At 63.2% G+C, this 449,787-nt stretch carries 449 protein-coding genes, 5 tRNA genes, 1 other RNA gene and 2 pseudogenes (1 of these 457 only partly in view); 251 read left to right on the top strand and 206 right to left on the bottom strand.

Features of this window, described 5'->3' with window-relative positions; translation table 11 throughout:
- Both ACSYDV_RS18280 and ACSYDV_RS18275 read left to right on the top strand, forming a co-directional pair.
- Window positions 1-295 carry the 3' portion of an RNA polymerase sigma factor gene (locus ACSYDV_RS18280; protein WP_438325254.1) on the top strand. 194 nt of this gene lie to the left of the window's left edge, so only the last 295 of its 489 coding nucleotides appear in the window; the start codon falls outside the window, past its left edge; its stop codon occupies window positions 293-295.
- Entirely contained in the window at window positions 292-996 is a 705-nt protein-coding gene (locus ACSYDV_RS18275; protein ID WP_438325253.1) for an anti-sigma factor family protein, read from the top strand. The genes ACSYDV_RS18280 and ACSYDV_RS18275 overlap by 4 nt, the downstream gene beginning before the upstream one ends.
- A 391-nt stretch (window positions 997-1,387) precedes the next feature.
- On the opposite strand, the gene ACSYDV_RS18270 is transcribed toward ACSYDV_RS18275, so the two are convergent.
- Window positions 1,388-1,834, bottom strand: a complete 447-nt coding sequence (locus ACSYDV_RS18270) for a hypothetical protein (protein ID WP_438325252.1) — start codon at window positions 1,832-1,834, stop codon at window positions 1,388-1,390.
- Window positions 1,835-2,375: 541 nt separating this feature from the next.
- Here ACSYDV_RS18270 and ACSYDV_RS18265 point away from each other — a divergent pair.
- Window positions 2,376-2,987, top strand: coding sequence for a response regulator (locus ACSYDV_RS18265; RefSeq protein ID WP_438325251.1), 612 nt, complete (start codon window positions 2,376-2,378; stop codon window positions 2,985-2,987).
- Here the strand turns inward: ACSYDV_RS18265 and ACSYDV_RS18260 are convergent.
- Complete coding sequence (locus tag ACSYDV_RS18260; protein ID WP_438325250.1) at window positions 2,973-5,222, bottom strand: sensor histidine kinase; 2,250 nt, start codon at window positions 5,220-5,222, stop codon at window positions 2,973-2,975. The two genes, ACSYDV_RS18265 and ACSYDV_RS18260, sit on opposite strands and share 15 nt — an antisense overlap.
- Before the next feature lie 356 nt (window positions 5,223-5,578).
- Here ACSYDV_RS18260 and ACSYDV_RS18255 point away from each other — a divergent pair, with 356 nt between their 5' ends.
- A complete protein-coding gene (locus ACSYDV_RS18255) occupies window positions 5,579-11,530 on the top strand; it encodes an autotransporter domain-containing protein (protein WP_438325249.1) in 5,952 nt (1,983 codons plus the stop codon).
- A 383-nt stretch (window positions 11,531-11,913) separates the two neighbouring features.
- Here the strand turns inward: ACSYDV_RS18255 and ACSYDV_RS18250 are convergent, their stop codons facing one another.
- Window positions 11,914-13,092 (bottom strand): hypothetical protein, encoded by a 1,179-nt coding sequence (locus ACSYDV_RS18250; protein WP_438325248.1) that lies wholly within the window; start codon window positions 13,090-13,092, stop codon window positions 11,914-11,916.
- Window positions 13,093-13,199: 107 nt separating this feature from the next.
- On the opposite strand from ACSYDV_RS18250, the gene ACSYDV_RS18245 reads away from it, so the two are divergent.
- From ACSYDV_RS18245 to ACSYDV_RS18235, 3 genes are read left to right on the top strand one after another with little or no spacing between them, the layout of a single operon-like run.
- Complete coding sequence (locus ACSYDV_RS18245; RefSeq protein ID WP_438325247.1) at window positions 13,200-14,639, top strand: sensor histidine kinase; 1,440 nt, start codon at window positions 13,200-13,202, stop codon at window positions 14,637-14,639.
- An 8-nt stretch (window positions 14,640-14,647) separates the two neighbouring features.
- Window positions 14,648-15,292, top strand: coding sequence for a LuxR C-terminal-related transcriptional regulator (locus tag ACSYDV_RS18240; RefSeq protein WP_438325246.1), 645 nt, complete (start codon window positions 14,648-14,650; stop codon window positions 15,290-15,292).
- Between the two features lie 41 nt (window positions 15,293-15,333).
- Window positions 15,334-16,023 carry a hypothetical protein gene (locus tag ACSYDV_RS18235; RefSeq protein WP_438325245.1) on the top strand — a complete coding sequence of 230 codons (690 nt, stop codon included), beginning with the start codon at window positions 15,334-15,336 and terminating at the stop codon, window positions 16,021-16,023.
- 255 nt (window positions 16,024-16,278) lie between these two features.
- On the opposite strand, the gene ACSYDV_RS18230 is transcribed toward ACSYDV_RS18235, so the two are convergent.
- Entirely contained in the window at window positions 16,279-16,554 is a 276-nt protein-coding gene (locus ACSYDV_RS18230; protein WP_438325243.1) for a DUF1153 domain-containing protein, read from the bottom strand.
- A gap of 256 nt (window positions 16,555-16,810) precedes the next feature.
- Here ACSYDV_RS18230 and ACSYDV_RS18225 point away from each other — a divergent pair, with 256 nt between their 5' ends.
- Together ACSYDV_RS18225 and ACSYDV_RS18220 are read left to right on the top strand one after the other, a co-directional pair.
- A complete protein-coding gene (locus tag ACSYDV_RS18225) occupies window positions 16,811-17,266 on the top strand; it encodes a hypothetical protein (protein WP_438325242.1) in 456 nt (151 codons plus the stop codon).
- A 188-nt stretch (window positions 17,267-17,454) separates the two neighbouring features.
- Window positions 17,455-18,453 (top strand): hypothetical protein, encoded by a 999-nt coding sequence (locus ACSYDV_RS18220; protein WP_438325241.1) that lies wholly within the window; start codon window positions 17,455-17,457, stop codon window positions 18,451-18,453.
- A 161-nt stretch (window positions 18,454-18,614) separates the two neighbouring features.
- Here the strand turns inward: ACSYDV_RS18220 and ACSYDV_RS18215 are convergent, their stop codons facing one another.
- Window positions 18,615-20,360: a CHAT domain-containing protein gene (locus ACSYDV_RS18215; protein ID WP_438325240.1), complete on the bottom strand. Its 1,746-nt coding sequence runs from the start codon at window positions 20,358-20,360 to the stop codon at window positions 18,615-18,617.
- On the opposite strand from ACSYDV_RS18215, the gene ACSYDV_RS18210 reads away from it, so the two are divergent.
- Together ACSYDV_RS18210 and ACSYDV_RS18205 are read left to right on the top strand one after the other, a co-directional pair.
- Window positions 20,341-20,607 (top strand): Na+/H+ antiporter NhaA, encoded by a 267-nt coding sequence (locus ACSYDV_RS18210; RefSeq protein WP_438325239.1) that lies wholly within the window; start codon window positions 20,341-20,343, stop codon window positions 20,605-20,607. The genes ACSYDV_RS18215 and ACSYDV_RS18210 overlap by 20 nt on opposite strands.
- Window positions 20,608-20,686: 79 nt before the next feature.
- Window positions 20,687-21,760 carry a class 1 fructose-bisphosphatase gene (locus ACSYDV_RS18205; protein WP_438325238.1) on the top strand — a complete coding sequence of 358 codons (1,074 nt, stop codon included), beginning with the start codon at window positions 20,687-20,689 and terminating at the stop codon, window positions 21,758-21,760.
- A 126-nt stretch (window positions 21,761-21,886) separates the two neighbouring features.
- Here ACSYDV_RS18205 and ACSYDV_RS18200 read toward each other — a convergent pair whose 3' ends face one another.
- The 10 genes from ACSYDV_RS18200 to ectA all read right to left on the bottom strand — a co-directional run bounded on the left by ACSYDV_RS18200 (window position 21,887) and on the right by ectA (window position 32,870).
- Window positions 21,887-22,993 carry a rhodanese-like domain-containing protein gene (locus ACSYDV_RS18200; protein WP_438325237.1) on the bottom strand — a complete coding sequence of 369 codons (1,107 nt, stop codon included), beginning with the start codon at window positions 22,991-22,993 and terminating at the stop codon, window positions 21,887-21,889.
- On the bottom strand, window positions 22,993-23,820 hold the full coding sequence (locus tag ACSYDV_RS18195) for a hypothetical protein (protein ID WP_438325236.1): 828 nt from the start codon (window positions 23,818-23,820) through the stop codon (window positions 22,993-22,995). The genes ACSYDV_RS18200 and ACSYDV_RS18195 overlap by 1 nt, the downstream gene beginning before the upstream one ends.
- A gap of 500 nt (window positions 23,821-24,320) precedes the next feature.
- The gene (locus ACSYDV_RS18190; RefSeq protein WP_438325235.1) at window positions 24,321-25,547 is read right to left on the bottom strand and encodes a mechanosensitive ion channel family protein; all 1,227 of its coding nucleotides are present in this window, start codon (window positions 25,545-25,547) and stop codon (window positions 24,321-24,323) included.
- A gap of 78 nt (window positions 25,548-25,625) precedes the next feature.
- On the bottom strand, window positions 25,626-26,972 hold the full coding sequence (locus ACSYDV_RS18185; RefSeq protein WP_438325234.1) for an MFS transporter: 1,347 nt from the start codon (window positions 26,970-26,972) through the stop codon (window positions 25,626-25,628).
- Entirely contained in the window at window positions 26,954-28,234 is a 1,281-nt protein-coding gene (locus tag ACSYDV_RS18180; RefSeq protein ID WP_438325233.1) for an MFS transporter, read from the bottom strand. Before ACSYDV_RS18180 ends, ACSYDV_RS18185 begins: the two co-directional genes overlap by 19 nt.
- A 21-nt stretch (window positions 28,235-28,255) precedes the next feature.
- Window positions 28,256-29,695, bottom strand: coding sequence for an aspartate kinase (locus ACSYDV_RS18175; protein WP_438325232.1), 1,440 nt, complete (start codon window positions 29,693-29,695; stop codon window positions 28,256-28,258).
- A complete protein-coding gene (gene thpD / locus ACSYDV_RS18170) occupies window positions 29,692-30,612 on the bottom strand; it encodes an ectoine hydroxylase (protein ID WP_438325231.1) in 921 nt (306 codons plus the stop codon). Before thpD ends, ACSYDV_RS18175 begins: the two co-directional genes overlap by 4 nt.
- A 29-nt stretch (window positions 30,613-30,641) precedes the next feature.
- The gene (locus ACSYDV_RS18165; protein WP_438325230.1) at window positions 30,642-31,043 is read right to left on the bottom strand and encodes an ectoine synthase; all 402 of its coding nucleotides are present in this window, start codon (window positions 31,041-31,043) and stop codon (window positions 30,642-30,644) included.
- A gap of 15 nt (window positions 31,044-31,058) precedes the next feature.
- Window positions 31,059-32,363, bottom strand: a complete 1,305-nt coding sequence (gene ectB, locus ACSYDV_RS18160) for a diaminobutyrate--2-oxoglutarate transaminase (RefSeq protein WP_438325229.1) — start codon at window positions 32,361-32,363, stop codon at window positions 31,059-31,061.
- Window positions 32,364-32,366: 3 nt separating this feature from the next.
- The gene (ectA, locus tag ACSYDV_RS18155; protein ID WP_438325228.1) at window positions 32,367-32,870 is read right to left on the bottom strand and encodes a diaminobutyrate acetyltransferase; all 504 of its coding nucleotides are present in this window, start codon (window positions 32,868-32,870) and stop codon (window positions 32,367-32,369) included.
- Window positions 32,871-33,124: 254 nt separating this feature from the next.
- On the opposite strand from ectA, the gene ACSYDV_RS18150 reads away from it, so the two are divergent.
- Window positions 33,125-33,604 carry a MarR family winged helix-turn-helix transcriptional regulator gene (locus ACSYDV_RS18150; protein WP_438325227.1) on the top strand — a complete coding sequence of 160 codons (480 nt, stop codon included), beginning with the start codon at window positions 33,125-33,127 and terminating at the stop codon, window positions 33,602-33,604.
- Window positions 33,605-33,677: 73 nt separating this feature from the next.
- Here ACSYDV_RS18150 and ACSYDV_RS18145 read toward each other — a convergent pair whose 3' ends face one another.
- The 5 genes from ACSYDV_RS18145 to ACSYDV_RS18125 all read right to left on the bottom strand — a co-directional run bounded on the left by ACSYDV_RS18145 (window position 33,678) and on the right by ACSYDV_RS18125 (window position 36,283).
- A complete protein-coding gene (locus tag ACSYDV_RS18145) occupies window positions 33,678-34,118 on the bottom strand; it encodes a PaaI family thioesterase (RefSeq protein WP_438325226.1) in 441 nt (146 codons plus the stop codon).
- 178 nt (window positions 34,119-34,296) lie between these two features.
- Window positions 34,297-34,842 (bottom strand): DsrE family protein, encoded by a 546-nt coding sequence (locus tag ACSYDV_RS18140; protein ID WP_438325225.1) that lies wholly within the window; start codon window positions 34,840-34,842, stop codon window positions 34,297-34,299.
- A 62-nt stretch (window positions 34,843-34,904) separates the two neighbouring features.
- A complete protein-coding gene (locus tag ACSYDV_RS18135; protein WP_438325224.1) occupies window positions 34,905-35,429 on the bottom strand; it encodes a carboxymuconolactone decarboxylase family protein in 525 nt (174 codons plus the stop codon).
- A gap of 87 nt (window positions 35,430-35,516) precedes the next feature.
- Window positions 35,517-35,948 (bottom strand): SDR family oxidoreductase, encoded by a 432-nt coding sequence (locus tag ACSYDV_RS18130; protein WP_438325223.1) that lies wholly within the window; start codon window positions 35,946-35,948, stop codon window positions 35,517-35,519.
- A complete protein-coding gene (locus ACSYDV_RS18125; protein WP_438325222.1) occupies window positions 35,945-36,283 on the bottom strand; it encodes an SDR family NAD(P)-dependent oxidoreductase in 339 nt (112 codons plus the stop codon). The genes ACSYDV_RS18130 and ACSYDV_RS18125 overlap by 4 nt, the downstream gene beginning before the upstream one ends.
- Before the next feature lie 217 nt (window positions 36,284-36,500).
- On the opposite strand from ACSYDV_RS18125, the gene ACSYDV_RS18120 reads away from it, so the two are divergent.
- From ACSYDV_RS18120 to ACSYDV_RS18085, 8 genes are all read left to right on the top strand, one after another.
- Window positions 36,501-37,286, top strand: coding sequence for an AraC family transcriptional regulator (locus ACSYDV_RS18120; RefSeq protein WP_438325221.1), 786 nt, complete (start codon window positions 36,501-36,503; stop codon window positions 37,284-37,286).
- Window positions 37,287-37,422: 136 nt separating this feature from the next.
- Window positions 37,423-38,742: a tetratricopeptide repeat protein gene (locus tag ACSYDV_RS18115; RefSeq protein WP_438325220.1), complete on the top strand. Its 1,320-nt coding sequence runs from the start codon at window positions 37,423-37,425 to the stop codon at window positions 38,740-38,742.
- A gap of 5 nt (window positions 38,743-38,747) precedes the next feature.
- A complete protein-coding gene (locus ACSYDV_RS18110) occupies window positions 38,748-39,953 on the top strand; it encodes an MFS transporter (RefSeq protein ID WP_438325364.1) in 1,206 nt (401 codons plus the stop codon).
- On the top strand, window positions 39,950-40,444 hold the full coding sequence (locus tag ACSYDV_RS18105) for a DUF2938 family protein (RefSeq protein WP_438325219.1): 495 nt from the start codon (window positions 39,950-39,952) through the stop codon (window positions 40,442-40,444). The genes ACSYDV_RS18110 and ACSYDV_RS18105 overlap by 4 nt, the downstream gene beginning before the upstream one ends.
- Window positions 40,445-40,579: 135 nt before the next feature.
- Complete coding sequence (locus ACSYDV_RS18100) at window positions 40,580-41,410, top strand: DeoR/GlpR family DNA-binding transcription regulator (RefSeq protein ID WP_438325218.1); 831 nt, start codon at window positions 40,580-40,582, stop codon at window positions 41,408-41,410.
- A gap of 17 nt (window positions 41,411-41,427) precedes the next feature.
- The gene (locus ACSYDV_RS18095; protein ID WP_438325217.1) at window positions 41,428-42,561 is read left to right on the top strand and encodes an MFS transporter; all 1,134 of its coding nucleotides are present in this window, start codon (window positions 41,428-41,430) and stop codon (window positions 42,559-42,561) included.
- Window positions 42,562-42,762: 201 nt separating this feature from the next.
- Window positions 42,763-43,347, top strand: a complete 585-nt coding sequence (locus ACSYDV_RS18090; protein ID WP_438325216.1) for a hypothetical protein — start codon at window positions 42,763-42,765, stop codon at window positions 43,345-43,347.
- Between the two features lie 317 nt (window positions 43,348-43,664).
- Window positions 43,665-44,273 carry an outer membrane protein gene (locus ACSYDV_RS18085; RefSeq protein WP_438325215.1) on the top strand — a complete coding sequence of 203 codons (609 nt, stop codon included), beginning with the start codon at window positions 43,665-43,667 and terminating at the stop codon, window positions 44,271-44,273.
- Window positions 44,274-44,411: 138 nt separating this feature from the next.
- Here the strand turns inward: ACSYDV_RS18085 and ACSYDV_RS18080 are convergent, their stop codons facing one another.
- From ACSYDV_RS18080 to ACSYDV_RS18050, 7 genes are read right to left on the bottom strand one after another with little or no spacing between them, the layout of a single operon-like run.
- Window positions 44,412-45,656 carry a T6SS phospholipase effector Tle1-like catalytic domain-containing protein gene (locus ACSYDV_RS18080; RefSeq protein ID WP_438325214.1) on the bottom strand — a complete coding sequence of 415 codons (1,245 nt, stop codon included), beginning with the start codon at window positions 45,654-45,656 and terminating at the stop codon, window positions 44,412-44,414.
- 26 nt (window positions 45,657-45,682) lie between these two features.
- Window positions 45,683-46,987 (bottom strand): SH3 domain-containing protein, encoded by a 1,305-nt coding sequence (locus ACSYDV_RS18075; protein ID WP_438325213.1) that lies wholly within the window; start codon window positions 46,985-46,987, stop codon window positions 45,683-45,685.
- The gene (locus tag ACSYDV_RS18070) at window positions 46,980-47,462 is read right to left on the bottom strand and encodes a hypothetical protein (RefSeq protein ID WP_438325212.1); all 483 of its coding nucleotides are present in this window, start codon (window positions 47,460-47,462) and stop codon (window positions 46,980-46,982) included. Before ACSYDV_RS18070 ends, ACSYDV_RS18075 begins: the two co-directional genes overlap by 8 nt.
- Window positions 47,459-48,043, bottom strand: a complete 585-nt coding sequence (locus ACSYDV_RS18065; RefSeq protein ID WP_438325211.1) for a JAB domain-containing protein — start codon at window positions 48,041-48,043, stop codon at window positions 47,459-47,461. Before ACSYDV_RS18065 ends, ACSYDV_RS18070 begins: the two co-directional genes overlap by 4 nt.
- Window positions 47,983-48,480 (bottom strand): hypothetical protein, encoded by a 498-nt coding sequence (locus ACSYDV_RS18060; protein WP_438325210.1) that lies wholly within the window; start codon window positions 48,478-48,480, stop codon window positions 47,983-47,985. The genes ACSYDV_RS18065 and ACSYDV_RS18060 overlap by 61 nt, the downstream gene beginning before the upstream one ends.
- A 38-nt stretch (window positions 48,481-48,518) precedes the next feature.
- A complete protein-coding gene (locus ACSYDV_RS18055) occupies window positions 48,519-48,869 on the bottom strand; it encodes a hypothetical protein (RefSeq protein ID WP_438325209.1) in 351 nt (116 codons plus the stop codon).
- Window positions 48,870-48,922: 53 nt separating this feature from the next.
- Window positions 48,923-49,486: a response regulator transcription factor gene (locus ACSYDV_RS18050; RefSeq protein ID WP_438325208.1), complete on the bottom strand. Its 564-nt coding sequence runs from the start codon at window positions 49,484-49,486 to the stop codon at window positions 48,923-48,925.
- A 295-nt stretch (window positions 49,487-49,781) separates the two neighbouring features.
- Between ACSYDV_RS18050 and ACSYDV_RS18045 the strand changes: the two genes are divergently transcribed.
- The 3 genes from ACSYDV_RS18045 (at window position 49,782) to ACSYDV_RS18035 (ending at window position 50,461) form a co-directional block, all read left to right on the top strand.
- Entirely contained in the window at window positions 49,782-49,907 is a 126-nt protein-coding gene (locus ACSYDV_RS18045) for a hypothetical protein (RefSeq protein ID WP_438325207.1), read from the top strand.
- Window positions 49,870-50,118: a DUF6961 family protein gene (locus ACSYDV_RS18040; RefSeq protein ID WP_438325206.1), complete on the top strand. Its 249-nt coding sequence runs from the start codon at window positions 49,870-49,872 to the stop codon at window positions 50,116-50,118. Before ACSYDV_RS18045 ends, ACSYDV_RS18040 begins: the two co-directional genes overlap by 38 nt.
- A gap of 139 nt (window positions 50,119-50,257) precedes the next feature.
- Window positions 50,258-50,461 carry a hypothetical protein gene (locus tag ACSYDV_RS18035; RefSeq protein WP_438325205.1) on the top strand — a complete coding sequence of 68 codons (204 nt, stop codon included), beginning with the start codon at window positions 50,258-50,260 and terminating at the stop codon, window positions 50,459-50,461.
- A gap of 82 nt (window positions 50,462-50,543) precedes the next feature.
- On the opposite strand, the gene ACSYDV_RS18030 is transcribed toward ACSYDV_RS18035, so the two are convergent.
- The 4 genes from ACSYDV_RS18030 to ACSYDV_RS18015 all read right to left on the bottom strand — a co-directional run bounded on the left by ACSYDV_RS18030 (window position 50,544) and on the right by ACSYDV_RS18015 (window position 56,039).
- Window positions 50,544-51,128: a hypothetical protein gene (locus ACSYDV_RS18030; RefSeq protein ID WP_438325204.1), complete on the bottom strand. Its 585-nt coding sequence runs from the start codon at window positions 51,126-51,128 to the stop codon at window positions 50,544-50,546.
- Window positions 51,129-51,594: 466 nt separating this feature from the next.
- A complete protein-coding gene (locus ACSYDV_RS18025; RefSeq protein WP_438325203.1) occupies window positions 51,595-54,474 on the bottom strand; it encodes a hypothetical protein in 2,880 nt (959 codons plus the stop codon).
- Complete coding sequence (locus ACSYDV_RS18020) at window positions 54,450-55,037, bottom strand: hypothetical protein (protein WP_438325202.1); 588 nt, start codon at window positions 55,035-55,037, stop codon at window positions 54,450-54,452. Before ACSYDV_RS18020 ends, ACSYDV_RS18025 begins: the two co-directional genes overlap by 25 nt.
- A 261-nt stretch (window positions 55,038-55,298) precedes the next feature.
- Window positions 55,299-56,039: a class I mannose-6-phosphate isomerase gene (locus ACSYDV_RS18015; protein WP_438325201.1), complete on the bottom strand. Its 741-nt coding sequence runs from the start codon at window positions 56,037-56,039 to the stop codon at window positions 55,299-55,301.
- A 249-nt stretch (window positions 56,040-56,288) separates the two neighbouring features.
- Here ACSYDV_RS18015 and ACSYDV_RS18010 point away from each other — a divergent pair, with 249 nt between their 5' ends.
- Complete coding sequence (locus ACSYDV_RS18010) at window positions 56,289-56,777, top strand: GFA family protein (protein WP_438325200.1); 489 nt, start codon at window positions 56,289-56,291, stop codon at window positions 56,775-56,777.
- A gap of 109 nt (window positions 56,778-56,886) precedes the next feature.
- On the opposite strand, the gene ACSYDV_RS18005 is transcribed toward ACSYDV_RS18010, so the two are convergent.
- The 3 genes from ACSYDV_RS18005 to ACSYDV_RS17995 form a co-directional block, all read right to left on the bottom strand.
- Window positions 56,887-57,498, bottom strand: coding sequence for a flavodoxin family protein (locus ACSYDV_RS18005; protein ID WP_438325199.1), 612 nt, complete (start codon window positions 57,496-57,498; stop codon window positions 56,887-56,889).
- A gap of 185 nt (window positions 57,499-57,683) precedes the next feature.
- Window positions 57,684-58,547, bottom strand: coding sequence for an archaetidylserine decarboxylase (asd, locus tag ACSYDV_RS18000; RefSeq protein WP_438325198.1), 864 nt, complete (start codon window positions 58,545-58,547; stop codon window positions 57,684-57,686).
- A 166-nt stretch (window positions 58,548-58,713) separates the two neighbouring features.
- Complete coding sequence (locus tag ACSYDV_RS17995; RefSeq protein ID WP_438325197.1) at window positions 58,714-59,577, bottom strand: GNAT family N-acetyltransferase; 864 nt, start codon at window positions 59,575-59,577, stop codon at window positions 58,714-58,716.
- Window positions 59,578-59,709: 132 nt separating this feature from the next.
- Here ACSYDV_RS17995 and ACSYDV_RS17990 point away from each other — a divergent pair, with 132 nt between their 5' ends.
- The gene (locus ACSYDV_RS17990) at window positions 59,710-59,970 is read left to right on the top strand and encodes a KTSC domain-containing protein (RefSeq protein ID WP_438325196.1); all 261 of its coding nucleotides are present in this window, start codon (window positions 59,710-59,712) and stop codon (window positions 59,968-59,970) included.
- 20 nt (window positions 59,971-59,990) lie between these two features.
- Here ACSYDV_RS17990 and ku read toward each other — a convergent pair whose 3' ends face one another.
- The 4 genes from ku to ligD all read right to left on the bottom strand — a co-directional run bounded on the left by ku (window position 59,991) and on the right by ligD (window position 64,106).
- Window positions 59,991-60,872, bottom strand: a complete 882-nt coding sequence (ku, locus tag ACSYDV_RS17985) for a non-homologous end joining protein Ku (protein ID WP_438325195.1) — start codon at window positions 60,870-60,872, stop codon at window positions 59,991-59,993.
- Between the two features lie 182 nt (window positions 60,873-61,054).
- On the bottom strand, window positions 61,055-61,432 hold the full coding sequence (locus ACSYDV_RS17980; protein WP_438325194.1) for a hypothetical protein: 378 nt from the start codon (window positions 61,430-61,432) through the stop codon (window positions 61,055-61,057).
- Entirely contained in the window at window positions 61,429-62,229 is an 801-nt protein-coding gene (gene xth / locus ACSYDV_RS17975; protein ID WP_438325193.1) for an exodeoxyribonuclease III, read from the bottom strand. The genes ACSYDV_RS17980 and xth overlap by 4 nt, the downstream gene beginning before the upstream one ends.
- Window positions 62,226-64,106 carry a DNA ligase D gene (ligD, locus tag ACSYDV_RS17970; RefSeq protein WP_438325192.1) on the bottom strand — a complete coding sequence of 627 codons (1,881 nt, stop codon included), beginning with the start codon at window positions 64,104-64,106 and terminating at the stop codon, window positions 62,226-62,228. The genes xth and ligD overlap by 4 nt, the downstream gene beginning before the upstream one ends.
- A gap of 127 nt (window positions 64,107-64,233) precedes the next feature.
- Between ligD and ACSYDV_RS17965 the strand changes: the two genes are divergently transcribed.
- Window positions 64,234-64,497: a DksA/TraR family C4-type zinc finger protein gene (locus ACSYDV_RS17965; protein WP_438325191.1), complete on the top strand. Its 264-nt coding sequence runs from the start codon at window positions 64,234-64,236 to the stop codon at window positions 64,495-64,497.
- A gap of 31 nt (window positions 64,498-64,528) precedes the next feature.
- Here ACSYDV_RS17965 and ACSYDV_RS17960 read toward each other — a convergent pair whose 3' ends face one another.
- Window positions 64,529-65,560, bottom strand: a complete 1,032-nt coding sequence (locus ACSYDV_RS17960) for a mannose-1-phosphate guanylyltransferase (RefSeq protein ID WP_438325190.1) — start codon at window positions 65,558-65,560, stop codon at window positions 64,529-64,531.
- A 239-nt stretch (window positions 65,561-65,799) separates the two neighbouring features.
- Here ACSYDV_RS17960 and ACSYDV_RS17955 point away from each other — a divergent pair, with 239 nt between their 5' ends.
- Window positions 65,800-66,288 (top strand): hypothetical protein, encoded by a 489-nt coding sequence (locus tag ACSYDV_RS17955; protein ID WP_438325189.1) that lies wholly within the window; start codon window positions 65,800-65,802, stop codon window positions 66,286-66,288.
- A gap of 36 nt (window positions 66,289-66,324) precedes the next feature.
- Here ACSYDV_RS17955 and ACSYDV_RS17950 read toward each other — a convergent pair whose 3' ends face one another.
- The 4 genes from ACSYDV_RS17950 to ACSYDV_RS17935 form a co-directional block, all read right to left on the bottom strand.
- A complete protein-coding gene (locus ACSYDV_RS17950; protein ID WP_438325188.1) occupies window positions 66,325-66,621 on the bottom strand; it encodes a plasmid stabilization protein in 297 nt (98 codons plus the stop codon).
- Window positions 66,622-66,809: 188 nt separating this feature from the next.
- Window positions 66,810-68,246, bottom strand: a complete 1,437-nt coding sequence (locus tag ACSYDV_RS17945; RefSeq protein WP_438325187.1) for a L,D-transpeptidase family protein — start codon at window positions 68,244-68,246, stop codon at window positions 66,810-66,812.
- Window positions 68,247-68,327: 81 nt separating this feature from the next.
- On the bottom strand, window positions 68,328-69,011 hold the full coding sequence (locus ACSYDV_RS17940; protein WP_438325362.1) for a murein L,D-transpeptidase catalytic domain family protein: 684 nt from the start codon (window positions 69,009-69,011) through the stop codon (window positions 68,328-68,330).
- Window positions 69,012-69,148: 137 nt separating this feature from the next.
- Window positions 69,149-70,084, bottom strand: a complete 936-nt coding sequence (locus ACSYDV_RS17935; RefSeq protein WP_438325186.1) for an SDR family oxidoreductase — start codon at window positions 70,082-70,084, stop codon at window positions 69,149-69,151.
- 252 nt (window positions 70,085-70,336) lie between these two features.
- Between ACSYDV_RS17935 and ACSYDV_RS17930 the strand changes: the two genes are divergently transcribed.
- From ACSYDV_RS17930 to ACSYDV_RS17920, 3 genes are all read left to right on the top strand, one after another.
- Window positions 70,337-71,032, top strand: coding sequence for an alpha/beta hydrolase (locus ACSYDV_RS17930; RefSeq protein ID WP_438325360.1), 696 nt, complete (start codon window positions 70,337-70,339; stop codon window positions 71,030-71,032).
- Between the two features lie 161 nt (window positions 71,033-71,193).
- The gene (locus ACSYDV_RS17925; RefSeq protein ID WP_438325185.1) at window positions 71,194-71,985 is read left to right on the top strand and encodes a DUF1206 domain-containing protein; all 792 of its coding nucleotides are present in this window, start codon (window positions 71,194-71,196) and stop codon (window positions 71,983-71,985) included.
- A gap of 79 nt (window positions 71,986-72,064) precedes the next feature.
- Entirely contained in the window at window positions 72,065-72,340 is a 276-nt protein-coding gene (locus ACSYDV_RS17920; RefSeq protein ID WP_438325184.1) for a hypothetical protein, read from the top strand.
- 119 nt (window positions 72,341-72,459) lie between these two features.
- Here the strand turns inward: ACSYDV_RS17920 and ACSYDV_RS17915 are convergent, their stop codons facing one another.
- From ACSYDV_RS17915 to ACSYDV_RS17880, 8 genes are all read right to left on the bottom strand, one after another.
- On the bottom strand, window positions 72,460-74,646 hold the full coding sequence (locus ACSYDV_RS17915) for an AsmA family protein (RefSeq protein WP_438325183.1): 2,187 nt from the start codon (window positions 74,644-74,646) through the stop codon (window positions 72,460-72,462).
- Window positions 74,647-74,723: 77 nt separating this feature from the next.
- Window positions 74,724-75,590, bottom strand: a complete 867-nt coding sequence (locus ACSYDV_RS17910) for an alpha/beta fold hydrolase (RefSeq protein WP_438325182.1) — start codon at window positions 75,588-75,590, stop codon at window positions 74,724-74,726.
- Window positions 75,591-75,613: 23 nt separating this feature from the next.
- Window positions 75,614-76,018: a PRC-barrel domain-containing protein gene (locus ACSYDV_RS17905; protein WP_438325181.1), complete on the bottom strand. Its 405-nt coding sequence runs from the start codon at window positions 76,016-76,018 to the stop codon at window positions 75,614-75,616.
- 413 nt (window positions 76,019-76,431) lie between these two features.
- The gene (locus tag ACSYDV_RS17900) at window positions 76,432-76,914 is read right to left on the bottom strand and encodes a GFA family protein (protein WP_438325180.1); all 483 of its coding nucleotides are present in this window, start codon (window positions 76,912-76,914) and stop codon (window positions 76,432-76,434) included.
- Between the two features lie 123 nt (window positions 76,915-77,037).
- Window positions 77,038-77,469: a pyridoxamine 5'-phosphate oxidase family protein gene (locus ACSYDV_RS17895; protein WP_438325179.1), complete on the bottom strand. Its 432-nt coding sequence runs from the start codon at window positions 77,467-77,469 to the stop codon at window positions 77,038-77,040.
- A 94-nt stretch (window positions 77,470-77,563) separates the two neighbouring features.
- A complete protein-coding gene (locus tag ACSYDV_RS17890; RefSeq protein ID WP_438325178.1) occupies window positions 77,564-78,103 on the bottom strand; it encodes a DUF1543 domain-containing protein in 540 nt (179 codons plus the stop codon).
- Window positions 78,100-79,752: an FAD/NAD(P)-binding protein gene (locus ACSYDV_RS17885; RefSeq protein ID WP_438325177.1), complete on the bottom strand. Its 1,653-nt coding sequence runs from the start codon at window positions 79,750-79,752 to the stop codon at window positions 78,100-78,102. Before ACSYDV_RS17885 ends, ACSYDV_RS17890 begins: the two co-directional genes overlap by 4 nt.
- Before the next feature lie 148 nt (window positions 79,753-79,900).
- The gene (locus ACSYDV_RS17880; RefSeq protein ID WP_167346272.1) at window positions 79,901-80,077 is read right to left on the bottom strand and encodes a hypothetical protein; all 177 of its coding nucleotides are present in this window, start codon (window positions 80,075-80,077) and stop codon (window positions 79,901-79,903) included.
- A 286-nt stretch (window positions 80,078-80,363) separates the two neighbouring features.
- Here ACSYDV_RS17880 and ACSYDV_RS17875 point away from each other — a divergent pair, with 286 nt between their 5' ends.
- The 5 genes from ACSYDV_RS17875 to ACSYDV_RS17855 all read left to right on the top strand — a co-directional run bounded on the left by ACSYDV_RS17875 (window position 80,364) and on the right by ACSYDV_RS17855 (window position 82,660).
- Window positions 80,364-80,546 (top strand): DUF3606 domain-containing protein, encoded by a 183-nt coding sequence (locus ACSYDV_RS17875; RefSeq protein WP_438325176.1) that lies wholly within the window; start codon window positions 80,364-80,366, stop codon window positions 80,544-80,546.
- The gene (locus tag ACSYDV_RS17870) at window positions 80,543-81,121 is read left to right on the top strand and encodes a hypothetical protein (RefSeq protein ID WP_438325175.1); all 579 of its coding nucleotides are present in this window, start codon (window positions 80,543-80,545) and stop codon (window positions 81,119-81,121) included. The genes ACSYDV_RS17875 and ACSYDV_RS17870 overlap by 4 nt, the downstream gene beginning before the upstream one ends.
- A complete protein-coding gene (locus tag ACSYDV_RS17865) occupies window positions 81,121-81,603 on the top strand; it encodes a DUF421 domain-containing protein (RefSeq protein WP_438325174.1) in 483 nt (160 codons plus the stop codon). The genes ACSYDV_RS17870 and ACSYDV_RS17865 overlap by 1 nt, the downstream gene beginning before the upstream one ends.
- A 69-nt stretch (window positions 81,604-81,672) precedes the next feature.
- Entirely contained in the window at window positions 81,673-82,173 is a 501-nt protein-coding gene (locus tag ACSYDV_RS17860) for a hemerythrin domain-containing protein (protein ID WP_438325173.1), read from the top strand.
- A 1-nt stretch (window position 82,174) separates the two neighbouring features.
- Complete coding sequence (locus tag ACSYDV_RS17855; RefSeq protein ID WP_438325172.1) at window positions 82,175-82,660, top strand: CinA family protein; 486 nt, start codon at window positions 82,175-82,177, stop codon at window positions 82,658-82,660.
- 64 nt (window positions 82,661-82,724) lie between these two features.
- Here ACSYDV_RS17855 and ACSYDV_RS17850 read toward each other — a convergent pair whose 3' ends face one another.
- Window positions 82,725-82,931, bottom strand: a complete 207-nt coding sequence (locus tag ACSYDV_RS17850; RefSeq protein WP_438325171.1) for a hypervirulence associated TUDOR domain-containing protein — start codon at window positions 82,929-82,931, stop codon at window positions 82,725-82,727.
- 130 nt (window positions 82,932-83,061) lie between these two features.
- Between ACSYDV_RS17850 and ACSYDV_RS17845 the strand changes: the two genes are divergently transcribed.
- Window positions 83,062-83,319: a hypothetical protein gene (locus ACSYDV_RS17845; RefSeq protein ID WP_438325170.1), complete on the top strand. Its 258-nt coding sequence runs from the start codon at window positions 83,062-83,064 to the stop codon at window positions 83,317-83,319.
- A gap of 26 nt (window positions 83,320-83,345) precedes the next feature.
- Here the strand turns inward: ACSYDV_RS17845 and ACSYDV_RS17840 are convergent, their stop codons facing one another.
- The gene (locus ACSYDV_RS17840) at window positions 83,346-83,693 is read right to left on the bottom strand and encodes a response regulator (RefSeq protein ID WP_438325169.1); all 348 of its coding nucleotides are present in this window, start codon (window positions 83,691-83,693) and stop codon (window positions 83,346-83,348) included.
- Window positions 83,694-83,931: 238 nt separating this feature from the next.
- On the opposite strand from ACSYDV_RS17840, the gene ACSYDV_RS17835 reads away from it, so the two are divergent.
- From ACSYDV_RS17835 to ACSYDV_RS17825, 3 genes are read left to right on the top strand one after another with little or no spacing between them, the layout of a single operon-like run.
- On the top strand, window positions 83,932-85,434 hold the full coding sequence (locus ACSYDV_RS17835; RefSeq protein ID WP_438325168.1) for a sensor histidine kinase: 1,503 nt from the start codon (window positions 83,932-83,934) through the stop codon (window positions 85,432-85,434).
- Window positions 85,427-85,873: a response regulator gene (locus ACSYDV_RS17830; protein ID WP_327450552.1), complete on the top strand. Its 447-nt coding sequence runs from the start codon at window positions 85,427-85,429 to the stop codon at window positions 85,871-85,873. Before ACSYDV_RS17835 ends, ACSYDV_RS17830 begins: the two co-directional genes overlap by 8 nt.
- Window positions 85,870-86,943 carry a sensor histidine kinase gene (locus tag ACSYDV_RS17825; RefSeq protein ID WP_438325167.1) on the top strand — a complete coding sequence of 358 codons (1,074 nt, stop codon included), beginning with the start codon at window positions 85,870-85,872 and terminating at the stop codon, window positions 86,941-86,943. The genes ACSYDV_RS17830 and ACSYDV_RS17825 overlap by 4 nt, the downstream gene beginning before the upstream one ends.
- On the opposite strand, the gene ACSYDV_RS17820 is transcribed toward ACSYDV_RS17825, so the two are convergent.
- The 3 genes from ACSYDV_RS17820 to ACSYDV_RS17810 form a co-directional block, all read right to left on the bottom strand.
- Window positions 86,940-87,917: a cation diffusion facilitator family transporter gene (locus ACSYDV_RS17820; RefSeq protein ID WP_438325166.1), complete on the bottom strand. Its 978-nt coding sequence runs from the start codon at window positions 87,915-87,917 to the stop codon at window positions 86,940-86,942. The genes ACSYDV_RS17825 and ACSYDV_RS17820 overlap by 4 nt on opposite strands.
- 191 nt (window positions 87,918-88,108) lie before the next feature.
- The gene (locus ACSYDV_RS17815; RefSeq protein ID WP_438325165.1) at window positions 88,109-88,996 is read right to left on the bottom strand and encodes a hypothetical protein; all 888 of its coding nucleotides are present in this window, start codon (window positions 88,994-88,996) and stop codon (window positions 88,109-88,111) included.
- A gap of 137 nt (window positions 88,997-89,133) precedes the next feature.
- Window positions 89,134-90,183: a flavodoxin family protein gene (locus ACSYDV_RS17810; RefSeq protein WP_438325164.1), complete on the bottom strand. Its 1,050-nt coding sequence runs from the start codon at window positions 90,181-90,183 to the stop codon at window positions 89,134-89,136.
- Between the two features lie 236 nt (window positions 90,184-90,419).
- Here ACSYDV_RS17810 and ACSYDV_RS17805 point away from each other — a divergent pair, with 236 nt between their 5' ends.
- Genes ACSYDV_RS17805 through ACSYDV_RS17795 form a run of 3 tightly spaced genes read left to right on the top strand, consistent with a single transcriptional unit; the run spans window position 90,420 to window position 94,419 of the window.
- On the top strand, window positions 90,420-91,502 hold the full coding sequence (locus tag ACSYDV_RS17805; protein ID WP_438325163.1) for a catalase family protein: 1,083 nt from the start codon (window positions 90,420-90,422) through the stop codon (window positions 91,500-91,502).
- A 2-nt stretch (window positions 91,503-91,504) separates the two neighbouring features.
- Window positions 91,505-93,817 (top strand): FdhF/YdeP family oxidoreductase, encoded by a 2,313-nt coding sequence (locus ACSYDV_RS17800; protein ID WP_438325162.1) that lies wholly within the window; start codon window positions 91,505-91,507, stop codon window positions 93,815-93,817.
- Window positions 93,814-94,419, top strand: coding sequence for a DedA family protein (locus ACSYDV_RS17795; RefSeq protein ID WP_438325161.1), 606 nt, complete (start codon window positions 93,814-93,816; stop codon window positions 94,417-94,419). The genes ACSYDV_RS17800 and ACSYDV_RS17795 overlap by 4 nt, the downstream gene beginning before the upstream one ends.
- On the opposite strand, the gene ACSYDV_RS17790 is transcribed toward ACSYDV_RS17795, so the two are convergent.
- A complete protein-coding gene (locus ACSYDV_RS17790) occupies window positions 94,420-95,766 on the bottom strand; it encodes a PQQ-dependent sugar dehydrogenase (protein ID WP_438325160.1) in 1,347 nt (448 codons plus the stop codon).
- Window positions 95,763-96,209, bottom strand: coding sequence for a DUF2231 domain-containing protein (locus tag ACSYDV_RS17785; RefSeq protein ID WP_438325159.1), 447 nt, complete (start codon window positions 96,207-96,209; stop codon window positions 95,763-95,765). Before ACSYDV_RS17785 ends, ACSYDV_RS17790 begins: the two co-directional genes overlap by 4 nt.
- 92 nt (window positions 96,210-96,301) lie before the next feature.
- Here ACSYDV_RS17785 and ACSYDV_RS17780 point away from each other — a divergent pair, with 92 nt between their 5' ends.
- The gene (locus ACSYDV_RS17780; RefSeq protein WP_438325158.1) at window positions 96,302-97,015 is read left to right on the top strand and encodes a cytochrome c oxidase assembly protein; all 714 of its coding nucleotides are present in this window, start codon (window positions 96,302-96,304) and stop codon (window positions 97,013-97,015) included.
- Window positions 97,012-97,674 (top strand): cytochrome b, encoded by a 663-nt coding sequence (locus ACSYDV_RS17775; protein WP_438325157.1) that lies wholly within the window; start codon window positions 97,012-97,014, stop codon window positions 97,672-97,674. Before ACSYDV_RS17780 ends, ACSYDV_RS17775 begins: the two co-directional genes overlap by 4 nt.
- A gap of 4 nt (window positions 97,675-97,678) precedes the next feature.
- On the opposite strand, the pseudogene ACSYDV_RS17770 reads toward ACSYDV_RS17775, so the two are convergent.
- Window positions 97,679-98,086, bottom strand: a pseudogene (locus ACSYDV_RS17770) (c-type cytochrome); the annotation flags it as partial.
- Between ACSYDV_RS17770 and ACSYDV_RS17765 the strand changes: the two are divergent.
- The 6 genes from ACSYDV_RS17765 (at window position 97,982) to ACSYDV_RS17740 (ending at window position 102,861) form a co-directional block, all read left to right on the top strand.
- Window positions 97,982-98,275, top strand: coding sequence for a hypothetical protein (locus ACSYDV_RS17765; RefSeq protein WP_438325369.1), 294 nt, complete (start codon window positions 97,982-97,984; stop codon window positions 98,273-98,275). The pseudogene ACSYDV_RS17770 and the gene ACSYDV_RS17765 overlap by 105 nt on opposite strands.
- Before the next feature lie 20 nt (window positions 98,276-98,295).
- A complete protein-coding gene (locus tag ACSYDV_RS17760) occupies window positions 98,296-98,661 on the top strand; it encodes a c-type cytochrome (RefSeq protein ID WP_438325156.1) in 366 nt (121 codons plus the stop codon).
- On the top strand, window positions 98,654-99,601 hold the full coding sequence (coxB, locus tag ACSYDV_RS17755) for a cytochrome c oxidase subunit II (protein WP_438325155.1): 948 nt from the start codon (window positions 98,654-98,656) through the stop codon (window positions 99,599-99,601). The genes ACSYDV_RS17760 and coxB overlap by 8 nt, the downstream gene beginning before the upstream one ends.
- A complete protein-coding gene (locus tag ACSYDV_RS17750; RefSeq protein WP_438325154.1) occupies window positions 99,598-102,129 on the top strand; it encodes a cbb3-type cytochrome c oxidase subunit I in 2,532 nt (843 codons plus the stop codon). The genes coxB and ACSYDV_RS17750 overlap by 4 nt, the downstream gene beginning before the upstream one ends.
- Window positions 102,126-102,416, top strand: a complete 291-nt coding sequence (locus tag ACSYDV_RS17745; RefSeq protein ID WP_438325153.1) for a hypothetical protein — start codon at window positions 102,126-102,128, stop codon at window positions 102,414-102,416. The genes ACSYDV_RS17750 and ACSYDV_RS17745 overlap by 4 nt, the downstream gene beginning before the upstream one ends.
- Window positions 102,417-102,477: 61 nt before the next feature.
- Window positions 102,478-102,861 (top strand): nuclear transport factor 2 family protein, encoded by a 384-nt coding sequence (locus ACSYDV_RS17740; protein WP_438325152.1) that lies wholly within the window; start codon window positions 102,478-102,480, stop codon window positions 102,859-102,861.
- Window positions 102,862-103,146: 285 nt separating this feature from the next.
- Here ACSYDV_RS17740 and ACSYDV_RS17735 read toward each other — a convergent pair whose 3' ends face one another.
- Together ACSYDV_RS17735 and ACSYDV_RS17730 are read right to left on the bottom strand one after the other, a co-directional pair.
- Window positions 103,147-103,305: a hypothetical protein gene (locus ACSYDV_RS17735; RefSeq protein ID WP_438325151.1), complete on the bottom strand. Its 159-nt coding sequence runs from the start codon at window positions 103,303-103,305 to the stop codon at window positions 103,147-103,149.
- 14 nt (window positions 103,306-103,319) lie between these two features.
- Window positions 103,320-104,234 carry an endonuclease/exonuclease/phosphatase family protein gene (locus ACSYDV_RS17730; protein WP_438325150.1) on the bottom strand — a complete coding sequence of 305 codons (915 nt, stop codon included), beginning with the start codon at window positions 104,232-104,234 and terminating at the stop codon, window positions 103,320-103,322.
- A 346-nt stretch (window positions 104,235-104,580) separates the two neighbouring features.
- Between ACSYDV_RS17730 and ACSYDV_RS17725 the strand changes: the two genes are divergently transcribed.
- A complete protein-coding gene (locus tag ACSYDV_RS17725; protein ID WP_438325149.1) occupies window positions 104,581-104,985 on the top strand; it encodes a VOC family protein in 405 nt (134 codons plus the stop codon).
- A 23-nt stretch (window positions 104,986-105,008) separates the two neighbouring features.
- Here the strand turns inward: ACSYDV_RS17725 and ACSYDV_RS17720 are convergent, their stop codons facing one another.
- The 9 genes from ACSYDV_RS17720 to ACSYDV_RS17680 form a co-directional block, all read right to left on the bottom strand.
- Window positions 105,009-105,284: an HU family DNA-binding protein gene (locus ACSYDV_RS17720; RefSeq protein ID WP_438325148.1), complete on the bottom strand. Its 276-nt coding sequence runs from the start codon at window positions 105,282-105,284 to the stop codon at window positions 105,009-105,011.
- Window positions 105,285-105,355: 71 nt separating this feature from the next.
- Complete coding sequence (locus ACSYDV_RS17715; protein WP_438325147.1) at window positions 105,356-105,955, bottom strand: alpha-ketoglutarate-dependent dioxygenase AlkB; 600 nt, start codon at window positions 105,953-105,955, stop codon at window positions 105,356-105,358.
- Complete coding sequence (locus tag ACSYDV_RS17710; protein WP_438325146.1) at window positions 105,952-106,131, bottom strand: DUF6961 family protein; 180 nt, start codon at window positions 106,129-106,131, stop codon at window positions 105,952-105,954. Before ACSYDV_RS17710 ends, ACSYDV_RS17715 begins: the two co-directional genes overlap by 4 nt.
- Window positions 106,131-106,805, bottom strand: coding sequence for an SOS response-associated peptidase (locus ACSYDV_RS17705; protein ID WP_438325145.1), 675 nt, complete (start codon window positions 106,803-106,805; stop codon window positions 106,131-106,133). The genes ACSYDV_RS17710 and ACSYDV_RS17705 overlap by 1 nt, the downstream gene beginning before the upstream one ends.
- A gap of 59 nt (window positions 106,806-106,864) precedes the next feature.
- Window positions 106,865-107,524, bottom strand: coding sequence for an SOS response-associated peptidase family protein (locus ACSYDV_RS17700; protein WP_438325144.1), 660 nt, complete (start codon window positions 107,522-107,524; stop codon window positions 106,865-106,867).
- 10 nt (window positions 107,525-107,534) lie between these two features.
- Entirely contained in the window at window positions 107,535-107,978 is a 444-nt protein-coding gene (locus ACSYDV_RS17695; RefSeq protein WP_438325143.1) for a hypothetical protein, read from the bottom strand.
- Window positions 107,979-108,247: 269 nt separating this feature from the next.
- Complete coding sequence (locus ACSYDV_RS17690) at window positions 108,248-108,868, bottom strand: retropepsin-like aspartic protease family protein (RefSeq protein ID WP_438325142.1); 621 nt, start codon at window positions 108,866-108,868, stop codon at window positions 108,248-108,250.
- A 128-nt stretch (window positions 108,869-108,996) separates the two neighbouring features.
- Window positions 108,997-109,170, bottom strand: coding sequence for a hypothetical protein (locus tag ACSYDV_RS17685; protein ID WP_438325141.1), 174 nt, complete (start codon window positions 109,168-109,170; stop codon window positions 108,997-108,999).
- The gene (locus ACSYDV_RS17680) at window positions 109,167-109,349 is read right to left on the bottom strand and encodes a DUF3606 domain-containing protein (RefSeq protein WP_438325140.1); all 183 of its coding nucleotides are present in this window, start codon (window positions 109,347-109,349) and stop codon (window positions 109,167-109,169) included. The genes ACSYDV_RS17685 and ACSYDV_RS17680 overlap by 4 nt, the downstream gene beginning before the upstream one ends.
- Before the next feature lie 373 nt (window positions 109,350-109,722).
- On the opposite strand from ACSYDV_RS17680, the gene ACSYDV_RS17675 reads away from it, so the two are divergent.
- Entirely contained in the window at window positions 109,723-109,893 is a 171-nt protein-coding gene (locus ACSYDV_RS17675; RefSeq protein ID WP_438325139.1) for a DUF1328 domain-containing protein, read from the top strand.
- Window positions 109,894-110,014: 121 nt separating this feature from the next.
- The gene (locus tag ACSYDV_RS17670; RefSeq protein ID WP_438325138.1) at window positions 110,015-110,350 is read left to right on the top strand and encodes a hypothetical protein; all 336 of its coding nucleotides are present in this window, start codon (window positions 110,015-110,017) and stop codon (window positions 110,348-110,350) included.
- Between the two features lie 28 nt (window positions 110,351-110,378).
- Here the strand turns inward: ACSYDV_RS17670 and ACSYDV_RS17665 are convergent, their stop codons facing one another.
- The 5 genes from ACSYDV_RS17665 to ACSYDV_RS17645 form a co-directional block, all read right to left on the bottom strand.
- Window positions 110,379-110,873, bottom strand: coding sequence for an OmpA family protein (locus tag ACSYDV_RS17665; RefSeq protein ID WP_438325137.1), 495 nt, complete (start codon window positions 110,871-110,873; stop codon window positions 110,379-110,381).
- Between the two features lie 68 nt (window positions 110,874-110,941).
- Window positions 110,942-112,066, bottom strand: coding sequence for a diguanylate cyclase domain-containing protein (locus ACSYDV_RS17660; RefSeq protein WP_438325136.1), 1,125 nt, complete (start codon window positions 112,064-112,066; stop codon window positions 110,942-110,944).
- Between the two features lie 458 nt (window positions 112,067-112,524).
- Window positions 112,525-115,842: an error-prone DNA polymerase gene (locus ACSYDV_RS17655; protein WP_438325358.1), complete on the bottom strand. Its 3,318-nt coding sequence runs from the start codon at window positions 115,840-115,842 to the stop codon at window positions 112,525-112,527.
- 64 nt (window positions 115,843-115,906) lie between these two features.
- Window positions 115,907-117,457, bottom strand: coding sequence for a DUF6504 family protein (locus ACSYDV_RS17650; protein ID WP_438325135.1), 1,551 nt, complete (start codon window positions 117,455-117,457; stop codon window positions 115,907-115,909).
- Window positions 117,378-118,109, bottom strand: coding sequence for an ImuA family protein (locus ACSYDV_RS17645; RefSeq protein WP_438325134.1), 732 nt, complete (start codon window positions 118,107-118,109; stop codon window positions 117,378-117,380). Before ACSYDV_RS17645 ends, ACSYDV_RS17650 begins: the two co-directional genes overlap by 80 nt.
- Before the next feature lie 337 nt (window positions 118,110-118,446).
- Between ACSYDV_RS17645 and ACSYDV_RS17640 the strand changes: the two genes are divergently transcribed.
- The 15 genes from ACSYDV_RS17640 to ACSYDV_RS17570 all read left to right on the top strand — a co-directional run bounded on the left by ACSYDV_RS17640 (window position 118,447) and on the right by ACSYDV_RS17570 (window position 129,466).
- Window positions 118,447-118,767, top strand: a complete 321-nt coding sequence (locus ACSYDV_RS17640) for a DUF736 domain-containing protein (RefSeq protein ID WP_438325133.1) — start codon at window positions 118,447-118,449, stop codon at window positions 118,765-118,767.
- Between the two features lie 149 nt (window positions 118,768-118,916).
- Window positions 118,917-119,804, top strand: a complete 888-nt coding sequence (locus ACSYDV_RS17635; protein ID WP_438325132.1) for a DMT family transporter — start codon at window positions 118,917-118,919, stop codon at window positions 119,802-119,804.
- A gap of 265 nt (window positions 119,805-120,069) precedes the next feature.
- A complete protein-coding gene (locus ACSYDV_RS17630; RefSeq protein WP_438325131.1) occupies window positions 120,070-120,234 on the top strand; it encodes a hypothetical protein in 165 nt (54 codons plus the stop codon).
- A 120-nt stretch (window positions 120,235-120,354) separates the two neighbouring features.
- Window positions 120,355-120,858, top strand: a complete 504-nt coding sequence (locus ACSYDV_RS17625; protein ID WP_438325130.1) for a hypothetical protein — start codon at window positions 120,355-120,357, stop codon at window positions 120,856-120,858.
- A 308-nt stretch (window positions 120,859-121,166) separates the two neighbouring features.
- Entirely contained in the window at window positions 121,167-121,484 is a 318-nt protein-coding gene (locus ACSYDV_RS17620; protein ID WP_438325129.1) for a DUF736 domain-containing protein, read from the top strand.
- A gap of 114 nt (window positions 121,485-121,598) precedes the next feature.
- The gene (locus ACSYDV_RS17615; RefSeq protein ID WP_438325128.1) at window positions 121,599-121,880 is read left to right on the top strand and encodes a transcriptional regulator domain-containing protein; all 282 of its coding nucleotides are present in this window, start codon (window positions 121,599-121,601) and stop codon (window positions 121,878-121,880) included.
- Window positions 121,786-122,445: a DNA -binding domain-containing protein gene (locus ACSYDV_RS17610; protein WP_438325127.1), complete on the top strand. Its 660-nt coding sequence runs from the start codon at window positions 121,786-121,788 to the stop codon at window positions 122,443-122,445. The genes ACSYDV_RS17615 and ACSYDV_RS17610 overlap by 95 nt, the downstream gene beginning before the upstream one ends.
- Before the next feature lie 119 nt (window positions 122,446-122,564).
- On the top strand, window positions 122,565-122,816 hold the full coding sequence (locus tag ACSYDV_RS17605) for a helix-turn-helix transcriptional regulator (RefSeq protein ID WP_438325126.1): 252 nt from the start codon (window positions 122,565-122,567) through the stop codon (window positions 122,814-122,816).
- Window positions 122,816-123,367, top strand: a complete 552-nt coding sequence (locus ACSYDV_RS17600) for a DUF2840 domain-containing protein (protein ID WP_438325125.1) — start codon at window positions 122,816-122,818, stop codon at window positions 123,365-123,367. The genes ACSYDV_RS17605 and ACSYDV_RS17600 overlap by 1 nt, the downstream gene beginning before the upstream one ends.
- Window positions 123,364-123,936 carry a S26 family signal peptidase gene (locus ACSYDV_RS17595; protein WP_438325124.1) on the top strand — a complete coding sequence of 191 codons (573 nt, stop codon included), beginning with the start codon at window positions 123,364-123,366 and terminating at the stop codon, window positions 123,934-123,936. Before ACSYDV_RS17600 ends, ACSYDV_RS17595 begins: the two co-directional genes overlap by 4 nt.
- A gap of 13 nt (window positions 123,937-123,949) precedes the next feature.
- Window positions 123,950-124,282, top strand: coding sequence for a DUF736 domain-containing protein (locus tag ACSYDV_RS17590; protein WP_438325123.1), 333 nt, complete (start codon window positions 123,950-123,952; stop codon window positions 124,280-124,282).
- Between the two features lie 3 nt (window positions 124,283-124,285).
- Complete coding sequence (locus ACSYDV_RS17585; protein WP_438325122.1) at window positions 124,286-125,041, top strand: lytic transglycosylase domain-containing protein; 756 nt, start codon at window positions 124,286-124,288, stop codon at window positions 125,039-125,041.
- 232 nt (window positions 125,042-125,273) lie between these two features.
- Window positions 125,274-127,019: a relaxase/mobilization nuclease domain-containing protein gene (locus tag ACSYDV_RS17580; RefSeq protein WP_438325357.1), complete on the top strand. Its 1,746-nt coding sequence runs from the start codon at window positions 125,274-125,276 to the stop codon at window positions 127,017-127,019.
- Between the two features lie 12 nt (window positions 127,020-127,031).
- Entirely contained in the window at window positions 127,032-129,002 is a 1,971-nt protein-coding gene (locus ACSYDV_RS17575; RefSeq protein ID WP_438325121.1) for a conjugal transfer protein TraG, read from the top strand.
- Complete coding sequence (locus ACSYDV_RS17570) at window positions 128,999-129,466, top strand: CopG family transcriptional regulator (RefSeq protein ID WP_438325120.1); 468 nt, start codon at window positions 128,999-129,001, stop codon at window positions 129,464-129,466. Before ACSYDV_RS17575 ends, ACSYDV_RS17570 begins: the two co-directional genes overlap by 4 nt.
- On the opposite strand, the gene ACSYDV_RS17565 is transcribed toward ACSYDV_RS17570, so the two are convergent.
- From ACSYDV_RS17565 to ACSYDV_RS17550, 4 genes are read right to left on the bottom strand one after another with little or no spacing between them, the layout of a single operon-like run.
- Window positions 129,445-130,470 (bottom strand): JAB domain-containing protein, encoded by a 1,026-nt coding sequence (locus tag ACSYDV_RS17565; RefSeq protein ID WP_438325119.1) that lies wholly within the window; start codon window positions 130,468-130,470, stop codon window positions 129,445-129,447. The two genes, ACSYDV_RS17570 and ACSYDV_RS17565, sit on opposite strands and share 22 nt — an antisense overlap.
- A complete protein-coding gene (locus tag ACSYDV_RS17560) occupies window positions 130,377-130,850 on the bottom strand; it encodes a hypothetical protein (RefSeq protein WP_438325118.1) in 474 nt (157 codons plus the stop codon). Before ACSYDV_RS17560 ends, ACSYDV_RS17565 begins: the two co-directional genes overlap by 94 nt.
- Window positions 130,851-130,889: 39 nt before the next feature.
- On the bottom strand, window positions 130,890-131,222 hold the full coding sequence (locus ACSYDV_RS17555) for a hypothetical protein (protein WP_438325117.1): 333 nt from the start codon (window positions 131,220-131,222) through the stop codon (window positions 130,890-130,892).
- 60 nt (window positions 131,223-131,282) lie between these two features.
- Entirely contained in the window at window positions 131,283-131,783 is a 501-nt protein-coding gene (locus ACSYDV_RS17550; protein WP_438325116.1) for a LuxR C-terminal-related transcriptional regulator, read from the bottom strand.
- A 232-nt stretch (window positions 131,784-132,015) separates the two neighbouring features.
- On the opposite strand from ACSYDV_RS17550, the gene trbB reads away from it, so the two are divergent.
- From trbB to ACSYDV_RS17450, 20 genes are all read left to right on the top strand, one after another.
- Window positions 132,016-133,062 carry a P-type conjugative transfer ATPase TrbB gene (trbB, locus tag ACSYDV_RS17545; protein ID WP_438325115.1) on the top strand — a complete coding sequence of 349 codons (1,047 nt, stop codon included), beginning with the start codon at window positions 132,016-132,018 and terminating at the stop codon, window positions 133,060-133,062.
- Entirely contained in the window at window positions 133,059-133,322 is a 264-nt protein-coding gene (locus ACSYDV_RS17540; protein ID WP_438325355.1) for a TrbC/VirB2 family type IV secretion system protein, read from the top strand. The genes trbB and ACSYDV_RS17540 overlap by 4 nt, the downstream gene beginning before the upstream one ends.
- Entirely contained in the window at window positions 133,322-133,591 is a 270-nt protein-coding gene (locus tag ACSYDV_RS17535; RefSeq protein ID WP_438325114.1) for a VirB3 family type IV secretion system protein, read from the top strand. The genes ACSYDV_RS17540 and ACSYDV_RS17535 overlap by 1 nt, the downstream gene beginning before the upstream one ends.
- Window positions 133,588-136,026, top strand: coding sequence for a conjugal transfer protein TrbE (gene trbE, locus ACSYDV_RS17530; RefSeq protein ID WP_438325113.1), 2,439 nt, complete (start codon window positions 133,588-133,590; stop codon window positions 136,024-136,026). Before ACSYDV_RS17535 ends, trbE begins: the two co-directional genes overlap by 4 nt.
- A 4-nt stretch (window positions 136,027-136,030) precedes the next feature.
- A complete protein-coding gene (gene trbJ / locus ACSYDV_RS17525) occupies window positions 136,031-136,741 on the top strand; it encodes a P-type conjugative transfer protein TrbJ (protein ID WP_438325112.1) in 711 nt (236 codons plus the stop codon).
- 1 nt (window position 136,742) lies between these two features.
- A complete protein-coding gene (gene trbK-alt / locus ACSYDV_RS17520) occupies window positions 136,743-136,994 on the top strand; it encodes a putative entry exclusion protein TrbK-alt (protein WP_438325111.1) in 252 nt (83 codons plus the stop codon).
- Complete coding sequence (gene trbL, locus ACSYDV_RS17515; RefSeq protein WP_438325110.1) at window positions 136,991-138,265, top strand: P-type conjugative transfer protein TrbL; 1,275 nt, start codon at window positions 136,991-136,993, stop codon at window positions 138,263-138,265. Before trbK-alt ends, trbL begins: the two co-directional genes overlap by 4 nt.
- A gap of 6 nt (window positions 138,266-138,271) precedes the next feature.
- Window positions 138,272-138,955, top strand: coding sequence for a conjugal transfer protein TrbF (gene trbF, locus ACSYDV_RS17510; RefSeq protein WP_438325109.1), 684 nt, complete (start codon window positions 138,272-138,274; stop codon window positions 138,953-138,955).
- A complete protein-coding gene (gene trbG, locus ACSYDV_RS17505) occupies window positions 138,952-139,794 on the top strand; it encodes a P-type conjugative transfer protein TrbG (RefSeq protein ID WP_438325108.1) in 843 nt (280 codons plus the stop codon). The genes trbF and trbG overlap by 4 nt, the downstream gene beginning before the upstream one ends.
- Window positions 139,791-140,996 carry a TraB/TrbI/VirB10 family type IV secretion system protein gene (locus ACSYDV_RS17500; protein WP_438325107.1) on the top strand — a complete coding sequence of 402 codons (1,206 nt, stop codon included), beginning with the start codon at window positions 139,791-139,793 and terminating at the stop codon, window positions 140,994-140,996. The genes trbG and ACSYDV_RS17500 overlap by 4 nt, the downstream gene beginning before the upstream one ends.
- Window positions 140,993-141,214: a DUF2274 domain-containing protein gene (locus tag ACSYDV_RS17495; RefSeq protein WP_438325106.1), complete on the top strand. Its 222-nt coding sequence runs from the start codon at window positions 140,993-140,995 to the stop codon at window positions 141,212-141,214. The genes ACSYDV_RS17500 and ACSYDV_RS17495 overlap by 4 nt, the downstream gene beginning before the upstream one ends.
- 23 nt (window positions 141,215-141,237) lie before the next feature.
- Window positions 141,238-141,468, top strand: coding sequence for a helix-turn-helix domain-containing protein (locus ACSYDV_RS17490; RefSeq protein WP_438325105.1), 231 nt, complete (start codon window positions 141,238-141,240; stop codon window positions 141,466-141,468).
- Between the two features lie 525 nt (window positions 141,469-141,993).
- A complete protein-coding gene (locus ACSYDV_RS17485) occupies window positions 141,994-142,758 on the top strand; it encodes an SDR family NAD(P)-dependent oxidoreductase (RefSeq protein WP_438325104.1) in 765 nt (254 codons plus the stop codon).
- Between the two features lie 11 nt (window positions 142,759-142,769).
- Window positions 142,770-143,417: a glutathione S-transferase family protein gene (locus tag ACSYDV_RS17480; protein ID WP_438325103.1), complete on the top strand. Its 648-nt coding sequence runs from the start codon at window positions 142,770-142,772 to the stop codon at window positions 143,415-143,417.
- Window positions 143,414-144,394: a thiamine pyrophosphate-dependent dehydrogenase E1 component subunit alpha gene (locus ACSYDV_RS17475; RefSeq protein ID WP_438325102.1), complete on the top strand. Its 981-nt coding sequence runs from the start codon at window positions 143,414-143,416 to the stop codon at window positions 144,392-144,394. The genes ACSYDV_RS17480 and ACSYDV_RS17475 overlap by 4 nt, the downstream gene beginning before the upstream one ends.
- Entirely contained in the window at window positions 144,391-145,383 is a 993-nt protein-coding gene (locus tag ACSYDV_RS17470; protein ID WP_438325101.1) for an alpha-ketoacid dehydrogenase subunit beta, read from the top strand. The genes ACSYDV_RS17475 and ACSYDV_RS17470 overlap by 4 nt, the downstream gene beginning before the upstream one ends.
- 4 nt (window positions 145,384-145,387) lie before the next feature.
- Window positions 145,388-145,618: a biotin/lipoyl-containing protein gene (locus ACSYDV_RS17465; protein ID WP_438325100.1), complete on the top strand. Its 231-nt coding sequence runs from the start codon at window positions 145,388-145,390 to the stop codon at window positions 145,616-145,618.
- Window positions 145,615-146,007 (top strand): nuclear transport factor 2 family protein, encoded by a 393-nt coding sequence (locus ACSYDV_RS17460; protein WP_438325099.1) that lies wholly within the window; start codon window positions 145,615-145,617, stop codon window positions 146,005-146,007. Before ACSYDV_RS17465 ends, ACSYDV_RS17460 begins: the two co-directional genes overlap by 4 nt.
- A gap of 3 nt (window positions 146,008-146,010) precedes the next feature.
- Complete coding sequence (locus tag ACSYDV_RS17455; RefSeq protein ID WP_438325098.1) at window positions 146,011-147,660, top strand: FAD-dependent oxidoreductase; 1,650 nt, start codon at window positions 146,011-146,013, stop codon at window positions 147,658-147,660.
- Window positions 147,657-148,577 (top strand): SDR family oxidoreductase, encoded by a 921-nt coding sequence (locus ACSYDV_RS17450; RefSeq protein ID WP_438325097.1) that lies wholly within the window; start codon window positions 147,657-147,659, stop codon window positions 148,575-148,577. The genes ACSYDV_RS17455 and ACSYDV_RS17450 overlap by 4 nt, the downstream gene beginning before the upstream one ends.
- 116 nt (window positions 148,578-148,693) lie before the next feature.
- Here ACSYDV_RS17450 and ACSYDV_RS17445 read toward each other — a convergent pair whose 3' ends face one another.
- Window positions 148,694-150,118, bottom strand: coding sequence for an aromatic ring-hydroxylating oxygenase subunit alpha (locus tag ACSYDV_RS17445; RefSeq protein ID WP_438325096.1), 1,425 nt, complete (start codon window positions 150,116-150,118; stop codon window positions 148,694-148,696).
- A 16-nt stretch (window positions 150,119-150,134) separates the two neighbouring features.
- Window positions 150,135-151,364, bottom strand: coding sequence for an aromatic ring-hydroxylating oxygenase subunit alpha (locus ACSYDV_RS17440; RefSeq protein WP_438325095.1), 1,230 nt, complete (start codon window positions 151,362-151,364; stop codon window positions 150,135-150,137).
- Window positions 151,365-151,463: 99 nt separating this feature from the next.
- Here ACSYDV_RS17440 and ACSYDV_RS17435 point away from each other — a divergent pair, with 99 nt between their 5' ends.
- On the top strand, window positions 151,464-152,000 hold the full coding sequence (locus ACSYDV_RS17435; RefSeq protein WP_438325094.1) for a VOC family protein: 537 nt from the start codon (window positions 151,464-151,466) through the stop codon (window positions 151,998-152,000).
- 35 nt (window positions 152,001-152,035) lie between these two features.
- On the opposite strand, the gene ACSYDV_RS17430 is transcribed toward ACSYDV_RS17435, so the two are convergent.
- From ACSYDV_RS17430 to ACSYDV_RS17390, 9 genes are all read right to left on the bottom strand, one after another.
- Window positions 152,036-152,854, bottom strand: a complete 819-nt coding sequence (locus ACSYDV_RS17430; protein WP_438325093.1) for a helix-turn-helix transcriptional regulator — start codon at window positions 152,852-152,854, stop codon at window positions 152,036-152,038.
- A 44-nt stretch (window positions 152,855-152,898) separates the two neighbouring features.
- Window positions 152,899-154,107, bottom strand: a complete 1,209-nt coding sequence (locus ACSYDV_RS17425; RefSeq protein WP_438325092.1) for an acyl-CoA dehydrogenase family protein — start codon at window positions 154,105-154,107, stop codon at window positions 152,899-152,901.
- A 7-nt stretch (window positions 154,108-154,114) separates the two neighbouring features.
- Window positions 154,115-155,263: a thiolase family protein gene (locus tag ACSYDV_RS17420; RefSeq protein WP_438325091.1), complete on the bottom strand. Its 1,149-nt coding sequence runs from the start codon at window positions 155,261-155,263 to the stop codon at window positions 154,115-154,117.
- Window positions 155,260-155,652, bottom strand: a complete 393-nt coding sequence (locus ACSYDV_RS17415; RefSeq protein ID WP_438325090.1) for a Zn-ribbon domain-containing OB-fold protein — start codon at window positions 155,650-155,652, stop codon at window positions 155,260-155,262. The genes ACSYDV_RS17420 and ACSYDV_RS17415 overlap by 4 nt, the downstream gene beginning before the upstream one ends.
- Complete coding sequence (locus ACSYDV_RS17410) at window positions 155,649-156,710, bottom strand: acyl-CoA dehydrogenase family protein (protein ID WP_438325089.1); 1,062 nt, start codon at window positions 156,708-156,710, stop codon at window positions 155,649-155,651. Before ACSYDV_RS17410 ends, ACSYDV_RS17415 begins: the two co-directional genes overlap by 4 nt.
- On the bottom strand, window positions 156,707-157,963 hold the full coding sequence (locus tag ACSYDV_RS17405; RefSeq protein WP_438325088.1) for a cytochrome P450: 1,257 nt from the start codon (window positions 157,961-157,963) through the stop codon (window positions 156,707-156,709). Before ACSYDV_RS17405 ends, ACSYDV_RS17410 begins: the two co-directional genes overlap by 4 nt.
- Before the next feature lie 78 nt (window positions 157,964-158,041).
- Window positions 158,042-158,827, bottom strand: coding sequence for a ThuA domain-containing protein (locus ACSYDV_RS17400; RefSeq protein ID WP_438325087.1), 786 nt, complete (start codon window positions 158,825-158,827; stop codon window positions 158,042-158,044).
- Entirely contained in the window at window positions 158,824-159,840 is a 1,017-nt protein-coding gene (locus ACSYDV_RS17395) for an NADP-dependent oxidoreductase (protein ID WP_438325086.1), read from the bottom strand. The genes ACSYDV_RS17400 and ACSYDV_RS17395 overlap by 4 nt, the downstream gene beginning before the upstream one ends.
- Before the next feature lie 9 nt (window positions 159,841-159,849).
- Complete coding sequence (locus ACSYDV_RS17390; protein ID WP_438325085.1) at window positions 159,850-161,973, bottom strand: molybdopterin-containing oxidoreductase family protein; 2,124 nt, start codon at window positions 161,971-161,973, stop codon at window positions 159,850-159,852.
- 118 nt (window positions 161,974-162,091) lie between these two features.
- Between ACSYDV_RS17390 and ACSYDV_RS17385 the strand changes: the two genes are divergently transcribed.
- Together ACSYDV_RS17385 and ACSYDV_RS17380 are read left to right on the top strand one after the other, a co-directional pair.
- Window positions 162,092-163,090: an NADP-dependent oxidoreductase gene (locus ACSYDV_RS17385; RefSeq protein WP_438325084.1), complete on the top strand. Its 999-nt coding sequence runs from the start codon at window positions 162,092-162,094 to the stop codon at window positions 163,088-163,090.
- Between the two features lie 10 nt (window positions 163,091-163,100).
- Window positions 163,101-163,916: an SDR family NAD(P)-dependent oxidoreductase gene (locus ACSYDV_RS17380; RefSeq protein WP_438325083.1), complete on the top strand. Its 816-nt coding sequence runs from the start codon at window positions 163,101-163,103 to the stop codon at window positions 163,914-163,916.
- A gap of 113 nt (window positions 163,917-164,029) precedes the next feature.
- On the opposite strand, the gene ACSYDV_RS17375 is transcribed toward ACSYDV_RS17380, so the two are convergent.
- The 5 genes from ACSYDV_RS17375 to ACSYDV_RS17355 all read right to left on the bottom strand — a co-directional run bounded on the left by ACSYDV_RS17375 (window position 164,030) and on the right by ACSYDV_RS17355 (window position 171,196).
- Window positions 164,030-165,616, bottom strand: coding sequence for a fatty acid--CoA ligase (locus ACSYDV_RS17375; RefSeq protein WP_438325082.1), 1,587 nt, complete (start codon window positions 165,614-165,616; stop codon window positions 164,030-164,032).
- A 20-nt stretch (window positions 165,617-165,636) separates the two neighbouring features.
- Window positions 165,637-167,100, bottom strand: coding sequence for a carotenoid oxygenase family protein (locus tag ACSYDV_RS17370; protein WP_438325081.1), 1,464 nt, complete (start codon window positions 167,098-167,100; stop codon window positions 165,637-165,639).
- A 109-nt stretch (window positions 167,101-167,209) separates the two neighbouring features.
- Window positions 167,210-169,603 (bottom strand): TonB-dependent receptor, encoded by a 2,394-nt coding sequence (locus ACSYDV_RS17365; RefSeq protein WP_438325080.1) that lies wholly within the window; start codon window positions 169,601-169,603, stop codon window positions 167,210-167,212.
- 130 nt (window positions 169,604-169,733) lie between these two features.
- Window positions 169,734-170,450: an SDR family NAD(P)-dependent oxidoreductase gene (locus ACSYDV_RS17360; protein ID WP_438325079.1), complete on the bottom strand. Its 717-nt coding sequence runs from the start codon at window positions 170,448-170,450 to the stop codon at window positions 169,734-169,736.
- A complete protein-coding gene (locus tag ACSYDV_RS17355; RefSeq protein ID WP_438325078.1) occupies window positions 170,447-171,196 on the bottom strand; it encodes a glucose 1-dehydrogenase in 750 nt (249 codons plus the stop codon). The genes ACSYDV_RS17360 and ACSYDV_RS17355 overlap by 4 nt, the downstream gene beginning before the upstream one ends.
- Before the next feature lie 121 nt (window positions 171,197-171,317).
- Between ACSYDV_RS17355 and ACSYDV_RS17350 the strand changes: the two genes are divergently transcribed.
- Entirely contained in the window at window positions 171,318-172,955 is a 1,638-nt protein-coding gene (locus ACSYDV_RS17350) for a GMC family oxidoreductase (protein ID WP_438325077.1), read from the top strand.
- Between the two features lie 20 nt (window positions 172,956-172,975).
- Here ACSYDV_RS17350 and ACSYDV_RS17345 read toward each other — a convergent pair whose 3' ends face one another.
- Window positions 172,976-173,737 (bottom strand): ThuA domain-containing protein, encoded by a 762-nt coding sequence (locus ACSYDV_RS17345; RefSeq protein WP_438325076.1) that lies wholly within the window; start codon window positions 173,735-173,737, stop codon window positions 172,976-172,978.
- A 140-nt stretch (window positions 173,738-173,877) separates the two neighbouring features.
- Here ACSYDV_RS17345 and ACSYDV_RS17340 point away from each other — a divergent pair, with 140 nt between their 5' ends.
- On the top strand, window positions 173,878-174,660 hold the full coding sequence (locus tag ACSYDV_RS17340) for an SDR family NAD(P)-dependent oxidoreductase (RefSeq protein WP_438325075.1): 783 nt from the start codon (window positions 173,878-173,880) through the stop codon (window positions 174,658-174,660).
- Window positions 174,661-174,666: 6 nt separating this feature from the next.
- Here the strand turns inward: ACSYDV_RS17340 and ACSYDV_RS17335 are convergent, their stop codons facing one another.
- Window positions 174,667-175,773 carry an NADH:flavin oxidoreductase/NADH oxidase gene (locus ACSYDV_RS17335; RefSeq protein WP_438325074.1) on the bottom strand — a complete coding sequence of 369 codons (1,107 nt, stop codon included), beginning with the start codon at window positions 175,771-175,773 and terminating at the stop codon, window positions 174,667-174,669.
- 510 nt (window positions 175,774-176,283) lie between these two features.
- Between ACSYDV_RS17335 and ACSYDV_RS17330 the strand changes: the two genes are divergently transcribed.
- The 10 genes from ACSYDV_RS17330 to ACSYDV_RS17285 all read left to right on the top strand — a co-directional run bounded on the left by ACSYDV_RS17330 (window position 176,284) and on the right by ACSYDV_RS17285 (window position 192,399).
- A complete protein-coding gene (locus ACSYDV_RS17330; protein ID WP_438325073.1) occupies window positions 176,284-178,485 on the top strand; it encodes a TonB-dependent receptor in 2,202 nt (733 codons plus the stop codon).
- A gap of 59 nt (window positions 178,486-178,544) precedes the next feature.
- Window positions 178,545-179,876 carry a spinster family MFS transporter gene (locus tag ACSYDV_RS17325; RefSeq protein ID WP_438325072.1) on the top strand — a complete coding sequence of 444 codons (1,332 nt, stop codon included), beginning with the start codon at window positions 178,545-178,547 and terminating at the stop codon, window positions 179,874-179,876.
- Window positions 179,863-181,509, top strand: coding sequence for a carboxylesterase/lipase family protein (locus ACSYDV_RS17320; RefSeq protein WP_438325071.1), 1,647 nt, complete (start codon window positions 179,863-179,865; stop codon window positions 181,507-181,509). Before ACSYDV_RS17325 ends, ACSYDV_RS17320 begins: the two co-directional genes overlap by 14 nt.
- 8 nt (window positions 181,510-181,517) lie before the next feature.
- On the top strand, window positions 181,518-183,098 hold the full coding sequence (locus tag ACSYDV_RS17315) for an AMP-binding protein (protein ID WP_438325070.1): 1,581 nt from the start codon (window positions 181,518-181,520) through the stop codon (window positions 183,096-183,098).
- A 55-nt stretch (window positions 183,099-183,153) separates the two neighbouring features.
- Window positions 183,154-183,864: a TetR/AcrR family transcriptional regulator gene (locus tag ACSYDV_RS17310; RefSeq protein WP_438325069.1), complete on the top strand. Its 711-nt coding sequence runs from the start codon at window positions 183,154-183,156 to the stop codon at window positions 183,862-183,864.
- On the top strand, window positions 183,861-185,015 hold the full coding sequence (locus tag ACSYDV_RS17305) for a DUF3089 domain-containing protein (RefSeq protein ID WP_438325068.1): 1,155 nt from the start codon (window positions 183,861-183,863) through the stop codon (window positions 185,013-185,015). Before ACSYDV_RS17310 ends, ACSYDV_RS17305 begins: the two co-directional genes overlap by 4 nt.
- Window positions 185,016-185,329: 314 nt before the next feature.
- Complete coding sequence (locus tag ACSYDV_RS17300; protein ID WP_438325067.1) at window positions 185,330-188,215, top strand: TonB-dependent receptor; 2,886 nt, start codon at window positions 185,330-185,332, stop codon at window positions 188,213-188,215.
- Complete coding sequence (locus tag ACSYDV_RS17295) at window positions 188,202-190,151, top strand: PhoX family protein (protein WP_438325066.1); 1,950 nt, start codon at window positions 188,202-188,204, stop codon at window positions 190,149-190,151. The genes ACSYDV_RS17300 and ACSYDV_RS17295 overlap by 14 nt, the downstream gene beginning before the upstream one ends.
- A gap of 385 nt (window positions 190,152-190,536) precedes the next feature.
- The gene (locus ACSYDV_RS17290) at window positions 190,537-191,982 is read left to right on the top strand and encodes a CYTH and CHAD domain-containing protein (protein WP_438325065.1); all 1,446 of its coding nucleotides are present in this window, start codon (window positions 190,537-190,539) and stop codon (window positions 191,980-191,982) included.
- Window positions 191,983-192,000: 18 nt separating this feature from the next.
- Entirely contained in the window at window positions 192,001-192,399 is a 399-nt protein-coding gene (locus ACSYDV_RS17285; protein ID WP_438325064.1) for a barstar family protein, read from the top strand.
- 49 nt (window positions 192,400-192,448) lie between these two features.
- Here ACSYDV_RS17285 and ACSYDV_RS17280 read toward each other — a convergent pair whose 3' ends face one another.
- From ACSYDV_RS17280 to ACSYDV_RS17260, 5 genes are all read right to left on the bottom strand, one after another.
- The gene (locus ACSYDV_RS17280) at window positions 192,449-193,441 is read right to left on the bottom strand and encodes an NHL repeat-containing protein (protein ID WP_438325063.1); all 993 of its coding nucleotides are present in this window, start codon (window positions 193,439-193,441) and stop codon (window positions 192,449-192,451) included.
- Window positions 193,442-193,621: 180 nt separating this feature from the next.
- A complete protein-coding gene (locus ACSYDV_RS17275) occupies window positions 193,622-196,684 on the bottom strand; it encodes a TonB-dependent receptor domain-containing protein (protein ID WP_438325062.1) in 3,063 nt (1,020 codons plus the stop codon).
- A gap of 87 nt (window positions 196,685-196,771) precedes the next feature.
- Entirely contained in the window at window positions 196,772-197,725 is a 954-nt protein-coding gene (locus ACSYDV_RS17270; protein ID WP_438325061.1) for a FecR family protein, read from the bottom strand.
- Window positions 197,703-198,281 (bottom strand): RNA polymerase sigma factor, encoded by a 579-nt coding sequence (locus tag ACSYDV_RS17265; protein WP_438325060.1) that lies wholly within the window; start codon window positions 198,279-198,281, stop codon window positions 197,703-197,705. Before ACSYDV_RS17265 ends, ACSYDV_RS17270 begins: the two co-directional genes overlap by 23 nt.
- A gap of 62 nt (window positions 198,282-198,343) precedes the next feature.
- Window positions 198,344-199,348, bottom strand: a complete 1,005-nt coding sequence (locus tag ACSYDV_RS17260; RefSeq protein ID WP_438325059.1) for an AraC family transcriptional regulator — start codon at window positions 199,346-199,348, stop codon at window positions 198,344-198,346.
- 119 nt (window positions 199,349-199,467) lie between these two features.
- Here ACSYDV_RS17260 and ACSYDV_RS17255 point away from each other — a divergent pair, with 119 nt between their 5' ends.
- The 6 genes from ACSYDV_RS17255 to ACSYDV_RS17230 all read left to right on the top strand — a co-directional run bounded on the left by ACSYDV_RS17255 (window position 199,468) and on the right by ACSYDV_RS17230 (window position 208,786).
- A complete protein-coding gene (locus tag ACSYDV_RS17255) occupies window positions 199,468-199,947 on the top strand; it encodes a 2,4'-dihydroxyacetophenone dioxygenase family protein (protein ID WP_438325058.1) in 480 nt (159 codons plus the stop codon).
- Window positions 199,948-199,979: 32 nt separating this feature from the next.
- On the top strand, window positions 199,980-202,346 hold the full coding sequence (locus ACSYDV_RS17250) for a TonB-dependent receptor (protein WP_438325057.1): 2,367 nt from the start codon (window positions 199,980-199,982) through the stop codon (window positions 202,344-202,346).
- A gap of 46 nt (window positions 202,347-202,392) precedes the next feature.
- Window positions 202,393-203,853, top strand: coding sequence for a DUF1254 domain-containing protein (locus ACSYDV_RS17245; RefSeq protein ID WP_438325056.1), 1,461 nt, complete (start codon window positions 202,393-202,395; stop codon window positions 203,851-203,853).
- Between the two features lie 322 nt (window positions 203,854-204,175).
- Window positions 204,176-206,005, top strand: coding sequence for a serine hydrolase domain-containing protein (locus ACSYDV_RS17240; RefSeq protein WP_438325055.1), 1,830 nt, complete (start codon window positions 204,176-204,178; stop codon window positions 206,003-206,005).
- A 52-nt stretch (window positions 206,006-206,057) separates the two neighbouring features.
- Complete coding sequence (locus ACSYDV_RS17235) at window positions 206,058-207,158, top strand: alpha/beta fold hydrolase (RefSeq protein WP_438325054.1); 1,101 nt, start codon at window positions 206,058-206,060, stop codon at window positions 207,156-207,158.
- Window positions 207,158-208,786: an N-acyl-D-amino-acid deacylase family protein gene (locus ACSYDV_RS17230; RefSeq protein WP_438325053.1), complete on the top strand. Its 1,629-nt coding sequence runs from the start codon at window positions 207,158-207,160 to the stop codon at window positions 208,784-208,786. Before ACSYDV_RS17235 ends, ACSYDV_RS17230 begins: the two co-directional genes overlap by 1 nt.
- 211 nt (window positions 208,787-208,997) lie before the next feature.
- Here ACSYDV_RS17230 and ACSYDV_RS17225 read toward each other — a convergent pair whose 3' ends face one another.
- The 5 genes from ACSYDV_RS17225 to ACSYDV_RS17205 form a co-directional block, all read right to left on the bottom strand.
- On the bottom strand, window positions 208,998-211,697 hold the full coding sequence (locus ACSYDV_RS17225) for a TonB-dependent receptor plug domain-containing protein (RefSeq protein ID WP_438325052.1): 2,700 nt from the start codon (window positions 211,695-211,697) through the stop codon (window positions 208,998-209,000).
- A gap of 262 nt (window positions 211,698-211,959) precedes the next feature.
- Window positions 211,960-213,081, bottom strand: coding sequence for a DUF1501 domain-containing protein (locus ACSYDV_RS17220; RefSeq protein WP_438325051.1), 1,122 nt, complete (start codon window positions 213,079-213,081; stop codon window positions 211,960-211,962).
- 3 nt (window positions 213,082-213,084) lie between these two features.
- Window positions 213,085-214,518, bottom strand: coding sequence for a DUF1800 domain-containing protein (locus ACSYDV_RS17215; RefSeq protein WP_438325050.1), 1,434 nt, complete (start codon window positions 214,516-214,518; stop codon window positions 213,085-213,087).
- 170 nt (window positions 214,519-214,688) lie between these two features.
- Complete coding sequence (locus tag ACSYDV_RS17210) at window positions 214,689-215,867, bottom strand: alkaline phosphatase (protein WP_438325049.1); 1,179 nt, start codon at window positions 215,865-215,867, stop codon at window positions 214,689-214,691.
- An 11-nt stretch (window positions 215,868-215,878) separates the two neighbouring features.
- Entirely contained in the window at window positions 215,879-218,812 is a 2,934-nt protein-coding gene (locus ACSYDV_RS17205; protein ID WP_438325048.1) for a TonB-dependent receptor, read from the bottom strand.
- A gap of 395 nt (window positions 218,813-219,207) precedes the next feature.
- On the opposite strand from ACSYDV_RS17205, the gene ACSYDV_RS17200 reads away from it, so the two are divergent.
- The 8 genes from ACSYDV_RS17200 (at window position 219,208) to ACSYDV_RS17165 (ending at window position 228,687) form a co-directional block, all read left to right on the top strand.
- Window positions 219,208-219,951 carry a response regulator transcription factor gene (locus tag ACSYDV_RS17200; RefSeq protein WP_438325047.1) on the top strand — a complete coding sequence of 248 codons (744 nt, stop codon included), beginning with the start codon at window positions 219,208-219,210 and terminating at the stop codon, window positions 219,949-219,951.
- Window positions 219,948-221,429 (top strand): sensor histidine kinase, encoded by a 1,482-nt coding sequence (locus ACSYDV_RS17195; RefSeq protein ID WP_438325046.1) that lies wholly within the window; start codon window positions 219,948-219,950, stop codon window positions 221,427-221,429. The genes ACSYDV_RS17200 and ACSYDV_RS17195 overlap by 4 nt, the downstream gene beginning before the upstream one ends.
- Before the next feature lie 200 nt (window positions 221,430-221,629).
- A complete protein-coding gene (locus ACSYDV_RS17190; RefSeq protein ID WP_438325045.1) occupies window positions 221,630-222,091 on the top strand; it encodes a MarR family winged helix-turn-helix transcriptional regulator in 462 nt (153 codons plus the stop codon).
- A 104-nt stretch (window positions 222,092-222,195) separates the two neighbouring features.
- Window positions 222,196-223,464, top strand: coding sequence for an acyl-CoA dehydrogenase family protein (locus ACSYDV_RS17185; RefSeq protein WP_438325044.1), 1,269 nt, complete (start codon window positions 222,196-222,198; stop codon window positions 223,462-223,464).
- A gap of 125 nt (window positions 223,465-223,589) precedes the next feature.
- Entirely contained in the window at window positions 223,590-225,311 is a 1,722-nt protein-coding gene (locus ACSYDV_RS17180; RefSeq protein WP_438325043.1) for a sulfatase family protein, read from the top strand.
- Window positions 225,312-225,335: 24 nt separating this feature from the next.
- Window positions 225,336-227,579 carry a TonB-dependent receptor gene (locus ACSYDV_RS17175; protein ID WP_438325042.1) on the top strand — a complete coding sequence of 748 codons (2,244 nt, stop codon included), beginning with the start codon at window positions 225,336-225,338 and terminating at the stop codon, window positions 227,577-227,579.
- A 16-nt stretch (window positions 227,580-227,595) separates the two neighbouring features.
- Window positions 227,596-228,168, top strand: coding sequence for an NADPH-dependent FMN reductase (locus tag ACSYDV_RS17170; RefSeq protein ID WP_438325041.1), 573 nt, complete (start codon window positions 227,596-227,598; stop codon window positions 228,166-228,168).
- 114 nt (window positions 228,169-228,282) lie between these two features.
- On the top strand, window positions 228,283-228,687 hold the full coding sequence (locus tag ACSYDV_RS17165) for a MarR family winged helix-turn-helix transcriptional regulator (RefSeq protein ID WP_438325354.1): 405 nt from the start codon (window positions 228,283-228,285) through the stop codon (window positions 228,685-228,687).
- Between the two features lie 65 nt (window positions 228,688-228,752).
- On the opposite strand, the gene ACSYDV_RS17160 is transcribed toward ACSYDV_RS17165, so the two are convergent.
- From ACSYDV_RS17160 to ACSYDV_RS17125, 8 genes are all read right to left on the bottom strand, one after another.
- Window positions 228,753-229,997 (bottom strand): acyl-CoA dehydrogenase family protein, encoded by a 1,245-nt coding sequence (locus tag ACSYDV_RS17160; RefSeq protein WP_438325040.1) that lies wholly within the window; start codon window positions 229,995-229,997, stop codon window positions 228,753-228,755.
- Between the two features lie 86 nt (window positions 229,998-230,083).
- A complete protein-coding gene (locus tag ACSYDV_RS17155) occupies window positions 230,084-231,007 on the bottom strand; it encodes a LysR family transcriptional regulator (protein WP_438325039.1) in 924 nt (307 codons plus the stop codon).
- Window positions 231,008-231,036: 29 nt separating this feature from the next.
- The gene (locus ACSYDV_RS17150) at window positions 231,037-232,218 is read right to left on the bottom strand and encodes a CDP-glycerol glycerophosphotransferase family protein (protein WP_438325038.1); all 1,182 of its coding nucleotides are present in this window, start codon (window positions 232,216-232,218) and stop codon (window positions 231,037-231,039) included.
- A 4-nt stretch (window positions 232,219-232,222) separates the two neighbouring features.
- Window positions 232,223-232,972 (bottom strand): HAD family hydrolase, encoded by a 750-nt coding sequence (locus tag ACSYDV_RS17145; RefSeq protein ID WP_438325037.1) that lies wholly within the window; start codon window positions 232,970-232,972, stop codon window positions 232,223-232,225.
- A 98-nt stretch (window positions 232,973-233,070) separates the two neighbouring features.
- Window positions 233,071-235,194: a prolyl oligopeptidase family serine peptidase gene (locus tag ACSYDV_RS17140; protein WP_438325036.1), complete on the bottom strand. Its 2,124-nt coding sequence runs from the start codon at window positions 235,192-235,194 to the stop codon at window positions 233,071-233,073.
- 65 nt (window positions 235,195-235,259) lie between these two features.
- The gene (locus ACSYDV_RS17135; protein ID WP_438325035.1) at window positions 235,260-235,682 is read right to left on the bottom strand and encodes a DUF4112 domain-containing protein; all 423 of its coding nucleotides are present in this window, start codon (window positions 235,680-235,682) and stop codon (window positions 235,260-235,262) included.
- Between the two features lie 41 nt (window positions 235,683-235,723).
- The gene (locus ACSYDV_RS17130; RefSeq protein WP_438325034.1) at window positions 235,724-237,229 is read right to left on the bottom strand and encodes an ABC transporter substrate-binding protein; all 1,506 of its coding nucleotides are present in this window, start codon (window positions 237,227-237,229) and stop codon (window positions 235,724-235,726) included.
- A gap of 86 nt (window positions 237,230-237,315) precedes the next feature.
- Window positions 237,316-237,401, bottom strand: a tRNA-Leu gene (locus ACSYDV_RS17125).
- Between the two features lie 143 nt (window positions 237,402-237,544).
- Here ACSYDV_RS17125 and ACSYDV_RS17120 point away from each other — a divergent pair.
- The 3 genes from ACSYDV_RS17120 to ACSYDV_RS17110 all read left to right on the top strand — a co-directional run bounded on the left by ACSYDV_RS17120 (window position 237,545) and on the right by ACSYDV_RS17110 (window position 240,197).
- A complete protein-coding gene (locus tag ACSYDV_RS17120) occupies window positions 237,545-238,393 on the top strand; it encodes a sterol desaturase family protein (protein WP_438325033.1) in 849 nt (282 codons plus the stop codon).
- 98 nt (window positions 238,394-238,491) lie between these two features.
- Window positions 238,492-239,433, top strand: a complete 942-nt coding sequence (locus ACSYDV_RS17115; RefSeq protein ID WP_438325032.1) for an ABC transporter ATP-binding protein — start codon at window positions 238,492-238,494, stop codon at window positions 239,431-239,433.
- Entirely contained in the window at window positions 239,430-240,197 is a 768-nt protein-coding gene (locus tag ACSYDV_RS17110) for an ABC transporter permease (protein ID WP_438325031.1), read from the top strand. The genes ACSYDV_RS17115 and ACSYDV_RS17110 overlap by 4 nt, the downstream gene beginning before the upstream one ends.
- Before the next feature lie 76 nt (window positions 240,198-240,273).
- Here the strand turns inward: ACSYDV_RS17110 and ACSYDV_RS17105 are convergent, their stop codons facing one another.
- From ACSYDV_RS17105 to aroA, 5 genes are all read right to left on the bottom strand, one after another.
- Window positions 240,274-240,552: an integration host factor subunit beta gene (locus tag ACSYDV_RS17105; protein WP_438325030.1), complete on the bottom strand. Its 279-nt coding sequence runs from the start codon at window positions 240,550-240,552 to the stop codon at window positions 240,274-240,276.
- Window positions 240,553-240,752: 200 nt separating this feature from the next.
- The gene (rpsA, locus tag ACSYDV_RS17100) at window positions 240,753-242,465 is read right to left on the bottom strand and encodes a 30S ribosomal protein S1 (RefSeq protein ID WP_438325029.1); all 1,713 of its coding nucleotides are present in this window, start codon (window positions 242,463-242,465) and stop codon (window positions 240,753-240,755) included.
- A 289-nt stretch (window positions 242,466-242,754) separates the two neighbouring features.
- Entirely contained in the window at window positions 242,755-243,384 is a 630-nt protein-coding gene (locus ACSYDV_RS17095; protein ID WP_438325028.1) for a (d)CMP kinase, read from the bottom strand.
- Complete coding sequence (locus ACSYDV_RS17090) at window positions 243,384-243,917, bottom strand: hypothetical protein (RefSeq protein ID WP_438325027.1); 534 nt, start codon at window positions 243,915-243,917, stop codon at window positions 243,384-243,386. The genes ACSYDV_RS17095 and ACSYDV_RS17090 overlap by 1 nt, the downstream gene beginning before the upstream one ends.
- Window positions 243,918-244,029: 112 nt before the next feature.
- The gene (gene aroA / locus ACSYDV_RS17085) at window positions 244,030-245,367 is read right to left on the bottom strand and encodes a 3-phosphoshikimate 1-carboxyvinyltransferase (RefSeq protein ID WP_438325026.1); all 1,338 of its coding nucleotides are present in this window, start codon (window positions 245,365-245,367) and stop codon (window positions 244,030-244,032) included.
- A 124-nt stretch (window positions 245,368-245,491) separates the two neighbouring features.
- Between aroA and ACSYDV_RS17080 the strand changes: the two genes are divergently transcribed.
- Window positions 245,492-245,818, top strand: a complete 327-nt coding sequence (locus tag ACSYDV_RS17080) for a TIGR02300 family protein (RefSeq protein ID WP_438325025.1) — start codon at window positions 245,492-245,494, stop codon at window positions 245,816-245,818.
- A gap of 121 nt (window positions 245,819-245,939) precedes the next feature.
- Window positions 245,940-246,015, top strand: a tRNA-Ala gene (locus tag ACSYDV_RS17075).
- A gap of 146 nt (window positions 246,016-246,161) precedes the next feature.
- Here the strand turns inward: ACSYDV_RS17075 and ACSYDV_RS17070 are convergent.
- On the bottom strand, window positions 246,162-246,608 hold the full coding sequence (locus ACSYDV_RS17070; RefSeq protein WP_438325024.1) for an RrF2 family transcriptional regulator: 447 nt from the start codon (window positions 246,606-246,608) through the stop codon (window positions 246,162-246,164).
- A gap of 193 nt (window positions 246,609-246,801) precedes the next feature.
- On the opposite strand from ACSYDV_RS17070, the gene ACSYDV_RS17065 reads away from it, so the two are divergent.
- From ACSYDV_RS17065 to ACSYDV_RS17055, 3 genes are read left to right on the top strand one after another with little or no spacing between them, the layout of a single operon-like run.
- Window positions 246,802-247,326, top strand: a complete 525-nt coding sequence (locus ACSYDV_RS17065; RefSeq protein WP_438325023.1) for a hypothetical protein — start codon at window positions 246,802-246,804, stop codon at window positions 247,324-247,326.
- Window positions 247,310-248,035, top strand: coding sequence for a COG3904 family protein (locus tag ACSYDV_RS17060; RefSeq protein ID WP_438325022.1), 726 nt, complete (start codon window positions 247,310-247,312; stop codon window positions 248,033-248,035). Before ACSYDV_RS17065 ends, ACSYDV_RS17060 begins: the two co-directional genes overlap by 17 nt.
- Window positions 248,036-248,089: 54 nt before the next feature.
- Window positions 248,090-248,689 carry an HD domain-containing protein gene (locus ACSYDV_RS17055; protein WP_438325021.1) on the top strand — a complete coding sequence of 200 codons (600 nt, stop codon included), beginning with the start codon at window positions 248,090-248,092 and terminating at the stop codon, window positions 248,687-248,689.
- An 82-nt stretch (window positions 248,690-248,771) separates the two neighbouring features.
- Here the strand turns inward: ACSYDV_RS17055 and ACSYDV_RS17050 are convergent, their stop codons facing one another.
- A complete protein-coding gene (locus tag ACSYDV_RS17050) occupies window positions 248,772-249,572 on the bottom strand; it encodes an enoyl-CoA hydratase-related protein (RefSeq protein WP_438325020.1) in 801 nt (266 codons plus the stop codon).
- Between the two features lie 379 nt (window positions 249,573-249,951).
- Here ACSYDV_RS17050 and ACSYDV_RS17045 point away from each other — a divergent pair, with 379 nt between their 5' ends.
- Together ACSYDV_RS17045 and ACSYDV_RS17040 are read left to right on the top strand one after the other, a co-directional pair.
- A complete protein-coding gene (locus ACSYDV_RS17045; protein WP_438325019.1) occupies window positions 249,952-250,368 on the top strand; it encodes a DUF4279 domain-containing protein in 417 nt (138 codons plus the stop codon).
- Between the two features lie 43 nt (window positions 250,369-250,411).
- Window positions 250,412-250,705 carry a helix-turn-helix domain-containing protein gene (locus tag ACSYDV_RS17040; RefSeq protein WP_438325018.1) on the top strand — a complete coding sequence of 98 codons (294 nt, stop codon included), beginning with the start codon at window positions 250,412-250,414 and terminating at the stop codon, window positions 250,703-250,705.
- A 47-nt stretch (window positions 250,706-250,752) separates the two neighbouring features.
- Here ACSYDV_RS17040 and ACSYDV_RS17035 read toward each other — a convergent pair whose 3' ends face one another.
- Entirely contained in the window at window positions 250,753-251,403 is a 651-nt protein-coding gene (locus tag ACSYDV_RS17035; RefSeq protein WP_438325017.1) for a hypothetical protein, read from the bottom strand.
- Window positions 251,404-251,480: 77 nt separating this feature from the next.
- Between ACSYDV_RS17035 and ACSYDV_RS17030 the strand changes: the two genes are divergently transcribed.
- From ACSYDV_RS17030 to ACSYDV_RS17020, 3 genes are all read left to right on the top strand, one after another.
- Window positions 251,481-253,076, top strand: a complete 1,596-nt coding sequence (locus ACSYDV_RS17030) for a peptide chain release factor 3 (protein ID WP_438325016.1) — start codon at window positions 251,481-251,483, stop codon at window positions 253,074-253,076.
- 18 nt (window positions 253,077-253,094) lie between these two features.
- Window positions 253,095-253,604 carry a hypothetical protein gene (locus tag ACSYDV_RS17025; protein ID WP_438325015.1) on the top strand — a complete coding sequence of 170 codons (510 nt, stop codon included), beginning with the start codon at window positions 253,095-253,097 and terminating at the stop codon, window positions 253,602-253,604.
- Between the two features lie 126 nt (window positions 253,605-253,730).
- Window positions 253,731-254,171, top strand: coding sequence for a hypothetical protein (locus ACSYDV_RS17020; RefSeq protein WP_438325014.1), 441 nt, complete (start codon window positions 253,731-253,733; stop codon window positions 254,169-254,171).
- A 24-nt stretch (window positions 254,172-254,195) separates the two neighbouring features.
- On the opposite strand, the gene dinB is transcribed toward ACSYDV_RS17020, so the two are convergent.
- Window positions 254,196-255,320: a DNA polymerase IV gene (dinB, locus tag ACSYDV_RS17015; protein WP_438325013.1), complete on the bottom strand. Its 1,125-nt coding sequence runs from the start codon at window positions 255,318-255,320 to the stop codon at window positions 254,196-254,198.
- A 111-nt stretch (window positions 255,321-255,431) separates the two neighbouring features.
- Between dinB and ACSYDV_RS17010 the strand changes: the two genes are divergently transcribed.
- Window positions 255,432-255,505 (top strand) — tRNA-Gly (locus ACSYDV_RS17010).
- A gap of 303 nt (window positions 255,506-255,808) precedes the next feature.
- On the opposite strand, the gene ACSYDV_RS17005 is transcribed toward ACSYDV_RS17010, so the two are convergent.
- Together ACSYDV_RS17005 and ACSYDV_RS17000 are read right to left on the bottom strand one after the other, a co-directional pair.
- Window positions 255,809-256,816: a FecR family protein gene (locus ACSYDV_RS17005; RefSeq protein ID WP_438325012.1), complete on the bottom strand. Its 1,008-nt coding sequence runs from the start codon at window positions 256,814-256,816 to the stop codon at window positions 255,809-255,811.
- Window positions 256,813-257,325, bottom strand: a complete 513-nt coding sequence (locus tag ACSYDV_RS17000; RefSeq protein ID WP_438325011.1) for an RNA polymerase sigma factor — start codon at window positions 257,323-257,325, stop codon at window positions 256,813-256,815. Before ACSYDV_RS17000 ends, ACSYDV_RS17005 begins: the two co-directional genes overlap by 4 nt.
- A 472-nt stretch (window positions 257,326-257,797) precedes the next feature.
- On the opposite strand from ACSYDV_RS17000, the gene ACSYDV_RS16995 reads away from it, so the two are divergent.
- The 4 genes from ACSYDV_RS16995 to ACSYDV_RS16980 all read left to right on the top strand — a co-directional run bounded on the left by ACSYDV_RS16995 (window position 257,798) and on the right by ACSYDV_RS16980 (window position 265,409).
- Window positions 257,798-261,004 carry a TonB-dependent receptor gene (locus tag ACSYDV_RS16995; protein WP_438325010.1) on the top strand — a complete coding sequence of 1,069 codons (3,207 nt, stop codon included), beginning with the start codon at window positions 257,798-257,800 and terminating at the stop codon, window positions 261,002-261,004.
- Window positions 261,005-261,309: 305 nt separating this feature from the next.
- Window positions 261,310-261,876, top strand: coding sequence for a PraA/PraB family alkane oxidation protein activator (locus ACSYDV_RS16990; protein WP_438325009.1), 567 nt, complete (start codon window positions 261,310-261,312; stop codon window positions 261,874-261,876).
- 65 nt (window positions 261,877-261,941) lie between these two features.
- Entirely contained in the window at window positions 261,942-262,553 is a 612-nt protein-coding gene (locus ACSYDV_RS16985) for a PraA/PraB family alkane oxidation protein activator (RefSeq protein WP_438325008.1), read from the top strand.
- 324 nt (window positions 262,554-262,877) lie between these two features.
- Window positions 262,878-265,409 (top strand): hypothetical protein, encoded by a 2,532-nt coding sequence (locus ACSYDV_RS16980; RefSeq protein WP_438325007.1) that lies wholly within the window; start codon window positions 262,878-262,880, stop codon window positions 265,407-265,409.
- A gap of 118 nt (window positions 265,410-265,527) precedes the next feature.
- Here the strand turns inward: ACSYDV_RS16980 and copD are convergent, their stop codons facing one another.
- Window positions 265,528-266,466: a copper homeostasis membrane protein CopD gene (gene copD, locus ACSYDV_RS16975; protein ID WP_438325006.1), complete on the bottom strand. Its 939-nt coding sequence runs from the start codon at window positions 266,464-266,466 to the stop codon at window positions 265,528-265,530.
- Between the two features lie 4 nt (window positions 266,467-266,470).
- Window positions 266,471-266,854, bottom strand: a complete 384-nt coding sequence (copC, locus tag ACSYDV_RS16970) for a copper homeostasis periplasmic binding protein CopC (RefSeq protein ID WP_438325005.1) — start codon at window positions 266,852-266,854, stop codon at window positions 266,471-266,473.
- Window positions 266,855-266,979: 125 nt separating this feature from the next.
- Here copC and ACSYDV_RS16965 point away from each other — a divergent pair, with 125 nt between their 5' ends.
- The 6 genes from ACSYDV_RS16965 (at window position 266,980) to ACSYDV_RS16940 (ending at window position 271,900) form a co-directional block, all read left to right on the top strand.
- Window positions 266,980-267,246, top strand: coding sequence for a hypothetical protein (locus ACSYDV_RS16965; protein ID WP_438325004.1), 267 nt, complete (start codon window positions 266,980-266,982; stop codon window positions 267,244-267,246).
- Window positions 267,247-267,248: 2 nt separating this feature from the next.
- Window positions 267,249-267,686, top strand: a complete 438-nt coding sequence (locus ACSYDV_RS16960; protein ID WP_438325003.1) for a Spy/CpxP family protein refolding chaperone — start codon at window positions 267,249-267,251, stop codon at window positions 267,684-267,686.
- Window positions 267,683-268,258 (top strand): RNA polymerase sigma factor, encoded by a 576-nt coding sequence (locus tag ACSYDV_RS16955; RefSeq protein ID WP_438325002.1) that lies wholly within the window; start codon window positions 267,683-267,685, stop codon window positions 268,256-268,258. The genes ACSYDV_RS16960 and ACSYDV_RS16955 overlap by 4 nt, the downstream gene beginning before the upstream one ends.
- A gap of 89 nt (window positions 268,259-268,347) precedes the next feature.
- Complete coding sequence (locus ACSYDV_RS16950; protein ID WP_438325001.1) at window positions 268,348-270,144, top strand: copper resistance system multicopper oxidase; 1,797 nt, start codon at window positions 268,348-268,350, stop codon at window positions 270,142-270,144.
- A complete protein-coding gene (locus tag ACSYDV_RS16945) occupies window positions 270,141-271,397 on the top strand; it encodes a copper resistance protein B (protein ID WP_438325000.1) in 1,257 nt (418 codons plus the stop codon). The genes ACSYDV_RS16950 and ACSYDV_RS16945 overlap by 4 nt, the downstream gene beginning before the upstream one ends.
- On the top strand, window positions 271,394-271,900 hold the full coding sequence (locus ACSYDV_RS16940) for a DUF411 domain-containing protein (protein WP_438324999.1): 507 nt from the start codon (window positions 271,394-271,396) through the stop codon (window positions 271,898-271,900). Before ACSYDV_RS16945 ends, ACSYDV_RS16940 begins: the two co-directional genes overlap by 4 nt.
- Here the strand turns inward: ACSYDV_RS16940 and ACSYDV_RS16935 are convergent.
- The 5 genes from ACSYDV_RS16935 to hutI are packed head-to-tail and all read right to left on the bottom strand — an operon-like array spanning window position 271,897 to window position 277,669.
- Window positions 271,897-272,454, bottom strand: a complete 558-nt coding sequence (locus tag ACSYDV_RS16935) for a HutD/Ves family protein (RefSeq protein WP_438324998.1) — start codon at window positions 272,452-272,454, stop codon at window positions 271,897-271,899. The two genes, ACSYDV_RS16940 and ACSYDV_RS16935, sit on opposite strands and share 4 nt — an antisense overlap.
- The gene (hutU, locus tag ACSYDV_RS16930) at window positions 272,454-274,121 is read right to left on the bottom strand and encodes a urocanate hydratase (RefSeq protein ID WP_438324997.1); all 1,668 of its coding nucleotides are present in this window, start codon (window positions 274,119-274,121) and stop codon (window positions 272,454-272,456) included. The genes ACSYDV_RS16935 and hutU overlap by 1 nt, the downstream gene beginning before the upstream one ends.
- A 19-nt stretch (window positions 274,122-274,140) precedes the next feature.
- On the bottom strand, window positions 274,141-274,947 hold the full coding sequence (gene hutG / locus ACSYDV_RS16925; RefSeq protein ID WP_438324996.1) for an N-formylglutamate deformylase: 807 nt from the start codon (window positions 274,945-274,947) through the stop codon (window positions 274,141-274,143).
- Entirely contained in the window at window positions 274,944-276,473 is a 1,530-nt protein-coding gene (gene hutH / locus ACSYDV_RS16920; RefSeq protein ID WP_438324995.1) for a histidine ammonia-lyase, read from the bottom strand. Before hutH ends, hutG begins: the two co-directional genes overlap by 4 nt.
- Complete coding sequence (gene hutI / locus ACSYDV_RS16915) at window positions 276,470-277,669, bottom strand: imidazolonepropionase (protein WP_438324994.1); 1,200 nt, start codon at window positions 277,667-277,669, stop codon at window positions 276,470-276,472. Before hutI ends, hutH begins: the two co-directional genes overlap by 4 nt.
- Before the next feature lie 91 nt (window positions 277,670-277,760).
- Here hutI and ACSYDV_RS16910 point away from each other — a divergent pair, with 91 nt between their 5' ends.
- From ACSYDV_RS16910 to ACSYDV_RS16890, 5 genes are all read left to right on the top strand, one after another.
- A complete protein-coding gene (locus ACSYDV_RS16910) occupies window positions 277,761-279,140 on the top strand; it encodes a formimidoylglutamate deiminase (protein ID WP_438324993.1) in 1,380 nt (459 codons plus the stop codon).
- On the top strand, window positions 279,137-279,859 hold the full coding sequence (gene hutC, locus ACSYDV_RS16905; protein ID WP_438324992.1) for a histidine utilization transcriptional repressor HutC: 723 nt from the start codon (window positions 279,137-279,139) through the stop codon (window positions 279,857-279,859). The genes ACSYDV_RS16910 and hutC (ACSYDV_RS16905) overlap by 4 nt, the downstream gene beginning before the upstream one ends.
- Window positions 279,860-280,114: 255 nt before the next feature.
- On the top strand, window positions 280,115-282,817 hold the full coding sequence (locus ACSYDV_RS16900; protein WP_438324991.1) for a TonB-dependent receptor: 2,703 nt from the start codon (window positions 280,115-280,117) through the stop codon (window positions 282,815-282,817).
- A 10-nt stretch (window positions 282,818-282,827) separates the two neighbouring features.
- Window positions 282,828-283,532 (top strand): PepSY domain-containing protein, encoded by a 705-nt coding sequence (locus ACSYDV_RS16895; protein WP_438324990.1) that lies wholly within the window; start codon window positions 282,828-282,830, stop codon window positions 283,530-283,532.
- Complete coding sequence (locus tag ACSYDV_RS16890) at window positions 283,529-284,263, top strand: PepSY domain-containing protein (RefSeq protein ID WP_438324989.1); 735 nt, start codon at window positions 283,529-283,531, stop codon at window positions 284,261-284,263. The genes ACSYDV_RS16895 and ACSYDV_RS16890 overlap by 4 nt, the downstream gene beginning before the upstream one ends.
- Before the next feature lie 7 nt (window positions 284,264-284,270).
- Here ACSYDV_RS16890 and hutC (ACSYDV_RS16885) read toward each other — a convergent pair whose 3' ends face one another.
- Window positions 284,271-285,047, bottom strand: a complete 777-nt coding sequence (hutC, locus tag ACSYDV_RS16885) for a histidine utilization transcriptional repressor HutC (RefSeq protein WP_438324988.1) — start codon at window positions 285,045-285,047, stop codon at window positions 284,271-284,273.
- Window positions 285,048-285,433: 386 nt separating this feature from the next.
- Here hutC (ACSYDV_RS16885) and ACSYDV_RS16880 point away from each other — a divergent pair, with 386 nt between their 5' ends.
- A complete protein-coding gene (locus tag ACSYDV_RS16880; RefSeq protein ID WP_438324987.1) occupies window positions 285,434-286,051 on the top strand; it encodes a PilZ domain-containing protein in 618 nt (205 codons plus the stop codon).
- A 58-nt stretch (window positions 286,052-286,109) separates the two neighbouring features.
- On the opposite strand, the gene ACSYDV_RS16875 is transcribed toward ACSYDV_RS16880, so the two are convergent.
- The 5 genes from ACSYDV_RS16875 to rpsD form a co-directional block, all read right to left on the bottom strand.
- Window positions 286,110-286,754: an FABP family protein gene (locus ACSYDV_RS16875; protein ID WP_438324986.1), complete on the bottom strand. Its 645-nt coding sequence runs from the start codon at window positions 286,752-286,754 to the stop codon at window positions 286,110-286,112.
- 21 nt (window positions 286,755-286,775) lie between these two features.
- The gene (aguB, locus tag ACSYDV_RS16870) at window positions 286,776-287,627 is read right to left on the bottom strand and encodes an N-carbamoylputrescine amidase (RefSeq protein WP_438324985.1); all 852 of its coding nucleotides are present in this window, start codon (window positions 287,625-287,627) and stop codon (window positions 286,776-286,778) included.
- A 7-nt stretch (window positions 287,628-287,634) separates the two neighbouring features.
- Window positions 287,635-288,618, bottom strand: coding sequence for an agmatine deiminase family protein (locus tag ACSYDV_RS16865; RefSeq protein ID WP_438324984.1), 984 nt, complete (start codon window positions 288,616-288,618; stop codon window positions 287,635-287,637).
- Window positions 288,619-288,731: 113 nt separating this feature from the next.
- Window positions 288,732-290,414 (bottom strand): M28 family metallopeptidase, encoded by a 1,683-nt coding sequence (locus tag ACSYDV_RS16860; RefSeq protein ID WP_438324983.1) that lies wholly within the window; start codon window positions 290,412-290,414, stop codon window positions 288,732-288,734.
- A 207-nt stretch (window positions 290,415-290,621) separates the two neighbouring features.
- Window positions 290,622-291,233 (bottom strand): 30S ribosomal protein S4, encoded by a 612-nt coding sequence (gene rpsD / locus ACSYDV_RS16855; RefSeq protein ID WP_088470919.1) that lies wholly within the window; start codon window positions 291,231-291,233, stop codon window positions 290,622-290,624.
- 225 nt (window positions 291,234-291,458) lie between these two features.
- On the opposite strand from rpsD, the gene ACSYDV_RS16850 reads away from it, so the two are divergent.
- Window positions 291,459-291,785, top strand: coding sequence for a chorismate mutase (locus ACSYDV_RS16850; protein WP_438324982.1), 327 nt, complete (start codon window positions 291,459-291,461; stop codon window positions 291,783-291,785).
- On the opposite strand, the gene ACSYDV_RS16845 is transcribed toward ACSYDV_RS16850, so the two are convergent.
- The 6 genes from ACSYDV_RS16845 to rpiB form a co-directional block, all read right to left on the bottom strand.
- Entirely contained in the window at window positions 291,782-292,501 is a 720-nt protein-coding gene (locus ACSYDV_RS16845) for an RNA methyltransferase (RefSeq protein ID WP_438324981.1), read from the bottom strand. The two genes, ACSYDV_RS16850 and ACSYDV_RS16845, sit on opposite strands and share 4 nt — an antisense overlap.
- A gap of 52 nt (window positions 292,502-292,553) precedes the next feature.
- Complete coding sequence (locus tag ACSYDV_RS16840; protein WP_438324980.1) at window positions 292,554-292,784, bottom strand: hypothetical protein; 231 nt, start codon at window positions 292,782-292,784, stop codon at window positions 292,554-292,556.
- 111 nt (window positions 292,785-292,895) lie between these two features.
- On the bottom strand, window positions 292,896-293,357 hold the full coding sequence (gene nrdR / locus ACSYDV_RS16835; RefSeq protein WP_438324979.1) for a transcriptional regulator NrdR: 462 nt from the start codon (window positions 293,355-293,357) through the stop codon (window positions 292,896-292,898).
- 3 nt (window positions 293,358-293,360) lie between these two features.
- A complete protein-coding gene (locus ACSYDV_RS16830) occupies window positions 293,361-293,579 on the bottom strand; it encodes a hypothetical protein (RefSeq protein ID WP_438324978.1) in 219 nt (72 codons plus the stop codon).
- 5 nt (window positions 293,580-293,584) lie between these two features.
- Window positions 293,585-294,892, bottom strand: coding sequence for a serine hydroxymethyltransferase (gene glyA, locus ACSYDV_RS16825; protein ID WP_438324977.1), 1,308 nt, complete (start codon window positions 294,890-294,892; stop codon window positions 293,585-293,587).
- On the bottom strand, window positions 294,889-295,341 hold the full coding sequence (rpiB, locus tag ACSYDV_RS16820; protein ID WP_438324976.1) for a ribose 5-phosphate isomerase B: 453 nt from the start codon (window positions 295,339-295,341) through the stop codon (window positions 294,889-294,891). The genes glyA and rpiB overlap by 4 nt, the downstream gene beginning before the upstream one ends.
- Before the next feature lie 147 nt (window positions 295,342-295,488).
- On the opposite strand from rpiB, the gene ACSYDV_RS16815 reads away from it, so the two are divergent.
- On the top strand, window positions 295,489-295,653 hold the full coding sequence (locus ACSYDV_RS16815) for a hypothetical protein (protein ID WP_438324975.1): 165 nt from the start codon (window positions 295,489-295,491) through the stop codon (window positions 295,651-295,653).
- A 41-nt stretch (window positions 295,654-295,694) separates the two neighbouring features.
- On the opposite strand, the gene ACSYDV_RS16810 is transcribed toward ACSYDV_RS16815, so the two are convergent.
- The gene (locus tag ACSYDV_RS16810; RefSeq protein WP_088470911.1) at window positions 295,695-296,351 is read right to left on the bottom strand and encodes an alpha/beta hydrolase; all 657 of its coding nucleotides are present in this window, start codon (window positions 296,349-296,351) and stop codon (window positions 295,695-295,697) included.
- A 139-nt stretch (window positions 296,352-296,490) separates the two neighbouring features.
- Here ACSYDV_RS16810 and ACSYDV_RS16805 point away from each other — a divergent pair, with 139 nt between their 5' ends.
- The 4 genes from ACSYDV_RS16805 (at window position 296,491) to ffs (ending at window position 299,050) form a co-directional block, all read left to right on the top strand.
- Window positions 296,491-297,576: a cysteine desulfurase family protein gene (locus ACSYDV_RS16805; RefSeq protein WP_438324974.1), complete on the top strand. Its 1,086-nt coding sequence runs from the start codon at window positions 296,491-296,493 to the stop codon at window positions 297,574-297,576.
- Window positions 297,576-297,911 carry a 2Fe-2S iron-sulfur cluster-binding protein gene (locus ACSYDV_RS16800; RefSeq protein ID WP_438324973.1) on the top strand — a complete coding sequence of 112 codons (336 nt, stop codon included), beginning with the start codon at window positions 297,576-297,578 and terminating at the stop codon, window positions 297,909-297,911. The genes ACSYDV_RS16805 and ACSYDV_RS16800 overlap by 1 nt, the downstream gene beginning before the upstream one ends.
- Window positions 297,911-298,804: a class A beta-lactamase gene (gene bla, locus ACSYDV_RS16795; protein ID WP_438324972.1), complete on the top strand. Its 894-nt coding sequence runs from the start codon at window positions 297,911-297,913 to the stop codon at window positions 298,802-298,804. Before ACSYDV_RS16800 ends, bla begins: the two co-directional genes overlap by 1 nt.
- Window positions 298,805-298,952: 148 nt before the next feature.
- Window positions 298,953-299,050, top strand: an RNA gene (gene ffs, locus ACSYDV_RS16790) — signal recognition particle sRNA small type.
- On the opposite strand, the gene ACSYDV_RS16785 is transcribed toward ffs, so the two are convergent.
- Window positions 299,049-299,513, bottom strand: a complete 465-nt coding sequence (locus ACSYDV_RS16785) for a hypothetical protein (protein ID WP_438324971.1) — start codon at window positions 299,511-299,513, stop codon at window positions 299,049-299,051. The two genes, ffs and ACSYDV_RS16785, sit on opposite strands and share 2 nt — an antisense overlap.
- Window positions 299,514-299,555: 42 nt before the next feature.
- Here ACSYDV_RS16785 and ACSYDV_RS16780 point away from each other — a divergent pair, with 42 nt between their 5' ends.
- The 8 genes from ACSYDV_RS16780 to ACSYDV_RS16745 all read left to right on the top strand — a co-directional run bounded on the left by ACSYDV_RS16780 (window position 299,556) and on the right by ACSYDV_RS16745 (window position 307,429).
- Window positions 299,556-301,289: a DNA polymerase III subunit gamma/tau gene (locus ACSYDV_RS16780; RefSeq protein WP_438324970.1), complete on the top strand. Its 1,734-nt coding sequence runs from the start codon at window positions 299,556-299,558 to the stop codon at window positions 301,287-301,289.
- Window positions 301,286-301,621, top strand: coding sequence for a YbaB/EbfC family nucleoid-associated protein (locus tag ACSYDV_RS16775; protein WP_438324969.1), 336 nt, complete (start codon window positions 301,286-301,288; stop codon window positions 301,619-301,621). Before ACSYDV_RS16780 ends, ACSYDV_RS16775 begins: the two co-directional genes overlap by 4 nt.
- 158 nt (window positions 301,622-301,779) lie before the next feature.
- Entirely contained in the window at window positions 301,780-304,164 is a 2,385-nt protein-coding gene (lon, locus tag ACSYDV_RS16770; protein ID WP_438324968.1) for an endopeptidase La, read from the top strand.
- A gap of 168 nt (window positions 304,165-304,332) precedes the next feature.
- Window positions 304,333-304,605 carry an HU family DNA-binding protein gene (locus ACSYDV_RS16765; protein WP_088470903.1) on the top strand — a complete coding sequence of 91 codons (273 nt, stop codon included), beginning with the start codon at window positions 304,333-304,335 and terminating at the stop codon, window positions 304,603-304,605.
- Window positions 304,606-304,765: 160 nt separating this feature from the next.
- Window positions 304,766-304,840 (top strand) — tRNA-Val (locus tag ACSYDV_RS16760).
- A 75-nt stretch (window positions 304,841-304,915) separates the two neighbouring features.
- Complete coding sequence (locus ACSYDV_RS16755; RefSeq protein WP_438324967.1) at window positions 304,916-305,224, top strand: PepSY domain-containing protein; 309 nt, start codon at window positions 304,916-304,918, stop codon at window positions 305,222-305,224.
- 121 nt (window positions 305,225-305,345) lie between these two features.
- On the top strand, window positions 305,346-306,011 hold the full coding sequence (locus ACSYDV_RS16750; RefSeq protein ID WP_438324966.1) for a response regulator transcription factor: 666 nt from the start codon (window positions 305,346-305,348) through the stop codon (window positions 306,009-306,011).
- Window positions 306,012-306,124: 113 nt separating this feature from the next.
- Complete coding sequence (locus ACSYDV_RS16745; RefSeq protein WP_438325353.1) at window positions 306,125-307,429, top strand: sensor histidine kinase; 1,305 nt, start codon at window positions 306,125-306,127, stop codon at window positions 307,427-307,429.
- A 324-nt stretch (window positions 307,430-307,753) separates the two neighbouring features.
- Here ACSYDV_RS16745 and ACSYDV_RS16740 read toward each other — a convergent pair whose 3' ends face one another.
- Window positions 307,754-308,446, bottom strand: a complete 693-nt coding sequence (locus ACSYDV_RS16740; protein WP_438324965.1) for a glutathione S-transferase N-terminal domain-containing protein — start codon at window positions 308,444-308,446, stop codon at window positions 307,754-307,756.
- Window positions 308,443-308,736, bottom strand: a pseudogene (locus ACSYDV_RS16735) (chorismate mutase); the annotation flags it as partial. The pseudogene ACSYDV_RS16735 and the gene ACSYDV_RS16740, both read right to left, overlap by 4 nt.
- A 99-nt stretch (window positions 308,737-308,835) precedes the next feature.
- Here ACSYDV_RS16735 and ACSYDV_RS16730 point away from each other — a divergent pair.
- The 4 genes from ACSYDV_RS16730 (at window position 308,836) to ACSYDV_RS16715 (ending at window position 313,164) form a co-directional block, all read left to right on the top strand.
- Window positions 308,836-309,849, top strand: coding sequence for a polyprenyl synthetase family protein (locus tag ACSYDV_RS16730; protein WP_438324963.1), 1,014 nt, complete (start codon window positions 308,836-308,838; stop codon window positions 309,847-309,849).
- A 120-nt stretch (window positions 309,850-309,969) separates the two neighbouring features.
- Window positions 309,970-310,356: a DUF1801 domain-containing protein gene (locus ACSYDV_RS16725; protein WP_438324962.1), complete on the top strand. Its 387-nt coding sequence runs from the start codon at window positions 309,970-309,972 to the stop codon at window positions 310,354-310,356.
- A complete protein-coding gene (gene hrpB / locus ACSYDV_RS16720; protein ID WP_438325352.1) occupies window positions 310,356-312,818 on the top strand; it encodes an ATP-dependent helicase HrpB in 2,463 nt (820 codons plus the stop codon). Before ACSYDV_RS16725 ends, hrpB begins: the two co-directional genes overlap by 1 nt.
- A gap of 67 nt (window positions 312,819-312,885) precedes the next feature.
- Window positions 312,886-313,164 carry an ETC complex I subunit gene (locus tag ACSYDV_RS16715; RefSeq protein ID WP_438324961.1) on the top strand — a complete coding sequence of 93 codons (279 nt, stop codon included), beginning with the start codon at window positions 312,886-312,888 and terminating at the stop codon, window positions 313,162-313,164.
- Between the two features lie 55 nt (window positions 313,165-313,219).
- Here the strand turns inward: ACSYDV_RS16715 and ACSYDV_RS16710 are convergent, their stop codons facing one another.
- From ACSYDV_RS16710 to ACSYDV_RS16690, 5 genes are all read right to left on the bottom strand, one after another.
- Window positions 313,220-313,435, bottom strand: coding sequence for a DUF4170 domain-containing protein (locus tag ACSYDV_RS16710; protein WP_088470895.1), 216 nt, complete (start codon window positions 313,433-313,435; stop codon window positions 313,220-313,222).
- A gap of 78 nt (window positions 313,436-313,513) precedes the next feature.
- Entirely contained in the window at window positions 313,514-313,909 is a 396-nt protein-coding gene (locus ACSYDV_RS16705) for a hypothetical protein (RefSeq protein ID WP_438324960.1), read from the bottom strand.
- The gene (locus ACSYDV_RS16700; RefSeq protein WP_438324959.1) at window positions 313,893-314,282 is read right to left on the bottom strand and encodes a hypothetical protein; all 390 of its coding nucleotides are present in this window, start codon (window positions 314,280-314,282) and stop codon (window positions 313,893-313,895) included. Before ACSYDV_RS16700 ends, ACSYDV_RS16705 begins: the two co-directional genes overlap by 17 nt.
- A complete protein-coding gene (locus ACSYDV_RS16695) occupies window positions 314,279-314,731 on the bottom strand; it encodes a phage holin family protein (RefSeq protein ID WP_438324958.1) in 453 nt (150 codons plus the stop codon). The genes ACSYDV_RS16700 and ACSYDV_RS16695 overlap by 4 nt, the downstream gene beginning before the upstream one ends.
- 14 nt (window positions 314,732-314,745) lie before the next feature.
- Window positions 314,746-315,297, bottom strand: coding sequence for a hypothetical protein (locus tag ACSYDV_RS16690; protein ID WP_438324957.1), 552 nt, complete (start codon window positions 315,295-315,297; stop codon window positions 314,746-314,748).
- Between the two features lie 203 nt (window positions 315,298-315,500).
- On the opposite strand from ACSYDV_RS16690, the gene eno reads away from it, so the two are divergent.
- From eno to ACSYDV_RS16655, 7 genes are all read left to right on the top strand, one after another.
- Window positions 315,501-316,775 carry a phosphopyruvate hydratase gene (gene eno, locus ACSYDV_RS16685; RefSeq protein WP_438324956.1) on the top strand — a complete coding sequence of 425 codons (1,275 nt, stop codon included), beginning with the start codon at window positions 315,501-315,503 and terminating at the stop codon, window positions 316,773-316,775.
- 106 nt (window positions 316,776-316,881) lie between these two features.
- Complete coding sequence (locus ACSYDV_RS16680; RefSeq protein ID WP_438324955.1) at window positions 316,882-317,208, top strand: FtsB family cell division protein; 327 nt, start codon at window positions 316,882-316,884, stop codon at window positions 317,206-317,208.
- Between the two features lie 130 nt (window positions 317,209-317,338).
- Window positions 317,339-318,409, top strand: a complete 1,071-nt coding sequence (gene pdhA, locus ACSYDV_RS16675) for a pyruvate dehydrogenase (acetyl-transferring) E1 component subunit alpha (protein WP_438324954.1) — start codon at window positions 317,339-317,341, stop codon at window positions 318,407-318,409.
- A gap of 1 nt (window position 318,410) precedes the next feature.
- The gene (locus ACSYDV_RS16670) at window positions 318,411-319,799 is read left to right on the top strand and encodes a pyruvate dehydrogenase complex E1 component subunit beta (protein ID WP_438324953.1); all 1,389 of its coding nucleotides are present in this window, start codon (window positions 318,411-318,413) and stop codon (window positions 319,797-319,799) included.
- A gap of 159 nt (window positions 319,800-319,958) precedes the next feature.
- Window positions 319,959-320,603 carry a hypothetical protein gene (locus tag ACSYDV_RS16665; RefSeq protein WP_438324952.1) on the top strand — a complete coding sequence of 215 codons (645 nt, stop codon included), beginning with the start codon at window positions 319,959-319,961 and terminating at the stop codon, window positions 320,601-320,603.
- 81 nt (window positions 320,604-320,684) lie between these two features.
- Window positions 320,685-321,407 (top strand): serine O-acetyltransferase, encoded by a 723-nt coding sequence (gene cysE / locus ACSYDV_RS16660; protein WP_438324951.1) that lies wholly within the window; start codon window positions 320,685-320,687, stop codon window positions 321,405-321,407.
- Window positions 321,407-321,757 (top strand): DUF2794 domain-containing protein, encoded by a 351-nt coding sequence (locus ACSYDV_RS16655; RefSeq protein ID WP_438324950.1) that lies wholly within the window; start codon window positions 321,407-321,409, stop codon window positions 321,755-321,757. The genes cysE and ACSYDV_RS16655 overlap by 1 nt, the downstream gene beginning before the upstream one ends.
- On the opposite strand, the gene ACSYDV_RS16650 is transcribed toward ACSYDV_RS16655, so the two are convergent.
- Together ACSYDV_RS16650 and ACSYDV_RS16645 are read right to left on the bottom strand one after the other, a co-directional pair.
- A complete protein-coding gene (locus ACSYDV_RS16650) occupies window positions 321,735-322,808 on the bottom strand; it encodes a hypothetical protein (protein ID WP_438324949.1) in 1,074 nt (357 codons plus the stop codon). The two genes, ACSYDV_RS16655 and ACSYDV_RS16650, sit on opposite strands and share 23 nt — an antisense overlap.
- Window positions 322,809-323,016: 208 nt before the next feature.
- On the bottom strand, window positions 323,017-323,919 hold the full coding sequence (locus tag ACSYDV_RS16645) for an SDR family NAD(P)-dependent oxidoreductase (RefSeq protein ID WP_438324948.1): 903 nt from the start codon (window positions 323,917-323,919) through the stop codon (window positions 323,017-323,019).
- 191 nt (window positions 323,920-324,110) lie between these two features.
- Between ACSYDV_RS16645 and ACSYDV_RS16640 the strand changes: the two genes are divergently transcribed.
- The gene (locus ACSYDV_RS16640; protein ID WP_438324947.1) at window positions 324,111-325,469 is read left to right on the top strand and encodes an OprO/OprP family phosphate-selective porin; all 1,359 of its coding nucleotides are present in this window, start codon (window positions 324,111-324,113) and stop codon (window positions 325,467-325,469) included.
- A gap of 39 nt (window positions 325,470-325,508) precedes the next feature.
- Here the strand turns inward: ACSYDV_RS16640 and ACSYDV_RS16635 are convergent, their stop codons facing one another.
- The 9 genes from ACSYDV_RS16635 to ACSYDV_RS16595 all read right to left on the bottom strand — a co-directional run bounded on the left by ACSYDV_RS16635 (window position 325,509) and on the right by ACSYDV_RS16595 (window position 333,148).
- Window positions 325,509-325,853: a GIY-YIG nuclease family protein gene (locus tag ACSYDV_RS16635; RefSeq protein WP_438324946.1), complete on the bottom strand. Its 345-nt coding sequence runs from the start codon at window positions 325,851-325,853 to the stop codon at window positions 325,509-325,511.
- Window positions 325,854-325,936: 83 nt separating this feature from the next.
- Window positions 325,937-326,716 carry a type I methionyl aminopeptidase gene (gene map / locus ACSYDV_RS16630; protein ID WP_438324945.1) on the bottom strand — a complete coding sequence of 260 codons (780 nt, stop codon included), beginning with the start codon at window positions 326,714-326,716 and terminating at the stop codon, window positions 325,937-325,939.
- 1 nt (window position 326,717) lies between these two features.
- Window positions 326,718-326,924 (bottom strand): ParD-like family protein, encoded by a 207-nt coding sequence (locus ACSYDV_RS16625; protein ID WP_438325351.1) that lies wholly within the window; start codon window positions 326,922-326,924, stop codon window positions 326,718-326,720.
- Between the two features lie 96 nt (window positions 326,925-327,020).
- The gene (gene phoB, locus ACSYDV_RS16620; RefSeq protein ID WP_438324944.1) at window positions 327,021-327,719 is read right to left on the bottom strand and encodes a phosphate regulon transcriptional regulator PhoB; all 699 of its coding nucleotides are present in this window, start codon (window positions 327,717-327,719) and stop codon (window positions 327,021-327,023) included.
- Window positions 327,719-328,441: a phosphate signaling complex protein PhoU gene (gene phoU / locus ACSYDV_RS16615; RefSeq protein ID WP_438324943.1), complete on the bottom strand. Its 723-nt coding sequence runs from the start codon at window positions 328,439-328,441 to the stop codon at window positions 327,719-327,721. Before phoU ends, phoB begins: the two co-directional genes overlap by 1 nt.
- A gap of 24 nt (window positions 328,442-328,465) precedes the next feature.
- Window positions 328,466-329,248 (bottom strand): phosphate ABC transporter ATP-binding protein PstB, encoded by a 783-nt coding sequence (gene pstB / locus ACSYDV_RS16610; protein ID WP_438324942.1) that lies wholly within the window; start codon window positions 329,246-329,248, stop codon window positions 328,466-328,468.
- A 2-nt stretch (window positions 329,249-329,250) separates the two neighbouring features.
- Window positions 329,251-330,507 carry a phosphate ABC transporter permease PstA gene (pstA, locus tag ACSYDV_RS16605; RefSeq protein WP_438324941.1) on the bottom strand — a complete coding sequence of 419 codons (1,257 nt, stop codon included), beginning with the start codon at window positions 330,505-330,507 and terminating at the stop codon, window positions 329,251-329,253.
- Window positions 330,500-331,876, bottom strand: a complete 1,377-nt coding sequence (gene pstC / locus ACSYDV_RS16600; RefSeq protein WP_438325349.1) for a phosphate ABC transporter permease subunit PstC — start codon at window positions 331,874-331,876, stop codon at window positions 330,500-330,502. Before pstC ends, pstA begins: the two co-directional genes overlap by 8 nt.
- Before the next feature lie 222 nt (window positions 331,877-332,098).
- Entirely contained in the window at window positions 332,099-333,148 is a 1,050-nt protein-coding gene (locus tag ACSYDV_RS16595) for a substrate-binding domain-containing protein (RefSeq protein WP_438324940.1), read from the bottom strand.
- Between the two features lie 199 nt (window positions 333,149-333,347).
- Between ACSYDV_RS16595 and ACSYDV_RS16590 the strand changes: the two genes are divergently transcribed.
- The 4 genes from ACSYDV_RS16590 to ACSYDV_RS16575 are packed head-to-tail and all read left to right on the top strand — an operon-like array spanning window position 333,348 to window position 335,602.
- Entirely contained in the window at window positions 333,348-333,740 is a 393-nt protein-coding gene (locus tag ACSYDV_RS16590; RefSeq protein ID WP_438324939.1) for a hypothetical protein, read from the top strand.
- Complete coding sequence (locus ACSYDV_RS16585) at window positions 333,715-334,224, top strand: ImmA/IrrE family metallo-endopeptidase (protein ID WP_438324938.1); 510 nt, start codon at window positions 333,715-333,717, stop codon at window positions 334,222-334,224. Before ACSYDV_RS16590 ends, ACSYDV_RS16585 begins: the two co-directional genes overlap by 26 nt.
- A gap of 5 nt (window positions 334,225-334,229) precedes the next feature.
- Window positions 334,230-335,276: a beta family protein gene (locus tag ACSYDV_RS16580; RefSeq protein WP_438324937.1), complete on the top strand. Its 1,047-nt coding sequence runs from the start codon at window positions 334,230-334,232 to the stop codon at window positions 335,274-335,276.
- 17 nt (window positions 335,277-335,293) lie between these two features.
- Entirely contained in the window at window positions 335,294-335,602 is a 309-nt protein-coding gene (locus tag ACSYDV_RS16575) for a putative quinol monooxygenase (RefSeq protein WP_438324936.1), read from the top strand.
- A gap of 1,220 nt (window positions 335,603-336,822) precedes the next feature.
- Here the strand turns inward: ACSYDV_RS16575 and ACSYDV_RS16570 are convergent.
- On the bottom strand, window positions 336,823-337,104 hold the full coding sequence (locus tag ACSYDV_RS16570) for a hypothetical protein (protein ID WP_438324935.1): 282 nt from the start codon (window positions 337,102-337,104) through the stop codon (window positions 336,823-336,825).
- Window positions 337,105-337,240: 136 nt separating this feature from the next.
- On the opposite strand from ACSYDV_RS16570, the gene ACSYDV_RS16565 reads away from it, so the two are divergent.
- A complete protein-coding gene (locus tag ACSYDV_RS16565; RefSeq protein ID WP_438324934.1) occupies window positions 337,241-337,945 on the top strand; it encodes a hypothetical protein in 705 nt (234 codons plus the stop codon).
- Between the two features lie 76 nt (window positions 337,946-338,021).
- On the opposite strand, the gene uvrA is transcribed toward ACSYDV_RS16565, so the two are convergent.
- The 3 genes from uvrA to ACSYDV_RS16550 all read right to left on the bottom strand — a co-directional run bounded on the left by uvrA (window position 338,022) and on the right by ACSYDV_RS16550 (window position 344,251).
- Window positions 338,022-340,916 carry an excinuclease ABC subunit UvrA gene (uvrA, locus tag ACSYDV_RS16560; protein ID WP_438324933.1) on the bottom strand — a complete coding sequence of 965 codons (2,895 nt, stop codon included), beginning with the start codon at window positions 340,914-340,916 and terminating at the stop codon, window positions 338,022-338,024.
- Between the two features lie 193 nt (window positions 340,917-341,109).
- Window positions 341,110-343,014, bottom strand: coding sequence for a transferrin-binding protein-like solute binding protein (locus ACSYDV_RS16555; protein WP_438324932.1), 1,905 nt, complete (start codon window positions 343,012-343,014; stop codon window positions 341,110-341,112).
- Window positions 343,015-343,063: 49 nt separating this feature from the next.
- A complete protein-coding gene (locus ACSYDV_RS16550; RefSeq protein WP_438324931.1) occupies window positions 343,064-344,251 on the bottom strand; it encodes a surface lipoprotein assembly modifier in 1,188 nt (395 codons plus the stop codon).
- 403 nt (window positions 344,252-344,654) lie between these two features.
- Between ACSYDV_RS16550 and ACSYDV_RS16545 the strand changes: the two genes are divergently transcribed.
- A complete protein-coding gene (locus ACSYDV_RS16545; protein ID WP_438324930.1) occupies window positions 344,655-346,733 on the top strand; it encodes a M13 family metallopeptidase in 2,079 nt (692 codons plus the stop codon).
- A 14-nt stretch (window positions 346,734-346,747) separates the two neighbouring features.
- On the opposite strand, the gene ACSYDV_RS16540 is transcribed toward ACSYDV_RS16545, so the two are convergent.
- Window positions 346,748-348,244: a BCCT family transporter gene (locus ACSYDV_RS16540; protein ID WP_438324929.1), complete on the bottom strand. Its 1,497-nt coding sequence runs from the start codon at window positions 348,242-348,244 to the stop codon at window positions 346,748-346,750.
- A 169-nt stretch (window positions 348,245-348,413) separates the two neighbouring features.
- Between ACSYDV_RS16540 and ACSYDV_RS16535 the strand changes: the two genes are divergently transcribed.
- Window positions 348,414-348,851, top strand: coding sequence for a hypothetical protein (locus tag ACSYDV_RS16535; protein WP_438324928.1), 438 nt, complete (start codon window positions 348,414-348,416; stop codon window positions 348,849-348,851).
- Window positions 348,852-348,871: 20 nt separating this feature from the next.
- Here the strand turns inward: ACSYDV_RS16535 and ACSYDV_RS16530 are convergent, their stop codons facing one another.
- Complete coding sequence (locus tag ACSYDV_RS16530; protein WP_438324927.1) at window positions 348,872-349,342, bottom strand: hypothetical protein; 471 nt, start codon at window positions 349,340-349,342, stop codon at window positions 348,872-348,874.
- Between the two features lie 231 nt (window positions 349,343-349,573).
- On the opposite strand from ACSYDV_RS16530, the gene ACSYDV_RS16525 reads away from it, so the two are divergent.
- Window positions 349,574-349,915, top strand: a complete 342-nt coding sequence (locus ACSYDV_RS16525; RefSeq protein WP_438324926.1) for a UrcA family protein — start codon at window positions 349,574-349,576, stop codon at window positions 349,913-349,915.
- A gap of 27 nt (window positions 349,916-349,942) precedes the next feature.
- Here ACSYDV_RS16525 and ACSYDV_RS16520 read toward each other — a convergent pair whose 3' ends face one another.
- The 8 genes from ACSYDV_RS16520 to ypfJ form a co-directional block, all read right to left on the bottom strand.
- Window positions 349,943-350,677 carry a LytR/AlgR family response regulator transcription factor gene (locus ACSYDV_RS16520; protein ID WP_438324925.1) on the bottom strand — a complete coding sequence of 245 codons (735 nt, stop codon included), beginning with the start codon at window positions 350,675-350,677 and terminating at the stop codon, window positions 349,943-349,945.
- Window positions 350,678-350,679: 2 nt separating this feature from the next.
- Window positions 350,680-351,852 (bottom strand): sensor histidine kinase, encoded by a 1,173-nt coding sequence (locus ACSYDV_RS16515; RefSeq protein ID WP_438324924.1) that lies wholly within the window; start codon window positions 351,850-351,852, stop codon window positions 350,680-350,682.
- A 92-nt stretch (window positions 351,853-351,944) separates the two neighbouring features.
- Window positions 351,945-353,306: an MATE family efflux transporter gene (locus ACSYDV_RS16510; protein ID WP_438325348.1), complete on the bottom strand. Its 1,362-nt coding sequence runs from the start codon at window positions 353,304-353,306 to the stop codon at window positions 351,945-351,947.
- Window positions 353,307-353,457: 151 nt separating this feature from the next.
- Entirely contained in the window at window positions 353,458-353,907 is a 450-nt protein-coding gene (locus ACSYDV_RS16505; protein ID WP_438324923.1) for a hypothetical protein, read from the bottom strand.
- Window positions 353,908-353,942: 35 nt separating this feature from the next.
- Window positions 353,943-356,630, bottom strand: a complete 2,688-nt coding sequence (locus ACSYDV_RS16500; RefSeq protein WP_438324922.1) for a valine--tRNA ligase — start codon at window positions 356,628-356,630, stop codon at window positions 353,943-353,945.
- Window positions 356,631-356,779: 149 nt separating this feature from the next.
- Window positions 356,780-358,849 (bottom strand): S9 family peptidase, encoded by a 2,070-nt coding sequence (locus ACSYDV_RS16495; RefSeq protein ID WP_438324921.1) that lies wholly within the window; start codon window positions 358,847-358,849, stop codon window positions 356,780-356,782.
- Between the two features lie 67 nt (window positions 358,850-358,916).
- Window positions 358,917-360,125 carry a metal-dependent hydrolase family protein gene (locus ACSYDV_RS16490; RefSeq protein WP_438325346.1) on the bottom strand — a complete coding sequence of 403 codons (1,209 nt, stop codon included), beginning with the start codon at window positions 360,123-360,125 and terminating at the stop codon, window positions 358,917-358,919.
- 47 nt (window positions 360,126-360,172) lie between these two features.
- Entirely contained in the window at window positions 360,173-361,075 is a 903-nt protein-coding gene (gene ypfJ, locus ACSYDV_RS16485) for a KPN_02809 family neutral zinc metallopeptidase (protein ID WP_438324920.1), read from the bottom strand.
- 151 nt (window positions 361,076-361,226) lie between these two features.
- Between ypfJ and ACSYDV_RS16480 the strand changes: the two genes are divergently transcribed.
- From ACSYDV_RS16480 to ACSYDV_RS16465, 4 genes are all read left to right on the top strand, one after another.
- Window positions 361,227-362,387 carry a patatin-like phospholipase family protein gene (locus ACSYDV_RS16480; RefSeq protein WP_438324919.1) on the top strand — a complete coding sequence of 387 codons (1,161 nt, stop codon included), beginning with the start codon at window positions 361,227-361,229 and terminating at the stop codon, window positions 362,385-362,387.
- 26 nt (window positions 362,388-362,413) lie between these two features.
- Window positions 362,414-363,199, top strand: a complete 786-nt coding sequence (locus tag ACSYDV_RS16475) for a 3-hydroxybutyrate dehydrogenase (protein WP_438324918.1) — start codon at window positions 362,414-362,416, stop codon at window positions 363,197-363,199.
- Window positions 363,200-363,280: 81 nt separating this feature from the next.
- The gene (locus ACSYDV_RS16470; protein ID WP_438324917.1) at window positions 363,281-363,925 is read left to right on the top strand and encodes a DUF4893 domain-containing protein; all 645 of its coding nucleotides are present in this window, start codon (window positions 363,281-363,283) and stop codon (window positions 363,923-363,925) included.
- A gap of 20 nt (window positions 363,926-363,945) precedes the next feature.
- Complete coding sequence (locus ACSYDV_RS16465) at window positions 363,946-365,271, top strand: amidohydrolase (protein ID WP_438324916.1); 1,326 nt, start codon at window positions 363,946-363,948, stop codon at window positions 365,269-365,271.
- A 3-nt stretch (window positions 365,272-365,274) separates the two neighbouring features.
- Here the strand turns inward: ACSYDV_RS16465 and ACSYDV_RS16460 are convergent, their stop codons facing one another.
- Window positions 365,275-366,153 (bottom strand): alpha/beta hydrolase family protein, encoded by an 879-nt coding sequence (locus tag ACSYDV_RS16460; RefSeq protein WP_438324915.1) that lies wholly within the window; start codon window positions 366,151-366,153, stop codon window positions 365,275-365,277.
- Window positions 366,154-366,429: 276 nt separating this feature from the next.
- Here ACSYDV_RS16460 and ACSYDV_RS16455 point away from each other — a divergent pair, with 276 nt between their 5' ends.
- Complete coding sequence (locus ACSYDV_RS16455; protein ID WP_438324914.1) at window positions 366,430-366,612, top strand: DUF465 domain-containing protein; 183 nt, start codon at window positions 366,430-366,432, stop codon at window positions 366,610-366,612.
- A gap of 74 nt (window positions 366,613-366,686) precedes the next feature.
- A complete protein-coding gene (locus tag ACSYDV_RS16450) occupies window positions 366,687-367,679 on the top strand; it encodes a TerC family protein (RefSeq protein ID WP_438324913.1) in 993 nt (330 codons plus the stop codon).
- A 51-nt stretch (window positions 367,680-367,730) separates the two neighbouring features.
- On the opposite strand, the gene ACSYDV_RS16445 is transcribed toward ACSYDV_RS16450, so the two are convergent.
- Window positions 367,731-368,030: a WYL domain-containing protein gene (locus tag ACSYDV_RS16445; protein WP_438324912.1), complete on the bottom strand. Its 300-nt coding sequence runs from the start codon at window positions 368,028-368,030 to the stop codon at window positions 367,731-367,733.
- 279 nt (window positions 368,031-368,309) lie between these two features.
- On the bottom strand, window positions 368,310-369,902 hold the full coding sequence (locus tag ACSYDV_RS16440) for an isocitrate lyase (RefSeq protein WP_438324911.1): 1,593 nt from the start codon (window positions 369,900-369,902) through the stop codon (window positions 368,310-368,312).
- 157 nt (window positions 369,903-370,059) lie between these two features.
- On the opposite strand from ACSYDV_RS16440, the gene ACSYDV_RS16435 reads away from it, so the two are divergent.
- Window positions 370,060-371,451 (top strand): helix-turn-helix domain-containing protein, encoded by a 1,392-nt coding sequence (locus tag ACSYDV_RS16435; protein WP_438324910.1) that lies wholly within the window; start codon window positions 370,060-370,062, stop codon window positions 371,449-371,451.
- A 43-nt stretch (window positions 371,452-371,494) separates the two neighbouring features.
- On the opposite strand, the gene ACSYDV_RS16430 is transcribed toward ACSYDV_RS16435, so the two are convergent.
- Together ACSYDV_RS16430 and ACSYDV_RS16425 are read right to left on the bottom strand one after the other, a co-directional pair.
- Complete coding sequence (locus tag ACSYDV_RS16430; protein WP_438324909.1) at window positions 371,495-372,058, bottom strand: methyltransferase family protein; 564 nt, start codon at window positions 372,056-372,058, stop codon at window positions 371,495-371,497.
- 93 nt (window positions 372,059-372,151) lie between these two features.
- The gene (locus ACSYDV_RS16425; RefSeq protein ID WP_438324908.1) at window positions 372,152-373,189 is read right to left on the bottom strand and encodes a mannose-1-phosphate guanylyltransferase; all 1,038 of its coding nucleotides are present in this window, start codon (window positions 373,187-373,189) and stop codon (window positions 372,152-372,154) included.
- Window positions 373,190-373,319: 130 nt separating this feature from the next.
- Here ACSYDV_RS16425 and ACSYDV_RS16420 point away from each other — a divergent pair, with 130 nt between their 5' ends.
- From ACSYDV_RS16420 to ACSYDV_RS16405, 4 genes are read left to right on the top strand one after another with little or no spacing between them, the layout of a single operon-like run.
- Entirely contained in the window at window positions 373,320-374,708 is a 1,389-nt protein-coding gene (locus ACSYDV_RS16420) for a TIGR03013 family XrtA/PEP-CTERM system glycosyltransferase (protein WP_438324907.1), read from the top strand.
- A gap of 3 nt (window positions 374,709-374,711) precedes the next feature.
- Complete coding sequence (gene prsK / locus ACSYDV_RS16415; RefSeq protein WP_438324906.1) at window positions 374,712-376,826, top strand: XrtA/PEP-CTERM system histidine kinase PrsK; 2,115 nt, start codon at window positions 374,712-374,714, stop codon at window positions 376,824-376,826.
- Window positions 376,823-378,199 (top strand): PEP-CTERM-box response regulator transcription factor, encoded by a 1,377-nt coding sequence (gene prsR, locus ACSYDV_RS16410; RefSeq protein ID WP_438324905.1) that lies wholly within the window; start codon window positions 376,823-376,825, stop codon window positions 378,197-378,199. Before prsK ends, prsR begins: the two co-directional genes overlap by 4 nt.
- Window positions 378,200-378,229: 30 nt before the next feature.
- Window positions 378,230-380,044: a tetratricopeptide repeat protein gene (locus tag ACSYDV_RS16405; RefSeq protein ID WP_438324904.1), complete on the top strand. Its 1,815-nt coding sequence runs from the start codon at window positions 378,230-378,232 to the stop codon at window positions 380,042-380,044.
- 6 nt (window positions 380,045-380,050) lie between these two features.
- Here ACSYDV_RS16405 and ACSYDV_RS16400 read toward each other — a convergent pair whose 3' ends face one another.
- Together ACSYDV_RS16400 and ACSYDV_RS16395 are read right to left on the bottom strand one after the other, a co-directional pair.
- Entirely contained in the window at window positions 380,051-380,398 is a 348-nt protein-coding gene (locus tag ACSYDV_RS16400) for a GntR family transcriptional regulator (protein ID WP_438324903.1), read from the bottom strand.
- A gap of 71 nt (window positions 380,399-380,469) precedes the next feature.
- Window positions 380,470-381,051 carry a nitroreductase family protein gene (locus ACSYDV_RS16395; protein WP_438324902.1) on the bottom strand — a complete coding sequence of 194 codons (582 nt, stop codon included), beginning with the start codon at window positions 381,049-381,051 and terminating at the stop codon, window positions 380,470-380,472.
- Window positions 381,052-381,239: 188 nt separating this feature from the next.
- Between ACSYDV_RS16395 and ACSYDV_RS16390 the strand changes: the two genes are divergently transcribed.
- The 5 genes from ACSYDV_RS16390 to ACSYDV_RS16370 are packed head-to-tail and all read left to right on the top strand — an operon-like array spanning window position 381,240 to window position 386,802.
- Window positions 381,240-382,823 carry a peptide MFS transporter gene (locus tag ACSYDV_RS16390; RefSeq protein WP_438324901.1) on the top strand — a complete coding sequence of 528 codons (1,584 nt, stop codon included), beginning with the start codon at window positions 381,240-381,242 and terminating at the stop codon, window positions 382,821-382,823.
- Between the two features lie 2 nt (window positions 382,824-382,825).
- Window positions 382,826-384,241, top strand: a complete 1,416-nt coding sequence (locus ACSYDV_RS16385; RefSeq protein WP_438324900.1) for an amidohydrolase — start codon at window positions 382,826-382,828, stop codon at window positions 384,239-384,241.
- The gene (locus tag ACSYDV_RS16380) at window positions 384,238-385,539 is read left to right on the top strand and encodes an amidohydrolase family protein (protein WP_438324899.1); all 1,302 of its coding nucleotides are present in this window, start codon (window positions 384,238-384,240) and stop codon (window positions 385,537-385,539) included. The genes ACSYDV_RS16385 and ACSYDV_RS16380 overlap by 4 nt, the downstream gene beginning before the upstream one ends.
- Window positions 385,540-385,592: 53 nt before the next feature.
- Entirely contained in the window at window positions 385,593-386,294 is a 702-nt protein-coding gene (locus ACSYDV_RS16375; RefSeq protein WP_438324898.1) for an NnrU family protein, read from the top strand.
- Between the two features lie 4 nt (window positions 386,295-386,298).
- Window positions 386,299-386,802: a DUF1003 domain-containing protein gene (locus tag ACSYDV_RS16370; protein WP_438324897.1), complete on the top strand. Its 504-nt coding sequence runs from the start codon at window positions 386,299-386,301 to the stop codon at window positions 386,800-386,802.
- 33 nt (window positions 386,803-386,835) lie between these two features.
- On the opposite strand, the gene ACSYDV_RS16365 is transcribed toward ACSYDV_RS16370, so the two are convergent.
- Both ACSYDV_RS16365 and ACSYDV_RS16360 read right to left on the bottom strand, forming a co-directional pair.
- The gene (locus ACSYDV_RS16365; RefSeq protein WP_438324896.1) at window positions 386,836-387,831 is read right to left on the bottom strand and encodes an aldo/keto reductase; all 996 of its coding nucleotides are present in this window, start codon (window positions 387,829-387,831) and stop codon (window positions 386,836-386,838) included.
- Entirely contained in the window at window positions 387,828-389,075 is a 1,248-nt protein-coding gene (locus tag ACSYDV_RS16360) for a dicarboxylate/amino acid:cation symporter (RefSeq protein ID WP_438324895.1), read from the bottom strand. The genes ACSYDV_RS16365 and ACSYDV_RS16360 overlap by 4 nt, the downstream gene beginning before the upstream one ends.
- Window positions 389,076-389,195: 120 nt before the next feature.
- Between ACSYDV_RS16360 and glmM the strand changes: the two genes are divergently transcribed.
- The 7 genes from glmM (at window position 389,196) to folP (ending at window position 396,264) form a co-directional block, all read left to right on the top strand.
- Entirely contained in the window at window positions 389,196-390,533 is a 1,338-nt protein-coding gene (gene glmM, locus ACSYDV_RS16355) for a phosphoglucosamine mutase (RefSeq protein ID WP_438324894.1), read from the top strand.
- A gap of 1 nt (window position 390,534) precedes the next feature.
- The gene (locus tag ACSYDV_RS16350) at window positions 390,535-390,759 is read left to right on the top strand and encodes a DUF1272 domain-containing protein (RefSeq protein WP_438324893.1); all 225 of its coding nucleotides are present in this window, start codon (window positions 390,535-390,537) and stop codon (window positions 390,757-390,759) included.
- The gene (gene thiD / locus ACSYDV_RS16345; RefSeq protein ID WP_438324892.1) at window positions 390,756-391,910 is read left to right on the top strand and encodes a bifunctional hydroxymethylpyrimidine kinase/phosphomethylpyrimidine kinase; all 1,155 of its coding nucleotides are present in this window, start codon (window positions 390,756-390,758) and stop codon (window positions 391,908-391,910) included. The genes ACSYDV_RS16350 and thiD overlap by 4 nt, the downstream gene beginning before the upstream one ends.
- Window positions 391,911-392,058: 148 nt before the next feature.
- On the top strand, window positions 392,059-392,613 hold the full coding sequence (gene rnhB, locus ACSYDV_RS16340; protein WP_438324891.1) for a ribonuclease HII: 555 nt from the start codon (window positions 392,059-392,061) through the stop codon (window positions 392,611-392,613).
- A gap of 28 nt (window positions 392,614-392,641) precedes the next feature.
- Window positions 392,642-393,538, top strand: a complete 897-nt coding sequence (locus tag ACSYDV_RS16335) for an oxidoreductase (protein ID WP_438324890.1) — start codon at window positions 392,642-392,644, stop codon at window positions 393,536-393,538.
- Between the two features lie 352 nt (window positions 393,539-393,890).
- Entirely contained in the window at window positions 393,891-395,030 is a 1,140-nt protein-coding gene (locus ACSYDV_RS16330) for a site-specific DNA-methyltransferase (RefSeq protein WP_438324889.1), read from the top strand.
- A 103-nt stretch (window positions 395,031-395,133) separates the two neighbouring features.
- A complete protein-coding gene (folP, locus tag ACSYDV_RS16325) occupies window positions 395,134-396,264 on the top strand; it encodes a dihydropteroate synthase (RefSeq protein WP_438324888.1) in 1,131 nt (376 codons plus the stop codon).
- A 2-nt stretch (window positions 396,265-396,266) separates the two neighbouring features.
- On the opposite strand, the gene ACSYDV_RS16320 is transcribed toward folP, so the two are convergent.
- Window positions 396,267-397,694 (bottom strand): sigma-54-dependent transcriptional regulator, encoded by a 1,428-nt coding sequence (locus ACSYDV_RS16320; protein ID WP_438324887.1) that lies wholly within the window; start codon window positions 397,692-397,694, stop codon window positions 396,267-396,269.
- 246 nt (window positions 397,695-397,940) lie between these two features.
- On the opposite strand from ACSYDV_RS16320, the gene ACSYDV_RS16315 reads away from it, so the two are divergent.
- The 7 genes from ACSYDV_RS16315 (at window position 397,941) to ACSYDV_RS16285 (ending at window position 403,141) form a co-directional block, all read left to right on the top strand.
- Entirely contained in the window at window positions 397,941-398,060 is a 120-nt protein-coding gene (locus tag ACSYDV_RS16315) for an aa3-type cytochrome c oxidase subunit IV (protein ID WP_438324886.1), read from the top strand.
- Window positions 398,061-398,071: 11 nt separating this feature from the next.
- A complete protein-coding gene (locus ACSYDV_RS16310) occupies window positions 398,072-399,193 on the top strand; it encodes an NAD(P) transhydrogenase subunit alpha (RefSeq protein WP_438324885.1) in 1,122 nt (373 codons plus the stop codon).
- Entirely contained in the window at window positions 399,190-399,570 is a 381-nt protein-coding gene (locus ACSYDV_RS16305) for a hypothetical protein (protein ID WP_438324884.1), read from the top strand. Before ACSYDV_RS16310 ends, ACSYDV_RS16305 begins: the two co-directional genes overlap by 4 nt.
- Window positions 399,571-399,742: 172 nt before the next feature.
- Window positions 399,743-400,363, top strand: coding sequence for a fasciclin domain-containing protein (locus ACSYDV_RS16300; RefSeq protein ID WP_438324883.1), 621 nt, complete (start codon window positions 399,743-399,745; stop codon window positions 400,361-400,363).
- Between the two features lie 177 nt (window positions 400,364-400,540).
- On the top strand, window positions 400,541-400,822 hold the full coding sequence (locus tag ACSYDV_RS16295; RefSeq protein WP_438324882.1) for a proton-translocating transhydrogenase family protein: 282 nt from the start codon (window positions 400,541-400,543) through the stop codon (window positions 400,820-400,822).
- 1 nt (window position 400,823) lies between these two features.
- On the top strand, window positions 400,824-402,335 hold the full coding sequence (locus ACSYDV_RS16290; RefSeq protein ID WP_438324881.1) for an NAD(P)(+) transhydrogenase (Re/Si-specific) subunit beta: 1,512 nt from the start codon (window positions 400,824-400,826) through the stop codon (window positions 402,333-402,335).
- 107 nt (window positions 402,336-402,442) lie between these two features.
- A complete protein-coding gene (locus tag ACSYDV_RS16285) occupies window positions 402,443-403,141 on the top strand; it encodes an aspartate/glutamate racemase family protein (protein WP_438324880.1) in 699 nt (232 codons plus the stop codon).
- Window positions 403,142-403,179: 38 nt separating this feature from the next.
- On the opposite strand, the gene ACSYDV_RS16280 is transcribed toward ACSYDV_RS16285, so the two are convergent.
- Window positions 403,180-403,596 (bottom strand): DUF2147 domain-containing protein, encoded by a 417-nt coding sequence (locus ACSYDV_RS16280; RefSeq protein ID WP_438324879.1) that lies wholly within the window; start codon window positions 403,594-403,596, stop codon window positions 403,180-403,182.
- Between the two features lie 99 nt (window positions 403,597-403,695).
- On the opposite strand from ACSYDV_RS16280, the gene ACSYDV_RS16275 reads away from it, so the two are divergent.
- The 8 genes from ACSYDV_RS16275 (at window position 403,696) to ACSYDV_RS16240 (ending at window position 411,256) form a co-directional block, all read left to right on the top strand.
- Complete coding sequence (locus ACSYDV_RS16275; RefSeq protein ID WP_438324878.1) at window positions 403,696-404,910, top strand: parallel beta-helix domain-containing protein; 1,215 nt, start codon at window positions 403,696-403,698, stop codon at window positions 404,908-404,910.
- Entirely contained in the window at window positions 404,907-405,923 is a 1,017-nt protein-coding gene (locus tag ACSYDV_RS16270; protein WP_438324877.1) for an SO2930 family diheme c-type cytochrome, read from the top strand. The genes ACSYDV_RS16275 and ACSYDV_RS16270 overlap by 4 nt, the downstream gene beginning before the upstream one ends.
- An 8-nt stretch (window positions 405,924-405,931) precedes the next feature.
- Window positions 405,932-406,576 (top strand): maleylacetoacetate isomerase, encoded by a 645-nt coding sequence (gene maiA, locus ACSYDV_RS16265; RefSeq protein ID WP_438324876.1) that lies wholly within the window; start codon window positions 405,932-405,934, stop codon window positions 406,574-406,576.
- Window positions 406,577-406,737: 161 nt separating this feature from the next.
- Entirely contained in the window at window positions 406,738-408,609 is a 1,872-nt protein-coding gene (locus ACSYDV_RS16260) for a TonB-dependent receptor (RefSeq protein WP_438324875.1), read from the top strand.
- Between the two features lie 53 nt (window positions 408,610-408,662).
- Window positions 408,663-409,109 (top strand): MarR family winged helix-turn-helix transcriptional regulator, encoded by a 447-nt coding sequence (locus ACSYDV_RS16255; RefSeq protein ID WP_438324874.1) that lies wholly within the window; start codon window positions 408,663-408,665, stop codon window positions 409,107-409,109.
- Window positions 409,102-409,383 (top strand): HPr-rel-A system PqqD family peptide chaperone, encoded by a 282-nt coding sequence (locus ACSYDV_RS16250; protein WP_438324873.1) that lies wholly within the window; start codon window positions 409,102-409,104, stop codon window positions 409,381-409,383. The genes ACSYDV_RS16255 and ACSYDV_RS16250 overlap by 8 nt, the downstream gene beginning before the upstream one ends.
- Entirely contained in the window at window positions 409,380-410,246 is an 867-nt protein-coding gene (locus tag ACSYDV_RS16245; protein ID WP_438324872.1) for an HprK-related kinase A, read from the top strand. The genes ACSYDV_RS16250 and ACSYDV_RS16245 overlap by 4 nt, the downstream gene beginning before the upstream one ends.
- A complete protein-coding gene (locus ACSYDV_RS16240; RefSeq protein WP_438324871.1) occupies window positions 410,243-411,256 on the top strand; it encodes a nucleotidyltransferase domain-containing protein in 1,014 nt (337 codons plus the stop codon). The genes ACSYDV_RS16245 and ACSYDV_RS16240 overlap by 4 nt, the downstream gene beginning before the upstream one ends.
- Before the next feature lie 24 nt (window positions 411,257-411,280).
- On the opposite strand, the gene ACSYDV_RS16235 is transcribed toward ACSYDV_RS16240, so the two are convergent.
- Window positions 411,281-411,949 carry an HAD-IA family hydrolase gene (locus ACSYDV_RS16235; RefSeq protein ID WP_438324870.1) on the bottom strand — a complete coding sequence of 223 codons (669 nt, stop codon included), beginning with the start codon at window positions 411,947-411,949 and terminating at the stop codon, window positions 411,281-411,283.
- Between the two features lie 59 nt (window positions 411,950-412,008).
- Here ACSYDV_RS16235 and glmU point away from each other — a divergent pair, with 59 nt between their 5' ends.
- Genes glmU through ACSYDV_RS16195 form a run of 8 tightly spaced genes read left to right on the top strand, consistent with a single transcriptional unit; the run spans window position 412,009 to window position 417,768 of the window.
- Window positions 412,009-413,358, top strand: a complete 1,350-nt coding sequence (glmU, locus tag ACSYDV_RS16230) for a bifunctional UDP-N-acetylglucosamine diphosphorylase/glucosamine-1-phosphate N-acetyltransferase GlmU (protein WP_438324869.1) — start codon at window positions 412,009-412,011, stop codon at window positions 413,356-413,358.
- A 3-nt stretch (window positions 413,359-413,361) separates the two neighbouring features.
- Window positions 413,362-413,895, top strand: coding sequence for a GNAT family N-acetyltransferase (locus ACSYDV_RS16225; protein ID WP_438324868.1), 534 nt, complete (start codon window positions 413,362-413,364; stop codon window positions 413,893-413,895).
- 12 nt (window positions 413,896-413,907) lie between these two features.
- Window positions 413,908-414,531, top strand: a complete 624-nt coding sequence (locus ACSYDV_RS16220; protein WP_438324867.1) for a Pr6Pr family membrane protein — start codon at window positions 413,908-413,910, stop codon at window positions 414,529-414,531.
- A 30-nt stretch (window positions 414,532-414,561) separates the two neighbouring features.
- Window positions 414,562-414,876: a hypothetical protein gene (locus ACSYDV_RS16215; protein ID WP_438324866.1), complete on the top strand. Its 315-nt coding sequence runs from the start codon at window positions 414,562-414,564 to the stop codon at window positions 414,874-414,876.
- Window positions 414,877-414,909: 33 nt separating this feature from the next.
- Window positions 414,910-415,155 (top strand): ribbon-helix-helix protein, CopG family, encoded by a 246-nt coding sequence (locus ACSYDV_RS16210; protein WP_438324865.1) that lies wholly within the window; start codon window positions 414,910-414,912, stop codon window positions 415,153-415,155.
- A 3-nt stretch (window positions 415,156-415,158) separates the two neighbouring features.
- Complete coding sequence (locus ACSYDV_RS16205) at window positions 415,159-415,524, top strand: type II toxin-antitoxin system VapC family toxin (RefSeq protein ID WP_438324864.1); 366 nt, start codon at window positions 415,159-415,161, stop codon at window positions 415,522-415,524.
- A gap of 17 nt (window positions 415,525-415,541) precedes the next feature.
- Window positions 415,542-417,365 (top strand): glutamine--fructose-6-phosphate transaminase (isomerizing), encoded by a 1,824-nt coding sequence (gene glmS, locus ACSYDV_RS16200; protein WP_438324863.1) that lies wholly within the window; start codon window positions 415,542-415,544, stop codon window positions 417,363-417,365.
- Between the two features lie 4 nt (window positions 417,366-417,369).
- Window positions 417,370-417,768, top strand: coding sequence for a DUF6157 family protein (locus tag ACSYDV_RS16195; RefSeq protein WP_438324862.1), 399 nt, complete (start codon window positions 417,370-417,372; stop codon window positions 417,766-417,768).
- A gap of 4 nt (window positions 417,769-417,772) precedes the next feature.
- Here the strand turns inward: ACSYDV_RS16195 and ACSYDV_RS16190 are convergent, their stop codons facing one another.
- Window positions 417,773-417,961, bottom strand: a complete 189-nt coding sequence (locus ACSYDV_RS16190) for a hypothetical protein (protein WP_438324861.1) — start codon at window positions 417,959-417,961, stop codon at window positions 417,773-417,775.
- A 69-nt stretch (window positions 417,962-418,030) separates the two neighbouring features.
- On the opposite strand from ACSYDV_RS16190, the gene ACSYDV_RS16185 reads away from it, so the two are divergent.
- A complete protein-coding gene (locus ACSYDV_RS16185) occupies window positions 418,031-418,702 on the top strand; it encodes an HAD family hydrolase (RefSeq protein ID WP_438324860.1) in 672 nt (223 codons plus the stop codon).
- A 213-nt stretch (window positions 418,703-418,915) separates the two neighbouring features.
- Complete coding sequence (locus ACSYDV_RS16180) at window positions 418,916-419,785, top strand: dienelactone hydrolase family protein (RefSeq protein ID WP_438324859.1); 870 nt, start codon at window positions 418,916-418,918, stop codon at window positions 419,783-419,785.
- Between the two features lie 43 nt (window positions 419,786-419,828).
- Here ACSYDV_RS16180 and ACSYDV_RS16175 read toward each other — a convergent pair whose 3' ends face one another.
- The 3 genes from ACSYDV_RS16175 to ACSYDV_RS16165 all read right to left on the bottom strand — a co-directional run bounded on the left by ACSYDV_RS16175 (window position 419,829) and on the right by ACSYDV_RS16165 (window position 422,031).
- Complete coding sequence (locus tag ACSYDV_RS16175) at window positions 419,829-420,296, bottom strand: DUF411 domain-containing protein (protein WP_438324858.1); 468 nt, start codon at window positions 420,294-420,296, stop codon at window positions 419,829-419,831.
- Between the two features lie 64 nt (window positions 420,297-420,360).
- The gene (locus ACSYDV_RS16170; RefSeq protein WP_438324857.1) at window positions 420,361-421,377 is read right to left on the bottom strand and encodes an aldo/keto reductase; all 1,017 of its coding nucleotides are present in this window, start codon (window positions 421,375-421,377) and stop codon (window positions 420,361-420,363) included.
- Between the two features lie 63 nt (window positions 421,378-421,440).
- Entirely contained in the window at window positions 421,441-422,031 is a 591-nt protein-coding gene (locus ACSYDV_RS16165; protein WP_438324856.1) for a LysE family translocator, read from the bottom strand.
- 73 nt (window positions 422,032-422,104) lie between these two features.
- Between ACSYDV_RS16165 and ACSYDV_RS16160 the strand changes: the two genes are divergently transcribed.
- The 8 genes from ACSYDV_RS16160 to queE all read left to right on the top strand — a co-directional run bounded on the left by ACSYDV_RS16160 (window position 422,105) and on the right by queE (window position 428,885).
- Entirely contained in the window at window positions 422,105-422,557 is a 453-nt protein-coding gene (locus ACSYDV_RS16160; RefSeq protein ID WP_438324855.1) for an Lrp/AsnC family transcriptional regulator, read from the top strand.
- A 123-nt stretch (window positions 422,558-422,680) separates the two neighbouring features.
- A complete protein-coding gene (locus ACSYDV_RS16155; protein ID WP_438324854.1) occupies window positions 422,681-423,667 on the top strand; it encodes an LLM class flavin-dependent oxidoreductase in 987 nt (328 codons plus the stop codon).
- Between the two features lie 113 nt (window positions 423,668-423,780).
- The gene (locus tag ACSYDV_RS16150) at window positions 423,781-424,968 is read left to right on the top strand and encodes an aspartate aminotransferase family protein (RefSeq protein WP_438324853.1); all 1,188 of its coding nucleotides are present in this window, start codon (window positions 423,781-423,783) and stop codon (window positions 424,966-424,968) included.
- A complete protein-coding gene (gene argF, locus ACSYDV_RS16145) occupies window positions 424,965-425,891 on the top strand; it encodes an ornithine carbamoyltransferase (RefSeq protein ID WP_438324852.1) in 927 nt (308 codons plus the stop codon). The genes ACSYDV_RS16150 and argF overlap by 4 nt, the downstream gene beginning before the upstream one ends.
- Before the next feature lie 10 nt (window positions 425,892-425,901).
- Window positions 425,902-426,816: an Hsp33 family molecular chaperone HslO gene (gene hslO, locus ACSYDV_RS16140; RefSeq protein WP_438324851.1), complete on the top strand. Its 915-nt coding sequence runs from the start codon at window positions 425,902-425,904 to the stop codon at window positions 426,814-426,816.
- A gap of 89 nt (window positions 426,817-426,905) precedes the next feature.
- On the top strand, window positions 426,906-427,364 hold the full coding sequence (locus tag ACSYDV_RS16135; RefSeq protein WP_438324850.1) for a hypothetical protein: 459 nt from the start codon (window positions 426,906-426,908) through the stop codon (window positions 427,362-427,364).
- Window positions 427,365-427,532: 168 nt separating this feature from the next.
- On the top strand, window positions 427,533-428,249 hold the full coding sequence (gene queC / locus ACSYDV_RS16130; protein ID WP_438324849.1) for a 7-cyano-7-deazaguanine synthase QueC: 717 nt from the start codon (window positions 427,533-427,535) through the stop codon (window positions 428,247-428,249).
- Between the two features lie 3 nt (window positions 428,250-428,252).
- Window positions 428,253-428,885 carry a 7-carboxy-7-deazaguanine synthase gene (queE, locus tag ACSYDV_RS16125; RefSeq protein WP_438324848.1) on the top strand — a complete coding sequence of 211 codons (633 nt, stop codon included), beginning with the start codon at window positions 428,253-428,255 and terminating at the stop codon, window positions 428,883-428,885.
- 6 nt (window positions 428,886-428,891) lie between these two features.
- On the opposite strand, the gene ACSYDV_RS16120 is transcribed toward queE, so the two are convergent.
- Window positions 428,892-429,227: a hypothetical protein gene (locus tag ACSYDV_RS16120; RefSeq protein ID WP_438324847.1), complete on the bottom strand. Its 336-nt coding sequence runs from the start codon at window positions 429,225-429,227 to the stop codon at window positions 428,892-428,894.
- Between the two features lie 9 nt (window positions 429,228-429,236).
- Window positions 429,237-429,890, bottom strand: coding sequence for a lipoyl(octanoyl) transferase LipB (gene lipB / locus ACSYDV_RS16115; RefSeq protein WP_438324846.1), 654 nt, complete (start codon window positions 429,888-429,890; stop codon window positions 429,237-429,239).
- 131 nt (window positions 429,891-430,021) lie between these two features.
- Here lipB and ACSYDV_RS16110 point away from each other — a divergent pair, with 131 nt between their 5' ends.
- Complete coding sequence (locus ACSYDV_RS16110) at window positions 430,022-430,840, top strand: hypothetical protein (RefSeq protein WP_438324845.1); 819 nt, start codon at window positions 430,022-430,024, stop codon at window positions 430,838-430,840.
- A 46-nt stretch (window positions 430,841-430,886) separates the two neighbouring features.
- A complete protein-coding gene (locus ACSYDV_RS16105; RefSeq protein ID WP_438324844.1) occupies window positions 430,887-431,741 on the top strand; it encodes a hypothetical protein in 855 nt (284 codons plus the stop codon).
- Window positions 431,742-431,802: 61 nt separating this feature from the next.
- Here the strand turns inward: ACSYDV_RS16105 and hemF are convergent, their stop codons facing one another.
- Both hemF and ACSYDV_RS16095 read right to left on the bottom strand, forming a co-directional pair.
- Complete coding sequence (gene hemF, locus ACSYDV_RS16100; RefSeq protein ID WP_438324843.1) at window positions 431,803-432,663, bottom strand: oxygen-dependent coproporphyrinogen oxidase; 861 nt, start codon at window positions 432,661-432,663, stop codon at window positions 431,803-431,805.
- On the bottom strand, window positions 432,660-433,118 hold the full coding sequence (locus ACSYDV_RS16095; RefSeq protein WP_438324842.1) for a tRNA (cytidine(34)-2'-O)-methyltransferase: 459 nt from the start codon (window positions 433,116-433,118) through the stop codon (window positions 432,660-432,662). Before ACSYDV_RS16095 ends, hemF begins: the two co-directional genes overlap by 4 nt.
- Window positions 433,119-433,342: 224 nt before the next feature.
- Between ACSYDV_RS16095 and petA the strand changes: the two genes are divergently transcribed.
- From petA to ACSYDV_RS16075, 4 genes are read left to right on the top strand one after another with little or no spacing between them, the layout of a single operon-like run.
- Complete coding sequence (petA, locus tag ACSYDV_RS16090; protein WP_438324841.1) at window positions 433,343-433,900, top strand: ubiquinol-cytochrome c reductase iron-sulfur subunit; 558 nt, start codon at window positions 433,343-433,345, stop codon at window positions 433,898-433,900.
- A gap of 13 nt (window positions 433,901-433,913) precedes the next feature.
- A complete protein-coding gene (locus tag ACSYDV_RS16085) occupies window positions 433,914-435,200 on the top strand; it encodes a cytochrome b (protein ID WP_438324840.1) in 1,287 nt (428 codons plus the stop codon).
- A gap of 31 nt (window positions 435,201-435,231) precedes the next feature.
- On the top strand, window positions 435,232-436,041 hold the full coding sequence (locus tag ACSYDV_RS16080; protein ID WP_438324839.1) for a cytochrome c1: 810 nt from the start codon (window positions 435,232-435,234) through the stop codon (window positions 436,039-436,041).
- Between the two features lie 26 nt (window positions 436,042-436,067).
- Window positions 436,068-436,622 carry an adenine phosphoribosyltransferase gene (locus tag ACSYDV_RS16075; protein ID WP_438324838.1) on the top strand — a complete coding sequence of 185 codons (555 nt, stop codon included), beginning with the start codon at window positions 436,068-436,070 and terminating at the stop codon, window positions 436,620-436,622.
- A gap of 194 nt (window positions 436,623-436,816) precedes the next feature.
- On the opposite strand, the gene ACSYDV_RS16070 is transcribed toward ACSYDV_RS16075, so the two are convergent.
- Window positions 436,817-437,590 carry a DUF1134 domain-containing protein gene (locus ACSYDV_RS16070; RefSeq protein WP_438324837.1) on the bottom strand — a complete coding sequence of 258 codons (774 nt, stop codon included), beginning with the start codon at window positions 437,588-437,590 and terminating at the stop codon, window positions 436,817-436,819.
- Window positions 437,591-437,828: 238 nt separating this feature from the next.
- Between ACSYDV_RS16070 and ACSYDV_RS16065 the strand changes: the two genes are divergently transcribed.
- Window positions 437,829-437,921 (top strand) — tRNA-Ser (locus ACSYDV_RS16065).
- Between the two features lie 194 nt (window positions 437,922-438,115).
- Here the strand turns inward: ACSYDV_RS16065 and ACSYDV_RS16060 are convergent.
- Complete coding sequence (locus ACSYDV_RS16060) at window positions 438,116-438,385, bottom strand: LuxR C-terminal-related transcriptional regulator (RefSeq protein WP_438324836.1); 270 nt, start codon at window positions 438,383-438,385, stop codon at window positions 438,116-438,118.
- A gap of 348 nt (window positions 438,386-438,733) precedes the next feature.
- Between ACSYDV_RS16060 and ACSYDV_RS16055 the strand changes: the two genes are divergently transcribed.
- Window positions 438,734-439,417: a helix-turn-helix domain-containing protein gene (locus ACSYDV_RS16055; RefSeq protein ID WP_438324835.1), complete on the top strand. Its 684-nt coding sequence runs from the start codon at window positions 438,734-438,736 to the stop codon at window positions 439,415-439,417.
- On the top strand, window positions 439,414-440,826 hold the full coding sequence (locus ACSYDV_RS16050) for a hypothetical protein (protein WP_438324834.1): 1,413 nt from the start codon (window positions 439,414-439,416) through the stop codon (window positions 440,824-440,826). The genes ACSYDV_RS16055 and ACSYDV_RS16050 overlap by 4 nt, the downstream gene beginning before the upstream one ends.
- A 12-nt stretch (window positions 440,827-440,838) precedes the next feature.
- Here ACSYDV_RS16050 and ACSYDV_RS16045 read toward each other — a convergent pair whose 3' ends face one another.
- The 4 genes from ACSYDV_RS16045 to ACSYDV_RS16030 form a co-directional block, all read right to left on the bottom strand.
- On the bottom strand, window positions 440,839-441,405 hold the full coding sequence (locus ACSYDV_RS16045; RefSeq protein WP_438324833.1) for a hypothetical protein: 567 nt from the start codon (window positions 441,403-441,405) through the stop codon (window positions 440,839-440,841).
- 8 nt (window positions 441,406-441,413) lie between these two features.
- Window positions 441,414-442,103: a C39 family peptidase gene (locus ACSYDV_RS16040; RefSeq protein ID WP_438324832.1), complete on the bottom strand. Its 690-nt coding sequence runs from the start codon at window positions 442,101-442,103 to the stop codon at window positions 441,414-441,416.
- Window positions 442,104-442,154: 51 nt separating this feature from the next.
- Complete coding sequence (locus ACSYDV_RS16035) at window positions 442,155-442,562, bottom strand: hypothetical protein (protein ID WP_438324831.1); 408 nt, start codon at window positions 442,560-442,562, stop codon at window positions 442,155-442,157.
- A gap of 76 nt (window positions 442,563-442,638) precedes the next feature.
- On the bottom strand, window positions 442,639-443,157 hold the full coding sequence (locus ACSYDV_RS16030) for a hypothetical protein (RefSeq protein ID WP_438324830.1): 519 nt from the start codon (window positions 443,155-443,157) through the stop codon (window positions 442,639-442,641).
- A gap of 359 nt (window positions 443,158-443,516) precedes the next feature.
- Between ACSYDV_RS16030 and ACSYDV_RS16025 the strand changes: the two genes are divergently transcribed.
- Both ACSYDV_RS16025 and ACSYDV_RS16020 read left to right on the top strand, forming a co-directional pair.
- A complete protein-coding gene (locus ACSYDV_RS16025; protein WP_438324829.1) occupies window positions 443,517-444,893 on the top strand; it encodes a GH1 family beta-glucosidase in 1,377 nt (458 codons plus the stop codon).
- Entirely contained in the window at window positions 444,890-446,149 is a 1,260-nt protein-coding gene (locus tag ACSYDV_RS16020; protein WP_438324828.1) for an MFS transporter, read from the top strand. Before ACSYDV_RS16025 ends, ACSYDV_RS16020 begins: the two co-directional genes overlap by 4 nt.
- A 37-nt stretch (window positions 446,150-446,186) precedes the next feature.
- Here the strand turns inward: ACSYDV_RS16020 and ACSYDV_RS16015 are convergent, their stop codons facing one another.
- Entirely contained in the window at window positions 446,187-447,356 is a 1,170-nt protein-coding gene (locus tag ACSYDV_RS16015) for a pyridoxal phosphate-dependent aminotransferase (RefSeq protein WP_438324827.1), read from the bottom strand.
- A 187-nt stretch (window positions 447,357-447,543) separates the two neighbouring features.
- Here ACSYDV_RS16015 and ACSYDV_RS16010 point away from each other — a divergent pair, with 187 nt between their 5' ends.
- Genes ACSYDV_RS16010 through ACSYDV_RS16000 form a run of 3 tightly spaced genes read left to right on the top strand, consistent with a single transcriptional unit; the run spans window position 447,544 to window position 449,584 of the window.
- Window positions 447,544-448,191: a PepSY-associated TM helix domain-containing protein gene (locus ACSYDV_RS16010; RefSeq protein WP_438324826.1), complete on the top strand. Its 648-nt coding sequence runs from the start codon at window positions 447,544-447,546 to the stop codon at window positions 448,189-448,191.
- 10 nt (window positions 448,192-448,201) lie between these two features.
- On the top strand, window positions 448,202-448,732 hold the full coding sequence (locus tag ACSYDV_RS16005; protein ID WP_438324825.1) for a DUF2271 domain-containing protein: 531 nt from the start codon (window positions 448,202-448,204) through the stop codon (window positions 448,730-448,732).
- A gap of 21 nt (window positions 448,733-448,753) precedes the next feature.
- On the top strand, window positions 448,754-449,584 hold the full coding sequence (locus tag ACSYDV_RS16000) for a DUF4198 domain-containing protein (protein WP_438324824.1): 831 nt from the start codon (window positions 448,754-448,756) through the stop codon (window positions 449,582-449,584).
- The last annotated feature ends 203 nt before the right edge of the window (window positions 449,585-449,787 follow it).

The following is a 449,787-nucleotide window of genomic DNA, read 5'->3' as shown; positions in this document are numbered from 1 at the left end:
CGACGAGCGCCGTGCCGCCAGCCGGCGCGGCGTCCACACTCCGATCGACGACGCGGTGACGAAAGTTGCGGGCGATGGCGAGGCGGGTGTGGAAGCCGGTGCGCTGCGCGGCGACGTCGATGGCGCGATGTCGCGGCTTCCCGACGAACAACGCGAAGTTGTGATGCTGGTGCTGGTCGAAGGCTATGCTTATCGCGAGGCGGCGGAGATACTCGACGTGCCTATCGGCACCGTCACCTCGCGCCTCGCCCGCGGACGCGAGAGTTTGATGTTCTACCTGGGAGAGGCGGCATGAGCTTTGACCCCGAGACCATCGCTGCCTTTGTCGACGGCGAACTCGACGACCCGACCGCGCGCCGGGTCGAGCGAGCGGCCCAAAACGATGGAGCACTTTCTGCGGAGATCGCCCGGCACCGGGCGCTGAAGGCGCGGCTGACGGCGCATTATAGGCCTATTGCGAATGAGGCCGTTCCCGAACGGCTGCGGATGTCGCTCGCGGTTGATGACAAGGTCGACATGAGTCTGACCGACCGGCGCGCCACGAGGCGTGCACGCTTCGGCGCCATTCATTGGGGTGCTATTGCCGCGTCGCTCGCGCTTGGCCTGACGATCGGTCTGCGGCCCTGGTTGCCCGTCGCCGACGTGGCAACCGACCAGGGTGCGCTGATCGCGGCGGGATCGCTTGCCAAGGCGCTCGATACCCAGCTTGCTTCCAACCAGAGCGGTGATGCCGCAGTGCGCATCGGTCTCAGCTTCGAGGACAAGTCCGGCCGTTATTGCCGCAGCTTCGAAAGCCGCTCGCTCGCGGGAATTGGCTGCCGCGAGGGCGATCGTTGGGAGCTCGAGCGGACGCTGCGTGCACAGTCGCGAGGCGACTACCGGCAGGCGTCGTCTGGCGAACTGGCTGCTGCTGCGGCGGCGATGATAGCGAGGGAGCCGCTCGACGGCGCGGCCGAGCAAGCGGCGCGCGATGCCGGGTGGGAGCACAACCGCTAGACCCGAAGGTTCATACGCTCCCGCGTTGCAGTTGGCCGGTTATGTCCTGTTTTCGACGTATGGCTTGCTAGTGAGCGAGACCGGGCTGGAAAGGAAACCGGGGCTGTTCACTCCGTCCGTAGCGGTTGCAGTCCGACATGGTCAGGCGCTTCTTCACCGCGATCGAGCGACACTCCGGCGCCCCGGGCGAAGCGGTCCGGCAAGCGATACTGGCGTTGCGCGCAAAGGAAGAAACCTCGTCTCCGTCAGATTGGGCGCCGCTCGCCTTCATTGGCACGACCGACATCGCGGCGGGCCCGACCGGCCGTCCAAGGCGGTAAGGAGAAATGGGAACATTCGCGAGGATTTGATCCCGGAGCGCCGCGAGGGACCGGACGGGATCGAAACCGAACTAAGTATGCCGCCCGTTCAAGACACGGCGCTTGTGCTCGACAGCCGCGAGGATCAACTCGGCGCGCGACAGCTGGCTGAACAGGCGGACGAATTCGGGATCGGCGACAGTGCTGCAGGGATTGAGGATGAGCCAGTCCGCGGCCGCCGTCCAGTAAGTGGTCCTTCCCGGCAGCGATTCCGAGATGGTTTCCAGATCGGTTCCTGCGGTTTCGATGGCGAGGCAGCGGCGACGCAGCTCAACTTCGACGGCTGTCAGCTCCGCGTGTGACAATAGCGGCCAGCGATCATGAAATTCAGGCCAGTCGGGCACAGCTACCGTCCAAGGGATATTGGCGACAACCCAGTCCGCAATCTCTCCGGTCCGGTCGCTGCCTTTCGGCGTGCTCGCCCGATCGGCAAGCCGAACCCGTTGTTCGAGAATCGTTACATTTTCAGGAATGTTCATCGCGGCCTCCCCCTTTTTACATTGTCGGTACGCTGCTCCCTAACGCCGGACCAGCATCGGAGTTCCAGTCGTCAAGGCCGACTATTGTGAAGAAGCCTCCGGTAAACCGGCGGTTACGGATCGGCCAAGTTGAGTGGCGGAGTCGGCGTCCGTCAGGTGCGGTGGGAAGGGCCGGAACGTGACAGAGGGCAAATCTTAAATGTCCAGTTCCGGTCACTTTCAGCTCGAGCCATGCGGCGTGCGCTAAGGCCTGGTTCTCTTAATTTTCGCCGAATACCGATTGGCCGAAATCGGCCAGACTCGACGAGGCCGCTTGGGAAGCTTCTAGAGTGCAGGCTCCCTGAGATGCTGATGGCAGGTTAAGAGGGGCGACCTCAACGACGGGAGCAATGTTCCTTGGTGCCAATTGGTGTCCGCGTTGACTATCTCCCGCAGCCAAGATCAGAAAATTAGACGTGCGAGTACCCCGCATTAATTCGGGTTGCGTCGATGCAATGATCCGCGGAAAAGTCTGTCAGGGCGAGCGGGGGCAGGCATGGTCGTGAAACACAATATTCTGATCGTGGACGATCACCGCATCACGCAGAGCGGACTTCGTTTCCTGTTTGCGTCGTTCGATCGTTACGCAGTCGTTGGTTCGCTCGACCGCGGCGCAACCGTAAATGCCTTTGTCCAGTCGCAGGCTGTGGATCTGGTCATCCTCGACCTGAATCTTCCCGACGTTCGCGGGATCAACGTCCTCGCCGAAATTGTCGGCTCGCGCGATATGACGGTGATCATTCTCACCGGGGAAACTCACCTCGGCGAAATTCATTCGGCGCTCAAGCTGGGCGCACGGGCCGTTGTCAGCAAATCCGATCCGCTCGATCAGATCATTGCTGCTTGCGATGCAGCACTGGCGGGCGAGGTACATATTTCGCCGCATATCGAGGAGGCGCTCGGCAAGTTCCAGCAGCCGCCCGTCGCGCTGTCTTCGCGGCAAATGGCAATCCTTCACTATCTGGCGCAAGGCGAGACAAACAAGGAGATAGCCTATCGTCTGGCGATCGCGCCCCCGACCGTTTCCTTTCACATCGCCGAACTGCGTCGCAAACTCGATGTGCCGCACAATCGCAAGATCGTCGATCGCGCGAATGAGCTAAACCTGCTCTGATCGCACCTGCAGAAGCGGATGTCCAAGTAGCTCGCGGCATGCCGGCTTGATCACCGCCATCGCGACAAGATGGCTGAGACGACCACGCGTGACGGTCGTATCGTCGTAGGTCAGCGCTATTGCCCGTTCCCTTGCGAAGTCGGGTGCGGCCAGTTCTGTCTCGAACGCTGCGCGTTGATCGAAATCGAGGAGCCTCCAGCTGTCCAGGGCTGCCTGCAAATCGGCGATCGTAACTGGCGTCGTTGTGGTGAAGGCTGCGGGAAGGGTGATGCAAATTTCAGTGCCCTGGGACGTCGACGAGACTATGCTTATGCTGCCTCGCAATGTTTCGATAATGCGCTTCGCCGATCCATAGCCCGACCCGCTGCCGGGAGCCGTTTCGTCTGCGCGAATCCTTGTGATGGCATTGCCGTTCAATGTGGCGGCGATCTCCGCAGGCATCCCACTTCCGCTGTCGCGGATAGTGATTACGGCATTCCCATTCTCGAGTTGAAGCGCGATGCTCGCACCTCCGCTTTCCGTATATTTGTAGCTGTTGCTGAGCAGATTGGCGAGCGCGCGCATTAGCAATGGCTTGTCCGAAATGATCGTGACATCTTCTGCGATGGCCACTTTGAGCGTCATCTGCTTGCTTGCGAACGGCGTCTTGAACATCATCGACAGGGGCTCGACGAGTGCCTGGCCGCGAAACGCGCTAAGCGACACAAAATCGGAATCGCCTGCGGCGATGTTGGCGCCCGAAATCGTGGTAGACACGATCTCGCTCAGATAATCCGCCGAGCTTTCGAGCATCTCGACCAGCGAGGTGTCCGCCCCCGGTCCGTCCTGGCGCTTGAGGACGTCGACTGCGCTGTTGAGCGCCAGAATGACCTGTCGGCTGTCATGGCCGGATGCATGAAGCAGGGCATTCTGACTGTTCACAGTCTCCAGTGCGAAAGCCTTCTCCTCGGCCAGTCGCTTCGCCCGCTCGCTGATATCGAGACGCTCGGCGAGCGAATGCGCATAATTGGCATCGGCAGCGAGCTTGTCCTGCTGGATCTTCTTGAGATTCAGACCGAGGGCGAACGTAACCATGACCGATTCAAACAATCCCACCGGACCGGCGAGGTGCCAGTTGATCGGCAGCCAGGTGAAGATACCCATGGAAGCGATCGCGGCGTAAAGGATGAAGAGGGCGAGACTGGCCCAGCCCACGAAAAGCGGCCAGAGCTGAAACCCGATTTGCTTCATGGCGGCATAACCGACGAACGGCAGGAAAAGCGCGACGGCTACGGCGACGAGCCATGCTGAGAGGTGAAGGTAAAATCGCATCTCGGGCGGATAGATTGACAGGCCCGGCTGCAGTAGCATCACGGCCATCGCAATAAGAATCAAACACTTCAGCACAGCGTCACGTTTCGGAAAATTATCTGCGGTATTGACGAAGCTGCGGCAGAATTGGGCCATCGCTGCGGCAAACCCGCATTTGAAAAAATCTTCGACGGCGACGCCGGTCAGAGGCTTATCGTAGAGGAAGAAGATGGTGATGTAACCTTCGGAATGGATGGTGTTCAGCGCGAAGAATGCCTCGGCGACGGCCAGCCATAAAAATTCCTTGAATCCCGTGATCGAAAAGAACAGGAAATTGAGTAGAAGCAGCGTAATTGCGCCGATGACAACACCCGACACCATGGAGATGTTTGCGCGTCGTTCCTTGAAAAAAGTTCCGTAACTATTGATCTTGAGCGGCATGTAGGTTGAGTTTTCGGAAATAAACTCAATCACAATCAGCTTTTCTTGGTGCGGGGCCAGCACCAGCTCGGAGCTGAAAGCCTGATAGCTAGCGAGATTTTGTCGCGCGCTCTCGGGATCGGTTCCGTCAACAATCAGCGATAGCGGGCCGCCCGCCGTTTCATAAAGCCGGAAGTGCTTCAGCGAGCCGCGGCCGGTCGTCAGGATCCAGCTGCCTGGTAGTTCGCTGGCGTTGCGGACCTTTAGCAATATGATCGTCCGCGTTCCCGGCGGCCCGAAATGGATAGTCGAACCATCTATGCCTTGGAGCGGGCTGGAGAGAATCGCATCCAACTCGGGCGTTCTTGTCGCGCCTGGGCGTTCGACAAAGCGCACAAAGGGCACGAGAGACGGTGCGTCTTGGCCGGCCCGTAGGCCAAGCGACGGCAGCTTTTCAGGCTCTGCCCACGCAGGCTGTGCACCCAGAAAGAAGAAGAAGCCGAGAACGGCGTACAGGATTCGCATCGATACCCCCCGCGCCGAGCGGGGGTCGAATGCATCATTGCGCCTCCTGTCAGCGCGCGAATTCCTCCGCTCCCCGCCAACCTGTCCGACCCACCCCCCGGTGATTGCTTTCCGTAACGGCAGCGGTCGTCCTCACGCAAGGGCAGCCAGAACGGCTCGTCGCAAAATCACCCTAAATAACATTGGGTAGACGCGGCGTGAGGCCTGCTCCTAGTCATCGCTCACAAAGCCGGGGGTGATGTCGCCCAATCGGCTGGGGGCGCAAATTTCAAGGCGGGGTGGGCCGAGCCGGAGAGCCATTGGCTCTCCGGCGAAACCCCTGCTTTGCCTGCAACGTCAAACGGGGGATCCTGCTCATGTCACACATCTCGAAATCTCGCCTTCTCGCTACCAGCGCGATCGTTGGCTTCTCGATCATTCATGTTGCGCCGGCGGCCGCGCAAAATGCGTTCGGCATTCATAATGATCAGCCCGAGCGGCTCGAGATCGAGGTCGACGACGGAGAGGTTGTTGAAGGTGATATCATCGGCATCTACGCCGACAATGGCCCGGTCACCGTGGGTAATGCCGGGACAATTCGTGGTAATGGTACCGACATAGGCGGAATCGATAGCCGGCCGAGCGGCGGTATCGTCATTGCGCAGCCCGATTCCACCGTCACCAACGCCGGCCAGATCACCGGCGCTGCGAATGGCGTGGTCACAACCTATTTCTTCAGCGAAGACGCAAATGGCGACGATCTCCCGCCGCAGCCGCTGGCGGCCAATACGCAGGTGTTCAATAGTGGAGTGATCCGCGGTGAGGCCGGATCGGGGGTCGCACTGATCGGTGGTGGCAGCGTCACAAATGGCGGCACCATTTCCGGGTTCACTGGCAGCCCGGGCGGTACGATTATGGGGACGGGGGTGTCGATTTCGGAATTCCCGGGCGCCGCCGCCAACGTCACCGGCGTCGGCACAATCAAAAATAATGACGGCGGCGTGATCGAGGGGCAGGTCTTCGGCGCCGTGCTTCAAGGTGGTGGGACAGTTACCAACATGGGAACGATCCGCAGCACGGGTACTCCGAACCCCGCAACGCCGAATATCAGCCCGTTCGGACTCATCCTCGGCGCCACCGCTGAGCAGACAGGCCGCGCCGCGACGGTCGACAACACCGGCATCATCTCCGGCTTCCTTGGTGTGCTGGCGGGCGGCGCCCTCGAAAGCGCTACGATCAACAACGACGGAACGATCCAAGCCACGGCGATCGCGATCATCGGCCAATCGACCGGAAATCTCACCGTCAACAATTTCGAGAATGGCGAAATCCTGGCCAATGCGACCGCCATCGCGTCGAACGCCGGCACGCTGACCGTCGACAACCGGGGTTTCATCTTCAGTGCCGGGCAGAATGCGATCAACATCACGACCGCGGACGCCGTCATCAAAAACAGCCAAGGCATCGTCGGAGCGCTGTCAGGCATCACCACCGCTGTATTCCAGAACGCCGAGGGGACACAGGCGCGCGCGCGCAACACCGCCGTGACGAATTCGGGTACGATCGAGGGCCGGGCCGGCAGCGGCGTTGCGCTGGTCGGGGGCGGGTCGGTCACCAACAGTGGCGTGATTCGGGGGGTGAACGGCAACAATGGCACGGGCACCGGTGTCGCCCTTTCCGAATTCACCCAATCGATTGCCGCCGATGTTACTGGGATCGGCTCGGTCACCAACGCTCCGGGCGGCCTCATCGAAGGCCAGATGTTCGGCGTGGTCGTCCAGGGCGGCGGCACCGTCGACAATGCCGGGACGATCCGCAGCACAGGGACGTTCAATCCAGCGAACCCCAATGTCAGCCCCTTCGGTGTGATCCTTGGCGCGAATGCGGATCAAGCGGGCCGTATCGGCATGCTCAACAACAGCGGCACGGTTCAGGGGTTTCTGGGGGTCCTTGCCGGCGGCGCGCTCAGCAGTGCCGTAATCGAAAACGAAGGGCTGATCAGCGGCCAGGCGGCGGCCATCATCGGCCAGTCGACAGGTGTACTCACCATCAACAATCATGATGACGGTGAAATCATCGCCAACGGGACGGCGATCCGTTCGAACGAGGGCTCGCTGATTGTCGACAATGCGGGGCTGATAAGCGCCGGCGCTCAGGATGCGATCGTCATTACCACGGCGGACGCGGCGATCGTCAACAGCGGCCGGATCATCGGCGGCCAATATGCGATCGTCACCGCGCCGATGGCCGATGGGACCGGCCGCGCTGTCAATAGCTCGATCACCAACAGCGGTGAAATCATCGGGCTCAATAACGACGCCATTCGGCTCGCGGGTGGCGGAAGCGTTATCAACAGCGGCTTCATCGTGGGCGTCAACCCAGGCGCGCAGGGCACCGACGGCATCTCGATGTTCGCGCATGTCGATCAATCCAACGAGGATTATTCGGCGCACGTCACCAACGATGAGAATGGCCGCATCGAAGGCCAGCGGTTCGCGGTTATCCTGTCCGGCGGCGGCGAGGTCGTGAACGCCGGCGAAATCGAAGGCGTCAACGGCGGCGTCTACATCCAGGGGACCGCGCTCAATACCGATCCCGGTGAGGATCGAAGCGGTCTCACCGCCAGGGTCGTCAACACGGGCGATATTCGCGGCACTGGCGACCTCGGTGGAAGCGGGGGCGATGGTTTCGGCGTTGGTTTCGGCAGCGACATGTCGAGCGCCACCCTCGATAACAGCGGCACGATTGGCAGCAATTTTGGCGCCGGCGTTTCGCAAGGTTCGCGCGCCGATGTGACGATCACCAATGCCGCGGGCGGATCGATCACTGGCGGAACGTCAGGCATCTATTCTTTCGCGACCGGCACCCTCGTCGTGAACAACGCCGGTGTGATCCGCGGCCAAGGGACCTATGATGGCTTTGACGCCGCTCCCGACGCGGGCGCGACGATCACCACCGCCGCGTCGAGCGTCACCAACAGCGGTACGATTTCGGGTGCCGGTGCGGGCATTACCACCGCCTATCAGTTCGACGAGGACATCGGTGACATTGTCGGGCTCGCCATCGGCACGCAAGTGACGAACAGCGGCACCATTCTTGGCGAAACGAACGATGGCGTCCGCCTCATCGGCGGTGGCACGGTCAGCAACAGCGGGACGATCCGCGGCGAGGGCAGCGCGCTTTCCGACGGCATCTCGATCTATCCCTACGACGGTCAGACGCTCGCGGGCTACGTCAGTGCTGTCACAAACAGCGCGAGCGGAGAGATCAGCGGAACGCGTTTCGGCATCGTCATGTCGGCGGGCGGCAGCATCGACAACGCGGGTGCCATTACCGGCGAAGGTCCGGGCGGGGTGCTTATCCAGCGTGGCGCCGGGCTCACGCAAGAGACGGGTTATGATGGCACGCTGACCAATGCGGGAACGATCACAGGCACCAACGGCTATGGTGCGGTGGTCCTTGTCACCGACACCGCCGCGATCACCAACGGCGGTACGATTGTTGGCGCGACATCGGGCGCAGTCGTCGAGGGGCTGCAGGTCACGGCCGATATTGTGCAGACCGGCAAGATCACGAATGCCGCAGGCGGTACTATCGCCGGGAATGGTACCTTCGGCGCGGCAGTCGCAGGATTTCTGGATACTGCGGAAATCGTTAACGGCGGGACGATCACCGGCGCGACTGACGGTGTCATCCTGGGCAATTTCGGGACCGCGACGCTGGTCAACACGGGCGCGATCACCGGCGGCAGCCGCGGCGTCTGGGGCGACGACAGCGGCGCGGTCGTTCTCGACAATGCCGGTACGATCACCGGCAGCGGCGGCATTGCGGTCCAGCTTGGCAGCTTCGACGACAGCGTCACGCTGCGGACCGGCAGCGCAATTTCGGGGCTCGTCGACGCGGGCGCGGGGATCGACGGCTTGACCCTCGACGGCGACGTCCTCGACCTGACCGAAGCACAGCAACTGACCGAAGCAAGCGGGTTCGAGACGCTGAATGTCGCTGCCGGCTATTGGTCCACCTCGGGCGCCGTGGGCGCGTTCGATAGTGTGATGATCGAAGAAGGCGCGGCGCTGCGCGTCAATGAAATCGACGTCGGCGGCGAAGCAAGCTCGCCGATCCTGACACCGTCGGTCCGTACCAACGGCCTGCTCGTGCTCAATTTCGGCGCCGATGAGACGGTTTCCGCGCTCGACGACCTCACGATCGACGGGACCGGGCAGCTGCAGCTCGTCGGCGACGCCGTGTTCACGGTCGATACCGGGAATATCGCGCACACCGGCGGCACGATCGTTTCTAACGGTGGCCTCGTTTTGACGGGCCTGCTCCAGGGCGACGTGAAGACCGAAGGCACCGGTTTCTTCGAGCTCGGCGCTGGCGGAACCGAAGGAAGTTTCTCTGGCAATATCGTCAACGATGGGCGCTTCGTCTTCAATCGCTCCGACGATTATGATTTTCTCGGCGCCTTCTCGGGCAGCGGCGTCCTCGACAAGAAGGGCGATGGTGCGTTGACCTTCATGGGTGATTATGCGTTCCAAGGCGTGACGAATATCCTCGGCGGTTCTGTGCGCATCGGGGGTGCGATCGATCCGGATACCGAGTTCGACCTCGGCGAAGGTGGTACGCTCGACATCTCCGGCAAGGACCAGACGATCGGCGGTCTCGAGGGCGACGCGGGATCGAACGTCGTGATCGACGACAGCCAGCTTACGGTTGCGCAGAGCGGCAATACGGCGTTTGGCGGCGACATCTCCGGCACCGGCAGTCTGGTGAAAGAAGGCGACGGGACGCTCAACCTGACGGGCAATAGCAGCTATACCGGTCCCACCTCGGTCAACGGCGGCACGCTCGCGGTCAATGGATCGATCGCGTCGCCGGTCACGGTCAACAGCGGCGGCACCCTCGGCGGCAACGGTACCGTAGGCTCGACCACCGTGGGTCAGGGCGGGACACTTGCGCCCGGAAATTCGATTGGCCAGCTGACCGTCAACGGCGACCTCGCGTTCGCTGCCGGTTCGACCTACGAAGTCGAAGTCAATGCGGCGGGCGCGGCCGACCGCCTCGATGCAACCGGCGCCGTGACGATCGCCAGCACGGCAAATGTCGCCATTCTCGCCGAGGACGGCGACTATGATCCGCGGACCGACTACGTCATCCTGACGGGCGCGAACGGGATCACCGGGACGTTCGGTTCGGTGACGACCGATCTCGCCTTCCTTGACCCGCTGCTGCGCTACAACGCCAATTCGGTCACGCTGTCCCTTTATCGCAACGATATCGATTTCGCCGATATCGCCGTTGGCTTCAATCAAGGGGGCGTAGCGGCCGCGATTCAGGCGCTTGGCATCAATAACTCGCTGTACGAAGCGGTGCTGGTGCAGAATGCAGCGACGGCCCAGACGAGCTTCAGCGATCTGTCGGGAGAAATCCTCGCCAGCGCGATCAGCGGGCTGGCCGACGACAGCCGGCATCTGCGTAACGCGCTGATGGGCATGAAAGCACCCGAAGAAGGCGGTACTTTCGTGTGGGGCTCGGCCTTTGGCGGCTGGGGCGATTTCGACGCCAATCGCGGCAATTTTGCCATGGACACGGATCACAAGGGGCTCATTGCAGGTTTCGGCATCAGCGGCAACGGCTTCGCGGCCGCGCTTTCGGCTGGGATCGGAGGCTCGGATTTCCGCTTCAGTGGCCGCAGCGACCATGCCGACGTCGAGAGCAAATATCTCGCGGCACATGCGACCTATGGCAACGAAGGCGGTCTGCGCGGTACGATCGGGGTCAGCTACGCTTGGCACAAGATAGACACGACGCGGGCTGTCAGTGGCGCGCCGCTGGCGCAAACGCTGACCTCGAAGCGCGACGGCGATACGCTGCAATTCTTCGGCGAACTCGGTTATGAAATCCTGGCAGGCAACACCGCGATCACGCCGTTTGTCCGATTGGCCCAAGTCGATACCGGCAGCGATGCTTTCGCGGAAGCTGGAGGCAACGCGGCGCTAAGCATCGGGAAGGCCAATCAGAAGACGACGTTCCTGAGCCTTGGCGGGCGTGCGCAGTTCAACGCCGGGCAAACAGGCTTCCAGCCTTTCGTTTCGGCGGCATGGAACCGTGCGTTGAACGATCGCGGCGCTCCCATCGTGTCGCGCTTCACGGCGGGCGGTCCGGCGTTCCATATCATTGGAACGGCAATCCCGAAAAACTCTGCCGAGCTCGAAGCCGGTTTTGAATTTACCACGGGCTCGTTCCGTCTTGGCGCCGCGTACACCGGAACGCTTGCCTCAGATCGCGGCACCCATGGAGCACGAGTTACTGCGCGAATTGCGTTCTGATTAGCGACCCGTCAGGCGCATGACCGGCAGTAGGGGGCCGAGGTGGTAAGCGCCGCCTCGGTCTCTTTTCGTCTGCGAAACTTATTCCGGACGCCGGCTCACCGAACGCCCGCTTTGATCGTGTTTGGCCCCGAAGCTGCCTGACTGCTAACGGCCAACATGCGCCTAGGCAGTACCTTTTACATGTTCGAGGAGGCCATGGCAGCCGCGACGCAGAATTGTACCAAAAAAAAGGTCCCGCAATGAAGCGGGACCTTTCCGTTCTCATGCTATCGATAAGCGTGAGAAACTCCTTGATCGGCTTGGGTCGCAAAAAGCTGACGTTGAAGATGTTAAACTGAGTGCCGTTCGTTATGCGGTAGCCCGCGAAGGATGTCGTTCGGTCAAAAACCGAATGCTACCCCCACCCGGCCTCCGGTCGAACCCTTGACGGTCGATCCCGCAAAGCCGCCCGAGATGTAGACGCGCGGAGAGGCGCGCACGACCACCGCGCCGGAAAAGCCCTGCTCGCCGCGAAAGGTCGCGAGATTGAAGTTCATCGATACCGTGCTGTCAGGCACGATCATCGTTCCGCCCATTGCCATGGCCGCCGCGATGCCTCCATTGGCGTGGCGAAACCGTCGATCGGACGTCGCATTCAAGACGTCGATGCGTGCGTCGATCTGTCCTAGCCGGTCGTCGACCGCGTCGAGTGCGGATCCAACATTGGCGTAGCTTTGGCCGCCGATCATGTAGCTGGGCGCCGAGACAGCGCCAGTCGCGGCATTATAGCTGGATCCGCCCCCGAGCGCGCCGACTGTGCTGGCACCAAGCGTATCGCCGCGCACGATCGCGGTATCGGCGGTCTGCTGCGCAGTCGCTGCAAGCCCTTCAATGCGGTCGTCGGCGATCGTCATATCGCTCCGGATCGCCGTCTCGCGGATGTCGGTATAGGCATTAGCGTCCGCCAGGGCGGTGGCCCCAGCCGCCACGATGTCGGCCCGGATCGCGGCTTCGCGCGTGTCGGTATAGCCGTTCGCCGCGACGAGCGTCGCGGCGTCGCCCGCGGCAATATCGCTGCGGATCGCCGTCTCGCGTGTATCGGTATAGGCATTGGCACTGTTCAGCGTCGCGGCGTCTCCGGCGTTCATCTGGCCCACATTGGCCGCATCGTTGATCTGCGTGCCGGCGGAAACATTGGTAATCCGCCGCGTCGAGAAGACGGAACCGACTGAAACGGTGTTGGCTTCGTCGGCCCTTGATCCGCTACCCAGAGCCACACTGTTGGGTGCACTGGCCGAGCTATTTTCGCCGATAGCGGTGCTGTTGGGGTCGAATGCGACGGCACTGACCCCGATCGCGGTGCTGTTCGTTCCCAGAGCATTGCTGAACGCGCCGCATTCGGTCGTGCCCAACTGGACATCGTCGGGCGTGCCGAAAAAGCCGTCAGGGCCGGGATCGTCGATCATGCCAATATTGCATTCGGGCGTCGAATCCGCCCACGCGGGGGCTGGCAAGGCAAGGGCGACGAGCGTCAGCGCGGCGGCGCTGCACCCCGTAAAAAGCTTCGAGTCTGTGATCATTATATGCTCCTCAAAGGTCAAAGGCGAAAAAATGCGCCCCGGATTTTTCCCCTTTGAGGTGATAGAAAGCGCGGACTCGCGGTGCATCGGCCAAATGGCCTAGCCGCATGGCCGATGCCACAGCCAGATGGCCTACATCCCTTGTGCCGCCACGCGATTGCGGCAAGGTTGGCGCCATGCCCGACGAAAGACAGCCCCTTTTCAAGACCGGTTCCATCAGGCCGACGGATAGCGCCGATCGGGATGACGCGCCGGTACAGGAAAGCGAAGTCGAGGCGGCAGCGGAGCATTATCCGATCGGCCTGCTGGCCAGTTTGCTCCGCTATGCAGGGCTTGCAGCGGCATTCTATTCCATGTCCGTGCTGTTCGCGCCCTATGTGCCGCCCACCACGATGCGGTCATGGAGTGTCGTCACCGTCATTTTCATGGCTATCTGGCTGGCTTCCATTGTCGCCCACTACTGGATCCGGCCGTCGCAGGCGTTTGAGGTTCGCCGCTGGAATCTGATCGGCAAATGCCTGCTGATCGGCACGGGGTTGATCATCATAACGATGATCTGGGCCTTTTTGCCGGGCGCGCCGGAGCCGCTGCATCTGTTGATGATTATTTTCGTCATGGCATATCTTTCGATCACGATCATCTCGGCGCCGCAGCATGCCGCGGTCAACAGGTTCGCGATCATCGCGATGCTGGGATCGATCGTGATCGTACACGATTATCGGGCCGCCTTGTTCAACGGTGTCATCTTGGTGTTCGTCCTGCTGTTCGCGGCAATCATGTTTTTCCTGAGCAAAGTCTTCCCCGACGCCATCAAACAGGCGGCTCAATCGCGAGCGATTGCAGAAGCCGCGCGCTCCGAAGCCGAAAGGCAACGGGACGCCAAAGGGCGCTTCCTTGCTTCCGCGTCGCATGATCTGGGCCAGCCGTTACAATCGGCCCGGCTGTTCTTCGATCAGGTTGCAAGGGGCACCGATCCGGCCCTGCGTGCGAGCGCCGTGATGCACACCGAAGCCGCCTTTGCCCTGATCGAGCGACGGCTGCGTCAAATGATAGAACATCTGCGTCTTGAATCTGCGGACAGGGCTGCGGTGCTTGTTCCGTTGACGGTGGGACACTTCATCGCCCGGACGGCGGCGCTGGCCGAAGCGATGGCTGCACAGAAGGGCATCGCGCTTCATTCGCTGCCGAGCAGTTTACAAGTCTTGGGAGACGTCGAATTGCTCGAAAGAGCGTTGCTCAACCTGGTCGACAATGGATTGCGCCATTCACAGGGCACCCGCTTGCTGATGGGTGCGCGGCGGCGAGGCGCGTCCGTCCGCATATGGGTTATCGATGACGGTTCCGGCATCGCGGCGGAAGACGTGGCTTCGCTGTTCGACGACTATTTTCAGGGTAGCAATCATGGCGACGAGGTGCGCGGCGGATTTGGATTAGGCCTGGCATCGGTCCAGCGGACCATGGCATTGATGAACGGCAAAGCTGGCCTCGATCCGAACTGGACGTCGGGAGCGGCCTTTTTCCTTGAGTTACAAGATGCCGCTGCCTAGCTTGCGCTATGAACAGCTGCTTGATCTGCGATGATCACCAAATGATGTTGCAGGCGTTGAGGGGCAGTGTGCAGATGTCATGGCCCACGGCCGAAATTATTCTTGCGAATGATTTTCCGTCAGCCTGGTCCTCCGCGGTGGTCGGTCCCGACCTGATATTGTGCGATCTGGGGATGCCCGGTGCGCCCCCGGTCGAGGGGATAAGGCGGCTGCGGGATGTGGCCCCTGAATCCCCCGTGCTCGTTGTGACGGGCGTCGAGGACGACCAGATTTTGCTCGATATGTTCGAGCTTGGCGTGGCCGGCTTCATCCCCAAAGTGTCCAGCCCCACGATTTTGGAACTGGCCATGCGCCTGATTCTGGCTGGCGGTCATTATCTGCCTGAGCGCATGATTAAGCTGACGAGCAGACTTTCCGAAACAGGCAGCGAGCCGCCAACCGTCGCAGCAGGGGTCGGCTTTTCGAAGCTGACCGTGCGTCAGATCGAAATATTGCGGATGATCGCGACCGGAAAATCGAACAAGGAAATTGCCCGGACGCTTTGTCTTTCGCCCGCCACGGTCAAAGCCCATGTGGCGGCCGTTATTGCGGCGCTTGGTAGCGCAAACCGTACCGAAGCAGCGTTCGCGGCCCGAAATCTTGGCGTCATCTAGTCGTGATGCTTGAGCCGCCCGATGCGCCCTGGAGGTTATGAATGCCCGCTCCTGCAAACCGTTCAGACACCCAAATATTCGTGCGCATTGCGGCGCTGTGTCTGGGAATAAACATTGTCGGCTTCGGATTGAATGCGGCGCTTGGGCGTGTCGATAGCGCTGCACTTTCACCTCTCCTCTATGTTCATGCCTTCCTTTTCGTCGCCTGGAGCGTGCTTGCCGTTGTTCAGCCCTCCCTCGTCGCGCGCGCAAACAGGATGACGCATCGTAAACTAGGCTGGACGATGATGATCCTGGCAGTCGCAATGGGGGTCAGTGGTATATGGATTACCACGGCGGCCATCTCGGCGGGGCGAATGGCGCCCGCCAACATTTTCATGATGATCAATATCCTGACCGTGGCTGGCTTCCTTGGTCTCATCGCCGCCGCGCTCGGGTTTCGTCGCAAAATGGCGTGGCACAGCCGGCTGATGACCTCGGCGACGATCCTGCTGACGGGGCCTGCCTGGGCGCGCATTTTGCCGATGGACCTGCTGGGGCCAGCCGGCCTTATAGCGATATCCGCCTGCGTACTTGCCCTTTCCGCATGGGGTATGATTCATGATCGACGTACCCACGGCCGGATTCACCCTGCTTGGTGGTGGGGCGCGAGCGTTGCGACGCTCATAGGTCCGCTTGCGCCGCCTCTCGCTTTTATCCCCGGTTTTGCGGATTGGGCTGCGCGCATTTAATCTGCGCCCTCCAGCAAATCGCGCGGAGGTGCCGGACTCACAAAAGGCAATGGCCATCCGCCATTATTCCGCCAATAGAGCCACTGGTTTGGGAATTTTTGCGTTCCGTCCTGATGCCCCGCCGAGGTTGGGCGGGCCATCGATCGCGGCGAACTCAAGTGCCGCTAAACTGAAAGGACGGCGCGAGAGGGACCAGTCTGCTCGCGCCGTCCTCATGGTACCGCACGCGGTGGGGGCGCGTGCGACGACAAAATCCTATCCTCCCATTGCGCGCATGCCCTGCGCTCTCACTCGCAAACCCGGGATGCCGGCGCGCTCGATCGTGCGGCGCCAGGATTGCAGCTCCTCGCCGCTGAGGCGATATCTTTTGCACGCCTCGTCGAGACCGATCAGTCCGCCGTCGATCGCGGCAAGCAGTTCGGCCTTGCGGCGGGCGACCCAGTAGGTTGCCGCCGGTGACGGCAAATCCTCGATCGTCAGTGTCCCGACCGGTCCGGCGACCGATGTCGGCCTTGTTCTCAATTCGAGCACTGCGAATTCTCCGTTCGCGCGGTCGTTGCCGCCTCGTGCCCCCCGAGCAGAAAATGCTTTTTTGGGGTTAACAAAAAGTTACCAATCAAGCCGCAATGCGCCGAACCGTTCGTCGCTTGTTAAACCGCACCGCAGGCATTTTGGCAGGCGATGCTATTGTCGTAGCAGCTCGGTGGACGGCGTAGTCGGTGATGTTGGCATTGCCAGTCCGGACCATTTGCGGCAGCGTCGTTGCGGGACAAAATGGGGGTGGTAGATGCGGAAAGTGAATATGTTGGCGGCGCTGGCGCTGATGGTGGTACCCGCCCAGGCTCAGACGATCCCGGACTTGCCGGCCAATCCCGTCAAGGCGCTCAATGGCGACTGGTACGGGGTTGACCACAAGATCAGACTGTCTGTCGCCAACGGGGTGGCGACGATTGTCGAGAACGACACCGCCGATCCCTATCTCAAAAAGATCACGGCGCCCGCGGGGACGGTCATCGCCCGCATCACCGGCGTGGAATCGACGGGCCCCAAGTCGGCTCGGTTCGTCGGCCAATGCCTCGAACTGATCGACACGGTGCGTTCGGACGATTTGCCGTGTCCGGCTCATGCTTTCGTGCGGTCGGCGGCCTATGGCGGCAAGCCCGGATTAACGATCAATTTCTGGACTGCGGGCTTCCTTCGCAAGGACAATATTCCCGCGTATCAGTGGCAATATCGCAAGTGACGGATGAAAGATCGGACGGCCATTGCGGCACGGGCAAAGCGAGCGATCGGTCCCAACGAAATGACGACGCGCTTCCAGGGTTGCAGCAGCGCTTTCGAGTGATGCCGGGAGCAAGGGCCTGGGTGATATGCCGCGCGAAGCTACGGCGACTTGCCGCCGTCATTCTTCTCGCTGCGGGCGGTGCGTCATTGGCCCTTGCGGCTGCTGCGCCGCCTCCTCCTGCGGGTAGTCAGGCCGAAGCCGATGGTGAAACGGCGCGGATCGCCGCGCAAGCCATCGAAGGCGGTCATTCGGCTGAGGCAGCCGGCATCCTCGAGACGCTCGTGGCCCCGCGGCACCATATGCTCATGATATCGTCCGACTGGCATCGCGATCTCGCACGCGCCTATGTCGCGCTTGGGCTTATGGACGGCGCCCAGGGACAATATCGTCTCGCGTTGGCCAGCGCGCCGAGCGAGGAAGCGGGTGTGCTAGGCGATGAGCTTGCCGCGCTCGTTGCGAGATACGGCCGGAAAGATGTCGTGCCGGACACGCTCGGACCGAATGGCGCCAAATATTTCGGTCTCCGCTGGGTTGACCGCGGCAACGGAACCATCGAATTCGCAACCGTCTTCCTGCTCCCGCAGGATGATCCCGAAGGGACGGCGTTCACGACGGCGACGTACCGCGCCGACTGCGCGGCGCAGAAGACGCAGTTGCTCGGCGGGGCGGCCTTCTCTGCAGCGGGCAAGACGCTGCGATCATTTGGTAAGGGCGAGGCCGCAAGGCCGGCCAACGATCTTGCGGATCACAGCCTGAAGATGATGTGCCGGCGCGAGCCCGCTTTGCAGGTGAAGCGAGTGCCCTCGATCGATGGCACCGCTCTCCTCACGCGATATCGCGCGCAACGCCTTAAGCGGACTGCCTCGCCGCCGTCCGCGGCCGAAGGGGGCGCGAGCGATGCGGCGTGCCGCGCGCATGTCGAAATGTTCGTGGGTCAACTCGCCGCCGAGGGACAGGTGTCGGGTCCGAGCTGGCAGGTTCGCGACTGGTGGGATATGCGCACCGGAGATATGACGAAGGAACGGCTTGCTGCTGCGACGTCGGCAGTGGCGGCGCTGGCGCGCGCCGACCCCGGCATCGAACGCACATTCCAGCAGGCCTGCGTTCAACAAGCGCTGGCGGGCGGAGCCGTGCCCGGACTCTAGGTTTCCGCGAGCGGATGGGCACACATCGCGCACTTATGGGTGCTGTCCTTCCCGGCGGGACCGGCAGTGGACGCCGTCATTGACCGCAATCTGGCGCAATATGATCTGTCCGCCATCGGCCAAAGGTTGCCCTGTGCGGCGAGTGGGTGGTCGCGCACATGTCAGCGGCCGACATCTCCGATCAACGAAAAGGGCGCCCAGGCGCTCGGGTGCGACCAGCTTTTCAGATAGGGATCGTCACGCGTGTCGCCCCGAATTTCGCGCTCGACCTGCTGCAGGGCTTCGGCGCGTGTCAACGTGGGATCGGCGCGCAAGATCTCGAACAGGCGCACGGCGAGCACGGCCGCGACATCGTCGCGGACCGGCCAGTGCGAGGCGAGCAGGCTTTCCGATCCGGCAAAAAAGAACGCGCGAGCAAGGCCGGAAAGGCCAGGCGCCCCCGCACGGCCGTCGCCGGTTGCCGTGTTGCAGGCGGACAGGATGACCCACCCCGCGCCGATACGGAGGGCTGCCACTTCGCTCGCTGTCAGCAAGCCATCATCCGCAGGGCTGGCGGCCACGGGCGGTGTGAAGACCAGTCCCGGTTCGCCGATGTCGCCGACTTCGCCGGCCACAAGTCCGTGCGTTGCGAGGAATAATATCGACGAGGTTACGAGGTCAGCCGCCTTCAGACTGGACTCGGTCGCGGAGCCCGCCAGAAACAGCCTTGTTTTGCTGGGGCCGACGAGCGCCTCCATCGCCTTCAGCTCCTTCTCGGTCCCGGAAAGCCGGGCGAGCCGGCGGAGGGCCGCGGGATCGGCGAGCTGGGTTTCGCCGCTCGACGCACGCCAGATGTTGCTGGCAAGCGGCGTGCCGCCGCCGCGTGCCGTCCGGTTCCGGCCTTCGACGCCGCGCGTTGCCGCATTGCCCTCGAGCAAGGGATCTCCGAAGCCGATCATGCTGCTTCCAGTAGGTGCGTTTCGGCCCGCAACCGCCCGGAGAAGCTGAAGCGACTGGAGCGACGGTAGCTGGACGATCGCCGCCTTGTCGGCGAACCAGGATGTAGCGCGGAGTGCTGCGGCGTCGCCGTCGATCCCTGTCGGCTTCCCGGTCACGAGGATTCCGAGGGGCAGCGAGGAGATCGATCCCGTCGCGGAGGTGAACAAGTGCCGCTTGCCCGCAAGGGCCGGGCTGACAGGCGCGACCAATTCTTCATAGAGGCGAAAGGCCGTGCCGCGATCGAACGGAAAGTCGCCTTCGCCTTCGGCGGACCATCGCTCGTCTTCTTCGGGGGTAACGTCGATATTCGCGCCAACGTCCCAGAGCAGGCGGCGGACATGACCCGTCAGTTCCGTTTCGGTCATGGCGGAGCGGTGCCATTCGAGGCCTTCGCGCGTCACGACCAGACTGTGCGTGCCGCGCGGCGTGGGGACGATCATCAAAAAAGCCTCGTCGGCGGCCAGCAAAGCCTTGGCCGACGGCACGTCGAGGAGCGCGGGCTTCACCAGTTCATATTCGACAAACGAGGAGGCGTCTGCTTCGAGACCGCCCGCGAGGGCCTGCTGCGCCTGATGAAGGTCGATGCCGAACAGCGTCATCGTCAGATCGCAGCGGATCTGAACAATCCGGCCCCGTGCGCCGATGCGTTCACTCCAGACGGGCTGTGCGCGCATGCCCGTCTCGCCGATACTCGAAGTGAACAACTGGTCCGTGAGCTGGCCTATATTGTCGAGCAACTGCTTTTCATTGCTCGTCGACAGGCACATCAGCGCACGCCCGGCCGCGTGGGCAAGCTGCTCATCGGTGACGGAGGTGCCGAGCGCGAGGCCCATGAAATAGGGCCCGTCGGTGCGATCGGAGAGCCTGAACCTCGCCGCGCTCGGGGTCGCGGCTGCCGTCTTCGCTGCGATGCTCGTCATCAATCGCATGGGAGTGCGTGCAATCCTTCCATATCTTTTGGGATTTTCGTTGTTGTGGTTTGCGATCCTGCTATCCGGCATCCACGCCACGATCGCTGGTGTGCTCGCCGCCTTTGCCGTTCCGATAATCCGCTCTCCCGGCGCGCCTGATAGCGCGGAGTCGACTCTCCATCGGCTCGAGCAGGCGCTTGCGCCGTGGGTGCGCTTTCTGATTGTGCCTTTGTTCGCTTCGCCAACGCTGGCGTTTCGGCGATGATGGCCGCAATGCTCTCGGTGGGTATCTTGATGGGAATCGATCGTTCGAACCGCCGCGCGTCGATGGCCGGCGGAACGGGATGGAGATGACGCCGACATCGGACACTAAAACTGCCTCCGCGTCGTCAACGACGCCGTGGGTCACGCTTGCGGATTACCTCAGCGCCGCAGAACAATCAGGTGACATACCTGCGGCCCTTCGAGACTTGCTTCTCACAATGGGCAAAGCATGCGGCGATATTGCTGACATCATCGCGAGAGGCGCGCTCGCCGAAGCATTGGGTAGCGCCGGAACCTGCAATGTTCAGGGCGAAGAACAGAAGGCGCTCGACCTTCTCGCAAATGATATCATCGTCCGCGCCGCGGAGGCCAGCGGAGTGGTGGCCGCTCTCGCCTCTGAAGAGATGGAAGACATACACCTTTGCAGTTCTGCCGCGGCGGATGCTGACTATCTTCTCATATTCGATCCGGTCGACGGATCGTCGAATCTCGACGTCAATCTGTCGATAGGAACGATTTTCTCTATCGGGAAATGGACGAACCGATCGTCAGGCGCGGTTCCCAGCGAATCAGATTTTCTACGAGCTGGCCGCGCTCAGGTCGCGGCGGGATATGCGATCTACGGGCCGCAGACGATGCTGGTGTTCACGGCCGGGCGAGGGGGCTTTGGCTTTACGCGCGACCCGGATCGTAAGGAGTTCGTCCTGACCCACGACTGGATGCGCATTCCCCGCACGACCAGAGAATTTGCGATCAACGCGTCCAACCGGCGTCACTGGCCGGACGCGATCTGCCGATATATCGATGGGTGCCTTGACGGCCAATGCCACGGTTCGCCCGTGAATTACAACATGCGGTGGACCGCTTCGATGGTCGCGGACGTCCATCGCATTCTGACGCGTGGAGGCGTTTTCCTTTATCCTGCGGACCGGCGTCACGGGATGGAGAGCGGCAAGCTCAGGTTGCTATATGAGGGTTCGCCCATGTCGTTTCTTGTCGAGCAGGCTGGAGGCGCGGCAACCGATGGATTTAATTCTATCATGGACCTCGAGCCGCATCGCTTGCACGACCGCATTCCGGTGTTCCTGGGGTCGATCGAGGAAGTCGAAAAGATCGGGGCTATTGCAAGAGCTAACGGAAAGCCCTCTGCCTAACTTCGCGGGCGATCCCAACCCCAGCTGCCGACTGTCTGTTCCCTTATATGGAAATGTAAAAACTGCCAGTCGGCAAGCGGCCACGCCGACGCCGCCTGCCGCCCGCGTCATTCGCGGATGGCTACGCTATTTCCCGGTCGCCCTGCGGTAAAGGAAGCTGTCGGGCGTTTGCGTCGGATAGCCGGCCGCCTTCCAGCCTCCGAGGCCCTCGCGAAGCCAGTAAATCTTCGTTGCTCCGGCTTGCGAGAGACGCAACACGGCATTGTAGGAGAGGAAGCATTTAACGCTGTGGCAATAGACGAGGATCGGCCGATTGTCGGCGATCTTGACTATTTCCCTGCTGACCGTCTGATATTGGTCTTCGAAGGTGCCGCTATATCCGACGAACGGAAATTTGATCGCGCCCGGCAGGCCGACGTCGTCGGAGATCGAGCCGATGATGAATATATCGTCGCCGTAAGCATTCATCAGGCAGGCGGCCTGCCGCGCCGAGACGCGGGTGCCACCCGGCACCGTCCCCGGCGTAAGCGCTGATAACGCCTTGCTCAGCCCTCCCGCATAATCTGCAACCTCCCCGGGCGCGTCTCCTGCTTCCTCCCGGAGGCATGCGCGTTCCTGCACTTCGAGTGGAGGCGCCGGACGACCGAGTTCGAAAGCATGGCGCGCGCCGAGTTCGCGAAGCCGGTGATATGTATTGATGAGCTGCTTGCCGAGCGTGACGCGCTGATGCGGCGCTGCATATTCTTCGGGTTGGCGCATCCAGGTGTCAGACTTATCCCAGACCTCGTCGAGCAAGGTGCGGCCATTCCCGCTGTCGCGAAAATTGATGTCGGCGCCTTCCTCCACCATCAGCGTCACGAGCTCGGGTGCCCAGCTGTCCATTGCGCGCCAGAGTATCGTACCCTGCCAGGCAATACTGGAACCGTCGCAGTAGGGCAGCGGGCGCGAGCCCTTGACCGGTTCCGACTGCTTGAAGATCGCGGCGACCTTTCGTTTGCGAACGTCGGCCGCCTCCGAGCTGTTCGTCCCGGCCGCAGTGTAGAGGGCGTCCAGCAATATTTCGTCTTTGCTCTTGCCACCTTCTGCGGCAAGCCCTCGCTGCGCCGCCTGGCATAGGCGCATCTTGGCGAGGCGACCGGCTGCGCTGTCCGATGCAGGCTGTGCCTGTACCGTTGCTGCAATCGCAGCGCCGACCAGCGCGGCGCTCGCGGCCAGTATCTTGAGCAGGCGCATCACAGCCCGCACTCGCCGTCGCGGCATTCGCGCGGAAAGACCGCGCATTGGTTCGCACGGTTGCGCGCGATCATCGCGATGAGCCTGTCCTGCATATCCTTGATATCGCGCGCGAGCTCCGGATAAGCGGCCGTGAGCTTCACTCTCGGTGCCTTGGTGTCGCTCGCCGGTGCAAGTGGGGAAATCGCTGCTTCGAAGCCGCCCGCGCCGTCCCACGCGGCGAGTGCCTTCTCAAGGTCGGGAAGGTCGATGTGTATCGGAATGCCGCGTGTGACGACTGGCTTTCCGGTCCGGAATTCATAACCCCCAAGCTTCACCGTTGCGACGCGGAAGGGCGGGCCAAGCGGGTGGTCCTTCGCCTCCAGTTGGGGCAGGACGAGTGTCGCAGTCCACGTGATAGGATCGTCATATTTCTTGAGCCCGTGAAACTGCAGGAACGCTTCGCGCGGAAACTCGGGTCGGTAGGTTGTCGGGTTGGTGCCCAGCGTCAGATTGTGGAAACGCGTGCCTGCCGCCGGCACCGGAATGCGTGCGAAGATCGCATAGCCGTCGTCGCCGCTATAGCCGTCGGCGAAACCTCCCGCGCTTCGCGTCCGCGTGCGCCACATGCACGACGGCAGCTCCATGTCCTTGTTGAACTCGCTTCCCATCCCCTTGGCGAAATCGCGAGCGACTTGCTCGTCACCGGGTGCGAAGGTCGGCCTCTTGAACTCACCGTTGTTGACGAAGCCAGACTCGATGCTCTGCGCGAAGACGCAGGTCGATCCCGCAATCAAGAATCCTGCAACGAGCGCGCCCCTTAATGTCGTGCGCTTTCCGATCGACATGCCTATCCCCCGCTACACATGTTCAGCCACTCCAATGCAAGATGTTCAACGTTCGATCAAGAGGTTGGCAAAAGGGAGTTGTTGCCGTTTTGATCGTTTCGATACCCGGAAGCGGATCATTCGCTCTAAGGCGTTGCAATTGTCTAAGGGGGCGGTCTTCGAGTCATCAGAAGTCGCGGGTCTGCTTTCAACGCTTTCAGTTCAAAAGCTGCCAGGCCGCAACCGGCCATCGGCTGTCGGACCGACATTAATGCTGCGTCGCTCCAAGCTCTTACCCGGCCTTGTCGTGTAGCGCGAACTTGCCAATGATGCCCGTGTCGCCCGATTATAGCCGACGACTTCGACTTCGACTTCGACTTCGCGGCGAACGCGAGCAGCGCTCCTGTTGAGCGCGCCGAGGCCCGAGATGTCCCTAGAATTTGTCGCGCAGACGTCGGTTAGAATGGTTGATGGCGCCTTCTTTGACCTCGAAGCTCGGCTTATGCGAGCCCGCGCCGCGGTCACGCCGCCATGCGGGTTTGGAGGTCGCGGCCACTCGGTTCCTGAAATGGTCGTAAACGGAACGTTGGCAGGATCGCCAGCAGATGGTCGAAGATATCGGCCTGGATATTCTCATAGTCGCTCCAGGCAGTGGTGCCCGTGAAGCAGTAAACCTCCAGCGGCAGACCTTGCGGCGTGGGTGCGAGCTGGCGGACGATCAGCGTCATCCCGTCGGCGATGCCGGCGTTCGCCCGCAGATATGCTTCGACATAGGCGCGGAACGTCCCAATATTTGTGACATGCCGGGCATTCGCCGGCTCGCGTCCGGCATCGCCGAGGCGCGAATTCCATTCGCCAAGCTCGTCCTCCTTGTGTCCCAGATAGTCGCGGATCAGTGCAATCCGCCTGAGTTCCTGCCTCTCGTCGGTGGACAGAAATCGAATGCAATTCTGGTCGAGCAGGAGCGAGCGCTTGATCCGGCGCCCACCCGACTCCGCCATCCCGCGCCAGTTCTTGAAGCTCTCGGCGATCAATCTGTGCGTCGGGATCGTCGTGATCGTCTTGTCCCAATTCTGCACCTTGATCGTGTGCAGCGCGATGTCGATCACATCGCCGTCGGCATGGAGCTGCGGCATTTCGATCCAGTCGCCGACGCGCAGCATGTCGTTCGATGTAAGCTGGACCGAGGCGACGAGCGACAGGATGGTATCCTTGAAAACCAGCATCAGCACGGCCGCCATCGCGCCCAGTCCCGAGAGCAGGAGCAGCGGCGACTGCTCCATCAAGGCGGCGACGATCAGGATCGCCGCGCCTGCGTAAACCAAGATCTTGAGAACCTGCACATAGCCCTTGACCGGGCGGCTCGCCGATCCCGGGCGACGCTCGTAAAGCTGGTTGGCAAAACCGAGCGCCTCGCCGATCGCCATCGCTGCGAATAGGATGATCGAGGCGGATACGACATTGCCGACGACGATCGCGGCGGTTTGCGGGAGATGAGGGACCGCGCCAATGCCCGACGTGATAATGAGCGCCGGGACGATATTGGCAAGACGTGCGGCGATCGGCGCCGGCGTCGGACCATCATATGGCAAGGTGCGCAGGACGAAACGCAAGACGGTTCTTCGAACGATGAAATTTGCGAGCCAGGCGACCGTGCCCAGTGCCACGAGCGCGATAAGGGTTTCCGCCCATGGCGGCGTGCCGGCAAGGATGGGAATGTCGGTCACAGTCGGAAAAGCTTCGGTCATGATATGCTGCATGGCGTCGATCCCGCGCGAGCCGGACCGGTCTCCTTTCATTGGCGTTCGGGAAGGACGAGTGTCTTCCTATTTGTGGGGTGCGACGTCCCTGTGCGGGGCAAACGGATCCTCGCGTAGCGACCGGCCTGCCGTCTCGGGCATGAAGCGCAAGGCGACGAGGCCGAGGAGGCATGCGAGGGCCATATAATAGGCTGGCATGAGCGGATCGCCGGTCAGGCTGATCAGGCCGCTTCCGACGATCGGCGCGGTGCCGCCGAAGATCGAGGTCGAGATATTATAGGCGATCGCAAAGCCCGCAAAACGCACCGCGGTGGGGAACATCGCAGGAAAGGTCGCCGAAATCGTCGCGAGCTGCGGTACATAGAGCAGGCCGAGCGCCATGAAGCCGATGGTCGCGCCCGCAAACCCCGTGCCGATCAGCATGTAGAGCGGTACGACGAGCATCATCAGCCCGATGAGCGACCAGCGCCACATCGGCTTGCGTCCGACCCGATCGGACAGCGCGCCGGCGAAGGGCAGGAAGATCATCATGAACACCATGCCGATGATTGGCACGAGCAGCGCCTCCTCGCTCGACAGGCCGATACGGCGCTGGAGATAGGTCGGCATATAGCTCAACAGCGAATAGTTGACGACATTGAGCGCGACAACGAGACCGCCGACAACGAGCAGCGGGCGCCAATGATGGCGCATCAGGGTGCCGAGGCCTAGCGGCTTGCGGTGCTCCGCCGCCGCCATTTCTTCGCGGAAGACCGGCGTATCTTCCATCTTCGAGCGCAGATACATGCCGACAAGGCCGATCGGCCCGGCGATCAGGAAAGGAACGCGCCAGCCCCATTCGTGCATCGCCTCGTCACCGAGGTGAAGCGAATAGCCGAGCATGAGCGCCGCGCCGAGCGAGAAGCCGGCCAGCGTCCCGAATTCGAGGAAACTGCCATAGAAGCCGCGGCGATCGTCAGGCGCATATTCCGCCATGAAAGTAGCGGCGCCGCCATATTCGCCACCGGTCGAAAAGCCTTGGAGCATGCGCAGGAGGATAAGCGCGGTCGGAGCCCAGAAGCCCACAGCATCATAGGATGGAATCAGCCCGACGGCGAAGGTGGCGCCCGCCATCAACAGGATCGTCATCGCCAGCACCGACTTGCGGCCGATACGGTCGCCGAGCGGTCCCCAGAAGAGTCCGCCGAGCGGGCGGATAAGAAAGGATATGGCAAAGGTCGCAAGCGCGAACAGCACCGCCTCTTCGGTATCGCCTGGGAAAAGCGCGGCCGAGATATAAGTCAGGCCATAGGCATAAATGCCATAATCGAACCATTCGACCGCATTGCCGAGCGCCGAGGCGCCGACCGCACGGTGAAGCTGCGAAGGTTCGGGCGGGTGCCCCGGTGCGTGGATCATCTTTGGTTGGGCCATATGTCACCTGTTTGCAAAGTCGGCTCCGAATGCGGAGCGGGAGTGTCGGATCCTGAGGGGTCGAGCAGCGCCGCGACCGGCGTCGTGCGTGGCAGAATCTGGAAATCCTGCTGCTGGTCTCCCGGGACCGGATTGCTCGTCGCGACGCGCCATATGCCGAAAACGAGCATCGCGGCGGCAGCCAGCGCAATGAAGAGAAAGAGCCCGCCGGCGTCAGTAAGTGTCATCGAGGTCGCCGCACCGAGCGGGCCAAGCGCGGCGCCAACGGAATAGAGCAGTACGAGTTGGCCGCTTGCCGTCACACGCTCTGAAGGCAGCAGCCGATCGTTCGCATAGGCGACGCAGAGCGGATAAAGCGCGAAACTCAATCCGCCAAATGCGGCGCCGAGCGCAAAGAGGAGAGCGCCCTGCGGCTGCGCCGCCAGCGCGATGCTCGTCACCCAGGTGGCGGCGAAACAGGCTAGGATGACGCGGCGGCGGTCGTAGCGGTCCGATAGCCGGCCGAGCGGCCATTGCAGTGCCACGCCGCCGAGGATGACCGTCATCATGAAGGTTGCAGTCTCGCCAAGGTCGAGCCCGATCCGGCGCGCGTAAATGGCGGCAAGGCCATAGAAAGCGCCGAGCAAGAGGCCTGTAACGCCCGCCCCGACGACGCCGAGCGGCGAAGCTTCGAACAGGCGGCGCAGCGGTAGCGATGCGGCCGATTCCAGAACCGGCGCCGTGCTGCGCGTAAGGCAGACCGGGATGATCGCGAGCGAAATCAGGATCGAGGCTATCTCGAACGGGACCTGCGGTGCCGTGTTTCCGGACCGCAGGATTAGCTGGCCGAACGCCTGGCCCGAATAGAGCGCGACCATATACCAAGCGAGCACGGTGCCTCGCGTTCCGGCTTCGGCCCGGTCATTGAGCCAACTTTCGATACACACGAACACGCCCGCGACGCAAATTCCATCGACGATCCGCAGGGCGCCCCAAAGGAGCGGATGTGCGAACAAGGCATAGGATACTGTGCTCGCGGAGAGCAGTGCGACCATAGCGGCGAACGCTCGGATATGCCCGACGCGGCGGACAATATCGCCTGTCCTGAGCGCCCCGATCACGAGCCCGGCAAAATAGGCGGTTGCGACGAGCCCGATAATCATCGTGCCGCTGCCGGCACGCTCGAGGCGAAGTCCAATCAGGGTCGATAGAAAGCCGCTGCCCGCCATCATTACGAAAATGGCAATCAGCAGGCTGCGAACCGGCAGGATGGTTGCGAACATCAGGCGTTATCGGCGGCCGCGTCAGGCGGCGCGCCGGCCCTCGGCAACCTGTCCGTCATCCTCGACCAGCGCGGCGTGAAGCGCGCGCACTGCTTTGTCGAAGTCGCCGCATTCGACGATGAACTGGATGTCGACGTTGCGGATCTGATGTTGCATCGCGATCATCATGATCCCCGCGTCATCAAACGCACGCAACGCGTCGGGAACGAGCCCGGGGCGCGAGATGTCGCTGCCGATCGCCGACACCATCGCCACCGGCTGTGTCGAAATGGCAGCATCGGGATAGACATCCTGCAGGTCGGCGATCACCTTTGTCACCGCGTCTGCCGACGCCGAGAGATAATGGGTGATCGTGTTCGCGTTCGATGATTTGCTGACGATCCACAGACCATGACGGGCCAACGCATCGAGGATCGCGGTGTCATAGCCCTTGATCCCCACCATGTCCTGCTCGAAGAATTGCAGCGCTTGCATCTGGCGTATGCCGGTGACGATCTCTACTCGCGGAACGTCCGAGATATAGTTTCCGGTCACCAGCGTGCCTTCATCCTCGCGGTCGAAGGTGTTGCGGACGCGCAGCGGGATGTGCGTCTGGCGAAGGCCGCGGCCTGCGCCAGGGTGGATCGCCTCCATCCCGAGATTGGCTAACTGGTCGGCGACATCATAGTTGGTGCGCCCGATCTTGCGGGCCTTGTCCGCGCCCACCAGCTTCGGGTCCGCGCTCGACAGGTGGAACTCTTTGTGGATGATCGCCTCGCGCGCGCGGGTCAGGACCGCGATGCGCGAAAAGGTCATCTCGGTATAGCCGCGTGCATAGCGGCGCACCATGCCGCCTTCGCAGCCCGCATAGCCGGTCACGATGGGAAGAGTGGTGGCAAGGTCGATCGTGGCGAACGCGTCCTCGATCCTCCGGTCGAGGCTGCGCAGATCGTCCTGATCCCACAAGGTGAGATCGACGAACCGCGCATTCACGCCGCGATCGCGGAGCAACAGCGCTGTGCTGTGCGCACTATGCGCTTCACCGATCCCGGCGAGAAGCTCGCGAAGCGTCAGCAATTGCTCCTTGACGCAGAAGCGGCCGTGGCTGCGCAGCCGCGCCAGATCCTCAAGGCAGGCGGAGACCGCCCTGATCCGTTGTTCGATGAAGGCATCCGCTTCGGCGCAGCTCTTCGGCCGGGCGAACATCACGGCGTTGCGATCGCGCACGGCCTCGCGAACCGCGCCGAGCGCGTGGCGCCAGCCCTCGGCGGCATCGTCGGCGACGAAACGCCCGTAAACACCCGGTACGCCGCTCTTCTTATTCTCTAGCAGCAGGTCGGTCATCCCGGCGAAGGCTGAGACGACGAATATCCGCTGGTAAAGCGCGGGGCCGGTACGATCGGCGATGAGCACATTGGTAAACAATGCCTCGGTTGCGGCCATCGACGTGCCGCCGATCTTCTCGACGCTATGCTCCCTCATGCCGGCACCGCGTCTAGAAGGGAGCCGCGCTCGATCGCCAGCGGGTCGGGTTCACCTCGATGGGCGAGGAACCACGGCCGCGGCTTGGGCGCGCCGAAGGGCTTTTCGAGGCGATTGCTCATCGCATTATAGACGAGGAAGGCGTTGGCGCGCGGGAAGGGGGTGATATTGCCGTTCGATCCGTGCATCAGATTGCAGTCGAACAGGATCACGGTACCCGGCTTGCCGACGGGCGCGATGATGCCGTGCCTGTGGGCGAGCTCGGCGAGGCTCTTCTCATCGGGAACGCCATATTCCTGTCGCTTGAGTGAACTCTTGTAGTGATCGTCGGGGGTTTCGCCCACGCACGTCAGATAGGTGCGGTGCGATCCCGGGATCAGCATCAGCGGCCCGTTGTTCGGGGTGTTTTCGGCAAGTAGAACCGACATCGAAAGCGCTCGCATGCGCGGCATGCCGTCCTCTACATGCCATGTCTCGAAATCGCTGTGCCAGTAGAACTCCTTGCCCTTGAAGCCGGGTTTGTAGTTGAGGCGTGACTGATGGATATAGATCTCGTCGCCGAGCAGAAAGCGCGCGACGTCGGCGAGGCGGGCATCTGCTGCGAGGCGGGCCATGCATGGGCTTTGCCGATGGACGTCAAAGATTGACCGGATTTCCCGACTTTGCGGTTCGGTCACGATCGTGTCGTCATCGAGCGTGGCCGGGTCGGCGAGCAGTGCGCCCGTTTCCTTCTGAAGGAAGGCGACTTCATCGGCCGAGAAAATATCCTCGAGAATGATATAGCCGTCGCGGTCATATTGCGCGGCCAGCCTGGCGGATATCGGAGCATCGTTGCTCCAGTCGCTGTGGACGACAGGATCCTGCCGCGGCCGCATCTCTGCTTCGGCCGCGTGGCGCGAGGGGTAGAGGTCTTTCATCGGACGCCTCCCTTTCTTTTCTATAGTTATCAGTCGGCGGAGACGAGATCGGCGTCTGCCGGGTAGGCGCCCGTATCATCGTGCACTTCCTTGCCCGTCACCGGCGGGTTGAAGGCGCAGGCCGTCAAAATGTCCGTCTCGGGACGCACAATATGGCGGTCGTGCTCGTTGAGGGCGTACATCACACCGGGTTCGAGCCGGTGGACTTCGCCGGTTCCCAAATCTTCGATGGTCCCTGTGCCCTTAAGCACGAACACCGCCTCCAGATGATTCTGATAATGCATCTTGAGTTCGGTGCCGGCGAACATGGTGGTGATATGGAATGAGAAGCCCATCCCGTCGTCCTTCAACAACATGCGGGCGCTGGCCCAGCCGTCCGAGCGGACGTTGCGGTCGGTCTTGCGGATGTCGCCGAGGTTGCGAACGATCATGATATTGTCTCCTGTCTATTCGGCAGCGACGGCGTAATCACTAGCCATCGCTTCGCGAATCTTGGTTTCGAGGATGTCGAGGCCGGCGCCGAGAACGGCGTCGTCGATGACGAGGGGCGCGAGCACCTTGATGACTTCGTCGCGCGCACCGCTGGTCTCGATGACGAGCCCGGCGTCGAAACAGGCGGCAGTGATTATGGCGGCAAGCTCGCCCGATCCCGTATTGATGCCGCGCATCATGCCGCGACCGCGTGTGTCAAAACCATGGTCGGCCGCGATGCGGCCAAGCCGCGTTTCGAGAATGTCGCCGCGCCGTTCGATGTCGCGTTCGAATTCGCTGCTGCTCCAGAAGTGACGGAGCGCAGCGCTGGCGGTTACGAAAGCATGGTTATTCCCGCGGAACGTGCCGTTGTGCTCGCCAGGCGACCATTGATCGAGTTCGGGGCGCAGCAGAGCGAGTGCAAAGGGCAGGCCCATGCCGGACAGAGACTTCGCCAGTGTGATGATGTCGGGAATGAACCCCATATCCTCGAAGCTGAAGAAGCTGCCTGAGCGGCCGCAGCCCGCCTGGATGTCATCGACGATCAGCAAAGCGCCATGCGCTTTGGCGATTTCCGCGATGCGGCGAAGCCAGCCGGACGACGCGGCGTTGAGCCCGCCTTCGCCCTGAATCGTCTCGACAAGGATTGCGGCGGGGGCGTCGAGCCCGCTCGACGGGTCGGACAGGCGTTGTTCGAGCAGGTCGGCAGTATCGACGTCCGGGCCGTAATATCCGTCATAGGGTTCGTGTGCGACATGCGTCAGGGGAACCCCGGCGCCGCCGCGCTTGGCGGCGTTTCCGGTGCACGCGAGCGCGCCGAGCGTCATGCCGTGGAAGCCATTGGTGAAGGCGATGACCATTTCGCGGCCCGTGACCTTGCGCGCAAGCTTGATCGCGGCCTCGACCGCATTCGTTCCCGTCGGGCCGGTGAACATGACGCGATGATCGAGTCCGCGCGGGTTCAGGATCAATTCCTCGAACGTCGCGAGGAATTCATGTTTCGCATCGGTGTGGAGGTCGAGCCCGTGCGCGATGCCGTCTGCGGCGACATAGTCGAGCAGGGCCTGTTTCAAGATAGGGTGGTTGTGCCCATAATTCAGCGTCGAACATCCCGACAGAAAATCGAGATAGCGGCCGCCCTGATCGTCGTGCATCCACACGCCTTCGGCGCGGCCAAACTGCCGTGGCATCGAACGGGCGTAGCTGCGGACTGCGGATTCGCGCCGCTCATAGATAGTCCTGTCCGGAATCATGCCGGACGGCTGTGGTTTCATGAACATGATTTATCCCTGTTTTTGTCGAAGGGTCTGACGATCTATCGGCCCGATACGGGCCTGATATTCGGTGGCGTGCGCGCCGGCGAAATGCGGCTCGCGCTCGAACAGCACGCTCCGGTCGAGCGAGGCGCTCCAGTCGCGCGCGAGACTGCGGAACAGCCCCCATGACGCCGCATTGTCGTCCGTTATAGTCGTAATCAAATGCGTGACTCCGCGCTGTGCAGGCCGCATCAGCAGGGCGGAGATCATGCGGTTGGCAAGCCGCTTCCCGCGCCCATCGGTCGATACGGCGACCTGCCATACAAAAAACGACTTCGGATCGGACGGTGGCCGATAGCCGGACACCCAGCCGACAATCCTGCCTCCTCTTTCTGCTATGACGCATTGGTTTGCGAAATGTTCGCACTGCAGCAGGTTGCAATAACGCGAATTGCGGTCAAGCGGGGGGCAGGCTGCGATCAGTGCCGTAACGGCTGGGCCATCGGAGGGGATCGGGCAGCGGAAATGCACATCGATCGCTGGGGATTGGCGGGGCTCGGTATCTTTCCCTGGAGGCAATGAGTTTTCGTCTTTTTGCTGATCTAATATCTTTCATCTCCTGAAATGTAATTTTGGCGATTTGACCGAGAATCGACGCAAACATAGGACTTATTGCGGAGGTGGCAACCCGAATGACAAAATTTATTTTGATAAATGAAATAATATCGATCGCCAGGCAAAGATAGAATTTGGCAGGATTGCGGGCGCACGCTAACGCTCCGGTCATGGATAGCGGGATCGCCAATGCCACGTTGAAAGCGTTGCGCCGCGTATTGCGCGCGGCAGAGGGCGGAACGCGCAAATTGGCGGCGGCGACGGGTCTCACTCCGTCCCAATTGCTCGTTCTTCGTGAGATCGATGGCGGGGATGAAGTGACACCAGGGGCGGTCGCGCAGCAGCTGCAATTCAGCCACGCGACAATCACCGCTATCGTCGACCGGCTCGTGTTGCTTGAGCTCGCTACGCGTTCGCGCAGCGAGCAGGACAAGAGGCGAATGCTGCTGAAATCAACCGAGCGAGGCCGACAATGTCTGGCCGATGCGCCTGACATGCTTCAGGAAATATTCGAGGCGCGCTTTGAGGCGCTACCCCCATGGGAGCAGGCAATGATCCTCGCGGGAACCGAACGGCTTGCAGACATATTGGGGGCCGGCGACATGGAGGTCGCACCCCTGCTCGATTCCGGTCCCATCGATCGCGCCTGAGTTTCATTGAACCTTCTTGCCAAGGTGCGAGCGTTGCGCTGGACGGACGAAACGAGTTGATCGCCACCCTGGGCTAATCCGTGATGCCGACGCGGTCTTCCACGGCCATCATGGTGGCAGTCAGGAAAGCCACGAGTTTCTCTTCGCCGGCGCGATCTGCAAAGACTTCGGCTTGGGTCAGTGTAAGCGTCCGTCCCGACTTCAATACACGGCCGCGAGCAATTAGCCGTTCACCTATGGCGGGTGCGACCAGATTGATCTTGAACTCGGTGGTTAGGACGCCGCGACCTGTCGGCATCAACGTCAGAGCCGAATAGCCTGCCGCTGTATCGGCGATGGCGCTGACGGCACCGCCGTGCACGAACCCATGCTGCTGCGAAACTGCCGGCGATGAAGGTAGGATGATCTCGACGGCCCCCGGCGCGATGGCACCGATAGTCGCACCGAGCGTGCTCATCAGGCCTTGCCGTGCGAAGCTGCTCCGGATCCGCGCGTCGATGTCTAGGTCTGCCATATGGATGTTCATTCTATGAAGCTGGCAGCACCAAAGGTGCAGGGCAAGACAGTGTGGCGAAACTTGACGGATTGGTCCCCCGTGTCGCACCTCTTGTCTCGTACGACATGCTGCTGCGGCCTGTCGATGGTTGGCGTTTCGACCGAAATCGGTTCGCGTTCGACCGCCGGCAACGAGTTTAGCCTTCGAGCAGGACCCAGCCATCGAGCTGAAGATTGACGATCGTCACCATTGCGGCGACGTCGATACTCCAGCTGGACGTGATGGCGGCGCGATCGACTTTCGTGTTGGCGAGGGCGTAGCTGCACACGTGCAGCGATACGCCTGCCGCGTGCAGCGCTTTCACCAAGTCGCGGTTCGGATTGTCGGTGCCGAAGCGCTCGTGATAGGCCTCGTCGACGAGAACGACGGCTGTTGCCGGGCCATGCACGACGACGACGATGTCGCCCGCAGCCGGCGTTATCCCGGCAGCACCGAGCAGATTGACGAAGCGCGCGACACGATCGAGCGCGGGGTTGACCTTGGCGGGATCGCCTGCCGCCCGGGTGATCTCGAAAATAACGCGGTATCGCCGCGAAGGGTCGGGCGGATTGGCTTCATCGGCGGATGGACGAATTGCGCCGAAACCGGCAATCGCCGGGTGTGCATTGTCCTGCGCGTGGACGGAGGGTGCTGCCATCGCGAGAAGGGGAGCCATCGCGCTCGCGAGTATCCATCTGATCATGCGGTCAACCCGCACCGTCGCACTCCGGAAATTCATGCCGAGAGTCACCAGGCCTCCGGCTATCAGTCGATTGCTAGCGCGACGAGGAAGCGCGATACCATATTATAGGCGGCAACGGTCGCGATGGCCTCTACGGTCTGCCGTTCACCGACCTGCGCCTTCAGTTCTTCGATGACGCGATCTTCGACGTCTACTTTCAGCGTCGACTGGTCGGTGAGTTCGAGGAGTAGGCGCTCGGTTACGGAAAAGATGTCGTCGACGCCGGCTTTCCGGAGCGCTTCGCACTTCTCCTTGATGCCACCTGCGGCGAGATAGGCGGGCTTGTGAACCTTCCACTCGAAACTCGCCCGGTTCAGCACCGCCACGCGGCACATCACAAGCTCGCGATATTCGAGCGGCAGTGCGAACTCCGCGCGCACGCGGCCGAGAAGCCCGTTCCATCCTCTCGCCAGCGGCTGGCTACGCAGCAGCAGGCGATCGATCGCGATCAGCTCTCCGCCTGGTCGCCGTGCTTTCATTTCGGCGAGCAGATCGGCGGACGCGGGATCGCCATCATTCCAAGGCGCTATTCTCGGCTCGTTCGGCATGTCGTATGTCTTTCGATTGATCCTGTCCGGGGAATGCGAGACCGCATCACCAGGTCCCGAGCAGGATGCGGATTGGGGCGCGGTCCCTCAAAGTTCCGCGCGGCCGCCGTCGACGAGGATCTCTGCGCCCAGCATGTAGCGCGATGCATCGCTGGCGAGGAACAGGACGGCAGCGGCAACTTCTTCTGGCTGGCCCATCCTCCCGAGCGGCACCTGCGCTCCGACCTTGGCGGCATAGGCTTGGAACTGTTCATCGCTTTGATCCTTGCCGCGGTGGATCGGCGTCTCGATCGACCCCGGACTGACGGCGTTCACCCGGACGCCCTGCTCGAGCAGTTCCGCCGACAGCGTCCGCGCGAACGAGCGCACCGCGGCTTTCGATGCCGACAGCACAGCGCGTCCGGGCGTGCCTACCTGGTTGAGCCACGACGTGTTGAGGATGATCGATCCGCCTTCGCGGAAGAGCGGCAGAACGGCTTGCACCGAAAAGAAGACACCTTTGACATTGACATCCATCATCCGGTCGAACGTCGCCTCGTCGGTCGTCGCGAGGGGCGTGCCGATCGCGATGCCGGCATTGGGAAGAGGATGTCGAGCGCGCCGAATTCTGCAGCGACCGCATCGTGCATGCGCGCTAGGTCGGCGAGCGATGCGACGTCGCACGGGATAGCGAGAGTGTCGCCGCGGATCGCGCGCTGCGCCTGGGCAAGCTTCGCGGGGTCGCGCCCGGTTATCGCAACGCGTGCGCCGTGATCGGCGAGAAGCTTTGCCGAGGCGACCCCTATGCCGCTCGAGCCGCCTGTGACGAGAGCGAATTTTCCTTCAAGAGAGAGCAAAGGCGAGCCGTCCGTCATGATGTATCCGTGCCGAAGGGAAGAAGCCGCACGACGCGAGGTCGTGCGGCAGTTCAGAGAGTCGCTCCAGTGAGCGACGGAGTGCCGCGCTAGCCGCCGAGGATCGAGAGAGCCGAATGGCGGGCAAACGATGCGAGGTCCGGTTTAGGCCCTTGTCGGTCGGCCGTCTCTCGACCATCTGTCACTTTCTATCGACGAACGGACAGGTTGCGTTTTCATGCAGTGGACCCAGATCGAAACGCCCGAGACGGCGGCTCCGCCCGCGCCGCTCACGGTGCGCGTCCAGACGATCGCCGCGCGCAGCCATTTTCCCGAGCATGACCATGATTGGGGGCAAGTGGCCTATGCGATCTCGGGCGTTCTGACCGTCGCGGCTGCAGGGCGGAGCTTCGTCATCTCGCCCGAACAGGCGGTCTGGCTCCCTGCGGGGATCGCCCACCGCGTCGGGTCGCTGCTCGGTGCCGAGTTTCGGAGCCTGTGGCTGGCGAAGGGCCTTGCCCGTTCGCTGCCGACGGCGCCGCAGGTGTTCGATGTCTCGCCGTTGCTGCGCGCGCTCATTATCGAAGCAGCGGCGGTCGCCGATGAGGGATATGAAGAAGGATATGGCGCACGCGTCGCCGGTCTCATCCTCGATCAGCTCGCGCGCGCTCGCGTCGGCCACGCGGGTTTGCCCTGGCCCCTGTCGCCGCCTCTGGCGCGGCTCTGCGAGGCGCTCTACGCGGATCCCGGCGACAATCGGTCGGTCGATCATTGGGGGCGCGAGGTCGGCATGTCGCCGCGCACGCTTGCCCGCCGGTTCGAGGCCGAGGTCGGCATGAGCCTGCGATCGTGGCGGCGGCAGATGCGCCTGTTCAAGGCGGTCGAAATGCTTGGCGGGGGTGTCTCGATCACCAGCGTCGCGATGGAACTCGGCTATAGCTCGACGTCGGCTTTCACGTACGCGTTTCGCTCCGAACTGGGGACGAGCCCGCGGGCTTACGCTCGCTCGGGTAACAGGGCTTGATCCAAAAAGCGGACTGGGGTTGGCGTAAATTCGATAGAATTTGGCATCTCGTCGAGAGATGGACCGATCCCCTTCTGCTAGGAATCGCGCGAGCCTCATCGAAGGTGTCTCGAATTCGGTTTTGAAAGGTGTCAAATTGACCTTGCTCGATCGCTATAATCTGTCGCTGTCGACATCGTCGGAAGACGCCGCAAGCCTTTACGGGGAGGGCGTCGATCTCCTGCTGTCGCTCTGGCCGGGCGCCGCCGAGCGGCTTGATGCCGCAATCGATGCGGATCCCGATTTCGCGCTCGCCCACGCTGCGCGGGCGCGGCTGCATTCGATCTGCGCAGAACCCGCAGAGGCGAGAGCGCGCGTCACGGTGGCTGAAGCCTTGGTCGCGCGGTGCGGGAGCGAACGCGAGCGCAGCCATGTGCACGCCATGTCGCTTGCAGTTCACGGCAAGGGGCAGGAGGCACTGGCTGCGGCGCTCGCGCATGCCAAACGCTGGCCGCGCGACGTGATGATCCTGTCGCTTCCCTTGGGCGCTTTCGGCCTCTTCGCCTTTTCCGGCATGGCCGACCACAACCAGGCAAAGGTCGATCTGTGCGAGCTTCACGCTGCGCAATTCGATGAAGACGACTGGTGGTTCCTCACCTATCGCGGCTGGTCGCTGGCCGAGAACGGCGAGGTTCTCCGCGGCCGCGCGATGCTCGAGCGGGCGGTGGCGCTGCGGCGCGAGAATGCGAACAGCGCCCATGCGCTGGCGCATGCGATGTTCGAAGCGGGCGCCAATGACGAGGCGGAACGGCTGATCGCAGCCTGGCTTCCGGACTATCCGCGCAGCGGCATTCTTCACGGCCACATCGCTTGGCATTCGGCGCTCGCGGCGCTCGAACGGGGGGACGCGGCGACGGCGCTCGCCATCTATTCGGATGCGGTGCAGCCGTCAGCCTCCTATGGCATGCCGATTAATATCGTGACCGACGCCGCCTCGCTGCTCTGGCGCGTGGACGCTTATGGTCATCACGTCCCGGTGAAGGTCTGGCAGACAGCTGCCGATTACGCGCGGGGGGTCTTTCCGAAACCGGGTCATGCCTTTGTCGACAGCCATATGGCGATCCTCGAAGCCGCGACAGGCGATCGCGAGGCGCTCGATTGCCGCGTCGCGGCGCTTGAAGACATGGTTGCGAGGAATGCGCTCGGCGCCGGCGCGATCGTTCCGTCGATCGGCCGCGCAGCGATGGCATTCGCGAACGATGATTATCGCGGATGCGTCCGCATCCTGGAGCCGCTCAAGCCGGATTTTGCGCGCATCGGCGGCAGCAATGCGCAGCGAGAGATCGTCGAGGACATGCTTCTCGTCGCGTTGATGCGGGGTGGGGAGGCGGCGAAAGCGCACGCACTCCTCGACGCGCGTCTACACCGCCGGCCGTCGCCGCGCGACGCGCGCTGGCGATCGGAACTGGCAGCGTGACTGCGATGGCCGCAGCGGAGCGGCGCGAGCGGCAAGGCAATATCTGGCGCCTCGCGCTGGCACAGGCCCTTGCCGGCGCAAATTCCGCGGTGATCTACGCGACCGGCGCGATCATCGGCGCTGCGCTTGCCCCCGAGAAGGCGCTGGCGACGCTGCCGATCTCCATTTTCGTGGTTGGCATGGCGGCCTGCATCCTGCCGAGCGGATTGATTGCGCGGCGCCACGGCCGCCGCGTCGCCTTTCTTGCGGGTACCGCGGGCGGCGTCCTCGCCGGTTTGCTGGCGGCGCTTGCCGTGGTTGTCGGTTCCTTCTGGCTGTTCTGCCTCGGCACCTTCTTCGGCGGCGCTTATGCGGCGGTGGTTCTCTCGTTCCGCTTCGCCGCGGCGGACTGCGTCGAACCCGAATGGCAGCCCCGCGCGCTCTCGATCGTAATGGCCGGCGGAGTCGCGGCAGGGGTGATCGGGCCGCAGCTCGTCACCTACACGATGAACCTCTGGCCGCCGCACATGTTCGCTGCGACCTTCATCGTTCAGGCGTTGGTCGCGCTGTTGTCGGCTATCGTGTTGACCGGCGTGCGGCTGCCGATGCCCACGACCGCCGAAATCGCCGGCGGACGGCCGCTTGCGCTGATCGCGCGGCAGCCGCGCTTTATTGTCGCGGCAACCTGCGGCGCGGTCTCCTATATGCTGATGAATTTCCTGATGACGGCGGCGCCGCTCGCAATGCGCATGTGCGGGCATAACCAGGAAAGCGCTAACCTCGGCCTACAGTGGCATATCATCGCCATGTACGCGCCAAGCTTTTTCACGGGCCGGCTCATCACGCGTTTTGGCGCGGGCTCGGTGGTGGCGTTGGGCCTTGCTCTCACCGGCTTGTCCGCAGCGGTCGGGCTTACAGGGGTCGATGTCGCCCATTTCTGGCTGACACTCATCCTTCTCGGCGTCGGCTGGAATTTTGGCTTCGTCGGCGCGTCGGCACTCGTTCTCGAATGTCATCGCCCCGAAGAGAAAACGCGCGTTCAGGCGCTCAACGATTTCATCGTGTTCGGGACAATGGCAGTGGGCTCTTTCTCATCGGGAGGTCTTCTCGCGTCGCGAGGCTGGGACATGGTACTGTGGGTGTCGTTCCTTCCGCTTGGCCTTGCCGTCATTGCGTTGGGCCTTGCGGCCTTCGTGCAACCGGGTGCGCCGCGCCGAGGCCGCGCCGAGTGACGCTCGCCGAGACTGTCGTGCGCGCGGCGCTTGTCGGGATCGGAGGAACGATCATTCTCGATCTGTACGCGCAGGCCGTAAAGCGTCTCTTCGGAATGCCTGTGACCAACTGGCGGATGGTTGGGCGATGGCTCGGTCGTATGGTCCGAGGAGATTTTGTTCAGGCCGATGTTGCTACGGCAGAGCCAGTGACCGGCGAGTATGCGTTGGGCTGGATCTTTCACTATATTGTTGGAGCTGGTTACGGGCTGCTGGTCGTCGCGATCTGGGGCGCGCGCTGGCTGGCGGATCCGTGGCTTTTGCCTCCGCTCACAGTAGCTCTTGTTCTGCTTGTCTTGCCCTTTTTCGTGATGATGCCGGGCATGGGTCTTGGGATTGCCGGGTCCCGCACGCCTAGGCCACATCTTACTCGCATGAAAAGCGCCCTGGGACATAGCGTTTTCGGGTTCGGCATGTACCTAACAGCTGCTTCGCTGGAGAGGATCGGCTAACGATTTGCGCCTTCGTCCGCTTTCGCCAAAGAAATGCCAAGAGCGGACTGTCTTCAAGTGGCCACTGTCGGGCGACCAAAATTGTTCAGTTCCGTCAGCGACTTCTCTCCGCGGTCGCACGACCGTTGCAAATGCATGATCATCGTGCACAATCGTGCGGATTTGACGTGCACGTTTTGCACGTTATGGCGCGATATGACAAACGATCTTGCTTCCTCAAGGCGTGAGATCATCGCTGGACGTCTTGATACCGGACATGCCGTGACGGCGAATGCGCTGGCCGCCGAGTTTGATGTTTCCGAAGACGCCATTCGCCGTGATCTTCGGGCGCTGGCTGCGGAGGGGCGTTGTCGCCGGGTCTATGGCGGGGCGCTACCTATTGTGCGCGACGTGAAACCGGTCGCGGCGCGGCGCGGCGAGGGGATCGAGCAGAAGCGGGTCCTTGCGCTTGCTGCGGCCAGCCTTGTGGCCGCTGGAGACTTTCTGTTTCTCGATAGCGGCAGCACGAATCTTGAACTGGCCGACTGCCTGCCGGACGATGCCGATCTTACGGTGGCGACGAATTCCGTCGATATCGCCGGCAGGCTTTTGCAGCGGCACGATGTTCGGGTCCTTGTGGTCGGCGGGCTCGCCGACCCCTCGATTGACGGATGTGTCGATGCCGTCGCGGTTCAGGCGGTCGTGCAGATGCGCTTCGATGTCGCGTTTATCGGGGCATGTGCGGTGTCCGAGGACGGTCTGGCGGCGGATCATTTCGAGGATGCGACCTTCAAGCGAGCCGTCATCTCGTCGGCGAGACGGACGATCGCGCTTGCGACCGCAGACAAGATCGATCGGCGCGCGCTCCACCAGATCGCGTCTCTGCAGCGTGTCGATACGCTGATCGTGGGCCCGGAAGTGGAAGGTAACCAGCGGCAGGCGCTCGATGCTGCGGGCGCGCGCATCCTTGTCGCCGGGCATGACTGATCTGCAAGGATTGATCGATGGAATCCGCTGATCGCCCGGCCACGCGGCTGGCAACCCGCCTGTCCTTTCTCGTCGCTGGCTTCGGGATCGCTTGCTGGGCGCCGCTCGTGCCCTTCGCCAAATATCGCCTCGGCATCGACGACGCGGTTCTGGGTCTCCTCCTGCTGTGCATCGGTGCGGGATCGGTGGTTGCCATGATCGCAACGGGGCCGCTCAGCGCACGTTATGGGAGCAAGCCAGTCATCGTGACGAGCGGATTCGCGCTGGCTGCACTTCTGCCCCTACTCTCGGTTGCAGCCACACCGCTGGCGCTGGGAGCCGTGTTGTCGCTTTTCGGCGCCGCTCTCGGATCGCTGGACGTCGCGATAAATGTGCACGCGGTCGAAGTCGAACGGGTAGCCGATCGACCTCTGATGTCCGGCTTCCATGCGTTGTTCAGCATCGGCGGGTTTTTTGGGGCAACCCTGATGACGTTGTTCCTCTCGCTGAGCCTCGATATTGTTGTCGGCAGTTTGATCTGCGCGGCACTCATGGCGGCGGCTATGGTCATTGCGCGGACGCGGCTGTTGTCGAACGTGTCAAATGGAGAGGGGCCGCTGTTTGTCCGGCCGAAAGGCATCGTGCTGCTGCTGTCGCTTCTCGCCATGGTGACCTTCCTCGCGGAGGGCGCCATGCTCGACTGGAGCGCGCTGCTGGTGACGCAACTCGGTCTGCTCGATGTCAGCCAAGGTGGAATCGGTTATATCCTGTTCGCCATCGCCATGACGATCGGACGGCTCGTTGGCGACCGGCTGGTCGCGCGTCTGGGCGATTTCCGGATGCTGTTCGGCGGCGGTCTCGTCGCGATGGTCGGCTTTGCGATCATCCTTGCCGTGCCCTTCATTCCCGTCGCGTTGACAGGCTTCCTGCTCGTCGGGTTCGGTGCCTCCAATATCGTGCCGGTCCTGTTTCGCAGGGCAGGGAACCAGATTGATATGCCACCCGCATTGGCAATCGGTGCGCTGACAACGCTCGGCTACGCGGGCATTCTGGTCGGGCCCGCGGGGATCGGACTTCTTGCCAAGGCGTTCGACTTGACGGCCGCGTTCTGGATACTGACCGGGCTGCTCTGTCTGGTTCCACTCACTGCGCGCCGCGTTGTCCGAGGATAAATCTTCAACTGCAATATGTCCGCTTTTGCTGGAACTGCCTCGCAACCGGACAGTCTCCAAACGGCCAAATGGGTAGGCGATCTGGACCAAGACGTCTGGATTCCAATGCCGGTTCTAGAGGCCATCTCCTTGCGTTCACGGGGCTTTTACAATTACCGTCGAGGGTATAGTCTGACAACGAGAGCCGGCTTTGGGGGGGATATGGTGCGTTCATGGTTGGCTGCAACGCTTCTGGTCTCCACTTCGCTGTGGGCTGAAAGAGGTGAGCCCCAGACGCAGCCAACTCCCCCTGCCGCAGACAAGCCGGCAATAGCCGGGACGCGGGTCTGTCCGAACCCGTCGCGGCTGATGTACGTCTGTATGAATATCGAGGCCCGAACGAAAGATCGATCGCCTATCGGCTATAATCAATACGCCTATTACAGAAAAATTCTGGATGCCTCGTGCGTGAAGATTGGTGAGGACCCCGAAGCGGTCGTCAATGCCAAGGTGCAGGCGATGTGGACGGAGCTCCACAGCGAGATGAAGTGCAATAGCACTATCGTCGACATCAGCGACGCGAGCTACCTCAAATATGCGGTCGCGACGAAATTTGACCAATTTCTGGAGGACGCGATCGAATGGGGCGTGGACCTCAATCGCGTGGATGGGTCGGACAATCGAACCGTCCTCGACTATGTGAAATTTCATAGAGACCGGCACCACGGCAGCTCGATCGGTCGAAAGATGTCCTATTATTACGACCTGCTGCGCGAGGCGGGCGCAAAGCATAAGTCTGAACTTTAGTCGATTCTGGTAGCGGGCTGGCGCTGCAGGTGGACTCTAAGCTTTTTCGTGCAGGCGCTTCTTCCGGGGCCGGAGACGCCCCAAGGCGTCATCGGACTGTGCTGTCTCATTTTCAATGTTATGTGACATAAAGGAGAAATGGTTTCAGGCGAAATCATAATTCTCTATTGATTAATATTAGTATCCTAAGTATTTGTGTAGCAAATATGCAACAGGATATTTGAAAGGAGATCTGTATCTCTGTATTTATTTGACTGAATTGAAGATTTCTTCAACTGGGCGCCGCGTTACTCGCTGAGACTGTCGAAGGAAATATAATGAAAAAAGCAATTTTCGCTGCTCTGGTTACCTGCGCTGCGTCGGTTCCCGCCTACGCCCAGGATAACGCGTCGCTTGGCGGCGCAAAGATCGGCATCGTTGCCGGCTATGACAGCGTCAAGCTGAGCTTCGATGGCGAGAGCGGATCCAAGGACGGCGTGGCCTATGGTGTTACCGCAGGTTATGACTTTGACCTCGGTAAAGCGATCGTCGGCGTAGAAGCCGAACTGTCCGACGCGACCACCAAGGAATCGGTGAGTGACGTTCTCGAAGTGGGCGATGAAGCCTCGCTTTCGGCTTCGCGCGACCTCTATGTCGGCGCGCGCGTCGGCTTCGCGGCCGGTTCAAACGTCCTCATCTATGCGAAGGGCGGCTATGCCAACATTCGCGTCAAAGCGCGTTACTCGGACGGTACCGACAGCTTCTCGGATAGCGGCACGCTCGGTGGCTATCGCCTCGGCGCCGGTGCGGAATATGTCGGCCAGTCGATGTTCGGGCGTCTCGAGTATCGCTATTCGGACTATGGCGAGTTCAGCTACGATGACGTCGATACCGGCATCTCGGCGTCGCGGCATCAGGTCGTGGTGACCGGCGGCTTCCGCTTCTGATATGTCATGCAGGTGAGGGACGAGGGCTATGCTTTCGTCCCTCTCTGTTGCCATTTTGCATGTTGCCGGGTGAAGCAGGTCGGGCCGCCGACCAGGCTCGCTGTATTGCCAACTCTGACCGGCCGGGATTGTGTGCCGTCACGTCGCAGCCCGCTCGGGCGATCGGTGGTTGACGGGCTTGTAGGCTGGTTGGCGAGCCCGACGCTCGGCTATGCTGTCGTCGATGACATGGGCGCCGGCGACGGGGCGGGGCTCGGCGAGCGGAAAATAGAAACCGAAGAGCGAGCGACGTTTCCATTCGCGGTAGCTGGTGCGCTTCGGGATGATCTCGAGCGGCTTCCACCCGAGCGTGAGCGACATGTGCATCGGACCGGCGGCGTCGGGCGCGACATATTGATGCTCACCCTCGCCCTTTTTCTCGCCATAGGCGAGCTTGCGCAAATTGGCCGCAGTAATCTTTAACCCGGCCTTTTTCGCTTCCTCGACCATCCAGATCAACGGCCGCTTCGAGAGCGCGCTTTCGCGCTCGGGATAGCCGCCGCCAATGTCCGAATGGACGCCGGGGAACCAGCGCTGTTCGATATCCTGTTCGGTCTTTTCACCCGGCCGGAAACGGTTGGCGATGAAGGGCTGCGGCTGGACCCAGTTCGCGACGCGGAACATGCGGCGGCGTTCGTCGAGCGCGAGTGCGTGACGGAAGGTTCGAAGCGATGGATTGGCTGCCGTGTAGGGGAGGGTCTCGAGGCTCGGGATCCACATCCGGTCCGAACGCGGCACGAGCACCGAGGCCACCGTATCCCAGACGCCGACGAAATGGATGGTCGGGAAGCGCGCGCCGATCACCCGTGCGAAATGCCATGCGATCGGCATCTGCTTCTCGCGCGCCGCGCGCTTGTAGGTCGCCAGCGCATTGTCGCACATATTGAGCTGCGAGGGGCGCACAAGCCCGATGAGATGGAGCATTCCGGCGAGCACGCGCGCGGTCCACGCGCCGCGGCTGAAGCCGAAAATATAGATGCGGTCGCCTTCCTCCCAATTTTCGGCGAGGAAGCGGTAGGCACCGAGCAAATTGTCGTCGAGCCCGTAGCCCGCCGCGAGCCCCAGCACCCCGAGGAATTTCTGCTTCCAGCGGTAGAGCCAGTCGATACGCCCGACGGTGCCGACGCCGGGGCTGTAATAGACGAGCTGCCGCTGGCCTTTCTCGGCGATGCGATAGAGTTTGAGGACATTGGAAATCCGGATGTCGCCGATCTCGCCGGCGAGCGCACCGCCGAGTTCATTCCCGGTGCCGTCGCACAGAATGACGAGATTGCGTCCCTGGATGCCCTTCGACGTCTCGCGCTTCGGGGCGGTGCCAGCGGGCGTTTCGGGTGTCTTTGCCATTCATCCTCCCTTGCGTGTCGGCACTTCTAGTCGGTCAGGCTGTTGTAGCCGGCGCGGATAGGCTTGCCGCGATCAATGCTGATCAGGATATTGTTACAGCCGCCGGGGCTTTCGTCGGCGTCGGGACCGATTTTGCGCGGGTTATACTCGCACGAAGCCCGCTCATCCTCGATCCGGTAGAGGTCGTCGCGGTCGGTGCGCAGCAGCTGTCCGCGGCCCTCGAGTTCGGAGACGACGGCGGGGTCGGGGAGGCGCACGCGCTTATAGGGAAAGGGGCCCGACGAAATGGCATAGACCGAGGCACCGACCGCATCGAGAAAGACGCTTCGTGAAGAGGTGAGGCTGCCGTGATGGCCGACCACGAGAACATCGGATTTGAGGTCGGCAGCGCAACAGGCGATAAGCTGCGCCTCGATGCTGTTGGCCTGCGGCGGTTCCGACGGGGGCTTGCGTTCGCCGCCCTCGGCATCACCCGCAAGGAGAACGCGTCTGTCTGCGAGATCGAGCCGCACGACGACGCTGTTGCCGTTGGGGTCGGCGTGGTTCCGGGGGTCGCGATAGAGAAAATGCATCCGCGCCCCGGCGCCGAGGGCAATCGGCGCGGCATCCATCATCCTGCCCTGTCGCACGGTGACGGTGCCATGGCAGCCGCTCCCCGTGAAGGTCACGCTGCGCGTGGCGTTCGATGCGATCGCATCATGATACTCCGCCCCGGGTTCGGCCATCGCGGCTTTCAGGAACCGGCAATAGCCATCGGTCTTGTTGACCCGCCCGGACTCCCAGACATGGCCGATCTCGAAGCGGCGGAAGACGTCGGGCATCAGCTGGAGATGATCCTTGTGCGGATGGCTCAACACCAGATGATCGATCCGGGTGAGATGGGGCGCCGCTGCCGCGATATAGGCGACAACACGGTTTGCATCGCCAGATTGAAGATCGTCCTGGCTCCCGGCATCGTAGAGCAGCGCAAAATCCTTGCCTTCGACGAAGATCGCGAGCCCGGTGCCGACATCGATGACATGGACCTTGTAATGCTCCCCGGCGAGGGCTTCGCCGGGCGTGCCTTCGCCGATGACGACGGTCCACGCCTTGCTCACATAGCCTTTCGTGCCGTCGGACAGCTCGACGGCATACCAGCCGCTGACCTCGCCGGTGACCGTCGCCTGGTCTCCGGGGCGCAGGCGGCCGAGGATCGGGGTGTCGGTCGAGGGGCCCTCGCGGACGAGGACCGCACTCGACACGCGCGCGCTGGGGACGATGTCTTGGGCCTCAGCCGCTTGGGCGCCAATCATGGCGAACGCGAGCAGCGCGGCCGTCAGAAGATTACGCATGACGATCATCTTCCCGCGCTCCCTCGTGGCGCCCCTGCAGCCCTGCGGCAACGTCGCCGCCTAAGCGCTCGCGGTAGAGACGGTCGCGCAGATAGCGCTCCATTTCTTCGATCCCCTGCGTGCTCAGGCGAAGCCGGATATCGGCATCGCATGTTCCCGCCGGTGAGTGCGTTATCAGCTTATGCTCGATCAATATACCGATCCACCGCAGCGCGGTTGTCGCCGCCACCGCCGAGCTGGCGCAAAGCTGTGAGATGTCGACGTCTTGTCTGCGGTGATGTTCGATATAAAGCCGAAGCATCATGTCCCAGGCCGGCTCGGCAAAAAGCGCGTGGCCGATCAGGCTGTCGCGGCGGCGGCGGTTGTGAAATTCGCTCTGCGCGATCGCGGCGAACAGGCTTTGCTCGCTCGCGGGAAGGGGTGGCTGGGGGGGCGACGTGTCGCCGCGCGTGCGCCCATCATTCTGCGGGGTCATAGCAGGCCCCTTTCGCGCATGCTGACGATGCGATTGCCGCCAACGATGAGATGGTCGAGGAGCTGGACGCCAACCGATCGGGTGAGATTGGCGATCCGCGCCGTCAGCGCGATATCTTCTTCGCTGGGCTCGGCCGATCCCGACGGGTGATTGTGCGCGAGGATGATCCCCTGCGCTCCGAGGTCGAAAGCGCGGCCAAGCAGACGGCGCAGATCGCCCTCGACCCGGGTCGTCGCGCCCTGGCCGATCATCTCGTCGGCGAGATAGCCCCAGTCATGGTTGACGAAGGTCGCGTGGAGGCATTCGGTCGCCGACTTTCCGATCAGCGTGCGCAGATAGTCGCGAAAGGAGAGGTCCCGGGGCGATACCGCTGTACGGCTCACCTGTTCGCGAAGCCCGGCGTGGATGAGCGCGCGTGCAGCGACAAGCGTGCGCGCGAGGGGGCTGTCGTTGCCGAGCGCCGTGACCAGCTGTTCGTGCGAGGCAGCGAGCGCCCGGCCGAGGCTCCCGAAGTGCGTGATCAGCCTGTCGGCGACGGCGAGGGCGCGATCGCCGGCGAAGGGTTCGAGGAGGTTCGCCACGACCGGTACGGCCCGTGGCGTCTGACCCGCCGCGCATGGCGCCACAGGCCGCCCGCGAAGATCAGCAGAATGCAATAATAGGGGGCATAGTTCAGCAGGAAATAGGCAATTTCGGCAACCTTCATGCTTGCTTCCCGCGCGAAGTGCGAGACGACCGAAACCAGCTGGAAAGCCGCGAGCCATAGAGGGTAAATCCTGTTCGCGCCGAGCGCGACGCCGATGAAGGCGGCCGCAACCAGCAAATCGATGACCAGGTGACCGATATCGACCGATCCGTAGATCGTTCCGCGCCCGGCAAGGGCGTGATAGATACGGTCGCCCAGGTTCATCAAGAGAAGGGCCGCTGCGCAGATACGTTCCGGAGCGGCCCCCCAGCGCAGCGCCGCTGCGCCGAGGATCGCGACCGACAGGAAGTTGAAGGACCAGAGCCAGCTCATCCGCCGAGCCTGGCCTCGCGCAGCGGTTCCGTCAATCGTCAGGCAACGGCTTGTCGCCCGGCATCGTCGGCGCCGCTGAAAAAGTCGGTATCGTCATGTCCGGGCATGCCAGTGATCAATGTCTTGTCGTCGACGAGCGCATTGTGCGAGCGGAAGATATCGTTGGCGCCGTTGATGTCCGACTGGATCGCGCGGCCGAGGCGAATAATCGCTTGCTGGCCAATATGGGGTGCCGGGACCTCCTCGATCTGGCGTGCGCGCAGGATCGAACGCATCACATCGAGTTTGGCGAGCAGGCTCTCGTCGGCCTTGGCTTCGGCCTCGCGAATTTGCATGCGGATCCGCGCCATATAGGCGGGAACCGGAGCGGTCTGGTCGGAACTTTTCATCGCTATCCCCTGGCCCGGAGCGCTCGCCGCCGCAGGCCTCTCATCGGCATTGTTCAGGATAGCGAAGAGCCGAACGCATCCGTGATCGCCTGCGCCGCGGCGAGGCCGAGGACGAGGCTGGCAATGATCGCGAGCAATATAATCGCAATCGCCGCACCACGGGTGAGCATGGCATTGTCGCCGTCGAGCACCCTGGGGACGACCTTCGGTTCCATGGGCCTCGTCCAGGGCGCGTCGATTTGCATCTCGAGCGAGTCCTTGAAAGCGAGGTCGGCGCCGGGGCTGTCCTGCATCTGTCGTGGCTCGCCCGGCGGCGGTTCGGCGAGATCAATTTTTTGCTTGGTAGTTTCTACACATGGGGCTGGCGTCATGCCGGGCCGGACAAAATCACCGGGCCGTTCGCGGTAACGCCGGGCGAGTTCGAGCCGGGTGATGCCGCCGAAGCGCGAACGCAATATCTCGATATGCCGGTTGACCGCCGATTCTGCTGTGCCGAGCGTGCCGGCGATTTCCTTGCTCGTACGCCCTTCGGCAAGCAGGTCGAGGACGGCCGCTTGCTTGAGGGTCAGCAAATCAAATTCGCCGCCGCTTGATTCCTTGTCTTTTTCTATTCCCATCGCCCGCTTATACTAACCACAAATAGTCGTTGCGGCAAAAGCGCTTTCAGTGACTTGGCTTTTGGGATCCGTCCCCCACGGACATGGGGCATTTGGCTAGTAATGACTTCCCGGCATTTAAATGATCGGCGCCCGGTGCACGGCGACTGTTGGCGCGCGGAAGGAGCCGGGATGTTTGACGGATATCCGGGCCGCCGCTGCGGACACAGGTCAATATGGGGAGGAGCCAGACGGTCGCTTCGAATGTATGGGGGGCGGGCTTCCCTCTCGAAGTTGCGGCTGCCATGATGGCGCTATGATGAAGCGGGACCCGGGCAGAGGGCGCGGTTGGGCGCTTGGGATCGAATTCTGGATTGCGATGATCGTCGTCGCGGGCTCGTTTCTTGCTGGCCTGTGGCAGATCGCGCGCGGCTGGTTCTGAAGGAGCTTGTTCCATCTCCCCCGATGAACATGTCTGGGCATGTGCGCTCGCGGTCGAGCGGCAATATGGCGACAATGCACCTATGTTTATCGCCGCGCGCATCGGCGCGCTCGCGCTGGCGGGTGACAGCGAAGGCGTGATGATGTGGCAACGCATCGCGGCCCGCCTCGATGGTCTCGCCGGGGGCAGCGGCGGGGACGGCGCGCAATGAAGCTGGCAGGTATCGCGAAGACGGCCACTCGAACGGCGCGGAAGATATTCCCGTTGGCCGCTTAGTTTGTTATCGGTCTCTGGCCTCGCTGCCGGCAATTGCTGACGCGGATCCCGGGGAGCACAAGACGCGAGGCGGAATGGCGAACGATCCCGAGACGATGAAAACCCTTCGCGCGATCCGCGATGCGCTCGTTGGGCAATTGATCCAGCTGGACGAGCTTGGCGAGACGCGTGCTGCAGCCGATCTCAGTCCGGCGGTCGAACGCCTCAATCGCCGGCTCGGCGACGCGCCGAGCGAGGAAGAAGCCGAGCGACTGCGGCGCAAATATTTTATGAACTGACGCGGGCCGGGCGTGGCCCCTTTCTATGGCCACCTTCTGCTACGGGTAGGGCAGGTGGGTACGGTATCTTCGGAGCCGACGCTCAATCGTCGAGATTGTCGAAATATTGGTCGAGACGGCAGCGGGTGTCGTCGCTGAGCATCACAATGATACGGCGACCGTCGAACGGATCGTTCGACCGGAGGAAGCGTCCGTCATCGACCATCGTCTTGATCCAGCGCAGCGCTGTTGTGGCCGGAACCGCCGCGGCGATGCAGAGGCTCGAGACCGATATGACCTGCCCCTCATAATGGGCGGCATATAGATCGAGCATCATGTCCCAAGCCGGATCCGCAAACAGGTCTGCCGGGAAATAATGTTCGCGCTGGCGCCGCTGCCGGATGGCATGGCGAACGAGCCGGGCGCGGCCATGCGTAAAGCTCCGGGGCTTTATTCTCTCCTCGGGATTGCGGACGGACGAGAGGGCGCCCAGGTTCGCGGAAGGCTGCCCGAAGCCTCGCGCGGCCGTACCGGCATTGTCGCTGCGGTCATGCGCCACCGCAAGATTCCGGCCATAGTCCGCAAAACCCGTGTCGCCAGCCAGTTTGCGGACGATATCTTCGAGTTGATCAAGGCGCGCGTGGAGGTCCTCGTTCCGCAAGTCGCCGCTCTCTGAGGCTTCCTCCATATGCTGTTCCACCCCCAAAGTGATACGTCGCTTATGTCTGAATTCTAACATGGTTTCTGCGCATTTTATATCCGAACCGGACATGAGCGGTAACGGACCCCGTGCATGCTTATGTGTTGCGGAGCGCGGACCTGGCCGCAGAAATCGGCGCTTTGGGGGACAGTTGTCGTATCTCTTTGTCGAAGGGGAATGAAACGCTGCCAGATTGCTACCAATTGTCATGCATGCGGAGCTCAGTCCGAGGGCGGATCGGTGCCGAAACCGCCGCGCAATGGGGATAGTTCGCTATATCGGCGTCATTCCGGAGTGGACGCCGGTTGCAGTCACTGCTGCGCGGACACGAAGCCAGCGGCAGAATCGTGTCGGAAGGACCACTGGACAGGCGTCTTCCTTGCCGCGCACGGGACCCCGATCGCGCAATGCTTGTTGCGATCGGGCCGGGAGGCCGTGACAACAGGTCTGGCTGTCAGGGTTGCAGCGCGTCTTTCGGCAGTACCCAGATTTGCTCGAGTGGAGGCAGCGTCTTGCGGATATTCATCTTCTCGCCGAGCCGGTAGATTTCCCGCCGCGCTGTAACAAGCCGGACGAGGTCGTCCTGGACGATCATCTGGCGGCTTTCGAGATCATACGAAGACGGGAGGGCTATCTGGTGGGTTTCGATCGTTTCAACCTTGCCGTCCCGCCCTCGGCGCGTCGAGGCGATCGAGATTTTCCCCGGCGACACCACGTGGACGCTGGTCAGCAGGCAGTTCCACGCGATGCTCGCAGCGGCACAGGGCGGGGATGCCGAAACGGTGCCGCCAGCGAGCAGCCGGTCATAATATTCGAGATTATAGGCCCAATTCTCGATTGCCCCTTCGACCTTCCGGGATTGCGGCCAGATCTTACCGTCGACACCGATCCGCTCGGGCAGCATCCGGTTCTTGAAGAGCTGTCCGTCGAGCCAGTACAGCAGGACGTTGCGGGCGAGGACGGGGTTTTTCGACAAGGCGACGACCAACTCGTTCCGCAAATCCGAGACACGGTCCGAAAACACCAGATCGGCAATATTGGGGATCAGATAGTCGCCCGACAGCAAGGCTTGCTGCGCGATCGCCACGTTCAAGGTTGCCAGCACGGTGTTGAACTGGTCTTCGAGGATTCTCGAATTGACGCTGAGTGCCGGGCTCGGGAGGCCCACGTCTGCGGCACCATAGACCGCGAAGCTCAGCTGCCGAAGGTCGCGCACATCGGTGTAGGGTACCATAGCCTCGAAGTCGGTCACCGCCTCGATCACATGGGCGGGATGGAGGAGACCGGCGAACTGGCTGGCCATGGCGCGCCGCGCGCCGCGCGCGTCGGACCAGCGCAGCATATCGCCGGCTCGCGCGCTGTAGCGCAGGCCCTTCGCGCGCAAGCTGTCCGGATTTCCAGCGGGATCGGCGAGCGAAGCGATGAGCTGCCAGGCGACCGGTGAGCTGGGATCGTCTGCGGGTGACCAGCTGATTCCATGGGCCGACCAGAGGAGCTTGAGCAACGGCGAGAATTGCTGCTTGTTATAGGTTTCGAGGCTCGACTTCAGCACGCCGCTGGTATCGGTATGGGTATCGGACGCCATCTGCAGGAAGAAATGGGGTGTGGTGTTCGCGCTGTCCGGCAGGGTCCAGACCGATTCCACCAGCTGGTTGCATTCGTTGAAATGGGTGGGTGTCGTCGCGATATTCGATTGCAGCGCTGTGATCGATCCATCCTCGGGAAAATTCTTCCGGATGAAGTCGCATTTGGCGCGCTGGCCGTTGAATGGCGATAGGCCGACTATGGCGCGCAAGATCGCCGACGAGCTTTGCTTGAGGTCGCTGAACTGGCGATCGACGAGGTCGAACCGGTACATGGCCTGCGCATGCATGTCGGCGGCTTCCTTGCGGGACGTCTCAATCGCCGTCAGGATCTTCGTCTGGCCCTCGAGCAGTTCGTCGAGTTTCTTGTCCATCAGGCCAAGCTGCGCCAGAATCTGCGCTTCGCCGACTGACGGCGCATTGCTCGGACTTGCGAAGGCGGCATTGAGCGAGCCGAGCGCCATCGCGGGATTGCCGGTGAGATAGGCCATGCCAAGACCTGCCGCGACGTTCAGAACCTTCATGCCATTCTGGAAGTCTTTGCGCTGGGTGAATTCCCAGCCGAGCGTATTGCCCAGGGTCTGGATGCCGTTCAGCACGTCCATCGTCGTCGAGACAGTCCCGACGACCTGCTGCTTCAGCGCGTTGGATTCGGCCTGCTCGACATAGAGTGCGACCGCCTTCTCGCGCTGCGCGGGCGGCATTTCAGCGAACATGGCCTTATAGGCCGGATGCGACGGATCGCGCAGGATGAGCAACTGGGCATCGGGGGCCATGCCCTGAAACTGTTGCGCCTGCAGAAAATTGACCCCGCCTTCGATCGACCGGGTGCGAACATCGAGTCCGTCGAGAAGCGCCTTATTGTCCTGCAGCAGGCCCATCTGCAACCGGGACAGGGCATAGTTGCGGTTGACGGCCGCCTCTACCGATGCACCTTGTCGCAGGATGGATGCGATGCCCGATGCGGTCTCGGCCTGCTGCCCTTCCTGCAAGGCGATCAGCCGGTCTTGCGACGCCAGAATCTTTCCCGTTGCATCGGCAAGCTGCTCGCCGTTCCGGCCCACCGTGACGGTCAGCAGGGCGATCGCGGCGTCCTGGTCCCGCAGATGATCCTCGGACACCGACTGCCCGGCGAGGATGGCGTCGAGATCGGCGACCGCGCGTTGCAGCAGCTTGTCGTGGTTTGCCTGTGCCTTTTCCACGTCGCGCTGAAAAGCCGCCTGGTCGCTGCGATGGAAGAGCAGGCTCTCGCGGATTTTCTCGATCCCGACGCTGTTCGTGAGCGGCGCGAGATCGGGGTTGTTCGACACCACCGCACGGATCATCTCCGGCGTGAGCTGTTCGGTCGGAATATCGTTGAAGCGGTCGACCGCGCGCGCCGCCAGGAGTAAGCCGAGCTCCTGCTGCTTCGCGACCGTCCAGTTGGCGATGTTGGCGGCGACCTTGAAGGGCACCGATGCCGCGTCGGACAGGCCGCTGACCGTATCGCCGACATTCTGTATGACCAGCGCCGCCGTGCGCGACGCGTCGGCGCGGGACCGGATGCGTTCGGCTTCCTGCAACTGTGCCTCAGCGGCAGCGACAGTGTTTCGTACCTGTTCGCGGACGACCGACTGGGCTTCGGCCTGCTGGGGGACAAGTGACAGGAGGGGCAGAGCAGCGATCGCGGCCCAGGGGCGCGAAGCCCGGGAGCGCTCGGGCCGTTGCGACGATGTCCGCATCGCGCTCAGCAGCGCCCGCCGGTCGTGCACGCGACGCGTACATAGAAGTTCACGGCGATATTGCGCGGGCGGGTTTCATCTCCCCCCGTCGCTTCACTTCTCTCGCTGCTATATTGTTCGCTGCGGAGGGCGTTGAAACGGTTATCGCCGGCGGCGCCGGCGCGATTGTGGTTGCCGGTGTGCCGTGGAATCTGGTGGTTATGGCGGTGCGAGGCGAGGGCATCGCCTTGTGCATTGCCGATGGTCCGTTCACCCGTTGGGTCGCCCGATTTGGCTGCGGCGCCGTGATTGACCATCCGCAGGAAGCGGCCCCGGGCATCGGGCAAAAACACATTCCCGTCGGCCGCGAGTTCGGGCGAGAGATAGGGTGCGATCGGTTTGGACGATATATTCTGGCCATCGAGCAGAGCCCAATCCGGACCGTAAAGAGTGGCAAATTCGGTGGGAGGCAGCAGGGATGTGCGAACCTCGCCAACTGCCGCGTCACCTCCGGCATAGGCCGGCTGCTGCGCGTGAAGCGCCGTGCCCGCCGCAAAATAGAAGAAGCCGCAAGCTGCAGTGAGAGTAGCGCGTCCGCGCGGGCTCTGTTTCATGGATAATCCCCCCAATAATCCGCCCCGAATTATTGCACGCATTTATGGCAGCTGCGTGGCTCACGGCAAGAGACGAGTTCTGCCAATCTGGCGTTTTTCGGGTATCATCCGGCTCAACGTGCGGCCCTGTGCCCGAGCGGACTCACGGCGTGGGCGGGATATTTATCGGCTTCGCATTTTCGACGGAATTGTGGTCGCTTCTTGATGTACGCAACCACAAGCGGGCAGTCCGCCACCGATTACCAGCTGCGGCGTGACTGGCTACCACGCGATCAGGGCGCGTCCGCAATCGCGTGCGTCGATTTCTGCGGCTGAAGCCGCCCGCGCGCATTCGCCCGAAGTGATTGTCTGTCCGCAAACCCGAAGGCGACCTTCGATGGGAACGACGAGCAGAGAAACCTGACCGGGAAGGGGAGACATATCGTCGCCGATAATCTGGGCGAGCGTGAAATGCTCGGCCTCGAGCAGGATACCGCTGCGCGATGGATCGACAGAGGTTTGACGCGACCGCGGATAAGGTGAAGGATCGGCGACATCGACCCCCTCGGACAGATGAAGTTCACGTGGGCGGCCGTAGTCATAAAGACGATACGTAACGTCGCTGTTCTGCTGGATCTCGATGAGTGAAATATCCGCCCCGATGGCGTGGATCGTGCCCGGCGGAATATGGAACAACATTCCGGGCTTGGGGACGTGCCATTCCATCAGCGTCTCTATCTCACCCGAAAGCGCGGCCTCGCGCAATCGCGCCTTCGAAAGCGCCATCCGCACGCCGATGCCGAGCCGCGCCCCGGGTTTGGCGTCGAGGATGTACCAGCATTCCTCTTTGCCTGCGGGGAGGCCGAGCGCAACCGCCTGCGCGTCCGACGGATGTACCTGAATCGAGAGCTTTTCCGACGTGAACAGATATTTGATCAGCAGCGGCAGCCGCTTGCCCGCGGGTCCTGGAAACCAGATTTCCCCGATCCGGCGGCCTCGCATCGCGTCAAAGGGTGCCGGCAAGCTTGTTCGACCCCAAGGTTTCTCGACTGCAAGAGGCGTCAATCTGGTCATGCGGTGTCAACGAACGGAAAGAGGCGCAGTTGCGACACCGATCGGAGAATTGCCTCGGCCGAACGACCGATGACGGATTCTCCCCTCTCGGGCGACCCGGAACGCGGTAGCCTGAAGTCGGCTCGAGAGTGATCTTCGGCGGACCTCGCAGGCAACTCCGTTCCGCTTCGCAAGTTTCCAACGCGAGAGGATATCGATATGCCCCTGAAGCTCGAAGGATCGTGCCGCTGCGGCGCGGTTCGCTTTTCCGCCGACAGTCACGCGCCGGTCCCGTTTATGCGCTGTTATTGTTCGATATGCAGGAAGACCGCCGGCGGGGGCGGATATGCGATCAATCTCCACGCCGACAAAAATACGCTGACGGTCGATGGCGAGACGGCGGTTTTTCATGCCGGCCTCAACGATGGGCGGGGCGGCTGCGAGCTTAGTTCGGCTGAACGACATTTCTGCGCCCTCTGTGCCAGCGCGCTGTGGGTGTTCAGCCCGGAATATCCCGATCTGTTCCATCCTTTCGCTTCGGCAATCGACAGCGATCTGCCCAAGGCTCCGTCGAGCGTGCACATGATGCTGGTGTCCAAGGCATCGTGGGTCGAGCCCCTGATCGGCCCGGACGACCAATGCTTCGAAGACTATCCGGACGATGCATTGGAGAAGTGGCACCGGGCACGAGGTCTTTGGATCGACTAGGCCCGGGTTGGAACAGCTGCGGTTTGAGGCGGCCGAGCAAGCCGGTGCGATCGGTCGAGTGCTTCAGACGCGGGGGGCACGTCGGCCGCTTTGGTGTTTTCCCTCTCTTTCAGCCGGGGTAGGGGGATCGTTTCAGCAGCCGGGCGAGATGGGCGGCGTTGCTTGCAACCATGCTCGCGGTATTGCTGACCATCCGTGGGCGGTGTTCGAGGTCCTTGAAGTCGAGCGAATCCATCGCCTCTCCGACCCAATAGCAGCCGGCTACCGCGGGAATGGTCCAGCCGGTGTTGTTGAGCGCCTGGAAAAGCTCCGCGCACACGTGGTGCGCGCCATCTTCATTGCCGACGATCGCGGCAACCGCCACTTTGGAATAGCTTGGCATGCGGCCCGCCTCGTCGATCTCGTCGAGGAACGCGTCCATGCGTTCGAGGACCAGCTTCGCAACGCTCGAGGGTTGGCCCATCCAGATCGGCGTCCCGAAGATGAGAATATCCGAGGCGAGGATCTGCTCGCGAATTTTCGGCCACGCATCGCCGTCGCCCTCGTCGGAGGAGACACCCCATTTGACGTCATGCGTGGCGATGCGGATCGGCTTTCCGACGACGACATCCTGCTTCGCGAAATGCTCGGCGAGCACCGCAATCATGGCATCGGTCGAGCTTTTGCGGCCTTTCGCCGACAAAGAGCAATTGATGGCGGTGGCATTGAGCGGATCGGCCATGATATCTCCTCGGGCCCCCGAGGCGAAATGATCGGGGCGGCTGCGAGGTTCCGGCCTGTCGTGCCGGCGGGTCGAAAAGAATTGGTGCAGCGAGCCGACGGTTCGCTAGCGTCCGGTCACGTCCAGCATCGGAGGTGCTCGCCGCCGTTTCGTCGGCTCGGACATTGTTTGCGGAAAAGAGCCGGTTATCCGCTCGGGCTGACCGGGGAAGCACTGCCCATGGGTTCGCCGAGCCGCACCAGTCGCTCGGGATACCACTGGGGGTTGAAAGCGATAACGTCCTTCTCGAACAGCATCACGATCGTGGAACCAAGGAGGAAGCGTCCCATCTCCTCGCCCTTGCGAAGGGTGACTTCACGGCTGACGTAGGACCATTCGGATATCTTGCCTGATCGCTTCGCATTCACCACGCCATGCCACACCGTCGCGATGCTGCCGACGATGGTCGCACCCACGAGGATCATCGCGAAACGGCCGTGGGAGGGAGACTCGAACAGGCATATGACGCGTTCGTTGCGCGCGAAGAGACCTGGCACTCCGCGCGCCGTGGTCGGGTTGACCGAAAACAATGACCCGGGGACGTAAATCATGCGTGAGAGCTCGCCGTCGCAGGGCATGTGCAGCCGGTGATAATCCTTCGGCGAGAGATAGAGATTGGCGAAACTGCCGTCGCGAAAGGTCGCGGCGAGCGCGGTGTCGCCGCCCAACAGGTCGGTGGTGGTGAAGCGGTGGCCCTTGGCCTGGACGATGTGATGATCGTCGATCGCGCCGAACTGGCTGATGGCGCCATCGACCGGGCAGATGAAATCGGCGTCGGCGAGCGGACGGGCGCCGGCCTTCAGCGGGCGCGTGAAGAAGTCGTTGAAGCTTGCATAGCTGCGAAGGTCCGGGTTTTCGGCCTCGCTCATGTCGACGCCATATCTGGCGGCGAACCACCGGATCAGCCCGGGAGCGTGGCGGCCGGACGAGGCGGCGATACGGCCGGCGAATTCGGTGAGGCGCCGCTTCGGCATCGCGTGCTGGGCAAGGATTTTCAGGCGCTCGAACATATCTCATCCGTTGGTCGATCATGCGAAGACCCGGTGGGCCGCATCGAAAAAGGACGTAGCGCCCGGCGCTTCGTTCCCGCGGTGATGCCTGATCGCGATGGCGTACGGCAAGAGTTGAGCGATACAGGATGCCAGAAAGCTTTGGGATTTGGCGTCTGGCGCGCGCTCAGCTCCGCCGACGCTCTTTCGGCGAACCTGTCGCGCGCACGAACCGGTAACTCTTCTGCTCGAACTTCAATGTGCGAAAGAAGTTGTGGGCGTTGTCGATCATGATGTCGCTCATAACCTCGATCGTGGCACATCCGGCCTTGGCGAGCGCCGTCTCGGCGGCGGCAAGGAGCGCCGTTCCGACACCGCGGCGGCGGTGGTCGCCGTCGACGAGCAGCAGGGTGACGCGGCCGACAAGGCCGTGCTGCAGGGTCGGAACGACGGCCCAGGCGCAGCATCCGACCGGCACGCCGGCTTCGGCGACGAGAAGTCCGGCCCTCGCATTGCCGATCGCATCGACGTTCGCGTCGAGCGAGATGCGCCTGGGCGGATCGGCAAGCTGCGCGAGCAGCCGTCCGAGTGCCTTTTTGTCCTTGGCCATCGCTGGCCGCACCCTGAGTTCGGGCGCGGGCGAAGCGTCGGGTTCGACGATCCTCAGGACAGGCTTGGCCCTTGGCGGCGGCGGGGGATCCTGCCGCCTTCGCGCCGGCGGCGGCGCGGCGGTCTTGGCGCGGCGGCGGATCGGGGCCGGCTCCTCGGCGGGTTCATTGCGCGGCCTTCTGGGAGCTTTGGCTTGGGGCTCGCGCTCGGCCGAGAGCTTCCAGCTGTTCGCCGCGCCGCCGCGCAGAAATTGCGCGACGTCGGCCGCGCTCGCCGTGAGGCCTTGCTTGCCGATCCCGAGGAGCGGCTTGCCCGCCGCATCGGTGAGGCCGAACTTCCCGAAGTCGCCGACGCCGGGCGTGCGCTTGCGCGAGTGGACGAGTTTCATGCCCCGATGTTCGGCCATGGCGCGAAGCTCGTCGGCTGTCGGTTCGGATGCCATCGATCAGGGCCGGAAAGGGAGGGCGGTGCGGGCTGGCGGGGCGGGTGGGGGTGGTGGGTTCGCTCGGGTCCGCCGCGCCTGCCCCGCGGCGCGCGGCGGGGAACCCGGGCGGGTGCGGCGCGCTCTGACTGCATGCGCGCGCGCCGCTTCACCCGTTCGACCATGATCGAACATGCCGCCTATGACGAGGCGGCGTCGGTGCTTTGCATCAGTTTCAGGGAAAGCGGCAAATATCTCTATCATGGCGTCCCGCGCGGCATCTACGAGGGGCTGTGCGGCGCGGAGTCGCTCGGCGCCTTCTTCAATGCGCATATCAAGGATCGTTTCCGGTGCGAGCGCGATCCGGCGCGCAAGCGGTTCGGTCCCGGCGCCCGATCGCCGGAAGGCGAATAGCGGCTCGGCGGGCGCGCCCGTCATGCGCGCTTGCGCGCGGCGCTCTTGACGGGCGCTTTCTTCGCCGGTGCCTTTTTGGCGGGTGTCTTCTTGGCGGCGGATTTCGCCTTGCCGCCGCCGTCGCCGATCGACTTCTTGAGCGCGGCCATCAGGTCGACGACATTCGATCCGCTCGGCGCCTTGTCCTCCTTCCCGTCGTCGAGATTGAGGGTCTTGCCCTTCTTCTTGCGTTCGATGAGTTCCTTCAGCGCCTCGACATAGCGATCGTGAAAGTCGCTCGCGTCGAACTTTCCGGTCTTCTTGTCGATCAGCGTCGTCGCGAGATCGAGCAGGTCGTCATCGGGCTCGCTGTCGGCGATATCGCGGAAATAGCTCGCCGCCTTGTTGACCTCGTCGGCGTAGCGCAGCGTCTCCATGACGAGGCCGCGGCCGCACGCCTTGATGCTCACGACATATTCACGGCCGCGCATCGCGAGCTGGCCAAGGCCAACCTTGCCGGTGCGGCGGAGCGCCTCGCGCAGCACGATGAAGGCTTCCTCGGCGAGTTCGTCGGCGGGGACGACATAATAGGGCTTCTCGAAATAAATCTCGTCGATGTCCTCGGCCTCGACGAACTGCGTGAGTTCGAGCGTCTTCTTGCTCTCGAGCTTGACCCCTTCGATCTCCTCGTCGTCGAGCAGGACATATTGGTCTTTCGCATATTGGAAGCCCTTGACGATCTCGTCGACATCGACCGGGCCGACGCCAGGTACGACCTTCTCATATTTGATCCGCTTGCCCGTCGGCTCGTGGATCTGGTTGAAAGCGATCGTCGCTCCGCTCTTCGTCGCCGAATAGATCTCCACCGGGATCGAGACGAGCGCCAGGCGAATCTGGCCTTTCCAATATGGGCGCGCAGCCATTGTTCATCACTCCTTTGCCTAGACTCTTCAATGCGTGCGGCCGCCGAGCGTTCCGCGCCGGCATTCGCGGCGGCGCGAGGAACGGCGACGACCGGATCGAAGCGGCGGGCCTCGAGATGGCCGGGAGCAAAGCGTTCGGTTCGGCTGCTTTCGCCATCGGCGACCCGGCGTTCCGATTGCCGTCAGGCGCTCCAGCGCGCGGGCGAGAGCGGGATGTCGATCGGCGGATGCACCCGCTGCCACTTCGTCGCTGCGAGCACTTCGTTGCTCTCCTTCGCCTCGCGCCCCGGCGCAAGCGACCAGGTGATATGATAATGGCTGCCGTCGCCCCGATCCGTCGTTCCGCCGATGCGGACGATAAGCGCCTGCACGCCAGTGCCATCGTCGACTTCCCCGACGATCACGCCCGAGCGAGCATGGGGAAGCGGCGTGTCGGCGTCCGTCCCGAAGCGCAGCGTTACATGATCGGCGACCACCTCGGTGTAGCGCGGCGCGAACCGGCCGAGCAGCCGGTCGCGCTCGGCGGGCGGAAGCTTCCAGCCGGTGATCGTGCGCGTCATGACGCCTTGCGCGCGCGCTTGCCGGAACCTCCGAGCTCGACCCAGGCGGGCGCATGGTCGCTCGTCTTCTCGAGCGCACGCGGGCGGGTGTCGACGCCGGCCGCCGCGAGCCGCTTCGCCGCGGGCTTGTTGAGAAGCAGATGGTCGATGCGGATGCCGGCGTTGCGCTCGAACGAGCGCCGCCAATAGGCCCAAAAGCTGTAAATGCGCTCATCGGGATGCAGGTGACGGATCGCGTCGGTCCAGCCCTGGTCGAGGATGCGTTGGTAGGCGGCCTTTGCCTCCGGCGCGAAGAGCGCGTCCTTCCTCCAATTCTCGGGCTTGTAGACATCGAGGTCGGTGGGAATGACGTTGAAGTCGCCGCAGACGACCACGGGTGCGTCGAGGCCGAAGAGCGTCTCCAGATGCGCGTCGAGGCGCGCCATCCACTGGAGCTTGTAGTCGAACTTCGGCCCCGGCCAGGGATTGCCGTTCGGAAGATAAAGGCCGGCGACGAGAATGCCGCCGACCGCGGCCTCGATATAGCGGCTCTGTTCGTCGGTCGGATCGCCTGGGAGACCGCGCCGCGTCTCGTGGATCTCGCCGACGCGGCTCAGCATCGCGACGCCGTTCCAGCGGCTCTGGCCGTGCCAGATCACGTCATAACCCGCATCGCGGATCGCCTTCTCGGGGAAATTCTCCTGCGGCGCCTTCAATTCCTGCAGACAGACGATGTCGGGCTCGGCAAGCTTGAGCCAATCGAGCAGGATGGCAAGCCGCCCGCCGATGCCGTTCACATTATAGGTCGCGATCTTCACAGGTCGGGCAGCATCTGGTCGGCGCGGCCCCAGCCTTGCAGCGCCTTGAGGCCGGCACGCTTCAGCAGCGCCTTCGCATCGGTGATGCGAAAATGCGACGGCTTGTCGATCGTCTCCATCTCCTTCCAGCTGATGGGGGCCGCGACGGGCGCGCCATCGCGCGCGCGCGCCGAATAGGGCATCACCGCGGTCGCACCGCGCTGGTTGCGGAGGTAATCGACGAAGATCCGCCCCGTGCGCTGTGCTTTGGGGAGGGCGGCTGTGAAGCGGTCGGGATCCATCTGCGCGACGGCGCGCGCGAGCCGGTGCGCGAAATCCTTGACCTCGGGCCATTCGGCGCGCGGCACGAGCGGGGCGATCACATGCACGCCCTTGCCGCCGGTGAGCATCGGGAAGGTCTCGAGGCCCATTTGCTTGAGGATATCGCGGAACTGGAAGGCGGCGCTGCGCACCGCCTCGAAGTCCAGACCGACATCGGGATCGAGATCGAAGACCAGCCGGTCGGCCTTCTCGACATCCTCGATGCGCGCGCCCCAGCCATGGAACTCGATCGTGCCCATCTGGACGCAGGTCATCAGCCCCTCGGGCGTGTCCATGTAGAGATAGGGCTGGTCGTCGCCATCCTTCTCCAGAATCGCGACCTGCTTCACCGCGTCGCCGAAGCTTCCGGCATCATGTTTCTGGAAGAAGCATTTCTTGGCGCGCCCCTGCGGGCAGCGCACGAGGCTGATCGGCCGCGAACCCGCCCACGGCAGCATGATCGGCGCGACCGCGGCATAATAGGCCGCAAGCTCGCCCTTGGTGAGCCCCGCCTCGGGATAGATGACGCGGTCCGGATTGCTGATCGGAACGGGCGACGCGCTCGTCGCCTCGGCGACGGGGTCTTCGCTCTCGAGGACGACCGCCTCGGGCTTCTTGTCCTCGCGAAGCCCGAGATAGCTCGGATGGCGGAGCGTGCCCTCGTTGGTCATCTCGGTATAGGCGATCTGGGCGACGAGCCTGGGCTCGATCCAGTGCGCGCCGCGCGTCTCGGCGCGGGGGGCCTTCACGGCCGGCTCCTTTCGCTCGAGCGGTTTCATCAGCGCCTGAAGGCGGAACAGCTCCTCGGTATCGAAACCCGTCCCGACCTTGCCGGCATAGCGCAGCTCGCCTTTCTCATGCACGCCGAGCATCAAAGAGCGAAATGAGCGCGATTTATCCGAGGGCGTCCAGCCGATGATCACGAATTCCTGCCGCTTGATGCATTTGGCCTTGAGCCAGCTGCCAGCACGCGCGCCGACATAGCGCGCATCGGCCTTCTTGGAGATCACGCCTTCGAGACCCGCAGCGCAAAAGCTCTGCAGAAGCTTCTCGCCGCTGCCCGCGATATGGTCCGAGTAGCGGATATGCTTCGCGGCCTTGGGGAGGATTTTGGCGAGCCGCGCCTTGCGGTCGAGGAGCGGGAGGCCCGTCAGATCCTCACCGTCGAGCTCGAGCAGGTCGAACGCGAAATAGTCGATGCTGTCCGGCGCGGACTTGAGGGCATTTTGGAGGGACTGGAAGCTCGAGCGGCCGTCGGCGTCGAGGACGACCGCTTCGCCGTCGATCAGCGCGGTCCCGACTTTGAGTTTTGCCGCTTCGGCGAGCAGCGGCGCGAAGCGCTCGGACCAGTCGAGGCCCGAGCGCGTATAGGCGCGGGCCTCGCCGCCGCCGACCGCGATCGGCAACCGGTAACCGTCATATTTCATCTCATGGACCCAGCCGCTCCCTGCAGGGACGCTGTCGACGAGGCTTGCGAGCTGGACCGGACGGAAGGGCGGGGGAGCGGCTGCCTTTCGTACGCCGCGCGGCGAGGGGGCATGAATTGCCGGGCTCGGTTTTGGGGTCCGTCTGGCCATGGACTCAAGACCATCCGGCCGCGCAATCGTTCCCGCCCGCGGCGGCAACTTGCCCGCGCCGCGATGCGTTCCCATTTTGAACGGGCGGCGACCGACCGGTGTCCGCGATGAGACATGGAGTCCGATGATGGCTAATGGCTGGGCGCGCGATGGCGCGGTTCAGGAGCAGATCGACGACACGGTGAACGACGCCGTGAAGGAAGCGCGCCTGCGCCTGCTGTCCGGCACCGGCGCGGACTATTGCGACGATTGTGGCGAGCGGATCCCGGAGGCGCGGCGAAAGGCTCTGCCTGCGAGCCGCACCTGCGTCGGATGCCAGACGATCCGCGATGCCGGACGGCGGCAGGCGGGGTTCAATCGCCGAGGGAGCAAGGACAGTCAGCTGCGCTGACCAGCGCGTATGCGGGCTGGAGGCAGGCGCCTCATTGGCGTGCCCGGGCCGCAGCGCGGACCTCCTGCGACCGGTCGAGCGCGATAACAAGGATGTCGTCGCCGTCGACGATGACCCCGACATTGTCCATGCCGACGAGCGAGACGCGCTTGCCGGGCGCGCGGACGAGGCAGTTGTGGCTGTCGTGCGCGAAGAGATCGTCGCTGCAGGCGTTGCCGGCATCGTCGGCGCCCGCGAGTGCGTGCACCGCCTGCCAACTTCCGAGGTCCGACCAGCCCATCGACACGGGGACGACCGCGACGCGCGCGTCCTTCTCCATCACCGCATAATCGATCGAATCCGATGGCGCCCGTTCGAAGGGCTCGCGCGCCGCGTGGAGGGCGTCGCCGTCGTGCAGCGCATTGGCGACCGCGGCTTCCGCAGCGCGATAAATGGCGGAGCAGTGCGCGAGCATCGCCTCGCGCATGCGGCCCGCCCGAAAAAGGAAAATGCCGGCGTTCCAGCTGTAGCCGCCCACGCGGAGCATTTCTTCGGCGGCGGCGAGCGGCGGCTTTTCGACGAAGCGGTCGACGGCAAATCCCGTGCTGGCGAGGGGCGCGCCGCTGGCGATATAGCCGAAGCCCGTGTCGGGCCCGTCGGGCTCGATACCGAAGGTGACGAGCCAGTCGCTACGCGCCAGATCGGCCGCTTTCGCGATCGCGTCGCGAAAGGCCTGGACATCGGATATTACATGGTCGCTTGGCATGACGAGCAGCAGCGCGTCATCCGCCGACGAAGCGACCGCGAGCGCGATGGCCGCGGCGGTATTGCGGGCCGTCGGCTCGACGATCAGCCGAAGGTCGCGCCCGCCGGCCTGTTCGCGCACCATGGCGACATGCTCGGCGCCGCACACGATAAGCGGATCCGAAAAGCCGCGTCCGCTTGCCCGGTCGAGCGTCCGGGCGAACAGGCTCTCCTCGCCGATGATGTCGAGAAACTGTTTTGCCCGCGCGCCGCGCGAGGCGGGCCAGAGGCGCGTACCGGCACCGCCGCAAAGGATGACGGGTTGGATCGTCTCGGACATAGGATCAACTTTCTCGCGGCGTGGCGGGAGCGCGTGGGGCACCACCCGATCGTGATGAAGGGCGCGTAGAAACCGAAATGGTTCGGGCCAGCGCCACCGCCGTTTCGAAGCCGCTGGCCGCGCGCATTCGGACATCGGCGCTCATGAGGGGCCACCTGCTCTTCGGTTGGCGGAAGCATGCGGTGTCGCGGCGATCCGCTGCGCCGGTCCGCCTTGTGAAATTCGAGACGGGGTTAGCCATGTCCGAACGAACGCTGCGGGAAGAGGCGAGTTGCGGCGCTTTGCCGCAAAAGCTCGGAAATCGGGGCTCGATTGATGCAGGTTATACCGATTGTGTCTTGAGTCGGCCAGGTGGCAGCCGCTCCCGTCAGTCGTCGCCGCAGCCCGATCGAGGATCTGGTGATGACCGGTGCGTCGCTGCAGCGGGCTTTCTGATGGATCGGCGAAGACAGGGCGTGCTTCCGCCGGATGCAGCCGGGCGGCACGCCGAGCGTTGCAAAGGCATGAACCTGAGCGACAAATTTCTGATGCTGGCCGGGCAGGAGCTTCAGTTCGTCTCCGACCTCATCATCCGCATCGATCAAGGGCTTATCGATCCTGTCGGCCTCGATCGGGAAGCCGCAGTCTTGTTGCTGCGCGAAGTGGCGGATGAGCGGCGGCGCCTCGTCGACCGACTGAAATCCGATGACGATGATAGCGGGGCTGCCTGGACGGGAGCACCGGTCTAGGAGCTTGATCCGGCCGCTGCCAGACTCGCGAGGCTCTTATCGCTTTGCATTTCGCCGCCGTGTTTCCCAACCCTTTTTCGCCGCCGCGGATCGCTTCGCGCTGCTCTGGCTCGTGCTGCTGTCCCGGCCGCCCTTTCGCGACGATTCATGGGTATCGGGTTTGCCGCGACCGGAGCCCGATTTGTCGCCGCCGCCCGACTCCTTGTTCACCGTCGCCCACGCGCGGCTTTCGGCTTCCTTCTTGCCGACGCCGCGCTTCTCATATCCTTCCTCGATATGCTCGGCTTTGCGCTTCTGCTTGTCGGTGTAGCTCGATTTGTCGCCGCGGGGCATGACAGCTCTCCATATCCGGCCCCCGTCTTGCTCAACCAACAGGCACCGGTCGGGTTCCGTCAGGCCGCGGGGGGCGGCATCCAGGATTCGCGGAGGCAAATGTCGCCGCTTTTGTCGGGAGGTTGCGAACGGCCTTGGCAGGGGGCGAGCCGGCAAATGGCGTCTCCGCTATCGCTATGCGGGCGCGATCAGGGGCCGATGTCCGCGCCCGAAGGGCGAAGCCTGTGGCCCTCGCTCGCGGGGAATCCGAGCGCTGCGGACACGCGGTCGTTCCAGCCATAGGGGTCTGCCCGGACGACGGGTTCGCCTGCCTCGTCGAACAATATGGTCTGATAGGTGAGGCGGACCGGAATTTCGCGCGGCAGCGGGACGAAGCTTTCCTTGCCGGTGGCCCGGGCCTTCTCCCATTCGGCCTCGATGCCTTCGTCCTTCGCCAGCATCGCGGCGAAGCCGAGTGCGTCCTCGACTCGGACGCAGCCATGGCTGCGCTGGCGTTGGACCTCGCTGAAGAGCTGCTTGGCGGGGGTGTCGTGCAGATAGATCTGGTGCTCGTTGCGCATATCGAACTTGACCAGTCCCAGCGAATTTTTCGGTCCGGGCTGCTGGACGATCCACCCATCCTTCCAGGCCATATTGTTGCGGCGCAGATAGGCTCCACCTTTGCCCGCGATTTCCTTGCTCTGGATCGAGCGCGGCACGGTCCAGGTGGGGTTGGCGACGAGCCGGTAAATCGGCGATCCCAGCTGCGGCGTCTCGGTTTCGGGCTTGCCGACGACCACCTTGCGGGTGTCGGCGAGCTTGCCGTCTCGCCAATAGGCGAGCCGGGCGGAGGCGAGATTGACGTCGATGCGCGTCGCCGGCGGATTGCGGTCGAGCCAGCGCATGCGCTCCATGGCGACCGCGATGGCGCGCGCGCGGTCGGCGTCCGAGAGGTTGAGGATTGCGAGCGCTTCGGTTCCGATCACGCCATCGGGCTTGATGCCATAATCGGCCTGCATGCGCTGCACCGCTTTCACCATCGCCGGCCCGTAGGTGTCGCCTTGCGCGGAGCCACCGCCCAGATAATCGGAGGCGACAAGCTGGCGCGCGATGGCCGGGATGCGCGGGTCGCGCGCCCCCGGTTCGAGCGGTTTTGCGGCATCGGGGATGATCGCGGCGGGCGTGTCGCCCTCCTTGCGCAGCGCCAGATAGGCTTTGGAGAGCGCGCGATAATTGTCGTCTTGCGGGGCGAGCCCCGAAAGCCAGTCGTCGACCTTGCCCTTGGCGAGAGCCTCGGCGAGGCCTGCCTTCAGTCTCGGGTCAGGCCGCGGCACGCTGTAGATGGTGTTGAGCTTCGCCGGATCGGTCGCGCCGCGCGCGAGCGCCGCGGCGTAGCGAAGGGCAGAATTCGTGAGCGCGGCCTCGCCATCGGCGCTGCCGGGCTTGCCCTCGACGGTAAAGCGCATGCGGTCGAGGCCGTGCGCGGCCCGGCGGTCGATTGCTTCGCGGAGCTGTTCGACCGCTTTGTCAGACCAGCGTGCATCTTCGGCGGCGGCGCTGGATTGAGCTGAATTTGTGGAGGTATCGCATCCGGAAAGCGTGAAGGACAGGACGAGAAACGAACAAGCAAACACACCGTAACGCACGCAAATCTCCTCGAAAACTGGAGATGTAACGCGCCGGTCGGTGAGGCGTTCCTCTGGCGCACGGCGCGCCCTATCCGACGGTCAGGCGCGCGCCGCGTAGATGAGGCGTCCCGTCCCGAGATGCGCGAAGGTCTCATCGAGACAATTCTCGCCGACGGCAAAACATCCCTGACTGCGCCCGAGCTTTCCATGCGCCGCGATCATATCGTCATTGGCATACCAGGCGCCGTGAATGACGATCGCGCGCTCCATCGCATTGTCGTTCGTGGTATCGAGTCCGGTGAGGCGCTGCGACCGGCCATGCTTTCCGACATAATAGTCGCCGGTCAGAAAGGCCCCCTCGCTCGACGCATTGGATCCCGACATGTTCGAGAAACTGTGCAGGAATCCCGTGTGGCCTGGATCGGAACCGCTGCCATGGGCTACGAGCTGCCGCGACACGCGGCCGCTCGCGACGTCGAGGAAGTGAAACCGGGCCTCCGAAGAGGGGGCCGAGAAATCGACGATGGCGATGCGGTCGCGGTGCCGGATCGTCCCGGCATGCTCGTCGAGCGCTGCAAGCGCCCTCCGCAGAAGCTGCGGGTCGAGTGTGGTGTCCGCCGGGCTGATCGGTCTCGCGGGCGCGGCGGGAGGCAAGGGAGCGGCGGCGAGACGCGGCGACGATTCGAGACGGCCCACCGTCGATCCCGCAAGCGCGCCCATAAGGGCAGCAGCGCCGGACACCAACAGTGTCCGCCTGCCAAGTTCGAGCGGCGGCGTTGTCATTGCCGCAATATAGGCCAAGGTCCGCGACATTTAAGATGCCGCTATCGGCGGCGGTCATCAACGCGCCGCATCGTGCGCCTAGTCGGGCGAGCCGTTGTCGCCAATGGCCGCCGAGCGGGTAAAAGTCGGGGCGGCGTCTAGCCGTTTACGATCGTGCCGCCGTTCGGGTGAAGGACCTGGCCCGACATGTAGCTGCTGTCGTCGCAAGCGAGAAAGAGGAAGCTCGGTGCCACCTCGTTCGGCTCGCCGGGCCGCTTCATCGGCGTGGTCTCGCCGAAGCTCGCAACCTTGTCGGCAGGCGCTCCGCCGCGCGGGTTGAGCGGGGTCCAGATCGGGCCGGGGGCGACTGCATTCACCCTGATGCCCTTTTCAATTAGATTTTCGCTGAGCGAACGCGTGAAAGCGGTAATCGCGCCCTTGGTTGCGCTATAGTCGAGCAGGCCGCCGCTACCCTGATACATCGTCACGCTCGTGCAATTGATGATCGCAGCACCCTTTTTAAGGTGCGGGAGCGCGGCCTGCACCAGATAGAACATGCCGAAGATGTTGGTGGCGAACGTCCGATGAAGCTGGTCGGGGGTGATGTCGCGAATATCGTCTGCCGGATGCTGCTCCCCGGCATTGTTGACCAGCACATCGATGCGCTTCAGCTTGCTCATCACCTTGTCGACGATTGCCTTTCCGGCATTGGTCTTGCCGATATCGGCCTTGACGAGGATCGCGGTGCGCCCTTCGGCGCCCACTATCGCCGCCGTTTCCTCGGCATCGGCCTTGTTGCTCTTGTAGACGATCGCGACGTCCGCGCCCTCGCGCGCGAACAGCGCGGACACCGCGCGGCCGATGCCGCTGTCGCCGCCGGTCACGATCGCCACCTTGTCCTTGAGGCGCCCGGAGCCGGCATAGCGCGGCTCCCATTTCGGCGCACGGTCGAGGTCCGCCTCACGATCTTTCGGCGGGGTGGGGATCGTCTTCGTGTCGCCGACATCTTTCCGGAGTTTCTTGGCCGCAGTCTGCTTTCCGCGCTTTTCAGCCGCGGTTTCTCCGACTTTTCCGGCCGCTGATTTGCGCGACATCGCCAACTCCTGTTCTTCCGTCTGTCACCGACAAACCGGCTGGACCTCCACTTGGTTGCAGGCGGCAAGTGCGATCCCTTGACCCGCGCCGCGAATTGAGCAGGGAGCGGGCGCGCATGCCAAGGCGCAAATGGCCACGCTGCCAGCGAGCTGGCGCAGAGTGTTCAATCCCATGGGGGTGGAAAAGCGCGGTCGCCTATCTACCTATGCACCATCGCAATCCTTGCCGCCCGCGGAGCCGGTTTCGGGCCGCTGGCCGGCGCCGAAGCTGAGAGAAGAAACCTGTCCAAGATCGTCAACGGCGCCAGCCTGCAGCCTCGCTCCGGCGGCGCCCCCAAAAACATCGTGCTGCTGCTCCACGGCTTCGGCTCGAGCGGCACCGACATGATCTCGCTGGCGCCGCAATGGCAGGAGGCCCTGCCGGACACGCTGTTTCTCGCGCCGCACGCGCCGCAGCGATGTTCGATGATGGGCGCGGGATACCAATGGTGGGGGCTTTCGGGCTTCGCGCCGTCGGCGCTGGCCGCGGGTGCGGCATCCGCAGCGCCTGCAATCGACGCGTTCATCGATCGGAAGCTCGCGCAATATGGGCTCAGCGAGTCCGATCTTGCGCTGGTGGGATTCAGCCAAGGCACGATGATGGCGCTTCAGGTGGGTCTTCGCCGCCCACGCGCCGTTGCGGCGATCGTCGGCTATTCGGGCATGCTCGCAGGCGCGGCAGACCTTGCGCATCATGTCCCATCGAAACCGCCGGTGCTGCTGGTGCATGGCACGGACGACCCCGTCGTTCCGATCACGGCGCTGCACATGTCGGAGAACCAGTTGAAGCGGCTCGGCGTCGAGGTCGAGACCCATATCTCCTACGGCGTCGCGCACAGCGTCGATCCGGTTGGCCTGCGGACCGGCCGTGACTTTGTGGCCGGGGCCTTTGCGAGAAAATCCGGCTGAACCGGCAGACCTCTCAAGGGGCCTTCGCCGCGAGGGCGGCGACGAGCGAAGCGGGGCCTGCCGGGAAGGGAAAGGCCGGGGCTGGCTCCGCGGCTCGGAGCGGCGGGAACTGCGGGGGGCAGCGGGCGTTGGCTTGATGGTCAACCATCGGGACAGGCATCATGAACAGGCTTCGGCGGCTCGAGACATTTGCGCGCACCGGCTGGTTCGCGCGCGGCGTCGTCTATTGCCTGCTTGCCTGGATCGCGATCAGCGGCTCGTCCGCCGACGACCCCAGCCCGCAAGCCGTGTTTCGCTCGGTCCGCGACATGCCCGCTGGGCCTATCCTGCTCGCCCTTCTCGCGATGGGGCTCGCGCTCTACGGCGGCTACCGCCTCTACGGGGCGGCGCTCGATAGCGAGAACAAGGGGGCGGCCGCCAAGGGAATCGCCATACGCATTGGTTATGCCGCCAGCGGCATCGCGCATTTCATCCTCGCCTGGGCGGCGCTTCGCCTCGCCTCGGGCGGCGGGGCCGAGGAAGGCCGCGAGAAAGAGGCGGCGGCCATGTTGCTCGACTTGCCGCTCGGCGGCCTGTTGCTCGGGCTGGTCGGCGCCGCCTTCCTCGCGGCAGCCGCGCAGCAAGCTATCAAGGCCTGGACCACCGAATTCGCGAAGGACCTCGATGCCGCAGCACCCGCCTGGGCGGTACCCGTGGGCCGCGTCGGACTTGCTGCGCGCGCGGTGGTGTTCGCGGTGATCGGCGTCTCGCTCGTGCGCGGCGGCTGGTTCGGCGCAGCGGGCGAGGTCAGGGGACTCGGCGACGCGCTGTCGGCGCTCACCGACAATCCGCCGCTCTATCTGCTCGTCGCCGCGGGTCTTTTCCTGTTCGGGGTCCACAGCTTCGTCGAGGCCCGCTGGCGGCGGCTACGCGACGAGGACATGATCGCACGGATCATGGCGGCGAGACGCTGATGATTTTCACCTGGCTGGCTGGCGGAACCCTGTGGGCCGCGCCGCGTTATCTCGGCAGTCAACAACAGGGAGAGTCTCGATGAAAAAGCTGTTCGTAACCCTTGCTGCCACCTCGGCCCTAGCGCTCGGCGCCTGCCAGAGCCCCGCCGCCGACAAGGTCGAAGACCAGGCCGAAGCAAAGGCCGACGCGATCGACGATCAGGCCGACGCGATGCCCGAGGGTCCCGCGAAGGAAGCGATGGAGCAGAAGGCCGACGTCGTCGAAGAGCAAGGCGAAGAAAAAGCCAATGCGATGGACGACAATGGCGAGATCGCTCCCTCCGAATCCGGCGTCGGCGACACGCAGAAGAAATAAGACTGCCTTCCCTAAGGGCAGGGTGAAGGGCGCCGGTCACGGCGCCCTTTATCGTTTCGGGAGGCGGGCTTCCGTCTGGCATAGCCATTGGCGGGTGAAAGCCCGCCGGCGGCGACGGATCAGAATATCCCGAGAAACTTCTTGCGCTGCTTCTTCTCGCCTTCGCGCGACTGCTTGCCATCCTCGGACTTGGCGGTCGTGCCCTTGCCGACGTCGTCGCGCGGCTTGCCCTTGCTCGTGCGCTGCGCCGCCGCGGTCGCACCGGCGAGAACGGGGCCGCACTGCGCCGCCTTCGCATCGCCCGGGTCGATGAACGGAAGGATCGCAGCCACCGGGCTGGCGAGAACGCCGAGACCGAGCCCGGCGCCGGCGCGTCCGGCGAGCTCGTCGCTGACGGGATCGATCTTCGGCGCCGCGAAATAGCCGCCGACGCCGACGGGAGACTGGCCCGAGAAGAGGCTGAAGGTCTTGCCGTCGGCACGCACCGCCATATCGAGCGCTTCGCTGCGGAACGAGAAGCCGCCGCGGCCGAGCATAACATTCTTCTTCGTATCGATCAGGATCGGATCGGCAGCGGCGATGCCGCCGCGCACGGTGAAGGCGATCAGCCCGCAATTGATCTCCACGGGCTTCTTGAGCTTATCCTGGAACATCTTCTGCACGAACGTGCCAAGGTCGAGTTCGGCGAGCTGGATGTTGCGCGTCCAGAATGTACCCTGCGGCATCACGAAGGCGATCCTCCCGTTCGAGGTCGCAAGCGACTCGCGTATGCTGTCGCCGAAGCCGACCATCCTGATACGGCCGCTCACCGTTCCCGTCGTGCCCGACTCTTCGGTGCCGAAACGGGCGAGCAGGGTGCCGAGGCGGGTGGGCGAAAGCCGGATGTCATATTCGGTGCGCACCACTGCGGGGCGGGCGTCGATCGATATGTTGCTCTTTACCGTGCCGCCGGCGACGACGAAATTGAACGGCTTGAGTTCCATCAACCCGTTTTTGAGCCCGAGTGTCAGGTCGACCTGGCTGATCGGAAAACTCTCGGCGCGTACGCGGGTGACGCGGTACCGGACATCGGCATCGAAGCGCTTCAGGGCCGCGACGCGCAGCGGTGCGTCGGGGAGTATGCGCGGGCGACCGCCCACGGTCTCGACGGTGCCGCCGGTGCCCATCTTGTCGAGGCGCTGCGGGTCATAGCCGACGAAAGGCCCGGCATCGATGATGTTGAGCGAGCGCGTGGCAAGATCGGCCTTGAGATAGAGCCGCCCCCTGGGCTGGCTCACCGCGAGCGAGCCGGCAAGGTCGCTGTCGCCGAACAGGCCTTTCATGCCCGTCAGCTTCCATACTTCCTTCTCGTAAGTCAGGGCGGAGGTCAGCCGGTACGCACGGGTGTCGGGGATTGCGACACCGAGAAAGTCGAAGATGCGCGACAAATTGCCGCCGCGCGCCTGCAGCTTGAGATCGGCGCCCTCGAGCTCGGTCGGACCCGGCAGCGTCCCCGCGACGTCGAGCGTGTTGCCGAGCCCGGTCGCATGGAGGGTGAGGGCATTTCTGCCGCCGGCGATCGTCTCGTTTGGCGATTTGAGACCGCCCGACAGGGTGAAAGGCTGCGCGCGCATCGTCCCTCGCCCCGAGAAGCGGATATCGTCGTCGATGCGTGTTCCCGTGGCGCGCACCGTGTCGATATCGATATCGGCGAAGAGCTGCAGTTTGGGATCGCGGTAGCTGAGGCCGCTCTGCGTGATCGCGGCGCGGCGGATCTGCGGAAGCTCGAGCGGTTCTGGCGGGCGGTTCGGGTCGCCGAAGGTCCAGCTGTTTCGTTTGTTTCCGGCATCCCATTCGAGCGCGACGCGCGCGCCGTCGAGATCGGCGAACCGCAGGATGCGGTCCCCGAAGATCAAGGGCAGGGTGGCGAGCCGCGTGTCGACCTTTTTCGCGGTGAAGAACTGCCTGCTGCGTGCCCAGGCCGGGTTGGCGATCCGCACATCCTCGGCGTAGAATTTGACGTTGAACGGCGCGAAATAAAGCTGGAAGTCGCCGCCGACGTCGACCTCGCGCTCGAGCTGCGCGGTCGCGAAGCGCTCGAACGGCCCCTTGAGGAAGCGGCCCTTTGTGATGAAGAGGATGAGCCAGATCGCGAAGAGGGTGAGAAGAAGGATCGCGACTGTCCGCACGGCGATCCGAAGCGGGCGCGGTCGGCGCTCTAGCCAAGCCGGCGTCCAGACGGACTTCGCCCAGCGACGTGGAGGACCAGCCCAGCCGTTGGCGGGTGTCCGGGTTGCCGAAGCCGATTGACCGGAGCGGATGTCCATAGCGCATCAATCCGCCGCGCTGCGCATCGTTCCTTGCGGGAAAGCCCGCCACTCCCGTGTGTTCGCGGCTTTTGGTTTCAGCGTAGCGTCCGGTCGAGAAAGTCCCGCATCAACGCAGCCACCTCGTCGAGATTGGTCTCGAGCAGCCAGTGCCCGCCGTCGAGCAGGTGGAGGTCGGCGCCCGGCAGGTCGCGCAAATAGGCGCGCGCCGATTTCTCGGGCATGTAGAAGTCCTGCGGCCCCCAGACGATGAGCGTCGGCGGACTTTGCTCGCGCAAATATCGACGATGCTCGCCGAACCAAGAGCGGTTGGCCTTGAGGCCCGCGATGAGGTCGATGGCGATCTCGCGGCGTCTCGGGGTGATCAGCGACCAGTGAAGCTTCCAGAGGTCCGGCGGAATGCGCGGGACGAGGTCTGTCCGCACGTCGTTCATAAACTCCTCGCGAAAGACCTCCTCGCTGATGGCCTTGCCGATTTCGGCACGCATCTCGGGCTCGGGAAGCGACCAGCTCTTCTCGATCTCGGCATATTTGTCGCCGAGCGCATCCTCATAGGGGATGTCGTCATTCTGGATGATCTGCGCGAGGATGCGCTTTGGCTTCATGATAGCGAGGCGCGCGCCGATCGGCGAGCCGAAGTCGTGAAGATAGAGGGCGAAGCGCTCGACACCGAGCGCACGCACGAAACTGTCGAGCAGTTTCGCATAGCCGTCGAAGCTATAGTCGAAGCGCTCGGGCGTATCGCTGTACCCCATGCCCGGATAATCGGGGGCGAGCAATCGCCACCGGTCGCCAAGCTGCGGCAGGAGATTGCGGAATTCGAAGGACGAGCAGGGATAGCCATGCGGCAGTAACAGCACCGGGGCGCCGGGCGGACCCGCCTCCCGGTAGAAGATGCCGACGCCGCCGACATCGACACGGCGATGGAAGACGGCCGCGGTCATTGTTTCGCTTTGCGCGCCATCGCTCAAGGCGCCGCGAGCTTGACTTCGGGGAGCGCGTCGAACTCGGCCTTTGCCATGCTGGTCTGAAGATCGGTGTCGTCCCCGCGAACGACGACCTTCAGGCCCTGCACGGGCACATGCACATAGCGGTCCGGGCCGACACCATCGAGTTCGACAAGCAAGCGGTCGACCTTGTCGTCGGCACCGCGGAGCACCTGCGACACGTCTCCGAGTTCCTTGCCGTCCGCACCGAGGATATCGGCATCGAGCAGCTGCGCTTCGCTGAGCCCTAGCGCTGCGGGGAGCGGCCCGGCGACCGTGGCGCTGGTCACCGCTGCGCGCTCCATCTTGTCTTCTGCGGCCTCCTGCTTGCTGTCGCATGCTGCGAGAATAAGGGCCGAGCAGGCGCCGAGGATAAAGATGCGCATTGGATGTCCTTTCAAGGGCAGGGCAAGCTCCGGCTCGAAGCGGCGAAGCTCGCAATCATCACGAACCGGGCAGGAAACGCTCGGTCGGTCAGTCGGTTGCGCCAACGGGGCGTGCGGCGTTCGCGCTGACCGGAATATCCGCTGCGTGCACGGCGCCGGCGCCGAGCCCTGCGCATGACCGGTCGGCAAGAAGAAGGTCCCAAGAGAAACATAGATCAATGTTGCCGCGAAAATGCTGGCCTATGTGGCACGTCTGATTCTCGTCCAGGCCGGGAGCTGGGGGGCTCCCGCTGGTCGGGATTTGAGAGCGACGAAGGGCTTCGCCGATCGGCGGAGCCCTTTTGTTTTTCGTAGCTACGATTGTCGGGGTGGGCGCGACGTCGCAATTCCCTCCGCCGGTTCTTGACTGGCCCTCAGCCGGCCTCCGTGACACCTTCGTCGAGCCCGCGCGTCTTCGGCCGGAGTGCCTTGTAGCGCGGAAGGAAAGCCACCATCGGCATCCAGCTCGGCGCTTCGGCGGTGTAAAGATGGAAAGCCGGCGCAACCTCTTCCGGATCGTCGAGCGTCCCTGCGGCAATGTCGATTTCGTCGGCCTGATGACGCACATGGATGGTCAGCGGCGAGCCGCATTCGCGGCAGAAGCTGCGCGTTCCAAAGCTGGTCGAGGCAAAGCGGCCGATATGCTCTTCGCCCGCAAGGATGCGGTACCGGTCCAGATGCACGGTCGTGAAGACCATGCCGCCCGAACCCGAGACATGCTGGCAGACCCGGCAGTGACACCAGCCGGTGTCATAGGGCCTTTCCTCAAGGCGGTACCGGACCGCGCCGCAAGCGCAGCCACCGTCGAGCGCGGTGTTGTCGGCATCTGCACGATCGCTGTCGGATGGGTTCGGCATTGATCTTGCCTTTCTCGCGGCGCGGTTCACGGAAAACGATATTGACCGAGAACGCGTGCGGGAGCGCCGCGCTTCCCCGTCCCACGACCGGCAACCGTCTCGGGATATCATTCGCCGGCTCGGTCAGAGCTGGAGTTCACCCTCATCCTCTCCATCCCAATAATGGGCGCGGGTGCCCGAGACCTTGATGAGGACGAGGCCCGGAGTATCGACGCCGTCCGGCCACCAGCGTTCGAGCCCTTTCGTCCAATGTTCGGCGAACGCGGCCTTGTCGCGGATGAGCGCGGCGTGGCCCTCGATGGCGAGAAAGAAGGGCCGCATGCCGAGCAGGCCCGACTTGCCCTGATAGCTCAGATTGACATTCGGGTTGGCGGCGATGTCGGAGACCATGAGTGCCGTCTCGTCGGTGAAAAACCAGGCATCGCCATCATAGTCCACCTCGCGATTGTTGCTCATCGGCCGCGAGCCGATCGCGCCGCCCGCAGTGTGCGTCGCGAGCATCGCGAAATCGATGTCCTTCATCTTCTCGGAGAGCTTTTTGGTGGTCATGGTCATGGGAAGAGCCTTTTCTCTGGGAACGTCTGTCTCTGCATCAATGCGCCGCCAAGGCGGGAGTTGCGGCGGGCACGGGTGGTGTCGTCACTCCGCGTCAGGGTCCGGACGCGGCGGTACGGCTTCGCCGGCGCGCCGCGCGGATCGGGCGATATTCACAGGTCACGACGGGCTCGCGCCGCGGAGCGGGCGCGAGATGAATGTGGAGCCGCGCTTCGGCGGCGACCGTATCGAGCGCAAAGGCCTGCTCGGCCTCGTACATCTCGTCGCGGTGCGGCTGCAGCCATTGCCGCACCGAGGCGAGGGCTCGCGACTTGGCCCGTGCGAGCGTGTCGGCGACAATGAAAATATTGCGGTGCCGCTCTAGGAATTCGCCAGGAACATAGCCGCCGAGATTGACATAATAGAGCCGCTCGGAGCCCTCGAACGGCTCGGGTTTCAGGGTGATGTCATAGCCATCGGCATGATCGATCTCGGCCCAGCAGTCGATATGGAGGCTGCCGGGTGTGCCCCACCATTGCCGGCGAAGCGCATCATAAGTGTCGGCGATGGTCGGCGCGGCGACGAAGCGCATGTCGTGCAGCTCGATATTTGCGCCGGCCATCTCGCCGCCGATATAGATGGCGAACAGCTTCATGCTGCCGCCTCCTCGGCCTGCGCCTTGGCGATGACCGCGGCCAGCTGCTCGCCCACAACGAGCCCCATCTCGTGCGAACTTGTGATCCCCTGGATGAAGGGGTGACGGCCGAGAAGGAAGGGCAGGCTGAGGCAGAAAAGACGATCTTCCGCGGCGTCGTCCGCAAGCGGATGAAACTCCTCGTCGATCGCGATACCGCGCATGTCCCTCTTACCGGCTTCAAGCGCCGCGTCGCGCACGATCCCCTGCCGCCGCAGCGAGGGAAAAGGAAAGGCCGCGGCGCCCAAGGGGCGCTGGCCCATCGCTTCGATGAATATCGGAAAATGCCGGCGCTCGCCGCCGAGAACCAGCGTCGCACCCGCCTCGTCGCCGCTTGTGTCGATGCGGTAGTCGTCGCCGATCGCTGCGACATCGAGCTTGCCGGCCCGATGGAGTGCGATCAGCCGCCGGATCGATTTGTGCGGAACGGTGGCATAATCGTCGACAAAGATCGGCTTGAAGTGGCGAACGAAGCGGCGATAGTCGCTGGCATCGAGATGGGGCACCAAGAGCGCGAGAACCTCGTGCATGCGCAGGATCGCGTAGCGCCAGGCGACAGTGTGTTTTTCTGCATAGTCGCGTTTCGCCTCGGCGAGATTGGCCTCGGCCCATTCGAACGGGTCGCTCGCCGCGCGCCTTGCGAAATAGGCCTCGCAAAAGCCCTCGAGATCGAGATTCTCGAGGCCGATGTCTGCGGCATAATCGGGATCGGCGGCAGCAAGCTCGGCCTTGAACAGCGCGAAGCCGGCGTCGAGCAGCTGGTCTTCATCGCTTGCCACGAGGTTCGCGATGGCCTCTTCGGTGCATAGGGTGAGCGGCTCATAGGGAAGCGGCGCGTAGAAATCGGCCTCGGGGAGGAGACCCTTCCTTGACATCATCGTCATGTGGAATGCGTCGGTGGCGGGTGCGGGACGATAGTGTGTTTCGCCATCCTCGGCCTCGTCGAACGACCCGTGGATCGTCGCCAGCGCGACGCACGCATCGATGGCGGTGAGCGAGCTGCCGGGAATGCCGACGGCGCAGTGGGGCACCGCGGTGAGCGCCGAGGCGGGCCAAGGGCTCAAGAAATAACCGGGGCGAACCTCGGGTTCGGCGGGCCAATGGTGGCCGGTGGCGAGGACGAATTGGTCGAACGGCTCCTCGGTGCGTTCGCCCGACCGGGAGCGAAGCTTGAGGACCATCGCGCCGGGGGTGCTGACGGCATCCTCGACGCGGCAGCGCGTCCGCAGTTCGACATTGACGCCGCGTGCGCGTGCCATCTCCAGGATCATGTCGAACTGATCGCGGAAATATTCGCCAAGCGCGACGCGCGGATAAAAGGTGCGTTCGCCGATCGCGCCGGGATCGACGCCGAGATCGGCGAGCCGCTCCGGCCTCTGGCGCCGCAGCCAGTCGCAGAGCGTCTCGGCGAGCGGCGGTATTTCGATGCTCGCGATATTCGCCAGCATGGCCGGGTCGTTCCAGCCCGGGCGATAAGGCGTGCCGCAGCCCGCGCTTGCCTGTGCCTCGTAAATGGCGAGTCGAAACGGAGGGGGATTTTGCGCGAGCAGCGCGTGCAGCGTGTAGAGTGTAGTCGGGCCGGCTCCGACGAAGGCAATGCGGGGCATCATGCCGCATCAATGCGCCACGGGCGCGTAAGTTCGGCCGACTTGCTCTGGGTCAATGCGAATTTGTCTTCAGCCAGGTGGCTTGCCACCGGGGCAAAAAGATGGGTCCGCGTGCGCGGACCCGAGGGGGCCATCAATCTGGCTGGGAGGATTAGTTTTCGGTGCCGGGAGTACCCGTCTTCGGCGGCTTGCCGTCTTCGATACGGCCTTCGTTGCGAAGATCGCGGCCTTCCTGAGCCTTGCGCTTCGCTTCCGGGCTGTCGCCATTTTCGAAGGCTTCTTCCTTCACATAACCGGCGGCTTCCTTGATCTGTCCCTTGACGCTCATGATAGTCTCCATTGGCTGTGGGTTCTGGTTCGACAAACCCTTCGGCGCGCGCGAAAGTTGCCTTCGGTGGCCCGGATTTATCTTCGTTTGTCTGCGCAACTTTCGCCGCAAGATTGCGTTTCGCGGCGCGCGCGGATGAGTTGAAGCGGAGGAGTAGAAGAGGGCGCCACTCAGCAACTATCTTGCGCCAGTTGTGAGGATATCCGACGAGCAGAGACCGGCGCTCTGCTTCCGCAACTTTCCCATGCCATGTGCGTTCGCCCGTCATCATCGACGGGAGACGGGCATGATCCATCAACAGTTCGAAAGCGGCCGGATCGATCGCAGCGAACCCGACGCGATGCGCGCATGGGCACGGCTTCTCGGCGTCAGCCAGTCCGAAATATTGATCGCAGTCGCCGCGGTCGGCGATCGTGCCGACGCAGTTCGCACTTATCTTGCCCGGCCGTGGCCGGAGCCGCTCGCTTGACGGGTGGGAGGCATCAGGCGGCGGAGAAAACGGCCGACAGTAGCGGGGCAGGGGCCGCCAGCGTTCGGCCCGACGGGATCAGCAAGAAAATGCTCTCGGGGCAGCGCTGGCATCGCCACGCGAGCCCTATCTCCTTCATCATCCTCGCGGCGATCATTGCCATCGCGCTGTCGGGCCTCGTCGGCGGGCAGCCGAGTCCGCTACGCATTGAAGATTTCGGGGCGGCGCGGCTTGAGGTGAAGACACCTTCGGTCATTCGCAATGGCGAGTTTTTCGAAACCCGCATTCGCATTGAGGCCACCAGCGATATTTCCGACACCGTGCTGGCGGTCTCGCCCTCGCTCTGGACCGACATGACAATCAACACGATGATCCCCGCTGCCTCCGAGGAAAGCTTCGAGGACGGCGCCTATCGCTTCTCCTACGGCCACCTTCGTGCCGGCGAGACACTCGTCGTCAAGATCGACGGCCAGATCAACCCGCCGCTCTTCGCTGGAACGGAGGGCGACATTGCGCTGTTCGATGGCGACCGGCGGCTCGGCGGCATGCCGCTTCACATCAAGGTTCTTCCCTGATGGATATCGTCCTCCGCGCGAGCGCGATGTTCTTCCTGCTTTATGCGCTGCTCCGTCTCATGGGGAAGCGCGAACTCGGGCAGATGACGCCCTTCGAGCTTGTTCTGCTCGTCGTGATGGGCGACCTCATCCAGCAGGGCGTCACGCACAATGATTTCAGCCTGACCGGTGCGCTGCTTGCCATCGTCACCTTTGCCTTCTGGGCGCTCACGCTGAGCTGGGCGACCTATCTCTTTCCAAGGCTCAAGAACATGCTTGAAGGTCACCCGCGCGTCGTGGTGAAACAGGGCGAAATCATTCGCGACAATCTCCACCGCGACCGGCTCACCGCCGACGAAATAGAGTCCGAGATGCGTCTTGCGGGCATCGCTCACCTCTCGGACGTCGAATGGGCGATCCTCGAGCCGCAAGGCAAGATCAGCTTCATCAAACGGTCGGGCGGCGAGGCGCGCCAGCGTGATGCCGACGATGGCGCGGTGTGATCGAATGGGCGGCAACTTTCGGGCTCGCCGCGCGCTGAACATGGGCGGGGCACGACGACGGAGACTGCCATGAAACCGACCGATATCGACACCGACGCTACTCATATCCTCGCCGCCGACCACCGTGCGGTCGAAGCCCTGTTCGAGGAATTCGAGAAAGCGAGCGGGACCGATCGCAAGGCGAAGATCGCCGACCGTATCTGCACCGAACTCAAGATTCACGCGCAGATCGAGGAAGAGGTCTTCTATCCGGCGCTCAAGGGCAAGATCGACGACGATCTGCTGAAGGAAGCCTATGTCGAACATGACGGGGCGAAAATCCTGATCAACGAGATCGTCGCATCGGGACCCGACGACGAATATTTCGAGGCCAAGGTCACGGTGCTGTCCGAAGAGATCAAGCATCATGTGAAGGAAGAGGAAAAGCAGCACGACAATATGTTCCAGCAGGCGCGCGCCGCCGACGTCGATCTCGACGCGATCGGCGAGAGAATGCTTGCCCGGAAGGAAGAGCTGAAGCACCAGGCCGAGACTGCGGGACTGCCGCCCGCCGAACTCGCCACGATGTAGGGTGAGCGCGGCGACGTTGATCGAACGGCGCAGCCGCAAGCTTGCCCGGCATGTTGCAGGGAAGCCCCTGCGCTTCGTGACCGCCGAAAGCTGCACCGGCGGTCAGCTCGCCGCCGTCCTTGCAGCCGATGCTGCGCTCGGTCCCCATCTCGAGCGGGGCTTTGTCGCTTACTCGATCGACGCCAAATGCGAGATGCTCGGCGTTCCCCGGGAGGACGCCGAGCGGGCCGCGGCGGTAAATCCCGAGGTCGCAGCGGCCATGGCGACCGGTGCCCTTCGAAAGAGCCGCGCCGACCTGGCAATCGCGATAACGGGGTTTTGCGGTCCGCGCGAAGGTCGCGAGGAGGTGGGCCTCGTCTACATCGGCGTGGCGGACGTCGACGCCGTGCGGGTGCAGGATTTTCATTTCGGCGATATAGGCCGCCGCCATGTACTCGATCAGGCCGTCGCAGCTGCTCTCCAGATCATGATCGACGCAGCATCATGAGTAGCAACCAGGAGAGTCTGACACTCCGGGAGGGCCGACACGGTTCGCTCCGGCGTTGTCGCTTCTACTTGCGCTGCAACGCGGCTGCCTTGTGCGCGGCGCGCTTGCCCTCGGCGGTTTCGACCAGAAACTCGGGATTTGAAGGCGATGCCGCGACATGATGACCCTTGATGTCCATCGGCTCGGTGATCTTCCGCACGACTTTTCCCTCCGCGCGACCGCCGTGGCTTCTCCAGCTTACATGTTCGCCCTTTTTGGGTTCCTCTTTCATGGTCTCGCTCCTTCAGGGAAAGAGCCCGCAGGCGCACCGAAGGTTCCCGTCGCGCGCCTGTCGGCCCGCCCGCTCGCATCTTCTTTTTCCTCTAGCGACACGCGCCGGCGGCTGGCGCCGGGAGCAGATCATGGCTGACGATCATGCGCGGGGTCAGCGCGACGGTCTGCGGCTTGCTCTCGCTGTGCTTGCCGCCGAGGAAGCCAAATGGGCCGCATTGCTTGGCGAGAGCCGTTCCTGGCGGACGAACCGGGAGCGTGAAGTGCGGCACAAGGCGCTGCAGGTGGCGCAAAAGCGGATACAGACCTTGCTCAACCGCCTATCGCCGAAGCGGGCGGGCGCGATCGACCCCGAGGTCGTCGCCGCCCTGGAGAAGGCGGGCCTCTGATCAGCGCCGCTGCGCGAGCGTTCCTGTCATGCGAGGCCGGTGAGCGCAGCTTCGAGGCTGTCGAGGGTAAAGGGCTTTGCGAGGATCGGCCGATCGTTCCAGCAGGGTCCGGGCTGCCCGACGAAACCACCTGTCGCAACGAGAAACGGGATCGAGCGCGCGGCGAGAGCTTCCGCAACGGCATCGCACGGCAAGCCCGATTCGAGATAGACGTCGACGATTGCCGCTTCGAAAGTCTTCCCTTCGATTTGGCCGAGTGCCGAAGCGATATCTCCGGCGTCGCCAACGACTTCATGCCCCAGCGCGTCGAGCGCGTCCTCGAGCATCATGGCTACGAGCGGATCATCCTCGACGATCAAAATCCGTTTGCGCATGTCATCCCCAACGTCGTCGATCAGCAAGCGACCTAACAGGCGACAGCTGATTTATCCGGCACACCATGTCCGTAATCCCCTATTTCGGCGATACTCACTCGAAATCATATTGATCCATGTTAACTCGTAAGCGGACGGAGCGGGATATCGGCTCCCGGGTCCGGACAGGCTGCTTGCCACGCCGGGCGCTGCAGGGCATGCACTGCGCGATCGATCGACCGGGCCGAGGGGCAGTTATATGGAATCGGCCAGGATCTCGTCGCTCGGCCGCGACACGCGGGCGAGCCGCCTGATCATCATTTTGCTGACGATCGGATTTGCCGCGCTTCTCGCTGCGGCATCGACCGCCTTCTACGTGCAGCGACAGAACGAAACCGACGCCCGGATGGTCGCACATACGCTTGCGGTCGAGGCCAATCTCGGCGCGTTTGCGAGCGCGACCGAGCGGATGGAAACCGCCCGCCGCGGCCTGATCCTCACGCAGAACCCGGCCTTTGCGACAATCATGGACGAGGCCGAGAGCCGGTCGCGAGCTCAGCTTGCGGGTCTCGAGGCGCTGGTCAGCGACAATCCGCGGCAAGGGACACGAACGGCGAAACTGCGTGCGCATCTCGACAATTATGCGCGCCACTATCGCGCGACGCTTGGCCTGCGCGGCGCGGATCGCGAGAGGCTGCTTGCCGATTTTGCGAATGACCGCGGCGTGCTCGAGGTGCGTGCGTCGCGTGCGATCGTCGAGTCGATGCTCGGCGACGAGCTTGCGCTCCTCAAGGATCGTGAAGCGCGGCAACAGCGGACGCAGTCGCTGTTCACGCTGACGCTGATCGGGACCGGTATCCTTCTCCTGATCGTGGCGGCCGCCACCCTGCTGCTCGTTCGCAACAATCTTGACGAACTCCGCGCCTCGCGCGCGGAACTGCGCCGTCTCAACGAAGGGCTCGAGGAGCTGGTCGATGCCCGCACCGGCGAACTCAAGCGAGCCAATGCCGAAATCCAGCGCTTCGCCTATATCGTGTCGCACGATCTGCGCTCGCCCCTCGTCAACGTGATGGGCTTCACCGCCGAACTCGAGACAGCGCGCAAGTCGATCTCGGGCTATCTCGAGCAGGGGGACGCGCAGGGCTGGGAGGCGCCCGACGCCGCGACGCGGCTCGCGATCGAGGAGGATCTGCCGGAATCGATCGGCTTCATTCGCACCTCAACGCAGAAGATGGACCGGCTCATCAACGCGATCCTCAATCTTTCGCGCCAGGGCCGCCGCACGCTCGCACCCGAGACGCTTGCGCTCGGCGATGTCGTGGGCGGGATCGTTGGCAGCCTGCAGCACCGCATCGACGAAACGGGTACGACGGTCGAGGTGTCGGATCTGCCGACGGTGATCAACGACCGCGTCGCGGTCGAGCAGATCCTCTCGAACCTTATCGAGAATGCCCTCAAATATCTGCAGCCGGGGCGGGCGGGGATCATCCGCGTGACCGGCGGCACCGATCTGGGGCGCGCGTGGGTATCGGTCGCCGACAATGGCCGCGGCATCGAGCCGCGTGATCATGAACGTGTGTTCGACCTGTTCCGTCGGTCCGGCGTGCAGGACCAGCAAGGCGAGGGGATCGGCCTTGCCCATGCGCGTGCGCTTGCCTATCGCCTCGGCGGCAATATCGAAATCCAGTCCGAACTCGGTGCGGGTTCCACCTTTCGGTTGATCCTGCCCCTCGTGTGGCAAAGCGGAGAAGAAGATGCCTGACCAATTGCCCGTCAATATCGTGATGATCGAGGATGACGAGGGCCACGCGCGCCTGATCGAGAAGAATATCCGGCGCGCCGGTATCTCGAACAAAATCCATCATTTCCTCGACGGCACCTCGGCGCTCGACTTTCTCTACGACGCGGCGGATGGCCCGGTGCGCAACGGCCCGGCGCTCGTGCTGCTCGACCTCAACCTGCCCGACATGAGCGGCACCGACATCCTGGCAAAGCTCAAGGCCGACAGTAGCCCGCTGCGCCGGACGCCCGTCGTCGTGCTCACCACCACCGACGACAAGGTGGAGATCCAGCGCTGCTATGACCTCGGCTGCAACGTCTACATCACCAAACCGGTGAATTACGAGAATTTCGCCGACGCTATCCGCCAGCTCGGCCTCTTCCTCTCGGTGATCCAGGTCCCCGATCCCGATCCGGTTTGAGAACGGCCCTGGCCCACATTCTCTATATCGACGACGACGATGGCATGCGGCGGCTTGCGTCGCGCGCGCTTGGCCGGAAGGGCTATGACGTCAGTCTCGCGGCGAGCGGCGGCGAGGGCGTCGACATGGCGAAAGTCACTGCCTTCGATCTCATTGCCGTCGATCATTATATGCCCGGGCAGGACGGGCTTGCGACGCTCGAGGCGCTGCGCGCGCTGCGCGATTGCCCGCCCGTCGTCTATGTGACCGGGTCCGAGGAGAGTCGCATTGCCGTCGCGGCGCTGAAATCGGGCGCCGACGATTATGTGGTGAAATCGGTCGGAGAGGATTTCTTCGATCTTCTCGCCTCGAGTTTCGAGCAGGTGCTCGAGCGCGCGCAGCTTCGACGCGCGCGGGCGGAGGCGGAGACCGAGCTTCGCGCGACCAATGCGCGGCTGGAAACGCTGCTGAAGGAAGTGAACCACCGGGTCGCGAACAATCTCCAGATGGTGATGTCGTTCGTCGCCCTCCAGTCGAAGACGCTCGCCGATCCCGCTGCCCGCGAGGCGTTGCAGAAGACGCAGCAGCGGATCGCTACGGTCGCGCAGGTCAACCGCCGCCTCTATACGACCGATGACGTCGAATATGTCGCAATGGACGATTATCTGGGCGGCCTCGCCAAAGATCTTTCGGCAACCTGGTCGACGGGTGCGGCCGTGCGGCGCGTGATCGCTAGCGTCGAGCCCATGCGACTTGCCACCGACAAGGCCGTGGCACTCGGCATGATCGCCAACGAGTGGGTCAGCAACGCGTGCAAATATGCCTATGGCGACCGCCACGATGGCGAAATCCGGATATCACTGCGCCGAGCGGACGAGAAATCGCTGGAACTCGCGGTCGTCGACGATGGAGCAGGGATGCCGTCCGACGGCACGGCGCGCGGAACCGGTCTCGGCACGCGTCTCATCGAAGCGCTGGCGCGGACCCACAAGGCGGATGTATCCTACAGCGCCGTAGATGCCATGCGCGATATGCCGGGTACCAGCGCGGTCATCCGGATCCAGATGCGATCGAGTGAGCTTCGTGCTTAGCTTTTGCTGGTCGGCGGCGGAACGGGCGTCTCGTGCGGGCGGGGCTGGACGAGCGCATCGGACTGCTTCTCGGGGCGGATATAGATCGAGCTGATATCGTTCGAGGCCGCCTTGAGCTCGGCCTCGATCGCCTCGATTACTGTCTCGGCGTCGCCCATGGCGAGATGATCCTCGAAATCGGCGCTCACCGCGACAAAGATCGAATTGGGTGCGGTGTGGATGGTGCGCACATGATTGACAGCGGTAATCTCGGGACGCTGTTCGACGATGGTCCAGATGCGGGCGATCAGTTCGGGGTCGGCCGCCTCGCCGATCAACAATTCTTTCGCCTCGCGCGCGAGCAGGATCGCGACCGCCGCGAGGATCGCGCCGATGGCCATCGAGGCGATCCCGTCGATCCGAGGGTCGCCGGTGGCATGGCTCAGCCAGATGCCTCCCGCCGCAATCGCAAGACCGGCAAGCGCGGCGCTATCCTCGAACAGGACGATGAAGCCCGCCGGGTCTTTCGACCGCCGCACGGCCTTCCACCAACCGAGGCCACGCCGTCCGGCATTGAATTCGCGCACCGCGATTGTCCACGATGCACCTTCAAGCAGAAAAGCGACGGCGAGCACGACATAGTTGATCGTGGGGTCGCGCAGCGGCTCGGGGTCGCGGTAATGGATCCATCCCTCATAGATCGAGATGCCGGCCCCGACGGCGAAGATGAGGATCGCGACGACGAAGGCCCAGAAATAGAGTTCGCGGCCGTAGCCGAAGGGATGGCGATTGTCGGGAGGCCGCTTCGCCTTGGCTTGACCGTAGAGCAGCAGCACCTGATTGCCGCTGTCGACAAGCGAATGAACGCCTTCCGAGAGCATCGACGAGGAGCCACTGATCGCCGCTGCTACAAATTTGGCGACGGCGATGCCGAGGTTGGCGAACAGTGCGCCATAAAGCACGATGTTCGCCTTGATATGATGCGCGGGCGACATTGGCGCTGCGGTCTCGGCTTGGCCTACCATTGCGTTGTTGGCCGCCCACCGGTGCTGGGCTCGGTACCTTCGATGCGTCTCGACGGGCGTGCGATGCGAAGCGTCATGCGACAGCTACGCCTGGGGGGGGCGCACGTTCCCACGCCGCGTCAGCATCGGCCCTCAACCCTAGCGCGCGGCGCGGGGCGCGACTAACGCCGTACGCGGGCGCGCGTTTCGAGATCGGCGATGCGCCGCTCGATATAGGCGCGGTCGTCGCTGCTGGGCGATGTTCTGCCGTAAGCCGCCTCCAGCCGCGTGAGATCGCCGAGCTCGACGCGGACCTGCGCCTGCGCCGTCGCTCCGATGCCGCTGCTTGCGAGCGCGCGTTCGATGTTCGCAAGACGCGTGCGGTTATCGAGGACCGGATTGCCGCCGTAGGCCGTATCTCCGACGCGCGCGTCGAGCGCATCGAGGCGCGCATCGAGATCGTCGCGCTCGCGGCTGCTGACGCCGTCACGGGCATAGCTCGCCTCGGTCTGGATCAGCGCGGCATAGTCGCGCTTGAGCGTACTGGCTTGCGTGCGGCTGAGGCGGCGGGCCGACACCGCCGCGTCCACGCGGCGTTCGAACTCGGCGCGTCCGTCGGCGACGCTGCGGCTATTTTGTGAGTCCTCGTTGCCATACCCGCCTTCCGACAGCGCCTGCGTTAGCGCGCCGTAACGGTCGCCGAGTTCGGTGCGTTCCTGGGTGGTGAAGCGGCCGTCGGCACCGAAACGCGCCTCGAGCGCGACCAGCTCGCCATATTCGCTCTTCATGCGCGTACCGTTGTTGGTGGTCAGCGCGCCCGAGCGCACATCGGCATCGATGCGGCTGTTGAACTGACTCTGCTGGGTCGCGAGCGGCTTGCGCCCCGCAGCCCATTGCCGATCGATCGAAGTCGAAGCGCCGAGGCGGTCGCCGAACAGCGCGCCGATGATCGCGCCGACGCGATTCTCCTGCGCATCCTGCGATTGCTCGCTGCTCGTTTGTGCCGTGGCGGGAAGAGAAACCGCAAGCATCGCGCCGGCAGCGAGGAGGGAGATTTTCTTGTACGACATGGAAATGAACTCCTTGTTTCTTATGCGAGAGAAACACCTTCGCGGGCTGCGGGTTGCAGTGCCGTGCCGGGAGGGGCCGGAAGGGAAGCGATGGGTGCGGTGGTGCGAGGGCGGCGGCGGGGCGCCGGGGAGGCTCTTTACTTGTCGCGCGGTTGCTTCAGGCTTGCGCCGGCGGCGACCTGCGTGCCGGCGCGCTTGGCGCGCACCGCCTCGAGCAGCGTCAGCGCGGCATTTCTGACCTCGCCCTGCATCGCCTTGTCCTTGTCGAAGGCCTCATGGCTCGTGGCATAAGGTTCGAAATAGCCGATATAGCGAACGAGCTCGGCGCGGGGTCCGGCGGGCACCATATGGATGGAGGTCATCCAGTCGGACAGCGACCGCCGGACATTCTCGGCGCCCTCGACGTCGCCGTGGACGACGACGGCGAACAGCCGGCCTTCGAGCTCGCGGTGATAGTCCCAACCGGCGAGCTCGAGCGCCTTGGCTTCCCCGGCTTCCTTGCCATGCGTCGACGAAGGATCGGGGTTCGCACCGTCCATGCACACCATCCGGTCCATCATCAGCTTGATCGGCGAGCTCGCCATGAACCAGTTGACCGGCGAGATCAGGAAGACGCCATGCGCGCGCATCCACATCGGGTAGATCTCGTTCATCCAGTCCTGCGTCTGGCCGAGCGAATGATTGGGATAGCAGCTGCACGGAAAATGGCAGAGCGCCGCGGCGGTCGAATAACAGGCCTTGCAGGGGTGGATGTTGCGGCCATATTCGGAATTGAGGCGGCCGAGGTCGAGCAATTCAACCTCGGTATCCCTCTGGTCGAGCACGCGTTTGGCGATCTGCGCGATGCGCCAGCTCTTCGACATCTCGCCGGGGCAGCTATGCTCCGACCGCGCCGATCCGTTCACGATCAGGATGCGGCAGGGGCCGTCGGCGCGCGCATGCATCTTGCGCGCCTCGTCGACCGCCGAATGCGCCGCGAGCTCGTCGACCGAGAGGTCATAATCTGGATCGGCGAAGCCCTTGCCCGCCTTGCGCGTCTGCGGGCTCTTCCGCTCGTCGCGATAGGCCTCCCAGGCGATCGCCGCGATGCCGTCGAGCTCGCCGCGGACCGCGTCGAAGCCCTGGTCGCGAAATTGCTCGAGATAGCGTTCGAGAAACTCGGCCTTGCGCAGCCTGGGGCTGGGCATGCCTTTGCGAGCTGCCGGGACGGCAAGGGACCTGACCATGCGCTGCAAACGGTCGGCGGGCCCGGCGGTTGCCTCTCCTTGCTCGTGCGTACGCGGTCCGTCCTCGGCGTGGCGTCTGTCCGGGATAACCTAAGTTGCTGCGCGCGGTCCTTTTTCGGACCACCCGCATCCATCCTGCTTTCCGCTCGTTGACTGCAAGCGGCCGCCCGGCCGGAGCGGGGATATGGAGAGCGATAATGTCCAGTCCTGTGCGCTACGCCCCCGCCATCGAGACCCCTCTGCCCGACGAGGCCGAGACGATCGCCGGGATCAACGCGGCGTTCGATACGATCCTCGAGAAGACGTCGGAAGATTATGGTCACGCCGTGCGGGCGGTCCATGCCAAGGCGCATGCGATCCTCGAGGCCGAGTTCATCGTCGACGAGGGCCTTCCTGGGGAGCTGGCGCAGGGCCTGTTCGCGGTGCCGGGCGCGCATCGCGCGTGGATCCGCATCTCGACCAATGCCGGCGACATCCTGCCCGATACGATCAGCCTGCCGCGCGGGATCGCGATCAAGGTCGAGGATGCGCAAGGCGCGCGGCTGGCGGGCGCCGAAGGTAGCGCGCAGGATTTCATCCTCGTCAACGGCAAGATCTTCCAGGCGAAGACCGCCGACAAATTCCTCGCGAACTTGAAGCTGCTCGCCAAGACAACCGACAGGCTCGAGGGCACGAAGAAAGTCATCTCGGCGGCGCTGCGCGGCGTGCATCATGCCTATGCCGCGGTCGGTCTCGATGCGCCCGCCGCGGTCGACACGCTCGGCGGCGCGCCCAACAGCGAGCCGCTCGGCGAAACCTATTATTCGGCGACGGCCTTCCGCTTTGGGGACTATATCGCAAAGTTCAGCCTCGCGCCGCTCGCTCCCGAAATGAAGGCGCTGACCGGCAGGACGATCGATGTCGCGGGTCGCGAGGATGCCATCCGCGAGGAACTGCGCAGCGAGCTTTCGGGCTTCGACGCCCTCTGGGAATTTAGGGTTCAGCTTTGCCATGATCTTGCCAAGCAACCGGTCGAGGATGCGTCGGTCGAATGGGACGAGGACGAATTTCCGTTCCGGCGCGTCGCACTTCTTCGCGCCCGCGCGCAGGACAGCTGGGACGCTGCGCGCCGTTCGCATGTCGATGAGGCGATGCGCTTCTCGGTCTGGACCGGTCTCGAGGCGCACCGGCCGCTCGGCAATATCAATCGTGCGCGGCGCGATCCCTACCGGCACAGCGCCGACTTTCGCGCCGCCTTCAACGCGTGCCCCTATCATGAACCGTCGCGGGTCCCGGTCTGACGATGGCGCAGCGCGGCGACCGGCCTCATGTCTACAGCTTCGCCGGACCTGCGGGCGGCTGGGGATCGGTGCGTTCGCTCGCCGATATCCTGACCCGCGAGCGTGTCGATGCGCGCGGATATCGCGAGCTGCTGCGCCAGAACAAGCCGCAAGGCTTCATGTGCGTGAGCTGCGCCTGGCCGAAGCCCGCCGATCATCATCCCGCCGAATTCTGCGAGGAAGGTGCGAAGGCGACCGCATGGGAGCTGACGCGCCGCCGCACGACGCCGACCTTTTCCGAGACGCATAGCCTGTCGGAGCTTCGCGGCTGGACGGATTACGACCTCGAACAGCAGGGGCGGCTCACGCACCCGCTTAGCTACGATGCCGCGACCGACAAATATATCGGCTGCAGCTGGGATGAGGCGTTCGACGCGATCGGCGCCGCGCTGCGCCCGCTCGATCCCGCCGCGGTCGCCTTTTATTCCTCGGGCCGCACCAGTCTAGAGGCCTCTTATATGTATGGTCTCATGGCGCGGATGTACGGGAACCAGAATCTTCCCGACAGCTCGAACATGTGTCATGAATCGACCTCGGTCGGGCTTAAGGCGGCGCTCGGCGTGCCAGTCGGCACGACGCGGATCGAGGATTTCGAGCAGACCGACGCGATCTTCTTCTTCGGGCAGAATGTCGGCTCGAACGCGCCGCGCATGCTCCATAATCTGCGCGCCTGCCGAAAGCGCGGCGTCGAGATCGTGACCTTCAACCCGTTGCGCGAGCGCGGGCTCGAACGTTTCACCGATCCCCAGAACCCGGCCGAGATGCTGACGCTCAAGGAAACGGCGATCTCGACCCAATATCATCAGCTGCGGGCGGGCAGCGATATTGCTGCAATGACGGGGATCGCCAAATATCTGCTCCGATGGGACCAGGAGGCCCGGGCCGCCGGTAAGTCCGCGGTGCTCGACCATGATTTTCTTGCCGCGCACACCGCCGGGTTCGACGAATTCGCCGCTTCGGTGCGGGCGGCCGAGTGGAACGACATCGAAACCGAGACCGGCCTGCGGCGCGCCGACCTCGAGGCGGCGGCGCGCGTCTATGCGGGTGCCGGCGCGGTCATGGCGATCTACGGCATGGGGCTGACGCAGCATGTGAAGGGCGTCGAGAATGTCCGCATGGTGGTCAATCTCCTGCTGCTGCGCGGCAATGTGGGGAGGCCCGGCGCAGGGCCCACACCAGTGCGCGGCCATTCGAACGTGCAGGGGCAGCGCAGCGTCGGTATCACCGAAAAGACCGAACTCGTGCCGGTCGACCGGCTCGAGGCGCAATATGGCTTCTCCGCGCCGCGCAAGAAGGGGCTCGACACCGTCGGCACCTGCCGCGGCATCATCGACGAGTCGGTGAAGGCGTTCGTCGGGCTCGGCGGCAATTTCCTGCGCGCGGTGCCCGAGACCGAAGCAATGGAAGCGGCCTGGCCGCGCCTCGAGCTCTCGGTCCAGATCGCGACCAAGCTCAACCGCAATCATCTCTTTCCGGGGAAGCAGGCGTTTCTGCTGCCATGCCTCGGCCGGATCGAGCGCGACCTGCAGGCGAGCGGGCCGCAGGCCGTCTCGGTCGAGGATTCGACGAGCTGCATTCACGGCTCGCGCGGCAAGATGCCGCCCGCGAGCCCGCATCTCCTGTCAGAGCCCGCGATCGTCGCGGCAATCGCGAAGCGCATCGTGCCGACAAACCCCCGGCTCGACTGGGATGCATGGGTCGCCGACTACAGCCGCATCCGCGCGGCGATCGCGGAGACCTATCCCGACATCTTCGCTGACTATGAACAGCGGCTCTTCACGCCCGGCGGCTTCTGGAAGGGCAACAAGGCGGCCGAACGCATCTGGGAAACGAAGAGCGGCAAGGCCGAATTCCATACGCCCTCGGGCCTCTCCGCAGCGGGCTTTACCGATGTCCCGGGCCGGTTCCGGTTGACGACGCTGCGGTCGAACGACCAGTTCAACACAACGATCTACGGCTATCACGACCGCTTCCGCGGTGTGAAGGGAACGCGCGACGTGCTGTTCATCAACGCCGAGGACATGGCGGAGGCGGGGATTGCCCAAGGAGAAATCGTCGCGCTCGAAAGCGACGCGGGCGACGGCAGGCGCCGCCGACGCGATGGGTTGATCGCGACCCCCTATGCGATTCCGCGCGGCTGCCTCGGCGCCTATTACCCCGAATGCAATCTCCTCATGCCGCTCGAGCATCATGCCGAGGAGAGCCATGTGCCCGCCGCCAAATCGGTGCCGGTGCGCATCGTCCGCGGGAATGCCGATCGGGGAGCCGCCGCATGACCGACTGGATCACCGACCTCGTCGAGACGATGGGCTATGCGGGCATCGTCTTCCTCATGTTTCTCGAGAATGTCTTCCCGCCGATTCCGTCCGAGGTCATCATGCCGCTCGCGGGTTTCGGGGCTGCCGATGGACGCTACAGCCTGCCGCTGGTGATCGCTGCTGGACTTGCCGGCACCCTGCTCGGCGCGCTCTTCTGGTACATGATCGCGCGCAGGATCGGCGATGAGCGGCTTCGCCGCTGGGCCGATAGCCATGGGCGCTGGATCACCCTGAACGGCGACGATATCGCGCGGATCGAGCGCTGGTTCTGCCGCCACGGCACATGGGCGGTACCGCTCGCCCATCTCATACCCGGTCTTCGCACCCTCATCTCCATCCCCGCCGGCATTTTCGCGATGCCGCCGACGCGGTTCCTGCTGCTGTCGGCGCTCGGCGCAGGTGTCTGGACCGCGGCGCTCGCGGTCGCGGGCTATCTGCTCGCCGAGCGCTTCGAGGGCGTCGAAAAAATGGTCGGTCCGGCGAGCACCGCGATCATGGCGGCGCTCTTTGCCTATTATGTCTGGCGTGTGATCCGCTTCAAGCCGGGCGGCGCCAGCTGATTATTTCTGGCCGGCCGCCGGGGAGACCGGCGATCGCATCGCGAGCGCGCGTGGGCCGGTGACGCGCCACACCGTGTTCGAAAGATCGTCGGCGATCCAGAGCTCGCCGCGCGCCGGGTCCCAGGTGACGCCGACCGGGCGGCCGCGCGCTTTACCGTCCTTGATGAAGCCGGTCACGAGATCCTTGGGTTTGCCTGCGGGGCGTCCGTTCGCAAAGGCGATGAAGCTCACCTTGTAGCCCGCGAAGGTCTGGCGGTTCCAGCTGCCATGCTCGCCGACGAAGGCGCCCGCCTCATAGCCCGGGAGACCGCCTTCGGTCGCGAAGCTCAGCCCGAGCGGCGCAACGTGCGAGCCCAGCGCATAATCGGGGGTGACCGCAGTCCTGACGAGCTCGGGCTTTTGCGGATGGACGCGCGGATCGGGGTGACCTCCCCAATAGCTGTAGGGCCAGCCGTAAAAGGCGCCCTCGCGCACCGAGGTCAGATAATCGGGGACGAGCTCGGCACCAAGCTCGTCGCGTTCGTTCACTACCGCCCAGAGAGTGTTCGAGGCCGGCTCGAAGGCGAGGGCGGTCGGGTTGCGGATGCCCGAGACGAAGATGCGGCTCGCACCGGTCGCGGCATCGACTTCCCAGATGACGGCGCGGTCCTCCTCTGCGCTTATTCCGCGCTCGCCGATATTGCTGTTCGAGCCGATACCCACATAGAGCTTCGTGCCGTCCGCGCTCGCCGCGAGCGATTTGGTCCAGTGATGGTTGATCGCGGCCGGGAGCTTCGTGACCTCCTCGCCCTTGCCGGCAATGCTCTCCGCGCCCGGCGTATAGGCGAAGCGAAGCAGCGCGCCCTGGTTGGCGACATAGAGGCTGTTCCCGACGAGGGCGAGACCATAGGGTGCGTCGAGATCCTTGATGAAGCTGGTGCGAAGCTCGGGTTTGCCGTCGCCGTCCGCGTCGCGAAGCAGGGTGATGCGGTCGCCGCCCTTGACCGACGATTTGCCGAGGCTCTTGATATAGCCCGCGATCACATCCTTCGGCCGGAGCTTCGGCGCATGGCCGCCGGACCCTTCGGCGACAAGAATATCGCCATTGGGAAGTATGAGAATCTGGCGCGGAATCTTGAGGTCCGTCGCGACCGGCGTGATCGTAAAACCGGTGGGAACGGTCGGAAGCTCGCCGTTCCAGCCCGCTGGCCTCGCGATCTTCATAGGCGGCACGAGCGTCTCGTCGATCTTCGGGAGGCTCGGGCTGGCGCCCGTCTGGTCGAGCTTTTCGCCGCCTTTGCCGCAGCCTGCGAGCGCCGCGGCCATGGCCGCCGCGGCGACGAGGCTGAGAGATGTCGGGCGGGTCATGCGCGGGGCTCCTTTGCGGCGTGAAGGATCCAGGCGGCGGCAATGGCTGCAAGGGTGGAGACGACCGAAAGTGTCACGCCCGTGGCGCCGACCGAACTCCACGCATCCTGGCTATGCTTGAAGGCGTTGACGAGCCCCGCGATCCACATGACGAGGATCAGCAGGAAATAGGCGAGGGCGGGCGTGCTCGTCGCTCCCTTTCGGCCCCGGACGAACGCTATAACCGCCCAGAGCAGCACGGGCGCACCGAATATCAGCCCCCCGGTGATCAGCCAGGTCGAGAAATTGCTCCACTGCATCTCGGCGCTCTTGAGATAGGTGATGTCAGAAAGGAGCGCGCAGCTGAACAGGGCGACGGGGAACGCAAGCAGGATGGCGTGAAGCGGGTGGGGTACGCGCCGGCGCTCGGCCGGGTCGATGCGAGGCGATGGGGCCGTGGCCATATTGATCTCCATGCTGGCCCCCGTCTGCATAATGCGCCGACCGCTGAATGGTTTCCCGGAACCCGCGCCTAGGGCGCGACGTTGGCAAATCGATGGATCCTGCCTCGATTCCCTATTGCGGTCCCGCGCCGATCCCGGCCGACTGGATGATGCGCTGGAATCTCGATCCCTGGCTGCTGCTAGCGCTGGGTATCGCAGCGCTGATCGCGGTGCGACGGCAAGCCGCGGGCCCTTTCTGGTTCGGGTTCGGACTGGTCGCCGTGTTGTTCGTCTCGCCGCTCTGCGCCCTGTCGTCGGCGCTCTTTTCGGTACGCGTCGCGCACCATATCGTGCTGACCGCGGTTGCGGCTCCGCTTCTAGCGCTCGGCCTGCCGCGACTTCGGCCGCGTGGCGGCGCAACGCTCTGGGCTGCCGCGCATATTCTCGCCTTCTGGATCTGGCATGCGCCCGCGCCCTATGCCTATGCTTTGGCTCATGACGGTGTCTTTTGGCTGATGCAGCTTTCGCTGCTCGCGACCGCGCTCGGATTCTGGGCTTCGCTCCGATCGTCCTCGCCGCCGCTCGCGATCGGTCTCCTGCTTGTCATGATGGTGCAGATGGGGCTGATCGGCGCGCTCATCACCTTCGCGGGCACAACGCTGTATTTGCCCCATCTGGCTACGACGATGGCTTGGGGGCTGGAGCCGCTCGAGGACCAGCAGCTTGCAGGGCTCATCATGTGGGCGCCGGCCGCCGCCCTCTATCTTGGCGCGGCATTGTGGACCGGCTGGCACCTGCTCGGCGAGCCGCGCCGGGTGGCGGGATGATCGAGGCGATCCAGGCGTGGGCGGCACGCTATGCCGCCGACCGACGCTATTCGCCGGTCGGGCAGATCTTCCACTGGACGATGGCCGCGCTCATCCTCTTCCAGCTCGGCTGGGGCTGGCGGATGAGCCGTATCGATGCGGGCGGCGACAAGCTGGAGGCGTTTCGGGTTCATGCCGAACTCGGCCTGTTGATGCTCGTGCTCGCTGCGCTGCGCGCGATCTGGCGGATGATCGTCCCGGGACCGGTCAATGATGCCGACCGTCTCGGCTGGCAGACGGTCGCGGCTTATGTGACGCACATCCTCTTTTACGTCTGTTTCTTCGGCCTGCCGCTCTCGGGCTGGGCGATGTGGTCGGTGGTCGGCGGCGAACCGCTCGAGGTGGCGGGAATCGTGCCCTGGCCGCACATGCCCTTCGACAGTCTGGACAAGGGCTGGCAATGGTGGATACTCGACTGGGCCGAGGGCATCCACGCGCTCCTGATCATTCTCCTTGTCGCGATGATCCCGATGCATGTGGGCGCGGCGCTGAAGCATCATTTCTGGGATCGGCACGATGTGCTGCGGGGGATGTTGCCCGAGCTTCCGGAGGACGGGGCGGAAACGACGCCACATGATGCGACACCGCCTCGATCTCGGCGGGTGAAAGAAGGCGGCTGACGCGGCGCATCTCGCCTAGCGGATCATTGTTGCGCTTTGCTGCGCGCCATGCGGCGAGCTGGCCCGCGATATAGGCGGCGGGCTGGCCGGCCAGCGGCGGGTTGGCCGCATCGCCCGCACCGCTCTCACCATGGCATGAGGCGCAGGAGGGGAGGCCGCGGGCTGGATCGCCTTCATCGTAAATGCGGCCGCCCGCCGGGTTAGGCGCTTCAACCGGCCACGCTGTTGGCTGTAGCGAAGCGTAGTAAGCCGATACCTTCGATCGGTCGCCGTCGCCGAGCTTGCGGGCGATTTCGCGCATCGCGGCATGTTCCCGGCGACCATTCGCATAATCGTCGAGCTGCCGGTGGAGATAGCCCGCATCGAGCCCGGCGAGGCGTGGCGCGTCGCGCCCGTCGCCTTCGCCCTTCAGCCCGTGGCAGGTGAAGCAGGCGGCCTTGGCGCCCGCGTCGCCGCCGCTCATCGCAATCGTCTCGCCCGTCGCGCGAAAGCGGTCGGGCGGTGCGGGCGCATGGCACGCGGGCAGGAGGAGCAGGAGGAGAAGAGGGGCTTTGCGCACGCTTCGGGAACCAATGACCGCGCGAGGTGGTTCCCGAACTGAAACGAGGACGGTGAACGGCTATGAAAGGGGGCGCTGCGATTTCGGTATTGATGCTGCTCGGTGCCTGCGCGCCCGCCCCGGTCGAAACGACACCCGCCGACACGGCCGCCATCGCGCGCGGCAGCGACGCGGCAGCGCGGCCCGGTTGCGGCGCCTGTCATGCCATGCCCGGACTTGCCTGGCCGAAAGGGCGCGTGGGACCGCCGCTCGCGGGCTTCGGTGCGCGCCCGCTGATCGCCGGTCGCCTGCCAAATCGCGCGCAGCATCTCGCCGCCTTCTTGCGCGATGCGCCGGCTGTGGTGCCGGGCACCGCGATGCCCGCGATACCGATGCGACCATCGGAGGCCGACGATATCGCCGTCTGGCTCCTGAGCCTCGATGACTGACCGTACGCTTTCTCCCGGTGGCTGGCCGCCCGCCGTGCTCGATCCCGCCGGTCCCTATTCGGAGCCCGTTACGCTTCTCGCCTGGGTGCTGCTCGCGGGCGGAACCGTCATATTGGCGATCGTGCTCGCGGCGCTCTGGATCGCACTGCGCGGTTCGCCCCGTCTCAAGGCCCGGCTCGGCGGCGAGAAGGCGATCTGGATCCTCGGTTTTGCCTTTCCGTCGGTTGTGCTTACAGGCCTGCTTGTGTGCGGCCTGCTGCTGACAAGCTCGCTGTCGGCGACTGCGGTTCCCGAAGGCGCGATGCGCGTCAAGATCATCGGCGAGATGTGGTGGTGGCGGGTTCATTACCAGGATGGCCAAGGCCGCGAGACGTTGCGCGATGCGAACGAACTCCACATCCCCGTCGGACGGCCGGTCCTGCTCGAACTCGAGGCGGCGGACGTCATTCACAGCTTCTGGGTACCGCGGCTCGGAGGAAAGATGGACATGATCCCGGGGCGCACCAATCGCCTGCTGATCGAGGCGGATGCACCGGGCGTCTACAAAGGCCAATGCGCCGAATATTGCGGCGGCCCGCACGCGCTGATGGGGTTCGTTGTCGTAGCGCACACCCCTGCGGACTTTGCGCGCTGGCAGGCTTCGCGCCGCCCCGCGGAAGGCGCCGGCGGCGAGGGGCTCGCGCTTTTTCTGTCGAGCGGCTGCGCCGCCTGCCATACGATCCGCGGCACGCCCGCACGCGGGCTCGCAGGCCCCGACCTGACCCATGTCGGCTCGCGCAAGACGCTGGGCGCGGGCATATTGCCCAATAATCCGGGGACGATGGCGGGGTGGATCGCCGATAGCCAGGCGATCAAGCCCGCGAACCGCATGCCCGCCTATCACCAGTTCGGCGGCGAGGAATTGCAGGCGCTCACCGCCTATATGGTCGCGCGCAAATGAGGTCGGAAACAGGGTTCGATCCCGCGCTGTACGAGCGCTTCCCGACCAAGGGCGAGCGGCCGAAAGAGGAGGAGGAAGAGCTCCGGCGTATCTGGTGCAAGCCCAAGGGCTGGGAATATCTCTTCGCGGTCAACAATAATTATATCGGCATTTATTATCTTGGAACCGCCTTCCTCTTCTTCCTGATGGCGGGGGTGCTCGCGCTGTTCATGCGCGCGCAGCTCGCCGCCCCGATGCTCGAAATCCTGCCGCAAGGCACTTATAATCAATTCTTCACCATGCACGGCACGGTGATGATGTTCCTCTTCGCGGTACCTGCGGTGGAGGCGGCGGGGGTCCTGCTCCTCCCGCAGATGCTCGCGGCGCGCGATCTGCCGTTTCCGCGGCTTTCCGCCTACGCCTTCTGGGCCTATGCCGTGGGCGGTCTCTGTTTTTTCGCTTCGATTTTCGTCGGGCTCGCGCCCGACGGCGGCTGGTTCATGTATCCGCCGCTGACCTCGAAGGCCTATTCGCCGGGGATCAACACCGATTTCTGGCTGCTCGGCATCGGCTTCATCGAGATCAGCGCGATCGCAGGGGCGATCGAGATCATCGTCGGCGTGCTGCGGACGCGCGCGCCGGGCATGCGCCTCGACAGGATGCCGATCTTCGCCTGGGCGATGCTCGTCTTCGCGGTGATGATTGTGATCGCCTTTCCGAGCATCATCCTCGGTACCTTGCTGCTTGAGATCGAGAGGGCATTCAACTGGCCCTTTTTCGATGCTACGCGCGGCGGCGATCCCTTGCTCTGGCAGCATCTCTTCTGGTTTTTCGGGCACCCCGAAGTCTATATCATCTTCCTTCCCGCCGCCGGGATGATGAGCATGATCGTCGCGACCGTCGCGGGCGAGAAGCTCGTCGGCTACCGGCTGATCGTCCTGGCGATGATCGCGACGGGTTTCATCAGTTTCGGCGTGTGGGCGCATCATATGTTCACCACCGGCATGCCGCCGATGACGACGGGTTTCTTCTCCGCTGCTTCGATGGCGGTGAGCGTGCCGGCGGGCATCCAGGTTTTCTCGTGGATCGCGACGCTCGCGATCGGCAAGCCGAAGTTTAACGCGCCGGGCCTCTTCGTGATGGGAAGCATCGTCATCTTCGTGACCGGCGGCCTGACCGGCGTGATGGTAGCGATGGTCCCGTTCGACTGGCAGGCGCACGATAGCTATTTCATCGTCGCGCACCTCCATTATGTCCTGATCGGCGGCATGGTCTTTCCGCTTTTTGCAGCCTTTTATTACTGGATTCCGATGGTGAGCAGGCGCGCTCTGTCAGAGCGGCTCGCAAAATGGGTGTTCGCCCTGATGTTCGTGGGCATGAATGTCGCCTTCCTGCCGATGCATCTCGCGGGGCTGCAGGGCATGCCGCGCCGCGTCTACACCTACCTGCCGGGGCAGGGGATCGAACTGCCCAATCTGATCTCGACGATCGGCGCCTTCATGCTCGCGCTCGGCGTGCTCCTCTTCCTTGTCGACCTCGCGCGCAATTTCCGGCTCGCGCCGGGCGACGGAAATGCGGGGAATGTCTATGGCGGCGGCACGCTCGAATGGTTGCCGAGTGAACTCTATTCGACGCGCTCGATCCCGGTCGTGACGAGCCGCGAGCCTTTATGGGACGATCCCGCGCTCGCAGATAAGGTCGAGAAGGGGCGCTATTTCCTGCCGCGCTCGGCAACGGGGCTTCGCGAGACGATCGTCACCAGCCCGCTGCTCGCCGAGCCCCAATATCTGCAGATCATGCCGGGGCCGTCGCCATGGCCATTCGCCGCCGCGATCTTTACTGCAGGCTTCTTCCTCGCGCTGACCGTGCAGGCCTATCTTTTTGCATGGGTTAGCGGCGCCCTGGCGGTGATCTCCGTTCTGCGTTGGCTTTGGGAAACCGACCGCCCGGTCGAGATCGAGGGTGTCGACATCGGCGCCGACATCCGTGTGCCCACCTATGTCACCGGACCCTCGAGCCATGGCTGGTGGGCGATGATCATCCTGCTGGTCGTGATGGGAATGATCTTTCTCATGGCGCTGTTCAGCCTTGCCTTCCTGTCGTCGAACCAGCCTGGCTTCTGGCACCCGCCACCGCCCCTCGGCGAGGCGGCATCGATCCTTTCGCTCTACGCTGCGGCAATCTGGCTCGCACTGGCGGCGCGCCCGGCTCTCCAGCGTTCGACACTCTGGTCGGTGCTAGCGCTCCTCGTCTCGGCGGCGGCATCAAGCGCCGCGCTGGGCCTCGACTATGTAAGCTGGTCGGCCAGCGGGCTTGGTCCGACCGCAAGCGGGCAGGGGGCCGTCGCTTATGCGCTGCTTGCGCTTCAGGCCTGCGCTGCGGCGATCGGTGTGTTGATGGCGCTCTATTGCGCTGCGCGCGGTGTGCGCGGCCTTATCGTTCAGCCGAGGAACAACAGCATCGATCTCGCGATGCTCTTTCTCGTCTACACTGCGGCGCAGGGGGCCACCGGCGCGCTCGTCTCGCGCTTGGTCGGCGCTGGCGGGTGAAGAGCTGGCTCATCATGATGGGCGGTCTCATCCTGTGGGCCGTGCATTTTTTCCTTCTCTATCTCCTTGCCGAGTTCGGGGGCGGCGCAAGCGATGTGCGCGTCGCGGCATCGCTTTTTACCTTGGCCATTCTCGGTGGCGTCGCGTGGCTGGGAGCCACGGTCTTGCGGGACGTTCCCCAAGATCACTTTGGCCGCTGGCGCCAGCGCGCCGGATTGCTAGCATTGGCGTTCGGCGGACTTGGCATCGTCCTGCAATATTTGCCGGTCGTACTTGTCGGCCGCTAGAGCGGAAGAAGCAGAGGCCCGCGTCCGCGCGGCGCAGCGGCGGTAACGGGAGTTGGTCGAGATGCAGCTGATCGAGGCGATTGCGACGTGCGAGGAAGAGCTTCGGGCTGCCATGCTCGCCAGCGACGTGGAAGCGCTGGAGCGGATGCTCGCAGACGAGATGATCTTCATCGATCAACAGGGGATCAGGCGATCGCGGGGCGACGATATCGCGGCGCACCGCTCGGGACTCCTCGACCTCAGTTCACTCGATTTTCGAGGCGACCGCATCATCCGGGCCCATGGCGAATTGGCGAGCGTGATCGTGACGGCCGACGTCGCGGGCACCTATGATGGCGCCGCCTTTTTCGGGGCATTCGCCTATCTTCGGCTCTGGAAGCAGCAGGGCGGCCGCTGGCAGATCATCCTCGCCCAGTGCACGGTGTCTCCATCGTCGGAGCTTTGAGCGGAGACTGGGTCGGGCGAGACTGAGCGCGGCATCTGTTGAGCGCGCTCTGGCCTCGCAGGCTCGGCCAGGGATCGCACGGATATCCGGCCGCGCATGCACACTTGCCTCGCTTCTTGCCGGCGCGGGCGCGCGCTTTTGCGGCGGGCAAGCCGCGCTGCGCGCGGCTCCGGCCCCGGCCTTGCGCGTCCGACCCGCCGCGCCCGCGCGCACGCCGCCCCGGTTGCGGCTCTGGCAAGAGTGCGGTTTTTTAGGCCCTTCGAGCCAGCTTCGATGCCGCCGACGTCAATCGTGCCGGGCGCGAAGCTTGCGGCGGATCGTCCTCAGCGCATTCTCGAGACCCTGAGAGCGATATCCTCCCTCGGGAGCCTCGCGATCGAACAAGGCGCCGTCGTCATCGCGGCCGAGCAGAAATTCAAGCGCTTCGACAAGGTCCTTGTCCATGGTCGTTCTTTCCGTCACCGCGCCATCGTCACCGATACGGGACAATGGTCGGAATAATGCTTGGTGCCATCCCCGTAGAGCGTCTCGGCAAAGCCGAGCATATCCGCGCCGGCTCGCCGGTCGAGAACGATATGATCGATGAAGCTGTCGTAGCGGGGATCGCATTTCGGCGCCGCCCCGGCGTCGGCGAGACGGAGGTCGGCGTTCGCGGGCGCGCCATCGTCGATCTCGGTCCAGACGCGGTCGCCCTCAACGCCGAGCCTGCGGTTCCAGTCGCCGAGGACTGCGAAACGCACCGGCGCTTCGGCGGCGGCATCGACCCAGGCCTCGAGCGCCGGAATCTGCTCGGCAAGGATCGGGCACGCCTTGGCGCTGTCTCCGGCAAAACAGCCCGACTTCAGGTGGATCGAAAGCAGGCGCAGCGGCCGCGCGCCTTCTGGTCGCAGGGTGATATCGACCGCCGAGCGCAGTTGGGGATTGCCAAGCATCAGGCGGGTCACATCGGCATGGCGGTCGAAGGCGATCGTCTTCCGGATGGCGAAGCCGACGGCCTGCCGGATCACCCGCTGCGACTTGTGATCGCCGCTGCAGGTTCCGCCCGGCGCGCCGGCGCGTTCCTCCATGACGATTGCGTAGCGGGCAGGATCGAACACGCGCTGTGCCGCCGCGATATTCTCGGCCTCCTGAAACGCGATCACATCGGAATTGAGCCTGTCGGCGATCTGCCGCATCGCGGCATAGTCGGCGTCGGTTCGCGGTTGGCACCCGTCGCCGTTGCGCTCGGCGAGAAATTCGAGATTCCAAGTCGTCAGTAAGAGCGGCCGGTCGTTCGAGGCCGCGCTGGTAGAGGGCGGCGGGGCTTGCCCGGCTCCGGCGCACGCGCTGAGCGAAAGGACAGAGGCGGCAGCGAAGAGGATGCTTTGGTTCATGGGGCGCTTCTGGCCGCGACGACGGGTGCTTTCAACCTCTACGTGGGCATCAGGTGTATCGAGGCGGGGAACCTCGTCTCCCGGGAACCAGGGCGAGAGACGAGGCAAAGCAGGAATGCGCGAGGACTGAAATATGTTGCGAACAAAGTAAGATATCGTGTTGTTCTGGATCAACTTAACCCAGATTTCTTTCCAGCTCTCGGCGATTTCTAGGGCCGGGGTCGGGTCGCTTGTTTTTGCCAGCTGTCCGAGGGGTAACGACGCCGGGGATGAGCCCCTCGGGGAGGTGCGGGAACGAGCGCGATCCTTCTGTCGCTATCGACAAAAAGAAATTGGAGACAGGTGGATGCAGCAGCAGATTGCAGTCGTCACGCTCGGGATCGGGGACCTGGTCCGGTCCCGACGTTTCTACAGCGAAGGTTTCGGCTGGACGCCCGTGTTCGCAAACGACGAGATCGCCTTTTACCAGATGAACGGCCTGGTCCTCGGCACATGGCTTGAGGCAAAGCTTGCCGAGGACATGACGCGCACCTCGTTCGGCGGCCCAAGGTCCTTCGCACTCGCGCACAATGTCGGGTCGGCGCAAGAGGTCGATGCGGTGATCGCGGCGCTGGAAGCGGCGGGCGGGTGCTGCGGCAGGGCGATGCGCCGCCGCATGGCGGCTATCGGGGCTATGTCGCCGATCCCGACGATCACGCTTGGGAAATCGCTTGGAATCCCGACTGGCCGATCGACGCCGAAGGCCGTGTGACCTTCGGCGCCTGAGGTCGGAGCTCAGCCGTTGAGGCGGTCCTTGATCGCCTTCGCGGCACCGAAGCCAAGCTTCTTCGACGCTGCGATCTGGATGGTTGCGCCGGTCGAAGGGTTGCGGCCCTCGCGCGCAGAGCTTTCCTTGACCTTGAATTTGCCGAAGCCGTTCACCGAAACTTCCTCACCCTTGGCGGCGGCGTCGGCGATCGCGGCAAACACGGCGTCGACGGCCTTCTTACCATCGGCCTTGCTGGTTCCGAGCGTCGTGGCAACTGCGTCCGAAAGGTCGGCGTGGTTCATTCAATATCTCCCTTATGCGGTCGGCCCCTCGCCGACCGGACGGGTTCTATAGGAGCGAACATCGCCCTTCGCTATCGCGATCGTTCGAAGAGGCTGCGGAGGGTAATCGACCAGCGCGCCTCCTCGATCGGCGCTATGCTATGCTCCCAGTCGTGCCGCGCTTCACCAGAGAGACGATAGATCGAGCGGGGCGCGAGCGGCAGCGCGAAGCGGTCGAACCCGTCTTGCCTGCGGCGCCGGAAACGCATCGCCGCCTCGGCTCCCAGCGAAATGCCGACGACATGCTCGAAGACGGGCCGGTCCTTGTGCCAGCCAATGCCGGCGCCGGGACCGTATGAAATCAGCAGCGCCTGCGCGAGGGCGCCCTGCGGCAGATCGGCAAAGCGCTCGGCGCGCGCGGCGATCGGCGCGAGCCACTCGGGGATCTGCTCGGCGCGAGCGAAAGTGCCGGTCTGGAAATCATAGCTCCAGCCGAACGAACGGGTGAGGCGCTTGCCCTCCCATTGCTGGAACTTGAAGGTCTCGAGCCCGGCGTTTTCGATATGGGGGATGAGTGCGGCTTCCTCGGCTTCCGTGACGAAGGCTTCCGCCGCTGCCAGACCGGGAAGAAGGGCGCGGCCGAACAGATCGGCTTGCGCCGCCGCGCTTTTGCTGACCGGACTGTGTTTCATGGCCTTGCGAGTGCGTCCATCTTTGCGGCGATCGCTTTCCAGCGCTTGACCCCCGCATCGTCGCCCGCGAGTGCGAGCATGCCGATGCGTGTCGCGACGAAGCGCGGCGCGCCCGCGCCATGCTGCTTCTCGACGGCGAGCGCGCAGGCCCAGAGATGTCGGTCATCGGTGAGCATCAGAACAGCGTCGGCATTTCGGGCGGCGGCGGCGATGCCTTGCCGCGGTTGCTCCACGGATCTTTGCTATGCTCGGCGACGAGGCGGTCGCCGGGATATTTGCTCACGAGCCCGATCGCCACGTCGGCGGGCGCGTGCAGCCAGGTCTCATGATCTTCGGGACGGAGGATCACCGGCATGCGGTCGTGGATGTCGAGCAGCTCCTCGGTCGCATCGACCATCACGCCGGTATAGGCGTCGCCCCATTCGTCGGTGGGGCGCCACAGGCCCGCCCAGGCTGCAAGCGGCTGATCGGTGACGCTGATCCAGGTCTTGGTCATTGCGCCTGTTTCACCGACGGCCTCGGCAAAGGCGGTGAACGGGATCAGGCAGCGATGCGCGGGCCGAGCGAACCATTCGCTCCACATTCCATAAGGGTTGAACAGCTGGTCGTCGCGCGCATTGTTCGTCGGGCTCGGCTTGTTGGGCAAACCCGTCTTCTTGCTCGTCGAATGGCGCGGGAAACCCCAGGTCATCGACTGGAGGCGGCGCTTTCCTTGTTCTTCGCGGACGACCATCCCCGAATAACCGGGATAGACGTCCTCGGCGCTGTTGAACGCCTGCACGGGCAGATCGACGCCGAAATGCGCCGCGACCTCGGCGGCGCTTTTGCGCTCGGTGTAGAGATTGCACATGGGCGTCAGTCTATCAGCATCGAACCGGGAAGGAAGGGCGCGGGCGGGAAGGGGAATTGCTAGAGCAGGGCTTGCTGGGGCCGTGCGCTCGGCGGGAGCTTGCCGCTGCGCCAAAGATCGTCGGTGTGTTCGACGATGAAATTTTCATCCGGCGGCGGGGGCCGGAACTGGAAGCCGATGACGTCCTTGATCGAGCCGTGGATCCAGCGCTCATATTCATCGGGCATGAGGAGAACGGGCATACGGTCGTTGTACGGACGTACCAGCTCGTTCGCGTCCATCGTCATGCCGGCATAGACGGGACCCATCTCGGCGGTGTTCTTGGCGAAGCCCGCCCAAGCGATGATCGGCTGGCCTTCGACCGAAAACCAGCTTCGTGTCTTCTCTCCCGGCGAGCCGTTCGGGTTCGCGAAGTGGGTGAGCGGGATGAGGCAGCGATATCTGGGCTCGACGACGAGACCTTCCCACATCGGGTTGGTGAGATCGGCGACGAGGCCGATGCGGCCCGGCGGATCGCCGCGCAGCCGCATCTCGCGGGTGAGGCGCGGGAAGCCCCAGTGCATCTGGCGCAGCTGCCGGCGGCTGTTCGTTTCGTGGACGACGAGGCCGGGAAGCGCTTCGATCGTCTCGGAGGGCACCGCGATATCGGTGAAGCCCACCGCGCTGAAATGATCAGCGACGTTCGAAGCGGTGGCGGCAAGGGCGTAGAGGCGGCTCATCTCTCGGGGGTCAGGCGAAGATCTTCGTCCATTTTTCGACCTGCTGCGCAAATCCCGCCGGCTCGAAGCCGAGGCCGGCCTCCGTTTCGACGAGCGGGGCGCTGCCACCGGCGGCGTAAAAGCCGCTGATATCGCTTTCACCGAGCGGGTCGAACGCCTGCGCCCAGCGATCGAGGGCGATCACGCGCGCGTGAAGCGCAGCACCGCCATGGTCGCCGAGCCCCTGCTCGTGCGCGAAGTGCTCGAGCAGGCGGCCGTGCTCGGCGATATCGCTCAGGCTCCTCACCTGGATATGCCGTATCGTCTCGATCGCACGCGCGAGATGCGCGCCGGTGACATGGACGGCATTGACCGCGGCGAGAAAGCCGCCGGGGGCGAAAAGATCGTTGACGGGCGCGGCGCCGCTGACGCGGCGGCGGACTTCAAGTTGGTCGAGTTGGATTATGTCACCCATGGTCGGTCCTTCGCTACGAGTCGGCGGAGAACGATAGAACAAAAATAGAACAAAGGCGAATCTGCGCGGTGACGATATGTGAAAGGCCGCCCCTCTCGGGACGGCCTTTCCATTGTCAGCCCTGGCGGCATGGCTCAGTCGAGCCGACCATCCGTGGCGGAGGCCAAGCTCATGAACTTCGCCGCACGCGGCAATTGACAATGAGACATTCGACCACCTCCTTTCGCTTGTTGACGATGATGAGCATGTGGTGTGCCTCCCGCTCCTCATCAAGAGGCGGTCTCGGGGGCTCGCGGAACAAGAATGAGCGTTCGCCCCTCGACGCGCCAGGCCGCGAGACCGGACAGGAAATTCATTCCGAGGACGTCGGTATTTCCGGGCGCGGGCGAGATCACGACCTTGAGCCGCTGGGCCTCGATCGCACCGATCGTGAGCGCATCCACCGTTCCCGCCTCGACACGCACCGTTCCGTTCGCGGTCTGCATCAGAAGCGGCACCAGCGCCCCATCAGCTTCGACCCCTGCGGCGCGGGCTGTCTCTTGCGAAAGGACCGTCAGGCTGGCGCCGCTGTCGACAAGCATTCGCCCCTTTACGCCATTGATCTCGACCTCGACCCAGAAATGACCGTCGCGAGCCATCGGAATGCGCACCTCACCGCCAACAACCTGTTGTCGGCCGAGGCCGATCGACGAGGTGAGACGGCCAAGGTTCGGGTCGAAGAGGGCCTGCTGGAGGACGAAAAAGATTGCGAAGGCGAGAAGCGTGAAGGAGAATAGGCCGCGCAGCACGGGGCCGACATAGGGGATTTTGAACAGCAGGATCAGAAGCAGCGCGGCGCTGGCCGCATAGATCGCGAGCTGCTCCCAGGATAGTTCGGTGGTGATGGGCATATAAGGTCTTGCCACCGGCCGCGTGTCGCTGGCCTGAACGATCGGCTCTCCAAGATCGCCTCAATCGCGGCAACGATCATCCGCTCCCATACGCTGGTATCCCCGACAGCCAGCATGCGGCCGCTCGGCTACCGCATCGTCTTGAGGATAGCGAGTGCTGCGGCGGTATAGACCGGCCACATCGGATTCACCGCAGCCGCCGCGGACTGCAGCTCTCCTTCGCTGTTCCGGCTAAGCTCATGCCCGGCAAGGACACGGGCGATCCGCTCGACCGGCGCCGTGGCGGCAGCGTCCGAGGTCATCGGCCGTTATTCAGATAGGCGCGAACTGCGCCCGCGCTGTTGCCGACGGCATCGACCGCCTCGCGCAGTTCCTCTTCGCCCACGCCCAAACGCTCCATCCAGTCGCGCATCTCATATTCTTCGGAAAGGCTGATCCGATCGCTATCTGGGGCGCCCATCAGCTTCTTGTCGTCCGCCATTACATTCTCCCGATTGAAGAGGCTCGCGAAGCCGGGCCGCGCGGGAGCTGCGGCCCGGCCCAGAGGGCGCTAGAAATCTGCACCCGTCTGTGCCGCGATCCTGTCGACACCGTGTCTTCGATTAGCCATCTGCCAGGGCAGATCGAGGCTCTCACAACCCAAAAAGACGCACCGGTATCGGCAAGCGTTCCCAAGAAATTTTTCGGATTAACACAGGTTATTCGGGGGGTAGAGATGCTTGCCTGGCAAGGAACTTTCGAGGGGAGTCAGCGTTAACCGGGCATCCACCACGGATAAATTGGCGCAGCTTTCCACGTCTCTTCGCAAATGCGGTCGGGCGTAAGGCGGACTGCGTCCAGACGGGAGAATTATCATGTTCAGATGGGCTATCATCTTCGCTGTCGTCGCGCTCCTTGCGGCGCTTCTCGGTTTCGGTGGCATCGCCGGTCTTTCGGCCGACTTCGCCAAGATTTTGCTCGTGATCGGCGTCGTCCTCTTCATCGTCGCTTTCGTCTTCGGGCGCGGGCGCCGCACATTGCCCTGAGTTTCCGGGATGGCCGACGTTTTCAACTTGGTCATCCTCACGGGTGCCGGCGATCAACACTCGATCGCCGGCACACGACTAGGTTCTCTTGCGATAATGACATCCTCTTCTGATATTGACCGTGTCTGACCAACGTTCTGACAAGCTGGATGTTACCCCCGACGGCCGCTACTTCGTGATCCGCGGCCGGCTGTGGCGCATGTCGGACCCTTCGCTGGCCCCTCTCAAGCGCGAAGGACTGATTTTCGAATTGATGGCCGCCCGTCGGAGCGTGAAGGTCGCACTGGCATGCAAGGATGGCGTCGCTTTGCGCCGGGCACGCTCAACCGTGGACCGCACGAAGCGCGCGCTCGGTGAGCGCGGACCGGTCTGGTGGGGCGATGGAGCCCCCGACTATAATCGCCACATGGCGGTCAACACGCCTTACGCGCAGTGGTTCAAGGATTTGGCCGTCTAATTCGGCGCGCTTCCGCTCATTCGGAGCTTCATGATTTTGCCGTCAACAGTGGAGTCGTCGAGCCGCGACGGAGCGTCAGCATGGCGGTTCCGATCCCGGCCGCCGGAACAATTGTCATCCGTTCCGCTGTGATGCCCCGGTCTTCGAGAAAATGGGCCAGAACGCGGATCTGGGCTTCGTCGCCCGCTATTTTGATCGTCGCGGCCGGAGCCGCGCGCAGGACGGTGGCGAGGTCAGCCGCGCGGCCGAGCCCCGCGCTGGTCAGTTCGGGTCTGTCTTCGTCGAAGCCCTGGAACAGAAATGTCTTACTCTGACCATCGCGCGTCGCGAGCCAGTCGCCCATCCTGCGCGTTAGCGATCCCGTTGCCGCCGCCATGGTCGATCCATCGGGCAACGTGACGAGCGAGCTTGTCGTTGCCTTTGCCGGCGCGGCCTCGACCGGCTCGCTACCGCAGGACTGGAGCGAGAGGGTGACCACTCCGATCGCGAAAACGGAGGTCAGAAGTAGAAGAATACGGAGCATCGGTGGTCCTTACATCCCCTCGAAGCACCAACGCGCTGCGTACGCGGACGTTGCAACACCCGCCTGTTTTATGCCGCTGCCCGCACCCTGGCGGCGTCCTGATATCGGCAGATGCTGCGGCCGCTTCGCTTTGCCGTGTAGAGCGCCTCGTCGGCTAAGCTGATCAGTTGTTCGAGGTCGCGCGATAGGTCCTCGCAGACGATGTAACCGATGGATGTCGAAACGCGGACATCATGGCTACCGATGGCAAAGGGCCGAGCAATCGAGGCCGCGATGCGCTCTGCGAGCATATAGGCCTCGTCGGAATTGTCGATCTGAAGCTGGACTATTACGAATTCGTCGCCCCCCAGACGCGCGGCGAGGTCGCCCTCGCGCAAGGTTCCCGAAATCCTTTTCGCAACCGCGGTGAGCAATTCGTCACCGACGGGATGGCCGAAGTTATCGTTTACCAGCTTGAACCCGTTAAGGTCCAGACAATGAAGCGCGATCGGACGAAGCTTTGCGTCGCGAACATTCCGGTCGAACCATTCGCGAAGCGCCAGCCGGTTGGGCAGATCGGTGAGGCCATCGCTGCGCGCGAGCGAGGCGAAGGTGAGCCGGCGACCGATATCGTCGAGGGCGCGAGCGTGCCTTTTTCGCAAGCTGAAGATGCCGCCGGCGAGGAAGGCGGCCGTCATCAGCGCGGTCGCGATGTGAAGGGGCTTTCCGGCACCCAGCATCGTGACGACGGGCGGCATGACGGCAAGGAGGAGCGAAGCAACTGCAATGCGCGGGCGAAGGCTCGTTCCGGCAGCGACGCCCGCAGCGTAGCCGATGACGAGACAGATGGCGAGCTTGTCGATGGCCGGATCCGGGAGGGCAAGGCCCCGGGCCGCAAAGAATCCGAGCATGGCAGCAAAAACGATATAGCTTGCGGCGTAGCGCCGCTCGAGCCGCCGTGCTCCTCCGAGAGTGATAGCAGGATTATCCGCGCTCGGTGCATCGCGCCAGGCGATGAGCAGGCGTGCGATCGACGCGAGGACGCCCACCGCATAGGGCCCGGTGATCAGCAAATCGCCCGATTGCTTGATGATCAGTGCGCCGCAAAGGAGGAAGCCAACCGACATGACGAGTGACGGTAGCAATCCGTCGTACAGGCTTCGGATCAGCTCGATCTCGATCGCATCGGGTGAATATTTAACCGGGGTCGACATCGCTCAGCTCCTTGCCGAGAATTACCGCCCACCGGAGGGACCGGTTCCGCCCATCGCGGCCGGACCTCCTGAAATCCCGCACGCTTCAGCCTAGTTTTCGAAAGTTAACAAAGTGGGAAGCGGGATATACGCATTGCGAAGCGCAAATAAAGGTAAAGCCCCGCTGCACAGGGCTGCGGGGCTTTCCTGAAGTCGGGTCCTGGGACCCGAGCTTGCATGTGAAATACGCGCCGGCTGCGAGATAGTTCCGGGCCTGCCGGCACATGGAGTAAATTATTTGCTGCGCGCGTTTTTGCGTTCAGGTTGCACGTCCCCGACAGCACCGCCGACCGCGCCGATCACCTTTTCCAGCGTTTCAGAGCCGCCCGGCGCCATGACATTGCCGATCGCCCGGCCGGCGATCTACCGCCGTTCGCGATAGTGCCGGTCGCTGGGATAATAATTCTCGGCAACGCCGGTTAGCGGAAATCGCGCGGCTTGATCTTGATGCCTTCGGTCTGCTGGCCGGGGATGATGCCCGAGCCCAGACGAAGATCGGGAATATAGATATCACGGGGATTGCGCCCCAGCGGCCTTGTTTCGGGATCTCTGGGATCGGGACCAACGGGGCTTTTCACGACATCGGCGCGGCCGACCCTGTAGATGTCGGCGAGATCCTTGCGTTGCCCGACGCTCGCGAGCAGCGGGGAAAGATCGTCGAGCCTTTGCGCGATGACATGGATGACCTCCCCTTCGCGCTGGACTTGGCCGCGCACCCCCATCATCGCGGCCCCGAGAACGACGCGGCGATATTTCTCGAAGACATTGGTCCACACGACGAGGTTAGCGACCTCGGTCTCGTCCTCGAGAGTGATGAACATGACGCCTTTCGCGGAGCCCGGCTTCTGGCGGACGAGAACGACTCCGGCGAGGTTGACCCAGCGGCCGTCCTTGATGTCTTGAAGCTCCTGGCAAGTGATGATCTTGCGCGAGCGAAGCTCGTCGCGAAGAAAGGCGAGCGGATGGGCCCTAAGCGAGAGGCCGGAAGCTCTGTAGTCCTCGACGACCTCGGCGCCTTCGCCCATCGGCGCGAGCAGCGTCTCCGGTTCCAGCGCTTCGCGCTGGAGACGTCCGGCGCGTTCGTCGGCGGCCTGGAAGAGGGGAAGGGCGGCCGGGCCCAGACCCTTCACCTCCCAAAGTCCCTCCCGGCGCGTGGCTCCGAGCGAGGCAAATCCGTCCGCATCGCCGATCCGGTCGAGCGCCCCGCGCCCGACGCCGGCGCGGCGCTGGATCTCCTCGGCGCTGGTGTAGGCCTCGCCGGCACGGGCTGCGGCGATCGCGGCGCCATCCTGATTGGCGAGGCCGCGGATCATGCGCAGGCCGAGGCGAACGGCATGATATTTGCCGCTCGTTTCTTCGAGGGTGCAGTCCCAGCGGCTGTGGTTGACGTCGATAGGGCGGATCTCGACACCATGACCTCGGGCATCGCGGACGATCTGCGCGGGCGCGTAGAAGCCCATCGGCTGTGCGTTGAGCAGCGCAGCGCAGAAGGCATCGGGATGATGGCACTTCATCCATGACGAGGCATAGGCGATAAGCGCGAAGCTCGCCGCGTGGCTCTCTGGAAAGCCGTAGGAGCCAAAGCCCTCGATCTGCTTGAAGGTTTTCTCCGCGAACCCGCGTTCATAGCCGCGGTTTACCATGCCATCGATGAGCTTGTCGCGGAAATGACTGACGCCGCCGGTGAGCTTGAAGGTTGCCATTGCGCGGCGGAGGAGATCGGCCTCGCTCGGGGTGAAGCCGGCGCATTCGATCGCGATGCGCATCGCCTGCTCCTGGAAGAGCGGGACGCCGAGCGTCTTCTCGAGCACGCGCCTCAGCTCGGGAGTGGGATAGGTGACTTCTTCCTGGCCGTTGCGCCTTCGCCTGTAGGGATGGACCATGTCGCCCTGGATCGGGCCGGGCCGCACGATCGCAACCTGGATCACGAGATCGTAGAAGGTGCGCGGCGCCATCAACGGGATCGACGCCATTTGCGCGCGGCTCTCGATCTGGAAGACGCCTAAGGTGTCGGCCTTGCGGATCATCGCATAGGTCGCAGGATCCTCGGCGGGGATCGTCGCCAGATCGAGCTTTTGACCCTTGTCCCTTTCGACGAACTCGAACGCGCGGCGCATGCAGCTGAGCATCCCCAGCGCGAGGATGTCGACCTTCATGAACCCGAGCGCATCGATATCGTCCTTGTCCCATTCAATGACCTGCCGGTCTTCCATGGCCGCTGGCTCGATCGGCACGAGCTCGTCGAGCCGGTCGCGCGTCAGCACGAATCCGCCGGGATGCTGCGAGAGGTGGCGCGGGGTGTTGATCAGCGTGCGCGCGAGCTCGAGCGTCAGCGCGAGCCGCTTGTCGGCAAGATCGAGGTTCAGTTCCTCGGCGTGCTTTTCCTCGACCCCGTCGCGGCTATAGCCCCAGACCGCGCCGGCGAGCCCGGCGGCCACATCTTCGCTGAGGCCAAGCGCCTTGCCCACCTCGCGCACCGCGCCTCTGGATCGGTAGCGCGTGACCACAGCGGTGAGCGCGCTGCGCGTTCGGCCGTAGGTCTCGTAAATCCACTGAATCACCTCCTCGCGCCGCTCATGCTCGAAGTCCACGTCAATATCGGGCGGCTCCCGGCGCTCGGCCGAGACGAAGCGTTCGAACAGGAGTTCGGAGCGAACGGGATCGATCGAGGTGATGCCGAGCACATAGCAAACCGCGCTGTTCGCTGCCGAGCCTCGCCCTTGGCAAAGGATCTCGCGGCGGCGGGCCTCGGCGACGATCGAGTGAACCGTGAGGAAATAGGGTGCGTAATCGAGTTCGCCGATTAGTTTGAGCTCATGCTCGAGCTGCGCCCTGACTTTGTCGGAGAGGCCGTCGGGATAGCGATCGGGCGCCTTCTCCCATGTGAGCCGCTCGAGTTCTTCCTGTGGCGTGCGACTCGCGTCACCGATCTCGTCGGGATATTGGTAGCGTAGCTCGTCGAGGCTGAAGGTGCAGCGCGCCGCTATCTCGAGGGTGCGCGCGACGGGCGACGCGTCTCCCAGATAGCGGCGGAACAACCGCTCCATCTCGGCGGCGGTCTTGATGTGGCGGTCGGCGAAACGCTCGCGGCGATCGCCGAGCATATCGATCGTGCATTTCTCGCGGATGCAGGTGACGACGTCCTGCAGCAACCGCCGCTCCGGCGCATGATAGAGAACATCGCCGGTCGCAACCGTCGGAACCTGAGCGGCTGCGGCGAACGCCGCGAGATCGCGCAGCCGGATCGCATCGCGCGGACGGCGGCGGATGCTCAGCGCGAGATAGGCCCGGTCCGTGAAGACGCGCCTGGTCTGTGCGAGGGCGGCCTCGGTGGCGGCGTCAGCGCGATCGGGCACGAGAATTGCGATCAATCCTTCATTCCATTCTTCGACTTGGCTCCAGTCGAGATGGCATGCACCTTTGCCGGCACGCGCCTTGCCGACGCTGAGTAACCGGCACATGCGGCCGTAAGCGTCCTTGTCGGTCGGATAGACGAGCAGCGTGCTGCCGTCGGCGAGATCGAGCCTTGTGCCGACGATCGCGCGCACGCCTGTCGCTTTCTCTGCATCCCAGGCGCGCACGATCCCGGCGACGCTGTGCCGGTCGACTATTCCAAGCGCCGGCACACCGAGCCGCATGGCTGCCGCGAACAGCTCGTCGGGAGATGAGGCGCCGCGCAGGAAGCTGAAATGTGTCGTGACCTGCAGTTCCACATAGGCCGGCTCGGCGCCCCTCACGCGAATACGCGTCTTGTTTTCGGTCGCATTTTCAAGCAAATGCGGTCCGCTTTCGGTCGCATTTTCAAGCAAATGCTCCGTGAATGAACCAGCGCATCGAGCCTGTCGACGCATGGACGCCGTCGCCGAGGCGGAAGAGCCAGTAGCGACCGCCCTCCTCGGTCTCGACCTGATAATAGTCGCGCACCGAAAGCGGGGTCTCGGCTTCGATCCCGCCATCGCGCCACCATTCGCCCTGCAACCGCTCCGGCCCGTCGCCTTGACGGACACGGTAGCGTTTGCGGCGCCAGATAAAGAGGCGGGGGGCTTCATCGGGCAGCAGCGCGATCACATCGATCGACTCGGGTCGCGCGAGCATCCGCGACGGCCGGGGAAGATCGTCGGCGAAATCTTCGCCGCCTGACGGGGCGAGCGCGGCCGCCAAGGCGACCGAGCGCTCGGGCATGATGCTCGGGCACGGCCCGAGGCGATGGAGGCTGCGCTGCCCGAACCGGTTCGCGAGCGCATCGACGAGCGAAGCGAGGTCGGGCCCCTCCCGCACAAGGCTTACGAGACCTTCTCCTTGGCGGGCGCCCTGGTCCTCGATCAACGGCGCGACGAGCGTCATCGCCTCGATCCCGAGTCCGGGCTCGATCGTCTCGACGCGCGCGCCGAGCAGCTTCGCGATATGCTCCGGGTCGCGCGACGGCGCGGCGGTACCGATGCGGATCGCCTGCACCTGGCCATCGACCCGGTGGAAATAGCAGTCGAGGCGCCGCGCGCCCTTGCCGAGGCGGGAAAGCTGGTCCGCGATGTCGGCGGCGAGATCGCTGATCACCTGCACGAACGCCTCGGCCGTCGCGATCGGCTCCATGAAGCCGCGCCGTGCGCGAGGAAGCGCGTCGGGAAAGATCGGCTCGATCGGCTCGGGCAGATTGCCCATCGCCTGGTCGAGGCGGCGATGAAGTTCACGCCCGAACCTCTTGGCGAGCGGCCCGCGCGGGGCTCCGATCAGCTGCTCGATCCGCTCGAAGCCGAGTTTGCGCAGGCCTTCTACATCGGCGGGCGGTAAACGCAGCGCCGCGATCGGCAGCAGCGCGATCGCTTTGCGATGCGCGCCGGGCTCGACCGTCACCGGGCGTCCCGCCGGGACGTGCCGCGCGACCGCATGCGCGCAGCCGGATGTGTCGGCGACCGCGATCTGCAGGGTGAGGCCGAATGCCCCGGTGCGGCGATGGAGATCCTTGAGGAGCGCGCGCTCGCCGCTGAACAGCGCGGCGCAGCCGGTGATATCGAGCCACAGCCCGTCGGGCGGATCGGGCGCCACGACCGGCGAATAGCGCGCGCCCGCCCACAGGGCGAGGCGGCGGAGCCCCTCGAAATCGGCTTCGGGCTCGGCGTCGACGACATCGAGTTCGGGCGCGAAGGCGCGCGCCTTCGTAATCGTCATTCCGGGCATGATGCCGAGGCTGCGCGCGTCGCGGCACGTCGCCGCAACGATCCTTCGGCCATGGTCGGGGATCGCGGTGACGAGCGGGCGGGGTGATGCGGCGCCGTCAGGCGGCGGCTTTTGCATCTTCCTGCGCAGCCGGTCGGTCGACCAGTGCGGCAGGAAGAGCGATACGACCCGTCGCATCGCAGCCCTCCACGATCCAGCTATGTGGGACGCCGCCGCGCGCCCGTTCGAGCGCGACGCGCCAGCGCGGCCGCGCCAGCGCCGGAATGCCGAGATCCTCGCTCGGGCTCGCGGTGATCCGCCAGCGCGTCACCGCTGCGCTGCCCTCGGCGTGCCCATCCGCCTTGCACGCCCGGCGAAAGATGAACGCCGGGACGCCCGAGGCTTCGGCGGCGAGTTGCAGGCGTTTCGAGGCGGTGGTGCTATATTTGGTGACCTCCCCTACGACGCCGCCGAGCCCTTGGTGACGGAGGCATTCCTCCATCGCGAGGAGAACGTTGCTGTCGCTCCCCGTCTCGACATGGATCACCCGGTCCGGATGGAGACCGGCGAGTGAGAGGGCGGGCGTGAAGAGATCGCGCCAGCGAAGACACCAGAAAACCGGGCCTTCGGCGCGCGCGAGGATGCCCGCAAGGAAGATCGTGGCGCTGGCGTCGTCGGCCAGCTCGGGGCTGCCGACCAGTTCATGTAGTGCCCCGGTCAGAAGACCCCCGGCCGGGATTCGCGAGTCGATGGCGTCGAGACCGAACGGGATGACGTCATGGCGCGCGGCAACACCTTCGATTCGCGCGATTTTGGCGCGAAGATCTTCGAGAATGACGGACTGGCGCATCGATACGGACAACTGGCCTTCGGTTGGGATGTTCCTTCTTTGTTCCTTTTCTCGGCTCTGCGTCAAGATGCGGTGCGGTGGAGCGAGGTGGGAGCTGTGGATGAAACACCGGAAAGAGGAAGGTTGCACCCCGGCCTTCGGGGTGGTGGAAACGGGTGAGGTGCGTCTCCTCGATCGGTGCCATCCCTCATTTGAGCGCCGGACTGCGGTCCCGGTTCGCCTAGTGCCGTCAACCCCCTGCGGGGGTTCGCCCTCGCGTGTCGCTCGGTGACGGCGGCTCGCTGGCCCTCCGATTGGCGCCATCGGGGATTGGCCCCGAGAACCAAGGAGACGACACATGCCCACCATCGCAACTCTCACCGAAAAAGCCGACGGCAGCTTCGAGGGCAACCTCGCCATGCTGTCGGTCAGCGCCCCGATCGCGCTCGTGCCGAACGGCCGCAAGGCCAAGGATAACGAGCCCGACTATCGCGTCATCAGCCGCAAGAACGGCTTCGAACTCGGGGCTGGCTGGATCCGGACCTCGCAGCAGAACGGCAACGAATATGTCTCGGTGACGATGTCCGCACCCGAGTTCGGGACGATCTACAGCAATCTCGCCAATGCGCCTGGCGACGATCCGTCGAAGAAGGTCCTGATCTGGAACCAGCCGAGCTGACGGGCCGGGACCCCGCCACGGCGGGGTCCCATGGCTTCAGGCCCCGCCTCGCTGCGGGGCCCTTTTCCTTTGCCCGGTGATTGCGGAAGGCGGGGGGAGGCGATACGGCTCCCGCGCGGCGGCCGGTAGCCGCGACGGAGTGTCTTCCAGTGCGCTTGCGCGATTTCTTCCTTCTCATGCTGATCTGCCTGATCTGGGCGTTCAACAATGTACTGAGCAAGATCATCGTCGACAATTGGGCGGTGCCCCCGCTTTTCTATGCCGGTTTGCGCTTCGCGGTCGTTGCGCTCGTGATGCTGCCCTGGCTGCTGCCGATGCCGCGTCCCGTCTGGCGCATCCTTCTCATCGGCCTGCTCATGGGCGGCGGCAATTTCGCCTTGCTGTTCATGGCCCTTCAGACAACCTCGCCCTCGTCCGCCGCGATCGTCGTGCAACTCGGCGTACCCTTCACGATCCTGCTCTCTATGGTGATGCTCGGCGAACGCATCCACTGGCGCCGCGCGCTCGGCATCGGTTTGACACTCGCGGGCGTGTTAATCGTCGTCTGGCGACCCGGCGGCCTCGCCTTGTCCGTGGGGCTCTGGCTCGTTATCGGCGCGGCGTTCGCAGGATCGCTCGGCGCGATCCTGATGAAGCAGGTCGAGGCGGTGTCGCCTTTCCGGTTCCAGGCATGGGTCGGTCTCGTATCGGTGCTCGTCCTTTCTGTTGCATCGGCCGCTTTCGAGACCGGCCAGTGGGCAGCGGCGGTGGATGCCGGGTGGCCCTTTGCGGGCGCGGTTTTGTTCACGGCGCTCATCGTGTCGGTCGGCGCGCATTCGGCCTATTACCACCTCATCGGCAGGTATGAAGCAAACCTGATCGCGCCGCTCACGCTGATGACGCCCCTCGCGACGATTGGCCTCGGCGTTCTCATCACGCACGACGCCTTCGATGCCCGCATGGGGATCGGCGCCGCACTGGCACTGGGCGGCGTTCTCATTGTCGCGCTGCGCCGAAAGCCGACGACCGCGCTACTGGTCGACCGCGAGCAGCGTTAGCTCGCTTTTTTCGGCAACCGGCGCACACCAACCCGGCAAGGTGGGGGGGCGGACAGGGCGGCGAGGCGGGGCGAGGCCCCTCCGCAGACTTAATCCCGCACGCAAGCCGCTGATCCCTCGGCCAGTGCAGGCCTCCTTCAATCAACCCGTGAAGGGTCCCTACGCTTTGCTAGGGCCGCCGCTGCGCGCCGGTGATTGCGGCCTGTCCCCGTCCGGCGGGGCGACTGTCGAGCGGGAATGGTCCCGCTCCCGCAGGAGCCTCGATATGCCGCTTTCAACCGCCCAATCGCTCGGCTGGAATCTTGCCCGCACGATGATGGTGATCATCGTCCTGATCCAGACCTCCAATGGCTATGCCGTGATGCCGCTCGACGAGTTTGACGGCGATCCGACAACGATAGTCAGCGAATATGACCCGTTCGGCCGCTGACCTCGAAATAGATCCAGGGTGCGGCCAGTTGCGGTTCCACCCTCGGATTCTCTCTGCTATTTTCAGACGGCAGATTGCACTGTGGAGGAAGAGGCGAGCGCGCCTAACTGGAGGACGCTCATGACCATTTTCCTTATCCTCGGTGCTATTGCCGCTTTCTATCTCATCTGGATCCTGTTTCGCCTCGCAGCCTTCGCATTGCCAATCTATGCCGGCGTTTGGCTGGGGCTTTTGATGCAAGCTTCCGGATTTGGATATCCCGCCTCGATCACAAGTGGGCTCGCGGCAGGCGCGGCGCTCCTCCTTGCCGCCCAGTTGCTCATTGCCTTCTCGCCGTTGCTCCGCTGCCCGGTCGTCCTCCTGTTCGTCGTTCCGGTGGCCTTTGCCGGGTACCAGATCGCAGGCGGGCTTGCCGGACAGACGATCGAGCCTGGCATCTGGGCCAGCGTCCTGCCGTGGATTGGCGCCTTTATGGCGGCGACAGGAGCCTGGATGGGGCTAGCGACCGAGCGGCTGGTGAGCGCCTCTCCAGACAGCACCCACCGGCGCATGCCGAAATCGCTACCGGGGTGCGCTGAGCGCGTTCCTTCCCGACGCATCGATGTTGCCTGCGGGAGGCTTTGAGTCTCTTTACGGCCAGTTCCCGTTCGCCGATCTGCCGGTCAAATTCCGTTCCTCGGGCACAGCGCCGCCGCAGCCTCTCGAGATGCGCGATCTGGCAGCAAGCCGCTGGCGCTGGCCCGGCCCGCAACGGCGCGTCCGGAACTTTCTTCCCCCGGCGTGCCGCCGTTCCTCGCGAGACAAGAAACTCCCGTTCGTGCCGTCCTCCGCTTCGCTTCGGCCCCCTGGGTGCCGGGCCGTTCACTTGCCGCCTGTCGATCCGCATCGAGGCCGCGATCGGCGCGGTCTTCGACCAGGGAAAGGTAAGGATCATGAGCAAGATCGGCAGCTTCAAGAAAGTTTCTGGCGAATATAAGGGCCAGATCATCACCCTCTCGGTGCAGGCGAAATCGGTCCGCATCGCTCCGGTGGAAAAGCCCGGCCAGAACGGCCCCAGCCACCGCGTATTCGTCGGCGAGGTCGAAGTGGGTGCGGCGTGGAGCAAGAAGACCCAGGACGACCGGCCCTATCTCTCGGTCAAGCTCGATGATCCGAGCTTCACGGCCCCCGTCTTCGCGCAACTGTTCGAGGGCGACGAGGGCGAATATGATCTGGTCTGGAGCCGCCCGGCGCGACGCAGCGACGGCTAGGTCCGGCGTTTATCGCCCGGCTTCGGCCGGGCGATAATAGCTCCAGATTGAGGACGTCTCCGCGCGGAACTGAACGGATTTTGAGTTAAGGTCATCGCTTATGTGCCGGTAACCATGAAGGAATGGCCGGCGCAAAAGCGTCGCATATCCGTATCTTGTCCCCAGTCTCTGTCGTGGGAGTTGCTTATGGGCCAGACGATCGATTGGCAGTCGTCATATTTTCCGAAAATATTCGAGCTATATGATCGCGCGGATTTCGCGCAGGAATTCCTGCGCCGCTCCCCGGCCTATCGCAGTCAATATGCCGCCGCGCTCGCCGGCCCTCGCGCCTCAGGGGCGCTTCGCCTGCTCGCGCGGCACTGGGGGTTGGTGTTTCGCCCTCGATCCCCGGCATAGCGCAGCCGACGCGCCTGCGCTCTGGCACCCGCGGGCGTGCGCGCTCGTAACGATTGCCGCACCCTCTTCGGCGGGCTTCGCCGCGGCACGGCTCGCCGATATCGCTCTCGTTTCCGGCGTTGCCGCCGAGGCGATCGATCCCGTCCGCTGGCATCTCGTGCTCGCCGTTGACGGCCGGCGCTATCGTCTCTCGATCGAGCATGGCGGCACCGATACCGCGCTCGCCTATATTTGCGCCGCCGACGATGATGCCGCCGCGCGGCTGGCTGTCGCCAGCGCGCTTCATATGGGGCTCAGCGGCGCCCCGGGGGCGCGGCCTGCGGCCTGCGCCGAGCCGGGGCCAACGGAACGCTGGCGGCTCGTGCAGTGGCTACGCCTTCTTGACGCGCATGAGGCGGGCGCCTCGCCGCGCGAGATCGCAGCGGCGCTGATACCGGGGGCGGCGCAGCGCCCCTCTGCCTCCGAATGGGACGCATCGAGCGAACGGCGGCGCATCGGCCGCTGGCGGAAGCGCGCTCTCGCGATGCGCGACGGCGGCTACCTCGAACTGCTCGCGGCTCGCTGATCGGGACATTCCGCAGCCCTTCACTTTGTCCGTTCCGAATCCCCGCCGCGCTTCTCCATGTGTGGCCGCGAGCACGCTGCAGCACGCTGGAGCCCCCGATCGCCACCAGGAGTTTCCCTATGTCCGAGATCCCCGCACCGGTCATTCCGCGCTATCTGAGGACGCCGGATGCGGCGCTGCACATCGGGCTGTCGGGGCGAACGCTTGAGAAGCACCGCTACTTCGGCACAGGCCCGATCTATCACAAGGTCGGCGGCCGCGTCGTCTACACCATCGCCGATCTCGACGCCTGGGCCGCAAGCGGCCGGCGCCGGTCGACGAGCCCGATGGGCGGCGAGGCGATGCCGCCGTCGCAGCCGGTGCGTCGCTGATGCCGCCCGCTGCGACACCTCGCGCCGCTTCGCTTCCGGCATCGGCTCTCCGGGCTGCGGCGGGATCGCCCCCGCGCCCGCCGGCTGCGAGCGGCCTGACCGAAGTCGAAATGACATGGATCGAAGGACGGCTCGAGCAATGGCTGCGCTTCGGACGCATCGCCGCGGAGAGGTTCCTGAACCGTCGGACGCGCGTCGCGGCGTTCCGCCCCGGCGCTCTGTTCGCCTTCGTGCGCTGGACGTCGAACGATTATGGCACCGTCCACTCGACGATCGCCATCGCCGCCGCGGTTACGCCCGGCGACGCCTATGCGACGCTGCCGTTCGTCCGTCCGGGCGCCGACGTCCTGTTGCGGGTCGATGGCTGGCTGAAGGTTGCGCTCGTTCTCGGCGCGATCGATGCGGTCGAGGCTGCGGGGATCGATCCTTGCGACGTGGCGCCCGATCACTGGCGCCACGTCGGCAACCGCATTGCCGCCGGTCTGCCGTTCCGGCCCTATAGCGATGACAGGCACGCGGCGTGGCTTCGCCGCAAGGCGCTGGGCGAATGAACCGCCGCTGGCTTGCCGCGACAGCCGGTTTCACCGCGCTGTTCGGTCTTGGCTTCGCCGCGACCGATGCGCTCGCGCCGCATCCGCGCCTCATATGGAACGCGAGCGCATCGGCGCCGGTCGGTCTTTACAGGATCACATCGCAGGGCTGCTACGCGGTCGGCGATCTCGTCCTGATCCGACCCGGCACTCACACCGTGCGTTTTCTCGCCGAGCGCCGATATGTTCCCATGGGGACACCGCTGCTCAAGCGGATCGCCGCGCTTCCGGGGGACACTGTCTGCCGGGAGGGAGCCATGGTGCGGATCAACGGCCGCGCGGCTGCCGCCGCGCTGGCGCGTGACCGGTGGGGCAGGGCGCTGCCGCACTGGTCGGGCTGCCGCACGCTGCGCGGCGGCGACCTCTTCCTGCTCAACACCCCGCAGGCAAGTCTCGACAGCCGCTACTTCGGTCCGATGCCGGCCTCCGGCCTGATCGGTGCCGCGCGGCCGCTCCTCACGCGCGAGGCGCCGGGCGCGCCGCTGCGCTGGCGCCGCGTCGCGCCCCCGAAGTTCCCCGTTCAACACTGAAGGAGAAGCGACGATGATTATTGGCAGTTTTCAGGAGAATGCGAACAGCTTCAGCGGTCACCTCTCGACGCTGATGCTCGATGCCATGCTGACAATTGTGCCGGCGCAGGACAGCAGCGCCGAGAACGCACCCGACTGGCGGGTGCTGCTCGGTGACGCGGAGACCGGCACCGAGGTGGGCGCGGGGTGGAGCCGGACCGGCGAGCGCGCGGGCTCCTACGTCGCCCTGCAGATCGACGACCCGGCGCTCGGGGTTCCACTGCGCGCCAATCTCATTCGCATCGCCCCGGAAAGCGACAGCTACCAGCTGCTCTGGTCGCGCCCCGCGCCGCGCGAGCGGGCCTGAGCCGTGCCGGCTCGGCCGCGCTGCGCGCGCATCCGGTGCGATCTCGCGGCGCGCTCGCGCCGCCGCTGGCGCGCACTCGCGTGCGCGTTGGCGGCGTTCGCCTGCGGCATGGCGGGCGCCGCAACGGACGCCTCGGCTGCGCCATCGGCCTCCGCGTCACCGCATCCCTATGCGGCGCATGTTGCAGCGGCCTCGCAGCGCTTCGCCATTCCCGAAGTCTGGATCTGGCGCGTGATGCATGTCGAAAGCCGCGGCAGGGCGGGCGCCGTATCGCGCGCCGGTGCAAGGGGTCTGATGCAGATCATGCCTGGCACCTGGGCGATGCTAACGGCGCGCCACCGTCTCGGCCCCGACCCCTTCGACACCCGCGCCAACATCCTCGCAGGCGCTGCCTATCTGCGTCACATGTGGGACCGCTACGGCGATGTGCGCCTGATGCTTGCAGCTTATAATGCGGGACCGGGGCGCGCCGATGCCTATGCAGCCGGCAGGCGCGGCCTGCCAGCGGAAACGGTCGCCTATGTCGCGGCAATCGTGCCGCATCTTGGCGCGCCCGGCGCTGCACCGCCTGCAACCACGCCGCACAGCGTTGCGCCATCCTGGCGCAGCGCCGGCATTTTTGCGGCGCGGCAGGATGAGGGATTATTGCCGACCGACGCGCGTGACGATGGCGCCGCGAAAACAGCGGCGGCGCCTGCCGAGCGTATGGGGCCGGCCCGCCCGAGCCTCTTCGTCCCGCTTTCCGGGCACGGCGAATGAACTCGTCCGGCATCGCCTTTTGCTTCGACCCAGTCGATGAAATAGGCATCAAAACGGGAGTGCGTGGTGGCCGAGAGAGGAGAGTTTCGGGAGGGCGAGATAAAAGCGGTGCCAGCTTTGCACACCTAAGTGGTTGGTTTTGGGCAGTCTCTTCATATGGCAGGACTTGGCCTCTGCCAGCCCATTTGCTAATTCTTGGTAACTTATCAGACGCTTACGGGCTGGCTTTGTGATGACGCACCCGCGCGACCATGAGTTTCGGGTCCGGCCGGGAAAGGGGCGCGATCGGGGGGCGGGGTCGGGGCGGCGAGTGCAGAAGCTCGCCGTTCAGGTGCGCCGCGCGGCGGCGCGCCGAGGGCAGGGGCCGAAGCGCAGGGGCGCCGGGGGCACGCGGCGCAGCGGCCGCGGAAGGCGGGCCGCCGCGCTGGCGCGCTTTCGCCGCAACGGACGCCGCGTCGTCGTCAAGGCCCGGATCGTGCGCCACAAGGGCGTGCGTTTTCGTGCTGCGCCGCTCGCCAAACACGCCGCTTATCTCGAGCGCGACGGGGTGACTCGCGACGGACGGGATGCGGCGCTGTTCGATGCCGAGGGCGATGCGGCCGACCGCTCGGCGTTCGCCAGCCGCTGCGAGCACGATCGCCATCATTTCCGGCTCATCGTGAGCCCTGAGGACGCCGCCGAAATGGAGGATTTGAGGCGCTTCATCCGCGAGCTCATGACCGACATGGCCCGCGATCTCGACACGCGGCTCGACTGGGTCGCGGTCGATCACTGGAATACCGACAATCCGCATATTCACATCCTCGTGCGCGGCGTCGCCGACGATGGCGGCGACCTTGTCATCGACCGTGCCTATGTCAGTGACGGTATCCGCTTCCGCGCCGAGCAACGTGTCACGTTCGAGCTTGGACTGCGCAGCGAACGCGAACTCGGTGCAGCCCGCGAGCGTGAGGTCGAGGCCGAGCGCTGGACCGGCCTCGACCGAGGGCTCGCGGAGCAGGCGGCTGCCTCCGCGGGGGTCGTCGACCTTCGCCCTGGCGCCGCGATCGACGAAGCCGAGCGGCGACTGCTCCTTGGCCGCGCGGCGAAGCTCGAGGCGCTCGGCATCGCAGCGCGAACGGGGCCGGCACAGTGGGTCGTCGACCCCGAAGCCGAGGCGATATTGCGCGACCTCTCGGAGCGCGGCGACATCATCAAGACGATGCACCGGGCATTGGCGAAGGAGGGCGGGTCGCCCAAAGCATCGCGCTTCGCCCTCCATGACGGACGTCATGCCGAACCGATCATAGGCCGTCTTGTCGATCGGGGCCTGCAGGACGAGCTTGCCGGCACCGCCTATGCGATCGTCGATGGCGCCGATGGCCGCGTCCATCATCTCCGCTTCGCGGACATCGGGATGACGGGCGACGCCGCCTCCGGTGCGATCGTCGAGCTCAGGTCATGGGAGGATGTGAAGGGAGGGACGCGGCTGTCGCTGGCGGTACGCTCTGACCTGTCCCTCGCCGAACAGATTCGTGCCGAAGGCGCGACCTGGCTCGATCGCCAGCTCGTCGCCCGCGAGCCGGCCGCGGGCAACGCCGGCTTCGGCCGCGAGATCCGCGCCGCGATGGACGCCCGCGCCGGGCATCTGGAGACGCTTGGTCTCGCGAGCCGCGAAGGCGGGCGTCTTCGCCTTGCGAGCGGGATCATCGACACCCTGCGCGCCCGCGACATCGACAGCGCCGCACAGGCGATCGCGGCCCGGACCGGCCTCGCGTTCAAGCCGACAGAACCGGGAGAAAATGTCTCGGGCATCTACCGCGAGCGCCTTCGCCTCACGTCGGGCCGCTTCGCAATGCTCGACGACGGACTCGGCTTTCGTCTCGTCCCTTGGCGCCCGGCGCTCGACACGCATCTGGGGCAAGCGGTCCGGGGCGCCGCGACGGCGGCCGGCGGTATCGACTGGGCAATCGGTCGCGGCCGCGGTCTTTCGATCTGAAGGAGCAGTTTTGTGAACGACCGCATATTATGGGGACAGATCCTTACCGTCGGACTGATCGTCCTTCTGTTCGTCTGGGGAGCCACGCAATGGACGGCAGCGGCGCTCGGATATCAGGCTGAGCTTGGTCCCCCCTGGTTCATGCTCGGCGATCAGCCCGTCTATCCGCCGCCTGCCTTCTTCTGGTGGTGGTTCGCCTTCGATGCCTATGCGCCCCCGGTTTTCTACCGGGGCGCCGCGATAGCGGCCTCGGGCGGGATCGCGGCGATCATCGTCGCGATCGCGATGTCGGTGTGGCGCGCGCGCGAGCGGCGACGCGCCGAGACCTATGGATCGGCGCGCTGGGCGACGAAGGGCGAAATCCGGGGTGCCGGGATGCTCGGGGAGGATGGCGTCATTCTCGGACGGTTTGGCGGCACTTATTTGCGGCATGACGGTCCCGAGCATGTGCTCTGCTTCGCGCCGACGCGGTCGGGGAAGGGCGTGGGGCTGGTGGTGCCGACTCTGCTGTCCTGGCCAGGCAGCTGCATCGTCCACGATATCAAGGGCGAGAATTGGCAGCTTACGTCCGGTTTTCGCGCGCGGTTCGGGCGGGTGTTGCTTTTCGATCCGACCAATATGGCATCTGCAGCCTATAATCCGCTGATCGAGGTTCGGCGGGGAGAACGCGAAGTTCGCGATGTGCAGAATGTCGCCGACGTGCTCGTCGATCCCGAAGGCAGCCTCGAGAAGCGCAACCACTGGGAGAAGACGAGCCATGCTCTGCTGGTCGGCGCGATCCTGCATGTTCTTTACGCGGAGCCGGACAAGTCGCTTGCCGGCGTTGCGGCCTTTCTCTCCGATCCCGGGCGGTCGATCGAGACGACACTGATGCGCATGAAGGCGACGCCGCATCTCGGAGAGAGGCCGCATCCGGTCGTCGCTGCGGCTGCGCAGGAGCTTCTCAACAAGAGCGAGAATGAGCGCTCAGGCGTCCTTTCGACCGCCATGTCTTTTCTCGGCCTGTACCGCGATCCTGTTATTGCGAGGGTGACGGGCAGCTCGTCCTGGCGAATTGCCGATCTCATGAACGAGGCGTCTCCGGTTTCGCTCTATCTCGTCGTGCCTCCAGGCGACATCAGCCGGACCAAGCCGCTCATCCGCCTCATCCTCAATCAGGTCGGACGCCGGCTTACCGAGGAACTCAACCCGGGTGCGCGGCCGCAGCGTCTGCTCCTCATGTTCGACGAGTTTCCGGCGCTTGGGCGGCTCGACTTCTTCGAAAGCGCGCTTGCCTTCATGGCAGGCTACGGGATCAAAGCCTTCCTGATTGCCCAGTCGCTGAACCAGATCGAGAAGGCCTACGGGCTCAACAATGCGATCCTCGACAATTGCCACGTCCGGGTGAGTTTCGCGACCAATGACGAGCGCACCGCCAAGCGGATATCGGACGCGCTCGGAACCGCGACCGAGCTTCGTGCCATGAAGAATTATGCGGGGCACCGATTGTCACCCTGGCTCGGCCATCTGATGGTCTCGCGCACCGAAACCGCCCGGGCACTGCTCACCCCCGGCGAGATCATGCAGCTCCCGCCCGGCGATGAGATCGTGATGGTCGCCGGCCTCGCACCGATCCGCGCGCGCAAGGCGCGCTATTTCAAGGATCGGCGTCTTACGGACCGTGTACTCACGCCAGCTGGCGTTGGTCACGTCGAGCAAGTTACCGACGACTGGTCTGGCCTGCAGCCGGTCCCGGCGGCGCCCGGATATAAGCGCAAGCCGGAAGCCAGTACCGATGCAGCGAATGGCGGTATCCGGCAGGAGCCCGAGCTTCCCGTCCATGAGGAAATCGCGACCGGGGCGGAACCCTCACGCGGCGAGTTCGACTTCGGCGAGGACGGCGCACAGGCCGACGCCGCGCGCAACCGGCAGACGGTCGACAAGGCGATGCGCCGCACCGCGCGGGCCGCATCGCTCGATCCCGATGACGGAATAGACCTGTGAAGCGCGCCCATGTGAAACAGACCTACCGTCTTGACGCCGAGCTCGCCCGCCTTGTGGCAGAACGTGCTCGGCAGCGGCGGGTCACCAAGACAGAGGTCGTCGAGGCGGCGCTGGCCTCTGTGCTGTCACCGGACCATGAGGAGAGAATCGAGGCGATCGTCACGCGGCGGCTCGACCGCATAACGCGTCTCCTCGATCGCCTCTTGTGGCATGTCGATCTCTCGAACGAAACGGTGGCGCTCTTTGTACGCTTCTGGCTCACCAGCACGCCGCCTTCGCCAGACGCTGGATCGAAGGGGGCGCAGGCGACGGGAGCGAAACGGTATCGGTCGTTCGTCGACTCCTTGTCACGGCGCATGGAGGATGGGCCGCGACTGAAGGACGAACTGTCCGAAGACTATCCCGCCGCGCTGGAAGAGAAAGGAGGCATCGCTCGGCGCGATCAGTCGCCTTCAGAGAAATAGGCGCGCAGCCGGTCACGCAGTGCGGGCTGCAGCCGGACGAAGCATCGCCGTCCATCGAACAGATCCGGAAATCGTCGAAGGAGCCCCGCTTCGCAAAGCTTCTGAATTAGTCTCAGCCCACTGCTCATCGGGATCCCCGCCGTCGCACAGGTTGCGGTAATGGCGAGCGGCTTGCCCTCGCATTCATGGACGAAGACATCGAGCAATATCTCCCAGGCAGGCTCTCCGAAAAGCTCCTGCGCTCCGATGAGTTGCCGGCGAAGCAGTCTCCGCCGGATCGTACGGCGCGCCCGGTCACAGGCGATGTCGGCATTTCCGTCCCGGCCGCGTACGGGGCCGCGCAACGTGAAGCCCGCTTGCAGCCGGTCACGCAGCCGTGGCCTTCGTCCCTTGAGGATATGATGCGCGTATCTCGCGGTCACGACGATGTGGTCGAGAATTTCGATACCGAAGGGGAGGATAGCTGCCTCCAGGCGCTGCGTCGCGAGAATGTCGGCATCGCTCGGACGGGAATCGCCGCTCGGGTGATTGTGCACGATTATGAGCGCACTCGCATTGAGTTCGAGCGCGCGGCGAAGGATGGTGCGAGGATAAATGGCGAGCTCGCTCAATGTGCCTCTCTGCAGTTGCTCGTCGCTAAGAAGCCTGTGCGCCGGATCGAGAAAAAGGACGCGGAGCACCTCGTCCGGCAGCGAACCCATCGAATGGATCAGATAGCTGCGAAGCGATGCCGAGAATGGATTGACGGGCTCCGCGGCGATGCCCGGCTGAAGTCCGGCCTTCATTGCTTCGCCCGCAGCTACAATCAATTCTGCGATACCATTGCCGCACCCGACGACACGTGAGAGCGCTTCGGGCGACTGGGTCCACAGCCTTCCGATGGTGCTAAATTCTCGAAGAAGGGCTGCTGCTAGCGCCTCGCTGCGTTCCGAATCCACTGTGGCAATGAGCCGTGCCAGGACGGATCGCTGCCGTTTGCTGCCAGTCGGCGTTGGTGGCGCCAAGTTCCCAGAATGAGCAGAGGAGGGAAGAGCCAGGAGACCGCCACCTGCATCGTCAAATAGGCAATCGGGTGCATCGGAACCTCGAGAGCCTTCGCGAGGTGAGCCAGCAGCGGAAAGATGTGGAGGATAGCTGCGAGCAGCGGCCAGAAACGATGAGAGATCATCGCAAGCAGGAAGGTCGCTCCCGCTCCCGCCAGATCGATTGCGAGATGTCCTGTGTCCAGGCCTTCGAATTCGGGCGGAACTATCAGGTGGAGGAGCTGGTCCGATATCACCAGCGCCGCAGCGATACCCGCCATGGCCCGCTCGGGCCCACCGCCACGCCGCAGCGCATAGGCGAGAGCCACCAGCAAGAGTGCGATGAACAAGGCGTTGCGCATCGCGCACCATATTCATGCCGGTGACTCCCGGTCAATCTGTCAGGCGGCCGAACTCAGCGGAACGACGTTCGACCGCGCGCTGTTCGGGCATTTATGGAGATCGTAGCCCGCCGTCTCCCGGCCGATCTCGACAAGCTCGCCGTGGATACGCATCACGTCACCGCTCGCATCGATCAGCGCGTTTTGCACCTTTGCGATCCGCCGGATGGCGGCATGGCCCCTCGTCGCAGGGACGCCGTCGGTATCGCGCCGCGCGGTAACCGCGCTCGTCATCAGCGAGGAAACCGCGATGAGGGCGTCGTCGATCCTGCGTTCGGCCGCCGGCACATCCTCCTCGAGACGCGCGGTGTGGGTCATCTGTCGATCAGGCATAGTCTCTCCTTTCCGGAAAACCCGTAGGCTCCGGCTCTTCGCTCGCGTGGTGGAAAGGGGTCAGTTGGCGATGAGCTGGTTCAGCCCTTGCGCAATCCCGATCCCGCCGAGCGCGATCAGAACAAGCAGAAGCAAACCTCCCACCATGATCAACGTCCGCCGCGAAGGCTGATGATCATGCCGCAACAAACTCCTCGACAGCGGGTTTTCTTCCGGTGGCAAGGAGATTCCCGCCTCGCTGTCGCGAAGGGGGAGATGCTTGGCCGGTTCGCCGTCTGCCCCGTTCGATGGCACTGCAGGGGAGAGCGTGGGAATATCGACTGGGTGGTATGCGATCCGGTCGCATATGGTTTTAAGCCGGTCATAGATGATTGCGGTCTCGTCGCGGCTACCTGCGCCGAGGATATAGCGCGCCGATGTCAGGCGCTGATCGACCGTATATTTGGAAATGTCGAGCTCGCGCGCGATCTGTTTCGACGTCTGCCGTGCCAGCAGCAGTTCGAGGCAAGCATGCTGCTTGTCGGAGAGGCGCGACCAGCGTTCGGCGTCCTCCGGTGCCAAAGACCCCGAATCAGTCATCCGGCATATAAACACAAATGTAGATATCCTGCCAAATCACGCCTCGTCGCAAAGCCTTAGTGATGATTCCGCATTGGCTACTTCGCTCAGCTACCTATTTCTTCGCCCACGCCCTACACCCTTAATTTCCTGTTGAAGCGCGCAGAAGCCTGCGTCTCTTACTCGTCCCCGTCGAGCCGGGCGCTTTTGCCGGCTCCTGAAAACGGGGTGTTCGATGAGCTCAATCTCCGCCAGGCACGAGGCGTTCCAGCGTAGCGCAAGCATGCTGCGCACCGCCCTCGGCGGCGCGATAGCCGAATGGCTCGCGGATCCTGCCGTTATCGAAATCATGCTCAATCCCGACGGTCGGCTCTGGGTCGACAGGCTTGGTGGGGGCATCGCCGACAGCGGTATTCTCCTGCCGGCCGCGGACGGTGAGCGCATCATCCGGCTCGTGGCCCATCATGTCGGGGCCGAAGTTCACGCCGGCGCGCCCCGCGTGTCGGCGGAGCTGCCGGAAAGCGGGGAGCGGTTTGAAGGGCTGCTGCCTCCGGTTGTGGCGGCCCCGGCCTTTGCTATCCGCAAGCCCGCTGTCGCGGTCTTCTCGCTCGGCGACTATGTGGCGGCCGGCATCATGGGGCCGGGCGAAGCCGATACGCTGCGCAAGGCCGTCGCGGCGCGCGCGAATATTCTCGTCGCCGGCGGAACGGGCACTGGCAAGACGACGCTCGCCAACGCTTTGCTCGCCGAGATCGCGGCCTCCGATGATCGCATCATTTTGATCGAAGACACGCGCGAGCTCCAATGCACCGCGCCCAACCTTGTCGCGCTTCGCACGAAAGACGGCGTCGCGTCGCTCTCCGACCTTGTGCGCTCGTCGCTCAGGCTTCGCCCCGACCGCATTCCCATTGGCGAGGTGCGCGGCGCCGAGGCGCTCGACCTCCTGAAGGCGTGGGGCACCGGCCATCCGGGCGGAGTCGGCACGATACATGCGGGCAGCGCGATCGGCGCGCTCCGCCGGATGGAGCAGCTGATCCAGGAAGCTGTGGTCACCGTGCCGCGCGAGCTTCTCGCCGACACCATCGATCTTGTCGCGGTTCTCGTCCGCGACAGCGCCGGCCGGCGCCTCTGCGAACTCGCGCGGGTGGACGGGTTCGATCCGGCGACCGGCAACTACCGCATCAATTCGCTTCTCGATGCTCTTGAAGGAGTCACGCAATGCAGAAGGATATTCGGCGCCGCCTTGCCGGCGGCGCCTTGCTCGCCGCCGTCTGTCTCATGACCTCGGTTCCGGCGCAGGCCGGCGGGTCTTCGATGCCATGGGAAGCGCCGCTGCAGTCGATCCTCGAAAGCATCGAGGGGCCGGTCGCAAAGATCGTCGCGGTGATCATCATCATCGTGACCGGGCTCAGCCTCGCGTTCGGCGACACATCGGGGGGCTTCCGGCGTCTCGTGCAGATCGTGTTCGGCCTGTCGATCGCCTTTGCCGCCTCGAGTTTCTTCCTCTCCTTTTTCTCCTTCGGGGGCGGGGCACTCGCCTGATGTCGGCCGAAGCGGACATTCCCGGCTTCTTCGCGCCGGTCCATCGTGCACTCGCCGAGCCCATCCTGCTCGGCGGAGCACCGCGGAGCCTCGCCATCGTCAACGGGACGCTCGCGGGAGCCGTCGGCCTCGGTCTCCGCCTCTGGCTCGTGGGTCTCGCCATCTGGGCGATCGGCCACGGACTGGCGGTGTGGAGCGCGCGCCGTGACGCTGCCTTCGTCGACGTCGCGCGGCGCCACCTCAAATATCCGGTCTGGATGCAGCCATGATGAATCTCTCCGAATATCGAACGAAATCCGCCGCGCTTGCCGACTTCCTCCCTTGGGTCGCGCTCGTGGCGGAGGGCGTGGTGCTGAACAAGGACGGGTCGTTTCAGCGATCGGCGCGCTTTCGCGGCCCCGACCTCGACAGCGCCACGCCCGCTGAACTTGTTGCGGTCACCGCGCGGCTCAACAATGCGCTGCGGCGGCTCGGGTCTGGATGGGCTATTTTTGTGGAAGCTCAGCGGATTGCTGCGAAAAGCTATCCCGTCTCCGAGTTCCCCGATCCCGTCTCCGAGCTGGTCGATGTCGAACGCCGCGAACAGTTTCGCGAAGAAGGCGCGCACTTCGAGAGCTTCTATTATCTCACCCTTCTGTGGATGCCGCCCGCCGAGGAGGCGGCGCGCGCCGAGGCCTGGCTCTATGAAGGACGGTCGAAGGCCGGCGTCGATCCGAAGGAATTGCTCGCAAGCTTCGTCGACCGGACCAACCGGCTTCTGCATCTGGTGGAAGGCTTCATGCCGGAGGCGGGGTGGCTCGGCGACGCCGAGACGCTCACCTATCTCCACAGCACCGTGTCGACGAAGGTGCAGCGTGTGCGCGTTCCCGAGACGCCGGCCTATCTCGACGCGCTGCTGACCGACGAGGCGCTCGTCGGCGGCCTCGAGCCCCGGCTCGGGAAACATTATGTGCGTACCCTCACGATCACGGGCTTTCCGAGCGTCACCTTTCCGGGACTGCTCGACGAGTTGAACAGGCTCGCCTTCGGCTATCGCTGGTCGACCCGCGCGATCATGCTCGACAAGAATGATGCGACCAGGCTGCTGACGAAGATCCGGCGCCAATGGTTCGCCAAGCGCAAGTCGGTTGCCGCGATCCTGAAGGAGGTCATGACGAACGAAGCGTCGGTGCTGGTCGACAGTGACGCTTCGAACAAGGCGGCGGATGCCGACATGGCGCTCCAGGAACTTGGCGCCGACAGCGCGGGCATCGCCTATGTGACCGCGACCGTCACGGTTTGGGATCGCGACGCTGCGCTGGCGGCCGAGAAGCTGCGCCTCGTGGAGAAGGTCATCCAGGGACGCGACTTCACCTGCATGAGCGAAGGCGTGAACGCGATCGAGGCCTGGCTCGGCAGTATTCCGGGGCAAGTGTACGCCAATGTCCGCCAGCCTCCCGTTTCCACGCTCAATCTCGCCCATATGATCCCGCTTTCGGCCGTATGGGCGGGGGCGGAACGGGACGAGCATTTCGGTCAGTCCCCCTTGCTGTATGGCAAGACCGAAGGTTCGACCCCGTTCCGCTTCTCGCTGCACGTCGGCGATGTTGGTCACACGCTGGTCGCGGGGCCTACGGGTGCAGGCAAATCCGTGCTGCTCGCGCTCATGGCGATGCAGTTCCGGCGCTATAGGGACGGCCAGATATTCGCCTTCGACTTCGGTGGTTCGATCCGCGCCGCGGCGCTCGCGATGGGCGGAGACTGGCAGGATCTCGGGGGCGCTCTCGATGACAGCGCCTTGGGCGTCGCGCTCCAGCCGCTTGCGCGTATCAACGAAGCGGCCGAGCGCGCCTGGGCGGCTGCATGGCTCGCTGCGCTTCTGGCGGGGGAAGGCGTCGCCGTCGATCCAGCTGCGAAAGAGCATCTTTGGTCGGCCCTGACATCGCTCGCAACCGCGCCGGTTTCCGAGCGCACGCTGACGGGGCTTGCAGTCCTGCTCCAGTCGCACGCGCTCAAGCAGGCGCTGTCGCCCTATCTGGTTGGCGGACCGTGGGGGCGGCTGCTCGACGCAGATACCGAAAGACTGGGCGAGGCACGAGTATTGGCGCTGGAGACCGAGGGCCTGATCGGAGCCGCGTCGGCTGCGGCGGTCCTGTCCTATCTTTTCCACCGCATCGAAGGACGGCTCGACGGCTCGCCTACGCTCATCATCATCGACGAGGGATGGCTGGTACTCGACAGCCCGGCCTTTGCCGCGCAGCTTCGTGAATGGCTGAAGACGCTCCGCAAGAAGAATGCGAGCGTCGTGTTTGCGACGCAGAGCCTCGCCGACATCGAGGCCTCGCCGATCGCCCCCGCGATCATCGAGAGCTGCCCGACCCGTATCTTTCTGCCCAACGAGCGCGCCGCCGAGCCGCAGATCGCCCGGGTCTACGAGCGGTTCGGGCTCAATGATCGCCAGATCGAGATACTGAGCCGGGCGACGCCGAAGCGCGACTATTATTGCCAGTCGCGCCGGGGCAACCGGCTGTTCGATCTTGGCCTCGGCTCAATCGCCCTCGCATTTGCGGCCGCGTCTTCGAAGTCCGACCAGATCCGCATCGGCGAGCTTTTCTTCGAGCATGGCGGCACGGGCTTCGCGGCCGCCTGGCTGCGACACCGGCATCTCGACTGGGCAGCCGATCTCATCGCCGACCTCGAACTTCCATCCCCCCTGAAGGAGTAATGCCATGAAGAAACGTCTCTGGCCTGCGGCCGCCGCCATGCTGGTTGGCAGCGCGACGCTTGCTGCGCCTGTCGCTCCCGCCGCAGCGCAGGTCGGCGGGATCGTCCACGATCCGCGCAACTATGCCCAGAATATCCTGACCGCCGCGCGCACGCTCGAGCAGATCAACAACCAGATCAAGCAGTTGCAGAACCAGTCGACGTCGCTCCTCAATGAAGCAAGGAATCTCACTGCATTGCCCACCTCGACGTTGCAGGAATTGCAGGGGCAGGTCGACCAGACACGCCAGCTTCTGAGCGCGGCGCAGCGGATCGCCTATGATGTGAAGGACGTCCAGTCGGCCTTCGAGGGTCGATACAGGGGCGCTGCGCTGGCGGGCTCCGGCGCCACCATGGTGGCGAATGCCGATGCGCGCTGGAAAGACAGCGTCGGGGCTTTCGAGGACGCGATGAAGGTGCAAGCCGGTATCGTCGGCAATCTGGGTGTCACGCGAAAGTCCATCGATACGCTGGTCGGCGCCAGCCAGTCGGCGACCGGTGCGCTCCAGGCGGCGCAGGCGGGTAATCAGCTGCTGGCGCTCCAGTCGCAGCAACTCGCCGATCTCACCGCTGCGCTCGCCGCGCAGGGGAGGGCACAGGCGCTCGACGCTGCGAGGAGCGCGGCAGCCGAGGCCGAAGCGCGCGAGCGTTTCCGCCGCTTTCGCGGCAAGAACTGAGATGGGGCGGACGGCGAAGATTGCCGGTGTTGCCGTGCTTGGGGCGTTGGTTCTCACGCTCGCGATCATATCGGCGGCCTCGACCTCCGCTCCAGGTGCGTCCGCCTCGCGCACTTCCCGGGAGGACACGCCACCCGTGGCCGCCGCCGTGCCGGCCCACTGCCGTAGCGCGACCCAGGCTGATGCGGTCTGCACAGCGGCCTGGGAGACCAGGCGCCGTCATTTCTTCGGCAAGCAGGATGAGCGCAGATGAACGACACCGGCATCATAGACCAATTTCTGTCGGTCTTCTCGACCTATATCGATAGTGGCTTCGGGTTGCTTGGCGGCGAGGTCGGCTTTCTCTCCTCGACTCTCATCGTCATCGACGTGACGATCGCGGCACTCTTCTGGGCATGGGGCACCGACGAGGACGTCCTGCAGCGGCTGATCAAAAAGACTCTCTATATCGGCGTCTTCGCTTTCATCATCGGCAACTTCGCAGGCCTTGCAGCGATCCTTTTCGAGAGCTTCGCGGGACTGGGTTTGAAGGCCAGCGGCGCTTCGATGGCGATCGGCGATTTCATGCGCCCGGGCATGGTGGCCGCGACCGGACTCGACGCGGCCGAGCCGTTGCTCGACGCTTCGGCCGATCTCATGGGGCCGGTCGGGCTCTTCACCAACTTCGTCCAGATCATGATCCTGCTCATCGCCTGGGTGATCGTCGTGCTCGCCTTCTTCATTCTCGCCGTGCAGATTTTCGTGACGATCCTCGAATTCAAATTGGTAACGCTCGCCGGTTTCGTGCTGTTGCCCTTCGCCTTTTTCGGGCGGACCGCCTTCATGGCCGAGCGTGTCCTTGGCCATGTCATCTCGTCGGGCATCAAGGTTCTTGTGTTGGCTGTCATCACGGGGATCGGAACGACGCTGTTCGACCGCTTCGTGCAGGCGGGCCTCGGAGCCGAGCCCGACATCGAGCAGGTCATGGCGATCGCGCTCGGCGCGCTGACCCTCCTCGGCCTCGGCATCTTCGGACCCGGGATCGCAAACGGCATTGTCGCCGGCGGGCCTCAGCTCGGCGCGGGAGCGGCGGCCGGGACGACGGTTGCGGCTGGCGCCACTCTTGCCGCGGGTGCAGCTGGCGCGACGCTTGCCGCCGGCGCGGCCACTACCGCCGCGGGCCGCGCGGCGATGGGCGGATCGCGCGCCGCAGGGGGCGTGTCGGCGGCCTACGCCCGCGGCTCGGCCGGGAAGCAGGGAGGCGCCGCCTTCGGCTCTGGAATGGCAGAGGTGGCCCGCACCGCCGCGAGCGGCGCAGGAGCGCCGGTGCGCAAGGCAGCCGAGCGAATTCGCGCCAGCCTTTCCTCGGGCAGGAACGGCTCGGCGGCTGCCGGCGCCGCGCCCGCCGACGGACCGCCCGCCTGGGCATCATCCTTGCGCCGCCGTCAGGCGATGACGAGCGGCGCCACCATCGCTTCGCAGACGCTGAAGGCTGGCGACAGCCATGGCGCGGGGAGCGCGCCCGACATCAGAGAGAAGGAGTGACGCGTTATGTTTGGACGACCTTCGATCCGCTACGGGCAATCGCCCGTGCCGGTGACCCCCTATCAGCGCGCGGCGCAGGTGTGGGACGATCGCATCGGCTCTGCCCGGGTGCAGGCAAGAAGCTGGCGACTGGCCTTCTTCGGTTGCCTCGCGCTCTCGGGCGGCCTCGCGGGCGGTCTGGTCTGGCAATCGGCGCGCGGGACGATCACGCCTTGGGTCGTCGAAGTTGACAAGTTGGGCGAGGCGAGGGCGATTGCGCCCGCAGACGCCGACTATGAAGCAACCGACCCGCAAATTGCCTTCCACCTTGCGCGCTTCATCGAGCATGTGCGTTCGATCCCGGCCGACCCCGTGGTGCTGCGAGAAGATTGGCTCGCTGCCTATGACTTTGCCAGCGACACGGGCGCGCAGGCGCTCAACGATTATGCACGGGGCAATGATCCCTTTGCCGAGGTTGGCAAGTTCCAGGTGGCGGTCGACGTTTCCAGCGTCATTCGCGCATCGAAGAGCAGCTTCCGGATCGCATGGACTGAACGCCGATATCAGGATGGCAGCCTGATCGAAAAGTCGCGCTGGTCGGCGATCCTCACCTTTCGCGTCGATCCGCCCCGAACGCCCGACGCCATCAGAAAGAACCCGCTGGGCCTCTTTGTTACCGCTATTTCATGGTCAAAGGAACTGAGCCAATGACGCGCAACCTTCTTCTCTTTCTGGCAATCGTGCCACTTTTTGTCCCTGCGTCCGCCTCGGCGGAACCCGCCGACCCCAAGCTCAGGGTAGGACGCGCCAATGCCGAGGCCCGGGTGCAGCCCGACCGGCAGACCTACCGCAATGCGATCCAGCAATATGCTTGGGCTGAGGGCGCTCTCTATCAGGTCTATGCCGCGCCCGGACGGGTGACCGATATCGTCCTGCAAGAGGGCGAAATGCTCGTCGGGCCAGGGCCGGTCGCGGCCGGCGACACGGTGCGCTGGATCATTGGCGACACGCTGAGCGGATCGGGTGCATCGCGGCGAGTTCACTTGCTGGTGAAGCCCACGCGCTCCGACATTTCCACAAATCTCGTCATCAACACGAACCGGCGGACCTATCATGTCGAGTTGCGCGCCACGCCGGCAACCTACATGGCGTCGGTGTCCTGGACCTATCCCGCAGACGAATTGATCGCGCTCCGCGCAGCAGAAGCCGAGCGGGAACGGCTCGCGCTGGCCGCGACGGGTCTCGATCTCGCCACCCTTAATTTCGGCTACCGGATAGCGGGCGACAACGTCGGGTGGAGGCCGGTGCGCGTGTTCGACGACGGGCGGCAGACCTTCGTGGAATTTTCCGCAGGCATCGCCTCGGACGAGATGCCGCCAATCTTCGCTCTTGGCGCCAAGGGCGAAGCGGAGCTGGTCAATTACCGGGTCAACGGCCGCTACCTTGTCGTCGACCGTCTGATCGATCGCGCCGTGCTGCGGCTCGGGGTCGGCAAGGCTGCGCGCGAAGTGCGCATCGAGCGCGACAAAGCGCGTCGAGGCCGGTCATGAACGCATCCGACGCAGAGGCCGCGGTGCCGCAGGATATCGAGGATATCGATGCGATCGCGCCCGAAAGCACCGAGGGCTTCCGGCTCGCCGCCGAGCCGCCGAGCGTGATGCGGCTGTCGCGAAAGGCGCTTGCCGTGCTGGGCGGGACGGCCGGCGTCGCGATCGGGGGCGCGCTGCTCTACGCGCTTCAGCCCGCTGGTCCGAAGGACGCAGAGAATCTGTACCGGACGGAAAGTCGCAGCAGGCCCGACGCGCTCACGCGAGCCCCTGCCGATTATGGGTCGGTCCCGAAACTCGGGCCGCCGTTGCCAGGCGATCTCGGTCGCCCGATCCTGTCGGCGCAAGAGGAAGGCCAGATGCCGCCCGGGCCGCCAGCGCAGGAGAGCGCTGCGCGCGATCCCGCGCTCGACGCGCGCGATCGCGCGCGACAGGAAAGGGAAAGCGCTAACGCTAGCCGGGTCTTTCTTTCTGGCGGCGCGGCTTCGCGCGGGTCGCCCCCCGATACCGACGCGGCGCCCACGGCGGCGGGGCAGGGGAATCCTGCCGATGCCGCTCCGGCGCCCCGACCTCAGCCAGCCATGGTGGGGGCAGGCTGGGCGGACGAAAGCACGTCGCGCATTCGCTCGGCCAGCTCTCCCTATCTGCTGCAGGCAGGAAGCGTCATCCCCGCGGCGATGGTAACGGGCATACAGTCCGATCTGCCGGGGCAGGTGATCGCCCAGGTCACGGAGAATGTCTACGATAGCCCGACGGGCCGGACTCTCCTGATCCCACAGGGTGCGAGACTGATAGGGGAATATGACAGTGAGGTAGTCGCCGGTCAGAACCGTGTGTTGCTCGGATGGGATCGGCTACTCTTTTCGGACGGACGCTCGGTCTCGCTCGAACGACTGCCTGGCGTCGATGCTCGCGGAATGGCTGGCTTGTCCGATCGCACCGACAATCACTGGGGACATATGTTCCGTGCCGCGCTCGTTACTTCGCTCCTTGGTGCCGGCGCTGAGATCGGTTCCGGTGACGATGATCGCCTGGTGCGCGCCCTCCGACGGGGGCCGCAGGATAGCGTTAGCGAAGTAGGACAGCGGCTGGTCGACCGGCAGCTGAGAATTCCGCCGACGCTGACGGTCAGGCCGGGCTTCGTTCTCCGCGTGCTCGTCACCCGCGACCTGATCCTGGAGCCCGCAGCGGGATCAGGGCAATGAGCCAGGGTCTTCGCCTCGGTCCGATTCTCGAGGACAAGCCGGTCAAGGTCACTGTGGAACTGTCGAGCATTCTTCACGCCCAGCTCTCGGAATATGCAGTCTTGCACGCGCGAGAGAATGGGATCGCGGCTCCGCTTTCTCCCGAACGGCTGATTGCCCCGATGCTCGAAAGATTCATCGCGACCGACCGTGGATTTGCCCGGCTGAGAAAGCGGTAGCCGGCGCTCGGGACACAATCACCGTGAAACCCTATTCCACGCCCGAGAAGCTACCGTGCCCGGCCTATCTTCCGGTCGAGCCGGTCAGCGTGAGGATACCGACCGCAGTGAAGCTGACCGGACTCAGTCGGTCGACCATTTACAACCTCATCAAGTCGGGCGACCTCGATATGGCCAAGGTCGGCAGTGTCACGCTTATCCCCGTCGACAGCCTCCGACGATTTGTGGACAGCAGGCGCATCAAATCAGAATAGTTTCGAGATATAATATTCGTCACATGGGCCGCAATTGCGGCCCATTTTTTCATAGACAATCTATGCCCGTCCATGCGAGTGTAAGCAATAGCCGAACTGGTATCGGACAACCGGTGTGGGAGAACCCGTGGGATATAGTTTATGATATCCCATGATTTCTCTTAGATTTTGGCAGTTTATTGGGTTTTTAGGGCGGAAGCCCTGTCCACAACCGCCCTTCGAGGCGATGAAAACCCAGAGGCATAGTCTCTGACCTCCCGTTCCTACACCGATGCATGAGGACGGTGTCCGACCTGTTCTGCAGAAATGGGTCGGCGAAGTGGATCATTCGTAAGCGCGGACTCTGTGAGTCAACGCCAGATCCATTTGGATTTCCGTACCGAGGGCCTTCCGTCGATCCGGGCTTGGTCGCCTCATCGCCAATATAAGATTGCCGACGCCTGCCGCGATGCTGACATTTTTGCTGATGTCTCGCGGACGGCGTTCCCGCTACGCTTCCTTATAAAATAATCAGAGGAGGATGCGATGGACCTGGGTCTCAAGGGCAAGAAAGTCATCATGAACGGCGGCGCGCACGGTCTGGGGCTCGCTTCGCTCAAGATTTTTGCCGCCGAGGGCGCCGACGTCGCCTTTTTCTCGCGCGATGCAGAGAAGGTTGCTGCCGCGGTGGCGGCGATCGACGCCGCCGGGCCGGGCAAGGTGTTCGGCGAACAGTTCGACATGACCGGCAATCCCGACGGCTATCGCGACTGGCTGGCGAAGGCGCGCGATACGCTCGGCGGCTGCGACATCTTCATCCATACCGCGAGCTCGTCGGGGCAGGGGGCGACTGGCGATTGGCAGCGCGGGCTCGACATGGATGTCATGGGTGCGGTGCATGGCGTTGAGGTGCTGACCGAGGCGCTCGCGGCGTCGGGGTCGGGATCGATCATCTTCATGTCGTCGACAGCGGCGGTCGAGACCTTCATCGTGCCGCAGGCGTTCAACGCGCTGAAGGCCGCGCTGATTACCTATGGATCGCAATTGAGTCAGTCGCTCGCGGCGCAGAACATCCGCGTCAACATCGTGTCGCCCGGCGCCATCTATTATCCGGGCGGCAACTGGGAGGTCATCAAGTCGGCGGTTCCCGCGCTTTATGATGCCACGCTCGCTCAGATGCCGATGGGACGCTTCGGCGAGGCGGAGGAAGTGGCGAAGGGTATCGTCTTCATGGCCTCGCCCGCCTGTCCCTATATGACCGGCGCGCATCTCGTGATCGACGGCGGCTTCACCAAGCGCGTCCAGTTCTAGGGCGCCGCGCGATGAAGCTTTACCAGTCGCTTGGCCCCAATCCGCGCGTGGTGCTGATGTATCTCGCCGAGACCGGGGTGCAGGTCGATCGCCAGTTCGTGGACATCATGGCGGCCGAGAATCGTCAGCCCGATTTCTGCGCCAAAAGTCCGCTCGGGCACACGCCTTTGCTCGAACTCGATGATGGCGGCTGTATCGCCGAGAGCATTGCGATCTGCGAATATCTCGACGAGACGCTGGGCGGCCACAAGCTGCTCGGAACGACCGCAGGGGAGCGGGGTCGGACGCGGATGCTGGTGCGGATCGTCGACCAGCTCGTCGTTGTTCCCATGACCGCGGGCTTTCGCGGCGCCGAGGGACTGCCGATGTTCCAAAGCCGGCTGCTCTGCCTGCCCGATGCCGCTGCGGACCTGAAACGGCTTGCGGCCGACGGGCTGGCACACGTCGACCGGATCGTAGGCGCGGGGCCATGGCTGGCGGGCGATCGCTTCAGCCTCGCCGACATCCTGCTTTATTCCTTCGTCGAGTTCGGCGCGATGGTTGGGCAGCCGCTCGACCCTGCGCACATCAACCTCGCCGCCTGGCGCGATCGCGTCGCGGCACGACCAGGCGCCGCCGCCAGCGCCAACCCCAAATTGGGCATCGGAGAGCCTGCATGACCGAGAAGACGATTGATCGCGAAAAGCTGCGCGACATCTACACCCGCACGATGCGCGTTGCGCGTGCCGACGAGAAATTCCGTTCACTGCTGATGACCGGCAAGCTGGCGGTGATCTATTACACTGTGCGTGGACAGGAACTGGTGTCGGCTGCGGCGATGGCCGCGCTCGAACAGGATGACTATCTGGTCACCACCTATCGCGGCCAGCATGACCAGATCGCCAAGGGCGTGCCGCTGAATCCCTTGTTCGCCGAGATTGCGGGCAAGGTCGGTGGCACCTGCCGCGGCAAGGGCGGGTCGATGCATATTACCCACCCCGAAACCGGGGTGATGGTGACGACCGGCGTCGTCGGGTCGGGGCTTCCGATCGCCAACGGCCTTGCGCTGTCGTCGCAGAATCGCGGCGACGGCAAGGTGACGATGGTCTGCTTTGGCGACGGGGCGACCAACATCGGGGCGTTTCATGAGGCAATGAACATGGCGCAGTTGTGGAAACTGCCCGTGATCTTCCTCTGCCAGAACAACCGTTACGGTGAGCACACTGCGTTTGCCGATCATACCAAAGTCGATTCGATCGTCACCCGCGCCAAGGCGTATGGAATGGAAGGCGTGAAGGTTGACGGCAATGATGCGATCGCGATGTACAACACCACCAAAGCGGCAGTCGATCGCGCGCGTGCGGGCGACGGGCCGACGCTCATCGAGGCGATGTGTTACCGGATGCTCGGCCATTTCTTCGGCGCCGATTTCTCGTACATGCCGCCCGAGCATCTCGCGGAGATGGCGGCGGAAGATCCGCTTCCGCGGCTCCGTCAGTTGATGCTCGATCATCAGTTTACCGAGTCCGAGCTCGACGCGATCGTCGCCGATCTCGACGCTCAGATGGATGCCGCAGCGGAGTTTGCAGCGAGCAGTCCGCTGCCGGGGCCGGAGGAAATCCGCAAGGATGTCTTCGAAGAGGAGATTGCGGCATGAGCGCGCAGATTACCGTGACGCAGGCGATCAACCGCGCGATCGACGAGGCGATGGCCGAGGATGAGGGGGTGATCCTGCTCGGCGAGGATGTTGCGGCCAAACAAGGTGGCGGGGTGTTCAAAATCTCGGCAGGGCTGACCGAAAAATATGGCGAAAACCGGGTCCGCGCGACGCCGATTTCCGAAACTGCCATCGTCGGCGCATGTGTCGGCGCGGCGCTCGCGGGCTTTCGCCCGATCGCCGAGATCATGCTGATGAACTTCGTCACCGTGGCGATGGATCAGATCGTCAACCATGCGGCGAAACTGCGTTTCATGTCGGGCGGGCAGACGAACGTCCCGCTGGTGATACGCACCACGACCGGGGTCGGGGTCGGCTTCGGCGGTCAGCATTCGGACATGCTCGAAGCTTGGTTCGCGCATGTGCCGGGCCTTAAGATCGTTACGCCCTCGAACGCCGCCGATGCGCAGGGACTGATGCGCGCGGCGATCGCGTGCAACGACCCGGTGATCTTCATCGAGAATATTCTTTGCTACGGCCTGAAATCCGACGATCCGGGGCCGGGGCACGTTGTGCCGCTGGGCAAAGCGGCGGTCGCGCGCGAGGGCAGCGACTGCACGATCGTTACCTATGGCCGAACGGTGCTCGATGCGCTCGAAATTGCGGGCAAGCTCTCGGAGGAAGGCATTTCGGTCGAGGTGATCGATCTGCGCACCATCGCGCCTTATGATGAGGAGACCGTCACCGCGTCGGTCGAGAAGACCGGGCGCGCCGTGGTGCTGCACGAGGCGGTCAAGCAATATGGGACGGGCGCTGAGATCGCGTCGCGCCTCAATGAAAAATTGTTCGGCAAGCTGAAGGCGCCTGTCACGCGCATCGGCGGCGCTTTCTCAGCCGTCCCGATGGCGAATGCACTCGAACAGGCGTGGATTCCGAACAAGGATGCAATCGCCGATGCGGTGCGCGCCGCGATGAACTGGAAGGGATAAGGCGATGGCGGAAGAATTGCGGATTCCGAAAGTCGGCATGTCGGCGACCGAAATGACGCTCAACGAGTGGATGTTCGGCGATGGTGATCGCGTCGAAATCGGCGAGATCATCTACACCGTTGAAACCGACAAGACGACGGTCGAGATCGAGGCGCAGGTCGCGGGGATTCTCCGTCCTACCGGAGTTGAGGGTGAGGTTTATCCGGTCGGCGCGTTGGTTGGCACCATCGAATGACCCCGCTGGAGGCAAGCAAGGCGATGTACGCCGAAGTCGCCAAGGGCAATTGGGATGCGGTCGCCGACTATATGGCCGAAGATTTCGTCATCCATGAACCGGCATCGCTGCCCTATGGCGGCGAGTGGCGGGGACGTGACGCGCTTCAACGGCTCTACGCGCATGTGATGGGTTATTGGGACGACCCGGTCGTCAAATGGCAAGAATTGGTGGGCGGCGACCAGTATGCCGTCGCGCTGCTCCATTTCACTGTCACCGCCAAGTCGAGCGGCAAGCGCTTCGAAACGCATATCGCCGAAGTCACGGCGTTCGATGACGCGGGCAAGATGGCGTCGATGCGGATCCATTATTTCGATACCGCCGACATGGTCGAGCAACTGAAGGCATAAGAGATGAGCGAAGCGCCGCATGTCATCGTCCTCGGTACCGGCGGCGCGGGGCTCACTGCCGCCATTTCGGCGCACGAGGCCGGCGCGCGCGTCTCGCTGTTCGAAAAGGGCGATCAGGTCGGTGGAACCACCGCATGGTCGGGCGGGATGATCTGGATTCCGAACAATCATCATGAGGCCACCCTAGGGGTCGAGGACAGCCGCGAAAAGGCGCTGACCTATCTGATGTCGATGTCGCACGGGCTGATGCAGCAGCCTTTGGTCGAAGCCTTCCTCGACCACGGGCCCGAGATGGTGGCTTTCCTCGAAGCCAACACGCCGGTGCAGTTCCGGCCTATCCCTGAATTTCCTGATTATCACGCGGAATTTCCGGGTGGGATGCCGAACGGAGGGCGGTCGCTCGATTGCCCGCTCTATTCCTTTCATGAGCTCGGTGAATGGGCCGGCAAGGTCACGCTCTCGCCCTATTATCCCATGCCCTATTTCTCCATCTATGACACGCCGCTGGGACAGGCGAAGCCGCAGCCGCTGACGCCTGAGGAATTGCAGCGCCGTATCGAGGGCGATTTGCGCGGCAGCGGGCAGGCGCTTGTGGGGCGTTTGCTACGCGCCTGCCTCGATCGCGGGATCGAACCGAAGACGGATCACCGCGCGGTGCGGCTGCTGATGGATGGCGATCGCGTGGCGGGAGCGGCGTTTGAAACGCCCGACGGTCCGATTGCGGTCGCCGCCGATGCGGTGATCCTCGCGACCGGGGGCTTCGAATGGGACAAGGATCTGCTTCGCGCCTTTCTCCGGGGACCGATGACGCATCCGTTGAGCCCGCAGACCAACAGTGGCGACGGCCTGAAGATGGCTATGCGCGTCGGCGCGATGCTCGGCAATATGCGCGAAGCCTGGTGGATGCCCGTTGCCGAGGTGCCGGAGAGTGAAAGCGCGACCGGCAAGACACTGGTTGCTGGCCAGCGCAGCCTGCCTCATTCGATCATGGTCAACCGCGCTGGCAAACGCTTCACCAACGAGGCGGCGAACTACAACGCGATCGGTGCGGCGTTTCACGATCAGGATGTCAGCGCATTCGATTATGCGAACCTGCCGTGCTGGCTGATTTTCGATCAGCAATATATCGACCGCTTCGGCTTTGGCATGATCAGCGGCGAGCGGGGCGCTGCGCCGCCGCAATGGGCGATGCGGGCGGAGAGCTTGCCCGAACTGGCGACGCGGCTCGGTATCGATCCCGATGCGCTGTGCGCGACGATCGAACGGTTCAACGGTCATTGCGCGACCGGGCGCGACCCCGATTTCGGGCGCGGCGATGCAGCACATGATCAATGGTGGGGCGATCCCGAGGGTCGCGGATCGACGGCAGCGACACTGGGGCCGATCGGGCGAGGACCTTTCTTCGCGGTCGAGATCAAGAGCGGCGCGCTCGGGACCAAGGGCGGACCGCAAACCGACGCCCATGCGCAGGTGCTGAGCGTCGATGGCGGCCCGATTCCCGGCCTTTATGCTGCAGGCAATGTCATGGCATCGGCGATGGGCATGACCTACGGCGGACCCGGTGGGACGATCGCGCCGGGGATGGTGTTCGGCTATCTCGCCGGGCGTCACGCCGCGACCGTATCGGCAAAGCAACTGGAGGGTGCGGCATGAAAAAGATTATTGTTCTCGGCGCGCCCGCAGATCAGGGGATTCCGTTGCTTACCGCGCTGAAGGCAAGGGGGCTGGAACCCACCGCCGGCGTCAGGCGGCCGGGCGCGATGGCGGCGACGATACACGCCGATGTTCCCGAAGTGGCTGCCGATCTCTACGATGTTGCGAGCCTGACGGCCGCATTCACCGGCCAGGATGCCCTCGCCATGCATCTGCCCTTCGAATTCGACCGCGCGCGCGCCGCGACGATGGGGCGCAACATCGCGGAGTCCGCACGACTGGCGGGGCTCGGCAAGATTGTCTTCAACACGAGCTGCTTTGTCGCCGATCACGATCTCGAACTGTCGGCGCATGACGGGCGGCGCGATATCGAGCGTGCGATCCATGATAGCGGCGTGCCCTATGTCGTCATCGAGCCGATGGTGTTCATGGACAATATCATCCGCATCTGGTCGCGCCCGGCAATCGTGAACAGCGGCGTGTTCGCTTATCCGGCGGCCGAGACGCTGAAGATCAGCTGGGTCTGCCTGGAGGATGTTGCGGCCTATATGGTTTCGGCTTTGCTTCACGAGGATTTGATCGCCGACCGGATTGCAGTGGGCGGACCCGAGGCGCTGGTCGGGGCCGAAGTCGCCGCACGGCTAAGCGTCGCGGCAGGCCGTCCGGTGCGGTTTCAGAGCCTGTCGCCCGACGAGTTTGCTTCGCGGATGAGTGAACTCGTCACCGGATCGCGCGAGGTACAGCCCGCCAGCATCTATGATGGCATGGCCAAATTCTATCGCTGGTACAACGACCAGCACGTATCGCCCGTCGCGCTCGATGCGGTCCCCGCGGCACGGCTGCTAGGCGTGACGCCGACGTCGTTTGCGGAGTGGGCGAAGCGGCAGGACTGGTCGCCGGTGAAGTGCCCCGCTTAACCCACCACCGTTCACCCTGAGCTTGTCGAAGGGCGGTTCTTTCTTTCGGCGTTGTCGAGACAAGAACCGTGCTTCGACAAGCTCAGCACGAACGGAAATGGGGTAGATGCGGGAGGCTAGGGCAACTGCCCATCGACATATTTGCCCAGCGTGTTTTGGAAATGCCGGATGCGGCTTTCCTGATAATGTCCGAGTTCGATCACACCATTGGGTGAGGACTTCATACCCTCCTGCACATAGGGCAGATTTTCCATATCTTGGTCGAACACCCCGGCGAGCGCTGCGCCGATCAAATGGCTGGCGCTGGCGAAGGGCTGGTCGTCGGGAATCAGGTGCATAGGCGCAGACTTCGGCGGTTTCTCGCCCATCGGCGTGCGCATCAGGATGCGGACTTCCATCAGGCTGTGGTCGGCGTCGCCCCACGGGCGCCAGCGATAGACGATGTTCGGCACCAGTCCGCCCCACGGCGCCCAGTTGGGAAAGACGTTATAGGTGAAATTGTCGAGCATCTCGCTGTCGGTCGCACCCGAATAATCATGCCCGTTCATCGCCGAAAAGGCGTCGCGGTTCGCTTGAGCCAGCACTTTGCGCGCGAGCATCGGGTCGTCGGCCTCAAAGCCTTTCAGGTCGGCCGGATCGCCGGTCGCCCGGCGTGCGCGGCTGTCGCCGCCGCCGATGAACTCTTCGAGCGATTTCAGGACATAGAATTGATCCTTGCCCTTGATGTGCGGTGACATCGCGCCCGCCGGCGTGATCGCTCGGTTGAGGAAGTCGCCGTAAAGATCGTAGCGCGTGTTGGCGTCGGCGGTAAAGCCCAGGATCTGCGGATGGGTGACGATGCTGTGCCACGCTTCCATGAACGCTTCCGCGACCGCTTTCCAGTTTGCGGGGATGACGCGGCCGACCCACGCGGCGGTATGGCATTCGTCGAGCCGCCAATTGTCGTAATGCTCAACCCCGGACCCGACCCATTCGCGAAAGCTCGGAAGGTCGTGGTTCTCGGTGACGAGCAGGAAGCCTTGCCAGCTTTCGACCTTCAGCTCGGGCAGGCTCATGTCCTTGTCGCCCAGATGCTTGAAGTCCCACGCGCATGGCGCTTCTTTGAAGCGGCCGTCGTGGTGCCAGGAAAAGCCGTGGAAGGGGCAGCGCAGGTTCACCGCCGGGCCGCTTTCGGTCCGCAGCTTGCGGCCGCGGTGGAGACAGACATTGTAGAAGGCTTTAACCGACAAATCCTTCTGGCGGACGAGAAGGATACTCTTTTCGTTGATGTCATAAACGACGGTGTCGCCGGGGTTCGGCATATCTTCTTCGCGCGCAGCGAACTGCCAGATGTTCGGCCACATTTTTTCGCGTTCGAGCTTGGCCCAATCCTCGCTGACGTACCGTTCGATCGCGATCGGTTCGTCGCCTAGTTCCTGATTGGATTCGGCGAACAGATAGTCGGGCACGCGCCGCGTATCGGCCTCCAGCATGTTGGTATAGCTTGTGCCGGGGCAGCGGTCGTCGCGATCCGAAGCCTGAGGAGGAGAGAGATCGTTCATCGGTTACTCCGAAAGGTCAGGCAAACTGGTCGAGCGGCATGCCGCAGGCGGCGGCGATCGAGCGGTGGACGCCATGCAGCGCGGGCTCATTGGCGCCGAGCACGACACGGAAATCGGCCGGGGCTGTCATCAAATTGGCATAGCCATTGCTGGCGACGCGATAATCCTCGGTCTGGACGACCGTCGCGGTCATATCATAGGCCATTTCACACATGGTGCGATGCTCCTCACCCTCGACCCCGAACGGCGCGTACACCGCAAACTGGCAGAACATCTTGCCGGGGCCGTCAGGGAACAACCGGAAAACCTGAGTGAAATAGACGCCGGGGGTTACTGCACCAAAGAAGATCACGGTGTTGGGGAACAGGAAATGCACCCCGCCATATTCGGTCTCGGGCCACTCGCTCTCGTCCTTATCGACCAGATTGCCGATCGACAGGTCCGGAAAGCTGACGCGATGATGGCGGCCGATTGGCTCATAGACGTTGCGGTCGCTGTAATGCGTCCCGCCGATCGTCGAGGCGTGAAGCATTTTGAAATGATAGCTTTCGCCATAGGTGTCGAGCGCGAATTTCCAGTTGGAATCGGCGGTGAGGATGCCTTTCTTCACCGGCACGGCCCGATGCAGTTCGAGCTGCGCGAGCACCGGCCCGAAGTCGCCCAGATGCGCTTCGGCATCGATCGGTTCTCCATCGGGATTGGCACGCACGAAGATGAGGCCGAGATGTTCGGTGCAGGGCAGTTCGATCAGGTTGCGGGCGCCGATCTCGCAATTTGCGAAACCCTCCTTGCCGGGCTGTCCGACAAGTTTGCCCGCCGGATCGAACGTCCAGGCATGGAAGGGACAGACAAGCCGCGGGCGCGGACCGCTCCAGGGTTCCTTTTCCTCGACCAGCTTCGCGCCGCGATGGGTGCACATGTTGAGAAAGGCGCGGGCGACGCCGTCTTTGCCGCGCGCAACGAGGATCGAGGGGCCGACCGAGTCGAACACGAGGGTGTCGCCCGTCTTGGGAATATCGCCCGACAGGCCCGCGACGATCGGTTCGCCCCGGAAGATACGCTCCATCTCGGCGGCATTGCGCGCTTCGCCGGTATAGATGCTCTTGTGGAGCGGCAGCGGTGCCTCGGCGCTGTCTGTGCGGTTCTCGGCGACGATCGATACCAGTTTGCGCAGCCCGGTTCGCGCGTTGCGCTTGCGGACGGCGGGCCAATCCTTGGTCAGGATCTGCGGATCGGACTCAGCCATGGCTCTCCTCACATTTTGCCCAGTATGCTTCCGGGTCTCGGCTATCTTATCGCACAGAGTCGCAAGCTTGTGCGCTATCGCTTTTGAGGAGGATGTCCGATGACCCGAACCCGAACGCTCGCATCGCTGGGCGACGTCATGCAACTGGCATTCGTGCCGTCGGATTTCGACATGGCGGTTAAACATTGGACCGAGGTGATCGGCGCGGGCCCCTTTTTCCTGCTTCCGAACGTCGCGCTTCCCGGTGGGCGGTATCGCGGCGAAGCCAGCGACCCGGTCTTCACCATGGCGCTCGGCTATTGGGGCGATATGCAGATCGAGTTGATCCGGCCCGAGAATGACGCGGCGTCAATTTATCGCGGCGATTATGGGGTCAGAGACCGATTGCATCATGTCTGCGTGCTGGTCGATTCGATCGATGAAGCGCGCGCGCGGTGCGGCGAGGTCGGAGCAGAGATCATCTTCGAGGCGCCCGTTGGCGACAGTGGCGGGGTAATCTATGCCGATCCGGGGGGCGGTCCCGGAAATCTCGTCGAATTGCTGGAGCCGCAAGCGGGGACGCGCGAGCTGTTCGCCATGATGCGCGATGCGGCGAAGGGCTGGGACGGCAGCGAGCCGCTGCGGTCGCTAGGCTGATCTTCCCCTCCCGCCTGCGGGAGGGGAAAAAGAAACTAACTGTTCGCGCCCAGATAGCCGAGTTGCCCGGCCTTGAAGATTGTCTGCGCGCGGTTGACCGAGTTTAGTTTCTCGCCCGCACGGTGGACATGATAGCGCACCGTCGCATGGCTCAGCGAGATGATCATGCCGATTTCGCGATCGGTCTTGCCGATCGCGGCCCAACGCAGACATTCGACTTCGCGCTTCGACAGCTCGCAATCCGACGGGATACGCCGCTTCGTCCGCATGGCCGAGGCATAGCCGGCGATGAAACGCCGCGTCGCGAGCGCCAGCGTGTCGCCGATTTCGGTGAACAGGTCGCTCAGGTCGTCGACATCGGGGTCGATCGGATGAAAGCTGTTGGCGGAAATCTGCCCAAACGGCAGATGCACCGGAACGACGATCGCTGCCTTGTAGCGCGGGTTCGCGGCGAAATAGCGCGCCGGATTAATGTCCTCGAGATAGGGGTTCGGCTGCGCGGTGCGGAACCCGTCGCTGTTGCACCAGAAAGGCTCGCTTTCGTAGCGGCACGAGCGCGGCAGCGGCGAATGCAGCGCCAGCCGGTGATCTTCCCACCAGCGTTCGCCATCGCCAAGCCAGCCGAACAGGTCGGCAGCAAGGACTGCGCCGTCGGCATCGACCATCGTCTCCTTGGATGCGATATCGTCGCATAGCGCGGCGCGCAGACCAAAGGCTGCAGCATAATCGCGCAGCAACACCGCGGCATCGTGGATATCTTCCACGTTGCGGATCGTGACCGCGTCGACGAGCGTCCTTGCATCCATCGGGGGTGCGAACCCGTCGACCGGCAGTTTTTCTGCCTGTTCTCCCATATCGGGGACTATCTCATATGGGCCGGCAAGTCGCAATGCATGTGTCATAAGCGGAGCACCGTCTTTGCTATGATGTTTTTCTGAACTTCGCTCGAACCGCCGAATACGGTCCAGGCACGGCTGTTGAGATAGCGGGCGGCGGCAACTTGCGCGTCGGTGTCGCCAATTGGCGGCGGCGCCTCATTGCCATAGAGCGGGCGGACGGTCGGCAGTTGCAGCCCGTCATAGCCGTGGAGGTCCATCGCGAGCCCGTCGATCCGCTGGTGAAGCTCGGACGAGATCAGCTTGACCAGCGACGTCTGCGGGCCGGCGGGGCGGCCCTTGGCGATGTCGGCCAATATGCGCAGTTCGGTTGTCTCCAGCGCTTCGGCCTCGAGCCGCAGCTTGGCGATCTGGATCGCAATTTGAATGTCGCCGCCGAGCGCCCCATTGTGACCGCTCGGTGCGACGCCCGCCAGCTGTTCGAGATGATCGATCGCGCGGATCAGGCGCGGCGCGTGAAACGACCCGCCGCGTTCGTTTTCGAGCAGGAACTTCGCGATTGTCCAGCCTTGGCCTTCGTCTCCAACACGATTGCCAACGGAGGTGCGCGCGGCGTCGAGGAAGACCTGGTTGACTTCGTGGTCGCCCGCCATGGTGATGATCGGGGTGACGGTGACGCCGGGCTGGTCCATGGGAACGAGGAGGAAGCTGATCCCCGCCTGTTTCTTGACCTCTCCATCGGTGCGGACGAGGCAGAATATCCAGTTCGCGTGGTGCGCGTGGGTGGTCCACAGTTTCGATCCGTCGACGACATATTCATCGCCCTCGCGCCGCGCCCGGGTACGCAGCGAGGCGAGGTCGGAGCCGCTTTGCGGTTCGGAATAGCCCTGGCACCAATAGTCGGTGCCGGCGCGGATCGCGGGCAGGAAACGGTCCTTTTGTTCCTGCGTCCCGAAGGCGCAGATGACCGGGCCGACAAGCCGCAGGCCGAGCACCGACAGAGCGGGAGCCCCCGCGACCGCGCATTCCTTTTCGAAGATATAGCGCTGCATCGGGGTCCAGCCGGTGCCGCCGCAATCCTCGGGCCAGTGATAGGCGACCCAGCCCTTGTCATTGAGGATGCGATGCCAGACGAGGCCGATATCGGGTTCGACGAAGACCCCCGGCGTGCGTTTCGCGCCGTCGCGGACATGTGGCGGCAGCGAGGTGCGGAGGAAATCGCGGACCTCCTCGCGGAATTCCAGTTCGTCCTTGGTAAGGTCTAAATCCATAAATCCACTAGCGTTCGAGGATCGCCACCGCCGACAGGCCGGGCGCTCCATAGACATGAGAGTAACCGACCCTGGGGCCGTTCGGAACCTGACGCTCGCCGCCGCGACCACGCAGCTGCACTGTGTTTTCGTAAACCTGCCGCAGCCCCGACGCGCCGATCGGCTCGCCGCAGGCGAGGCAGCCGCCGTCGGTGTTGACGGGCAGCTTGCCGCCGATTTCGCTCCACCCTTCGGCGAACCATTGTTCCTGATCGCCGTCGGCGCAGAAGCCGTTTTCGGCCATGTGCATGATCTCGGCACCGCTTTCGGTGTCCTGCAATTGCGCGACGTCGACATCGTCGGGGCCGATCCCCGCCATTTCGAAGGCGGCACGGCTGGCAACCTCGGTGGGCTTGCCGCCGCCGTCCACGCTGACCGACGGGGCGAAGACCTCGAACGACCCCTCGGGGCGAGTACGAAAGGCGACGCTGGCGATCCGCACCGCGTCGGAGCCGAGTTCGCGAACCTTTTTGCCGCTGGCCAATATCAACGCGACCGCCCCCTCGGCGGGCGAGCAGAACATATATTTGGTCAGCGGATCATTGACGATCGGCGCGTTCAGGATTGTGTCGAGATCGACCGGCGAGCGCCGCCAGGCATGATCGCACAGCGTGCCGTTGCGAAACGCCTTTTCGGCGACGAGGCCCAGGGTGCGGCGGCTGATGCCGTGGAGCGCCATGTAACGCTGGATCTTGAGCGCGAAAAATTGCGTCGTCAGCATCATGCCGGTTTCGCCATACCATTCGGGCAGGCCATATTCGGCGGGTTTGGCGTTGAAGGCGCCGCGCGGATGCTTGTCGAAGCCGACCGCCAGCGCGATATCGCAGGCGCCCGCCGCAATGGCGTTGCGCGCCGAGGTGAGCGCGCTGCCCCCGGTTGCGCAGCCATTGGCGACATTGATGAAGGGGATGTTGGTCAATCCGAGTTCGTTGACCATGATATCGGCCGATCCTGCCGCCGCCGAGCCGCCATAGGCGAATTCGATATCGCGCCAGGCAATCCCCGCGTCGGCGAGCGCCTCGCGAACGGCATGGACCCCCTGATCGCGGCCCGAACGTCCGTCGGTGCGGCCAAAGGGGTGGATACCGGCGCCGATGATATAGACGTCGTCGTTCATGGCTGAGGCTCCGGACGGAAGGCATAGGTCGATCGCCGGTCGTCGAACGGGACGATGGCGAGGGTCATCGGCATGCCGATGACAAGGTCGGCGGGGGCGGCATCGACGATCCGCGTCTCGACGATCACTTCGCCGGGCAGTTCGACATAGCCGATCAGAAAGGGTTCGAACGGCTGCGGGCCGCTGTATGGTTCCTTGGGTTCGAAACCCTGTGTCGTCCACGACCAGAGCGTGCCACTGCGCGACAGCGCCACCGGTTCGACCAGCGCGGCGGCATCGCCGTCCGGAACGGGAAAGATAATCTCTCCATCGCTGCGGCGCCCGCCGATCAGCCGGGGTTCGGCGTCGTCGGTCCACAGGCCGGGGGCGATCGGGGTGAGCGCGTTCATGCCGCCCTCGCATAGGTGGTCAGGCAGTGGGTCCGATCGCCGAAAAACCTGTCGAGCAGCATCACGCGCTTCAACGCATGGCCGAGCGCGAGTTCGTCGGTCTGTCCCATGCCGCCATGCATCTGGACCGCCTCCAGCCCGATCCGCGTCGCGGCCTCGCCGACGAAAGCCTTGGCGCCCGCCGTCAGGCGCGGCCAGTTGGCGTCATCGGTGGCGGGATCGAGCATTGCGGTGCGCAGCACCATCGAACGCGCCTGTTCAAGTTCGGCATAGCATTCGACAAGGCGGTGCTGGAGCGCCTGGAAGCTGCCGATCGCGGCGCCGAACTGCTGACGCTCGCCGACATAGACGAGCGTGTCGTCGAACATCGTCTGCGCGAGCCCGAGCATCTCGGCAGCCGCGAGCAGACGGACGTCGCCGACGATGCGTTGAAAACGGGTTTCGGGCAGGTCGAGCGGTTCGGCGGGGCTATGATGGAAGTCGATCGTGGCTGCAAAGGAGCCGTCGATGACGGGATAATCCTGACGGACGACACCAGCGGCGTTCGCCGCGACCTTCGCAAGCCCGTTCCCGGCGAGAGTGACCAGCAGCACGTCAGCGAGCGGCGCGCCGGACACGAAGGTCTTCGCACCCCCGACAAATCCGGCGTCGATTTGCGTGCCGACCGCTGCCGTTTCGTAGCGGCGTCCCGGTTCGGCGAAAGCGACCGCTGCGAAGCTTGCTCCGGACAGCAGATCGTCGACGAGAGCGCCGTCGCCGGCCGCCGCCGCGAGCCGGATCGGCAGCACGCCATTTTCCAGCCACGGGTCGATCGCGACCCCTTTGCCCAGCGCCTCTGCGACCAGCGCGAGGTCGACCATCGTGCCGCCCATGCCGCCCATCGCCTCTGGCGCGGCGAGCGCGAGCAGGCCGAGGTCGGCGAGTTGTTGCCAGCGTGTCCGCGAATAACCGCCCGCTTGCCTGCGCATCGCATGGCGCGCGGCGATATCCACCGGGCCGAGGAAACGCGCGACCGAATCGCGGGCCAGCAACTGGCCTTCGTCGAGGTCGAAATTCATGGGCGGCGTCCAAAGGTGATCGGCAGCGTGGTCAATCCGCGCAGCAGCATGTTCGGCGGCCAGCTTGGCGTATGGCCTTCGGCGATCTGGAAATCGGTAAGGCGCGTCAGCAGTTCGGAATAGGCGACCGCCATTTCTTTGCGGCTCAGCATATTGCCGACGCACATATGGATGCCCTTGCCGAAAGCGAGATGGCTACGGGCGTTGGCGCGTTCCATGTCGAAGCGGTCGGGGTCGGGATATTTGGCCGGGTCGCGGTTGGCGGCGGCGTAACGCAGCTGCGCCATCGCGCCTTTGGGGATGTTGACCCCGCCAAGCCGGGTGTCCTTCAGCACCATGCGCCACATGCCGGCGGTCGGGCTTTCGGTGCGCAGCACTTCCTCGACGAGGTTGATGATCGCGCGCTCATTGCCGGTGTCGGCGGCGGCGACCGCCTTTGCCATCTGGTCCGGGTTTTCGATGAGCTGGAGCAATCCGCCGGCGAGCGCAGAGGTCGTCGTTTCATTCCCGGCGACCATCAACTGTTGCATGATCGACAATATTTCGGCGTCTTCGAGCGGACGTTCGCCATCGATCGCGGCATGGACGAGGTCGGACAGCAAATCCTCGGTCGGCGCGGCGCGGCGTTCGTCGATCTTCGCCTTCATATAATGCTGGAATTCAACGACCTCTCGGGCGCATTCGAGTTCGCGTTCCTTGGGGATCATCCGGCCCAGCCGGTCGACGAAGGCATCGGACCAGCGTTTTACGCGGTCGAGATCATCCTCCATGCCGATCTGGCTTGCGATCATCGCGACGGGCAGGGGGATCGCGAAATCGCGCACAAAGTCGCATTCGGCCCCGGACTCCCGTGCGTCGGCCATTTTTTCGATCAGCGCGATCGCGATTCTGCGCATATTTTCTTCGATCGCGGCGACGCGCTTCATCGAGAAGGCGAGGTTGACGAGCTTGCGAAAGCGCGTGTGGGTGGGCGGGTCGGCGGTCAGCAGCGTATCGACCTGTGGCCAGCCCTTCGACAGGATTGCCGCGACGTCGCCATCCTCAGCCATCGCACCCGACAGCGTCCCCTGAAAATTGTTCGAGAAGGTTTCGACGTCGCCGGTCGCCTGAACGCAAAGGTCGTAGGAGAGGACGAGGAACATGCCGTCGGACAATTGCACAACGGGGCTTTTCGGCATCCAGGCGCGATAATAGTCGAACGGGTCGGCGATCACCTGTGGTTCGAAAAAACTGCTTGCTGCGATGTCGTTCACGCGGCGCCTCTTCCCTCAGACTTATGTTTATGCGCCCGACTATATGCCTCCGCCAAATCGAGGCGATGCACAATTTCGTTAGGCGACGGGGGCGGCGGCAACATGGTCGAGCGCATTGGCGATCAGGCGGCGGAGGTGCGGATTGGCGTATGCAGCGGGGCCATCGCCGGGCTGGAGATAGACGAGGCGGCCCGCGTCGACCGGCTTTTCCCACCCGATCAGGTCGCTGCCCGGTGGATGCGGCCAATCGGTGTTGCTGAACATCCGTCCGGCAACGGCCTGCGCCGCCGAATAGAAATTGTCGCGGACGAAGCGATGGTCGGCGCGCAACAGCGGGGTGACGGAGCCCCAGACCGGAGCGAGATAAAGCTCGTCGCAAAGCGGAAAACGCGGCGGCAGACCTGCGGTGACGGGGTGATCGGGATCGACGACCTGCGCGTCGTAAGCCACGTTATGGCGATAACCCGAGTCGAGATGCGCCGCGCCGTTCGCGGTTCCCGGCTGATAAAGGAAGCGGCCGCCGATCATATCGGCCCATTCGGGCCAGTCGGCCCAGCCGGCGATGGCATGATGCATCGCGACCGCGCCGCCGCCGCCCGCGAAATAATTGGCGATCGCGCGGCGATATGTCCACGACGGCGGCCGCGATGCGACCTTGCCGCCGTCGAAACTGTAGCCCGGCATGTCATAGAAGAGGATCGCGTCGGCGTCGCGCGCCGCGCCCGCCGCGACCGCCGCCTCGGCCTCTGGATGGATCAGATGCGTGATCGTCCAGCGGGTGAAGCTCGCGAGCAGGCCGGCGAAGGGTTCGGCCTCATAGGGGTGGCCGCCCGACAGGACGAGGAGGCGGCGTGTCCCCGTCATGCGATCTTCAGGATCATCTTGCCCTGATTGCTCCCCGAAAAGAGCCGCATGAAGGCGTCGAAGCTGTTCTCTATCCCTTCGTCGACATGTTCGTCGGCGATGAGCTTGCCCTGCTGAAGCCAGGCCGCCATCTCGGCGCCGCCTTCGGCGAAGCGCGGAATATAATCGGCGACGAGGAGGCCGCGGATCGACGCGCGGTGGACGATAAGCTGCCAGATGTTGCGCGCGCCGACTTTTTCCACGCTGTTATATTCGCTGATCAGCCCGCACAGCCCGATGCGCGCGCCATGGCGCAGGTTCATCAGCCCCGCATCGAGAATGTCGCCGCCGACATTTTCGAAGATGATATCGACGCCGTCCTCCGCCTCGGCGCGGATCGCGTCGGTCAGTGCGGCGAGGTCCTTGCCGCGATAGTCGATCGCCGCGTCGAAGCCGTAGCGTTCGACGAGCCGCGCGCATTTCTCCGCTCCGCCCGCGATTCCGATGACCTTGCTCGCGCCCTTGATCCGGGCGATCTGTCCGACCAGCGAGCCGACGGCCCCCGCGGCGCCCGTCACCAGCACGACGTCACCCGTTTTGGGTTCGCATACGTCGATATAGCCAAAGTAAGCGGTCATCCCGACCGCGCCGAGGATCGACAGATAATTGGTGACCGAAGGCACCAGCGCGGCGTCGATCACCTGCGTGAAGCCGCCGAAGGTTCCGACCGAATATTCCTCTATGCCGTTGAGGCCGAGCACCCATTGGCCGGGTTCGAAGCCTTCGGCCCTGCTCGCCTCGACCACGCCGACCGTCGTTGCGCGCACCGGATGCCCAAGCGGGATCGGCGGCATATAGCTGGGCGCATCGTCCATCCAGCCGCGGATCGCGGGGTCGAGCGAGGCATAATGGTTGCGGATCAGGAATTCGCCGTCGGCAAGGTCGGGGGTCGGTTCGGTGACCAGCGAGAAATCGTCCTGCACCGGTTCGCCATCGGGACGGCGGGTCAGCAGGAAACGGCGGTTGTCGGGCATGAAAACTCCTCAGGCGGGGGTGATGGAAACGGGGATTGCGCTTTGCAGCGACTGGCCGGTGATCGGGTCATAGGACACGCTCTCGCTGACGAGGCGGTTGGTCGAGGCGCCATGTTCGTGCACCGCATCGGGGCCGATGTCGGGGCCGCCGAAGGCATGCGCCATCGAGACGACGCCGGGGCGCATATTCTCCGCCGCGCGCGCGACCGCGACGACTTCGCCCGCGGCCGAACGGATACGGACGCTGTCGCCGTCATGGCAGGGAATCAGCGCGAGATCGTCGGGGTGGAGGAAGGCGGGATTCGTCGTGCGCTTGGCGCGGAGGGCCGGGAGGTTTTGCCCAGTCGAGTTGAAGCGGTGGCGGCTGCGGCGCGACACCATGCGCCAGGGATATTCGGGGGTCGGCTGATCGGCGGCGCCATAGGCGACCAGCCGGTCGGGCAACCCGCCCGCGCCGAGGTTGAACCGGGCGGGGGCGTCGGGATCGCCGGCTTCGACGACGGGATGGAGGTCGGCGTAGATGACGGCCTTGCCGTCCTGCGTATCGCTGCGCACACGGCTTGGCGCCACGGTGCAGCCCGCGACCATCAGATCGAGGAACGCCTCTTTGGCCGGGCGCGCGTCCATCGGACAGGCGCCGCCCGCCAGCGGCATACCGGTGCCGATGCGGTGGCCGAGTTCCCAGAGCATCTCCCACTCCTCGATCAGGTCGCCGGGGGCTTCGATCATCGCCTCGGTATAGCGGGCGTAGGGGATTTCGTACCACCATTCGCTGAGGTTGCTGATGTCCTCGCGTTCGAGGCACATTTTGGGGGCGAGGATATAGTCGGCGCGCTTTGCGGTTGCGGACTCGGCGTTGACGTCGATCGAGACGAGCAGGTCGAGCCCGTCCAGCGCGCGTGCCATCTTGTCCTGATCGGGAAAGGCGACGAGCGGATTGCCGCCAATGACGATCAGCGCGCGGATCTGTCCTTCGCCCGGGGTCAGCATTTCGTCGGCGAGGACGTTGCACGGCATCTCCATGCCCAGATGGGTGAGGCCGCGAATGCGCGAGGCGGGAAACCCCTCGCCATAGGGCGTCATCGGCGGGGCCACCTGTGCGCGGCGCGGCGTGACGGGCGTGAAGACGCGCGGGATCGAGCTTTGCTCGCCCTCGCGGCAGAAGCGGCCGCAGATGATATTGAGCGATGAGACGAGATATTGGGTGAGCGTGCCATTGCCCGCCATCTCGGGCCCCGTGCCGGTCGAGACGACGCCCCTGGTTCCTTTCGCGAACATCCGGGCGGCGGCGATAAGCTGGCTTTCCTCGACCCCCGCGCGCGCCGCGGCTACGTCGGGGGTGAAGCCGGCGACCGCGCGCCGGAGTTCATCGAGGCCGTCGACATATTGCTGGACGAAAGCGGTGTCGGTGAGGCCTTCGGACAGGATGATGCGGATGATCCCGGCGAGCATCGCGGGATCTTCGCCCGGACGCACCGGCAGATGGATGTGCGCGAGCGCGGCGACATCGCTTTCGCGCGGGTCGGCGACGATCAGCTTCAAGCCGCCGTCGATTGCGTTGCGCAACCGGCGCGAGGGCGAGAAGGGCGGCAGACCGCCCGGCGGGCCATAGTGCGAGACGATGGGATTATTGCCGATGAAGAAGGCGACATCGGCGTCGGCAAATGTATGCATCCCGCCCATCCAGCTGCCGTATTGCATGGTCGTATAGACCTTCGCCGGCTGGTCGAGCGTCACCGAGGTATAGATGTTGCGAGTACCGAGCCCCTGCGCGAAGGACATCGCGCTGCCGACCCCGGCGCTGTTCTGGAAGGCGTAAGTGCCGCCATAGATGGCGACGGCGTGCGGGCCATGTTCGGCGATGATGGCCGATAGTTTCGCGCCGATCTCGTCCAGCGCGGTTTCCATCGCGATATTTTGAAACACCCCGTCGACGCGTTTTTGCGATACCGTCAGACGTTGCGGGCCGTGGTGCGCCTCGGCGAGTTGGCGTCCCTTGATGCAGGTATAGCCCCCGAACACCGGGTCGTCGGGATCGCCCGCGACTTTGGTCACGCGGCCTTCGTCGATCGTGATGAGCATCGCGCAATTGGCATGGCAGAAACGGCAGAAACTGCGGCGGACTTCGGGCATCGTCTTCCTCCCTGATCACACCCTAGACCCCCGCGCCGCCCGCGCGACTGGCACTTTTGGCGGTGGTTGCGGCGCCAGCGCAGGCGCAGTTTCCGGTCAAAGATCAGGGAGAATGACGATGCCGACATCGCGCCAATGGCTGCTGAACGGACATCCGCGCGGGCGCGGGATCGAGGATGGGGATTTTGTGCTGGCCGAAAAAGAGGTCGGCGCGCCGGGTGAGGGCGAAGTGCTGCTCAAGACGCTCTATCTGGGCTTTGACCCCGCGCAAAAGGGCTGGATGGAAAATATCGCCGACTATGTCGCGCCGATGGCGATCGGCGATGTGATGCGCGGCAGCGGGATCAGTGAGGTTGTCGAGAGCCATCACAGCGATTTTGCGGTGGGCGATCTGGTGATGGGATCGACCGGCTGGACCGAATGGCATCGCTCGAGCGGCGATGGGCTGGTGAAGATCGAAACCGCGCTGCCGCCGACCGCGATGCTGTCGGTGCTCGGCACCACGGGCGTCACCGCTTATTGCGGGCTGTTCAAGGTCGGGCGGCCGGTTGCGGGCGATACGGTGCTGGTGTCGGGCGCAGCGGGGGCGACGGGATCGGTCGTCGGTCAGCTGGCGAAGATCGCAGGGTGCCGGGCTGTCGGCATCGCGGGGGGCGAAGACAAGTGCCGCTGGCTGGTCGAGGAGGCCGGCTATGACGCCGCGATCGATTATAAGGCGGGCCATGTCCGAAAGCAGATCAGGGAACATTGCCCCGGCGGCGTCAATGTCATCTTCGACAATGTCGGCGGCGCGATCCTCAACGACATGCTCGGCGAAATTGCAACCGGCGCGCGCGTCGCGGTGTGCGGCGGGATCAGCCGGTACGAGAGCGGATCGTTGCCCGCCGGACCGCAAAATTATTTCAACCTGATCTTTCGCCGCGGATCGATGGCGGGGTTCATCGTGCTCGACTGGGCGAATGAATTTCCCGAAATCCGCAAGCGGCTGGAGGGCTTCGTCCTCGATGGCCGGCTCAATTACCGCGAGGATGTCCAGGCGGGTTTTGAAAACGCCCCCGCGACCCTGAAACGCCTGTTCAGCGGCCAGAACCGCGGCAAGCAACTCTTGAAACTCTGAGGAGATGGACATGGGCCGGCTGGCAGGAAAGCGCGCCGTCATCATCGGCGCGGCATCGACGGGAAATATGGCGCAGGTGACCGCGCGGCGTTTCGCGCGCGAAGGCGCGACGGTGATGGTCGCAGGACGCACGCAGGCGCCGCTCGACGCGCTCGCGACCGAGATCGGCGGTCATGCCGCGCTGTGCGACATCACCGACAGGGCGTCGGTCTTTGCGCTTGCCGACGCGGCGAAAGCGAAGATGGGCGGGGTCGATATTGCGATGAACGCTAGCGGCTGGGGACTGCTCAAGCCGTTGCTGGACGTCACCGAGGAGGAGCTGGCGCGCATCGTCGCGTTGCAGTTCACGGGGGTGCATCATTTTCTGCAGGCTTTCGTCGGCGCGATGCTGGCGAATGATCCCACCGGGGGCTCGATCATCCAGATTTCGTCGGCGACGACGCGATCGCCGATCGCCAATCATGCCGCCTATATCGGCACCAAAGCGGGTTCGGAGGCGCTGATCCGCTGCGTCGCCAATGATTTCGGCGGCGCGGGCATTCGCGCCAATATCGTGTCGCCGGCGTTCACTGAATCGCCGATGACCGAGGGCGCGTTTGCGACGCCGGGATTGGTCGATGCCTTCCTGCCGCGTTATCCGCTGGGGCGGCTCAACACGTCGGAGGATGTCGCGAATGCGTGCCTGTGGCTGGCGAGCGACGAGGCGTTTGTGACCGGCGAGAATTTGCAGCCCAATGGCGGGCTGGCGCTGCGCGGCAATCCGCAGGAAGCCGATATTGCGGCGGCGGTGGGGGCTGCGATGGCGAAATTGCAGAGCAACGATTGATCCTCAAACCCCGTTCGCCCTGAGCTTGTCGAAGGGTCGTTCTATCTTTCAACGCTGAAAGAGAAGGACAGTGCTTCGACAAGCTCAGCACAAACGGCTGAGAGGTTGGCATGCTAGCCGATCTGCCGCTCGCGGCCTTCCCAATAGGGCGCGCGCAGTTCGCGGCGGAGGATCTTGCCCGACGGGTTGCGCGGTAGCGCGGGAATGAAGTCCACCGACTTGGGGCATTTATAGCCCGCGATGCGTTCGCGCGCCCAGCCTATGATCGCGTCCGCGTCGGCGCTTTCGCCTTCGCGCAGCACGACGCACGCCTTCACCGCTTCGCCCCATTTTTCGTCGGGAACGCCGACCACTGCGACATCGGCGACGGCGGGGTGGCCGTAAATCGCATTCTCGACCTCGGCCGGATAGACATTCTCTCCGCCCGAAATGATCATGTCCTTCACCCGGTCGTGGAGGTAGAAATAGCCTGCCTGGTCGGTGTAACCCGCGTCACCGGTGCGCAGCCAGCCGTCGGCGTCGATCGTCTCCGCCGTCGCTTCGGGGCGCGCCCAATATTCGCGCATATTGGCCTGCGCTCGGATCGCGATCTCGCCGATTTCGCGCGGGGGCAGGGGATGACCGTCGGCGTCGATCACCCGCATCTCGACCCCGCGCAGCGGTTTGCCGACCGATCGCATCCGTTCATTGCCCGCCGGGTCATGATCTTCGGGCGGCAGTGCGGCGATCGTCCCCGATGTTTCGGTCATCCCGTACATCTGGACAAAGCCGCATTGGAAGATGTCGATGCACTGGCGCAAGAGGTCGAGCGGGATCGGCGAGGCGCCATAGGCGATGTGACGGAGGCGCGAGAAATCGACCTCGCGCGCACGCGGCTGGTTGACGATGATCTGCATCGCGGCGGGGACCATGAAGATTTTCGATATGCCGTGCGCCTCGATCAGGTCGAGTACCCCGCCGGGGTCGAATTCGCGGGTGATCACGCCCGTCGCGCCGTTGGTCATCACGGTGATGCCATATCCGGTGCCGCCGATGTGGAAGCAGGGCATCGCAACGAGCCCGACGTCGTCTTCGTCCCAGCGTTCCCAGTCGGCCTGCAGCGCGGGATCGCGGTCGAGCTTCGAGCGCAGCACCGAACCGTTGGTCAGCACCGCGCCCTTGGGCTTGCCGGTGGTGCCCGATGTGTACATCTGGATCACCGCATCGCTCTCTCCGCGCGCGACATCGGGGTCGCTGTCGGGGAAGCCGCCGCGCAAGGTGCGATAATCGGGAAAGCCGTTTGCGGCGCCCTCCACCGCGATTACATGTTCCACGCCGGGAAAAGCGGCCCGGTTGGCGGCGACCAGATCGGTGAATTCGGGGCCGACGCAGAGGAAACGCGCGCCGCAATTGTCGATGATCCACGCGATTTCGGGCACCGCGAGGCGCCAGTTGACCGGGGTCATCACGCCGCCGGCCTTGGCGACCGCCATCACCAGTTCGAAATAAAGGTCGCTGTTCTTGCCGAGATAGGCGACGCGGTCGTCGGGTTTCAGCCCGAACGCGATCAGCGCATTGGCACCGCGATTGCTATTGGCGTCATAGTCGCGATAGCTGGTCGTGCGGCCTTCGAAATGGAAGAGGATCTTGTCGGGGCGTTCGCGCCCATTTCGCCGCGCGATGTCGGCAACGCTTTTAAATGCTGTGATATTTTGCGTCACCTGCGATCCGCTCCCTTTTCTTATGCGCGCGCTTCGCCGAACGCTTGTCGATAGAGCATGGAGTCGGCCGCATAGAAATTGCAATGGAAACCCGACGGGATGCGAAACGGCACATGCACCGTCGCGACCGGACCGGCGGCAATATCGAGAGCAGCGAAGATGGCGAGCTCGCTCGTCGCTGCGCCGGCACGGTGGACGATCGCCATCGCATAGCCGTCGCCTTCGGCCGTGGCGCCGATGCGCGGCGCGAAGATGAGTTCGCCGCACGACGTGCCGTTGCCGAAATGATAAACATCTTCGGTGCCGCTGACGGTGTCGAAGCGTAGTGCGCCGTCCATCCCCTCGGCGCGGCCGTCCCGGCTGTTGAGATTGATGTTGGCGAAGCTGTGGCGCGACGCGCGCGTCATGAAACGGTCGTCGGGACGCGGAAACTGGATGTCGCGGTCGTTGAGCGTTTCTTCCTTGATCCAAGTTCCGTTGCCGCCCACGCCGGGGTCGATCGTCCAGCGGCGGAGGCTCTGCTGCGTATCGCCATGCGTCTGCTTCACCCCGGTCTCGTCGGGAAACAGCGCGGTGCCGTTGGCGGCAGCGACATCGGCGATGATCTTGCCATCCTGTTCCCAGACATTGAGTTCGTGGAACATGTGGCGCGGTTCATAATCGAACCAGCGAACGTCGCTCGCACCGCCTTCGCGCGGCATGACCCCGAATTTGGTCGGGCGGCCATTGACCCAGGCGGTCATCGGTCCGCCCTTCATGAACCGGCCGAGATCGGCGTCGATCGGAATGACCGGGAAGACGACCCAATTCTCGGTCAGGAAGAAAGTGTGCATCAGGGCGTTGTGCGGCATATCGATGACCTCCGCCTTGCGCACGCTGCCGTCGGCGGCGATCACGTCGTACCGCAATTGCGGTGCCCCCATCGGGCCGTTGATCGCCATGCCGATGTTGACGAGCTCGCCGGTATAATGGTCGATCTTGGGATGCGCGGAGAAGGTCGTGGTGATCGTCCCGCCATAATGTTCCTCGCCCAGCGTTTCGAGCGTGTGCGGGTCGAGTTCGACCGCAGGCGCGCCCTCCATCAGCGCGAGCAATTTGCCGCCATGAACGATGATGTTGGTGTTGGCGGTGTTGTAGCGTTTTCCCTGCACCGACGGGTCGGCGGTCATCGGATTGCCGAACATGCCGAACAGACGCTGGCCCGCCGCTTTCTCCATCTCGAACTTTTCGGTTCGCACCCAGCGATTGAGCATCGACGCCCGGCCATTCGCGATGTGAAAAGCATAGACCATGCCGTCGCCGTCGAACCAGTGATAGTCGCCCTCGCGCGTCGGATAGAGCGGTTCGGGGCCGTTGCGATAGAAGACCCCGACCAGATCGTCGGGGATTTCGCCCTCGACGATCAGATCGGGTGCGGTTGCCTCGAAACGGACGGGCTGGTGGTGGCCCGACAGGAAGGGATGGTCGAAAAAGGCCTGCGTCATCTCTGATCCTCTTTATCGTCTGGTGCATCAAACAAGGGGCGGTGCATTGCGCCGCCCCTTGCTCCCCCCATTAAGATCTCACCGCGCCACTTGCGGGGCCGTCCGGTCGTTAGAAACGGAAGCCGAGTTCGACCCCGTAGGTGCGCGGAGCCTGTGCCGCCCCGAAGGTAAAGAGACCCGCGACCGGAAGGGTCGATGACAGCCCCTTGTGATTGGTCAGGTTGCGGCCGAACAGCGACAGGCTGACTTCGCGGCCGTCGCCCAGGAAGTGGGTGTAGCCGATCTGCGCCGACAGATTTTCGCGATCCTCGGTGAAGCAACGATTGTCGTTGGTCACCGCGCCGGGGGTGATCGGCTTGTTCGGCGCGATGCAGGTCACATATTTGCTTTGATAGCGCAGCAGCGTCGACGCATCGAAACGTCCCGAGCCGGTTTCCTTGCTATAGTTTAGCCCGGCCGACCATGCATATTTGGGCGCGCGGCGCAGCGTCAGCGTCGACACATCGTCGGCGATGCCATCCTGCGGGCTGCCCGGGGTCAGGCCGACGACGTCGTTGAAGAAATTCTTGTACTTTGCGTCGGTGTAGCTGAACGATGCGTTGAGGCTGAACTCCGGCGACATCTGGGCGATGAGTTCTGCCTCAAAGCCTTTGATGTCCGCCGACGAGGCGTTGCGGACCACAGTTTCCTGCGGGCTCGACGATCCCGGGGGCGAGGGTTGCACGACCTCTTCCTGCTTGTTGTCATATTTGGTGTAGTAAAAGGCGATGTTGGTGCGCAGCGTGCGGTCGAGCCAGTCGGCCTTCAGGCCCGCTTCATAGGCATCGACCGTTTCGGGCTGATAGGGGCCGAGCGAGGTGGGCGACGCCGCGCGGCCGTTGAAGCCGCCCGAACGGAAACCGCGCGAGAAAGACACATAAGCGAGCTTGCCCGGTTCGAACGTATATTCGGCATTGGCGCGCCAGGTGAATTTGTTGAAGCTGTCCTCGCCCGTGCAATTGTTTGCCGCAGTATAGACCGGCAGCACGACGCCGGGTGCCGGGCTGAAGGTGCCGGTTGCCGCGACGCAGGATTTGCCGTCGAAGGTCGGCAGGGTCAGGCCGACCAGCGCGCCGATGCGGCCATAATTGTTGAAGATTTCCTTCTTGTCCTTGGTGTAGCGGGCGCCGACCGAAATCTTGAACTGCTCCGAAAGGCGGATCTGCGCATCGGCAAAGCCCGCGTAGGACGTCGCGTCATGATCGACATATTGCCGCAAAACGGCCGTCGATCCGCCGCCCAGCACAGTGCCGAAGTTGGTGAACTGATCGAGCGTGTAGCCGCTGTCGAAATAATAGCCGCCGACGAGCAGGTTCACCGCGTCGCCAAATTCGGCCAGCAGGCGCAGCTCCTGGCTGAACTGATGATATTTCTGTTCGCGGCGCGTCTCGAAGAAGTTCGCCGAGCTCCCGTCGAAATCCTGCGTCACCGACTCCTTGTTCTTGATGTAGCCGGTCACCGACGACAGGGTGATCGTATCGCTGAGGTTGATGTCGATATTCCCGGTGATGCTGTCGACATCGTTGCGGACCGGCGCGTCGATATTGCTGAACGTCGTATACAGGCCGCGGTGCGGTAGCGCCGAGCGGTTGCACTCGACCAGCGGCGAAAAGCCCGGTGCGCCCGGCGCGGCGCAAACGACGTCGCGGCTGGTTTCGGACAGCGCCGCGGCAATCGTCTCGCCGCGTTCGCGCGAGTGCTGATAGGTGACCTGCGCGGTGATGGTGTCGGTCGGGGTGATGAGGGCGGTAACGCCGCCGGTCAGCGTTTCATATTTGCCCTCGCGGCGGTCCTTGGTGACGTTGTAATAATAGCCGTCGGTCTTGTCGTAATAGCCGAACGCCTTCAATGCGATGAATCCGCCGAGGGTGCCGGTGTTGACGACCAGGCGGCCGCGCTTGGTGTCGAAGCGGCTGTATCCGAACTGGCCGCGCACCCCGAAATCTTCGGTCGGTTTGGTGCGGGTGACGTTGATGACGCCGCCGATGGTGTTGCGGCCGAACAGCGTACCCTGGGGACCGCGCAGCACTTCGAGGCGTTCGAGGTCGAAGCTGTCGAGCAGCTGGCCGGTGTTGGTGCCGATGAACACGCCGTCGACGACGACGCCGACTGCGGGGTCAAAGCTCTTTTCGATATCCTCGAAGCTGATGCCGCGGATCGAGATGGCGGCGGCGCTGGGGCCGGCGCCGACCGAGTCGACCACAAGGCTGGGAACGCGGCCGGCAATATCGCGGATGTCGTCGATCGTCGCCGATTCCAGAGCGGTCTGGTCGAGCGCGGTGACGGCTATCGGGATCGACTGGACGCTCTCCGACCGCTTTTGGGCCGTGACGACGATTTCGCGGATTGCACCCTGATTGCTCTCGGCGGGTGCATCCTGCGCCAGCGCCGGGGCGGCGATCGCGAGTGCGACAATCGAGACTGTGGCATAGGCGGCGGGCAGCATTCGGGCATGCGTGGACATCGGATTTCCTCCCTCTCGTGCCGGCGCATAGGCTCGCCGGTCACGTTAGAGGGGAAGGTCCGCTTTATGCCGTGAATGAACAATCATCAAAAATATCAGGCACGGCGTAACGGCGGGCATCACCCTGAATCTACTGGCGTTGTGTCGCTCCGCCATCGACGAAAATTCCGTGGCCCGACATGAATCGGGCGTCGTCGGAGGCCAGAAAGGCAGCGACGTCGGCAATGTCTTCGGGCTGGCCAAGTCGGCCGAGCGCCGCCTTTTCGATCCAGCGCTGCCTGAATTCGGGCATGGCGGTGAAGGCGGGAGCGGTCATCGGGGTCTCGATCGCGCCGGGCTGGATGCAGTTCGCGGTGATCCCGAAGGCGCCGACCTCCGCCGCCACCGATTTGGTCATGCCGAGCACGGCATGTTTCGACGCGCTATACGCCGTCATGCCGGCTTCGCCAAAGCTCGACATCACCGAACCGATCAGGATGATCCGGCCGTGCGGCGAGCGTTTGAGGAGAGGGAGGGCGTCGCGCATCAGGCGGAAGACCGCGGTGACATTGACCGCCATCATGGCATCGAAAAATTCGTCGCTATGCCCGTCGAGCGGCTGCATCCCGGTGATCCCGGCGCAGGCGACGAGGATGTCGAGGCCGCCGAGGCGCGCTTCGGCCTCCGCGACCATATGTGCGTTGATGCCGGGGTCGGTGACGTCGGCGATCATGTCGACATCCCCCGCACGGTCGACCGTGAGCACCCGCGCGCCATCGGCAGCCAAACGCCGCGCCGTCGCGAGGCCGATCCCCGACCCGGCACCGGTGACGAGCGCGGCGCGGCCGTCGAGGCGGCCCCTCGTCACAGTGAACTTCCGCCGTCGACGCGAAATTCGGCGCCGGTGGCAAAGGCCGATTCATCGGAGGCGAGATAGAGGATGATCGCCGAAATTTCCTCGGGCTTGCCGAGGCGGCCGACAGGGTGGGTGGCGACCCAGCTGTTATAGAGCGCCTGGCCGTCGTCGACCTGCGCCATCACCTTTTCGAGCATCCGGGTGTGGATCGCGCCCGGATGCACCGAATTGCAGCGGATGCCATACCCCTTGCTTGCATAGTGGAGCGCGACCGATTTGGTGAGATGCGTCACCGCGGCCTTCGCGGCGTTATAGGCGGCGAGGTCGCCATGCGCGCGCACTCCGCACATCGACGACATGTTGATCACCGATCCGCCATGGTCCTTCATCTTGGGAATGATGTGCTTACAGCCGAGGAAGACGCCGTCGACGTCGACCGAAAATTCGTGACGAAAGGCCTCGAGCGTCAGATCCTCGATCGACCCGTGGGTGGTGATGCCGGCATTGTTGACGAGGATGTCGATATGGTCGCACGTGCCGAGTGCGGCGAGCCAGTCTTCCTCTATCGACACGTCGAGTTTGACGAAGCGCTGACCAAGTTCGGCGGCGAGCGCTTCGCCTGCGGGGATGTCGATATCGGCGATCACGACGCTGGCGCCCTCGGCGACAAAACGGCGGACGATATCGAGCCCCAGTCCCGACGCGCCGCCGGTGACAAAGGCCGTCTTGCCGGCGATCCGTCCATGAACCTCTGCCATTCGATCCTCCCTCTGTTACCCGTCACTATCAGGCTGCGTGCGGGGCGATGGGACTATTTATTGCGCTAGGTGCGGGCGACCTACGGTCGGTTCCAAAACCAGTCCCCAAGGGAGAGGCACCATGGCGGAAAGCTGGGACTATATCATCGTCGGGGCCGGATCGGCGGGCTGTGTGCTTGCCGAGCAACTAAGCGCCGACCCACAGGTCCGCGTGCTGCTGCTGGAAGCGGGCGGCCGCAACGACAGCCGCTGGGTCGCGATCCCGAAGGGGGTGGCGAAGCTGGTCACCAATCCCGACCATATCTTTGCCTATGGCGTGTCGCAGCCGCGCGGAGATGGCGGTGCGCCGGGCGAGGTGTGGATTCGGGGCAAGGGGCTGGGCGGATCGTCGGCGATCAACGGCATGATCTGGAGCCGCGGCGAGCCAGCAGATTATGATGAATGGGAAAAGCTGGGCTGCACCGGCTGGAACGGCGGGGCGATGACCGACGCCTTTCGCAGCCTAGAGGATCATGGCCTTGGTGCCAGCGAAATGCGCGGCAGCGGGGGACCAGTTGGCGTCGCGCCCAAAATACACAGCTATCCGCTTGCCGAGACGATGGTGCAGGCGGGCACCGAAATGGGGCTGCGGCCGGTCGATGACCTCAATGCGGCGACGCACGACCGCGTCGGCTTTTATGCGCATAATGTCCGGCGCGGACGGCGCGAGAGTGCGGCGACGACCTTTCTCGCACGGGCGAGGAAGCGTCCGAACCTGCATATCGTCACGCATGCGATGGCCGAGCGGCTGGTCGTCGAAGGTGGCCGCGTCGTCGGCGTCGAAGCGAAAGTGGCGGGGCAGCCGCAGCGCTTCGATTGCGTCGGCGAGGTGATCGTGTGCGGCGGAACGATCGAAAGCCCGTTGCTGCTTCAGCGTTCAGGCATTGGTCCGGCCGATATATTGCGTGCTGCCGGAGTCGAACCAATCTTCGATTCGCCCGATGTCGGTGGGCGGATGCGCGAGCATCTGGGGTTCAGCATGCCGCACCGCCTGTCGCGCGACGTCGGCAGCAATCGCAGCTTTTATGGCGTGGGTCTGGTGCGCGCGATGGCGCAATATTGGCTGACGCGCGGCGGCATCATGGCGACGGGGCCGTTCGAGGTCGGCGCATTCCTGAACCTGACGAGCCGCGACGGCCGGCCCGATCTGCAGCTTTATCTGGGCGGCTACACATTCGCGCTGGGGGACGACAAGCATCCGGTGCCGCTGAGCAGCATCGACCGCAAGCCGGGGATGACGATCTATGGCCAGCTTCTCCGCCTGACGAGCGAGGGAAGCATTTTGATCGCGGGGCCGGGCAGCGACACGGCTCCCGATATCAAGCCGAACTGGCTGTCGACCCGCGACGACGAACGCACGGCGATCGCCGCCGTCCATGCGATGCGCCGCTATATGGCGCAGCCGGCGCTTGCCGATCTGGTCGAGCGCGAACTGCTCCCCGGCGCGGCGGTGCAGAGCGACGCCGAAATCCTGTCCGCCTTTCGCCGCCTTGCAACCTGCGGGCTGCACGGGGTTGGAACCTGCCGAATGGGCAGCGACAATCGCGCCGTCACCGACGCGCGGTTACGCGTCAATGGCGTCGATGGCCTTCGCGTTGTCGATTGTTCGGTGATGCCGTCGCCGGTGACGGGGAACACCAACGCCCCCGCGATGGCGCTGGCGCTCCGCGCGGCGGGGCTGATCCGGGAAGGCAGGCGCAACGTGCGCGCGGTGGCGTAAAAACATGACAGGCTTTGATTTCAGGCCTTCTCGCGATCCTTGAGCCAGCCGATCCCGCGGCGCAGCAGGTCGTAAAAGACCGGCAGGTCCCACGCGCAGCGATCGACGGCCGGCCACCAGTCCATCATCGGTTGCAGGTCATAATGGCCGCGGCAATGGCCGAGCGTCAGGTAAAGCACGGCGCCGGCGCCATGCTGTTTGATGTAGAAGACCGGATAGGTGCCGGGGGCATCATCCGCCTCGACAAAGCCGGTGCCCGGGCCGGTGCACTGGGTGTCGAGCAGGACATGCAGGTCGCCATGGGTTTCGAGATGATAAAGCTCGTCGGTCGTCTCGAACGGTTCGACCCCTTCGACCAGCGGGTGATCGGGATCGGCGACGCGCACTGTGTAAGGTTCGATCGCGGGATGGCTGATGAATTGCGACCCCAGCAAATCCATCATCAGCGGCGCCCAGCGCGGCGCGTCCCATACGCCGGTTTCGAGCAGCCGCAGGATCGAATTGGTGCCGTGGAGGGCATACCAGCGGCCGCCACGTTTCAGCCAGTCGCGCAGCGCTTCCTGCGCCGGCAGCGACGGGGTGACGTCGCAGGTGTAGGTGATCAATATGTCCGCCGCCTCGATGGCGGCGATATTATCGTAATTTTCGAAGACGCGTGTGCGGATCGCGGGGTCTTCGGACAGAAGTTTCAATAGTTCCAGCCGTGCGAAATCCATGTCGTGCCACACGCCGCCGCAAATCAGCACGCAATTGATGCGCGGCGGATGTTCGCTGTCGCTCATGTCCTGCAATCCTCTCTCCATGATCCCGGGGCATGATGCGCGGGCCGGGCGCGTGCGTCACCTTATTCTATTGATAGGTCCATCGAGCGACGCGAGGTGGCAAAGAGGCGTATAAAGAGACGGGCGAGAGGAGAGGCACGATGCAGCAACGACTGGGCGGCAAGGTCGCTTTGGTGACCGGCGGGACGAGCGGAATCGGGACGGCGGCGGTGCGGCGGCTGATCGAGGAGGGCGCCCGCGTCGTCTTCACCGGATCGAACGCCGATGCTGCGGCCGCCATCACCGCCGAAACCGGGGCGTCGTTTCGCGCCCACCGTGTCGAGGACGCCGCCGCCTGGCCTACGCTGATGGCCGATATCGCTGCGAATTTTGGCCGGCTCGACATCGCCTTTGCCAATGCCGGGACCGAGGCGGGCGATGCGAGCGTCGAGGATATGGATATCGATGCCTGGAACCATATCGTCGCGGTCAACCAGACCGGCGTGATGCTGACCACCCAGCATGCGATCCGTGCGATGGCGGCGAACCCCGATGGTGCCAAGGGATCGATTATCGTCAATTCGTCGATGAACGCGCACCGCGCGATGGGTAATTATGCCGCCTATTCGGTGACCAAGGCGGCGGTTGTCGCGCTCGTTAAATCGGCAGCGATCCATTGCGCGGGCAAAGGCTATCGGATCCGGGTCAACGCAATCCTGCCGGGGGTCGTCGAAACCGACATGATCCGCGGCGTCATCGACCGCGCCCCCGACCCGGTGGCGGCGCGCGCCGCGTTCGAGGGGATGGCGCCGATGAAGCGCATGGCGCAACTGGATGAAATCGGCGCGCTCGTCGCCTTCCTCGCGTCGGACGAAGCGGCGTTTATTTCGGGCAGCGATTATGTGATCGACGGCGCGACCACCGCCGGGATGATGGGGGTCTGATCCCGGTCATCCCGATCGCGGAGCGTAAAGTCCGCGATGCTCGCGCGGCTCGCTGCGTTCATATTGCGGGGGGACGGCGATAGTCGCGCCGAGCGCGGCGGCGGCGTGCCACGGCCAGCGCGGGTCATAAAGCGCCGCGCGGGCGATCGCGACCGCATCGGCGTCGCCCTGGGCGATGATGGCCTCGGCCTGAGCGGGATCGGTAATCAGGCCGACGGCGATGACCGGCATGGTCACGGCGTCCTTGATCTTGCGCGACAGCGGTACCTGATATCCCGGTGACAGCGCGATCTGTTGCGCGGGGTGCAAACCGCCGCTCGACACGTTGATCGCGGCGCACCCGCGCGCTTCGAGCGCCTGTGCAAAAACGACGGTTTCTTCGATCGACCAGCCGCCCTCGACCCAGTCGGTGCCCGATACGCGCACCGTCACGGGGCCCTGACGGCCGAACGCATCGCGGACGATATCGAAGATCTCCAGCGGGAGGCGCATCCGGTTTTCGAGGCTTCCGCCATAATCGTCGTGACGCCGGTTCGACAGCGGTGAGAGAAATTGGTGCAGCAGATAGCCATGCGCGGCGTGCAGCTGGATTGCGTCGATTCCCAGCCGCGCGGCGCGGGCGGCGGCATCGGAAAAGTCGGTGCGGATTTTGTCGAGCCCGCCGGAATCGAGGGCGGTGGGCGCATTGTCCGTGTCGAGAAAAGGAAGGGCCGACGGTGCAACGGTCTGCCACCCGTCGGGCGCATCGGGCGCAATCTGTCCTCCGCCGTCCCACGGTCGCGCGGTGCTTGCCTTACGCCCCGCGTGCGCGATCTGGATTGCCACCTTGATATCCGACCATTGCCGGATTGCCGACAGGACGCGCGCCATCGCTGCTTCGCTAGCATCGTCGTAGAGGCCGACGTCGGCGTAGCTGATGCGGCCTTCGGGCGAGACCGCAGTTGCCTCGATCGTCAGGACAGCGGCGCCCGAGACCGCGAGCTGTCCCAGATGCATCATGTGCCAGTCGGTCATGCATCCCGCCTCGGCGGAATATTGGCACATCGGGGCGATGATGATGCGATTGCCGAGGGACAATCCGCCGATTGCGAGCGGTTCGAACAATTTGGCCACGATGATCTCCCTCTGCGCGCCGGCATGAAAATTCTGCCCTGCCGGTGCTGCCAGGCCGGAAGGAGGGCGAGGGATATGGCCATAGTGCCAGCGGATGAATTGGCAAAACTGACAAAGCGACGATGTCCGTCGCAGCGCGCCGTCGCTGGCTCGCCGACATGCGTGTTCTTTCGCAACTGGTAAATCCGATCTTGGCACGCATCTCGTCCAGTCAGGCCATTTGGCCACTGCGCCGGCCCAAATTTCTCTCAGGTCTTGCTGGCTGTCACTCTCGCTATCTTGCGAGTCGATACAGGGATTGTCGCCCGATCCGAAAGTTCACTGTAATATTAATTATTAAAAATTTGGTCGGATTTTCCGAACAATATTGGATAAACGTTGGCTATTTTACTGAGGTTTTGTGGGAAAATAACTTATTCATTCACGTATTAATGACTGTTGACATCGGAAAAATTTGAGCCCAAATCCCGGGACGAGAGCGCCGTAGAGCGTTTGTCATTGGGAGAAGATATGATGAGGAAGCTGTTGCTTTCCGTGTCGGCCGCCGCCTTGCTCGGCCCCGCATCCGCCTTTGCGCAAAGCGCGCCCGCGCCGGTCGATGAAACGTCGAGCGCCGCCGACAGCGACATCGTCGTCACCGCCGAACGCCGCAACGTCAGTCTGCAAAGGACGAGCGTCGCTGCGACCGTGCTGACGGGCGACGATCTGGTCCGCAAAAGTGTCAACAGCGTCGAAGGGCTGCAGTTCGCATCGCCGTCGCTGACGGTCAACACGACGGGGCAGGGCAATGCCTTCAACATTCGGGGCATCGGCAAGACCGAACAGAATAGCGCGATCGGGGTCGGGGTGGTCACATATCGCGACGGCGTCGCGACGCTGCCCGGCTATTTCCAGAGCGAACCCTATTACGACATTGCGAGCGTCGAGGTGCTGCGCGGACCCCAAGGCACTTTCGCCGGAGGAAACGCGACCGGCGGGGCGGTGTTCATCACCCAGCAGAACGCGACCTTTGATCGCGTCGGCGGCTATTTCCTCGCCCAATATGGCAATTACGACCATATGAAGCTGCAGGGTGCGCTCAACATTCCCCACAGCGATACGCTTGCGATCCGGTTTGCCGGCAATATCGAGCGACGCGACACGTTTTACGACGTGTCGGGACCGTGGACGGGCAATCCCGGCGACCGCCGCGATTACAGCGGCCGTGTCAGCATTGCGTGGGAGCCGACGCCCGAACTCACCGTGCTGCTGAAGGGTGATTACAACAATATCGAATATGGCGGCCTGCCCGCGAGCCGCGCAACCGAAACGGGTGATCCGCTGAAGGTCGCCAATAATGCCGACCTTGGCGGCCGCGACGAATTTGGCCGCGTCGTGCTCAACGTGGCGTATAAATTTGAAAACGGCCTGACGCTGCGGTCGATCAGCGGGTTCCAGCGCGGGACGACGCAGATCGACTATGACAGCGACGGCACTGCGGCGGTCGGCACCGTCGCTGCCCCCGCGATCCAGTTCCGCGACAAGATCAGCGAGGAAATCTGGAGCCAGGAATTCAACATCATCTCGCCCGACACGGGCCCCTTCACATGGGTTCTCGGCGGCTATTATCAGCATGACAAGATCACGATTCCGGCCAATGGGGGCTATATCGTCGACCAGACGCCGAACTCGCTCTCGCCGCTGGTGTTCGACACGATATTGGAGGGCGTCAATCCGAAGACCGCGCTCGCGGCATTCGGTCAGGTCGGATACGAGTTGGCCGAAGGGCTGCAAGTGACGGCCGGCGCGCGCTGGTCGCGCACGACGTCGGCCAATGATGCGGTCGCCAAGGCGGTCATCCCGCCGCTCGGCACGGTGCTGACGCTCGAACAGGTCGACCGGACCGTCAACAAGAAGGTCAACGGCAAGATCGCGCTGAACTGGACGGTCGATCGCAACCATTTCCTCTATGCCTTCGTGGCGACGGGAACCAAGGCGGGCGGCCTCAACGGCCCCAATGTGCTGGGGCGTCAGCCGCTTGCGTTCGATCCGGAAGATGTCACCGATTTCGAACTGGGGTGGAAGGGGACCTTCTTCGACGGCCATCTGCGCACCCAGCTCGGCGGCTATTATAATATCTACAAGAATTTCCAGATCAGCATCGTCGATCCGGTCTCGCCCAGCATCTCGTCGATCTTCAATGTTCCCGGCAAGACCAAGCTTTATGGCGTTGAACTATCGGCACAGGGCAGCTTCGACCGGCTGTCCTTCGATCTGGCGGGGTCGGTCTCCAATTCGAAGCTCGGTCGCTTTTTCGCCGCCGACCCGCGGCTCGGCGGCGTCGCCGTGGTGTGCAATCCCGAAAATGGCCCGGTGACGGCGCGATGCCTCGATCTGACGGGCAATGAGCAGGCCTATGCGCCCAAGCTCACGCTGAGCGCCGGGGCGCAATATGCCATCCCGCTGGGCGGCGAGGCCACGCTGACCCCGCGCGTCGACTTCGCGCATATCGCGGCGAACTGGGGCGGTCTGTTCCAGAACCGGCTGTTCGGCGACCGGCTGGAGGCGCGCAATATTCTGAACGCGCAGCTGACGCTGGCGACCGGCGACTGGACCATCGCGGCCTATGGCACCAACCTCACCGACCAGCATTATGTCGCGGCTATCAACGGCACGCGCCGTCTGGCGGGGGCTCCGCGCCAATATGGTCTGCGCGTCGGCCGGACTTTCTGATCCTCCCTTGCGGGCATGGTCAGTCCCTCCATGCCCGCACCTTTTTGCGAAAGCGCGTGATGCCGACAGCTCCGTCCCGATCTGCATCGTCCCCGCCCCCATCTTCTCCGGGACAGCAGGGAGATCGCTACGCCTGGTTCGTCCTCGCTGCGCTCTGCTTCGTCTATATTCTCAACTTTCTCGACCGGCAGTTGCTGTCGATCCTCGCCAAGCCGATTCAGGATGATCTGGGGATCACCGACGGCCAACTCGGATTGCTCGGCGGGCTGTATTTCGCGATGTTCTATTGCGTCCTCGGCGTGCCCGTCGCCTGGCTTGCCGACCGGACCAACCGCGTGCGCGTGCTGTCGGTCGCCTGCGCGCTGTGGAGCGCCGCGACGATCGCCTGCGGCATGTCGACCACCTATGTCCAGCTCGCTGCGGCGCGGATGGGCGTCGGGATCGGCGAAGCGGGCGGAGTGCCGCCATCCTATTCGGTCATCTCCGACTATTTCCCCGCCGAGCGGCGCGGGCTGGCGCTTGGTCTGTTCAACCTCGGTCCGCCGCTCGGACAGGCGCTGGGGGTCGCGTTCGGCGCCAGGATTGCGGCCGCCTATGATTGGCGCCTCGCTTTCCTGCTGCTCGGCGCCCTTGGACTGATCGCCGCCGCGGGCGTGTGGGCATTTGTTCGCGAGCCGCGGCGCGGAGCAACCGATGCGGCGCGGTCGTCGGAACCCGTCGGCGAAACACCAACTTTTGGCGCGACGATGAAGATGTTCTTCTCGCGCGCCGACCTGACGCTCGTTTCGCTCGCGGCGGGTGCGACACAGTTCATCACCTATGCGACGCTGGGATTTACGACGCTTTTCCTGATGCGCGAAAAGGGGATGACGCTCGACCAGATCGCGATCTGGTATGCGCTGGTACTGGGCGTCGGCGTCAGCGCGGGCATCTATCTTTCGGGCCGCCTCGTCGACCGTTACGCGGCGCGCCATCCCGAAGCCTACGGACTGATCCCTGCGATCTCGCTGTTGCTCGCGGTTCCCTTTTTCATCGGTTTTGTCCATGCGCCTGCCTGGCCGCTTGCGATGCTTTTCCTGATTGGGCCGACCTTTCTCAACTATTTCTATCTGACGTCTGCGGTGACGCTGGTCCAGAATGCCGTCGCTGCGCGGCAGCGGACCCTGGCGGGTGCGGTGCTGCTGCTGATCATGAACCTGATCGGGCTGGGACTCGGGCCGACCTGGCTCGGCGCGGTCAGCGACTGGTTCAAACCGACCCATCCGGACAATTCGCTGCAACTCGCCTTCTACAGCCTCGTCCCCTTTTATCTCGTCGCGATCGCGCTTCACCTCGCGCTCGCGCGGGTTTTGAGGCGGAGCCACCGAAAGGAAGCCCATGACGCCGTTTAACTATTTCGCGCTCGCTCTCTCCGCCGCCGGGCTGCCGTTCGCCGCGCAGGCGCAGACCGTCACCGTCGCGCAAGGCAAGCTGGCCGGCGAGACGTTGACCGACGGAACGCGGGTGTTTCGAGGCATCCCCTATGCCGAGGCGCCCATCGGTGAGCTACGCTGGAAACCGCCGACAGCCGCCGACGGATGGAAGGGGACCCGCGACGCAACGAAATTCGGCCCGGCTTGCATGCAGGTCGAAGCGGCGCCCGGCACCGACAGCGTCTATGCCGAGCCGATTCCCGCGATGAGCGAGGATTGCCTGTCACTCAACGTCTGGACGCCGAAGGGCGCGAAGAAGGCGCCGGTGATGGTGTGGATTCACGGCGGCGGGCTTTATGGTGGTGCCGCGAGCAGCGCCTTCTACGACGCGCGTAACATCGCCGCGAAGGGCGAGGTGGTCGTCGTCTCGATCAACTATCGTCTGGGGCTGTTCGGTTTCCTCAGCCATCCGGGGCTCAGCGCCGAATCGCCGCACGGATCGTCGGGCAATTACGGGCTGCTCGACCAGATCGAGGCGTTGAAATGGGTGCAGGAAAATGCCGCTGCGTTCGGCGGCGACCCGGGCAATGTCACCATCTTCGGCGAATCCGCCGGGGCCCTCAGCGTCATGGACCTGATGGCGAGCCCACTGGCACGCGGCCTGTTTGCCAAGGCGATCGCACAGAGCGCCTATATGGTCACCAACCCCGAACTCAAGACGGCGAGCTATGGCGTGCCGTCGGGTGAGCAGATCGGGACGATCGCTGCGGCGATGCTGAAAGCGCCCGACGTTGCGGCGCTGCGCGCGATCGATGCGAAGACGCTGACCGCTGCGGCCCCGAAAATCGGCTTTTTCCCGCAGCCGGTGATCGACGGATGGGTGCTGGAAAAGCAGGTCGTCGAGAGTTTCGACGCCGGCGAACAGGCAAGGGTGCCGCTGATCGCGGGGTTTAACGCCGGCGAGATCCGCACGCTTCGCCGGCTGGCACCGCCGATCCCGGCTGACGCCGCGACTTATGAAAAGGCGATCCGCGCCAATTACGGCGACCTCGCGGACAATTTCCTGAAGCTCTATCCATCGACAGACGTCGAGGAGAGCGTTCTCGCCGCGACACGCGACGGCATCTATGGCTGGACGGCGCAGCGCATGGCCGAGAAGCAGACTGCGGCTGGCGCGCCCGCCTTCCTCTACTATTGGGACCATAGTTATCCCGCCGCCGACGCGCTGAAGATCCCGGCGTTTCACGCGATGGAAATTCCCTATATCTTCGGTCAGGTCGGCGCCGATGCTGCCCTGCCCAAATCGTGGCCGCGCGCGCCGGTGAATGGCACCGAAGCCGCGCTGTCCGACGCTCTGCTCGCCTATTGGACCAGCTTTGCGAAGAGTGGTCAGCCGTCGGCGAGGGGGGCCGCGACATGGCCCGCCTATGGCGCGGATCATGCCTATGTCGCGTTTCGCGGTCGGCCGGTGGCCGCGACCGACGTCCTGCCGGGAAGCTATGCAATGCACGAAGACGTCGTCTGCCGCCGCCGCGCCGCCAACCAGATGTGGATGGCGAATATCGGCGTCGCCGCCGGCACAGTCCCCGATGCCCCATGCTCCACGAAATGAAATGCCCCGTGAATCCCGGCAATCCGCAACCCTATGCGCTGACGCTCGACAAATTTCTTTCCCACGCCGCGAAATGGCACGGGGCGCGCGAGGTCGTTACCGGCGCGGCGTCTGCGCGCACCAGCTATGCCCAGCTTGCGGCGCGCAGTAACCGCCTCTCCGGCGCGCTGCTGGCCCTCGGCCTGAACCCGGGCGACCATCTGGCGACGCTGGGATGGAATACGCAGGCGCATATGGAATGCTGGTACGCGGCGATGGGCGTCGGCATTGCGTGCCACACGCTCAATCCGCGACTGACAGCCGACCATCTTGTAAAGATGGTGCATCTGGCAGAGGCGCGCGTGCTGGCGGTGAGCAGCGGGCTTGCCCCGCTGGTCGAGGCGCTGGTGGCGCAGTGCCCGACGATCGCGCATGTCGTGCTGATGGACGACGGTCCTGCGAGCGATGCGGTGCCGGATGTCCGTGCGGCACGCCTGTGGCATCTGGACGACCTGCTCGCTGCGCATGGCGCGCCCGCCGAATGGGGCGAGTTCGACGAAAACATGCCGGCGGGCCTGTGCTTCACATCGGGAACGACGGGCGATCCCAAGGGCGTCACCTATACCCACCGCTCAAACTATCTTCATACCGCGCACCTGCTGCAGGCCGATGTGATGGGGCTGACCTGCGAGGATGTCGTGCTCGTCGCGGTGCCGATGTTCCATGCCAATGGCTGGGGCTTTCCCTTCGCTGCGCCGGCGGTCGGTGCAAAGACGGTGTTGCCCGGCCGGGATCAGGACGGTGCGAGCCTTGCGCGCCTGATCGCCGACGAGGGCGTGACGGTCGCAGCGGGCATTGCGACGGTGTGGCTGGGGCTGGTCGATCATCTTGACGCGACGGGCGGCCAGCTGCCGTCGCTGAAGCGGCTCTTGCTCGGCGGTTCGGCCGTGCCGCAGGCGCTGATGGACCGGCTCGAACAGCGGCTGGGCGTCGCGGTTCAGACGAGCTGGGGGATGACCGAATTGTCGCCACTGGGCGCGATGACGCCGGCGACCGCGAAGGCCCGGGTCGCCGCGAAATCGGGGCGTCCGCCGATGGGCGTCGACCTGTTGTTGACCGACGAAAAGGGTGTGGCGTTGGCCGACCAGCGCGGTGGCGAGGGGCGTTTGCGCGTGAAGGGCGGCAGCGTTGTCGAGCGCTATTTCGGTCAGGCAGAGAAGGCAACCGACGCTGGCGGCTGGTTCGATACGGGCGATCTTGCGACGATAGACGCCGACGGCAACCTCAGCATCACCGGCCGCGCCAAGGACCTGATCAAGTCGGGGGGCGAATGGATCAACCCCGCCGAAATCGAGGCGATCGTCGGCGGATTGCCCGAGGTGGCGCTGGCTGCGGTCGTCGGCCGCGCGCATGAAAAATGGGGCGAGCGGCCGGTGCTGATCGTCGAGCCGCGCGCCGGGGCGGAGGTCAGCGACGAGGCGTTGCTCGGTGCGCTGCGCGGCCGCGTGGCCAACTGGTGGCTGCCCGATGCGATCGTGAGGCTGGCGGCGATGCCGCTGGCGCTGACCGGAAAAATCGACAAAAAGCGATTGAGGGCCGAACATGGCTGAAACACTGACAATGCGACGTTCCAGAGGGCTTGTCCCGCGGGACCAAGGGAATGAAATGACCAAGCCGGAAAAGCAGGTGAAGCGTAGCAGGAAGCCGACCAAGGCCGACCAGCGCGCGGCAACGATGGAACAGATTTACGACGCCGCCGAGGAATTATTCTCGCAGCGTGGCCTCTATGGCGTGACGCTGAAGGAGGTCGCGGCACAGGTCGGCGTCCACCAGTCGCTCCTGCACTATTATTTCAAGGACAAGAAGGAACTGTTCGACGCGGTCATCGCGCGCCGCGCGCCGGTGACGATCGAGCGCCGGATGAAGGCGCTCGACGCCTATGAACGCGCGGTCGAAGGGCGGCCGACGGTCGAGGGCGCGCTGCGCGCCTATCTCGACACCGATCTTGAAACGCATGGCGAAGGCGGCATTGGCTGGCGCCATTATGGCCAGCTTGGCGCACAGATGAGCAACACCGCCGAATGGGGCGCCGAACTGATGGACACGCATTTCGATGCGGTCGTGCTGCGCCTGATCGGTATCCTCCAGCAGGCGATGCCCGACTGTCCGCGAGAGGATCTGTTCTGGGGCTATCATTTCGTCTCGGCCGGCCTGATGCTTACGCTTGGCCGCACCGGGCGCATCGACAAGCTGTCCGGCGGGCTCTGTCAGTCCGACGATTTCGACGCGGTCAGGGAGCGCATGGCGCGGTTCATGGCGGCGGGCTTCATCGCGACCTGCGAGGCGCGCCGCACGGCGCGGGGCGCCGGACAGTGAACGCGCCGATGGCGCCGAGCTGGCTGCGGGGGAAGCAGGGCAGGATTCGCAAGCGCTGGAAGATCGCCGTCACAGTCGTCGTGCTGCTCGCGCTGATGTCGCAATGCTCGATGACTCAGGGTCTGATCGAAAGCGGGCGCAAACCCGAACAATCCTTCGCAGCGACAAAGGCGCCGCCCGCGCCGGATTATCTGCGGCAGGCGGCGTGGTTCGCCTTTCCGGGGCGCAATGGCCCGGAGCGGTCGGTCCCGCCAGGTTTCGAGGCGATCGACGAGGCTGCGGCGCCCGCCGATGTGTTTTTCATCCATCCGACCATGTATCTGAAGAACGACGTCTGGAACGCGCCTTACGACGTGGATGGCGCGTATAACGGCCCGGTGCTGCTCGCGCAGCTTTCGGCCTTCAATGGCTGCTGCGCACTATATGCGCCGCATTACCGGCAGGCGTCGCTGCGCGGCCTGAGCGACGGCGACGCTGTCGCGCTCGCCTATTCCGACGTCGCGCGGGCGTTTCGATATTATGTCGAGCATCACAACAAGGGCCGGCCGTTCATCATCGCCTCGCACAGTCAGGGGACGGGGCACGCCGTTCGCCTGTTGCAGGAGGCGGTGATCGGTACTCCGTTACAGGACCGGCTGGTCGCGGCCTATACGATCGGCGCCTACACGCCCGCAAGTTTCGCATCGCTCGGCCTGCCGACCTGTACGAGCGCGCGCCAGACGGGCTGCGTGATTTCGTGGAACGCGAGCGAAAAGGGGCGCGACGCGGCCTCGATGCTGACGAAGAATGTCGATTTCTGGTGGCGGGGCAGGCGCGTCAAAAGCACCGCGCCGGCGATCTGTGTCAATCCGCTGACCTGGGACGAGACGGGTTCGGCGGGGGCAGCTGCCAACCTGGGCGCGCTGCCGTTCCCAGAGGCACCCTATCCCGAGCGGGCCGCGACGCTGGCGCCGCTTGAAAAGGGGCTGACGGGCGCGCGATGCGACGACATGTTGCTCGATGTGGAGATCGGATGGACATCGCCGTTCCGGGATTCCCTGAGCTGGCTCTATGGAAGCTATCACCGAAACGACTTTGGGCTCTTCTATGCGAATATCCGCGCCAATGCGGTCGACCGCGTCGCGCGCTGGAAGGCTCAGCACCCGGGCTGAGCCGCAAAGCGGCGCCGTTGGTCCGTGCGAAGATCATGCTCGGCTTCTGCGGCGGGGCGGCGCCCCTTTTCCCATTTCGACGTTGCGACGACCGAACCGCAACGCATCCAGCGTCGATGTAGCCATTCTGAAACAATGAACCGATAGCGGGCCGCTACAGCTTGCCGGCAACTTTCATTGCCCGGTCTCCGGACTTCCCATGGGTTGAAGTCGCGGTGTGGCCGAGTGAACCAGGGCTTAGAGGCTGCCATCCGTAATTGCGCACCGTCGCACAGTCAGCCCGCGTCGTCCCGATGCCGGGGAGGGAGAAGTTCATGCGTTCGAAATCGAGAGTTGCCATTGGTTTTACCGCCATGCTGTTGCGTGGAGGAGCCGTTCTGGCGTTGATGGCGCCCGCCGCACCAGCCTTCGCCCAGACTGCCGACAGCTCGCTGACGGGGACTGTATCGCAAACCGACAATGGCGCCATGCTGGGCGGCGCGACGGTACGGATCGTCGAGACCGGCCAGACCGCCTCGACGGACTCGCAAGGCGTCTATCATTTCGGAAACCTGCCCGCTGGCACTTACACGGTGGTTGTTGATTATCTAGGCTTTCCGCCGCAAAGCGAGCGCGTAAACGTCGGCGGCACGGCGGCGCGGCATGACGTGATGCTGGGTCAGGACGGCACGGCGATCGTGGTAACGGGCCAGCGCGCGGCGCAAGCCAAGGCGCTCAGCGAGCAGCGTTCGGCGGATAATACGCGTAACGTCGTGTCGGCGGATCAGGCTGGCAGATTTCCGGACTTCAACGCCGCCGAGGCGCTTCGCCGCGTCCCGGGCGTGTCGGTGCAACGCGAAGTCGATGCGGGCGAGGGGCGTTACATCTCGATCCGCGGTCTCGACAGCGGCCTTAACAATACCCAGTTCAACGGCATGAATGCGGCGCAGCCCGAAAAGGAAAATCGCCGGGTTCCGCTCGACATGATCCAGACGAGTGCATTGTCGTCGATCACCGTCCACAAGACTCTGCTTCCCGATCACGAAGCCGACGGGATCGGCGGCGCGGTGGTGCTCGAAACGGCGACGGCCTTTGATTATCGCAAGCCCGTCGCCGACTTTACCGTGAGCGGTTTCTATCACGATCTGGCGAACAAGGTGCAGCCGATGGTGCAGGGCACGCTCGCGACGAAGTTCGGCGCCGACGACCGGTTCGGGATCCTGGTTTCCGGCGCCTGGTCGAAGCGGAAAACGCGGGGCTTCGTCTTCTATCAGGACGAGGATTATCTGGCCCTGTCCGAGGATGATCCGGCGGCGGGCGTGACGCCGCTGCAATATCACCTCACGCGCTATGACAATGATCGCGAGAATATTTCGGCCAATCTCGCGCTCAACTGGGCCGTCAGCGACGCGACCCAGCTGGTGTTCAAGGCGAGCTTCAACCGGCTGTATGACAAGGAATTGAGCAACGCGCTCTATTTCGAGGGCGGTACCGACGAATATGACGGCGACGGCCAGCTGATCCTGACCGAGCCCGGGAGCGTCAACATCTTCAACCAGTATGAAGAGACCGAACTGACGCAGAACAGCTATGTGCTGAACGGAACCACGCGCGCGGGCGCCTTCACGCTGGAATATGGCGCAGGCTATTCCAATGCGAAACGCGAAGAGCCTTTCGACAACGAGGTCGCCTTCACGAAGGAACTGGACAGCAATCTGTTCGGCTATGACTTTTCCGGCCGTTTTCCACAACCGAACCTGAGCGCCGCCGATGTCGCCGCGATCGCCGACCCGGCGGGCTATGTCCTCGGCTATAATGATATCGATATCGATGATTCGAAAAACGAGCGCTATTCGGCACATATCGACGTCACATATGAACCGGCGGGCTCCTGGCTGCGGATGGTGAAGTTCGGACTGAAGGCCGAACGGTCGCGCCGTACCTTGTTCGAGGCCAATGTGATGGAGCTGACGGGCCCGCTGACCATGGAGGAATTCGGCGTCGGAAAGCTGGTCGACACCCGCGTCGTCGGCGCGCCCTATGCACCCTTCCTGTCGCTCAATCTCGCGAACCTCAAGGACTGGCGCAATTATTCGCAGGGCCTGATCGCGGCCAACCCCGGCGATTATGTGAACGAATATGTCGAGGACGAAGCGATCCCGCTCGACGGCGACAGCTATACCAGCGACGAAGATACCTACGCCGCCTATGTGATGGCGAAAGGCGTCTGGGGGAATGTCGAACTGATCGGCGGGGCGCGGCTCGACCATACGCGCGTGTCGTCGGACAATTATGAGGTGATCGAGCTGGAGGGCGCCGACCCCGTCTTCAACAAGATCAAGGGCAAGGCCCGATATACGAACATCCTGCCGCGGTTTCAGCTCAACTATCGTCCTTCGGACAATTTCGTTGTGCGCGGCGCATTCTACACCTCGATCGCGCGTCCCGAACCGCTTTATATCTCTGGCGCGACCGAGATTGAGGAAGCCGATGGCGAGGTCGATGTGACGATCGGCAATCCGGGCCTCAAGCCTGCCTATGCCTATAACTTCGACCTCAGCGTCGAACGCTATTTCGGATCGATCGGTCTGATTTCGGGCGGGGTGTTCTACAAGAAGATCAACAAATTCATCTTCAGCGGCATCGCGCCCGAAACCGAAGGTGACAAAGAGCGGTTCGAAAATGATCCGCGCCTGGTTGGCAAGGTGATCGACGATGTCACGACCTACACCAACGGCAAGAGCGCCGAAATCTATGGCCTCGAACTCAACCTTGTACGCCAGTTCACCGAATTGCCGGGCGCGCTTGGCGGACTTGGCATCTACGCGAACGCGACTTTCCAGCGCAGCAAGGCGGATGCAGGGATCGAGGGGCTTGAGAAGGGCGATTTCTTCAACGCGCCCGAAAAGATCGTCACCACGGCGCTGACCTATCAGAAATATGGGATCGAAGGCACGCTGGCGTATAGCTGGCGCGATCGTCAGGCGGTGCGCTTCTCCAGCTACAACGTCCGTATCGTTGAACAGGGCCACGGCTCGCTCGACGGCCAGCTCCGCTTTGCGGTCACGCCGCAGATCAAGCTGTTCGTCAACGCGGTCGATATCCTCAACAGCGGCAAGGACCCGATCGTCGACGAGCGTTATGGCAAGGGAAGCCGTTATCTGGAAAATGCGAGCTATACGGGGCGTACAGTGACGTTCGGTATCAATGCTTCCTTCTGATCCGGCCGAAAAACGCGAGCATCCCGCCCTTGTCCGCAACGACAAGGGCGGAGTGCGTCCTTATCGCCCGCGCAGCGCATCCCCGCCGATCACATCGTTGGTGGGACGGCGGCAGCTGCTGGCTGGCGCCGCGGGTCTCGCGCTGCTTCCGATGCCGGGGAGAGCGAGCTTCGCGCGTGCAGCCGAGCCGTCGCCGCCATTCGACTTCGCCGAGGTCCGGCTGACGCCGCTCCCGCACGATGTCCTGACGGAAGGCTATGCGCGGCAGATTCTCATACGCTGGGGCGATCCCTTGTTCGCCGATGCGCCCGAATTCGACTTTCGCGCGCAGAGCGCCAGCACCGCCCGGCGACAGTTCGGCTATAATAATGATTACACCGCCTTCATTCCGTTGACGCCCGGTGCGTCCGACCGCGGCATCCTGGCGGTCAATCACGAATATCCCATTCCTCATCTGATGTTTCCGGGGCTCGAGGCCGGAAGTGCGGCCGAAAAGATCACACGCGAGCAGGCGGATATCATGATGGCGTCGTGCGGCCTGTCGATCATCGAGGTGCGCCGCCGCGGCGACACCTGGGAGGTGGATCGGTCGAGCCGCTTCAGCCGCCGGATCACCGCCGATACGCCGGCCCGTATCTCGGGTCCGGTCGCCGGCCATCCAAAGATGCGGACCGCGGCGGACCCGACGGGGAAATGGGTGCTGGGCACCCATGACAATTGCAACGGCGGCATCACGCCATGGGGCACGATCCTGAGCTGTGAAGAGGGATCGGCCGATTTCTTTGCCGGCGATGTCGAGGCGCATCCCGATCGCGATCATCTGCACCGCAATCATTATGAAAGCGCGAGGCGTAGCCGTTATGGGTGGGAGCGGTTTCACGACCGTTTCGATTTCGATCGCACGCCCAACGAGCCCAACCGTTTCGAGTGGGTGGTCGAAATCGATCCCTTCACGCCCGACGCGCCGCCGGTAAAACGCACCGCGCTGGGGCGATTTGCCCACGAAGGCGCGCATTGCGCGCTGGCTGCCGACGGGCGGGTCGTTGTCTATCTGGGCGATGATTGGGAATTTGAATATTGCTACCGGTTCGTCACGCGGCGTGCCTTCGATCCCGACAATCGGGCCGCCAACCGCGACCTGCTGGACGAAGGGATATTGTCCGTCGCGCGCTTCGAAGCGGATGGGACGGTGCAGTGGCTGCCGCTGGTCTGGGGCAAGGGGCCGCTCACCGCCGCGAACGGGTTCGACAGTCAGGCCGACGTGCTGCTCCAGACGCGCCGAGCCGCCGACCTGCTGGGTGCGACGCCGATGGACTCGCCCGAAGGTTATGCGCCGGACCCGGTGAGCGGGCATGTCTTCATCGCGTTGACGGGGAATGAGGCGCGCGATAGCGAGCGGGTCAATCCCGCAAATCCGCGACCGAACAACGCGCATGGTCATATGCTCGAGATGCTGCCACCGCTGAAGCATGGCAAGCCGGACCATGGTGCCGAACGGTTCGACTGGCGCACATTCCTGTTGTGCGGCGATCCATCAGACCCTTCTGACGGTGCGACCTTTCCCCCCGCGACCAGCCGTGAGGGCTGGTTCGTCGAGCCCGACAATATCGGGTTTGATCCTGCCGGACGTCTGTGGGTTTGCAGCGACGGGCCGGGCATCCGGGGCCATGACGGCCTGTGGGCAATGAATGTCAGCGGACCGGAGGCGGGCCTGCCGCGTCTCTTTTATTCGGCGCCGGCGCAGGCGGAATGCTGCAGTCCGGCCTTTACGCCCGACGGTCGCAATCTCTTTCTGTCGATCCAGCATCCGTCGGAGCGGGCAAAGAATGTGGACACGGCCGTGACCTGCTGGCCCGATTTCGTCGACGGTGGTCCGCCGCGACCCGCGCTCATCGTCATTCGCCATGAGAAGGGCGGCCCTGTCGGCGGCGGGTAGCCGGGTTCAGAACATTGCTCCCGATTCTCCACCCGGCTTCGTAAAAATGCCCCGTCCCGTAAGGGACGAGGCAGTAGGGAGGAATTCCTTCGCAGGAAGGGGAGAAGCTGCCGAGCAAGGGACTGCAACGGCCGCCGCAGTCCCTAGAGACGGGCGGTGTTACGAGAAGATGACGAAGGCGATGTTTTCATAAAGTCGCTATGACGCGCGGACGAAGCCCTGTACCGCCACGCAACACAGGTCGCGGGCGCGGCCTGGCTCGCGTCACGTCCTTGTCATTTTGCCCCGTCATTCAGGCCTTGCGATCCATGTTACCGAGCCGACGGTGGGGAACGTTCGTCAATCCAGAGGATTTCCGACATTATAATATTTGCCCGGATGGACCATGGCTGACGAAATCGAACTGAAACTGGAGTTGTCGTCTGCCGATGCCGAGCGGATGCTGGGATCGAAGCTGTTCGCGGACGATGCGAAGACCGTAAAGCAAGTGGCGACCTATTTCGACACGGGCGATCATGCGGTTGCCAAAGCCGGACTCTCGCTTCGAATCCGTCGCACTGGCGATGTCCGCATCCAGACCATCAAGGCTGACGGGCCGAGTGCCGTGGGCCTTTTCGTGCGAACCGAATGGGAGCGATCGGTCGATAGCGATACTCCGCACCTCGATCATACGACCCCGCTGCCGATGATGCTGGGCGATGCCGTCGATCAGATCGCGCCGATCTTTGACGTGCGTGTCGAACGCCGCAAATGGATCATGGATGAGGAGGGGACGAGCATCGAGGTCGTGCTGGATCGCGGCGAAGTCGCCGCTGGCGACCACCTTGCCCCAATCTGCGAAATCGAGTTGGAACTGAAACTCGGCGATCCTGCCGCCCTGTTCGGCCTTGCCCGGCGGATCGACGCCATTGTGCCCGTCCGGCTTGGCGTCGTTACGAAATCGGAGCGCGGATATCGGCTGATCCCGGCGCCTCAGGCAAGTATCAAGGCTTTGACGATCGCGCTTCCATCCGACGGCAGCACCGCCGACGCCTTCAGGCATATCGTCCAATCCTGCATTCGCCAGTTCCGCCTGAACGAAGATTCGCTGTGCGAGACCCGCGATCCGAAGGCCCTGCATCAGGCGCGCGTTGCCATTCGCCGTCTGCGATCGGCATTTTCCATTTTCAAGCCGATGATCGGCGACACGGGGGCAGGGCTCGGGGAAGAACTGCGCTGGCTTGCCGCATGCCTTGGCGACGTTCGCGATCTGGACGTCCTGCTCAGCCGGGCGCCCTCCGGCGCATTGCACGAGCAAATAGCCGCTGCACGCGAGACCGCCTATGATGCGCTCTTCGATATTCTGGCTGGCGACCGGGCGCGCGCCATCATGCTCAACATCGTGCAATTCCTTGCCCAGAGCCGGTGGGTCGACGAAGATGGCTTCGGTGCGCAGCCCGCGCGCCTGTTCGCGACAACGGTCCTTGCGCGGCTGCGCCGCCGGATCAAGCGCAGGGGCAGGGCGATTGCGGGCAGCGATGACGAAGCACGTCACGATGTTCGCAAGGACGCCAAGAAGCTTCGTTATGCGTCCGAATTCTTTGGGTCGCTGTTCAGCCGGAAACGCGAGCAGCGACGGCAGAAGCGCTTTGTCGCTGCGTTGGAAGGACTTCAGGACCGACTGGGCACGCTCAACGATGTGGTTACAGCACGCGACGTGATGACCCGGCACGGATGGATCGGGCAAGCCGGCGCAGATGCTTTGCTTCCGAGCGATCGCGGCAGGAAAAAGCTGCTTCAGCAGGCCGACGACGCGTATGACGAACTGTTCGACACCAAAAGATTTTGGTGACGTGTCGCCCGGTCGATCATGAAAACCCGGAAAACGCTGACGATCGAAGGGGGCGCGGTTCACGACATCGCGACCTTTTATGATGAGATCAACCGCGTCTTCATGCTGAAAGAGGAATGGAAACTCGGCCAAAGTCTCGATGCTCTGGACGATCTTCTTTACGGCGGCTTCGGCGCGATCGAAGGACAGGAAGCGATCAAGCTTGTCTGGCGCGATATCGAGCGAAGCAAAGCTGCACTGGGTCACGATGCCACGCTGGACTTCTACCTCGCAAAGCTTGCGCGTCCCGAAATATTCGACCGGGCCTGGACCGAGAAGAAGATCGCCGATCTGGAAAGCGGGAATGGGGCCACCTATTTCGAGATCATCCTCGACATTATCTCAGGGCATCGAAATATCGAACTCCGGCCGGAGTAGCCGAGCAAAAGAGTGGCGCTCACTCAAGCTCAAGAGCATCCCTGTGCCGTCACCTGGCTTTTTCCAGACGAACCACGCCGCCAGGAGCGCAGGGTTCGGACGGCTGGAAATATGCGACATACAGCCCGCTATCATGCGCCGTCAGAAAATAGGGCACCACGGGGACGTCGGCTGAGGGAAGGCGATCGCTCAAATCCTCCCAGACGCCGCTTGAGAAGTCGCCCCACGACCGCCAGCGGATCAGTCTCGCGGGGGCGGTGTCGGCGCCCTTCGCATAGGACGGCGTGAAGAAGTTGGTTCCGTAATACCAGCCATCGAATTTTTCGACATCATTGAGGACCAGTCCGGTAAGGGAAAGCGCGCCAGCGGGGAAATCGCGATGAGGATTTTCCGGCGTGACGGCCGCATGCGAGCGCGGACTGCCAAATCGCGTATATTCCCGCTTGTCGAAGTCATCGATGCGCATGACTTCGCCGCGGCTTGAATGGATAAGATGCAGCTTGCCGTCGATCCATGACAGCGCACGGACGTAATTCATTTCGTCGGGACCAAATGACCAGACCTCGATCGGGCCTTCCAGGCTTTTGAAGCGGAACAGGTGGCGTCCCCCGTCGATGACATAGACGTCGCCCGTGCCGGGGTCGACGATCTCGTCATGCGGCCGGTTGAGTTTGATGCCCAGCAGTTCCGAGCGCGAGATTTCGCCCTTTCCGGAAAGGTCGTCGATCTGCACCAGCCGATGATTGTCTGTGTCGCCGATCAGCCAGCGACCGTCGGGAAGCTGAACGATCGAATGTGGTCCGCGGAGGTGAATCGGCAGCAGCGCCCATGGAGACTGGCCTTTGCGATAGAGCACGCCGCCGCCCGAGTTCAGCGTTGTTCCGGTAATCGTGGCCGTGTCGCCGAAGAAGCCGGCGGCGGTAACTCCGCACAGAGATCTGAACGCGGAGAGGCCCTCCAGTCCGCGTACCTCATCTTTGGCCAGCGCCAAGGATGGGACGGCGGACAAGAGGGCGGCGGCCACGAGAAGAAAGCGTCGCATTGTGTCGGAAGTCCTTTCCTTCAAGGCGTTTGAAACGCCCGCGCCGGTCAGCTGCGCTGTTCGGCGCCTTGATGATCGCCGCCCCTTTCCTCCGGAAGGAAGGAGAGGGGCGGTTCGTGATTGGTGGAATTTTGGGCCGTCGCGGTTGGCGGGTTCAGGCCTCCTCCGCGTCGCCCCGCGTCAGATCTTCAGGCGAACGGACCCGTAAAAATATCGTCCGACCTGATCGAAAATCGTACTCGCATAAGTTGCCGGAAAGCTGGGGGCCTTGACGCCCAGAACATTGTTTATGCCAATGCCCATCTGGTAATTTTCGGTAATGTCATAGTGCAACGCGATATTGTTGAGAACATATGCCGGAATTTTATACCGCTCATATTGCTCGTCGGACGGCGAGTTCACGTTGACGTTGGTTGCGCTTCTGAACTGCGTGTCCAGAGAGACGGCGAATTTCCCGATCTGATATGCCGCCAAGAGCGTGGCGCGGACGCGCGGATTGGCGCTGTCTCCATCGTAGCGGACATTGCCCGCGGCGATCCCCGGCGTAGACTCGAGCAAGTTCGAGATCAGATAGGTGCCCTTGAATGCCAGATTCAGCATTCCGGCGCCCAGCGGCTGGCGATAGTTGACGCCAAGGTCGACCCCGCGAGCTCGCTGACGGGAGGCGTTGATCAGGACGGACTTCACATAGTCGACGCTCTTGTCGTCAGGCCGGCGTACCACCGCGTTGCAGAACACATTGTCAATGGAGGGCAGGTCGACGCAAAGCTCGATCGTTTTGGTGTTGGAAAAGGATGCGATCACATTCTTGATGTCGATGTCCCAATAGTCGACCGTCATGTCCAGACCCCGAATGAAGCGGGGCTGGAAAATGGCGCCGAACGTCAGGCTGTTCGATACTTCGGGTTCCAGCTCGGGGTTGCCGCCACTGAGTATATAGGTGTCGAAGTTGAGCGGCAGCGGCGCGGGGATCCCGAGTGCGCGGCAATTCGCCGCGCGTGTCGGGGTAAGATTGTACCGCTGAACATCGCAGGCATCGGGGGTGGTGCCGGAACCCACCTGAGACTGCGGTGTGTAGAGTTCGGAAAAATTCGGCGCGCGGACGCTGCGCGAACGGACGCCGCGGAAAGTCAGACCTTCGACGGGCGACCATGTCACACCGCCTTTCCAGGCCTGGGTCCCGCCAAATGTGGAATAGTCGGAGTAACGATATGCGCCCTCGACTTCCAGATTTCGGATGAACGGGATATCCTTGAGCACCGGAATAACGATTTCGCCATAGGCTTCGGTTACATTCATGGACGCCAGGATGTTCGGATGGGGCGGCTCCGAACCGCTGGTGATCAGATGGGCCGCGGGATCATCCTTGGTGTCGATCGTTTCGCGGCGATGCTCTACACCAGCCGCGATGGAGGCCTCTCCATAAGGCAGAGAAAATAACTCGCCATTAATGTTGCCGCCGTAAACTTCCTGCGTATTGACCTTGATTTCGTGCCGGTCCCGCAGGAAATATTGATAGACGGCAGGATCGACCAGGCCGGTATCGAAAACGTTGAGCGGCAGGCAGCCAGCCGCCCGCGCCGCGGCATTTCGGCACATCGCGTTGCCGTTCGCGTCGGCAACGACATCGATCGCATTGATCCAGAGCGAGTAGGCGACATTGTTGCGGCTAATGGCATCGAGGCGCGCCTTGCCGTACTGCCAGAACAGCTGCCAGCGAAGATTGCTGCCCAAGCTGCCGCTGAGGTTTTGGGCGAAGGTGATATCCTCATGCTCGCGGTTGAGCACCTTGACCGGGATATTCCCATAGGCGCGGCGGACGCCGATTTGCGTCAGGTCGTTCGCGGTCATGAAATCCTTGACCGCCTGCGGCGTAAAGGGGTTTTCGAAATTGGCCTTGGGGACATTGGCGTCGCGACCGTCGGCCCGGTAAAAAAGCGAGTCCGATTGCCATTTCACATGCGCATAGGAAAAATTGGCGCCATATTCGATATCGTCGGTCAGCTGGTAACCGACACGCCCCATCATGGACGCGGTGCGCGTTCGGGCTTGAAACTGGCCGACGTCGATGAGCGAGCGGCCATCGCCGCCATCGCCATTCGATGTCTGTGCATACACCCACTGGTTATTATATTGCGCCCTGCGCAGGGCGCCATTTTCTATGTAAAACTCGGCATTGTTATAGTTGGCGTTGTTGATCCAGATGCTGGGCGTCCAGTCGAGATAAATATATCGGAAATTCCTGGAAATGATATTGTCCGCGATGCCGTCGTTTGGCCCGGTATCGGAAGGGTTTCTGACATAGGTCATCTGATTGCCGATGCCGATACGATCGCGGAAGTAGAAGGGATTGGTGCCCGAATATGTTCCTCCGATGATGAAGGAGCCGCGATCGCCGGCGAAGGTGCCGCCGGTCACGAGCGAAGCCATGAACCGGGTTGCATCGCCTTTCTCTGACACGCCGCCGGTCAGGCGCAAATCCAGGCCTTCGATGCTCTTCTTCGTGATGATGTTGACTGCGCCGGTGACTGCGTCGGCCCCGTAAACCGCTGCGGCGCCGCCCGTCACCACCTCAAACCGGTCGATCATCCCCACCGGGATCATATTGGGGTCCACGGCCGACGCCCCCGCCAGCACGGACACGCGCCGCTGACCGTCGACGAGCGTCAAGGTGCGGTTGATGCCGAGGTTGCGGAGGTTGAGCGCGCCCAGTCCCGTATCGGTGCCGGTGTTGCAGTCTACACAGCCAACGGAAGAGTCGAGGCCGTTGCCCAGCGCCGGGTCCCGTCGCAAGGCGTCATACGCATTGATGATCCCAAGGTCGAAAGCATCGTCCATCCTGGTGACGCTGACCGGCATGGGCGATTCCAGATCGGACCGGGAAATTCGCGATCCGGTGACGACGATATCGTCCCCGCCAGCGGCGGTTTCCGGCGCGTCAGCTCCGATAACGGCGGTGTTGCCATCGAAAGAGCGGGCGACGAGGCCCGTCCCCGCCAGCAGCGCGCTCAAGGCGGCGCGCGTGTCGAGCGTGGCTTTCACGGAATTGGTGGAGCGATTCCTGGCATCGCGGCTGGTCAAAAGTACCTGGATGCCCGCCTGGCGGGCGAACTCCTTGACCCCGCTGGCGGCGGGCTGCGCTCTTATGTTGAACGAGCGCATCTGGGCATGGGCTGCCGTGCTGCAGGAGATAGCTGCAATCAAGGCAATGCTGGTGGCCGAACGATTTATGTTGAAACGCATGATGTCCCCGCTTGTTGGTGTCAACAATAGAGACGGGTTTCATGATGACTTCCGTCAGAATCTAAATAATAAATTTTATGGTCATTTTTACTTCATTTTTATTACAATATTATTGTCAATATATTCGACCTTTGACCCGGTGGCGAGTGCCGCGGACTTTGCAAACTGTTCGGGGTCATCGGCTTCAAACAACCCGATGATCTTCACCTCGCCGATCGCGCGATCCGCAATGACGATCTGGGTGTGGTTGACCTGATTGAATTGCGCGGCCGCATCGGCAATGTTAACGTCGTCAAGATTGATTTGAGCCGTTTCCGCCGGCCGCGCGGTGCCGAGCGTGAGCGTGCCTCCGGCGCGAAGGAGGACCGCCTGATCCTTCTGACCGCGACTCCATACCAGAACGCTTCCTTCATCGACCCGCACAAAGGCTCCGCTCTCACCGACCCGGCGAACCGAATATATGGTACCGGTCGCCTGTGCGAAGACGTCGCCGGACTGCACGACGAAAGGATGGGCCGCGTCCTTGGCGACCTGGAATGCCGCCTCGCCATTCAACAGCATCACCTTGCGCGTGCCGTCGGTCAGTCCGAATTCGATCCGCGCGTTTTTGGCGAGCGTGGCGACCGAGCCGTCGGCAAGATTGAGGCGATGCGCCGCTTGCGTGCCGGGTTGAGGGCCAAAGGGTGACGATGTCATCGAGCCGAGGATCAACGCCACCGAAGCGGCGAGGGCGCCGCCGATGACGAACGCAAATCTGCGTCTTGGCGACGCCTCGGTCGTTGCGATGCCGAAGTCTTCATTGTCGTTGCTGCTGGCCGGCGGCATCGCGGCATGGTGGGCAAGGGGCGGATTGCGCGTCGATTCATCGATCGCAGCAAGGCCGGCGCACGCACGTAAATAGGCGCCGCGATGTCGCCGGTCTTCCGACAGCCAGGATTCGAGCGCGGCCGCCATTTCGGCAGACGGATCGCCGCCCGCTGTTCGTGCCGCCCATCGTGCCGCCTGCTCGTCTATCGGGTTATACGGAACCAAGCTTGCCAACCCGCGCATCCTCTTGCTCATTCGTTATTTCGTCATCGACATCTTGCTCGGCCATCAGGGCGAGTACACGCCGAATTCCGCGGACCATGCTGTTCTCCACGACATTCTCGCTTACGCCGAGCTGCCTGGCCGTTTCTTTTTGCGACAATCCTTCGATGCGGCGCAGTTCGATAACCCGCCTTACGGTCTCCGATAAACCGGAGAGCGCTCGGCCGACCCTGTCCAGTTCCTGTTTCCCTTCCATGCAGCGATCGACGGACGGACTCTCATCCCAGACTTCAAAAAAAGATGTTTCCGTCATCGGAGCGAAATTTTTTTTGCTGTCCTGCGCAGCATCGACGGCGGCCGCATGTGCGGTGCGGCGGAAATAGGCGAGCGGGTTCTCGATATGCTCTACCGATTTCAGCGAGGATAACCGGCAATAGGCTTCCTGAATCACGTCATCGGTGTTTATTGCGCCACGCCATCGGCGCGTCAGCCATGCCCGGACCCGCCCCTCATGCGGCAGAATCTCGCGCGCCACCCACCGTGGAATATTATCGGGAGATGTATCCATCCGGTCCAGCGCAGTCCTAGCATTGCCGTCGCTATCGTAACTGGTGCGAGCGTTGAGCCGACCTACGTGACGAACTGATGACGGATGCCGCGCAGGCGAAGCGTGCGGGGAGGGCAACCGTACCAGCGGCGGACGGCGCGGGAGAGTGCGCTTGTTTCGGAAAACAGAAGCGCTTCAGCAATCTGCGCGACGTTCAGGCGCGAGTCGGTGAGATAGGCAAGCGCAAGATCGGCGCGAACCGCATCGACGATTTTTTCGAAGCTGGTGTCTGCTGCGCCGAGCCTTCTTTGCAGGCTTCGGACCGAGGTGCCGAGCAGGGCCGCCGCTTCTCGCACGGTCAGCAGACGAGAGGGCAGGCTTGCCCGGACCAGACGCTCGGTATGGAGGGGCAAAAAATCGGTCCGCGCCAGTTGCTCGCTCCGGGTCGAAGCCGGGGGTGAAAGGACTTCGTCGGGTCGGCGCGGCAGCGCGAGCAATGCGGCGTCGAGCAGCATGGCATTTCGATCGGCGTTGAAGAGCAGGCGGGCGCCGAGCAGGCGATGATGCCAGCGCAGATTCGAAGGCGCCGCGTGCCTGAACGCCACATAGGGCGACTGCCATCCCGGACGGTGCCGCCTGATCTCGCGGACGAGGATATTGAAACCCAGTTCGACGACCTGGCGATGCGAGGGGTGGATGTCGGCGGACAGCTCGTAGGTAACGAGAAGGTCGTTCTCTTCATTCACGAGGCTGACGATCGCGCCTTGCGTATGGAACGGAAACAGTGCGGCGAGCTTGTGCAACAGATCGCCCACGGTGGTCGCCGTCTGGATGGACGGCCCGAGGGCGCCGAATAATCCCAGATCCTGATATTGCCCAAGCCGCAGTCCGAATGCCGGGCAGTTCAGCCTGTCGGAGGCCAGATCGAGGAGGCGTGGCACCGCTGCCGCTTCGATGGGCGTATCGGGCGCCTCCAGAATCCCGGGCGGCAGGCCCGCCTCTGCCGCGAGCGCGCCAAAGTCGCCGCCCAGTTCCGCGACCAGTTCGGGCACTCCCGCGAGCACACCGCCCCGAACCCATCTGCCCATCGCCGGTTTCATGCCGTTCAAAAACGCATTTTGGCGCGCAAAGTCAACTTTGGACGAAAGGGCCCGTTTAGGGGCGCCGGAAAGCCCGGCCCGGAGGCCGCGGTCAAGGGAGCGGGACCATGATGAATTTCGAGACGATCGACACCGGCATAATTCATGGCGACGACCTGCCCTGGACGCCTTTCGCGCCCTATAGCGACACCGTCGAGGTCAAGCTGATCAAGGCGGATCCGGTTCGCGGCGAGACGGTCACGCTGCTTCGCGCGCCGATGGGTACGGTGCTTCCGATGCATCATCATGGCGGCACGGTCATCGTCTACACGATCAGCGGCGCATGGCGATACGCCGAGCATGACTGGATCGCGACGCCCGGCAGCGTCGTTTATGAGACCGCTGGATCGCGGCATACGCCGATCACCGTCGAAGGCCATGGCGACGCGACGGTGACGCTCAACATTACGACCGGCGACCTCATCTATTTCGGCGACGACGGACAGATGGCAGCGATCGAGAATTGGCGAACCGCGGTCGACCGCTACCTCGCTTATTGCGCTGAGCAGGGCATCGAACCGCGCGACGTGACGCATTTCGGCGCTTGAGCGCCGACAATATCTATACAGGGAGAGACGGGTTGAGCCAGCTGATCAAGGGCGCACTTGCGCTCGGAACCGCGATTTACTTTTGCGCAGCGAGCACCGCTGCCGTGGCGCAGGAAAGCGCGGAGACTACGCCGGTCGATGACGGCGCGATCGTTGTGACCGCGCAGAAGCGCGGCGAGAATATCCAGGACGTGCCGGTCTCGATCGCGGCGTTCAGCGGCGAAACTCTGATCCGCTCCAATGTGATGAGCGTTCAGGATATTGGCCGTGTCGCGCCGAACTTCTCGACGACCAAGGGGGCGGTCGCTTCCTCGCTCAGGCTTAGCATCCGGGGCATCGGTGCGTTCGGCAACACCGCCACCGAACCCAGCGTCGCGACCTTCGTCGACGGCGTCTATGTTCCGCGCGCGGGTGCGATCATCGGATCTTTCATGGACATGGAAAGCGCCGAGGTGCTGCGCGGCCCGCAAGGCACTTTGTTCGGACGCAATGCGAGTGTGGGCGCGCTGTCGCTCCGCAGCGCGGCGCCGGCGCGCAACTTTTCGGCCCGGCTGACGGCCGAGGCGGGCAGCTATGATCGCTACAAGCTCGACGGCCATATCAATGTTCCGCTGTCCGATGATGTCGCCTTCCGTCTCGCCGGACAGGGGCAATGGTCCGACGGCGTCTGGCGCAACCGGCTCGACGGAAAGCGTTATGGCGCGCAGGATGATCATGCGCTGCGCGCGAGCCTGAAGGCGAATTTCGGAAGCATCGAATGGATCGTCCGGGCCGATTATGCGAAGTCGACCGGGGATGGCTTCGTCAACGCGGACTTCGATGCGGCATCGGTCAGTCCGCAGCAATTGGCGGGGCTTGCGGCACGGCTCGGCGGTGCGCTGCCCGATACCAATTTGGGCGACCGGATGATGAATCAGGTCGTAACCGGCGACCTCGACGACCGGCAATGGGGCCTGGTCAGTCAGGCATCGCTCGACCTCGCTGGCGGCACGCTGCGGCTTATCGACAGCTATCGCGACTGGAAGAACGACCAGCTGGACGGTGACATCACCTTCCTGCCCATTCCCATCGCATCACGCGTCAGCCGATTTCGCTCGAAGAGCCAGAACCACGAGCTGCAATATCTCTCGCCGACCGGCGAATGGCTGAACGGACGGCTCGATCTGGTGGCCGGGCTCTATTTCTATAAGGAAGATTATCGCATCGGCGAAACGCTCGACATGGGCGCGCAATATTGCAACGCACTGCTGCCCGCCGGCGCCCAGCGCACGGCCTGCAATTCCTATTTGTCGGCCACCGGCGGGCGCGGCGCGAGCGATCAGGTCGTGACCCAGGTCTCGCAAAGCTTCGCGGCATATGGGCAGGCGAATATCCGGCTGGCCGACCCGCTCACCCTCGTACTTGGCGGCCGCTGGACGAAGGACGAGAAGAAGGGCGCTTATGCGCAGACGATCGCCACCCCCTTCATTGCGGCGCTCCGCGCGTCCGAGGTGCTCGACCTGCCCGACCTTGATGACGATCGCTTCACATATCGCATCGGCCTGAACCTCGAGCCCATCGACGACGTGCTGATTTTCTCCAGCTATTCGACGGGCTACAAGTCCGGCGGGTATAACAGCGGGGCAGGGGCGCCATCGCTGACCATCTTCGGTCCGGACGGGGCGGTCGTATCGACCAAGCGGCTTTTCGACCGCGAGACGGTGAAAAATTACGAGGCCGGTATCAAGTCGCAGTGGCTGGATCGCAGCCTGACCGCGAACCTCACCTTCTACCGAATGGACATCGACGGCTATCAGGACCGGAGCTTCGACGGGACGAGCTTCATCGTCCGCAATGCCGGTTCGCTTCGCCATCAGGGGTTTGAGCTTGATCTCGCGCTTCGGCCGGTCCCGCGCTTTGCGGTCAATGCGTCGCTCGCCTATCTCGACAGTCGCTTCACCAGCTTTGCCGCCGGCAGCGGGCTGCCCGGGCTTCCGGCCGGGACGGTGCAGGACCTTAAAGGAACTCCCGCCAATTTCGCGCCCGCATGGACGGGGCGAGTGGGCGTCGACTGGCGCGGCGATGTCGGTCGCACCGGCTGGACGTGGGACTTCAGCGGCAATATTTCGTTCACTTCGGATTATCGCAACAGCGGGGTCACCGACAACAACCCGCAGACGATCGAGGACGGATATGCGCTGGTCGGCGCGCGGATGAGTTTCAGCTCGCCCGACGAGCGCTGGACGGTTGCCTTGTTCGGCAACAATCTGACGAACAAGGCCTATGCCTATGGGAGCTTCAATCAGGTTCTGGCGGCGCAGCTCGGCCTCAACAACGGCATTTTTCCGGGAAGCACGGCGATCCGGAAACTGCGCGCCGATCCGCGCACATTGGGCGTGTCCGTGACGACGCATTTCTGACATCAGGAGCGCCGCGATTTCGGCGGCGCAGGCAGGGAGAGTGACGATGGCTTCGATCTACAAGCGCTGCTTTGGCGCAGGACTCGCAGTGTCGGCGTTGGCGTTATCGGCGGTTCGCGCCGAGCCGGCGCCCGTGTCCACGGTCGATCCTACGCCCGCCGAGGCGCGCGCCATCGCGATGGACGCCTATGTCTACGGCTATTCGCTGATCACGAGCGAGGTGACGCGCGTCCAGATGAGCAATGTGGACAAGGTCGAAGGACTGCGCGCTCCGGCGGGGCAGTTTGTGCATGTAAAGCGCTATCCGCCCGCCGCCTATCGCGGCATTTCGGCGCCCAATGCCGACACGCTCTATTCGGTTGCCTGGCTCGATCTCGGCGATGAGCCGGTCGTCTTTTCGCATCCCGACATGGGGAACCGGTATTTCCTGTTTCCGATGTACAGCCTCTGGATGCCCGTGGTGGATTCGCCGGGTCGGCGTACCGCCGGGGGCGGGGCGCACACCTATCTGATTGCGGGCCCTAATTGGCGCGGCACGGTGCCTGAAGGCATGACCGAAATCCGTTCGCCGACACGGCACCTCGTCATCTTGGGGCGCACCTATGCCGACGGGAGCGAGGCGGATTATGCGAAGGTCCATGCGTTGCAGGCGCAATATCGCCTGACGCCGCTGTCGGCGCATGGAAAGCCCTATGTGGCCGTGGCGGCGCCGGTGAATTCGGCTCCGGGCTACAGCATGACTGACAAGCTGCAGACGGTCATCCTCGACATGGGGACAAAGGGCTATTTCGACCTCATGGCGCGGCTGATGTGCGAGGACGCGCGTCCCGGTCCGGAAGATGCGCCGATCTTGTCACAGATGGCGCGTATCGGGCTGGTGCCTTGCAAACCCTTCGACATCGACCGGCTCGATCCCGCAGCGCGCGCCGGGCTGGCCGATCTGCCGCAAGCCGCGCTCGCGAAGATCGAGGCGAACAAAGCGGTGATGGGCAAGCAAATCGGCGGCTGGACGATCTCAAAGGACCTTGGGCGTTACGGCGCCCAATATATGAAGCGCGCGGTTGTCGCGGCGTTCGGCTGGCCCGCGAATCTGCAGGAAGATGCGGTTTATCCCTACGCCGAAAAGGACAGCGAGGGCCGCCCGCTCGACGGCAGCAACAATTACACGCTGACCTTTGCAAAGGGGCAGCTGCCGCCGGTCGACGGCTTCTGGTCGCTGACCATGTATCAGGTCGATCGCGGCTGGTGGTTCGTCGACAATCCGCTGAACCGTTTCACGATCAGCCAGCGCGATGCCCTACGATATAATTCCGACGGTTCGCTGACGCTCTATTTGCAGCACGGCTCGCCCGGAAAGGATCGCGAGGCGAACTGGCTGCCGGCGCCGAAGGGGGCTTTCGTGCCGATGCTTCGGATGTTTCAGCCGAAGACCGCGGCGCCGTCGGTGATCGATGAAAGCTGGCAGCCGCCGGCGATCGTCGAGTCGGGATCGGGGCAGCCTCTCTGAGCCGCGCAGGGATTCCGGCCCCGACTGCCGGAAGCCGTCCGGGACCCCGGCCATCGCGGCCCGACGTCGCGACCATTGACAAATTTCCATTCGGTATGATTATAGCCAGAATTGAAAATATTTCTGATTGTGAAATATGATGTTCGGGCCATGAGGGATCGCAATGGAAAGGCGAACGCAAATTGCGCGTGTACGCGCAATATGGGCAGCCATGTTGGCTGCATGTCTGAGCCTGCCCGTGGCGGGGTCTGCCACACAAGCAGGTGACGCGCCGACCGTCAGGCCAAGTGTACCGAAACCGGCTTCGCCCGCTCGTGAATTGGTGAAGAGCGACGTCGACGCCTGGCTCGATGGCTATATGCCCTACGCGCTCAAGCGTGGCGACGCCGCTGGTGCCGTCGTTGTCGTGGTCAAGGATGGCCAGGTGTTGACGCAGCGCGGCTTTGGCTATTCCGACGTCGCGGCCCGCCGGCCCGTCGATCCCGATAAAACCCTTTTTCGACAGGCTTCGGTTTCGAAGCTGATCACCTGGACCGCGGTGATGCAGCTGGTCGAACAGGGCAAGATTGATCTCGACCGCGATATCAACGCCTATCTTGATTTCAAGATACCGGCCTTTGCGGGCAAGCCCGTCACGATGCGCAACCTGATGACGCATACTGCGGGTTTCGACGAGTTGCAGCGCGGGCTCAACAGCTATGATGCGAAGAAAATTCCTTCCCTTGGCGACACGCTGAAGCGTCAAATCCCGTATCGTATCTATGCCCCGGGTACGACGCCCGCCTATTCGAATTATGGCACCTCGCTGGGCGCCTATATTGTCGAGCGTGTGTCGGGCGTGCCGTTCAATGACTATGCCGATCGGAACATCTTCGCGCCGGCGGGAATGGTCCGCTCGACCTTCCGCCAGCCGCTCCCGGCAACGCTCCAGCCATTGATGGCGCGTGGCTATATGTCCGGTTCGGGCGCGCCGGGACCATTTGAATTCAACAGCCTCGCGCCATCGGGGGGATTGACGGCGACCGGTGCCGATATGGGCCGCTTCATGCTGGCCCATCTGGGCAATGGCGGCCCGTTGCTGAAGCCTGCGACCGCCGCGCTGATGCACAACAGCATCCTGCGCCTGATCCCGCCGCTGAACGGGATGGCGCTCGGCTTTTACGAGCAGAACATCAACGGCCGCCGGGCGTTGTCCCATGCCGGAGACAGCCGGAATTTTCACAGTCAGCTCTGGATTTTCCCGGAAGAAAATGTCGGCATCTATATGTCGATGAATGCTGCCGGGACGCAGAATGTGTCGGGTCCGATCCGCAGCTATTTGTTCGAAGCTTTCGCCGATCGCTATTTCCCCTTCCAAGCCCGTGACGGGCGCGTGGATGCGGCGACCGCGCGCGAGCATGCGCGGATGATGGTGGGTACGTACAACAAGACCCGGCGACTTGAGACGAGCTTTCTGAAGGCCATGGAACTTGCCGGGCAGACGAAAATTTCGTTCGACAGCGATGGCGGCATACAGCTCAACACCGCAGCCGCTATCGGCGGACAGCCGCGCAAATGGGTGGAAATCGAACCCTTTGTCTGGCGCGAGTCAGGGGGGCGGATGCGCCTGGCCGCAAAGCTGGAAAACGGCAGGGTCGTGCGCTTTGCTCTCGATTCCGGGTCGCCTTACATCGCCTTCGACCGGGTGCCATGGTATGTTTCGGCAAGCTGGATCACGCCGGCAACGCTCGCCAGCCTTGCTGCATTGCTGCTCAGCGCAATCGCATGGCCCGCCGGAGCTCTTGTTCGACGCCGCTACGGCACTGAACTGAGGCTCGAGCGTGCAGCCCTCAAAGCCTATCGCCTGACCCGGGGTTTTGCCGCACTTGCTGTCGCGCTGATGATCGGCTGGATCATGTTCGTGACCAAGCTGGTGGGCGACTTTTCCTCGCTCAGCGGAGAACTCGACTGGGCGCTGATCACTCTTCAGATCGTCACGCCGGTCATTCTTCTGGGCCTGCTGATCAGCGCGATCTGGAATGTCTGGCATGTCTGGAAGGGTAAGCCGGGCCGTTTCGCAAGGGTCTGGAGCATCGTGCTGCTGCTTGCCGCGGTCATGCTGCTGTGGGTCGGGGTGGGTTTCCATCTGATCGGTTTCGACACGCGCTTCTGAACGCACCGTGACGAAAGCCTAATGTCCGGCACATCGCCGGCAGGAGAAAAGCATGACAATCGATATTTCAGCCAGAAAGCCCGGCGGATGGCGGCGCGCGCTGCGCTGGTTGAAGCGCATATTGCTCGGCCTGCTGGCGCTCTTGCTGCTCGCCGTCCTTGTCGGCGCGATCTACGAGGCGATCGGGCGCCGGAACGCCGAGGCCGAATATCCGCCGCGCGGGAAGATGGTCGATGTCGGCGGGCGCAAGATGCACATCGATTGCCGCGGCGCGGGATCGCCGACGGTGATCCTTGAATCCGGGCTCGGCACCGGCGGGGTGGCCGACTGGACTCTGGTGCATGACAAGATCGCAGGATTTACGCGGGTCTGCGCCTATGACCGGGCGGGTATCATGTGGAGCGATCCCAAGGACACGCCGCAGCATGCGGCGACGATCGCCGACGATCTTCATGCGCTGCTCAAAGGAGCGGGAATTGACGATCGGCTGGTGCTCGTGGGCCATTCGATCGGCGGCCCCTATGTCAGTGCCTATACCGCCCGCTACGGCGACAAGGTCGATGGGCTCGTAATGGTCGATATCTCCCATCCCGATCAGGTTGCGCGGCTCGGCAGGGTGGTGGGTGCCGACGTCCACCCGCGTCAGGTAGCGACGACGATGCACGCCGCGACCGCGCTTGCCTGGACGGGGATTGTACGGCTGGCGCTCGCGAATTCCGGGCATGAAAAATTGCCGGCCGATGCACGTGCCCAAATTGATGCCTATGCGAGCCGGTCGGTCGCGGGCGTGACCTCCGAACTCGACGGCTTCGACGCGACGATGGACGACGCTCGCGCAGTCCGGAGTTTCGGAAACCGTCCCCTGATCCTGTTGACTGCGATGAAGCCGTTCAACGCCAGCGAACTCGAGCGGCTGGGGGTGAAAGCAAAGGACGGCGCGCGCTTCAAACAGGAATGGAAAGCGATGCACGCCGAACTGGCCGCGCTTTCGACCCGTGGGCGCCAGCAAATCGTCGCCGATGCCGGTCATTATATTCATGTCGAACGCCCCGAGCTGGTGATCGCAGCTGTTCGAGAAGCGGTCGATGCGGCGCGCGCCGACCGGGGGAAAATAAGAGCGGGCATATCGGATGCCCGAGCAGGAGATAGATGATGAAACGCAAGATATTGTTCGGAGCCTTACCGCTGCTGCTGCTGGCGAACACGCCGGCACCCGAATATGACATTGTGATCCGGCACGGCCGCGTCCTCGACGGCGCCGGCAATCCGTGGGTCAGCGCCGATGTCGCGGTGAAGGATGGCCGGGTCGTGCGCGTCGGGCAGGTGTCGGGGCGCGGTGCGAAGGAAATCGACGCGACCGGCCGCTATGTGTCGCCGGGCTTCATTGACATGATGGACCAGTCGGGCGGCGTATTGCTCAAAAATGGCGCTGCCGAGAACAAGCTGCGCATGGGTGTGACGACCGTGATCGCGGGCGAGGGCGGAACGCCGGTGCCTGCCGCCGAGATTCCGTCCTATTTCAACCAGCTCGAGCAGCAGGGAATTTCGGTCAATTTTGGTACCTATTACTCGACGACGCAAGCGCGGGTGAAGGTGATGGGCGATGGCGCCGGCGCGCCGACCGCGAAGCAACTCGAAGAAATGGGCCGCGAGGTCCGGATCGCGATGAACAACGGCGCCTTTGGTATCACCAGCGCCCTGATCTATCCGCCGAGCAGCTTTCAGAGTACCTCCGATCTCGTCACGCTGGCGAAGGTCGCGGCGCAATGCGACGGCTTCTACGCAACGCATATGCGCGACGAAAGCGGGGGGCTGGTCCAGGCGATCGAAGAGGCAATCGAGATTGGCGAGAAGGGCGGGGTGAAGGTCGAAATCTTCCACCTGAAGGCCGCCTATGCCCCCGGCTGGGGCAAGCTGATGCCGCAGGCAGTGGCGACGATCAACGCCGCGCGTGCGCGGGGTGTCGATGTCGCGGCGGATATTTATCCCTATACGGCGGGCGGCACCGGCCTCGAGATCATCGCGCCGACCTGGGTATGGGCCGACGGTGTCCAGAAGGGGATCGAACGGCTTCGTGATCCCAAAGTGCGCGAACGGATGAAGAAAGAGGTCGCCGCCGGGCCGATGCCCGGCTGGACGAACATGGTCCATGCATCGGGCGGGTTTGGCAATGTCCGGCTGGCCAATAGCTTCAGCGATAAATATCGCCCCTGGCACGGAAAGAGCCTGGCCGAGATCGGCAAGGCGCTGAACCGCGATCCGGCCGATGTCGCGTGGGACATCTTGCTCGAAGGTCTGCCCAATCGCGCTTTTGGTCTGTATTTCATGATGAGTGAACAGGACATCGATACGGCGCTGAAGCAGCCGTGGACCAGCATCGGCAGCGATGCCGCAGCGTCGGAGAAATTCGGCGAGATGGACGCACTCGGCCTGCCGCATCCGCGCGCCTATGGAACATTCCCGCGCATCATCGCCGAATATGTGAAGCGCCGGCCGGTGCTGTCGCTGGAGGAGGCGGTGCGCAAGATGACCGGCTGGCCGGCGCAGCGCATGGGCCTGTCCGATCGCGGATTGATCCGCGACGGGATGCGCGCAGACATCGTGGTCTTCGACCTCGACACGCTCGACGACGGGGCCACCTGGGACAAGCCGACGGCATCGCCAAGCGGGATCGAAACGGTTATCGTGAACGGCGTCGTCACGCTCGCCGACGGCAAGCATAGCGGTGCGAAGGCCGGCAGGGTGCTGCGCCGCGGCTGTGCGCCAGCCTCTGGATCATAATCACCGCGTTTGAGCAACGGCGGGCTTTTCCGATTGCGGAAAAGTCCGCCGTCTTCGCTTTACCCATTTCCTGACATGTGAGGCAGGGGCGCCGACCTCGGCCCGCAGCGAAGCCTGCCGGTCCCGCGAAAGGGATAGGGCAGAGGATATAAGAAAGGCGGCCGGGGTGACCCGGCCGCCTTTCTTGTTGCGCTACGCGATGCGCCGCGGCTTAGAAGCTGAGCTTCACTCCGCCTGAGATATAGCGCCCGATCACGTCATAGGTCGGGCTGAAAAAGGGCGTGAAGGGCGGAGCGCGATCGAACAGATTATTGACGTTGCCGAACAGCGTGAAGGGGCCAGCCTTGAACTGCAGGCCCAGATCGACATAGGTCCGGCTATCGACCTTGCCGTTGACGATCGGCAGCGCACTATAGTCGCCGCCCCCGACGTACCGGGTCCGAAGATTGATACCGAAATCGTCCTGGTCATACGCGATCGTCGCGGTCCCGCGCCATTTCGGCGTCGAGAAGGCGGTCTCGCCACCGACGATGCCCGCGATCTCCGCTCCGTTGATGTTGAGTTGCAGGATATGATTGGCAAGCGCGCGGAAGGTCAGATTTCCGTTGCCCACGGCGAGCCGGTACGACGCCTCGAAATCGATGCCGCGCGCGTTGTAATTGGCAAGATTGCGAAAGCTGTTGGTCATCGACTGGATGTCGCCGTTCGGCTTGCGCGTCACAATACCGTTGCAGCTCGGGTCGCCCGGCGTCGCCGCGTAGCATTGCTGAAGTAGATCCTGCGCCGTGATGGTCGTGATCACATTGTCGATGTCGATGTCATAATAATCGACCGACAGACGGAGACCCGGAACATAGTGCGGTGAATAGGATCCACCCAGCGTCAGCGTATGGGCAATTTCGGGGGTCAGATTCGCATTCCCCACCGAATAGACGGCGACGCTTGCCTGCGGCCGGTCGCGCACGCCGTTGGCGTCGGGGAAGGGATCGGTGACATTGCCGATATTCGTCGAACGGCCGAGGAAATATTCGTTGATGCTGGGCGAGCGGATGTCACGCGAATAGACCGCGCGGAGCAACAGGTCGCTCGCGAGGCGGAGCGTGCCGCCCGTCTTCCACGACCAGATCCCGCCGCTGGTGCTGTAATCCGAATATCGCGCCGCGCCGTTGACTTCGAGTTTCACCGCATCGGCGATATCGAGCAGCGGCACATTGACCTCCGCGAACACCTCTTTGACATTGAAGCTGCCATTCGTCGGCGTGGCATTGAGCGTGCTGAGGGCGTTCGTGAGCGACAGCGGGTCGACATAATTGGTAACCTGCTTCTCCCACCGCACGTCGCTGCCGATCGCGATATCGACCGGCCCTGCCCAGGTCGAAAAGGGTTGGCCTGAAAGGCTGGCGCCCATCGCATCCAGCTTGACCGTATAGATGAAGTGCGAACCGCCGAAGGCATAACCAAGTGCGGAATCGGAGATATTGCCGTTGCCGAACAGGTTGATCGGGACGCAGGCGGCGTCGTCATTGGTCGTGATCGCGTCGGCATTTATGCGGCAGGTCGGCGTATTTCCGACCAGAACCGCATCGACCGCATTGCCGAAGCGCGCCTTGATCTGCTGATTGTCCAGCCGCTGGTTGAAACGGACTTCGCCATGATTGTAATAAAGCTTGTAGGTCCAGCCATCGCCGAAACTGCCGTCGAGGCCGATGGCGCCCTCTAGATTGCGGCGGCTGTATCGAAGATTCAGCATGCCGTCCGGGCCGACGTCGTCGAGCAGGCGGCCGAGGATGAACGGCCCCGTAACCCCGGCGGCGGCAAGCTGGTCGCGGTTCGCCTGGGTCAGGAAGGCGTTATCGGGCATGATGAGCTGGGTCGGCGTCTCGGGGAAGAGGCCATAGTCGGCCGTCATCCGGTGAAAACCGAAATTGGCCCAGACGGTGAGCGTGTCGGTCAGGTCATAGCTTGCCCGGGTGAACAGGTTGACTCGTTCATAGGGGGCGCTGATCGAAACATAGTCGAAGAGATTCTGGCCGCCGCCGCCGATCGTATATTGTCCCTGCGTGACGTTTCCGAGGGGCATCGGGCCGATGTTGCCGTCGGGTTGGAATACCAGATTATAGGGGGTCCCAAGGGTGTTGAGAATCGAACCACCATTATAGATTTGGGTGAAATTGGGATTGTGGACCAGCTCGAGCTGGCCGTCCGGGCGCAAAAACAGCCCTGATTCCAGTTTGGGGCGATCCTTGCGGCTGCGGATGCCGCGCTCGTCCATATATTCGCTGGCAATCATGAAATGGCCGCGGCCATCCGCAAAATCCGTACCCCATGCGATATCGGCGCCATAGCGCGCGCCGTCGCCGCGCGACGAGATGCCGGTCTGCGCGCCCAGACGCCAGCCGGTGAAATCATCGTCGAGGATGATGTTGACGACGCCTGCGACCGCGCCCGAGCCCCATGCGGCCGAAGCGCCTCCCGTGACGACATCGACGCGTTTGACAAGATTTTGCGGCACGATGTTGAGATCATTTGCGCCGACAAAGCGGTGTCCGTTGAGCAGCGTGAGCGTCCGAACCGCGCCAAGACCACGCATGTCGGCCGTCGAAACGCCGCTGCTGATCGCGCCTGCCATCGTGGTGGGCGTCGACGTGGCACGAAACTGGGGCACATCATTCAGAACCTGGGCGATGCTTGGGCGGTTTCCGAGAGCGAGTTCGGCCTCGCCAATCACCGTGGTCGGTGTGGGGGCGTCAAAACCCGAACGCTGAATGCGCGATCCCGTGACGACAATATCTTCTTCACCGATCACGCTGTCGGCGGTGTCATTATCGACGCTCTGCGCAGAAACAGCGCTGTGGCCGAGCCCGAATGTGAGCGCGGTGCTGGCCAGCAAGCCGAGTTGAATAAGCTTCATTGAAATCCCCTTTGCCTTCCATGGCAAGCCGGGCGCGGGTTGGTGACCCTTGATTCTAACCCGGAGAATCCTGAACCGGACTGCTGCTTGCCGATCGACATAAGGACAGAGGGATTTGAAAATTTCAAGTCACAAAAGAGAAATATTTCAAAAAATGAAAATATAATTTCACTGCAGCGACAGAACTGCGTTGTCCGAATTCGCTATGGGGTCTCTCATATGTCATTGAATCAAAACAATATTCTGGACAGGAAATCGGCCGTCATATGTCGGGATAAAGCCTCTTCATCAAATATGCCGGATCGAGCGCATAATGATGCGCAACCGCGCCGGCGATCACGCTTTCGAGGCCACGCGTCGGTTTGAGATCGCGACCTTCGTAGCGCGCGGCGGAGCCAAGGCCGGGCCAGTCGGCCGACACCTTTCCGCCTTCGTTGAGGCCACCGCCGAGCAGCATCGCCGTCGATGCGGTGCCATGGTCGGTGCCACCTGTGCCGTTGACCTCGACCGTGCGGCCGAACTCGGTTGCGACGATCACCAGCGTATCGGTCCACGCCGCGCCCAGTCCCGTTTGCAGCGCGCCGATCAGCTGGTCGAGCCCGCGCAGTTGAGCCGCAAGTCGTCCGCGCTGTCCGCTGTGCGTGTCCCAGCCGCCGGTTTCGACCATCATGATGCGCGCGCCGTCGGCGGGAAGCATCAACGACGCGGCGAGCTTGCCGAGTTCGGCGCCGTTGCGGCCGTTGTTGCCGCCGATGTCGCCCGCCAGCTCCTGCGTCCTGATCGCGCTGTCCCATAGCGGATGAAGCAGGGGATCGTTCTGATATAGCGCGGTCAGGCGCACGATCAGGTCGGCGTCGGCCTGCGGCAGGCGGCTTGGCGCATAGGTGCCCACCTGCACCGATCCGCGCAGGGCGAGCGGCACGGCGGGCGCGATGGCGATCGCGTCGCGCTCGGCAGCCGGAAGCAGTGCGAGCAGCCGGCCGACCCAACCGTCGTCGCGGCCATAAGGACGCGATCCGCCACCCTCGAGCATATTCTGCCCGTCGAAGTGCGACCGGTCGCGATAGCCGGTTGCGACGGCGTGCGCGAAATGGGCCTGCTTGCCACTATAGAGGTTCGCGGTCGTCGCCATCGCGGGGTGTAGCGTGAACATGGCATCGAGCCGGGCGCCACCCGCCGTCTCGTCGGCCATTGCGCGGCGCGCGTCAGCGAAGGCGGGATCGCCGGTGGGTGCGACGATGGCGAGGCCATCGGCGCCGCCGCGCTGGATGACGAAGACGAGGCGTTTCGGCGTGCCCGCGGCGGCATAGGCAAGGCCGGGCAGCGCCCCTGCGGCGGCGACGGTGATCCCCGACAGGATGATCGAACGGCGTGAGAGGTTCATAATCTATCTCCGCAGAAAGGCAGGGCTTGCGAACAGCATCGCCAGTCCCTGCCCGGGGCTGTCGGCGCGGGCGATTGCCTGCGCCGTTTCGGCGGTGAGCGCATCGGCGAGGATGAGTGGCGCGAGCTGGCGGGCATCGGCGCGGTCGCCGATCCGCCCGGCGATGCGGCTTGCCAGTTCGACCCGCTGCATTAGCGCCGCAGACCCCGCCCATGTCGCGACCATATCGTCATAGCCCTTGGGCGATCCCGGGCGCCACACAGGCTGGCCAAGCTGGACGAACATCGCAGAGATATTTTGCCGCTCGCCCAGCGCGGGCGTCCTGAGAGCCCGCAGCATCGAAATGGTCCAGTCCCACGGCGACTTGAACATCGCGGGCCCCGCCGCCCACGGTTCGGGCGACGCGACCAGCGTGCGATAGAGCGAGGGTAAGTCGCCGCCGGTCTTTTCGAAATCGCTCGCCAGCCGGTCGATCAGCGCGGCAGGCGGCTCGTCACCGGTGAAGTGGCGCGCCAGCTTGGTCGCAATATGGCGCGCGGTCGCGGGATGGACGGCAAGGTCGCGCAGCACTGCTTCGGCCTGACGTTCGCCGGGCTGGTCATAACGCCTGCCGAGGATCGTCTGCGCCCCCGGCTGGTGCAATTGTTCTGCGAACAGCGTCTCGCCGGGCTGCGCGTCGGCAGGCATCGCCCGCTGGCCGGCGCCGCGCCCGAGCCCGGCGACGGTGAGGCCGGTGAGCGCCTTGGCGAAACTAGTCACATCGGTCTGAGTATAACCGGCGCGCACCCCCAGCGTGTGCAATTCCATGATTTCGCGTGCCAGATTTTCGTTGAGGCCGGGTGCTTGCCGGTTGCCGCGATTTCGGACGCGCGTCGCAAAAGGACTGTCGGGGCCGATGCTCTGCGCCTGATCGAGATAGAGCAGCATCGCCGGATGGTGGACCGCAGCGACCAGCAGGTCCGAAAACTTGCCCATGATATGCGGACGGATCGCTTCATTTTCGTAATTGCCGGCAAAGCCGATGACGGCCTGCTTGTCGGCCGACACCGCAAAATGATTGGTCCAGAAATGGACCAGCCGTTCGGGGAACGGGGCCGTCGTCGCGACTGCGGCGGCGAGGCGCCCGCCCGCCGCCTCGGCATAATGGCGGCGGAAGCCTGCGCGCGACATGCGCCGAACGTCTTCGGGCATCGTCGTTTCGTCATCGCTCATCGCTGCGGCAGCGTTGGCCTCGCGGCGCATCGCCTGTCGGTCTTCGCGATATTCGGCATAGGCTGCCGCTATAGCCGTGCGCCCGGCGAGGCCCGCCAGCGCGGCAGGCGCGGGATCATAATCGCCAAGCTGGCGCGTTACCCAGGCTTTTGGATCGTCTGTCGCCGCCTCATCGAAGCGTCGGCCAAGGCCGAAACGGTTCCAGGCAATATATCGGGATAGCATGGGTTCGCCTTTCAAGCCGGAAGGGGGCGGTGCATCCTGTTTGTCGCGAAGCTATCCCAATTTTGTCGCGAAGCTGTCCCACGCGCAAAATTACGCCCAGCCGTGCCGGTGCGACCGGTCCGACTGGGCGTTCTCCTGTTTGAACCTATAAAATAGGCCATATGCCTGGGCTATTTGCGGACTGCGGTGTCCGGCTTCCAGCCCCATGCCTTCATCATGACATCGAAAAGATAGGTGTTTGGGAAATAGCCGCGAACGCGTTCGGCGCCTGCACCCGTGGCGAGCGCGGTCACTTCCTCCGCCGTATGCGTATCGTTGACCAATATATTCTTCAGACGGACGATGTCGCCTTCCTTGGGGGCGGCTTTCCACGCTTCGTAACCCTCCAGAAGAGGTTCACCGCGGCGGCCTCCGTCGACCTGAAGCCCGAAGCTGTGATCGGCGGTGAAGAGAAGCAGCGTGTCCTTGAGATCGACCCGGCGCTCGACTTCGGCGATCAGCTTGTCGAAATCGACGACATTCTGGATACCCTCGCGCGGATCGTCGGTGTGGGCATCCCATTCGACCACAAGGAAATAGCCTTTGGGCGACTGCTGCAGAATATCGAGCGCCTTCAGCGTTGCGGCGTGAACGTCCATTCCGTTGCCGACGACGATCGGGCGTGCGTTCGTGGCTGGCACCTGATCGAGCGTCGAATAGATCGGCCGTTTGTGCACCTGGCTGAGCTTTTCGAAGCTGGTTCCTGCCGCAACCAGCTGTTCGCCGATCTTGGCACGCCCTGCGCCGAACATCACATCCACGCCATCGCCAAAGCGCGGAGAAAAGACTTGGGGAAAGATCGTGCCCCAGGTTTTCCGGTCATTCGAATGCGCATAAGTCGCGGCAGGCGTCGCGTCGGCGATCGATTGGGTGCTGATCACACCCGTGAGCAGGCCGCGCTCCTCGGCGTATTCGAGGAGGGTTTTGGTCGGCGTACCATCCTGCCGGCCGCGGATGGCGTCCGGCCCCTGGCTGATCACGCCGTTGCGTGTCTTCACCCCGGTCATGATCGACGACATGCCGTTGGCCGAATCCGAGACATATTGATCGACCGGCGAGGTTTCGCTGAGGCCGAGGCTCGGCCATTGCTGGATACGCAGCTTCTGCGGTTCACCATAGCCGAGCAGGCTGGCGGCATGGATCGTCGACACGCCCCCGGCATCGGCCAGAAACAGGATGATGTTCTTCGCCTTGCCCGGTGTTTGCGCGGTTGGGGCGGCTTCGGTGGGCGCGGTCTGCGCGAGCGCCGGGATGGCGGACGCGGCCGTCGTCAAAAGGCAAAGCGACAGCAGGCATTTCTTGTTCATCATCATGTCCTCGATCAGAATTTATATTCGAAGCCGAAACGGAATTTCCGGCCGGTAATGCTCGCGTCCTCGACGAACTGGCGATAACCCGAATAGGAAACCTGCGGTTCATTGGTGAGGTTGGTCACCGAGGCATAGGCTTTGAGGTTCTTGGCAAAGCTGTAGGCGGCCCGCACGTCGATGCGTTTCTCGGCGGCATAGAATTCATCGCTTTCGATGCTGTCGCCCAAACCTTCGACATAATCGTCGCGGTAGATGTAATCGCCGCGGATCTCGAAGCCCTTCCATGCCCATTCGAGCGATGCGTTGAACAGGAATTTCGAGAAGCCGGGGACGGGCAATTGCCGGTCGTCGTCGCGATTGGGATAGGTCGCCTTGCTGTCGGAGAAGGTCGCGCTGACGCTGGCGCTCAGGCCGCGCAAGGCGCCGGGCAGGAAGGTGAAGCGCTGGCGCGCGATAAGCTCGATGCCATAGTTTTTCGCGGTCGACCCGTTGAGCGGCACTTCATATTCGAAATCGCCCTCGGGGTCGAAGATCGGAATCCCGCCCGCATCGATATCAGCGAAATTATAGACCTGCGTGTAAGAGAAGTTCTTCACATTCTTATAGAAGACCGCAACGCTGTAGAGGCCGCCGCTGTCGGTGTAATATTCCAGCTGGGCGTCGAAATTGTTCGAAAGCGCGGGGCGAAGGTTGGGGTTGCCGTCGACGATGTCGCCGTCCTCGTTGACGAAGCGTCCTGCGGTCAGTTCGCTGAGGCGCGGGCGGCCATAGCTGCGGTTATAGCTTTCGCGCATGATGAGATTGGGCGCTAGCTCATGGCGGAAATGGATGCTCGGCAGCCAATGTCCATAAGAGTCGCCCTGCCGGACTTCGGTGAAGCTGGCATTGCCGTCGAGATAGCTCACCTGATAGTTGGTGTTCTTCCAGTTCACATGCTCATATCGCACGCCGGCGATGACGCTATGTCCGCCAAGGCGCCAGGTGCCCATGACATAGCCCGCGGCGGTTTCTTCGGACGCGTCATAATCCTCGAAATAGCTGTCCTCGAGTGAATCCTCTTCCTCATAGCTGAAGAGGTTCGGGTTGCTCTTCAGGAGCGCCACGCCCTTTGCCGGGTTGACGTCGAAATATTTGTTGCCGCCCAGAATGATGGCGTTGTTCGGCGTCACCACCTGCGCATAGGGGAAGGCGTCGTCCATCGAATAGACGTCGGCCACTTGGTCGAAGCGCGGCGTGCTGCGATAATATTTCGCGCCGGTCTTCAGCGTCAAAGCACTCTCGCCAAGCTCGAACTTGCGCTCGAAGTCGGCGCGCGCGCTGAAGACGTCTTCCGTGCGAACCGAATTGTTGAGGATCAGCTCACCCTCGGTGACCAGCGAGAGGTCGGTCGGATCGCGGCCGCTCAGCTCGTTGATGATGACCTCTCCGCGCGACGGATCGATCAGATGATATTCGAACTGAAGCCACGGATCGTCGGGCTCCATGACGAAGTTCAGTTCATTGTCGTTGGTCGTGGTCTGCTTGTTGCGCGAATAAAAGAAGTCATAGGTCAGCAGGCTGTTGGGGCTTTCGTGACGGCCGCCCAGATTGGCTGAAAAGAGACTGGTCTTGCGGTCGTCTTCGGTGCCGATCCAGCCGCGCGAACCCCGTGAACCAGAGCTGCCCGTTGTGCCGCGCCCATAATCGGGGGTCAGCTCGGCATAAGTCTTGCGGACGCCGACGGCATCCTGGAACCGGGTGTCGATGTCGATATCCGTCTCATATTTCACACCGCGGCGGTCGGCGTTGCTGTAAAAGAAACGGGCGTAGAAGGAGTTAAACGGATCGGTCCGGAAATCGAGGTTGAGGTTGCCGGTGAGCGTCTTGGTGACGCGGGTGTCATATTCCCAGTGCGAGGCCTCCATAAACCAAACGGGTTCGGAATACTGGCCAAGGTTCAGCGCCGGATTATTTTCCGGGGTGACCTGCACCCAGTCCATGTCGCGGTTCAGCGAATAGCGATCGGTCTGATAGCTGCTGATCGTCGCGCTGATACCGAAGTTTCGGTCACCGCCGCCAATGCTGAGCAGATCCGAATATTGCGCGGTCACGGCATGGCCGAATTTTTCGGGAAGATCGCTGTAGATGCCGCCGACATCGACGCTGATTTCGCGTCCGCTGCGCTGAAACGCGCTGCGGCTCACGACGTTGATGATACCGCCGATGGCGTCGCCGTCGCGATCGGGCGTCGGTGCCTTGATGACCTCGATCGTCGTAATGCCGTCGCCCGAAAATTGCGTCAGGCCGATGCCGCGCCCGCCGCCCGAGGTCGGAACGCGATTTCCGTCGATCTGGAAGCTGTTATAATCGCCCTCGATCCCGCGGATGTTGATCCCTGTCGGCGACCCGTCCTGATCGGTGTTGACGCTGAGGCCCGGCAGGCGCTGAAGCGCATAGCCGATGTTCCCGTCGGGCGACGGGCCGAAGGTCTCCTCGGACACGATGTTGACGATGCCATTGGCTGTCTTTTGCTGGTTGATCGCCAGCGCCTGGCCCGATGCCGCGGCGCGAACCACAATATCTTCGCCACTCAGCGAACTGCTGGTCAGCGCGATATTCGCTTCGGCATGGCCGCCCTGCGGCATGTCGACCGTATAGGTGGCCCGGTCCAGACCGACATAATCGATCTGCAACGTCACGCGGCCCGAAGGCACGACGACGTGAAACCGGCCGTCCTCCAGCGTATAATCCTGGGCATTCGATCCGACGACCCGGACGATCGCGCCCCGCAGCGATTGGCCCGTCGCTTCGTCATACACGCGGCCGGTGACCGTCCCGTGGGTGCTGTCGGCGGCTGCCGCAACCGCGGCGGTTGTCACCTGCGCCTGCGTCGTGCCGACGGCCAGAGCGATGATTGCGGTTGAAGCGAGCATGGTCAGTGGCCGCATCGGCCGAAATGTCTTCATGATTGAACGTCCCCTGTATTCGAGGCGGGCGCGGCCGCCCCACGATATATGCGCATGTCTCCGCGCTCCGGGGCCGAACGGCTTTCCGAAGTCGCAGCTCTGATCTGGTTCGAAATTCAGGCGCGGCGTGGCTTGTTGAACCCGCTCAAATTTGCCGCGTCCGAAGTGGTTTCGCTTGTTCCGGTATCTCGATGGTCGCCGTTATTATGGTCTTGTTGGCGGCGTCAGCTATGTCCGCGAGATGACAGCGAAGTTACATTTGGCTCCGATGAATTGTTAAAAAATCCTAATGGTCGGGCCGTCACATATCTGTCCTCAAGCTGTCGTAACGGGCCGGGGGTGGCGCGAAACCGGCTTGTGGCCCGCGCCTTTTCGAGGCGGGAATGCGACAGGCGATGGAAAGGTTCGAAGCCAATCAGACGCTTTGCGCTGCGCGATATGAGGCGCAGGATGCTCGTCGCTCGATCCTCATCGTCGAAGACGATCCGGATATGGCAGGATTTCTGGCCGATAGCCTCGCTGCCGAGGGTTATGACGTTCAATGGGCGGCGGACGGACTGACGGGACTGTCGGCCGCGCGCGCCGCTGCCTTCGACGCCATCATTCTCGACCGGATGCTGCCGGCCCTCGATGGGCTTTCGGTCATCCAGGCGTTGCGGAGCGAAGGCAACACCACGCCCGTCGTCTTCCTTTCGGCAATCGGCACCGCCGATGAGCGCGTGCGGGGATTGCGCGCCGGATCAGACGATTATCTGGTGAAGCCTTTCGAGCTGGCAGAGTTGATGGCCCGCCTCGATATAATCCATCGCCGTCATGCTACGTCTCCGGCCGCGCCGATCCGCCTTTTCGCCGCCGATCTGTCGCTGGACCTGCTTTCTTCGCGCGCCGTTCGAGCGGGCGAGCCGTTATTGCTTCAACCGCGCGCGATGCAGCTTCTTGAATATCTGATGCGCCACCATGGGCAGGTCGTCACGCGATCCATGATCCTGCAGAAGGTGTGGAATTATGACTTCGATCCCGGCACCAACGTGATCGATGTCTATATCAGCAACCTGCGAAAGGAGATCGACCGGCCGGGCCTCGCGCCGCTGCTCCACACCGTCCGGGGCAAAGGATATCGGCTGGGACTGCTGGCATGAACGCTCCCTTCGGACGCGACCGACTGCATACTCCACGCCGTCGCGGCGCTGCGCGGACCGGGGTTTCGGCGAGCGAGGTGCAGGGTCTTGCGCTTTCGTCGGGGTTGCGCCGAACCGGGATGAAGCCGTTCAGGTCGACGAGCGCGCGCTTCGTCCTCCTCAGTCTCGCGATATGTTTCGCCTGCGTGGTGCCCGTCCTTGGCTATGTATATCATCAGATTGATCATCTTTTGCTCGCCGAATTTCAGCGCCCGCTGGAATACCGTCAGGGCAATCTTGTGAAGCATTTCGAAAACGGTGGCATTTCCGAACTGCAGACTTCGGTCGCCAGCCGTGCCAGCCGTGCTTATCAGGATCAGACCGCAGTCCTCCTCGTGGATGCGGCTGGCCGAAAGCTCGCAGGAAATCTTTCTGCATGGCCGGAAGGATTGCGCGCGCCGCGCGAATGGGCGCCCGCCATGCTGCACCGCGACGGGTCCGAAAACCCCGAAGAGTTTCTCGTCCTGACGACCCGCCTGCATTCCGGCGAACGATTGCTGCTGGGCGGGCTGCTGGACAATCGCGCGTCGATGCAGGCCACTTTGCTGCGCGCATTATTCGCTGCGCTCGCGCTGGCCGTCCCGATCGGCTTGGCTGGCAGCCTTCTGGTCGTGCGCGAAATGAACCGCATGGTCGACGCGATCTCGGCGGTGGGTGACCATGTGGCGGCGGGCGATCTCGCGCGTCGTGCGGAGATAGATGGCAGCGGCGACCCGGTCGACCGCCTGAAAATCTCTCTGAACGCTACCCTCGATCGGATCGAAACCCTTGTCGAGGAGCATCGCACGCTCACCGATGCGCTGGCGCATGATCTGCGCTCGCCACTAACACATATCCATATTCAGGTTGCCCAAGCCTTGAATGATGCTCCGGAGAGCAATCAGCAGGCCCGTTTCGACGTCATATCGAAGGAACTGGGGCGCGTGCTCCACATGCTGGAAAGCGCAATCGAGATAAGTCGCGCCGAGGCGGGCATTGCGCGCCGCGATTTCGAATGCTTCGATGCGGGGGAAGTGCTTCGCGACCTCGCCGAGATTTACGAACCGGCGGCACTCGCGAGCGGAGTGGTGATAACCGCCGCGTGCGAGCAGAAACTTTGGGTGAGCGGAAATCGCGGACTTGTCGCTCGCGCCCTTTCGAATCTCATCGACAACGCGCTGAAATATGGATCGGACGGTGGCGAGATCGCTTTGGAGGCGACGTCCACCGAAGCCGACGTTCTTCTGGCGGTTGCCGATCGGGCAGGCGGAATTCCGTTGGCTCGACATGCAGAGGCGATGCGCAAATTCGGCCGACTGGACCCCGCTCGTACCACGCCCGGCAGCGGCCTCGGGTTGAGCCTGGTGAAGGCTGTTGCATCGCTCCATCGAGGCCGCTTCCTGCTGGAAGAAAACCATCCCGGGCTTCGCGCGCTGGTGATCCTGCCCCGACACGCCTGAGGTTAGGGCTGCGAGAGCGACGGCAGAGAGAAGGCGTGTCTCGACAGGCTGCGTCGGTCAAATTGTTTGGCAAAGTCCGCCCGGCTCGCGCATGAAGCGAACGAGTGTTTCGGTTGGCATGTTGATCCCCGGCGAAACCCGAAAATTGGCGACAAACCGCTGCGATGCAGACCTGTGTGGCGTGAGTAGAAGGATAGTAAATGGCCAGTCCCTTCCTGATGATGAATCTGCTCAGTGCCGTCTACTGGTTTGACGAGGCGCTGCAGGCTGCGCTCAAGGAAGCCGGAATTTCCAATGTAACGCGCGCGCAATCGATGCTGATCGCCAATATTTCGGCCGGTGAAAGCCGTGCGACCCGCATCGCACGCAACCTTGGCGTCACGCGCCAGGCGATCAGCCTGATGATCGCTGAACTCGAAGGGCGCGGACTCGTGGAAGTCGTACCCGATCCCGACGATCGCCGCGCCCGCATCGTCCGCTTTCCCGAACAGGCGACCGAAACCCGCCGGGCGGCTTCGGCGATCCTCAATTATCTGGAGGTCGCACTGGTCGAACGGCTCGGACTGCCGACCTATCACGGGCTGCGTGATGCGATGATGAAGGACTGGGGCGAGCCGCCGAAAGTGCCGGCTAGCGTATTGAAAACCTTGGAGGCGGATTAGTCGACGGCGTGACGCATCCGAATATTAGTAAAGTTTCTTGACAAAAATATTCCTCATCCTAGTTTGACGATGTGATCGATACATCGCCTGGGAGAGAGGATGATATGAATATCGCCGTACAAGCAAAACAGGCCGAGGCGGAGCATTTCGCCGACCGGCGCATCCCGGCCGGGGGCGATTGGTTGCCCCGTGCCGAACTCGACGCGCTGACGCCCGAGGAATTGGTGCGCCGGACGACGGCGCTCAAACCGCTGGTCGCGGCGCATGCGCTCGAATGCGAACAGTTGCGCCGCCCGGTCGATGCGGTGTGGAACGCGATCCGCAAGACAGGCTGCTTCTATCATTTCGTGCCGAAGCGCTATGGCGGGCTGGAGTTCGACATCGACAGCTTTATCGACGCGATGCTGCCGATCGCGGAAGGGTGCGGATCGACCGGTTGGGTTACCGCCTTTTGCGTCGAGCATAACTGGATGCTGGCCCAGTTCCCGGAGAAGTTCCAGGACGAAACCTTTGGCGGGGACTTCCCTTATATCATCGCGCCGGGTGCCACCAATCCGCCGGGCGTCGCCGAACCGGTCGAGGGCGGTTATCGCCTGTCCGGGGTCTGGAAATGGGGTACCGGGGTCATGCACGCCGACTGGGTCCTGCTGGTCGGTATGGTTCCGGGCGAAAGCCCCCCCCGCCAGCTGTTCCTTGGTCTGCCGGCGGCCGATGTCGAGGTACTGGATACGTGGGACGTCGCGGGAATGGCGGGCACCGGCAGCAATGATATCCGCTGCCGCGATATCTTCGTCCCCGAACATCGCGTGATGGACATGGGCGAAATGCGCAATGGTTGCGCGCCGGGGGCGGCCATTCACGCCCACAACCCGGTCTACCGGATGCCGATGACGCCGTTTCTGGCCATCACGGCGGCGATCGCGGCGGTCGGCGTCGCGCGCTCGGCCATCGATCATTTCAAGGAACGGATCGGGGTGCGCACCCTGCTCGGCACCACGACCAAGCAGATCGAAAAGCCCGCCGCGCATATGCGGCTGGGTGAAGCGGCGGCGATGACCGAGACCGCCGAAATGATCCTGCGCGAGGTCGGGCGCCGCAATGTGGCGCTGGCGTCGCAGGAGGGGCTGGTCCGCAACGAAGACCGGATCGCGCTGCGCGCACAGGTCGCGCTGGCGATGGATATGTGCCGCAGGGCGATTCGGCTTGTCGTGGAGGGCGCGGGTTCGAGCGCGCATATGACGAGCAGTCCGTTGCAGCGCGCGCTCCGCGACATCAACGTCATGGCAAGCCACGTCGTCTATGATTTCGATGCTGCGACCGAGCTTCATGGCCGTGCGCTGATTGGCCTTGGGCCGAATAGCCCCGTGTTCTGACACGGCGGTCGATCCGGGGGCGTATAAAATATTTTGCGCAATTAACTTGACAAAATATTCGCCCCCGGCATGATCTTAGAATACTAACTATAACAACGACACAACCGGCTTTTGGGAGGTACGGTATGCGCGACGGGACGGGAATCGATCGGCGGACTCTGCTCGCAGCAGGCGCGGCCGCGCTGGTCGCTACGAATGGCGCCCGGGCCCATTCGGCGCCGGGCGCACCGGCGGTGGCTCGCCCACGCGGCAAGCGTCCCAACATCCTGCTCATCGTCAACGATCAGGAACGCGCGCTCGCCGACATACCGGAAAAACTGCCGCTTCCCGCCCATGAATGGCTGCGCGAAAAGGGGATGTCCTTCGATCGCTTTCATGTGAACACCACACCGTGCGGGCCATCGCGGTCGAACATCTATACGGGCCTGCACACCCAGCACAGCGGGATTTATGCCAACCCCAATTCGCCGCCGCACCCGCAGCTCAGCCCGCAGATCCCGACGATCGGAACGATGCTGCGCGGCGCCGGATATCGCACGACCTACAAGGGCAAATGGCATCTTTCGAACATCAACGAGGGACGGAATTTCCGCGGCGTCGCGGCGGGCATTTTCCCCAACACGGCGGACATTCTCGAACCATATGGTTTCTCAGGCTATAATTTCGATGGCGAGCGAGAAGGGCTGAGCTGGGAAGGTTTCAAGAATGACGGCGTGACGGCCGCCGAAGCCGTCAGCCAGCTTCGCGCTTTTGCGGGCGAGGATGGCGACGCACCGTGGTTTATGGCGGTGAACTTCGTCAATCCGCACGACATCATGTTTTACGATCCGACGGGGGCGGGCGAGGGGACGCGCGCGCGGCCGAACCTGATCGCGCCGCTGCTCGCTGCGCCGGGCGATCCCATCTATGATCGCGACTGGGGCTTTCCACTGCCCAAAAGCTATTACCTCGACGATCTGTCGCGCAAACCGCGGGCGCACGAGGCGATCACCGCCAGCTCGGCCGCTTTCTATGGCCGGATGCGCCACGAGGACGAGGCGGTTTGGCTGCGCAATCAGAACTATTATTTCAACTGCATCCGCGACGTCGATCGCCATATGAAGACGGTGATCGACGGACTGATTGCATCGGGGCAGCTCGACAACACGATCATATTGTTCACGTCCGACCATGGCGAGCGCGCCGGCGCGCACCGGATGCGGCAGAAGGGCGGCACCATCTATAAGGAGGATGTCGGCGTGCCGCTGGTCGTCGTGCACCCCGACCTTCGCGGCGGCACCACGACGCAGGCGCTGGGTAGCGCGGTCGATCTGGTCCCGACGATGTTGTCGCTGGCCGGTATCACCGATGCCGAGCGCCGCGAAAGTCATCCCGCGCTGGTCGGCCATGATCTGTCGCCTGCGCTCGCCTCGCCGAAAGCCCGGACAGCGCGCGACAAGGCAGGGGTCTTCTTCAACTATGCCGTGCGCTACGGATGGAACGCACCCGATGTCCCGGCCGGGGTCGACGAGATCAAGCCGCTTCCCGAAAACGACCTGATGCTGCGCCGTCTGCATCGCGGCGTCCACGACGGGCGCTACAAATTCGCACGCTATTTCGCGCCCGCGCAGCACCATATCCCGACGCGCTGGAGCGACCTTGTCACCTATAATGATCTTGAACTGTACGACACGGTGTCCGACCCCGACGAGCTCAACAATCTCGCCTGGCAACCGGAAGCCCACAAAGCGGTCATCCAGCGTCTGAACGAACAGACAAACGCGCTGATCGCATCGGAAATTGGCGTCGACAACGGCGCCGAATATCCAGGTCCGGCCTCACAATACAGCACATTGCGCCTGACCTGATCCGCTCACCTTGGGAGAGGTAATATGAAAACCGCCAGAGTTTTTTGGGGGACCGCGCTTGCGCTGGTCATGGGATCGCCCGCCTTCGCACAGGATGCTGCACCCGAAAGTGCAGAGGCGCGCGACGACGGCCAGACGATCATCGTCACCGCGACGCGCCGTGAACAGACGCTGCAGGAAGTGCCGATTTCGGTGGCTGTGGTCAGCGGCGATCAGATTGAAAAATCCGGAATCCTGTTGTTCGACGACGTCCAGGACACGGTCCCCAATCTTCAGATCGACCGCACCAACGGCAATTTCGCGATCACGATGCGCGGGCTGGGTGCTGGAACGGGCAATTTGTCCTTTGAACAGTCGGTCGGGCTGTTCGTTGATGGCGTCTATCTCAGCCGCGCGCGGTCGTTCCAGAACCCTCTGCTCGACGTCGAGCGCGTCGAGGTCGTCAGGGGACCGCAGGGCGCATTGTTCGGCAAGAACACCAACGCCGGGGCGATCAGCGTTGTCAGCCGTCGGCCGACGCGCGACTTCGAAGGCTTTGTGCGCGCCGGCGGCGAGATCGAACAGGGCGGCTGGAATCTCGAGGGCGCGGTCTCGGGGCCGATCTCCGACACGCTCAGCGTTCGTTTGACGGGCCGTGCCGGTGAAATCGGCGAAACGATGCATAATGTGATCACCGGTCGCAAGGAAAACGGATCGCGCTTCACGGGCATTCGTGGCCAGATTCTGTGGGAACCGAGCGACGATTTCGAGGCGCTGGTGAAGGTCGAGCATGCGACGAACCGCATGGACGGCGGCGCGACCGTGTTCAACAATATCGGTGGACCAGCTTGCGCGCTCTGCAACGCGGTGCGCAACTCGGGCGTCGATGTGCCCGAATATCCCTCGTTCCGCCGCGCTGCGAAGACGATCAACCCCGAATATGACGACACCGAAACGACGTCGGCGCAATTGACGATGAACCTCGATGTCGGCGACTGGACCTTCACCTCGGTCAGCGCCTATGGAAAACTCGATGCCGGGGTGACGGCCGATTATGATGGTCCGCTGACCTTCCTTGAATCGGATATCACCGAAAAGTCGGATTCGATTTTTCAGGAAGTGCGCGCCCAGCGCGCAATCGGTGACGGCGGTGCCTTTATCGGCGGCCTGACCTATATCAAGACCGATTTGCACATTCAGCAGGCGTCGCTGTTTGGCGCAGCGAGCGCCGGGGTGCCGCTGCCGCTCAACGGATTATCGACGCGGCAGTTTGATCAAAAGGGTGAATCCTGGTCGCCCTTCGCGTCGATCGAGGTGCCGGTCAGTGAACGGATCATGCTCAGCGGCAGCTTGCGCTATTCCAGGGAAAAGCGTCGCGGCCGTGCGCGCTCGTTCAACGTCGGGGTCTTCCCGCCAACCTATCTCCCCTATGACCTCACCGAGACGCGGACCGAGAATTTGTGGGATTATTCGCTGCGCGCGCGATATGAATTCTCGCGGGACGCCTATGTCTATCTGAGCTACGCGACGGGCACCAAGGGCGGGGGGTTCGTATCGAACGACGCCCTGTTGCTGTTCAACATCAACAATGGCTCGGCGACCTTCCAATATGATTCCGAACGCGCGCGATCGCTGGAAATCGGCGGGAAGTTCCGGTTCATGGACGGCAAGGGGCAGCTGAATGTCGCGCTGTTCCGGACACGGTTCGCCGACCTGCAAGTGTCCGAATATAATGGCACCGCTTTCATTACCGGCAATGCCGCCTCGGCGATCTCGCAGGGGGTGGAGGTCGATACCAGCATCGGCCTTGGCGACCATTGGACGATCGGCGGGACGCTCGGCTATCTCGATGCGCATTATAAGGATTATCCGGGCGGCGCCTGCCTTTATGACGCCCCGGTCACCTGCACCCCGGCGACCAATAATCTCGCCGGAACGCGGCTGGTCCGTGCGCCGGAGTGGACGGCCAGCGGATTTATCGAGGCGAAATATCCGGTTTCGGACGGCCTCCAGATCATTGGCCGCGCGTCGGCCAACACCCAGTCGCGGTCGTTTTTCCAGCCTGACATGAACCCGCTCAACTCGCAGCCCGCCTTCACCAAGTTCGACGCGCGGCTGGCGCTGGGACGCGAGGACGGCAAGTGGGAAGTCGCGCTTGTCGGCCGGAACCTCACCGACAAGGTGACGATCAGTCAGGCGTTCAACACGCCGACGTTCGGCGGTGACAGCCATATGGCGCTGGTGGGGGCTCCGCGGACGGTCACGCTGCAGCTGTCGCTGGATTTCTGACGGCGGGGAGGGCGCTATGGCACAGGCAGAGGTGTTGCTGCTCGCCGGGGGCACGCGCAGCGGCTCGCTGAATGAAAAGCTGATCGGGTGCGCAATGCGCGTCGTCCGGGATCATGGCCTGGGCGCGACGCGCATCTCTCTGTCCGACTATCGGCTTCCGCTGTTCGGGGTCGATACGTCTTCGATCGGCGATGTGCCGGAGGCTCTGGCGCTCAAGGCGATATTCGCGCGGCACGATGCGGTGATCCTGGCCAGCCCCGAACATAATGGGTCGGTCACCGCGATGCTGAAAAATGCGATCGACTGGATATCCTGCCCGGGCGAAAGTGAAGCGCCGCAATCCTATCACGCTTTTCGTCGAAAGGCCTTTGGCCTGTTGTCGGCGTCATCCAGTCCCTTCGGCGGTTTGCGGGGGCTTTCCCAGCTTCGTCATATATTGACCACGGTGCAGGCGCTGGTCGTCCCCGAACAACTCAGCGTTCCGCATGCTCATCGCGCATTCGACGCGGAAGGCGATCTTGCGGACCCTTTTCTTGCGCGGGTTCTCACCGAACTTGTCCAGTCGGTCATCGAGGTTGCGCGGCGTTAGACCTTTGCAGCGGAAGGGGTGTTCGAGCGGAAAGTGGAGAGGTTTCAAGACACGAAACGGTCGGATGCAACCCGCTATTGGGCATTCGAAGATAGTCTTGGTTATCTCGCCCGGATGGTCTTCCGGTCATTTTCAGTGCTGCGCGAACAGCGGACTCGCGATTATGGCGTATCTGCCGGGCAATGGGCCTTCCTCCGGCAGCTTTGGCGTGAAGACGGGATCAGCCAGCGGGAGTTGAGCCGGCGACTGGCGATGCGCGACGCCACAACGGTCGTAACGCTTCGCGGAATGGAGCGCGCCGCGCTGGTCCATCGGCGGGTCAATCGTTGTGATCGCCGCGAGACGCTGGTGTTCCTTACACCGCACGCCCGATCTTTGGAGAAGGTCCTGCTTCCCGTCGCTGCGGACGTGCAATTGCAAGCGACCCGCAATTTTTCGGTCGAAGAGATTGAAACGCTGCGCGGGCTGTTGATCCGCGTGATCGAGAATCTTTCGCATGAAGATCCGTTTTCCCGCTGAGCGCCGCAGGACGACTGCGTTCCGGGAAAGGGGTGGGCGGTGACTCTCGGCCACCGCCCGCGCGATCAATGGCGCCCGAGTTCGTCGCGGCCGACGACCATATAATGGACCTCGTCGGGACCGTCGGCGAAGCGTAGGTGGCGGACATCGGCGTAAAGTTCCGCCAGCGGGGTCCAGTGCGAAATGCCCGTCGCACCGTGGATCTGGATCGCCTGATCGATGATCTGGCAGGCGCGTTCGGGAACCATCGCTTTAGCCATGCTCACCCAGACACGCGCTTCGCGATTGCCGAGCAGGTCCATCGCCTTTGCGGCCTTCAGGACGATCAGGCGCATCGCCTCGATGTCGATCCGCGCCCGCGCGATGACTTCCATATTCTTGCCGAGCTGCGACAGTGGCTTGCCGAAGGCAGTGCGCGAATTTCCGCGCTTCACCATCAGGTCCAGCGCGACCTCGGCCTTGCCGATCGTGCGCATGCAATGATGGATGCGGCCCGGCCCGAGGCGCATCTGCGAAATCTCGAACCCGCGGCCTTCGCCGAGCAGCATATTGTCCTTTGGCACGCGGACATTTTCGAATCGCATATGCATATGGCCCTGCGGTGCGTGGTCGTCGCCAAAGACGCGCATCGGCCCCAGCACCTGCACGCCGGGCGTGTCCATCGGCACCAATATTTGCGAATGCTGGGCCTTTCGGGCGGCTTCTGGGTTGGTCTGGACCATGCAGATCAGGATTTTGCAGCGCGGATCGCCGGCGCCGCTGATGAAATATTTCTCGCCGTTGATGACCCACTCATCGCCCTCGAGCCGCGCGCTCGTTTCGATATTCCCCGCGTCGGATGAGGCGACATTGGGCTCGGTCATCACATAGGCCGAACGGATTTCGCCGTTCAGGAGCGGCTTCAGCCAGCGTTCTTTCTGGTCGGGAGTGCCAACCATTTCGAGCACTTCCATATTGCCGGTGTCGGGCGCCGAGCAGTTCAGCGATTCCGACGCGAGCGGCGACTTGCCAAGCTCGGCGGCGATATAGGCATAGTCCAGATTGCTGAGCGGCGTGCCGGTGTCGCCGTGGGGAAGGAAGAAGTTCCAGAGGCCGGCGGCCTTCGCTTTGTTCTTCGCCTCCTCAAGCAGTTCGAGCTGCCCCGGAGCCCAGCTCCAGCGATCGGCGCGCCCTTCGCCAAGCCGGAAAAACTCTTCGGTGATCGGATCGACATTTTCGGCGATGTGACGTTTTACGGCGTCAAAAAGCGGCTGGGCTTCTTTCGACATTCTCAGGTCGTTGAGCTCGGCCTGCAGTTCGATCTCGGTCATGGGCATTTTCTCCAATGAATTTCGCCGCCAAGGCTAGCTGCGTCACGTCATTTAAGAAAATGATAGGATGGAATATCTTATATTCGTCAGGAGAATGGCTTGTCGGCGGTTCTCAGCTCTTCGACGATGATCGCGCGCAACCAGCCAAGCCCCGGATCGGCCTGCGCCGCCTGATGCCAATAGAGATAGCTCCCGCTCCGTTCGACCGGCAGCGGCAACTCGACAAGTTGCATCGGCCACATCGCGTCGAGCACTTCGGCATGCGATCGGGGGAGCGCGAAGAGCATGTCCGACGAGGCGACGATCTGCCACGCGGTGATGGCATGCTGGCATCGTACCGCGACACGCCGGACAAGGCCCATGCGTTCGAGCGCCATATCCTCAAGCCCCGGGCCATAGGGCCGCGCAGTCGCGATAATATGTTCGAGCGCGAGGTAGGTGTCGAGGTCGATCGCCCCGTCTACGCGGGGATGCCCCTTGCGCGCCACGAGGACGATCGGTTCGGTCCCCAGATGCTGGCTGCGCAGCCGGTCGTCGGCGGGCAGAGCGACGTCGAGCGCGAGGTCAAGATCGCCGTTTGCGAGCGTCATCACCAGATCGCGCCGGCGAAAGGTCACGCTGGCCAGCGAGACGTGCGGGGCCGCGCTCCGTACCCGCGCAACGAGCGAGGAAAAGCGCGGCATCTCGCCCGACAGGCGCACGCCGATGCGAAACTCGCGCGTTGCCTTGGCGGGATCGAACGACGTCGCTGCATCGAGCGCGACATCGAGCCCGCGCAACGCCTCGCGCACCGGCCCTGCAATCGCGCGCGCCGCCGGGGTCGGCACCAGCCGGTTCCCCTGTCGCACGAAGAGCGGATCGTCGAACGTGTCGCGCAGCTTGGCAAGTGCATGGCTGATAGCGGGCTGCGACAGGTTCAGATGTCGCGCCGCCGCCGAAACGCCGCCCCGCGCAAAGATTGCATCGAATATTCTCAGCAGGTTGAGATCGAACCGGGCAAGATGCCGCAAGGCTTTCTCCTAAGCGAAGTCGGCAGAGGTCATAGCTGGTCCGCAGCCTGCGGCACAGGCTTGGCGGCAAGAAAGTCGAGGATCGCCCACGCGGCGCGCTCGGATGACGGGCGGCTGTCGAGATTGAAGCTGTAGTTCACCAGTTCCTGCTGCCGCTGCCGCAGCGCGTCGGACAGGACCGGCGGTTCGGCGAGTTCGGCGGCGAGTTCGTCCATCGTCTCGACGACCGGCCCCGCGCTCCAATGGGTGAAGTCGCGATTGCCCTGCCACGAAAGATGCCGGGGGTTGAGGAAGATGCACGGCCGCGGTCGGCGGATGAATTCATAAACCTGGCTGCTCGCATCGCCGAGATAGATGTCGGCGGCGTCGGTGTAGGTCATGTCGAGACTGGCGGGGCTGCCGATGTCGATCAGCATATGATCCCGCGGATATTGATCGGGGCGTGGCGGGTTATTCCAGCCGAGCGCGAAGGGGGACAGCGAAGCCGTCAGGCGCTTGGCGAACAACATGATATGCGGCGCGAAGATCAGGTTGTAGCGGTCGCTGGCGGCAAACCAGTCGAGAATTTGCGGTCCCATGCGATACCAGGACGACAGCGCGGGTGACGGATGCGGATTATAGACGACCGTCGGCCGGTTGTTGTCGAACAGGCGCGGGGGGGCCTTGCGCGCGGTGACGTCGAATTTGGTATAGCCGGTGATCGCATAGCCGCCGGGGTTGAGCAGCCCGGCTTCGGCGAGCCGGTCGCGGATTTTCTCGCCCGACAGCAGGACAAGGTCGAACTGGCCGCTCGCCTTGTCAAACCCGATCGCGCGGTCGCCGGCGCCGTGGCGCGTATGGATGATCTTCAGCGATTTGAGGCCGAACCGCGACTTCAGTATCAGCGAGGTCTTCTCGGGCACCACAAGCGCGTCGAGATCGCGGAACAGGTCGAGATTTCGCCCGAGCGAGGAGATGGTGTCGGCGGGGATCGCCCGGCCGGTCGCACGATGGATCGCGCGCGCGAGGGTCGAGGCGGGCTGGAGGCGGATGATGTCCGGTGCTGGACCGTCAAAGGTGGCGGCGAGGCGGCGCACCTCGGGCTCGGTCCCTTCGGCCGTAAAGACGCTGACCCGAACGTCGGGTGCCAGCCGCCGTAGCTGGTACGCGATCGGCAGCGCATGCGCGACCTGATGGCCGCCGTGATGGTTGAAGAGAAAGCCGATGTGCATGATGTCAGCGAGCGCCCTTGTCCCAGTCGAGGAGCGACCAGCCGCGCGCCGCCGCGATCGTGCGCAGCTTCGGTGACGGATTGACCGCAAAAGCCTCGTCGGCAAATTCGAACATCGGCAGATCGGAGGCATGGTCGGAATAGAAGCGGATATGCGCGGCAGCGCGGTCGATGCCCGCATCATCCATGAAAGCGCGGAGCATCCGCAGCTTGTCGTCGCCATAGCAGTTGGTGCCGCCGAGTTCGGGGAGCAGCAGATCGCCGCGCCAGCGCGATGCGGTCGCGACGACATCGTCGATCCCGAGCCGCTGCGCGATCGTCGCGGCATAAAAATGCGGCGCAGCTGTCGCGAGGATGACGCGGCGCCCAGCGGCCCGCTCGGCGGCGATCAGCGCGCGGCCGTCGGCATAGATACCGTTCTCGATAAGTCGGTCGGCGAAGCTGTCGGCCAGCTTTTGCACCTCGGCCCGCGCCAGTGTCCCGCCGATCATCAGCCGGTGCATCAGCGGCTTCATCGTCCGGCGCGGGATCAGCTTCAGCGCATAGAGCAGCGCGGCCGGGATCAGCAACGGCGCGAGCAACAACCGCCAGGGTGCACGGGTGCACGCTGCGAACAGCAGGAAAGGCGTGTAGGTCGGCAGGATCGTCAGCGTGCGGTCGAGGTCGAAAACCGACAGCGCAATGGGGCGCGCGGCGGGGGCGGGTGCGGACGCATCCGTCATCACTTGCCGCTGTACCATCATATCGTCTTTCATCGTGGCGCCCGTCGACCGCGGCATGGTCGCCGCGGCCGCACGATTATGTCTTTTTTGCCGCCGCCGCTAGGTCATTGATAGCGGGCTTGTGGCGATCGTCATCTGGCTTGCGGCTTTTCAACCAGTTCGCGCTGGAGGAAGCCGTGGAGCATTGCGGCCCGCACCGCATCCTCGGCATGATCGGCGCCGACCGAATGGCCGCCCTCCAGATATTCGTGATAATAGACGCTGTTGCCATATTCCTTAAGCCGCGCGGCAAATTTGCGTGCATGTCCCGGGTGGACGCGGTCGTCCTTGGTCGACAGATAGAGGAAGATCGGCGGATATTGCACGCCCTTCCGCACATTCTGATAGGGCGAATATTTCGACATGAAGGCCCAGTCGGCGGGATTGTCGGGATCGCCATATTCGGCAACCCACGACGCGCCGGCGAGCATCTTGTTATAGCGGCGCATATCCTTGAGCGGCGAACCCGAGATGACCGCGCCATAGAGATCGGGGCGCTGCGTCATCGCCGCGCCGACGAGGACGCCGCCGTTCGAGCGGCCCGAAATCGCAATCTTGCCCTTGGCGCTGACGCCGGTGCTCACCAGATCCTCGGCGACCGCGTGCATGTCGTCGAAGCTGTTCTGGCGCTTTTCGCGGAGCGCCGCCTCATGCCAGCCGGGGCCATATTCACCGCCGCCGCGGATATTGGCGAGGACATAGGCGTTGCCGTCCTCGACCCAGAAGAGGCCGAGCGGCCCGGCGCGATAGGGCTGGCCGGTCAGGTAGGCCGGCGTCTGTGCGGCGCGGAAGCCGCCATAAGCGTGGATGAGCGCGGGAACGGGGGCTTTGCTGTCCGTTTTCTTGCGGACGAGGAAATAGGGGACCTTCGTGCCGTCCTTCGACGTTGCAAAACGCTTTTCGACGAGCATCTGGCCGGCGTCGAAGGTTGCGGGCAGGCTCTGGACGCTTTGCGGCGCGCCGCTTTCGCCGACGGCATAAAGCGTCGGCGGCGTCAGCATCGTCTCGGCGGTCGCGAGGGCAATATCGCGCTTGCCGATCGTCCCTGCGATCTGGACCGTTGCATTGGCGGCGAGCGGGACTTCCTTGCGGCTCCATGCGCCGGTTGCTGCATCGCGGCGCAGCGCAAACAACTTGCCCTCGACGTCGTCGAGCGCCTTCACCCACAGGACATTGTCGCTCGCCGAGACATTCTCGATCGCCTGCGCTCGGGTTGGCTCCATCACCTTGACGATCGCGACCTTGCGGTCGGCCGACATGTCGGCAAGAGACAGCGAGACCAGCGATCCTGCGCCTGTTCCGGCATAATCCTTGTTGAGGAAGATGATAGCCTGTCCGTCCAGCACGTCGCGGAAGTCGGCGGTGTCGGGGATGATCGTGCTGATATAGCGCGAGCGGTCGACGTTCGGGATCTTGTAATCGGTGGTGTAAAAGGTTTTGGCGCGGCTGATCACCGGCCAGCGCGTATCGCCGTCCATCGCGGCGAAGACGCTCATTCCGACGTCGGCGGTCTCGCCTTCCGCCACGGTTTCGGCCGCCGACAGCGGGGTTCCCCGCTTCCAGCGCTTGACGATGCGCGGATAGCCCGACGCGGTCATGCTGCCTTCGCCATAATCGGTCGCGACTAGCAAGGTGTCGGCGCCTTCCCACGTCACGCTGCTTTTTGCCTGCGGGACGGTGAAGCCGTCCTTCACAAAGCTTTTGGTCGTGCGGTCCCATTCGCGCACGATGTCCGAATCGGTGCCGCCCGGGCTCAGCGATACCAGACAGCGCGTATATTCGGGGGCGAGGCAGTCGGCGCCGTGCCACACCCAGCTCTGTTTCTCGGCCTTGCCGAGTGCGTCGACGTCGATCAGCGTCGTCCATTCGGGCTTGCCGGCCAGCCATGCGTCGAGCGGGCTCTGCCGCCACAGTCCGCGCGGGTTGGCGGCGTCGCGCCAGACATTGGTGACGGTATCGCCCATCACGGCGTCAGGCATCGCAATCTGCCGGTCGTCGTCGAGGATTTCGCGCGCGCGCTTGCGGTCGGCCTCGAACCCCGGGCGATTCAGCAACAGCTTGTCGGCCGCCGCATTTTCCTTTTTTACCCAATCGAGTGCCTTTGCGCCCTCGATATCCTCCAGCCACAGCCAAGGATCCGCTTCATCCTGCGCGGCGACCGAAACGGCGGCGATCGAACAGCTAAGGGCAAGCGCGGCAAGGCTGGCGCGGATCATGTCATTCTCCATTGGGTGTGGTGATGCTGTGCTAGCACCACCGGACACCTCAAGGAAGCCATGGCCTATTGGTCGATGATGATCGTCCCGGGGTGATGTTTGTCGAGGTGCTTGATGATAATTTTCAGATTGCGCGTGTTCGACCGGAACATGAAGTCGAAGGCGTCGCCGACGAGCGGGATTGCACCGAGCGCGGTATCGACGCCCAGATTGCCCATCATGCGCAAAATCTTCCATTTAGGCATGCCCAGGTTGCGCGCTTCCCAGATCAGGTAGGCGCCCATCGCTGCGGTGATGAGGTCGCCGACCACGGGGACAAGCCCGACGATCGCGTCGAGGCCGACCGGGCGATTGATGCCGGGAACTATGAAGCTGCGTTCCAGAATCATCTCCAGCATCTCGACGCGCTTGCGCAGCGCGGCGGGATCGTTGCGGTTCTGGATCAACGCGTCGAAAATAGCTTCGGGATTGGGCGACGAAGGGGCCATTCGGGTCCTTTCAGGCGCGGGCCAACGGGCACGCTTGGTCATTAATTGGGTGCGGCGATCACGCGATTCAATGGGTGGATCGCACGTGGATTGGCGCGCAGGCCGGTCAGCCGCTGTGCTGCGACCGACCAGCGAAGCGGCGTCGCAATCGGAATGAAAGGGGCGTAGCGCGCCAATATTGCTTCGGCCTCGCCAATCTGCTGGGCACGCTGGCCGGTATCGACGTTGCGGTTGGCAAGGTCGATCAAATTCTGCGCCTCGCGATTGCACAGCGTATCGCGGCGGCAGGACAGGCGGCGCAGCGCCCATATGGGATCATCGTTCGGCATCACTTCGTCGATCAGCTTGAGGTCGGCGGTGGAGGCCATATCGACGCGGGTGCTGGGCACGCCGATCGCGGCCAGATCGGCGGCGACATAGGCGAAGAATATGCGTCCGCCGGGCGAATCGGGCACGGCGATGCGCAGCGGCTCGATCTCGCGCCCGGCAGCGCGCCAGGCATCGACGACGCGCCGCGCCTGCGTCTGGCGCGATGCCTCGTCATAATCGGCCCAAGCGGGCTGAAGCGGCGCGGGGCCGCCCTCGCGCAGATAGAGAGTGGGGCGCAGCGTGACCTGTGGCCGCCATTCGGCCAGACCAAAGGCCTCGATCAGCCGCTCGCGCCGGATCGCGCGCACCAGTGCGTCACGGTTGCTATCGGTGGCGAGAAAGCCTTCGGCGCGCACGAATGCCAGCCCGAACAGTCCCGGGGCCGGATCGACGACCAGCCGGTTGCGCCCGATGTTCGAGGCCGCGAAATAGGGCAGCGACGAAAAGCGGCCGCCAAGCACGGCGTCGGCATAGCCGTTCTTGAACCGGGCGAGTGCCTTATCAGGGGTTACCCCGACGAGCTCGATCGATGCCGCCGGGGCGTTTGCTGCCGCTTCGGCGGCTTCCTGATCCTCGGCGAGCGGATCGGGGACGGGGGAAAGCAGCGCCGCGCGTCCGATCTTGCGCGGCCGCATCGGACCCCAGCCGCGCCCCTTGTTGACGATCGCCATCGACGGCTGCGCCAGCAGTTCGAGGATCGCGGGCTGCGGCACCGACAGGCGGATTTCGATGACGCTGTCGGTCATGGCGCGGATCGCCTCGACCTCCGGAAAATCATCTTTCAGAACGTGGCGGCTGGCGGTGGCGAGATAGGATCGCAGGATCGCAGCAACCTCTTCGGCCACCACCTTGCGCCCGTCGGTCCATTTCGCCTCGCGGACGCGGAAAATATAGCTGCGCCCGTCGGCGGTGACGGTCCAGCGTTCGGCAAGGCCGGTGTCGATCTGTCCTTCGCCGTCATAGCTGACGAGGCCCTGCGACGTCGCGTCGAGCAGCACCGCATTGGCCGCCGACAATTCGCCATTTGCCGGGTTGGCCGAGGCGCTCAGCGGGCCGATAGCCGCTACGCGCACCGGGCCGCGTTCGCCGAACAGGCCGCAACTGGTCATCGACAGCAGAAGGCCCGCTGCCGCCGCCATTCGCATGGCGGTGCGCCGATATCTGCCTGTTGCCGTCATGATGCGCTCGATGTCCTCCGCGTCGCAAATGCCGATCATAGCCATCCGCGGCGAAACCGGAAGGGACGATAGCATATCGGGAAATTTGGTGCGGACGGCGGGACTTGAACCCGCATACCCAGAGGATGGCAGATTTTAAGTCTGCTGCGTCTACCGATTTCGCCACGTCCGCGTACCAACGCCCGTCAAGCGGATGACCGCGAAGAGGTCAAGCGGTGTTTGCGGGCTTCACCGCGCCGTGCTCTGCGACGGGACTGAAATCATCCGTCGGCAACCGGATTTTCACGAGTTTTTGCTTTTAGGAGAAGTGACCCGGTGGTGGGCGTGTCTTGTTGCGAAGATTTGATAATGCAGTGGATTGATGTCAGTGTCGGGGCGTGGTTGGCTGTGCTTCCATTCGCACTGTTCTTTTGCGCACTTGCGCTGCTCACCAAGCGGGGCGCCCGTGCGATTTCCGATGCCCGGCGCGCGGCCGGCGAATGGCGCACTAATCTTCTGATTTTCCTGTTCGATACGCTCGTTGTCCTGCCTTATGTCGGCCTTCCGAGTGCCTGGGTCGCTGCACAGTTTGGCGCTCCCGCAGCCCTGACCGGCTTCTGGTTCGGCGCGCCTGTATTGCTTACCTGTGTCGCGGCGATCATTGCAGGCGACTATATCGGTTACTGGAGACACCGACTGGAACATAGCCCATTATTCTGGCGTTTTCATGCGACGCATCATTCGGATCGCGAAATGAACTGGTTCTCGCTGAACCGGATGCATCCGGGGAACCGCCTGATGACGGTGACGATCGACATGACCCTGCTCGGGTTTTTGGGTTTCCCGCTTTGGGCGATGGTATTGAACGGAATTGTCAGGACGAGCTGGGGCTATTTCATTCACGCCGACTTGCCTTGGACGCTTGGGCTGGCGGGCCGCCTCTTCATATCTCCGTCGGCGCATCGTTGGCACCATGTTCGTGACCAGGCGATGGCAGGAAAGAATTTTGCGACCGTCCTGACCCTGTGGGACCGGATGCACGGCACGTATCAGCCGTCTTTCAAACCCTGTCGCGAACCGACGGGAGTGGAGGGCCATAGCGGTGGTTTTCTGTTCGAAATGCTGCAGCCCTTTGGATTGGCACCGAAGGTGGAAGCGGCGGCGGTACGGCACGGCTCACACTGATCAAGGTGCGCGTCAGGGGCTGAGTTGCTGCCGCGAGACCAGCGCTCGATTTGTTTGCGGGCTTCACCGCGCCGCGTCAGTCGGTTAGACGTCCGTCCATGGAAACAGTCCTCAGCATTTCCGGCCTCGGAAAAACCTATAAGAGCGGCCATCGGGCGCTCGTCGGCGTCGATCTCGACATTGCGAAGGGTGAGATTTTTGCGCTGCTGGGGCCAAACGGCGCTGGCAAGACGACGCTGATCAGCATCGTTTGCGGTATCGTTACGGCCAGCGCGGGGACGGTGACCGTCGCCGGGCACGACCATGCGCGCGACTATCGCGCCGCGCGGACGATGATCGGGCTGGTGCCGCAGGAATTGCACACCGACTCGTTCGAAACGGTGATCGCGACCGTCAGCTTCTCGCGCGGACTTTTCGGCAAGCCGCGCGACCCGGCGTTTATCGAACAGTTGCTGCGCGATCTGTCGCTGTGGGACAAGCGCACATCGAAGATCATGGAATTGTCGGGCGGCATGAAGCGCCGCGTGATGATCGCCAAGGCGTTGAGCCATGAGCCCGAAATCCTGTTCCTCGACGAGCCGACCGCTGGCGTCGATGTCGAGCTGCGCCGCGACATGTGGAACATGGTCCGCGGACTTCGCGAGCGCGGGGTCACCATCATCCTGACCACCCATTATATCGAGGAGGCCGAAGAAATGGCTGATCGGGTGGGAGTGATCAGCAAGGGGCAGTTGATCCTGGTCGAGGAAAAGCATGCGCTGATCAAGAAACTGGGACGCAAGACACTGACGCTCAACCTCGCCGAACCGATGGACGCGGTGCCGGGCGAATTGGCGGACTGGAGGCTTGAGCTGGCCGGGGAGGGGCATGAGCTGGTCTATGAATTCGACAGCCAGGCCGAAGCGACGGGGGTGCCATCGCTGCTCCGCCGGATGAGCGACCTTGGTATCCAGTTCAAGGATTTGCACACGAAGCAAAGCTCGCTCGAGGATATTTTCGTCGGGCTGGTGCATGAGGAAAAGGCGGAGCAGGCGGCATGATTTCGAATATTCGCGGGATCCGCGCCATCTATCTGTTCGAAATGGCTCGTTTTGGCCGGACCTTCTGGACCAGCCTGATGCTGCCGGTGATCACCACGGCACTTTATTTCGTCGTCTTCGGATCGGCGATCGGCAGCCGGATGACCGAGGTCGGCAGCGTGCCCTATGGCGCGTTCATCGTCCCGGGGCTGATGATGCTCACCATGTTCACCGAGAGTATCAGCAACGCCAGTTTCGGCATTTACATGCCGAAATGGACGGGGACGATTTACGAAATGCTGTCGGCCCCCATGTCGCCGCTTGAGCTGTTGATCGCCTATGTCGGCGCGGCGGCGACCAAGTCGGTGATTATCGGCACCATCATCTTTGCCACCGCGCATCTGTTCGTCGATATCCAGGTCGCGCACCCGCTGTGGATGGCGGGGTTCATGATCCTGATGGCGGTGACATTCTGCCTGTTCGGCTTCATCATCGGCATCTGGGCGCAGAGCTTCGAGCAGTTGCAGGTAATCCCGCTGCTCGTCGTCTATCCGCTGACCTTTTTGGGCGGCGCCTTCTACTCGCTCGACATGCTGCCCGCCGCCTGGCGGACGGTGACGCTGTTCAACCCCGTCGTCTATCTGATCAGCGGCTTCCGCTGGACCTTCTTTGGCGAGGGCGATGTCGGGATCGGCGTCAGCATGGGCGCGGTCGCGCTGTTTCTGACATTGTGCCTCAGCATTATCTTCTGGATGTTCCGGACGGGCTATCGGCTCAAGAACTGAGCCGCCGGCCTCCCTGACCCGTCACGGCGATCCCGGCTTCCGCCGGGGCCGCGATGACGGGCAGCAAGACAGAATTTCAGTCGTTCAGGCGCTCACGCATTTCCTTGCCGGGCTTGAAATAAGGCACGGCCTTTGCCTGCACATCCACCGCAGCGCCTGTGCGCGGATTGCGGCCGGTGCGCGAGTCGCGGCTGCGTGTTGAAAACGCCCCGAAACCGCGCAATTCGACGCGCCCGCCCGCAGCAAGCTGCTCGACGATGGAATCAAAGAAGCTGTCGACGATACGTTCGACCTCTTCCAAGCGCAAATCGCTGTTTTCACTTGCGATCTTCTGAACCAGTTCCGACCGGATCATATATTTCCCCTGCTTTTCGTGCGCATCCTGCAAATGCTGGCCACCCCGGACAATGCCGGCTTTTTCGCGTGAGGACCCCTCCCACCGCGGAGGCGAGAGTATCACGATTCATTGTATGGTCAAAAATATATCACCCAAAGGAAAAGGCCCGCAGAGGGACACTCTGCGGGCCTTTATCCGGTGTTACAAAGGGGGAAGGATTAGTCCTTCTTGCCCGCCTTCAGCGCTTCGCCGAGGATGTCGCCAAGCGACGCACCCGAGTCCGACGAACCGTACTGAGCGACAGCCTGCTTCTCTTCGGCGATCTGCATCGCCTTGACCGAGAAGTTGGGCTTCTTCGACCGATCGAAGCCGATGACCATCGCATCGAACTTCTGACCGACCTGATAACGCTCGGCGCGCTGTTCGTCGCGGTCGCGGCCAAGGTCGGCGCGCTTGATGAAGCCGGTGGCGCCATCGTCGCCAGCCTGAACTTCGAGGCCATTGTCGCGGACTTCGAGGACCGTGACGGTGACGACGTCGTTCTTCTTCACCGAGCCAGCAGCAGCGGTACCGCCGCCAACGGCCGGAGCACCCTTTTCAAGCTGCTTGATGCCGAGGCTGATGCGTTCCTTCTCGACATCGACGTCGAGAACGACGACCTGCACGGCCTCGCCCTTGCGGTGGAGGTGCAGCGCTTCTTCGCCCGAGATGCCCCATGCGATGTCCGACATGTGAACCATGCCGTCGACGTCGCCCGGCAGGCCGACGAACAGACCGAATTCGGTCGCATTCTTGACTTCGCCTTCGACGACCGAACCAACGGGGTGCTGGTCGGCAAATGCGCCCCAGGGGTTCGACTGAGCCTGCTTGAGGCCCAGCGAGATGCGGCGCTTGTCGCTGTCGACTTCGAGGACGATGACGTCGACTTCCTGGCTGGTCGAGACGATCTTGCCGGGGTGGACGTTCTTCTTGACCCACGACATTTCGCTGACGTGGACCAGACCTTCGATGCCGGGTTCCAGTTCGACGAACGCACCATAGTCGGTGATGTTCGTGACGGTGCCCGACAGCTTCGCGCCGACGGGATACTTGGCGGCAACGCCTTCCCACGGATCGCTTTCAAGCTGCTTCATGCCAAGGCTGATGCGCTGCGTGTCGCGGTTGATGCGGATGATCTGGACGCGGACGGTGTCACCGATGTTGATGACTTCGCTCGGGTGGTTGACGCGCTTGTAGCTCATGTCGGTGACATGGAGCAGGCCATCGATGCCGCCGAGGTCGACGAACGCACCATAATCGGTGATGTTCTTGACGGCGCCTTCGATGATCTGACCTTCTTCCAGGTTCTGGATCAGGCCCGAACGCTGTTCGGCGCGCGTTTCCTCGAGGATGGCGCGGCGCGACACGACGATGTTGCCGCGGCGGCGATCCATCTTGAGGATCTGGAACGGCTGCGGCAGGTCCATGAGCGGGCCGACGTCGCGCACGGGGCGGATATCGACCTGCGAACCGGGAAGGAACGCCACGGCGCCGCCGAGATCGACGGTGAAGCCGCCCTTGACGCGGCCGAAGATGACGCCTTCGACGCGGGCTTCCTTGTTGAATTCTTCCTCAAGACGATCCCAGGCGGCTTCGCGGCGAGCACGGTCGCGCGACAGCATGGTTTCGCCATTGGCGTTTTCGACGCGGTCGACATAGACTTCGACTTCGTCGCCGACGTTGAGGTCTGCCTTCTGGCCCGGCATCGCGAATTCGCGAAGCGGCACGCGGCCTTCGCTCTTCAGGCCGATGTCGATCACTGCCAGGTCGTTTTCGATCGCGGTGACGGTGCCCTTGACGACGCGGCCTTCAAAGCCGCCGTCAGCACCACCAAGCGATTCATCGAGCATCGCGGCGAAATCGTCGCGCGTCGGGAAAGCCGTAGTGGCCATATATGTGTTTCCTTACTTCATTTGTTCCGGCCAAGCGGTTGGATCCGCTGGTCTTGTGGCCGATCTGCCATGCCCGCCGGATGCGGAGCGCGGCATCCTTTGAACGTCTTTTCGGTCAGGCAGGTGCAAAGCAAAAAGCGCGCGGCGGGTGCATCCCGCCACGCCCGGCGCTCATCTGGAGCGGCGGTCTGTCCATGCCTCAACCGGTTAAAACACCCGTCGGACGCGGCGGCCTATAGTTCAATTGCTGCCCGCGGGCAAAGAAAAAAGGGCGTCCGATGCGTGGGTCTCAGCGGTGTTCCGCAGTGCGTTCGGCGACGAAGGCGATCGCGGCGCCGATCGCGGCGTCCTGATCCAGATTCGTATTGTCGAGCAGCATCGCGTCGGCGGCGCGCAGCAGCGGAGCGTCGGCGCGGCCCGTGTCGCGGGCGTCGCGGGCGTGAATGTCGGCAAGCACCGCGTCATAGCTTATATCGACACCGCGGGCGTGCATTTCGGCGTGACGGCGCCGCGCGCGTTCCTCCGCACTCGCGGTGACGAACAGCTTGGCGTCGGCGTGCGGTGCGATCACCGTGCCGATGTCGCGTCCATCGAGGACGGCGCCGCCAGGCTGGTTCGCGAAATCGACCTGACGCTGGAACAGTGCGGCGCGCACCGCGGGGTGAACCGATGCGCGGCTGGCAAGGCTGCCGGTGCTTTCGTAACGCAGCGCCGGATCATCGAGCAGGCTGTCCGGAAAATCACAGGCGGTGAGGGCGTCGGCGGCGTTGTCGGGGTCGCCGTGGTTGAGCTGCGTCTGATAGCCGACCGCGCGATAGAGCAGCCCGGTGTCGAGTACGGGCACGCCGAAATGCGCGGCGAGTGCCCGCGCTATGGTGCCCTTGCCCGATGCGGTGGGGCCATCGACCGCGATGATCATCAGTTGATCTGGAACGCGTCGATGCGCGCGCTGGTCAGCCGGCCGTCGGGACCGAACAGCAGTTTGAACCAGGCGTCGTTCGCGAATGCGCCGCTGCACGAAGCAATGCCTCCGCCTTCGCCGGCCTTGCCGGGCTCGAGGCAGTCGACCGCGATTTCGGGAAGGAAGGCCCGGACCTTCGCGAGAACATCGGCGCGCGACCGTGCGGCGCCGATCCCCAGCGCGGCGATGTCGCGATTGCCCAGTGCGGCGACGTCGACCAGTTTGATCGCCAGCGTGTCGCCGGCAAAAATGTGGCGGACGCCGACTTCATCTTCCCATTCGCACGATATGCCGTCGTCGTCGCAAGCGTCGCCATTGACCAGCCGGCCGACGGCCTGCGGCGTGCCGGGCATGTTCAGCGGAAAGCGCGAGAAGCTGGCATCGGCGCGGTCGAAGGCGTTGTTGGTGGACTCGGCGGCATGGACTGCGCCGCCCGAGAGGCCGAGAAAGAGGGCGGTCGCGATCAGGGCGGCGGGAAGATGTTTCGTCATCTGATACTCCTCGGCATGACATGTCAGTCAAGTTGACAGGATATTGATAGCATGGCCGGAATTGGCAATCGATGCCCGGGGTCACAGCATCGACGGCCAATATCGTCGTTCCTTAGCCGCGATCCCCCTGAAGGCCCGCGAGCAGGGCTTCAAAATTCGGGAAGCTGGTGGCCACGGGCGCGATATCGTCGATCGTCACCGGTGCCTTGCTGACAAGCCCCGCAATCGCGAAGCTCATGCAGATGCGGTGGTCCAGATGGCCCTCGATCGTCGCGCCGCCGGCCAGCGCTTCGCCGCCGCTGCCATGAATGATCAGCCCGTCTTCGCTTTCTTCGACGCAGACACCGATCGCAGTGAGGCCGGTTGCCATCACCGCGATGCGATCGCTTTCCTTGACGCGCAGTTCGTCGAGGCCGGTTGTGACCGTTCGCCCCTCGGCCAGCGCGGCGGCGACGAACAGGATGGGGAATTCGTCGATCATGCTCGGCGCGACGACGGGATCGACGTCGATGCCTTTCAGTGCGCTGTGGCGAACGCGAAGGTCGGCGACGGGTTCGCCGCCGACTTCACGGGCGTTCAGCAATTCGATGTCGCCGCCCATCTGGCGCAGTACGTCGACCAGTCCGGCGCGTGTCGGGTTGAGCCCGACATTGGCGATGGTGACATCGGAGCCGGGGACGACGAGCGCCGCGACGATAAAGAAAGCAGCCGAAGAGGGGTCGCCCGGAACGACGATCGTCTGCGGTTTCAATTCGGCTTCGCCGGCAATGCGAATATGACGGGTGCCATCGGCATCGACATCGACGGTCAGTTCGGCTCCGAAGCCGCGCAGCATACGCTCGCTATGGTCGCGCGTCGGCACCGGTTCGATGACTTCGGTGATGCCCGGCGTGTTGAGCCCCGCAAGCAGGATCGCACTCTTCACCTGCGCCGAGGCGACGGGCAGGCGATAGGCGAGGGGGACGGCGGGGGCGAGGCCGCGCACCATCAGCGGCAGGCGGCCGCCGGGCGAGGCGCTGATATCGGCACCCATCTGGCTGAGCGGTTCGATGACGCGGCCCATCGGGCGGCCTGACAGGCTGGCGTCGCCGATGAAGGTCGTGGTGATCGGGTGCGTGGCGACCAAGCCCATAAGCAGGCGGGTGGAGGTGCCGCTGTTTCCCATGTCGAGCGCTTCGCGCGGCTGGAGCAGCCCACCGACGCCGACGCCATGGATGCGCCACTCGCCATCTGGGCAGCGCTCAATCGTCGCACCCATCGCGCGCATCGCGGCGGCGGTGGCGAGGACGTCATGCCCCTCGAGCAGGCCGGTGACCCGGCTTTCACCGACCGCAAGCGCAGACAGCATCAGCGCGCGGTGCGAGATGCTCTTGTCGCCGGGAATGGCGATTGTGCCGTTCAGGGGGGACGAGGCGGAAAAGCGGCGCGGGGTGGCTGGGTCATGGGTCATGGCGAGCGGCTTTTGACAGCGCCGCTACAATCTGGCAAGGCGCACGCCGATTTGACGGATAGCTATGCAGCTGCCGTCGTCTTCCGATATTTTTATCCTGTTTCCAGAAGGTTACGAGGTTTTTATGGTAAAGGCTGAATGGGGCGCCAAGCGCAGCTGCCCGAAATGTGCCACGCGATTCTATGATTTGACCAAGGACGATCCGATCAGCTGCATCAGCTGCGGCTATAGCTGGATCCCGGAATCGGTGCTGAAGTCGAAGCAGCCGATGCCGTTCGAGCAGATCGAAAAGCCCGGCAAGGTCGTCAAGGAAGAGGCGGTCGATGACGATCTGGATCTGGACGTCGATGTCGACGAGGACAGCGATTCGCCCGACAACGACGTCGACCTTGGCGGCGACGACGATCTGGGCGTGGCGACGGGCGACGACGATAATGAGGTCGAGAGCTGATTTTTTCGCGAGGGGCCAAAAAAAGCATCGCAAGATGCATTTGGCCCCTTGCATCGGTCGCCTGCACTGGTAAAGGCGGCCTCCCGATCGCAGCCACCCAGCAGCGATCGTTTGAAGATGTGGGGCCTTAGCTCAGCTGGGAGAGCGCCTGCATGGCATGCAGGAGGTCAGCGGTTCGATCCCGCTAGGCTCCACCACTTCTTCAAACCTGGCGCGGACAGCGCTATTCATAGCATGTTGGAAGTGGGCGGTTCGATCCCGCCCGGACCCCGCAGCTTCATCCAAATCATCAGTGAATTTGCAAAGACGGCCGCGCTTGTGCTGCCTGTTTGCCGTGCAGCGTTTACTGCGCCGCGTCTTCGGTTTCGAAAACCGGCTCCATCGTGATCGGGTCGGCCAGCGAAATGCGGTCGAGGATCGAAGCCGTGTCGTCACGGACCTTCAGCATCAGGCTGCGCATCCGGCATTCGGCCTCTGGCAAGCAGTTCTTGCAATGCTCGTGCGCGTTGCGCGCCGCGCACGGCACCAGCGCCAGCGAGCCACGTGTCAGGCGGACAAGATCGCCATAGCTGATGTCGATCGGCGGCAGCGCAAGCTGGTAACCACCGTCGCGCCCGCGTTGCGAAATGAGCAGTCCTTCGCGCGCCATTTCGGACAGAATCACGGTCAGAAATTTGGGCGGAATATTCTGCGCCTCCGCAATGTCCGCGAGCTGGACCTGCCCCTTGCCCCAATGGTCGGCAAGGTGCTGGAAAGCACGGATCGTATAACGGGTCTTCTGCGAGAGCATGGGGCGTTAGTGTGACATATTCAGGCTTAATTCAACCTGTCAGGATGAGATTATCGCGCAAGGTTGATGAAAATCACAGCGGGTGGCATGGAGCAGGAATAAAAGGGGCGCGCAGGACCCATAAAGGGCAACCAAAAGGGTGGAGCGGACGATGCGTAGAATCTTTGGTTTTCCAGCAATTTTTGCGGCATGCATGTTGGCAGTTGCGCCCGCGCAGGCACAATTTGGCGGCCTGCTGCGCAAGGTGACGTCGCCGACCCCGACGCCGAGTCCCAGCCCCGAAAGCGACAATGGTGGCTGCCCCAAGGGCAAGAAGGGCAGTCGCGCGGGCCGTAACATATTGGGCGGCATATTGAACGACGCGATCGGCGACGCCGCCGGCCGGACCGGATTTGGCAGCTATTTGCCGACGGCCGAGGTTGCGGGGACGTTGACCGATGCCATCGCCTGCAAACTCGACCCCGCCGAACAGGTACAGGCCGCGGCGGCGACCGAGGAGGTCACGCGCGGCGAGGCTGTCGGCGCGACCGCCAACTGGACCAGCGAAACGCGCGCGAATGTCAGCGGTTCGTCAACCGTCATTGCCCGCAATGATGAAGAGGGCGGGCGGCGCTGCATGAATGTCACCGACGTCGTGATCGTCGAGGGCGAGGAAACCACGGTGTCGAAGCGCATGTGCAAGGGGCCGGGGGAAGCGCGCTATGTCATCGCGGCCTGACGGCCGTCGTCTGCGGCGCCCGGCGGCGGCGTTGCTCGCCGGGCTGGCGCTGTTGGGTGCGACGCCGATGGACCCGGTCAACAAGACATGCCCGGCGAATCCCGGCTGGTCGCTGAACAAGACGATGACGCTGACCGCGCGGAAACAGGGCGACCGCAAGATATTGCTCGCCGAGGGGCGGATCGATGCGGCGCTGCCCGACCGGCTGAGCGCCGCGCTTGCGGCGAATCCCGACGTCGAGGAAATCTGGGTGAGCTCGCCCGGCGGCGACGCGCGGGCTGGCAATGCCGCCGGCCGGATCATCCGCCAACATCCCGGCATGGTGACGCGCATTCCCAAGGGCTGGGTCTGTTTCAGCGCGTGCAATTTCGTGTTCATGGGCGGCCAGCTGCGTATCGTCGAACCCGGCGGTATCTTCATGGTTCATATGTTCACGCGCACCGGCGATCGCGGCACGATCGACATGAGCGTCGCGATGGGGACCGACGCGACGACCGAGCTCATTGGCGAGATCGAACAGGATGCGGCGCTGCTCGCGAGTGAGGATAATGATTTCCTGATCCGCATGGGGGTGTCTCGCAAGCTGCTGACCGACGTCATGTACCAGCAGAAAGCCGTCGCGGGGCAGGGCGATGACAAGTCGACCCGCCGCTGCCTGACCCAGGCCGAAGTGCTGCAATATAATGTCGCGAACGCCTCCGCCGACTAGAGTTGCAAACAGCAACCAATGACGTAGACTGGCCCGATAACGGGAGAGTCTGCGATGAACGACATGACGCATGAACATGCGACGTTCCGATCGATGATCGACGGGACGCAGCAGGATTGGGACATTATTGCGCGCGAGCAGAAAGAATTCGCTCCGAACAATGGCAAGCGCATCCTCGATCATCTGAAGCTGCTCGGCGGCGATTATGGCGGCTTTCCGGTCGACCGGCTCGAGCATTGCCTGCAAACCGCGACCCGCGCCCACCGCGATGGCCGCGACGAGGAATATGTCGTGATGGCGCTGCTCCACGACATTGGCGACACGCTGGGCGCCTTCAATCATCCCGATGTCGCAGCAGCGATCCTCAAGCCGTTCCTGTCGGAAGAAAATTTGTGGATCGTCCAGCATCACGGAATTTTCCAGGGCCATTATTTCTTCCACTATCTGGGCCTCGACCGCGATATGCGCGACCGGTTCCGCGATAGCCCGCATTATGCGGCGTGCGCGCATTTCTGCGAAGCCTATGACGCCCCGGCGTTCGACCCCGAATATGCCAGCGAGCCGCTGGAGTTTTTCGAACCGATGGTGATGCGGGTCTGCTCCTATCCCAAGAACAGCATCTATAAAAAGGTGATGACCCAGGAAGCGGCGTAAAAAAATGCCCCGGCAAAAGCCGGGGCAGGTTCCTTAGGTAACTGGTTGCCTCCGGTAGTCGCCGGGGTTTCGCGTTCCGGTCTTATTGGCCTTTGAATGCGGTCTTGCGCTTTTCGAGGAAGGCCATGATGCCTTCGGCCGCATCGCTGCTGTTGCCTGCGATGAACTGGCCCTTCGCTTCGGCGTCGAGCGTGTCGGCATAGCTTTGCGACAGGCCATCGCGCAGAATCTTGCGCATCGTGCCGAGCGACAGCGTCGGGCCATTGGCGAGACGTGTCGCGAGCGCGCGGGCTTCGGATTGCAGCGCATCATCTTCGACGCATTTATAGATCAGCCCCCAATCGGCTGCCTGCTCGGCGCCGATCTTTTCGCCCAGCATCATCATCTGCGTGGCGCGCGGCAAGCCGATCAGGCGCGGCAGAAGCCACGACGATCCGCCGTCGGGAACAAGTCCGATGTTGACGAAGGCCTGAAGGAAATAGGCGCTCTTGCCCGCGATGGTAAAATCGCCCGACAGGCCAAAGCTGCACCCGACGCCTGCAGCGGGGCCGTTGACCGCGACGACAACGGGAATGTCGAGATTGGCGAGCGCAAGCAGCATCGGGTTATAATGGTTGCGCAGCGCCTTGCGGCTGTTCGCCCCGCCGCCGACAGCCGAATTTCGATCGCCGCCAAGGTCGGCGCCTGAACAGAAACCACGGCCCTCGCCGGTGATGAGCAGCGCGCGCGCGCCGAGTGACGGCAGATAATCAAGCGCGAGACGGATATCGTCGGCCATTGCGGGCGGCATCGAGTTCAAACGCTCGGGGCGGTTGAGCGTGATCGTCGCGACATTGTCGGCGATTTCGAGTTTGATCGTGTCGAAGGCAGGGGTGTCGGTCATGGGGAAGAAATCCTCTCGCGCTGGCGTTTCGGCTTTACCTTTACGTTCACGTAAAGTTGTGGCCGATTTGGAAAGCGAGTGCAAGGGGGGTGAAAGGGGATATCGGCGTGACTTCACCGTCATGCATGGGGGGCGATCGGCATGCAGCGGCAATCGACGCAGTTCCGCGCCCGGGATGGCGCCGGGAGGAATGGTCCGCTTGGCGTGGGGGAGCGGGCATTCAATCGCGCAGTTCCGTCATCCCGGGCTTGACCCGGGGCCCGCCTTCCTTCTCGCCGACCGCCAAAAACAAGGCGGGCCCCGGATCAAGTCCGGCGTGACGATGGTGGAGGGGTGGCAATAGGGTGGTAACCCGCCATTACGAGTGTATGTATCGGGCATGGGGAAACTACGACAATCCGCATCATCTCTTTGTTTCTATGGAGATAATCTTGAGCCGAACGAAATTACGGCGCTTCTTGGGGCGCCGCCCACAGTTGGTGTCTTAAAGGGTGATCGGTGGCTTACTTCCCGAGGGAGCGAGAAGATTGCAGGCACAGGCTCTTGGCGGATCAAGACAGAATATAGTGAGCCAGAAGACCTCAACCGACAAATTGAATCCTTGCTGTCGCCGCTTTCCAACGACTTGGTCGTTTGGCGTGACCTGACAAGTCGGTTTCGAGGAGTCATCTTCTGTGGTCTTTGGTTGGGGAGCTACAACGACGGGCTGGAGCTTAGCGCCAAAACCCTGGGCTCCATGGGAGATCGTGGCTTGCTCTTTGACATGGATATCTACGCGACGGATGACCCAGACTGAATGTCCGCAATCGGTCGATTGCGCCTCATCGCGCAGATAGCCTATGGCCACCGACAGCGAACAAAAAGGAAAAATAATGACTGCGTCATTTTCGGCGGACGAGCGACGCGAGCATTTTGCTTATTGCGTCCAACTATTTGGCGGGACCACCGCATTCTCGCGGCGCCTTGGCATAGACGAGCGAGCCATCCGCCGCTTTATCAATGGCGAGCGGCCTCTCGGTGACGGCCTCCTGGAAGATACCGCAAAGGCTTTGCGGCTGCTCATTGATGAAGCGACTGCGGCCGAAGCACAGATCGCGGCCACATTGCGCTTTCCGCCGACTGACCCGTCGTAACTGAAATTGGTTGCTTTCAGGCAACGGCTGAAATTGAGCGTTCCAGCCTAGTCGCCGCGACCTTCGCGCAAAAACCGCATCTCGCCCTCCGGGCGGGTCAGGATGAAGGCCTTGTCGCGCGCCGCAAAACAGGCGCCGTCAAACGCCGCGACGCCGAAGTCATTGGGGACCAGCCGGGCGTGCAATTTCCCCTCATCGCCTTTCGTCAGCTCGAACCGCGGTGCCGTGATGTCGTAGATCGGCTCGCTGAGTTCGATCCAGCGCGGGACGCGCGTGTCGCCCTCGGGCATCGCCCAGCCATAGTCCTGTGTATAATCCTCGATCGGATCGCCCCGATCGAAACCGATCACGAAGTCGACCCCCGCAACGCCGCGCCCGTTTGGCCAGCTGACGAAGATCGTCGGGACCGCGCCGTCGATCTCGACAGGTGGGGCCTTCTCAAAGGCCGGCGGGATGGGCGTGGGTTCGGTAAACAGGCAGATCGCATCGCCGCGCGCCTCCCAGCGTCCCTCGGCGCGTTCGTCCATCGCTCCGACCGCGAGGGCATATTGGAAATGGCCGTCGGCGGCGATGCGCAGCCCGCCCGCCGCATCGGGGCCTTCACTCAGACGATAGTCGCCGACGAGAGGTGATTCTTGCGCCGTGGCGGCGAACCCGAACGAGGCGGCGAGGGCGGCGGCAAGCAGGATATTTCGCATCCCTCGACATTGCGCCGGTTCGCCGGATTGCGCCAGCCCCTTCCCACAAACCGCGCCACCTGCTACCCGCCCGCGCCATGTCCCAGAACCGTCCCGACCGCCGCACCTTCGCCATCATCTCGCATCCCGACGCGGGTAAAACGACGCTGACCGAGAAATTGCTCGTCGCCGGCGGCGCGATCCATATCGCGGGCGAGGTCAAGGCACGCGGACAGGCGCGGCGTGCGCGGTCCGACTGGATGAAGATCGAACAGCAGCGCGGGATTTCGGTGACATCGTCGGTGATGACCTTCGAGCATCAGGGGCTGGTCTTCAACCTGCTCGACACCCCGGGGCACGAGGATTTCAGCGAAGATACCTATCGCACCCTGACCGCGGTCGACAGCGCGGTGATGGTGATCGACGCCGCGAAGGGCATCGAGCCCCAGACGCTGAAGCTGTTCGAGGTCTGCCGTCTGCGTTCGGTGCCGATCATCACCTTCATCAACAAGGTGGACCGCGAAGGCCTGCCGCCGTTCGAATTGCTCGATGAGGTCGCCGACCGGCTCGCGCTCGACGTCTGCCCGATGAACTGGCCCGCAGGCATGGGTGGACAGTTCGAAGGGATTTACGATCTTGTCGATCCGGCGCTCATGGTGCCGGGCAAGGAAGCCTCGCGCGAATATGAGGGCGAGCGGATCGGGGTTTCCGGGCTCGACGATCCCACTCTCGCCGCGCGGCTCTCTGCCGACGCGCTCGCGCATCTCAAGGAAGAAACCGACCTCGCGTCTGCCTGTTATGCGCCCTTTGACGTCGAAGCCTATCGCAACGGCGATTTGGCTCCGGTCTATTTCGGGTCGGCACTGAAAGAATTCGGGGTCGTAGACCTGCTGAACGCGCTCGCAAAGCACGCGCCGGGACCGCAACCGCAGCCGGCTGAACCCGCGCCGGTACAGCCCGATGACGATGCGGTTACCGGCTTTGTGTTCAAGGTGCAGGCGAATATGAACCCCGCGCACCGCGATCGCATCGCTTTCATGCGGATGTGCTCGGGAAAATTCGAGCGCGGGATGCGGCTGATGCAGGGCGGGACGGGCAAGGCGATCGCAATCAGCCGCCCGATGCTGTTCCTCGCGCAGGATCGCGAAATGGCCGAGGAAGCGTGGCCGGGCGACATCATCGGCATTCCGAACCATGGCACGCTGCGCGTCGGCGACACCTTGTCCGAACGCACCGACATTACGATCACCGGGCTGCCGAACTTCGCGCCCGAATTGCTGCGCCGCGTCGCGCTGATCGATCCGACCCAGACCAAGAAATTGCGCAAAGCCCTCGACGACATGGCCGAGGAGGGGATTATTCAGGTCTTCTATCCCGAAATCGGCGCGAACATGATTGTCGGCGTCGTCGGTCAGCTCCAGCTCGACGTGCTGATCAGCCGCCTCGACGCCGAATATAAGGTCGCGGCAAAGCTCGAACAGTCGCCGTGGGACACCGCGCGCTGGATCGCCAGCGACGACGCCGCGGCGCTGAAAGCGTTCCAGGCAGATCACCGCGGCGCCGCGGCGACCGACCGCGACGGCGCGCCGGTGTTCATGGCGAAGGATGCGTGGGAAGTGGGCTATGTGACCCAGCGCCACCCCGCGATCCGCTTTACCGCGACCAAGGAGCGGCGCTTCGCCTCGGCGGACTAACGCCGGGGGTTGATTGCGTTGCGCAATCGGCTCACCATCGTGCCGGGTCTGGCAACGGTGGGGGTCTCGATGCGCGGATGGATTTTGGCGCTCGCCGCGATGGCGGGCAGCAGTACGGCGGCAGCACAGACGATCGCGATGCCGATCGACAAGGGCTTCTGGATCAATGCGACTGGCACATGCGCGTCTGTGACCAACGGCTATGCCTTTGATGGCAAGCGTTGGGGCGCAGTTTATTATTACGGGCCGAATGCCAGCATGGGGCCGGTCGCCGAACTGGAAGCGATCGGGCGCACCACGGTGCTGAAGAATGGCTTCACCCATATGCAACTCGGCCCGACCGAGGGTGTCGGCTATTTTCACGTAAAATCGCTGAGCCCCGACCGCATGATGCTGCGCACCGGCGCGCCGGGCCCCGACGGCATTCAGGTGATGGACGATGTGCTGATCCGTTGCAATTTTGCTTCGCTGTCGCCGAGGATGCAATCGGCCATGCGGCGGTTCGTCCCCGCGCTGGTGGCCAGATAAGACTGAACGGATCGGCAATCGCACCGGTGATGTGACGCCGCAGGATTGATCTATACCGTACTTGGATTTTCGGAGGGAAGGGCGTCGATGCGAGGACTGGGGTTATTGTTTGTGGCCGGAACCTGCATGATCGCAGCGCCGGCAATGGCGCAGCCTGAAATCAGTATGCCGATACCCCAGGGCTTGTGGACCGCCGCGATCGAGCCATGCCACAATACGACGCATCTGAATGTCTATGACGGCAAGCGCTGGGGCAGCGTCTATTATCTGGGCGACGACAATGACGAGGGGGCCAAGGCGGCGTTCGAGAATATCGTGGAAACACGCGCAGTTCCCCTCGATTTTACCGAGATGCGGTTCGGATTTTCCGGAGCCGCCTCCTATATCCATATCAAGCCGTTTCGCAGCGACGGGATGATATACCGGACGGGCGGGCCCACCGCGCAAGGCTTCGTCGTCAAAGACGAGGTGCTCTATCTTTGCGATTATTCCAAGCTGTCGCGGAAGATGCAAAAGGCGGTGAAGGCCCACGCGACAGAGTTTGCGGCCCCGGCGAAGAAAAAATAAATCCGCGCGATCGGCGCAAATGGGTCAGATCAGACTCAGCAGGTCGGCGGGGGCGGCGACAGCTTCGTCGTCCTCCTCCTCCTCACCCTCGAACTTGCTCAAGGTTACGCCGAGCAGGCGGATTCCCTGTTCGGTCGGCAGCAGCGGGGCGAGGATCGCTTCGCCGGCCGCCAGCAGCGAGGCGCCATCGAGGATGGGGGCAGGGATTGATTTCGCCCGCGTGATCGTCTGGAAATCGGCGTAGCGCAGTTTCAGCGTCACCGTTCGTCCGCGCGCGCCCTTTTTGGCAGCGCGATCCCACACCACGGTGCAAACATGCGCGAGCGCTTCGCGGATTTCGGTATCGCTGATCAGGTCGTTGAAGAAGGTTCGTTCGCCGCCCAGGGATTTGAGCGGCCGGTTCGATTTGACCCGGCGATGGTCGATCCCGCGCGCCAGATTATAGAGCCATTCGGCGCTGTTGCCGAAATGACTTGCGAGCCAGAGCCCGTCCTGCGCCGCGAGATCGGCGCCCGAAAAGACCCCAAGCCCCTCCATCTTTGCTGCAGTGACCGGGCCAATGCCATGGAAACGTCGAATCGACAGCGTCTGGACGAACGCCGCGCCGCGGCCTGGGGGGATGATCGTGATCCCGTCGGGCTTATTCTGGTCCGACGCCAGCTTGGCGATGAACTTGTTGTACGACACGCCGGCGGAGGCGGTGAGGCCGGTCTCGTCGCGGATACGTTGGCGAATAAGCCGCGCGGTCGCGGTAGCGCTGCCAAGCCCCATCTTGTCGGCGCTGACGTCCAGATAGGCTTCGTCGAGCGACAGCGGTTCGACCTCGTCGGCATAGTCGCGAAAGATTGCGCGAATCTGGTGGGAAATCTCGCGATACGCCTCGAAACGTGGGGGAACGAAGATGAGGTCGGGGCATTGGCGCTTTGCCGTGATGCTGGGCATCGCGGAGCGCACCCCGAATTTACGCGCTTCATAACTTGCCGCGGCGACCACGCCGCGCCGCGAGGACCCGCCGACCGCGACGGGCTTGCCCCGGAGTGCCGGATTGTCGCGCTGTTCGACCGACGCGTAAAAGGCATCCATGTCGACATGGATGATCTTGCGGACGGGAACATCTGCCGCATGGATGGGATCAGCCGCATTTTCCACGCTGACGGATTAGCATGTTGCCACGATGTTCTCAATGGCGGCCGCTAGCTGTTTCACGCGAGTGCTTGACGGGACCCAAGCAAAATGGCAATCGCCCCCGACCTTGGAGATGCGGGTATAGCATAGTGGTAATGCTCTAGCCTTCCAAGCTAGCTAGGCGGGTTCGATTCCCGCTACCCGCTCCAGGTTTCCGGCCCCCGTCGCCCGGCCAAGACTCCCAAGCTACAGAAATTGGCCATAGTTGAGCGGGTTTTCGCGGTCAGCTTTCACCAATGCCCGGTGTCAATCCGCTCCCGCCAGAGAGGCTAATTGGGCGCCCTCGATTAGGGGCGTTAGAAGCCCCCGGTAAGGGCGCTGACGGAAATCGCGATTCGCGACGCAGCCCCCCGTACAAGTGGGCCGATAGTGCAGCCTTTGTGGGCGCAAGCCTCGATTGGGCTTTCGATGCGCGCGATCATCGCCGTCAACCGCCGCTGTGGGCCCGGTCTCTATTCGTCGCCGACAAGCAGAATCTCGTCACTCGTAGAGGTGGTGCGGTGCGCAATGCCTTGAAGCTCTATCGCTTTTACAAAGCCTTCGACGTCGCCTGCCTCAAACACTCCGACGATCTGTCTGTCGGGAACCGTTCCGCCCTCGAAAACAAGCTTTCTGGTTGAATAGCGATTGACGTCGGCCATCGCCTTGGACAGCGGGTCGTGCATGAAAATCAGGCGACCCTGGGTCCAGCTGGTTTCCTTGGCCACATCGACCCGCCGGAGCGTCCAGTCGAGGTCAGATCCGACCACCAACTGACGTCCCGGCACCAGATCGGCGCCTCCGCCCGATCCGGTGGTTGCGCCTTCGACCCGAACCTTGCCCTCGGTCAGGGTCACGACCATGTTGCCGCGATCCAGGCTGACCTCGAATGCGGTGCCGATCGCGCGCACTTTCTTGCCGTCGGCATAAACGACGAACGGGCGGTTGGGGTTGTGCGCGACGCGGAAAAAGGCGCGGCCCTGAATCAGATCCAGCCGCCGTTCGGTCGCGCTGCTCCGAAGGCGCAACTCGGTTTCGGCATCGAGTGTTACCACCGATCCGTCGGGAAGCGTCACGCGCGTCCGTTGCCCGGTCCCGGTCCGGAACGCCTGTTGCTGGGCGTCTTCGGCGTGATTGCCGGAGCGGACGTCAAAATAGGGTAGGGCTGTCCAGCCCAGTCCGACCACAAGCAGCAACGATGCAGCCATGGACAGAGCGCGCCGACGTCTCGTGAAGACGCCAGGTTTCGCGATGGTCGGTTGGTGCATGACGGACAGCGCCGGATCGCCTGCGATAGCCGCGCTGACGGTCCACGCCCGATCGACAAGACGATATGCCTCGCGATGATCGTCGGAGAGGTCGATCCAGGCGCGAAAATGATATTCGTCGTCCAGAGTCATATCACCCGACAACCGGAGGCTCAGCCAATGCGCAGCCTGGGCTTGCGCGGAGGTCGGACGCTTTTCCTGATCGCCGATCATGCGTCCGCCTCCATCGCCTGGGCGATATTCAGCAATGCTCGCTGCATCAGTTCCTTCACTGAATCTTTGGTAATTCCCATGTGTTGCGCGATCGCCTGATAAGTTAAATGTTCAAAACGGTGGAGTTGGAACGCCTCCCGCGCCCGGGGCGGGAGGTTCAATATGGCGTCGAGAACGCGCATATATTCCTGTCGCCCGATGGCAATGCGTTCGGGGGAAATCTGGTCGGCCAGTTCATAATGGTCCAGCCATTCGCCTGTAAGCAGCGCTGGCCGCACCGCCTGTTTGCGATATTGGCTGATCAACACATTGCGTGCGGTCGCGAATAAATAGCCTTCGACATTCTCGATCGGTTCGCTCAGTTGCGCCGCTTGCAGCCGCACGAACACGTCCTGCACCAGATCTTCGACATCGGCTTCCGCCACCCGGCGCCGAAAAAAGCTGCGCAGTCCCGGGCCATAGGCTGACATCCATGCCGAAAGATCGCGGTCCGGTTGCGCGGCGGTCATGGACAAGCCGTGTCCTTCAGTGATGGAGGCAACGCGTTTTCCTGAAAGCCCAACGTCATTTCCCCACGAAGATTAATCCACGAAAATCCGCACGCCGTTCGTGCCCGAAAGGGTAGACGCACGGTGGAGGAAACAGGGGGGAGTATTATCGGCAACGCCGTGGTTTATTGCGTTTGTGGAAATCGTCCAGCGAATATATCCATATCGGATAGGATATTTTCGATCGCCATCCCCCCTTATTCTGAAATCTTGCGTCAACATTTCTGACGTCAATCGACCGGCGTCAATAAACGGGGAATAACCCCGATACAGGGACTTTGGGAGGGTAAACATGCGTCTGCGTTCACGCGGTTTGAATCATTTTTTCTTGAGCAGTGTTGCAATCGGTTGCCTGGCTTTGTCGGGCGGTGGGGCCTTCGCACGCGAAACAGTCACAAATTATCGGATCCCGGCCCAGCCGCTGGCAAAAGCCTTGCGCGACTTCGGTGTTCAGAGCGGCATGACGATCATGGCCGACGGGGCAGTGGTCACCGGCAAGCGGACAAGCGGCTACAGCAAGCGGGCCGACCCGGAAACCGCGCTGCGCACATTGCTCGAAGGAACGGGGCTCAGCTTCCGCCGCGAAGGTAGCATTTTCGTGGTCACGCCGTCGGGAAAGGCTGCGCCAGCACCCGGCCCGTCGCCGACCAGCGCCGCTGATGTGCCGAGTGACAGCGAGATCGTGGTGACTGCGCAGAAGAAGGAAGAAAAGATCGGCGACGTGCCGATCGCGATGACGGCGCTATCGTCCGCTGCGCTTGACGACCGCAAGATCGAAGGCGGTTCCGAACTGCTGCGCGCGGTACCGAACATGAACTTTTCCAAAGGCAATTTCAGCACGTATAACATCGCGATCCGCGGGATCGGGACGAAGGCGGTATCCGCCTCGACTGACCCTGCGGTGGCGGTGAGCTTCAACAACACCCCGCTGATCCGAAACCGTCTGTTCGAATCCGAGTTTTTCGATGTACAGCGGGTCGAGGTCCTGCGCGGACCGCAGGGGACGCTCTACGGACGCAACGCCACGGGCGGCGTGGTGAATATCATTCCAGCGCTTCCCGGTCCTGATTTCGGCCTTGATGCAAAGGTCGAGGTTGGAAACTATGACACGATGCGCGTGTCGGGCATGATCAACGTGCCGCTGACCGACACGCTGGCGATCCGCGCTGCGGGGGCACTGACCAGCCGCGACGGCTTCGACTACAACAGCTTCACCGAGCGCCGCATCAACGGCCGCGATCTCTGGTCGACCCGCGTGTCGGCCCAGTGGGAGCCGAGCGACCGGTTCAAGGTCAACGCGATCTGGCAGCATTTCGAGGAAGACGACAATCGTTCGCGTACCGGCAAGCAGTTGTGCGCGCGCGATCCGGGGCCGACGACGGTGGGCGGAATTCGGGTACCCGACGGGACGCGCACCGAGCTGTTCGGCAACAAGGAATATGATCTGCGCGGGCGGCTGAGCCAAGGCTGTTTGCCTGTCTCACTCTATGACGAGCGCTCATATGGTGCGCCCAACGCCAGTGGCTACGCTCCGATCGTCGCGGGCTCGACCGAATATGTCTATATGGGATATACGCCGAGCGGTGCCCGTTCGATCGTCTCGGGCCTGAAGCCCGGCGATCCCTATGCAGGTGTCGAGCAGTCGCGCGACCTGCGAGAGGTCGCGACGAGTATCGATCCGGTCTTCCGTGCGAAAAATGACGTCTTCCAGTTCAATCTGGATTTTGATGTGAGCGACGGGCTGAAACTTGTGTCGCAGACCGCCTATTCACGCGACCGCTATTACTCCACACAGGATTACAACCGCTATGTCTCGGCGCCGGTATTTACCGACACCTTGGGATTGGTTGATCGTCGCCGCAATGCCTTGCCGATTGACCAATCGCACGCCGCGCCGGGCGGCATATTCTGCGACCATCAGCTCGGCTGTTCGGACCGGATGCTGGCGATGGATCTCAGCCGGTCACGTAACCGGCAGTGGTCGCAGGAATTTCGCCTGCAATCATCGTTCGACGGGCCATTCAATTTCAATCTCGGCGTCAATTATCTGAACTTCAAATCGCAGGACGATTATTTCGTCTTCAATAATCTCTATACTTTCATTGCCTATAACCGGAACAACCGGCTGGATGACGGAGCTCCCGGCAGCCTCTTTCGCTATCGCGATTGCCCGCCCGACGTGACTGGTCGCGACTGTGTCTATGTCGATCCCAATCCGATCGGTTCGCTTGATGAGCAGGGGCATAATTATTTCCGCAGCCGTAACGATGTCCGGACGAAATCCTGGGCGATATTCGGCGAAACATATTGGAATGTTACCGATGCGGTGAAAGTCACCGCCGGGCTGCGCTTCACCCGCGATGACAAGCGCGCGATCCTTTATCCCAGCCAACTCCTTCTTGGCGGCGGTGGCACGGGCGCCAGCGGCGGCAGCTTCAGTGGCGGTTATAAGGCGAATGACCCGCTGAACCAGCGCTGGTCGAAGCCAACCGGGCGATTGGTCATCGACTGGAAACCCGATCTGGCATTCACCGACGACACGTTGATCTACGCTTCGGCTTCGCACGGCTACAAGGGCGGTGGCGCCAATCCGGCGCGTCCCGGCATCAACCGCGAAAACGTCCAGTTTTCGGATATTTCGCCGACCTTCAAGCCCGAATATGTCAACGCGTTCGAAATCGGGACCAAGAACAGCTTCGATGGCGGGCGGCTGACGCTCAATGCCACCGCCTTTTATTATGACTATAAGGGATATCAGGTCTCGCAGATCGTCGACCGTATCGCGCTCAACGAGAATTTCGACGCGACCAGTTGGGGACTCGAACTCGAGGCGGCATGGCGCCCGTCGCGGGCGTTCCGTGTCGACGCCAATTTTGGCTATCTGCAGACGCGGATCAAGAAGGGCGCGCAGTCGATTGACGTAATGAACCGCACTCAGGGTAATAGCGAGTGGGTACTGCTTCGCCCCTTCCTTCAGGTGCCCTCGAACTGCATCGCGCCGCGGGCCTATGTTGAACAAGTGTTGCAAGATCCAAATGGCACCCAGCAAATTGGTAGTGCACTCTATGCACTGTGCGGCCAGTCCAAAGAGTTCGGGAATTTTGACCCAACCACCCCGCTTGGTGCCATCGCACGACTCTATGGCATCTCTTATGATCCGCTTGCGCCCTATGACCCCTCCAAGGTCGGCGCGATTGTCCCCTTTGATCCGGCGAATCCCAATGCCTGGCGCAGTCAGGTCAGCGGCGCGCCCAATGGCGGGCGCGGTTTCTTTGCCGATCTCGGGGGCAATGAACTGCCCAATTCACCACGGTTCACCGCCAATATCGGCGGGCAATATAGCTTTTTCTTCGGTGATTGGGATCTTACCTTCCGCGGCGATTATTACCGCCAGTCGAAAAGCTACGCGCGCGTCTATAGCACCAGCTATGACCGGCTGAAGGCGTGGGACAATGTCAATCTGACGGTGACGCTGGCGCGGCCCGATTCCGACCTCGCTTTCCAGCTCTATGTCAAAAATCTGTTCGACGATGCGCCGATCACCGATTTTTTCACCAACAGCGACGATTCGCTGCTCAGTACCAATGTCTTCACGCTCGATCCGCGCATTATCGGATTCAGCGCGACGAAGCGGTTCTGATGGCCGTGCGTGCGTCTCGCTGCGCTATCGGTTGTGTGCGGACTTATGGAAAACTGTGATGATCCATTTCGGTAAATGGAATATGAAGTATATTTTCATAGTAAATTAAATAACTGGAAAAACTATTTCCTATATTAGGTTTTCATATTTTCATTTTTTAGAAAACTATAATAATAGTTCAATATGAATTGAATTATAGTTCAAAGTGAACTTCAAAAAAATTGACGATTTTTCTGGTGTTGTCATACTCTCCATGTACCAATCATTGGTACATGGAGAGTATCGGAAATATTGGGAGAGTTGAAATGAGGAATATTATTTCTTTGTGCGCGGCGGCGCTTGCGCTCGCCAGCCCTGGCATCGCTCAGGCGGACACCTTTGGCCCCAACAACGGAACCTACACGTTCGCGGGTGCTGTTACTGTGCAGAAGAATTTGAGCCCCGCGACCTCGTGCAACCTGTCGCTTGGCATCGTCGTCACGGGCGCCGGGACTGGCACCAATGCGGCCAACGTGACCGCCGCTGCCGGATCCAAGCCTGTCTTGACTGGCGGTCCGATATGCACGGCGCTCACTTTCTCGAACCTGCCTTACTCGGTGGATGCGGTTAACACAGACGGCGTGCCCACCACGGCGGAGGAGCTGTGGATGTCGACTGTGCGTGTGGATATCCCGCCGTTGGGCGGCAATCCCGCCGACGCTTGCCAGGGCGTGCTCAAGGTCTATTGGCTGCCAGGCTCGCCACCGCAGATTGAATTTGATTCGCCCTTTTCTGACATTCCGGGTGTTTCGGGTCCGCCCCCCTGCAAGATTATTGGAACCCTTACCCAGACTTCGGGTCCGGGCGGGGCTAACCTCGTGATCACGCCCTAATCTTCCTAATCTTCCTCTCGGAATCGCCGTCCAGTCTGGATGGCGGTTTCCTGGACTTGGCGGGCGTGCGGGTCACCGTGCGCCCGCTTCATTTTCAAATTGAAACGTTAGAATTTTTATTTGATTTAACAAAAACGTGGAGATCGGATATGAGGAATATTGTTTCTTTGTGCGCGGCGGCGCTTGCGCTCGCCAGCCCTGGCATCGCTCAGGCGGACACCTTTGGCCCCAACAACGGAACCTACGCATTTTCGGGACCGGTCACGATACAGAAGGGGTTGGCTCCCCCCATCGCATGTAACCTGGCGCTCAGCATCGTCGTTACGGGCGTTAGCACTTTTGGCAATGCCGCCAACGTGAATGCCGGGCCCGTCTTGAGTGGCGGTCCCATCTGCCCGGGGATCAGTTTAACGAACCTGAGCTACTCCGTGGATGCTGTTGGTACGGGTAGCCCCGGCAGTGCGGCGGATGAGTTGTGGTTTTCGACAGTACGTTTGAATATCCCGTTTCTTCCGGGCGTTTGCCAAGGCGTGCTCAAGGCCTATTGGCTTCCAGGGTTGTCGCCGCAGATTTCATTTGCGGCCACCAAGTCGGACCTTCCAGGCCCTCCCGCCTGCGTGATCATCGGAACCCTTACTCAGGTTTCGGGTTCGGCAAATCTCGACATCGCCATCTGACCTTTGTCGGGGGAACCGCCATCCGGGCAGTTTGGCGGTTTCCCGATCTGACGGGCATATGGATCACCGCGCGCCCGCTCTATTCTCAAATCGGAGCTGTCGGCAAAGCCAAGGGAAGGCGGATTGCACGAAAGCAGAACTTCATACAGATCGGCAGGCTCGATTTTTCCATTTGAATTGAACGTTAGATAGCAATAGCTATCAAACTGGATTCGGTTGGGCCGTTTCGTGATGTGATCAATTTCGCTTGCTCCGCCCAGATCGAAATCCGGACGCGGTCACTTTTCGGGGGTGCGGATAACTGCAAAACACTGGCACCCTCTGATGAAGCTGGCTCGTCTCGCCATATTGTCTTCCGTTGCGCTTCCTGCGGGGCTCTGCCCGGTCGCGGCCGCTGCGGCTGATGAAGCACAGATTGGCGCCGTAGCGCCGCCGCCGCAAAAGCCCTCGACTGGCGACCCATCGTCCGACGCTGAAATCGTCGTCACCGCCGGTCGAAGGGGTGAAGCCAAGGTCGCGGCCGAAACCGAGTTCAGTGAAGAGGAAATTGCCAGCCACGGGGCCGATGACATCGATGATCTGATGAAGCGGCTTGGCCCCTTTATCGATGACGGCAAAGAAACGGTTATCCTGATCAACGGCAAGCCTGTGGGGTTCGACCGTTCAATCCTTTCCTATCCTGCCGAAGCGTTGGAGCGGCTGGCAGTGCTGAAGCCGGAGGCGGCGGCGCTGTATGGCGAAAGCGCCGACAAGCGCGTCGTCAATTTGGTTCTCAAAAAGAATTTTTCGATGCTGAACGTCGATGCCGGCGCCAATTTTGCGACAGCCGGCGGCCAATTTGGCGGGGACCTGTCAGTTGGGCGTAGTACGATTAGCGGGGACACACGGTGGAATGCGCAGGCGCGCATCGGTCGCGACAGCGGACTTCGTAAAGATGCGCGAAACATCCCGAGGCCGGCGGGAAGCTTCGACAGTATTGGCTTTATTTCCGCTATCAACGGCGATGAAATAGACCCTGCCTTGAGCGGCGCAGCGGGCAAGTTGGTCACTGTTGCTGCGATACCGATGGAGGCAATGTCCGGAAAACCGGCTCTTTTGGATTTCGTCGATACGGCCAATGAGCGGCATGACGTCGATCCCAACGCCTTCGACACATTTCAGCCCTTTAGGCGCAACATGTCGTTGAATATCGGCGTGACCCGCCCTCTGGGCACGTTTTCAGTCTCGCTGAATCTCAACGCCAACAAGAGCAGTGGCGCCGGATTGCGGGGCCTGTCCATGGCATCGGTGGTCATTCCGGTGGGGAGCCCTTGGTCGCCCTTTGCCGATAAAGTCATGCTGACCCGACCTTTCGCGGGCGATAGGCCGCTTCGCACGGAAAATGGTTCAAAATCGCTCGGGGGCTCATTGACACTAAACGGCGCGATCGGCGGTTGGCAGACAAGTTTGGGCGTGGATTATTCGCGGAACTGGAGCGACAGCCTGTTCGAAACCGGCATTGATGTTGCGCGAGTCCAGCAACTGATCGATGCCGGCACGGCAGACTTCAACCCTTATGGCATTTGGGATGACAGTCTGTTGCTGGCCAGCCGCAACCATAGTCGCAGTGAAAGCTTGAGTGGCCGGGCGCAGGTCCAGAAAAACATTGTTGACCTGCCGGCTGGACCGATCAGCTCAAGTTTCTCGATCAACGCGAGCCGTAGTCGCAGCGAAAGTCGTCGGAGCTACAATCGTGGCGGTCCGGCTGAGATAAACAAGTCGACCCAAGGACAGGTCAATGGACAACTTTCGCTCAGCATACCGATCTCCCGAGAGGGAGACGCTGAGATCGGGCCTTTGGGAGATCTTTCTGTCGATCTGTCGATGAGCGCGCAGACCGTATCAAAGAATCCGCTGCAAAAGCTGTTCAACGGCGGCGTGAACTGGTCGCCCCTCTCGATGGTGCAGTTGCGGGCATCCCTCGACTATTCCGAAATATCGCCCTCGTTCGAATTGCTCCATGGTCCGGTCGTCACAACGACCAACCGGATTTTCGACTATGCCCGTGGGGAAGTTGCAGAGCCCGTCTGGATTACGGGAGGCAATCCCGACTTGGGCGGAGGGAGTCGGCAGGGTTTGTCGATCGACGCGACGGTGCGGCCCTTCGATAGTCAGGTGCTGTCACTCAATTTCACCTATCGTCAATCGGTTTCAAAAGGCGCGATAGCTTCGCTTCCCGAATTGACGCCGGTTATCGAGGCCGCCTTTTCCGAAAGGGTGACGCGCGATGCGGACGGGCGCTTGATCGCGGTCGATGCCCGTCCGATCAATCTGGCGCGCGAGACGGACGCAGGGCTGAGTTCCGGCATTGCGCTCCGCCTTCCGGGTGGATCTGGCGAAGGAAAGCCAACGTCGGCAAACCCGCTGCAATTCTCCGTTTCGCTCAACCACAGCATGCAGTTGAAAAGCGAGCTGCAGACCCGTTCCGGTGTTCCCGTCATCGATCGGTTGGTCGACAGCGGTCAGTCCCGCCACAGCCTTTCGCTGCAGATGACTGTCGGAAAGCGAGGTATCGGCGCCAGCGTGAATGGCAGTTGGAGCAGCCCCGCCAGCGTGCCGAATGCGGACGGGAGATTTCGTTTCAAACCGCCGATGCTCTTCAACGCATCGATGTTTTTCGAACCGGAGCGATTATTGGGCAAAGTGGAAAAGGGCGCCTTGCTCAACGATCTCAAATTGTCATTCGATGTTCAAAATCTCTTCAACGGCTATCGCCGGGTCAGGCTGGACGACGGCAGCATCCCGGCGGGCTACAGCCGCAGCGAGATCGACCCGCTCGGCCGCACCGTGCGGATGACCGTGCGCAAAAGATTTTAGGTCGGTGAGCGGAAACGCCAATTTGCGCTGATCACTATGGCCGGGCAGCCTGAGGCCCCTCGTGCCACCGTATTTGATCGTGAGGCGACAATAGGTGAAGCAATGCGCCAGGCGCCGATCATCTGATAGTTGGCGGCGGCGAAGAAAAGGGATCGAGCATCCCGAACCACGCGACCAGTGCGAGGATTGCCGCACCGGCGAGCGCTTCGACGAGCAGGCTTCGCCGCATGGTGCGGACTGCTGCGCCGGGGGCATTCATGGCAAGTGCTTGTTTCAGCGCGGGCACGATGCGCCAGCGGTTCGCCGCCGCGAGTGCGAGCATCAGCATGAACAGCGCGAGCTTGGCGAGCAGGAGCTGCCCATAGGGTGCCGCGAGCGATGCGCCGATCCCGGACACACCGATGACGATCTGACCATTGATGAGGCCCGTCGCGGCGATGATGAGGACGCAGATCGTGCCGAGCTGTGAGAACTGGTCGAGGCTTCGTGCGGCAAGGTCGAGGCGCGCGGGCGTGGGGCGCGCGAGCAATATCAAAAAGGCGGCAATGGCGCCGATCCACACTGCCGCAGCGATCATGTGGAGGGCGTCGCTGATGCGATGGATCATGCCGATCGCGCCTTCGCTGGCGCCGGCGTGGCCCGACCAGACGAGGCTGGCGAGCGAAACCGCACCGGCCGCCGCGATGGTTCCCGCCGTCGCTACCGGGTATTTCCCGGCGAGGAGTGTGGCGGCGAACGCCAGCAACAGTGCCGCCGTTCGCCAGAGCCACGCTTTACCCACATCGCTGCGAAGGGCGAGTTCCCATAACATCCGGTGGTCTAGGGCATCGAGGCCAACACCATATATGGTGGCGGTGAGGACTACCATGCCGACCGTCGAAATCAGCAAGCCAAGCGCGCAGAGCCAGCGCACCGCGCGCCAGAAACCGGACATGATTTCGCACGAGAAGCGGTCTTCGGTGGTCGGCGCGTAGAGGAGAAAGCCCGCCACCCCGACGACGAGCATCAGGTCGGCGAAGAGCGCGAATCTGATGCCGACGAGGAGGAGGTCGGGCACCCCCTTACTTCACGGTAAAGCTGAACTCGCTTCCCATGCGGTGCGTATCGGCGCCGGCGGCTGACCATTTGACCTTGTAGGTGCCGGGAACGAGCGCGCGCTTGAGCAGAAGCGTCATCGATTTTCCATCCTTCCCCATCTGGGCGGTTGTCGGCATCCTCATCGGCGCGTGATTGGCCATGCCCGGCATTCCGGTCATCACCAGCTCGGCCCGGACGGTGGAGGCGATCAGTTTTTCATTGAAGGTCAGGCGGACCGAGGCCACTTTCGACACGCTTGCATTCGCGGTCGGGCTCGATGCCACGAGTTTCGCATGTGCGTGCGCCGAGGCCGGCGTCAGCAGCAGGGTAAAGGCAATCGCCGCGGAGGGGAGAAAAGACTTGAACATAATATCTCCAAATATCTGTCTGTCCTGCTAATACGCATAGTGTTCCTGCGGCCCTCAGCTTTTCGCTTTTGAGGGGTAGCGCGCGCGGGTGCGTATGAGGAAAAGAAGGAAGTACGGAAAATCCGATGGACGAACAGCTTCACACCCTGAAAGCGGTCGACCTGCCCGAGGGGTTGGACGCGCTTGATGACCGGATTTTGTATGCCCTGGCGGGCCGTCAGCGCGAGGCGTTTGCGACGCGGCGGCTGATGGCGCTTGCCGCCTTTATCTCACTCGGTGGCGGGATCGTCGCCGGCAGCGCAGTATCGGCGCCCGCCGTGGCTGCGAGCCCGATTTCGCCTTTGGGTCCGGTGAACGCGTTGGCGCCGTCGACCCTGCTGGATACACACTGACGATGCCGTCGCGCCGTTTGCTGCTTGTCGGGCTGGTCGCGTTCGTTGCCGCGTTGGCTGGCGTCTTCGTCGGCCGGCAGGTTTTCGACGCGCCACGCGCCAGCGAAACCGAACTGCATGCGCTGCTTCACAGCCAGCTGGAGCTGACCGACGATCAGCATGCGAAGATCGAGCGGATCGAAGCGGAGTTTGCTGCGCGGCGCAAAGCGCGCGAACAGGAAATGCGTGCGGCTAATGTCCGGCTTGCGCGGGCGATCGAGGCTGAGCATGGCTATGGCCCGCAGGTCACCGAGGCGATCGACCACACGCATGAGGTGATGGGAACGCTGCAGAAGGAAACGCTGGAGCATTTGTTTGCGATGCGCGGGATACTTAATCCCGAACAGGCGGAAATGTTCGACAAAAGCGTGGTCAAGGCGCTGACCGCCGATGCGCGGTGACCCCCGACCTCTCGCAGATTAGCGACCGCGAGCTGGCGGCGCTGGCGAAGGCCGGCCGGCAGGATGCGTATCGGGAATTTCTGGCACGCTACAAGGCACCGGTCTTTCGCCTGATCTATCGCAATATCGGTGATAGCGACGAAGCGATGGACTTGACGCAGGAGGCGTTCGTCGCGGGCTTTGCTGCGCTCGATCGTTATGACGGCGACCGCCCGTTCCGGGTGTGGATCGCCCGCATCGCGCTCAACAAATGCCGCGACTGGGCGCGGCGCCGCAAGGTACGTTCCTTCTTCGCGCGGGCGCTGCCGCTCGATAGTGCGCATGACGTTGCGAGCGACGGCCCTGCGCCCGATGCCGAGGCGGCCGGGCGCGCCGAAATGGCCCGGGTCCGCGCCGCGATGGCGCAACTGCCGGCGAAGCTGCGCGAAGTGCTGGTACTGCGCGGGCTGGAGGAGCTGAGCCAGGTCGAGGCGGCCGATATGCTGCAGGTCAGCGAAAAGACGATCGAAACGCGTCTCTATCGCGCGCGGGCACGGCTCAAGGCGTTACTTTCCGACGGCACCCCGAACTAGCCGCTGCGGCGGATTTCGCCTTTGGGGGTGAGGGGCGCTCCGTTCATCCGCGTATGGCAATAGGAACAAGAAGGAACAGTTGAACCAATATGCGTATGAACAGGCGTCATTTTGTCGGTGGAGCATTGGGTGGAGGGACCGTGGCCGGACTGGCGGCATGGTTCCCGGCATGGGCGCAGCCCGTATCGCCGGGGATCGTCGCACCGCTTCCGGTCGTATCGGGCAATGACATCACGCTGCGCATTGCGCGCCAGACGATGCGCGTCGATGGCAAGGTCAGCCGCGCGATCGGCATCAACGGCACCGTCCCGGCGCCGCTCGTTCGCCTGAAGGAAGGGCAGACGGCCAAGCTCACCGTCGTCAACGACCTCGACGAGGATAGCTCGATCCATTGGCACGGCCTGATCCTGCCGTTCCATATGGACGGCGTTCCGGGCGTCAGCTTTCCCGGCATCAAGCCGCGGTCGACCTTCGTCTATGAATTTCCGGTCGTCCAGTCGGGGACCTATTGGTACCACAGTCATTCGGGGCTTCAGGAGCAGATCGGCCATTACGGCCCGATCGTGATCGATCCCGCCGGCCCCGATCCTGTCGCGCATGACCGCGAACATGTCATCGTGCTGTCGGATCATAGCCGGATCTCGCCCGAGGAGATTTTCCGCAAGCTGAAGGTCAACCCCGGCCATTTCAACATGCAGCGCCAGACGCTCGGCGGGCTGCTCGCGGGCAAGGATCAGTCGCTGAAAGAGCGCGTCGAATGGGGCGCGATGCGCATGGACCCGACCGACGTCGCCGACGTCAACGGATCGACCTATACTTTCCTCGTTAACGGCTATGGTCCGCGCGACAATTGGACCGCGCTGTTCACGCCGGGCGAGCGCGTCCGGCTGCGAATCATCAACGCGTCGGCGATGTCGATCTTCAACGTCCGTATTCCGGGACTGCGGCTGACGGTGGTGCAGTCCGACGGCCTGAACGTGGTTCCGGTCGAAATCGACGAGTTCCAGATCGGCGTTGCCGAAACCTATGACGTCATCGTTACCCCGACCGACGACCGCGCCTATACATTTGTGGCCGAGGTCAACGACCGGTCGGGCATGGCGCGCGCGACACTGGCGCCGCGCGCCGGAATGGCGGCGGAGGTTCCGCCGCTGCGCAAGCGTCCGCTTGCGACGATGACCGACATGGGCATGGGCGCGATGGCCGGAGGTGCGGCAGGCGATGCCGCCTGCACCCCCGAACACGCCGCGATGGGTCATTGCACCCCCACCGCCGAGGCCGGGGCGGCCGACCATTCGGCCCATGGTGCTGCCGCCGGCGGCGCGATGAACCACAGCATGCGCGACTTCAGCGTCGCGCCGCAGGTCAAGCGCGATCCCAGCGTTCAGTCGATTTCACCGATGCCGATCGACCGGATGGGCGAACCGGGGCAGGGGCTGGAAGATGTCGGTCACAAGGTGCTGACCTATCACGATTTGAAGTCGCTCGATCGCAACCCCGATGTCCGCGCGCCCGAACGCTCGCTCGATATCCATCTGACCGGCAATATGGAACGCTTCATGTGGTCGTTCGACGGCGTAAAAATGTCCGATCATCACGAACCCATCCCTTTCCTTGAGGGCGAGCGGGTGCGCGTCAATCTGATCAACGATTCGATGATGGTCCACCCCATCCACCTGCACGGCCATTTCTTTGAACTGGTGACGGGGAAGGGCGATCATTCGCCGCGCAAGCACACCGTGATAGTCCAGCCGGGCGGCATCGCGACCTTCGACTTTACCGCCGACGCGCTGGGCGACTGGGCGTTCCACTGCCATCTTCTCTATCATATGCATGCGGGGATGATGCGCGTTGTCAGCGTCCGTCCGCGTGGAGACGCCGCATGACCCGCGCCTGGACCCTGCTCGCCGGTCTGTCGGCGATCGCTTTCGCAGCCCCCGCCGCCGCCCAGCCGGGACATGGCGGCCATGCGCCTGCCAGACCTGCTGCCGATCCCGACTGTGCCCCTGAGCATGCGGCGATGGGCCATTGCACCCCAAAGACGGACAGCGCCACCGGCGCGCATGGCGAACCCAAAGCGGCGCCGGCCGATGGCAATTCGGGTTGCACCGCCGAACATGCGGCGATGGGCCATTGCACGCTCGACGACGATACGGCGCCTGCAGAGCACGGCGATCATCCGGCTGCGCCAGTGGCCAGCGATCCCGACTGCGCGCCTGAGCATGCCGCAATGGGGCATTGCACCCCCAAGGCAGCCGCTCCTGCGCCCGCCGCACATGACAACCATGCGCCCGCTCCCGCGGCAGCCGATCCCGATTGTGCGCCTGAGCATGCCGCCATGGGCCATTGCACGCCGAAGGCGGCGGCCCCGGCGCCCGGCGCGGTCGGTGCCGACCTGCCCGCGGGCGATGCGCCCGCTCCGCCGCCGCCGACCGACTGGTACGCCGACCGCATTTTTCCCAAAGCCGAAATGGAGCATGCGCGCCACGCGATGATGGTCGAAAGTGGGGGGCTGCTGATCGGCTACACCAGCTTCGACCTCGAATATCAGTCGCGCAAGGGTCATGACGGTTTCAGCTGGAATGGCGAAGTCTGGTACGGCGGCGACATCAACCGGCTGACGATCAAGAGCGAGGGCGAGGGCGCCTTTGGCGAGGGGCTGGGGGGCACCGAAACGCAGCTGCTCTACAGCCGGGCGATCGGTCCCTATTTCAATGCGCAGGCGGGTGTCCGTCAGGATTTCGGACCCGGCGCCGACCGGACCTATGCGACGATCGGTTTCGAGGGGCTCGCGCCCTATTGGTTCGAGGTTGAGGGCGCCTTGTTCCTGTCGGACAAGGGCGACCTGCTTGGCCGCTTTGAGGCCGAATATGACCAGCGCATCACCCAGAAGCTGGTTTTGCAGCCCGCGGCCGAGGTGAGCTTCGCACTACAGGATGTTCCTGAAAGCGGGATCGGGTCCGGTGTGTCGGATGTCGCGCTCGGGCTGCGACTGCGGTATGAGATCGTCAAGGAGTTCGCGCCCTATGTCGGCGTCGAATGGAGCCGCAAGCTTGGCGATACCGCGCGCTTTGCCCGGATCGCTGGCGAGGGCGCTGAAAGCACGAGTCTGGTGGTCGGTGTAAAGACATGGTTTTGAACTCCGCGAAATATAGCCGGCGAAGCCTGCTCGGTCTGATGGCCGTGGCGGGCGGGGTTGTGCTGGCGGGCTGCAACAGCGCGCCCGCAGCGCCGGTCGCCGATAAGGCGGCGGACGCATCCCCCGGGGCGAAAAATATGCTCGTCTATCGCGATCCCGAATGCGGTTGCTGCACCGCCTGGGCCGAAATTGCGAAGAAAGCCGACTATGACGTGACGGTCGAAAGTCGTCCCGACATGCCCGAGATCAAGGTGCGGCACGGCGTTCCCGCCGAGCTGGCCTCCTGTCACACCGTGATCATCGCGGGCTATGTGATCGAGGGGCATGTGCCGATGCAGCATATCGACAAGCTGCTGCGCGACAAACCGCGCGATATCGTCGGTCTTGCCGTTCCCGGCATGCCGCGGGGTTCGCCGGGGATGGAAATGCCCGACGGAAGCGTCGATACGTTCGACGTGATGGCGTTTGACGCTACGGGGGCGGCGGTCGTTTATACCGCTTAGGCGCCGATGAAAATTTCGGCGACGATGACGGGGTGATCGAACGCGAGTCCGGTCACCTCTGTCGCCGCGAGGAGCAGCGCATCCCGCGCGGTCAGGGTGATCGACTGGGCGTCCAGCCCGATCATCGTGGCTTTCTCCGCAAGCAATAGCAATTGATCGGCCTCGCTTGGGCGCCCGGCTGTCCAACGCTCCAGCATGATGCGCGCCTCTCCGCGCCGCGCCATGAGGTTGAGGACGGTGCATGCGCCACCGAGCGGGCGGGCGGACACTGCTTCCTCACCCGCAAACGTCCGGGCCGGGTCGCCTGTTTCGAGATCGCGTTCATCGTCCCCGATCGCGAGCCTCAGCTTGCCGTCCAGCAACATCAACGCGCGATCGACGCCGGGCCAGGGTGAAAATGGCCCGTCGACGGCGATCGTCGCGATGCTGGCGCGCCACAGAAAATCCTCGTCGCCCGCACCCTCGGGGAACAGGGCGAGGTCATGCGTGACGCCGCCGCCGTTCCGCCATGCGCGGGCGATGCGCGCACGCGCCGGCAGGTGCCGGACCGGCATCACCCCGTGATGCCGGGCAGGTCGAGGCCTTTCTCCCGCGCGCAATCGAGCGCGATGTCATAGCCCGCATCGGCGTGGCGCATCACCCCGGTCGCGGGGTCGTTCCACAGCACACGCTCGAGGCGCGCGGCCGCCTCGGGGGTGCCGTCGGCGACGATCACCATGCCGCTATGCTGCGAAAAGCCCATGCCGACCCCGCCGCCATGGTGGAGCGACACCCAGGTCGCGCCGCTCGCGGTATTGAGGAGGGCGTTGAGCAGCGGCCAGTCCGAAACCGCGTCGGTGCCGTCGCGCATCGCTTCGGTCTCGCGGTTGGGCGAGGCGACCGAGCCGGAATCGAGATGATCGCGGCCGATGACGACCGGCGCCTTGAGTTCGCCGTTCGCGACCATCTCGTTGAACGCGAGGCCGAGCCGGTGGCGATCACCGAGCCCGACCCAGCAGATGCGCGCGGGGAGGCCCTGAAACTGGATTTTCTCGCGCGCCATGTCGAGCCAGCGGTGGAGATGCTCATTGTCAGGAAGCAGTTCCTTCACCTTGGCATCGGTTTTGTAGATATCCTCGGGATCGCCCGACAGCGCGGCCCAGCGGAACGGTCCGACGCCGCGGCAGAAGAGCGGGCGGATATAGGCGGGGACGAAGCCCGGGAAGTCGAAAGCGTTCTCGACGCCCTCATCCTTCGCGACCTGACGGATATTATTGCCATAGTCGGTGGTCGGAACCCCGGCTGCCTGGAAATCGAGCATCGCGCGGACGTGGGCTGCCATCGACGCCTTGGCGGCTTTCGCGACCGCTGCCGGATCGCTTTCGCGCTTGTCGATCCATTCGGCGACGGTCCAGCCGGCGGGCAGATAGCCGTTGACCGGATCATGCGCGCTCGTCTGGTCGGTGAGCAGATCGGGGCGGATGCCGCGGCGGTAGAGTTCGGGCAGGATTTCGGCGGCGTTGCCGAGTAGACCGACCGAGATCGGCTTCTGGTCGGCGCAGCTCTTCTCGATCAGCGCCATCGCTTCTTCGATCGTCGAGGCGGCGGCATCGAGATAGCCGGTGCGCAGGCGCATCTCGATACGGCTCGGCTGGCATTCGATCGCGAGGCACGACGCGCCCGCCATCACCGCCGCGAGCGGCTGCGCGCCGCCCATGCCGCCAAGACCGGCGGTGAGCAGCCATTTGCCCGCGAGGCTGCCGCCATGATGCTGGCGCCCCATCTCGACAAAGGTCTCGTAGGTGCCCTGAACGATGCCCTGCGTGCCGATATAGATCCACGATCCGGCGGTCATCTGTCCGTACATCGCAAGCCCGCGCTTATCGAGTTCGTTGAAATGATCCCAATTCGCCCAGTGCGGGACGAGGTTTGAGTTCGCGATCAACACGCGCGGTGCATTCTCATGGGTGCGGAACACGCCGACCGGCTTGCCCGACTGGACGAGCAGGGTTTCGTCACCCTCCAGCCGCCGCAGCGTATCGACGATCTTGTCATAGCTTTCCCAGTCGCGCGCGGCGCGGCCGATGCCGCCATAAACGACCAGTTCCTCTGGCCGCTCGGCGACATCGGGGTGGAGGTTGTTCATCAGCATGCGCAGCGGCGCTTCGGTCAGCCAGCTCTTGGCCGAGAGTTCGGTTCCCGTGGGCGCCTTGATGATGCGGCTGTTGTCGAGACGGGTCATGGTGGTCCTTCCTGGTGGATCAGGCGGCGGCAAAGGCGATGCACGCCTGCAGCACGTCTTTCAGAATCGGGGTCAGATTATTGGCGCGCGCCGGAGCGAGCAGCGCGGGCCAGTTGGTTTCGTTGACGTTGTCGGGCTCGTCGAGATAGCCGCGCATCGCGAGTTCCATCTGGATCGCATGCACGCCGCTTTCCGGTCGGCCGTAATGGCGCGTGGTCCAGCCGCCCTTGAAGCGGCCATCGAGAACATGGCTGCGGCCGCTGGCCGCGCAAATGGCCTCGACCGCCGACGCCAGCGCCCGATCGCAGGTCCGCCCGCCATTGGTGCCGATGTTGAATTGCGGCAGTTCGCCGTCGAACAGGCGCGGGACATGGCTGCGGATCGAATGGGCGTCATAGACGATAACGCGCGGGTGGAGGGCACGCAGCCGTGCAATCTCGGCTTCGATCGCTGCATGATAGGGGGTGAACCACAGCGACCGCCGCCGCGCGATTTCAGCCTCGTCGGGTCCGCCATCGCGATAGAGCGGTTCGCCGTCGAAGGTCGTCGTCGGGCAAAGCTCGGTCGTCGCCTGTCCGGGATAGAGCGAGGCCCCCGACGGATCGCGGTTGACGTCGATGACGCTCCGCGAAATGTCGGTGCGGATCGTCGTCGCACCGAGGTCGGCCGCAAAGCCATAGAGCCGGTCGACCCACCAGTCGGCGTCGCGCCGCGCGATCCATTCGCAGCGAAAGGCGCTGCCGGTATCGGCCAGGTCGGTTCCGGTGTGCGGAAACGCCACCACCAACGGCGCATCGCCGCGCCTGATGTCGAGCCAGTCGGTCATGCGATGCCGGGGAGCAGGTCGCCTGCGGTCGCTGCCAGCGCGCCCGACCGGACGAGCGCGTTCGCCGCCTCGATATCGGGGTGGAAATGCCGGTCGTCGGCAAGCGTCGGGACGGCGTCACGGAGCAGGCGATGCGCGCGTTCGAGCGTTGGGCTCGATTGCAGCGGCGCATGGAAATCGACGCCCTGCGCCGCCGCGAGCCATTCGATTGCGATCACCGCATGTCCGTTGGCGGCCATCGCATGCAGGCGACGCGCGCCATGCGCCGCCATCGACACATGATCTTCCTGATTGGCCGAGGTTGGGATCGAATCGACACTCGCCGGATAGGCGCATTGCTTATTCTCGCTGACCAGCGCCGCGGCGGTGACCTGCGGGATCATGAAGCCCGAATTGAGCCCGGGCTTGGGCGTCAGAAAAGCGGGAAGGCCCGACAGCGCGGGGTCGACGAGCATCGCGATGCGGCGTTCGGAAATCGACCCGATCTCGCAGATCGCAAGCGCGATCATATCGGCGGCGAAGGCGACGGGCTCGGCGTGAAAATTGCCGCCCGACAACGCTTCGTCGGTGTCGGGGAAGATCAGCGGATTGTCCGAAACGCCGTTCGCTTCGATCTCCAGCGTCGTGCCCGCCTGGCGCAAGATGTCGAGCGCGGCGCCCATCACCTGCGGCTGGCAGCGCAGGCAATAGGGGTCCTGAACGCGGGTGTCATTCTCAAGGTGGCTGGCGCGGATCGGCGACCCCGCCATCATGCTACGCAGCGCGCCCGCAACCTCGATCTGCCCGCGATGGCGGCGCAGGTCGTGGATACGCGGATCGAAGGGCGTGTCCGAACCCTTGGCGGCTTCGGTCGACAGCGCGCCGGTTACGAGCGCCGACTGGAACAGCAATTCGGCCTCGAACAGCCCGGCGAGCGCATTGGCGGTCGAAAATTGCGTGCCGTTCAGCAGCGCGAGCCCTTCCTTGGCGGCGAGTTCGATCGGCGCGAGGCCTGCACGCGCAAGCGCCTCGGCCGCGGGAAGGCGCTCATCGCCGATGAAGATCTCGCCCATGCCGATCATTGCGACCGCCATGTGCGACAGTGGCGCAAGGTCGCCGCTGGCCCCGACCGAGCCCTGCGCCGGGATCACCGGGGTCAGGCCGCGGACGAGCATCGCCTCAAGCAGCGCGACGGTTTCGGGGCGGACGCCCGAGGCGCCCTGCGCAAGGCTGGCGAGTTTCAGCGCCATCATCAGCCGGATGACCGGGACCGGCGACGGATCGCCGACGCCTGCGGCATGGCTGAGCACGATGTTGCGCTGAAGCGTCGCGAGGTCGGCGTCGTCGATGCGAACGCTGGCGAGCTTTCCAAAGCCGGTGTTGATGCCATAGACCGGCTCGCCGCGCGCGAGGATGCGGCCGACCGCAGCGGCGCTTTCGGCGATACGCGCCGCCGATGCGGGATCGAGCCGGGGGATCGCGCCGCGATAAATGACGCGCCAGTCGGCAAGCGATGCGGCGCCGGGGATAAGCAAAATGTCGGTCATCGACCACTCCAGATACGGGCATGGAGCGGATTGAACCCCATGCGATAGACAAGTTCGGCGGGACGTTCGATGTCCCAGATGGCGAGGTCGCAGCGCTTGCCGGCTTCCAGCGTCCCGATCTGATCGGACAGGCCCAGCGCCCGCGCGGCGTTGCGCGTGACTGCGGTCAGGCATTCGGCGACGGTGAGGTGGAACAGCGTCGCGCCCATGTTCATTGCGAGCAGCAGCGAGGTGAGCGGCGATGTGCCGGGGTTGCAGTCGGTCGCGATCGCGATCGGTACGCTCGCGCCGCGCAGCGCGTCGATCGGCGGCAAATGCGTCTCGCGCATGAAATAATAAGCACCGGGGAGCAACGTTGCGACCGTTCCCGACGCGGCCATCGCGGCGATCCCTTCATTGTCGAGATGTTCCAGATGGTCGGCTGACAGCGCGCCATGCCGCGCCGCGAGCGCCGCGCCATGCTGGTTCGACAGCTGTTCGGCGTGGAGCTTGACCGGCAGGTTCGCGCGCTTTGCCGCGTCGAACACGCGTTCGGTCTGCTGAGGCGTGAAGCCGATTCCTTCGCAAAACGCATCGACCGCATCGGCGAGGCCGAGCCGTGCGACTTCGGGAAGCATCTCATCAACCAGCATCGCGATATAGCCGTCGGCATAGCCCGCATATTCGGGTGGCAGTGCGTGGGCGCCGAGGAAGGTGGTGGCGATCCGGACCGGACGTTCGGTTCCAAGTCGCCGCGCCGCGCGCAGCATGCGGATCTCGCAGGCGGTATCGAGGCCATAGCCCGACTTGACCTCGACCGTCGTGACGCCCTCGGCGATCAGCGCGTCGAGGCGGGGCAGGGCGGCCCTGACCAGTTCCTCTTCGCTGGCCTCACGCGTCGCGCGCATCGTCGATACGATGCCGCCGCCCGCCCGGGCGATTTCTTCATAGGAGGCACCGTCGAGGCGCATTTCAAATTCGCGGGCGCGATCGCCGGCGTGGATCAGGTGGGTGTGGCAGTCGATCAGCCCGGGCGTGATCCACCGGCCGTCGCAGCCGACCGTTTCGGCGGCGTCGAAAGCCGGGGCATCTTCTGCGGGTCCGGCATAGACGATGACGCCGTCGGCCGCAGCGACCAGCCCGTGCTCGACCACGCCGAGGTCGTTTCCGACCATCGTGGCGAGCCTTGCATCTTTCCACAGCGTGTCGCAGCGCATGCCTATCGACCCTCAATCATTTTGCGATGACCAAAGATTGCACCAATCACTCATTAATGTATAGACATAATTTCAGATCGGGAGGAAATTTATGGCATCGGCGCAGAAAACGGGCGATCGGAACCTCTTCTTCGACCGGCTTTTGCTGAGCGGCGGCTGGGCGCGACATGTCCGGCTGACGGTTCGCGCGGGCGTCGTTGCGGCCATCGAAGCCGACGCGGCGGCGCTGCCCGGTGACGATCGGCATGGCTGCGGCCTTCCCGGCATGCCGAATCTGCACAGCCATGCGTTCCAGCGTGGGATGGCGGGGCTCGCCGAGCGGCGCGGACCGTCGGGCGACAGCTTCTGGACATGGCGCGAGGTCATGTACCGCTTCCTCGATCGCATGACCCCCGACGATGTCCGCGCGATCGCGTCGCTCGCCTATCTGGAGATGCTGGAAGGAGGCTTCACCCGCGTCGGTGAGTTTCACTATCTCCATCATGATCGCGGCGGGCAGGTTTATGCCGATCCCGCTGAAATGAGCCGCGCGATTGTCGATGCGGCGGGAGCGAGCGGAATCGGCCTGACGCTGCTGCCCGTGCTCTATTCCTACGCGGGGTTTGGCGCGCAGGCGCCGCAACCTGCGCAGATGCGCTTCATCATGGATATCGAGCGTTATGCGCGACTGGTCGACGCTGCCGGCGCGGCGGCGCGCGGCTTGCCCGACGCCATTGTCGGGGTCGCGCCGCACAGCCTGCGCGCCGTCTCTCCCGAACAGGTGAATGCGCTCGCGGATATTGGCGCGAGCCGCCCCGTCCATATCCACATCGCCGAGCAGGTGAAGGAGGTCGATGATTGCCTCGCGTGGAGTGGTCAGCGGCCGGTCGAATGGCTGTTGAACCACACCGCAGTCGATGATCGCTGGTGTCTCGTCCACGCGACGCATATGACGCCCGCGGAAACGGCGGCGCTGGCCGCGACCGGCGCGGTTGCCGGGCTTTGCCCGATTACCGAGGCCAATCTGGGCGACGGGCTGTTTCCTGCGGAAGCCTTTCTGGCGGCAGGCGGGCGTTATGGCGTGGGGAGTGATTCGAACGTGCTGATCGATGCGAGCGAAGAGTTGCGCCTGCTGGAATATGGACAGCGGCTGCTGCGGCGGGGTCGCAATATGCTCGCGGGCGGCGAGGGACGCTCGACCGGCGCCGACATCTACACCGCATCGGTCGATGGCGGCGCGGCGGCACTGGGAATGACGGGCGGTATCGCGGTCGGTCTTCCCGCCGATATTGTCAGCCTCGACCTCGGCCATCCGTCGCTCGCCGGAAAGCGGGGCGATGAACTGCTCGACGCCTATATCTTCGCGGCGGGGCGCAGCGCGATCGACGGCGTATGGCGCCGCGGCGAGCAGCTGGTGAGCGAGGGGCGGCACCGGGATCGCTCCGCCATCGTGGCGCGCTATGTCGCGACGCTCGAAAGGCTGACCGCGTGAAGCAACCGCTCCACGAACGGATCCGATCCGATTTCGAGGCGCGCATCTTGTCGGGCGAACTCCTTCCCGGAGCGCGCTTGCCGACCGAGCTTGAACTCATGCGCGACTATGATTGCGCGCGGATGACGGTCAGCAAGGCGCTGTCGGCTCTTGTCGCGGCGGGGCTGATCGACCGGCGCAAGCGTGCCGGTACGTTCGTTGCGCGTCCGCGCGTTCATTCGATGGTGCTCGACATCCCCGATCTGGAGCAGGAGGTCGTTCAGCGCGGCCAGCGTTACCGCTTTGAGCTGTTCAACCGTGAAGTGCGCACCCCCGATCCTGCACATCCCGATGAGGCTGCACTCGCCGGGGAGGGGGAACTCATCCTGCTTGAGGGCGTGCATTTCGCCGACGATGTGCCGCTCGCCGTCGAGGCACGTCTGATCAGCCTGTCGGCGGTGCCTGACATTGCGGCCTCGGCATTCCAGGGCGCGTCGCCGGGGGCTTGGCTGCTCAAGCATGTGCCGTGGACCGAAGCCGAAACGCGAATCGCGGCGGCTCCTGCAGACCGCAATGTGGCGGCGCGGCTTCATGTTTCGGTTGGCACGGCGTGCCTGTTCGTCGAACGGCGGACCTGGCGCGGTGACGAGGGGATTACGCTGGTACGACAGCATTTCGTCGGATCGGCTTATGATCTGATCGCGCGTTTCGGTTCGGCCCGGAGGCCGTCCGACGCCTGAAGCCTTTGGCTTTTGAAAAGAAAATTGCCGGCTGCGTGAATGGGGCGCAATGCCGCGCCATTCGGCGCGGCCGATGCCGCATGAAAAAAATCATCTGAGGATGAGGGGTGGCCCCCGATGCTGCGTATTCTAAGTGCCAGTTATGTTCCCCGAATACGACATTAAGATACTGATAATCAACGGATTTTTCTGTTGACCTGTATATACATTTGATGCTTTTTGGGGACAACAACGCAACCAACAGGGGGTTACGCCATGAAAATCAGAACATCTTTGCTTGCGGGGGTCGCGGCCATCACCAGCATCTCCGTTCCCGCCGCTGCGCAAACGGAGGGGACGTCGCAGTCCGCCGCGGAGGAAGCCAGCCCGGCGAGCGATATCGTCGTGACCGGATCGCGCATCCGGCGCACGGATCTCGCGGGCGTCGGCCCGGCCACGGTCGTCTCGGCCGAGCAGATCGAGAACACCGGCCTCGTCAATATTGAGCAGGTTCTCCAGCGCCTTCCCGCCAATGCGGGCTTCGCGGGCAACCAGAGCTCGGCCTATTGGACCAACAACGGCTATGGCACCGCGCAGGTCAATCTTCGCGGCCTCGGCATCAAGCGCACGCTCGTGCTGCTCAACAACCGTCGCCTCGTCGCGGGCGGTACCGGTGCGAACTCGTCGCCCGATCTCAACATGATCCCCGTTGTGGCGCTTGCACGAACCGACGTCCTCAAGGACGGTGCTTCGGCCATCTATGGCGCCGATGCGATGGCGGGCGTGGTCAACCTCGTCACCCGCAACGATTATGAAGGCCTGGGCGTCAGCGCACGTTATGGCATCACCGATCGCGGCGACGGCGGAGATTTCACCGCCGACCTGATCTGGGGCGCCCGCAACGATCGCGGCGGCATCATGGCGGCCGTGACCTATCAGAAGACCAATGCGGTCAATCTGGCGAGCCGCGCGCCTTGCTCGCTGGCGGAAGTCACGCCGGGTTCGCTGTCGTGCGTCAACAGCACCTCGACGATCGGCGGCCGCGCGGTGCTGCCCAATGGCCAGCAGATCAATTTCAACCAGACTCCCGGCGGCGATGGCGACTTCTTCGAGCCGTATGTTGGCGCGAAGCACAACAACAACGTCCAGCGCTATCTGAACGCGGTGAGCCCGATCGAACGCATCAGCACCGCGGTCTTCGGCGATTATCAGATCACCGACGGCGTTCAGCTGTTCGGTGAGTTCCTCTACACCCACCGCAAGAGCGACCAGCTGGCGACCCCGGGTACGCTGCGCAACATCAATATTTCGGCGAGCAACCCGACCAACCCGACGGGGCAGGATCTGCTGCTCGTGCGCCGGATGCTCGTCGAGGGCGGGCCGCGCGAATTTTTCCAGAAGACCGAAACCTGGCAGGGTACGGTCGGCTTCCGTGGCAAGCTCGCCAACGACTGGGCGTGGGAAGTCGCGGGCGCGTTCGGCCGCAACACTGCGGTCGATGGTTCGACCAATGTCGCCAACCTCGCCAATGTCGCCAACACGCTCGATCGCACCAAGTGCAGCGTGACGGCGGGGGCCGCGATCCCCTGCGCCGATTATCTGGGCGCGGGCGATGTCACCCCGGCGGTACTCGACTATATCAACTTCACCTCGCGCGATCATGGCGGCAACGAACTGGCAACGGTCACGGCCGACCTGACGGGCAGCCTGTTCACCTTGCCCGCCGGGCCGGTCTCCTTCGCGACGGGCGTGGTGTACCGCAAGGAAAAGGGCTGGCGCGATCCCGATCCGCTGACGGTGCTCGGCCTCGCCAACACCAACCAGCAGGATCCGATCTCGGGTTCGACCAGCGCCAAGGAAGCCTATCTCGAGCTTTCGGTTCCCGTGCTCGCCGACACACCCTTCTTCAAGGCGCTGACGATCGATGGCGCGGTGCGCTTCTCGGACTATGATCTGTTCGGCAGCGACTGGAACTACAAGGTCGGCGTCGACTGGCGGATCAATGACGATATCCGCCTGCGCGGCACTTATGGGACGGGCTTCCGCATCCCAAATGTGCCGGAGCTTTACGGCGGCGTGTCGGAAGGCAATCTGACGACCACCGATCCGTGCAGCCGCTATTCGGCGAGCGGCAACGCGACGCTGATCGCGAACTGTCAGGCGTCGGGCGTTCCCGCCAACTATGTCCAGTTGGGCAATACGATCCTGACCACGGTCGGCGGCAACGAGAATCTGAAGCCCGAAAGCTCGACCACCTGGACGGTCGGCACGGTGATCCAGCCGAAGAATATTGTCCCCGGCCTGTCGCTGACGGCCGACTGGTTCAACATCGACATCAAGGACGCGATCCGCGCGATCCCGGGGTCGACGAAGCTCTCGATCTGCTACGCCAGCCAGAATCTGTCGCACCCCTTCTGCGACGATTTCACGCGCAGTCAGCTGACGGGCGAGGTCAATTACCTGTCCGCGCAGCCGATCAACACCGGCCGTGAAAAGATGAGCGGCCTCGATCTCGGGCTTGTCTACAGCCGCATGATCGGTGACGTCTCGGTTTCGTTCGACGCCAATGTCACCTGGCTCAACGACTATACCATCTATCCGTTCGAGGGCGGCGATCCGATCCGGTTCGACGGTCATATCGGCGGCGGCAATGGCGGTTATCCGAAGTGGCGCGGCTATGGCGTGCTCACGGCCGAGAAGGACGGGATCAGTGCGACCTGGTCGACCCAGTGGATCGGCAAGGCGACGGACTTCAACGCCGCACCCGACGAAATCGGCTATCGTGCACCGACTGTCTTCTACCACAATATCCAGCTTGGATTCGAAGTGAATGAAAAGACGCGGTTCCAGCTGGGGGTCGACAATCTGTTCGATCGCAAGGCTCCGTATATCCAGAGCTTTACTGATGGAAACACCGATACGATGACCTATGATCTGCTCGGCCGGCGTTTCTACGTCGGTTTCCGGACCGCTTTCTAAGGCCCCGAGCATGACGATCCGCTGGCCACTGGTCATTCGCCGAACGCACAAGTGGCTGGCATTGCTGGTCGGCGTCCAGGTTTTGCTCTGGACGCTGACCGGGGTCTATATGGTGACGGTCCATATCGACACCATCCATGGCGACCATCTGGTGCGCAGCCCGGTGGTCGAACCCTTCGATCTCGCTGGGCTGGCGTCACCGTCACAGATTGTGGCGGCCGCCCCCGGCGCGTCGGAAGTCCGTTTGCAGCGCCATTTCGGCAAGCCGGTATGGCGCGCCGAAACCCCCGACGGTCCGCGTCTGTTCGACGCGGCGTCGGGGCTGGCGTTGCCCGATCCGACCGAGGCGCAGATCCGCACGCTGGCGCAGCGCATTTACACCGGCGACGGCAAGATCGTGTCGGTGCGGCTGCTCACCACCGCGCCGCAGGAAATGCAGTCGCGCAAGCCTCCCTTCTGGCAGGTCGAGTTTGAGGGCTGGAACCGTCCGACGCTCTATCTGTCGCCCAAGACCGGCGAGCTCATCTCGCGCCGCCACGCGCTGTGGCGCGTCTTCGACATCGCGTGGATGCTCCACATCATGGATTATGAGGAGCGCACCGACGTCAACAATCCGCTGATCCGCGTCGCGACCTGGAGTGCGTTCGCCATGGCGATCAGCGGCGCGTGGCTGCTGGTCTGGTCGTTCAAGCGCCGAAAGAAGAAAAAGGCATGAAAAAGATCCGCCTGACGCCGCTGTTCTTCCGGCGCATCCACAAATGGGTCGGCCTGATCCTCGGCCTTCAGTTCGTCCTGTGGACGCTCAGCGGCTCGGTGATGGCGCTGCTCGACAAGGATAAGGTCGCGGCGCACGCCCACGACATGGGGCATTCGCATCCCTTGCCCGAGGGCGCCTATTTCGATGTCGCCGCATTGTCGCAGGGCGATGCCGTGCTGGGGGTCGTCTTGCGCGACCTCGGCACACGGGCGGTCTATGAGGTGCGGACCGAAAAGGGCGTCCGTCTCGTCGATGCGACCGATGGCGCGTCGATCGCCGTCGACGAGAGCCTCGCCCGCGAGGTCGCGTCGATGATGAACGAGGCGCCGGTCCGGCAGGCAAGCCTGCTGCCCAAATCGACGCTCGAAACACGCGACCATGAAGGCCGGATGTGGCGTATCGATTTTTCGGATGCAGAGAATAGCAGCGCTTATGTCTCCGCCGACACCGCGCGCTTCCTCGTGATGCGCGGCGATACATGGCGGACGTGGGACTTTTTCTGGATGCTCCACAATATGGATTATGTGGAGCGGAAGAGCTTCAACCATCCGCTGATCATTTTCGTCGCCTTTGGCACATTGTGGCTGTCGGGGACGGGTTTCTACCTGCTATTCAAAAGCTTCACCCGCGCCGATTTCCGCTGGCTGCGACGGCGCAAGAAGCCGGTCGTCCGGACGTTGCCGAACTAAGGCTTCGTCAGTCGTCGATCGAGAAAGCGGCCGATAGTTCGAATCTGGTGCCGGGGTGCGTCAGCCAGGCGTGCGACACCAGCCGCCCGCGGCTCCAGGTTCGCCGCGTCATTCGCAGGACGGGTTCGCCGTCGGACAGGCCGAGCAGGCTGTGCGTATGCTCGTCGGGCATGGCGGCGCAAACCCGGTGCTCGACGCGTTCGAGTGGCGCGGTACGGCTCAGATATTCGTTCGGTGTCATCTGCGTAAAGTCGCGCGTGCCATATTCGGGCGCGATCGAGGCGAGGACGAAGCGTTCCTCGAGCTGAATCGGAAATTCCGCCTCGTGGTGGACGATGATCGAATGAAATAATTTCGTGCCCACCGGCACTTCCAGCAGCGACGCTGTCTCGGCACTCGCCCGCACTTCCTGATTCTGAACGACGCGTGCGCGATAGTCATGGCCGCGTTCGCGGACCTCTTCGGCAATGTTGCGGATTTCGATCATCTGGCCGATCGGGCGCGGCTCGGCGATGAACGACCCGCTGCCGGCGCGGCGTATAATCACCCCGGCGGCCTGAAGCTCGCGCAGCGCCCGGTTCGCGGTCATCCGCGACACGTCGAACTGCTTCACCAGCTCGGATTCGGATGGGACGCGGTCGCCCGGCTTCAGATGTCCGTCGCGGACGGCATCGCAGATGCTCTGCTTGATGGCGGCATAGCGCGGCGGCGATGAGCCCGGGCTCGTACCGGCGGAGTGTGACGTTTCGGTCCCTTTTGCGGGAGCGCGCGATAATGAATCCATGACCCGTCTATACAGGTGAGGGTCGTTACATTCCAATGACGGATGACGAAAAATCGAGGTCGGCGGATGGGCGTTGCCGCCGCCCCCGTGCCGGCCGTTCGTTGACGTATCGCCGCCCGCGCCTCGGGCCGGAAATATCCTTGCTTTTCAGGCTTAATGTTTCCGCCGGAGAGCCGTTAATTGTGCAAAATGAGTATATTATTCGTCGGCAAAGGAAGCCGGGTTCGAAAGTGGTATCCGATATTGAACTTATATTAGTCTCGGGAGTTAATGTGGTTGCCAGATTGACGAATATTTCGTATTTTCATGTAATTATATGCCAACGTCCGTTCAAGTGACCATGTTATCTGCTCCTTTGGGGGCGCTGTCGAAATGAGGAGGACGGGATGAACAATCCACGCCCGTCGGGTGCGGCGGACGAACAGGCCGGCGACGCAATCGATCGTCGCGGTACCGATCGATACCGCACCGTGTGGCGCATCGCGAAGGTCAGACGCGATGGCGACTTCGGCTTGTGGCGGGTTCGCAATATTTCCGATCGCGGGATGATGCTCGCCGCCGATGTACCGATCGCGGTGGGCGAGCGTCTGGAGATTGCGCTGTCCGATACGGTGGTGATCCGCGGGCATGTTGTATGGTCCGAAGAGGGACGATGCGGCGTCGCATTCGACGAGGAAGTCGACGTCGCAGGCGTACTCAAGCAATTGGCGGCCGAACAGCGCGCCGGCGACTATCGTCAGCCGCGCTTGCCGGTGCGGACGCAGGCGCAGGCGGTGACCGACGAAGGAGCAAGCGGGATCGAACTGGTTGACCTGTCGCAAAACGGTGCGGGTTTCGTCCATGACGGACATTGGGAGGTCGGCAAGGAGTTCGAACTGGTGCTTGCCGGGGATATTCGTCGCAGGGCCATCGTCCGGTGGTCGCGCGGTGGCCGCGGCGGGCTATGGCTGACCCAGCCGCTCGAGCGCGGCGACCTCGAAAGCATCAGCCGCTTCCAGCGCTGAGAGATTGTGATTTCTAACTGGGGAAGCGCGGCTCCGCCGCGTGGCGATTGCCCGAACCCTATGCAGCGCCGCGAACGATCTTTGCCCAGGGATTGAGGTCGGGCTCCCCAATCTTCACCAGCCGGTTACGGTCGCGGTGCAGAAAGGGCTCGCTCTGGCCTTTGACCATCAACATCGTATCGGAAACATAGCTCCACGATCCATCGTCGTGAAAACTGACGTCCAGTTGATAGCTGTCGGTGCGAAAGGCCTGTTCGAGGAAGCTTGTCGAACAAATGCCATATTCGGTCTGTCCGCGCTCGGCCCTCACGACGAGCGCCTGATCGTCGGGCGTCGCATGTCCCGCCGCAATCGCGACCTGCCCGCGCGGAATTGCCAGCGTCTGAAGGATCAGCCCCGTCGCGCGTTCATACAGCCAGTAACCGACCTGATCGTGGAAAGTGATATCCTCGTCGGGCGTGTTGACATGGACATGGTAGCGCAGGCCATAAAATAGCTGCGGGCCATTCGCCTGCGGGTCGATCGGCTGCATCTCGATCCGCTCAATATATTCGCGGGTTTCGGGGCCATCGGCCTTGGGGTTGATGTCGACCCCGCGCTTCCCCTCCCATATACCGGCGAGGCGGCGCAGCGGGCCCAGATTGGCGAGCGTTTCGGGATCGACGTCCTCGGGCTCGGTGAAAATATCGTCGGGTAGTTCCATGGCGCTGCCCCCCAGCTGCATTCAGATGTCTTCGGCCAACCGCCCGTAAAGCTGTGGCCGCCGGTCGCGGAAGAAACCCATGCCGGCGCGGTGCTTCGCGGCGCGGTTGAGGTCGATCGTCTCGATCAACACGCCGGTTTCGCTGGCCCCAAACTCCTGCGTCAAATCACCCCATTCATCGCTGATGAAGCTGTGGCCATAGAAATTGGCTTCGCCCTCGGTCCCGATGCGGTTCGATGCGATCACCGGCATGCAGTTCGATACCGCATGGCCCTGCATAGCGCGGCGCCACATGCGGCTGGTGTCGAGGTCCGCGTCATAGGGCTCGCTGCCGATCGCGGTGGGGTAAAAGAGCAATTCGGCGCCCATCAACGCCATCGCGCGCGCGCATTCGGGATACCATTGGTCCCAGCAGACGCCGACGCCGATCCGCGTCCCGAAAGCATCCCACACCTTGAATCCGGTGTTGCCGGGACGGAAATAATATTTCTCTTCGTAACCGGGGCCATCGGGAATGTGGCTCTTGCGATACGTGCCCATGATCGTCCCGTCGGGGCCGATCATCGCGAGCGTGTTGTAATAATGCGGCCCGTCCTTCTCGAAAAAGCTCGTGGGGATCGCGACCTTCAGCTTCGCCGCCAGCGCCTGCATCGCGACGACGCTCGGATGATCGGTGGTCGGGTGGGCATTGGCAAACAACTCTTCCTCTTCGACCTGACAGAAATAGGGGCCTTCGAAGAGTTCGGGCGGCAGGATGACCTGCGCGCCCTTCGCGGCGGCGTCCTCGACAAGTGCGGTGACGGCCTCGACATTCGGCTGGACGGGGCCGGGCAGGGGAAGCTGCAACGCGGCGACGGTAATCTTGCGGGTCATGATGGTGCTATGCCGGAAGCTGCTGGCTCGAGCAATGGAAGCTGCCCCCGCCGGCAAGGATACCGCGGGCCGGCACGCCAACTGCGCGGCGATCGGGAAAGAGCGCCGCGAGCGCGTCGACTGCCGCTTGATCATTGGCGACGCCATAGGTCGGCACGACCACGACGCTGTTGCCGATATAGAAATTCATATAGCTCGCCGCCGCCAGCTCACCATCGATCTCCACGCGGCCAGGCGAGGGCAGGTCGATAATCTCGACCCCGCCGAAGGCTGCGGTGCGCGCCCGCGCGTCGGCGTAGATTTCGGCATTGGGATCATCGTCGCCCGCCGCGACCGGGATCGCCAGCCGGCCCTCGCCGACAAAGCGCGCCAGATTGTCGACATGGCCGTCGGTATGGTCGCCGATCAGCCCGTTGCCGAGCCACAGCAGCCGATCGACGCCGAGCGACTGGTGGAGCCGGGCCGATATGTCTTCGCGGGTCAGCGCCGGGTTGCGATTGGTATTGAGCAGGCATTCTTCGGTCGTGACGCATAGTCCCGTACCATCGACGTCGATGCCGCCGCCTTCGAGCACCCAGTCGAGGTGCCGGGTCGGCAGGTCCGCGTGCGCAGCGAGAATAGCGCCAATCTCCCGGTCGCCGGGCATCACGAACTTGTTGCCCCACCAGTTGAAGTCGAAGTTGCACGCCTCGCGCCGGGTGCCGGTACCGACGATGATTGGACCGGTGTCGCGCAGCCAGATATCGCCGAAGGGGGCGAGGAACAGTTGCACGCCCTCATCGACGAGCGCCTCGGCGATATCGGCATTGTCATGATCGCGGACGAGCAGATGCACTGTTTCGCCGCGTCCGCCGTCATGGACCGCATTGGCAAAGGCGGCGACATCGCGCCGCGCGGCGTCGATCTGGCCCGACCATTCCTCCGCCATGTGCGGAAAACCGATCCATACGGCGTCGTGGGGCGCCCATTCGGCGGGCATTCTCAGTGTCATGCTTGTTCCAGTGTCACGGCAATATGCTGTTCAATTTCGTCATTGCGAGCGGCGAAGCAATCCAGAGGTGACGTCGCACCTCTGGATTGCCCCGAAAGGCGAAGCGCTCCGGTTTATTTCGCGGCGCGCGACTTGTCGCGGGCGGCGCGGAATTCGTCGCCCTTGACCCAGTTCGGCCACGCATCGGTCATCGCAAGCATCCGCCCCGCCGCATAGTAAAGCCGCAGGTCGGCGATCATGCCATCCCAGTTGGTGATCGCGTCATATTCGTCGCCGGGCGCATGGTAGCGGTTCTTTTCATAATCTTCCGCTGCCTTTTTGCCCGCTTCGATCCCGCCGTTGATCAGGTCGTCACCGCTGCCGAAATTGAACATCGGAACGCCCAGCTTGGCAAAGCTGAAGTGGTCCGAACGATAGTAGAAGCCTTTTTCGGGGGTGGGCTCGTCCTTGATGACCCGCTTTTCCATCTGGGCGAGCTTGGCGACATAGGCGTCGAGTTCCGACTTGCCGCGGCCGACGACGACGATGTCCTTCGTCGGGCCGATTGCGTTGAGCGCGTCCATATTCACGCCGCCAACGGTTTGCGCGAGCGGGAAGACCGGATTTTCGGCGTAATATTTCGAACCGAGAAGTCCCGATTCCTCGGCGGTGACCGCCAGGAACACGACGCTGCGGTCGGGCGCGCCGGCCTTCTGATAGGCCTGCGCGAGCGTGACGAGACCGGCGATGCCGCTCGCATTGTCGACCGCGCCGTTGCAAATATCGTCGCCCGCGACCGGCGTGCAGCGACCCAGATGGTCCCAATGGCCGGTGTAGAGAACATATTCGTCAGGCCGTTTAGCGCCCGGCAGCACGCCGATGACGTTGCGCGACATTTTTTTCGAAATCTGGTTGTCGAAGCCGAAGTTCGCTTTCACGCCGGTCAAGGCGACGGGCTTGAAGCCCTTTTTCTTTGCGGCTTCGCGCAGCGCGTCGAAATCCTGCCCGGCGCTCGCGAAGAGCTCCTTTGCCTTGGGAAGCTGGATCCAGCCATTGGCGAGAGTCTGGTCGGCGCCGCCATTCTTGCTCTCGGCCAGATACTGCGTGCCGGTGTTGCTCGATTCGACGACGTTCCAGCCATAGGCGGCGGGTTCGGTGTCGTGGACGATCAGCACGGCCGCGGCGCCCTGACGCGCCGCTTCCTCATATTTATACGACCAGCGACCGTAATAGGTCATCGCGCGCCCGTTGAATTCGCCTTTGGTTTCCTTGGTTTGCCAATCGGGGTCGTTGACGAGGACGACGACGGTCTTCCCCTTCACGTCCAGCCCGGCATAGTCGTTCCAGCCCTTCTCGGGTGCGTTAATGCCGTAACCTACAAAGACGACGTCGCTGTCCTTGACCTCGGTCTTGGGCTGAACGCGATAGCTGAACGCCACATAGTCCTTGGCATATTGCGCGGTCACGGGCGTCTTGCCCCCGGTGAAGCTCAGCGGCGTCGCATTTTTGGCGGTGATCTCCACCAGCGGCACGTCCTGAGTCCAGCTGCCATTGTTGCCGGGTTTCAGCCCTGCTGCCTCATATTGTTTGATGATATAGGCGACGGTCTTTTCTTCGCCCGCAGTGCCCGGCGCGCGGCCTTCAAAGGCGTCGGACGACAATTCCTTCGTCACCGACTGCAAGGTCGCGAGCGACAGGTCGGGAAGGGCAACGTCGGGCAAAGCGGCAGCTGCGGTCTTCGATGCATCGCCGCTGCTGTTACAGGCGGCGAGGGACAGAAGCGCAGCGAGCGCCAACGGAGTGGACAAGCGGGACATGGATCATCCTTGCTGATTTCGGAATGACCGGGTTGTGCCAGCAGCGGGGGTGAGATGCAAGGAAGGCGGTGTAAAGGCGCGCAACAAGCGGCGAAGCACCGACATGTTGCGCCGGATTTCGGCTTTCCTGCCGCGCTAAACGAAAGCTAAACGAAAAGGGGCGGCCCGTTGCCGGACCGCCCCTTTGCTGTTCGATATCGAACTGGATCAGCGCGAATAGAATTCGACGACCAGGTTCGGTTCCATCTTCACCGGATAGGGAACTTCGTCGAGCGTCGGGACGCGGACGTAGGTTGCCTTGGTGCCGTCGATGGCGAGATATTCGGGCAGGTCGCGCTCGGGCAGGCTCTGGGCTTCGGCGACCAGCGCCATTTCCTGTGCCTTCTTGCCGAGGGTGATTTCGTCACCCGGCTTCACGAGACGGCTCGCGATGTTGCACTTCACGCCGTTCACATAGACGTGACCGTGGCTGACGAGCTGACGCGCCGAGAAGATCGTCGGGGTGAACTTCGAGCGATAGACAACCGCGTCGAGGCGGCGTTCGAGGAGGCCGATCAGGTTCTGGCCGGTATCGCCCTTCATGCGCGACGCTTCGAAATAGTTCTTCTTGAACTGCTTTTCGGTGATGTCGCCGTAATAGCCCTTCAGCTTCTGCTTTGCGCGCAGCTGGATGCCGAAATCCGACACCTTGCTCTTGCGGCGCTGACCGTGCTGGCCGGGGCCATATTCGCGACGGTTGACGGGGCTCTTCGGGCGACCCCAGATGTTTTCACCCATCCGGCGGTCGAGTTTATACTTGGCGCTATGGCGCTTCGACATATGTCGTCTCCAACTTGCTGTGTGCCGAAGGATTTCGGCGTTTCCCGGGTCGCACCACATGAACGATGTCATGTGCGACCGCCGCTTCACCGGGGTGCGGGGTCCATTGCGAAGGCGCGCGGTTAGACGGCGAGGGGATGAAAGTCAAGCATCGCGACCCCCCATATCGACCGCAGCCGGGTGCATAACTCGACAGCGGCGAAAAAGCCGCTAAAGGCAGCGCGCATGACGACCGCCAAATCATCCGAAGCCAAATCACCCGAAGAATGCCAGACGATGACCGAAGTCCGCGCCGGGGTCGATGAGACTGACCGCGCGCTGGTCGCGCTGCTCGTCCGCCGTTTCGGCTATATGGACGCTGCGGCGCGGATCAAGCCCGACCGGACGGCGGTCCGCGACGAAGCGCGCAAGGCGCAGGTGATCGACAATGTCGCGCGCGAAGCCGAAGCCGTCGGGCTCGATCCCAATCGGTTGCGTGCGGTGTGGGACGTGCTGGTCGAACAGTCGATCGCGCATGAACTCGATCGCTGGGACAACACGCGCGTCGATTAACTGCGGTCCCGGCGTTTCCGCCCGAGCATCGTGACGATACCATGCATCATCCGGACATCATTGTGCGACCAGCCGGTTTTGGTGAGCGTGGTGCGCAAGGTGCGCAGCGTCGATGCGCGGCGGTCGGCCGGAAAGAAATAGCCGGCTTCGTCGAGGTCGCGGACGAAGTGCTGGATCAGCTCTTCCATTTCCTCATGCGGCGCGGGCGGCGCGAGCGGTACGTCCGGCGGGCTCGCCAGCGCCTGGCCCTTGGACCATTCATAGGCGAGCAGGATCACCGCCTGCGCAAGGTTCAATGACCCGAATTCGGGATTGATCGGCACCGTGATGATATTGTGGGCAACCGCGACATCGTCGGTTTCGAGGCCGGATCGTTCGGGGCCGAAGACGAAGGCGGATCGCCCGGCCGACGCATGAACCGCCTTTGCTGCCTCCTCTGGGGTCAACACCGGTTTGCTCACACCGCGCTTGCGGACGGTGGTCGCATAGATGTGCGTGCAATCGGTGACAGCATCAGCAAGGCTGTCGAAAACCTGCGCATTGGCCAGAACAATGTCTGCGCCCGATGCTGCCGGACCCGCATCGGGGTTCGGCCAGCCGTCGCGCGGCGCGACGAGGCGCAGTTCGGTCAGCCCGAAATTGAGCATCGCGCGCGCCGCCTTGCCGATATTCTCACCGAGCTGCGGGCGAACGAGGATGATCAGCGGCGGATGCATGAAGCGTATCCGTCGCTGATCGTTGCGGAGGATTGCAGCAGGCCGAAGCCGCTCAGCGTGTGCTGCGGCGGCTGTCCTGTGCCCGGCGCATATCGCTTTCCGCCTTGCGCTGGGATTCGGTCTGGCACACGCGCTCTGTCGCGAGGCGCGAACCCAGTACCGGCCTGTTGGTGCAGATCAGCTTTTCCTTCGGCGCGGTTTCGGGCGCGTCCGGACTTGGTGCGGCTGCTGTTGTATCGGGCGATGCGGCCGATGCCAGCAACGCGAAGAAATACACGATCATAGGAGGCCTTGTGACAAGAAAAGGTCAAATTACTCAATTGTCGTTTTCCTATGAAGTTTGTCGAGCTATTTCAAGCAGTCAATGTGGTTCGATAGTTACGGTCCCGTCTTGCTAGACCTTGCCGAGGCCGCCGACCTGACTTGCAAAATCTTCGAAATCCTTGGCTTCGGTGAAGTCGCGATAGACGCTGGCAAAGCGGATATAGGCGACATTGTCGAAGCCCTTGAGCGCCTCCATCACCATGCCGCCGATCTGTTCGGCCTTCACCTCATTCTCGCCCGAGGTTTCGAGCTGGCGCTGGATGCCCGACACCAGCCGTTCGATGCGCGCGCCGTCGATCGGCCGCTTGCGGCAGGCGATCTGGACGCTGCGCATCAGTTTTTCGCGATCGAAAGGCTCGCGTCTACCGTCGGCCTTCGACACGCCGACTTCGCGCAGCTGGATGCGTTCAAAGGTGGTGAAGCGCGCACCGCAATCCTCGCACTGCCGCCGCCGGCGAATGGCTGCGCCATCCTCGGTCGGACGGCTGTCCTTCACCTGACTGTCTTCATGGCCGCAATAGGGACAGCGCATCGGTCAGCGTTTGATCTGCATGAGAAGCGCGATGATGGCCCCGGCGAACAGGCCGAAGGGCCAGCTGACGGCATCGAGCATCAGCCCGATCGCCGCCCCGACCCCGCCGCCGATCAGCACCGGGCGCGTCGAGGGATGGTTCATCCCCTGCTTGCCCATGGCCTTGACCTCTTCGATCGCCAGTTCGACCAGCGTCGGCTCCTCGGGGTTGGGGCGCGCCATCCTTCTCAGCCTTGATAGATGGGGAAGCGTTCGCACAGCGCGCGAACGCGGCCGCGAACGTCCGCCTCGACATCGGCGTCGCCATGCTCGCCCTTGTCGCGCAATGCCTCCAGAACGTCGGCGACCATGTCGCCGATTTCCTCGAATTCGGCGATGCCGAAGCCGCGCGTCGTGCCCGCGGGCGATCCGACGCGGATGCCGCTGGTCTTGATCGGGGGCAGCGGATCGAAGGGGATGCCGTTCTTGTTGCAGGTGATCGCGCTGCGCTCGAGCGCTTCATCGGCATCGCGGCCGGTGACGCCCAGCGGACGCAGATCGACCAGCGCGAGGTGCGTATCGGTGCCGCCGGCGACGATGTCGGCGCCGCGCGCCTTCAGTCGGCCCGCCAGCGCCTGCGCATTGGCGACGGTGGCCTTGGCATAATCCTTGAACTCGGGGCGCAAAGCTTCGCCGAACGCGACCGCCTTGGCGGCGATGACGTGCATCAGCGGGCCGCCCTGAAGGCCGGGGAAGACCGCCGAATTGATGCGCTTGGCGATCGCTTCGTCATTGGTCAGGATCATGCCGCCGCGCGGACCGCGCAGCGTCTTGTGCGTCGTCGTGGTGACGACATGGGCATGTTCCATCGGCGATGCGTGAACGCCGCCGGCGACGAGGCCTGCGAAATGCGCCATATCGACCATGAAAAGTGCGCCGACATCATCGGCGATCGCACGGAAGCGCGCGAAATCGAGCGTGCGCGGATAGGCGGAGCCCCCCGCGATGATCAGGGCAGGGCGATGCTCCTTGGCCAGTGCCTCGACCTGGTCGAAATCGACCAGATGATCGTCGGGGCGCACGCCATATTGCACGGCGTTGAACCATTTGCCCGACATGGCGGGGGCTGCGCCGTGGGTCAGGTGACCACCGGCGTCGAGGCTCATCCCGAGGATCGTCGCGCCCGGCTTGGTCAGCGCGAGCATGACAGCGCCATTGGCCTGCGCGCCCGAGTGCGGCTGGACGTTGGCATAACCGCAGTCGAACAGCTGCTTGGCGCGGTCGATCGCCAGGGTTTCGACCTCGTCCGACGGCGCGCAGCCCTGATAATAGCGGCGGCCCGGATAGCCCTCGGCATATTTGTTGGTGAAGACCGAACCCTGCGCTTCGAGTACGGCTTTCGAGACGATGTTTTCGCTGGCGATCAGTTCGATCTGGTGGCGCTCGCGCTCCAGCTCATGCTTCATCGCTGCCGCGACCGCGGGATCGACCTTGTCGACCCCATCGGTGAAATAGCCAGCCGATTTGATGGGTTTGTTCAGTGTATCTGTGGTCATCGGCTGATCTCCATTTGGGGAGGGTTGGAAAGCTTATCGACGCGGCGCGCGTGGCGGTCGCCGGCGAAGTCGGTGGTCAGAAAGGCGGTGAGGCAGGCTTTCGCCATGTCGATGCCGGTCAGGCGCGCGCCCATCGCGATGACGTTGGCGTCATTATGTTCGCGTGACAGCTTCGCCGACAGGGGCTCGCCGACAAGCGCACAGCGGGCGGCGGGGTTGCGGTTTACCGAAATCGAAATGCCGATCCCTGAACCGCAAAGGGCGACACCTCGTTCGGCGCTGCCGTCTGCGATCGCGGCGGCAAGGGCATAGCCAAAGTCAGGATAATCCACGCTTTCGGGGCCATTGGGGCCGAGGTCGGCGACCTCATGACCCGCGCCGCGCAGCCAGTCGGCAAGCTCGGCTTTCAACTCATAAGCGGCGTGGTCAGAGGCTATGGCGATGCGCATGTCGCGGCTCCCGCTGGGGTCAAGGGAATCGATGAGCGCCCTTTAGGCGAAGCGACCCGACTTGGCCATAAGTCCCGGCCGCTTTTGACCGGATTTTGTCACAAAGCCGGTTTGACCGGCTTCGCAGGCCGCCGTAGAGGCGGGGTCATGAGCGATCTTTTACTATCGATGGTGATGTTGGCCGGGCTGGCGCTCTTCGCGGGCGCGGTCATGGTGTTTCGCCACGGCGACCGCCGCCGCGCGATCCTGATGGTTATCGCGGCGCTCGTGATGTTCGCCAATGTCGCGATCTGGGTCATGCCGACGACATAGAAAATATCCTCCCCATCGCGCCGCGACGGGGAGGGGGAAGCTCAGCGGATCGGCGAATCCGGTGCGAGCCGCATATCCAGATAATTGTCGAGCGACTTCATCAGCTGGGGCAGTTCATGCTCGAAGAAATGGTTCGCGCGCGGGATTTCGTCGTGATGGATCGTGATGCCCTTTTGCGTGCGCAGCTTGTCGACCAGCTTTTGCACCGCGCTCGGCGGGACGATTTCGTCCTGCGCGCCCGCGACGATGATTCCCGACGAAGGGCAGGGGGCAAGGAAGCTGAAGTCATACATGTTCGCCGGCGGCGCGACCGACAGGAAGCCGCGGATTTCGGGGCGGCGCATCAAAAGCTGCATGCCGATCCACGCGCCAAAGCTGAAGCCCGCGATCCACGTCGTCTGTGCCTCGGGATGGATTGACTGGACCCAATCGAGCGCCGACGCGGCATCGCTCAGCTCGCCAATGCCATTGTCGAACGTGCCCTGGCTGCGGCCGACGCCGCGAAAGTTGAAGCGCAGCACGGCAAATCCGCGCGCGACAAAGCTCTTGTACATCGCCTGGGTGATGCGATCGTTCATCGTGCCGCCGCCTTGCGGATGCGGGTGAAGGATCATCGCGAGCGGAGCGCGCGGGCGCGGCGGCGGCGAAAAACGGCCTTCGAGGCGGCCTTCGGGGCCGGTGAAAATGACGTCGGGCATGGGAGCACCTCTTGTTTTTTGGCTGACCGCCGAATCGCCGGGCTTGGCAGGGTGGCGGAGCGAAGGCGCGGCCTATATAGAAATTGCATAACAAGTTGCAACTTTTGCGAATCGCTCGCAATAAGGACAGTCTCTCCCGATGATTTACCTCGATTACCAGGCCACGACCCCGCTCGCTCCCGAGGCGCGCGACGCAATCCTGCGCTGGCTGGGCGACGAGGGCGACAGCTTCGCCAACCCGTCGAGCACCCACAAGGCCGGCCGCGCGGCGGCGGCGGCGGTCGAAGTAGCGCGCGATCAGGTCGCCGCGCTGTTGCCCAGGGGCGGGCGGGTCTATTTTACCTCGGGCGCGACCGAGGCGATCAACTGGGCTTTGCTGCGCGGCGCCGAGGCGATGCCCGGCGGCGTTGCGGGACTTAGTATCGAACATGCGGCCTCGCTCCAGTGCCTCGAACGGCTGAATGCCCATATATTGCCGGTCGATGCGGCGGGCGTGGCTTTGCCACCCGACGAGGCGTCGATTCCCGAAAAGGGCATTGTCGCAGTGATGCTCGTGAACAATGAGGTCGGGACGATCCAGCCTGTCGCCGATTTCGCCGCCGCGGCGCATGCGAGAAACAGCCTGCTGCTCTGCGACGCGGTACAGGGCTTTGGCCGCGTCGCAATTCCCGATGGGCCCGACCTGATCGCGATCTCGGCACACAAGATTCACGGCCCCAAGGGGATCGGTGCGCTGTGGGTGAAGGACGGTGTCGACCTGCCGCCCTTCATGCTCGGCGGCGCGCAGGAACAGGGGATGCGATCGGGCACCGTGTCGCCCGCGCTCTGCGCCGGGTTCGGCGCGGCGGCGGCACTCGCGGCCGAACGCTTCGAAGCCGACGCTGGACATGTCGAACGGCTCTGGTCGCTCGCGATGGATATGCTCCCCGAATGGACGCTCAACGGCGCCGCGAACTCGCGCTATCACGGCAATCTCAACGTCCGGCGCGAGGGCGTGAACGGGCTGCGCCTGATGTCCGACGCGCGCAACGTCGCTTTCTCGCTGGGCAGCGCGTGCGGCAGCGGGTCTGGCAAGGTCAGCCATGTGCTACGCGCGATGGACGTCAGCGAAAGCGACGCCCGCGCCTCGATCCGCCTCGGCTGGGGGCGCTATACATCGGAAGCCGCATTGCGCGACGGGCTGAACGCGATCAGACAGGCCGCGCAATTGCAGGGAGTGAATTGATGCGCGTCACCTTCGTCCACGCCGATGGCAAGGGCCGCACCGAGGTCGAGGCCGAGCTGGGCTCGATCCTGCTCGACGTCGCGCAGGCGCATCTGATGCCGCTCGAGGGAACGTGCGAGGGCCAGATGGCCTGTTCGACCTGCCATGTTATCGTCGCCAAAGAGGATTTCGATCGCCTGCCGCCAGCGAGCGAGATGGAGGAGGACATGCTCGATCTTGCCGCCGGCGTGCGCCGCACGAGCCGGCTGTCGTGCCAGATATTGCTCACGGCGGAACTGGACGGGCTGACCGTGCATATCCCTTCGGAGAGCCGCAACATGCAGGGACCGCGCTGATGAAGATGAAGAGGGTGTTCGCTGCCGCGACACTGCTGGCAACCGCCGCCTGCGCGACGTCGCCCGAAACCGGTCAGCGCGAACCGACGGGCGATAGCGTCATTCTTTTCAAACAGGTCGCCGATATCGAAAAGCGCAGCGGCGGCCGGCTGGGCGTCGCTGTGACCGATGCCAAGGGCGCACTGCTGTTCGGTCACCGCGCCGACGAGCGTTTCGCCATGTGTTCGACCTTCAAGCTGCTGCTGGCGGGGCAGGTGCTCGAACGCGCCGCCGATGGCGTCTCGCTACGCACCCCGCTGTCCTTCACCCGTGCCGACCTGATTGCCCATTCGCCCGGGACCGAAAAGCTGCTCGGCGCAGACGGCAAGGGCGAGCAGCGGCTGGGCGCCGCCGCGCGAGATGCGGTGGTGCTCAGCGACAATGCGGCGGCGAATCTGATTCTGAATCAGATGGGCGGCCCGGCGGCCTTCACTGCCGCGCTCCACCTCGCTGGCGACAATGTGACGCGGCTCGATCGCACCGAGCCCGAGCTCAACGAAAATGCGCCGGGCGACCCGCGCGACACGACCAGTCCCGCCGCTATGGCGAAAAGCGCCGCCGCCTATGTCTATGGTGATCGGCTGACAGGCGAGTATCGCCAGCAATTGCGCGTCTGGCTGATCGAAAGCGAGACGGGGCTCGCGCGCATTCGCGGCGGGCTGCCGACGGGCTGGCTGGCCGGCGACAAGACCGGAACGTGCGGCACCGCCTATAATGACGTCGCCTTCGTCGAGGAGCCGGGCGGCGCAAAATATATGATCGCCGTCTATCTCGACCGGCCGGTGGTCAAGGGCGATGCCGCCAACGCCGCGATTGCCGATGTGGCGCGCGCGGTGGCCAAGGATTTGCCCTGACTCGTCGCCATGGCGAGGAGCGTGGCGACGCGGCAATCTCCAGCCATCTGCGCCTCGCAAGGCGGAAGGCTGGAGATTGCTTCGCTCCGCTCGCAATGATGGGCGAGGGAGTGTGCTTGCATTTCCCCTCAGCCACCGCCATATGCGCCCCGGGAGTCGGGCGGACGCAGTCTTCGCCAACCCGGTCAGGTCCGGAAGGAAGCAGCCGCAACGAATTCGCTGCGGGTCGTTCCGGCTCCCACCCTCACCAGATATCGCTATCGCGGCCCTGTTTGCGGTTGCGTTTATAGGCAGGGCGAAGACGCCCGATTGCGCGGAGCCGTCGATGCGGGAGCCGCGTCGCAAATTTGCCCAGCTCGAAAGCCTCATCGTCATAGCCCAGACGCGCTGCGCGGCGCAGCCAGCGGCGGTAGCCCTGCAGGTCGTTGGACGCGAAACAGTTCATCGCCATATGCTGGGCCGCCAATGCGCTGCGGTTGCGCCACGCCTTGCGGTACCAATAGGCGGCAAAGGCGGGATGCGTGCAGGGGCCCTTGTCCTTCAGGAAATTGCAAGCCAGCAAGGCTTGTCCGTTGCTGTAATTTCGAACCGCGAGAGCGCGAAATATCGGTTGGCAAAAGCCGGGGGCAAGCCCGTCCATGATACGCACTGCGCGGTCATAAAGGCCGTCGAGTTTTTCCTGATCGCGAAACATCGCAGTGGGATGCATCTTGCTTTCGACAAAGGCAAGGCGACCCCCTAAGACGGGCCCATGAGCGATTCCGCCGACGACGAAACCCCGATGCTGGGAATGGATCTGCCCGAGACGGCGCCGCAGCCGTCAAGCGGTCCGTACCGCGTCCTTGCCCGCAAATATCGCCCGCAAACCTTTGCCGAACTGATCGGTCAGGATGCGATGGTGCGCACGCTCGGCAATGCGATCGCGCGCGACCGGCTGGCGCATGCCTTCCTGATGACCGGCGTGCGCGGGGTCGGCAAGACGTCGACCGCGCGCCTGATCGCCAAGGCGCTCAATTGCATTGGCCCCGACGGGCAGGGCGGCCCGACGATCGATCCGTGCGGCGTGTGCGAACCATGCCGCGCGATCACCGAAGGGCGCCATATCGACGTCATCGAAATGGACGCCGCGTCGAACACCGGCGTCGACGATGTGCGCGAGATTATCGAGGCGGTCCGCTATGCCGCCGTGTCGGCGCGCTACAAGATCTACATCATCGACGAAGTGCACATGTTGTCGCGTAACGCCTTCAATGCGCTTCTGAAAACTCTTGAAGAACCACCGCCGCACGTCAAATTCCTGTTCGCGACGACCGAAGTCAACAAGGTGCCGGTGACGGTGCTCTCGCGCTGTCAGCGTTTCGATCTCCGCCGCATCACTCCCGACATGCTCTTCGCGCATTTCAGCGCGATCCTGCAAAAGGAAGGCGTCGAAGCCGAGGCGCCGGCGATCTGGCTGATCGCCAATGCCGCCGAAGGATCGGTGCGCGACGGTCTCTCGATCCTCGATCAGGCGATCGCTCACGCCGATCTGGATGGCGGCGGGAAAGTCAGCGCCGATCAGGTGCGTGCGATGCTCGGTCTGTCCGACCGCTCTTCTATTGCGCAGCTGATGGCGACGATCCTGGAAGGCGATGCGGGCGCTGCGATCGACCTTGCCCGCGCGCAATATGCGCTGGGGATCGAACCCGTCGCGATGGTGCGCGGGTTGATGGACCTGACCCATGCGGTGACGCTCGCCAAAGTGTCGCGCCACGACGATCCCGCGCTGGCCGAGGCCGACCGCGAGCGCATCGGCGATTGGGCCCAAAAGCTGGGTTTCGCGCCCCTGAACCGGTTGTGGCAATTGCTGCTCAAGGGACATGACGAGGTTCTGCGCGCGAACAACCCGCTCGAGCATCTGGAAATGCTGTTGCTGCGCGTCATTTATGCCGCGTCGATGCCCGATCCGGGCGAGCTGGCGAAACTGCTCCAGTCGGGCGGGGTGCCGATGGCGATGGCTGCGATTCCCGCGCCGACGGGCGGGCAGGGCGATGTCGTCGCCGCCATGGCCGCCGCGGCGCCGACCGCAGAGGCGGAAGCGCCCGCGGCCCCAAGCGTCGAAACACCGGCCGCTGCGCTTACCGTCGCGCAAATCCACCAGCTTCTCGAAAGCACCGGAAATCATCGGCTTGCAGTCGATGTTTACGATCATATGCGAATCGTCGAGCTGGAACCGGGGAGCATCGCGTTTGCGCCCGTGCCCGCGCTCGATGGAAATTTCGCCCGCGATCTGGGTGATGCGCTGCTCACCGCAACGGGCAGCCGCTGGCATGTCCGGGCTGGCGAGGGCAAGGCGCGCCCCAGTCTGAAGGACGTTCAGGATGCCAAGGGTGCCGACAATGACCAGCGCATCCGCGAATTGCCGGTGGTGAAGGCCGCTTTGGCCGCTTTTCCTGACGCAACCCTTGTCGAAGGCGACGACACACGGCATAGGTCCAACCCATGAAATCCATCGAAGACATGATGAAGGCCGCGCAGGAAGCTGCCGCCACCGTTCAGGCCCAGATGCAGGAGGCGCAGACGAAGCTCGACAGCATCGAGGTCGAAGGCGTGTCGGGCGGCGGTCTGGTGCGGATTCGCGCCAGCGCCAAGGGCCGTATCAAGGCGATCGCGATCGACGACAGCCTGATGGTCCCTGCGGACAAGCAGATGCTCGAAGACCTGCTCGCCGCCGCATTCAACGATGCGCGCGAAAAGGCTGATCAGGTGAGCAACGAAGAAATGGGCAAGATGACCAGCGGTCTGCCGCTGCCCCCGGGCTTTAAATTGCCCTTCTGACCGGGTCCTTCTCATCCTCTTCGGGAATGAGAACAGTCGTGAACCCGCCGCTATTCAGCATTGCGACATTGAAAGCGCGGCAGGTTACGCCATATTAACAGGGATGACCCTGTAAGAAGGGCGGTGCGTCCGGCGCGGACGCCCGTCCAGGAGCCGTAATGACGCAATCTTTCCCTCTTCTCCCGCTGCGCGACATCGTCGTTTTCCCGCATATGATCGTGCCGCTGTTCGTCGGCCGCGATCGCTCGGTCGCCGCGCTCGAAACGGCTATGGAAGCCGACAAGGAAATCTTCCTCGTCGCCCAGCTCGATCCGGGCGAAGACGATCCGCAGCGCGACGATCTCTATGATGTCGGCGTGATCGCGACTGTTCTGCAACTGCTCAAGCTACCCGATGGCACGGTGCGCGTGCTCGTCGAGGGCAAGGAACGCGCCAAATTGCTTGCGCTTCAGGACAGCGACAAGACCGTGATGGCAAGCGTGAAGCCGGTCGCCGACACGGCCGACGACAGTGCGGACACGGCGGCGCTGATGCGTTCGGTGGTCGACCAGTTCGAAAATTATGCCAAGCTCAACAAGAAGATGCCGGCCGAAACCGCGGTGCAGCTGTCGCAAATCGAGGACGCTTCGCGTCTTGCCGATTCGGTCGCCGGAAACCTCAACATCAAGGTGTCGGACAAGCAGGCTTTGCTCGTCGAGGACGCGCCGGCCAAGCGGCTGGAGATGGTCTTCGCCTTCATGGAAGGCGAACTGGGCGTACTCCAGGTCGAAAAGAAAATCCGTGGCCGCGTGAAGCGCCAGATGGAAAAGAGCCAGCGCGAATATTATCTGAACGAGCAGCTCAAGGCGATCCAGCGCGAGCTCGGCAATGACAATGGCGAGGGCGGCGACGATCTGGCCGAACTCACGGCCAAGATCGAGAGCATGAAGCTGTCGAAGGAAGCCAAGGCGAAGGCACAGGCTGAACTCAAAAAGCTGCGCGGCATGGCCCCGATGTCGGCCGAGGCAACCGTCGTGCGCAATTATCTCGACACGCTGCTTGGCCTGCCGTGGGGCAAGAAGTCGAAGCTCAAGAAAGACCTGAGCGTCGCGCAGGCGGTGCTCGATGACGATCATTATGCGCTCGAAAAGGTCAAGGACCGGATCGTCGAATATCTGGCCGTTCAGGCACGGACCAACAAGCTGAAGGGCCCGATCCTTTGCCTCGTCGGCCCGCCGGGCGTCGGCAAGACCAGCCTCGGCAAATCGATCGCCAAGGCGACCGGGCGCGAGTTCATCCGCCAGTCGCTGGGCGGCGTGCGCGACGAGGCCGAAATTCGCGGTCACCGCCGCACCTACATCGGCTCGCTGCCGGGCAAGATCGTCTCGAACCTCAAAAAGGCGGGGACGATGAATCCGCTGTTCCTGCTCGACGAGATCGACAAGCTGGGCCAGGATTTCCGCGGCGATCCGGCGTCGGCGCTCCTCGAAGTGCTCGACCCCGAACAGAATGGCAAGTTCCAGGACCATTATCTGGAGATTGACGTCGACCTGTCGGACGTGATGTTCGTCACCACGGCAAACTCGCTCAACCTGCCGCAGCCCTTGCTCGACCGCATGGAGATCATCCGGCTGGAGGGTTATACCGAGGATGAGAAGGTCGAGATTGCGAAGCTCCACCTGATCGCGAAGCAGATCGAAGCGCATGGTCTGAAAGCCGGCGAGTTCGAACTGACCGAGGAAGCGCTCCGCGACCTCATCCGCTATTACACCCGCGAAGCCGGTGTGCGAACGCTGGAGCGGGAGATTGCGAAGCTTGCCCGCAAGGCGCTGCGCCGTATTCTCGAAGGCAAGATGGAAAGCGTCATCGTGACGCCGGACAATCTCGCCGACTATTCGGGTGTGCGCAAATATCGCCACGGCATGGGCGATCTGGAGGATCAGATCGGCGCCGTCACCGGGCTCGCCTGGACCGAAGTCGGCGGCGAATTGCTGACGATCGAGGCCGTCACCGTGACCGGCAAGGGGCAAATTCGCACCACCGGCAAGCTCGGCGAAGTGATGACGGAATCGGTGCAGGCGGCGCTGTCCTTCGTGAAGGCGCGTGCCCCGTCCTATGGCATCAAGCCCAGCCTGTTCGCGCGCAAGGACATCCACATCCACTTGCCCGAAGGCGCCGTCCCCAAGGATGGTCCGTCGGCGGGTGTCGGTATGGTGACCGCGATGATTTCGACGCTGACCGGGATCGCGGTGCGACGCGATGTCGCAATGACCGGCGAGGTCACGCTGCGCGGCCGCGTGCTGGCGATCGGCGGGCTCAAGGAAAAGCTGCTCGCGGCGCTGCGCGGCGGAATCACGACCGTCCTCATTCCCGAAGAGAATGAGAAAGATCTGGTCGAAATTCCGGCGAACATCACAAGCGGACTGAAGATCATTCCGGTGCGGCACGTCGATCAAGTATTGGCCGAAGCATTGGTGTCTCCGGTGGTTCCGATCGAGTGGACCGAGGCTGACGAACTGGCCGTATCGCCGCCAATTGCGCCCGAAGCGACGATTCGGCACTGACCCGAAAGGCTTTGGGCCGGTGCAGCGTCGACTTTTCGTCGCAAAATCGTCGTTTCATGCCGTTTTGCGCCGTTTTTTGCTTTGACAAGGTGGGGTTAAACAGCGTTAGTGGCGCGCCATGGCCCGGCCATGAATCACTCATTCAACCATAATAGGGGTTCCTTAGGCATGAACAAACAAGACCTGATCGCCACCGTCGCTGACTCGAGCGGCCTGACCAAGGCTGATGCAAGCAAGGCGGTTGAAGCCGTTTTCGACGCAATCACCGCGTCGCTGAAGAAGGGCGGCGAAGTCCGTCTCGTCGGTTTCGGGACGTTCTCGGTCAGCCAGCGTAAGGCGTCGACCGGTCGCAACCCGCGCACCGGCGAAACGATGACCATCGCTGCGTCGAACCAGCCCAAGTTCAAGGCCGGCAAGGCCCTCAAGGATGCCTGCAACTGATTGCTGGCGCCTTTTGGTGAAAAACATTTCGGGCCGCGACGAAAGTCGTGGCCCGTTTTGTATCTGCTCTTGCTTCGGGTGCAAAAGCCCGTTGCAATCACCGCCGCAGCGGCTATGGACGTCCAGCTTTCGAAGGTCGCTGGTTCGGCGATATCCGAAAGGGCGCGTAGCTCAGTGGTAGAGCACACCCTTCACACGGGTGGGGTCGCAGGTTCAATCCCTGCCGCGCCCACCATGATCCATGCGATGACGCCCGGAATCAGCGGGTCATTCATCGCCTATTCAATGGATTGGCATTAGGGTCCCCGACATGATCCGCACTTTCACCTTATCCCTCATCTCCGCTCTGCTGCTTTCGACGGGCGTTCCTGCTGCTGCGCGCGGCGACCGCGAACAGAATAATCTGCGCGATGCCGCGGCACAGGGGCAGGTGATCCCGCTCAACCGGCTGGTGGCCGACGTGCGCGCACGCGCGCCCTATAATGACATGACCTATTTGGGCGGGCCGCAGTTCGATGCGCAGCGTATGATCTATGCGCTCAAATTCATGGATGGCAGCCAGGTGGTTGTCGTCTATGTCGATGCCCGCAGTGGCCGGATCGTCGGCCGCAAACCCTGACAACTCCCCGGCACGGACGTTCCCCACGCAACGACATTTTGCGATGATCGTCCGGACTTGATACATAGTGGAAACATGGCGACCGGCCTTTTGTGCCGGACCGCATAGGAAAGGTGCCTGAATGCGGATTTTGATTGTCGAAGACGAGCCCACACTGGGTCCGCAGCTCAAGGCGACGCTGGAGGGTGCGGGCTATGCCGTCGATCTGGCGACCGATGGCGAAGACGGCCATTTCCTTGGCGCGACCGAAACCTATGACGCCGCGATCCTCGATCTTGGCCTGCCCGAGATTGACGGGCTGACGGTGCTCGACCGCTGGCGCCGCGAAAAGCGCAACTTTCCCGTTCTGGTGCTCACCGCGCGCGACAGCTGGTCGGACAAGGTCGCGGGTCTCGACGCCGGGGCTGACGACTATCTCGCCAAGCCGTTCCAGACCGAGGAACTGATCGCCCGCCTGCGCGCGCTGATCCGCCGCGCGTCGGGCAATGCGTCAAGCGAGTTGATCGCAGGGCCGGTGCGGCTCGACACGCGTTCGGGCCGCGTCACCCTCGCCGGTGAACCGGTCAAGCTGACCGCGCAGGAATATAAGCTCCTCTCCTATCTGCTGCACCACAAGGGCAAGGTCGTGTCGCGGACCGAGCTGATCGAGCATATTTACGATCAGGACTTCGACCGCGATTCGAACACGATCGAGGTGTTCGTGACGCGCATCCGCAAGAAACTGGGCGCTGACATCATCACGACCATCCGCGGCCTCGGATACCAGCTCGACGATCCGCAGGGTTGAGACCGCCGGGCATGTCCGACGCAGAGGTCGCCCCGGCGGATAACAGTGATACGGTGGAGGCGGCCCGGCCCGCCGCGCTGACGAGCCGTATTACCGGCTCGCTCGCGCGGCGCATGATCGCGATTGCGACCTTGTGGATTTCGGTATTGCTGATCGGCGGCGGCTTTGCGCTTGATCGCGTGCTCACCGACTCGCTTGCGCGCAATTTCGATTCGGGCCTCGAATATGTGTTGCGGGCGATGATCCGCTCGTCCGAAATCGGCCCCGATGGCGAGGTTCGGTTGATCGAGCCCTTGGGCGATCAGCGCTTCCTCGAACCCTATAGCGGGCTTTATTGGCAGATCAGCGGCGGCGAGCAGGAACCCTATCGTTCGCGCTCGCTGTGGGAACGCAGCCTCCGCGTCGAGAATGGGCATGTCGACGACGAACTTCACAGCTATGACAGCCGCCAATTCCCCGACGAGGAATTGCGTGTGCTGGAACGCAATGTCCTGCTGCCGGGCAGCAAGGTCAGCTGGCATTTCCAGATCGCCCAGTCGCGCGAAGCGCTGGATGTTCAAATTCGCGCGGTGCGTGGGACGCTCATTCCCGGTCTCGCGCTGCTCGGCGTCGGACTGATCGTTCTCGCTGCGCTTCAGACCTTCTACGGCCTGTGGCCGCTCCGCCACATCCGCCGGGCCATCGCCGCGATGCGCGGCGGCCAGCAGGGCCGCGTCACCGCGCCGCTGCCGCTCGAGGTGCAGCCGATGGTCGACGAACTCAACGCGCTTCTCGCGCATAATGAAAAACAGGCGGAGGAAGCGCGGCTTCACGCCGGCAACCTTGCGCATGCTTTGAAAACGCCGCTGACCGTCCTCGTCAACAGCGCGACCAGCTCGAATTCGGAACTCGCCGAAACCGTGCGGCGCGAGGCAGCGACGATGCAGCGTCAGGTCGACCACCATCTCGCCCGCGCCCGCGCCGTCGGGCGTCGGGGAGCGGCACAGGCGAGGGCGAATGTGCGCGACAGCGTCGACAGCGTCTCGCGCGCGGTCGCCGCGCTCTATCCCGATGTCCGTCTCGACGCGGCCGGCGACAAGCAACTCGTCGCGCGGGTCGAGCGGCAGGACCTTGACGAACTGGTCGGGAACCTGCTGGAAAATGCCGCCAAATATGGCGGCGGCAGCATCTTCGTGACCATCCAGCGCGACGGAAACATGGCTGAAATTCTTGTCGAGGATGACGGCCCCGGCATTTCACCGGCCGACCGTTTCCGCGTCATCGACCGCGGCGTGCGCCTCGACAGCGGCAAGCCCGGTACCGGCCTCGGCCTCGCGATCGTCCGCGATGTCGCCGAAATCTATGGCGGCAGCCTCGGGCTCGAAGAGAGTGAGGATCTCGGCGGGGTGCTGGTACGGCTGAGGCTACCGGCGGGGTAGAGCGTCAGCCGCTCAATCATCGTCATCCCGGACTTGATCCGGGGTCCATGACTTCAACGCTGCTGTGGATCCCGGATCAAGTCCGGGATGACGAAGTGGAATGGCGGTTTTGGGTGGGGAGCTGCTATTCCCCTCTCCCGTCGGGAGAGGGATACGCAGGCTTGGTTGCGTAGCAACCTAGCCGAAGTTGGGTGAGGGGATCACCGGTAGATTGCTGAAATTGCCGGTTGCGGAGCCTCACACACCCTCACCCAACCCTCTCCCAAAGGGAGAGGGCTTTTACGACAAGTAACGGTCGTTACCCGCCATCCGCTGTGCATCAGCTTAAGCCGCGGTAACTTCCAGCCCACGTTGTACCGCTGGCCGCGCTAGTCCTGCATCAAGCCAGCGCGCGACATGCTGGAACCGATCGAATCCGACAATCTCGCGCGCCTCATAAAAGCCGATGAGATTGCGGACCCAGCCGAGCAATGAAATATCGGCAATGCTGTAATCGTCGCCCATCACCCACGCCCGGTCGGCCAGCCGGTCGTCGAGCACGCCCAGCAGACGTGCCGATTCCGCCACGTAGCGATCGCGCGGCCGCTTGTCCTCATACTCCCGGCCCGCGAATTTGTGGAAGAATCCCAGCTGGCCGAACATCGGGCCAACGCCGCCCATCTGCCACATCACCCACTGGATCGTTTCATAACGTGTGTTCGGATCAGCCGACAGAAACTGCCCGCTCTTGTCGGCCAGATAGATCAGGATCGCGCCCGATTCGAACAACGCCAGCGGTTTGCCGCTTGGACCATCGGGATCATAGATTACGGGAATCTTGCCATTGGGATTGAGCGCCAGAAACGCTGGGTCGTGGCTCTCGTTCGCCATGATGTCGATGCGGTGCGGTTCATAGGCGAGGCCGCATTCCTCCAGCATGATGCCCACCTTCACCCCATTGGGTGTCGGCGCCGAAAACAGCTGGAGCCGGTCGGGATGCGCCGCCGGCCAGCGATCGAAGACCGGATGGCCGCTCATGCGGCGCTGTCCTGCTTCGCCTGCTGGTGATGACGGATCACCTCTTCGATAATGAAGCGCAGGAATTTTTCGCTGAATTCGGGGTCAAGATCGGCGTCGCGTGCCAGATTGCGCAACCGTTCGATCTGGCGTGCCTCGCGGTCGGGGTCGGCGGCGGGCAGGTCGATCGTTGCCTTAAGTTCGCCGACCGCCTTGGTTACCTTGAACCGTTCGGCGAGCATATAGACGAGCGCCGCGTCGATATTGTCGATGCTTTGACGGTAACGGCTCAACTGGTCGTCCATGCGCGGCTCCTCTTCGTGCCGGGCACGCTTGGCACCGGCGGGGGGGCGCTGGCAAGCCGAAAGTCATTGCAAAATCGCCCCCACGCGGCCAAGGGTCGCCGCGTCATGACTGCCGAAATTCACCAGCTTCATGGGGAAAGCCCGCCCTCGCTCGATCCGATGATGGCGCTCGTCGCCGCCGATATGAACGAGGTCAATTCGGTCATCCTCGACCGGATGCAGTCCGAAGTGCCGCTGATCCCCGAACTTGCGGGTCATTTGATCGCCGGCGGCGGCAAGCGGATGCGGCCGATGTTGACGCTCGCTTGCGGAAAATTGCTCGATTATCCCGGGCGTCGTCATTGCAAATTGGCCGCCGCGGTCGAGTTCATCCACACCGCGACCTTGCTCCACGACGATGTCGTCGATGGTTCGGGCCTTCGTCGCGGCCGCAAAACCGCGAACGTCATCTGGGGCAACAGCGCCTCGGTTCTTGTCGGCGACTTCCTGTTTGCCCGCGCTTTCGAAGTGATGGTCGAAGACGGTTCGCTGAAGGTGCTCAAAATCCTCTCGCACGCCTCGGCGGTGATCGCGGAGGGAGAGGTCAATCAGCTTTCGGCGCAGCGCCGCATCGAGACGAGCGAAGATCAATATCTGGCGATCATCAACGCCAAGACCGCCGAACTCTTCGCCGCTGCCTGCAAGATCGCGGCGGTGGTCGCCGAACGCGACGAGGCGACCGAGGCCGCACTCGACGCCTATGGCCGCAACCTCGGCATCGCGTTCCAGCTTGTCGACGATGCGATCGATTATGTTTCCGACGCCGAAACCATGGGCAAGGGCGTCGGGGACGATTTCCGAGACGGCAAGGTCACTTTGCCCGTCATCCTCGCCTATGCGCGGGGGACGCCCGAAGAACGCGAATTCTGGAAGCTCGCGATCACGGGGCACCGCACCTCGGACGAGGATCTGGCTTACGCCACCAGCCTGCTTCACAAGCACGGCACGGTCGCCGATACGCTGACCCGCGCGCGCCATTATGGCCAGCGTGCGGTCGATGCGATCGGCGGCTTCCGCGCCAGTCAGGCCAAGTCGGCACTGACTGAGGCCGTCGCGTTCGCGGTCGCCCGCGCTTATTGATATCCAGCCACGCCCGCGAAAGCGGGGTGAGAATTTTTCTTCTTCGTGCCTTTGCGTGAGATTTTTTGATTTCACGCAAAGGCGCAAAGGCACGAAGAAGGGGTGGAGGGACGTGACGGAATGCCGATGATGGGCCCGGCGGCGGAAACTCCCGACGCCTACATCGCATCGCTTTCGGGCTGGCAGCGCGACCGCGCCAAAATGATGCGCGCCGCCATTATGGGCGCGGCTCCTTTCGAAGAAACGATCAAATGGACCAACCTCGTCTTCATGGCGAACGGCCCGTGCATCCTGATCCGCGCTGAGGAACATCGCGTCCTGCTCGGCTTCTGGCGCGGCAAGCGGCTGCGCGATCTCGATTCCCGGATCAAGGCCAGCGGCAAATATGAGCTCGGCAATCTGGTGATGACCGAGGCGACCGAAGTCACGTCCGAAATCGTTGCGACGCTCGCCGCCGAAGCCTTCCGCCTTAACGCCGAACTCGGCAATCCTGCGGCGCGCGCATGATGCAGACGCTTCCGATCGACATTGTGCTGCCCGACATTCTGGCGGCGCTCGTCCTGAAACCCAACGCCGTCGTCGTCGCGCCGCCCGGCGCGGGCAAGACGACCCGCGTTGCCCCCGCCTTGCTCGATCAGCCCTGGTGCAGGGGCGCGGTGTGGCTGCTCTCGCCCCGGCGCCTCGCTGCGCGCGCCGCCGCCGAGCGGATCGCCGAGGAGATGGGCGAGGCCGTTGGCGGGACCGTCGGCTATGCGACGCGCCTCGACAGCAAACAATCGGCAAAGACGCGCCTGCTGGTGATGACGCCGGGCTTGTTCCGTAACCGCATCCTCGCCGACCCGGAGCTTGCCGGCGTGTCGGCGGTGCTGTTCGACGAAGTCCACGAACGCAGCCTCGACGGCGATTTCGCACTCGCGCTGGCCATCGATGCCCAGCAGGGGCTGCGCGACGAGCTGCGGTTGGTCGCGATGTCGGCAACGCTTGACGGTGCGCGCTTCGGGGCGTTGCTGGGCAATGCGCCGGTGCTGAAGAGCGAGGGCAAGATCTGGCCGCTTGAACTGCGCCACATCGGTCGCCGCGCCGAAGACCGGCTGGAAAATGCGGTGCTGGCTGCCGTTCGACAGGCACTGGCGGACGAAGCCGAGGGCGACATGCTCACCTTCCTGCCCGGCGCTGCCGACATCGACCGCGCGGCAACGGCGGTCGAGGATGCGCGCCTGCCACTGATCGTCCACCGCTTGCACGGACAGATCGATCCGGCGCTGCAGCGCAAGGCGCTCGTTCGCGATCCGGAGGGGCGCCGCAAGCTGATCCTCGCGACGAGCATCGCCGAAACCAGCCTGACGATCGAGGACGTCCGCATCGTCCTCGACGCGGGCCTGTCGCGCCGCCCGCGCTTCGACAAGGCCGCCGGCATCGCGCGGCTCGTGACCGAACGCGCGAGCCAGGCGTCGGCGACGCAGCGCGCCGGGCGCGCCGCGCGGCAGGGGCCGGGGGTCGCTTACCGTTTGTGGGAGGCCGCCGGGACCGCCGGTATGCCGCCCTTCGACCCGCCCGAAATTCACGAAAATGACCTGATGCCGGTCGTGCTCGACTGTGCGAGTTGGGGCATCATCGATCCGCGCCAGCTTGGCTGGCTTGACCCGCCGTCGCCCGCCGCGATCGCCGAAGCGAAGTCGCGTTTGCAGGCGATCGGTGCGCTTGGTCCCGATGGGCGCATCACCACGAGCGGCAAGGCACTTGCCGCAGTCCCGCTGCCGGTGCCGCTCGCGCATATGCTGATCGAAGCGGCGCGAGCGGGTGAGGCCGACGTGGCGGCGCGGCTCGCGGTGTTGCTCACCGAACCGGGACTTGGCGGACGCGGGGTCGATATCGAGGCGCGGCTGGGGCGCTGGCGCGGGCAACGCGGTGAACGCTCGGATGGGGCGATCCGCCTCGCACGGCGGCTCGCGGATATCGGCGAGAAATTGGCGGCCGGGACCGGGGATGTCGCGTCGCGATCGATCGGCGGCTGGATCGCGACCGCCTGGCCCGATCGCGTCGCACGCCAGCGGGCCGGGCAGCGCGGCGAATATCTGAGCGTCGGCGGCCGCGCCTATCGCATCGATCCCGTCGAGCCGATGGCGGGTAGCGAATGGCTGGCAATCGCCGATGCGCAGGGCCATGCCGCCGGGGTGCGTATCCTGAGCGCCGCGCCGATCGCGCTCGTCGAGGTCGAGGCGCTTTTCGGCGGCCATATCATCACCCGGTCGGCGAGCAGCTATGACGCCGCGAACGACCGCGTCGATCATCGCCGCGAGCGGCGGCTCGGCGCGATCGCGCTGGCGAGCGGGAAGGCCGCGCGCAGCGACGGCGCCGAGGATGACGTCGCGGTGCGGATGGCGGCGGTGCATGACAAGGGGCTGGGGGTGATCGGCTGGGGACCGGTGTCGCGGGCGCTGCGCCAGCGGGCCTCCTTCGCCGGAATCGAAGCGCTCTCTGACGCTGCGCTCGCCGATAGCGCCGACATCTGGCTCGCGCCTTTGCTTGTGCGGTGCCGGGGCCTTCGCGATATCGGCGACGGCAGACTGGCAGACGCGCTAACGAATATGCTCGACTGGCCCGCGCGCCAGCGGCTCGAGAAGCTTGCGCCAGCGGACTACGCCACCCCGGCGGGCAGTCATCACGCGATCGACTATAGCGCCGACGGCGGGCCGACCGTGAGTGTACGCGTGCAGGAAATGTTCGGGCTCGCCCGTCATCCAGTCATCGGCGACCCGCCGGTTCCCCTCGTGCTTGCCCTGACGTCGCCCGCACACCGCCCGATCCAGACCAGCCGCGACCTCGCTTCCTTCTGGCGCGGCAGCTGGTTCGACGTGGCGAAGGAGATGCGCGGCCGCTATCCAAAGCATAGCTGGCCCGACGATCCCGCGACCGCGCGCCCGACCTTGATGACGAAAGCGGCGCAGGCACGACGCGACGCGCAATAAGCCCTCTTTCCGGGCGCGCTTCAACGGGCTAAGGCGACCGCACAGGCACCAGTACAGGACGACCCAGATGAAAGCGCGTATTTTCCAGAAACCCAAAAATGCGATGCAGTCGGGCCGGGCCGGGACGCAGCGCTGGATGCTGGAATTCGCGCCCGCCGAGGCGCGCAAGGCCGATCCGCTGATGGGCTGGGCCGGCAGCGGCGACACGCAGCGCCAGTTGCGGCTGGGCTTTGCGAGCCGCGATGAGGCGCTGGCCTATGCGACACGCAACGGCATCGACGCCGAGGTCATTGCGACCCCCGAACGCCGGTTGAAGATTCAGGCTTACGCCGACAATTTCCGGTAAACCAGCTGCCGCCCCCCCCCCCCGTTGGCGGGGGGCGACGCTTGTCATCCAATGATTATTCGGCTTCCGGCTGCAGAAACTTGTGCAGGTGGACGACGACATATTTCATCTCGGCATCGTCGACGGTGCGCTGCGCGGCGGCGCGCCATGCCTTTTCCGCCGACGCATAGTCGGGAAACAGGCCGACGATATCGAGAGCGGTCGGGTCGGTGAAGTCGAGGGTTTGCGGATCGCTGACGCGCCCGCCAAAAACCAGGTGCAATTTGCTCATTGTTGCTTTCCTTGCCGGTAAGCGCTGGGGAGGGGAGGAGGCGGCCCCTACCAGCGCAGCGCGGTTACGGCAAGCCGGTCAGTCCTGGTTGCGTTCGTCGTTGCGTTTGGGAAGCAGCGATCCGATCAGCGCGCCGAGCGCCACCGCGCCGGCGACCAGCGCCAGCGGCTGTTGCTCCGCGACGTCCTTCAGCTTGCTGTTCGCGCGCTTCGCCTGAACCTTGCCCTTTGCGATCGCCTGTTCGGCGACGTCGCGCGCGGCTTCGGCCTGTTCGCGGCCTTTTGCGGCAAGCTCGCTCGTCGCGGTACGTGTGCGGTCGGCCAGCTCGTCGGTTGCGGCCCGCGCGCGGCCGTATCCGTCCTGGATGCGCGCCTTGGCAGCTTCGGCGGTCAATCGCGCATTTTCGGCGGTTTTCTCCGCAAGTTCACTCGCTTTTGCACGCGTGTCGCGGGCGGTTTCACTGAACGGCTTCATCATCTTCCTCCAATGGTTCGATAGCTTCTTCGGCTTCGGCGTCCCCGTCGGGGCGCAGCCGGTCAACGACCGCAGTCGCCATCTCCTGAATCTTGCGCCCGATGCGCGGCGCATGTTCCTTGATCGGTTCGCGGAAAAGCCAGGCGACCCCCGCCACCGCGGCAATCGTGATCGGCAGGCGGTTGTCGCGAAACTCCTGCCGCACGACATGCGCCGCATCATCGACGGCTTCGCTCACGCGATATTTGCCGCGGCTGACGAGCGCCGCCGGTTTGAACGCAGCGCGAGCGGCGCCGACTTTGCGCTGCAACTCGGCGCGCTGGAGCATCGAGTGCCGGACCGCATTGATCAGGCGGGTACGCGATCCGTTCACAGCTCTTCACTTTCGTGCATCAGGTCGTTGCGCAGCGCCGTCCGCACGTCGCGCCAGCCAAGATGCGCACGCCAGCCGGCGAACGCGGCGACGGCGATCAAGGCAACGAAAACGATCAGCGTCGCCAGCAGCGGTCCGACAAGGGGTGACAGGATCATGATCCCGCCAAAGGCCAGCGCAAGCATCGCGACGAGCAAGGCGCAGCCGGCGACAAAACCCCAGCCGGACATCCACTTGAAACCCTCCCAGCCGAATGCCCGGCGCGCATCGAGCAACGCCAGTTCGGCCTTGGCGGTCGCCGACAGATTTTCGACGACCTCGCGGACGATGTCCTCCAACGGCACCGGGGGTGGTGCCGGGGCGGGGCCATCGGGCGCAAAGCCGTGGCTGACACGGTCAAAGCTGCGCGGTTCGGACGCGGACGAGGGATCGGGCTGGGTGTTCGGCATAAGGGTGGCCGCGATCAGTCGCTGTTCGACCCACCCTTCAACATGCGGGCGAGCACGAAACCGATCACGGTAGCGGCGCCGACGGCGATGGCCGGATTCTTCTTCACCATGTCACGGGTGGACGCGGCGAGTTCGTCGAGATCCTTTTTGTCGAGGGTCGTCGCGAGGCCGGCGACGGTCGTCGCGGCCGAACGGGCATAGTCGCCATATTGCTTGCCGAATTTGCTGTCGACGGTGCCTGCGCTGTCCTCCAGCATCTTGGCGAGGTTGCCGACGGCTTCGGCGGCCTTGTCCTTGCCTTTGGTCGCGGCTTCACGCGCCTTGGTCGATGCCTGGTTGGCGATCGTCGATGCTTCTTCCTTCAGCGAGGCAGCCTTTTTCGACGCTTCGGTCTTGATGGTGTCGCGGGTCGCGGCGATCTGGTCGCGGATCGGATGATCCTTTGCGGAGGCCTTTGCGGCAACAGGCTTGCGCGCGGGCGCGGCCTTGGTGGCGGCAGCTTTGGCGGGTGCCTTGGGACGGGGAGCGGCAACTTTCTTGGTCGCGGGAGTAGCGGCTTTGGCCATCGGCGTTGTCCTCTTCTTCTTATATCGGGCGCCGCACCAGCGAGCGTCCCCTTCGGTCCTGTATCAATATATAGCAAGGCGGGGCCAATGGTTCCATAGTTCTGCAAAATTCCTCTGCGGTGGTTGCGCTGGCGGCAAGGCGCCGATAACAGGCGGGCGCCTTTCCCAACCGGCCTTCCCGGGCCGCCAGCAGGACATATTCCATGACCGCCATCATCGATATTCACGGCCGCGAAATTCTCGACAGTCGCGGCAATCCTACCGTCGAAGTCGATGTGTTGCTGGAAGACGGCAGCTTCGGCCGCGCTGCGGTACCCTCGGGCGCCTCGACCGGCGCGCACGAAGCGGTTGAACTGCGCGATGGCGACAAGAGCCGCTATCTCGGCAAGGGCGTGACCAAGGCGGTCGAAGCGGTGAATGGAGAGATCGCCGACGCGCTCATCGGCCTCGATGCCGAAGACCAGCGCGAACTCGACATGGCGATGATCGACCTCGACGGCACCACGAACAAGGGCCGCCTCGGCGCCAACGCAATCCTCGGCGTCAGCCTCGCTGCCGCAAAGGCGGCCGCCGATGCGCGCGGCCTGCCGCTCTACCGCTATGTCGGCGGCGTCTCGGCCCGCACGCTCCCCGTTCCGATGATGAACATCATCAATGGCGGCGAGCATGCCGACAATCCGATCGACGTGCAGGAATTCATGATCATGCCCGTCGGCGCCGGCAGCATCGCCGAAGCCGTGCGCTGGGGCAGCGAGATTTTCCACACGCTGAAGAAGGGGCTGTCGGCCAAGGGGCTTGCGACCGCGGTCGGCGACGAAGGCGGCTTCGCCCCGAACCTCGCCTCGACGCGCGACGCGCTCGACTTTATCGCGGCATCGGTCGATCAGGCAGGCTTCAAGCTCGGCACCGACGTCGTGCTCGCGCTCGATTGCGCCGCGACCGAATTCTTCAAGAACGGCAAATATGAGATCAGCGGCGAAAAGCTTTCGCTCAGCCCCGAACAGATGGCCGAATATCTCGCCGCGCTCGTCAACGATTATCCCATCCTGTCGATCGAGGACGGGATGAGCGAAGATGATTTCGTGGGCTGGAAAGCGCTCACCGATCTCGTCGGCGACAAGTGCCAGCTCGTCGGCGACGATCTGTTCGTCACCAACCCGCTGCGTCTGGAACAGGGCATCAAGGACGGCCTCGCCAACTCGCTGCTCGTCAAGGTCAACCAGATCGGCACGCTGTCCGAAACGCTCGACGCGGTCGATATGGCGCACCGCGCGCGCTACACCGCTGTCATGTCGCACCGTTCGGGCGAAACCGAAGACGCAACGATCGCCGACCTCGCGGTCGCGACCAACTGCGGCCAGATCAAGACCGGCAGCCTCGCACGCTCCGACCGGCTTGCGAAATACAACCAGCTGATCCGCATCGAGGAAGAGCTGGGCGATATGGCCCGCTATCCGGGCATGGCCATTTTCGGCTGATCTAAACCTCTTCGCCATGCTGGAACGGCTTCAGCATGGCGAATGAGGTGGAAAACCGTCGCTTGATGCCTTGACGCCGCGAATCAACTCTGATTCAAGGGCCGGAATGACGCAGCGCCACAAATTCCGTAAATCGATGAACCGGGCCGTCGGTCCCGCCATTGCCGTGATCGCGGTTCTGGCGATGATCGGCTATGGCATTTTCGGTCCGACCGGACTTTATGCGTGGGGCGAATATGGCCAGTCGGTCGAGAAGAAGCGCGTCATACTCACCGAATTGAGCAAGAAGCAGAGCGAGCTTCAGAACCGCGTCAACCTGCTCGACCGTCAGCGGGTCGATCCCGATCTGGCCGAGGAATATGTCCGCGAGAAGCTGGGCGCCTATCACCCTGATGAGGTGATCATTCCGATGGAGCCCGACGCGAAGCCCTGACGGGTTTTTGCTGCGCCCTTGCTGCATACGTAAGGCAAGTGTGTGTCGCTCCGAAGGGGGCGTTGCCAAACGGGCTGCGGCGCTCCTATAGGAAGCCTTGCCGTAACGGCTAACTGCAAAGGAACCCGCCTTGGCCAAAGCTCCCGCGCGCACAAATGCCGCGCCAAAAAAGACTGCATCCACCCCAGCGCCCGCGACCAATCGCGATCAACCCCGCGACCCCGCGCCCTATGACGCGAGCCCCGAAGAGCTCGAGAAATTTTACCGCGAAATGCTGCTCATCCGCCGCTTCGAGGAAAAGGCGGGGCAGCTTTACGGCCTCGGCCTGATCGGCGGCTTCTGCCACCTCTATATCGGTCAGGAAGCCGTTGCGGTCGGCCTGCAGAGCGCGCTCGACGGCGACAAGGACAGCGTGATCACCGGATACCGCGACCATGGCCACATGCTCGCTTACGGCATCGATCCCAAGGTCATCATGGCCGAGTTGACCGGCCGCGCCGCCGGCATTTCGCGCGGCAAGGGCGGCTCGATGCACATGTTCAGCGTCGAGCATAAATTCTATGGCGGTCACGGCATCGTCGGCGCGCAGGTGTCGCTCGGCACCGGCCTTGCCTTCGCGCACAAATATCGCGGCGACGGCGGCGTTGCCATGGCCTATTTCGGCGACGGCGCATCGAACCAGGGTCAGGTTTACGAGAGCTTCAACATGGCGGAGCTCTGGAAGCTGCCGATCATCTTCGTGATCGAGAACAACCAGTACGCCATGGGCACTTCGGTCAACCGCTCGTCGGCCGAGGATCAGCTTTATCGCCGCGGCGAAAGCTTCCGCATTCCCGGCATGCAGGTCGACGGCATGGACGTGCTCGCGGTGCGCGGCGCGGCTGAAGCTGCGATCGAATGGGTGCGCGCGGGCAAGGGCCCGGTTTTGATGGAACTCAAAACCTATCGCTATCGCGGCCACTCGATGTCCGACCCCGCCAAATATCGCAGCCGCGAAGAAGTGCAGGCGGTGCGCGACAAATCGGACGCGATCGAACATCTGAAAAAGCTGATGCTCGATGCGGGCATTACCGAGGACAAGATCAAGGATATCGACAAGGAAATCCGCACGATCGTGGCCGAATCCGCCGACTTTGCGGAAAGCGCGCCCGAACCCGATCTTCCCGAACTTTATACCGACGTGCTGGTGGAGCAATATTGAGATGGCCATCGAATTGAAGATGCCGGCGCTGTCGCCGACGATGGAAGAAGGCACGCTGGCGAAATGGCTGGTCAAGGAAGGCGACACGGTCAAATCGGGCGATATCCTCGCCGAAATCGAAACCGACAAGGCGACGATGGAATATGAGGCGATCGACGAAGGCACGATCGCGCAGATCCTCGTCGCCGAGGGCACCGACAATGTGAAGGTCGGGACAGTCATCGCAACGATCACCGGCGAAGGCGAAGAAGCCAGCCCGGCTCCGGCTGCTGCGCCTGCTCCCGCTGCTGCGGAACCCGAAGCAAAGGCTGAAACCCCGGCACCAGCGCCCGCAGCGGCTCCAGCTGCTGCTGCGCCCGCGCCCACCGAACGGGCTTCCGACCCTGCTATTCCCGCCGGCACCGCCATGGTCCGCCTGACGGTCCGCGAAGCCTTGCGCGACGGGATGGCCGAGGAAATGCGTGCTGACGACCGCGTCTTCGTGATGGGCGAGGAAGTCGCCGAATATCAGGGCGCCTACAAGGTGACGCAGGGCCTGCTCGAAGAGTTCGGCGCGCAGCGTGTCGTAGATACCCCGATCACCGAATATGGTTTTGCGGGTCTGGGCACCGGCGCTGCGATGGGCGGTCTGCGCCCGATCATCGAGTTCATGACCTTCAACTTCGCGATGCAGGCGATCGACCACATCATCAACTCTGCGGCGAAGACCAACTATATGTCGGGCGGCCAGATGCGTTGCCCGATCGTGTTCCGCGGCCCGAACGGCGCGGCATCGCGCGTCGGCGCGCAGCACAGCCAGAACTTCGCGCCCTGGTACGCCAGCGTCCCCGGCCTGATCGTGATCGCGCCCTATGACGCCGCCGATGCCAAGGGGCTGATGAAGGCCGCGATCCGCAGCCCGGACCCGGTCGTCTTCCTCGAAAACGAGCTGCTCTACGGCCGCAGCTTCGACGTTCCCGATGTCGCCGATTTCGTCCTGCCGATCGGCAAGGCGCGGATCATGCGCGAAGGCAGCGACGTGACGATCGTCAGCTATTCGATCGGCGTCGGGCTCGCGCTCGAAGCCGCCGATACACTGGCGGGCGAGGGGATCGAAGCCGAAGTCATCGATTTGCGCACGCTGCGCCCGCTCGATACGGCGACCGTGCTTGCCAGCCTCAAGAAGACCAACCGTCTGGTCGTCGTCGAGGAAGGTTGGCCGACCTGCTCGATCGCCAGCGAAATTGCGATGATCGCGATGGAAAAGGGCTTCGACGATCTCGATGCACCCGTGATGCGCGTGTGCAACGAAGATGTGCCGCTGCCCTATGCCGCCAATCTCGAAAAACTGGCGCTGGTCGACACCCCGCGCGTGATCGCGGCGGTGAAGGCGATCTGCAACCGGGGCTGATGTTTTTCGTCGCCCCCGCGAAGGCGGGGGCCGCTGTCGTTTTACGCTGCCCCGTGTAGCCCAAGGTCGATAGCGGCCCCCGCCGGCGCGGGGGCGACGATCACACTCGTTCCATGCCCGTCCTCGCAATGACGAATTGGGGATGCTAGCGCAGGGCCCATGACCGCCGAAATCGATCCCGACGCGCCGCACGAAAGCGCTTACCCCGACATGCGCGATCCGCGCGTGATGGTCGCGGTCCCGCCTGCGCAGCGCGCGGCCATGACGTCGCTGTGGGCGCTCGCCGCGCGGCTCACGCGCTTGCTGATCGAAGCGCGCGAACCCCTGATCGCGCAGATCAAGCTCGCCTGGTGGCGCGACATGGCGGCCATGATCGCGAGCGACCCCGATGCGCTGCCCAAGGGGGAGCCGTTGCTCGCCGAGTTGCGCACGACATGGGGCGGACAGGCCGGGCTCGATACGCTGGTCGACGCGGCGGAGGCGGTGTTGCTCGCCGAAGATGACAACCAGCGGCGCATTGCGGCGGCGGCGTTCGGCGCGCGGCTGTTTGCCCTGTCGGGCGGCGGCGGCGGCGATTGCTGGGGTTTGCTCTGGGGCGCCAGCGTGCAGGAAAACGAGCGCGAGGCGCGTCAACTCATCGCCGATGCGCGCGCATGTGCGACCGCTCAGCGCCGGATTTTTGCCGGAAAGCGGGCGCTGTTGATGCTCGATCGCTGGGCGGGCGCGATCGCAGCGCACGACGGCGAGCGGCGCTGGCGTAACGAAGGACTCTTGCTGTTTCGCATCGGTTTGTTGGGCCGCTGACGATAAAAGGCGGCCGGGGCTGGAAATGATGCCCTCGAACATCTATCTTGCTGCGAACAAATGGGTCGCAGGGGACAGTATATGTTCAACGGGCTGATCGCCTATCTCGATTCGATCAAGGCGCGCGATCCGGCGCCGCGGTCGCGTTGGGAAATCCTTCTCTACCCCGGCCTGCTCGCGGTCGGCATGCATCGCATCGCGCATTGGCTGTTCGAGGCGCGGTTGTTCTTCCTCGCCCGCTTCGTCAATCATCTGTCGCGCTTTCTGACCGCGATCGACATTCATCCGGGCGCGACGATTGGCCGCCATTTGTTCATAGACCATGGTTTTGGCGTCGTCATCGGCGAGACGGCAGAGATCGGCGACAATGTTTCCATCTATCAGGGGGTGACGCTGGGCGGCACCGACCCCGCGAACGGTATTGGCGGCAAGCGCCACCCGACGCTGGCCGACGATGTGATCGTCGGCTCCGGCGCGCAGATATTGGGCCCGGTTATGATCAATCAGCGCGCGCGCGTCGGTGCCAATGCTGTTGTGACCAAGGATGTGCCCGAGGGCGCAGTGATGGTCGGCATCCCGGCGCGCTCGACGCTGCTCGACGCCACCGAATATTCGCGCGAGTTCGTGCCCTATGGCACCCCGTGCAGCGAGAATTTCGACCCCGCGACCCAGAAGGTCGAGATCCTCCAGTGCCAGCTCGAACTGCTGCAGAAGCAGTTACAGGCGCTGCTCGCCGAGCGCGGCATGGCTCCCGATGAGGAAGAAGAAGCCCCGCGCCGCAAAGGGAGCCGGAAAAGCGCCTGATGGGAACGGTGACGCCTCTGCCGTTTGCGAATAGCAAGGCGGTCCCGCAGCAAACCGGCTTCGAGCGCCCCGAGTTGATGCGCATTCTCGACCTGTATGGCCGGATGGTCGCGGCGGGTCACTGGCGCGATTATGCGATGGATTTCCACCGCGACGCCGCGATTTTCTCGGCTTTTCGCCGCGCGTCCGAGCGGCCCGAATATCGCATTGAAAAACGCCCCGCCTTGCGGAGCCGCCAGGGCATGTGGGCGCTGGTCTCCGAAGCCGGGGCGATCTTGAAGCGCGGGGACGAGCTGTCGAATGTGCTCGCCCCCGTCGAACGCAAGCTTATGAAGCTGGTATCGGGCTGACCGGCCGTGCCGTCGCGGGTAGCTGGTTCGCCAGATTGTCCGGCAGGAAGCCGACCACCGCCGCCCGGGCATTCTGCCAGAAGGCCGAAAGCAGCAGCAGTGCCGATCCGATAACGAACGCCGTCAGCGCGACATTAAGCTCGACCGCACCGAACTCGCGGAACAATTGCGTCATCGCGAACAGGACATAGGCGAGCGCCGAGACGAGCAGCGCGCGGCGGTCGATCGCGAGTGCGATGAGCCCGAACAAGATATAGATGCCGACGACCATCACCGCGGCAACGCTGGTGATATTGTCGCCCTGCGTGACGCCGAGCAGATGAAAGACGGGGTGCGCGATCATCGGCGCAGCGAGCAGGTGGAGCCAGAAGGCGACATCGCTGCGCCGCGTCTGGCGCACCCGATCACTGCGGTCCCACCACATGGCGAGGGTAAAGACGCCCAGCCCGGCGATCAGCACCAGCGCCATCGGCAGCGTGCCGTCGGGGCTGGCCATCCCGGCAAGAGCCAGAACCAGCGCCACCGCAGTCGCGGCGAGCGCCGCGGTGCCCGCCGCTACCGTAATCGGCACCATGAAGCGCTTCCAGTGCGCCCATGTCGCAGCGGCGGTGACCAGCGCCATCGACCCGATCAGGATCGCGCCGGTGGTTTCGTCCAGCCTGCTACCGAAAATATCTTCGCCATGCTGGACGAGAAAGCCTGCCATTGTCGCAAAGATGCCGCCCGAAAAGGCGAGGACAAGGACGATGCTGGGAAGCGCCATGCGCCGTTGCCGGGTGAAATATTCGGCGAGAACCCACGCCGATGCGGCCACGAACGCGCCGCCGAGCGCGGGATGGATCGACGCGCCGATCCACGCCACCGCCATGAGCAGGATCACGGCAGCGATACTGACGAAAATATCGTTGAACCCGGTGATAAGGCGGAATGATTCCTCATCCGCCCCGGGGGTGGCGCGTACCGATGCGATATGCGACCGGAAAGCCAGCGCGGCCTCCGGCGTCAGTATTTTTGCATCGACCGCAGCTTGCAGGTCGCTTTCACTATACATCGGGGTCGTCCTTCTGTCCGATCCCCTTGCCCCGTGAAGTTTATCGCATGGGCGTGTTGCTGTGTCAATACAGTGATGCGGCCATGGAAGCGCCGCATCATTGCGGGCTCTGCCCGTCATGCCGGGCTTGACCCGGCACCCGCCTTTTTCTTCAGGAAGGCAGGCCCCGGATCAAGTCCGGGGTGACGACAGAGTAGGGCGATATGTTTCAGCCCAGCGCCTGCAACGCCTTCATCACGGCCATCGACTGTTCGCTGCCCGACTGCGGCACGGTTTCGCCGGCGCGGTCGATGATCTTGTCCCACGCCGCAGCGACGCCTTCGGGGGTGCGCTCACCCTCGGGCAGGGCAACGCCTGGGGTCATGGTGACATAGGCGGCGTGATAGGCGCCGGCGCCCGCACCGATGATCATGTTGGTCGGCGCATCTTCGCTGACCAGATAGAGTGCGGCGGGAACGACATTTTCGGGGGTGAACTTCTCGAACAGTTCGGCGGGGAAAATATCTTCGGTCATCCGCGTGCCCGCGACCGGCGCAATGGTGTTGCAGCGGACATTATATTTCGCGCCTTCCAGGTGGAGCGTCTTGGTCAGGCCCGCCAGACCCAGCTTCGCCGCGCCATAATTGGCCTGGCCGAAATTGCCATAGAGGCCGGTCGACGACGCGGTCATCAGGATGCGGCCATAGGCCTGTTCGCGCATCAGGTCCCAGCACGCCTTGGTAACGTTCGCACTGCCGCTGACATGCACCTTCAACACCAGGTCGAAATCGTCAGGCGTCATCTTGGCGAAGCTCTTGTCGCGCAGGATGCCGGCATTGTTGATCAGGACGTGGACGCCGCCCCATTCTTCCTTCGCCTTGGCGACCATTTCGACCATCTGGTCATATTCGGTGACGCTGCCGCCGTTCGACATGGCGGTGCCGCCGAAGGCCTTGATCTCTTCGACCACCTGAAGCGCGGCATCCGAATGGCCGGTGCCGTCGCGCGATCCACCGAGGTCGTTGACGACGACCTTGGCACCGCGCCGCGCGAGTTCGAGCGCATAGGCGCGGCCAAGGCCGCCGCCGGCGCCGGTGACAATGGCAACGCGTCCGTCAAATTTGATCGTCATGATGATCTCCTGAAAAGCCGTCAGAAAAGTTGCGTAAAAAAACCGGGTTGTCCTTAGCCGTTCGGGGGCGGCTGGCAAGCATCGAGTGAAAAGCGGCGGTGAAACAAAAATGTCATGCAATTGACGTGCATCTGTCATTCTTCGGTCATAACAGCGCCTCCAGATTGTCACCTTTCGCAACGGAGCAACCCATGCGTCCCATTTTGATCGCCGCCCTGCTCGGCACCACGATGCTCAGCCTGCCGAATGCCGCGCATGCGCAAGCGATGACGGCGGAAGAAGCGGCCGCGCTGCGCGCCGAGCTTGCGGCGCTGAAAGCGAAGGTGGAGACGCTCGAAACCCGGCTCGATGCGGCAGCGCCGCCGCCCGTGGCTACTCCCGCTCCGACGGCGCCGGTCGCGCCGCCGGTCACCGCAAAACCCGCGACCGAAATCAGCTGGAAGGGCGCGCCCGAAATCAAGACCGCCGACGGCTGGAGCTTCAAGCCGCGCGGACGGGTGCAGGTCGATGTCGCCGGTGTCGATACCCCGCCGGGCGTGACCGGCGCACGCGGCGGCATGAAGACCGAATTTCGCCGCGTCTATCTGGGCGTCGACGGAAAAATTCCCGGCGGCATCGCCTATCGTGTCGAGGCCGATATCGCGAACAGCGCGGTCGAACTCACCGACGTCTATTTCACCTATGGCACCGGACCGCTGTCGGTCACCGTCGGTCAGATCAAGCCCTTCTGGTCCCTCGACGAGATGACGAGCGATCTGTTCACCAGCTTCATGGAGCGTGCGGCCTTTACCCAGGCATTCGGGTTCGAACGCAAGGTCGGTCTGTCGGCACAATATAAGGGCGGCAATGTCCTCGTGCAGGCGGGGGTGTTCGGCGACAATGCGAATGATCTCCTCGACGACAGCAACAACAGCATCGGCGCTGACGCGCGGGCGGTGTGGATGCCGAAGCTTGGCGATGCGCAGCTTCATCTGGGCGGATCGCTCCATTGGCGTGACTTCAACGATCCTGCTGCGACAATCCGCTATCGCGCACGGCCCTTCGCCCACACCACCGACGTCCGGCTCGTTGACACGCGGGTGCTCGATGCCAGCGGCGAACGCGGCATGGGTGTCGAGGCGGCGGTGATTTCGGGCCCGTTCCACGCTGCGGGCGAAGGATTTTGGCAGACTGCGAAACGTCCCGGCCTTGCCGACCCGACCTTCTTCGGCGGCTATGCCGAGGTCGGGATGGTACTGACCGGGGAGAGCCGCGGCTATAAGGACGGCGCGTTCGACCGGCTGAAGCCGTCGAACCCCATCACCGAAGGCGGGATCGGCGCATTCGAGGTCAATGCGCGCTACGACCATCTCGACCTCAACGATGGCGGCATCATCGGCGGGCGTCAGCGCACGATGCTGCTGGGGCTGGTCTGGGCGCCGATCGACTATATTCGCGTGACCGCCAACTATGGCCGGGTGAAGATCAACGACGCCGCGATTGCCAGCGCGACGGGGGATCGGGATTATTCGGCCGATACGTTCGGGCTCCGCACGCAGATCGATTTCTGATCGGGGCAGCCGTTCCTGACCTGCCGCTCTCCACCTTCGTCATCCCGGGCTTGACCCGGGACCCGCCTTCCTTCTTGCCAGTGGCAGCGGATCAAATCCGAAGTCTTCGGCCAGATCGCGCCAGGTCGGATTCATTGTATTGATCAGTTCATATTTCCATGGCCGCAGCCATCGTTTGATGCGCTTTTCGCGTAGAATGGCTGCATCCATCATTTCATGGCGCTCAAACCAGACAAGGCGTTTGATGCCATAATCGCGAGCGTAACCTCCTAATGACCCTTCGCGATGCTGGTGGATGCGTTGCATGAGGTTTGACGTCACCCCGGTGTAAAGAGTGCCGTGCGACGAACGCGCAAGAATGTAGACGCACGGATGACGTTCCATCGCCCCATCAAAAGATAAGGCAGGCCCCGGGTCAAGCCCGGGGTGACGAAAGAGAAGCGTTCGCTTCCGTTCGAAAACGGATGCTACGCCGCACCCGCCAGCACCGGCGCCTCATCGCGGCGAAGAGTCAGAACCTCGACCCCATTTCCCGTGACCGCGACCGTATGTTCGAACTGCGCCGATAACTTCCTGTCGTTTGTCATCACCGTCCATCCGTCACGCGCGGTCGATACCTTGCGGGTGCCCTGATTGATCATCGGTTCGATGGTGAAGACCATGCCTTCGCGCAGCTTCAATCCCGTTCCCGGCCGCCCGAAATTGAGCACCGAAGGCTCCTCGTGCATCTCGCGGCCGATGCCGTGGCCGCAATATTCGCGCACCACCGAATAGCCGTGCTTCTTGGCATGGCGTTCGATCGCGAAGCCGATGTCGCCCAGATGGGCGCCGGGGCGCACCTGTCCTATGCCTTTCCACATCGCTTCCTGAGCGATTTGTACAAGCCGGCGCGCGGCGGGCGCGACATCGCCGACCAGATAAGTCTTGCTGGAATCGGCGATGAAGCCGTTTTTCTCGAGCGTGATGTCCAGGTTGATGATGTCGCCGTCGCGGACGATCTCGTCGGCATCGGGGACGCCGTGGCAAACGACATGATTGATCGAACAGTTCAGGACATATTTAAAGCCATATTGCCCCTTGCTCGCCGGACGGGCGGTAAGGTTCGCCGTGATGAAATGATCGACCAGATCGTTGATCGCCAGCGTCGACATGCCGGCCAGTTGCTGTCCGTCGAGCATCTCGAACACCGACGCCAGCAGCTTGCCCGATATGCGCATCAGCGCCAGTTCGTCCGGGGTTTTTACCATCTCAGGCGGCCGCCAGATCGACGGGGTTCACCCGCGCGGCGCCAAGCTGCATCTTCACGATATCGTTGAATGACAGCGTCGGATTGGCTTCGGCAAGCTGGCCGACCTTCATCCAATATTCGGCCTGCGCGTTGATCGACCGGCACATGACCGTGCTGGCCCGGCGGGCCTCCTCGTGCAGATCGTCGTCAATTTTTATCAGGCCCACCGGCATGTCCTCGAAGTGAATGGATATACGTTCCATATATGAAACGTATATCCATTCGTCAATCGAGGCGCCTGCGCCCTTATCAAGCTTCGGTCGTCAGATGCTCTTTCCCGAATCCAGCGCATAGCCCGCCGATCGCACGGTACGGATGATGTCGGCCGTACCCGGCAGGTTGATCGCCTTGCGCAGGCGGCGGATATGGACGTCGACGGTGCGGAGTTCGATGTCGCTGTCCTGTCCCCATACGCTGTCGAGCAGCTGGCCGCGCGAAAAGACGCGGCCCGGATGCTCCATGAAGTGGCGGAGCAGGCGGAATTCCGTCGGTCCCATCGCGACGATCTGGCCATTCCGCACCACCTTGTGGGCAACCGAATCCAGCTCGATATCGGCATAGCTCAGCATCTCGCCCGCCAGCGCGGGGCGCAGGCGGCGGAGCACGGCCTGGACGCGTGCGACCAGTTCGCGCGGGCTGAACGGCTTGGTGACATAATCGTCGGCGCCGGTTTCTAACCCGCGAATACGATCCTCTTCCTCGCCGCGCGCGGTGAGCATGATGATCGGAACATTCGCCGACTTCGGGTTGCGGCGCAGGCGCCGGCACACTTCGATGCCGGGCAGGCTCTCGATCATCCAGTCGAGCAGGACGATATCGGGGACGCGTTCCTCGACAAGGACGAGCGCCTGTTCGCCGTCGGGGGTCTGACGGACCGAGAAACCTTCGCGTGCGAAATGCCAGACGATGAGCTCGGCGATCGCCTCGTCATCCTCGATCAGCAACAGATCGGGCTGCGGCATCAGCCTTGCTCCTGTCCCGCTGACGCACTGTCCTCAGGCGTCTCGCCGCGCTCACGTTCTTCCATCCGCTCGCCGGTCACGACATAATAGACCATCTCGGCAATGTTGGTCGCGTGATCGCCCATGCGTTCGAGGTTCTTGGCGACGAACAGCAGATGCGCGCTTTCCGAAATATATTTCGGATTTTCCATCATGAAGGTGACGAGGGTGCGGAAGATGCTGTTATAGAAATCGTCGACATTCTTGTCGCGGACGGTGACGCGCACCGCGAGTTCGGCGTCGCGCGCCGCAAAACTGTCGAGCGCGTCGTGGATCAGCTCGGCAACGATCGACGACATCGACATCAGGACCGGGATCGCCTCGATCGAGCGGGTCTGGTCCATCATCGCGACGCGCTTGGCGATATTCTTCGCATAATCGCCGATACGCTCGACGACCGAGACGATTTTCAGCGCCGCGATCATTTCGCGAAGGTCGTCGGCCATCGGGGCGCGGAGCGCGATCGTCTGGACCGCGAGTTGTTCGACCTCTGCCTCCAGCGCATCGATCTTCTTGTCGTCGCGCACGACTTGCGCCGCCAGCTCAAGGTCGCCCTTGTGAAGCGCTGCCATCGCCTGGATCAGCGCCTGTTCGGCGCGGCCGCCCATTTCGCTGATCAGGCCGCGCAGGCGGTTCAGATCTTCGTCGAAGGCTTTGACGGTATGATCGTTCGTTAGTGCCATCACTCTTGTCCTTTTGGCTGCGGCTTAACCGTAGCGGCCAGTGATATAGTCCTTGGTGCGTTCCTGCTTCGGGTTGGTGAAGATGTCGGTCGTCTTCCCATATTCGACCAACGTCCCGAGGTGGAAAAAGGCGGTGCGCTGCGACACGCGGGCCGCCTGCTGCATGTTGTGCGTGACGATCACGATCGCATATTTGCCGCGCAGCTCGTGGATCAGCTCCTCGATCTTCGCGGTCGCGATCGGGTCGAGCGCCGAACAGGGCTCGTCCATCAAAATGACTTCGGGGTCGACCGCGATGGCGCGCGCGATGCACAGCCGCTGCTGCTGGCCGCCCGACAGCGCGGTGCCGCTTTCGCCCAGCCGGTCCTTGACCTCGTCCCACAGGCCGGCGCGCACCAGCGCGCGTTCGACGACGACGTCGAGATCGGCCTTGCTCGGGGCGAGCCCGTGGATGCGCGGGCCATAACCGACATTGTCATAGATCGACTTGGGGAAGGGGTTCGGTTTCTGGAACACCATGCCCACGCGGGCGCGCAGCTGCACGACGTCCATCGACGGCGCATAGATATCCTCGCCGTCGAGCTCGATCTGCCCGGTGACGCGCGCACTGGCGACCGTGTCGTTCATCCGGTTCAGCGAGCGCAGAAAGGTCGACTTGCCGCAGCCCGACGGGCCGATGAAGGCGGTGACCAGATCGGTGCCGACATCGATCGACACATTTTTGATCGCCTGTTTCTCGCCATAGAAAACGTCGACGCCGTGCGCCTTCATCTTGGGGTCGGCGATGGTCAAATCATCTTGGGTCATATTCACCAGCGTTGTTCGAATTTGTTGCGAAGATAGATCGCAAAGGCGTTCATCGACAGCAGCACGATAAGCAGCACGATGATCGCGGCGGAGGTTTTCTCGACAAAGCCCCGGTCGACTTCGTCCGACCAGAGGAAGATCTGCATCGGCAGCACGGTCGAGGGCGAGCAGACGCCGCCCGGAACGTCACCGATAAAGGCACGCATCCCGACGAGCAGCAACGGTGCGGTCTCGCCCAGCGCGCGCGCCATGCCGATGATCGTACCGGTCAGGATGCCGGGCAGGGCGAGCGGCAGGACATGGTGGAACACCACCTGCACCGGGCTCGCGCCGACGCCCAGCGCGGCATCGCGGATCGACGGCGGCACCGACTTGATCGCGTTGCGGCTGGCGATCACGATCACCGGCATCGTCATCAGCGCCAGCGTCAAGCCGCCGACGAGCGGGCTCGCCTGGCATATGCCGAACCAGTTGATGAACACCGCGAGCGCGAGCAGGCCAAAGATGATCGACGGCACCGCGGCCAGATTGTTGATCGACACTTCAATGAGGTCGGTCCAGCGATTCTTCGCCGCATATTCCTCAAGATACAGCGCCGCGAGCACCCCGGTCGGAAAGGCAATGATGAAGGCGATGAAGATCGTCAGCACCGACCCCTTGAGCGCACCCCAGATGCCCGCAACCGCAGGATCGGTGGCGTCGGCGTTCTTGAAGAAGGGCCAGTGGATGCCCGTCGACAGCTTGCCGCTCTTTTCCAGCGCATCGACCTTCGCGCCCAGCGCGCCCTTGGCGCCATCCTTGGCCGCGATATCGACCTCGGACGAAGCGGGCAGGTCGAACACCGTCTTGCCATTCAGCAATTCGGGATCGTCGATGATCGCGCTGCGCACTTCCTTCCACGCATTTTCGCTGATCAGCGCCGACCCGCCGTCGCCCAGCGCCTCGTCGGCCGCAAAGGCGACGATGTCGGACAGCCCGGCGTTCGCGATCATCTGGTTCGCGTCGGCATCGCCGAGCCGCGATGTGTCGATCGTCAGCGGCATCGCCTTGAAATCGACCGGCACCGCGACATGGGTGTAGGTGAAACCGCGCGCGCCATTGCCGACCATCACGAACAGCAGAAAGGCAAGGAAGGCGCCGGAGAGCAGCACCGCGCCCAGCCCGAACAGCTTGAAGCGGCGTTCGGCGGCGTAGCGCTTCGCGATGCGGGTCTGCATCACGTTGCCCTTCCAGTCGGTCGGGGCGGTGGTCCTATTCATATGCTTCCCGATATTTTTTGACGATGCGCAGCGCCACGATGTTGAGCAGCAGCGTAACGATGAAGAGGACGAGGCCCAGCGCAAAGGCCGCCAGCGTTTTCGCGCTGTCGAACTCCTGATCGCCGGTGAGCAGTTTCACGATCTGCGCGGTCACCGTGGTGACGCTGGCAAAGGGGTTGGCGGTCATGTTCGCCGACAGACCCGCCGCCATCACAACGATCATCGTCTCACCGATCGCGCGGCTGACGGCGAGCAAGATGCCGCCCATCACGCCCGGAAGCGCGGCGGGGATCAGCACCTGACGGATCGTCTCGTTCGGCGTCGCGCCCAATGCCAGCGATCCGTCGCGCATCGACTGCGGCACCGCGTTGATGCTGTCGTCGGCCATCGAGGAGACAAAGGGGATGATCATCACGCCCATCACGATACCCGCGGCCAGCGCGCTTTCGGTCGAGGCGTTCGGAATGCCCAGCATCACCGCGAAATTGCGAAGCGCCGGGGCGACGGTCAGCGCGGCGAAATAGCCGTAAACCACCGTCGGCACGCCGGCGAGGATTTCGAGGATCGGCTTCACCCATTTGCGCACCGCGGGGGCGGCATATTGGGTAAGGTAGACTGCGGTCATCATGCCGATGGGGATCGCGACGATCATCGCGATGATCGCGCCGATCAGCACCGTGCCCCAGAACAGCGGAATGCCGCCGAACGTATCATCCTGCGGCGCGCCGCTCGTCGGGGCCCAATGGGTCCCGAACAACAGCTCGGCGGGCGAGACGAGTTGGAAGAAGCGGATCGATTCAAAGAGCAGCGACAAGACGATGCCGAATGTCGTGAGGATCGCGACCAGCGACGCCAGCACCAGGAACAGCATCACGATCTTTTCGACCTGCGTCCGGGCGCGGAAATCGGGGCGAATGCGCGTGAAGGCATAGAGCCCGCCGGCCAGCGCCAGCGCCAGCATCGCAGCAATGCCGATCCAGGCATATTTGTGGCTGGCGTCGGCATAGGGCTTCACCAGCGGTGTCGCGGCGGGCAGCCGCACGGCGGCCTGCTTGCCCTCGGCGACATTGCGCGCGTCGGACAGGATGGCCCCGCGTTCGAAACCAAAGGCGGGCAGGCTCTGTGCCGCTTCGCTCGACAGCACCTGATTGGTGACGAGGGCAGGCGACACGCTCGACCAGACGGCCAGGAACAGCACGGCGGGCGCGAACAGCCACAGCGCGACATACCAGCCATGATATTGCGGGCGCGAATGGAGCTTGGTCCCCGCGCGGCCCGCAAGCAAAGCCGAACGCGCGCGTCCCGCCAGCCAGCCGATCAGCGCGAGGCCGGCGATCAAAAGCAACAAGGCGGCGGCGTTGAAGGTCACATCATCCTCTCGGGGCGAGCCCAAATCCTGATCCGTTCACATCAGGCACCCCGTTCCCGCTCGTGTCGAGCGAAGTCGAGACACCCATCGGCAGTTCGGTCCATCTGGGCATCTCGACTTCGCTCGATGCGAACGGAGATGGGAGGTGACGCGAACGGATTTGAAAGTCCAAAAAATCGGCAGCCGGGCAGGGCGAACCCGCCCGGCCGCCAGCGGGAGAGATTATTTCAGCACCGAACCGTCGAGCGCGGTCATGCCCTTGCCGTTCGCCGCTGCGGTCGCGGCGACGTCCTTCGGCGACACGATCAGGCCCTTGGCGTTCAGATATCCGCCTTCGCCGGCACCCTTCAGGAATTCGGCGACGAATTCGGCCAGACCGGGGATCACGCCGACATGGGCTTTCTTGATATAGATGAACAGCGGGCGCGAACCGGGATAGCTGCCGTCGGCGATCGCCGCATAGGTCGGCGACACACCCTGCACCGGAACCGCCTTGATCTTGTCCTTGTTCGCATCGAGGTACGAAAAGCCGAAGATGCCAAGGCTGGTCGGGTTCTTGTCGAGCTTCGAGATGATGAGGTTATCATTCTCGCCCTGCTCGACATAATAAGGCGCGCCGCGCAGCGTGGTGCAGGTCGCCTCATGCTTGTCCTTGTCGCTGTCCTTCAGCGCCTTCATCTCGGGATTGGCGTCGCAGCCCTTGCCGAGGATCAATTCCTTGAACGCATCATAAGTACCGCTGGTCGACGGCGGACCAAAGACCGAGATCGCGACGGCGGGAAGCGCGGGGTTCACGTCCTTCCACGTCTTCGCGGTGTTGGGCTTGCCATAGGGGTTCGCGGCCAGCGCCTTGTAAACATCTTCTTCGCTCAGCTTGAAGCCGGGTCCGCGCGTCGCTTCGCCCAGCGCAATGCCGTCGATGCCGATCTGGATTTCGACAATGTCCTTCACGCCATTTTTGACGCAGGTATCGAATTCCTTCTTCTTGATGCGGCGCGATGCGTTCGCAATGTCGGGCGTGTCGCCGCCGACGCCGGCGCAGAAGCGTTCAAAGCCGCCGCCGGTGCCCGTGCTGTCGATCTTGGGCGTCTTGTTGCCGGTCGCTTCGGCGAACTTCTCGCCGACCGAGGTCGCAAAGGGATAGACGGTCGAGGAGCCGACAGCGCTGATATAATCACGCGCGGCGCCGCCCGAAGACGCCTGATCCTGGCACGCGGAAAGCGCCAGCGCGCACGTCGCGGCACCAGCGATAAGAGCGAATTTCTGGAACATAGGAAAATCCTGTGGTGGGGGTCGTTACCGATCCAAGCCACCACCCCCGCGGCGACTCGCTGAGGGCCATTTGGGGGTTTTGTGTGACGTGTTTGTGACAGACGGTGTCATGGAAGTGTCATGGTTGATCTGACTTTCCTACAAAGCAGAACCATGGTAACCCGTTCAGATAATATTCGTGGGCGATTGAACGATTAGCATGGCGCGTTGGTTGAAATGGGGAGCGGTTGCGATTGTCGCCGCTATATTCGGCAGCCTATCGAGCTTGTTCGTGCACGTCATAAATGTGTCGAATGATCGCTCTGCGGACATGAGTTATGCCGACTTCCTTTCGATTACTCTCACTGCACTTGGCCTGATGATAACCGTTCTAGGGATATTTGTGGCGGCGGTGGGGGTGATTGGCTGGTCAACCTTAGAAAGCAAACTTAGGTCGCACTCGCTGGATTTTTTTACCAAGCAATTGGAAAAGGACGGAGAGCTTCGAAAGGAGTTTGAGCAACTTATCCTCGGTGTTGCCTACGAGGGCGTGCAAAAAGTTAACAGAGATGGGGCGACCTCACCGGATGAGGAAGGTAAATACGCTGACTGACATTAGTTTTAGCTCTCGCATAGGGCAAGGATATGTCGATATCCTCAAAAAGCATATGCAGAACATCCCGGTCAAAGTGGGCGCTTTGGCTGAAGAGCTTGGGCTGCGCGTCGTATTGGCTACGCTTCCTCTCAATATCTCCGGGATGATACAGCCCGATGGCGAAGGTGGATTCGTAATAAAGATAAATCGATTTGAATCTAAGGAGCGTCAACGTTTTACGATTGCTCATGAAATATCGCATTTCTTGCTTCACCGAGATAAGATCAATGCAGGGGTTGTGGATTCGGTCCTCTATCGATCAAATCTTTCTTCGCGTTTAGAGGCGGAAGCTAATAGGCTTGGTGCTGATATCATAATGCCAAATAGCTCTGTTTTTGCTGAAATGTCTCGGCTATCGAATATGCAAGATGACGATCGTATTGCTTCGCTAGCTCAAATGTTTCAGGTTTCTCGGCAGGCGATGACAATTAGAGCAGGGTAGCCGTATTGCTTGCGGGGAAAACTTACGTTCCAATTTTGAAAACAGGCATCGTGGAAATCGCTGCCTATCGAAATTTGTACGACAGCGTTAAACAGGTTACGCTCCCCTTCTTCCGCCTAAGACCTTGGCCGCGAGCAAACCATCTTTGGGATTCAATCCAACAAATCATCGATGCAACATCAGGCGGTCCGTTCATCTTGGGGTTAGACCATTCTCGCCATAATCACGTAAATCCAAGACCGGCTCAATCTGAATTTAATGATCTCTTTGATCCAGAGGGCGGTTTTTCGGCGTACTACGAGTTTTTGGGGGGCATCGACGGCGCTACGCCGGTCATCTTGCCAACAGTCGATGCGAGTAATATCGCTGATCAAATAGCAAATGCCGAAGCCCTTGGTCGGGGGCTTGTGGTTCATCAGCGCCGTGAGGGCGACCCCAATTTAATCACGTTGTTTTTGGAAGCTCACCCGCATCCGACCGATTGTGTTTTTGTGTTGGATGGCGAATGGGCGCGTAGCTATGTTACTCTCGAAAGCTGGTGCTTGCCATTGGTTGCTGCGTTGAGCCCGAGCTTGTCGCATTCGGAGTTGGTGATCGCGTGCAGCTCTTTTCCAGATAATTTCTCTCATATCATTGGAAACAAAGAAGAAATTGCAAATGAGCGGCGGCTTTTCGATGTTGTCAGGCAGCAGTTCAATCAGCTTGATCTCACGTATGGTGATTGGGGGAGTACAAGACACTCCAGCTACGGAGGTGGGAACTATATTCCTTCGAGAGTCGACCTTCCCAAGCTGGGATCATGGGAGATTTTTCGAGCGGACCCTAAAAACGATCTTGGCTTTGCTGAAATGGCTTGGAACGCTCAACATCATTCTTGTTTTCCCGATACGATCGATTGTTGGGGAAAAGAGATGATAGCGATTACCGATGACACTGGCCTCGGAGTGAAAAGTAGATGGGAATCGATAAAAGTAAGGATTAACATTCATATGACGATCCAATCTGGATCTGAAAGCGTCCTTCCCACAAACGAAATTCCATACACAGACTAGCTCTGATAAGGTTCATTATGATCCTCATCACCGGCCACGTCATCCTCACCCCCGAGCATCGCGAGCGCATGATCGCGCTCGGTGCCGAACATAGCGCGCGCTCACGGGCAGAGCCGGGGTGTCTGGCGCATCATTGCCATGTCGATGTCGAAAACGACCGGCGCCTCGTCTTCGTCGAGGAGTGGGAGAGCGTCGACGCGGTCCGCGCCCATTTTGCGCTGCCCGCGTCGCGCGCCTTCGTCGCCGACATGCGCGCGCTGTCGCCCGAGCCGCCCGTGATCCGCATCCATGCCGCCGAGGATATCACCGCGACGCTGATGGGCTGACCTTCTTCTTCCGCCCTTCCGTAAAGGAGCGGGCGAGGGGGGCGTGACAGGCCCTCCCCAAACCCCTCCCGCAGACGCGAGGGGCTTATCGCCACACATCCCCGTCTTCGTCACCCCGGACTGGATCCGGGGTCCAGCTTGCACCGTGGCGGAACGGCCCCCGGACCAAATCGGAGCCGATGCCATGGGGGCAAACCACCGCTCCCCGGCGAAAGCCGGGGTCCAGACGGCATGGCGCAACCCGCCATCGCTCCCGGCTTTCATCCCCTTCTTCGTCACCCCGGACTGGATCCGGGGTCCAGCTTGCGCCGTGGCGGAATGGCCCCCGGACCAAATCGGTGCCTATGCCATGGGAGCAAGCCACCGCTCCCCGGCGAAAGCCGGAGCCCAAACGGCGTGGCGCAACCCGGCATGGCCCCCGGCTTCCACCCCCTTCTTCGTCACCCCGGACTGGATCCGGGGTCCAGCTTGCACCGTGGCGGAATGGACCCCGAACCAAATCGGTGACTGTGCCATGGGAGCAAGCCACCGTTCCCCGGCGAAAACCGGAGCCCGGATGGCATGGCGCAACCCGGCGGCCCCCGGCTTTCATCCCCTTTTTCGTCACCCCGGACTTGATCCGGGGTCCAGCTTGCACCGTGGCGGAACGGCCCCCGGACCAAATCGGTGCCTATGCCATGAGAGCAAGCCACCGCTCCCCGGCGAAAGCCGGGGCCCGGATGGCATGGCGCAACCCGGCATGGCCCCCGGCTTTCGCCGGGAAACAGCAACCCACCCTGCCTCAACCGCACAAGCACCGATCCAGTCCGGGGTGACGGGCAGGCGAGGAAACGGGCGCGCGAAAAAACGCTGTCCTACATTATTCCGCTGTGCCAGCCTTCATTCCGGCTCTTTCAATCGGTGGAGACATGCGGTCGCGGCCCAGTGTGCGGGTCCGGCCGGGACGGTGCGCGCCCTCAGCATCGCCCGTGCCGGGAGGGGAGGATAAGGGGGGTACGTACACTGTACTTACTATACTTTGGAATTTTATTACGCGCGATCCGACGGCTTTCCGGATGCGTCCGGGGCGCCGCTTTTCACCGTCGCATGGCGAAATCCCCGATCGATTCGGGGTGACGCATCGGGCGCTATGGTCCCCGATCCCGGCGCGACCTCGATAGGGCCGCGGCGCGACGGGACGGCCCCGGACCCAAGCCCGGGGCGCCCTTTGCCGATAGGGCTCAGCCCTTGGTCGGCGTCGCGGTGACGACGGGTTCCGCCGCCGGTGCCGCGGTTTCGGCCGCTGCCGGCGCGATCGTGGCGGTGGGGGCGGCGGGGGCCAGCTCGGCGGTCGGGATGGTGCGTGCGCCCGCCGGAACGGCATAGGGCAGTGCGTCGGCGGTGCGCGCCGTCAGATGCTGACCGTTCGGGATGATCGCCGATTTGCCGGTGACAAAGGCGCCAAACACGCCAACCGCGATCGCCGCGCCGACGGCGGCGCCGGTGTTGCCTTGGACGCTCATCAAGTCCCGATCGCAATAGTTTCCACAGCACTTGCCGCGAATAGGAAACTGCGCCGTTTGAGAACCGCCTATGTTAACTCGCCCCAGTTGATTCTTAACTATTTGCCAGCTAGCTCCCGAATCGGGGGAGTATTTTATGACAAAAAAATCAAATATGGGCCGGTTGAGCATGATAGTCTGCGGCATGTTCTTGGCGAATGGCTTGAGCGCGCAGGAAAGTGATGTACTGACTGCGCGGCCTGTCGCCGTTCCGCAGGAGAGTGCCGCAAAACGGGCGATGCTTGCGCTCCCCGCAAATACCGAAATTCTTGTTCGCATGAACGAGGAGCTGACGACCAGGAAGAATGAAGAAGGGGATACATTCTATCTTACTGTCGTGCATGATGTTGTGCACAAGGGGTTCGTAGTCATCCCGAACGGTACGCGCGCCGTCGGTGAACTGGTCTGGCGAACAGGCAAGGGCGCTTTCGGTAAGTCGGGGAAGATGGACATCGAGATTAAATATCTCGAAATGGGCGGCCAACGCGTTCCTTTGATCGGAAAGTTTCGACAAGAAGGCGAAGGCAATACGGTCGCGACCGTGGCCGCCGTGGCGCTGATCTTGGTGGCTGCACCCTTCATTACCGGCAAGACTGGCAGGATTCCGGCCGGTCGCGAACTGACGGTCCATACAAGGGATATGTTCCAGATCGCGCTTCCGGCTGGTTACGCGTCGCCCGACGTCGATGTCAGCAACGTGGTAGAGGCGGTTCCGGTGGCGCCTGCATCCGCGGCGCCTGCCTTGCCGGTTTCTATCGTTCCGGCCGCAGTTTCCGAGGCGCCCGCGACGCCCACATTATGATGGTGGGGGCGGGATATATCCCGCCCCAAAAAAAGGCGCCGACTCAGTTCAGTGGGTATGAGGCTGGAGGGTCCGGCTATTTCCCGAGCATCGGCGCCAGATACTGGCCGGTGAAGCTCCGGGGATTTTTTGCGACCTGCTCGGGGGTGCCCGCGGCGACAATCTCGCCGCCCTTGACCCCGCCTTCGGGGCCGAGGTCGAGGATATAGTCGGCGGTTTTGATGACGTCGAGATTATGTTCGATGACGATCACGCTATTGCCCTGTTCGACCAGCGCCTGCAGCACTTCGAGCAGTTTGCGGACATCCTCGAAATGCAGCCCGGTCGTCGGCTCGTCGAGGATATAGAGCGTCTGCCCGGTCGAACGCCGCGAGAGCTCCTTGGCCAGCTTGACGCGTTGCGCCTCGCCGCCCGACAGCGTCGTCGCCTGTTGCCCGACCTTGACATAGCCGAGCCCGACGCGGACGAGCATCGCCATCTTCTCGCGGATCGACGGCACCGCCTTGAAGAACTCCGCCGCATCCTCGACCGTCATGTCGAGCACATCGGCGATGCTGTGGCCCTTGAACTTCACCTCGAGCGTTTCGCGGTTGTAGCGTTTGCCGTGGCACGTCTCGCACGTCACATAGACGTCGGGCAGGAAGTGCATCTCGATCTTGATCAGCCCGTCGCCGGTGCAGGTCTCGCACCGTCCGCCCTTGACGTTGAAGCTGAAACGTCCGGGCTTGTAACCGCGCGCCTGGCTTTCGGGCAGCCCCGCGAACCAGTCGCGGATGATCGTGAAGGCGCCCGTGTATGTCGCAGGGTTCGATCTCGGGGTGCGGCCGATCGGCGACTGGTCGATGTCGATCACCTTGTCGCAATGCTCCAGCCCCTTCAGGCTGTCATGCGGCCCCGCGACCATCCGCGCGCCGTTCAGGATGCGCGCCGCGCTGGCATAGAGCGTGTCGATGATCAGGCTCGACTTGCCCGACCCCGACAGGCCGGTGACACAGGTGAAGGTGCCGAGCGGAATCTTCGCGGTGACATTGTTGAGATTGTTCGCACGCGCCCCCTTGAGCACGAGGTCGAAGCCATTGCCCTTGCGGCGGTGCTTGGGAATCTCGATCTGGCGGGTGCCGTTGAGATAGGCGGCGGTCAGGCTGGTCTCGCTCTTCAGCACCTCCTCCAGCGTGCCCTCGGCGACGATCTCGCCGCCGTGGAGCCCCGCGCCGGGGCCCATGTCGACGACATAGTCGGCGTGGCGGATCGCATCCTCGTCATGCTCGACGACGATCACCGTATTGCCAAGGTCGCGGAGGCGCTTGAGCGTTGCGAGCAGCCGGTCGTTGTCGCGCTGATGAAGCCCGATGCTCGGTTCGTCGAGGACGTACAACACGCCCGACAGCCCGCTGCCGATCTGGCTGGCAAGGCGGATGCGCTGGCTCTCGCCGCCGCTCAATGTGCCGCTGGTGCGGTTGAGGTTGAGATAATCGAGCCCGACATTGTTGAGGAAGCCCAGCCGCTCGTTGATTTCCTTGAGGATCGCTTTCGCGATCTGGCGCTGGGTGTCGTTGAGCTTGTCTTCGAGCGTGCCGAACCAGGCGAGCGCGTCGGCGACGCTACGCTGCGCGGACATGCTGATGTCTTCGCCAGCGATCTTCACGGCGAGCGGTTCGGGGCGCAGGCGCGCGCCATGGCACGTCTCGCACGGCTGCGCGGTCTGATACTTGCTCAGCTCCTCGCGCATCCACGCGCTTTCGGTCTGGAGCATGCGGCGGTTGAGGTTGCCGATGACGCCTTCGAATGCCTTATGGGTCGAGTAACTGCGCTTGCCGTCCTTGAAGATCAGCTCGACCGGCTTGCCGCCGGTGCCATAGAGGATGATCAGCTGAACCTCGCCCGGCAGGTCTTCCCACGGTGTCGTCAGGTCGAAGCCATAGGCTTTGCCGAGGCTTTCGAGCACCTGCATGTAATAAGGCGAGGGCGGGTTCGACTTCGCCCACGGCACCACCGCGCCCTTCTTCAGACTCAGCGCATGGTTGGGGACTACCAGATCTGGGTCGAACTCCTGCCGTTCGCCCAGCCCATCGCAGGCGGGGCAGGCGCCTTGCGGTGCGTTGAAGCTGAACAGGCGGGGTTCGATCTCGGCGATCGTAAAGCCCGAGACGGGGCAGGCGAATTTCTCCGAAAAGATGATGCGGTTCGCGGGGATGCCCGCGCCCTTCATCGCGCCGCCGGTGTCCTCATCCTCGCGCCCTGGCACCGGGCCGTCGGCGAGGTCGACATAGGTCAACCCCTCGGCGAGCTTCAGCGCGGTCTCGAAACTGTCGGCAAGCCGGGATTCGAGGCCGTCGCGCACCGCAATGCGATCGACGACCACCTCGATGTCATGCTTATATTTCTTGTCGAGAGCGGGGGCTTCACCGATCTCGTAAAATTCGCCGTCGATGCGGACGCGGGTGAAGCCGTCCTTCTGCCACTGCGCGAGTTCCTTCTTATACTCGCCCTTGCGCCCGCGCACGACGGGAGCGAGCAGATAGGCGCGCGTTCCCTCGGGCAATTGCATCACGCGATCGACCATGTCGGTGACGGTCTGCGCAGAAATCGGCTCGCCGGTGGTCGGCGAATAGGGAATGCCGACGCGCGCCCACAGCAAGCGCATATAGTCGTAGATTTCGGTGACCGTCGCGACGGTCGAGCGCGGATTGCGGCTCGTCGTCTTCTGTTCGATGCTGATCGCCGGCGACAGCCCGTCGATATGCTCGACATCGGGCTTTTGCATCATCTCGAGGAACTGGCGTGCATAAGCCGACAGGCTTTCGACATAACGCCGCTGCCCTTCGGCATAGATGGTGTCAAACGCGAGGCTGGACTTGCCGCTGCCCGACAGGCCGGTGATGACGACCAGCGCATCGCGCGGCAGGTCGACGTTCACGCCCTTGAGATTATGCTCGCGCGCGCCGCGCACGGAAATATGGGTGAGACTCATGGGGGAGTATGTTCCAGATTTGTTCTATCCGCGCAAGGCGGTTTTCGGTCCCCTTTAAGCTAGGGTGCGCGGGCGCAAGGCACAAGAGGACCTGCGCCCGCGGGTGCCTCGGGCCGAAGCGAGTGCTGAATCCCGATATTGCATTCTTGGTGCCAACAGGCTGCAGGGGCGTCGGGCGATTACCTGCGTTGCCTCAGGGTGGGGGCGTGCCAGCTGCTTTTGTCGCGCCAAAGCCGCCCCAGAACAAGCCCGACACCCCCGAACTGCCAAGTGGTGCATATTTGCCGGAAAACGTCCCGGTAAGCTCGGAATAATTGGGGCCATAAAATACACCGCCGAGCAGGGCATCAAAGGCCTGCCCAACTGGATTCGAAAGGGTTCCACCAAAGCGGGCCGAGACATTCGGGCTTCCCGCAAACCCGGGCTGATTAACGCCGGGATTGAAATATCGAGCTTCGAACAGGTTGGACGTCCCCAGATCATAGGTGGTGCCCGAACGATATGTGATGATGGGATTGACCGTTCCGGTGACCGCCGCCGTCCCGAAGTTGACGGCGAGATTGACGGTGCCACCAAGATCGGCAAGCTCGCTTCCGATCAGTCCGTCAGACGCGGTTCCATGCAAAACCCCGGCGTAGTTCGCGGATCCGCTCGTCGGCATTGATGCATTGGGCGTCGCAACCCCAAAGGGCGTCCAAACATTGCGATAGGCCCAACTTCCGTCAGAGTTGCGAGCGGCATAGGACAGGTTGAAAAAACTGGAATAGGTCAGCGCAATTTCGCTGTTGCTGCCAGCGGGCTTGTAAAGCCTCCAGCGGATCTCTTCATTGGCGCTCGATTTGCTATATCCCGTGAATTTGCCGTCGGAGAGCGTGGCATCGGGAGATTGACTGGTTGATATGACCGTTCTGCTCGGCGACGCGGCGTCATCGGATAGCGAAAATGATCTTTCCGCAGCCGAGTAGCTGAGACGAAATTGGTTCGGTGACACCAAATAATTCGATGAAAACTCGGACGGCGATCCTGTTCCGTTGGAAGCAAGATATGCGAAACCTTTTTGAGCCGACAAGAATGTCTCGTCAAACTGAAGATCCAGCAGGGAAGGATTGTTCCCGGTGATGACGCCGTTGGTCTTGCGCCCGACCAAGACGCCGACCGCCGTCGTTCCGGCAAAGAGCGGATTGGTCGATTCTCCTCGGAACGCTATCCCGATCTCATCGAAGTCGGGGCCGTAAAAACGACCTGCGGCAGCCCCGGAAATCGGGGCGGTGGTGCTGGAAAACAGTGACATCGTGCCTGCAATAGCATTGCGGTTGCTGGCGATGGTGCCGTTGAAACCCCAATTCCCTGAAGGACCCGGACCGCCGGTAAGGCTGTTCGTCAGTTGCAACCCGTTAAAGCCCCCGCCTGTAACAGTGCCCGTCAGCAAGTTCGCAGTGAGCGTTCCATCTCCCGACATTGAATAAAGTGCATCGGGAGATGCAACCACACCCAAGAGGTCGACGGCATATGACGCGCCGCCGGTCCTGGGAAGCGCAACATCCGGCGTTTCGACGCCGTAGGTGAAAGCATCGAATGCTCCGGTCACCGACGTTGCCGAGTCTATGGTTCTCTGCCAAAATCCGCCGCCAACATATTTATATGTCAAATCTCCGCTAGACGCCGCGTTGGTCAGCGTGAGCGTATCGGTTGTGGCTCCGGAAACACGTTTGAATACCGTGATTTGGGCATTGCCGAGGGACGAATCGATGTGCGCCTGCGTGAAACTCTGGCTGCGTTCTCCCGTATTGACGGTGTAGGTGCGGCTGGCTGCATCATAGATGAAGGACAGCGCAGATGGCGCGGAACTGGCTGCCGTTCGACTGCCCTCCTTGGAATACGTCGCACTGCCTGTCACCGCATCATTCGTAAAATCCTCACTTTGCGTAAGGGTTATCAGGTCTGCATTGGCACTTGTGGGTGGCGGGGTCGGAGTGGGAGTAGGGGTCGGAGTTGGCGTCGGAGGCGTAGGCGTGCTGTTGACGCCGCCGCCGCCGCATGCAGACAGCGCAAAAGTCAGTACCAACGACGGCAGCGCGGCTACGAAACGCTTATTCATTTGGTCAAGGCCCCCCCCTGTTCCCCAAGCTCATCTGACAATCATCGCTTTAAAAAGCAGATGTTATGCCAAACTCTGCACTAATACGTGAATAGTCCCAAATCTCAACGGTCGATTTATTTCGTTCCCAGCCGATCTTTGCCATCGGTGCGAAAGTCCCGATCTTGAGGAAGCGGAAGGTCGCGCCGATCGACGCGTTGAAGCGGTCGTCGACGCGGCGCTTTGGATAAAGGAAGAGCCGGCGGTCGGCTTCGAGGCGGCTGTAACCAGCGCTGGCGGTCAGCGTTGTTTGGCCAAGCTCCTGGAATACATAAGCCGTCGCACCGCCCGATGTCGTCGAATAGCCCGGATCGCGGGCGGCATCGCGATTGCCGCTGAGCTGAAAGCCACCACCGAATTTTGCCGAAAAAGCGCGATCGTAAGACGCGGCGAGCTGGAGATTGGTCGCGTTCTGAAGCGCGTTGCGGTGGATGTTCACGTCGGTGATGCGGCCATCGACACGAAGCTGCGCCTTGTCGCCCATCGGATGCTGCCAGGTTGCGCCAACTCCGGCTGAAAAACTGTAGGGGGCGAGGCCATACCAGCGCCATGTCGCTTCGCCTGATATGTTGATCCGGTCCTTACCCGATGCATATTCGGGGCCGGCCTGAATCGACAATGCAACGTCATCGAACTGTTTGTCGCGGTAGAGACTTGCATAGGTCGATGCGCGGACGAGCAATTGCGATCTTTTGTCTATCCCGGTCCGGAAATAAGCTTGGCCGCGCAGCGCAAGCCCCAGTCCGGATTGCGCCTGCGCGTCGTCATCCAGCGTGAAGTCGCCGATGATCGTGCCCAGCGTGTCCGAACGCGTGGCGCGATTGATGTTGCTGTCGGGTGCGAAGGCGATGGCGACCGATCCGCCGAAGGGTTTTTGGGCGCTGAGCGCCGCTGAATAGAAGCGAACCATCTGTTCCACTTCGGGTGGCAAACCGGCCGCTTGCGCCGAACGCAGTTCGCGCTCGGCAGCGCGCAGGTCGCCAAGCATTGCTTGCATGCGGGCGAGTTCGATACGGACGCGGGCCGCTTTGGGCTTTTCGTCCAGTATCTCACGAAACAGCGTCGCAGCTTCGCGATGCTTGCCCATCTCGTCGGCCAGCATCATCGCCAAGCGAAAGCGCGCTTCGATACGAAGCTCGATGTCGGGGTTGGTCGCAAGAGCGCGATAGGCGGTTTCCGCGGTTGCGAAGTCGCGCATTGACCGCGCCTGATCGGCAACGCCGAATAGCTGTTCCGCCGACATTGTAATTGGACGCGAGGCGTCGTCGCTCGCAGGAATATTCTGCGCCGATACAAGGGGAAAATGGAAAATCAGCGCGGCCGCTGCCGTCAATAAGGCTCGTCTGATGATATTTCCCCCCGGAGACGGCTGTTGCCGTGCAGCATCCCATTGCTAGGCAACGGTGCTTCGTCAATATCTTCCGGCGGGTTGCCGGATGAAAAACGGGAGTATTGACCCGGTCGTTCCGGTCTTTCCACCAACTCCCTTGAGGCTTCGACCAGCGGCGGATCGACTGCTTGACCGCTTTGCATCACCGGCGGACAAGGTTGATCATGGCCATCGTTTGATCGGTTGGCGCAACGGTTTCGGGAGACGGGGAATGAAAGTGCGAGTTTTGGGGGTGGCGACAATTGCTGTGGCCGCAACATTGGTCTCGGCCGCACCGGTGTATGGCAGTGACATGGGGCGACAAGCGACGCTCTTGGCCGACGCCGACGATGCGGGCAGCGCCGACAAGGCGTCGCTGAAGGCGCTGACCTTCGGCACATGGGGTGTGGACCTGAGCGCGCGCGACACCTCGGTGAAGCCCGGCGACGATTTCGACAAATATGCCAATGGCGGCTGGTTTGCACGCACCGAAATTCCGGCCGATCAGGCGTCTGCCGGGGTTGATTATGATGTCTATAACCTGACCCAGCGCCAGCTGCGCGCCGTGGTATCGGGCGCACCGGTGACGAGCCAAGTCGGCGGCCTCTATCAAAGCTTCATGGACGAGGCACGGGTTGATGCGCTCGGCGTTAAGGCGTTGATGACGGACCTCGCCGCGGTCGGGGCAATCCAGGACAAAAGCGCCATGGCGCGCTTCATGGGCCAGACCCAGGGTGGTTTCGGTGTCTCGATCGTCGGCGGCGGTCCCTATGCCGACACCGACGATCCGACGGTGAATGTATTGTGGCTGGGGCAGGGCGGGATCGGCCTGCCCGAGCGCGAATATTATCTCGACGCCAAGTTTAAGCCACAGCGTGACGCCTATCGCGCCTATGTCGCGCGAACGCTGAAGTTGATCGGCAATACCAGTCCCGAAAAGGGGGCGGATGCGGTCATGGCGTTCGAGACCGAGGTTGCGAAGGCCAGCTGGGCGGTTGCAGACCGTCGCGACATCGGCAAGATCAACAACCCGATGTCGGCGGCCGAACTGGCCGCCTATGCCCCCGGACTCGACTGGAACGCCTGGTTCGCGGGCGCGGGGATCGCGCCGCAAAAGCGGATCATCGTCAACGAGAATACGGCGATCCGCGACATCGCCGCGCTTTATGCGAAAACGTCGCTCGATACGATCAAGCTGTGGCAGCAATTCCATGTCGCCAACAGCGCCGCCCCCTATCTGTCGAAGGATTTCGTCGATAGCCGGTTCCAATATACCAAGGTTCTGAGCGGCGTGGACGAACTGCGTCCGCGCTGGAACCGCGGGCTGGTGCTGGTCGGCGACAGCCTCGGCGAACTGGTCGGCGAAACCTATTCGAAGCAATATTTCCCGGCGAGTGCGAAGGCGAAGATGGAGGTGCTGGTCGCCAATCTGAAACTCGCGATGGGCGACCGCATCACCGGCAACAGCTGGATGGCACCCGCGACCAAGGACGCAGCGCAGGCCAAGCTTGCCAAGATGGATGTGATGGTCGGCTATCCTGACAAATGGCGCGACTATTCGGGGCTGAGAATCGACCCTGCCGACCTTTACGGCAATGTACAGCGCAGCACCGCATTCGAATATGCTTATCAGCTCGGCGACCTCGGCGAGCCGGTCGACCGCAAGAAATGGGCGATGAACCCGCAGGAAGTGAACGCCTATAATGGCGGGCTGGAGAATAAGATCGTCTTCCCCGCAGGCATATTGCAGGCGCCATATTTCAGCGAAAGCGTCGACGATGCGGTCAATTATGGCGCGATCGGCGCGGTAATCGGGCATGAAATTATCCATGGCTTCGACGATCAGGGGCGCAAGATCGACGCGAATGGCGCGGTGCGAGACTGGTGGACGGCGGAGGATGCTGCGCGTTTCGAGGCGCAAGCCAAAGCGTTCGGCGCGCAATATGCGACCTATGAGGCTGCGCCCGGCGCGTTCATCAACCCCGACCTGACGATGGGGGAGAATATCGCCGATCTTGCCGGGCTGGAGGTCGCATATGACGCCTATCACCGTTCACTGGGCGGCAAATCCGCGCCGGTGATCGACGGACTGACGGGCGATCAACGCTTCTTTCTGGCGTTCGCGCAGGCATGGCGTGACAAGGCGCGCGAGGATTCGATCAAGCAGCAGGTCGCGAGCGACCCGCATAGCCCCGCGCGCTGGCGGATCATCGGTCCGGTTCGCAATATCGATGCCTGGTACAAGGCGTTCCGGGTCGACGAGGGTTCCAGATTTTGGCTGAAGCCGGAAGATCGCACCAAAATCTGGTAAGGTCCGGGGCCTGTTCAGGATGCGGCGGGGGCGGCTTCATGTCGTCCCCGCAGTGCCATGACGGCCAGCGACAACGCCGCGCCGACAATCACGAACAGCGCGGGAAAGCCGCCGAGTACCGACATCATGCGGATGCCGTCGATGCCGCCCCCGGCGACGAGCAGCAGCGCGACAAGCCCGACGGTGATTCCCCACACAGTCTGGACGGGCAGCGGCGCTTCGGGGGTTTCGGGGGAAATCCCGTGGGTCGACAGCGCGCTCATCGCCGAGACATTGGCGTCGGCGCCGGCAACATAAGAAAGAAAGATCGCGAACAGCACGATCGCCGCAACACCCGATCCGCCTCCCAATGCGCTGAAAAGACGGAACAGCACGGGGTCGGGGCCTTGCACTGTCAGGATTGCATAGAGGCTGGCGCCGCTTTGCTGATCGAGCGCGATCGTGGCGCCCGCGATTGCGGTCATCCACACCGCTCCGAACAGCGACGGCAGGATCAGGTTATAGAGGATGAATGCGCGGACGCTGTAGCCGACCGCCAACCGGCCGAGAAACAAGGCGGTCACCGGCGCCCACGCGAACCAGTTCGCCCAGTTGAAGATCGTCCATTGCCGGTGCCAGCCGGTATCGACGTCGAGACCGAGGTTACGAGGGACAAAGGTACGAAAATAATCGGCGCCACCGCTCAGCGACAGGCCCAGCATCTCGGTGGTCGGTCCAGCGATCAGGACGAAGGCTATGATCGCGAAAAACAGCCAGGTGTTGAGCACCGACAGCCCGGCGATGCCCTTTTGCAGACCGGTTGCCGCCGAAATCAGGAAGCTCGCGACAATGGCCGTAGCTATCGCCCAGCGCAGCGGTGCGCCTCCGACAAAACCGCCGATGCCTTCGATTCCGCCGGCGAGCGCGAGGATGCCCGCACCCATTGACGCGGCCATACCGGCGACCAATGCATAGAGGCAGATGATATCAATCCCGGTGCCGACCGGGCCGTGGGCACGCTGCCCGAGCAACGGCACGAACAGGGACGACAGGCTGAACGGTTGCCGGCGGTTGTAATAGACAAGCGCGAAGGCCAGCCCGGCAACCGTGTAAATCGCATAGGGTGTCAGCGTCCAATGCAGGAACATCGTCGACATGGCGAAAGTCGCGGCGGCATCGCTGCCGGGCTGCAACCCCAGCATCGCGGGCGGTTCGTTGAGGTGGAACAAAGGTTCGGCTGCGCCCCAGAATAATATGCCGGTGGCGATCGTCGTGCAGAGCGTGACGGCGAACCAGCGCCATCGGGTCAATATCGGCTGCGCGTCCGGCCCGCCGATGATCCGTCCACCAAGCGGTGACAGCGCAATGCCCGCTAGCAGCGCGAGAAAACCCACGCCGGCCCAAGCGAACAGCGGCGAAAAATGGCGTAAGATCCAGTCGTTGATCGCGGTTTCGGCGGCGACGAAGGCCGGGCCCTGCCACAGGCTGAGCAACACCGCCGCCAAAAGGACGGCGAGGGGGATAAAAAACACGGGGCGGTTGACGGGATGCTTCGACGGGACTGGCAAAGGATGGACCGATCGGACAAGGTGAATATCCCCCAACATGAAGGCCGATGGCTTTGCGGTCAAATCGCGCCGGAACGCCGGGCAGGGTAGAGCGTTGATCGCGCAGAACAGTTGGATTGAAGGAGACGTTGCGATGACCAGGATGATTTGGGCCGCTGCCGCAGCCGTCGCGTTGCTTGGTTCAGGGCAGGCGTCTGCCTTCCAGCCACCGGCTGACACTGTTGCCGCCGATAAGGTTGCGCCTGCGGAAAAGCCGACTCCTGCTACAAAGACGGCGCCCGACGGCACCACGCCCGAGGAACGCTCCAACACTGCGCGGCTGAACGCCGAGCAGGCATCTCGCGCGCGTCAGGACAATGTTACCTATCAGCAGGAAGTGTCGGCGGCGCAGCAGCAGGTTGCGCATGACCAGACAGTCTTCGCCGAAGAAACCGCGGTCTATGAGGCCGAGAAGGCACGTGTTGCGGCAATGTCGGCCGAAGAGAGGATGAAGTGGGAAGCTGACGCGGCTGCCTGCAAGGGGGGCGACCTTACCCGTTGTGCGAAGCCGGTGCCGCAACAGCCCCGCTGAGTTTCAGGGGGCGCCGACGTTTATGGCGGCGCGTCGCCCGACAATGGGGGATTAGTGACGCCCTCGGCAGGAGGCTCGGCAGACGTAGCGACCTCCGACGCGGATAGATCTGCATCGGGAAAACGCCCACCATAGCGATATTCGTCGGTGGTTTCTCGAACGGGCGAAGCGGCGGCATCGACAGCGCCGAGTTCGCGAAACGCGTCATTCATGCGCGTATTGCGAGCCGCGCGCATTTGCGCCGCAACTCCATAGTTATAGGGGCAATCCAGGCATGTATCTTGCGGCATCGTGACGGGCCTCGACGCATCGGGGTTCGCGCTGAGCCCGGAATAGGAAGCACCGTCACCCGCCGTCACGCCGCGTAAGTTCTGGGTCGTCATTTCGCCCAAAAGCATTCCGCCGCCGAGCCCGGCGACTACCAGCAGTAGCGACCACAGCAGACGCTGACCGCGATCGCGACTCGAAATGGCATTTTTGCGTCTCGCCATTGGTGTACAAGTGCATGACGGCAGCCATGTTGCAAGTCCGTGTCCCTCTGCCGGCCGTTCGTCGATGCCTCAATGCCCTTCGTCCTTCAATCGACCGTGACGCCTGTCCGGTCGAAGCGCGAATGCGCCGACGTGCCAAGCGGGGCATTGAAGGGGTGCGGGATACGGAGGCGCTGGTCACCCCGGTCTGGGTCTTCGTATCTCGCATCAATCAGAAGAGAGGACTCCCCCATGGCGAAATTTACCAACCTTCTGCTGGCGGCTTCGGTTGCAGCCGCTGGCATTGCGGCTCCCGCTGCAGCTAATGAAGACAATCAGCCACGCGCGCTGGTTTCCTATAAAGACCTCGACCTCAGCCAAGCTGCGGATCGGGCACGGTTGTCCTCGCGGATCGAGCGTGCTGCGAGGAAAATCTGTGTAGTGGAACCACGCCGCGATCTGCAGCGGCAGGCAGAATCTCGCGAATGCCGGGCGCAGGCTATGCGGAGTGTCGAGATTCAGGTTGCTAGTTTGCTCAACGGCAATGGCGCCCAACTGACCGATCCCCAGGGCAAGCTTCTCGCTGCCCCCTGAGCGTCAGATGACGAGTTCAAAAGGTGGTCATGCCCCGTGCATGATCGCCTTTACGTCGTGAAGATAGGTGCGGCCGATACGATGAACGCCGCCTTCGCCCAGATCGACACTCCATGCGCCATCGCCGTGATGCTTCAATCCGACGATACCATTGCGCCGGACCATTTTCGATCGGTGGATGCGCAGGAACTGATCGGGGTTCATCCGCGCTTCCAATGACTTGATCGTCTGGTGAATCAGCCAGCTGCGCCCGCCAACATGCAGGCGCATATAATCGCGCTCGGCCTCGACCAGATCGACCTGCGCTGCATCCACACGCAGCATTTCACCGCGGTTTTGAACCCAGAATTCGTTGATCCACTGACTCTTCTTTGTGCTGACCCGATCGGTCGCGCGCCATTCGCGGACACGCGCGATGGCGCGGCCGAGCCGGTCCGGCGATACCGGTTTCAGCAGATAGTCGACTGCGGCCACGTCGAATGCCGCGACGGCATAGCGGTCGAAGGCGGTGACGAAGACGATCGCGGGCGGATTGTCGAGCTGCTCGAGCGCGGCCGCAACCTGCAGTCCGTCGAGATCGGGCATCGCGATATCACAAAGTATGAGGTCGGGTGACAGCGCATCGACCATTCGCAGCGCCGAGGCGCCGTCGCTGGCCGTGCCGACGAGCGCGACGCCGTCCTGCTGCCCGGCAAGGATCTGCAGTCTTTCGATTGCGAGCGGTTCGTCGTCGACGATCAAGGTTCGTATTGTTTGTATCATGCTCAGCACCTCTCCCGCGCCAGCGGCAACCAAAGCGACACGGCAAAACCGCCGCCGTCCGAGGGACCCCATTCACAACCCGCTGCAGGGCCATAGCGGGTCAGCAAACGCTCGCGCACATTGCCGAGGCCCAGGCCCGTCCCGCCGCTGGGGACCGGCGCCTTGGGGTCGATGTCGTTTTCGATCCTGAGCACCAGCAAGCCATATTCGCTGCTGGCTGTCAGCCGGATCGCAATCTTTCCCTTGCTGGGCCCTACACCATATTTGATCGCATTCTCGATGATCGGTTGCAGGATCAGCACCGGCAGGCAGGCATTATTCAGCTCGTCGGGTACTGTGACCTCGACCTGTAACCTGTCGGGAAAACGCGTCTGTTCAATGTCGAGATACAGGCGCTGGAGTGCGATTTCCTCGTCAAGGCTGACCAATTGTTCGGGATCGACGGCAAGGCTCGACCGCAGAAAGGACGACAGGTTCATGATCATCGCTTCGGCTTCGTTTTTCGACCCGCGCATGACCAGCGTCGACAGTGAATTCAATGTATTGAACAGGAAGTGGGGATTGACCTGATAATGCAGTGCGCGCAGCTGCGCATTCTTGGCCTCGAGCCGGAAATGGTTCGCACGCCGTTCGACCGCGCGCATTTCATTGGCATAGCCGAGAGCAACATACAGCGCGGCCCAGACGGCGAAAAAGAAATACCAGCGGACCGCGCTGTCGAGGATCAAAACGATTTCCCATGAACCGGGATGTTTCGCCTGCATTTCGGTCATGAGTTCGGCGGATTCTGCGATGGGAAACCAGTAATAGAAGACCAGCAGATTGATGGACGCATAGACGAGGACCAAGGGAATCGCGGCGCCCAGTGCGGACGCAAGGCGTGCGCCAAAGCTTTGCGGCTGTGCGCGCTGAAGCAGCCGATAGAGGACGAAGGTGCACAATATTCCCGCTGTGACGACGATTGCGCGGCGACCGGCATAACTCCATTGGTCGGACGCATCGGACATCAGGGCGAGACCGGTGGTGGTCAGGAAATAGATCAGCCACATGGCGATGATCGAACCGATTGCGACGCGCGGATTGACGTGCGCGTCGGACGCGCGCCAATCGGGCGCCGCCGCCAGCATTTTTGCGCGCTGGTCGCGCAGAGCATCCTTGCCGATATTCATGTTCATTGCCGTGCTTCTAGCGCCAAAGCGGGATAGAAGGCCAGCGGGTGCCGGGTCGCCAGTCGAAGAAGCGGGCGCCTTGGTCGAAAGGCCATGGCCTATTTCGTCGATGGTCGCGGCGCCGGGCGACGCCAGGTGCCACGCGCATACCAGGCCCATGCCATGGTCAGTGATGCGATCGACGAAAGGGGAAAGCTCCACCAGATCGCATCGCCGCCGAGCATGGGGTAAGCGAAATGATAAATGCCGAGGCGGATCGGGAACATCGACAGAAAAAGGATGATCAGCGGCGGGACCACCGATCCATTGGCGCGCAATGTTCCAATGAGAACGATCACCGTGCCAAAGGGCAGGAAAGTCCAGGTCGCGATGAGTTGGATATGCCGCGCGACGTCGATTGCGGGGCTCTCGCTGCCGAGGAATAGCCCGAGCGCGGGACGGTCGAACAACAGCAGGAGCGCGATCAGCACGCCGGTCATGAGGAGGTTGATCGTGATGCCACTGACCGTGACGGCCGAGACGCGGTCCCAGCGATGCGCGCCGATATTCTGCGCTGCCATCGCGCTGACCGCAGCGCCGACGGCCAATGCGGGCATCTGGACATAGTTCCACAATTGCAGCGTCGCGCCGTAGGCCGCGGCGGTCACCAGCCCTTCGCGATTGACGAGCCCGACCATGACGAGGCCCGCGCCCGAAATCACCAGCATCTGGGCACCCATCGGCACGCCCTTGCCGAAAATGAAGCGCAGTTCCTGCCAGTTCGGACGAAGATAGGCGAGTTCGCGTCCGCGCAGGCGCAGCACATGATCCCTGGCATAGAACCAGCCGATCATCGCGATCAGGCTGATGGTCCCCGCCAGTGCCGTCGCCATCGCGCTGCCCGCAATGCCCATTTGAGGGAAGGGGCCAAGTCCGAGGATCAGCACCGGGTTGAAGACGATGTCGAGAACGACCGACAGGATCATGAAGCGCAATGGCGTCACTGCATCGCCCGCGCCGCGCGACGCCATCATCAGAGTCACCATCAACATGCTGGCGGGTACCGCGATGAAGGTGACGCGCAGATAGTCGTGGGCGAGCGCGAACGCCTCGACCGGAGTTTCGAGCCAGCGCAATATCGTGTCGGACGCGAACCAGCCAATGGCGGCGATGATCAGGGAAAAGATCAACGAAAGGCCAATGACGCCGCCGCTCGCGCGCCGCGCCGCATCAATGTCACCGCGACCGATCGCCTGCCCGATCAGCACCGTTGCCGCCATGCCGAAACCGAAGAAGGTCGCGAACATCAGAAACATGATGATATTCGCATTGGCCGTCGCGGCGAGGGCGCTTTCGCCGAGGAACTGGCCGACCCAGATCGAATTCACCGATCCTGAAAGCGTCTGGAGAATGTTCGACGCCAGCGTCGGAAGCGCGAAGATGATCAGTGTTTTGGCGATCGGGCCGCTGGTCAAATCCATCCGTCCGCCACCGCGTGCGGTCTGCCGGGGCGGGACGGGACTAGCCGCGGGATCGGCCGCCGCAGCGACCGGCGTGGGGGTGACGGGCGCCTCTTCGCTCAATCGAGTGGCGCCCATGTCACCGCGAACGCCGATGTTTGCCGCTGTCTGTTCATGCCGGACCGCCTTCCAGGTCGCCGACGCATTGAAGATCCGGGTCGCTCTTTGCCTTGCGTTCGAGGTCGCGGGTTTGTGCGCCAATTCCGGGAACAAGCGCATCCGGCGCGACACGATAGGACTGGATGAGCTCCATCGCCCATCGATAATGCCGTGCGCCGGCGGCACAGCTATCGCTGCCGCCATCTCCTTCGCCCCAGACTTCGCGCCAGCCAGCCTTGCCATCGCGGGTCAGGATGATCCTGAAGCCGCCGATGGCCCCATTGTCGCCTTCGGCGAAGGCGATGGCGCGTCTTCCGTCGTCCCAGACCCGCAGATGGCGGAAGGTGAAACGCAGGTCGGGGTGCGTGCGCAGCGTCTCGATGATCGCGGTGCGCTCGGCGCTGCCCACCGCGGGGGTGTGCGGGCCGGCGCTTTTGGCCGCCAGCGGAGCAGCGAAAAGCAACGCACTTCCCACGATCAAGAGCGCTACGCGACGCATCACCCCAGGCGGGCCAATGCGGCCGTCAGGCGGTCGGCTTCGGCTTCTTTCGCGGCATGATCGGCGCGGGCCTTTTCGACCGCTTCGGGCTTGGCGCGTTCGACGAACGACGGGTTGTTCAAGCGGCCCGACAGACCGTCGCGTTCCTTCGCTGCTGCGGCGAGCGCTTTGGTCAGGCGGTCGCGTTCGGCGGCGATGTCGATCACCCCTTCGAGCGGAACGGTGATCGTCTCACCCTCGACGACGAGCTGTGCCGAAGCACCCGCAGGCGCGGGATCGAAGCTAACGCTCTCAAGCCGCGCGAGGCGGTCGAGTTGCGCGGCAAGCTTGTCGGCGCGCCCCTTGAGCGAGGCCGGGAAGTGCGCGGTCAGGCGCGCGCCCGGCGGCAGGCCGAGTTCGGCCTTTGCACCGCGCAGCTCGCTGACCAGTTTGATCAGCCAGTCGATATCGGCACTCGCCTCGGCATCGCGTTCCACATGAGGAGCGGGCCACTTCGCGGTAATCAGCGGATAGTCCGCGCGGTCGCCAAGTCCCGTCCACAGCTCTTCGGTGATAAAGGGCATGAAGGGATGGAGCATGACGAGGATCTGGTCGAGCACCCAGCCGGCGACGGCCTTCGTCTCGTCCTCGATCGCGCCCTTGATCAGTTCGAGATACCAGTCGCAGAAACGGTCCCACGCAAAGCTGTAGATCGCGTTCGCGGCTTCGTCGAAGCGATAGGCGGCAAAGGCTGTGTCCATTGCGGCGACGGTCGCGGCAACTTCGCTGATGATCCAGCGGTTGACCGGCAGCGTCGCGGCGGGCGCCTCGAAGCTGGTCGACGCCGAAATGCCGTTGGCTTCGCAGAAGCGCGCGGCGTTCCACAGCTTGGTCGCGAAATTGCGATATCCCGCGAGGCGCGCGTCATCCATCTTGATGTCGCGGCCCTGGCTTTCCATCGCCGCCATGAAGAAACGCAGCGCGTCTGCGCCATATTGGTCGATCAGCCCGAGCGGATCGACGACATTGCCCTTTGACTTCGACATTTTCGCGCCATCGGGCGCGCGGACGAGGCCGTGAAGATACAGCGTCTTCCACGGCACTTCGTTCATGAAGTGCATCCCCTGCATGGCCATGCGGGCATCCCAGAAGAACAGGATGTCGAAGCCGGAGATAAGCACGTCATTGGGGTAATGGCGCTTCACCAGATCGCTATCCTCGGGCCAGCCGAGCGTCGCGAAGGGCCAGAGCGCCGAGGAGAACCATGTGTCGAGGACGTCGGGGTCGCGGTTCAGCGTGACGCCGTCTCCCGCTTGCGCCTGCGCTTCCTCTTCGGTCTCGGCGACAAAGATGCGGCCATCCTCGGCATACCACGCCGGAATCCGGTGACCCCACCACAGCTGGCGAGAGACGCACCACGGCTGAATATTCTCCATCCAGTTGAAGAAGGTCTTTTCCCACGTCTTCGGGACGATGTTGATACGCCCGTCGCGCACCGCCTGCATCGGCGGCTGCGCCAGCGTTTCGGCGTCGACATACCATTGGTCGGTCAGCCAGGGTTCGATGACCTTGTTCGACCGGTCGCCATAGGGCGTCTGGATCGTGCGCGGTTCGGCATCATGTTCGGCGCCGTCCTTGTCGACATGCGCGATCAGATAGCCTTGCTCCTTCAGCCGCTCGACGACCAGTTCGCGCGCGCCGGATACGCCGTCGGCGGCGAAGCGGTGGAGGCCAATAAACTCGGCAGGGATCAGCCCGTCGCTCGTCTGGATGACGTTCGCATCGCCGTCGAACATGTTGAGCATCTCGCCGGCCTTGAAGCCCGCGCGCTTGCCGACCTCGAAGTCGTTGAAATCATGTCCGGGGGTGATCTTCACCGCGCCGCTGCCCAGTTCGGGATCGGCATGATCGTCGGTGACGATCGGAATGATGCGGCCGGTGATCGGCAGCACGACCTTCGCGCCCGCCGCAATCAGACTGGCGTAGCGCTCGTCGCTCGCGTTCACCGCGACCGCCATGTCGGCGAGCATCGTTTCGGGGCGTGTCGTCGCGACGACGATATAATCCTTGCCGTCGGCGGTCTTGGCGCCGTCGGCGAGCGGGTAGCGGAAGTGCCAGAATTTGCCCTGAACCTCGACCGTCTCGACCTCGAGGTCGGAGATCGCGGTCTTGAGGCCGGGGTCCCAGTTCACGAGGCGCTTGTCGCGATAGATCAAACCCTGCTTGTGCAGGTCGACGAACACCTTGACCACCGCATCGGTGAAATGCGGGTCCATCGTGAACTGCTCGCGCGACCAGTCCATCGAACAGCCGAGGCGACGCAGCTGGCCGGTGATTTGGCCCCCGCTTTCGCCCTTCCATTCCCAGACCTTGTCGACAAAGGCTTCGCGGGTGAAATCGGTACGCTTCTGCTGCTTTTCATTAAGCTGGCGTTCGACGACCATCTGCGTCGCGATGCCCGCATGGTCCATGCCGACGACCCACAGTGCGTCCTTGCCGCGCAGCCGCTCGTAACGGACGAGAACGTCCTGCAACGTATTGTCGAGTGCATGACCGATGTGCAGCGCCCCGGTGACGTTCGGCGGCGGGTTGACGATCGTGAAGGGGGTGGCGTCGGGGCGCTCGGGGCGGAACAGCCCACGGCTTTCCCATTCATGGGCCCATTTCGCCTCAATCGCGGCGGGATCGAATGTTTTTTCCATCGTCATAATGGCCCGCGCTTTGCCAGCCATGGTGCGATGCGGCAAGGGGGAACGCTCTCGTTTCTCGTCATGCCGGACTTGAGCCGGCATCCATGCCCCCAGCGAGGCAATGGACCCCGGATCAAGTCCGGCATGACGAGTCTCGATAAGTGGGGTTATTTCTTCAGATGCTTGCCCATCCAGTCGAACACCGTGCGGTGCCACTGAACGCTGTTCGCACCCTTCAGCACCCAATGATTCTCGTCGGGGAAGACCAGCAGTTCGGATTCGACGCCGCGGCGCTGGAGCGCGGTGAAGGCGGCCAGACCCTGACTATAAGGAATGCGGAAATCCTTTTCGCCGGTGATCACCAGCATCGGGGTCTTCCACTTGGTCACATGATTGACCGGGTTCCATTTTTCGGGGTCGGTACGTTCCCACCACGGCCCGCCATGATCCCATTCGTCGAACCACAATTCCTCGGTTTCGAACGCCATTGCGCGCAGATCGAACACGCCGTCATGCTGGACAAGGCATTTGAAACCGTCGGTCCACTGGCCTACGATCCAGTTCATCATATAACCGCCATAGGAAGCGCCGAGCGCACAGGCGTTGTTGATGTCGAGTTGCATGTCCTGCTTCCCCGCAGCGGCGAGGCCGAGCTTCAGATCCTGTAGTGGTTTGCCGCCCCAGTCCTTGTTGATGCTGTCGGTAAAGGCTTGTCCGTACCCCGTCGAACCGTGGAAATCGATCGACACCACGCCATAGCCCTGTTGTGCGATCAGACGCGGGTTCCAGCGGGTCGACCAGCTGTTGCCGAAGCTGCTCTGCGGTCCGCCATGGACGACAAAGGCCACCGGGATTTTCTGTGCCGGGTTCACGGGCTTCAGGATGATGCCCCATACCTTGTCGCCATTCGCACCTGCGAATTGCAGCCGATCAAATTCGACCTGATCGAATTCGGCGAGCTGGTCTGCATTGACGTTGGTGAGCTGACGGACCTTGCCCTTCGCGTCGCGGACATAAAGGTCGGTCGGCGCGAGCGCGCTGTTTCGCGAATAGAGCAGGGCTCCGTCGGCGAGCGGTGTCACGTCGCCGACATTGCCGTCGAAGGCTTCGGTCGAAGCTTTCAATTTCTCGACCTTGCCGCTCGCCGCATCGACGCGGAAGACGGGATGATCGAGGACGTCTTGCGCGGTGACATAGAGCGACTTGCCGTCGGGTGCCCATGCGATCGAACCAACCGACCGGTCCCACGCGTCGGTTAGTTTGCGCGTGTTGCCGGTGGACAGGTCGCGCAGCATCAGCACCTGGCGGTCGGCCTCATATCCCGGCCGTGCCATCGCGGCATAGGCGAGCCACTTGCCGTCCGGCGACGGGGTGGGAAGAGTGTCGGTTGCCTGATTGTCCGCGGTCAGGTTCTGCGGCATCATCCGGCTGTCGACCAGCCAGCTATAGATGTCGAGGTTGGTCGACATGGGTTCGTTGCGGTCGGCCTTGCGCAGCGTGAAAAAGACCGTGCGGCTGTCCGCGCCCCATGCCAGTTCCTCGCCGCCGCCAAAGGGCTTCGACGGGCTGTCGCCGATCAGGCCGCCGTCAACCGGGCGCGCTACGGTTGCCTTGCCGCCTTCGAGGTTGAAGACGAAGGGGCGGCTGTAGGTGCCCGGTGTTTCCCAATGGTCCCAATGGCGCACGAAGCCTGCACCATCCTTATAGAGACGGCCGGTGCCGGGCCCGACGAGCGCGCCCTTGTCCTTGGCGTCGCAGCCGAAGTCTGTGCATTCTTTCGCGATATCACCCCAAGCGAGCAGGCGCTTGCCATCGGGCGAGATTTTGAAACCTTCGACATCGGCTTTGGTGTCGCTGACCTGAGTGGCCGGGGCGCCTGCGGTCCTGGGATCGATGCGCCACACCTGGCTCGCGCCCGATGCGTCGGAGAGGAAGAAGATCGAACCGTCGGGGTGAAAGGCCGGGCTGGTTTCATTCTTGCCCGCAGCATTGGCGATGGCGACGGGTTTGGCATCCTTTGCATTGCGATCGACGAGCCATAGCCCGGTCGAACGCTTGTAGGTCTCCGGCGCAGTTTCGGTCATCTGGAATACGACCCATCGCCCGTCGGGCGATGCGGCCGGTGCGCCGACACGCTTCAGCGTCGCCAGATCGACCTCGGTCATGGGCCGGGCAGCAGCGGGGGTGGAAAGGGCGGCGGCGAGCGCGATGGCGCTGGGCAGGATCAGGTTACGCATGAAACCGCTTTAGCGATGCTGGGGGCAGTTTCAACATTTCGTCGTCGATAACGGCTGCGGGAGCGGCCTAGCGCACCAGCACGCCGCCCTTCATCACATGGTCGATCGTTTCGAGCGCGCGAATGTCCGCCAACGGATCGGCCTTCACTGCGATCAGATCGGCAAAGCGACCGGGGACGATCTCGCCCACATCGTCGCGGCCCATTTCTTCCGCCGCGCGGCCCGTGGCGGCGCGGATCGCCTGCATCGGGGTCATGCCATAACGGACCATATAGGCGAATTGCCGTGCATTCATTCCGTGGGGATAAACGCCCGCATCGGTCGCGAAGCCGATGTTCACGCCCAGTTCGACCGCGCGTTTGAAAGCTGCGCGCTGGGTATCGGTCGTTTCGCGGTTCTTACGCAGATATTCCTCGGGCCAGCCTTCTTTGGTGCCGATGTCGTTGATGTAATCGCCGTTGAAAATATCCATCGCCAGCCAGGTGCCATGCTTCTTCGCGAGCTGAAGCGTCGTTTCGTCGGCAAGGCTCGCATGTTCGATGCTGTCGACCCCGGCGTTGATCGCATTGCGGATGCCGATCGCGCCGTGGGCATGCGCGGTGACTTTCTTGCCCCGCGCATGCGCGACCTTCACCACCGCGCGGAGTTGATCCTCGGTCAACTCGGGCGCGCCGGGTTCGGTGCCGATCGCAAGGACGGCGCCGGTCGCGATCGTCTTGATGAAATCGGCGCCATGATCGAGCAGGAAAGCCGTTTTTGCCGCGGCTTCCTCAGGCGTCGCAGCGACGCCAAGTCGCATATCGGCGGGTAATTGCTCATTGGGAACGACGCCGTTGAGTTCGCCGCCGCCTTTGGGGATGGTGATATAGGCGCCTGCAACCCACATGCGCGGCCCCGGCACGTCGCCGCGCTCGATTGCATTGCGCAAGGTCACGTCGGTCAGCCCGCGATAGGTACCGACGTCGCGGAGGCTGGTGAAGCCGGCGTTCAGCGTGACGCGGGCGTTGCGCGCGCCAACGAGCACGGTTTCGGCGGGCGATGCCTTCATCGGCGCAGCCAGATCGGCGCTCTGGCCAAGGTCGGCGAGATGGGTGTGGAGGTCGATCAGCCCGGGCAGCACGGTGAAGCCCGACCAGTCGAGCCGCGTCGCACCCGGAGGCGTCGGCCCGCACGCCCCGACCGCCGCGATGCGTTCGTCCTTGATCGTGATGCACTGACCCGTGCGGGCCTGTTCGGATGCGCCGTCGATCAGCCGCCCGGCCTCGACATAGAGCATCTGTGCCGATGCGGGCTGAGCGGCGAGAAGCGCCGCCAGCGCCGCGATCAGCTGGCAGCGAACGCGTCGCACTGGCGCGGATCCCCCGATTGCAGGCCGCGTCGCAGCCAGGTCATGCGTTGTTCGCTCGTCCCGTGAGTGAAGCTCTCGGGAACTGGCCGCTGCCCCGCCGAGCGCATCAGCGTGTCGTCGCCGATTGCATTGGCGGCGCGCATCGCCTCTTCCATATCGCCCGGCTCCAGCACCGGCTGGCCGTCGCGGGTCTTTGCCCGTGCTGCCCACACGCCGGCATAGCAATCGGCCTGCAATTCCATGCGGACCTGCAACGCATTGCCTTCGGCTTGCGAGGCGCGTTGCTGTGCCTGTCGTACCTGATTGGAAATGCCGCTGATCGTCTGGATATGGTGGCCGACCTCATGCGCGATGACATAGGCCTGCGCTGCATCGCCCGCCGCGCCGAATTTGGTTTCAAGCTCGCGGAAGAAGCTGGTGTCGAGATAAACACCCTGATCGGCGGGGCAGTAAAAGGGACCCATCGCCGCTTGCGCCGCACCGCAGCCCGACTGGTTGGACTCGGTGAAGAAATTGAGCGTCGGTTTTTTATAGCCGCTGATCAGGCCTTCCCACACGGTGTGGGTCGAGCCGAAGACATTACAGGCAAAGCGTTCAGACGCCGTATCGCAGGCGACATTGGCGCCGCCGCGGCTATCGGCCGCCGGATCGGCGGTGCCGCCACCCATGCTCAGCATATTGGCGCCCGGACCGAGCAGGAAAAAGGCGGCCGCGCCGAGCAGCAAGATCGTTCCGCAGCCCATTTTGCGGCCGAGTAGCATGGGAAGCAGGCCCAGCAGCAGACCGCCCATTCCGCCGCCACCGCCGCCGCCAAAACCTCCGCCCCCGCGACCGAGATCGCGAATATCGTCGCCGGGATCATAATCGTCGAGGCGCATTGGGTTTCTCCCGCGGCTGAGTGTCTGCGTTTGCTCGGTTGTGACAGCAGCGCCGGGCAATTGGAAGGGGCTTCGACGACAACGCGCCATTGCAATCGCGCGTGCTGCGGTGCACCAAACAGCCCCGCGCTGAAGAGGAATTCCCGAGTCCATGCCCCGCCGCGCCATTCCCGCCGCTTTACCCTTACCCGATCTGGTTGTGCTGGTGCTGCAAGGTGGCGGCGCGCTCGGCGCGTTTCAGGCCGGAGTTTATGAGGCATTGATCGAGCTGGGTATCGAACTCGACTGGGTCGCCGGCATCTCGATTGGCGCGGTGAACGCTGCGATCATTGCCGGGAACGAGCGCGATCAGGCGGTCGGAAAAATGCGCGAGTTCTGGGTCGGGGTGTCATCGGCGCTGCCTGCCTTCCCGATGGTCGATAATGACCTGCTGCGCGAGTGGACGCATCTTGCGGCGGCAGGACAGGTCGCAACCTTTGGCGTTCCCGGCTTCTTCACGCCGCGCTGGCTTCCGCCGGCGTTCGCTCCGCGACAGACGCCCGAAGCGGTGAGCTTTTACGATACTGGACCGCTGATTCAGACCCTTGACCGGCTGGTCGATTGGGAGCGGGTGAACAATGGCAAGGTCCGTCTGTCGGTCGGCGCGGTCGCAGTAGAGACGGGAAATTTCCGCTATTTCGATACGAAAATTGAAAAACTCGATGCGCGGCATATCCTTGCGTCGGGGGCGCTTCCGCCCGGGCTGCCCCCGGTCGAGATCGATGGCATCTGGTATTGGGACGGCGGCCTTGTGTCGAATACCCCGCTCGAACATGTCGTCGAGACGGCACATGAGGATATGCTGGTGTTTCAGGTCGATCTGTTTCCCGCGCGCGGCGAGCGGCCGCACGATATGGAAGAGGCCTGGTCGCGCGAGAAGGATATTCGCTATTCCAGCCGCACCCGGCGCATTTCCGACGGGCTGGTACGGCAGCGCAAGGAGCATCGACTGATCGACCGCCTGCTGGACAAGTTACCGCCAGAATTATCGGACCTGCCCGAGGTCAAGGCGGTCCGCAAAATGGTCGATCGCAAGGCGCTGAACCTTGTGCAGCTGATCCATCAGCCGCCCAAATGGCAGACCGGCGCGCGCGATTTCGAATTTTCTCGCGCGACGATGGACACGAACTGGGCGCTTGGCCGCGCGGCGGTCGAAGCGGCAATGAAGGATGGCCACTTGCTCGCCGAAAGCATCGCAGAGGGCCGATCGGGCAGTTTTGCCGTTCGATCGGACGCGCTGCGGCCGAAGCCCGAAGCCGACAACGGATCATGACACTCTTCCACCGAAAGGAATATCATATGCAACTTCAAGGCAAGACCGCGCTGATCACCGGTTCCACTTCGGGCATCGGGCTCGGCTATGCGAAGGCGCTTGCGGAAGCCGGCGCGGCGGTGATGATCAACGGTTTCGGCGATGCCGACGCGATTGGGGCCATCGTCGACGAATTGGGCGCGCTCAACGGCGGAAAGGCTGCGCATAATGGCGCCGATATGACCAAACCCGCTGAAATCCGCGCAATGGTCGCGGCGTGCGGCGATGCCTTTGGCGGACCCGACATCTTGATCAACAATGCCGGTATCCAGCACGTCGCGCCGGTCGATGAATTCCCGGAGGATAAGTGGGACGCTGTGCTGGCAATCATCCTGTCGAGCGCCTTTCACACCACCAAGGCGGCGCTGCCCGCAATGAAGGCGAAGGGCTGGGGCCGTATCATCAACACCGGGTCGATGCACAGCCTGGTCGCCAGCCCCTATAAATCGGCCTATAATGCCGCCAAGCACGGCATCGCAGGGCTGACCAAGACCGTCGCGCTCGAAGTGGCGACGCAGGGCATTACGGTCAACTGCATCTGCCCGGGCTATGTCTGGACCCCGCTGGTCGAAAATCAGATTCCCGACACGATGAAGGCGCGCGGCATGACCTATGATCAGGTCGTCAACGATGTTTTGCTCGACAAGCAACCGCAGAAACAGTTTGTCCAGGTCGAACAGCTTGCGGCGTTCGCGCTGTTCCTCTGTGGCGACGCCGCGAGCGCGATCACCGGCGCCAACCTGTCGGTCGATGGAGGTTGGACCGCGCAATAGCGCGCGACGCTTCAGCCGCGCCTTGAGCATTGTCGTTTGCACTCCTAAGGTTAGCGTCAGACCGGACAGGAGAGACGGACGATGTGGCGTCGCAAATCGATAATCCTTGCCGCACTGGCGGTGCCGGCGCTGGCGGGGTGCAAGACGGTTGCGTCGATGCCGCCTTCGGTGGCGGACGCACCGCCAGCCGAAGGGACGTGGCGCGGCACTGCGACCGAGCAGGATCGGTTGCGGATCCGTAACTGGTACAAAAGCTGGGAAGCGGCGCTCGCCGATGCGCGTGCCAAGGGCCGTGGTGCCGAGGTCGATCGCGAAGGCGTTCTGCTTCAGCCGCTTGCGGCACTGCCCAATCCGCATCTTCCCGCGGGCAATTATCGTTGCCGGACAATCAAACTGGGATCGCAAGGGCGGGGCGGACTCGGCTATGTCGCCTATGGCTGGTTCCAATGCCGTGTATCGGCCGAGCAGGGAATTTACAGCCTGACCAAGGTGACGGGGTCGCAGCGGCCGATCGGACTGATTTTTCCCGACGATCTGAAGCGACAGATTTTCCTCGGTACGCTGGAACTGGGCGATGAATCGATGCCGGTCAATTACGGCAGTGACCGAATGCGCGACATGGCGGGGTTGGTCGAACGGGTCGGCGACAATCGCTGGCGGCTGGTGCTGCCTGCGCCGGCATATGAATCCTTGCTCGACGTCATCGAAATGGTGCCCGAGGGTTGAGTAGACGAAATGGGGGACGGATGATGCGGCTTTTTTGGACGAGCGCGGCGGCGCTGAGCTTTGCGACCGGGGCGGTGGCTCCTGCAGCGGCGGAGACGATCGGCGAGCAGGTCCAAAAGGACATGCCATCGCTGATGAAAATCTATGCCGATCTCCATGCCCATCCCGAACTCAGCTTCATGGAAGTGCGATCGGCGGCCATACTTGCGGGCGAAGCGCGCAAGCTGGGGTTTCAGGTGACCGAGAAAGTCGGGGGCACCGGGGTCGTTGCAGTGATGAAAAACGGCCCGGGGCCCGTCGTCATGCTGCGCGCCGACATGGACGGCCTGCCGGTGACCGAACAGACGGGCTTGCCGGGCGCGTCGAAGGTGCGCGTGACGACAAAGGAAGGCGTCGATACCGGAGTCATGCACGCGTGCGGTCATGACACGCATATGACAGCTTGGATCGGTGTTGCGCGGCTTTTGGCGGCGCATAAGGACAAATGGTCCGGAACACTGGTGATGATCGGCCAGCCCGCCGAGGAACGCGGCGCGGGCGCGCGCATGATGCTCGAGGATGGGCTCTACAAACGCTTTCCCAAGCCGGAATATGCGCTGGCGTTCCACGACGCGGCGCAGTTTCCGGCGGGGCAGATCGGATATACGCCGGGCTATGCGCTCGCCAATGTCGATAGCGTCGATGTTCTGGTGAAGGGCGTCGGCGGACATGGTGCCTATCCGCAGGCAACCAAGGATCCGATCGTTCTCGCGAGCCGGATCGTCGGGGCGCTCCAGACTTTGGTGTCCCGCGAAATCAGCCCGCTCGATAGCGCGGTGGTGACCGTTGGCAGCTTCCATGCCGGGGCCAAGCATAATATCATTTCCGACGAGGCGCGGCTGCAGTTGACGGTGCGCAGCTACACCGACGGGGTGCGCAATCATTTGCTCGACGGCATCGCGCGCATCGCAAAGGGCGAGGCGATCGCCGCGGGGATACCCGAAGACCGGATGCCGGTGGTCAGCGTTCAGAAGGATGAATATACGCCCGCGACCTTCAATACCCCCGATTTCACCGAGGAAATGGCGGGTTTCCTGAAGGGCCAGTTCGGCGACAAGCGCGTCGTCAAATTGCCCCCGGTGATGGGCGGCGAAGATTTCGGCCGCTTCGTGCGCGAAGACCCGGCGATCAAGAGTCTGATCATCTGGGTCGGCGGCGTCCCGCAGGCCGAATATGATGCGGCGCAGAAATCGGGGAAGACGCTCCCCAGTCTCCATTCGCCCTTCTGGGCGCCCGACGCCCCGGCGGTGATTTCCACCGCGACCGAGGCACTGACCGCGATGACGATGAAGTTGATGGCGAAATAGGCGCTATTTCAGCGCCGCGAGCCAGCGCAATATCTCGCTCTGCAGGCGGATGCGCGCGTCCGACCAACTGTGGTCTGTGGCGACGTGGAGCGTTTTGACCTTCGTGCCGCCGCCATCCTTGATCGCCCGGCTCAGCGCATCGCTCATTCCCGCGAATCCGTCGTCGGAGGTCAGGACGAAGAGGTTGGTCTGCAAGAGCTGCGGCGCGGCCTTCACAAAGTCGAAGCGGTTCTTGTTGGCGATAATTTCGTCGGCCATAATCTCGGGCGTCGTTCCGGCGAGAGCTTCCATGCCATTGCCCTGGAGCAATTCGGCCGCCCGATCGCGCGGCAAGGCTCCGATCATTCCCATATTTCCCGCTGAGATCATGGCGCCGCCGAGCAGGCTGTCGTCGCGCGCCGCGGTCAATGCCGTCACCCAGCCGCCCATGCTGTGGCCCATGATAACGAGCCGCTTCGGATCGATCCGCAGCTTCGCGGCATTGACCGGATTACGCGCGAAGGCGATCACCGCATTTGCATCCTCCAGATTATGCGCAAAGCGATAATCGCCGGGGCTCCCCCACGACCCGCGATAGTTGAAGGTGATCACGGTCCAGCCCGCGCGCCGCATGGCTTGCGCAAGGTCGAGATTCTTTTCGAGGCCCGGAAGGCCGTGACACAGTACCACCGTTGGATGCGGACCTGCTCCTTCGGCGATATAGACCACGCTGTTGATCTCGACTCCGCCGCTGGGGATGTGAACAACTTCCATCGCGGCCGGATGCGCCTTGTTTGCGGGCGGATCGGTATAAATGGCGGCGGGGATGTCGGGCGAGGCGGTTTCGGGCGCGACCGGCAAGGGAGCGGCAGCCAGGACGAGCGCGGCAAGCGTTATCTTCATTCTGCTTCTCCCCCGATGATATCTTCCGCGGCAAGGCGATGGTTCGACAGGCTAGCATGGGAATCTTTGTTTCGGCAAAGCCTTGAAAGCTGCCGCGCGACATCCTAAATCAAACTTATGCGGGCCGGGCCCCTCTGGCGTCGGCGGGACACTCCCGCCACGTGATGTCGGACCGCATCGGGTGACACCGATGCTCTGCGGCCCATATCTCCCCCCTGATTCAGGGTCTTTGCATCGGCGTCACCTGCTTGATTTTTTCAATCAGGAGGCCCTTTTATGACTCTCAATGCCCGTCTTTACCGACTGACCGTCCTGCATCGCCAGATCGACGATGCGTTGCGCCGCGAGATGCGGCGACGCGGCGCCGATCCATTCCGCCTGTTGCGGCTCAAGGCGCTGAAGCGGACGATCAAGGAACGGCTGATGAAGCCCGCTCTACGCCCGGCGTTCGCTCACTAAATTCAACATAATCGACGACCGGGACGCTGCCCTGCAAGGGGCGGCGCTCTCGGCGTATATCAGGGATGATTTTCATGGAATTTCTGTTTGCCGACTGGCTGGGAACGCCGGTCTGGTTCTGGCTGGCCTTTATCGGGCTGGTCGTCGCGCTCACCGCCTTTGACCTTGGAATCCTGAACAAGGAAAACAAGGAAATGGGGATCAAGGAGAGCTTGAAGCTCTCCACGCTCTATATTGGCATCGCGCTTGCGTTCGGCGCGTGGATCTGGGTGGAGAAAGGCGGAGAGGCGGGGCTGCAATATTATACCGGCTTCTTCATCGAAAAGGCGTTGTCGATCGACAATATCTTCGTCATCTCGTTGATCTTCGCAACCTTCGCCATTCCGCCGCGCTTCCAGTATCGCGCGCTTTTATGGGGCATTGTCGCGGTGATTGTGCTTCGCGGGATCATGATCGCGGGCGGCGCGGCTCTCGTCACCGAATATGGCTGGCTGCTCTATGTCTTCGCGGCATTTCTGGTGTTCACGGGCGTCAAGATGCTATTCGCGGGCGACAAGCCGATGGACGTTGCGGGTAACCCGGTCGTCAAGTGGCTGTCGCGCCACATACCGATCACCCACGAACTGCACGGCGAGAAATTCTTCGTGCGCGTGCCGGATACGAAGACGGGCAAGCTAGCGCTGGCGGCGACACCGCTGTTCCTCGCGCTTGTCGTCATCAACCTTGCCGATCTGGTGTTCGCGGTGGACAGCGTGCCCGCGATTTTCGCGATCACGACCGACACCTTCATCGTCTATACGTCGAACATCATGGCGATCCTTGGCCTGCGTGCGCTCTATTTTGCGCTCGCGGCGATGGTCCATCGTTTCCACTATCTGAAATATGCGCTCGCGCTGGTGCTGGTGTTCATCGGGTCGAAGATTTTCGTCGCCGATTTCATCCTCGGCGGCGACAAATTCCCGCCGCTCGTCAGTCTCGGCGTGACCGTCGGCTTGATCGCGGGCGGGGTCATCTGGTCGCTCGTTAAGACGCGCAGCGAGGATGAGGCCTCTTTGACGCACGGCTGATTTTAAAACGAGGACGCCCGCATCTCTTTGAGGTGCGGGCGTTCCGGCCGCTCAAATGGCGAGAAGCAGCGTATCTTCTTCGTGCGGCGCGGCGGGCTCGAATGAGGGCAGCGGGTCGAAAGTTTCTTCTTTCAACTCGGTCGCGCCAAGGCCGTCGAGCTTGAAATGTCCCAGTCGCCGTTCCTCGGGCGATCGCCAATTTTTGTTCAGATTCAACGCGCTGATGAACAGGTCGCCGCGGCGTTCGAACATCTGATGCGGCGCAAGTTCCATGACATTGCCATTATATTGAGCGGTGACCGTGCGTCGGCGCGCGATCGCTTCCATCAGTTTCAGGCGGGTGTCGCTCATGATGGGGTCGCCCCGGGGGAGAGGGTGAATAGGTTGTGCATTGCAACATAATGCCCGCGTCACGCGCTATGGGCAAGCGCAGAATCGACAATCTGGTTTACGAACTGGTCTGAACAGCTCCCGGCAAAGGCAAAAAATGTCCGCCGAAAGCTGTTAAGCTTCCGACGGACAGGCTTTCCTCCCCAGGAAAGCTCGGGAGGTGAGGGGCTAGCAAGGCACCCCGCACCAAATCTCTTCACGCGGTTGGTTCACGCCGCAAACTGGTTCCCTCTGCGGACTTTAGGCCGCAAACTGGTTCATCGTATTGTCTTTGCCAGCGGCTTTCAGAGCAGCTTCGCCGGCGAAATACTCCTTGTGGTCGTCGCCGATGTCGCTGCCCGACATATTCTGGTGTTTTACGCAGGCGATGCCTTGGCGGATTTCGGCGCGCTGGACCCCCTTGACGTAGCCCAGCATGCCTTCATCGCCGAAATATTCCTTCGCGAGATTGTCGGTCGACAGTGCCGCGGTGTGATAGGTCGGCAGCGTGATCAGGTGGTGGAAAATCCCCGCCCGCTTCGCCGAATCGCGCTGGAAGGTCCGGATGCGGTCGTCGGCTTCATCACCGAGCGGCGTGCCGTCATAATCGACGCTCATCAGCTTGGCGCGATCATAGGCGCTGACGTCCTTGCCGTCCTTTTCCCAAGCGTCGAACACCTGCTGGCGGAAGTTCAGCGTCCAGTTGAAGCTCGGCGAATTATTGTACGCGAGCTTCGCATTGGGGACGACTTCGCGGATGCGGTCGACCATGCCGGCAATCTGTTCGATGTGCGGCTTTTCGGTTTCGATCCACAGCAGGTCGGCGCCATTCTGAAGCGAAGCGATGCAGTCCATGACGCAACGGTCCTCGCCGGTTCCCGAACGGAACTGATAGAGATTAGAGGGCAGGCGCTTCGGGCGCATCAGCTTGCCGTCGCGGTTGATCAGCACGTCGCCGGGATTGCCCGCGCCGGTGACTTCTTCGCAATCGAGATAGCTGTTATACTGATCGCCGAGGTCGCCGGGTTCCTTCGAGACCGCGATCTGCTTGGTCAGGCCAGCGCCGAGGCTGTCGGTGCGAGTGACGACGATGCCATCCTCGACGCCGAGTTCCATGAAGGCGTAGCGGCAGGCGCGGATCTTCGCGATGAAATCCTCGTGCGGCACGGTGACCTTGCCGTCCTGATGACCGCACTGCTTTTCGTCCGAGACCTGATTTTCGATCTGAAGCGCGCAAGCGCCAGCTTCGATCATCTTTTTCGCGAGCAGATAGGTCGCCTCGGCGTTGCCGAAGCCTGCGTCGATGTCGGCGATGATCGGCACAACGTGCGTTTCATAATTGTCGATGCTTGCCTGAACCTGCTTCGCCTTAAGTTCGTCCCCCTCGGCGCGCGCTGCGTCGAGTTCGCGGAACAGGCCGCCAAGTTCACGGGCGTCGGCCTGGCGCAGGAAAGTGTAGATTTCTTCGATCAGCGCCGGAACGCTGGTCTTTTCGTGCATCGACTGATCGGGCAGCGGGCCGAATTCGCTGCGCAGCGCTGCGATCATCCAGCCGGAGAGATAGATGTAGCGGCCCTTGACGGTCCCGAAGTGCTTCTTGATCGAGATCATCTTCTGCTGCGCGATGAAACCGTGCCAGCAACCGAGCGACTGGGTGTAGTTCGCGGGGTCGGCGTCATAAGCGGCCATGTCGGCACGCATGATACGCGCGGTGTAGCGTGCAACGTCAAGGCCGGTGCGGAACTTGTTCTGGGCGCGCATGCGAGCGACGCTTTCGGCGCTGATGCCGTCCCACGTGCCGTCATAGTCGCGGATCAGGCGGCCCGATTGCGCCATGTCTTCTTGATAGCCCATCATCTTGTCCTTGGCTGCGCCCGGCGGGGCGTTGGGGGGTGATGGACATGATTTGCCTGCCATTGCGTCCAAAGTGAAAAGCTTTGTCAATTATTCTTGTGAAATATGGCGCATAAGTGTAAAATGGCATGTAAATTAGTAAAGAAAGTTACAATCTATGGCGGGGCGACGGGTGTTTGCCGGACCGGCGGTGCGCAAGGTCCGGCGCGAGGCGGGGTTAACGCAGGCGGCGATGGCCGACGCACTCGACATCTCGCCCAGCTATCTCAATCTGATCGAGCATAGCCAGCGACCGCTCAGCGCCACGGTGATTGTGCGGCTGGCCGAACGTTTCGGTTTCGACGCGGCGAAGCTTGGCGCCGACGAGGTTCCGGGCGGGCTCGCGGGACTCCGGCGACGGCTCGCCGATCCGCGCTTCGCCGACCTCGGCATCGGGGCGCAGGAGGTTGAGGAGTGGCTGCAGACCGCACCCGCAACCGCCGCCGCCTTTGCCCGGCTTTTTGACCGCGCAGGCGATGCTCCGGCCACCCCGGCGCTCGCTGAAACCCCCGAAGTCGATGCGGTACGCCGCGCGATCGAGAAATGGCGCAATCATTTCGCTGATCTCGATGCGCGCGCCGAGGAGCTCGCCGACGAACTGCGGCTCGCGGGCGGCGATCTGTACGGCACAATCGCCGAACGGCTGCGCTCGCGTCACCAGCTCGGCATTCGCATTTTGCCCAGCGATGTCATGCCTGACCGGCTGCGCTGGCTCGACTGGCACGCGCGGCAATTGATGCTCAACGAACTGCTCCGCCCCGCCTCGCGCACCTTTCAGGCCGCAGCGACGCTCGCGCAGATCGAGGCAAAGGCAGAGATTGACGCGCTGGTCGCGGGCGCCGAATTCGCCGAGGCCGCTGCGGCGCGCCTGTTTGAGCGCCACCTGATCCATTATTTCGCCGCCGCGCTGATGATGCCGTACAGCCGCTTCCTGCGCGCGTGCGACGCAACGGGTTATGACCTGCTGCTGCTTCAGCGGCGTTTCGGCGCGGGCTTCGAACAGGTGGCGCACCGGCTGACGACGCTCCAGCGCGTCGGCGCGCGCGGTCAGCCCTTTTTCATGCTGCGCATCGACCGCGCGGGACAGGGGAGCAAGCGTTATGCCGGGGCGAGCCAGTCGCCGCTCGTCGATGGCGATGCGCGCTGTCCGCTTTGGGGTGTCCACGAGGCCTTCGCCCGCCCGGGCGAAGTGATCGCGGATCTTGTCGAGCTGGAAGACGGATCGCGCTGGTTCACCCAGTCGCGCAGCGTCGCCGCTCCCGGTGCAACCGGGAGCGGCACGCCGGCGCGCTTTGCGGTGTGCGTCGGCATCGATGCTAAGGTTGCCGCCCCGCTGATCGCCGCGCGCGGTATCGATCTGATGCGCAGTCCCGCGACCCCGATCGGGCTTGGGTGTCGCCGCTGTACGCGAACCGGATGCGTCCAGCGATCGACCCCGCCGCTCGGCCGTCCGCTGCGGTTCAGAGAGGGCGAGCGCGGGGTGAGCGCGTTCGACTTTGTGGGGGATTGAAAACGGTGGGAAACCGCCCGAAAGCGGGGGCACTCAGATCAGGCTAACAGATCAGCCAGCGCGGTGTCGTGCGGCTGAAATTGGCGTAGTCGGCGCCGAAAGCATGCGCGAGATGCGCTTCCTCGATCCGCACCTGGATATGGCAGGCAAACGCGAAGGCAACGGCGGCGGCCCAGCCCCACCAGAGCCCGACCGCGAGCGCGGAACCGAGAGCCATTGCGATCATCCCTGCGAAAATCGGATTACGGCTGAACCGGAATAAACCCTCCGTGATGAACAGCGGCGCGTCGTCTGTGCGAACGCCGACGCGCCAGGCGTTGCCCATCTGGCGCTGGGCGACGATTACGAAAAGGGTTCCGGCGCTCATGAGCGCGGTCCCGGCCGCGAGAATCGCGGGCGCGCTATGGATCGAACCGGCCGCGAGCAACGCGGTCGCCGCGACGAGAACCACGATCGACAGCGCGAAGGCAAGGCCGGCTGCGCGCTGGATACCGCGCGCTTCGAAGAAGGCCCACGCTCGGGCGCCGGATTTGGCGACCGCCCGACCGCGGATCAGCGTCATGCCCAGAACGAGAAGGAAAAGCAGCAGAGGGGCGAGCGACAGCATCGGACATTTCCTTGTGAAAGGGGTGATGCAACGCTCTTACACTCTGTAGTCACTACAGGGTCAAGTGCGCCCTTTGGTCAAGATTGTCCGGGCTCAGTTGCGGACTTTCGCTGCCGTGCGCACGTCTTGCGACCGGGCGAGCGGCATCACCAATATATCGTCGCCGTCGACGATGACTGCGACATTATCCATGCCGATCAGCGACACACGCTTGCCGGACGCCCGGACCAGATTGCCCCGGCTGTCGTGGAGAAATACATCGCCCATTGCCGCATTGCCGTCGGCGTCCTTGCCTGTCGCCAGAGCGTGAACGGTCTGCCAGCTGCCGAGATCGGACCAGCCCATCTGGACCGGGACGACGGCGACACGGTCGTCCTTTTCCATCACCGCATAGTCGATCGAATCGGAAGGGGCTTTCTCGAACGCGATGGCGTCGGCGTAAAACGCGTCCCCATCGTGCATTCCGGCCGCGACGGCTTCGTCTGCCGCTTCGAAAATCGCGCGGCAATGGGTGAGCATCGCGTCGCGCATCCGTCCCGCGCGAAACAGGAAAATTCCGGCGTTCCAACTATAGCCGCCCGCCGCCAGCATCGCCTCGGCATCGGCGAGCGGCGGCTTTTCGATAAAGCGGCTGACCGCAAAGCCTTCATCACCGAGCGCTGCGCCGCCTGCGATATAGCCAAAGCCGGTGTCGGGACGATCGGGGGCGATGCCGAAGGTGACCAGCCAGTCCTGCTGCGCGAGCAATACTCCCTTGGCGATTGCGGCGTGAAAGGCGGGGACATTGGCGATGACATGGTCGCTGGGCATGACGAGCAACAGAGTATCAGCGTCGGACCGCGCGACGGCGAGCGCGATCGCGGCGGCGGTGCTGCGCGGCATCGGCTCGACCAGCAGCGAAGCTTCGGCCAAGCCCATTTGTTCGCGGACGAAGGGGACATGGGCATCGCCGCACAGGATGATCGGCGAAGCAAAAGTTTCCCCTGGCGGAACGCGCGCGACGGTTTGCTCGAACAGGCTGGGGCCGCCGGTCAGCGGCAGGAACTGCTTGGCATGGATTCCTCGAGATTCAGGCCAAAGCCGGGTCCCGGCGCCGCCGCACAGGATAATCGGTTGGATCGTTGCGGTCATGGAGTTCCGTCTATCCTCTTGCGGTGCGGGGACATTCGCCTGCGTGCAGGGAATATGAGAAGTGTAAAATTAACCGACACTTCACCCCTGTAACCTACTATGCGGATCCGAAAGGGCGCAATGCTTTCCGATGTTCAGGCTGTTTAAACATTATGTTCCGCGCGCAGTCGTATGGCTGGCGCTGATCGAATTTCTTGCGCTGATCGCTTCGGCGGAGGGGGCCTGGCATCTTTATGCCTATCAGGCGGGTTTCGATGCCGGAGCGCTGGCTGACCGCAGCCTGCCGCTTGCGACTTTCGCTGTCGCCACTTCGCTCGCGATGATGGCGACGGGTCTCTACGGGAGCGAAGCGCTGCGCTCGATGGGTTTTGCTACGGCGCGGTTGTTGGCCGCGGTATCGCTGGGGGTGATCTTCCTGTCGGTCGTCGGCTTCCTGTTTCCCACCGCGACCTTGTGGCGTGCGAACAGCTTCTACGCGATGGGACTGGCGATCGCGGCCTTGTTCCTGATCCGCCTTGTGCTGACCCAAACGGCGGGCGCCGATGCCTTTCGCCGCCGCGTTCTTGTACTCGGCGCCGGGCCGCGTGCGGCGCGACTGGCCAAACTCGCGAACGAGCCGGGCAGTGGGCTGATCATGGCGGGCTTCGTCGCTATGTCATCGGCCGAAAAGACAATTGCAGACGCGGTTCCGCGCGCTGCGATCGATAACCTGTCCGACTACGTCGTCGAACTGGATGTCGGCGAGGTGGTGCTGGCCGTGGAGGAACGGCGCGGCGCGCTGCCGCTGACCGACTTGCTGCGCGTCAAGACGACCGGCGTGTACGTCAATGACATCGCAAGCTTCATCGAGCGCGAAACGGGTCGCATCGACCTCGCGACCACCAATCCCAGCGGGCTGATCTTTTCCGACGGATTCTCGGCGGAGCAACGTATTTCCAAGGTTGCCAAGCGCCTGTTCGACATTCTCGCAAGCTTCGCCGTGCTGGTGATCGGACTGCCGTTGATCCTGGTCGCCGGGATTGCGGTCAAGCTCGATAGCAAAGGGCCGATATTCTATCGCCAGTCTCGCGTCGGCCTGTTCGGTGAGACCTACCAGATCGTCAAAATCCGTTCGATGCGGACCGATGCCGAGGCCGCAGGGCAGGCGGTGTGGGCGAGCGAAAATGATCCGCGCGTCACCCGCGTCGGACGCATCATCCGCCAACTGCGTATCGACGAATTGCCCCAGATCTGGTGCGTGCTGAAGGGCGAGATGAGCTTTGTCGGGCCGCGCCCCGAACGACCGGCGTTCGTCGAGGAGCTGGAGCGCGAACTGCCTTATTATGCCGAACGCCATATGGTGAAACCCGGCCTGACAGGTTGGGCGCAGATCAACTATCCTTATGGCGCGTCGGTCGAGGACGCGCGGGTGAAGCTGGAATATGATCTCTATTATGCCAAAAACTATTCCCCCTTCCTCGACCTGTTGATCCTGCTCCAGACCGTGCGCGTCGTGATGTGGCCCGAGGGCGTACGGTAAGCCATGACGGCGCTTGCGGGCCTGTCGCATCTTTTATCCGGATTGGCGTTCGTCGGTTTTGCCGGTGTCACCCTTTGGTTGCTGACACGGGTTCGCGGCCGGATGGCGGCGCTGATGCCCGTGCCGGGCCGCCTTGTCGCCGCCGCCGCTGCGATGGGGCTGTGGTGCGCCGCGCTATACGCCTTTCTTCCAGGATCGCCGCATGTGCTGATGGCACAGGCCGTGCGGGACATTATGATGCTGGTCTGGATCGCCGGAACTTTCTGGTCGTCCCAAGCGCCGATGTCGCGGTCGTTGCGTCTGATCCTGCGGCTTCTTGCGGCGACCTGCGTGACTACGCTTTTGCTGGGTGCAGCGGTGCTTTGGGGCGTCGGCGATAGCGGCGGCGTCTGGTTCCGTGGAGGGCTGGCGAATTCCGTGATGATCGTCGCGGTGGGCGGGCTGTTGATTGTCGATACCGGCGTGCGGCGCGGGGGTTCGGGGCTGCGCACTCCGGTCCTCGCGGTCGCGGGCGGCTTTGCGATGCTCTGGGCTTATGAACTCAACGCCCAGCTGATCGGCGCGCTGACCGGTAAACCTGCCTTGACGCTGATCCTGCTGCGACCAGCCGTTGCCTTATTGATCCTGCCTATTTTTGTCGTCGCCGCGATGGATGTCGGGCGCGAACGAATGCGTCTGTCGCGCCCGGCAGCGATGCGGACGATCATATTGCTGGCTGCGGCCGTCTATCTGATCCTGATCGGTTTGGCTGGAGCCGTCGCGCGGTTGATCGGCGGCGATTATGGCGACCTGGCGCAGGGGCTTTTCCTGATAGTCGCACTGGGGTCGGGGGGGCTCTTGTTCCTGTCGGCGCGCGCCCGCGCTTGGTTGTCGGTCATGATAACCAAGCATTTCTTCGAGCATCGCTACGACTATCGAGCCGAATGGATGCGTTTCACTGCGACGCTGGGGCAGGGCGGCGGCGATGATGATCGTAACCTTCATCGCCGCGTTGCAAAGGCGCTTGCCGAATTGACGGGCAGCCCTGCCGCGCTGCTGATGTTGCCCGATGCACAAGGCGGTTTTCGCGTTGCGGATCAATGGCACTGGCCGACCGAGCCCCACGAAGGGGCACATCTGTCGCTGCGCTCGGCTTTCATGCTTCAGGAAACCCGGCATATTGTCGACCTCGACGCGCAGCGCCACGGCAAGAACGGCGCGGCGGAGGGTTTGGCGATCCCCGACTGGCTGATTGCAGACGCGCGCGCGTGGGTCGTCGTGCCGGTGCTGCATTTTCAGCGCATGATCGCCGTCGTCGTGCTTCACCGTCCCGCCGTGTCGCGTGCGCTCGACTGGGAAGACCTCGACGTGCTGCGTATCGCGGGGCAGCAGGCGGCAAGCTATCTCGCCGAATCGCAAAGCCAGCAGGCCCTGTCCGAAGCCCGCCGCTTTGACGAGTTCAACCGCCGCTTCGCCTTCATCATGCACGACATCAAGAATCTGGCGAGCCAGCTTTCGCTGCTCGCGCGCAACGCCGAACGCCACGCCGACAACCCCGAATTCCGCGCCGACATGGTGCAGACGCTGAAAATTTCCGCCGGGAGGCTCAGCGACCTGCTGGTTCGCCTTTCGCCGCGCGAGCGCGGTCGCGCCGCGTCGGTGGAGCGGACATTGATCGAGCCCCTGCTGAATGCCGTCGCGGCCGAGGTGCAGCCACGCCGCGCGCTGTTCGCGGGCTGCCAGGCGGGGCTCGCAGCGTGGGGCGATGCGGCATCGATCCAGCAGATCGTCCAACATCTGGTGGCAAACGCCATCGACGCTTCGGCGCAAGAAACGCCCGTACAGGTGATCGCCGTCGCCGAACAGGCGCGGGTGCGGATCGACGTGATCGACCAGGGCAAGGGAATGAGCCCGGCGTTCATCCGCGACGAACTGTTCAAACCCTTTGTCTCGACAAAGGAGGCAGGCTTTGGCCTCGGTGCGTTCGAGGCGCTGGGGTTAGCGCAGGCGATGGGCGGGACGATCGATGTCGCGAGCGAGCCGGGGCGAGGGAGCAGCTTCACCTTGTGGCTGCCGCTGGCCGAGGCGCACAGCGATGCGCGGCTCGCTGAAGATATGAGGAAAGCGGGATCGAAATGAGCGAGAGCGGTGCGAACGCCAGAAAACTGTTGGTGATTGAAGATGACCCGGGGCTGCAGGCGCAGCTCAAATGGGCCTATGACGGATATCAGATATTGATCGCTGGCGACCATGACAGCGCCATCGAATTGCTGCGTGCCGAAGAACCCGCAGTGGTGACGCTCGATCTCGGCTTGCCGCCGGATCCCGACGGGACGCGCGAGGGGTTTCGGACGCTGAAGGCGATCCTCGAGATCAAGCCCGATACGAAAATTATCGTCGTGTCCGGCCATGGCGAACGCGCCAGCGCGCTGGCGGCGATCGCCAGCGGCGCCTGGGATTTCTATCAAAAGCCGATTGATATCGACGAATTGGGGCTGATCGTCCGCCGCGCTTTTCATGTCCGGGATCTGGAGGTCGAAAATGCCCGGCTTGCCGGGCAGGGGGCGAGCGACAATCATGTTCTGGGCGGGATGATCACCGGCGCGCCCGAAATGCAAAAGGTCGCGCGGACGATCGAGCGCGTCGCCAATCTGGGGGTTTCGGTCATGCTGCTCGGGGCGAGCGGTACAGGCAAGGAACTGCTGGCCCGCGGGCTGCATGAAGCGAGCGGGCGCCGCGACGGGGCTTTCGTTGCGATCAACTGCGCCGCGATTCCGGAAAATCTTCTGGAAAGCGAGCTGTTCGGGCACGAGAAGGGCGCTTTCACCGGCGCAGTCAAGACCACCGAGGGCAAGATTGAACTGGCGCACGGCGGTACCCTGTTCCTCGACGAGGTCGGCGACATCCCATTGCCGCTTCAGGTCAAGCTGCTGCGCTTTTTGCAGGAGCGGACGATCGAACGCATCGGCGGGCGCAAGGCGATTGCGGTCGACACGCGCATCGTCTGTGCGACGCACCGCAACCTCGACGCGATGATCGCCGAGGTAAGTTTTCGCGATGACCTCTATTACCGGCTGGCCGAAATGGTCGTGAAAATCCCCTCACTCGCTGAACGGCCGGGCGATGCAGTCCTACTGGCGCGCCACTTTCTGCACCAATATGCGCCCGAAATGAACCCTGCGGTGCGCGGCTTTGCGCCCGATGCATTGCAGGCGATCGACGAAGCGCGCTGGCCGGGCAATGTCCGGGAGCTTGAAAATCGTATCAAACGCGCCGTCATCATGGCCGACGGCAAGCTGGTGGTGCGCGAGGATCTCGACATGGCGGGTGGGGATGGAGAGGATGACGAAGCCTGGCTGAATCTGCGGAGCGCGCGCGAGGCAGCCGACCGCGTGGCGATCCGCCGTGCGATGATGCAGAGCGAGGGCAATATCTCGCTCGCCGCGAAGTTGCTCGGAATCAGCCGGCCGACGCTCTACGATCTGCTTAAGCAATATCGGATGCAGGCCTGAGTGATTGCGCGACGTTTCTGGATAGGCTTGTTGCCGCTGGCATTCTTGCTTGCCGGGTGCGACGGTACGCGTCCCGAAGCGTCGCGCATGATGCTCGAACAACAGCGCGCTGCGCTGCAATCGGTGATTGCCGATAACCCGCAAGCGATCGTCGAGCGTATTCAACTGGCGCGTGTCGCTTTCAGGCTCGGCGATGGCGTCGCCGCCGAAGCTGCCGTGCGGGGTGCGATCGATGCGGGTGGCAAGGAGGCGGCGCTGCGTCCACTGCTGGCGCGCGCCTATGCGATGCAGGGCGACGGCAGTCGTGCGCTTCAGACGCTCGACGCCGGCCCGATCATCCCCGAAATGATCGGCGAAGCGGCGTGGGTGGCGGGCAATGTTCACCTCACCAATGGTGACTTGGGCGCCGCGCGCGATGCCTATGACCGTGCGGTGCGCGAATTGCCGCGCGACGCCGCCCTTTGGGTCGACGTCGCGCGCTTTCGTGATGCCAATGCGGACACGCTCGGCGCTCGCGACGCGATCGACTTTGCAATCGAACTCGACAAGAACAACAGCGGGGCGCTCGCCTATAAGGCCAATCTGATCCGCACCGAACAGGGGCTGAGCGCCGCGCTTCCATGGTATGAAGCTGCGCTGACGGCCGATCCCGACAACGCCGCAGCGCTGATCGATCAGGCGGCTGCCTTCGGCGACCTCGGCCGCTATCGCGACATGCTCGGCGCGCTGCGCCATGCCGCAACGCTCGTTCCCGGCGAGCCGCGCATCTATTATCTGCAAGCGGTGCTCGCCGCGCGCGCTGACAATTACCGGTTGGCGCGCAGCCTGTTGCAGCGGACGCGTGGCAAGATGGACGATGTGCCCGGCTTCATGCTGCTCAGCGCCGTCGTCGAATTGCAACTGGGCGGCGAAGCCGTGGCCGCGACATGGGCCGAACGTTTGCTGGCCGAACAGCCGAACAATATCACCGTGCGGCGCATATTGGCGGTTGCCGACTGGGCCGATGGCGATGCGGCCGCGGCCGCCGAGGCACTGGCGCCGATCGTCGATCGGGCCGACGCTGACAGCTGGTCGCTGCTGCTCGCCGCGCGCGCTGCGTCGGAACTGGGACGGCAGGGCGAAGCATCAGCCTATCTGGATCGCGCGGCGACGCTCGGACGCGGGGATGCCGCACCCTTTGCGGTCGATATGGACTATGGTCTGCTGACCGCGCTAGCGGACGCCGAACCGCTCAACCCGGCGCATGCGATCCCAGCGATTTCGGCGGATATCTCAGCGGGCAACACCGCGCGTGCGATCGAGCGCGCGGCGAAGCTGCGCGATGCGAACCGCGGCGTTGCCGACGCCCATATATTACTCGGCGATGCGGCGCTTGCGGGCGGCCGCTTTGGCTTGGCAGTCGAAGCGTTTCGCGCCGCGCGCGCGCTCGATGCCGGCGAACGCACAACGCTGCGGCTTGCCAATGCCCTGTACCGTGCGGGCGATCCGGCGGGATCGGGCGCCGCCATTCTTGCGCTGCGCAACAGCCAGCCGTCGAGCATCGCCGCCGATCGATTGGCGGGCCACCTCGCGATGGACATCGAGCATTGGGATCAGGCGATAGATCATTTCGAGCGGGTCCGCCGCCGGGTCGGCAACCGCGATGTCGTCATCCTGCGCGAACTGGCGCAGGCATGGGCAGCGAAGGGCAACCGTGACCGCGCGCTGCCGTTGATCGCGCGCGCTTATCGGCTCCAGCCGCTGAACGCCGAAATCATGAACCTCTATGCCGATCTGTTGGCCCAGCGGGGCGATATGCAGGCGGCGGCGGACCTCCGCGACAAGGCGGTACAGATCGGGCGTTGAACTGGTTCAGGCGTCCGCGATATCCAGCAATGTTCGCGCATCAAGACCGATGCGGCGCATTTGTTCGGCGACCGGTGGCCAGACATTGGTCAGGAAATCTTCCCGCATCAGGCTGCGCAGCCGATCGGTCGCGCCCATCGCGACGAACATGCCGACTCCACGTTTCACGATGACCAGCCCTTCGTCCTGAAAGGTCTGATAGGCCTTGGCCACGGTCAGCGGATTGGCGCCCTGCTCGGCTGCGAGCGAACGCACCGAGGGAAGTATGTCGCCGTCGCGAAACTGGCCATCGAGAATCGCGTTGGCGATCACATCGCGCAAGCGTTGATACACGGGTTTGGACTGATCGAGCATGCCGCTTTAATGCCATAAGACAGCAGCACAGTCAAACATGGTGGGTTACAAAATGGGGGTTTCAGTTGAAACTAAATGTCCCAAGATCGGACCACCTCATCATATTCGGGCCGTGGCCGTTCATCGAGATCCCTCGACGCGGTGCCGATGAAGAAATAGCCCACGATCGTATCGCCTTCGCCCGCACCAAATGCGGCCGCTACTTCGCGACTATAGGCTGCCCAGCCGGTCAACCAGCTGCCGACGAAACCATGTGCATGCGCGGCGTGGAGCAGGTTCATCCCCACCGCGCCCGCTGACATCTGCTGTTCCCAAACCGGAACCTTGCTGCCCTGGACCGGGGTGGACAGAAGGACGAGCAAGGTGGGCGCCTGCCGGGCGAACTGTTCAAGCGCTGAAAGGTCCATGCCCGCGGCCCCGGGATTCGCTTTGACCCACGCCCGTTTGAGCAATGCGGCCAAAGCGTCGCGCTGATCCCCCCCGACGGTGACGATGCGCCAGGGCGCCAGCTTGCCATGGTCGGGGGTGCGCAGCGACAGCGCTATAATCTCACGGAGCTGGGTGGCATCGGGGCCGGGCGCGATCATGTCGCGCGCTTTGCCCGAACGGCGGGTGGCGAGATGGGCGAGCAGTGTCGAGCGATCATTGAACATGGTTCGCCATGTGGCGTTTTCCGTGCCGCAACGCAAGTGTTGCGAGCGATTCGCAATAAATTCCGGTGCGTCGCAACCGGTTTCAGGCGCAATTAGATTCTTCCCATACGCAATTTTCGCGCTAGGGTCGTTCCATCCGCTCCCCGTTTCGAGGGGGCCAAGCAACCAAATACCAGGGAAGGGTCGCCATGACCAAAGCCTATGCCCAGCACGGGGATGCCGCCGGGACGTTTCTCGGCCACCCGAAGGGCCTCTTCGTCCTCTTTTTTGCCGAGATGTGGGAGCGATTTTCCTATTACGGGATGCGCGCGCTCCTGATCTTCTACCTCACCAAGCACTGGCTGTTTTCGGACGGGGAAGCGGGGGTCATCTATGGCGCCTATACCGCGCTCGTTTATATCACCCCGGTACTCGGCGGCTATCTTGCCGACCGCTGGCTGGGGCAGCGAAAGGCGGTGCTGTACGGCGCCATATTGCTGACCTTCGGCCATTTCATAATGGGTTTCGAAGGCGATGGCGGACAGGACCCGGCCAGCCTCAGCATCTTCTGGCTCGCGCTCGCTTTCATCATCGTCGGTTCGGGCTTTCTGAAAGCCAATATTTCGGTGATCGTCGGCCAGCTCTATCCGCGCACCGACGTGCGCCGCGATGGCGCCTACACCATCTTCTATATGGGGATTAATCTCGGCGCGGCGATCGGCTCGCTGCTTTGCGGCTATCTGGGCGAGGTTTACGGCTGGGCCTATGGCTTCGGTGCGGCAGGCTTTGGTATGCTCGCCGGATTGATCGTCTTCGTCGTCTTCAAGCCGCTGCTGCTCGGCCGCGGTGAACCCGAAAATCCTGAGAAGCTGGCCGAGCGCGTGTTCGGCATCAAGTTCGAATGGCTGCTCTATCTCGTCGGTCTTGGCGCTGTCGTCATCTGCTGGTGGCTGGTGCAAAATCAGGCTCTGGTTGGAACCTTGCTTGGTCTCGCCGGCCTGATCCTCGTTCTCTATGTCATCGGGACTGCGGTGATCAAATTGCCCCGCGAGGATCGTGACCGCATCTTTGCCGCGATGTTCCTGATCCTCGGTTCGATCCTGTTCTGGGCCCTCTTCGAACAGGCCGGATCGTCGCTCAACCTGTTCACCGACCGCTATGTCGACCGCGGCGATGTTCCGGCCTCGGTGTTCCAGTCGATCAACGCCATTTACATCGTTCTGCTGGCGCCGCTGTTCGCCGGGCTGTGGACCTGGCTTGGCCGCAAGGGGATGGAGCCGTCGACCCCGGTCAAGTTCGGCCTGGCGATGCTCCAGCTTGGGCTTGGTTTTTACATCCTCAAATGGGGTGCCGAAGCGGTCGGGATGGGCAATGCGACGCCGGTCCTGTTCATTTTCCTCATCTATCTGTTCCACACCACGGGCGAGCTTTGCCTGTCGCCGGTCGGGCTTAGCGCGATGAACCGGCTCGCGCCGGCGAATATGGCCAGCCTGATCATGGGAACCTGGTTCTTCGCGTCGGCCACCGGCAATTTCGTCGCAGGTCTGATTGCGGCTGCCACCGGTTCGGAAAAAGCGAGCGGTGAGGGCGCGGGCAAGGCGCTGGTGCTGGATGTCTACAGCACGATCGGATTGTGGGCGGTCGGTTTCGGCGTATTGGTGATCGTCGTGTCGCCGTTGATCAAGAAGCTGATGCACCTCGACACGCTGCGCGATGCCGACGATCTGGCTGGCAAGGGCGAGCTTGGCGAAGCGCAGGCTGCGGGCATGCATCCCGAACGCAAGGGGGCGTAATCATGATCCGGGGCGTGAAGGGCAGCCTGCTGGCTGCGGTATCGCTGGCGTTCGCCGGTTGTGCGGCGACGGGCGGCGAGGCGAATTCGGCGGGCGATACGCCCGCCGCAACAGCTGACAAGCCGGCAAAGTTCAACAAGGATCCCTATCCTTCGACCTATAAGCCCTATGCAGGGCGGGTCACCGCTGTTCGCAACGTCACCATCTTCGACGGTGAGGGCGGGCGGATCGACAATGGGACGATCCTGCTGGTGAACGGCAAGGTCGAACGCGTCGGCGGCCCCGACACCCCGATTCCGGTGGACGATGTCGCGGTCTTTGATGGCACCGGCAAGTTCGTCACCCCCGGCGTCATCGACATTCACAGCCATTTGGGCGATTATCCCAGCCCCGGCGTCGATGCGCATGACGATGGCAATGAGGCGACCAGCCCGACGACTCCCGAAGTCTGGTCCGAACACAGCGTCTGGCCGCAGGATCCGGGTTTCAGTCGCGCGCTCGCCAATGGCGGCGTCACGAGCCTTCAGATCCTGCCCGGCAGTGCGAACCTGATGGGCGGCCGTTCGGTCACGCTGAAGAATGTGCCATCGCGCACGGTCCAGGGGATGAAATTCCCCGGGGCGCCTTATGGCCTGAAAATGGCGTGCGGCGAGAATCCTAAGCGCGTCTATGGCGGCAAGGGGCGAATGCCCTCGACCCGCATGGGCAATTTCGCGGTCAACCGGGCGACCTGGCAAAAGGCGGCGGCGTACAAAAAGAAGATGGACGACGGGAAAGCCGTCGACCGCGACCTCGCTATGGAAACGCTCGCGGGCGTTTTGTCGGGCGAAATCCTCGTCCACAATCATTGCTACCGCGCCGACGAAATGGCGCTGGTGATCGATATGAGCAAGGAATTCGGTTACAAGGTCTCCACCTTCCACCATGCGGTCGAGGCATATAAGATCGCCGACCTGCTCAAGGACGAAGGCATTTGTGCCGCGCTGTGGGCCGACTGGTGGGGCTTCAAGATGGAAGCCTATGACAGTGTGCCTGAAAATATCCCGCTGACTTATAAGGCGGGCGCTTGCACGATCGTCCATTCGGATGACGCCAACCAGATCCAGCGGCTTAATCAGGAAGCAGCGAAGGCGCTGAAGGCCGGCCGCCGCATGGGAATGGAGATCAGCGACGAACAGGCATGGACCTGGCTGTCGTGGAACCCGGCAAAGGCGCTCGGGATCGGCGACAAGACGGGCAGTTTGAAGCCCGGCAAGATGGCGGACGTCGTGCTGTGGAACGGCAATCCGTTCAGCGCCTATACCCGCCCCGAAAAGGTCTGGATCGACGGTGCGTTGATGTTCGATGCGATGGACCCGAAACGGCGGCCGGTGAGCGATTTCGAGCTCGGCCAGCCGGGCGAAGGGGATGTGAAATGATGCGTGCCCTTTTGCTTTCCGCCGCAGCGTTGATTGCGCTTCCAGCTGCGGCGCAGGATATCGCGATCACCAACGCGCGGCTCGTCATCGGTGACGGCAGCGCACCGATCGAAGGCGGCACGGTTGTCGTGCGCGGCGGCAAGGTCGTCGCGGCCGGCGCCGGTGTTGCTGTCCCTGCCGGGATCGAACGCGTCGATGCCGAAGGCCGCTGGGTCACCCCGGGGATCGTTGCGGCGTTCAGCCGCGTCGGGCTGGTCGAGGTCGATGCGGTCAGCGGTACCAATGACCGGTCGGCGACGCGCACGCGCTTCTCGGCGGGGCTCGATATCGCGCCTGCATTGAACCCTATGGGTTCGCCCGTCGCGGTCAACCGCGCGGCAGGCGTCACCCGCGCGATCGTCGCGCCGGGGAGCAGTAGCAATTTGTTCGCCGGGCAGGGCGCGGTCGTCGATCTCGCCGACGATATGGACATGGTAACGCGCCCGCGCGCGCTCCAGTTCGTCGCATTCGGGGAAGATGGCGCAACGAAGGCTGGCGGCAGCCGCGCCGCGACTTTCCTGCTCTTCCGCGAACAATTGCTCGCGGCGCGCAGCTATGCCCGCAATCCCGCTGTGCTGGCCGAATGGGGCAATGATGCGATGATCCAGCGTGCCGACGCTGACGCGCTGGTGCGCGTGATCGACGGCACGACGCCGCTGTTTGTCCGCGTCGATCGCGCGGTCGATATCGTGAATGTGATCAAGCTGAAGGGCGAATTTCCGGCCCTGAAGCTCGTTCTCGTCGGTGCGACCGAAGGCTGGCTGGTCGCGCGCGACATTGCGGCGGCGAGGGTGCCGGTACTGGTTTCGCCGTTGACCGATCTGCCAGGTAGTTTCGAACAACTGGGCGCGACCCAGTCCAACGCCGGACGGCTGAAGGCTGCCGGGGTCGATGTGTCGGTTGGTGTGTTCGACGACGACGACGCGCATAAAATGGGATATGCTACGCAATATGCCGGGAATTTGGTCGGATTGACCAGAGTTCCGGGAGCGAGCGGCATGAGCTGGGATCAGGCTTTTGCCGCCATCTCCAGCGCGCCGGCGCGCGCTGTCGGGATGGACGGCAGCATCGGGTCGCTCAAGGCTGGCCGTGTCGGCGATGTCGTCGTCTGGGATAATGACCCGCTCGAACTTGGCAGTCGTCCGACGATGGTCTGGATCGATGGCAAGCGTCAATCGCTGACGACGCGGCAGGATCGTTTGCGTGACCGTTATGCGACCCCGCAAGAAGGCGGGCTGCCCAAGGCCTATGACAGATAGACGTCGCGCCTGACCAGCGCGGCACGGGGAAAGAGGGAGGAGAGATAGGCCCAATGCAACCGATGTCGCTTCTGGTCACAACATGCGTCTTGTTCGTCGGATCGCACCTGCTTTTGTCGCACCCGCTGCGCGTCCCGCTCGCGGGCCGGATGGGCGAGCGGTCGTTCCAGATCGTCTATTCGATCGTCGCGATCGCGTGCCTGATCATGGTGGTGCAGGCGTGGCGCGGCATGCCGGCTGAGCCGCTTTTTTGGGCGGTCAGCGATGGATTGTGGATATTTGCATCGCTGATCGTGCTGCTCGCCAGCATATTGTTTATGGGGTCGCTGGTCGGCAATCCAGCGCTACCCGCGCCGAACGCCGCCTTCGCTGCACAGGGTGCGGCGCGCGGCGTCTTTGCCATCACGCGCCACCCGATGATGTGGGGTTTTGCCCTCTGGGCTTTCGCCCACGCACTGGTGGTGCCGACGCCGGGGCAGTTCGTGCTGTCGGCGACGATCATCTTCCTCGCGCTCGCCGGATCGGCAGGGCAGGATGTCAAAAAGGCACGGTTGATGGGCGATGCATGGCGTCACTGGGCACTGCGCACCAGTTTCGTTCCCTTTGCGCGCCAGTTGAGCGGGCGCGGGTCATGGGGCGATGCGATCCCGCGCCCGCACGCGCTGTTCGGCGGAATTGTCGTCTGGCTTGCGGCAACCTGGGCGCATGGCGCGCTTGGGTTTATGGTCGCGGGAATTTGGCGCTGGGTGGGGTAGGGCGATGAACGATGCGACGAAGATCGCCGACCTGTCGCTGCGGTTGCTGGGGCGGCCGCTCGAGGAACTCGACGGTGACGAACGCCGTGTCCTCGACGCTATCGCCGAACGCCGCCTGACCAGCCGCGACGCAGCAGACCTCGTCGACCAGGAATCAAGTTTCGGCGCCCGCCTGTCCGACCGCGTCGCCGCCGTCGGCGGGTCGTGGGGTTTCATCATCTTGTTCACCTTCGTGCTGCTTGGCTGGATGCTGCTCAATTCCGAAGTGCTCGCGCGTTGGGGAATGGCGTTCGATCCCTATCCGTTCATCTTCCTCAACCTGATGCTCTCGACGCTGGCGGCGGTGCAGGCGCCCATCATCATGATGAGCCAGAACCGCCAGTCGGCGAAGGACCGGATCGCGGCCGGGCTCGACTATGAGATCAACCTGCGCGCCGAGCTGGAAATCATGCGGCTTCATCACAAGATGGATGAACTGATGGGCGAGGTGAAGGGTTTGAAGCGCTGAATTCTCCCCATTGCTGCGCAACAGGGAGGAACGTTAAAGCCGCACCATCCGCATACCCTGTTCGCCATAGCGCGGCCCGCTCGTGCCGCCGCGCGGTGCAGCCGCCTCGATCGCTGCAAGGTCATCGGCGGTCAGCGTCAGTCCGGTTGCGGCCACGCTGTCTTCCATCGTCGCGCGGCGCTTGGTGCCCGGGATCGGGGCAATATCCTCACCCTGCGCGAGCAGCCAAGCCAGCGCGACCTGCGCCTTCGATGCGCCATGCCTGTCCGCAACCGCACCAATCGCATCGACGATCGCAAGGTTGGCGGGAAAATTCTCTTCCGAATAACGCGGATCGTTACGGCGCCAATCGCCCTCGGGCAGTTCGTTGCGGCTGCGCACCGCGCCCGCAAGGAAACCGCGGCCAAGCGGCGAATAGGGCACGAAGCCGATGCCATGCTCGCGGCAAACGCCCAGGATTTCCTCCTCCACGTCGCGTTCCCAGATCGAATATTCGCTCTGCAACGCGCTGATCGGCGCGGCTTTGGCCGCCCGGCGCAGCGTCTCTGGACCGGCTTCGGACAGTGCGATGTGGCGCACCTTGCCCTCGTTCACCAACTCCATCATCCCGCCGACGACTTCCTCGATCGGGATCGAGGGATCGACACGGTGCTGATAGAAAAGGTCGATCGTGTCGATGCCCAGCCGCTGGAGCGATCCTTCGCACGCGGCGCGCGCGTTGGCGGGGGACCCATCGACGCCGACAATCTGGTTGCCGTCGAACTTGAAGCCGAACTTGGTCGCGATGATCAGGCCGTCGCGCTTGCCCTTGATCGCTTCGCCCAGCAATTCCTCGTTGCTGAACGGACCATAGATTTGCGCGGTGTCGAAAAAGGTGACCCCCAGGTCGATTGCGCGGTGGATCGTCCGCGTCGATTCATCGAGGTCGGCGGCTTCGCCATAGAGGATGTTGCCGCCCTTGATCATCGGCATGCAGCCGATGCCGATGGCGGAGACTTTCAGGCCGTGGCCGAGCGTGCGATATTTCATAGTGCCTCTCCTGCTGGTTCGTCTCCGACACCGTCCGCAGCATATTTGGTGGCGGTCACGTCGGCGATAACATTGCCGAGGGTGCGGAATATATCGGGGAAGGTCTCGACCGCGACGAGCAGCCCGAGCGGCGCGACGGGGACCCCCATCGACACCGCGATCGGGGCGATCGATGTGACGAAGCTGATCGATCCCGGCAGGCTGACCGAACTCAGCGCGGCGGCCATCGCGACGCCCAGGCCAACCGCCATTTCCCATGGGGTCAATTCGATGCCGAACAGCCAGGCGACATAGACCACGACCGCAAGGTTCATCGCGGTGCTGGTGAAGCGGAACAACGCGACCGCGAGCGGCAGAACGACGTCGGCCTTTTTGGGGTCGACCCCCAGCTCTTCGGTCGCCTTGAGCATCGCGGGGAGGCTGGCGAGCGAGCTTTGCGTGCTGATCGCGACCGCCAGCGTCGGCACCATCGCCCGGACGAAGCGTTGTAAGGGAATGCCTGCGACAAGCCACGCCAGCATCAGGCCGAGGAGGACGGTGCAGACGCCGATACCCGACAGGATCAGCACATAATGGACGAGCCCGCCGAACGCCGCGACGCCGGCCTTGACCGCAAGCGCATAGCCGAGCGCGAAAACACCGATCGGAGCAAGCGCGAGGACCCAGCCGATGACGATCAGCATCGCGTCGCCGAGCGCCTTGAACAGCCCCGAAAGCGTCGCGCGCTGTTCGGGCGGCAGGCGGGTGATGGCGAAGGCGAAGATGGTGGTGAAGACGATCAGGGGCAACACCGTCGTTTCGGCTGCCGCCGCGATCGGGTTCGACGGGATGAGGCCGAGGATGAAATCGGCGAAAGTCGGTGAAGGCGGAGCCTCGGTCGCTCCGCCAAGCCCGTGGCGCAGCGCATCGGCCGCACCCGCCGACAGGGGGAACAGGCGCAGCAACAGCGGCGTCATGATCAGCGACATCAGCCCCGAAAGGAAGATGGCGGCCAGAAAGATCATCACCGCGCGGCCCGCCAGCGTTCCCGCGCGCGCGGCATCGGCGGTCGCGGTGATGCCGGTGACGAGCAGTGCGACGATCAACGGAATGATCGTCATCGTCAGCGCCTTCAGCCACAAGAGGCCGATGGTCTCGATATAGGGGAGCGACGCTCCCCCCGCCGCAGGCGACAGCGTTTCCACGCAGATCCCCAGCAGCATCCCGGCGATGAGCGCCGAGAGGATGATCCATGCCGATTTCACGCTATAATCTCCCGGCAAATCCCCCGGCCAGCTTGCCAAGCAAAAAAGGGTGACCTAGGGCCATCCCGATAGCCGGGGCAGGCCTTTTCTTCTCTCCACGGCTTAGGTAGCAGAGGTGACATGCGCAAGTTTTTCGGCACCGACGGGATCCGCGGTCTGACCAATCAGGTTCCGATGACGGTCGAGGTCGCGATGCGCGTCGGCATGGCGGCGGGCACGCACTTTCTGCGCGGCACCCACAAGCACCGCGTGGTGATCGGCAAGGATACGCGACTGTCGGGCTATATGCTCGAAAACGCGCTGGTTGCGGGCTTTACCAGCGTCGGCATGGACGTGGTGCAGGTCGGCCCGATGCCGACCCCGGCGGTTGCGATGCTGACCCAGTCGATGCGCGCTGACCTGGGCGTGATGCTGTCGGCGAGCCACAATCCCTTTCACGACAATGGCATCAAATTATTCGGTCCCGACGGCTATAAGCTGTCGGACGCCGACGAAGCGCAGATCGAATTGCTGCTCGACGCCGCGCCGAAGCTTGCCGAACCTGCGCATATCGGCCGTGCGAAGCGGATCGAGGATGCGCGCGGCCGCTATATTCACGCGGTGAAACAGAGCCTGCCGCAATCGGTGCGCCTCGACGGGCTGAAAATCGTGCTCGATTGCGCCAATGGCGCGGCCTATAACAGCGCGCCCACGGTGTTCTGGGAATTGGGCGCCGACGTCGTTACGATCGGCGTCAGCCCGAACGGCACCAACATCAACGACCGCTGCGGATCGACTGCGCCCGCGCTGCTTCAGGAAACCGTCGTCGCGAGCGGCGCCGATATCGGCATTGCGCTCGACGGAGACGCCGACCGGCTGATCGTCGTCGATGAAGCCGGTGCGATCGTCGATGGCGACCAGATCATGGCGCTGATCGGCGCGAGCTGGGCGCGGCAGGGGCGACTGAAGGGCGGCGGGGTCGTCGCGACGGTGATGTCCAACCTTGGCCTCGAACGCTTTCTTGAGGGCGAAGGTCTGCGGCTTGAACGCACCAAGGTCGGCGACCGTTATGTCCTGGAACGCATGAAAAGCGGCGGTTTCAACGTCGGCGGCGAACAGTCGGGGCATATGATATTGTCCGACCATGCGACGACCGGCGACGGCACGCTCGCGGCGCTGCAGGTGCTGGCCGAACTGGTCACCACGGGAAAGCCCGCCAGCGAATTGCTCCACCAGTTCGACGCGGTGCCGCAGCTTTTGAAAAATGTCCGCTTTGCGGGCGGCAAGCCGCTCGACGACGCGCATGTCAAGGCGGCGATCGCCGACGGCGAAGCCGTGCTCGCGGGTCGCGGGCGGCTGGTTATCCGCGCCTCCGGCACCGAACCGCTCATCCGCGTCATGGCCGAAGGCGATGATGCGACCCAGGTTGAACAAGTCGTCGACAGCATCTGCGACGCAGTAAGAAAGGCAGTAAGCTAACATGTTGGAAATGCGCCCCGATTGCGAAAAGTGCGGCCGCGATTTGCCCGCCGATATCCATGGTGCTTTCATCTGTTCGTTCGAATGCACTTTTTGCGCGAATTGCGCCGACAAGCTGGACGAGCGTTGCCCCAATTGCGGCGGCGACCTGCTCGACCGGCCGCTGCGTGAAGGCGCGCAGCTGGCGAAATTCCCGGCGTCGACGGAGCGGAAGCACAAGGGGTGACCGCACGCGTCCTGATCATCGCCGGCTCGGATAGTGGCGGCGGCGCCGGAATCCAGGCGGACATCAAGACGGTGACGATGCTGGGCGGTCACGCGATGACCGCGATCGCTGCGATCACCGCGCAGAATACGATGGGCGTGCAGGGCGTTCATGCGGTGCCGACCGACATGGTGCTGATGCAGATCGACAGCGTCGTTGCCGACATCGGCGTGGACGCAGTCAAGATCGGCATGATCGGCAGCGCCGAGACCGCAGCGGCGGTCGCGGAGCGGCTGACGCGTCCTGATCTGGCGGGCGCGGCGGTGGTGTTTGATCCGGTGATGGTTTCGACGAGCGGGTCGGTGCTGGCCGATGCCGGCACGATCCGCGCGTTCGAAAAACTGCTCGCGCGGGCAAGCGTGGCGACGCCCAATCTGGGCGAACTCGACGCATTGGGCGGCGAAGCGGCGGTGCTGGCGCATGGCTGCGCGTTGCTGGTCAAGGGCGGGCACGGCGCGGGCGAAACCGTGACCGACCGGCTGCTGGAGCCGGGCGAGGGCGAAGTTGCGCGCTGGGAAGCGCCGCGCATCGAAACGCAGCACACCCATGGAACGGGGTGCACGCTGGCAAGCGCGATCGCGACCGGGCTCGCGCAGGGCATGCCGCTCGAACCGGCGGTGGCGCGGGCACGCGATTTCGTGCGGCTCGCCCTGCTCGACGCGCCGGGGCTCGGCGAGGGCCATGGCCCGATGGGGCAGCAGAAAGTGCGCAACGATGGGCTGTTCACCGGGCCGGCACTCAACCAGTTCACCTTGCCCGCGAGCGATTATGCCGCATCGGTGGCTTTCTACCGGCAGATGGGGCTGACGCTGATCGTCGACAGCCCCGACAATGGATATGCGCGGTTCGAAGCGACGAACGGCGTCACCCTGTCGATCCACGTTCACGAAGGCGTCGGCGACGGTGCGGCAGGCGGCGCAACCACTTATCTGGAGAGTGGCGCGCTCGACGCATGGGTCGCCTATCTGGCGCGCCGCGGCGTGCGCTTCGACCAGATGCCGCGCGATGAGGAATGGGGCTGGCGCGAAGCGCGGCTGGCCGACCCCGCGGGCAATCGCCTGTGCCTCTATCAGGCGGGCGAATATCGGCGCTATCCGCCGTGGCGGATCTAGGGCGGGGCGGCATTATGTTGATCCGTTCGTGTCGAGCGAAGTCGAGACACCCATCGACCGTGCATTTCGCCGAGGAGCATCTCGACTTCGCTCGATGCGAACGGGAAATTTTGTCTGCATTCCCCTCTCGAAATCTGGAGGGGGACCGATGATCGTCGGCGTCGACGAAGCCGGGCGCGGACCGCTTGCCGGTCCGGTGGTCGCAGCCGCCGTGCTGCTTTGCGACGGCGGAATCGTCGGCCTCGACGACAGCAAGAAGCTCACCGCAAAGCGGCGCGCCATATTGGAAATCGAAATCAAGGCGCGCTGCCGCTGGGGCATTGGCGAGGCGAGCGTCGCGGAAATCGACCGCATCAACATCTTGCAGGCGACCTTCCTCGCAATGACCCGCGCGGTCGAGGCGCTGGGTTTCGAGCCCGCCGAGGTGCTGGTCGACGGGAACCGCCTGCCGCGCTGGAAATATAGCGCGCGCGCCATCGTCGGCGGCGACGCCCTTCATCCGTCCATTTCGGCGGCGAGCATCCTTGCCAAGGAGCATCGCGACCGCTTCATGGTCGCGGCGTCGCGTGACTTTCCGGGCTTTGGCTGGGAACGCAATATGGGCTATGGTACGGCCCAGCATCTTGCGGCGCTGCGCCAATATGGCCCAACGCCGCATCATCGGACCAGCTTTGCCCCGGTCGCAAACAGGCTGCTGGTCTGACCAAAAGCCTCAAGAGGGGGAGTGGGTAATGCGCAGCGGATTCACGGCCGACGATGTCGGCACGCAGACCGGGCGGCGCTTTCTGGTCACCGGCGCCAACGCCGGGCTGGGCTTTGAAACCACAAAGATATTGGCGGCACGCGGCGGGCATGTCGTGCTCGCCTGCCGCGATCGGGCCCGCGCCGAAGCGGCGATGAACCGTATCCGCGTCGATCTGCCGCGGGCCGATCTGTCCTTCCTGTCGCTCGACCTTGCGGACCTCGATCAGGTGCGTGACGCGGCGCAGGCGGTGCTGGCGGGGCCGCGCATCGATGTGCTGATCAACAATGCCGGGGTGATGATCCCGCCGCGCACGCTGACGAAGCAGGGTTATGAACTGCAATTCGGGGTCAATCACCTCGGCACCTTCGCCTTCACCGGGCTGGTTTATCCCCATGTCGACGACCGCATCGTGATCACCGCCAGCCTCGCGCACAAGAGCGGCGAAATGGACTATGGCGACCTCGACGCCAGCCGCAGCTATCATAAATGGCCGCGCTATCAGATGAGCAAACTCGCCAATCTTCTCCACATGTTCGAACTTGACCGGCGACTGAGTGCGGCGGGGCGGGCGACGCAGGCGATCGGTTGTCATCCCGGGGTAGCGATCACCGAACTCACGCGCCATCTGCCGCTGCCCCTACGCAGCATGACCCCGCTCGCGGCACCCTTTTTCAACAGCGCGGCGCAAGGGGCGTGGCCGACCCTGCAGGCCGCGACCGGCGCGCATGTCGAGGGCGGGGACTATCTGGGGCCGCAGGGGATCGGCGAAGTGTCGGGACGCTCGGGCCCCGCGCGCGCAACGCGCGCTGCGCGCGACCCCCGGACGGCGCGCGAATTATGGGAGCGTTCGGTCGATCTGACGGGCGTCGATCCGGGGCTTTGAACGATTTGCTTTCGTCCGGCATCCTTGTGAGCCGTTCGTGTAGATTGCGTCGAACGGCTGTTTGTCTTTCCCGGGAAGGGAAGGGCGGCGGCTGGTCGGGTTCGACTTTCCCCATCGCTGCGCGGCAGGGAGGCGCGAAAAGTGAAATTTTTTTCGCCGGTGAGTCTTCGTGGCCACACCACCAGTGGTTGAGTCTGCGAGTCGCGCCCGACTCCATATGGTGTGCCAGACTCCTTTCGTTCTCATCCCGTTAACCGCTTAGTTACGCGGAATCCCTAGAGTCTGGCGCTTGACGGCGGACTCCGCCTGACTCATCAAGGCCTTCTTTCGGTTAAGAGCAAGGGGCGAAAACATGGGTGTGATGGAACGGGTCAAGGCGCCGGCGGTCAAAGCGCGGGCGGCGAAACCGGCCCCGGTCGAGCTTCCGCTCGACAGCATCCTGCAGGGCGATTGCGTCGAAATGATGCGCTCGCTGCCCGCCGCCAGCGTCGACATGATCTTCGCCGACCCGCCGTACAACCTTCAGCTCGGCGGCGATCTCCATCGCCCCGACGGCAGCCAGGTCGACGCGGTCGACGACGAATGGGACAAGTTCGACAGCCTCGCGACCTATGACCGCTTCACCCATGCATGGCTGAAGGAAGCGAAGCGCATCCTGAAGCCCGGCGGCAGCATCTGGGTGATCGGCAGCTATCACAATATCTTCCGCGTCGGCACCGCGCTTCAGGACAATGGTTATTGGATCCTCAACGACATCGTGTGGCGCAAGGCGAACCCGATGCCGAATTTCAAGGGCACGCGCTTTACCAACGCGCATGAGACGCTGATCTGGGCGTCGATGGGCGAAAAGTCGCGCTACACCTTCAATTATCGCGCGATGAAGACGCTGAACGACGAACTGCAGATGCGCTCCGACTGGCTGATCCCGATCTGCGGCGGCGGCGAGCGGCTCAAAAAGGGCGGTACCAAGGTCCATCCGACGCAAAAGCCCGAAGCCTTGCTCTATCGCATCCTGCTGGCCTGTTCGAACCCCGGCGACGTGATCCTCGATCCCTTCTTCGGCACCGGTACGACGGGCGCGGTCGCGAAGCGCCTCGGCCGTCATTACATCGGCATCGAACGCGAGGATGACTATATCGCCGCCGCGAAGGAGCGCATCGAAATGGCGCTGCCGCTCGATGAAAGCGCGGTGAAGACGATGATGGCGCCCAAGGCCGCGACGCGCGTCGCATTCGGCACTTTGGTCGAGGGCGGGCTGATCGCGCCGGGTTCGGTGCTGACCGACAGCAAGCGTCGCTGGAAGGCGAAAGTGCGCGTCGACGGCAGTCTGGATTGCGAAGGCCATCCGGCGGGCTCGATCCACAAGATGGGCGCCGCGGTACAGGGCGCGCCGAGTTGCAACGGCTGGACCTTCTGGCACGTCGATACCAAGGACGGGCTGCGCGAGATCGACACGGTGCGGCAGACCTGGCTGCTGGCAAACGAGGCGTAGGGAATTGAACGTCGCCCTCGCAAAGGCGGGGGCCGCAATCGGCGTAGGCTAAGGTTGCCAGCGGCCCCCGCCTTCGCGGGGGCGACGATGTGGGGAAAGAAGCATGTTCGCACCGCTGATCAGGGCCGATTTCGGCAACGCCTCTTCGGCCGCGCAAATCTATTGCCGCCCGGCCTGCTTCATCGACCGGCCGCACGAACTCGACGACGCCTGCCTGCGTATCGCCGACACGATGGTCTGGTTCGCCGCATGGCACGTCAGCCTGCGCGACGGGTTGGCGGTGAAGTCGGCGGTCGTCCCGGTTCCCGAACTCACCGACTGGATCGCCGCTATGCCCGATGGGCTGGCAAGCGCTGCTTCAGCGCAGCTTGCCGCGGTAGCGCGCCCGCGCGGCGTGCTGCAACTCGGCGAGCGCAATGTGCGGCTGAACGAGCCGCAGTTGATGGGCATCCTCAACGTCACGCCGGACAGTTTTTCCGATGGCGGCAAGCATGTCGATACCGAAGCTGCGATCGAGCATGGGTTCGCGATGGCCTCGGCGGGCGCCGCGATCATCGATGTCGGCGGCGAATCCACGCGTCCCGGCGCGCCGCTCGTCTGGGAAGGCGACGAGATTGAGCGGATAGCGCCCGTCGTGGCGGCGCTGGCGCGCGGCGGCGTCGCGGTGTCGATCGACACCCGCAAGGCCGCGGTGATGGAGGCCGCGCTGGGCGCCGGCGCGACGATCGTCAACGACATTGCCGCGCTACGCTATGACGACCGCGCGATGGAGGTCGTTGCGAACAGCGGCTGCCATGTCGTCCTGATGCACGCGCCTTCGGCGAAGAGCGACCCGCACGAGGGCGGCACCTATGCCCACCCGCTGTTCGACGTCTATGACATGCTGGCGGATCGTATCGCGGCGTGCGTCGCAGCCGGGATCGACCGAGCAAAGATCATCGTCGATCCGGGCATTGGCTTCGGCAAGGGCATCGGCGACAATCTGGCGCTGGTGAATGGCCTCGCGCTGTTCCACAGCCTTGGCTGTCCGTTGCTGTTCGCGGCAAGCCGCAAGCGGATGATCGGCGCGCTCGACAATGAAGCGCCCGCCGACGAACGGCTCGGCGGTACGATTGCCCTGCATTATCAGGCGGCTACGCACGGCGCGCAGTTGCTGCGCGTCCATGATGTGCTGGAAAACCGGCAGGCGCTCCGCGTGTGGCGCGGGCTCCGGGATGTGGCGCTGACCGGCTGAGTTCAGGCCGCCGTTTCGATCCCCAGATCGCTCAATTTGCGGTAGAGGGTCGAACGACCGATCCCCAGCCGTCGTGCGACTTCGCTCATCCGGCCGCGATAATGGCCGATTGCGAGGCGGATGACGTCGGCCTCGATTTCTTCGAGCGGACGTAGATTGCCGTCGGGCAGATAGAGGGTGACGCCGATCGCTTCCCCGTTGATCGCAATGTTGCGGTCGCTGGTGCCGCCGCCGAGTGCGCCTTCGATGGCGCGGAAATCGGCGCTGGTCAGTACATCGGTTTCGCTTTCGACCGCGGCGCGGAACAAGACGTCCTGCAACTGGCGGACATTGCCCGGCCAGGCATAGGCGGCAAGCAGGCGCAGCGCGTCGTCGGTGACGCCGATCGGCCCCATGCCGGGAAGTCCGCCGATGCGCGCGAGCAAATGGCGCGCCAGCGGGCCGACGTCGCCGCGGCGTTCGGAAAGCGAGGGCAGGGTGAATTGCGCACTCGCCAGCGCGTAATAGAGATCCTCGCGGAAATGGCCGGCCTCGATCAGCTTTTCGAGCGGGCTGGTGCTGGTCGCGATGATGCGCACATCGACGCTCTGGCGGATGCTGCCGCCGATCATCTGCACTTCGCCCGTCTTCAGAAATTCGACGAGTTTCGCTTGGGTTTCGAGCGGGATGCATTCGACATGGTCGATGATGACGCTGCCGCCGTCGGCCTGCACCAGTCGCCCGATCTGACGATCAAAGGCCCCGGGAAAGGCACCGCGTTCGTGGCCGAACAGGCCGGAACCGATCAGCCCCGGCGACACGGCCGAGCAATCGACCATAACCAGCGCGGCGCGCGCACGCGGGCTCGCGCTATGGATCGCGCGGGCAAAAACTTCTTTGCCCGTACCGGCCTTGCCGTTGATCAATACCGGGACGCGCGCGCGCGCGGCCTTGGCGGCGATCGCGAGCGCGCTGCGGAAATTGGGGCTGGATCCGATAATCTCTTCAAACGCCAGCGGGGCGCGGAGCTTTTCGGTGAGCGGGCGGAGTTCGGCCTGCGGACCGCTCGTCGACACGACGCGGTCGAGCGCGCCGAGCAGGCGGTCGGGGGCGATGGGTTTCTGGACGAAATCGCTCGCCCCGGCGCGCATCGAACTGACCGCGACCTCGACGCCGTTGCGCATCGTGATGACGATCAGCGGCAGCGCAGGACGCCAGCGGCGCAGTTCGGCGACGAATTCGGCGATCGCCATACCCGGCGTGCCCTGATCGACGAGCACGGCGTCGAGGCCCATGCCCTCCTGCGTACCCAGCGTCGCAAGCGCGGTGTCGGTGTCACCTGCGACGATGCTGCGCCAGCCGCCACGCGATACCAGCGCCGACAGAAAACGCTGCTGTGCCGGCTCGCTGTCGACGATCATCACCGTCCGGGTATCACGCGTGCTCGTCATGGTCGTGCTTCTGTCCCCTCTGCCGGCATGGTCATGCCGTTGTTCTGCGGTATGAATCCTCTATAGGGCAAGAGGAGTAAAAGGGCGATTAAGGCCGTTTGACTTTTGCGGGCGCAATGGCGGCGATCGGCAATCCGGCACTTGAGCATATGGAATGCCGTGGCTAAGACCGGCGCGACGTCCGATTCTGACGATTCCGGCCGCGCACATGCGCGCCCGGTGACGAACGGTTAAAGGGGATAAATGATGGCACAGCAGGACATGAAGGCAGCCGACGAAACCTATTCGGGTTTCATCAACCTGTTCAAGATCGGCTCGATCATTACGGCGGTCATCGTCGCCTTTGTCGTTCTGTTGATCTCCTGACCGGCCCCGGCATGCGCATTGCTGTGCTGAAAGAGCTCGCCGCTGGCGAGACTCGCGTCGCTGCGACCCCCGAAACGGTCAAGAAATTCATTGGCCTGGGTGCGGAAGTCGCCGTTGAAGCAGGGGCGGGCGAGCAGGCCTCGGTCGCCGATGCCGATTATAGCTCCGCGGGCGCCAAGGTCGGTAGCCGCGCCGATGTGCTGAAGGGTGCGAACATCATCCTCGCCATCCAGGGCCCGGATCCCAAGGGCCTGACAGGCTTTGCCGATGGCGCCTGGCTTGCCGCCGGGCTCAACCCGTTCGGCGAACGCGCGCGCGTCGACGAATATGCGAAGCTGGGGCTTGAAGCGTTGGCGATGGAATTCATGCCGCGCATCACGCGCGCGCAGTCGATGGACATCCTCTCCAGTCAGGCGAACCTTGCGGGTTACAAGGCGGTGCTGATGGCGGCGAACGCCTATGGCCGCGCTTTCCCGATGATGATGACCGCCGCCGGTACGGTGAGCGCCGCCAAGGCGTTCGTCATGGGTGTCGGCGTCGCCGGGCTTCAGGCGATCGCGACCGCACGCCGTCTGGGCGCACAGGTCAGCGCGACCGACGTGCGCGCGGCGACCAAGGAACAGATTTTGTCGCTTGGCGCCAAGCCGATCTTCGTCGAGACCGTTGCGGGGATCGAGGGCGAGGGCACGGGCGGCTATGCCACCGAAATGTCCGACGAGTATAAGGCGGCGCAGGCCGAACTCGTGTCGTCGCACATCGCCAAGCAGGATATTGTCATCACCACCGCGCTGATCCCGGGGCGCCCCGCGCCGCGGCTGATCAGCGACGCGCAGCTCGCAACGATGCGCACCGGCAGCGTGATCGTCGACATGGCCGCCGAAAGTGGCGGCAATGTCGAAGGTTCGGTATCGGGCGAAGCAAAGCGCATCCACGGCGTCACGGTCATCGGCGCAAGCAATATCGCCGCGCTGATGCCGGCCGACACGAGCGCGCTGTTCAGCCGCAACCTGTTCAACTTCCTGTCGGCCTTCTGGGACAAGGAAGCCGGCAAGCCGGTGCTCGACGAGGAAATCGGCAATGCGGTACGCCTGACGCAGGGCGGCAAGGTCGTGAGCGAGCGGCTGCTGGGGTGATTTCCCTCTCGCTCTTCCTGATGCTGGCCGGTGGAGCGGAGGTGCCGGTGGCATTTCGGGGAGTCGGTGACGACGGCTTGAGTGCTCGGTTCTACGCCGAAGTGGAAAGGGCGTTGACGGGCGACGATCGCATCCGGCCGGCATCGGCCGGAGAGGATGCGCGGTTCGCGCTTTATTCCGAATCCAATGTTGTTCCGCTTGATGGCGCCAATGACGCGTTTTCCTATCGGATCATACTGAGGGAAGGCGCTTCGGCAGAGGGGGTCGCGCTGGCCCGCTTCGAAGGAAACTGCTCCGGCCCGGTATCGCAATGCGCCGATCATCTTGCTGCGCGTGTCGCAAAAAGCGTGGTCAGCCTGTCATCGACACACAGGTAGGATTTTGCGCCAGAGACTGCGCCCGACACATTGCCGCTAGCTGAAGGACGAGTGGCTGCTTCGCGGGATATAGCGGAAAATTGCCAATTCCGGCCTTTCCATGAAACTTCCTTTGGTTACTATGCGTTCAGGGTTTTCTAACTCTGACGTTCAACCAATTGGAGAATGATTGATGTCGCCTGCGAAGCTTTTCGCCACCCCCTTGCTTGCACTTGCCACATTGGCGCCCGTTTATGCGCAGGAAACTGCACCGGTCGAAGCCACCATCGGAGCTGACGTCGAGGATTCGGCTGATGCCGTTGCCGATGTCGCGGGCCCCGCACAGCCAGCCCCGGCGGAACCGAGCGGCATCGCCGCCGAAATCGCTACCGCATCGCCCGAGCTTCAAAAGCTGGCCACCGCCATGACCACCGCGGGTGTTTCCGACAAGCTGGGCGCTGGCCCGTTCACGCTCTTCGCGCCGACCGATCAGGCCTTTGCCGCGGTGCCGCAGTCGATGACCGACTGGTTGATGAACCCCGTGAACTCTGAATCGCTGGCGAAGGTGCTGAGCTATCATGTCGTTCCCGGCCGCGTGACCGCCGAAGATCTCTATGCCAAGATCAAGGCCGGCGGCGGCAAGGCGACGCTGACCACTGTTGCGGGCGAAACGCTGACCTTCACCGAGGTGCAGGGCAATATCAAGATTGACGGCACGCAGGGCAGCAGCGGTTTTGTCACCCAGCCCGACGTCGAACAGTCGAGCGGAATGGTGCATGTCATCAACGGAGTGCTGATGCCGACCCTCGGCTGATCGGCTGTCCACGTAAAAATTGGACCGGGCTGACCGGTCTCGCGACATTTTATGTCCCGAAGGGGCCGCATTTATCACCTTGTGTGACGCGGCCCCTCTTTTTTGACCGCTTAGGAGTCGACAGGCCCGCATCATGGCGGCAAGAGGTGCGCTCGCGGAATCAGCAGGGGAGCGCGCGTGGATTTCATCGCCATTTTTTCGATTTTCGTTTTGGCCTGTTTTGTCGGCTATTTCGTCGTCTGGTCGGTGACCCCGGCGCTGCACACGCCGCTGATGAGCGTCACCAACGCCATTTCGTCCGTCATCATCGTCGGTGCGCTGATCGCCAGCGCCGCTGCGGGTTCTGCAACGTCGAAATGGCTGGGCCTTGCCGCCGTCGTGATGGCGAGCATCAACATCTTCGGTGGCTTCGCCGTCACTGCGCGCATGCTGGCCATGTACAAGAAGAAGGTGCGCTGAGATGGATATCCAGTCGATCCTTTCGGCCGCCACCGGCGAGCATGGTCTTGCCGTCAATCCTTGGGCCGCTGTCGCCTATCTGGTAGCGGGCGTCCTTTTCATTCTCGCGCTGCGCGGACTGTCGAGCCCGGCGACGGCGCAGAGCGGCAACCGTTTCGGTATGGCGGGCATGGCGATTGCGGTCGTTACCACCTTGCTGACGCATGCGCCAATGCGGACCGAGGTGTTGCCGGCCGGCAATCCACATGATCTCGGCATCGATTTCGTGGCACTGGCCGAAATTCTCGCCGCCATCGGTATCGGCGCCGTCATCGGCATCGTGATGGCGCGCAAGATCGCCATGACCGCGATGCCGCAGCTGGTCGCGGCCTTCCACAGCCTCGTCGGTCTCGCCGCGGTTGCGGTGGCGGCTGCCGCCTATCTCAACCCGCAGGCTTTTGGCATCGCCGACGCAGCGGGGCAGATTTTCACCGTCAGTCGCGTTGAAATGGGCCTTGGCATTGCGATCGGTGCGATCACCTTCTCGGGATCGGTCATCGCCTTCCTCAAGCTCAACGGCAATATGTCGGGTTCGCCGATCATGCTGCCGGGCCGGCACATCATCAACCTCGGCACCCTCGCCGCAATCGTCGCATTGACGGCCTATTTCACGCAGGACCAGTCGCCTTGGGTGTTCTGGACGATCACGGGGCTCAGTTTCGTCATCGGCTTCCTGCTGATCATCCCGATCGGCGGCGCCGACATGCCGGTCGTCGTGTCGATGCTGAACAGCTATTCGGGCTGGGCCGCAGCGGCGATGGGCTTCACGCTCGGCAACACCGCGATGATCATCACCGGCGCGCTCGTCGGTTCGTCGGGCGCTATCCTGTCGTACATCATGTGCCGCGCGATGAACCGCAGCTTCATCAGCGTGATCGCGGGCGGCTTTGGCGCCGACGCGGCGGCTTCGAGTGGCGGTTCGACCGAACAGCGTCCGTGGAAGCCGGGCAGCGCCGACGACGCCGCCTTCCTGATGAGCCAGGCCGAAAACGTCATCATCGTTCCGGGTTACGGCATGGCGGTCGCACAGGCGCAGCACGCGCTGCGCGAAATGGGCGACCTGCTGAAGAAAGAGGGCGTGAACGTCAAATATGCGATCCACCCGGTCGCAGGCCGTATGCCCGGCCATATGAACGTCCTGCTCGCCGAAGCGAACGTCCCCTATGACGAGGTGTTCGAACTTGAAGACATCAACGGCGAGTTCGCGCAGTGCGACGTCGCCTTCGTCATCGGCGCCAACGACGTCACCAACCCGTCGGCGAAGACCGACAAAACCTCGCCGATCTACGGCATGCCGGTCCTCGATGTTGAAAAGGCGAAGACCGTGTTGTTCGTGAAGCGTTCGATGGGCGGGGTCGGCTATGCCGGCGTTGACAACGACGTCTTCTATATGGACCAGACGATGATGCTGCTCGGCGATGCCAAGAAGATGGCCGACGACATCGTCAAGGCGCTGAACGGCGGCGGGCACTAGACAATAAACGTCGCCCCTGCGAAGGCAGGGGCCGCTGGCGGCTTCGTGCCGCCTCGACAGCGGCCCCTGCATTTGCGGGGGCGACGTGTTTTTGGACAAGGGACCTTATGCGCAAAATCGGCCTGATCGGCGGCATCAGCTGGGCATCGACCGAGCTTTACTACCGGCATCTCAACAAGGGTGTGCAGAAACGCATCGGAACGTCCTGTTCGGCGCCGATCCTGCTGGAAAGCCTGAATTATTGCGAGCTGTCGCGGCTGAGCACTCCCGAACAATGGGCGCATGCCAAGGACGTGCTGATCGCATCGGCGCAGCGGCTCGAGGCCGCGGGCGCGACCGCGCTGATGGTCGCCGCCAATTCGATGCACAAGATCGCCGACGACGTGGCCGCCGCGATCTCGATCCCGTTGCTGCACATCGTCGATGAAACCGGCGAGAAGATGCAGGCCGACAAGGTGAAGTCGGCGGCGGTGATCGGCACGCGCAACGTGATGACCGAACCCTGGTTCCGTCAGGCGCTGGTGCGCCACGGGCTGACGCTTGCGCCGTTCGACCCGGCGCGCGTCGAGGAAATCGACCGTATCATCTATGACGAGCTGATGCAGGGCAAGGTGACAGAAAATTCGCGCCGCACGATGCGGACCTTCATCACCGATATTGCGAAACAGGATATTCAGGCGATCGTCCTAGCCTGTACCGAGCTTGTCATGCTCGTCGATCCCGACGCCAATATCCTGCCGATTTACGACACGACGCGCATCCATGTCGCGGCGGGCGTCGACTGGATACTGGGCGACGCGCCCTGACGAAACTTCCCCTCCCGCACGCGGGAGGGGAAGTGAATTCACTTCATCCGCGTCCAGGTGATCGTCTTGCAAAAGACCGAAACACACCCCTTCAACGTCAGTTTGTTGCCGTTGGCGCGTAAATTCGCTTTGTAATAGCGACCGTCTTCGGGGCTGTAGCCGCGGCCTTTCCACACCGCGCCGTCGGCCGCGAGATCCCAGTAGATTTGCATTCCCTCGACCTTACGGCTGCGTTTCGTCTTGTCGGGGTTGCGTTCGTCGCGCTGACCGCCGGGGGGTTCCTTGATCAACAGGCGCACGACGCGCCCGCAAATATTGGCGCCACAGGGCATGATTTCGACGACCGCCTTGCCGTCGTCGGTGGACCAGCGCCCGGTGATAGGCTGGGGCGCAGCTATTGCCTTTGCAGGAAAGATAGCTAAGGCTAGCAAAATATATGCGAATTTCTGTACCAAGCAACCGCTCCTTATTTTCATTATTGACATGAATGTAAGTGGTCCACTTGGCATCCATCCAGTCATGACGCATGTAGGACAAAAATATGGGAGAGATACATGCGATTCTATGACGTGCCGCGCGCGACCTGCCTGTCCCTGGTCGCAGCCATGCTTGCAGCGGCGCCGGCGACCGCCAAAACGATCAGCGTCAGTGCAACAACGCCCGACGCCAACGAAAAGCTGCAGGAGGCGCTCATCCTCGCCGAACCGGGCGATGTCGTCCAGCTCGGCGCCGGAACGTGGAAGCTGACCGACGGTCTGTCGCTCGACGTCGCCAATGTCACGCTGCGCGGCGCAGGGGCTGGCTCTGACGGCTCGATCCTCGATTTCTCGGGCCAGCAGGGCGCGGGTGAGGGGCTTCTGGTTACCTCCGACGATGTGTTTCTGACCGATTTTGCGGTGCTCAATACCAAGGGCGACGGGATCAAGTCGAAGGGCGCCGATCGCATCGTCTATCATCAGTTGCGCGTCGAATGGACTGCGGGGCCGAAGGAGACGAACGGCGCCTATGGCATTTATCCGGTCGAGAGCACTGATGTGCTGATCGACAGCGTCTTCGTGCGCGGCGCCTCCGACGCGGGCATCTATGTCGGTCAGTCGAAGAATATCATCGTCCGCGAATCGACTGCGATCGAAAATGTCGCGGGGATCGAGATCGAGAACAGCTATGATGCCGACGTTCACGACAATATCGCGACCAAGAACACGGGCGGCATCCTCGTCTTCGATTTGCCCAGCCTGCCGATGCAGGGCGGGCATAATGTCCGCGTGTTCGAGAATGACGTCCGCGACAACAGCACGCCGAACTTTGCGCCGAAGGGCAATATCGTGGCGAGCGTTCCGGCAGGCACCGGCGTCCTCGTGATGGCGAACCGCAATGTCGAGGTGTTCGACAATGTCTTTGACCAGAACGGCACCTCGAACGTGTCGATCATCGGCTATCGCTATGCCTATACCGACGCGAAATACCAGCCGCTGCCGCGTGCGATCGTCGTGCGGGGCAACCAGCATGGCAAGGCGGGCTTTGCCCCGGCTTTCCCCGGTGGCGCCGAAATGGCCAAGGCGATGGGCGGTTCGATCCCGCCCATCCTGTGGGACGGGACCGGCGACGCGGTGGTCAATGAAGATGTCGGCGTGCTGTCGCTGAACCTGCCCGACCTCAAAATGCCGCAGAGTGCGGCGAAGCCAAGCCTCGTCAGCCTGAAGGGCACTGCCCCGGCGGCCTTGCCCGGTGTCACGCTGCCCGCGAGCATGGAGGCGAAGGTCAAGTGAAACGCATAGCCGCAGCCCTTGCCGCGGCGATGCTGTGCGCGAGCGGTGTCGTCGCCGTGCCCGTTGCCGCGCCCGATCAGGCGGTGATCGACGGGACGGCGATGCCCGCAAAATTGTCGGAATTCGCGCTGTTCCGGGCGGGAACGGCGCAGCCGATCGAAACGATTGCCCCCTATACGCTGAACACACCCTTGTTCAGCGACTATGCCGACAAGCACCGCTTGCTGTGGATTCCGGTGGGCAAGAAGGCGAGCGTTGCCGACGATGGTACGATCGCCTTCCCCGTCGGGACGGTGATCGTCAAAAGTTTCGGCTGGTCCGACTTCAATGGCGGACATCCGGTCGAGACGCGGCTGCTGATCCACCGTGCCGACGGCTGGCTGGCGCTGCCCTATATCTGGGACGCCGACGGCAAGGATGCGACGCTCGCCGTGGCGGGCCGCCGCGTGCCGGTGAGTTTCATAAGCCCCGACGGACAGGCGCACAGCATCCGCTATGCGGTGCCCAACAAGAATCAGTGCAAGGAATGCCACAGCAAAAGCGGCGTTCTCGAACCGATCGGACCCAAGGCGCGCAACTTCGTGCTGCCCGCGAATTTCGCCAGTCGATATTTCGCCGACCCCGCGGCGCTGAAGCCCGTTATGCCGCGCTGGGATGACCCCGAGAGCGGAACTGTCGCCGAACGTGCGCGCGCCTATCTGGACGTCAATTGTGCCCATTGCCACAATCCGGCGGGCAGCGCGTCGAACAGCGGGCTGTTCCTGCGCTGGACCGACGATCCCGCCGGGGTCAATTATGGTATCGGCAAGCGTCCCACGGCGGCGGGGCGCGGCAGCGGCGGGATGGATTTCGCGGTCGCGCCGGGCGATCCCGATCACAGCTTCCTGATCTATCGCATGGAAAGCCTCGACCCCGGCATCGCGATGCCCGAGGTCGGGCGGTCGACGGTACACAAGGAGGGGGCTGCTTTGCTGCGGCAATGGATTGCGGAGATGCCCAAAGCGTCGCATTAGACGGCGCCATGACCCTTCACGCGCCCCAACTCGTCCTCCACGATTATTTCCGCTCCTCGGCCAGCTTTCGCGTCCGTATCGCGCTTCAGCTTAAAGGGCTGGATTTCGAGCGTGTCGAAGTCAGCCTGATCGCGGGCGAGCAGAAGAGCGACGCCTATCTTGAGCAGAACGCGCAGGGCTTCGTCCCGATGCTGGTCGTCGATGGCGAACCGATCATCCAGAGCATGGCGATCATCGACTGGATCGACCGCACCTATCCCGAACCGCGGCTGATCCCCGACGAAGCGATGCCGCGCGCGGTCGCGCTGGCACAGGCGCAGGTGATCGCGAGCGACATTCATCCGCTCAACAATCTGCGCGTCCTCAAATATCTGACCCGCGATCTCGGGCTCAACGAGCAAACCAAGGACCGGTGGATCGCGACATGGATCGCGCAGGGGTTTGAGGCGCTCGAAGCGATGGCGGGTGAGGGGCGCTTCCTCGGCGGTGACACGCCGGGCATCGCCGACTGCTGCCTCGTCCCGCAGATGTACAACGCGCGCCGCTTCGAGGTGCCGCTGGATGCCTATCCGCGCCTCGTCGAAATCGACGCGGCGTGTATGGAACTGGACGCGTTCCGCAAAGCCCACCCCGACGCGGTCAAGCCCGCGTGATCCGGTTCCTGATTGGAACAGCCGCGCTGGCGATGCCGATGGCGGCGATGGCGCAGGATGCTTCCGAAAATGAAGAATTTATCCATTTTCTTCTGCATCCAGATCTTCGAACGATTGTTGTAACGGCGGCTGGTTCGCTTGCTCCATCTGCAGGCGATAATGTGGCGCCCGTTACCATAATCAGCGACGTCGATGCAGGCATCGGCGCGCGGATCGAAAGCCGCCTGCGCGACGAAGCAGGCATCGTTCAGTTCCGGCGCTCGGATGGGCGCAGCGCGCACCCGACAAGCCAGGGCGTGACCTTGCGCGGGCTCGGCGGCAATGCGTCGAGCCGCGCGCTGGTGACGCTCGACGGCGTGCCGCAGGCCGACCCCTTCGGCGGCTGGGTTGCGTGGAGCGCCTATGATGCGATCCACCTTGGCGGCATTGCGATCACGCGCGGCGGCGGTAGCGGTGCCGATGGTGCCGGCGCGCTGGCAGGAACCATCGGTCTCTATTCGGAAATGACCGACGGTGCCGAAGCAAGTCTCGCCTACGGCAGCCGCAACAGTTGGGATGCCTCGGCGACTGTCGGAGGAAATATTGGTCGCGGTCAGGTCGCGCTCGATGGCCGCTACAGCCGCGGCGACGGCTTCATTCCGGTCGTGAAAGGCCAGCGCGGCAGCGTCGATCGCGCCGCGCCCTATGAACAGGGCGGCCTCGGCCTGCGCCTGCGCTTCGATGCGGGCGACAACAGCCGTATCGAAGCAAGCCTGCGCGGCTTCTCCGACCGGCGCGACCGCGGCGTCGATTTCACCGACAGCCAGACCGATGGCGTCGATGCCAGCCTGCGCTTCGTCCACACCGGCGGCACCCCGTGGATCGCGCTCGCCTATGTCCAGCTTCGCGATTTCAAATCCGGTTTCGCGAGCGTCGCGGCGAACCGCAACAGCGTCGCACCCGCACTCTATCAGGAGGTGCCTGCGACCGGCCTTGGCGCGCGTTTCGAAATCCGTCCGGAGATGGGCGGCAACACCCCGCTCCGCATCGGTGCCGACTGGCGCCGCACAAGCGGGCAGACCGAGGAGGATTATTTCTTCGCCGGGCTGGTCCCCGGCCGCCACCGGATCGCGGGCGGCAGCAGCGATACCGTGGGCGCCTTTGCCGAATGGACCTCGGGCGACCGCTATGACGGCTTCCTGTGGACGCTCAGCGGCCGCGTCGATCGATGGTGGCTCGGCGAAGGCTTTCGGGCCGAGCGCAATATCGGCGGCAGCACCATCACTGACCTTCGCTTCAACGCGCGGCAGGGGTGGGAAGGCAGCGGGCGTGCCGGCGTGCGCTGGACATCGGGCAGCCTCTCGCTGCGCGCTGCCGCCTATCGCGGCTGGCGCCTGCCGACGCTCAACGAACTGTATCGCCCGTTCCGCGTCGGCGCCGAAACCACCCTCGCGAACGAGCTGCTGAAGCCCGAGCGCCTGTGGGGCGGCGAAGTCGGGATCGATTGGAGAAATGGCGACACGAAATTGTCGGCGACGCTCTTTGCCAACCATCTGACCAATGCCATCGCCAATGTGACCCTCGCGCCGAACCTCAATCAGCGGCAAAATCTGGACGCGATCGACAGCAAGGGCGTCGAATTCAGCGCCGAACAGCCGATCGGCCCGCTGACATTGCGCGCGACCTATGCGTTTACGAATGCCAAGGTCGATGCGTCGGGCATCGCTGCGGGGCTCGACGATCGCCGCCCGGCGCAGATTGCCAAACATGGCGGCAGCGTGTCGCTGCGCAGCAATGCGAATGGCCCGTTCGGCGGCTTTGCGACGCTGCGCTATATCGGCAAGCAGAATGAGGATGATCTGGGGCTCCAGCAACTCGGCGACGCGCTGACGCTCGATGCCGGCCTGACGTGGCGGCTCGCCAAGGCGATCAGCATCGAGGCGCGCGGTGAGAATCTGTTCGACGAACTGGTCCCCGCCGCCATCTCCTCTTCGGGCATCGTCGAACGCGCGACGCCGCGGACCTTGTGGGTCGGCGCGCGTCTCTCTTTCTGATGGTGACGCCTTTCTGACCTTCACAGACGACGAACAGGCGATAAGGATAAGCCATGGCCGCCAAGAAACTGAACCTCGACAATTTCCTGCCCTATCGCCTGTCGATCGCGTCGAACGCGCTGTCGGAACGGATTGCCGCCGAATACCAGAACCGCTTCGGGCTGAAGATTCCCGAATGGCGACTGATGGCGGTGCTGGGTGAGGGGCAGCCCAAAACCCAGCGCGAACTGGTGGCCGCGACCCGCATGGACAAAGTTACGGTCAATCGCGCGGCCAAGGCGCTGGCCGACCGGCAGCTGATCGCGCGTCAGGCGCACGAAGCCGATGGGCGATCGCATCATCTGGAACTCACCGAAACCGGCCGTTCGCTCTATGACGCGATCGTGCCCGCAGCGCTTTCAAGCGAGGCGCAGCTTGAGGCGGATCTCAGCGCCACCGAGCGCGCGATGCTGCTCGCCATTCTCGCAAAGCTGACCGCCGCCGCCGAAGACTATGCCTGATCGCGCCTATCGCGCCGCCTCGCCAGACGCGCTGCGCGTCGAGCCGCTGGGCGAACTGACTGCCATTTTCGACCGCCGCTCGATGCAGACGCATCTGGTCGTCTCGCCGATGCCAGAAATCCTCGGGCTGATGGACGATGTGCCGTGCAACGCTGCGGCGCTGACAGCGCGGCTCGCCGCCGCTTTCGACCTCGATGGTGAAGGCGATACTCGCACGATCATCGCCGAACGGCTCGGCGAACTTGCCGCGATGGGACTGGTGGAACGGGCGTGAGGCACAGTACGCGGATCGCCGTCGGCCCGGTCCAATTTCGTATCGGCAGCGATTGGGCGGCGCCGATCGCTGCGCTCGATCAGCTGTACGCCGGCTATCCGCAGGACGATGCGCGCCCGGCCGACGCGACGGTCCGGCTGTTCGCTGCGCGGCCATGGCGGCGCTGGCTGCGGCCTTCGGTGCATATCGGCGGCGATTTCATCGTTCCCGATGCGCTGCCCCTGCCGTTGTCTATGGGATTGCTCGCCGCCGAAATGGCGATGAATCTGCAGGTCGCATTGGGATGGCGGCGCCACATGCTGCTCCACGCGAGCGCGGTGGCGAAGGACGGCCGTGCGCTGTTGATGTCGGGCGAATCGGGGTCGGGAAAATCGACCCTTGCGGCATTGCTGGGCGAGGGCGACTGGCGATTGATGGGCGACGAATTCACGCTGATCGATCCCGCCAGCGGCGACGCGCTCGCCTTTCCGCGCGCGGTCAGCTTGAAGAATGAAGCGATTGCCGAGGTTGCGGCGCGCGTCGATCCGGCCCGGCTTGGCCCGTTGCTCGCCGGAACGCCCAAGGGCGACATCCGCCACCTGATCCCCCGCCCCGAAGCCATCGCCGCGATGCACGAGCCCGCGCGTCCCGCACTGTTGCTTTTTCCGCGTTTCGGCGGCGAAACGGCGGTCGAGCGGATGGGCGAGGGCGAGGCCTTCGTCCGGCTGACCGAGGCGTCGACCAATTATGTCGCGATGGGCGAGGCCGGCTTTGCCGCGCTCACCCGGCTCGTCCGCGAGACGCCGGCATTCGGCATCAGCTATGCCGACAGCGCCGCAGGGATGGCGCTGGTCGAACAGCTTTGGGTCGAGGCATTGCGGTGAGCGCGGTCCAGACCTTCGTCGATCTGCTCGCCGGACGCCGCGATGCCGCGTCGCTCGCTTCGCGCGACTGGGACGGTGTCGTCGGCGTCGCGCGGGCCGAGGCGATGCTCGCGACGCTGGCCTGCCATCTGGAAGCCGCCGAACTGCCGTCCCACGTGGCATCGCTGTTCGCCGATCAGCGCGCCGCCGCGAAGGTCGCGACCGCGCAGGCGCTGTGGGAGGCCGAAATGGCGCGCCGCTCGCTCGACCCGGCGGGGGTGGAGTTTGTGCTGCTCAAGGGCACCGCCTATGCCGCCGCGCAGCTGCCTTGCGCCGCGGGGCGCCAGATCGGCGACCTCGACATATTGGTGCCATGGCACGACATCGGCCGCGCCGAAAATCTGGCGCTGCTCGACGGGTGGGAATGGGTGAAGCAGGACGCCTATGACGACGCCTATTACCGCGATCATATGCACGAGCTGCCGCCGCTGATCCACAAGTCGCGTGACCGGATGATCGATGTGCACCACACGATTCTGCCGCGCACGCACCGCGTTACGCCCGACGCGCTGGCGCTGGTCGGCGATGCGATCCAGACGCCGGACGGCTTCCGGATTCTCAATCCCGCCGACATGGTGTGCCACTGTGCCGCCCATCTGATCGCCGATGGCGATTTGCAGGGAGGATTGCGCAACCTGTGGGATTTTCATTGTCTGACGCGCGATTTTTCCACCGCCGATCCGGGGTTCTGGAGCGTGCTCGACCGCCGCGTCGCCATGCACGGGCTGGGCGCCGCGGTGCACCGCGCGGCGCGCCTTGCGCGCGACATTTACGGCGCGCATCTGCCTGATGGATGGGACCGGCACGACCCGACCGACGTCTGGTTTCGCCGCCGCCTGCTAGCGCGCGACGACTGGGGCCGCGCGACGCACTTCCTCCTGCAACAGGGCTTTTACATCCGCTCGCACTGGCTGCGTATGCCGCCCGTCATGCTCGCGCGCCATTTGTGGACCAAGTGGCGCAAGCGCTGATCGCGGCGGCGAGGGCGGCGGGGGCTAAAGCCGTTCGAGCAGCGGGATCAGCTCGTCATAATGGTCGATCACATGGTCGGCGCCCAGTTCCTCCACCGGCTGGTTCGGGAAACCGAAACTGACCGCGATGCTCGTCACGCCGGCATTTTTCGCGGCCATGATGTCGTAAATGCTGTCGCCGACGAACACTGCCCGCCCGCCGCCGCATCGCTCGATCATCGCGTGGATCGGTGCGGGCGAGGGCTTGGCGTTGCCCGGTCCCATCGTGTCGCCGCCGATGATCGTCGCCATGCGGTCGGCAAGCCCGAGTTCGCCGAGCAATGGCCGCGCCAGCCGCTCGACCTTGTTGGTGACGACCGCGGCTTTTACCCCCAGCGCGTCGAGCCGGTCGAGCGCGGCGGTCAGGCCGGGGTAGGGGCGGCTGTACACCGCGATATGGGCTTCATAATAGACGAGCAGCGCGTCGTAGATCCGCTGGAATTCATCCTCCCCGACTGCGCCGCCCGCCGCCAGTCCGCGCTCCAGCATGTGCCGCGCGCCCAGCCCGACCATCGCGCGCACTTCGTTCGCGACGACCGGCGGCCGTCCGGCCAGCCCCAGCGCATGGTTGAGTGCGGCGGTGAGGTCGCCCAGGCTGTCGACCAGCGTGCCGTCGAGATCGAAGCCGATGATGCGGAAGGGGAAATCATTCATGCACCGCGCATGGCGCGATGCTCTGGAAACCGCAATGATTTGCTGGCATGGCACGCGATATGAGCAATCCCATCGCCGCCATCATCCTCGCCGCGGGCAAAGGCACCCGCATGAAGTCCGACCTCCACAAGGTGCTGCACCCGATCGCGGGGCGGCCGATGCTGCTGCATCTGATGGCAAACGTCGACGAACTGAACCCCGCGAAAAAGGTCGTGATCGTCGGCGACAAGGCCGACCAGCTCGAAGCCGCGCTGGCGGGCACCGCCGACCTCGCGGTGCAGGAGCCGCAGCTTGGCACGGGCCATGCGGTGCAGCAGGGGGAAGGGGCGCTCGCGGGCTTTAATGGCGATGTGCTGATCCTCTATGGCGACGTACCCTTCGTTTCGGCCGACACCATGCAAGAGATGATCGAAAGGCTGCATGCCGACGACCAGCCGACCGTCGTTGTTCTCGCTTTCCACACACATTATCCGCATCACTATGGCCGGGTCATCGCAAGAGACGACGGCCAGATCGTCAAAATGGTCGAATATAAGGACGCAACCGAAGAAGAACGCGGCTGCCAAATCTGCAACTCGGGCCTGATGGCGGTAAGATCGCAGGATTTGTTCCCGTTATTGGCGCGCGTGACTGACGATAATGCCGCGAAGGAATTCTACCTCGTCGATATCGTCAACCTTGCCATCGTCGATGGACAGCCTTGCGCGATGATCCTGACCGACCAGGAAGAGGTTCAGGGCATCAACAGTCGAAGCGAATTGGCTGGCGCCGAATATGGCTGGCAGGCCGCGCGCCGTATGCAGGCGATGGCCGACGGCGCCAGCCTGATCGCCCCCGACACCGTCTGGTTCGCGTGGGACACCCAGCTTGGCCGCGACGTGACGATCGAACCCAATGTCTTTTTCGGACCCGGCGTGACCGTCGCCGACGATGTGAAGATCCGCGCCAACAGCCATATCGAGGGCGCGATCATCGCCTCGGGCTGCGAAATCGGCCCCTTCGCGCGCCTGCGTCCCGGTACGGTGCTGGAGGAAAAGGCGAAGATCGGCAATTTCGTCGAAACAAAAAAGGCGCATCTAGGCAAGGGCGCCAAGGCGAACCACCTGACCTATCTGGGCGACGTAACCGTCGGCGCGCGTGCGAACATCGGCGCGGGGACGATCACCTGCAACTATGACGGCTATTTCAAATATCCGACGGTGATCGGCGAAAACGCCTTCATCGGATCGAACAGCGCGCTCGTCGCACCGGTGAAGATCGGCCGCGACGCGATCGTTGCCGCGGGCAGCGCGGTGACGCGCGACGTCGCCGATGGCGAACTGCGCCTCGTGCGCGGCGAGCAGCTGATCAAGCCCGGCTGGGCCGATCGCTTCCACGACGCGATGCGCAAGAAAAAGGCAGGGAAATAAAACATGCCTGTGCCGACGCTGACCACCGAACGCCTTGTGCTGCGCCAACTCCGCGAGGATGACGCCGAGGCTCTGTTCCCGGTGCTGTCCGACCCGGAGGTGATGATCTGGTGGTCGAGCGGACCGCACCAGTCGCTCGCCGAGACAGCCGAATATGTCAAAAGCAACGCGGCCGAGGGGCAGGGCTTTGAATGCTGGGCGATCACCGCTGGCGACGATGTGGCACTCGGCTGGGTAATCCTGATCGACGGCAAGCCCGCGGTGAAAGAAATCGGCTATATCCTGCACCGCGACCAATGGCGCGGCGGCATCGCGCGCGAAGCCGTCGCGCGGGTGATCGAATATGGTTTTGCCGAGCAGAAACTGCGCCGCATCTTTGCCGACACCGATCCCGAAAATACGGGCTCGATCGGCCTCCTCGAATGGCTGGGCTTCCAGCGCGAAGGCTATTTGCGCAGCGAATGGGAAACGCACATCGGCGTGCGCGATTCGCTGATTTTCGGGCTGTTGCAGAGCGAGTGGCAAACGGTGCAGTAAAAAGGGGCGGCGATGGGGAGAATATTGGCGACGATCACGGCAGCAACTGCCTGGTTCGGACTGGTGCTGCAACTCATCCTGCTGGTCGGGCAATTTGCGGAAACGGGGCAATCGACCACCGCGGCGATCTGGCGTTTCATCGGCTTCTTCACCATTCTCACCAACCTGCTCGTCGCCGTCGTTGCGAGTATCGCCGCGCTGGCGCCGCATCACCGGCTCGCCTCGGCGCGGATGCGGTTTGCAACGCTGGTGACGATCCTCCTCGTCGGCATCACTTTCTCGCTGGCGCTGCGCCATCTTTTGCAGCTCGACGGCTGGGATGCCGTCGCCAATCATGCGCTCCATGACGCCACACCGCTGCTGTTCCTCTTCTTCTGGTTTGCCACGCGCGACGGGACGCTGCAGTGGCGCGATATCGTCTGGGCGCTGGTTCCCGGTCTCCTCTATTTCCTCTACGCGCTCGCTCGCGGCGCGTTCGACGGCTGGTACGCTTATTATTTCCTCGATCCCGCCACGCTGACACTCCCCGAGTTTCTGCGCAACGTCATCCTGCTCCTCGCCGCGCTGTCCGGCATCGCCGCGCTGTTCGTCGCCATCGACAAGGGGCTTGCACGCTGGCAGGGCAAACCCATCTAAGGCCACCGGCCATGATGATGGAGATATGAATTGACCGACCGCTACACCGACAAGCCCTTCCTGCGCTTTGTCGACGCTTGGGTGCTGAACGCGATCGGCCATCTCGACACGCCGACTGCGGATTATTGCAAGGCGATGGAGCCGCAGCTTCATCAGAGCTTCAGCACGACCGGCAGCTGGACGCAGATCGTCGAACAGCAGATGAAATTCACCCCCGAACTTCCCGCGCAGATCCGGCAAATCTGGGAAGACGGCAAGGCGCGGTTCGAGGCGGGCAATGGCCAGGCTGCCGATCCGGTGCAGTTCGCAATGATCTTCGTCGATCGGAACCTCCAGCGGGCTTGAAATGATATCACGACATGATATCAGTGTCCCTCTATGCGAATCCTGACCGACATTCCCGACGACGATCTTGAGAAACTCGACGCGCTCGCGGCGAAGTCCAAGCGCTCGCGTGCGGCGGCCATCCGCGATGCGGTAAAGCTCTATCTCGTCCATAATGCGGACAATAAGGACTGGATTGCGCGCGGCGCAGGCTATTGGAAAGGTCGTGCCGATATCGGCGATGCCGTGGAATATCAGCGGACTTTGCGCGAAGACCGCACGCCATACGAAGAACTTTGAGTCGTGGCGGACCCTTTTTTCGACACCAATATTCTGATCGATTGGTTGTGGGGTCGCCCGCAGGCCATTGCTGAACTGTCGCGCTATCCGCGCCATCGGATCAGCCGCATCGTGTGGACCGAGATTCTGGCGGGCGAACCGCTCGAAAAACGCGACGTCATACAAGGGATATTGTCGCCGTTCGAAGTGGTCGAGATTGATGCTCGCATCGCTTTGACCGCTGCCGATATTCGATTCCGGTCGAAAATGAAGCTGATGGACGCCTATATTCTCGCGACGGCTCAGGTAAATGGCGCCATCCTGATTACACGAAATACAAAGGATTTTCCGGCCAATTTGCCGGGTATCCGCGTCCCTTACACGCTCTAAGACGAAAGCCTGACCACATGTGCGGAATTATCGGAATTGTCGGCATAACCCAAGTCGCGGACCGGCTGGTCGAGGGCCTGAAGCGCATGGAATATCGCGGCTATGACAGCGCGGGCGTCTGCACCGTTCAGGACGGACAGCTGATCCGCCGCCGCGCCGAGGGCAAGCTGAACAATCTGGTGAAGGAACTCGCGGGCAATCCCGCGTCCGGTCTGATCGGCATCGCGCACACCCGCTGGGCGACCCACGGCGCGCCCACGACCAGCAACGCGCACCCCCATGCGACGGGCGAGGTCGCGCTGGTCCACAATGGCATTATCGAGAATTTCAAGCCGCTCCGCGAAGCGCTGACCGCGCGCGGCCGCAAGTTCGAAAGCGAAACCGATACAGAGGTCGTCGCGCATCTTGTCAGCGAACAGGTCGAGGCGGGCCTGTCGCCGCAGGACGCCGTGAAGGCCGTACTGCCCCAGCTGCGCGGGGCCTTCGCGCTCGCCATCGCTTTTCGCAGCCATCCCGACATGCTGATCGGCGCGCGCCTCGGCTCGCCGCTGGTCGTCGGCTATGGCGAGGGTGAAACCTATCTCGGCAGCGACGCGCTCGCGCTCGCGCCGCTGACGCAAAAGATCTCCTATCTGGACGAGGGCGACTGGGTCGTCATCACGCGCGACGGTGCGCAGATTTTCGATAGTGAAAACAATCCTGTGACGCGCGAAGTTACGACGTCGGGCCTCACCGCCGCGACGATCGAAAAGGGCAATTATCGCCACTTCATGCAGAAGGAGATTTTCGAGCAGCCGACCGTCGTCGCGCAGACGCTCTCCTCCTACATCCGTCCGCTCGAACAGACGGTTGCGCTGCCGCAGATGGATTTCGACCTGAGCAAGATCGACCGCATCACTATCGTCGCGTGCGGCACCAGCTTTTACGCGGGGATGGTCGCCAAATACTGGTTCGAAACCTTTGCGCGCGTCCCCGTCGACATCGATGTGGCGTCGGAGTTCCGTTATCGCGACCCGGTGCTGCAACCCGGCGGGCTGGCGCTCTTCATCTCGCAGTCGGGCGAAACAGCCGACACGCTCGCGGCGCTGCGCCATTGCAAGGCAAATGGTCAGACGATCGCGGTCGTGGTCAATGTGCCGACCAGCAGCATGGCGCGTGAGGCCGATTTGCTGCTCCCGACCCACGCCGGTCCCGAAATCGGCGTCGCCTCGACCAAGGCCTTCACCTGCCAGCTCGCGGTTCTCGCCGCGCTCGCAGCACATCTCGCGCTGAAGAAGGGTAAGCTCGATGCCGCGCAGGAACGCGAGATCGTCAAACATCTGATCGAAGCGCCCGCCGCGCTCAACGCCGCGCTGGCGCATGACGAGGAAATCGCGGCGATGGCGCATCTCGTCGCCCCGGCGCGCGATGTGCTGTATCTGGGCCGCGGTCCCGACTATCCTCTCGCGCTAGAGGGGGCATTAAAACTTAAGGAAATCAGCTATATCCATGCCGAAGGCTATGCGTCGGGTGAAATGAAGCACGGCCCGATCGCGCTGATCGACGAAGCCGTCCCGGTGATCGTCCTCGCGCCTTCGGGGCCGCTGTTCGAAAAGACCGTCAGCAATATGCAGGAAGTCATGGCGCGCGGCGGCAAGGTCGTGCTGATCAGCGACGCAGAGGGTCTTGCCGATGCCGGCGACGGTTGCATGGCGACGATCGAAATGCCCAAGGTCCACCCGCTGATCGCGCCGCTGGTCTATGCCGTGCCTGTGCAACTGCTCGCCTATCATGTCGCGGTCGCGAAGGGCACCGACGTCGATCAGCCGCGCAATCTGGCGAAGTCGGTGACGGTGGAGTGATGGCGTGTTGCACACCACCAACTATCATTCGACCTTCATATCGATCGCGCCCGACAGCATAGCGCAGGCGGGCATGGTTCCACCCAAGCCCGACAGCATCGCCGGGCGTCACTATGCGCTGCTGTACGATCGACCCTATGTGTTGACCAGCGACGACCTGCTCTATGCGGTGCATGTTGCAAAAAATGGCTTACCCGACACCGCCGAAACGCGGGTGGAATATTTCTCGAAGCCTAAGGCCTGCCTGCGCGTTTCGCCGCTGCCCAAGCAGTTCGGCTGGGGCATCCACCATGATGCCGAAGGACGCATCGCCATCTATGCGGTGGGTACGGCCGAGTATGATCGGCTGATCGGTGATCAGAATGTCAAAACCAGGCCAGCCGTGCGCACGAAGCGGGCTTAGGAGGTTACTCCGCCCCGTTCACCTGAGCCAGGATCGACGCCGCAATATCCTCCAGATCGCCCGCGACGAGCAGCGGCGCGCCGCCGACCATGCCGACTTGCGTCTGACCATTTTCATAGGCACGGAGCCAGGCGACATTCTCCGCGACGACCAGATAGTTTCCGCCGCGCGAGGTAAGGGAAATGAACTTCATGAAATGCTCTCCTGCCACCCGACCCTTTGGGCCCAAGATGTTGCATATGCATAAACGGGGCGCATTTTTGTGAGTTTCGCCGCGATCATTTTCGATTTCGACGGCGTCGTCGCCGACAGCGAGGTGCGCGCGAACAAGACGCTCGCCGAAAGCCTGACCGCGATCGGGATGCCCACCAGTTACGAAGATTGTTTGCGCGACTATTGCGGGCATAACTGGCAGGAAACCGAACGCCGCATCATCGCGCGTCTGGGTGGGCCGTTGCCCGTCGATTTCCGCGAGCAACACCGCGAACGCGCGATCAGGATGTTCGCCGACGGTTTTGCACCGGTCCCGGGCGCGCCCGAATTTCTGGACACGCTCGGCACCCGCCCGCGCGCCATCGCCTCGTCGAGCAGCCCCGTCTATATCGCCGCGTCGCTGGATCGTTTCAGCCTTGCGCATCATTTCGGCGAGCATGTCTACAGCGCCGACGGCTGGGATCGCGGCAAGCCGTATCCCGATATCTATCTCGCCGCGGCGAAAGGCCTTGGCGCCGATCCGGCGGCGTGTCTTGCGATCGAGGATTCACCGACCGGCGCGCGCGCCGCGCTTGCTGCTGGGATGACGGTGATCGGTTTCTGCGGAGCGGGGCATGTCCTCGACCGCGCAGCGCATGGCGAAATATTGCGCGGTGTCGGGGTGCATCATGTGGCGCTGACCTACGATGACGTCGCCAGCCTGATCCCCCCTGTCGCGTAGCGATGGGGAGGGGATCGAAAAATTCCTGTCCTGCAACAGGCGGCTGCGTTAGCTTCGCTCCATGCCAGCAGTCCCGCCTCTCCACATTCTTCGCGCTGTTGCGCGCCATGTCGGTTGGGTCGGTGCAGCGATCCGCCCGACACGCGAATCCCGAATGAAGTTGCCTAGTTTTTAGCCATTTTCCATATTCCACCCCGTCCAAGGAGAGCCCCCATGTGCGATGAAAATACCGAAGCCGAACGCGACCGTGCAGGCATGCCCGTCGCGCGCCGCAGCTTCACTGCACTCGCGGGCGCGGGCGTACTTGCTGCCTCACTTCCCGCCCATGCGATGGCCGGTAAGCCGGTGAAGGGCCGCGACGTCACGATCAAAACCGCCGACGGCACCGCCGACGCCTATTTCGTCGCGCCCGCGACCGGCAAACATCCCGCCGTGCTGATCTGGCCCGACATCCGCGGGCTCCGGCCCGCCTTCCGCCAGATGGCCGACCGGCTGGCGGGCGAGGGCTATGCGGTTCTCTGCGTCAATCCCTTCTACCGCTGGGAAAAATCGCCCGTCGTAACCGCGACGAGCGATTTCAACGATCCGCCGGTGCGCGAGCGGCTGTTCGGCTATCTGAAACAGCTGAGCAAGACGCTCGTCGATACCGACGCCAGCGCGCATCTCGCCTTTCTCGACGCGCAGCCGGAGGTCGATACGACGCGCAAGATCGGCACCAGCGGCTATTGCATGGGCGGCGCGATGACGATCTTCACCGCGGCGCTGAAGCCCGATCGCGTCGGCGCGGCGGCGAGTTTCCACGGCGGCGGGGTCGGTACCGACAAGCCCGACAGCCCGCACTTGCTGATCCCTGGCACCAACGCCGGTTATCTCTTTGCAATCGCAGAGGATGATGATCAGAAAACGCCAAATGAAAAGACGCTGCTCAAGGCGGTCCTCGAACCCCGCAAGCAGTGGCACGAGGTCGAGGTTTATGCGGGAACGATGCACGGCTGGTGCCCGCCCGACGGCCGCGTCTATAATGAAGCAGCAGCCGAAAAGGCATGGGCCCGGATGCTCGACCTGTTCAAGGCCAGCCTCTAGGCGCGGGGGTCTCTAAGCGCGGGGCAGGACGGCGGCGCCGCGCTCAGTGTGCGTGCGCGCCGCCGCTCGCCGCATAGCTGGCATAAACGCGCTGCCCGCCGGGGCCAAAGCTGATGACCTGATAGGCTTCGCGGTGGTCGCCATGCTCCATCCCGGGCGATCCGATCGGCATGCCGCCAACCGCGAGACCCTTCACCCCCTTGGGCTTTTCGCGCAGCAGCCGGGCAATTTCCTTCGCCGGAACATGCCCCTCGATCACATAACCGCCGACGAGGACGGTGTGGCACGAACGCAGGGCTTCGGGCACGCCCTGCTTGTCCTTTATCGCGGTCATGTCGGGCGAATTGATGACGACCGCCTTCTGCCCGAACGACGCCTTCACCTGTTCCAGCCATTTGAGGCAGCATCCGCAGCCCGCATCGCGAAACATCGTCGGACTGGCGGCATGCGCGGCGCTGACGGCCCCGGTCAAAGCGGCAAAAGCGAGAAGGGCGCGGCGGGTGGGGGACATGCAGGTTTCCTTTTTGAAAGACGGGTCAGGATAGGGCCGGGGGCGGGCGCAGAGTGCCAGCGCGTCAGCCCATCGGATAGAGGATGTCGCGGCTGACCCGGTGGAGCGCCGTCATTACATCGCGGTCCAGCACCAGATCGGCGGCGGCGAGGATCGGATCGAGCTGATCGTCGGCGCTGACCCCGACGATGGTCGAGGCGACGAAATCATGCTGCTTCGACCATGCGGTCGCCATGGTCACCGGGTGCAGCCCGGCTTCTTCGGCGATCGCCAGATAGCGTTCGGTCGCGGCCAGGCTGCGTTCGTTGACGAAGCGGAGGCCCATCTCCCGCTGCCGCCCCTCCATCTTCAGATATTTCGAGAAGCGCGCACCGTCGGGGATCGCGCCGCCCTGATATTTGCCCGACAACACCCCGCCGGCGAGCGGCGAATAGGGGATCAGGCTGACGCCTTCCTGCCGGCACACCTGCTTCAATTCATCCTCGAAACGGCGGTTGTTCAGGCTGAAATTATTCTGGATCGTCTGATAGCGTGCGGTACCCAGCGTGTCCGATGCCGCGAGCGATTTCATCAGGCCCCAGCTCGTTTCGTTCGAACAGCCCAATATGCGGACCTTGCCGGCACGAACCAGTTCGTCGAGCACGTCCATCACCTCTTCATAGGGTGCGCCGGGGTCGGGCCAGTGGGTCTGGTAGAGGTCGATATAGTCGGTCTGAAGCCGCGTCAGGCTGTCGTCGATCGCCTTCATGATATTGTGGCGATCGAGCGCGGTCATCCCGCCGCGGCACGGCGATCTGAACCAGAGTTCGCTCGACCCCGATACTTTGGTCGCGAGGATGATCGCATCGCGATTCTTGGTCTTCATCCAGCGGCCGACGATCTCCTCGGTGCGGCCCACCCATTTGATGTCGGGCGGCACGGGATAGCCCTCGGCGGTGTCATAGAAATTGATCCCGGCGTCGAAACAGCGGTCCAGCACGCGAAAGGCGGTCGCTTCGTCAGTCTGACTGCCGAAGGTCATCGTCCCCATGCAGATATCGGACACATGGATGGCGCTTTTACCCAGGCGGCGGTTCTTCATGGCTCTTCGCTCCGGTCAGGAAAGGGAAGTGCCGTGCATAGGTTGCGCGTTGCAACCTTGCAATCAGATGAGCAATGCCAGCGACCCCACCAGCAAAGCCGCCATCGTCCAGTTGAAGACCCGCAGCCGCGCGGGGCTCGACAACCAGCCGCCCAAGAGCTGCCCCATTACCGCCCACAGGCTGGTCGAGGGCAGGTTGATGATCCCGAACACGACTGCGACGAGCAGCACTGCAGCGATGTTGCGGTCGGGCGCATAAAGCGCGATCGCGGTCAGCGCCATCGACCAGGCCTTGGGATTGACCCACTGGAAAAGCACCGCCTGCATAAACGTCATCGGCTTGCCGCCGCTGCTGCCCGAAGTGTCGGGCGCCGCCGCGTTGGCGATCTTCCATGCGAGCCACAGAAGATAGACGACGCTCACCACCTTCAGCACGGTGTTGAGTATCGGGAACAGGTCGAACAATCCCATCAGGCCAACGCCGACCAAGATGATCATCAGCGTGAAGCCGATCCCGACCCCCAGCGCGTGCGGCACCGTCCGGCGCAGGCCGAAATTGGCGCCCGACGACATCAGCATCAGATTGTTCGGCCCCGGCGTGATCGACGAGACGAGGGCAAAGGCGGAGAGCGCAAGAAGCGTGGTCTGGTTCATCCGCGCAATATAATGCTGTTTTGGCAACGGCGTGTTGCAAATGTGCCTGTGCAAAAGCTATGCTGTGCAATCTATGACGGATATTGATGCCATTGGCCGCAAGATATTGCGTGAGCTGTCGCAGGACGGGCGAATCTCGAACATCGAACTCGCCGATCGCGTCGGCCTGTCGCCGTCGGCGTGCCTGCGCCGGGTGCAGGAACTCGAACGCAGCGGCGTGATCAAGGGATATCGCGCGCGCATCGACCCCGCCAAGACCGGCGCCACCTTCATCGCCTATGTGACGATCGGCCTGTCGAGCCACACAAAGGATGCGCAGGAAGGTTTTGAAGCCGCAATGGCGGTCGCCCCCGAAGTGCGCGAATGCCACAACACCACCGGCGCAATCGAATATCTGCTTCGCGTCGAGGCGGCGGACCTTGCGGCCTATAAGCATTTCCATACCGAGGTGCTGGGTGTGTTGCCGCAGGTCAACGCGATCACCACCTATGTCCTGATGGATTCGCCGAAGGACGAACGGGCCTGATATCCGTCGCCCCCGCGAAGGCGGGGGCCGCCATCGGCCTTGCGCAACATCTCCGGTGGCTTCCCTTCGCGAAGGCGACGATGGTGCCTTGAACCTTCGCGACCGCAACCGCATATCCGTTGCATGACGAAACTTTCCTTCCTCGACCTCGTCCCCGTGACCGACACCGGTACGATCTCCCAATCCCTCGCCAATGCCGCAGATCTCGCGAAACACGCCGAAACGCTCGGCTATCATCGCTTCTGGGTCGCCGAACATCACGGCATGACCGGCATTGCCAGCGCCGCAACGTCGGTGGTGCTGGCGCATATCGGTCAGGCAACCTCGACGATCCGCATCGGCGCGGGAGGCATCATGCTGCCCAACCATGCCCCGATGGTGATCGCCGAACAGTTCGGGACGCTCGAGGCGCTGTTCCCCGGACGCGTCGATCTGGGGCTCGGTCGCGCCCCGGGTTCGGATGGCGTGGTCGCCCGCGCTCTGCGCCGCAATCTTGCGAGCGACGAGCGGCAGTTTCCGCAGGATGTCGTCGAGCTTCAGGCCTTTCTTGCCGGCGACGACCGCCTTGGCATCCGTGCGGTGCCGGGTGAGGGGACGAACGTCCCTCTCTGGATATTGGGATCGAGTCTGTTCGGCGCGCAGCTCGCGGCGATGCTCGGGCTGCCCTATGCTTTCGCCAGCCACTTCGCGCCGGATGCGCTCGACGAAGCGCTCGACATCTATCGCCGTCAGTTCAAGCCGTCGGCGCAATTGGCCGAGCCCTATGCTGCTGCCGCCTTCAATGTCTTCGCTGCCGGCAGCCGCGAAGAGGCCGAACTGCTCGCCTCGACCCAGCAACAGGCGTTCGTCGCGCTGCGCACCGGAAATCCGGGGCGGATGAAGCCGCCGCTCGCGGGCTATAAGGACAGTCTGCCGCCCAATGCAAAGGCGATCCTCGACCATGTGCTGCAATGCTCGGTTACCGGAACGGTCGACGATGTTGCGGCGGGGCTGAAGGCTTTTGTCGCGCGGACCGGGGTCGATGAAGTGATCGTCGCCTCGTCGATGTACGATCATGCCGCGCGCAAACATTCGCTTGCGCTGACGATCGAGGCCGCACGGGGGCTCTAGCGCCCCTTATGTTGACGCGGATCGGGCAGCGGCGGTATAGGGTCGCTCCGACCAAGGGCGGCCCACAAGGGGTCGCCTTTTTACTTTCGTTTGAAGTCTGAAAGGTGCCTGTCATGTCGATCACGCCGCTGATGCCCGTTTACCCCCGGTGCGCAGTACGTCCGGTCCGCGGTGAAGGCGCATATCTGTTCGGCGAACGAGGCGAGCGCTATCTGGATTTCGCCAGCGGTATCGCGGTGAATCTGCTCGGACACGGTCACCCGCATCTGACCAAGGCTATTCAGGAACAGGCCGCGACGCTGATCCATGTGTCGAACCTTTACGGCAGCCCGCAGGGCGAAGCCTATGCGGCGCGGCTGGTCGAAAACACTTTTGCCGACACCGTCTTCTTCACCAACTCGGGCGCCGAGGCGGTCGAATGCGCGATCAAGACGGCGCGCGCTTATCATTCGAGCGCGGGCAACGCCGAAAAGCATAACCTCATCACCTTCAACAATGCGTTCCACGGGCGCACGCTGGGGACGATTTCGGCGACCAATCAGGAAAAGCTGCGCAAGGGTTTCGACCCGTTGCTGCCCGGCTTCGCCTATGCGCCGTTCGATGATCTCAACGCCGCGCTCGATCTGGTCGATGACAATACCGCCGGCTTCCTGATCGAACCGATCCAGGGTGAAGGCGGCATCCGCCCCGCGTCGCAGCCCTTCCTTCAGGCGCTGCGCGATATATGCGACAAGCGCGACCTGATGCTGGTGTTCGACGAAGTCCAGTGCGGCGTTGCACGCACCGGCTCGCTCTATGCCTATGAAGAATTCGGCGTCGTTCCGGACATTCTGGCGAGCGCCAAGGGTATTGGCGGCGGCTTTCCGATGGGTGCCTGCCTCGCCACCGAAAAGGCGGCGCGCGGCATGGTGATCGGAACCCACGGCTCGACCTATGGCGGCAATCCGCTCGCGATGGCGGCGGGGCAGGCGGTGCTCGACGTCGTGCTGGAAGAAGGCTTTCTCGCGTCGGTCAAGGCGACCGGCGAGCGGCTGCGCGGCGCGCTCGAACAGCTGATCCCGAACCATGACAATTTGTTCGAAAGCGTTCGCGGCATGGGCCTGATGCTCGGCCTCAAGCTGACGTCGGACAGCCGTGCCTTTGTCGCGCATCTGCGCGACAATCACGGACTGTTGACGGTCGCAGCTGGCGAAAATGTCGTTCGCGTTCTGCCGCCGCTCAACATCGAGCAGGGTCATATCGACGAATTTATCGAGAAACTGTCGGCAGGCGCGGCGAGCTACACGCCTCCTGAAGCGTGATGCGGCATTTTCTGAACCTGTCCGACGCCGGCGGCGATGCGGTCGCGGCGATGCTCGCCGATGCTATCGACCGCAAGACCGCGCGCGCGGGTTGGCCGAAGGCAAAGCCCGACGCCGACAAGCCGCTCGCGGACCATGTGCTGGCGATGGTTTTCGAGAAGAATTCGACCCGGACCCGCGCGTCGTTCGACATCGGCATCCGCCAGCTTGGCGGCGTGCCGATGATCATCGATGCGGGCACGAGCCAGCTCGGTCGCGGCGAGACCATTGCGGACACGGCGCGCGTGTTGTCGCGCTATGTCGATGCGATCATGATCCGGACCGACGATCATGCCAAGATCGAGGAAATGGCTGCCTATGCAACCGTTCCGGTGATCAACGGCCTGACCGACCTGTCGCATCCGTGCCAGATCGTCGCCGACCTGCTCACCATGGTCGAACATGGCAAGGCGCTGCCCGGGCTTGAACTCGCATGGCTCGGCGACGGGAATAATGTCCTTTCGTCGTTGATCGAGGCGGCGGGGCTTTTCGGTTTCAACGTCCGGGCGGGCTGTCCGCAGGGCTATGATCCCGACCCGGCGTTCGTCGAAGCCGCGCGCGCCAGAGGCGCACGGATCGACGTCGTTCGCGACGCCCGCGAAGCCGTCGCCGGCGCCGATATGGTCGTCACCGATACGTGGGTGTCGATGGGACAGGATCATGCGCATAACAAGCTGGCGGCGATGGCGCCCTATCAGGTCGACGAGCGCCTGATGGCGGCGGCCAAGTCCGATGCGCTGTTCCTGCATTGCCTGCCCGCGCATCGCGGCGACGAAGTGACGGACGCTGTCATGGACGGTCCGCAATCGCGCATTTGGGACGAGGCCGAAAACCGCGTCCATGCGCAGAAATCCGTCCTGCTTTGGGCGCTGGGAAAATTGTGAGCCTATAATCGTGAGCGAAACCATCGAAACCTGGTTCGATCAGCCTCTGGTCTTCACCATCGCCGCGCGTCACGTGCGCGGGCGACTGGTGCGGCTGGGGCCGGTTTTGAATACGATCATCGCGGCGCATAATTATCCGCCGGTTGCCGAAAAGCTGCTTGCCGAAGCGCTGGTGCTCACGGTTTTGCTGGGATCGACACTGAAGGACGAAAGCGGGCAGTTGACGCTGCAGGCTCAAACCGGCGGCGGCCCGATCGAATTGCTGGTGTGCGACTATCGCGGCGGCGAGCTGCGCGGCTATCTGAAATTCGATGCCGAGCGGTTGGCCGAGGTCGGGTCCGACCCGACATTGTTCGCCCTGTTCGGCGAAGGCTTTCTTGCGATCACCTTCGACCAGGCGACCAGCGGCGAACGCTATCAGGGCATCGTGCCGCTGGAGGGATCGTCGATCGGAACCGCTGCCGAACATTATTTCGAACAATCCGAACAAATTCCCAGTCTGCTCAAACTTGCCGCGCGCCATGATGCCGAAGCGGGCTGTGTCGCCGGCGGATTGCTGCTCCAGCATCTGCCCGAAGGGGAGGTCGGCCGCGACCGATTGCATGCGCGTCACGATCATCCCGAATGGGATCATGCGCGGACGATTGCGACGACGCTGAAAGACGAAGAGCTGACCGATCCTGCGACGTCGCTCGAAACGCTGGCATGGCGCCTGTTCCACGAAGAAGATGTGCGCGTCGTGCCGGGTGTGACGCTTTCGCGCGGCTGCCGGTGCAGCAATGACTATTTCGCGGGTGTGCTGGCGCAGTTCCCGGAGGCGGAGCGGCAGAACATGGCGGACGAAGCCGGAAACGTCGTCGTCGATTGCGCCTTTTGCTCACGCATATTCCCGATTCCATTGGAAGAAATCGCGACCCACGGCTGACCGGGCCATCGCCGCCGGGTCGGTCGGCGACAAGGCGAGGCAATTTGGCGCCAAGCGGTTGAAAACGCGCAACCTGATTGCTACCTTGTGTGAAACAGGGTCGCAATTTCGTTCGCTTTCGGGCGACCAACGGACAGGTGGAAATGGCGATCTTCTCTCCTTTCATGCGATGGACTTTGGCTGCTTGCGCGCTGGCCGTTGCGCCAGCGGTTCCCGCGCAGGCGCCCTCGCTGGCGATGCTCGACCGACTTGAAAAAGGAAGCTGGCAGCTGCGCGAGCGCGGCAAGGACGCCGTGTTGCAGACGATTTGCGTCGGCGATGCGCGGCGTATGATCCAGATCTACCATCCACGGTCGAATTGTTCGCGCTATGTGATCGAGGATACGCCGACGTCGGTGACAGTGCATTATACCTGTCCCGGCGCGGGGCACGGCCGCACCAATATCCGCAGCGAAACCAATCGCCTGGTGCAGATCGACACGCAGGGAATCGCCGACGGGAAACCCTTTTCACAGTCGATCGAGGCCCGCCGGACTGGCGGCTGCTGAGGTCCAACTATCGGTAAGCTGCGGTTAACCCTTCCGGGCTAAACCGGATGCGTGACACATGGATGTGTGTCCGTCTCCCTGAACGGCTGATGCCGAACTGGGCCGCATGGCAAAGTCGTGCGGCCCGTTTCTTTGGTGCGCTGCAGCAGCCGACCTCTTGCGCGGTCTTTGGCGCAGGCGTATCGGGCGCGCATGCAAGATATTTCCGGAAAAACCCTGATCGTTCTTTTGTCGGGCGGGCTCGACTCGATGGTCTGCGCGGGCCTCGCGCGCGAAGCTGGCGCGCGGATCGTCGCGCTGACGATCGACTATAATCAGCGTCATCGCGTTGAACTGGAATCGGCGGCGCGTATTGCGAAGAGCGTTGGCGCGGTCGAACATATCGTCCTGCCGCTCGACCTGCGCCGTTTCGGCGGTTCGGCGCTGACGGCCGATATCGACGTGCCGAAAAATGGCATGAGCGACGAGATTCCGGTCACCTATGTCCCGGCGCGCAACCTGATCTTCCTGTCGCTGACGCTGGGGCTCGCCGAAGCGCGGCAGGCGCAGGACATCGTCATCGGGGTCAATGCGCTCGACTATTCGGGCTATCCCGACTGCCGCCCCGACTTCATCGCGGGGTTCGAGGATCTGGCGCGGCTCGCGACGCGCGATGGCGATATTGGCGTCACTTTCCGCATCCGCGCGCCGCTGCAATATATGACCAAGGCCGACATCGCGGCCGAGGCGGCGCGGCTGGGCATGGACGCGGGGATGAGCTGGTCCTGCTATGATCCGACGCCCGATGGCCTGCATTGCGGCCTCTGCGAAAGCTGTCGTTTGCGGAGCAAGGGCTTCGCAGACGCCGGTATCGTCGATCCGACCCGCTACGCGGCCGAGGCCTGATCGATGGCCTATGCCGTCAAAGAGATTTTCCTGACCCTGCAGGGCGAGGGCGCGCAGGCAGGGCGCCGTGCGGTTTTCTGCCGCTTTGCCGGATGCAATTTGTGGACGGGGCGCGAGGTCGATCGTGCGAAGGCCGTGTGCAAATTCTGTGATACCGATTTCGTCGGCACCGACGGCACGCTGGGCGGCAAATATGCCGACGCGGCGACGCTCGCGGAGACGATCGCTGAAAACTGGGGCGAAACCTTCGACGACCGCTATGTCGTGCTGACCGGGGGCGAGCCGATGCTTCAGGTCGATGACGCGCTGATCGACGCGCTCCATCGCGAGGGGTTTACCGTCGCGATTGAATCCAACGGTACGCTCGCCGTCCCGCGTAGCATCGACTGGATCTGCATCAGCCCGAAGGCAGGAGGTGAGCTCGTCCAGCTGAGCGGAGACGAACTCAAGCTCGTCTGGCCGCAACCCGGTAGTGACGTCGAACGGCTCGCGGGATTGGATTTCGAGCACCGGCTGGTCCAGCCACTCGACGATCCGAATGCCGCGGACAATGTCCAGCGCTGCATCGATCTGGTGATGGAAGACCCGCGCTGGCGGCTGTCGTTACAGGCGCACAAGAGCCTGGGATTGCGTTAAACGCGTTTACTCGCCCTTTTTGGCGGCTGGGTCGGCGACGGTTTTTTGAATGGCGGGAGCCGCGACGGCATCGCCGGCCGCTTCTCCATCAGCCCCGTCGCCTTTTTCGGCCGCCTCGTCGCCGGACTTTGACGCTTCCTTCTTTGTTCCGTCGTCCGGAACATTGTTATCAACGGCCGTGCCGTCGCTTGCCGCATTGTCGAGAATGATCATCGAATCGCTGATCGAACCCGGTTGAACCTCGACCGCGTCGAGCTTGGCGGTCGATTTGCCAGCGGGATCGCCGCTGCCGCAGGCCGCGAGCGAGAGAAGGACGAGTGAGGAGAACAGGATGCGGGTCATGTGCCGTTCCTAATCCTTCGCTTGAAGCTTGTCGAGAAAGGCGGGCAGGGCATTCGTCAATGCAGTATCGACGTCGGCAAAGCTGGCGGCCTTGCCGAGCGCGGCGAGGCTGGTGACCGGGAATTCGGCGATCCCGCACGGCACGATGCCGCCGAAATGCGCCATGTCAGGCGCGATGTTCAGCGAAAAACCGTGCATCGTGACCCAGCGCTTCACGCGCACCCCGATCGCGCCGATCTTCGCCTCGCGGCCTTGCTGGTCGTCGGTCCAGATGCCGATACGGCCGTCGGCGCGGCGCGCTTCGACGCCCAGCTCTGCCAGTGCGTCGATCACCCAGCCTTCCAGTGCGGATACATAGGCCCGCACATCGCGGCCGCGTTTCGTGAGGTCGAGCTGGACATAGCCGACCCGCTGGCCCGGGCCATGATAGGTGTAGCGGCCGCCGCGCCCGGCGTCATAAACGGGGAAGCGCGGATCGAGCAGTTCGGCGGGATCTGCGCTTGTGCCTGCCGTATAGAGTGGCGGGTGCTCGATCAGCCAGATACGCTCGCGGCCTGCACCTGCGTGGATCGCGGCGGCGCGCGTTTCCATGTCGGCGAGCGCGGTCGGGTAATCGGTCAGGCCCGGCGAAACGGTCCATTCGGGTGGCGGGAGACGGCTCATGATGCCGCGTCCTGCCTGCCCTAGCGAACGAGTGCAATAGCGGCTGCTCCGAATCGCTCCACAAGGCTGGACAACCGCGATCAAGGGCGTCAGGCTCCCGCGCGTAACCATCAGGTGGAAATGGAGTATTGATGCCGAAATTCGACATGGGCGCAGCTTGGGATGACAGCAAGGTCTTGCTGCGCTCGCATAGCACGCTGACGGGCACGATCGCCGCCGTTTTCCTGTTTTTGCCGACGCTGGCGGTCGGCTGGTTTGGGCCGACGCCCATAGCGCCCGCCGACGGCGCGAGTCTGGAACAGGTCATGGCGGCGTTTCGTGAAAATGCGGGGCAGACGGTTCCCTATCAACTGTTGGTCAGCATCATTTCCGCGATCGGCGGGGTTGGTATCTTGCGATTGTGGCTGTCGCGATCGGGCACCAGCGTCGGCGACGCGTTGCTCTTCGCGATCAGGATGATCCCCACGATGATCGCCGTTCAATTGATCCTCGGCGTCGCGCTCGGCCTTGGTGCTCTGCTGCTCCTCATGCCCGGGATCGCTGCCAGCGGCGGGCCGGTCGGCATGCTGCTTGTGCTGATCGGCTTGATCTTGCTTCTGGGTCTCAGCGCTTATTTCTGGGGACGGCTTGCCGTCGTGTCGCCGGTGATCGCCGACCGCGAAGTGCGCAACCCCGTGGCCGCGCTTCAGGCGGGCTGGGCGCTGACCCGAGACAATGGCTGGCGGATTTTCCTTTTCATGTTTCTGGTTGCTCTGGTGATCGTCGTCGTCGCGGCGCTCGTCGGCGGCGTTGTCGGTGCCGTGGCGGGAACGAGCGACGGGATCGGGCGGATATTGACCGGATTGGTCCAGGGCGTCGTTGCCGCCGTCGGTGGGCTCATATCGGTGGCGATTGCCGCTGCGACATATCGCCAACTGGTGGTCCGCGATGGCGGAAATGTTTTTTCATGAGTGAAGGGCGCTTGCCGCAAGCTGTTTCGCAAAGGGGGAAATGACGATGAACAGGATTAGCATTGGTCAGGCCTGGTCCTATGCGACCGGCTTTTTCTCCGGACAGGGCATCCATCACGCCATCATCCTGATCGGGGTTGGGATAGTCGTTCCCCTGATATTGCAATTCGCGCTTGGCGGCGGTGCCCTCATGGCCGATCCAATGAGCTTTGCTACGGGCGAGGGAATGATGGCGATGGGCGGGCTCGCAATCCTGCTCAGCCTGATCAATTATATTCTGCAGACCGGCAGCTATTTTGCATCGTGGCGGGTCGGACTGACGCAGGGCGGCGAGACGCTTGGTTCGGCGCTGGGCTATGGCCTGATTGCGGCTTTGCCTGTGCTGCTGTTGAGCTTCGTTGTGGTGATCATATTCGGACTGATCGCTTTTCTGATCTTTGGCAGCGCGCTTATGCCGATGATGATGGGAGAGCAGCCCAGTCAGGCTGCGATCGCCGGCACCGGCATGCTTCTTTTGCTCGTGATGCCGCTATTTCTGCTGTTCGCGACCTGGATTGCCGCGCGTTTCAGCTGCACCGGGCCGGTGATGGCCGACCGGCGGACATTCAATGTGTTGACCGGCCTAGGCGAATCCTGGCGGATGACCGCGGCGTCGCAGTGGAAGATCGTCGGCTATTTCGTCCTGCTGGGTATCGCGCTTTTCGTCATCGCCATGATCCTGATGATGATCGTCGGCGTATCGATGTTCGCTGGCGGCGGTATTCCCAGTGACACGTCGATCATTGGCATCATCGTCGCTGCAGTGCTTTTTACCGTGCCGATGGCCTATTTGCAGGTCGGGGTTCCTGCGGGCATCTATCGCGCTTTGGGGCAAAGCAGTCAGGACGAAGTTTTCGCCTGACTGCCGCGCAGAGACAGACTGAAAGGGGGCGTCCAAATAACGGGGCGCCCCTCTTTCTGTTTCAGCTCCATTTGGCGAGTGGCGGCAGGCTCATCAAGATCGCATCGATATTGCCGCCGGTCTTGAGCCCGAACAGCGTTCCGCGGTCGTAGACGAGGTTGAATTCGGCATAGCGCCCGCGCCAGACAAGCTGTTCTTCGCGCTGCGCCTCGGAATAGGGCTCATTCATCCGGCGCCGGACGATCTGAGGGAAAATATCGAGAAACGCCTCGCCGACGGCCTGGGTGAACTGGAAGTTGCGGTCGAACTCAGCGTCGTCGTCCGCTTCGAGATGGTCGTAGAAAATACCTCCGACGCCGCGGTGAACGCCGCGATGCGGGATGTAGAAATAATCGTCGGCCCATTTGGCGTAGCGCTCATAAACGTCGGGACCAAAGGGGGCGCAGGCCGCGCGCAACCTTGCATGGAATGCGTCGGTATCCTCGGCATAGGGAAGCGGTGGGTTGAGGTCGGCGCCGCCACCGAACCAGCGCTTCGTCGTGACGAGAAGGCGCGTGTTCATATGCACCGCGGGTACGTGCGGGTTCTTCATATGCGCAACCAGGCTGATTCCCGTCGCAAAGAAGCTGGGATCTTCGGCCGCGCCGTGAATGGACTGTGCGAAGTCGGGCGCAAACTGGCCGCCGACGGTCGACACATTGACGCCGACCTTTTCGAAAACCTCGCCCGTCATTACGCCGCGCACACCGCCGCCGCCGGCACCGGGATCAAGCCCGTCGGCCTCGCGGTCCCACGGCGTATAGGCAAAGCGCGCGTCGCTTCCGGCCTCGGCTTCGATCGCCTCGAATTCGGCGCAGATTCGGTCGCGCAGCGATTCGAACCACGTGCGCGCAGCCTGTTGCTGGGGATCGAGCGAAATCATGCCGGAAAGCCTTTCGTCTGTCTGAGAGCTTCGGCGAGCGCGATGCCAGCCGCCACCGCGACATTCAAGGAGCGAAAGCCCGTCTGCATCGGAATTGCGACCCGCGCCGCCGCAGCGTCATGGACATAAGCGGGTACGCCCGTGGATTCTGCGCCGAGCAAAAGAATGTCATTCGGTGCGAAAACAAAGTCGGGCAGGGGAGTCGCTCCTGCGGTGGTCAACAGCACCGGGCGAAGGTCCGCAGCGATGATGGATGCGTGAAAGCTGTTCCAATCGGCGTGACGGCGGACATTGGCGCGTACCGCATAGTCCATGCCTGCCCGCTTGAGGGCGTGATCGGAGAAAGGGAAGCCACAGGGCTCGATGATATGCGCTGCCACATCGAAACAAGCGGCGGTCCGCAGCGTTGTACCAACATTTCCCGCAATATCTGGCTGAAACAGGGCAATTTCCATCGCGACCCCATAGCTGTTACGCCAAGCGGAATCGAGGGGTATCGCCGCTGTATCGCTTTGCGGAAAAAAGAAGGGAAATTGACTGTTGGCAAGCCCTGGATGTGCGGCTATCAGGCCCGCAATTCCCGGAGGGGCCGCCGGGACGCGTCGCTTTCGTGTGTGCGCAATACAGGCGGTCCGACTTTCCGAGAACTTTGTCAGTTCACCCATGCAAGGGCAGTCGAATGGCTAGTGAATCCGAACTCAATGCCGGCATCGAAGATGGCGTGCGGCGCCGGGACTTCATCAATATTGCGGCAGTGAGTTTCGCGGGCGTTGGTGCTGCGACTGTTGTCTTGCCGCTGGTCAACCAGATGAACCCGTCAGCCGACGTGCTTGCGCTGTCGTCGACCGAAATCGACATTTCCGCAATTCAGCCGGGTCAGGCGATCAAGACGAGTTGGCGTAAGCAGCCCGTGTTCGTTCGCAATCTGGTTGCGGCAGAAATCGCTGAAGCAAAGAAGGTTCCGCTAGGCGATCTGCGCGATCCGCAAACGCTTGATGATCGCACCAAGCCCGGTAAGGAAAACTGGCTGATTACGCTGGGCGTCTGCACTCACTTAGGCTGCGTGCCGCTTGGTGCTGCCGAGGGTGAGAACCGCGGCGACTTCGGTGGCTATTTCTGCCCGTGCCATGGTTCGCATTATGATACCGCAGCACGCATTCGCAAGGGGCCGGCGCCCACAAATCTGGTTGTGCCGCCCTATGAATTTACCAGCGACACCGTCGTGACGATCGGCTGAGGAGCGAGATAAGATGAGCTTTCCCTGGGCCAAACCCTATGAACCGACGCATCCGCTGATGAAGTGGATGGACGAGAAGCTGCCGATTCCGCGCCTCGTCTATAACGCCACCGGCCCCGGCTATCCGGTGCCGCGCAACCTCAATTATTTCTGGAACTTCGGCGTCCTCGCCGGCGCCGCGCTGATGATCCAGATCATCACCGGTATCGTTCTGGCGATGCATTATGCTGCGAATGCCGGTGTCGCCTTCAATTCGGTCGAGCATATCATGCGCGACGTGAATGCTGGCTGGTTCATCCGCTACGCGCATATGAACGGCGCGAGCATGTTCTTCATCGTCGTCTATCTGCACATCTTCCGCGGTCTTTATTACGGTTCGTACAAGGCGCCGCGCGAAATGGTCTGGCTGCTCGGTGTGGTCATCTTCCTTTTGATGATGGCGACCGCATTCATGGGCTATGTGCTTCCGTGGGGCCAGATGAGCTTCTGGGGCGCGCAGGTGATCACGGGCTTCTTCTCGGCGATACCCATTGTTGGTGAGCCGGTGCGCGAGTGGCTGCTCGGCGGTTTCGTCCCCGACAATGCCACGCTCAACCGTTTCTTCTCGCTGCACTATCTGCTGCCGTTCGTGATCCTGGGTGTCGTCATCCTGCACATCTGGGCTCTGCATATCCCCGGTTCGTCGAACCCGACGGGCATCGAGGTGAAGGATGAACAGGATACGGTTCCGTTCCACCCCTATTACACCGCGAAGGACGGCTTCGGGCTGGGCGTCTTCCTGCTGATCTTCGTCGCGCTGACCTTCTTCAGCCCGAACATGCTGGGTCATGCCGATAACTATATCCCGGCAAACTCGCTTTCGACGCCGGCGCATATCGTTCCCGAATGGTACTTCCTGCCGTTCTACGCGATTTTGAAGGCCTTCACCTTCAACTTCCTGTGGATCGACGCGAAGCTGTGGGGCGTCATCGCGATGTTCGCTTCGATCGCACTGCTGTTCTTCCTGCCCTGGCTGGACAGCTCGCCGATCAAGTCGTCGACCTATCGCCCGATGTATCGCATCTTCTTCTGGATCCTCGTCTTCGACGTGCTCCTCCTCGGTTGGTGCGGCATGCAGCCGGCAGAACAGCCGTGGGTGATCCTGAGCCAGCTTGGTGCCATCTATTACTTCGCTCACTTCCTGGTGATCCTTCCCATCGTATCGCGGATCGAACGTCCGCTGCCGATGCCGAACTCGATCACCGAAGCGGTCCTCGCCAAACACGCCACCGACACCACGTCGGCTTCGGCAACGGCCTGAGCGCCGGACTTTAATAGGAGCTGATACAGCCATGGTTCGTCCGCTCGGATTCCTCGTCGGCCTGGGGTTTATCACGGCACTGGTGCTCGCGATCTTCACGACGCCGCTGTCCAATGAACACAACGCCACGCATGACTTCCACAAGCATCCGAAGAAGCTCGCTCTCGCGAGTGACGGTCTGGTGCCCCACTGGGACAAGCAGCAACTCCAGCGCGGGATGCAGGTGTACAAGGAAGTATGCTCGGCATGCCACAGCCTGAACTTTGTTGCCTTCCGCAACATTCAGGATCTGGGCTATACCGAAGGCCAGGTGAAGACCTTTGCCAAGGGCTTCCAGGTGCCGTCGATCAACCCAGACACGGGTGAACCGGCGACGCGCGACGGCCTGTCGTCGGATCATTTCCCGGCGCCTTATGCCAACGAAACGGCTGCTCGCGCCGCGAACAACAATGCTCTGCCGCCGGATCTTTCGCTGATCACCAAGGCACGCGAAGGCGGCAAGAATTATGTCTATTCTCTGCTGACCGGTTACCAGAATCCGCCGACCAACCTGCCGAAGGAACTCGCGCCGAGCACGGGGCTGCACTACAACCCCTATTTTGCGAACCTGAACCTTGCGATGGCGAAGCCGCTGTCCGACGGTCAGGTGACCTATGCCGACGGCACGAAGGCTACGGTCGATCAGATGGCGAAGGACGTGACTGCATTCCTCGTCTGGACCGCCGAACCCAAGCTGGTGACGCGTGTGCAGGTGGGTTGGGCGACCTTCTTCTTCCTGCTGATCTTCACGGTGCTGACCTATCTGTCGTACCGGAACATCTGGGCCGACAAGAAGCATTGAGGGCATAGGGAAGGGCGGTTATTTCGATGATCGTCCTTCCGCCCCAGCCGGATCTCGACCTCGCGTCGCTGGTCCGCACGATCCCGGACTTTCCCAAGCCGGGCATCCAGTTTCGCGATATCACCACATTGATCGGCGACGCGGTCGGCTTTGCAGAAAGCGTGCGCCGATTAAGTGCGTTGGCCGCGGTTCATCGCCCCGATGTCATCGTCGCGGTCGAGGCGCGGGGTTTCCTGTTCGGTGCCGCGATGGCGACCGCGATGGGGCTGGGCCTTGTCCCCGTGCGCAAGGCCGGCAAGCTGCCGGGCGTCACGATCGGCGTCGATTATGAACTCGAATATGGCGTCGACCGGCTCGAACTGCACGAAGGTGCGGTCCTGCCGGGACATCGGGTTGTCCTTGTCGACGATTTGCTCGCAACAGGCGGTACGATCCTTGCGACGGCGGCGTTGATGCGGAGCGTGGGCGCGGAAGTCGCGGCGGCGCTGTTCGTGATCGACTTGCCCGACCTTGGCGGATCGCAGCGACTGCAGGCCGCAGGTCTTGTTTGCGAGACGCTGATCGCCTTTGACGGGGATTAGCTGGCATCGTTGGGAAACGCGCGCGACTGTTCTCGCGACGAGAGTTTCCAAGGATTTCCGATCAAGTCCCGTAATGATGCTTAAACCGAGATCGGCTTTCGGTCTGTAACGGTTGTGCCCGCTTTGTCAGGCAGGCAAAGAAAAAGCCCGCGCCGAAGCGCGGGCTTATCGCCCCCGTGGCAATCGGGTCGTTCTCAGAAGGGCACCCAGTTCTGCTTTTTGCGGAACTTCATATAGCCGACATTGGCACCCAGCCGTGCGCCGACGCCGACGCGGATCGGGATCAGCACGACATCGCCGCGACGCAGGTAGCTCGCGTTGAAACCGCCAAGCAGATAGGCCGCGCCTTCGCCTGCCGGGTAGCGCTTGTACAGGTCCTCGCTGTCGAACAAATTATAGACGAGGACGAATGTGTTGCCGGCATTGGCGCCGGCGTCGAAGCCGATCGACGGTCCTGTCCAATAGGCGGGCAGCTCGCCCTCTACCTTGTGATGGAGCGTGCCCGAGCCATAGCGGACGCCAACGACCAGCGCACCGCCGGCCTCGCGCCCGACGATATAGGCATTGGGCTCACCCTGTTTTTTCAAAATATCTTCGATCAAACCGGCAAGACCCTGCGCGCCCTTGCCGAACACGCCTTCGGCGGCGCCGATCAGATCGTCCTGCTTGTACGTCGTGCCCGCAGGCGCAGCGTTGGCGACGGTGGCAGGTGCTACTCCCGAAGCCGTGGCCGAGTCGTTGCTGCCCACCACCTCGCCATATTGTTCGTCACCGGTGGCAAGGTCGCTGTTGATGTCGCCGCCCATCGAATCGCTGCTTGCTGGCGGCGGGGAGGGTCTGTCGAGATCTGCGTCGATCGCCGCATTGGGGTCGACTTCCTGCATTTGCGCGGCGGCAGGCATCGGTGCCAAGGCAAGGCCGATTGCCGTAAAAGCCGTGATCGCAAAACTGCTGATCATTTTTCGCATATAACCCCCAATAACCGAGCGGCGCGGGGCGCCGAAATCTGTTTCAATCATGACTCACTTTGCTGCGGGAGCAATGAACCGGCGATGACTTGAGTCGAATTTGCGCCGGAGCGAATCAAATTCACCATAGAAGCTTTGCCGCGAGCAAAAAAATCGCAATGTTAGACGTTGCGGGGTGATCAAGTGCTGGCTATAGCGCCCGCCTAGGCCAGACTGTTGCTAGCGCAGCAGGCCATGCGGAGGCGTGGGTGAGTGGCTGAAACCAACGGTTTGCTAAACCGTCGTACTGGTAAATCCGGTACCGAGGGTTCGAATCCCTCCGCCTCCGCCACTTTCTTTTTGAGAGACCCTTCTGTCAGAAGGATTGCGGTCGGCGTTGACGCCTGCTCCCTTGACGCTTCTCGAACCCGGCGAAAGCTTTCGCCCGATGGGCATAAGCGCATCGGGTCCCGGCCACGCGGTATTTCGAAAATCGTCATGTTGCCGGATAACAGCAGAGCGGATTCACGGCGCATGGCGCATTGATCACATAAAGAGCGGCATGCCGTTGTCCGGCGCGGGGCCATCGATGGTCAAAATGCCGAGGCATATCGCCTGTGTAACGAGGTGGGCCCGATTGCGCGCGTTGAGCTTTAGCCGGACGTTTTCGATATGTCTTTCGACGGTCCGGGGCGCGATGCTTATCCCGATGGCAATTTCTTTCGCCGATCGTCCGATTGCTACGAGTTCTAAAATCTCATGCTCACGAGCGGTAAGATGCGGTTCCGAAAGCAGTTGGTCCCGTTGCACAGCCATTCTCCCCTTGCGCTTTCAGCGCAGATGAACAGCGACCCGTGGCAATTATCGGTTTGGAATGCTCAAGCGTTTGTTATCTTGCGACATTGCTCGATGGTTACAGCGCCAAGGTTGCGCGCCACAACAAACCAGCATCCTCGCAATCAGGAAGCCTTAACATATCGTGCATCGAAATAGGGAAAAATTCGACTTATCCATACCCGGAAAAATACCCAGTAATTTCCCTACGCTGATCGTGCATGTCAATTTCTACGCATTTGGCCGGATGGACTAAAATCGGTCCAATCAACACAATCGCGCCATAAGGGGTCGCCGCAGAAGTCCAATTTTTGATTGGGGAGAAGTGGCGTGCAAGAGTTACGGGCCGGTTTGCGTCCCGGGGCGCACGGTCAAGAAACCGAGCTTCGGTTCCGCAAGGGCGAAATCATCTTCTTTCAGGGCGATCGCAGCGACTGCTGGTTCGAGGTGGTGTCGGGCATTGTCCGAACCTGCCGCTTCCATGTCGGCGGGCATCGCCAACTGACCGGATTTTACTACAAGGGCGATGCATTCGGCGTCGAATGCGGGCGACGCGATGCTGCGGCCGAGGCCGTCACCAATGCCATTTTGAGTCGTCGCTCCGTCATCGCGGGCGAACTGGAATCCTCATGGCAGAATCACGCTCTTGAACGGGCACTGGAGAGCGCCAATCAGTGCATTTTCCTGCTCGGACGCCGAAATGCAAACGAGCGCGTTGCAGCCTTTCTGCTGATCGCAGCGGAGAAACTGGAAGCCCCGGGAAGCGTTCCTTTGCCCATGACGCGAAGCGACATCGCCGATCACCTCGGGCTCACCATCCATACCGTCAGCCGCACGATTTCCGGCTTTGTTCGGCGAGGTTTGATTGAACTGGATGGGCCGCAAATGTGCCGGATTATCGATGTCGAAGGTCTGCGGGCTACCGCGGGCGAAGAGGTCGATGCGGCTATCGGCCGTTTGCATCCAGCGGGACCGCCAAACGCCGTCGTCCATTCCCGGGGAGAAAGACTATGAAAAGGGTGCGGGCAATACCGTTGTTGTTGCAAAGCTGCACGGCCATCGTCGGCTTGTCGGCATTGGTGGTGACAGGCCGTGCCGAGGCCAGCACAACGCAGCCGCTGGCATGCTGGTGCGCGAATCTGGCCTTCCTTGACGTAACCGCCTCTTGGGGCAGCGCGGTACCCGGCGCGCTCGTGGGCGGGGCCGAGGCGGCGTCCTCCGAAACCGGCGAGCAACGACAGATTATCGACGCGCAACGACAATTGATCGACAAGCAAAGCGCGATGATCGCGGAACAGCGCGATCAGATCGAGACGATGCAGCAGCATCTTGCTCAGCAGCAAGTGCAGATCGACAAGCTGACCTTGTTCGCACTGGCGGATCGGCCACTTGATTCGATGCGCGGTGCCGGACTGGCGCAGGGCATCGATCCGGTGCTGCCGGGGCCGGGCTCTACGACGGTATCCTTGCCAGACAGCCCGGTTGGAGAAGCTCCGCCGCTCGAGCCCGGTACCGAGCAACGCGTGGCGGCTGTGCCCGAAGGGCAGGGCGTTCTCACCCCCGCCGGAAAGCTCGCTTTCGAACCCTCGTTTGAATATACGCGGTCTTCGGCCAATCGTTTGGTGTTCCGCGGAATCGAACTGATCCCGGGGATACAGATCGGCTTGATCGAAGCGACCGATGCCGATCGCGACACTGTCGTTGGAACTGCGGCGCTTCGATATGGCCTGACTGATCGATTGGAAGTCGAACTCCGCGCACCCTATCTCTTCCGCAATGACCGGATCGAGGTCGCCCAACAGCGCGACGAAGGGATTGTCCGGCAAATCGCGCTTCGAGAACATGGGATCGGCGATGCCGAATTCGCCGTGAGGTACCAGTTCAACCGACCGGTGGGGCAAAAGCCGATTTTCATCGGGTCGCTACGGGTCAAGTCTGACACAGGCAAAGGGCCGTTCGATATCGGCTATGATGAATTCGGCGTTGCCACCGGGCTTGCCACAGGCTCGGGATTCTGGGCGGTTCAGCCAGGCCTTAACTTTCTGATGCCGTCGGATCCCGCAGTGCTGTATGGCGGCGTATCCTATCTGTATCATATTCCCCGCGACGTGAACAAAATGGTCGGCGACGTGCTGGTTGGGCGCGTCGATCCGGGCGATGCGATCTCCGCCAATCTGGGCTTTGGCTTCGCGCTCAATCCGCGCTTTTCCTTCTCGCTGGGCTATCGCCACAACTATATTTTTCCGACAAAAACTGAGATTGGCGATACCCATCAAAGGTCCAAATATATCCATGTCGGTTCGCTGAATCTTGGCATGTCCTATCGCCTGTCACTCCGCGACGTACTGAATTTCGGATTTGAGTTCGGGGTGACGGAAGACGCACCTGATGTCAGCATCACGGTCCGGATGCCGTTTAGTTGAGGATCGGTGAAGTCAGTTGCTAAGGGCACCGAGCGTGCCGGCGCCCACGGCACTGCCCAGCGCGTCGCTGATCCGGGTCATGGCGAGCGCATCGCGAAAGCCTTCATATCCGGAGATATCGAGCGTAGCATCGACCTGCTGGGTCAAGTTCACGCCGCTGGCCGTATTGATCAGGACGTTCTGGACCGTGTCGGTCGAATGAATGAGCGCGGTTTGGCCGCCATTGGCGAGAAACACCGATTCATCGCCGACCCGCATCTGGATTCCGCCGCTGGTCAGGATTCCAGCCTGGATATGCGATGCGTCGGCTGCGGTAAGCGAGGGCGATACAAAACGATCGACGGTCGCGCCGTTCGCCGTCCAACTGACGACGGTGCGCAGCGCGAGCTGATCGTTCACAAAGCTTCGAATGTCGGCACCGAAAGAGATTTGCATGTCGTTCCATGAAAAGCCGCCGCGTTGCGTCGCGAGAACCTCGTCGGATACCGCCGCTGCTTGGGTGAGCGGGTCCTCAGCTGCGGGTTCGCTGGCCGCCAGCAACAGCGGAGCGAGGGAAAGGGCATATAGATTTCCGCGCATGATCATCCTCATTTCACCGTGCCGACACGAACATCGAGCAGGATTTGCGGTGTCAGCTGATATTTGGGCGGGAGATTGGTGGTCAAATCGCCGGCCGAGACATGGAGGGCGCCATCTTCCTCGAGAGGCGCCTTCGACCAGGGGCCCCAGTCGCCGGCGAGGTTGAACGCAGGGCGACGGTCGCCGCCGTCGACGATCGCCAAAAGAATGCCGTTCCAATGCTTGTCGAAGTCGCTGAGCGAATATTCATTGAGGCCAAGGACGGAATCGCCGGTGAGCACGCGATCGCCCCGCACGCCCTTGATGACCACAAAATGCTTGAACCCCTTGAGGTTCAACAGGGCGATCGTGGGACGCTTCACCTCGCTCAGCTGGTCGATGCCTATGCGAAATCCTTCGGCGCGATAGCCGCGCGACTTCAGGTAGTTTTTCATGTCGAGCATCGAGAATCCGACTTTGCGGATAGCCTCGCGGTCGCCGACTTCCCACATCGCACGAAAGGGTGCGGTTTCGGATGTCGGCTGGCCATAGTGAAAGGTGAGGAGGGTGGCGATTGCGGCGGACCCGCAGCTGAAATCATAGCGTTGGCGGACCACGGAGCGGAAAGGAATATCCCACCAGGTCATCACCTGCACGGCGTAGCTCCCGCCAGCCTCATTATTGCCCAACCGGACTTCGGCGGCTGCGGGCGGCGCCATTTGGGTGCACAGGGCACCGGCGATCAAGGCGAGAAGCGGCCGCATCGCCGGTCAGTTGGCGAGGTTGATGGTCAGATTCATGCCGCTTTGCACACTGACCTGCGCGCCCGTGTTGATCAGCAGATTTCCGACGCCGTTGAAGTTGGACAGCGCGTTGTCGCTGAGCGTCACTGCGCCGGCGGAATAGTCGCCGTTCAGTACATTGCCGCTCGTGATCGCGTTCAGCGTCTGGTTGGTGATCACCAGTGTTTCACCGCCGCGCAGCGTTTGCAGTTCTTCATTGGTCAGCATGGGGGATCTGCGCTCATTTGGACGCATGTTCGTCGCCGAAGGTTCGGGCATAGTTTGGCCATCGACCGTCGCTGTGTCCGAGGGTTTGTCGGGTGCGGTCGCTTGCCCAACCGCCGGTACGGTGAGAATTGCCGTCGCCAGCGCTGCGGATAATATCGGATTGTTCATGACCAGGGCGCTCCTGAAAGGCTCGCAAACAGGATGACCGGCCGCCCGTACAGGCAAGCCGGTCATCTCGGGGGACTCAGTCGCCGCCGCCGCCGCCGCCGGCGCCGCCGGTGTCGCCGAAGCTGACAGTGCCTTGCGCAGCAATGTTGGTCGCGGCCTGGGTATTGGCATTGATGCCCGTATTCCAGGCGGCGTTCATGATGCCCGCATAGGCGGCAAAGGCATTGCCGCGGATCGAGTTGTTGCCGCTGTTATAGCCGACCGGGGTTTCGGAACCGTCTTCACCATCCATATCGACAACTTCGTCAAGGTTTTGATTGGTGTTGATCGCGTTCAGACTCTGGGTTGCAACGACCAGACTGTTGCCGTTGAACGAGCCATTGCCATCATTGTCCTGATCGTCATCCGAAAAGGTGTCGGCGGCATTGTCCTGAACGAACAGATCGATAAGGTCGTTTACGACCGTCGTGTCGCTGTTATTCCCGGACGCGCCGGTGGTGGTGTTGTCATTGTCCTGATTTTGCTGGGCCATTGCCGGCACCCCGGCGACTGCGAGGGTCAGCGTCGACACCGCAAGCATGACTTTCCTGATCATGGTCTTCTTCCTTCTTTCGCAAAGGGGGTAGCGCGCCATGCCGAAAGACATGCCTGTTGCGGATCCTCCCCAATTTGTCCGCACCGATGCGAACAAGGCCATGATGATCGGGCGCACGCCATCGCGCTTTGCGAATTGGCAATGCCGGTCAGGGAGAAGTAACCAGACGGAATCAGTGGGGCGGCGCACCGCCTGTTGGAGCGGAGTGTGAAGGCTGGCTTATTTTTACAGTATCTCTCGTTCAATGACTTGTTGACATAATATAGTTATCGCTATGATATTGCCGATGCCGTTGCAGACGATCTTCGTCGGTCCGGATGCTCGACCCGATTGCCAGTTATTCCTACCGGGAAAATATAATGACCAAGCCAGCAAAACCCGATTTCCCGCCAAATTTTCAATGGGGCGTATCAACCTCGGCGTACCAGATCGAAGGCGCGGTGGCCGAGGGAGGGCGAGGATCATCGACCTGGGACATATTCTGCGATCAACCAGGCCGAATTGTGGACAGGTCGAGCGGTGCGAGGGCGACTGACCATTATCATCGTTACCCCGAAGATGTGGCTTTGATGAAGGCACTCGGCGTCTCTCATTATCGCTTTTCGATCGCATGGCCGCGGATACAGCCGGTCGGGCATGGCGATGCCAATTCGGGAGGGCTCGCATTTTACGACCGGCTGGTGGATGAACTATGCGCCGCGGGCATCGTTCCGGTTCCGACATTGTTCCATTGGGACACACCGCAGGCCCTCGAAGAGGAGGGCGGTTGGCTCAATCGCGATACGGCGTATCGCTTCGCCGATTATGCGGCGATCATGGGGGAAAGGCTGGCCGATCGCGTCGGCATGTGGCTTACAATCAACGAGCCGACGGTTGTGACGAGCTTCGCTTATGGCGTAGGCGCGCACGCTCCCGGACGGTCGTTGGGACTCGGCGCGATGCCCGTCGCGCATCATTTGTTGCTGGCTCACGGATTGGGGGTGCAGGCTCTTCGCGCCGCTGGCGCGCGCGAGATCGGCATTGCCAATAATCAGGCGCCGGTCTGGCCGGCGAGCGATTCGAGCGAGGACAGGGCAGCTGCCGGGCTTTACGAGAATATCTTCAACTGGTTGTTCTCGGACCCGCTGCTGCTGGGACGCTATCCTGACGGTTTCGACGCGATGATGCCGGGGCCGGTCGCTGAAGATCTCAAGATCATCTCCACCCCGCTCGACTGGTATGGCCTCAATTACTACAACCCGGTGCGCGTAGGGGCGCCGACGGGCGAACTTCGGCATGTCGATGGAGTGGAAATGCCATCCGACCTCCCGTTCGACCTTCCTGAAATCGAGGGGTATCCGCGCACCGATTTTGACTGGCCGGTCATACCCCAGGGATTGACCGAGATCATCGGCCAATTGCGCGGTCGTTATGGCGATGCTTTGCCGCCGATCGTCATCACCGAAAATGGATGCTCCTATAGCGATGGGCCGGATGCCGACGGCCGTGTCGACGACCAGCGCCGGATCGCATATCTCGACGGCCATTTGCACGCGTTGGCGAAGGCAATGGATGATGGCGCCGATGTGCGCGGCTATTTCGTCTGGTCGTTGCTCGACAATTTTGAGTGGGCCGCAGGATACGAGCAGCGCTTCGGGCTGGTCCATGTCGATTTCGAAACCATGGCGCGGACACCCAAGGATTCCTATTTCTGGTATCGCGACCTGATCCTGGCGCATTCTGCCGTGAGTGCATGACTGCAGCGGTTTCTGCGGACCGCCCGGACCGCCCGGACCGCCCGGAGCGCGAGGGGCCGGTAAAATGGCCGTGGATTGGCGCGCTATCAGGAGCCAATTTCGGCCTGTGGGTTGCGCTGTTCGGTCCGATTCAGCTTTTGCTCGGCCTGCAGGCTCAGGCGGTTGCGCCGGACAATAAGGTCGCGGTGCTGGGAATAGTTTCGGCCGCCGGGGCTATTTGTTCGCTGATCGCCAATCCGCTCTTCGGGGGGCTTTCCGATCGCACGGTTTCGCGGTTTGGGCGGCGCTTGCCATGGGTGCTATTCGGGGTGGTCGGCGGTGTGCTGAGCCTCGCTTTTCTGGCCACGGCTGATAGTTTCGCGGGCATGGTCGTGGGGTGGTGCCTCGCCCAGACCGCGCTCAATGCGATGTTCGCCGCGCTGGTTGCCGCGGTGCCCGATCAGGTTCCGGTCGCCCAGCGCGGAGCGGTGGGAGGTTGGCTGGGCGTTGCGCAAATCGGCGGGGTGGTTGGCGGCGTTGCGGTTGCGGAGGCAGCGTTGCCGGATGTAGCGCTTGGCTATCTTGCCTGTGCAGCGGTTTTGATGGTGTCCGCTGCACCCTATCTGTTGCTCCGCCGCGATGTCGTGCTCGACCCTCGTCTCAGATCGGGTTTTTCCTGGCGTAACTTTCTGACCGGTTTCTGGATCGATCCGCGCAAATATCCCGATCTGGGATGGGCGTGGATGGCGCGTTTTTCGTTCAACCTCGCCTATGCGGTGGGCACGCTCTATCTTCTCTTTTATCTCGACGACATCGTGCACCGTCCCGATCCAGCTTCCGACGTTGTCAAGATGACTGCGGTGAACGTCGGGTCGATGGTGCTTTTCATGGTTCCTGCAGGAATTTTGTCGGACAGGTTGGGGCGGCGCAAGATCTTCGTCGTGATTGCTGGGGTGATTCTGGCGTGCGGGATGGCCTTGCTAGCGACGGCTCCGGACTGGAGCGGCGCCCTGATCGCGGCGGCCGTGATCGGGGCTGGCTATGGTATCTACACGTCGGTCGAATTTGCCTTGATCACCCAGGTCTTGCCCAGTGAGGCTGACCGGGCCCGTGATCTGGGCGTGATCAATGTTGCCAACTCCCTGCCGCAGGTTCTTGCGCCAGCGATCGCGGGATTGGTCGTCAGCCTTGCAGGCTATTCCGTCCTGTACATGCTGGCGGCGGCGGCGGCGTTGAGCGGGGCCATCTTGATCCGGCAGATAAGGACTGTGGCCTGACGAGGCGGTTTGCTTCAAGTCGAACCGCCTTGCGCGGTCAGGCGCTGGGTGTGGCGGGAAACTCCTGTGCCATCCATCCTGTGAAGCGCTGGCACGCATCCTCGACGAGTTCGGTCGTCAGCGCATAGCTGAAGCGGATGAAGCGGTTGCCATTCTCCGGATCGAAATCCACGCCCGGGGCAGTCGCGAGGCCGGTATCGGCGAGCAGTTTCTTGCAGAATGTAATGCTGTCGTCGGTCAGATGGGCGATCGAGGCATAGATATAAAATGCGCCGTCCGACGGCGCGACGTCGGTGATGCCCAGTTTCGCCAACGCCTCGATCAGCAGCACCCGGTTGCGGCGATAGACTTCGACCCGCGCGTCGAGTTCGGGTTCGCAGTCGAACGCTGCCAGGGCGGCATGCTGGCTGAGCGCCGGGGGAGAGAGGAAGAGGTTGCCAACGCGCGCGCGCGCCGCGCTGATATGGGATTTCGGGCAGACGAGCCAGCCGAGGCGCCAGCCGGGCATTCCATAATATTTCGAGAAGCTGTTGATGACGAACGCGTCGGGGTCGTAATTCAGCACCGAATGCGTTTCGGTCCCATAGCTCAGCCGATGATAGATTTCGTCGGAAATGATCTGGACGCCGCGCTCTTTGCACGCCGCGACGATGTCAGCCAGTTCGTCCGGCGGGATGATCGTACCCGTCGGGTTGGCCGGGCTCGCCACGATCAGCCCGTGGGGAGCGTCCGCCGCGTCGCGGATGTGGCGGGCGTTGATCTGGAAACGATCCCCGGCGCCGCACGCGACCTCGACGGGTGTCATCGACAGGGCGCGGAGCGCGTTGCGGTAGGCGACATAACCCGGCCGTGCGGTCATCACGTGGCTGCCGGGGCGGAAGACGGTTAGCAACGCCAAAACGAGCGCGGGCGAAGCGCCGCAGGTCAGGATGATTTGTTCGGGCGCAACGTCGACACCATATTGTTCACGATACTGGCGCGCGATTCGTTCGCGCAGCGGCGCGCTTTCCCAATATCCCATCATGCTGTCGTCGTTGCCGAGCGTATCGATTGTCGCCGCGACAGCCCCTTGCGGTGCGCCTTCGGACGGCTGCCCGAACTCCATATGGATGATGGATGCTCCGTCGCGGCGCATCTTCTGGGCAAGCTGGCTGATCTCGATGGCGCGAAACGGATCAATATCGTCGGAGAGGCGGTCGTGCGTCATACAATAATGTCCAGATTGGGGGGAGGGGATGTGTCGCTCGTGCCGTCTCCCATCGTTTAGTCAAGTCTGTGCCGGAAATTTCGCATTTTGCGATCTCGATTAAAGGCGAGAAAAAGCGTCGATAGTTGTTGTAACTGCGAATCGTTCTCGATAGTGCCCGCTGATCCTTCCAGCGCAGATTGTCCGCATGCACCAGATGACCTCCCCGCGACCCGCGACCAAGAAGAAGAGCAGCAAAAGCTTCTGGTTGAAGCAGCTCCATACTTGGCACTGGATGAGTTCGGCGATCAGCCTGATCGGCCTTTTGCTGTTCGCGATCACTGGCTTCACCCTGAACCATGCCGCCGACATCGAAGGCACGCCGGTCGTCACCCAAAAAGCGGCGCAGCTACCGCCGCCGCTCTTGAAACAACTTGCAGCCGCAGCCCCCGCTGACGCGAAGGCGCCTTTGCCCGCGCCGGTTGTGAAGTGGGTCGAGGTGAATTTCCCGGTACGTGCGGGAGCAGAGGCGGAATGGTCGGCCGAAGAAGTCTATCTGGCCGCGCCGCGGCCCGGTGGTGACGCCTGGGTCGCGATCGATCTCGCGACGGGAGAGGCGAACGCCGAAATCACCAGCCGCGGATGGATTTCCTACCTCAACGATCTTCACAAGGGTCGCAATTCGGGCGGGGAGTGGAGCCTGTTCATCGATATTTTTGCCGGAGCCTGCCTGGTCTTTGCGATTACCGGTCTGTTCCTGCTGCAACTCCATTCGGCCAAGCGGAAAAGCACCTGGCCGCTCGTCGGCGCGGGGATCGTCATTCCGGCGGTCATCGCCGTCATTTTCATTCACTAGGAGAATTTCGATGCAGCTTTCCTACGGTGTCCTCCTGATCGGCGGGTCTGCCGGCCTCGCCACGGCTCTGGCCACGCCCGCTATCGCCGCCGCTCCCGGCGTCATGGATGTCACGATCAGCATTCCGCGGCTGAAGGTCGCCGAATATCACAAGCCCTATGTCGCCTTCTGGGTCGAAAAGCCCGGTGCGACGGCCAAGACGGTCGCCATCTGGTACGACCATGACATGAAGGCGAACGAAGGCACGAAATGGCTCCGCGACGTTCGCCAATGGTGGCGTGCGTCGGGGCGGTCGCTGACCTTTCCCGCCAACGGTATCACCGGTGCGACCCGTGCGCCCGGAACGCATAAAGTGTCATTCACCCGCGCCCAGCTCGGCGCGCTGGCGCCGGGGCAATATACGCTGCTGATCGAAGCATCGCGCGAAGTCGGCGGCCGCGAAGTTTTGCGTATTCCTTTCACCTGGCCTGGCAAGGCCGGAGCGGGGGGACGCGCCGTCGGGACGAGCGAGCTGGGGACCGTTTCGGTCTCCTTCCGCTAAGGCAGGGAAAAGGACAGGATGATGAAAAGGAAGATTTTGGGTTTCGCCGCGACCGTCGCGCTGGCTGCGGTCGCCATCGTTCCCGCGAGCGCACACCGGCAGTGGATGCTGCCGTCGTCGACCGTTTTGTCGGGTGACGATGTCTGGGTGACCGTCGACGCCGCCGTATCGAACGACCTATTCTATTTCGAGCATCAGCCGCTGCGCCTCGACGCGGTCAAGGCATGGGCGCCCGACGGGACCGAAGCGGCGATCGAGAATAAGGCAACGGGTCGCTATCGCAGCACCTTCGACGTTCATCTTACGCAAAAGGGAACGTGGCGGATTGCATCGGTTTCCGACGGCCTGATGGGCAGCTATGATCTGGGTGGCAAGACCGAGCGACTGCCGCGTGGGACCACGACCGCCAATCTGGCCGAACGCCTTCCTGCGGGCGCAACCAACGTGAAGACGGCCGAATCGAGCAATCGCAACGAGATTTTCGTGACCGTTGGCGAACCGACGACGACGCTGTTCAAGCCGACCGGAAAAGGCATCGAACTTGCGCCGGTGACTCACCCCAACGACCTGATCGCCGGCGAAGCCGCCAGCTTTCAGTTCCTGCTCGACGGCAAGCCGGCCGCAGGTCTGACGGTGACCGTGATCCCGGGCGGAATCCGCTATCGCAACGATCTGGGAGAGATGAACCTCAAGACCGATGCTCAGGGCAAGGTCGATGTGAACTGGGCCGAACCGGGCATGTACTGGCTCAATGTCACGACACCGCAGGCCGAGCGCGCCGAAGGCGCAGGCGAGCCGCCGCTGCAGCGCCGCGCAAGCTATGTCACGACGTTAGAGGTGCTCGCGCCCTGACGGACCGCATATTGATTCCCCGCGCGTTGACGCCCGCAGCCTTTGCCGGGCGCGACGCCGGGGCGGCGATCGAAAGTTTCGCCGGCGAGACGATGGGTACAAGCTGGTCGCGGGGGGGGGGGGGGGGGCCCCCCCCCCCCCCCCCCCCCGGGGGGGGGGGGGGGGGCGGCCCCCCCCCCCCCCCCCCCCCCCCCCCCCCCCCC

The organism is Sphingopyxis selenitireducens, assembly GCF_051550705.1.
Classification (GTDB): Bacteria; Pseudomonadota; Alphaproteobacteria; order Sphingomonadales; family Sphingomonadaceae; genus Sphingopyxis.
The sequence above is the reverse complement of the archived record's forward strand: the minus strand, read 5'-3'. Positions and strand labels throughout refer to the sequence as shown.

Coding starts and splice junctions, on each gene's coding strand:
- ACSYDV_RS18275 (WP_438325253.1), top strand. CDS start 292: ATGAGCTTTGACCCCGAGACCATCGCTGCCTTTGTCGACGGCGAACTC.
- ACSYDV_RS18270 (WP_438325252.1), bottom strand. CDS start 1,834: ATGAACATTCCTGAAAATGTAACGATTCTCGAACAACGGGTTCGGCTT.
- ACSYDV_RS18260 (WP_438325250.1), bottom strand. CDS start 5,222: ATGCGAATCCTGTACGCCGTTCTCGGCTTCTTCTTCTTTCTGGGTGCA.
- ACSYDV_RS18255 (WP_438325249.1), top strand. CDS start 5,579: ATGTCACACATCTCGAAATCTCGCCTTCTCGCTACCAGCGCGATCGTT.
- ACSYDV_RS18250 (WP_438325248.1), bottom strand. CDS start 13,092: ATGATCACAGACTCGAAGCTTTTTACGGGGTGCAGCGCCGCCGCGCTG.
- ACSYDV_RS18245 (WP_438325247.1), top strand. CDS start 13,200: ATGGCCGATGCCACAGCCAGATGGCCTACATCCCTTGTGCCGCCACGC.
- ACSYDV_RS18240 (WP_438325246.1), top strand. CDS start 14,648: ATGAACAGCTGCTTGATCTGCGATGATCACCAAATGATGTTGCAGGCG.
- ACSYDV_RS18235 (WP_438325245.1), top strand. CDS start 15,334: ATGCCCGCTCCTGCAAACCGTTCAGACACCCAAATATTCGTGCGCATT.
- ACSYDV_RS18225 (WP_438325242.1), top strand. CDS start 16,811: ATGCGGAAAGTGAATATGTTGGCGGCGCTGGCGCTGATGGTGGTACCC.
- ACSYDV_RS18210 (WP_438325239.1), top strand. CDS start 20,341: ATGCTCGTCATCAATCGCATGGGAGTGCGTGCAATCCTTCCATATCTT.
- ACSYDV_RS18215 (WP_438325240.1), bottom strand. CDS start 20,360: ATGCGATTGATGACGAGCATCGCAGCGAAGACGGCAGCCGCGACCCCG.
- ACSYDV_RS18205 (WP_438325238.1), top strand. CDS start 20,687: ATGGAGATGACGCCGACATCGGACACTAAAACTGCCTCCGCGTCGTCA.
- ACSYDV_RS18200 (WP_438325237.1), bottom strand. CDS start 22,993: ATGCGCCTGCTCAAGATACTGGCCGCGAGCGCCGCGCTGGTCGGCGCT.
- ACSYDV_RS18195 (WP_438325236.1), bottom strand. CDS start 23,820: ATGTCGATCGGAAAGCGCACGACATTAAGGGGCGCGCTCGTTGCAGGA.
- ACSYDV_RS18190 (WP_438325235.1), bottom strand. CDS start 25,547: ATGACCGAAGCTTTTCCGACTGTGACCGACATTCCCATCCTTGCCGGC.
- ACSYDV_RS18185 (WP_438325234.1), bottom strand. CDS start 26,972: ATGGCCCAACCAAAGATGATCCACGCACCGGGGCACCCGCCCGAACCT.
- ACSYDV_RS18180 (WP_438325233.1), bottom strand. CDS start 28,234: ATGTTCGCAACCATCCTGCCGGTTCGCAGCCTGCTGATTGCCATTTTC.
- ACSYDV_RS18175 (WP_438325232.1), bottom strand. CDS start 29,695: ATGAGGGAGCATAGCGTCGAGAAGATCGGCGGCACGTCGATGGCCGCA.
- thpD (WP_438325231.1), bottom strand. CDS start 30,612: ATGAAAGACCTCTACCCCTCGCGCCACGCGGCCGAAGCAGAGATGCGG.
- ACSYDV_RS18165 (WP_438325230.1), bottom strand. CDS start 31,043: ATGATCGTTCGCAACCTCGGCGACATCCGCAAGACCGACCGCAACGTC.
- ectB (WP_438325229.1), bottom strand. CDS start 32,363: ATGTTCATGAAACCACAGCCGTCCGGCATGATTCCGGACAGGACTATC.
- ACSYDV_RS18150 (WP_438325227.1), top strand. CDS start 33,125: ATGGATAGCGGGATCGCCAATGCCACGTTGAAAGCGTTGCGCCGCGTA.
- ACSYDV_RS18145 (WP_438325226.1), bottom strand. CDS start 34,118: ATGGCAGACCTAGACATCGACGCGCGGATCCGGAGCAGCTTCGCACGG.
- ACSYDV_RS18140 (WP_438325225.1), bottom strand. CDS start 34,842: ATGATCAGATGGATACTCGCGAGCGCGATGGCTCCCCTTCTCGCGATG.
- ACSYDV_RS18135 (WP_438325224.1), bottom strand. CDS start 35,429: ATGCCGAACGAGCCGAGAATAGCGCCTTGGAATGATGGCGATCCCGCG.
- ACSYDV_RS18130 (WP_438325223.1), bottom strand. CDS start 35,948: ATGATGGATGTCAATGTCAAAGGTGTCTTCTTTTCGGTGCAAGCCGTT.
- ACSYDV_RS18125 (WP_438325222.1), bottom strand. CDS start 36,283: ATGACGGACGGCTCGCCTTTGCTCTCTCTTGAAGGAAAATTCGCTCTC.
- ACSYDV_RS18120 (WP_438325221.1), top strand. CDS start 36,501: ATGCAGTGGACCCAGATCGAAACGCCCGAGACGGCGGCTCCGCCCGCG.
- ACSYDV_RS18110 (WP_438325364.1), top strand. CDS start 38,748: ATGGCCGCAGCGGAGCGGCGCGAGCGGCAAGGCAATATCTGGCGCCTC.
- ACSYDV_RS18100 (WP_438325218.1), top strand. CDS start 40,580: ATGATCATCGTGCACAATCGTGCGGATTTGACGTGCACGTTTTGCACG.
- ACSYDV_RS18095 (WP_438325217.1), top strand. CDS start 41,428: ATGGAATCCGCTGATCGCCCGGCCACGCGGCTGGCAACCCGCCTGTCC.
- ACSYDV_RS18090 (WP_438325216.1), top strand. CDS start 42,763: ATGGTGCGTTCATGGTTGGCTGCAACGCTTCTGGTCTCCACTTCGCTG.
- ACSYDV_RS18085 (WP_438325215.1), top strand. CDS start 43,665: ATGAAAAAAGCAATTTTCGCTGCTCTGGTTACCTGCGCTGCGTCGGTT.
- ACSYDV_RS18080 (WP_438325214.1), bottom strand. CDS start 45,656: ATGGCAAAGACACCCGAAACGCCCGCTGGCACCGCCCCGAAGCGCGAG.
- ACSYDV_RS18075 (WP_438325213.1), bottom strand. CDS start 46,987: ATGCGTAATCTTCTGACGGCCGCGCTGCTCGCGTTCGCCATGATTGGC.
- ACSYDV_RS18070 (WP_438325212.1), bottom strand. CDS start 47,462: ATGACCCCGCAGAATGATGGGCGCACGCGCGGCGACACGTCGCCCCCC.
- ACSYDV_RS18060 (WP_438325210.1), bottom strand. CDS start 48,480: ATGAGCTGGCTCTGGTCCTTCAACTTCCTGTCGGTCGCGATCCTCGGC.
- ACSYDV_RS18055 (WP_438325209.1), bottom strand. CDS start 48,869: ATGAAAAGTTCCGACCAGACCGCTCCGGTTCCCGCCTATATGGCGCGG.
- ACSYDV_RS18050 (WP_438325208.1), bottom strand. CDS start 49,486: ATGGGAATAGAAAAAGACAAGGAATCAAGCGGCGGCGAATTTGATTTG.
- ACSYDV_RS18045 (WP_438325207.1), top strand. CDS start 49,782: ATGATGAAGCGGGACCCGGGCAGAGGGCGCGGTTGGGCGCTTGGGATC.
- ACSYDV_RS18035 (WP_438325205.1), top strand. CDS start 50,258: ATGGCGAACGATCCCGAGACGATGAAAACCCTTCGCGCGATCCGCGAT.
- ACSYDV_RS18030 (WP_438325204.1), bottom strand. CDS start 51,128: ATGGAGGAAGCCTCAGAGAGCGGCGACTTGCGGAACGAGGACCTCCAC.
- ACSYDV_RS18020 (WP_438325202.1), bottom strand. CDS start 55,037: ATGAAACAGAGCCCGCGCGGACGCGCTACTCTCACTGCAGCTTGCGGC.
- ACSYDV_RS18010 (WP_438325200.1), top strand. CDS start 56,289: ATGCCCCTGAAGCTCGAAGGATCGTGCCGCTGCGGCGCGGTTCGCTTT.
- ACSYDV_RS18005 (WP_438325199.1), bottom strand. CDS start 57,498: ATGGCCGATCCGCTCAATGCCACCGCCATCAATTGCTCTTTGTCGGCG.
- asd (WP_438325198.1), bottom strand. CDS start 58,547: ATGTTCGAGCGCCTGAAAATCCTTGCCCAGCACGCGATGCCGAAGCGG.
- ACSYDV_RS17995 (WP_438325197.1), bottom strand. CDS start 59,577: ATGGCATCCGAACCGACAGCCGACGAGCTTCGCGCCATGGCCGAACAT.
- ACSYDV_RS17990 (WP_438325196.1), top strand. CDS start 59,710: ATGCGCGCGCGCCGCTTCACCCGTTCGACCATGATCGAACATGCCGCC.
- ku (WP_438325195.1), bottom strand. CDS start 60,872: ATGGCTGCGCGCCCATATTGGAAAGGCCAGATTCGCCTGGCGCTCGTC.
- ACSYDV_RS17980 (WP_438325194.1), bottom strand. CDS start 61,432: ATGACGCGCACGATCACCGGCTGGAAGCTTCCGCCCGCCGAGCGCGAC.
- ligD (WP_438325192.1), bottom strand. CDS start 64,106: ATGGCCAGACGGACCCCAAAACCGAGCCCGGCAATTCATGCCCCCTCG.
- ACSYDV_RS17965 (WP_438325191.1), top strand. CDS start 64,234: ATGGCTAATGGCTGGGCGCGCGATGGCGCGGTTCAGGAGCAGATCGAC.
- ACSYDV_RS17960 (WP_438325190.1), bottom strand. CDS start 65,560: ATGTCCGAGACGATCCAACCCGTCATCCTTTGCGGCGGTGCCGGTACG.
- ACSYDV_RS17955 (WP_438325189.1), top strand. CDS start 65,800: ATGTCCGAACGAACGCTGCGGGAAGAGGCGAGTTGCGGCGCTTTGCCG.
- ACSYDV_RS17950 (WP_438325188.1), bottom strand. CDS start 66,621: ATGCCCCGCGGCGACAAATCGAGCTACACCGACAAGCAGAAGCGCAAA.
- ACSYDV_RS17940 (WP_438325362.1), bottom strand. CDS start 69,011: ATGACAACGCCGCCGCTCGAACTTGGCAGGCGGACACTGTTGGTGTCC.
- ACSYDV_RS17935 (WP_438325186.1), bottom strand. CDS start 70,084: ATGTCGCGCAAATCAGCGGCCGGAAAAGTCGGAGAAACCGCGGCTGAA.
- ACSYDV_RS17925 (WP_438325185.1), top strand. CDS start 71,194: ATGAACAGGCTTCGGCGGCTCGAGACATTTGCGCGCACCGGCTGGTTC.
- ACSYDV_RS17920 (WP_438325184.1), top strand. CDS start 72,065: ATGAAAAAGCTGTTCGTAACCCTTGCTGCCACCTCGGCCCTAGCGCTC.
- ACSYDV_RS17915 (WP_438325183.1), bottom strand. CDS start 74,646: ATGGACATCCGCTCCGGTCAATCGGCTTCGGCAACCCGGACACCCGCC.
- ACSYDV_RS17910 (WP_438325182.1), bottom strand. CDS start 75,590: ATGACCGCGGCCGTCTTCCATCGCCGTGTCGATGTCGGCGGCGTCGGC.
- ACSYDV_RS17905 (WP_438325181.1), bottom strand. CDS start 76,018: ATGCGCATCTTTATCCTCGGCGCCTGCTCGGCCCTTATTCTCGCAGCA.
- ACSYDV_RS17900 (WP_438325180.1), bottom strand. CDS start 76,914: ATGCCGAACCCATCCGACAGCGATCGTGCAGATGCCGACAACACCGCG.
- ACSYDV_RS17895 (WP_438325179.1), bottom strand. CDS start 77,469: ATGACCATGACCACCAAAAAGCTCTCCGAGAAGATGAAGGACATCGAT.
- ACSYDV_RS17890 (WP_438325178.1), bottom strand. CDS start 78,103: ATGAAGCTGTTCGCCATCTATATCGGCGGCGAGATGGCCGGCGCAAAT.
- ACSYDV_RS17885 (WP_438325177.1), bottom strand. CDS start 79,752: ATGATGCCCCGCATTGCCTTCGTCGGAGCCGGCCCGACTACACTCTAC.
- ACSYDV_RS17880 (WP_167346272.1), bottom strand. CDS start 80,077: ATGAGCGTCAAGGGACAGATCAAGGAAGCCGCCGGTTATGTGAAGGAA.
- ACSYDV_RS17875 (WP_438325176.1), top strand. CDS start 80,364: ATGATCCATCAACAGTTCGAAAGCGGCCGGATCGATCGCAGCGAACCC.
- ACSYDV_RS17865 (WP_438325174.1), top strand. CDS start 81,121: ATGGATATCGTCCTCCGCGCGAGCGCGATGTTCTTCCTGCTTTATGCG.
- ACSYDV_RS17860 (WP_438325173.1), top strand. CDS start 81,673: ATGAAACCGACCGATATCGACACCGACGCTACTCATATCCTCGCCGCC.
- ACSYDV_RS17850 (WP_438325171.1), bottom strand. CDS start 82,931: ATGAAAGAGGAACCCAAAAAGGGCGAACATGTAAGCTGGAGAAGCCAC.
- ACSYDV_RS17845 (WP_438325170.1), top strand. CDS start 83,062: ATGGCTGACGATCATGCGCGGGGTCAGCGCGACGGTCTGCGGCTTGCT.
- ACSYDV_RS17840 (WP_438325169.1), bottom strand. CDS start 83,693: ATGCGCAAACGGATTTTGATCGTCGAGGATGATCCGCTCGTAGCCATG.
- ACSYDV_RS17835 (WP_438325168.1), top strand. CDS start 83,932: ATGGAATCGGCCAGGATCTCGTCGCTCGGCCGCGACACGCGGGCGAGC.
- ACSYDV_RS17830 (WP_327450552.1), top strand. CDS start 85,427: ATGCCTGACCAATTGCCCGTCAATATCGTGATGATCGAGGATGACGAG.
- ACSYDV_RS17820 (WP_438325166.1), bottom strand. CDS start 87,917: ATGTCGCCCGCGCATCATATCAAGGCGAACATCGTGCTTTATGGCGCA.
- ACSYDV_RS17815 (WP_438325165.1), bottom strand. CDS start 88,996: ATGTCGTACAAGAAAATCTCCCTCCTCGCTGCCGGCGCGATGCTTGCG.
- ACSYDV_RS17810 (WP_438325164.1), bottom strand. CDS start 90,183: ATGCCCAGCCCCAGGCTGCGCAAGGCCGAGTTTCTCGAACGCTATCTC.
- ACSYDV_RS17805 (WP_438325163.1), top strand. CDS start 90,420: ATGTCCAGTCCTGTGCGCTACGCCCCCGCCATCGAGACCCCTCTGCCC.
- ACSYDV_RS17800 (WP_438325162.1), top strand. CDS start 91,505: ATGGCGCAGCGCGGCGACCGGCCTCATGTCTACAGCTTCGCCGGACCT.
- ACSYDV_RS17795 (WP_438325161.1), top strand. CDS start 93,814: ATGACCGACTGGATCACCGACCTCGTCGAGACGATGGGCTATGCGGGC.
- ACSYDV_RS17790 (WP_438325160.1), bottom strand. CDS start 95,766: ATGACCCGCCCGACATCTCTCAGCCTCGTCGCCGCGGCGGCCATGGCC.
- ACSYDV_RS17785 (WP_438325159.1), bottom strand. CDS start 96,209: ATGGCCACGGCCCCATCGCCTCGCATCGACCCGGCCGAGCGCCGGCGC.
- ACSYDV_RS17780 (WP_438325158.1), top strand. CDS start 96,302: ATGGATCCTGCCTCGATTCCCTATTGCGGTCCCGCGCCGATCCCGGCC.
- ACSYDV_RS17775 (WP_438325157.1), top strand. CDS start 97,012: ATGATCGAGGCGATCCAGGCGTGGGCGGCACGCTATGCCGCCGACCGA.
- ACSYDV_RS17765 (WP_438325369.1), top strand. CDS start 97,982: ATGTTCCCGGCGACCATTCGCATAATCGTCGAGCTGCCGGTGGAGATA.
- ACSYDV_RS17760 (WP_438325156.1), top strand. CDS start 98,296: ATGAAAGGGGGCGCTGCGATTTCGGTATTGATGCTGCTCGGTGCCTGC.
- coxB (WP_438325155.1), top strand. CDS start 98,654: ATGACTGACCGTACGCTTTCTCCCGGTGGCTGGCCGCCCGCCGTGCTC.
- ACSYDV_RS17750 (WP_438325154.1), top strand. CDS start 99,598: ATGAGGTCGGAAACAGGGTTCGATCCCGCGCTGTACGAGCGCTTCCCG.
- ACSYDV_RS17740 (WP_438325152.1), top strand. CDS start 102,478: ATGCAGCTGATCGAGGCGATTGCGACGTGCGAGGAAGAGCTTCGGGCT.
- ACSYDV_RS17735 (WP_438325151.1), bottom strand. CDS start 103,305: ATGGACAAGGACCTTGTCGAAGCGCTTGAATTTCTGCTCGGCCGCGAT.
- ACSYDV_RS17730 (WP_438325150.1), bottom strand. CDS start 104,234: ATGAACCAAAGCATCCTCTTCGCTGCCGCCTCTGTCCTTTCGCTCAGC.
- ACSYDV_RS17725 (WP_438325149.1), top strand. CDS start 104,581: ATGCAGCAGCAGATTGCAGTCGTCACGCTCGGGATCGGGGACCTGGTC.
- ACSYDV_RS17720 (WP_438325148.1), bottom strand. CDS start 105,284: ATGAACCACGCCGACCTTTCGGACGCAGTTGCCACGACGCTCGGAACC.
- ACSYDV_RS17715 (WP_438325147.1), bottom strand. CDS start 105,955: ATGAAACACAGTCCGGTCAGCAAAAGCGCGGCGGCGCAAGCCGATCTG.
- ACSYDV_RS17710 (WP_438325146.1), bottom strand. CDS start 106,131: ATGCTCACCGATGACCGACATCTCTGGGCCTGCGCGCTCGCCGTCGAG.
- ACSYDV_RS17705 (WP_438325145.1), bottom strand. CDS start 106,805: ATGTGCAATCTCTACACCGAGCGCAAAAGCGCCGCCGAGGTCGCGGCG.
- ACSYDV_RS17700 (WP_438325144.1), bottom strand. CDS start 107,524: ATGAGCCGCCTCTACGCCCTTGCCGCCACCGCTTCGAACGTCGCTGAT.
- ACSYDV_RS17695 (WP_438325143.1), bottom strand. CDS start 107,978: ATGGGTGACATAATCCAACTCGACCAACTTGAAGTCCGCCGCCGCGTC.
- ACSYDV_RS17690 (WP_438325142.1), bottom strand. CDS start 108,868: ATGCCCATCACCACCGAACTATCCTGGGAGCAGCTCGCGATCTATGCG.
- ACSYDV_RS17685 (WP_438325141.1), bottom strand. CDS start 109,170: ATGACCTCGGACGCTGCCGCCACGGCGCCGGTCGAGCGGATCGCCCGT.
- ACSYDV_RS17680 (WP_438325140.1), bottom strand. CDS start 109,349: ATGGCGGACGACAAGAAGCTGATGGGCGCCCCAGATAGCGATCGGATC.
- ACSYDV_RS17675 (WP_438325139.1), top strand. CDS start 109,723: ATGTTCAGATGGGCTATCATCTTCGCTGTCGTCGCGCTCCTTGCGGCG.
- ACSYDV_RS17665 (WP_438325137.1), bottom strand. CDS start 110,873: ATGCTCCGTATTCTTCTACTTCTGACCTCCGTTTTCGCGATCGGAGTG.
- ACSYDV_RS17660 (WP_438325136.1), bottom strand. CDS start 112,066: ATGTCGACCCCGGTTAAATATTCACCCGATGCGATCGAGATCGAGCTG.
- ACSYDV_RS17650 (WP_438325135.1), bottom strand. CDS start 117,457: ATGCGACGGGTCGTATCGCTCTTCCTGCCGCACTGGTCGACCGACCGG.
- ACSYDV_RS17645 (WP_438325134.1), bottom strand. CDS start 118,109: ATGCGCCAGTCCGTCATTCTCGAAGATCTTCGCGCCAAAATCGCGCGA.
- ACSYDV_RS17640 (WP_438325133.1), top strand. CDS start 118,447: ATGCCCACCATCGCAACTCTCACCGAAAAAGCCGACGGCAGCTTCGAG.
- ACSYDV_RS17630 (WP_438325131.1), top strand. CDS start 120,070: ATGCCGCTTTCAACCGCCCAATCGCTCGGCTGGAATCTTGCCCGCACG.
- ACSYDV_RS17625 (WP_438325130.1), top strand. CDS start 120,355: ATGACCATTTTCCTTATCCTCGGTGCTATTGCCGCTTTCTATCTCATC.
- ACSYDV_RS17620 (WP_438325129.1), top strand. CDS start 121,167: ATGAGCAAGATCGGCAGCTTCAAGAAAGTTTCTGGCGAATATAAGGGC.
- ACSYDV_RS17615 (WP_438325128.1), top strand. CDS start 121,599: ATGAAGGAATGGCCGGCGCAAAAGCGTCGCATATCCGTATCTTGTCCC.
- ACSYDV_RS17610 (WP_438325127.1), top strand. CDS start 121,786: ATGCCGCCGCGCTCGCCGGCCCTCGCGCCTCAGGGGCGCTTCGCCTGC.
- ACSYDV_RS17605 (WP_438325126.1), top strand. CDS start 122,565: ATGTCCGAGATCCCCGCACCGGTCATTCCGCGCTATCTGAGGACGCCG.
- ACSYDV_RS17600 (WP_438325125.1), top strand. CDS start 122,816: ATGCCGCCCGCTGCGACACCTCGCGCCGCTTCGCTTCCGGCATCGGCT.
- ACSYDV_RS17595 (WP_438325124.1), top strand. CDS start 123,364: ATGAACCGCCGCTGGCTTGCCGCGACAGCCGGTTTCACCGCGCTGTTC.
- ACSYDV_RS17590 (WP_438325123.1), top strand. CDS start 123,950: ATGATTATTGGCAGTTTTCAGGAGAATGCGAACAGCTTCAGCGGTCAC.
- ACSYDV_RS17580 (WP_438325357.1), top strand. CDS start 125,274: ATGACGCACCCGCGCGACCATGAGTTTCGGGTCCGGCCGGGAAAGGGG.
- ACSYDV_RS17560 (WP_438325118.1), bottom strand. CDS start 130,850: ATGCGCAACGCCTTGTTCATCGCACTCTTGCTGGTGGCTCTCGCCTAT.
- ACSYDV_RS17555 (WP_438325117.1), bottom strand. CDS start 131,222: ATGCCTGATCGACAGATGACCCACACCGCGCGTCTCGAGGAGGATGTG.
- trbB (WP_438325115.1), top strand. CDS start 132,016: ATGAGCTCAATCTCCGCCAGGCACGAGGCGTTCCAGCGTAGCGCAAGC.
- ACSYDV_RS17540 (WP_438325355.1), top strand. CDS start 133,059: ATGACCTCGGTTCCGGCGCAGGCCGGCGGGTCTTCGATGCCATGGGAA.
- ACSYDV_RS17535 (WP_438325114.1), top strand. CDS start 133,322: ATGTCGGCCGAAGCGGACATTCCCGGCTTCTTCGCGCCGGTCCATCGT.
- trbE (WP_438325113.1), top strand. CDS start 133,588: ATGATGAATCTCTCCGAATATCGAACGAAATCCGCCGCGCTTGCCGAC.
- trbJ (WP_438325112.1), top strand. CDS start 136,031: ATGAAGAAACGTCTCTGGCCTGCGGCCGCCGCCATGCTGGTTGGCAGC.
- trbK-alt (WP_438325111.1), top strand. CDS start 136,743: ATGGGGCGGACGGCGAAGATTGCCGGTGTTGCCGTGCTTGGGGCGTTG.
- trbL (WP_438325110.1), top strand. CDS start 136,991: ATGAACGACACCGGCATCATAGACCAATTTCTGTCGGTCTTCTCGACC.
- trbF (WP_438325109.1), top strand. CDS start 138,272: ATGTTTGGACGACCTTCGATCCGCTACGGGCAATCGCCCGTGCCGGTG.
- trbG (WP_438325108.1), top strand. CDS start 138,952: ATGACGCGCAACCTTCTTCTCTTTCTGGCAATCGTGCCACTTTTTGTC.
- ACSYDV_RS17500 (WP_438325107.1), top strand. CDS start 139,791: ATGAACGCATCCGACGCAGAGGCCGCGGTGCCGCAGGATATCGAGGAT.
- ACSYDV_RS17495 (WP_438325106.1), top strand. CDS start 140,993: ATGAGCCAGGGTCTTCGCCTCGGTCCGATTCTCGAGGACAAGCCGGTC.
- ACSYDV_RS17485 (WP_438325104.1), top strand. CDS start 141,994: ATGGACCTGGGTCTCAAGGGCAAGAAAGTCATCATGAACGGCGGCGCG.
- ACSYDV_RS17480 (WP_438325103.1), top strand. CDS start 142,770: ATGAAGCTTTACCAGTCGCTTGGCCCCAATCCGCGCGTGGTGCTGATG.
- ACSYDV_RS17475 (WP_438325102.1), top strand. CDS start 143,414: ATGACCGAGAAGACGATTGATCGCGAAAAGCTGCGCGACATCTACACC.
- ACSYDV_RS17470 (WP_438325101.1), top strand. CDS start 144,391: ATGAGCGCGCAGATTACCGTGACGCAGGCGATCAACCGCGCGATCGAC.
- ACSYDV_RS17465 (WP_438325100.1), top strand. CDS start 145,388: ATGGCGGAAGAATTGCGGATTCCGAAAGTCGGCATGTCGGCGACCGAA.
- ACSYDV_RS17460 (WP_438325099.1), top strand. CDS start 145,615: ATGACCCCGCTGGAGGCAAGCAAGGCGATGTACGCCGAAGTCGCCAAG.
- ACSYDV_RS17455 (WP_438325098.1), top strand. CDS start 146,011: ATGAGCGAAGCGCCGCATGTCATCGTCCTCGGTACCGGCGGCGCGGGG.
- ACSYDV_RS17450 (WP_438325097.1), top strand. CDS start 147,657: ATGAAAAAGATTATTGTTCTCGGCGCGCCCGCAGATCAGGGGATTCCG.
- ACSYDV_RS17445 (WP_438325096.1), bottom strand. CDS start 150,118: ATGAACGATCTCTCTCCTCCTCAGGCTTCGGATCGCGACGACCGCTGC.
- ACSYDV_RS17440 (WP_438325095.1), bottom strand. CDS start 151,364: ATGGCTGAGTCCGATCCGCAGATCCTGACCAAGGATTGGCCCGCCGTC.
- ACSYDV_RS17435 (WP_438325094.1), top strand. CDS start 151,464: ATGACCCGAACCCGAACGCTCGCATCGCTGGGCGACGTCATGCAACTG.
- ACSYDV_RS17430 (WP_438325093.1), bottom strand. CDS start 152,854: ATGGGAGAACAGGCAGAAAAACTGCCGGTCGACGGGTTCGCACCCCCG.
- ACSYDV_RS17425 (WP_438325092.1), bottom strand. CDS start 154,107: ATGGATTTAGACCTTACCAAGGACGAACTGGAATTCCGCGAGGAGGTC.
- ACSYDV_RS17420 (WP_438325091.1), bottom strand. CDS start 155,263: ATGAACGACGACGTCTATATCATCGGCGCCGGTATCCACCCCTTTGGC.
- ACSYDV_RS17415 (WP_438325090.1), bottom strand. CDS start 155,652: ATGAACGCGCTCACCCCGATCGCCCCCGGCCTGTGGACCGACGACGCC.
- ACSYDV_RS17410 (WP_438325089.1), bottom strand. CDS start 156,710: ATGAATTTCGACCTCGACGAAGGCCAGTTGCTGGCCCGCGATTCGGTC.
- ACSYDV_RS17400 (WP_438325087.1), bottom strand. CDS start 158,827: ATGACGGGGACACGCCGCCTCCTCGTCCTGTCGGGCGGCCACCCCTAT.
- ACSYDV_RS17395 (WP_438325086.1), bottom strand. CDS start 159,840: ATGCCCGACAACCGCCGTTTCCTGCTGACCCGCCGTCCCGATGGCGAA.
- ACSYDV_RS17390 (WP_438325085.1), bottom strand. CDS start 161,973: ATGCCCGAAGTCCGCCGCAGTTTCTGCCGTTTCTGCCATGCCAATTGC.
- ACSYDV_RS17385 (WP_438325084.1), top strand. CDS start 162,092: ATGCCGACATCGCGCCAATGGCTGCTGAACGGACATCCGCGCGGGCGC.
- ACSYDV_RS17380 (WP_438325083.1), top strand. CDS start 163,101: ATGGGCCGGCTGGCAGGAAAGCGCGCCGTCATCATCGGCGCGGCATCG.
- ACSYDV_RS17370 (WP_438325081.1), bottom strand. CDS start 167,100: ATGACGCAGGCCTTTTTCGACCATCCCTTCCTGTCGGGCCACCACCAG.
- ACSYDV_RS17365 (WP_438325080.1), bottom strand. CDS start 169,603: ATGTCCACGCATGCCCGAATGCTGCCCGCCGCCTATGCCACAGTCTCG.
- ACSYDV_RS17355 (WP_438325078.1), bottom strand. CDS start 171,196: ATGGCAGAGGTTCATGGACGGATCGCCGGCAAGACGGCCTTTGTCACC.
- ACSYDV_RS17350 (WP_438325077.1), top strand. CDS start 171,318: ATGGCGGAAAGCTGGGACTATATCATCGTCGGGGCCGGATCGGCGGGC.
- ACSYDV_RS17345 (WP_438325076.1), bottom strand. CDS start 173,737: ATGAGCGACAGCGAACATCCGCCGCGCATCAATTGCGTGCTGATTTGC.
- ACSYDV_RS17340 (WP_438325075.1), top strand. CDS start 173,878: ATGCAGCAACGACTGGGCGGCAAGGTCGCTTTGGTGACCGGCGGGACG.
- ACSYDV_RS17330 (WP_438325073.1), top strand. CDS start 176,284: ATGATGAGGAAGCTGTTGCTTTCCGTGTCGGCCGCCGCCTTGCTCGGC.
- ACSYDV_RS17325 (WP_438325072.1), top strand. CDS start 178,545: ATGCCGACAGCTCCGTCCCGATCTGCATCGTCCCCGCCCCCATCTTCT.
- ACSYDV_RS17320 (WP_438325071.1), top strand. CDS start 179,863: ATGACGCCGTTTAACTATTTCGCGCTCGCTCTCTCCGCCGCCGGGCTG.
- ACSYDV_RS17310 (WP_438325069.1), top strand. CDS start 183,154: ATGACCAAGCCGGAAAAGCAGGTGAAGCGTAGCAGGAAGCCGACCAAG.
- ACSYDV_RS17300 (WP_438325067.1), top strand. CDS start 185,330: ATGCGTTCGAAATCGAGAGTTGCCATTGGTTTTACCGCCATGCTGTTG.
- ACSYDV_RS17295 (WP_438325066.1), top strand. CDS start 188,202: ATGCTTCCTTCTGATCCGGCCGAAAAACGCGAGCATCCCGCCCTTGTC.
- ACSYDV_RS17290 (WP_438325065.1), top strand. CDS start 190,537: ATGGCTGACGAAATCGAACTGAAACTGGAGTTGTCGTCTGCCGATGCC.
- ACSYDV_RS17285 (WP_438325064.1), top strand. CDS start 192,001: ATGAAAACCCGGAAAACGCTGACGATCGAAGGGGGCGCGGTTCACGAC.
- ACSYDV_RS17280 (WP_438325063.1), bottom strand. CDS start 193,441: ATGCGACGCTTTCTTCTCGTGGCCGCCGCCCTCTTGTCCGCCGTCCCA.
- ACSYDV_RS17275 (WP_438325062.1), bottom strand. CDS start 196,684: ATGCGTTTCAACATAAATCGTTCGGCCACCAGCATTGCCTTGATTGCA.
- ACSYDV_RS17265 (WP_438325060.1), bottom strand. CDS start 198,281: ATGGATACATCTCCCGATAATATTCCACGGTGGGTGGCGCGCGAGATT.
- ACSYDV_RS17260 (WP_438325059.1), bottom strand. CDS start 199,348: ATGGGCAGATGGGTTCGGGGCGGTGTGCTCGCGGGAGTGCCCGAACTG.
- ACSYDV_RS17255 (WP_438325058.1), top strand. CDS start 199,468: ATGATGAATTTCGAGACGATCGACACCGGCATAATTCATGGCGACGAC.
- ACSYDV_RS17245 (WP_438325056.1), top strand. CDS start 202,393: ATGGCTTCGATCTACAAGCGCTGCTTTGGCGCAGGACTCGCAGTGTCG.
- ACSYDV_RS17235 (WP_438325054.1), top strand. CDS start 206,058: ATGACAATCGATATTTCAGCCAGAAAGCCCGGCGGATGGCGGCGCGCG.
- ACSYDV_RS17230 (WP_438325053.1), top strand. CDS start 207,158: ATGAAACGCAAGATATTGTTCGGAGCCTTACCGCTGCTGCTGCTGGCG.
- ACSYDV_RS17225 (WP_438325052.1), bottom strand. CDS start 211,697: ATGAAGCTTATTCAACTCGGCTTGCTGGCCAGCACCGCGCTCACATTC.
- ACSYDV_RS17220 (WP_438325051.1), bottom strand. CDS start 213,081: ATGAACCTCTCACGCCGTTCGATCATCCTGTCGGGGATCACCGTCGCC.
- ACSYDV_RS17215 (WP_438325050.1), bottom strand. CDS start 214,518: ATGCTATCCCGATATATTGCCTGGAACCGTTTCGGCCTTGGCCGACGC.
- ACSYDV_RS17210 (WP_438325049.1), bottom strand. CDS start 215,867: ATGATGAACAAGAAATGCCTGCTGTCGCTTTGCCTTTTGACGACGGCC.
- ACSYDV_RS17205 (WP_438325048.1), bottom strand. CDS start 218,812: ATGAAGACATTTCGGCCGATGCGGCCACTGACCATGCTCGCTTCAACC.
- ACSYDV_RS17200 (WP_438325047.1), top strand. CDS start 219,208: ATGGAAAGGTTCGAAGCCAATCAGACGCTTTGCGCTGCGCGATATGAG.
- ACSYDV_RS17195 (WP_438325046.1), top strand. CDS start 219,948: ATGAACGCTCCCTTCGGACGCGACCGACTGCATACTCCACGCCGTCGC.
- ACSYDV_RS17190 (WP_438325045.1), top strand. CDS start 221,630: ATGGCCAGTCCCTTCCTGATGATGAATCTGCTCAGTGCCGTCTACTGG.
- ACSYDV_RS17185 (WP_438325044.1), top strand. CDS start 222,196: ATGAATATCGCCGTACAAGCAAAACAGGCCGAGGCGGAGCATTTCGCC.
- ACSYDV_RS17180 (WP_438325043.1), top strand. CDS start 223,590: ATGCGCGACGGGACGGGAATCGATCGGCGGACTCTGCTCGCAGCAGGC.
- ACSYDV_RS17175 (WP_438325042.1), top strand. CDS start 225,336: ATGAAAACCGCCAGAGTTTTTTGGGGGACCGCGCTTGCGCTGGTCATG.
- ACSYDV_RS17170 (WP_438325041.1), top strand. CDS start 227,596: ATGGCACAGGCAGAGGTGTTGCTGCTCGCCGGGGGCACGCGCAGCGGC.
- ACSYDV_RS17165 (WP_438325354.1), top strand. CDS start 228,283: ATGGTCTTCCGGTCATTTTCAGTGCTGCGCGAACAGCGGACTCGCGAT.
- ACSYDV_RS17160 (WP_438325040.1), bottom strand. CDS start 229,997: ATGACCGAGATCGAACTGCAGGCCGAGCTCAACGACCTGAGAATGTCG.
- ACSYDV_RS17150 (WP_438325038.1), bottom strand. CDS start 232,218: ATGCACATCGGCTTTCTCTTCAACCATCACGGCGGCCATCAGGTCGCG.
- ACSYDV_RS17145 (WP_438325037.1), bottom strand. CDS start 232,972: ATGAAAGACGATATGATGGTACAGCGGCAAGTGATGACGGATGCGTCC.
- ACSYDV_RS17140 (WP_438325036.1), bottom strand. CDS start 235,194: ATGATCCGCGCCAGCCTTGCCGCGCTTGCCCTTAGCTGTTCGATCGCC.
- ACSYDV_RS17135 (WP_438325035.1), bottom strand. CDS start 235,682: ATGGCCCCTTCGTCGCCCAATCCCGAAGCTATTTTCGACGCGTTGATC.
- ACSYDV_RS17130 (WP_438325034.1), bottom strand. CDS start 237,229: ATGACGGCAACAGGCAGATATCGGCGCACCGCCATGCGAATGGCGGCG.
- ACSYDV_RS17115 (WP_438325032.1), top strand. CDS start 238,492: ATGGAAACAGTCCTCAGCATTTCCGGCCTCGGAAAAACCTATAAGAGC.
- ACSYDV_RS17110 (WP_438325031.1), top strand. CDS start 239,430: ATGATTTCGAATATTCGCGGGATCCGCGCCATCTATCTGTTCGAAATG.
- ACSYDV_RS17105 (WP_438325030.1), bottom strand. CDS start 240,552: ATGATCCGGTCGGAACTGGTTCAGAAGATCGCAAGTGAAAACAGCGAT.
- rpsA (WP_438325029.1), bottom strand. CDS start 242,465: ATGGCCACTACGGCTTTCCCGACGCGCGACGATTTCGCCGCGATGCTC.
- ACSYDV_RS17095 (WP_438325028.1), bottom strand. CDS start 243,384: ATGATCATCGCGGTCGATGGCCCCACCGCATCGGGCAAGGGCACCATA.
- ACSYDV_RS17090 (WP_438325027.1), bottom strand. CDS start 243,917: ATGACGAAACATCTTCCCGCCGCCCTGATCGCGACCGCCCTCTTTCTC.
- aroA (WP_438325026.1), bottom strand. CDS start 245,367: ATGACCCATGACCCAGCCACCCCGCGCCGCTTTTCCGCCTCGTCCCCC.
- ACSYDV_RS17080 (WP_438325025.1), top strand. CDS start 245,492: ATGGTAAAGGCTGAATGGGGCGCCAAGCGCAGCTGCCCGAAATGTGCC.
- ACSYDV_RS17070 (WP_438325024.1), bottom strand. CDS start 246,608: ATGCTCTCGCAGAAGACCCGTTATACGATCCGTGCTTTCCAGCACCTT.
- ACSYDV_RS17065 (WP_438325023.1), top strand. CDS start 246,802: ATGTTGGCAGTTGCGCCCGCGCAGGCACAATTTGGCGGCCTGCTGCGC.
- ACSYDV_RS17060 (WP_438325022.1), top strand. CDS start 247,310: ATGTCATCGCGGCCTGACGGCCGTCGTCTGCGGCGCCCGGCGGCGGCG.
- ACSYDV_RS17055 (WP_438325021.1), top strand. CDS start 248,090: ATGAACGACATGACGCATGAACATGCGACGTTCCGATCGATGATCGAC.
- ACSYDV_RS17050 (WP_438325020.1), bottom strand. CDS start 249,572: ATGACCGACACCCCTGCCTTCGACACGATCAAACTCGAAATCGCCGAC.
- ACSYDV_RS17045 (WP_438325019.1), top strand. CDS start 249,952: ATGGGGAAACTACGACAATCCGCATCATCTCTTTGTTTCTATGGAGAT.
- ACSYDV_RS17040 (WP_438325018.1), top strand. CDS start 250,412: ATGGCCACCGACAGCGAACAAAAAGGAAAAATAATGACTGCGTCATTT.
- ACSYDV_RS17035 (WP_438325017.1), bottom strand. CDS start 251,403: ATGCGAAATATCCTGCTTGCCGCCGCCCTCGCCGCCTCGTTCGGGTTC.
- ACSYDV_RS17030 (WP_438325016.1), top strand. CDS start 251,481: ATGTCCCAGAACCGTCCCGACCGCCGCACCTTCGCCATCATCTCGCAT.
- ACSYDV_RS17020 (WP_438325014.1), top strand. CDS start 253,731: ATGATCGCAGCGCCGGCAATGGCGCAGCCTGAAATCAGTATGCCGATA.
- ACSYDV_RS17005 (WP_438325012.1), bottom strand. CDS start 256,816: ATGATCGGCGATCAGGAAAAGCGTCCGACCTCCGCGCAAGCCCAGGCT.
- ACSYDV_RS17000 (WP_438325011.1), bottom strand. CDS start 257,325: ATGACCGCCGCGCAACCGGACCGCGATCTTTCGGCATGGATGTCAGCC.
- ACSYDV_RS16990 (WP_438325009.1), top strand. CDS start 261,310: ATGAGGAATATTATTTCTTTGTGCGCGGCGGCGCTTGCGCTCGCCAGC.
- ACSYDV_RS16980 (WP_438325007.1), top strand. CDS start 262,878: ATGAAGCTGGCTCGTCTCGCCATATTGTCTTCCGTTGCGCTTCCTGCG.
- copC (WP_438325005.1), bottom strand. CDS start 266,854: ATGTTCAAGTCTTTTCTCCCCTCCGCGGCGATTGCCTTTACCCTGCTG.
- ACSYDV_RS16965 (WP_438325004.1), top strand. CDS start 266,980: ATGGACGAACAGCTTCACACCCTGAAAGCGGTCGACCTGCCCGAGGGG.
- ACSYDV_RS16960 (WP_438325003.1), top strand. CDS start 267,249: ATGCCGTCGCGCCGTTTGCTGCTTGTCGGGCTGGTCGCGTTCGTTGCC.
- ACSYDV_RS16950 (WP_438325001.1), top strand. CDS start 268,348: ATGCGTATGAACAGGCGTCATTTTGTCGGTGGAGCATTGGGTGGAGGG.
- ACSYDV_RS16945 (WP_438325000.1), top strand. CDS start 270,141: ATGACCCGCGCCTGGACCCTGCTCGCCGGTCTGTCGGCGATCGCTTTC.
- ACSYDV_RS16935 (WP_438324998.1), bottom strand. CDS start 272,454: ATGCCGGTCCGGCACCTGCCGGCGCGTGCGCGCATCGCCCGCGCATGG.
- hutU (WP_438324997.1), bottom strand. CDS start 274,121: ATGACCCGTCTCGACAACAGCCGCATCATCAAGGCGCCCACGGGAACC.
- hutG (WP_438324996.1), bottom strand. CDS start 274,947: ATGACCGACTGGCTCGACATCAGGCGCGGCGATGCGCCGTTGGTGGTG.
- hutH (WP_438324995.1), bottom strand. CDS start 276,473: ATGACCGACATTTTGCTTATCCCCGGCGCCGCATCGCTTGCCGACTGG.
- hutI (WP_438324994.1), bottom strand. CDS start 277,669: ATGCGCTGCGACACGCTGTGGAAAGATGCAAGGCTCGCCACGATGGTC.
- ACSYDV_RS16910 (WP_438324993.1), top strand. CDS start 277,761: ATGGCATCGGCGCAGAAAACGGGCGATCGGAACCTCTTCTTCGACCGG.
- ACSYDV_RS16900 (WP_438324991.1), top strand. CDS start 280,115: ATGAAAATCAGAACATCTTTGCTTGCGGGGGTCGCGGCCATCACCAGC.
- ACSYDV_RS16895 (WP_438324990.1), top strand. CDS start 282,828: ATGACGATCCGCTGGCCACTGGTCATTCGCCGAACGCACAAGTGGCTG.
- ACSYDV_RS16890 (WP_438324989.1), top strand. CDS start 283,529: ATGAAAAAGATCCGCCTGACGCCGCTGTTCTTCCGGCGCATCCACAAA.
- hutC (WP_438324988.1), bottom strand. CDS start 285,047: ATGGATTCATTATCGCGCGCTCCCGCAAAAGGGACCGAAACGTCACAC.
- ACSYDV_RS16880 (WP_438324987.1), top strand. CDS start 285,434: ATGAACAATCCACGCCCGTCGGGTGCGGCGGACGAACAGGCCGGCGAC.
- ACSYDV_RS16875 (WP_438324986.1), bottom strand. CDS start 286,754: ATGGAACTACCCGACGATATTTTCACCGAGCCCGAGGACGTCGATCCC.
- aguB (WP_438324985.1), bottom strand. CDS start 287,627: ATGACCCGCAAGATTACCGTCGCCGCGTTGCAGCTTCCCCTGCCCGGC.
- ACSYDV_RS16865 (WP_438324984.1), bottom strand. CDS start 288,618: ATGACACTGAGAATGCCCGCCGAATGGGCGCCCCACGACGCCGTATGG.
- ACSYDV_RS16860 (WP_438324983.1), bottom strand. CDS start 290,414: ATGTCCCGCTTGTCCACTCCGTTGGCGCTCGCTGCGCTTCTGTCCCTC.
- rpsD (WP_088470919.1), bottom strand. CDS start 291,233: ATGTCGAAGCGCCATAGCGCCAAGTATAAACTCGACCGCCGGATGGGT.
- ACSYDV_RS16850 (WP_438324982.1), top strand. CDS start 291,459: ATGACGACCGCCAAATCATCCGAAGCCAAATCACCCGAAGAATGCCAG.
- ACSYDV_RS16845 (WP_438324981.1), bottom strand. CDS start 292,501: ATGCATCCGCCGCTGATCATCCTCGTTCGCCCGCAGCTCGGTGAGAAT.
- ACSYDV_RS16840 (WP_438324980.1), bottom strand. CDS start 292,784: ATGATCGTGTATTTCTTCGCGTTGCTGGCATCGGCCGCATCGCCCGAT.
- nrdR (WP_438324979.1), bottom strand. CDS start 293,357: ATGCGCTGTCCCTATTGCGGCCATGAAGACAGTCAGGTGAAGGACAGC.
- ACSYDV_RS16830 (WP_438324978.1), bottom strand. CDS start 293,579: ATGGCGCGCCCCAACCCCGAGGAGCCGACGCTGGTCGAACTGGCGATC.
- glyA (WP_438324977.1), bottom strand. CDS start 294,892: ATGACCACAGATACACTGAACAAACCCATCAAATCGGCTGGCTATTTC.
- rpiB (WP_438324976.1), bottom strand. CDS start 295,341: ATGCGCATCGCCATAGCCTCTGACCACGCCGCTTATGAGTTGAAAGCC.
- ACSYDV_RS16815 (WP_438324975.1), top strand. CDS start 295,489: ATGAGCGATCTTTTACTATCGATGGTGATGTTGGCCGGGCTGGCGCTC.
- ACSYDV_RS16810 (WP_088470911.1), bottom strand. CDS start 296,351: ATGCCCGACGTCATTTTCACCGGCCCCGAAGGCCGCCTCGAAGGCCGT.
- ACSYDV_RS16805 (WP_438324974.1), top strand. CDS start 296,491: ATGATTTACCTCGATTACCAGGCCACGACCCCGCTCGCTCCCGAGGCG.
- ACSYDV_RS16800 (WP_438324973.1), top strand. CDS start 297,576: ATGCGCGTCACCTTCGTCCACGCCGATGGCAAGGGCCGCACCGAGGTC.
- bla (WP_438324972.1), top strand. CDS start 297,911: ATGAAGATGAAGAGGGTGTTCGCTGCCGCGACACTGCTGGCAACCGCC.
- ACSYDV_RS16785 (WP_438324971.1), bottom strand. CDS start 299,513: ATGCATCCCACTGCGATGTTTCGCGATCAGGAAAAACTCGACGGCCTT.
- ACSYDV_RS16780 (WP_438324970.1), top strand. CDS start 299,556: ATGAGCGATTCCGCCGACGACGAAACCCCGATGCTGGGAATGGATCTG.
- ACSYDV_RS16775 (WP_438324969.1), top strand. CDS start 301,286: ATGAAATCCATCGAAGACATGATGAAGGCCGCGCAGGAAGCTGCCGCC.
- lon (WP_438324968.1), top strand. CDS start 301,780: ATGACGCAATCTTTCCCTCTTCTCCCGCTGCGCGACATCGTCGTTTTC.
- ACSYDV_RS16765 (WP_088470903.1), top strand. CDS start 304,333: ATGAACAAACAAGACCTGATCGCCACCGTCGCTGACTCGAGCGGCCTG.
- ACSYDV_RS16755 (WP_438324967.1), top strand. CDS start 304,916: ATGATCCGCACTTTCACCTTATCCCTCATCTCCGCTCTGCTGCTTTCG.
- ACSYDV_RS16750 (WP_438324966.1), top strand. CDS start 305,346: ATGCGGATTTTGATTGTCGAAGACGAGCCCACACTGGGTCCGCAGCTC.
- ACSYDV_RS16745 (WP_438325353.1), top strand. CDS start 306,125: ATGATCGCGATTGCGACCTTGTGGATTTCGGTATTGCTGATCGGCGGC.
- ACSYDV_RS16740 (WP_438324965.1), bottom strand. CDS start 308,446: ATGAGCGGCCATCCGGTCTTCGATCGCTGGCCGGCGGCGCATCCCGAC.
- ACSYDV_RS16730 (WP_438324963.1), top strand. CDS start 308,836: ATGACTGCCGAAATTCACCAGCTTCATGGGGAAAGCCCGCCCTCGCTC.
- ACSYDV_RS16725 (WP_438324962.1), top strand. CDS start 309,970: ATGCCGATGATGGGCCCGGCGGCGGAAACTCCCGACGCCTACATCGCA.
- hrpB (WP_438325352.1), top strand. CDS start 310,356: ATGCAGACGCTTCCGATCGACATTGTGCTGCCCGACATTCTGGCGGCG.
- ACSYDV_RS16715 (WP_438324961.1), top strand. CDS start 312,886: ATGAAAGCGCGTATTTTCCAGAAACCCAAAAATGCGATGCAGTCGGGC.
- ACSYDV_RS16710 (WP_088470895.1), bottom strand. CDS start 313,435: ATGAGCAAATTGCACCTGGTTTTTGGCGGGCGCGTCAGCGATCCGCAA.
- ACSYDV_RS16705 (WP_438324960.1), bottom strand. CDS start 313,909: ATGAAGCCGTTCAGTGAAACCGCCCGCGACACGCGTGCAAAAGCGAGT.
- ACSYDV_RS16695 (WP_438324958.1), bottom strand. CDS start 314,731: ATGCCGAACACCCAGCCCGATCCCTCGTCCGCGTCCGAACCGCGCAGC.
- ACSYDV_RS16690 (WP_438324957.1), bottom strand. CDS start 315,297: ATGGCCAAAGCCGCTACTCCCGCGACCAAGAAAGTTGCCGCTCCCCGT.
- eno (WP_438324956.1), top strand. CDS start 315,501: ATGACCGCCATCATCGATATTCACGGCCGCGAAATTCTCGACAGTCGC.
- ACSYDV_RS16680 (WP_438324955.1), top strand. CDS start 316,882: ATGACGCAGCGCCACAAATTCCGTAAATCGATGAACCGGGCCGTCGGT.
- ACSYDV_RS16670 (WP_438324953.1), top strand. CDS start 318,411: ATGGCCATCGAATTGAAGATGCCGGCGCTGTCGCCGACGATGGAAGAA.
- ACSYDV_RS16665 (WP_438324952.1), top strand. CDS start 319,959: ATGACCGCCGAAATCGATCCCGACGCGCCGCACGAAAGCGCTTACCCC.
- cysE (WP_438324951.1), top strand. CDS start 320,685: ATGTTCAACGGGCTGATCGCCTATCTCGATTCGATCAAGGCGCGCGAT.
- ACSYDV_RS16655 (WP_438324950.1), top strand. CDS start 321,407: ATGGGAACGGTGACGCCTCTGCCGTTTGCGAATAGCAAGGCGGTCCCG.
- ACSYDV_RS16650 (WP_438324949.1), bottom strand. CDS start 322,808: ATGTATAGTGAAAGCGACCTGCAAGCTGCGGTCGATGCAAAAATACTG.
- ACSYDV_RS16645 (WP_438324948.1), bottom strand. CDS start 323,919: ATGACGATCAAATTTGACGGACGCGTTGCCATTGTCACCGGCGCCGGC.
- ACSYDV_RS16640 (WP_438324947.1), top strand. CDS start 324,111: ATGCGTCCCATTTTGATCGCCGCCCTGCTCGGCACCACGATGCTCAGC.
- ACSYDV_RS16635 (WP_438324946.1), bottom strand. CDS start 325,853: ATGGAACGTCATCCGTGCGTCTACATTCTTGCGCGTTCGTCGCACGGC.
- map (WP_438324945.1), bottom strand. CDS start 326,716: ATGGTAAAAACCCCGGACGAACTGGCGCTGATGCGCATATCGGGCAAG.
- phoB (WP_438324944.1), bottom strand. CDS start 327,719: ATGCCGCAGCCCGATCTGTTGCTGATCGAGGATGACGAGGCGATCGCC.
- phoU (WP_438324943.1), bottom strand. CDS start 328,441: ATGGCACTAACGAACGATCATACCGTCAAAGCCTTCGACGAAGATCTG.
- pstB (WP_438324942.1), bottom strand. CDS start 329,248: ATGACCCAAGATGATTTGACCATCGCCGACCCCAAGATGAAGGCGCAC.
- pstA (WP_438324941.1), bottom strand. CDS start 330,507: ATGAATAGGACCACCGCCCCGACCGACTGGAAGGGCAACGTGATGCAG.
- ACSYDV_RS16595 (WP_438324940.1), bottom strand. CDS start 333,148: ATGTTCCAGAAATTCGCTCTTATCGCTGGTGCCGCGACGTGCGCGCTG.
- ACSYDV_RS16590 (WP_438324939.1), top strand. CDS start 333,348: ATGGCGCGTTGGTTGAAATGGGGAGCGGTTGCGATTGTCGCCGCTATA.
- ACSYDV_RS16585 (WP_438324938.1), top strand. CDS start 333,715: ATGAGGAAGGTAAATACGCTGACTGACATTAGTTTTAGCTCTCGCATA.
- ACSYDV_RS16575 (WP_438324936.1), top strand. CDS start 335,294: ATGATCCTCATCACCGGCCACGTCATCCTCACCCCCGAGCATCGCGAG.
- ACSYDV_RS16570 (WP_438324935.1), bottom strand. CDS start 337,104: ATGAGCGTCCAAGGCAACACCGGCGCCGCCGTCGGCGCGGCGATCGCG.
- ACSYDV_RS16565 (WP_438324934.1), top strand. CDS start 337,241: ATGACAAAAAAATCAAATATGGGCCGGTTGAGCATGATAGTCTGCGGC.
- uvrA (WP_438324933.1), bottom strand. CDS start 340,916: ATGAGTCTCACCCATATTTCCGTGCGCGGCGCGCGCGAGCATAATCTC.
- ACSYDV_RS16555 (WP_438324932.1), bottom strand. CDS start 343,014: ATGAATAAGCGTTTCGTAGCCGCGCTGCCGTCGTTGGTACTGACTTTT.
- ACSYDV_RS16550 (WP_438324931.1), bottom strand. CDS start 344,251: ATGCGCGACTTCGCAACCGCGGAAACCGCCTATCGCGCTCTTGCGACC.
- ACSYDV_RS16545 (WP_438324930.1), top strand. CDS start 344,655: ATGAAAGTGCGAGTTTTGGGGGTGGCGACAATTGCTGTGGCCGCAACA.
- ACSYDV_RS16535 (WP_438324928.1), top strand. CDS start 348,414: ATGACCAGGATGATTTGGGCCGCTGCCGCAGCCGTCGCGTTGCTTGGT.
- ACSYDV_RS16530 (WP_438324927.1), bottom strand. CDS start 349,342: ATGGCGAGACGCAAAAATGCCATTTCGAGTCGCGATCGCGGTCAGCGT.
- ACSYDV_RS16525 (WP_438324926.1), top strand. CDS start 349,574: ATGGCGAAATTTACCAACCTTCTGCTGGCGGCTTCGGTTGCAGCCGCT.
- ACSYDV_RS16520 (WP_438324925.1), bottom strand. CDS start 350,677: ATGATACAAACAATACGAACCTTGATCGTCGACGACGAACCGCTCGCA.
- ACSYDV_RS16515 (WP_438324924.1), bottom strand. CDS start 351,852: ATGAACATGAATATCGGCAAGGATGCTCTGCGCGACCAGCGCGCAAAA.
- ACSYDV_RS16510 (WP_438325348.1), bottom strand. CDS start 353,306: ATGGATTTGACCAGCGGCCCGATCGCCAAAACACTGATCATCTTCGCG.
- ACSYDV_RS16500 (WP_438324922.1), bottom strand. CDS start 356,630: ATGACGATGGAAAAAACATTCGATCCCGCCGCGATTGAGGCGAAATGG.
- ACSYDV_RS16495 (WP_438324921.1), bottom strand. CDS start 358,849: ATGCGTAACCTGATCCTGCCCAGCGCCATCGCGCTCGCCGCCGCCCTT.
- ACSYDV_RS16490 (WP_438325346.1), bottom strand. CDS start 360,125: ATGCTCTATGTCGAGGCCGGGCGGCTGATCGACGGCGCATCCGAACAG.
- ypfJ (WP_438324920.1), bottom strand. CDS start 361,075: ATGCGCCTCGACGATTATGATCCCGGCGACGATATTCGCGATCTCGGT.
- ACSYDV_RS16480 (WP_438324919.1), top strand. CDS start 361,227: ATGCCCCGCCGCGCCATTCCCGCCGCTTTACCCTTACCCGATCTGGTT.
- ACSYDV_RS16475 (WP_438324918.1), top strand. CDS start 362,414: ATGCAACTTCAAGGCAAGACCGCGCTGATCACCGGTTCCACTTCGGGC.
- ACSYDV_RS16470 (WP_438324917.1), top strand. CDS start 363,281: ATGTGGCGTCGCAAATCGATAATCCTTGCCGCACTGGCGGTGCCGGCG.
- ACSYDV_RS16465 (WP_438324916.1), top strand. CDS start 363,946: ATGATGCGGCTTTTTTGGACGAGCGCGGCGGCGCTGAGCTTTGCGACC.
- ACSYDV_RS16460 (WP_438324915.1), bottom strand. CDS start 366,153: ATGAAGATAACGCTTGCCGCGCTCGTCCTGGCTGCCGCTCCCTTGCCG.
- ACSYDV_RS16455 (WP_438324914.1), top strand. CDS start 366,430: ATGACTCTCAATGCCCGTCTTTACCGACTGACCGTCCTGCATCGCCAG.
- ACSYDV_RS16450 (WP_438324913.1), top strand. CDS start 366,687: ATGGAATTTCTGTTTGCCGACTGGCTGGGAACGCCGGTCTGGTTCTGG.
- ACSYDV_RS16445 (WP_438324912.1), bottom strand. CDS start 368,030: ATGAGCGACACCCGCCTGAAACTGATGGAAGCGATCGCGCGCCGACGC.
- ACSYDV_RS16440 (WP_438324911.1), bottom strand. CDS start 369,902: ATGGGCTATCAAGAAGACATGGCGCAATCGGGCCGCCTGATCCGCGAC.
- ACSYDV_RS16435 (WP_438324910.1), top strand. CDS start 370,060: ATGGCGGGGCGACGGGTGTTTGCCGGACCGGCGGTGCGCAAGGTCCGG.
- ACSYDV_RS16430 (WP_438324909.1), bottom strand. CDS start 372,058: ATGCTGTCGCTCGCCCCTCTGCTGCTTTTCCTTCTCGTTCTGGGCATG.
- ACSYDV_RS16425 (WP_438324908.1), bottom strand. CDS start 373,189: ATGACCGCAACGATCCAACCGATTATCCTGTGCGGCGGCGCCGGGACC.
- ACSYDV_RS16420 (WP_438324907.1), top strand. CDS start 373,320: ATGTTCAGGCTGTTTAAACATTATGTTCCGCGCGCAGTCGTATGGCTG.
- prsK (WP_438324906.1), top strand. CDS start 374,712: ATGACGGCGCTTGCGGGCCTGTCGCATCTTTTATCCGGATTGGCGTTC.
- prsR (WP_438324905.1), top strand. CDS start 376,823: ATGAGCGAGAGCGGTGCGAACGCCAGAAAACTGTTGGTGATTGAAGAT.
- ACSYDV_RS16400 (WP_438324903.1), bottom strand. CDS start 380,398: ATGCTCGATCAGTCCAAACCCGTGTATCAACGCTTGCGCGATGTGATC.
- ACSYDV_RS16395 (WP_438324902.1), bottom strand. CDS start 381,051: ATGTTCAATGATCGCTCGACACTGCTCGCCCATCTCGCCACCCGCCGT.
- ACSYDV_RS16390 (WP_438324901.1), top strand. CDS start 381,240: ATGACCAAAGCCTATGCCCAGCACGGGGATGCCGCCGGGACGTTTCTC.
- ACSYDV_RS16385 (WP_438324900.1), top strand. CDS start 382,826: ATGATCCGGGGCGTGAAGGGCAGCCTGCTGGCTGCGGTATCGCTGGCG.
- ACSYDV_RS16380 (WP_438324899.1), top strand. CDS start 384,238: ATGATGCGTGCCCTTTTGCTTTCCGCCGCAGCGTTGATTGCGCTTCCA.
- ACSYDV_RS16375 (WP_438324898.1), top strand. CDS start 385,593: ATGCAACCGATGTCGCTTCTGGTCACAACATGCGTCTTGTTCGTCGGA.
- ACSYDV_RS16370 (WP_438324897.1), top strand. CDS start 386,299: ATGAACGATGCGACGAAGATCGCCGACCTGTCGCTGCGGTTGCTGGGG.
- ACSYDV_RS16365 (WP_438324896.1), bottom strand. CDS start 387,831: ATGAAATATCGCACGCTCGGCCACGGCCTGAAAGTCTCCGCCATCGGC.
- glmM (WP_438324894.1), top strand. CDS start 389,196: ATGCGCAAGTTTTTCGGCACCGACGGGATCCGCGGTCTGACCAATCAG.
- ACSYDV_RS16350 (WP_438324893.1), top strand. CDS start 390,535: ATGTTGGAAATGCGCCCCGATTGCGAAAAGTGCGGCCGCGATTTGCCC.
- rnhB (WP_438324891.1), top strand. CDS start 392,059: ATGATCGTCGGCGTCGACGAAGCCGGGCGCGGACCGCTTGCCGGTCCG.
- ACSYDV_RS16335 (WP_438324890.1), top strand. CDS start 392,642: ATGCGCAGCGGATTCACGGCCGACGATGTCGGCACGCAGACCGGGCGG.
- ACSYDV_RS16330 (WP_438324889.1), top strand. CDS start 393,891: ATGGGTGTGATGGAACGGGTCAAGGCGCCGGCGGTCAAAGCGCGGGCG.
- folP (WP_438324888.1), top strand. CDS start 395,134: ATGTTCGCACCGCTGATCAGGGCCGATTTCGGCAACGCCTCTTCGGCC.
- ACSYDV_RS16320 (WP_438324887.1), bottom strand. CDS start 397,694: ATGACGAGCACGCGTGATACCCGGACGGTGATGATCGTCGACAGCGAG.
- ACSYDV_RS16315 (WP_438324886.1), top strand. CDS start 397,941: ATGGCACAGCAGGACATGAAGGCAGCCGACGAAACCTATTCGGGTTTC.
- ACSYDV_RS16310 (WP_438324885.1), top strand. CDS start 398,072: ATGCGCATTGCTGTGCTGAAAGAGCTCGCCGCTGGCGAGACTCGCGTC.
- ACSYDV_RS16300 (WP_438324883.1), top strand. CDS start 399,743: ATGTCGCCTGCGAAGCTTTTCGCCACCCCCTTGCTTGCACTTGCCACA.
- ACSYDV_RS16290 (WP_438324881.1), top strand. CDS start 400,824: ATGGATATCCAGTCGATCCTTTCGGCCGCCACCGGCGAGCATGGTCTT.
- ACSYDV_RS16285 (WP_438324880.1), top strand. CDS start 402,443: ATGCGCAAAATCGGCCTGATCGGCGGCATCAGCTGGGCATCGACCGAG.
- ACSYDV_RS16275 (WP_438324878.1), top strand. CDS start 403,696: ATGCGATTCTATGACGTGCCGCGCGCGACCTGCCTGTCCCTGGTCGCA.
- maiA (WP_438324876.1), top strand. CDS start 405,932: ATGACCCTTCACGCGCCCCAACTCGTCCTCCACGATTATTTCCGCTCC.
- ACSYDV_RS16255 (WP_438324874.1), top strand. CDS start 408,663: ATGGCCGCCAAGAAACTGAACCTCGACAATTTCCTGCCCTATCGCCTG.
- ACSYDV_RS16250 (WP_438324873.1), top strand. CDS start 409,102: ATGCCTGATCGCGCCTATCGCGCCGCCTCGCCAGACGCGCTGCGCGTC.
- ACSYDV_RS16235 (WP_438324870.1), bottom strand. CDS start 411,949: ATGAATGATTTCCCCTTCCGCATCATCGGCTTCGATCTCGACGGCACG.
- glmU (WP_438324869.1), top strand. CDS start 412,009: ATGAGCAATCCCATCGCCGCCATCATCCTCGCCGCGGGCAAAGGCACC.
- ACSYDV_RS16225 (WP_438324868.1), top strand. CDS start 413,362: ATGCCTGTGCCGACGCTGACCACCGAACGCCTTGTGCTGCGCCAACTC.
- ACSYDV_RS16220 (WP_438324867.1), top strand. CDS start 413,908: ATGGGGAGAATATTGGCGACGATCACGGCAGCAACTGCCTGGTTCGGA.
- ACSYDV_RS16210 (WP_438324865.1), top strand. CDS start 414,910: ATGCGAATCCTGACCGACATTCCCGACGACGATCTTGAGAAACTCGAC.
- glmS (WP_438324863.1), top strand. CDS start 415,542: ATGTGCGGAATTATCGGAATTGTCGGCATAACCCAAGTCGCGGACCGG.
- ACSYDV_RS16190 (WP_438324861.1), bottom strand. CDS start 417,961: ATGAAGTTCATTTCCCTTACCTCGCGCGGCGGAAACTATCTGGTCGTC.
- ACSYDV_RS16180 (WP_438324859.1), top strand. CDS start 418,916: ATGTGCGATGAAAATACCGAAGCCGAACGCGACCGTGCAGGCATGCCC.
- ACSYDV_RS16175 (WP_438324858.1), bottom strand. CDS start 420,296: ATGTCCCCCACCCGCCGCGCCCTTCTCGCTTTTGCCGCTTTGACCGGG.
- ACSYDV_RS16170 (WP_438324857.1), bottom strand. CDS start 421,377: ATGAAGAACCGCCGCCTGGGTAAAAGCGCCATCCATGTGTCCGATATC.
- ACSYDV_RS16165 (WP_438324856.1), bottom strand. CDS start 422,031: ATGAACCAGACCACGCTTCTTGCGCTCTCCGCCTTTGCCCTCGTCTCG.
- ACSYDV_RS16160 (WP_438324855.1), top strand. CDS start 422,105: ATGACGGATATTGATGCCATTGGCCGCAAGATATTGCGTGAGCTGTCG.
- ACSYDV_RS16155 (WP_438324854.1), top strand. CDS start 422,681: ATGACGAAACTTTCCTTCCTCGACCTCGTCCCCGTGACCGACACCGGT.
- ACSYDV_RS16150 (WP_438324853.1), top strand. CDS start 423,781: ATGTCGATCACGCCGCTGATGCCCGTTTACCCCCGGTGCGCAGTACGT.
- queE (WP_438324848.1), top strand. CDS start 428,253: ATGGCCTATGCCGTCAAAGAGATTTTCCTGACCCTGCAGGGCGAGGGC.
- ACSYDV_RS16120 (WP_438324847.1), bottom strand. CDS start 429,227: ATGACCCGCATCCTGTTCTCCTCACTCGTCCTTCTCTCGCTCGCGGCC.
- lipB (WP_438324846.1), bottom strand. CDS start 429,890: ATGAGCCGTCTCCCGCCACCCGAATGGACCGTTTCGCCGGGCCTGACC.
- ACSYDV_RS16110 (WP_438324845.1), top strand. CDS start 430,022: ATGCCGAAATTCGACATGGGCGCAGCTTGGGATGACAGCAAGGTCTTG.
- ACSYDV_RS16105 (WP_438324844.1), top strand. CDS start 430,887: ATGAACAGGATTAGCATTGGTCAGGCCTGGTCCTATGCGACCGGCTTT.
- hemF (WP_438324843.1), bottom strand. CDS start 432,663: ATGATTTCGCTCGATCCCCAGCAACAGGCTGCGCGCACGTGGTTCGAA.
- ACSYDV_RS16095 (WP_438324842.1), bottom strand. CDS start 433,118: ATGGAAATTGCCCTGTTTCAGCCAGATATTGCGGGAAATGTTGGTACA.
- petA (WP_438324841.1), top strand. CDS start 433,343: ATGGCTAGTGAATCCGAACTCAATGCCGGCATCGAAGATGGCGTGCGG.
- ACSYDV_RS16085 (WP_438324840.1), top strand. CDS start 433,914: ATGAGCTTTCCCTGGGCCAAACCCTATGAACCGACGCATCCGCTGATG.
- ACSYDV_RS16080 (WP_438324839.1), top strand. CDS start 435,232: ATGGTTCGTCCGCTCGGATTCCTCGTCGGCCTGGGGTTTATCACGGCA.
- ACSYDV_RS16075 (WP_438324838.1), top strand. CDS start 436,068: ATGATCGTCCTTCCGCCCCAGCCGGATCTCGACCTCGCGTCGCTGGTC.
- ACSYDV_RS16070 (WP_438324837.1), bottom strand. CDS start 437,590: ATGCGAAAAATGATCAGCAGTTTTGCGATCACGGCTTTTACGGCAATC.
- ACSYDV_RS16060 (WP_438324836.1), bottom strand. CDS start 438,385: ATGGCTGTGCAACGGGACCAACTGCTTTCGGAACCGCATCTTACCGCT.
- ACSYDV_RS16050 (WP_438324834.1), top strand. CDS start 439,414: ATGAAAAGGGTGCGGGCAATACCGTTGTTGTTGCAAAGCTGCACGGCC.
- ACSYDV_RS16045 (WP_438324833.1), bottom strand. CDS start 441,405: ATGCGCGGAAATCTATATGCCCTTTCCCTCGCTCCGCTGTTGCTGGCG.
- ACSYDV_RS16040 (WP_438324832.1), bottom strand. CDS start 442,103: ATGGCGCCGCCCGCAGCCGCCGAAGTCCGGTTGGGCAATAATGAGGCT.
- ACSYDV_RS16035 (WP_438324831.1), bottom strand. CDS start 442,562: ATGAACAATCCGATATTATCCGCAGCGCTGGCGACGGCAATTCTCACC.
- ACSYDV_RS16030 (WP_438324830.1), bottom strand. CDS start 443,157: ATGATCAGGAAAGTCATGCTTGCGGTGTCGACGCTGACCCTCGCAGTC.
- ACSYDV_RS16025 (WP_438324829.1), top strand. CDS start 443,517: ATGACCAAGCCAGCAAAACCCGATTTCCCGCCAAATTTTCAATGGGGC.
- ACSYDV_RS16020 (WP_438324828.1), top strand. CDS start 444,890: ATGACTGCAGCGGTTTCTGCGGACCGCCCGGACCGCCCGGACCGCCCG.
- ACSYDV_RS16015 (WP_438324827.1), bottom strand. CDS start 447,356: ATGACGCACGACCGCCTCTCCGACGATATTGATCCGTTTCGCGCCATC.
- ACSYDV_RS16010 (WP_438324826.1), top strand. CDS start 447,544: ATGCACCAGATGACCTCCCCGCGACCCGCGACCAAGAAGAAGAGCAGC.
- ACSYDV_RS16005 (WP_438324825.1), top strand. CDS start 448,202: ATGCAGCTTTCCTACGGTGTCCTCCTGATCGGCGGGTCTGCCGGCCTC.
- ACSYDV_RS16000 (WP_438324824.1), top strand. CDS start 448,754: ATGAAAAGGAAGATTTTGGGTTTCGCCGCGACCGTCGCGCTGGCTGCG.